The organism is Flavobacterium proteolyticum, assembly GCF_015223105.1.
Classification (GTDB): domain Bacteria; phylum Bacteroidota; class Bacteroidia; order Flavobacteriales; family Flavobacteriaceae; genus Flavobacterium; species Flavobacterium proteolyticum.
Genome location: NZ_JADFTZ010000001.1, coordinates 57,672 through 519,044 on the forward strand (window position 1 = coordinate 57,672; position 461,373 = coordinate 519,044).

Here is a 461,373-nt window from a genome sequence, read left to right on the forward strand (position 1 = left end):
CTAGTGCTTCGCCGCGAAAACCTTTGGTATGCAAATCAAATAAATCTTCTGCTTTTCGGATTTTAGAAGTAGCATGACGTTCGAAACACAAACGGGCATCGGTTGTATTCATACCTAAACCGTTATCAATTACTTGAACTAAGGTTTTTCCTGCTTCTTTAACGATTAATTTGATATCGGTTGATTTGGCATCAACGGCATTTTCCAACAACTCTTTCACTACAGAAGCTGGGCGTTGCACCACTTCTCCCGCAGCAATTTGATTGGCAACATGATCGGGTAAAAGTTGAATAATACTCGCTGCCATTATTTTCTTCTAAATATGGAAAAATCGAAATCGATGATAAAGAAAAAAATCAATACCAAAATTAAGGCAATGATAATAACGCGCATATTGAACGAACGATTTTTTCTATTTCTACTAGCATCTCTTGCATCGCTCCACATTGCTCGCATATCATTATAACTTGCGGTTTCTCTATCGCGTCGTATTGCAGAATCAAAATCAAATGGATTATCTACCGTTTTACCTTCGTAATGACGAGGCGTGTAATTAAATCTTTTGTTCTTTGGCATTCTACCTTTTCCAAACTTAATCATGTCGCATTATTTTTTTCAAATTTAAGGATTTTTACGCGTTTAATCTCCAAATTTTTGTTAACAAAAAATCCCGATGAAAATCGGGATTTAGTATATTGATTTTAAAGGAAATCCTTTTATTTTCTATTCAAATCTACCATTTTAATAGCTGCAATAGCGGCTTCTACACCTTTGTTTCCGTGTTTCCCACCACTTCTATCTAACGATTGTTGCATGTTATTATCGGTCAAAACACAAAAGATGGTTGGTACATCGTATAAAAGATTTAAGTCTTTCATACCTTGAGTTACCCCTTCACAAACAAACTCAAAATGCATGGTTTCTCCTTTAATCACACAACCAATCACAATTACAGCATCTAGCTCTAATTTTTCATGCATTTGGCGAGCTCCGAAAATCAATTCGAAACTTCCTGGTACGTTCCAGCGAATAATGTTTTCTGGTAAAGCTCCACAATCGGTTAAAGCAGCGAAAGCTCCATTATACAAACCTTCGGTTACTTGTTCGTTCCATTCTGAAACAACAATCCCAAACCGAAAATCTTTCGCATTTGGGATTGTGTTTTTATCGTAATTGGATAAATTTTTATTTTCTGTTGCCATTCTTATTCTGTCATTGCAATGAAAGCGTCAATATTCATTCCTTCTTTAGAAGTTTCATATTTCTCTTTAATCTCAACAAATAAAGCATGAGCTTCTGCTTTTTTACCAGCAGTTAAATACAATTGAGCTGCTTTTAATAGATATCTTGGCGTCGTGAAATCATTTTCTGAAGCTTCAGCCGCTTTTTTGTAATGAGCAATAGCATCATCTACTTTGTTAGTTTCTGACAAAGCATCTCCGATAGCACCTAAAGCAATTGGTTTTAAAATAGCATCTTCCGATTTAAATTTCTCTAAATACGTAATCGCATTTTTAAAATCACCTAAGTTTAAGTAAGCCATACCAGCGTGGTAATTAGCTAAGTTTCCAGCAGCAGTACCTGAATATTGTTCAGCAACTTGTAAGAATCCTAATTTACCTTCACCACCTTTAAGTGCTAAATTATATAAAGAATCGTTTTTCTCTGTAGCATCAACCGCTTGTTGAAAAAATTGTTGTGCTTGGAAAATTTCGTTAGCTGCTTTTTCTTCTTTAGGCTCAACAACAAATCTGTTAAATAATAAATATCCTAAAGTTCCAATCGCAATTGCACCTACAATACCTAAAATCACTTTTTGATTTTTAGCTACCCAATCCTCAGTTTTTGAAGCTGTTTCATCTAAAGTATTGAAAACCTCTGCTGTAGTACTATCTTGTACATCTACTGCTTCTACTTCTTCAAACTCGTTTTCAACTTTTGCTTCTTCAGGTTTTGGAGCTTTGTAACCTCTTTTGTTATATGTTGCCATTTATTTTTAATTTAATGAGGTGCAAAAATATAATTTTTATTAAAATTTAAAACCATTTTTGTAGATATTTTTAAGATTTTCAATTTACTTTTGCAGGAAGTCTTACTTTTAGTCATCTAACAACCCTTATTTATTGTGTTTTTAAAACAGTTATCTTTACTTAATTATAAGAATTTAGCCCAAATCGAATTTGATTTTGACGCTAAAATCAATTGTTTTGTTGGGAAAAACGGCGTTGGAAAAACCAATGTTTTAGATGCTATTTACCATTTGGCCTACGGAAAAAGCTATTTCAATCCGTTAGCGGTACAAAATATCAAACATGGCGAAGAGTTTTTTGTAATTGATGCTTTACTTGAAAAAAACGGCAAAGAAGAAAAAATCGTTTGCAGTTTAAAAAAAGGGCAAAAGAAAACCATCAAACGTAACGGAAAAGTTTACGAAAAACTTTCTGAACATTTAGGATTAATTCCTTTGGTAATTATTTCTCCTTCTGATGCCGATTTGATTGTGGAAGGAAGTGAAACTCGAAGAAAATTTATTGATAGTGTAATTGGAACATTGGATAATCAATATTTGCAATTGTTGATTCAATATCAAAAAACGTTAGCACAGCGAAATGCTTTATTGAAATATTTTGCTTTAAACCAAACTTTTGATGCAGATAATTTATCGATTTACAACGAACAATTAAGCGAAACTGGGCAGCTAATCTTCGAAAAAAGAAACCAGTTTTTAAACGATTTCATCCCGATTTTCCAAAAGCATCACACCAATATTTCGGGTGGAAATGAATCAGTTGCTTTACGTTACGAAAGTCAATTGTTCGAAAAAGATTTATTATCGCTATTAGAAGAATCGCTACAAAAGGACAGAATCATACAATATACAAGTAACGGAATTCATAAAGACGATTTGATTTTTGAAATCGATGGTTTCCCAATTAAGAAATTTGGCTCACAAGGCCAACAGAAATCATTTTTGATTGCGTTGAAATTAGCGCAATTCGAGTTTATGAAAAAGCAAAGTGGCGAATTACCGATTCTTCTTTTCGATGATATTTTCGATAAATTAGATGAAACGCGTGTTCAAAAAATCGTAACCATGGTAAATGATGCCGTTTTTGGACAAATTTTTATTTCTGACACGCATGCCGAACGAACAGAGATGATTATTAAAGAAACACATCAATCGTATAAAATATTTCCGATTTAAATTTCAATAATTTTTAGGAACACAGATGGAACAGATTTTAAAAATTATTAAAATTTCTTTAATCTGTGTTCCAAAAAAAATACTCCATAATGTTGAATTTGAAAATTACCACATAAACATTACATTTGAAAAAAATTATTCTAATGCATATTCAAACCAATTTCTCCTTAAAAAATTATAATACTTTTGGAATTGAAGCTAAAGCTAAACAATTTGTTTCTGTTTCTTCTATCGATGAATTGAAAGAAGTATTGACCGTTAACCACGATATTTTTATTTTGGGTGGCGGAAGCAACATGTTGTTAACGCAAGATATCGAAAAATTAGTCGTTCATGTGAATTTAAAAGGAAGAGAAATTGTAGAAGAAAATGATGATTTTGCTATCGTAAAAGCACAAGCTGGTGAAAATTGGCACGAATTTGTACTTTGGTGCATCGACCAAAATTTTGGTGGAATTGAAAATTTATCATTGATTCCAGGAAATGTAGGTACAACTCCTATTCAAAATATTGGAGCATATGGAGTAGAAATTAAAGATACTATGTTTTCTTGTGACGCATTGAATTTGAAAACATTAGAAATCGAAACTTTCACCAATGCACAATGTAAATTCGAATATCGCGAAAGTGTTTTCAAAAACGAATTGAAAAATCAATACATCATTACTTCGGTTAGTTTTAAATTAACGAAAAGAAATCATAAAGTTTCCACGACTTATGGTGCAATTGAAACGGAATTAAAACAAAACGGAATCGAAAACCCAACCTTAAAAGACGTTAGCAATGCTGTAATTGCCATTCGTCAAAGCAAATTACCTGACCCTAAAGAATTAGGCAACAGTGGAAGTTTCTTTAAAAACCCGATTATTCCCAAAGAAGCTTACGAAAAAGCAAAAGCACTTCACCCCGATATGCCACATTATGTAGTTTCTGAAACGGAAGTAAAAGTTCCTGCAGGTTGGTTAATTGAACAAGCTGGTTTTAAAGGCAAACGTTTTGGTGATGCTGGAGTTCATAAAAATCAAGCCTTAGTTTTAGTGAATTACGGAACAGCAACGGGAGCCGAAATTGTAGCGCTTTCGAGAAATATCCAACAAACGATTTTAGAAAAATTTGGAATTGCGATAGAAGCGGAAGTTAACATTATTTAGTTGGGAGAAGAAAGTTGGGAGTTTAAAATCTTGGCGTGCTTTTTTAAACACATAGACACATTAGATTTGTTTTGTGTTGATTTTAGGCATTTCACTTTTCATAGGCAACATAAGAAATCCGTTTAAATCTGCGTTTTGCATTAGCAAATCTGTTCTATCCGCGTGCTAAATTTTCTAACTTTAAAGATTTCTTCCATTTCTTAAATCTGTGTTCCAAAAATTTTGAATTTGTTTTTGAGATTTGTTTGGAATTTGGGATTTGTTATTTGGATTTTAATTAATTTTGCAGTTCAAAATAGAAAAAAAATGAAACTTGTATTAGTAACCATTGGACTTTTAGGACTTGCGTTTGCAGGTATCGCGATAAAAATTTGGGCAAAAAAAGACGGAAAATTCGCTGGAACTTGTGCTAGCCAAAGTCCGTTTTTGAATAAAGATGGAGAAAACTGTAGCTTTTGCGGAAAAACTCCAGAACAAATGAAAGACTGCAGCGAACCTTCGCACTCTTAATTTTCAAAATTTATGATACTAACAATACTCTTAATCGCTTTTGCGGTTATCGTGTTTATTCAATTTATTTATTACCTTTTTATTTTCGGAAAATTTTCATTTGGTAAAAAAACCGAAGGAACTCCGAAACGTTTACCTATTTCAATCATTGTTTGTGCTAAAAACGAAGAAGAAAATATCAAAAAGTATTTTCAAACTTTGGTTACCCAAAACTATCCTGATTACGAAATTGTCTTAATTGACGATGCTTCGAGCGATGAAACTTTGGAATTATTTGAAAGTTACGAAAAGCAATATTCGAATGTAAAATTGGTAAAGGTTCAAAATAACGAAGCCTTTTGGGGTAATAAAAAATTCGCGTTAACATTAGGAATTAAAGCTGCAAAAAACGAGTATTTAGTATTTACCGATGCAGATTGTTATCCGGCTTCAAACGATTGGTTGTTGCAAATTTCGACTCAGTTTACCAAAGAAAAAACGATTGTTTTAGGTTATGGCGCTTACGAAAAAGTGAAGAATTCATTCCTTAACAAAATCATTCGTTTTGAAACAATGTTAACTGCTACACAATATTTTTCTTGGGCGAAAATTGGCAAACCTTATATGGGTGTTGGACGCAATTTAGCTTATAAAAAAGAAGAATTTTTCAATGTTCGTGGTTTTATGGATCACATGAAAATTCGTTCGGGTGATGATGATTTATTTATCAATCAAGCAGCGACAAAGAAGAATACTGCAATTTTATACACGCCAGAAAGTTTTACTTTTTCGGAACCAAAAACTACTTTTTCGTCTTGGGTGTATCAAAAAAGAAGACATGCTACGACTTCAAAATACTACAAAGGATTTGATAAATTTCAATTGGGATTATTTTTCTTTAGTCAGTTTTGGTTTTTAGTTTTGGCAATTGTTTTATTAGCATTTCAATTCCAATGGATGATTGTAACTGGAATAATCGTTTTTAGATATTTATTCACTTGGATTTCTTTAGGCTATGCCGCTGGAAAACTAAAAGAAAAAGATGTGATGTATTGGTATCCGATTATTGAAATTGTGCTTATCTTTACACAACTGAGCGTATTTTTTAGAAACCTCATCTCAAAACCTGTACATTGGAAGTAAATTCGGTAATTATTCAAGAAAACATTGAAAAAGCAAAAAAGGGAGACCAAGTTGCTTTCACGTTTTTATTGGACTTTTTCTGGAATGAAGTTTACGGATTCATGCTAAAACGCACCGAAAACGAAACCGATACCGAAGATATTGTAATTGAAACTTTTGCAAAAGCTTTTGATAAAATCGCAACCTATAATCCCGAATATGGTTTTAATACTTGGTTGATTGCGATTGCAAAAAACGTTCATATCGACATGCTTCGCAAAAAGAAATCGTCTTTATTTATTGAAATGAACGACGAAGAAGACCATCAAGCCTACAGCGTTGCTGATGATTCCAATTCTGCCGAAGATGAATTGATTATCGAGCAAAATCTAGCTCAATTACTACAATACATCAAACAATTAAAACCTGCTTATCAGGAAGTCATTCAAATGCGTTATTTTCAGGAAATGACGTATCAAGAAATGGCAGAACAAATTGATGAACCGCTGAATAACATCAAAATTAAATTGCTTAGAGCTAAGAAATTATTGGCGGAGATTATTTCTGGAAAATAAACTTCTAAACAAATCTTAAAACTTTACATTCTTTTATAGAAATCCACCATTTCTAATTATCTTTGCCTATCAAAATTTTGATTATGGACACGGCTATTGACAATGTTTTTCCACCCAGAGAACCCAAACCAAAATGGTTGCGCGTAAAATTACCAACCGGTAAAAACTACACCGAACTTAGAGGTTTAGTAGACAAATACAAACTGAATACGATTTGTACTTCGGGAAGTTGTCCTAATATGGGCGAATGTTGGGGCGAAGGAACGGCAACTTTCATGATTTTAGGAAATATTTGTACGCGTTCATGCGGCTTTTGTGGCGTAAAAACGGGTCGCCCTGAAGATGTGGATTGGGATGAACCTGAAAAAGTAGCGCGTTCTATCAAAATTATGAACATCAAGCACGCGGTTATTACTAGCGTGGACCGTGATGATTTAAAAGATATGGGTTCGATTATTTGGGCAGAAACCGTGAAAGCGATTCGCCGAATGAATCCTAATACTACTTTAGAAACGTTAATTCCAGACTTTCAAGGGAATACTAGAAATTTAGATAGAATTATTGAAGTTGCTCCAGAAGTAGTTTCTCACAATATGGAAACTGTAAAACGATTAACTCGTGAAGTGCGTATTCAAGCGAAATACGAGAAAAGTTTAGAAGTGTTACGCTATTTAAAAGAACAAGGCATCAAAAGAACAAAATCGGGCATTATGTTAGGTTTAGGTGAAACAGAAGAAGAAGTGATTCAAGTTTTACACGATTTAGCCGATGCAAAAGTCGATATTGTAACGATTGGCCAATACTTACAACCGAGTAAAAAACATTTACCGGTTAAAGAATACATCACGCCAGAACAATTTGCGAAATACGAACAAATAGGAAAAGAATTAGGTTTTAGACATGTAGAAAGTGGCGCTTTAGTGCGTTCGTCTTATCACGCGGAGAAACACATTCACTAAAAGTTCAAACTCAAGAACAAATTCAAAATAAATAAAATTGAAAACAAGAATTGCTATTAATGGTTTTGGAAGAATTGGACGTAATTTGTTCCGATTGCTTTTGAATCATCCTACTATTGAAGTAGTTGCCATCAATGACATTGCGGATAACAAAACAATGGCACATTTGGTAAAATACGATAGCATTCACGGTGTTTTAAATCATAAGGTTTCGTTTTCTGAGGATTCGGTTATCATTGACGATAAATCCTACTTGTTTTTTCACGAAAGAGAAATTAAAAATTTAGATTGGAAATCCGCAAACGTAGATATTGTTATAGAATCGACTGGAAAATTCAAAACGTTTGAAGAAATTAACCAACACATTTTAGCTGGAGCGAAAAAGGTTATTCTTTCGGCACCGTCTGAAGTGGATGAAATAAAAACCGTTGTTTTAGGTGTAAATGAACACATTTTAGATGGAAGTGAAACCATAATTTCCAACGCAAGTTGTACGACAAATAACGCAGCTCCAATGATTAAAATCATTCAAGAATTGTGCGAAATTGAGCAAGCGTACATCACCACGGTTCACTCCTACACTACTGACCAGAGTTTACACGATCAACCGCATAAAGATTTACGCAGAGCTCGTGGAGCTGCACAATCGATTGTTCCTACAACAACTGGAGCAGCAAAAGCATTAACAAAAATTTTCCCAGAATTAGAAGGAAAAATGGGTGGTTGTGGTATTCGCGTTCCGGTTCCAGATGGTTCGTTGACCGATATTACTTTTAATGTAAAACGACAAGTTTCAATCGAGGAAATCAATCAAGCATTCAAAAAAGCTTCTGAAACTAATTTCAAAGGTATTTTAGATTACACCGAAGACCCAATCGTTTCTGTTGATATTATTGGGAATCAAAACTCTTGTTTATTTGACGCTCAACTAACTTCTGTTATTGACAAAATGGTAAAAATTGTAGGTTGGTACGACAACGAAATTGGCTATTCTTCTCGATTAATTGATTTAATTACATTCGTTTCTAAAAAATAAAGTTTTTATTATCGCTAAAAAACTTTAAATTGCAGGGTTAAATTTAACTCAGGCATTTCTTGATTAAACGACTTTTCATATTATTTCTATTCGTAACTATAAATGGTTACACACAGTCTGTCTACAAAGATGCTGGAAAAATAAGTGATAGCACCGATTATTACTTAGAAATTGGCTTGTTCAATAAAGAAGCCAAAAAATCCTATACTAAAGCTATTTTGTATACCGAAAAAGCTATTGAATATGCCAAAGCAAATAATCTAGACAACAAACTTGCTGACTGTTATTTGCAACTAGCCACCATTTTTTACGAACTTGAAAAAAATGATTTAGCAATCGATTATTACATCAGAGCTATTAGTATTTACAGTAAAGGAGAGCCTAATTCAAATATTGCGCTTTCCTACTATGGTTTAGGAAAATGCTATCTTAAGAAAAACAATATTGCTTTTGCTGAAATTTATTTTGAAAAGGCTACTGTTATTTACAAAAAATTAAATTTCCTTGAAGCTATTGAGTTAATTAACCTTCAAAAAGCTATTATTAAAAAAGAAAAAGGAAATATTAACGAAGCTAGTAACATTTTAAAAGGTGTTGTAGAAAATATAAGTGATGATGCGTTGCTAAGTACAAAAACCGAAGCATATATTCAGTTAGGAGAAATTGAAATTTTAAAGAAAAATTATCCGCAAGCCATTAACTATTTAAATCTTGCCAATCAAACAAACGAAGCTAATAATAACGATTATCAACTTACGAAGCGTATTTACAAACTCTTAAGTACGACTTATGAAAAAAACAAAAACATTTCAAGCTCTAATTTATATTTAAAAAAATATGCCGATTTAACGGATTCAATTGGTAAATATTACAACAATTACGTTGCTGAAAACACGGTTGATAAAATTCAATTTGACAAACAACTAAAGACGATTGAACAATTAGACAAAGAGAAAAAAAGTCAGCAAAAAACATTACGTTTTTCTAAGTTAATTAGTATTTTGAGTATTGCTTTGATCTCGATTTTATCGCTACTGAGTTTATCGTTATACAAAAACAATAAAATTAGAATTAGCACGAATAAACTTCTAAAGGAGAAAAACAGAGAATTAACTATAGAAAAAGATAAAGCAGAACGAGCATCAAAAGCAAGGGCTGATTTCTTATCAACCGTAAGTCACGAACTTCGTACTCCTTTAAATGCAATTAATGGGATTACTTATCTTTTATTGCAAGAAAAACCAAAAGCTAGTCAGTTAAATTACCTGAAATCACTTGAGTTTTCTGGAAATTATCTATTAAATTTCATTAATGACATTTTAGAAATCAATCGTTTGGAATCAGACAAAGTGGTGATTGAGAAAATCAATTTTAATTTATCTGAGCTTACTGAAAATATTGTAACTTCTTTCAAAGAATTCATTCACGAAAACAATATTAAATGTCATCTTCATATTGATAAATCTATTGACTTCAATTTAAAAGGCGACCCTACAAAACTTTCTCAAATTTTAATTAATTTATTAAATAATGCCATCAAATTCAGTAAAAATGGTGATGTTTGGTGCACCATCAAAAAGAGAGAAGAAACAGATGAAAATGTGACGCTTTATTTTGAAATTAAAGACAACGGAATCGGGATTCCAAAAGACAAACAAGACGCTATTTTTGATAGTTTTAGTCAAGGTTCGGTTGAAATTAACCGCACTTATGGCGGAACGGGTCTTGGACTTTCCATTGTGAAGAAAATCTTAGAATTAATGGGTAGTCAAATTCATCTTTACAGTGAATCTGGAAAAGGAAGTACTTTTAGTTTTGAATTACAATTTGAAAAAGGAATAGCAAACAAAGTAAAAGAAGAAGTTATAAAACCTTCTCAATCGCTATTGACTGAGAAAAAAGTATTATTAGTTGAGGACAACAAAATCAACCAAATGATTACACAGAAAATGCTTGAAAAAAGAGGTATTTCTTGCAATATTATAGATAATGGTGAAGATGCTATCGAAGATGTAAAGATCAACAACTATGATTTAATCCTTATGGACGTTCATTTACCAGGAATCAACGGAACAGAAGCTACCAGTGAAATTAGAAAATTCAACAACCATATTCCTATCGTGGCATTAACAGCAATCTCCTTAAATGAAAATAGAGAAATGCTCTTGTCCTATGGTATGAATGAAGTAATTACCAAACCTTTTGAACCAGAGCATTTCTTTACCATTGTTACCAAATACTTAACTAGTACTGAGCAATCAAATTCTTAATTAGATTTCTTACATGAGGCTCAGCTTTTTTAGCAGCTTCTAAAACCTCATCATGGTTAACTTCTTCAATATTATCTTCGTCACCCATATCCGTAATTACAGAAACTCCAAAGCATTCCATATTCATGTGACGCGCCACAATCACTTCTGGAACAGTTGACATTCCAACGCAATCAGCACCCAATACTTTTACCATTTTATATTCGGCAAGCGTTTCGAATGTTGGTCCTTGTAACCCTAAATAAATTCCTGTTTTCAGGTATAGATTTAAATCTTCAGCCAATTCAAATGCTTTTTCAATCATAGCTTTAGAATACGGTTCGCTCATATTTACGAATCTTGGTCCAAAACGTTCATCGTTATGTCCTCTTAAAGGATGTTCAGGCATCATATTAATATGATCTGTAATAACAACAACATCTCCAACAACATATTCCGGATTAACACCTCCCGAAGCATTTGACACAACTAACTTCTCAACTCCTAAATATTTCATCACACGAACTGGAAACGTTACTTGTTTCATATCGTATCCTTCATAAAAATGAAAACGTCCTTGCATCGCCACTACTTTTTTTCCTTGAATCGTTCCAAAAACCAAAGCACCTTGATGACCTTGCACCGTTGAAACTGGAAAATTTGGAATTTCCGAATAAGGCAAAGTATGTTCGATTGCAATATCTGCTGTAAATCCACCTAATCCTGAACCTAAAATCACGCCGTATTCTGGAGTGAAATTGGTTTTATCTTTAATGTAACTAACTGTTTCTTGAACTTTGTCCCACATAATCTTCTATCGTTTTATCAATGTTTGTATTTAAAAAAGTTGATTTTATTGGTAAATAAAACAATTGCGCTTTTGGCAATAATCCGTTTAAACGAACAAAATCTTTTTCTGTTGTAATTATTTTTCTTCCGTTGGCCTTTGCCAAAATTTGTTCACAATCTTGCTTCGAAAAATGATGATGATCTGGAAATACCAAAGTTTCATCTGTTTCATTTTTTAGAAAATCGAAGAATAATTTAGGTTTTGCAATTCCGGCCACCAACACTTTGCTTTCCGATTGAATTTCCGAAACCAACAATTGACTATCATTTCCAAAAACAAAATCGTCGTACTGAATTGTAGTAAAGAAAACTTCCTGCTTTACCTTTAACTTTTCTCTGATTTTCTGCTGCGCAATTTCGGACAAATCATTCGGACATTTTGTGACAATTATCATATCGGCACGTTTTTTTCCTGAAGAAGGTTCGCGTAAATTCCCGAAAGGCAAAATATAATCATCACAGAACAAATCATCGTAAGCCGTGAGCAAAATATAAAATCCTGCTTTTACTTTTCTGTGCTGAAAAGCGTCGTCTAGTAAAATAACATCAGGTTTGTTTGAAAGCTGTAGTAAATTTTCAATTCCGTTTTTTCTATTCGCATCAACTGCTACTTGAATATTTGGAAATTTCGAATAAAACTGAAATGGTTCATCACCAATAGAACTCGCACTAGCATTTTCATCAGCTAAAACAAAACCTTCGGTTGAACGTTTATAACCGCGACTCAAAACCGAAACTTTATATTTATCAGAAAGCAATCGGATTAAATATTCGATTTGAGGTGTTTTTCCTGTTCCGCCAACACTTAGATTTCCTACTGCAATTATAGGTATATCAAAAGAAGAACTCTTGAAAATGCCTTTGTCATACAGCCAATTTCGGATATAAGTAATGAGCCAATACAAAAAGGCCAAAGGGAAAAGTATTTTTCGTAACAAAATCATATTACGAAAGTATAATAAATTATCTTTATATTAAAGTTTATGCTATTTATCATTTCATTTCTAACGACTATTTCGTTAATTTGTATAAACATTTTTTAAATTTCGTATCATGAAACTTTCCAATATACTTTCGGTTCTTGAAGAAATGGCGCCACTAGGTTATGCCGAAGATTTTGATAATGTTGGGCTTTTAGTTGGAAATCCGAATCAGGAAATTGATGGCGTTTTAGTTTGTCATGATGCATTGGAATCGGTGATTGATGAGGCGATTTCTAAAAAATGTAATTTGGTCGTTTGCTTCCATCCTATTTTGTTTTCGGGAATTAAGAAAATTACGGGTAAAAATTATGTGGAACGTGCGATTTTAAAAGCAATTAAAAATGACATTGCGATTTATGCGGTTCATACTTCGTTAGACAATCATCAAAAAGGTGTAAATAAAATCTTCTGTGATGCATTAGGATTGAAACATTCGAAAGTGTTGATTCCGAAAGAAAATTACATTCAAAAATTGGTTACCTATACGATTCCTGAAAACTTTGAAAAATTAAGAAACGCTTTGTTTGATGCCGGCGCTGGAACTATTGGGAATTATGAAGATTGTAGTTTTAATTCGAAAGGAATTGGAACCTATTTAGGAAATGAAAATTCGAATCCGCAAATTGGTGAACGATTTGAATTTGTAGAAAACGAAGAAATTAAAATTGAAATGACGTTTGAAAAGCATTTACAAGGTAAAATTTTAAAGGCTTTATTCAAAAATCATGCATACGAAGAAGTCGCTTACGAAATTTACCAATTGGAAAACAAACATCAAAATATTGGTTTGGGACGCGTTGGTGAGTTCGAAAATCCACTTTCTGAAACCGAATTTTTGCAATTGGTTAAAGAAAAATTGCAATGTGAAGGCATTAGACATTCCGCTTTTACAGGAAAATCAATAAAAAAAGTAGCAGTTTTAGGAGGAAGCGGAAGTTTTGCTATTAAAAATGCAATTGCTTCAGGAGCAGATGCTTACCTTACGGCCGACTTAAAATACCACCAATTCTATGAAGCTGAAAATCAATTACTTTTGGCAGATATTGGACATTTTGAAAGCGAAAGATTTACAAAAAATTATATTGTTGATTTTCTTAAAGAAAAAATCACTAATTTTGCAATCATTTTATCAGAAGAAAATACAAATCCAGTTAAGTACTTTTAAATATGGCGACAATCAAAGAGCTAAATGTAGAAGATAAGTTAAGAGCCCTTTATGCTTTACAACTAGTTGATTCTAAAATAGACGAAATAAGAAATGTAAGAGGAGAATTGCCTCTTGAAGTAGAAGATTTAGAAGATGAAGTAGCGGGACTTTCTACTCGTTTAGAAAAACTAAAAAGCGATTTAGAAACTATTGATGAGCAAATCAAAGTAAAGAAAAACGCTATCGACGAACACAAAGCTGCGATTAAAAAATATTTAGAGCAACAAAAAAACGTTCGTAATAATAGAGAATTCAACTCTTTAACTAAAGAAGTGGAGTTTCAGGAATTGGAAATTCAATTAGCTGAAAAACACATTAAAGAAATGAAAGCTTCTATTGAGCACAAAAAAGAAGTAGTAGCTCAAACTAAAGAAAAATTAGACGGAAAACAAACCCACTTAAAACATAAAAAAGCGGAATTAAGCGATATTATGGCTGAAACTGAAAAAGAAGAAAACTTCTTATTAGGTAAATCAGAAGAATTAAGAGGTCAAATCGAAGAGCGTTTATTAGCTGCTTACGACAGAATTAGAAATAGTGTTAGAAATGGTTTAGCGGTTGTTTCTATTGAGCGTGGCGCTTCTGCTGGTTCATTCTTTACAATTCCACCACAAACGCAAATGGAAATTGCAGCTCGCAAAAAAATCATTACAGATGAGCACAGTGGAAGAATCTTAGTAGACGGTGTTTTAGCTGACGAAGAAAAAGAAAAAATGGAAAAATTATTTGCTAGCATCTAATTGAAACCTTTTCCAAATAAATGAAAGTCCTTTTTTTAAAAGGGCTTTTTTTTGTTTTTTAACGCAAAGACGCAAAGTTTTTTCGCAAAGTTCGCAAAGCTTATTTTTCTGTAGAAAACTTGCTATTCACTATTCACTACTCACTATTTACTAAAAAAACCTATCTTTGCACCATGGAAGAAAATACAACACGAATCAACAAATTTTTATCGGAAATCGGTTTTTGTTCTCGTAGAGAGGCTGATCGATTGATTGAGCAAGGAAGAGTTACTATTAACGGAAAGATTCCGGAAATGGGCACTAAAGTTACGCCTGGTGATGAAGTTCGTGTGAATGGTGAATTGGTTCAACAAAAGAATGAGAAACCTATTTATTTAGCGTTTTACAAACCTGCTGGCATTGAATGTACGACTAATTTAAGCGTACGAGACAATATTGTAGATTTCATCAATTATCCAGAGCGTATTTTTCCTATTGGCCGATTAGATAAAGCCAGTGAAGGTTTGATTTTCATGACGAATGATGGCGATATTGTAAACAAAATTCTTCGTGCGAGAAACAACCACGAAAAAGAATATATTGTAACCGTAAACAAACCGATTACGGATCGATTTATTGATCGAATGGCAAACGGAATTCCGATTTTAGAAACGATTACCAAGAAATGTAAAGTAGAACAAATTAGCAAATACGTTTTCCGAATTATTTTAACACAAGGTTTGAATAGACAAATTCGTAGAATGTGTGAATATTTAGATTACGAAGTAACCGCTTTAAAACGTACCCGCATTATCAACATTTCATTAGACGTACAAGAAGGCAAATACCGAAACTTAACGGATGCCGAAGTTGCCGAATTGAACCAATTAATTGCTCCTTCAAGCAAAACGGAAGAAGCGAGTTTACCGAGCAATAAAGGTAAGTTTACTGGGAAAAGGAATTATGGGGAGAGGAATAGATAAGAACTTTTGATTTAAAAATTTAGCCAGAGTATTAGATAATCTTACTTAACATTTTTACTTGACGGAGTTCTTACAAGTGAATGGATTATCTCTCTACTTTTTAAATCTAATAAATCAAAATATTCAAAATCATTAATTGTTTGATTTTTATAATAGAACACTTCTGATTGTTTAAAAAAGGTTTGGGTTCCTTGTTTAATAAAGTTAAATTTTATCTTATTATTAGGAAATACTTCATAGACAAATTCTATTTTTTCTGTAGAAGAAATTATAAGATTTCCTGTTCCATTAATTCCGAATTCTATCTTATGGCACTTGTAACAGTTAAATCCATTTTCAATTAAGAAATCCCAATTACCTGTAATGAAATTTTTATTATCAATTGCGATATTATTTATTTCATCCTTACAACTAATGAAGAATTGAACAAAAATTAAAATTAATAGAATTTTTTTCATAAGTGCTATTTATAATTGTCAATAACTTTTTCTATTCACAATTTACAAAACCCATTTCAAAACAAAATGTGGAAATCCGTAATGTTATAAACATTTTAAATTGCTACCTCCATCACATAATCATCCATAACATAACCATTTCCAATATCAATAACTTCGTCTTTTACTTTTGTAAAGCCTAGTTTATTGTAAAAATGTATGGCGTTGTTGTATTTGTTAACGTTTAAGAAAATGGCACTTTGTTCGTTTTCAATGGCTTTTTCTTTTACGAGTTCAAAAAACTGTCTGCCTAAACCGGTTCCTTGAGTTTCGGGTAACACGTATATTTTGTGGATTTTGGTTTTATTGGGTTCGCAATTGATTTCATAGGAAACAAAACCTACGTAATTATCGTTATCATCTTGTACTAAATAAAAAACGTGTCCTTTTTGTATTAATTCGCGCAAAGCGGTTTCATTGTAAAATTTGTTAATCATGTAATCTAATTGCGCTTTTGACAAGATTTCTCCATAGGCTACAGGCCAAATTTTCTTGGTTAAGTCGATAACCACATTTAATTGTTCTATTTTACAAAGTACTATTTTCATACTGCTAAAATAAAAACAAAAAGGGCCAACCTCGAAAGATTGACCCTTTTTTATTTAAAAAACTTAACTTTATTTTTTAATTACTTTGATTTCAGTTTGGTTTCCACCTGCGTTTACTTTTACAATATACATTGCAGCAGCTAATTCAGACATGTTCACCTCAACTTCAGTTTGATTTGGCGTAATTTGTTTCACCAATCTTCCACTTAAGTCATAAACGTTAATAGCAGTAATTTCTTCATTATATCTAATTGATAAAATGTCTACAACTGGATTAGGATAAACTGTTAAAGCATTCACATCAAAAGAAGAAGTTCCTAAAGTAGTAACATCAAAACATGTACTTCTTGTAGTACAACCGTTTTTAGTTACATCCACAGCATAACTACCAATTGCAGTTGCTGTATATGATTGTGAAGTTTCACCTGGAATTATAGTGTAAACTGGACCAGCACTACAAGTGTACCATTGGTAAGTTGCACCAGCTTCAGCAGCTGTTAATGTATCATCTACACGAGAAACTGTAGCATTTGGTAATGCATTTACGGTAACGTTTACGGTATTACTATTAAAACATCCTGTAGCAGCATTTGTAGAAGTAGCAGTATAAGTTTGACTACCTACTGTTGATGATTTCACATATACAGTTGCAGCACTACTTCCAGCAATATAAGGAGTTGTAGCCGCAGCATCAGTATATAAATCGGTAACAGGAGTCCAAGTAATATTGTTTGCTGATTTAATAATTCTTACGTTATCAATTAACCAACCATAATAGTTAGTAGATGTATCAGTAGTATATCTAAATCTAATTCTGAATTGATTACTTGTCAAGGCAGCAGCTGGCACGTTAATAGTTTCTGTTTTCCATAGAGACGTTGCAGGACCAGTTCCTGGAGTTGAACCAGATCCTGTGAAAGTACTAATCCAATCTGCATAACTTCTAGTTGAAAAACGAATATTCGTATTAAATACAGCAGCATTAGCTGAACCTGAATAATTTGCAACCGGTATTAAATTCCATGTAGAACCACCGTCTGTAGAATACTCTATTATACCAAAATCATATGATGTTGTTGGACTTTCCATAGCTGCAATATGAGAGAATACAATTGAAGCTGAAGCAGATCCAGTTAAATCAATATTAGAATTTAATTGATAACTTACATTTGCACTAGTAGAGGCAGTAGAAAATAAAACTGAACCTGTACCTTCACTATAGTAAGTAGTATTAAGAGTTGCAGAACCAGTACCAGCAGTATTGACTACAGAAAAATTAGCTGGTAGAGCATTCATTGTTTCTGTAAATAAGTTTGAATTAAAATTACCTCCAGTAGCTGTAATTGCAATCGCAGTGTTTTCACAAGCCGAAACAGGACTTACAGGAGTAAAGCTAATAGCACTCGGAATTGGATTAACGTTAACTGTGTAAGTAGCAGTTGCAGCACAAAGAGCTCCTGAAGTTTGACTAGCCGTTAAAGTATAAACAGTTGAAACAGTTGGATTAAATGTCCATCCCGTTACAGCATCACCACTAACTCCTGTTGCTGGACTCCAAGCAAAAGTATCATAATCACCAGAACCCGCAGTTAAAGTAACTGTACCTGATGTAACACCAGAACAAATTGTAGTGGAAACACCACTTAAAGTTAAAGCAGGAGGAGAAGAAACAGTAGCTACTACTGGAACTCTTCCAGAAGTACAAGCAGCAGGTCCTCCAAATATTACATTAAGTCTATTTACAGATAAAGTACCTGTTGTTGTAGTACCTGTATAACTATTTACCCATAAAACTTTATTATCTGCAGTAGCAGTATAATAAGTTTGTGAATTATTTATTGCATCAGCACCGTCATGTGTTACGTTTACAACAATATTAGACACTCCATCCCAAACATAAGGAGTCGCAAATGTAATTGTTTGCCATCCACTTGCAGTATGAGTATAAGTTGAAGGACCATAAACAGTTGTAAATCCAGTAGTTGCTAAGAAAGTTGTATTTGCAAAATTACTACCAGCAGTTGTTCCAATACTTACAGTAAAATTAGCATTTGTTGCAGCATCTCCTAGAGAAGAAATGTTATATGCCATTGAAGTAATATTACCAGCACTTAATCCGGCTGCGGTTAATTCTGCTGCCGTATAAATTGTTTGACTCCAATAGTTTGGCCATCTGTTGCAAAATGCCGTTGGCTGAGCAGTAGCTCCAGTTAAAGTACCACCTGTTCCAACAGTAATAAAACCTGGAGCAGCAGTTGTTGCAGCAGCATAATAAGTAGTGGTAGCACTAATTGAAGGAGTCGTAAATAAATTACCTGAAGCTAATGAAGTACCACCTGTTGCAGCTGCGAACCAATTAATAGTTGCACCAGCACTCGGTGTTGCACTTAAATCAACAGTTCCGGTTCCACATCTTGCACCAGGTACCGTTGCAGTTACTTCATTTGCAAAAGTTATTTGTACTGGAGTTGATACAGCTGTTGAAGGACCCGTAGCACAAGTTACTTCACATCTGAAGTAAGTTGCAGCAGTTGGTACCGTAGAATAAGTAGGATTCGTAGCAGAAGCTATAGGAGAATAAGTTATTCCATCAGGTGATGAGAACCATTGATATGTAACCCCTGAACCCGTTGTTAAATTTTGCAAACTTAAAGTTACAGAAGTTCCTGAACAAATAGCATTAGTTGAAGCAATTGTATTACCAGGAGTTGGTGTTCCAACACAAGCATTAGAATCTGCATAACTTAAAAAACCTGTATAACTTGCGCTCAATACTGGTGTAGTTGATTGAGTTGAAACTCCTGCAACTGCAGTAGCAACAGAACCAAAAGTACTTGTATATAAACCACTAGCTGAAGGTGCTTGAACTGGAATGCTTGTTGTTAAAATTCCAGCATCACCTACTCTTACATTAATATCATTAATTGTTCCAGATATTAATGGTAATTCCCATCTTCTATTAGTTGCCATGTTTGTAATTGCAGCACTTTGTGTACCTGTATTCGTATCAAAAGTTTCAGCTTTCATTACAGTTACAGCAGTAGTAGCTGGAGCTGCCCAAACTGGAGCGTAAGCTACTTTACCAACAGGAAATAATAAATAATTTGTATTTGCATTAGCATTAGCAATAGTTCTAGCGAAAGGACCTCTAACCATGTTAGTTGCACTTGGCGCACCTGCTAAAGTTCCTGCTGCCGCTGCAGTTCCTAATGATAATAAATTTGTGTTTGTAGTATTAATAATACCAGAAGTCATTGTTAATGTACCACTAACAGATAAAGGCACACTTAACGTTACACCTGTAGCATTAGTATTATTAACCGTTAATGAAGTTAAGTTTGCCGTTGGAGCAGCAGCTAAGTTTCTATAAACTCCTGCACCTCCAATAGTTTGTGCGTTTGTAGTTGCAGCAACAGTTCCATTAGCATAACTTGCTAAACCTAATTCTGTTGTAGAAGTAAAAATTCCATTATTAGTAATATTACCAGCAACATAAGAAGTACCAAATAAAATTTCAGAACTTGGTTGAATAAGTACATTTCCACTAAAACCTAAGGAATAAGTTGTAGTTACAATTCTATTAGTTCCACCTAAAGTATTCACTTCTAAATTACCGAATAAGATTCTATTAGAACCTGCCCATGTATTTAATCTAAATCCATTAGTAGCATTACCACCTGCATCAGTTGAAACACCATCACCTAATTTAAGTGTATGTGTATTTGGAACATTCACATGTGCTGTACTATTATTGTAAGCAATTGTATTAGATGCTGAAGTATTAGCATGTGGATCTAAAATAGTAAGAACACCGCCTGTCCAGTTAATAAATTGAGAATTCAATTGAACAATAGCTGTAGATGCAGGTACAGAATTTGCTGCATTACCACCATCATTCCCGTCAACTAGAATATCACCTCCACTCTGATTGAAAATCGAAGCTGCATTATGAACCATATTACCATTAACTGCTAAAAGTCCACCTGAAACAGTCAAAGTACCATTATTAGTTAAAGTATTATTATTTAATGTACAACCCACTGTTAAATCACCAGCAGAAACAACTAAAGTTCCTCCTGTTGCAATAGTAACACCTTTTGCTAAATTACCAGAAGTTGAAGAAGTAACCGTATGTCCATTAGCAATTACAGCTACATCAGCACATGTAGGAACCACTCCTCCATTCCAAGTACTTGTTGAATTCCAATCGCCTGATGCAATTGAAACAACAGGTACATCAGCAGCATTAACTCCAAGATACAATCCAGTAGCAGATGTTAAATCAGCAGTTGTAATTCCACTTCTTTGACCATATGGAGCACTAGAAGTATTAACATGAGTTCCTGATAAAGCTACATTTTGCCCTAAAACTCTTGCCCCAGTTGCCGTAGTAAAAAAGGCACCTGGCGTAAACATTGTTACCCAGTTAGAAGTTGCAGCTGGAGTTGTTCCATCCAATGTAACCACAAAATTTCCATCCCATCTATTAGTTATAGTTGCAGCACCATCTGTAATATTTAAACCTGTAGTACTAGTTGTAGCATTATTATATGTTACTGCATATTTTCCTCCAACGGTTGGAGTTGTTCTTCCAAGATAAAAAATTCTTTGCTCACCAGTAGGTGAGTAAAAAGGATATCTACCAGCAGCTCCAGCTGGAATTGTTGTTGGACCAGAAGTAGTATAACCCGTTCCTCCTGAAGTCCACCATCTAGAAAAAGTTCCGTTTAAAAAACCTCCATTTGTAAATGCAAATGTATTACCAGTTGAAGTTGCACTAACACCATAATTAATTTTATTACCCCCTAAATCAATCTTAGCATTTGATATTGTTAAATTATATTCAACACTAATATCATCAAATCCCCAGTTAATATTTGGAATTGCAGTTGATGTATTACTAAAAATTAAATTTCTAATTTTATTGTTAGCAAACGTTCCAGAACCAGTAATTGATTGAACTGTAGTTCCATTTAATGTCAAACTTCCTGCAGTTGTTGCACCAATTGACAAATCGATATTTCCATCATTCACTATATTTCCGGAAACAACTATAGCTTTACCAGTTGTACCGTTAAATACAAGAAACTCTCCTCCCGCTTCAACAGTTAAATTACCATTCACATTAAAAGTAGTTGGTGTTACACCAAACTCTAAAGACCCTTGAACCGTTAAGTTATTAATTGATAAACTTGCCGCATCAATTGTCACAGTATGTGCCGCCACAATTGCACTATCTGCTCCTGTAGGAACAGCATTTGCATCCCATGTTGCAGGATTTGTCCAGTTACCATTAGCAACCGAAATAAAAATTCCAGGAGCGTTTGTTACCTGAGAGCCGGATATTTCAGATGAAAAAACAGCCTCTGTTATTGCTTGAACCTTGTAATAATATAATGTACTAGATAACAAACCAGTTTGAATAGAATTATATGCACCTCCTGTCGCTGCAGTTGAAGTTGATGCCACAATTGTTGTAACAACATTTGTAGTAAAAGTTGCATCCGAAGCTCTTGTTACTAAAAACCCGACTTCATTTGTAGAATTATCAACCCAATTTACAGTAGTTCCCGCTGAAGTAATTCCCGAAAATGTTAGTGTAGTAGGAGCTGAAACTGGCAATGTAGATGGTGTAAATACGTAAGTTCTTCTTGAACCATTTGCACTTGAATCTAAATTTGCAATTGCAGCTACTGTGTAAGTATTGTTTACAAAAGCAGTACCATTAGTTGTGAGCGCATTTGTTGAAGAAGTTATAGATGCAATTTTACCTGCTACTGCTCCGCCTGAAAAACCAATTATTGGACCAGTAGTAAAAGTATCAGCAACAGCCATTGCTCCATAAACAAATTCAACAACCCCCGAAGTTTCATAAATTCTAGCTTGGTAAGTTCCATTCGCAGTGGAAGAACCCCAATCCATCTCCATATTTAACCATTCTACAACAAGAGTTCTGTTTGGAGCAGAACCAACTACCTTATAATGCACTTTACCAGTTGCACTAGTAGCTTGATCACCACCAAAAGGCGCAATAAACATTGTTGTAGCCGAACCAGCATTAGTAGTACCAGATGTACCGATTGCAACATTCCCTAAAGTCATAGCTCCATTCGAGTTCGCTGAGAAATTAGTTTGCAATACACCCATACCATAAAAGTTAAAACCTATCGGATTAACTGCAGATGCTGCATCATCAACACCTGAACCATGCAATAAAGTTGTACCTGTTGACATATCAACAGTATTTCCATTAGCATCAAGAACTAATGAACCCGTTGTTGATGTACTAAAGACATAATTTGTTACTGTTTGTCCTTGTACAAAAACAAAAGAAAACAACATCAAGAATACAGGAACAAATGAAAGCCATTTGCTTTCTTTAACCGTGTACGATGCTTCTTTTTGCTTTGAAGAATTTGTTGAACATGTTTCATTTAGCATGTCAACGGAATCGTAATTGTGTTTCATAAAATAATTTTGTTGATTAGTTTCTTAATGTAAAACATGAATTTTACAAAAAGCTACACAATTTCCAAAAAAAAACAATTACTTGAAGAAATGAACGATGAAATACGTAATTAGTCGATGAAATGCATAAAAAACATATCCCCAACATATGTTGAGGATATCATATTAAGCTTGTCCAGTTGGACCAAAATTTAAAGGAATTGGAGGTTGTTCCGTTTCTTCAATTTTTCCATGAGCGCTTTCAAATCGATGAATGTTTTCACCTAACGCTTTTAATAAACGTTTTGCGTGTTGAGGGGTTAAAATTATTCTTGATTTTACTTTCGCTTTAGGCACTCCAGGCATTATCGTTACAAAATCTACTACAAATTCTGAATTAGAATGATTGATAATCGCTAAATTAGAATAGATTCCATCTGCAGTCTGTTCGTCTAACTCGATGTTGATTTGCCCTTGTTGGTTATTATTTTCCATGATATTTAATATTGCTATTTTGTTATACAAGAATAAGTATAATTTAGGTAAAAAAAAAGCCTAACAGTAAATCTGTTAGGCTTTATATTGGAATAATGGAACTAATTAATAGTTAAACTCTTCTTTAGCAGCCATTAACTCATTGTATTCTTCTTTAGAACCTACTATTGTATTGTCGTAGTCTCTCATACCTGTACCAGCTGGGATTCTGTGACCTACAATAACATTTTCTTTTAATCCTTCTAAAGTATCTACTTTACCTGCAACTGCAGCTTCGTTTAATACTTTAGTTGTTTCCTGGAACGATGCAGCAGAAATGAATGATTTCGTTTGTAACGATGCTCTCGTAATACCTTGAAGTACTGGAGTTGCAGTTGCTGTAATAACATCACGAGCTACTACTAAGTTTTTATCATTACGTTTTAATAACGAATTTTCATCTCTTAACTGACGTGGAGAAATAATTTGACCTGGTTTTAAATTCTCAGAGTCTCCTGCTTCTTCCACTACTTTCATTCCGTATAATTTGTCGTTTTCAACAAGGAAATCGCTAGTATGAGCTAATTGATCTTCTAAGAATAAAGTATCTCCTGGATCAACAATTCTTACTTTACGCATCATCTGACGGATAACCACCTCAAAGTGTTTGTCGTTGATTTTTACCCCTTGTAAACGGTATACCTCTTGAATTTCATTTACTAAATACTGTTGAACAGCAGATGGTCCTTGAATTCTTAAAATATCTTCTGGTGTAATTGCTCCGTCAGAAAGTGGAGTTCCCGCTTTAACGTAGTCGTTCTCTTGAACTAAGATTTGGTTCGAAAGTTTTACTAAGTATTTCTTCACTTCACCAAATTTAGATTCGATAGCGATTTCGCGGTTACCTCTCTTAATTTTTCCGAATGTTACAACTCCATCAATTTCAGAAACTACTGCAGGGTTTGAAGGATTACGAGCTTCTAATAACTCGGTAATTCTTGGTAAACCTCCTGTAATATCTCCCGCTTTTGAAGAACGACGAGGAATTTTAACTAAAATCTTACCAGCTTTAATTTTTTCACCGTCATCTACCATAAGGTGAGCCCCTACTGGTAAGTTGTAAGAACGAATCAATTCACCATCTTTACCATAAATCAATAAAGTAGGAACTAATTTTTTATTTCTACCCTCAGAAATTACTTTTTCTTGGAAACCTGTTTGCTCATCGATTTCAACTAAGAACGATTGTCCTTGTTCTAAATCTTCATAAGCAATTTTTCCTGTAAATTCAGAAACAATAACTCCATTATATGGATCCCATTTACAGATTGTAGTACCTTTTTCAACAACGTCTCCGTCTTTAACAAAAATACTTGAACCGTAAGGAATATAGTGTGTATTTAATAAAATTCCTGTTTTAGCATCTACTAATTTTAACTCAGTAGAACGAGAAATTACGATATCAACAGTATTTCCTTCAGCATCTTCTCCTTTAACTGTTTTTAAATCTTCAATTTCTAATCTACCAGCAAAACGAGTTACAATACTAGATTCTTCAGAGATACCTCCAGCAACCCCTCCAACGTGGAACGTACGAAGTGTTAACTGTGTACCAGGCTCACCAATTGATTGCGCTGCAATAACACCAACTGCTTCACCTTTCTGAGTCATTTTTCCTGTAGCTAAGTTTCTTCCGTAACATTTCGCACAAATACCTTTTGTAGCTTCACATGTTAATGGAGAACGAACTTCTACTCTTTCTACTGGAGATGCTTCAATTTTCTTAACGATAGCTTCAGTAATTTGCTCACCTGCATGAACTAAGATTTCAGAATCAAGAGGATTAATTACATCTTGTAACGCAACACGTCCTAAGATTCTTTCACCTAATGTTTCAACAATCTCTTCATTTTTCTTTAAAGCAGAAACTTCAATACCTCTTAAAGTACCACAGTCTACAGAGTTTACAATAACATCTTGAGATACATCATGTAATCTACGAGTTAAGTAACCAGCATCGGCAGTTTTAAGAGCCGTATCCGCAAGACCTTTACGCGCACCGTGAGTAGAAATAAAGTACTCAAGAATCGAAAGACCTTCCTTAAAGTTAGAAAGAATTGGGTTTTCAATAATTTCACCACCACCAGCAGTTGATTTTTTAGGCTTAGCCATCAAACCACGCATACCAGTTAACTGACGAATCTGTTCTTTAGAACCCCTCGCCCCAGAGTCAAGCATCATATATACCGAGTTGAAACCTTGTTGGTCTTCACGGATATTTTTCATTGCTAATTCTGTTAATTGTGCATTAGCAGAAGTCCAGATATCAATAACTTGGTTGTAACGTTCGTTATTGGTAATAAGACCCATACTATAATTCATCGAAATTCCATCAACTTGCTCACGAGCATCAGCGATTAACTGCGTTTTTTGTTCTGGAATTCTAATATCACCTAATGAGAAAGATAATCCTCCACGGAATGCGAACTTATACCCCATATCTTTCATGTTATCCAAGAAAGCTGCAGTTGTAGGAACGTCAGTCACGGCTAAGATTTTACCAATAATATCACGAAGTGATTTCTTAGTCAATACCTCATTGATATATCCTGCAGCTTCAGGTACTACTTCATTAAATAATACTCTTCCAGCTGTAGTTTGAATAATTTTTGTTACTAATTCACCTTCTTCATTAAAGTCTTTTGCTCTAATTTTCACTCTAGCATTTAACTCTAATCTTCCTTCATTTAAAGCGATATTTACCTCTTCAGCAGAATAGAAAGTTAAACCTTCTCCTAAAATTTTCATTTCTGGAGTAGACAAACGCTCTTTGGTCATATAATAAAGACCAAGTACCATGTCCTGAGAAGGTACTGTAATTGGAGCACCGTTAGCAGGATTCAAGATATTATGAGAAGCCAACATTAATAATTGTGCTTCTAAAATAGCTTCTGGTCCTAATGGTAAGTGAACCGCCATCTGGTCACCATCGAAATCGGCGTTAAATGCCGTACATACTAATGGGTGTAACTGGATTGCTTTTCCTTCAATTAACTTAGGTTGGAATGCTTGAATACCTAAACGGTGAAGCGTAGGAGCACGGTTTAATAATACAGGATGTCCTTTAATTACATTCTCTAAAATATCCCATACTACTGGCTCTTTTTTGTCAATAATTTTCTTAGCCGACTTAACTGTTTTAACAATTCCTCTTTCGATTAACTTACGAATAACGAATGGTTTGTATAGTTCAGCAGCCATATCTTTTGGCAAACCACACTCGAATAATTTCATTTCAGGTCCAACAACAATTACCGAACGAGCAGAATAATCTACACGTTTACCTAATAAGTTTTGACGGAAACGTCCTTGTTTACCTTTTAATGAGTCTGATAACGATTTTAATGGTCTGTTTGATTCTGTTTTAACAGCAGAAGCTTTACGTGTATTATCAAATAATGAATCTACAGATTCTTGTAACATACGTTTTTCGTTTCTTAAGATTACTTCTGGAGCTTTAATTTCCATTAATCTTTTTAAACGGTTGTTACGGATGATAACTCTTCTGTATAAATCATTTAAATCTGAAGTTGCGAAACGACCTCCATCAAGTGGCACTAACGGACGTAATTCTGGTGGAATAACTGGAATTACTTTCAAAATCATCCATTCTGGACGGTTTTCTCTATTCAAGTTAGACTCACGGAATGATTCTACAACATTTAAACGTTTTAGTGCTTCTGTTTTACGTTGTTTAGATGTTTCGTTGTTAGCAGCGTGACGTAAACTATAAGAAAGTTCATCTAAGTCAGTACGAGCTAATAAATCCATAATACATTCAGCACCCATTTTAGCAATGAATTTATTAGGATCGTTATCATCTAAATATTGATTTTCCATTGGAAGTGTATCTAAGATATTTAAATACTCTTCTTCCGTAAGGAAATCTAATCTTTGTAATGATTCGCCATCAGCATTTTTAGCAATACCTGCTTGAATTACTACGTATCTTTCGTAGTAAATAATCATATCTAATTTCTTAGATGGTAAACCTAAAATATAACCAATTTTGTTTGGTAACGAACGGAAATACCAGATATGAGCGATAGGCACAACAAGATTGATGTGTCCAACTCTATCTCTACGTACTTTTTTCTCTGTTACTTCAACACCACATCGGTCACAAACGATTCCTTTGTAGCGAATTCTTTTATATTTTCCACAAGCACATTCGTAGTCTTTAACAGGTCCGAAAATACGCTCACAGAAAAGACCATCTCTTTCTGGTTTGTGTGTACGATAGTTGATAGTTTCTGGTTTTAAAACCTCACCTCTAGATTCTCCTAAAATAGATTCTGGAGAAGCTAACCCTATCGTGATTTTGTTAAACCTTTTGATTTGGTTTTTATCTTTATTATTTCTATTATTCATCATAGTTTTTACTATTGATTTATTATTAAAATTTAGATTTATGATTTTCGGCTTGAAAAAAGACTAAATCATTCAGCTACTACCTCGAATTACTTCTCAAAACCTCAAGTCTCTTTCACCTTGAAGTGCTAGTTATACAATTTAGCATCGCATAAAAAATCGGAACGGTTTACGGGTATAAATCTTTAAAAACTTTATTTTGAAAAAGTATTCAGTTTTCAGTCGCAGTTTTCAGATTGAACTGCATACTGCGACTGTAACTGTTTACTATAATTATTCTTCTAATCTGATGTCTAATCCAAGACCTTTTAATTCATGCATTAATACATTGAACGATTCAGGTAATCCTGGTTCTGGCATAGTTTCTCCTTTTACGATTGCTTCGTAAGTTTTAGCTCTACCAATAACGTCATCTGATTTAACAGTTAAGATTTCTCTTAGCGTACTTGATGCACCATATGCTTCAAGAGCCCAAACCTCCATCTCTCCAAAACGCTGACCTCCGAATTGAGCTTTACCTCCTAATGGTTGTTGCGTAATTAAAGAGTAAGGACCAATAGAACGAGCGTGCATTTTATCGTCTACCATGTGACCTAATTTCAACATGTAGATAACTCCTACTGTTGCTGGTTGGTGGAAACGCTCTCCAGTTCCTCCGTCATATAAATACGTATGACCGAATCTTGGAATACCTGCTTCGTCTGTTAAGGCATTAATTTGATCTAAAGTAGCACCATCAAAAATTGGAGTAGCAAACTTCTTACCTAATTTTTGACCAGCCCATCCTAATACCGTTTCATAAATCTGACCGATGTTCATACGAGATGGTACCCCAAGTGGATTCAATACGATATCTACAGGAGTTCCGTCTTCTAAGAATGGCATATCTTCATGACGAACGATTTTAGCAACAATACCTTTGTTACCGTGACGTCCTGCCATTTTATCCCCTACTTTTAATTTACGTTTCTTAGCGATGTAAACTTTAGCAAGTTTTAAAATTCCAGAAGGTAATTCATCTCCAACAGTAATAGTAAATTTCTCTCTTCTTAACCAACCTTGTAAATCGTTTAATTTGATTTTGTAGTTGTGAATTAAGTCGTTCACCATTGCATTAGTATGCTCATCTGTTGTCCACTGACCTTTAGTTAAGTGAGCAAAATCTTCTACACCTTGTAACATCTTTTTAGTGAATTTTTTACCTTTTGGTAATACTTCTTCACCTAAATCGTTCATTACACCTTGAGAAGTTTTACCATCGATGATAACAAATAATTTTTCAATTAATTTGTCTTTCAAATCGTTGTACTTAACTTCGAATTCCGTTTCTAATTTATCAACGTCTTCTTTATCTTTAGAACGTTTTCTCTTATCTTTTACTGCTTTCGCAAATAATTTTTTATCTAAAACTACACCGTGTAAAGATGGAGACGCTTTTAATGAAGCATCTTTTACATCACCTGCTTTATCCCCGAAGATAGCTCTTAAAAGTTTTTCTTCTGGAGTAGGATCTGATTCTCCTTTTGGTGTAATTTTTCCGATTAGAATATCGCCAGGTTTCACCTCTGCACCAATTCTAATCATACCGTTTTCATCTAAATCTTTAGTAGCTTCTTCAGAAACGTTTGGAATATCATTCGTTAATTCTTCGTTACCTAACTTAGTATCACGAACTTCTAATGTATAATCATCAATATGTAATGATGTAAAAATATCATCACGTACTACTTTTTCAGAAATTACGATTGCATCCTCGAAGTTGTATCCTTTCCATGGCATGAACGCCACTTTTAAGTTTCTTCCGATTGCTAATTCTCCGTTTTGAGTAGCATAACCTTCACATAATACTTGACCTTTAACAACTCTATCTCCTTTTCTTACGATTGGTTTTAAGTTGATACAAGTACTTTGGTTGGTTTTTCTATATTTGATTAACTGATATGTTTTCTCATCTGTATCAAAGCTTACCATACGCTCTTCTTCAGTTCTGTCATATTTGATGGTAATCATGTTAGCATCAACATACTCTACAGTTCCGCTACCTTCAGCGTTGATTAATACTCTTGAATCAGAAGCAACTTGTCTTTCTAAACCAGTACCAACGATTGGAGCTTCAGGACGTAATAATGGAACGGCCTGACGCATCATGTTAGATCCCATCAAAGCACGGTTCGCATCATCATGCTCTAAGAAAGGAATCAATGAAGCTGAAATCGAAGCAATTTGATTTGGAGCAACGTCTGTATAATGAACAACTGTTGGTTCTACTACTGGGAAGTCACCTTCCTCACGAGCAATAACTTTATCAGCTGTAATTTTTCCGTTAGCATCCATTTCAATGTTTGCTTGCGCAATCATTTTACCTTCTTCTTCCTCAGCGCTTAAGTAGATAGGTTCAGAAACTAAATCAACTTGTCCGTTAGTTACTTTACGGTAAGGAGTTTCGATGAATCCCATTCCGTTAACTTTTGCATAAACCCCTAAAGATGAAATCAAACCAATGTTTGGTCCCTCTGGAGTTTCAATTGGACAAAGTCTTCCGTAGTGTGTATAGTGAACGTCACGAACCTCGAAACCAGCTCTTTCTCTAGATAAACCTCCAGGTCCAAGGGCAGATAAACGACGTTTGTGTGTAATCTCTGCTAATGGATTTGTTTGGTCCATGAACTGAGATAACTGGTTTGTTCCAAAGAATGAGTTAATTACCGATGATAATGTTTTAGCATTAATCAAATCGATAGGTGTAAACACCTCGTTATCACGAACATTCATTCTCTCACGGATAGTTCTAGCCATACGAGCTAAACCTACTCCGAACTGAGCTGATAATTGCTCACCAACAGTTCTTACACGACGGTTTGATAAGTGGTCGATATCATCAATCTCTGCTTTAGAGTTAATTAATTCGATCAAATATTTAACGATTGTAATAATATCTTCTTTAGTTAAAACTTGTTTTTCCATAGGAATATCAAGATTTAACTTTTTGTTCATTCTGTAACGACCTACTTCACCTAAGTTATAACGTTGGTCAGAGAAGAATAATTTATCTATAATACCACGAGCCGTTTCCTCATCAGGCGGTTCCGCGTTACGTAATTGTCTGTAAATATGCTCAACAGCCTCTTTTTCAGAGTTTGTTGGGTCTTTTTGTAACGTATTGTGGATAATTGTGTAATCAGCCGCATTGTTGTCCTCTTTATGTAAAAGGATAGTTTTTACGTCTGCTTCAATTATTTCTTCGATATTATCTTTATCAAGAATTGTATCACGATCTAAGATAATTTCGTTACGCTCAATAGAAACCACTTCACCAGTATCTTCATCCACGAAGTCTTCATGCCATGTATTTAATACACGTGCAGCAAGTCTTCTTCCTGCATATTTCTTGATACCTGTTTTAGATACTTTAATTTCTTCAGCTAAGTCGAAAATTTCTAAGATATCTTTATCTCTTTCAAATCCGATTGCTCTGAATAAAGTAGTTACAGGTAATTTTTTCTTTCTATCGATATACGCATACATTACGTTATTGATATCGGTAGCGAATTCAATCCAAGAACCTTTAAAAGGAATAATTCTGGCAGAATATAATTTAGTTCCATTTGCATGGAAAGACTGTCCAAAGAATACACCTGGAGATCTGTGTAACTGCGATACAACTACACGCTCAGCACCATTGATAACGAATGTACCGCTAGGTGTCATATATGGTATTGTTCCTAAATACACATCTTGAACGATTGTTTCAAAATCTTCGTGTTCAGGGTCAGTACAATATAATTTTAATCTAGCTTTAAGAGGCACACTATAAGTTAAACCTCTATCAATACACTCTTCAATAGTATATCTTGGTGGATCAATAAAATAATCTAGAAACTCTAATACGAATTGGTTTCTCGTATCAGTAATTGGAAAGTTTTCCATGAAGGTATTATACAGTCCTTCGTTGCCTCTTTCGTCAGATTTTGTTTCCAATTGGAAGAAATCTTTAAACGATTTCACTTGAATATCTAGAAAATCTGGATATTGTGGAATGTTTTTTGTCGAAGCAAAATTTAATCTTTCAGTCTGATTTGTTATCATCAATGGACAAAATTTTGATTTAAAAAAAGTAATTTTTTGTGTAAAACACTGCTTTTTAATACTTCCTTTTTTATTTAGCAACCGATACATCTTTAAAAATAAACCAGGAAAGTTTGTCTATTTTTTTTCTTCGTTATTGGTTACATTAAAACGCATAAAAAATACAATAATTTAATATACGCAAAATGGTTTAGGTCTTTGAGAGCACTCTCAAGACCTAAACCTAGCTTATTTATGAGTATAAATTATTTTAACTCAACTACAGCTCCTGCTTCTTCTAAAGCTTTCTTAAGACCTTCAGCCTCATCTTTAGAAACTCCTTCTTTAACGTTTGTTGGAGCAGCATCAACTAAATCTTTAGCTTCTTTAAGACCTAAACCAGTTAATTCTTTAACCGCTTTAACAACTCCTAATTTAGAAGCACCAGCGTCTTTTAATACTACTGTAAATTCAGTTTGCTCAGCAGCAGCACCAGCATCTCCTCCACCTGCAGCAACTACTACAGCTGCAGCAGCAGGCTCGATACCATACTCATCTTTTAATATTGTTGCTAATTCGTTAACTTCTTTAACAGTTAAGTTAACTAATTGTTCTGCGAATTGTTTCAAATCTGCCATTTTTTCTATCTTTTAAAATGTTTTGTAAAAATATAATTTATTAAGTGCGTACGTATTATTCTGCTCCTTCTTCCTTGTTAGGTTGATTTTGAAGAGCTGCAATAACTCTTTGAGCAGGTGATTGTAATAATCCAATAATTTCTGCGATAACTTCTTCTTTAGATTTAATAGCTACTAAGCTATCTAATAAATTGTCACCGATGAAAATTTCTTGGTTAATGTAAGCTCCTTTAAAGATTGGTTTTTCACCTTTCTTACGGAATTCTTTAATAATTTTTGCTGGTCCATTAGCGGTATCAGCAATAAACATAGAAGTGTTTCCTTTAAGAACTGATGCTAAATCACCATAGTCGTTATCAGAAGCTTCCATTGCTTTTTCTAACAATGTGTTCTTAACAACTTCTAATTTAATACCAGCTTTAAAACAAGCTCTTCTTAAGTTTGAAGTAGTATCTGCATCTAGTCCTGAAATGTCTGCTAAATAAACAACATTTACATCCGCTAACTGTGCAGTTAAATCTTCAATAGCGATTGATTTTTCTTCTCTAGTCATACTAAAAATTTTTAACTACCAATTATACTGCTTTAGGATCTAAAGCAATAGCAGGACTTTGTGTACTTGATATATGAATAGATTTGATATAAGTACCTTTAGCTGCAGTTGGTTTTAATTTGATTAATGTTTGAACGATTTCGTGTGCATTGTCATAGATTTTATCAGCATCAAAAGACACTCTTCCTATTCCAGCGTGAACGATACCAGTTTTATCAACTTTAAAGTCAATTTTACCAGCTTTCACTTCTTGCACAGCTTTAGCAACATCCATAGTTACAGTTCCAGTTTTAGGGTTTGGCATTAAACCTCTTGGACCTAAAACACGTCCTAATGGACCTAATTTACCCATAACAGCTGGCATAGTGATGATAACATCAACGTCAGTCCAACCATCTTTGATTTTTTGTAAATAGTCGTCTAAACCTACGTGGTCTGCACCAGCAGCTTTAGCTTCAGCTTCTTTATCTGGAGTAACTAATGCTAATACTCTTACATCTTTACCTGTTCCGTGAGGTAATGTTACAACCCCTCTTACCATTTGATTCGCTTTTCTAGGGTCTACACCTAACTTAACTGCGATATCAACAGACTCATCAAATTTTGCAGAAGCAACCTCTTTAATTAATGCAGAAGCATCTCTTAAAGTATAAAGTTTATTCTTCTCAATTTTTGCTGCAGCCTCTTTTTGCTTTTTTGTCAATTTTGCCATTGTCTAATTTCTTTTTAGAGATTAAAAAGGAGCATTTCCTGTTACTGTTATACCCATAGATCTAGCTGTTCCAGCAATCATACTCATCGCTTTTTCGATTTCGAAAGCGTTTAAATCTGCCATTTTGTCTTCAGCAATAGTTCTAATTTGATCCCAAGTAACATTTGCTACTTTTTTACGGTTAGGTTGCCCTGAACCAGACTTTAATTTTGCTGCTTCTAATAATTGAATTGCAGCAGGTGGCGTTTTAACAACAAAGTCAAAAGACTTGTCTTTATACACAGTAATTTGTACTGGTAAAACTTTGCCAGGTTTATCTTGTGTTCTAGCATTAAATTGCTTACAGAACTCCATGATGTTAACCCCAGCAGCCCCCAAAGCAGGTCCAACCGGTGGCGATGGATTCGCAGCACCTCCCTTAACTTGTAGTTTAACTACTTTACTAACTTCTTTTGCCATTTTTAAAAAAATTTAGCACATCTATCAATTGGAAGCGATTGATGTGATTTATATATGTAACGAAAATTATACTTTTTCAACTTGCATAAAACTCAATTCTAATGGAGTTTTTCTTCCGAAAATTTTAACCATTACTTCAAGTTTACGCTTTTCTTCATTTACTTTCTCAATAGTTCCATTGAAACCATTGAACGGACCATCTACTACTTTTACTGTCTCACCAACAGCGTATGGAATAGCAACACTATCCACTTTAATAGACAACTCATCAACTTTACCTAACATTCTGTTTACTTCAGATTGTCTTAATGGCACAGCATCCCCTCCTTTAGTTTCTCCTAAAAAACCGATAACTCCAGGAATTGATTTAATGATATGAGGAATCTCACCAGTTAAGTTAGCTTCAATCATAATATAACCAGGAAAATATACTTTATCCTTAGCTATTTTTTTCCCATCCCTAACTTGAACTACTTTTTCAGTAGGAACAAGGACTTGAGAAATATAATCAGACATACCTAATCTAGCCGTCTCAGTTTCAATGTAAGCCTTAACTTTGTTTTCTTGACCACTTACAGCTCTTACCACATACCATTTATTAACATTATTATCAGCCATACCGTAAGTACTATTTTAAAATGTTAAAAAAACCTTCAAGAGCTTTTACGAATAATTCATCAACACCCCATGTTAGCAAGGCGAAAACAACAGAAAACACAGCCACAATAATTGTCAAACGTTGAACGTCAGCCCAAACTGGCCAAGTAACATTTGTTTTCAATTCATGAAATGCTTCAGATATGTAATTAACTACTTTTGTCATTTTAATCTTTATTTGCACGGGCGGAGGGATTCGAACCCCCATCAATGGTTTTGGAGACCACTATACTAGCCCTTGTACTACGCCCGTTTGTTAAAAAACCAGCAGCGAACTGCTGGTTTAATTATTATTCGACTTATAATTAGTCTAAAATTTCAGTAACCTGACCAGCACCTACTGTTCTACCACCCTCACGGATAGCGAAACGTAAACCTACTGATAATGCGATAGGGCTTAATAATTGAACATCAATTGTTAAGTTATCACCAGGCATAACCATCTCTACACCAGCCGGTAAAGAAATAGTACCAGTTACATCAGTTGTACGTACGTAGAACTGTGGACGGTAGTTATTGTGGAATGGAGTGTGACGTCCACCTTCTTCTTTTTTCAAGATATACACCTCAGCTTTGAAGTGAGCGTGTGGTTTAACAGATCCTGGCTTAATGATAACCATTCCTCTTTTGATATCTTCTTTAGCGATACCTCTTAATAATAAACCTACGTTATCTCCAGCCTCACCTCTATCAAGGATTTTACGGAACATCTCAACTCCTGTAATAGTAGAAGTTAATTTATCAGCTCCCATACCGATGATTTCAACTGCATCTCCTGTATTAGCAACTCCTGTTTCGATACGACCTGTAGCAACAGTTCCACGACCAGTAATTGTAAATACGTCCTCAACTGGCATCAAGAATGGCTTATCAACATCACGAGCCGGTAATTCAATCCAGTTATCAACAGCTTCCATTAAAGCTAAAACTGTATCAACCCATTTTGGCTCACCATTTAAAGCTCCTAAAGCAGAACCTTGAACAACAGGACCATTATCACCATCATACTGATAGAAAGATAATAAATCTCTGATTTCCATTTCTACTAATTCTAATAATTCAGCATCATCAACCATATCCACTTTGTTCATGAATACAACCATTCTAGGCACACCTACTTGACGACCTAAAAGGATGTGCTCTCTTGTTTGTGGCATAGGACCATCTGTAGCAGCAACTACTAAGATAGCACCGTCCATTTGAGCAGCACCTGTAACCATGTTCTTAACGTAATCCGCGTGACCTGGACAGTCAACGTGAGCGTAGTGACGGTTAGCTGTAGAATATTCTACGTGAGATGTATTAATAGTAATACCTCTTTCTTTTTCTTCTGGAGCATTATCAATTTGATCAAATGATTTTGCTTCTGATAAACCAGCATCAGCTAATACTTTAGTAATTGCAGCTGTTAATGTAGTTTTACCGTGGTCAACGTGTCCGATAGTTCCAATATTTAAATGGGGCTTCGAACGATCAAAGGTTTCTTTTGCCATGATTTAATAATTTAATCTTAGTTATATATTAGTGTTCAAAAAATAAACTTTCTTAAGAGCCAATGACGGGAATTGAACCCGTGACCTCTTCCTTACCAAGGAAGCACTCTACCCCTGAGCTACACCGGCTTTTGTGTATTCAGAAGTTAGCCATCAGAATTCAGAAAAACCAAATCCTTCTCTCTAAATTCAAAATCTCGTGGGGAGAGCAGGATTCGAACCTGCGAAGACGTAGTCAGCGGATTTACAGTCCGCCCTCGTTGGCCGCTTGAGTATCTCCCCAAACCTTTTATATTAAGTCGCTTATAACTTTGAGCCGATGGAGGGACTCGAACCCACGACCTGCTGATTACAAATCAGCTGCTCTAGCCAGCTGAGCTACACCGGCAACTTAAATATAAAAAGTCCGCTATTTCTAACGGACTGCAAATGTATATAATTTATTTTTGAATCAAAACATTTTTTATGTTTTTTTTCTTTTTATGAATGCGCTCTTAATTTTTCTTTTCTTTTAACAATAACTCTCTCCAATGAATCTACAGACAAATCAACACCTTCTTCAAAACTTTTTGCTGTTTTTTTTACCAGAAAATCATCACCTGGAACTATAATTTTAATTTCAACCGTTTTATTTTCTTTATCACTGGTATTTTCAAGTCTTAAAAAAACTTCTGCCGATACTATTTTATCATAATACTTTTCCAACTTATCCATTCTTTCTTGAATGAAATCTACCAATTTTCTGTCTACATTAAAATTTACTGCTTGCACATTAACTTTCATAATTCTGTTAATTAAAATGGTTATACAATCGAATTATTTTTTACTCCTTGGATGTGCCTCTTGATATACTTTTTTTAATTCAGCCAAACTACTGTGTGTGTATATCTGAGTGGACGACAAACTAGCGTGACCTAATAACTCTTTTACGGAATTTAAATCGGCTCCATTATTCAACAAATGCGTTGCAAATGAATGCCTAAGAACGTGTGGACTCTTTTTTTCTTTTTTCGAGACAGTACTAAAGTAATCATTTATTAATCGATACACAAACGATTCACTCACTTTATTTCCGGTTTTAGATAAAATTAACATCTCCTTATCCTTAATTACCTCTAAATGATTTCGTTGTTCTTTATAGTGTTTAATCAAATTTAACGTACAATCCAACATTGGAATAATCCGCTCTTTGTTTCTTTTCCCAACAACACGAATTGTTTTTTGAATTTCGTTTACGCTATTCAACTTTAAATTTATCAACTCAGCCCTACGAATTCCCGTTGTATAAAAAAGCTCAATCACCAATCGATTTCGAATTCCCTCAAAATCACTCGAATAATCATTATCCGAAAAAACATCTTGTAATTCTTTTTCCGAAAATGGAATTTGAACTTTTTTTGCTGTTTTTAACGATTTGTGCTTTAGTAAAGGATTTACCGTAATCTGCTTTACTTTTAATAGAAATTTATAATACGATTTTAATGCTGAAATTTTTCGATTAACAGAAGTTGTTGAAAGATTTTGTTCTACTAAAATTACTATCCAATTTCGAACATTTGGATAAACAACTTCTTCAAGATTTATAGATTGTTTTTTAAGATACTCTTGAAACGAATTGATATCATCTAAATACGCTCGAACCGTTAAAGGAGAATAATTTTTCTCTTTAACCAAATAATCCTGATATGCTTGTAGATTTGTAGCCATAAAAAAACCGCTAATAACAAAGTTACACTTTATTAGTTAGCGGTTGATATAGTTTATTCAAAAAATTAACTCTCTAATGCGTCTCTTAATCCTTGAATGTAAGATGCTTTTTGGATCTTAGCTCTGTTTACAACAGATGGCTTAATGAAAGCTTGACGTGCACGTAACTGACGAACAGTTCCTGTTTTATCAAATTTTCTTTTATAGCGCTTTAATGCTCTATCGATATTTTCTCCGTCTTTAATTGGTATAATTAACATAATATAGACACCTCCTCTCGTTAAGGGTGCAAATGTAGAAATTATTTTTCAATTACAAAACAACTATTTGTCAATCTTTTAAAGAAAAAACTTTATAAAACAAGAACTCCTATCTATTTAGACAGGAGTTCAACGTTATTTGCTTAATTTATTTAACCGCAGGTTTGTAATTCTGATTATCAATTATCATTTTTGATAAAATTTCTTTTAAAATTTCAGAAGTTCCTCCACCAATTGGACCTAAACGACTATCTCTCAACAAACGCGCTAACGGATACTCTTCCATATAGCCATAACCTCCTAACATTTGTAAGCAATCATAAATTGCTAAATCTGCAACTTTAGTCGATTTTAATTTTGCCATTGTAGCTTCTTTAACCACATATTCTCCTTTATTTAATCTTGCTACAGCTGCGTAATTAAATATTTTACAATGTTCCACTTCTGTAGCATGCTCAACCATTGTATGTCTCAGTGCTTGAAATTTATTAATTGTACTTCCAAAAGCTTCACGTTGCGACATATATTCAATAGTGTACTCAATTGCATATTCCGCTCTTGCGTGAGCATTGATTGCCATAATTAAACGTTCTAAAGCAAAATGTTGCATGATATACGGAAAACCTTTCCCTTCTTCACCCATTAAGTTTTCTAATGGAATCTCCACGTTATCAAATGCAAGCTCTGCCGTATCTGATGCCCTCCAACCCAATTTATCTAATTTAGTTGCTGAGATACCTGGTGTTTTTGCATCTACCAAAAAGATACTGATTCCTTTATTACCTAATTCTGGATTGGTTTTAGCTGCTACGACGTAGTAATCAGCATAAACCCCATTTGTAATAAATGTTTTAGAACCATTAATTACAAATTTATCACCATTTCTTACTGCATTAGTTCGCATTCCTGCAACATCACTTCCACCGAATGGTTCTGTAATACATAAAGCTCCGATTTTTTTACCTGCAATACTTGGTGCTAAATATTCTTGTTTGATTCTTTCATCACCTTCTGCATTTAAATGCGTCATTGCTAAATAAGCATGCGCCCACATAGCTGCAGCAAAACCAGAAGATTTCACTTTTTGAAGTTCTTCTAAAAATATAACAGTGTAGAATAAATCTAAATTCATTCCGCCATACGCTTCAGGATAATTCAATCCAAAGAAGCCCATTTCTCCAAATTTTTCCCAAATAAAACGCTCAATAGTTCCTGTTTTTTCCCATTTTTCAATGTGAGGCACCACTTCTTTATGTAAAAAATCTCTAAAACTTTGTCTGAATAATTCGTGTTCTTCTGTGAAATACATTGAATTCATAAATCTGTAATTGTATAGGTTGTTTTATTGGTAATATTTTTAAAAATCCAAATATAAGGCGATTATTTTTATTTTTTCGTTAGGCATTCCCTTAATTTTTGTTAAATCATCAATATTCTTAATACCATTATTCATAGTTCTATAGATGACAATTTCTTTAGCTAACGCATAATTGAAAAAGGGAAATTTTGCCAATTCTTTCTGAGACAAATCATTGATTGCAATTTTCTTTATTCCATTTTGAGTTTTTACAACAAATTGTTTTTCTAAATCCGCTAAAGCTTCTGGACTAATTCCCCATATAAATTGAAATTGCTCCATACTAACAAAGCATCCTAACTTCTCTTTCTCTTGTAAAATCTTATCTGCTAATTTTTCTCCGATACCATAAACCGCAATTAAATCTTCTCTTGTTGCACTATTGATATCTTTTTGAACAATCTTTTCTTTTTCCTTTGGCAAAAACTTGTGAAACTTTTCTGAAGTGACATTGGTTTTGTTTTTTACCCAATCTGGAAATTTGAAGTAAGGACTAACTTTTGCCAAAAAAACATTAGAAACCTTTGTTACTTGTTGAAACTCTTCGGCAGAATTTACAAATTTTCCCTTTTTACGATAAGCGTGTAGACGATCAATTTCCTGAATTGACATTCCTAATTTATACCCTTTATAATCGGTAATGTAATTTGGATTAAAAGGATAAATTGTATCTTTTTTTGTTGATTGAAGGTATTTTAAGCTATCAATTTCATTTTGAACTAACAACCAAGCTTTATCTTCTGAAGCATTGTTAGTAGAAACAAAATTATCTTTTAGAAAAAAATAACCTAATTGAACCAAAATAATAATTGCAAACAACAAAAAAATCCCACTTCTGTGTTCTCTTGAAAACAGGAAGTAGGATTTTAATTTATTCATTTTGAAAAAAAATTAATCGTTTTTTCTAACAGATTCTTCATCATTATCCGAGAAAGAATCAGGTTCTTGACTTGGAGGTGTAGTTAAAACTTTATAGAAAAAGAATCCTGTTAAACAAATAACAGTTCCTTGCGCCAAAACCATTGTAATTAATGCTGCTGAATTCATAATGTAGCCCTCCCTTCTTTAACACGTTTCTTATAAGCAACGTAAACAATTATAGAAATAAACACAAAAAGCGTTAATAATAACATTCTTCCAATAAACTTGTACAATGTATTGTTTGTAAAATCACCTTTTGCAATTGCGTCACCAGGTTTGATAACATCACCAACTTTTACAATAGCTTCTTGATTTAAACTTCCATCAAATTTATACTCTTTTGTATCATTGAATTTTTCAACAAGAACTTGATTTGTTACTTTATCAAATTTCTTTCTTTCGTTTTCAAATTCAAATTTTACATAATCTGATTTTACTTCAACAACTTTTCCAGAAACAGTACCTGATCCTTCGAAGTTTTCAGCGAAATAATTATCAGCAAACCATTCTTTATTATTGGTGTCTTTATTTTGAATTTGATTCGCCCAATCTGGTATACTTGTTACTAAAACAGCACCTAATAATAATGGCGTAATAATCAAAATTACATATTTAAAGAATTTAGGCAATTTGATATCAGCACCTTTGTTAATTTCCTCCCAACCTCTATTGATTCCGAAAATATATGAAAACAACACTGTTTCTAAGAAAGCAAAAACAACTAAACTCACCGTTCCTGCCCAATAATCGTATTGATCAAAAACTCCTTGATTATAGAAAATAACCGTTGGCAATCCCATAATTAAAGCTAAAGCTCCAAAAGACCATGCTCCTTTATTTTTAGACCAACCAAATTCATCTGACATGAATCCCATCCATGGAGTTCCCATTGCTAATGAAGAAGTAATTCCGGCAAAGAATAAAAGTCCGAACCAAAAAACCCCTGCTAAGATAGCTAAAACACCACCCCATTGTTGGAACAAATAAGGCATTGTTTGGAAAGCCATACCAAAACCTGCATTTTGAATAACCCAATCTAATCCTAAGTATCCAGCAGCAATTGGAATAACAATTAAAGAACCTAAAACCACTTCAACGAACTCATTCATGAATCCGGCAGAAACTGCATTTAATGCCACATCATCTTTTTCTTTTAAATAAGCTGCGTAACAGTGAATTGTTCCCATACCCACAGAAAGCGTAAAGAAAATTTGACCTGCAGCAGCTAGCCAAACTTTAGGATTTGCCAATGAATCAAATTGTGGCGTCCATAAGAAATTTAAACCATCCCATGCATTTGCATTTGGAAAAATATCTGAAGCACCGCTAGTTCCTAAAGTAACACCTCTTACGGCTAAAATAACACCGAATAAAATCAATAATGGCATACCAATTTTAGCAACTTTTTCGATTCCTCCTAAACCTTTAGATAAAATCCAAGTATTTAATAATAAACAAAGAATGTAAAAGATAACAGCTTCGTATGGAATTCCAGTTGTAGATTGAGAAATATCTACATAAGAATTAAAAAATCCTGCAACATCTGCTTGACTCATTCCGTCAAATGTTCCAACAATAGAGTGGTAAACATAAGACATTGTCCAAGATTCAATGTAACAATAATAAGCCGCTACAGCAATGTTAGTAAAAATTCCAAATACTCCGATATACTTCCAAATACGACCTTTAGCCATTGTATCCAAAATATAAGGGGTACTGTGATTACCAAATTTCCCACCAAAACGACCAGTTGACCATTCAATCAACAATAATGGAATACCCATTAATAAAAAACAAACTAAATAAGGAATAATAAAAGCTCCTCCACCATTTTGAACTGCTTGAACTGGAAATCTTAAAAAGTTTCCCAACCCAACAGCATTTCCAGCCATAGCCAAGATAAGCCCTACGCGTGAACCCCACGCTTCTACTTTTGCTGCCATATAATTTTATTGGTTGTTAAAGCCTCAAAGATAAGAAAAGTATCTAAAATTCAAATAAAACTTACACTTAATGAAATTTTATAAGTCAAAAACTGAACTTCTTTTAGTTTTTATCATGTCTTTTAACTTTAAAAGAAAAGCCAAAGTAAGATACAATCCAAATCCCAAACCTACTGTTACAAAAGATATATAAATGAAAAACAAGCGAACATTTGTAGCACGCATACCTAATCTATCAGCCAAACGAGAGGCTACAAAAAATCCATGTTTTTCAAAAAAATGTAATAGGTTTTGGACCATTTTTAAATATTTTTTTTCAAAAATACGATTATTTTTTAAGAATAAAATGTCCGATTGCGCAATCCAAACACTTTTTATAATCGCAGTAATTCTTTTTTAATTCCAATAAAGCTTGAGATTCATATACATTTTTAGAACGTATTTCTAAAACTTCAAACTTCTCAATAATCACATTTTGTTCCGAAGGAATTCTAATCGCTAAATCAATTAATTTCTGTGTGATTTCTTTTTGCTGGCTTCTAGCATAAGCAAATCGAAGCGGAATAATTGTATTTATAACCAATAAATCTATAAATGACTTGGAAAGTTTTTTCATCTTTTTAGAACTTTCTTTATCCAAATTATAATGTGTTTCCCAATATTGACTGACACCAACGCTAAAAACCTGATATAATTCATTTATAGAACTACAATTCATAACCAAAGAAAAAAGATTCTTTCGATGAAAATACAAATTTGCCAATTGCACCAACCGAATCGTAGGAAAATTATCGGGTCGATGCTTGAAAAATTCCACCGAACCAACTACTTTTTCATGCAATTGATATTTTTGAATCAAGTATGCATATGATTTTTGCAGTTGTTTCGCGTAACTATCTTCAAAATCATGAGAAAGCAAATTTGCTTGACCTAATAATAAAGATTCTACTGATTCCAAAGAATAAGATTCTTTTCGAACAACAGAAAACGGAATGGATTTAGCAACTTTATAAAATATTTCACCATTGGTATTTAATCCGAAGTTTTTAGCCAAAAGACAAAACAAAACCGCTTCCCAATCTTGATTAGAAGTTTCCGCTAATTCAAAAATCAGCTGCGATTTTCGTTCTAAACGCTCAAAAAATAAGCGCTCTTGCCAATTTTTAAAGATAAATTCATCTACATTTTGAATTTCATTTTCACAATAAATCCAAGACTTTTGACTGATTAAAGATTGATATTTATGCAAATCCGAAAGGGCAACATATTCCTTAAGTTCTACTGTTGGAATTTCTGAATTATCTTTTCTAAAAATAGGCACATCATACTCCCAAACGACATGTAAAATAACGGAATCATAATTGGAATCTTTCTCGTGATTGTGCACATACCAATCTGATGACTTGAGATGTATTTCTACATTTCCAGCCCATTTTTGATTTCCGATAATCAATTGCGCATTAAAAAAATCAGGTCCAGCAAGTTGTAAATATTGACCTGAATTGACAATCAGAATCGACTCTCCTTTTGTAGTTTTTAAATTGGCAATATCAAATTTCTTGAATTGCCACACATGGTGCAAAAAATCTTCTTTCATTCTGTATGGCGTATATAATTGAAAAACAAAGATAAAAAAATTATATTTGCTGAACAACCCAACTTTTATGAAAAAATTTATAACCATCACATTATTAAGCCTTTTTACATTTGCTCAATCTCAAACTAATGCAAAACCACCAAAAGGATTCAAAATAACCTATAATAGAAGTTCAAACGGAAAGCTAATAGAAAATCAAGATGCGATTTTTGTTTTTACGAATCCAACGGAAACTTTAGTTACTTCTGAAAAAATGAATTCTGGAAAAGCGGAATTTCCCTTCGAACAAACGTTAATCAATCGTTCTGAAAATAAAATTGTTCAGGTTACTCAACTCAAAAAAGAGAAATCGGTTACTACAGTTGATAGTCTTTCGTTGGCAAAACAAAACTTCGAGTTTTTACCGGATACTAAAACAATTTTAGGTTACAAATGCCAAAAAGCAAAAACGATAATTAATTCCAACACCATTGAACTTTGGTACACGAATGAATTACAAGTGAAAGGCGCACCAACGACATTAGGTCAAAATATTGGATTGGTTTTGGAAATGGTTCGCAATGGAAACTTTGTGATATCGGCTACTAAAATAGAGAAAATAAAATCGGTTAGTCCAAGTTTGATTTTGCAAAACAGCACTACAAATAGTCCTATTTTAGATGGATTGACTTATAAAGATTTGGTTTGGAAAAGCCGTTTTACAGCTATAAAAGTTTTTGAAAATGAAATCATCAATTTTTCAGATGCTTCTAAATCGAATGATAGCATTTTACGATTTGCCAATGGAACTATTATCTTGAAAAAAATCACTTTTCCAGAAATTAGAAAAGGAGATTTAGTCTTTTTAGATTTAACAGAACAATCCAATGGTGATGCATATGACAGAACGGGGTCGGTTTTTGTGATTCCGCAAGATAAGAAGCAATCATTTTTAGATGGTTTGCAAAACGGGAGTAAAACATTGCCAATTTATGAAAACGGAAATGGAAAACAATATCAAGGTGTTGTGGCTACAAAAGAATTTTCTCCAATAATTGAATTGATGCGATTTTTTACACCTTTTGGAATTAAACAATACAATTACATTCAGTTGAAAAACAAAACGTGGCACGAAATTGTTCCGTACCGAATGGATATTACTGATTTAAAACCTAATTTATCAGGAAAAACGGTTTATGTAGGAACTTTTATTGGTAATTACGATAAAGGCGGACATAAAATCTCAATGAATATTACGATTAATCCGAGCGAAAGTTCATTAGACAAAACCAACGTTTCTATTCCGTTATTTAATACGACAAACGTAATGGAAATGGCTGGACAAGAATATGCAACGATGTTCAATCATGAAAAAGGATTGGAAATTACTTTCGCGCTAGATAAAGAAATCAAAAATGCGAAACTGCGCTACATCACCACCGGTCATGGAGGTTGGGAAAACGGCGACGAATTTGTACCAAAGAAAAACACCATTATTTTAAACGGAAAAGAAGTTTTTTCGTTCATTCCATGGCGTCAAGATTGTGGTGGTTATCGATTATTCAATCCAGCCTCAGGAAATTTTAATGATGGATTGTCTTCTTCCGATTTGAGTCGTTCGAATTGGTGTCCAGGAACAGCGACGAATCCAATTTATATTGAATTAGGAGATTTGAAAGCAGGAACGCATACCATACAAGTAAAAATTCCTCAAGGCCCAAACGAAGGCGGAAGTTTTAGTGCTTGGAATGTTTCGGGAGTTTTACTAGGAGAATAAAAAAAGGACGTTCAGCTGAACGTCCTTTTAAAATTATTTTATTGAATTGATAATATCATGTTTTGTAATGATATGATGTTTTCCGTTTCCTAAATCAATTAATACCGCTTGATTTTCTTTCGTAATTAATTTAGAAACTTCTTCAACTGGCGTTCCGATTTTTACGATTGGAAATGGTTTACCCATTACTTCACGAATTGGTCGTTCCGCTGTATTTTTATCGGTTATATAACTTTGGAATAAATCTGATTCATCAACAGAACCTACAAATCCATTTACATCAACCACTGGAATTTGTGAGATTTTATATTTTCTCATTCTTTCGATAGCGTGCGAAACTAATTCTTCAGTACGCACAATTACTAATGGTTTTTCGATATGTTCTTTGATTAAATCTTCTGCTTTTGTGATTTCTTCTTCAAGGAAACCTCTTTCGCGCATCCAATCATCATTAAACATCTTTCCAACATAACGGCTTCCAGAATCGTGAAATAAGACCACAACTACATCTTCTGGACCAAAGTGTTCTTTTAACTGCAATAAACCCTTTACAGCAGCTCCAGCGGAGTTTCCAACAAAAATTCCTTCTTCTAAAGCGATTTTTCTTGTATAGACAGCTGCATCTTTATCAGTAACTTTTGTAAATCCGTCAATTAATGAAAAGTCAACGTTCTTAGGTAAAATATCTTCTCCGATTCCTTCAGTTATGTATGAATAGATTTCGTTCTCATCAAAAATTCCAGTTTCGTGGTATTTTTTAAAAACCGAACCATAGGTATCAATTCCCCAAATTTTGATGTTAGGATTTTTCTCTTTTAAATATTTAGCTGTTCCAGAAATCGTTCCACCCGTTCCAACACCAACTACAAAGTGTGTAATTTTCCCTTCAGTTTGTTCCCAAATTTCTGGACCCGTTTGTTCGTAATGTGCAATAGCGTTACTTGGATTATCGTATTGATTTACGTACCAAGAATTTGAAATTTCTTCTCCTAATTTTTTTGAAACTGAATAGTATGAACGTGGATCAGTTGGTTCTACATCTGTCGGACAAACGATTACTTTTGCACCAACTGCACGAAGAATATCTGATTTTTCTTTTGATTGCTTATCTGAAATCACAAAAATACATTTGTACCCTTTTACAATTGCTGCCAAGGCTAAACCCATTCCGGTGTTTCCTGAAGTTCCTTCAATAATAGTTCCTCCCGGTTTTAAACGACCGTCTGCTTCAGCATCTTCAATCATTTTTACAGCCATTCTATCCTTAACAGAATTTCCTGGATTAAAAGTTTCTACTTTAGCCAATACTAAAGCATCCACTTCAGCAGTTACTTTATTTAATTTCACTAATGGTGTGTTTCCAATAGTTTCTAATATGTTTTTTGCGTATTTCATTTGTGATATTTGTAATATTTTGCAAAGATAGTGTGAATTTTACAAATAAAGCAAACACACTAAAAATGGGAAATTTAAATAAAATTCTATTTAAAGAAATTCCATTCTAAACCAAATCGAACCATAAAGTCACGATAAGGATAATTTGGAGCCGAATAAAAGTTATATCCTGTCATTGCCGAATTAAAATGTTCTGCTTTTAAGTAGATTCGTGCTTGTTTAATTCTTGCATTTACAAAGAAATCAAACATTGGAAAGTTTCCTATTTTCTTCTCGTTTTGCACGTAAAACTCACCAATTAAAGGATTATAATCGTTGGCAAAATATTCAGAAAAATATTGAAAGGTTACTCCAGTTTGCAAAAGCATCGCCTTTTTGAAAACATGATCTGAGAAGTATAATGTACTTCTTGTAGTTAATTCAGGCACATTTACAATTTCTGAAGATTGATCAACTTTTTGATATAAAAGGGTTACATCTAAACCAAACTTCCAAAACTTAATCTCTTTGTTTGCGTTTATTGATAAATAATTAATTGTTTTATCGTATTGAACAGGTTTAACAGTAAGTTTTGTTATATCATTTGTAGTATTATCAAAATACAAATGATCGTTCAATACTTTGTATTGAACACTAGCATTTACCCATTTCGTTAAAGCTGAGAAAGAAAACTGATTAAGCTTTTCATTCTTGAAATTGTTAGCCCAATTATAATCAATATATTTACTTTGATACAATGTATAATTCAAATTTGGTAGACTATTTAATTTTTGATAATTAAATTCAAATTGATAGTCATTATTAACTGTGTATTTTGCAGAAGCCTCAATATTTGAAATGGATTGATTAGTAATTGCTTGAGATACTTCTAATTTAGCAATTAAGTTATTTGCAAAATAAGTATAATTTCCTCCAGCCATATTAATCCTATCCGAAACAGAATTAGGCACAATAATATTTCCTGAATTTCCATAAACGACACTGTTATAATAGTAATTATAATTAGTGTCATCTATAAAGAAATCTAAACTACCAAAATTTTTAGTTTTATAACCTACACAAAATTTGTTATATAAGGTATTAAAACGTGTTTTATTATTTATTGTAGAGGAAAATGAATCACCATAACGCTCACTTGGGGTCTTTTGAACAAACTCAAAAAATTTATATTCTGAACTAAATTGATGAGAAAAAACCAAACTATTTGGATTGCTTTTATTTAATTTAAAAGAATGATCAATAAAAACACGATTACCCTTTAATAGAGAAGTTGCATCTCTAAAATAAACATCTAAGCGATCACGTTCATTATAAGGATCTTCACTAGACTCAAAAAGTGAAACATCAATAATACCTCCATTCTCTTGATTAGAAATATCTTGAGCTGTAAAATGACTGTTTAAGAAATAACGTTTATCTTTTGTAAAATAACTACTCGTAAACCTGAAATTTCCGGCACTTGAAATATTGTTTATATATTTACCATTAGAACGCAATCCTTTATAAGCTATTGAAAAATTAAGATTAGTCTTAGTATTAAGAGTCAAAAAAGCATCTAATGACTGTCCCTGTTCCATAACTGTTTTATAATAGAGTTCCGTAAAAGGTGTAGGAACAGAATAATATTTAATATCACTTGCTTCTAAAAAATTAAAATGTTTTGCAGTAAAACCAAAAGATGGTAAAATACTTTTACGGACTAAACCAAAATTTAAAGTATTATAAGTATGACCTTCATTAGCAAAAGGCAATAACCCAAAAATATCTTTTCGTAAGTAATTGTATTTATACTCATTCTTTAAAGACATTGAAGTATCTGCATAGGTAGTATCTTTCTCTAAAGTATATATTTTATAGAGATTTATAGAAGGCTTAACGTCTTTTCCCTTAACAAGATCTTTTGATAAATCGGTATCATCTTGAACTTGGGAGAAAATAAAGCAAGAAACAAAAAATAAGAAAATTGATAGATAATTCTTCATTACATAAAAATATGAGCAAATGTAATGAGAAATTAGGGAATAAAAAAAGGCCGCACTAAGTGCGACCTCTTTTATATAAAATTTAACTAATTATTGTAACCAGAATGGAGACAATGAATTAACTACGAATGCATCATTAGCTGTCATAGCAGGTACATTAGCAGAGTTTGCAACGTATTCAGAAACTGGGTAAACCAATCTATATGGTTTACGAGATTGAATAGCTACAGAAGCTAATGGAGTTAATGGATAACCAGTTCTAGTATAATCAATATAAGACTGAATAGCATTAATACCCATTAAAGCAACCCATTTTTGGTACATGATAGCATGAATTTTTTGATCAAATGTAGTTGAAGCAGCTAAACCAAACCATGGTCTAGTATTAATAGTAGTAACATAAGTTCCAACTGTAGCAACTCTCATAGCAAAATCTTCATAAATACCTTCGTCAAACCAGAATTGTTCATTAGAGAACAAAGCAGGATAACGAACTGCTGCTTCAGCTTGTAAGAAACAAGATTCTGAATAAGTCATAACATAACTATCAATAGCTGAATACTCATCAATAGTTTGGTTAGGAGCCATAGCATAAGGATTAAAGTGTCCAATTAAACCTAAACGACAAGGTAAACCAGGGAAAGTAGTTGTAGGAGCACCTACATCAACTAAAGAACTACCTTGGTTAACTGCTCTTCTAGCATTACTTGGAGCTGCTGTAAACAAACGAGCTGAACGAGGGTCAGTAACGTTTGGATAGTTTACACCTGAACCAGCAACAATTTCTTGAGAACCTGCAGCAGGGTAATTAGTTGTAGCATAACTTTGTAATGCTTTGTAAGCATGACCAGTCATAGTGATGAAAGTTCTGTTAGATCTAGCAGTACCTGTTACATCAATAGCAAAGTTATTGAATGCTGGGTTAGCAGAAGCATCAGTAGAGCTGTTATAACCAGGATTGATAGCTACGTTATCAGATAAGAATGGACCAGCAGCAATTTCTGCTAATTTAGTATCTCTATATGTAGCAGGAGCTCCTGTTACATTAGACATTCTTAATAACATTCTTAATTCGATTGTATTAGCGAATTCAACCCATCTGTCCATATCACCCCCTAACATAACGTCAGTAGCAACTTCTTCAGTAACATTAGGATCAGGATTTGCATTAGCAATTAAATCTCTAGCTTGCTCTAAATTAGCAATCAAATCTTGATAAATTGCATAATCATCATCATAAGCTGGAGTAATGTTATCATTACCTTGCCAAGCTTCAGTATAAGGACAATCACCATATAAGTCAACGATCTGTTGCATATAGTGAGCTTTACAAATTTTTGCAATAGCTACATAATAGTCATACTTTCCAGATGCATTTGGGTATTTAATAACACCATCAAAGTTCTTTAACGCTCTGAAGTAACCATCCCAAATACCACTGTAAAAAGTGTTGTCAATGTTCAACTGTAATTCTCTGTCGAAACCATTACCGAATGATTGAACGTTACGAGTCCAAGAATTCATAAAAACATTACCCAACTGATTTGCTGTGATAATTTGAACCCTAGCAGAACTTACCTGAGCACCAGGCAATAACAACTTTGGAGTTACATCTTCATACTGAGGATTATTAGGACTTTCATTAATGTCTAAATAATCATCACAAGAAAACATCATTACGGCCAATAAAGGCACTAAAAATTTTATTCTTTTCATAAACATTATTTTTTAAAATGTTAAATTAAGACTAGCACCAAAGGTTCTAGTTGTTGGATACTGACCAATGTTAGAATAACCTTGAGCATTACCACCTGTGATAGAAGCTTCAGGATCAACGTAACCACGGTTTTCAATACCATTTTTAGCTTTTAACAAGCTTCCATCAGCTAAGAAAACGAATGGATTTCTTGCATTAATACCAAAACGCATAGAAGTTAAACCAGTATTTTCAATTAATTTTTTAGGTAAAGAATAACTTAACGATAATTCTCTAATTTTTAAAGCAGCAGCATCAATAACACTTGATTCACCAACAGCTCTATAGTTTGTAGTAAAATAATTTAAAACACCAGCTGTATCAGGAGTAAATGCAGGAGTAGTATTTGGTACATAAGTACTAGTTACTGGGTCAAACACTACAGAATTAGGAACTACATAACCATTAGTTCTATCAAATCCAGCAGTATCTACTGCACCTCCAGTGAATAATAATAAGTTTCTTGCTTCTGAATAAGTTGAAGCACCATTACGGTAATCAGCAACTGCAGTTAATTTGAAACCTTTAAATTCAAATGAGTTAGTTAAACCTACGATATAATCTGGAACACCTTTTCCAAGTTTTTCAAAAGTTGAAGTTCTTTGAGGTGTACCGTTTGCATTAACGATAATGTTACCAAAATCATCTCTAACAAATTTAGTACCTTTAATTAAAGGGAACTCTTCACCTACTTCAGCAAAAATACCTACAGATGCACCACTTAATAAGTTGATACTTGTAGCACCACCTCTTAAAGCAGTAATTTTAGTTTTGTAAGCTGCGAAGTTAGAGTTAACTGTCCATTTGAAGTTTTGAGTTTTAACTGGGATTAAACCTAAATCAATTTCAAAACCTTTGTTTTCTAAATCACCAATATTATCTCTTAAAGAAGCATTTCCTGAAGCAGAAGAAGCTGTAGCATTAGAAATCAAATCTTTAGTATCTGCTTTGTAAACAGAAGCTTCTAAAGTAACTCTATCATTAAAGAAACCAAATTGAGCACCAACCTCTAACGTATTAACGTACTCAGGTTTGATACCAGGAGCAGTTGGTGAAGCATTATAACCATAAGCTGATAAATTTCCATAAGGGAAACCAGCAGGAGTAACACCAATTACATCAGTTGCATAAGCAGCTACAGCTGAAGCATTACCAACAGAAGTGTAAGAAGCGTTTAATTTCATATAATTTAATACTTTTCCTTTAATATCAAATGCTTTTGTTGGGATAAAAGATAAACCAACTGAAGGATAGAAATATGGATCTGCAACAGTAGAATATTGTTCAGCTCTACCAGTAACATTTAAGAATAAATATCCTTTGTAATCAAAATCAAAATTCGCAAAACCAGCAACAATTCTAGAACGAGTATATCTGTTATCTAAAGTTGAAGGGTTTGAAGGATTTAACACGTTAGAAATATGGTAGAATCCAGGAATTTCTAAGTTAAGACCACCTTGAGATGTAGTTCTTGACATTCTATCTTGGATGTTATTACCAATATTGAATTTCAAGTTTAAATCTTTAGTTAAGTCGTAGTTAAAGTTAAATAATAAATCTCCATAGAAATTTCTTGATGTAGATTGACTTGCAAAATAAGAAGATGGAGTTGCTGCACTTGCACCAGCTAAAGCTTCAATTGTTTCAACATCACTACCATAATACGTATAAGGAGCTATACTAAACTCTTGGAAGATATTATTAAAAGCATCTTCATGAGATTGACCTTCAGTATTTCTCATTTGAATGTTTGCTGTATAACTTACATTGAAGTTTTTGTTAAACTCATAGTTTAAAGCAGCAATACCATTCATAAAGTCAGAACGACTATCGTTTCTCTTAGCTTTAGTAATCCAATAAGGGTTTTGAGCATAAACTGTCCAGTGACCTTCATTACCTGAATTTCTAAATCTGCTAACTGGAACGTTAGAAGCTGTTTGAATCAAATCATCAAACAAATTTGAATCTGTTTGAGAAGCTCTTTGAGTGATATAATTTACGTTACCGTCAATTTTGAATTTACCAACTTTTTTACCAGCTCTAAATAAGAATGAGTTTCTAACTAACATATCTCCATCAACAACGAAATCAGTATTTTGTCTGTTTGCAGATAAGAAAGCATAAGAATCTTCACCACCTACACTAAAGTTGAAACCATTTTGCATAATTGTTCCTGTTTGGAAAAATTGCTTAATGTTATCTTTAATAGGCTTCCATTCTGTGAACAAGAAGTTACCATCAGCTTGTGGTAATCCAACAGGAACAATTGCTGGCATGTTTGGATCATTAAAAGCAGGACCCCACGAACCATTTTCCCATGGAACGAAAGTAGCAATAAGACCAGAACCATCATCAAAACCAGGATCTGTAGCCCAACCTTGACCATATTGAGTTTGTCTTTCTGGTACAAAGTTTACACTTTCGAAATCAATTGAAGAAGTAACACCAAAGGTAAATTTCTCTTCTTTTGAACCTCTTTTAGTAGTAACAATAATTACCCCGTTAACCCCTTGAGAACCGTACAAAGCAGCTCCTTGAGCCCCTTTAATAACGTTCACACTCTCAATAACATCTGGAGGCAATTGACCTAATACAGTAGCACTAGAAATTGCATTGTCAATAACAACTAAAGCTTGGTTATCACCAGAAACAGAACGATTACCTCTTAATACAATTCTTGTTGTTGGCGTTACACCATTACTAACTGTACTAATTTGAAGTCCTGAAACCTTACCTGTTAAAGACTGAACCGCATTTGGGTTAGATGCTTGAGTTAACTCAGCAGCACCAATTTGTTTTTGAGCAGAGACAACTTGATCTTTTGTTCTCTTGATACCCATAGCACCAACAATCTCCACAACTTTACCCTCAACAACGTCATCTTTTAAAGACACATCGTAAGAGCTTGCTGCTCCAATTGCCACCGTCATGGTTTTTTTACCAGTGTAAGAAATTACTAACACCTCTCCTTGTTTTGCTTTGATAGTATATTTACCATCAAAATCAGTTGTAGTACCGCGAGTTGTTCCTTGAACAAGCACGTTAGCACCAACAATAGGTCCTAGTTCATCTGAAACTACACCTGTAACAGTTTTGTCTTGCGCGAACGAAAACTGCATCGTAAACGCTACTAAAAGCGTAAAAATCCATTTAAACTTCGATCTCATATTAAATTTATTTGAGTTAGTTATTCCGCAAACTTCTTAATTATTTCTTAAATAAACAAATAATACTTCGGAATATTACTAATTTATTTATGTTAAAGTTTTAGTTTTAAAAAAACATTTTACGGAACATTCTCATACTAAAGATGAAAATATCGCAAAAAGGTTGCGTATAAAATTATATTTTTGTCAAAAAAAAGAATGTTAAGTAAAAGTTACAGTAATTTAATATTAGAATGCGGAACAGATGAAGCAGGAAGAGGATGTTTAGCCGGACCCGTAACCGCAGCCGCAATATTACTTCCAAATAATTTTGAACTAAACCTTCTTAACGACTCCAAACAACTCTCAGAGAAAATCAGAGAAAAACTAAAACCAGTAATTGAAGAAAAAGCAACTTCCTTTGCCGTTACTCATATTTTTCCAAATGAAATTGATGAAATAAACATATTAAATGCTTCAATGAAAGCAATGCAAGAATCTGTTTTAAAATTAAATCAAAAACCAGAGTACATAATAGTAGATGGAAATCGCCCTTTGAATGGAAAATTAGGCATGAAACAGAAAACTGGGAAAATTTTTACTACAGACGAAATCGAACTTTTAAAATCAATACCAAACACTAGTATTATTAAAGGTGATAGTAAATATTTAAGTATTGCCGCTGCATCTGTTTTAGCTAAAACCTATCGAGATAAATACATGGATAAGATTCATGAAGAGTTTCCAATGTACAATTGGAAAAAAAACAAAGGCTATCCAACAAAAGACCACAGAGAAGCGATTAAGAAATACGGACCGTGTAAATATCACCGAATGAGTTTTCGATTACTACCTGAACAATTAACTTTAGAATTTTAAACAATCTCCGCTTCAAATAAATTTTGAAAATGTTTAAGAATTTTTTCTTTCACTTCTTGCTCATCTAAATTTCTATTTAATTCAACATGCATTGAAGTAACCGCTTTTCCTTTTATTCCACACGGAATAATATTGTCGAAGTATCCTAAATCAGCATTTACGTTTAGAGCGAAACCGTGCATGGTTACCCAACGTGATGCTCGCACTCCCATAGCACAAATTTTTCTTGCAAATGGTGTTCCTACATCAAACCAAACTCCGGTTTCGCCTTCGCTTCTGGTTCCGTGTAAACCATATTCTGCTAATGTTAGAATAATCGCTTCCTCTAAGAATCGTAAGTATTTATGAATATCTGTAAAAAAATTTTCTAAATCTAGAATTGGATAACCAACGATTTGTCCTGGTCCGTGATAGGTAATATCTCCTCCTCTATTGATTTTATGGAAAGTTGCACCTTTTGCTTCTAATTGTTTTTCGGAAAGTAATAAGTTTGAAATATCACCGCTTTTTCCTAAGGTATAAACATGTGGATGTTCTACATATAAAAAATAGTTTGGCGTAGCAATTGCAGTTTCCTCTCTCCTATTTTGAACTTTGATGTCCACAATTTCCTTGAATAATTCTTCTTGAAAATCCCAAGTGTCTTTGTAATCTTTATTTCCTAAATCTTGAAGTTGGACTTTTTTATTCATGATAACCGAAATTGTGTTTTGAAAAAGTTTCGCAAAGATACAAATAGTTTATTAATTAGCCCTGACAGGAGTGACATCCTTTTTATTTGTTGCCTTTGAAAACTTCAGGCAACAAATAAAAAGATATAACGGATGGCAGGAACATGGAAACCAAAAAAGCCCGAACCACTTGCTTCAAAAAACATTAAACTTTGAACTTGAAACTTGAAACAAAATAAATTATCTTTGCACGCTTAAATACAATACTATGCAACTTTCGGAACAAGAAATCATTAGAAGAGACAAATTAAACGCTTTACGCGAACTTGGAATTAACCCCTATCCAGCGGATTTATTTCCGGTGAATCACACTTCAAAGCAAGTGAAGGAAAATTTTGAAGAAGGTAAGAAGGTTATTTTGGCTGGACGTTTAATGAGTGTTCGTGATCAAGGAAAAGCTGCTTTTGCTGAATTACAAGATAGTGAAGGCAGAATGCAGTTGTATTTTAATAGAGATGTTATTTGTACTGGCGAGGACAAAACTCTTTACAATCAAGTTTTTAGAAAACTAACAGATTTAGGTGACTTTATAGGCGTTGAAGGAGAACTTTTTACTACAAAAGTAGGCGCTCAATGCGTTAATGTAACCGATTTTAAAATATTAAGTAAAACTTTAAAACCGCTTCCATTACCAAAAACAGATGAAACTGGAAAAGTGTATGATGCTTTTACAGATCCTGAATTGAGATACCGTATGCGTTACGTGGATTTAGTAGTAAATCCACAAGTAAAAGAAGTTTTTATGAAGAGAACAAAATTGTTCACTGCAATGAGAACATTTTTCAACGAAGCTGGCTATATGGAAGTAGAAACTCCAGTTTTACAATCGATTCCTGGTGGAGCGGCTGCGCGTCCGTTTATTACACATCATAACAGTTTGGATATTCCATTATACATGAGAATTGCTAACGAATTATATCTAAAAAGATTAATCGTTGGTGGATTTGACGGTGTTTACGAATTTTCGAAAAACTTCCGCAACGAAGGAATGGACAGAACCCACAATCCAGAATTTACCGCAATGGAAATTTATGTAGCTTACAAAGACTACAACTGGATGATGGAAATGACCGAAAATTTATTAGAATATTGTGCTTTACAAGTAAATGGAACTACAGAAGCTACTTTTGGCGAACACAAAGTAAACTTCAAAGCGCCTTATGCAAGAGTAACCATGACCGATGCTATCAAACAATTCACAGGTTTTGACATTACTGGAAAATCGGAAGATGAATTGCGCGAAGCTGCAAAATCTATGGGAATCGAAGTGAACGACACTATGGGTAAAGGAAAATTAATTGATGAAATTTTTGGAGAGAAATGCGAAGGTAACTTCATTCAACCAACTTTTATTACCGATTATCCAAAAGAAATGTCGCCTTTATGTAAATCGCACAGAGATAATCCTGAATTAACGGAGCGTTTTGAGTTGATGGTTTGTGGAAAAGAAATCGCCAATGCGTATTCCGAATTAAATGACCCAATTGACCAAAGAGAGCGTTTTGAAAACCAAATGGCTTTAGCTGAAAAAGGCGATGACGAAGCTAACGGAATTATCGATGAAGATTTCTTGAGAGCTTTAGAATACGGAATGCCGCCAACTTCTGGTTTAGGAATTGGAATGGACCGTTTAATCATGTTCTTAACGAATAATCAATCGATTCAAGAAGTGTTGTTCTTCCCTCAAATGCGTCCAGAGAAAAAAGGTCCAGAATTAACAGAAGACGAAAAACATATCATCGAAATTTTAAAAGCTAACGAAGGAATTTCAATAGGTGATTTAAAAATAAAATCTGAATTAAGCGGTAAAAAATGGGATGCTGCTAGTAAAGGCATCAGCAAACATGGCTTAATGAAGATTACAGTAGATGGCGAAAATAAAATTGCCGAATACTTAGGAAAATAACTTCAAACAACTAAATTTCAAAGCGAAACTCTTTAAAAGTTTCGCTTTTTTTTATTCCCTAATTAAACCTTTTGATGTTCTGAACGTCTTATCATCAAACAATTAAAAAAACGAAAAGATGAAAAAATTAATTTTAGCAATTGCTTTAGTGATGACAACATTAACATTTGCACAAGACAGAAAACAGGGAAGAGAAAAGTTAACTCCTGAACAGCAAACCGAACTTCATGTTAAGAAAATGACTCTAGATTTAGATTTAGATGCACAACAACAAAAAGAGGTAAAAACCATTTTGTTAGAGCAAGCGAAAAAAAGAGAAGCCAAAATGGCCGAAATGAAAGCTAAAAGAGAAAAAGGTGAAAAACCATCTGCTGACGAAAGATTTGAAATGAAAAATGAGATGTTAGACAATCAAATTGAAATGAAAGCCAAAATGAAAAAAATCTTAAAGCCAGAGCAATATAAAAAATGGGAAGAAAACCACGATGAAAAAACAGCAAAAGCAAAAGAAAAAATGCAAAAAAGAGTAAATGAACGCAGAGGTAATTAATTATTTTTGATGAAATATTTTGTTTTAATCTCAAATTTAATTTAGATTTGACAAACCAAAAAAAATCAACTGTAATTAATTATGAAAAAAATATTCTTTTCTCTAGTATTATTCTTTACGTTTAGCACTTTATCTTTTGCTCAAGATCAAAAATCAAATGATCCTAAAATGGCAGCAAAGTTAGAATTAAATGAATTAGTGAAAGAGATTCCTTTAGAAAGTAACTTAGAAAACGGAATGTATAGTTTGTTAATTTACAAACATGAAACTTTAGCAAAAGCCACTTCAGATAAAGAAAGAAATAAAGTTTACGAAACTATGAAAAGTAAAATTGAAGGATCACTTTCTCCTGCACAGTTAAAAAAGTTAAAGAATAACAAGAAACTTTACGAAAATTTAATCAAATAAAAAAATGTCCCGATTTTATCGGGACATTTTTTTACAACTCTCTTGCTGTTTCTGCTATTGCATTAATTGTAAAATCTATATCTTCATACGCTAATGCATCCGTAATAAACCAGGTTTCATAAGCTGATGGTGCAATATAAACTCCTCGTTTTAATAACCCATGAAAGAATTTTTTAAACGTCTCATTATCTCCATTTTTAGCAGTAGCAAAATCAAAAACAGGATTAGCATCAAAATGAACCGATATCATAGAACCTACTCTGTTGATGGTAAATACAACATTAGCATCCGTTAACACTTTTCGGATTCCCTTTTCTAAGTAAGCTGTTTTCTCCTCTAAACGTTTAAAAATGTCAGCATCAGCATTCAATGCTTTCAACATTTCTAATCCGGCAGCCATAGCTAATGGATTTCCTGACAAGGTTCCAGCTTGATAAACTGGTCCTAACGGTGCTAAATAATTCATAATTTCTTCTCTAGCTGCAAAGGCTCCAACAGGCAATCCTCCACCAATAACTTTTCCGAAGCAAACAATATCCGCTTGAATTCCGAATAATTCTTGAGCTCCTCCTTTTGCTAAACGAAATCCGGTCATTACTTCATCAAAAATAAGCAAGGCTCCATTTTCAGTACAAACAGCTCTTAGTGCTTCTAAAAACCCTTTTGCTGGCGGAATGCATCCCATATTTCCTGCTACAGGTTCGATTATAACTGATGCTATTTCATTTTTATTCGCTTCGAAAAGCGCTTTTACATTATCAATATCGTTGTAAGAAGCCAACAATGTATCTTTTGCTGTTCCTTCTGTTACACCCGGAGAATTTGGCACACCAAACGTGCTCAAACCACTTCCTGCTGCAATTAAAAACGAATCCGAATGTCCGTGATAACAACCAGAAAATTTGATAATTTTATCTCTTTTCGTATAACCTCTTGCCAAGCGAATAGCGCTCATACAAGCTTCTGTACCTGAATTCACAAAACGAATCTTATCGATATTTGGCACCATAGAAACTGCCAACTGAGCAATTTGAGTTTCTAACTCTGTTGGCATTCCAAAGGAAGTTCCTTTTTTAGCTTTTTCGATAACGGCATTCACTACTGGTTCATAAGCATGCCCTAAAATCATAGGCCCCCATGAATTAATATAATCGATTAAACGATTACCGTCTTCATCATATAAATAAGCTCCTTTTGCTTCTTTCACAAAAATAGGAGTACCTCCCACTCCTTTAAATGCTCTAACTGGAGAATTTACTCCACCCGGAATTACTTTGTTAGCTTCAACAAATAATTCACTACTTCTTTTATATAACATTATTTTATTTTGATTTGTTGCCCTATGGAAATGGCATTGTCAGACATGTTGTTTAATTTTTTTAAGTCATCCACCGTAAGATTAAATCTTTTTGACAGTGAGTATAACGTGTCGCCTTGTTGAATGGTATAGTAATCACCACCTTGCGCTACAATAACTTCTTTTTTAACTGGTTTAAAATCGCGACTCAGGACTTCGTTATCGTATTTGTACAATTCAAAACGTTCTATTAAGCCAATTAATTTCTCTGGGTATTTTACGTCAGTTGCATAACCTGCCGCTTTTAATCCTTTTGCCCAAGATTCATAATCGCCTTTGTCTAATTTGAATAAACTGGAATATCTTGGTCGTGAAGTTAAAAACAATGAATGATCGCGATACGATTCTGATGGATGTTCGTATTTTCTAAAACATTCTTGAGCTGAATCGTCGTCGTGTTTTACACTTTCCCCTGTCCACTCTTTATGGCATTTTATTCCGAAGTGATTATTGGCGCTTAAAGCTAATTTTCCTTTACCAGCGCCTGATTCCAGAATACCTTGAGCCAATGTAATACTCGCAGGAATTCCGTGAGCTCGCATGTTATTTTGAGCAATTTCCTTGAAATTATCAACATAAATTTGAATCTCCTCAGCGTAGGTTTTTATATTAGAAGTTGCTACCAAAGTAACTTCTGAGTCAATTTTTTGCTTCGATTCTGTTGATTCCGACTTAGTTGATGAAGTTGTCACAACTGGTTTTTTAGCTGTAGTTGTTTTTGTTTTTGTTTGAGATACTGGCTGTTTTTTAGTGGTAACTTTAGGCTTTGATGTTGTTCTAACCACAGGGCGCGAACTAGTACAACTTACTACTAAAAGCGCTAGTAAAAAAAGAGCTAATTTAGTCTTTATCATATTGCAATATTTCTTTATTCTTATTTTTTAGAGCAAAATTCATGCCTTTAATTCCCTGTAATCCACCGGTGTGAATTATTAGAATTTTAGCATTGGGCGGAAAATATCCTTTCTCAATCCAATCCAAAATTCCGAAAACCATCTTACCCGTATATACAGGATCTAATGGAATTGAAGTTTGAGTGTAAAACGAATTTAAAAACTGAATTAATTCGTCATTTACTTTACCATATCCTCCAAAATGATAGGCATCACTAATACTCCAATTCGTTTTCACTACAAAATTACGAATTACCTCAGATAAAAATGCACCTTTTAACGAAGAAAATCCAATTAATTGCTGTTCTTCGGTTGAAGAATTAATCAAACCTGAAATCGTCCCTCCTGTTCCAACAGCGCAAGCAATATGCGTAAAATACGATTTTTCTTCGGAAGTTAATATTTCCTCACAGCCTTTTATAGCTAAATCATTAGTTCCTCCTTCAGGCACCAAATAAAAATTACCAAATTTTTCACACAAGAAGGAAATAAAAGAACTGGATTCTTTATCTCGATAAGCGGTTCGGCTTACGAAATGGAACTGCATGCCTAATTCTTGTGCTTTGGCTAGCGTAGGATTTTCATGAATTTTATTTTCGAGTTCTTCTCCACGAATAATCCCGATTGTTTTAAATCCAAATTCTGCACCTGCTCCTGCAACAGCTAAAATGTGATTGGAAAAAGCACCGCCAAAAGTCAACAAGGTTGTATGCCCTAATCGTTTTGCTTCTTGGATATTGTATTTTAACTTTCTGAATTTGTTTCCCGAAATAATTGGATGCAACAAATCCTCTCTTTTAATAAAGAGCTGAATGTTATTAGGAAATTGTTGCTTTATTTCTTGAATCACTCTACAAAGTACGGAAAAAATAGTTTATATGAATTCATTTTATTTCCTCATACAACTCTTTCGAATTTAAAAAGGTAAAATTAACATCAAAAACACTTTGAATTTGATGTTCAAAATTATTCTTTTCACAGAAAATAAATGATTTTATAACAATTCATTAACACTTTTTTATTTAAAACCGAATTTTACGTTATTTTTATCAAAAAACTAGCTTTTTTACAAATTAAAATTAATAAAATATAAAAAAATGCAACTTAAATTAAAAATAAAGAAAGAAAAACTGCTAAAAGACGAAATATCTCACAAAATCAACAAAAAAATCAAGTATCTGATTTTCAATACATTATTAAATATACTTTCTTTCAATTATATAGCTATAAGAAAAACCTATTATGCAAGCATAGCATTTAATAATCAGCGCTTTATCTTTGCATCAAATTCGGAATAACTGTATAGATTTTCGGAATAACTGTATATAAAAAAGAACTCTCTATTAAATTATGAAAAAAATTACTTTACTACTCTCAATCATTTTCCCCTTATTTTTATTTTCACAAAACCCTTATACTTTCAACGGAAGCTATTCACTAACTGGTAATACTTCATTTCCAACTGCATTTAGCGGACTAGGATCTGGAAATTGCGGAAATGGTGCTTCTCAAACTATTATTATTAATGGTGACTTAAACTTGAATGGCAGAACACTTGAATTAAGAAACGTAAATTTAATTGTTTATGGTAATTTGAATGGTAGTGGTTCTATAATAACTTGTTCTACTAATTCTACTTATTGCGTTAGAGGTGCTATTCAAAACAACCCAACCATTTCTGTAACTAGAAACTACGATTGTGTTCCTCTTACTTGTATCAAAACTTGGAATGGTTCAGCAAGCACCAATTGGAATGTAGCCAACAACTGGACTCCTTCAGGTGTACCCACTATTAATTGTGACGTTTTAATAAATAATACGGTTGCTTGTATCATTACTACAAACAATGCTGTGGCTAAATCGATTACTATTTCTAATACCGGCTCATTAAATATCAATAGTTCTGGTATCGCAAGAGTAAAAGGAAAAATTGAGGTTGCATCTACTGCTAACTTTACTTTAGAAAATGCTTCCAGTTTAATACAAATTGACGACGTAGCGAATATTGGTAACATAACCATGAAAAGAACTACTTCTATTACCAAAATGGATTATGTATATTGGTCATCGCCAGTTGAAAGTTTTAATGTTTCAAATGTTTCTCCAAATTCTAGTTTGATATATAAATGGATTCCAACTATTACAACAAATTTTAATGGATTTGGAAATTGGTCAGGCGCTTCTAATGAAATAATGGCAAAAGGAAAAGGATATATTGTAAGAGGTCCAAATAACTTTGACATTACAGTTCCACAAAATTTTACCGCTATCTTTACAGGAAAGGCAAATAATGGTACTATTTTAACTCCAATTGCAAGAGGTACTTACAGCGGGGCTAACTATTTTAACGGAGGTAATAAAGTAACAAACGATGATGATAATTGGAATTTGATAGGTAATCCCTATCCATCTGCAATTGATGCTGTTAAATTTTTAACTGCTAATACTGACCTTGATGGATTTGTTAGAGTATGGATGCACAGTACTCCAATAAGCAATTCTAATCAGAATCCATTTTATGGGAGTTTTGTTTATAATTATTCATCATCTGATTATTTAGCTATCAATGGTACAGGAACTTCACGTCCGGGTGCTCTTAGTGTAGTTGGTGCAGGTCAAGGCTTCTTTGTTAAGATGAGAGATAATTCTCCTTCAACTTCAGGAAATGCTACTTTTACAAATAATATGCGTGGAACTACGGTTGCAAACAATCAATTCTTTAGAAATAGTGAAGCATCAAATACTGATGAAACAACTGAAAAGCATAGAATTTGGTTGAACTTAGTACATCCAACTCAAGTGGCAAGTAGCATGTTAATTGGTTATGTAAGTGATGCTACTAATGGTGTTGATCGTATATTTGACGCTGAAACTAAATTAAAATCTGATTTTGAATTGTATAGTGTTGTTGAAGGTCAGTTTTTTACTATTCAAGGTAGAGCATTACCTTTTACTTCACAAGATGAAATTCCATTAGGATTTAGCGCAGACCAAACGGGTATTTATACCTTTGGATTAACTGCTGTTGATGGTTTATTTGAAACAGACCAAGCTATTTATATTCAAGACTTACAATTAGGAATTACTCACAATTTAAAAGAATCACCTTATTCTTTTACAACTGAAGCTGGAAATTACAACAATCGTTTTATTTTGAAATTTTCAAATGAAACTTTAGGCAACAATGATTTCACAATAGACAATACGGTAGTTTATGCTAATGATGCGATTAACATCGAATCTAATGAGGTTATTAAAGAGGTATTAGTTTATGATACATTGGGACGATTAATTTTTCACAACTCAAAAGTAAATTCAAATAAGTATCGTGAGAGTCAAATCTTAAAATCTAATTCTCCTTTAGTAATTCAGGTGATTTTAGATAACAACATTAAAATCTCTAAAAAAATAATTTATTAGCACCTGTAATAATAAATGAAAACCGCCAAAATAGGCGGTTTTTTTTTTGTTTTAAATGGTGTGCTTTTTTAAAAGTATTTGTTTATTCGTATTTCACTTGAATATTGTTACACCCCTAAAATCTCCTCGAAGGGACAATACCTTCTAAGATGTTTTTGATTATAATCGTTTAAAAGACAATTGTTACACCCCAAATCCTGATAGCTATCGGGATCTCAAGAGTACAATACTTTTTAAGATATTTTTACTAGATATCTTTTACATAGAAATTGCTAAGCTAAACCCCTAAAGCCCCTTCGAGGCTACAAGATGTTCCAAGATGTTTTTAGTTATAATCGTTTAAAAGATAATTGTTACACCCCAAATCCTGATAGCTATCGGGATCTCAAGAGTACAATACTTTTTAAGATATTTTTACTAGTTATCTTTTACATAGAAATTGCTAAACCCCTAAAGCCCCCTCGAGGGCACAAGATGTTCCAAGATATTTTTAATTATAATCGTTTAAAAGATAATTGCTACGCCATAAATCCCGATAGCTATCTGGAACTCGAGGAGACAATACTTTTGAGATATTGGTGAAACAAAAAAAGCAGCTTTGATTAGCTGCTTTTTTATATGGTATATTTAAAAGTATTATCTTCTTGAAACAATAACTTTTTTACTCATATCTAAATTGTCTTTCGTTTTGGCTTTAACAACATAGACACCATCACTTAAACCTGCTGTTGAAAATTCATACGAATCTCCAGTACCAAGATTTTTCTTTTCAATTACAACTTTACCTGTTACGTCATACATCATTAATGAAGTAATATCTTTATTTAATGTATTGTAAATTGTTAACATTGCATTTTGATTGTTTTGATACACTGTGAAAGATTCTATAGTCTCATTTGGATTATTTAAAACCACATCTGTATTTTTAAACGTAACTTCAAAACGTGTTGTATTATTTCCTGCAGGCAATGTCATATCAAAAATATTATTTTTAATATCGTAATAAACACCTGTTACTTTATCATGTAAATATACATTTTGATTGGCGTCAAAATCAACAACATCTTTTACTTGTAATTTAAAATTGGTTTGAGCCGTACATCTAAATCCTACTGGAATTCTTTTATCTATATCAAATTTTACCGCAGTTGCCACATATTCATGAGGCATATCTGGTAAGATATAATAAAATTCTGCTGCTTCACCTGAAGGAGAACGACCGTCTGCACCATAATCAAAACCATCAGTTGCCGTATCTAAAAAGGCAATAGTAGTAGGACGAACGCCACCATTATTATACATAGCATGAATTCTGATGTATGGAGCTGTTCCTTTTTTAATTTGTGTGTAATCAATACCCGCCACGTTAGGAATTTCAGGGAAGTATTCCGAATTATCAACCGTTTCTGTTCTTGCAAATTGAGATTGATTTACCACACCTTCTTTAACAAAAACACGGAAATTATTTTTCATTGTTACATTTCCTGAAGCGGTTCCCATTACCATGAAACCTTGACCTATAGGAGAAAATCTTCTTTGAAATACCGATCCAGAACCTACTGGAACACCTTGAGAACCATACCCGTCATACGTCCAAAAAGCAGCAGGAGTATAAATTCCAGTAACCGGATTATAAATTCCATAACCTCCTTGATATTGATTTAAAGTATGAGTATTAACCGTTACTTGCTCCCAGTAATAAGCCTGACCGTTAATCAAAGCTGCATTAGCAGGATCTAATAAATAAGCATTTAAATCTATAGCACTAGGATAAGGATTACCTACCAAAGTAAAATTACCAGCTGAGACAGCTACAGCCATATTTCCATCATTTGGTTTACCTCTAAAATCATAACGTTGTTTGCTTCCAGTATTATTTTGAACATTTTCAACTGCATGAGCAATTGTAGCATCAGTTCCAGAAGTTCCCTTCATAGTAAACCCTTCACCTGCGTTAATTCCAGTTGCACTTCCCACATATGCCCATTGTGCATAAGCATTTGAAGTTACAAAACGCCATATCCAATATGGAGCAATAGCTAATGGACTAGCTGTACCATTGTAGTTGTTAGTAGCTAAAATTGTAGCAGGAGTACTACCCATTACTGAATTAGGTTGATGTAACATTGTAATTCCAAAAGGTTCATTACCAACAATAGCTGATGCATTTCCAACTGGAGAACACCAATAATTGTATTGAAAATTATTAACAGTACCTTCTTGAAATACAGAAAGCTTTCCAGCTCCAGTATTGGCACCCACACCAGTAGTTCCTTGCAACAATTGTGAATTATTTCTCAAAAAGAAATTACCATTGTTTTGCAAATTAACATTTTGCTTTACGAAAACAAATTGATCGTTCACGAATACATAACTATTAGGACTCACATACATTTGTGAAAACGCTGTGAATGAACCCAATAAACCTAAAGCGGAAAGTATAATTTTCTTCATAATACTGGAGTTTAGAATATTACATGTGCAAATATATGCATTTATTATTTATTTTTATTTTTTTAATTCTGCTTTACAACGATTTAAAGTGCATTTCATCCAATTTTTTATTACTAAATCCAAATCCAATAGTGTAATTTTATTTTTTTTTAAGAAAATGAAATCTCGTATGTAAAAAATTAAATTTTTAAAAAAAGCAGTAAAACACCAAAAAATAACTAATTTAAAAATTGCATTTTATCGATTATTTTAAACATTTTATCGATAATTCTTCAAAAACACTTTTTTCTATTTACGTAAAATAATTGAAGTAGGTTTTTGAATTGTAAAAGAATTTAAAAAAGAACTTAAAAAAGAAACTTTTCTTACTTATTAAATTAACATACAGATTTTAAAACACTTATAAAAAAAATGATAACAAATATTTTTTATCATTACTTAATAATCACTTCCAATCCCATCAAAATCATTATTAAAAAGAAACTGAAGAAGAAAAAAAAGTATTTTTTTTAAAAATAAGCAACAAAACAACTAATTGTCTAAAATTCAACTAAATAAAACACCAATTTGTCGACAAAAATTTTGTTGCTTAAAAATAAAATGTACATTTGTATATCAAAACAGTTATTCCAAAAAAAGATACAGTTATTCTTTTTTTTTAACATATTTTTAATTAAGTTTACAAAATCTAATTCGATAATTTGAGTAAAAAACATGTAAAATAGATAAGATGATTTTACAGACATACTTACAAAACACAAGCTTCCCCGAGCCTATTGTTTTATTTTAATTTATAATTTTATGAAAAAAAATTACTTTACGACATTTGCAACACAGGCTAACCCCTTACCTACAACTGTTGCTAAAAAAATTTGCAAAAGCAAAACATTTACATGGCTATTAGCTATGTTTGTCTTATTGGGGATTTCTGATGCGTTTGGACAAGTTACTGTTACTCCTGCCAATGGCACAGCCAACAGTTGCAAACTTCCAACTGATTATGTTACTTTAGGTAATATAACAATTACTGAAAGCGCAGCGAATGGTAATATTTCTATGCCAACAAGTGGAGCGAACTATACCCTTATTCTTACCGCACCACTTAATTTTCAATTTAATCCTGGAGTAGGAACAGTAACACCGAATGGCACTACAGGTGATATTGACAACATTTCAATAGCCGTTACAGCCACAACTATAACAGTAACTTACAATAGTTCTGAAGGTAATAGAACAAATGGATTAGACATAATTACTATAAGTGGAATTCAATTTAGAGGAACAACTCTTCCATCTTCTGGAAATATTACACGAACAGTTCTTTCGCCGGGTACTGGTACAATTACAGGTATAACAAATGGCGTTACAAATTTTGGTACCTTAACATCTTCAAACACAGCGCCAACAGCCATTGGTGGTGGAGCCCCAACAGTTTGTACTGGAGCTTCAACTCCTGCATTTACAAATGCTATACCAGGCGGTACTTGGTCTATAACTGCTGGAACAGGAACTGCCAGTATAACTGCTGGTGGAGTTGTAACAGGATTAACAGCAGGAACAGTAACCGTTGTTTATACAATTGGCACTTGTACACCAGCTACACAAGCTTTAACAATTCAACAAACACCAGGTGCAATTGGAGGAGGTTCTGCTACAGTTTGTACTGGAGTATCAACACCTGCATTTACAAATCCTAACGCAGGCGGAACATGGTCTGTTGTTGCCGGAACAGGAACTGCTTCTATTACTGCTGGAGGTGTTTTAACAGGACTAACTGCCGGTTCAGTAACCGTTCGATATACTATTGGTTCATGTACACCCGCAACTTTTGCAGTAACCGTACAACAAACTCCTGGCGCTATAGCTGGAGGTGCAGCTAATGTCTGCGTTGGTGCTTCAACACCTGCTTTTACCAATCCAAACGCTGGAGGCACATGGTCAGTAGTAGCTGGAACTGGAACTGCATCTATTACCGCTGGAGGGATATTAACTGGATTAACCCCAGGTACCGTAACCGTTAGATACACTATTGGTTCATGTGTACCCGCAACATACAATGTTAATGTAAATACTACTCCCACCGCTATTGGCGGTGGAGCAACTACAGTTTGTACAGGCGCAACAACTCCTGCATTTACAAATGCAATAGGTGGAGGAACTTGGTCTATTACTAACGGTACAGGTTCTGCAACTGTTTCAGCTGGAGGAGTTGTAACTGGAGTAACTGCAGGTTCAGCTACAGTAGTTTATTCAATTGGCACTTGTAGTGTTTCAACTCCAATAACAATAATTACAACTCCAACAATAACAACTAACCCATCAAGTGTTAGTGTTGCAGTTGGAGCCAATACATCTTTTACAGTAGCAGGTTCGAATTCTCCAACTAGTTACACTTGGCAAGTGAGTACCAATGGTGGTGCTACTTGGACTACAGTAACTAACGGTGGTGTTTATAGCAATGCAACAACCGCTACCTTAAACATTACAGGAGTTACTATGGGAATGGACGGGTATCAATACCAAGCAAGTGCAACTAATTCATGTGGCACCTCTACTTATTCAACTACTGCCATATTGAATATATCACTTACATATTGCCCATCGGTACCGAATACAAATTTTCCTGACGGAATTACACGCGTTCAGTTTAACACAATTAATAATGTAACCGCAACAACTGCTACAATTCCTTATACCGATTACACAGCAACTCAAAACACTACTGTTACACAAGGGCAAACCCACAACATTAACGTTTATGTTAATACTGATGGAAACTTTACTATGGTTCAAATGGTTTGGTTCGACTGGAACAGAGATGGTGATTTTGACGACGCTGGAGAGGCATACAATTTAGGAAGTGTAACAAATAACGCAAACGGATTAAGTTCTGCTTGCCCATTTCCTATTCTTATCCCTGTAAATTCAGCCGTAGGAGTAACTCGTATGAGAGTTTCAACTCGTTATAGTGCAGCCGCTACACCATGTTTAAATGGACAAGATGGTGAAGTTGAAGATTACAGTGTAACCATTTTGGCAGCACCTCCATGTACAGAACCAACCGCTCAACCAACCGCTTTAGTTTTAACTGCAGGAACTCCTTCAGGAACAGCTTTAAACGGTAGTTTCACAGCAGCATCTCCAGCACCTCAAAACTATCTTGTAGTAATGAATACAACAGGAACTGCACCAACTGGATTAATCATGGACGGCACTACTTATCCAATAGGATCAAGTATTGGTGTTGGAAATACTGTAGTTGACACTGATAGCAATACTACATTTACAGCTACAGGATTAAACCCTTCCACAACATATTATTTCTATATCTATTCATTGAATGCATTATGTTCGGGCGGACCTTTATACAATACGAACCCTACAGTACTTACTGGGAATGCTACAACTAGTACAGGAGCACCAACATATTGTACACCTGTTACTACATTGGGGCAAAATGATGACAAATACATCAGTAGAGTTGCTTTCATTGGAACTTTAGTAGAAACAAACAATACAAGTACATTTTCAAATGCAACACCAGGTTATCAAGATTTCACAGGATTAGCAACAAAAGCACAACAAGCTCAAGGAGAAGGTGTGAATTTAATTGTTGAATCAATTGGAGGTAGAGCAAGATTACATGCATGGGTTGATTGGAATAAAAATGGTACATATGAAGCAACAGAGATGGTTTACGGACCTCCTACTGCAGGTATTTCTAGCACATTTGGTTTTGTAATTCCAACAGGTGCAACACCTGGTGACTATAGAATTAGAGTAAGAACTTTCAATAGTTTTTACAATGATGGTAACCCAATGAATGGAAATCCAGATGAATATTTCGGATTAAATTTTGATGCGTGTCAATTATTCAGCACAGGTACTGTTGGTGGATTTGCATCTACTCAATATGGAGAAGCAGAAGATTATTTATTTACTGTTATTCAAAAATGTGATGCAAATATAACATCTGTCGTAGATGGCGATGTTTGTAATTCTGGTGTAGTAGATTTAATTGCCACTGGAACTGCTGGCACAACAGAAATCAGATGGTATGACGCTCTTACAGGAGGTACTTATTTAGGTAATTCAACAAGCGGTGGAACATTTGAAACTCCATCAATTGCAACCACAACAACTTACTATTGCACAGCTTGGAATGGCACTTGTGAGTCATTTGTAAGAACACCAGTTGTAGCAAGAGTAAACCCAACTCCTACTTTAACATTTACACAATCTGCTCCAGATGTATGTGGAGAAGATGCCATTGTTGCTTTAACTGCAGGTGGAGATAAAGAGTTAACCAATTTACTATATGAAAGATTTGAAGGTGGAGGTCTAGGTGCATTTACAAATGTAAATTCAGATCCTTCTTCAGCGGCCGTTAAAGCTGATACTAGATGGACTAATAGAGCAAGTACCTTTGTGCCTACAGCTGGTATTTCATGGAAACCTGCTATCTCAAGTGGTTTAGCACCGAATAATTTTGCTTTAGCAACATCTGATTCAGGAACAGCTCCAACAACTTTAGTAGAAAACTCATTAGAATCTGGAGTCTTAAATTCAACAAATTATTTGAACTTAACGATGACAATGAAATTCTACTATTCTAGATATTTCCCTGATGGTAATACTCCAGCAGATGAATATGTAAGAATTCAAATTTCAACTAATGGTGGAACGACTTGGACAACCCTTCAAGAATTTACATCTGATACAGGTATTGGTACTAAATTTTCGGATTTAAGCTACAACTTGAATGCTTACATTAATCAAGCAAACTTAAAAGTTAGAATTTTACACCATTCCTTAGGAAGCGCAACTGGATGGTTACCTGACGGTGTTGCTGTAGACGATATTAAAATCTTTGGAGAAGTACCTTTAAACACTGCTTTTGTATGGAGTGGCGCTTCATTACCAGATGTTTACACAGACGCTGGAGCAACAGTACCATACGTTGCTGGAACACCTGTAGTTAATGTTTATGTTAAACCAACATTAGCGCAATTAGAAATGGGTAGTTATACGTTTACTGCTACAGCTGTTTTATCTAACGGTTGTACAGCAAGTCAAGATATCACCATTTTAAATAAATCAAAAATTTGGAAAGGAACCATAAACAACGATTGGTCTAACGCAAATAACTGGGAACCAGTAGGTGTACCAGATGCTAACAGTTGTGTAATTGTACCAAGTATTTTATCTTCAAGTGGAAACAAATCAGAAATCATAGGACCTGGATTCAATGGTTTTGGTAAAACATTAGAGGTAAAAGATGATGGTGTATTAGAAGTAAATTCTATTAATACATTAACAATTACCGATTATGTTAAGGTGGCACCTTCTGGAACATTCTTAATTGAAGACGGATCAAGTTTAATTCAAATAAACAACGTTGCCAATACTGGAAACATTAGAATGCAACGTAACACAAATATTAGAAAATTAGATTATGTATATTGGTCATCACCAGTAGCAGGATTTAGTTCAAGTGCTATTTCGCCTTTAACACCAGTAAGTTTCATTTACAAATGGGCTCCAACAACTGCTACTGCTTATGCAAGTCAGTTTGGAAATTGGGTTGCAGGAAGTGAAAGCATGACAACTGGTAAAGGTTACATTGTTAGAGGACCTGATAACTTTACGACAACAAAACAAATTTATCAAGCAAACTTTATCGGAGTACCTAACAACGGTATTATTACAACACCAATTAGTAGAAGTACCTATACCGGAGCTAACTATACAGGACCAACAAGCACTCAAGTAACAGCAAATGATGACAACTGGAATTTAATTGGTAATCCATTCCCATCAGCAGTAAGTGCGGATGCCTTCTTAGCAGCTAATTCTACTAAGATTTCAGGGTTTGTTAAGATTTGGACACATGGAGCTTTACCATCATCAGCAACTGCAGATCCATTTTATCAAGATTATGTATTGAATTATACTGTAGCTGATTACATAACTCATAATGCATTAGGAGGAACACAACCAGGATTTGACGGATTCATTCCTGCAGGACAAGGTTTCTTCGTATTAATGCAAGATGCAGCTGCTACTCCTAACACAGTAGAATTTAATAATACTATGAGAAGTAGAACTTACAGAAATGATCAATTCTTTAGGGCAGGAGGTAACGAGAAACATAGAATTTGGTTGCAACTAGTTTCTCCACAAGGTGCTGAAAGTAAATCTCTAGTAGGATATACAACAGAAGCTACAAATGGGATTGACCATTTATATGATGCAATAAATGTAGGTGTTAAAACTAATTTTGAAATATATTCTGTTGCAGAAAATAATGGTTTATCAATTCAAGGAAGATCATTACCATTTGACAACAACGATAGAGTAAATTTAGGAGTTACAATACCACAAAATGGTAATTACACATTAGCAATTGCTGCATTAGACGGATTATTTGATTCAACCACACAAAATATTTATTTAGAAGATACGGTTTTAGGTATTACTCATGATTTAAGAGCTGCACCTTACACTTTTACAGGAACAGCTGGAACTAATGAAACTCGTTTCGTATTGAAATTTAATAATAGTACTTTAAGTAATGAAGATTTTACAGCTAATGCTGTAACCGTTTACACAAATGAAAGTATTAACGTTAGCACTGCAAACCTAACCATTAAATCAGTACGTATTCATGATTTATTAGGAAGAGTATTAGGATCATTTGACAATGTAAATGCGGCTAATTTCTCAACAAGAAATATTGCAAAAACACAAAGTCCAGTATTAGTTGAAGTTACATTAGAAAATGGTGCTACTAAAACTTACAAAGTGATTTTTTAACAAAAATCTAAGATAATTAAAAAAAGGCTAACTTAACTGTTAGCCTTTTTTTTATGTCATTAACAACAAAATAAGAATAAAAAAACAGTATGTTCAATTTAAATCTAAAGACGCCTTAAAAGTTATTAACAAATTAAACATTTCTTAACAAAATATTTATTTTAAGTTGCATACTAAACAAAAAAAACTATTTTTGTGTAATATCAACACAATCAACTATAAACAACTATTACTAACTTAAAATGAAAACTTATTCCTATTTATGGAAAAACTTTATAGTTTTTCTTTTTTTTATTTTTACAACTACAACGTTTGCGCAAGGAACTACTTGTGCAACTTCTGAAAATCTTGTTATTAATGGCGCTTGTGACGCCGCATCTATAACAGACGCAACTCAAAACACGCCCAATGCCACAGGTTGTAGCATTGCTACTTTTCGTAGAGAAGGATGGTACACTTTTACTGTTCCTGCAGGACCAAATCTAAGCATAACAATAACTGCAAGTGCCTCAAACAGAGATTTATTTTTACAGTTAATATCATCAACATCCGCTTGTACAGGCTTGACACAGATAAATTGCGCAAATGCAAATACTACAGCAGGAGCTCAAACAGAAACTATTACAGCAACATTAGCACCAGGGATTTATTATGTCAAAGTAATAAACAATGGCAATAATAATGACATGAACTTGACAAGTATCTGTATTACTTCCCCTTGTACAGGAACACCTTCAGCAGGCACAACTTCTGTTTCTCCTGCATCAGGCTTAGCAGGATCTAGTTACACCGTTTCAAATACAGGACATTCAACAGGTACAGGTTACACTTATCAGTGGCAATATAGCACCAATGGTGGTGGATCTTGGACAAATCAAGGTGCTGCTACTAGTACTTATTCTAATTATACCGCTACAGCGCCTGCTTCTGGAACAGTAATTTGGCAATTGGTTGTAACGTGTACAAATAGCTCCCAAAATGCAACATCTGCATCTGCTACATTCACGACTACCGCAGCCTACTGTATCCCTACAAACACTTACTCTACATCCTACTATATTAGCGGAGTAACTACAACAGGTGGTATTGCCAATATTTCTAATACCCCAACAGGCTTTTCAGCCTACACTAATTATTCTGCTCAATTTGTAAGTCAAATTGCAGGGGCAAGTTTTTCAATAACCGCTACTCACCCATCAAGTACTTATGGTTATAATGTATGGGTTGACTGGAATAATGATGCTGACTTTAATGACCCTGGTGAAAATGTAATTTCAACAAGTTACCTTTCTTCTCCTGCTAGTTTAGGAGCGGTAAACATCTCTCCTTCTCAACCTGCAGGAAGTTACAGAATGCGCATAAGAAATGCTTACTTAAGCAACCCTGCCCCAGCTTGTGGAGCATTTGATTATGGTGAAGCAGAAGATTACACCATTCAAGTCGTTTTACCACCAGCTTGCTCTGGAACTCCAACAGCAGGAACAACAAGCGTTTCTCCAACAAATGGAAATCCAGGATCATCTTATACCGTATCAGCAACAGGGTACACACTGGCAACAGGATTAACCTTTCAATGGCAATACAGTACAGACGGAGGAAGTACTTGGACAAATCAAGGTGCTGCAACTGGAACTTATTCTAATTATACTGCCACAGCTCCAGCACTTGGAACAACTGTATTATGGCACCTTATCGTAACCTGTACAAGTAGTAGTCAAAGTAATACTTCAAATTCAGCAACATTCACATCAGTTTCGACTCAAAACGTACCTACAAATGGCAATAATTCTGTTACTTGTGGAACCAATATTGTTTTGTACGATAATGGTGGATCAACAGGGAATTATGCAAATAGTTCGTCTGGATACACTGTATTAGAAGCTGGTCTTGGAGCTACAATTAATATATCAGGAAATTATGCAACAGAAAGTGGTATTGATTATATTAGAATCTATAATGGAACTGGAACTGGAGGAACTTTATTAGCTTCTTACTCTGGGACAGGATCAATAAACTATACAGGTACAGCTGGTCAAACTTTAACTGTTCAATTTTATTCTGATAGCTCAGTAACAAATACAGGATTTAGTCTTTCTGTTACTTATAGTGGTATCTGTTTCCCAGCATGCGCAGGTACACCAGTTGGCGGAACTGTTATAACCAATCCAAATACAGCATGGCCAGGTTCTCCATACGTAGTTTCTGCTACCGGATATACCCAAGCTTTAAACTTAACATACCAATGGCAATATAGCACTAATGCAGGGGCAACTTGGACAAATGCAGGAGCCGCAACTAGTTCTTATTCAAATTACAATGCAACTGCACCAGCAAGCGGGCTAGTTCATTGGCAATTAGTTGTAACATGTACAAATAGTAGTCAAACCGCTACATCTACTACAGGAATTTTCACAACTATGGCAGTAAGTAATGTAGCAACTGGATGTCCAAATGTTGTTTCTGGTGGTTTAGGCTTAAATGGAGCTGACCCTCTAGCTATAAACTGTACAGCTTCTTCAACTTGTGTAGACCTTGAAGCTACATATTTAGACTTAGGAGAAACAACAAATTATATTGTTGAACCAATTGCTTACAACCCTCCTTTCGCGTTTAATGGATTAGCAAATCCAGTGAGTGTGAACACAGATGACGTTTGGTCTCCTATAGTTCCTCTACCTTTTGACTTTTGCTTTTTTGGCAATACATATAACCAGTGTGTAATTGGTTCTAACGGAATTCTATCTTTTAACACTTCTCTTGCAGGTAGCTCAAGTGGATATAGTTTTAGTAACAATATCCCAATTAGCGGAGATGGTCGTTTAGTAGAAAATTCAATCTTTGGAGTTTTTCATGATATTAACCCAGGTGTAGGAGGACAAGTTGGATGGGAACTTATAACATTACCTACAGGTTGTAGAGCATTAGTTGCTTCTTGGTCTGACGTACCTATGTTTGATGAAAACTCAATTTTATATACTGGTATGATGGTACTTTATGAAAACTCTAACATCATCGAAGTTTACATCAAAGAAAAAAATATCGACAACTTTGGAGCAGGAACATGGAATGATGGTAATGCAATTGTGGGTATTCAAAATGCTACAGGTACATTAGCATCAGTAGCACCTGGAAGAAATGGATTAGACCCAAACTGGTCTGCAACAAATGAAGCTTGGCGTTTTGTTCCAAGCGGAAACTCTATTGCCTCAATAAAATGGTATGAGGGTGCTGGAACTACAGGTCCAGTTGTAGGAACAACACCAAACATAACTGTATGTCCTTCTTCAACAACTGTATATACAGCAGAAATTACCTATACATTATGTGATGGTAGAACCATTAAGGAAGTAGATCAAACTACAGTAACAATAAATGGTTCAAAAGTGTGGAATGGATCTGTTAGCACTAACTGGAATGTAGCTAATAACTGGACTCCATCTGGTGTACCTACAGCTTTAGATTGTGTTGTAATTCCTGATACTGCTAACGACCCTATTATTTCGGGAACAAATTATAATGCCTTAGGTTTAAACTTAACAGTAAACAACAACGCAACTTTAACTGTAACTACAAATAATGATTTAACAATTACAGATTGGATAAATATTAATTCAACTGGTGATTTAATTTTACAAAATAGTTCAAGTTTAATTCAAGTAAATAACATTACAAACCAAGGAACTATGCACATGACAAGAACTGCAAATATCCGCAAGTTAGATTATGTATATTGGTCTTCACCAGTTTCTTCATTTGCTAGTAGTGCTATTTCTCCAGGAACTCCAACTTGGGCTATTTACAAATGGAATCCAACAATCGCTTCTAATACGAATGGTTTTGGAAATTGGGTTAATGGAAATGAAATTATGGCTTTAGGAAAAGGATATATCGTAAGAGGTCCTGATAGTTTTACATCAACTGTTGCTTCTTTCAATACTATTTTTACAGGAACCCCTAATAATGGCATAATAACAACTCCTATTACAAGAGGAACTTGGAATGGAGGCACTTATTCAACTGGAGTTTCAACAACGCTTGGAACAAATGATGATGACAATTGGAATTTAATTGGAAACCCATATCCATCGGCAGTTAGAGCAATTGATTTCCTAACGTTAAATACAAATATTGATGGCTTTATTAAAATTTGGACTCACGGAACATTACCAAGTACTGCAATTGCTGATCCATTTTATAATAATTACGTTTACAACTATACTCCTGGCGATTACATCACTTATAACAGCTCAGGAACATCATCAGGCCCAGGAGTATTCAATGGAAATATTGCAGCAGGACAAGGTTTCTTTGTATTAATGAAACACACCTCAGTTGCAACTTCTGAAAATGTTACATTTAACAACTCTATGAGAAGCAGTACTTATGATAATGCTCAATTCTTCAGAAATTCTAATGAAAACGGAAGGATATGGTTAGATTTAGTAGCTTCAAATGGAACTAATATTAGAAATTTAGTAGCCTATACAGATGGCGCATCTAACGATAGAGATCGATTATATGATGCTATTACAGACGAAAAATTAAATTTAAATCTTTATAGCTTAATTGGAGAAACACCAATGACTATTCAAGGAAGAACATTACCATTTGATCAAAACGACAGAGTTCCAATGGGTGTTAAAATACCTCAAGATGGAAATTATTCAATTGCAATTGGAGTTGTTGACGGATTTTTTACTGATGCAAATCAAGAAATTTATTTAGAAGATAAAGTTACTAACGTAATACATAACTTGAGAGACGCACCTTATAGTTTTACTTCGGTAGCAGGTAACCACACTAATCGTTTTATCTTAAGATATACTAATGAAACTCTAGGAAATGATGATGTTATCTCTGACGAAGCCAATTTATGGGTTATTAGTTCCGATGTTTTATCCGTAAAATCAACTAAAAACGAAATTCAATCGGTACGAGTTTTTGATGTTTTAGGAAGACATTTAGCCTACTATCCAAATGTTGGCGGTTATGAAGTTCCTCTAAAAACTATTCAAAAAAACAATGCCGGGTTAATAATTCAAGTAACCCTATCAAACGGAACTGTTGTTAGTAAAAAAGCGATTTACTAAATAAACTTTACCTCAAAAAAGAAAAGCCTTTACATTTTGTAGAGGCTTTTTCACTTCTATTCAATCAATATAAAATTCAAAATAACTTACTATATCACCAATTTATTTTTCCTCTATAATATTTTGATTTTGAAAGTTAAAACAGTACTTTTGCACGCTGAAAAAATACCCCATAGCAATACAAAATAATTAATTATGAAAAAAGTATTATTTTTTACATTGACTCTACTAATCAACCTTAATATAGTAGCACAAGTTGGAGTCGGCACTACCACTCCTGAAGGCGCATTGGATGTTAGCTCATCAACTAACGGTTTTATTCCTCCAAGGGTAGCTTTAACCGCAACAAATGTTGCTGCACCAGTTGTTAATCCTCAGGGCGGATCTCTTGTTGCTGGAACTACTGTTTGGAATACAGCAACATCAGGAACTATTCCAAATAACGTTGCACCAGGATTATATTTTTGGGATGGCAGTAGATGGGTAGCCTTCGCTGGATCTCCAGGTGGACTAGATTGGTCATTAACAGGAAATAGCGGCACAGTTGCTGGAACTAATTTTTTAGGAACAACTGACGCTAAAGATTTAGCTTTCAAAACTAATAATAGCGAAAGAGCAAGAGTTCTTTCTAATGGTCATATTTTAGTTAATACTACAACTAATGATGGTACATCGGGAACTGATAATATTTTTGAAGTATTAGCTACTGTTGATGGTGATGATGCTGTAAACGGATATGCAACCGGAACAGGAATTGGAGTTTACGGAACAACTACTGGAACAGGTATTGGAGTTAGAGGATCAGTAAATAATTCTACAGCTTTTGCAATTTATGGTTCTAATACAAACACTACAGGTCCTGGGATAGTTGGCTCAGGAGCAGGAACAGGTGGAACATATTATAGTGGAGCTGGTATCAACGGAAACGGAACAGACACTGGAGTAGCTGGTATGGCAACCACCGTTGCAACGGGAGTAGGTGTACGTGGTAATGGTAATGGAGTATCAACTAATACTACTTCAGGTGTTGGTGCTGGTGTAGCTGGTTCTGGAACACAAATTGGTATTTTTGGACACGCTAGTAATACTACAGGTACTAAAAACGGCGGTGTTTTCACAAGTGAACATGGAGTCGCTGGTACTCCTGATAATCCCTATGCTTATTTGGCAGGTTCGGACGGAACATTAGTTTATGGCGGATATTTTGATGGAAATCAAGACAACACAGGAGGCTCACAAGATTACGCTTATGTAGGAGCCGTTAGTGGAGGTACAACTTACAAAATATTAGGCTCTGGATCTGTTTCAACAATAGTAAAAGACGAAAATAACGAGAGAAGAGTTTTATTTGCTCCTGAGGCTCCAGAAATTTTATTCCAAGATTATGGAGTTGGACAATTAAAAAATGGAGTTGCCACTGTTACTTTAGACCCAATATTAACAAAAAATATCTTTGTAGACGAAAAACACCCTTTGAAAGTATTTATTCAATTAGAAGGTGATTGCAAAGGAGTTTATGTTACAAACAAAACCGCAACTGGATTTACAGTAAAAGAATTACAAAACGGAAGAAGTAATACTTCTTTCTCTTGGCAAATCGTTGCAAATAGAGCTGACATGTTGGACGCTAATGGGAATGTTCACTCAAAACACGTAGACGTTAGATTCCCATTAGGACCCGGACCAATCAAACATAATGATGCTCATTATGAAAAAGTTCAGGAAAATAAAAATATAAAGGGAAGTAACTAATACTTCAAAAAATTCCAAAAAGACCTCTTCTTTAAATAGTCGAGGTCTTTTTCATTTGCATAAGCCTCACGTTCAAAAGAAATATTGTAATAAGCTTCTCTCCTATTTTTAAATTGTATCCATCGAACTAAAAATTCAATTCCGTACCAAATAAAAAAAAAGACAATCAATAGCTCTATTTGTTGCCTGATATGAATTCTTTCATGATTCACTAATACCACATGCGATTTATCTTTTTTATCCGATAAAAACACAAACGGAAAAAAAGTAAACCCACGGAATCCTTTTGGAATTAAATATTTAAAAACTAGTACAATCATTTCATGCAAAGTTGCTAAATTTGTCGATATGAATAACGATTTAAATCCGAATAATTTAAAAGAAGGGGAAGATTTCTATTACACACCCGAAGGATACAAGTGTTTCACAGAAAAATACCATCTAAAAAGAGGCTATTGTTGTAAAAGTGGTTGCCGTCATTGCCCTTATGGTTTTGATAAAAAAACTGGAACTACCAAGAAAAAATAAAATGGATATACAATTATTCAAATACCGAATCAAAATTCACAAGTCCTATCACAGGTCTGACATTCGTTACCCTTAGTTTTCCAATTAAAGTAAAGGAAGAAAATAAATTAAACGAATTAACCCAACAAAAATGACATTTCAAGAACAAATATTAGAAGGAATTCCATCGGTTTTACCCAATCCAAAACCTTATGAAAATGAAATAAATCACGCTCCAAAAAGGAAAGAAATCCTTTCAGAGGAAGAAAAAAAATTGGCTTTAAAAAATGCTTTACGCTATTTTGAACCAGAGCATCATGCTACTTTAATTCCAGAATTTAAAGCCGAATTAGAAACGTATGGTAGAATTTACATGTATCGTTTGCGTCCAGATTACAGAATGTATGCGCGTCCTATTTCAGAATATCCTGGAAAAAGCGAACAAGCGAAAGCGATTATGCTAATGATTCAAAACAACTTGGATTATGCTGTAGCCCAACATCCTCATGAATTAATTACTTATGGAGGAAATGGAGCGGTTTTTCAAAACTGGGCACAATATCGCTTAACTATGAAATATTTGGCCGAAATGACCGAAGAACAAACTTTAGCCATGTATTCGGGTCATCCAATGGGATTATTTCCATCGCATAAAGAAGCACCAAGAGTTGTGGTTACAAATGGAATGGTTATTCCAAATTATTCCAAACCAGATGACTGGGAAAAAATGAACGCTTTAGGTGTTTCGCAATACGGACAAATGACTGCTGGAAGTTATATGTACATTGGTCCGCAAGGAATTGTGCATGGAACAACAATCACTGTTTTAAACGGTTTCCGAAAAATTAAAAAAGCTCCAAAAGGCGGATTATTTGTAACATCTGGATTAGGCGGAATGAGTGGCGCTCAACCAAAAGCAGGAAATATTGCAGGCTGTGTAACGGTTTGTGCCGAAGTAAATCCGAAAATCACACACATTCGTCATTCACAAGGTTGGATTAATGAAATTGTTGAAGATATTACATTATTAGTTGCTAGAGTTCGAAAAGCACTAGAAAATCAAGAAGTAGTTTCGATTGCTTACTTAGGAAACGTAGTAGATGTTTGGGAACGCTTTGATCAAGAAAATTTACACATTGATTTAGGTTCTGACCAAACTTCTTTACATAATCCTTGGGCGGGTGGCTACTACCCTACTGGTTTTTCTTTTGAAGAATCAAATGAAATGATGGCTAATAATCCTGATAAATTCAAAGAAGAAGTTCAAAAAACCTTACGTCGACATGCTGCTGCAATCAACAAACATACTGCAAAAGGAACCTATTTCTTCGATTACGGAAATGCCTTTTTGTTAGAAGCTTCTCGTGCTGGAGCTGATATTATGGCAGAAAATCATATCGATTTCAAATATCCAAGTTACGTGCAAGACATTATGGGACCAATGTGCTTCGACTACGGATTTGGCCCATTCCGTTGGGTTTGTGCATCAGGAAATCCAGAAGATTTAGCTAAAACTGACAAAATTGCTTGTGATGTTTTAGAAGAAATGATGAAAAATTCTCCAGAGGAAATCCAACAACAAATGGCGGATAACATCCAATGGATCAAAGGCGCACAAGAAAATAAATTGGTAGTTGGTTCACAAGCTCGTATTCTTTATGCTGATGCTGAAGGTAGAATTAAAATTGCCGAAGCTTTTAATCAAGCAATTGCTCGAGGTGAAATTGGTTATGTAATTTTAGGAAGAGATCATCACGATGTTTCAGGAACAGATTCTCCTTATCGCGAAACTTCAAATATTTACGATGGCTCAAGATTTACAGCTGATATGGCCATTCAAAATGTAATTGGAGACAGTTTCCGAGGCGCTACTTGGGTTTCTATTCATAACGGAGGTGGCGTTGGTTGGGGCGAAGTAATTAATGGTGGTTTTGGTATGGTTCTTGATGGTAGTAAAGAAGCATCAAGACGCTTAGAGTCAATGCTTTTCTGGGATGTCAACAACGGAATTTCAAGAAGAAGTTGGGCAAGAAACGAAGGAGCTATTTTCGCAATAAAAAGAGCTATGGAGACGCAACCTTTATTGAAAATTACCATCCCTAATATAGTAGACGATTCATTATTATAGTTTAAAGTTAATGGGAATCAACTTTAAACTTGAAACTCAAAACTTTTAAACCTATTTATATGAAAACATTAAAATTACTTTCAATTCTATTTATAGTTACTTTGGCTTCCTGCAGTTCTGTAAATGTCAATGCTGACTATGATAAAAATGCTTCATTTAGCAATTACAAAACGTATGCTTACATGAAGAATAACTTAGATAATATTGCCATTTCGGATTTTGATAAAAAAAGAATCTTAAATGCGATTGATGAAGTTATGGCTACTAAAGGTTTTACGAAGTCGGAAAATCCAGATATTATTGTAAATATCTTCACTAAAGAACGTGAACGTGTAGAAGTTTATCAAAATTATGGATTTGGCTGGGGTTGGGGACCTTATTGGGGCATGGGAATGAATCGTCCTGCAGTTACAACCACACCCGAAGGAACCCTTTTTCTTGACTTTGTAGATACAAAAACAAAAGAATTAGTTTGGCAAGGACAAGGAACAGGTTATCTTACCCAAAATAGAGATAAGAAAGAGGCCGTAATAAAAGAATTTGTAAGTAGAATATTAGCACAATATCCACCACAGATAAAAAAGGAGAATTAAGTTTCTCCTTTTTTTATTTATTAATGTTAAATTAATAATGGGATGATTAGTTTTAGTAAATTTGCATCCGCTTTTCAAATAAAGTAAATTACGAAATGAATTTTTTTAAAATTTTGACGCTATTAATTGGCTTATTTTTAATTTCAAATAAAAGTTTTTCACAGTGTTTTGAAATTGAAAGTATTTTAGTGGATGCATGTGATAACGGTGCCGACGAAGCATATAATGAAATGTTCCGAATGCGAATTGGCGGAACAGCATTAAATACAAGTACTCTAAGCATTAACTGGCCAGCACAAACTTGGCTTGGATTAGTTCAAAATGCAACAACAGCCTCAAAAGTTACCCAATTAAATGCTGCTATTACTGCTGCTGGTGGATGTGGTCAAATTTTAGAACCAACTGGTGGGGTTCTCCCTGCTAATTCGACTGTAATTGTGGTTACGAGTCCAAATTTAGACACCACTCTAAACTCATTTGGTGCCTTAACTTCAAATATTTACATGATTTTCCAAAACACTCCAGCATCAGCAAATGCAGGACATTTTGGAAACTATAATGCAACACCAGCTACACGAACCCTAACTGTTACATTTGGAGCAGGATGTTCAGATAGTGTAACTTATCAAAGAGCGAATTTAGTTAATATTTTTGGAGCTGTTGGTGGTTCTGTAGCCGATTTAAATGGTTCTACTGTCAACTTCACTCCATCTGGAACAGCGTCTTATGTGAATAATGGTTGTATTGCTCCTGTTCAACCTTTTACTGTTGATGCTGGTAATACTCCTGTTACTGCATGTGCAGGACAAACGATTAACCTAACAGGTACTGCACAAGGACAAACTAGTGTTTTATGGACAGCAGGATCAGGTATTTTTTCTACTCCTAATAACTTATCAACTTCCTATACTGTTCCTTTAACAGCTACAAGCGGTAGTTCAATAACTTTAACATTAACAGCTACAAATTCTTGTGCTGCTTCAATTTCAGACACTGTAATTATTAATGTTGGGGGACCAAGTTTAACATTAACTTCAGGAACGGCTTCTCAAAATATTTGTTTGAATACTCCTATGTCGCCAATTACTTATACTTTTGGTGGTAGTGCAACTGGAGCAACGGTTACAGGTTTACCTAGCGGTGTCAGTTTTGTAGTTTCGGGAAATACTGTTACAATTAGCGGAACTCCTTCTACAACAACAGGTTCACCATTTAGCTATACGGTAACAACATCGGGTGGTTCGTGTGGAAATGCTACTTTAAATGGAACTCTTTCTGTGAATACTGCTGGTTCTTTGAATTTATTTTGTGATGGTCCAAATTCAACACCTACTTCATTAGCTTTTGATTTTAGTAATGTAGGGCAAAGTAGTTTTACCTACAGCTATACAATAGATGGTGGAACACCAATCACAGGAACTCATATTTCGCCATCCAATTTTACAGTATCTGGCTTAACACCGGGACAAGTCGTAGTTTTTACTATTACAGCTAATGGTGTAGGATGTGTACCACCCGAAACCGTAAGTTGCACCACCTCATGTCCTAGTCCTACGTTAACTTTAACATCAGCAACAGGAACAAACACTCAATCAACATGTATTAATTCAGCTATTACTCCTATTTCCTATACTTTTGGAAATGGAGCTACCGGAGTTACTGTTACTGGATTACCTACTGGAGTAAACTTTACTACTTCAGGAAATAATGTTACTATTTCTGGGACACCATCTACAACGACAGGTTCGCCATTCTCTTATACTATTACAACGACAGGTGGTACTTGTGGAAATGTAACTCTTAACGGAACTATTACGGTAAATTCCAATCCAACTTTAGTTTTAAGTTCTGCTGTAGCCACTACAAGTCAATCGGTTTGTATTAATACTCCAATAAATACCATCACTTATACTTTTGGAGGAAGTGCTACAGGAGCTTCTGTTACAGGACTTCCAACCGGCGTTACTGCGACAACTTCTGGAAATACTGTAAATATCTCTGGGACACCAAGTACCACAACTGGATTGCCATTTAGTTATACGATTGTTACAACTGGAGGATCATGCGGCACTATATCTCTAAACGGAACAATTACTGTAAATCCTAATACTACTCTAGTTTTAAATTCTGCTTCAAGTACAACAAGTCAATCGGTTTGCATGAATACCAGCATTACTCCTATCTCCTACACTTTTGGTAATGGAGCTACTGGAGTTACCGTTACAGGATTACCTACTGGAGTAAACTTTACTACTTCAGGAAATACTATTACTATTTCTGGGACACCAACTACAACGACGGGTTCGCCCTTTTCTTACACTATTACAACGACAGGCGGTACTTGTGGAAATGTGACTCTAAACGGAACTATTACGGTAAATTCAAATCCAACTTTAGTTTTAAATTCTGCTGTAGCTACTACCAATCAATCGGTTTGTATTAATGCTCCTATAAATACCATCACTTATACTTTTGGAGGAAGTGCTACAGGGGTATCAGTTACTGGACTTCCAACAGGAGTTACTGCTACAACTTCTGGAAATACTGTAAATATCTCTGGAACACCAAGCACCACAACTGGATCGCCTTTTAGCTATGCGATTGTTACAACTGGAGGGTCATGTGGAACAACAACTCTTAATGGAATTATTACGGTTAATCCTAATACTACTCTGATTTTAAATTCTGCTCCAAGCACAACCAATCAAACGGTTTGTATGAATACCAGCATTACTCCTATCTCCTACACTTTTGGAAATAGCGCTACTGGAGTTACTGTTACTGGATTACCTACTGGAGTAAACTTTACCACTTCAGGAAATAATGTGACTATTTCCGGTACACCATCTACAACAACGGGTTCGCCCTTTTCTTATACTATTACAACGACTGGCGGTACTTGTGGAAATGTGACTCTTAACGGAACTATTACGGTAAATTCTAATCCAACTTTAGTTTTAAGTTCTGCTGTAGCTACTACAAGTCAATCGGTTTGTATTAATACCCCAATAAACACCATCTCTTATACTTTTGGAGGAAGCGCTACAGGAACTTCGGTTACAGGACTTCCAACAGGAGTTACTGCGACAACTTCTGGAAATACTGTAACTATTACCGGGACACCAACTACTACAACCGGATCGCCATTTAGCTATTCCATTGTTACGACTGGAGGATCATGTGGAACAACCACTCTTAACGGAACTATTACGGTTAATCCTAACGTTTCTTTAATTTTGAATTCTGCTGCGAATACTACAAACCAAACCATTTGTGGTAGTACCAACATAACTCCTATCTCCTACACTTTTGGAAATGGAGCTACCGGAACAACAGTCACAGGTTTACCAGCAGGTGTTACCGCTTCGACCTCTGGGACAACGGTAACTATCAGTGGGAATCCAACTGGAGTTATTGGAACACCCTACAATTACACCATAACTACTATTGGCGGATGTGGCTCACAAAGTTTAACAGGAACTATTACCTTAACTAATGGTACAATTCCAACTTTTACCCAAGTACTGCCTATGTGTGCTGGAGCAACTTCGTCACCGCTTCCAACAACATCAAATAATGGTATCACTGGAACTTGGTCACCAGCATTTAACAATAATGCAACAACAACTTATACCTTTACTCCTACTTCAGGGCAATGTGCTTTGAATACTCAAATGACAATTCAAATATATCCAGCACCAACTGTAACTGCAACGAATTTAAATCCAACGTTTTGTTCAGGAGGCACAACTAATATTCAGTTAAGCAGTACTGTTCCAGGAGCCATTTTCTCATGGACCGTTACCGGAGTGAATGTGTTAGGAGCAGCAGGTGGAAACGGTAATTCTATTAATCAACTGTTAACCGTTAGTCCTGGAACTACAACAACAGTGGAAGTTATCTACACAATTGTAGCAGAAGCAAATGGTTGCGTAGGCACACCAACACAAATTCGAGTTCAAGTTAATCCAATACCCGATGTAATAGTTTCAAATAACCCAGGTCCAATTTGTTCAGGAGAGACTACTAATATTTCGTTTACAGGAAGTGTTCCTGGAACAGTGTTTAGTTGGGTAATTACTAACATTACAAACCTAGCAGGAGCTTCTAATGGAACAGGAACTAGTATTCAACAGACTTTAACAACAACTGGATTATCTCAAGGAAGTGTAACCTATCAAATTACTCCAACGTTCAATGGATGTGTAGGAACACCACAATCAGTAACGGTTTTAGTAAATCCGCGTCCAGAACTATTTACCAACCCTACTCATCCTCCAATTTGTAGTGGTGAAAACACTAGTATTAGTGTTAGTACATTTAACAACAATACTACATTTACTTGGACTGTAAATGCGGTTGGAGTTAATGGTGCTTTATCTGGAACTTTTACTGGATTGTCAACCCTAATTATCCAATCTTTAACAACTAGCGACAACACTCAAGGTTATGTAGATTATACCATTGTACCAAGTTCATCTGGCTGTACTGGAACACCAATTACAGTTAGAGTATATGTTAATCCATTACCTGCACCAATTTTAACTGATGGCGCAATTTGTGTGGATGAATTTGGAGTTCCATTCCAATCCTACACATTAGATTCAGGTTTAGATAATGCTACTTATGATTTTGTATGGTATTTTAATGGAGTCGCGATTCCAAATTCAAACAATGCTACTTATACTGCAAATGCAGTAGGAACTTATGGTGTAATTGCTACAAATAGTGTTACGAATTGTGTTTCTTCAGATGTTACAACTATGGTAACTGCAAATGTCACTTCAGTAACACCAGCTGCAAGTATGGCTGTAACCCAAAGTGCTTATTTTAGTGGAAATGCCACTTTAACAGTGAATGTAACAGGAGGAAGCGGAACACTAATGTATTCTTTAGACGAAGGAACATTACAATCGTCAAATGTGTTTACAAATGTAAGTTCTGGACCCCATACCATAACCGTAATTGACACACAAGGATGTACTTATTTAACTTATACATTATTGGTAATTGACTATCCACAATACTTCACTCCAAATGGAGATGGCATCAACGATACTTGGTACATTGCTGGTTTACAAAACACTGATATAATCAATATTTTTGACCGATATGGCAAATTAATCAAACAGTTAAAAGGAGAAGAATTTTGGGATGGTACTTATAACCAAGAACTACTTCCATCAACAGATTATTGGTTTACAGTAGACTATTTGGAAAATGGTGCTAAAAAACAATTTAAAGCGCATTTCGCCATGAAACGATAATTAAAAAAGAGTTAGTTTTTACTAGCTCTTTTTTTTACAAACATTTCAATTCTTACAAAAAAAATTGTAGTAATTTTGCCCTATCTCTCTACAACTATAAAAATGGAAAACTCAAAAAAAACATTACTCGTTAAAATTCTCAAAGTAACGGGAATCACTTTTATTATTTCATTACTAATCATTGTATTATTACCGATCGTTTTTGCTGATACCATTACAGAAAAAGTAAAAATATTAGCCAATAAAAACTTAGAAGGAGAATTAAACTTCAACGAATCAGAATTATCCTTTTTCAAACATTTCCCTTCTTTAACATTGACGTTGCACGAATTAAATCTAAATGGTTCAAAACCTTATAAAAACAAATCATTAGTTTCTGCAAAAGAAATAAGCTTTGGTATTGATGTTTGGTCAGTAGTATTTGGAAATCAGACTGAAATTGAAGAAATCTATTTAGAAGAAGCAAAAATTAATGTATTAGTCAACCAAAAAGGAGAAGCTAATTACAACATCTATAAATCGAATTCTAAAGACACGACAACTTCATCTGAAAGTGCCTCTTTAAAGTTAGAAAATATTCAAATCAATAATAGTCAGTTGGTTTATAACGATAAGTCAACTAAAATTCTTATCGAAGCAAAAGGTTTCAACTACAAAGGAAAAGGTGATTTACTAGCATCGAATTTTAGTTTAAAGACATCTGCTAGAATTGATAGTTTGAGTTTTACTTATGACAAAAGTGAATACTTAAAAAACAAGAAAGTAAAAGCGAATTTAATCACTAAAATCAATACCAACTCGCTTTCATTTATATTTGAGAAAAACGATTTAGTCATCAATAAATTACCGGTTGAATTTACTGGTTTCTTTGATTTCTTGAAAAATGGTTATCAAATGGATTTCAAATTAAAAACCGAAAACAGCGATTTAGATGACTTGTTCACTGCTTTACCTGCCGAATATGTTTCCTGGATGAACGAAACCAAAATGAAAGGAAAAACCTCAGCATTCTTAACTTTAAAAGGCAAATACATTGCTTCCCAAAATCTGAGTCCAGAAGTAAATTTCAATATTAAAGTGAGAGATGGTTATGTAAAACATGAAAAAGCGCCTTATCCCGTTGAAGATATTTTCTTGAATTTAGACACCAAACTTCCGAATTTAGACATCAATCAACTAAAAGTACGATTAGATTCGTTGTATTTTGATGTGAATAAAAACAAATTAAGCGCGATTTTAATTTCGGATGGTTTTGGAGAACAACTTAAAATTGATTCAAAAGTAAAATCAAAATTAGATTTGGCTTTTTTGAGTAATGCACTTCAAATTCCGAATTTCAAATTAGCTGGAAGTTTGGATGCCGACATTGTTTCAAAAGGAGACTACATCAAAAAAGAAAAGAAATTCCCTATTACAAAAGGAAATTTTGAAATCAAAAATGGATTAATTCAAACCGCTTATTATCCAAAACCGATTCAAAATATCAATTTAAAAGCTAACTTGAATAGTCCAACAGGTAATTTCAAAGATGCTTCTTTTATACTTTCACCAGCAAATTTCACATTTGAAGGCGAACCTTTCAACTTGAATGCTTCATTTAAAAATTTCGATGATGTCAATTATGATGTTAAAGCAAAAGGAACATTAAACGTTGCCCGAATTTACAAAGTATTCTCACAAAAAGGATTAGATGTTCATGGTTTTATCAAAGCTGATTTGAGTTTGGCAGGAAAACAAAGCGACGCTTCAAATGGAAGAATTGGTAATTTAAAAAACAGTGGAAGTCTTGAAGTAAAAAACATCAAAACCACCAGTGATTATTTAGCAAAACCATTCTTAATCGAAAACGGATTGTTCACGTTCAATCAAGACAAAATGAACTTTTCTAATTTCAATGGAAAATACGGAACGTCTGATATTTCAATGAATGGAAATTTAGAAAATGTCATCAACTTTGTCCTTTCAGAAAATCAAATTTTAAAAGGAAATTTCAATCTAACATCGAATTTTTTGAATGTTAATGAATTTATTCCAACTCTAACTTATGAAACCGATGAAGAAGTTGAAAAAACAGAAGTTTCAGGAGTAGTTGAAATTCCTACCAATTTGAATGTTTCTATCCAAACAAATGTATTAAAAACACAATACGAAGACGTTACGATTGAAAATTTAAGAGGAAATGTAATTATTCAAAACGGTAGTTTACAACTTTCAAATAGCAGCTTAGGTATCATTGGTGCTAACGCTAAAATGGATGCTTTTTATAAAAACGAAGGCTCACAAAAAGCTTATTTTGATTATAAAATCAATGCTTCTGAATTTGATATTAAACGCGCTTACAACGAAATCAAAATGTTCCGAGAAATCGTAACAGCTGCCGAAAGTGCGGAAGGAATTGTAGGCTTAAATTATTCCATCAAAGGTGTTTTAAATAATCAAATGGAACCTGTAATGCCGTCTTTAGAAGGAAGCGGAACGCTTTCAGTGAAGAAAGTTAAAATGAAAGGTTTTAAATTATTGAATGTCGTTTCGGCTAAAACCGAAAATCCAGACATCAAAGATCCTGATATTTCGAAAGTTGATATCAAAACAAACATTAAAAACAATATTGTAACTATCGAACGTTTCAAATTCAAAGTAGCTGGTTTTAGATTACGATTTGAAGGACAAACGAGTTTAGATGGTAAATTAAACTTAAAAATGCGCGTTGGGTTACCTCCATTAGGAATCATTGGAATCCCAATTAAAGTATTGGGAACACAAGAAAATCCAGATATCAAATTAGGAAGAAAATCTGAAGATTTAGAAGAAACGGAATATGTTGATGGTGTTACACCTATAAACACAACAGTTCCTACTACTACAACTCCTAATTCAACAATTCAAAAAGATAGTTTGCCCAAAATTGAACCAACGGTTCCGGTTGAAAAAGTAGACAAATAAATTTAGTAATAAGTTTTTATCAAATTCTCAAAATGTTTTCCTGCTTTGTGAAAAAGTCGTAATTTTACGTCAAACATCACAAGTAAAATTATGGAAACGCATTTTGAAAGCAATCCGCTGATTGACAGATTACCAAAACATTTAAAACAATTCATCAAACCACAAGTTTATGATGATTATACGCCTATTAACCAAGCCGTTTGGCGCTATGTTATGCGTAAAAATGTAGATTATCTTTCAAAAGTAGCCCATAGTTCGTACTTAGAAGGTTTACAAAAAACGGGAATTGAAGTAGATAACATTCCTAGCATGTATGGCATGAACCGCATTTTAAAAGAAATCGGTTGGGCAGCTGTAGCTGTTGATGGATTTATTCCACCTAATGCCTTTATGGAATTTCAAGCGTATAATGTGTTAGTTATTGCTTGCGATATTCGCCAATTAGAACATATTGAATACACTCCAGCTCCAGATATTATTCACGAAGGTGCTGGTCACGCTCCTATTATAGCGAATCCAGAATATGCTGAATATTTAAGACGTTTTGGTGAAATTGGTTGTAAAGCGATTTCATCAGCGCGTGATTATGAATTATATGAAGCGATTCGTTTACTTTCGATTTTAAAAGAAGCAGAAGACACACCTGAAGAAGAAATCAAAAAAGCGGAAGAGCAAGTGGATTTCTTGCAAAATAATATGGGTGAACTATCGGAAATGTCTCGTATCCGAAATTTACATTGGTGGACAGTCGAATACGGTTTGATTGGAACAGTTGACAATCCAAAAATCTATGGTGCAGGATTACTTTCTTCAATAGGAGAAAGTGCTTGGTGTATGACGGATAATGTGAAGAAAATCCCATATGATATTTCGGCTGCCGATCAAAGTTTTGATATTACAAAACCGCAACCTCAACTTTATGTAACTCCAGATTTCGCACATTTGAGTTCTGTTTTAGAAGAATTTGCAAATAAAATGGCATTACGAACTGGAGGATTATCAGGAATTAAAAAATTGATTAATTCTAAAGCTTTAGGAACTATCGAATTAAGCACAGGACTTCAAATTTCTGGTGTTTTTACCAATGTTATAGAAGACGAAGGAAAACCTGTTTATGTTCGAACTACTGGAAAAACAGCTCTATCCTACAGAGAAAAAGAATTAGTCGGTCACGGAACAGAATATCATGCTGAAGGTTTTGGTTCGCCTATCGGTAAACTAAAAGGCATCAACTTGGCGATTGAAGAAATGAGTCCAAGAGATTTGCGTGCGTATGATATTTACGAAGGCGAACAAGTAACTTTAGAATTTGAAGGCAATATCAAAGTAACAGGTGAAATTGTAACAGGAACACGCAATTTACAAGGCGAAATCTTATTGATTAAATTCAAAAATTGCACCGTAACTCATAATGACACCGTTCTTTTCCAACCCGAATGGGGTATTTATGATATGGCGGTAGGTAAAAAAGTTATTTCTGCTTTTTCGGGTCCTGCAGATGTGAATAGTTTTGATATGATTAATCACGTTCCGTCTTCGCAAACGATTAAACAGAAAAAATCGGCAGAAAGAGAAGAATTAGAAAAACTATACTTAAGTGTTCGCAATATTAGAGAAGGAAAACCTGCTACAACTACTTTAAAAGAAGCATTTGCTTCGGTTTCTGCTGGACATCCAAACGATTGGTTGTTATCTGTTGAAATTGCGGAATTGGCGAAAAAAGAAGGAAATTCAGATTTAGCAGATAAAGTTCTAAATCACTTGGAGAAAGTAAAAAGCAATCGTCCAGAAATTGTGCATTTAGTGGATAATGGATTGGAGTTGATTTTTGAGAAAGAAGGGATTGTTTAAACACATAGCCACAATAGATTTAACTTGATGTTGATTTAAGTCGTTTCACTTATCATAGAAAACAATAGAAAATCATATTATTAAATCTTCCAAATTTCAAACGTAACTTTTGTTACTGAAAAGATTTTCAATCAAGTATATCTTTGTCAAAAAAAAGAAACAATTATGGGAATTTTAGATTTTTTAGGATTAGGAAGTAAAACAAATGATGTACAAGAATATGTTCAAAAAGGCGCTATTATTTTAGACGTAAGAACGCCAGAAGAATTTAGAGAAGGGCACATCAAAGGTTCAAAGAATATTGCTTTACAAGTATTAAGCGGAAATATTGAAACCATCAAAAAATGGAACAAACCGATTATCGCTTGTTGTCGTTCAGGAATGCGAAGTGGTCAAGCTACTTCGATTTTACAACAACACGGAATTGATTGCATCAACGGTGGTGGTTGGCAAAGTTTAGAGAGTAAATTATAATAGAAAGTCCCGATTGAATCGGGATTTTTCTTTATCGCTATTGAATCACTACATCTGTAAAACTACCATAAATTCTAGTAAGTCCTGTACCTGATCTAAACGCTTCAAAAGTACCGGATAGTTTTCCATTGGCATTAGAAGTTATTACAACTTGTCCTCCAGTTGCCACATACATCGGATTAACACCTGTGTAAGTAAAAAAAACACTAGAATTGTCAATAGTATAAGTTCCCGGACTTGCTGCTGTTAAGTTAATTTCGAATAGCGTAACATTGTTAGCATCTTTTGCAATTAGCGTATTAAAAGCAGCTGTAAAATAAGCACTATTAGCATAATTTATTGGCGCATCTACAAGATTTTCTCGCCAAACAAAACCTGATGGGCCTGGTGAAGTATCGTTATCATTTTCCTCGTTATCATTAGAACAAGAAGTTATTACCATTGTAAAAAGTATTAGTAAAATTTGAATTCCTTTTTTCATAAGTATAAATTTTTATTTTTTTAGAATTTTTAAAGTTTTGGTTTGTTGATTTACAGTTTGAATATGTATTAAATAAACTCCAGATTGCAAGGCTGACAGATCCATTTCATATTGAAGCACATTACACTTTTGTTTCAAAATTTGTTTTCCATCTAATGAAAATAATACAATCTCATTTATTGCGTCATTTGCAGTAATAAAAATCTTGTCAGTTACTGGGTTGGGATACACTTTTAAGGGTTTATCATTAAAGTCATCTAACCCGAGTGCAGTATTTGTTAACCTCCACAACTCACCTGTACTTCCTAATGTTGTTCCGCCTTTAAAAAACATACTACCATTATAAACTTCCAGTTCTTTGGGAATAACGGTTAATGCTGTCGTTGACTGTATAGATGACGAATTTAAACTTGAATTTCTGGCTACATTTACAGTCCCTGCTGGAGTTCCATCTGTTACGGATAAACCCACATAACTTGGATGAGAATTTGTTTTCATAAAATACAATTGATTATTATAAACAATGGAAACAAAACCTAATCCAAAAGAATTATCAAAATAACTAATATCAGTTGAGGGCTTATTTAAAACCACAGAAAGTGTCTCAGTAATAGGATTAAGTTTGTACAAAACTAATTTATCATTGTGATTTCCATTAACATCACCAATACTTCCTTGAAAATACAATTCATTATTATAATTTCTCATCTCATTGAACGGTGTATCATCTGAAGTACCTGTATCGCCATAAAAACCTGGACATCGATGTAAATACGTAACATTTCCATTAGTATCTACTTTCCATATTCCTTGATTGTAAGCATTTGCTCTACTTCTGGCATAAACAAATAACTTATCATTTGCAACAGTAAATCCTGTAGCTAAACCTAAATCTCCCACTAATGAAGTTCCTGCACTTGTTCCATCTGTTGAAAACAGCGTATAATTTGCATAATATCCGTAAGGATAAGTAGTTACATAAGGCATACAAGCAAAATATAGTTTATTATTAAAAACTTTCATAGGAGTATAAAGATAATTGCTACCAGAATAAAAGGCTCCGTTTCGATCAGATGTAGTACTTGCATAACCATCTAAATCTACTACTTTAGAAGTACCAGCTGTTGTACCATCTGTGGAGTACAGCTCAAAACCAGTTGTACCATCATTGGCGACAAAATAAAGTTTATTATTAAACACTGTAAAGTTTGGATTGTACTGAAAATAAGTACTACCCGCCGTTCCTGGATTGATGTCCTTTAATAAAGTTGTTCCTGCTTGTGTACCATCTGTAGACCAAATTTCTTGTCCATAAGTTGGATTTGTTGCAATAAAATATAACCTGCCATTAAACTCTTTAAAAAATCTAATATTATTTAAAAAAGTGTTTTGGAATACTTTTACAGTTCCTGCGTTAGTTCCATCTGTAGACCAAAGTGAATTTGGGGTTTGATTGTAGACATCATCTGAAGCTGTAAAAAACAGCTTACCATTAAATACACCAGTTCTATTTTTAAATTCCTTAGGATCTTCTATTGCTGCTTCAAACGCATTTGAAGATAAATAAGTTCCCACTGATGCAATTTCTTTGACTAAAGTTGTAGTTGTACCATCAAAAGCAAATAATTCTCTACCATGAGTGGTAGATGTAGCAATAAATAAAAGTTTTCCATTTAATGGAACAAAACCAACTGGTTTTTGAAGACCAGCTGCCCCTGGAGTAACTTCAATGGTTTGACTAAAAATAGAACTTGAACAAACCAATAAAAAAAGTAAAAATGATTTCATAATGATTATTTTTTACAAATATCATCCAATTTAAAAAGTCAATCAATTAGCCGAAAAGCGTATTTTTAAGTTATAAAACTAAATTGTGCTCTCAGCAAAACGAATGACAACCTTGTTGTTTGAATACAACAATACAGTAACTAAAACCTTAAAAGTGGTATTTTGCAATTCTATTTTTCTTGTCACACCATTTTTTTTATCTTCCTCAGTTATAAGGGTGGATTTGTTCTTACTATCGATTCTATATTTTATTATTTTTGACGACATAAAAGCAGCATTTATTTCATCCATAAACGCTTCAGAACCTTTTTTCTGATATTCTGATATTGCATAATAAGTGGCAAAGTCGTTATACAATAAAGTTTTGAAATCTTTAATCTTCAATTTCGATTCATTAATTTCATATCGTGTACCTTTTTCTACACCCAAATTTTTACCCTGTTTCTTGTAGAAATTTGTTGTAATAAATGTTTCAACTTCGGTGTTAAATTTGACATCCAATTGTTGTGCCTGAATTGCTACAGAATTTAGACCAATCAGGAAAATAACAAAAGACAATAGTTTTGATTTCATATTTAGTTTTTTTTTAAAATTTATATTGATATTCTATAATCGTATATAATAAATTATCATTTGTATTAATATTGGTTTGAGTGAGATATCCGTTTGCATCATATTTATTGAAATATAAAGTGACAGGCTCTCTCACTTCTGTTAAATTCCCTTTATCGTCGTATTTTTTAAACAATTCAAAAGGTTGTTTGCCTGTTACATCAGATTTAGAGCCAATTTGCAAGTTGTTTTCATAATAATATTCGTCTATAATATGATCTTGTGTTGTATATTTAAATTCAACTCGTTTGGTATACTTGTTTTTTGAAGTATAAATAAAGTCCTCTTGACATGAAACAAAACCATCATTTTCTTTAAAGATTTTGGTTTTTAGAGTACCATCAGTATTATATTTGAAGAGCATTAAATTGGTAACCACATTTTGATCTAAGGCCTTTATTTCTTGCAACTGCTGCTTTTTATTGTACGAATACATTTCTGTATAAACTAAATCCGCGTCAATTGCCTCGTATTTCATTAGTTTTTCATTTTCATACGTATAGGTAAACTGCCTTGCAGTTCCAATATCATACGATTCTGTTTTACTTTGTAAAAGATTATTTGAAAAAAAATAACTTGTTTTTTTAAACCATTTTTTATCTCCTGTTACACGATTAATTTCGTATTCGTTTACTTCTACTTCTTTAACATTGTTAGGAAATTTAAATTCTGAAGTTTTATAGCTTTCTTGAGCATGAATCTTCATCAAGAAAAAAAGAAAAAAAATTATTTTAGTTTTCATATTTGTTTGTTTTTTTATCTGTCGTTACCTTGAGCGTCAATATCATATTCAACAACGTTTAATTTAGAACCATTAAAAGGATACATTACACTTTGTTGTGTGGCTCTTTCTCTAAATTCAACCTGCACAATTAATTCTGGATTTTGCCATCTTTTGATCAACTTATTTTTAAGCGCTTCATAATCTGGATCTGCGACATCGGTAATATGATAAATTCGAGCATTCGCCACATCCTTTCCACCAATATTTTTTTGATATAAAATAATGGCTCCTTTATAAGTAAAGTCTCTAATAGGATTAATTTTTGAAAATATTTTTAAACTTATACTTTTAGACCTACTGTTTTCATGATATTCCAAAACTTTCTCTTTATTAGCATTATAATAAATTACGCCATTTACCTGATCTTTAACCAATTTATCTTGCGCATACTTTTTAGATTTCCAATTGTATTCTTTGGCTATTTGTGTGATATGAGGAAGCAAAATACTATTAAATTGTTTTTCTTTTTCACTACCAATTGGAATATAATCTACATAATAATATTCATCTGAAAAAAGCTCTTTAAGAATGAAACTATAATTGGCTTCATATCGAACTATATGCCCTTTTTCATCGTCAAAAATCCCTTGATTTACATCATAAATAGTGGTATCATAGGCTCGAGGACTTTTAACAGAGGTTCTTATTTTCTCAAAAGAATGAGCTGCATCACTTAAAATCAAGTTTACATTTGAAACTAACGAACTTTTCGATGAAACTGCTGTTGCTACTTCAGCTGTAGGTTTTCGGTATAAAACATCTGTTATTAAGAGCAGCATTTTATCTTCTTGTATCACGATAGTAAAAACAGGTAAGCTCTCTTTATTTTCTATTGCCGTAAAACTGAAATTTTCCTCTTTTCCGTAAGACACTACTTGAAGTTGATTTTTAGCAGCAATTTCTTCAAACTGTTTGACACATTTTTGCACTTCCTCATGAATATAAACTTTAGTATTGTCGTTGTAACTCCATGCTACAAAAAAGGAAGTTACATTTTGTGCTTTATTTTTTACAATTTGAACCTCACCATATTTTACATCAATTCGCCCTGTATATTTTTCAAAATCTTCAGAATCTTCTAGTAAATTACCTTTGAAATTAGCAAACTGATTGGGTGCCTCTTTCCAAATTTTTGAAATCATAGATGATACTTCTTTTTGACCAAATAAGGAGGTATTGCAAAACAGCAATAAAAAAAGAACTGTTCGAATATATTTCATAACTTGTGATTTAAATAAATTTTTTTTTTAGTAGTACTATTTTATAAATTTTCTAATAGTTTCTAAATTAAAATCTGAACTTCCTTGTTTTGTACCGTCCTCATACTTTATTTCTGTAAAATAATAATAGGTCTCTACTTGATTTTGAGAAGTAGATTGATGCAACATTTTAAAAATAGTATTTCCTTTCTTATCAAAAACAAATTCATTTTTATAGGCCATTCCATTAAAAATCAGTTGGATTTGATTTCCCTTTTTATCTAATTTATACGATTCTACTCTTGTGTTCCCATCAGTAGTAATGGTCGATTCAGTCAACATGTTTTTTTTGTAAGTATTTTTTATTTCACTTATTATTTTATCTGGATTGTCATATACAGAATAATTAGTTATTTTTTCGACAAAATCATCTTTTGATTGATATTCAATATCTACTTGTTGAGACTTAACTGCTTTTCCATTTCTGTATTTACTTCTATCAATAGAAATCAATCGTCCTGATTCGTCATATTTGCCATTTGCAACTCTTGTCCACCCTTTTAACAAACCATCTATTTTATCATTTTTATAAACAACTTCATAGTTACTTTGGGAATCTTTTATATTTGTTAAGACATTATCCTTGTAACTGTAGCTTGCAACAAAATAATTAATAACTTCATCTTGCAGCATTCCCTTGTAAAAAGTCATTGTAGTACATCCTCTTTCTTCACTTTTGTTTTTGGTTTCATCATAAACAAAGATTTTAGTTGTAATTGAAACCACATCCTTACTCAAATTAAAATCTTTTGCTTCATATTTTACAATTTTTTCTTGAGCATTTGTTATCCATTGAAGCAATAACATAATTAAAACAAACTTACTTTTCATTTTTTTTATTTTTTTTATACAATTAAATTACGTGGTCTAATGAAAGATATTTTTTCATCAGTTTGCTATTTTTATTAATTCATCTACCAAATCTCTTTGAATTTGATTGGCATCTACTGTGTATGATTTACTTGTTGGATTGAAAGTACTATTCTGTTTAAAAATCTCATCTGTAACTGATTTAAACTCTTCAGGACTAGCAGTTTCTTTAAAATGTTTCATAGACTTTAATGCATTTTCGGCACCCACATAATAAGATGGTAAATGATCTATAAAATATAAAGTAAATGCCGTGTTACACCCTTTTTCTAACATACTATTAGCATAATCTAATATTTTGTTTTTACTAGAATCTGTATAACCCAATTCATCCAAGTAAAACATATAAGCTCTGATACTATTTTTATCGCAGAGTGCTGCTAAGGGCTTAAAAAATTTAAACTTAGGATTATTTTTATCAAATGAGGTATAATAAGTACTATAAATTGTTCCTTTTCCTCCTGAATTTAATACTTTAAAGTCGTCTAAAAGCACCACTTCCATAGGCTCTAAACCATACCGATCACATAATTCAAGAATACCTTCAAGTGTTTTGCTTTTTTCAGAATATCCAATGAGACCAAATTTAATATCCTTTATTTTTTCATCGTTTTTTTTATGTCTTTTTTCCCATTCTTTAGAACTGGCTTTTTCATTATCCCTTTTAAATATAATATTGCCGTGCTCAATTGGATTGTAATTTCCTTCGATTAAACCTTTCATAAGCATTAAAACCGTTTCAGGATATTTTTGGTCTAAATACTGATACAAATCATAATATTTATCATAATTACCAAACAAAATTTTGGAATCGTTTCGACTATTATAAAAATTCACAAAAAGAGTAATAAATGCATTATCTATTTTTATTTCTTCCTGTGGGAATCGCTTTTGAAGCTGAAACACATATTCTAAATTTTGATTGGCATTCAAACCTTCTAACGAACTTAACTTCAATATTTTGCTTAAAAGTTCATCTAATCCGGCTGTATTTATAGTCTTTTCGACCTCAATTAAGGCTAATAATTCGGTCATTTTTTGTTCATAATTAGGTTTTAAAACCCCATTACTCATTAATTCAAACTTAATATAAGTATCTCTTTCTGCTGTACTCATTGGAATTCCATTTTCTGCTACATACGAAATAGCTTTATGGGCTGTTGCTCGATAAACAGATTCTTCAACTTCTCGATATTTTTCCCATTTCTCACGTTGTTCTTTTTCTAATTTCTCTTGTTGCTTTAAAAATGCTTGAACTTCAATGTTTTTTTGTTCGCGCTCGCGTTTTGCGCGTTCTTTTTCTGCATCCTTTTCAGATTTATAATCATACAAAACACTTGATGAAAATCTGGGTGAATTATTCGTATTATTCCTCCTACTAATGTACTCTTGAATATCACGAGATTCTCTTCTAATCATATCCGTATAATCAGCATACTGCGCTTGTGTAGTACCAAAACAAAATAAAAGCAAAATAAAAAACTTAAAATGCATAATAACAGAATTAAAATTTGTTAAAAATAAATGGAAAGTAAACAAAAAAAAATACGCCGTTTGGCGTATTTAAATAAGTCTATTTTCTCGTGCTTTTTGAATGAGTTCTATTCTGTTGTGTGCTTGAAGTTTTCGATAAATATTTTCAATATGTTTTTTCACGGTAAAAAAAGAAACATTCAAGTTACTTGCAATATCTTTATTTTTTAGTCCTTTAGATAATTGTTCTAATACTTCTATTTCTCTTTCTGAAAGCTGAATAACTTCTTCTGATTTAGAAAAGTCTACTGGATTTTTTAACAACTTTAATGTTTTCATTGCTATTGAAGGTGTCATTACAGCTCCTCCTTTTAAAATATCGCGTATTGCTTCAATCAATTTTTCTGAATCAACATCTTTAAGCAAATAACCATCAGCACCTGCTTTAATTGCATTAAAAATATTTTCATCGTTGTCAAAAACAGTATTAATAATGATTTTAATTTGAGGATACTTCGTTTTTATTTCTCTTGTTGCTTCTATACCATTAAGAATAGGCATTTCTATATCCATGAGAATAACGTCTAAAGTATTATTAACCTGAAGTAAATCTATAATTTCTTTACCATTAAAAGCTTTGTATTTAATTAATATTTCAGGATTGTCTAATTTTTCAATTATAGTTCGCATTAAAAAAGTATTATCCTCAACAATGGCTATTTTAATCATAATGGTATGGAAATTAAAATGTTTGTTCCTTTACTTTTTTCAGATAGTATATCAACTGTTCCATCTAACTGAGAAACTCTATTTTTTATGTTATGAATACCATTCCCATCAACATCATCTAAATTGAATCCAACGCCATCATCAATAATTGAAATAGATAACGATTGGTTTTTAGTTAAGACATCTATAGTAACCTTATTGGCATTAGAATGTTTTACTGCATTGTTGATTATTTCCTGAAAAACTCTCATTATAGTGATACCAAATTTTGAATTAAAATTTAAATCCGAATTTATATCAATGTTTGATTTAAATTTAATTTGTTCAGATGAATCTTGAGCGTTTTTAATAAAATTTATCATTCTGGCTCTTAATTCTTCTCCGTTTAGATTGTTTGGGTTAAGCACCCAAATAGTATCTCTAAGTTCTGAAATAGTTTGCTTAGTAAAATCTGAAACAGCGGCAAGCTTCATTTTATTTTTTTCATCTTTAATACCATCTGATTTTCGAAGACTTTCGATTATTGAATTAATAAATGTAAGCTGTGCACCTATGTTGTCATGCAATTCACGAGAAATTTCGATTTTTTGTTCATGAAGCTTGGTGGTTAATTTTACTTCGTTTAATTTACTTTGAAACATTAAATCAGCCTTTTGTTTTTTTGATTTATAGTAAAATAAAGCCGCAATTACAACTAATGCAAATAGGATTATACCTATCCAAATTTTCGCTTCTTCATATTGGAGTTGCTTTTCTAAAATAAGCTTTTCTTTTTCTTCTTTTTGATGAATTACTTGATAAACTGCTTGAGTAGTTTCCTTTTTTTCATTCATTAATTCTTTATAAACTTTTAAATAGTCTTTCGAATATTTAGAAGCTTCTTTAAAATTATTGTTCTTTTCGTAAAATTCCTGCAGTAACGCATAGTTTTTTAGTAAGCCTGGTTTGTAATTTATTTGATTAATTATTTTCGCACTTTTATTAATGTAATCAAACATTAATTTCTCATTTCCTTTGAAAGCATGCAGGTTTGCTAAATTTGTATACGTATCGGCAATTTGCTTTTTATGCTTAACTTTCAAATCAATTGCTAAACATTCTTTAAAAGCAAGTTCAGCTTTTTCTAATTGATTAGAATACAAATAGCAATTAGCTTTATTGTCAAGAAACATGACTTTTAAAACATCAGCATCCAAATCATCACAAATTTTGATACAAGTTTCGTCTATCCTTAGAGCTTCATCAAATTTACCACTCATACCAGCAATGTTTGCTAAAGTGTGAGATGCAATTAAATATGGTGGTTGAGAGGTATTATTTTTAAGTATAGCTATTGCTTGGTTAGAATAACTTATCGCTGTTTTTAAATCATTTTTTTGATAATAAAGCTGTCCAATATTGGCAAGAACTCCTGAAATTTTTAGTGTATCACCTATAGAAACTGCACTTTTTTTTGCTTTTAAATAATTCTTTAGTGATTCATCGTAATTACCAGAGTTCTTAAAATAATTTGCTTTTGCTAAGATTACGTGATAAAAAAGGCTATCATTTGGATAAATTGCCAAATTTTGTTCTGCAGAAATTATTTCTTTCATCAAAAGAAGCTCTTTTCCTTCTTTCTGGTAATCAAAAATTTTTGCCACTTTAACAACTGTTTTAAAAGGCAAATCTTCCACTTTTGAATATGATTCTAAACTATCAATTATTCTTTTTTGATTGGAATTAATCTTATATTTACTGCTATAAATCTCATTATATAGTCTAATGATCTTTTTTTGATTTTCAGTAAATTGATTTTCTTTAGAGCAAGAAAAAAGAATTAAACATATAGCAATACATTTTAGAAAAAAAAGGCATTTATTCATTCTCAATATCATTAAATATTAAAAGTAAATCTTTTTGAATTTTTTTTAACTTTAAAAGGGAATCATCTATAATTTTTGATAAAACATCGCTTTTAAGTTTAAGCAAATTAGCTTTTTTTTCTTGCATTTCAATTATTGAGTCTTTGTTTTTTTTTGTTGCCATGAAAAAAATATTTTGACAACAAAATTGAAACTAATTAATTATAAAATCAATACGCTAAACGGCTTATTAATTTGACCTAAAATCAGAATACGTACTTTTTACAATAATTTCTGAATTCACATAAGGATTTCCCGCGTTTGAAATTATGATTTTCGTTGGATTTCCTTCAGTATCATATTCGTATTGATATAGCGTTGGTGTTTCGTTGTCTTTTTGTTCGGAGATTACATTTCGTTTTTCATCGTACTGATACACTATTTTACTTTTTAAATCGAAAATCTGATAGTTTCCTTCTATTAACAAGCCGTTTTTATAAATTTCGATTGATAAATTTGCTTCTTTCTTAGCATCTTTATAATAAGAAGTTTTGGTATAACTATCTTCAGAAGTGTAATTAGAATATTCGGTAATTTCAGAAAAATCGGTTTCTTTTTCTCTACAAACTGATTTTATTAATCGATTCTGCTTGTCGTACGAATACTTAGTTTCCGAAAACAATCTGCCTTGCACAAATTCTTGAGATTTGGTTAATCGCAATTCTTTATCATAGAAAAATAAGGTTTTGTCTTGTGTTTCACTTAACTTGTAGTCGGTAATTTTTGAAACCAAAGAATTATCAATATTGAAATTGTATTTTGTAATTTCTTTCGCATCGCCCAAATCCACAACTACTGAATCTAAATATTGATTGTAAAACGTATAAATTTCCGTTTTTGACCATTCTTTTGCATTGGTTTCTGGATTGAAATAATAGATTTCTTTTTGGATAGTTTGCGTTTTTGGCGACCAATTAAAATGTGATGTTAGAAATTGCTCTTGCGCTTGTAAACTCAATCCGAATAAAGCAATAATTGAAATTACTAAACTTTTCATATTTTCTATTTTTTAAATAATGGATACAATCTTCCCGCTTCTGAAGTATCAACATTTTGAATTTGGTAAGTTGCACCATCAACAGATTTTACAACCAAATGTTTCGGATTTTCATCATCTTCAATAGAAAAATTACCGCTTTGTAAATACTTCCCCTCTTGGTAAAATGAAATTTTAAACTTGTTGTCTTTAACCCAAAATATTTTTGTTGGTGATTCCAATTTTATAGCATCATGCCATTCATGTTTTGCAAAATCATCTAAATAAAATCCTTTCACAAAATGCACGGATTGATCCACTTCATTAAAAATTACCAAACTAGAATGCTCTGGTGTATCAGTTAATTCTACTACTTTTTCAAAATCGTTATCATATGAATCTTGAATTTCAATTGCACCTTCTTCACCTTTTAAAACCGATAAATAATCTTTTCTAGTGTAGGCAACTTTTTGATATTGTTGTACTAAAGAATCTTTCTCTCTAAAAGCTTTATAGTGTTTTTTAATGAAATCTAAATCTAATTCCGTACTTCCAGAAGCTGTTCCATCTGCATAGGTGATTTTCGCAAATGCAAAGGAATTATCATCAGGCAATGCTGGAATCACTTTTGCAATTTTTATTCGATTGTTCTTTGCATCAAATTCGTAATTAAAATCTATTCGGGAGCTGTCGTCATAAACTTGAGATATCACATTTCTAAAATTGTCATAAGAATATTTCGTAGTCGAATTAAAATCCTCTGAAACCATGTTTTTTTCAATCAGCAACCCATCTTTATAAATTTCTTTTGTAAAATCACTTCCTGAACCATCGTTACTTTTATTAATTTTGGTATAACTTTTTTTATCAATATAGTCTTGGTAAAAAATGGTTTCCGAAGGTTCATCATCTGCATTTAATTCCACTTCTTTAATTAAATTTCCTTTTTTATCGTATTCGTAAGTAGTAGATGACATGTGTTCAACAATTACTTTTTTCAACTTTCCTTTTTCGTACTGAAATAGAAATCTGATTGGATGACCAAAGTCTCCTATAATTGGTTTATAATTGATTTCTTTCAGTGTTGAGTCGGAATTATAAACATATAAATACTCACCTGAAATCTTTTCTTCTTGATAAATATTTTCTAAAATTTGCCTTTGAACATAGGTATTTTTAATCTCGGTTATGTAGTAGTTCTCTTTAACAAATTTGTTTTGATTTTTATCAAACATATAGAGGGATTCTTCCACTTTTACCACATCATCAGAATAACCAAAATCGGAAGTTCTAAATTGTTGTTGGGCAAAACTGAATACCGAAAAAAAGATTAAGACTAGGTTTTTCATTATTTTGAGATTAATTCTAATGGATAAATTACTAAAGCTTGCATTTGATCTAAATGAGGAACAAAGAATTTTTCTTTACCATTTTCTGCTATCACTAATGTATTGCCATCAATTCCTTTATGAAGTTTGTATTGAGACGATTCTACGACATTTCCTTTTTCAAGAATAAAGAAATTCCAATCGGTATTTACTACAATGTATTTTCCTGTTGGTGAATTATAGGTAACCGTTTCATACCATTCATTTGATTTGTAAGCGTTAGTAAATAATCCAAACAGCACTACTGTTTCATTGGTTTTGGCATCGTAGAAAAACATATCTTTTTGTTCAAAAATCAAACTTTCTTTTGGATTGATGGGAACAATTTGTCCTTTACTATTTTTTACTTCGTAATGTGTTGGGCCAGTTTTCATAACCTTGTACTTTTCTTTTGGATTTTTATTCATCGGCATTAAAAGAATTGGCTGCTGAATCCCTTTTGTAAAATAAGGCGCAAAAGTTGTGCTTCCTGAAGTAGTTCCATCTTTAAAAGTTATTTTTGAAAATTTAGAGTATAAATCGGCTGCATCATTACTTCGCTCTTTGATAACATTCCCTTTTTCATCATAAGCATAAACAGTTTCATACAGATAATTAGCATTACTTGATGATTTTATAAGATTTCCATAAACATCATATTCTAAATTATAAAATGTTTCTTTACTATCTTTTGCACTAATATGCTTATAGGCTATTTTATTCCCGCTTTTGTATTCACCTTCTTCTGAAAATAACAATTCATTTTTTTGAGATTGATAATACTTTAAATTGTACTTATAACTCTTAGGATTAATATAGTTAAAAAATGTTCTTTCCTCATCTATTGCATTACCTGTCTTCTTAACCCATTTTATTAAATTTCCTTTTTTATCATAAGTAAAATCCTCTGATATGGAAGCTTCAGTATTTCTATCCATAAAAATTTTGACTAGCTTTCCACTTTTATCATAGAAAAATTGTTTTGGATATCTTCCTTCGGCTTCAATTTTTAATAATTGCCCTTTTTGATCGTAAGTGAATTTTTCAACTTTATTCATAACTCCACCAAAAATCCCTGATTCTTGATGGGTTCTCTGAACTAATTTCCCTTCTTGAAATTCTAAAATTTCAGTTTCTGAAACTTCAAAATTTTTAATTGCCGCATTGTATTTATATTCAACAGATTCATATTTCGTTACATCTTTCGAGAGGTGAAAATCGGAAGTTAGATGCTTTTCTTGAGCAAATCCAAAGGCAAAAAATAGACTAAAAACAACTCCTAAACGCATAACTAATTATTTAAAAATTCTAATGGATAAAATGTTTCGAAGCCTTTTGAATTCAAATCGCGAATGATGTATTTATCAATTCCTGCTTCTTGAACGATGAAATCATCTTCTTTTTGAGTTTTCACTAATTTATACAATGACATATCAAGCAAAACTCCGTTTTGTATCACAAAGAACTCAGGTGCTTCAGAAAAAATCCAATATAAACCTGTTGGAGATGGTAATTCTTCCATACTGTACCACTCACCTATTTTAACCTCATCATTGTAGAAGTTTTTCAACAATACCGATTTTTTAAATAAAATATCATAGACTAAAATGTCATTTTTACTTTTTACAGCTTCCACATCATTTGTGATTTCCTCACCATTTGCATCTTTAATAGTAAAAGTATTTCCTTCATTTTTTTTGATTTTGTAGGTTGAAGTGGTTAAAGCTTTTAAGTCGTTAAGTGCTTTGTTCAGTTCTTCTCCTGTAACTTCATTAAACGTATAGCTAACTTCATATGAAGCCGATTTAGGTTCGTATTTTTTAACGTAGTTAGCATCAAATTCTACATTTCCTTCTGTTTTTCCATTAGTGTAAGTCGCTTTTGCAAAAGTGAAATAATTGGTATCGGGCATTCCGTCAAAACCTTGCTGAATTACTCTTGATTTTAGTACATTTCCTTTTGCATCATAAACATAATTATTAGTCCATGTTTTACCTTCTGAAGTTTGAGATACTTGATTTCCTAATTTATCATACGTATAAGATGATTCTCCTTGATAATATTCGCTGATTAACTTTTCTCTGATCATAAAACCATTCTTAAACCATTCTTCATCAGTTCCTTGTTCGGTTTCATTATAGCACTTGTTATTTTTTTTATAATACGTTCCTGGAGCAGTGTAATTACTATAAGCAATTTTTCCTACTAAAGCTCCATCTTCATACAACATTTCTTTACTAAGGTTTCCTTTATTATCATATTCGTATGTACTTCTGGAATTAGAATCTCCATCTTTAATTCTCTCAACGATTTTTCCATTTTTATAAATAAATTTTTCAGTAGAGAAATTTCCGGAACTTAATGTTTCAATACTTTCTAATTGCCCGTTTTTGTAATTGAATGTATTTACACTTTCTACATAAATAAAATAATTCATTACATTTTCAATTTTTGTGACTAATCCTTTATTTAAGTAAATTGTTTTTTTACTGCACATTTGATATTTATTTTGAGCAGAGTCAAAGAAAAATTCTTGTGTTTCGTATTTCGTTACATCAGATGTTAACTGAAAATCAGCTGCTTTATATTTTGTAATTTGAGCATTCGTAAAATTGATTACAAATACTGCTATAAGTGTGATTATTTTTTTCATTTTTATTTAGATTAAAAGTTATACTGAGCACCAAATCCAACTTGACTTGTTTTGAAGGAAGAAGTGCCACCATTTGCATTTGTCCATGAATATTTACCAAAATCAAACATGGCATTAACAATCCATTTTTCACTATCAGAGCGATAAATTTGAGGTTGAAATCCCCATCCAAAATAGCGCATAGTTCTGTTAACAGTTTGATCATTAAAATCATATTCGTCTATGTAAGCCGTTTCTGTAATTTTACCAAAACCAAGACCGTAATCAAAGTGTAAGCTACTAATAGATGAAACCAAAGCAATTCCAATAGGAAGCTCTATTGCAAAAGGTAAATTTTTTGGCATAATTTTTTCAAGACCTTTAAAAACATCGCCTTGAAAACTTAGTGGGTAAATACGAGCCTTTAAATTAGGAACTGATACTTTTAATTCGGTTAAAGCATCATTAGATAAAAAATTAGCCCAATCTTGTCCTGCAACTCCTGCAAGTTTTACCCCAAATTTTGTAGATTTATTATAAGACAAATGATAGCCAACTTCAGTTTGTAAAAGCAATTGCATTGACTTTCCTTTACCAGCGACATTTCCTAAATCGCCCGCTGGCTTAGAAAAGGAAGTTCCTAAATTAAATTTTACAGATAAATTACTCTCTTTTTCTTGAGCAAAAGACAAGTTAAATAGAAAATAAGCCAGAAATAATAATCCTATTTTTTTCATAATTTCTTCAGAATTAGTTCAACATTTTTTGTTCTTAATTATGAAGTAAAATTATGAGGAAGAAGAACGTAAAGAAATACGTAGAAATTCGTATATTAATTCAATTATGACAAATTGAGTATTATTCGAATAAAAAACTCTTTCTACAGTTCTCGATACAATTTTTAAGAGTAAAAATTAGCATTTTAACTCTTAAAAATCACTCGAAGTGACGGTAGCGTGATTACTATTCAAATCCCCAATAGAAAAACTAAAAATTTACGGTAATAACTTTCGGTTATATCAATTTATTATTTTTTGCTTTTTGGATGGCTTCTAATTTATTGTGCACCTGAAGTTTGGTGTAAATATTTTCAACATGTTTACGAATCGTTCCGGGTGATAGAAACAAATTTTCGGCAATTGCATTGTATTTTAATCCTTTGCTTAATTGTTCCAACACTTCAATTTCTCTTGAAGTTAAACTGATTTCTTCTTTGGTGATTGAATCATCAAAAACTAAAGGTTCGCGTAATAACTTGAGTGTTTTTAATGCAATGGAAGGTGTCATTCCAGCACCACCGGATAAGGTTTCTTGAATTCCGTTATACAATTCTTGTGGATTCACTTCTTTTAAAAAATAACCATCAGCTCCTGCTTTTATGGCTTTGAAAATGTTCTCATCATTATCAAAAACCGTTAGCATGATGATTTTGATTTGTGGAAATTTTGATTTGATGATTGCTGTTGCTTCAATACCATTCATTTTTGGCATTTCGATATCCATCAGAATTAAATCGAGGTTGTGATTTTTTTCTAATTTTTCAATGATATCTTGACCGTGAATGGCTTTCATTCGCACCTCAACATCTGCGAAAAAACTCAATTTATCTTGTATCGTTTTTTGCAAAAATGTATTATCGTCAACTATAGCAATTCGAATCATAGATTATTTATTTAGTGAAATTGTAATTTGAGTTCCTTTTGTAAGTTCGGATTTGATTTTAAAAACGCCACCAATTTCTTCTATACGCTTTTGCATGTTTACAATACCATTTCCTAAATCGATTGTGTCTAAATCGAAACCTTTTCCGTTGTCTGAAATATCAATTACAATTCCATTTTCATTTGGTTGTACTTGAACTGAAACTCCCGTTGCATCAGCATATTTAATGGCATTATTAACCGCTTCTTGAATGGTTCGATACAAATTAACTCCTTCTAAAGAGGAAAACTTGCTATTTTTCAAACTTTCATCAACTGAAAATTTAAATGTTGTATTTTCCTTTACCGATTGCGCTTTTTCGATGAAATTATAAATTCTAGAACTTAAATCATCAAACGTAAATTCGTTAGCATTCATGGCCCAAATGGTATCGCGAAGTTCTACAATCGTAGTTTTTGTAAAATCGCTAATCTTGGTCAAATGATTTTTTATAGACGTTTCCATCGTTGGAAATCCGAATTTTAAATTCTCAACCGAAGAAATAATGAATGTCAATTGCGCTCCAATATTATCATGTAAATCTCTTGAAATCGCCAATCGTTGTTCGTGTAATTTATTTTGATTTTCGATTTGGGCAATAGCCGATTGCAATTCAAATTCTTGCTTTTGTTGCATATTTTTCAAACGTTGTTGACGGTAAATTAAAAATCCAACAATTGCAATGAAAAAAGCTAACAAGGAAAGAATAATAATCGTTGTAGTTTTCTTTTTCGCTTCGGCTTCTTTTTGTAACAGTTGCTTTTCTTTTTTGGCCGTTTGGTATTTAGTTTCTAATTCTGCTGTTTCTTCTAAGACAGATGATTTCAATTTATCATCTTTCAAATTGGTGTATTGATTGAAATAAAAAGCACTACTATCTTTCATTTCTTGATACATACAAACCAAAGTCAACTTCTTGTAGGTTTCTAATAAATATCGGTCAGACTCATATTCTTTGTGAATCTTTTTAACTTGCAATAATAGTTCGTATGCTTCGCTATACTTTTTTTGTTTGATAAAATCTTCCGATTTTGATAACATTACATTCGTTTGCTCAATTTCAGAATTTAATTCTTTTAAAAGTTTCTCTGAAATTTGGTAATACTTTTTCGCGTTTTCCGAATTTCCTTTTGCCGAGTGCACTGCGCCAATACGCTGATTTAAAGTTGAAATTCCGAGATTATCTTTGCACGATTTGCAATTTTCAAGACTTGTTTTGTATGAATTCAAGGCTTTTAAAGTATCTTTTTTATCCAAATACACATCGCCTAATGAAAGATAGGTATGACACAAACCTTGCTTCATGTCGTTTTTCTTTAAAAAATCGGTTGATTCTTCTAAATATTTAATGGCTTTTGGAAAGTTCTTCATTTCGAAGAAAATCAAACCTAGATTCCCTTTAGTCAAACTTACAATCGTATCGTTTTTACCATCAAAATATTGAATTGCTTCTATAAAATATTTTGTCGCAGGTACATAATCTTGCTTGCTTGCCAATACATTTCCGATATTGATTTTTGCTTTAGCAACGCCCTCAAAATCTTTATTAGCAGTTCTAATTTGAATGGCTTTTTGATAACTTTCTTCCGATTTTTTGAAGTTTTCTTTGCGTAAATAAACACCACCTAAGTTAGAATAACTTTGAGAAATGAGTTGGTGCTTTTTTGTTTTTTGAGCAAACAACAACGCTTTTTCCCCATAAACTAATGCAGAATCAAGCGAAACATCGATATAATCCCAAGTTAAATCCGAACATATTTGAGTAGTTCTTTCTAAATTAGGTTTTGATTTTAATTCTTTCTTTAACGTTGTAATATGTTGTTGCAAATCTTGTGCAAAACCAAAACAACTCATTAAAACCAATAAAAAAGCATATTTTTTCATTTAAATATTAGGTTCTATTGTTATCTAAAAGTACTAAATTATTTCTTAGAAAGTAACTCAAATATTCTTTTTTGAAGCACAAAAATTTCTTCGCTTAATTTATTTATATCTGATTTATAATTGGATTGAAAATCAGTTGAAATCGATGCTTTATGATTCAATATTTCTTGCTTACTTGACAAACTATTAAATACCTCTTTTAATTGCTTCATCTTATGATAATGCATTTGCTTAATTCGTTTGTTAGCAATTATTAAAATTATCGCTAAGAGCAATAATAAGCACAAAACCACTACTATTATTTTATCCATAAAAAAAGTCATTAAATCAATTACAAATTTGACTTAATGACTTGGTTTTTTCAATACGAATAAATGCGTATTTAATTGATTATTTTGAGTTCTAAATCTTTATCGTTTTTTACGACATTTCCTTTGTATGATAATGTCCAGCCTAAAGAATTTGTTACAATCAACATTTTAGAAAGCTCGCTCAATAATCTATTTTGAGCATTTGTTTTTAAGGTAGATTTCTCGATTTTTTTCAACAAATTGGCTCTAGCAATTTTATTTATCTTATTATAATCGTCACCTGTAAACTCATTAAAAGTTGAGGATTCGGTGTCATAATATTTAAAATCAGGACTGATCTTTATTTCTTCCTTTGGGATATTAGTAATGGTTAAAACTTTGTTTTTTGCATCAATATCATACGTTACTTTGCTCAAGTCAAAACCAACAGTAACATCGGCATTAATTACCACCAATGCTTTTTTATCAAACGACAAACCTGGAATGTAGGTTTCTTTTTTGTCTTTGTACGTTAAAACTTCTGCAAAATGTCCTTCGGTTACTACTAATTTTCCAACATTTTTAATTTGAACTTGAATTAAATTGGTATCATATTCAATAGTTGTGGTATTTGCCTTTTTAGTAAAAAACTGATACGCCAAAAACCCAACAATCAAAAAAATCAACAAATAAATTAACTTTCCCGAACGCCCAATCGCTTGCACTAATGGAATAAGCATATTTTTTATTGCGGTTTCGGTAGAACTTGTTCGTGCCATGATTTAAATTTTACACGAAGATAGAAAAGTTACTTGAATTATTTTTCTAAAATAACAAACTCTACTCTACGGTTCAATTGTTTGCCTTCATCGGTATCATTTGTTGCAATGAATTTTGTTTCTCCGTATCCTTTTGCAGACAATCTGTCTTTTGCAATTCCTTTTCCTAACAAGTAATTCATAACAGCATTAGCTCGATTATTTGATAATGTTAAGTTATCTGCATCCGCTCCAACAGCGTCGGTATGACCCGAAATTTCAATCTTCATTTTGGAGTTTGATTTTAAAACCTGAAGTAATTTATCTAACTCACCATATGATTCTGCTAACAATTCGTATTTTCCTGAAGCAAAGAAGATATTGTTTAATCGAATGATTTCTCCTTTTTCAATTGGATTCAAATATAAATCTACTTCAATTTCTTTGTATTCCTTTAAATCTGACAAATCCACATTTTGGGTAACGGCGTAATATCCTTCTTTCTCCGCCATAAAACTGTACTTTTCGCCATAAGGTAATACGATAGAATAACTTCCGGTTGATGGATCTGAAATAGCGGTTCCTAATTCTTTATTGGTTTTAAGTGCGTTGTAAACAATTGGAGCACTCATTACTTTTTTCGTTTTGCTATCGTACACTTTTCCTTTAACTAAAGCAACAGGATCTTGTTTTACGGTATTATCAATTTCCCAAATATCTTGTTCTCTACCTACATAAGCCTTATCCCCTTTTGCTGAAAGAAAAATACTTAATTCATACCCTGGAGAATTGATGATATTTCCTAAATTTTCAGGTTTTGACCAATTTGTCCAAGAATCATCAAGTCGTTTACTTACAAACAAATCGTAATATCCGTATCCAGGATGTCCTTTACTTGCAAAATAAAGGGTTTTTCCATCAGCAGCTAAAAACGGATTGGTTTCATCTTCGAACGAATTTACAACATTCCCTAAATTTTTTGGTTTTGAAAATGTACCATCTTCTTTTACGTAACTCACAAAAATATCTTTTAAACCATGTCCTTCTGGACGTTCCACAGACATAAGTAAATGTTTGTTGTCGCTTGAAAGAAAATACCCCACATAATCATTTTTATTAACATAATCTTCTATAATCACATCTTTTGGAATTTCCCATCCTCGCAATCCTTTTTGAGCAATTGAAACCCCTGCTCCATTTGGAGAAACTCCATCAGATGCATATTTATTACCTAAAAGAAGCGTATTGTTGTCTGGAGATGAAGAAATTACAAAATTGTAATCTTTATTATTTAATGGTCTTCCAATGTTTTTTGCTTGTTCCCATTTTCCATTTCTATCTTTAACCGAATACCAAATATCGTCTTTATCGGTTTCAACGTTAGCTGGGTTGCTTTTTCTATCAAAATACAAGATGTTTCCATCTGCAGAAATTACCGGATTTGTTTCTTCAATCGTAGGACTTGAAACTGTTTCTGGTAATTTTAGCATTTTTAAATTCGAATTAAATTCTTTCACCACATTAATTGAAGATGGATATTCAATTACCTTAAAATCTTCAGCTAAAAGCGTAACCCCTGCATCTACAATAAATCCGAATCTACCTCCGTAATAAGAATTGTTTCCTGTTTGAAAAACTAGTTCATCATTTATAAATACTTTGTAAATATTCGCTCTTTTTTCAACTTTTACTTTGTTCTTCTTGTCTTTACCATTTACTTGTTTTGAAGGCTCCCATTTTTTATCATAATGGAAATCACTCGCATAATAATGATAAATTTGAAGTTGTTTATTGGCTGATAACTGCACAACTCGGTAATCTGAATTATCGCTATACATTCCCCAAACTAATCCATACGTAGCATACTCGTTTGGAGTTTTATCCAAAATTAAAGTGGCTTCAACATCAAAATCAGTAGCGGTACCATCATCAACAATTGCTTTCCAAACCCATTTTGAGTTTTTTTCATGATTGTTCTCCAATGTTAATTTACCTTTATTAACTGACGTTACAAAACCATCAGAATTTGATGACCAAGTGTTTTTATCATCATCAAAAGTATCATTGAATTTTACATTCTGTGCCAATCCAAAAGTGGAAACAAAGAAAAAAGTTAAAAGGGTAAAAGTAAATCGCATAATTGTAAAGATTTGATTGTATTAACTTTACAAATATAATTTTTTAGAATTAAGCTAGCATACGTAATATGCCGTATTTTATTTAAAAGGATGACGTTGTTGCCAATGCAATTCTGGCTCTAGTTTTTTAAAGATTTTACCAATAAATCGATTGATTAATTTATTGTTATGGTAGATGAAACCCGACATTTGAACAGGTGTTGCTCCGATAGAACTTTTAATTTCCAAAGCCGTTCTTCCGAAAATTATGCGTTTAAAGCCGTTTTCAATTCCATATTCGGTCATGTTGTACAACATATTTAAATATAACATGTTTTCTTTTTGAATGTGGTCGTTATACCCTAAGAAATAGGTTTCAAGTGTTTCATCATTTAGGAGTAACGTATGAAATCCGACTAATTCTTCATTTAAAAAATAACCAAAAATCTGGAATCGATTACCACATTGACCTTTTAATGTTGAAAAATGGTTTTTGGATAAGAAAAACGTATTAAAAGGTGCATTTTTAGCAACATAGTGATACAACTCATATATCTTCTCTTCATTTTGAAGCACTTCTTCGTAGGAAAGATTTTTTACTTGAATACCATCGATTTTTTTTCGAGCTCTTTTAAATTGATCGCGGTATTTTTTGGATAGTGCAGCTACATAATCGTCTAAGGATTTCCAATTTTCATCCAAATAGAAAATCATATTCGGTTGCGTATTGAATTCGTACATATTTGAAAAACGATACTTTTTCAACTCTACCGAACAATGATCATAAAAATCTTTAAACGAAACCAAGTGAATTGAAATTCCTTTTTTCTTGAAGTACAACGTTATTTCATCAGCACTTTGTAAAAGAATTTCACTTATATGATTGAAATCGATTTCCTTAGAAAAAACATAACCATTTTGCCCCGTAATCATGTTATTCCCAAGAAATAAAGTATGAGAAGCAAAATTTTTGAATATAAAATTACGAATAGCAGTTTTAAAGCATTTATCTCGTTCCCCGAAGGATTCTAACTTATTCAAGTCTAAATACTGCGCCAAAGAAACACCTATTAATTCTGAATTTTCAAAAATTCCAATATAAAAACACTCCATATTCACTGGAGCCGATTTTTCTAAAACCGTTAAATATGGAGTTTGGAGAAATACATTACTCTGAGCCACGATGTCCCAAAGATCAGGTAATTCTTTAACTGAATTAAATATTTTAAATGAAATTTTGTCCAATGTAAAAATAAAATCGCTCCACAAATGTAGAGCGATTCCTATATAATTAAATGTTAAAATTTAATTTATTTCCAACCACAGATAATAGCACCCATCAATGTCATTACCACAATCCAATAACCAGAAGTTATTGCTGCATATTTGAATGATTTTTGCTCAAATAAGCAATTAGTAGCAATTGTAGGAACTACAATGAATAAAGATGCAAAAAAACCATGCAATGCCCCATGACCAAAACTCCTAAACATGTGACCATGAACTTGCATGTAAGCTAAAAAAGCTTCATCTTTTTCATTTCCGCCAGCTAATTGTAAAGCACCTATTTGATGAATTACCAAAGTTGGCATCATAAACGCCAACATAAAAGCAAAAACAAATGTTAATCCGAAGATTTTTGCCATGTTTCCTTGTTTGGCTTTTTCTTCGGTCATCCCGATTTCATTCATCCAAATCGTTCCGAAAACTTTAGGATTGTACCAAACAAATCCAACAACAAAACTTGAGAGAGCCGCCACTAAAACAGCTAAAAAATTCATTTCCATAATTGATATAGTTTTTGGGTTAGTATATCAAAGATAGAAAAAATTTAACAATTGTTTATTCTGCTACAATTTTGCTTGCACTACGGTATAAAAACTCGTTATAAATGTGTCTTCTTGCAAAACGACTTGGAGACTCAGCATTAACCATTTTAATGTAGGTTACTTTTGGTACACTAAAATATTCGTAATTACTTCCATCTAAAAATGAAATATACAACACTCCATTATCCATATAAAAATCTTGAATATTTACAGTAGAAGTAATTCTTTGGTAAACCTCTTTATTTTTTTCTTGTGTTTCAGGAGCAATACTAACCAAAAAATGGTATGCCTCAATAATATTTTTACTTCTTTCTTCTGCAGCTAAACGCTCCACTGGATCAGCAATAGTATCAGGATGATCTTCTTTCATACTATTTCTGTAAATGGTTTTTAATTCTTTCAACGTAGCTGTTTTAGTAACATCAAGTAACTTTCTGTACTCGGCAATTTTCTTTGGATTCATAATTTTTTAAAATAAAGGTGCAAAAGTAGTGTTTTATTATTTAATCAAGCAACAAAAAAACAAACATAATCAATTGTTAATGAATTAATTAAATAAAAAAAGCCCCACATTTCTGTGAAGCTTAGTAGCGGGAACAGGACTCGAACCTGTGACCTTCGGGTTATGAGCCCGACGAGCTGCCTACTGCTCTATCCCGCGATGTACGGTTGTAATTCAATAAATTCTTAGTAGCGGGAACAGGACTCGAACCTGTGACCTTCGGGTTATGAGCCCGACGAGCTGCCTACTGCTCTATCCCGCGATTTGTGAGTGCAAAGGTACACTCTTTATTTAAAATTACAAGTCTTTTTTAAAAATAATGTTTTCTTTCTACTATTTCAGGCGTTATCACTACCTTTGTACCCATAAATTTATTGAAATGGAGCACAGAGCAGGTTATGTAAATATCATTGGAAATCCGAATGTAGGGAAATCAACTCTTATGAATGCGTTTGTAGGCGAGCGTCTTTCTATTATTACATCGAAAGCACAAACTACAAGACACCGTATTCTAGGAATTGTAAATGGAGATGATTTTCAAGTTTTATTTTCAGATACGCCAGGAATTATAAAACCAGCGTATGAGTTACAAAATTCGATGATGGATTTTGTAAAATCGGCTTTTGAAGATGCTGACATTTTAGTTTATATGGTGGAAATTGGAGAAAAAGAATTAAAAGACGAAGCGTTTTTTAATAAAATTATACACTCTAAGATTCCGGTTTTGTTATTATTGAACAAAATTGACAAATCGAATCAAGAGCAATTAGATGAGCAAGTTCAATTGTGGAAAGAAAAAGTTCCTAATGCCGAAATTTATCCCATTTCTGCTTTAGAAAACTTTAATGTTCAAACGGTTTTTGATCGAATTATCGAATTACTTCCAGTTTCTCCAGCGTTTTATCCAAAAGATGCTTTGACTGATAAACCAGAACGTTTCTTTGTAAACGAAACCATTCGTGAGAAAATCTTGTTGAATTATGATAAAGAAATTCCGTATGCTGTAGAAATTGAAACGGAAGAATTCATTGAAGACGACAACATTATTAGAATTCGCGCCGTAATCATGGTAGAACGCGATACACAAAAAGGAATCATCATCGGTCACAAAGGTGCCGCTTTAAAGAAAGTTGGAATTCAAGCCCGTGAAGATTTAGAGAAATTCTTTGGTAAACAAATTCACTTAGCTACTTACGTTAAAGTGAATAAAGATTGGAGAAGCAACGAACGTCAGCTGAGACGTTTTGGGTATAATCAAAAATAAGAAAAAAGAGCAAAGAATAAAGATAAAAGACGCCTGATGAATGTTCATCAGGTTTTTTTATTCCAAAACTTTATACATCAAATCTTCTAATTCGTGCATTTGTGATACACCGCGTTCTCGGTTTAATCGTGCCATAAAATAGAGCGAAAACCAAAACACAACCATAATTCCCATAATGCTAAAATCTAAAACCGTGGATTGTTTTAGCGACCAATGCGTGTAAGCCATCATAGCAAAAACTAAAAACAATCCTGCGATGATAAAGTGTAAAAACATAAAAAGCGTCCACAATAATTGCTCGGGTCCGAACAAACCTTTTACGGTGGTTTTACCTTCGTTTGCTTCTAGTTCCAAATGTAAAAAAGGCGAATAGTATTTTCGTTTTTCTTTACTGAAATAAAAATATAGATGCTCGTCTATGATTTTGATTTGGTAATCCGATTTTAATTCAGACTTTAACGTTTTGGCTCTTTCTAAAATTTCCGCAACACTTTTTTTTGATTCGACTTCAAATTTTGGGCGAAGTGCAATGCTTTTTTCAGGTTCCATTTCTTCTGATTTTAAAGCTAATATATACATTTTTAACAAATGTTGAACAAATTTCGCACCCTAGCCCAAATAAAAACGGAAACCCCGCAAATTTTTGATCTATTTTTTCTTTTTATTTGGCCTGCGACCTTAGAAGCTGACCGAATAAAATTAGAAAAAAAGAGCTAAAATTGTGGAGTTGTAGTGAATAGCTGGAAAAAGCTCCAAAAAAAATCGTACTTTTGCCGATTCAAAATAAGATTATGAACAATATTGTTGCCATTGTAGGAAGACCAAATGTTGGAAAATCCACATTTTTTAACCGTTTAATTCAGCGAAGAGAAGCTATTGTTGACTCGGTAAGCGGTGTTACGCGTGATAGAAATTATGGAAAAAGTGAGTGGAACGGAAAAGAATTTTCGGTAATTGACACCGGAGGTTATGTAAAAGGTTCGGATGATATTTTTGAAGGTGAAATTCGTCGTCAAGTAGAGTTAGCTATTGACGAGGCGGATGCTATTGTTTTTGTAGTTGATGTTGAGGAAGGCATTACACCAATGGATGATGAAGTGGCAAAATTACTTCGTAAAGTTAAAAAACCAGTTATTTTAGTTGTAAATAAAGTGGATAACGCCATGCGTGAAAAAGACGCAGTAGAATTCTACAATTTAGGATTAGGCGATTATTTTACGATTTCGGGAATGAGTGGAAGCGGAACAGGTGAATTACTTGATAAAATTGTAGAAGTTTTACCAGAATTACCAGATGCAGTTGAAGAGGAAAATCCGTTACCAAGATTTTGTGTAGTGGGAAGACCAAATGCTGGAAAATCATCATTCATTAATGCTTTAATTGGTGAAGACCGATTTGTGGTGACTGACATTGCAGGAACAACTCGTGATGCAATTGATACGAAATATAATCGTTTTGGATTCGAATTCAACTTAGTAGATACAGCCGGAATTAGACGTAAAGCGAAAGTAAAAGAAGATTTAGAATTTTATTCGGTAATGCGTTCAGTAAGAGCCATTGAGCATAGTGATGTATGTTTATTAGTTATTGATGCGACTCGCGGATTTGAAGGACAAGATCAAAGTATTTTTTGGTTGGCAGAGAAAAACCGTAAAGGAATCGTAATCTTAGTGAACAAATGGGATTTGGTTGAAAAAGACACCATGTCGACTCGCGATTACGAAAGAAAAATTAGAGAAGAAATTGCTCCTTTTACTGATGTGCCGATTTTATTCGTTTCGGCTTTAACCAAACAACGTTTATTAAAAGCATTAGAAACAGCCGTAGAAGTTTTTGAAAACAGAAAACAACGCATTTCTACTTCTAAATTCAATGAATTGATGTTGCCAATTATTGAAGCAACTCCACCACCGGCATTAAAAGGAAAATACATTAAGATTAAATATTGTATGCAGTTGCCAACACCAACACCTCAGTTTGTGTTTTTTGCCAACTTGCCGCAATATGTAAAAGATCCGTACAAACGTTTTATTGAAAATAAATTAAGAGAAAACTACAATTTTAGTGGTGTTCCAATTGATATTTATTTCAGACAGAAATAATTGAAAAAACCGAAGCATTAACTTCGGTTTTTTTGTGGTTTTTGTTAAATTATTCGTAAGAAAATTTTTAATTACACAATAAATATTTTATTTCGCTGTTAATTATAACTTAAACTAATTAACAACTTTCATGTTTCAGAAAATCGCCTGTTTTGCTTTGTTTTTATTCTCAATCTTGAGTTTTGGCCAAAGTAATATTTCTTTAAAAGGAAAAATTATTGACAAAAACACTTCCGTTCCTTTAGAATCTGCTACAATATATTTAAAATCCGTTAAAGATTCAACTGTTGTTGATTACACAATTTCAGATAAAAATGGAAATTTTGAAATCAAAACGAAGAAAAATGAAAATCCAATATATTTTAAAATATCCTACATTGGTTATACAGATTACACTGAAAAATTAGAAAATTTAAATAAAGACAAAGATTTTGGTTTTATTAAATTAACTGAAAATGTAAGCACTTTAAATGAGGTTGTAGTTCAATCAGAAGCTCCTCCTATTACGATTAAAAATGACACATTAGAATTTAATGCATCATCTTTTAAAGTTCGCCCAGATGCCAATGTAGAAGCTTTATTAAAACAACTTCCTGGAGTAGAAATAGATGAAGAAGGTAAAATCACAGTGAATGGAAAGGAAGTAAACAATATTTTAGTCAATGGAAAGCCTTTCTTTGGAAAAGACGGAAAAATTGCCACTCAAAATTTACCTGCTGAAATAATTAGTAAAGTTCAAGTCACTGACACCAAAACGAAAGAGCAAGAGTTATCAGGACAAAACGCAACTTCAGACGAAAAGACCATTAATTTAACCATTCAAGAAGATAAAAATAAAGGTGTTTTTGGTAAAGCTAATGTTGGTTATGGAACAGATGAACGATATGAATCGAGTTTACTTTTTAATTATTTCAAGGATACGCAAAAAATAAGTGTCTTAGGCTCGTCAAATAACATCAACTCTATAGGCTTTTCAATGGATGAGATTTTTGACAACATGGGTGGCGGAAGAAATCGTTCCATTTGGGTAAACGACAATGGTAGTTTTGGGATTAATGGAATGCAATTTGGAGGTAATAACGGAATTACTCAATCTAATATGCTAGGTGTAAATTTTGCAGATGAATGGGCAAAAAAGAAAATCAATCCAAACGGAAGTTACTATTATTCAAACGCAGAAACCAACAATAAAAATCGAACCAATAGAATCAATTTGCTCCCTACGGGCAACACAAACACATTTGCCGAATCTACATCAAAATCGATTACAGATGGACATAACATTGCTACAGATTTTGAAATAAAATTAGATTCTACTTCAACCCTATACATTAGCCCAAGTTTTTCTAAAAGCGATATTAAAAATCGTAATTCAGGTTTTGATACCACATTTGATGATACTGGAGCAGCACTTAATCAAAATACAAGTGATAATAATTCTTCGAGTCAAAACAATACTTTTAAAAACAACATTTATTTCTACAAAGGATTAAAGAAAAAAGGAAGAGGAATTAGTGCATCCATAAATAATGAAAACAACAAAAATGATTCTGAATTAATTACTAAAACTACAACAACCTTTTTTCAATCTGGCAACTCTGATGACGATAGAAATCAATTTAGGATTGATGCTTCTAAAAAAGATAATTTTAAAGCAAAAATTGGATATTCAGAGCCATTAAGAGATTCACTTATTTTTAATTTTGAAGTTTTTTACGATTATAAAAAGGCTAAAGATTTAAGAACTACTTATGATTTTGATAATGGATTCAACACATACTCCATTTACAATGATTTGCTTTCAAATACTATAACTTCAACAACATCTTCGGTAACTCCAATGGTTGGAATTAGTTTGCAAAAAAAGAAAATTAGAGGTAGCCTTTCTATGGGAACTGAAATAATTAATTTTAACAACCAATCTACTTATTTAAACAACACCACTAAAGTCAATAAAAGCTATATGTATCCTAATATGAATGGATATATAAGTATAACATTGGGTAAATCAAAATCGCTTTATAGTTACTATTCTTATGAAGTAAATTTACCTAGTGCTAATCAAATTTTACCCTTTCAAAATTTAGGCAATCCGTTAAACACATTCATAGGAAATGCAGATTTAAAACCAAATGAAAATTATTCATTTTATGCCAACTTTAATAATTATGATTATGCATCGAAAAGTGGTTTTTATGCGTACTCAGGAGGCGATTATAATGTTAATCAAATTGTAGCTTCTACTACTTATGATAGCGACTTTAAAGCAACCACAACTTATCAAAATATAGACAAAGCTTACAACACCTATATTGGTTTTAGTTTAAACAAATCGCTAAAGAAAGAAAAAAGAACGTTTAAATATGGTTTTGGAATGCAATTGGGTTATAATTATGATCAAGGATTGACCAATTCAGAATTATTTGAATCTAAGGGATTGACATTAAACCCAAGAGTTAATTTATCATGGTCAATTGATGAAATGATTACGATTAGCCCATCGTATAGATACACCTATATTACCAATGATTATACCAACTATATTATAGATAACACTAAAAACTTTAAGCACAGTGCGAAGTTAGAAATAACAAGTTATTGGCCTAAAAAAGTGGTACTAGGAAGTGATTTTGGCTATAATTACAACTCCAATATTGCTGCTGGATTTCAAAAAGATTTCTACTTATGGAACTTGAGTTTAGGATACAACTTTTTTGAAAACAAACTATTAGCAAAAGTAAAAGTTTATGATGTTCTAAACCAAAATATTAGTGCAACACGAACCATTACACCTACTGCCATTAGAGATATGGAAAACACTGTTTTACAACAATATGCTATGTTTTCTTTAACCTACAAATTAGATAAATTTGGAGGCAAGAAAAAAGATGGAGGTTTAATAATTATGAATTAAACAAAAAAACTCGTTAGCAATACTAACGAGTTTTTTGTTTTTCAAGTACAAGCTCAAAAATCAAGTACAAGTTTATTTTCGCTTTGCTAAAAGAAAGCCTACTTTGTAGGAGATTCCTCTTTCATCGGAATGACAAAGTTTGAAGTCAAATTTTTGATTACCAACTTCCGCCAGCGCCACCACCTGAGAAACCGCCACCGCCGAAGCCGCCGCCAAATCCTCCAGATGAACCACCACCAAAGCTTCCACCACCAAAACCTCCGTTTCCTCTTCCGAGGCTACTTAGAATGATGATGTCGCCCAAATCTAAACCGCTGCCACCTCTATAATTTCCGCCTCCTTTATTTCCTCTGGAAGCTAAAACAATAAGAATGATAATGAAAACAACAATTAAGATAAAAGGCAAAGGATTACTCGATTCTTTTCTAGAACCTTTGTATTTTCCTTTTAAAACTTCGAAAATAGCATCGGCACCTTTGTCTAAACCTTTGTAATAACTTCCAGCTTTGAACTCGGGAATGATGATATTTCGGATAAGTTCTCCGTTGATTCCTGCGGTTAATCTGTCTTCTACTCCATATCCTGGTGCAATCCAAATTTCTCTATCGTTTTTGGAAAGTAAAATCAGAATTCCATTATCCTCTTTTGCTTGGCCAATTCCCCATTCGTGTGCCCATCTTGGAGTTAAAATTCCTATAGATTCTCCTTTTAAATCATCAATCGTTATCACTACAATTTGAGTCGTAGTGGAATCGGAATAGCGAACTAATTTGTTCTCTAATTCTTTTTCTTCTGTCGGATTTAAAACATCGGCATAATCATACACACTCGTTTGAAATGACGGAACTTTAGGAATTGTAAATTGGGCATTAACGTAAATTCCAGAAAGGAAAAATACTAGTATAATTAGTTTTTTCATATTAACCTCTCGAAATTTCGTTAGACAATTCATTGGTATCATCCGATTGATAAGGGAAATATTTTTTCAATCGTTCGCCAGCTCTTAGAATACCTTCGACCAAGCCTTTTTTGTAATTTCCTTCTTTGAAATTAGCAATTACGACATCTTTTGTACAATCCCAAAAATCAGCTTCTACCACTTTATCGATGCCTTCATCTCCAATGATAGCAAACTTTTTATCGGCTACACCAACATAAAACAGCACTCCGTTTCGTTCTTGTGTTTCGTGCATGTGGAGTTCAAAAAAAACCTCCTGAGCTCGGTCAAGAGGTGATTTTTCTGTGTGTTCTTCTAAATGCACTCTGATTTCTCCCGAAGTGTTTTTTTCCGCTTCAATAATCGCTTGAACAATTTCTTGTTCGTCTGCTTTTGATAAGAAATCTTCTGTTTTAGACATTATTTTTTCTCGTTATTAAAGTCAAATTCTACGTCAACTGGTTTTTCAGCACCTGCAACCGCTTTAAACAACGCTTTTTCTTTGTAATCAGACAAAATAAAACTTCTAGGTATTTTTAACACATAGTTATTATATTTTTCTACAGCTTCATTAAAACGAGTTCTAGCTGTTAAAATTTGATTTTCTGTACTTGTTAATTCATTTTGAAGCATTCTGAAATTTTCATTTGCTCTTAACTCTGGATATTTTTCAACGGTTACTAATAATCTTGATAAAGCTGAAGAAACTCCACTTTGTGCTTGATTAAATTGCTCAAACTGTTCGGGAGTTATATTTGTTGGATCAACTGTAACTGATGTTGCTTTAGCTCTAGCTGAAATCACAGCTTCTAAAGTAGATTTTTCAAAATCAGCCGCACCTTTCACAGTTTTAACTAAATTTCCAATAAGGTCATTTCTTCTTTGGTACGACGTTTCTACATTTCCCCATTCTTTTTTTACAGCCTGGTCAACAGTAACTGCACCATTTTTAACACTTACATACCAAAATACAAGGACTAATAATAATCCACCACCGATAATAAAAGGCAAAAATTTTCTCATCATTTTTTAAGTTTTAAAAGTTTATTAATTGTTTATAGTTGATTTTTAATGGTATTCAATTGTGCTTTGATTGTTTCTAATTTGCTGATAATTTCAAATTTATCTAGCGTTTTTTTCTGACCTTCTTTCAAATGCGTTTTGGCACCTTCTAAGGTAAATCCGCGCTCTTTTACCAAATGATAAATCAATTGCAAATTCTTTACATCTTCTGGTGTGAACATCCGATTTCCTTTGGCGTTTTTCTTTGGTTTTAGAATATCAAATTCTTTATCCCAAAAACGAATCAAAGACGCATTCACGTTAAACGCTTTGGCTATTTCGCCAATGCTGTAATATCTTTTATTTGGTGCTAATTCTAAATGCATTTTTTAAATTCATTTTTTAATTTTTGGAACACTGATTTAAGAAATTTATGAAATTTAAATAATATAATCACTCCCAACTTCCATCTCCTAACTCTAATCCAGTGATTGATTTTCTTGGTTAGCCAATTTTGAAATTTCTATATATTCTTTAGCTGAAATACTTCCATAATAGAAATTCAGGGGATTTACACGTTCACTGCCTTTGAAAACTTCATAGTGCAAATGGGGTGCCTGACTTCTTCCTGTACTTCCCACATAACCAATAATATCCCCACGTTTTACTCTTTGTCCAGGACGACAATTATATTTACTCAAATGCGCATACAATGTTTTGTATCCATAACCGTGATTAATTTCAATATGATTCCCATAACCTGATAACGATGCATCTGCTTTGTACACAACTCCATCACCTGTGGCGTAAATTGGTGTTCCGGTTCTTGCTGTGAAATCCATTCCGTAATGGAATTTTCTAATTTTCGTAAATGGATCACTTCGATAACCATAACCCGAAGCCATTTGTTTCAGATCTTCATTCTTAACAGGTTGAATTGCTGGAATAGCTGCTAATAATTTCTCTTTCTGTTTCGCCAAAGCCACAATTTCGTCTAACGATTTCGATTGAATTACCAATTCTTTCGTTAAAATATCCACTCGCTTTGTAGTGTTTTCCATTAACTCCGAATTATTAAAACCTTGCAAATCTTTGTATCGGTTAACACCACCAAATCCTGCTTTTCGTTCTTCTTCTGAAATAGGCGTTGAGTTAAAATAAATTCGGTAAATATTGTTATCTCTACTTTCAATTGCTTCTAAAACATCGTCCATCAAATCCAATTTTTTATTCAAAACGGTGTAATTTAATTTCAACGCTTCAATTTCTCTAGCTTGAATTTTATCTTTTGGCGTTTCAAAATAACTGGTATTAATCAATAGCAAAAAAATCAAAAATCCAAACAAAGCCGAAGACACCAAAAACAATATAACATAGCCAAACTTCTTCCTTTTTCTTGTCTGAATGCGCTTGTATGCTAAATTTTCTGAATCGTAATAATATTTTACCTTCGACATATATGAAAATATACTATTTTTGTGCCAAATTTATTGATTGACATAGGTTATACGAACAAATTTAAGAAATGTTTCATTCTTGAGCTATTTTATTTTTAGTTGGGCTATTTTTTTGAACGTTTCCTTTCGTTTCCGCATCACAATAAACAAATAAAAACAGATCTAAATTATTGATAATGAAATCGCAAGACATTCGTAAAGCATACCTTAATTTTTTTGAATCAAAAGGACATTTAATTGTTCCTTCTGCGCCAATCGTTTTAAAAGACGACCCAACTTTGATGTTCAACAACTCGGGAATGGCCCAATTCAAAGAATATTTCTTAGGCAATGGTACTCCAAAAAGTCCAAGAATAGCCGATACGCAAAAATGTCTTCGTGTTTCGGGAAAACACAATGATTTAGAAGATGTAGGTTTTGACACCTATCACCACACTATGTTTGAAATGCTAGGAAACTGGTCGTTTGGCGATTATTTCAAGAAAGAAGCATTGGCTTGGGCTTGGGAATTCTTAACTGAAGTATTAAAGTTAGACAAAGACCGTTTGTATGTTTCTGTTTTTGAAGGAAATCCAGCAGAGAACGTTCCATTTGACCAAGAAGCATTTGATATTTGGAAACAATACGTTTCGGAAGATCGAATCATTTTAGGAAATAAAAAAGACAACTTCTGGGAAATGGGTGACCAAGGTCCGTGTGGTCCATGTTCGGAAATTCATATCGATTTAAGAACTGACGCTGAAAGAAATGCTGTTTCAGGAAGAGAATTAGTAAATGCTGATCATCCGCAAGTTGTAGAAATTTGGAACAACGTATTTATGGAATTCAACCGCAAAGCCGATGGTTCGTTAGAAAAATTACCAGCGCAACACGTAGATACTGGAATGGGATTTGAGCGTTTGTGTATGGCAATGCAAAACGTAACTTCAAATTACGATACGGATGTTTTCACGCCGCTTATCGCGAAAGTTGAAGAAATTACAGGATTAAAGTACACTTCAAACGAAGTTAAAAACATATCAGAAGAGCAAAACAAAACGAACATTGCGATTCGTGTAATTGTGGATCACGTTCGTGCGGTAGCTTTTGCTATTGCTGATGGACAATTACCATCAAATACTGGCGCCGGTTATGTAATTCGTAGAATTTTACGTCGTGCGATTCGTTACGGATTTACGTTTTTAGGAACTAAAGAACCTTTCATTAATAAATTGGTTGAAGTTTTAGCGAATCAAATGGGTGAATTTTTCCCTGAGATTAAATCGCAACAACAATTGGTTACCAATGTAATTCGCGAAGAAGAAGCATCTTTCTTAAGAACATTAGAACAAGGATTACAATTATTAGATAAAGTAGTTGCGGAAACGTCAGGAAAAGAAGTTTCTGGAGAGAAAGTATTCGAATTGTACGATACTTTTGGTTTCCCGAAAGACTTAACGGCTTTGATTTTAAAAGAAAAAGGCTATTCGTTTAACGAAACAGAATTCGAAACCGAATTACAAAAACAAAAAGCGCGTTCTCGTGCAGCTTCTGAAGTAACTACTGACGACTGGAAAGTTTTAATTGACGGAAATGTAGAAACATTCGTAGGTTATGACCAAACGGAAAATAATGTTAAAATCACCAGAATTCGTAAAGTAGATTCTAAAAAAGATGGTGTTTTGTACCAAATTGTTTTAGATAATACGCCGTTCTATCCAGAAGGTGGTGGACAAGTTGGAGATAAAGGAACTTTAGTTTCAGCAAACGAAACGATTGAAATTATTGATACTAAGAAAGAAAATAACTTAATATTACATTTCGCAAAACAACTTCCTGAAAATGTTGAAGCAGGATTTATGGCAAAAGTAAATACCGATTTAAGAACTTCGACTTCTAAAAATCACTCGGCTACGCATTTGATGCATTTAGCTTTGAGAACGATTTTAGGAACGCATGTGGAGCAAAAAGGTTCGTTGGTAAATCCAAATTACTTGCGTTTCGACTTTTCGCATTTTTCTAAAGTTTCAGACGAAGAATTACGTCAAGTTGAAGCAAGTGTAAATCAACAAATCGAAGCGCAATTACAATTGGTAGAACACAGAAATATTCCAATCAAAGAAGCATTAGACAAAGGTGCAATGGCTTTATTTGGAGAAAAATATGGCGACAATGTTCGTATGATTGAATTTGGCGATAGTAAAGAATTATGTGGTGGAATTCACGTGAAAAACACCGCTGATATTTGGCATTTCAAAATTGTTTCAGAAGGAGCTGTAGCGGCTGGAATTCGTCGTATTGAGGCGATTACTGGTGATGCTGTGAAGGATTTCTACAAAAACCAAGAAAATACGTTAGCAGAAATCAAAGAAGTATTGAAAAATCCGCAAGATGTTTTAAAATCGGTAGCTTCTTTACAAGATGACAATGCGAAATTGAAAAAACAATTAGAGCAATTAGTTAAAGAAAAAATCGAAGGATTAAAAAATACATTGGTTGCTGATTTCCAAGAAATCAATGGAATTCAATTTTTAGCCAAACAAGTAGATTTATCCATGAGTTCGACTAAAGATTTAGCACAAGCTATCGGAACTTGTAAACCAAATGCGTTTGTGTTTTTAGCTTCTATTGAAGATAATGCTCCAAATATTCACTGCTACATTTCAAAAGAATTAGTTGCTGAAAAAGGATTAAATGCTGGAAACGTAATCAGAGAATTAGGAAAACTAATCGACGGAAATGGTGGTGGACAACCTTTCTTTGCATCTGGAAAAGGGAAAAATGTAGGTGGAATTAAAGAAGCGTTGGAGAAAGCAATAACATTTGTGAAATAAAATAGAAACATTCTATATTATAAAAAAACCTACATTGATACAAAATCTTTGTAGGTTTTTTTTTCTATATTGCTAACCAATTAACAAACAAAAAAAATGAAAAAACTACTTTACCTTTTTAGTGCTGTTGCGCTAACTTTAACTTCTTGTTCTAATGAAGATGATTCTAATAATTCATCAAGTACTGTATTATTAACTAAAATAATTGAAACCTTTGAAGACAATAGTACATTAACAACTGAATTCCGATATTCTGGAACCAAATTGACTCGAATAACTGATGATGATGGCCGCTTTGACTTTACTTATACAAACGACTTAATAACAGAAGTTAAGTACTATGAATCAAACACATTATTACAAACTGAAACTTATCAATATGACTCAAGCGGAAGAGTAACTACATATGTAATAATTGATAATATTGATACTGACTGGGGAAATAAAGAAACATATACTTATAATACTAATGGAACAGTATCTGTAAATTATTATTCTGGTGATGCGTCATCTCAGACAAATTTAGACAGAACTGGAACAATTACTTTTTTAAATGGAGAAATAAATCAAATTTCTTTTTCTGATGGAAAAATAATAACATATTCCTATGACAATAAAAACAACCCATTTAAAAATGTAACTGGATATGATAAAATAAATTTTTGCAATCAAGAAGGGAATGGTGTTTTACACAATATTATTCAAGAAGACGATTCTACTGACTTAGATGATATTTCTACAACATACACCTATAATAGTAATGATTATCCAATTACATCAACTGAAACAGGTTTTGAAGTAACTACTGCTCAGTATTTCTATAATTAAATCTTCAAACAAAAGATACAAATCCCGATAAGCTTCAAACCTTATCGGGATTTTTTTATTCTACTACTGCAATTGCTTCAATCTCAATCAACCAATCTTTTCTGCCTAAATTTTCTACGCCTACTAAAGTGCTTGCTGGATAATTTTCATTTCCTAGAAATTCCTTTCTAACTTTTCTGAAAATAGGCAAATCAATTTCAGGGTTAAAATTTACGATGTACGTATTCATTTTTACTACATCTTTAAAAGTAGCATTGCAATTGATAAGTTGTTTTTCTAAATTTTGAAATGTCGTAATGGTTTGCGCTTCTAAATCTACACCATCACCTATTTGTCCTGAAATGTATAGCGTTTTGAAATTTCCAGTTTTTACTAAAACGGTTTGAGAGAAACCTTCGCTAGGTTCGATGTATACTTTTTCAATCATTTTGTATTGCATTAAATCTTGAGTAAAAATACTCGTTTTTTGTAAAAAGTAGTTTAAATTTGGACTTTAAACCCAACTGATTTGCAATTCACTACCAAAATACCCGTTCAAAAAAGCGCTTTCCCAATCGATTACGATTCGAAAGTTATGTTATTGGGTTCGTGTTTTGCGGAAAATATGGGTAAAAAGTTTGATTATTTTAAATTTCAAGCTATTACCAATCCGTTTGGAATTATTTTTAATGCGGTTTCTTTAGAAAAGTTAATCCGTCGCGCTGTTGAAAATAGAACTTTTACCGAAAACGATATTTTCTTTCATAACGATTTATGGCATTGCTATGAAGTGCATTCTGAATTATCAAATCCAAATAAAGAAGTATTTTTGAGTAATTTGAATTCTATTTTAGAATCAACATATCGACACATTGCTTCATTGACACATTGTATCATCACACTAGGAACTTCATGGGTTTATAGAAATATTGAAACCTATGAAATCGTTGCCAATTGTCACAAAGTGCCGCAAAAGCAATTTATAAAAGAATTACTTTCGATTAATCAAATTGAAGAAAGTTTACAAAGTATTATTTCATTAATACATTCGGTAAATCCAAATTGCAATTTTATTTTTACGGTTTCTCCTGTACGCCATATAAAAGATGGATTTGCAGAAAACACGCTAAGTAAAGCGCATTTGATTGCGGCAATTCACAAAACAATCACCCATCATCCATCACCCATCACCTATTTTCCTTCTTACGAAATTATGATGGACGAATTGCGCGATTATCGTTTTTATGCTGAAGATATGTTGCATCCGAATCAAACTGCAATCGATTATATCTGGATTCAATTCTTTGAAAATTATATTTCTGAATCGGTGTTTGGATTGATGAATGAGATTTGCTCTATTCAAAAAGGATTGCAACATCGTCCGTTTAATCCGAATACAGAAAATCATCAGAAATTCTTAAATCAACTCGATTTAAAAATCAAAGCCATTAAAAATCAATATCCTTTTATAAAATTTTGTTAAAATACGTCAATTGTCGTATTTCCTACTTTATCCTTTTTTGTGAATTTTGACTTATCAATAAATATAAAAATTCACACTTATGAAAACTTTAAAAAATTCAACTCTATTTTGTTTATTACTTTTATTCGTTTCGATTCAATTCGCAACAGCTCAAAAACTAGTTAATGCATCGGAAGTTACACCTTCTTTATTAAAAGAAACTTGCGACAATGCCTACATAGAAGTATTAGAAGTTAAAGACACTTATATAAAAATTAAAAACACTTATAGTGTCTATCTTGATATTGACGACAATAAAAGGTTCGTAACATTTAGTAGCGTTTATAATCTTGTTGATGGTGCTTCAAAAAAAGATGCTTTAGAATTAGTAAACAAATTAAATGCTGAAGTAGCTTTAATTAAGGTTTACTATTCCGAAAGCACAAACACTATTACTTATTTCTATTATTTTTGGACAGAAGGCGGATTTACTCAAAAATCATTAATTAGTTCGTTACGTCTTTATAAAACAGCATTGGATTTATCTTTAGATAAAGATACAGGTAAACTTATTAAATAAAAATATTTATGAAAATAAGAATCGCCTTTGTATTCCTTGTGATTAATTTTTTTTACAGCGAATCCATCTGGTCTCAAAGACCTGTTCTTACAGACGAAGAAACGGTTTCTGAAATGGTTATATCCGAAATGCATGAAGTATTTCAATCTCCTGATTTTATTAAAAAGAAAAACAAGAAATTTTCTGAAGTAACAGGCGACATGACTATTGACATTACTGTAATTCAGAGCGGAAAAGTTGCCACTTTTTTTAAAGTAGATAGCACAATAAAAGACATCGATTTTATCAACTTTATGTCAGAATACATTCTTACACACAAATTCAAATTCAAATTAGAGAAGAAGAAAAGATACAAAATTAGATACAACATATCATTTTAACATTAAAAACGAAACTCATGAAAAAATCAATTATTATGTACTCTCTTCTTGTAGCAATAGTGGGAACTACTCCTGCAACTGCTCAATTTGGGAAGTTGTTAGACAAAGTCAAAGGAAGTGGTGGTTCTAAAAAATCAGGAAGTTTTGCTACTGTATGGGAATCAGAATTTGGAAATAAAGCTACAAGATTGGCAGTAAACAATCATGATGGCTCTTATATTTTAGGAACAGATGACAACTCTGCTTCAGTATTAAACGGAGAAGGAAAATTAATTTGGAATGGCGATTACAAAAACATCACAACCAACAAAACTAACAAATGTGAATATCAATATGTTATTTGGAAAGATAATGGAGGTTATTTGTTCTTGTTTGACGAAAGAAAAATGGGAACTGACCGCGTTGCTGTAATTGATATTGCTTCGGGAAAAGAATTATGGAATTCTGAATTGTACCAAAATTTACTTCCAAAAGGAACAAAATCAGAAGATGGTGCTGATCAAGGGGAATTAGAAACTGTAAAATACATTTACGAATTAGATGCCTTTTTAATTTCTCAAAAAGCTTCTGTTATTTTAGTAAAAGCTAACACTGGAGAAAAAGTTTGGGAAACCAATCGTTTCAAAGGTGGTGTTGGAAAATACATTTACGATGCTAAAAAGAATGAAATTATTATGGTGAATTTTAAACCAACGGCATTAGGGGCTTTGTTTGCAGGTTTCAAAAATCAGATGGTGAAATTAAACGCTAGCAATGGAGAAATCATTTGGGAAAACACTTTTATGGGAACTGTAGAAAAAGAATTAGTTACCAGAAGAGCCATCTTAGATTTATGGATTAAAGGCGACAAAGTATTCATGTATTTGAATGGATTACAAGTTTTCAATATCAATTCTGGACAAAAACTTTGGGAATCGGTATATGAAAATGACATGGATGGTGGTGGCGGAGGCATGTTCTCTAATACAACGCAAAAAAAATATTACAGAACAATTGCTGATCCATTATTTACAGACAATGCGGTTTACATTGTAATGTTAGGTGGAAGAGACCGAGCTAAATACGTTCAAAAACATGATTTAGAAAGTGGTAAAATCATGTGGACGTCTGAGAAAATTACAGGTGCTTTTTCTATGCCAAATATTTACAGATCGGGTGATAAAGTAATTGTTCAAGTTGGTGGAAAAGTACAAGTTCAAGAGTACAGAAAAGAACAACAACAAAGTTTGTATGGAGGAACTTACACTTCACTTGTTCCTTACATTTATTGGGATTATAAAGCGCAAAAAAATAGCTTATTAGCTTTAGATGACAAAACAGGAACTACTTCATGGCGTTCTGAAAAATTTGACAAACGTATTACAGATTTCATTATTCATGAAAATAAAAATGTTTTTGTTGGAGATGGCGATCAATTCTATTGTTATGACATTGCTTCGGGAAAACAAATTTTTGATGTAAAACACAACGATGCTGGCGTTGGTAAAGCTACTGACGTAATTGATTTTGGAGAAACTGTAGTTGTATTATCTGAAAAAGGATTAGCGTCTTACAATAAAAAAGATGGTTCAAGAGCATATGCAACAGAGAAAATCAGAGGTGTAGATTATTTCTACGATGTAAATGGAAATTACTTTTTACGTGATCAAAGAAACAGTAAAAATATTCTTCACGCAATTGATATGACGAATGGAGAAACAAAAGGTTCAGTTCAATCAAAAGGAAAAGGCGGAAGTCCAAAATACGGTGACGGTTTAGACATTACTGACGATGGAGAATTCATTTTTGCTTTTAAAGGCAAAAAAGTAGAGAAAATTAAAGTGAACAATTAATTGCTTTTATAGTTTGATTAGTTTGAGTGGATTGATGTTCTGTCAATCCACTTTTTTTATAAATACGTCAAATGTCGTATTGAAAAACGCCTTATTTTAAACGAATTTTACGCTATTAATAATTCTGAATTATGTCTAAATTATTTCTTTCCATCGAATCATTGAGTCAAAAGAAAGAATTGTTTGTTATTCTTTTTAGACTATTCGTTTTACTTTGCTTGCTATTGAATGTTTATAATCTTATTTATGTATTGCATTAATTTAAACGCACTTTAAATTTGATTTTATACTTTTATAGTAAACATTGATCAATTTCAAAATGAAAAACTATATATCTATCCTATTCGCTTTACTTCTTACACAACTCTTTAGTCTTAGTTGGGGCCAAACCTATTCTGTAAAACAAATCGATTCGGTTTTGAATATGCCATACGATGATATTGTTGCTAATACTTCTAAGTCATTACAACTGTTCAACAAAGTTTTATCGGATGCTAAAAAGCAAAACTACAAATTAGGTATTGCCAACAGTTATGATAAAATGGCGCTTTGCTATTTTTATCAAAGTAAGTATGATTTACAATCTAAATATATTTTCATGGCAATTGATTATTTTAATCAATTAAAGCAATACGATAAAGTTGCCTCGCTTTATGGAAGTTATGGTTATCATTTAAAAAGACGCAACTTAGATTCTGGGATTTTGTACATGCAAAAAGGCTTGAAAATTGGTGAAAAACACAATGCAGAATACGAACTTAGAGCTATTTATGACAATTATGGTGTTTTAAAAGAAATGAAAAAAGAGTACGATAGTGCTTTTTTGTTCTACAATAAATCGCTGACTTTAAAAGAAAAAGCGAATGATAAAATTGGAATCCCTTACAGTTTGAATAAAATTGGAATGCTCCAATTAACCTTAAAGCAATTTGCTAAAGCGAAACAAAATTTAGACAAAGCCTATCAAATACGACTTGAGATTGATGATAAAATTGGAATTGCAGAAAACCTCAATTTCTATGGTTACTACTTTTTTGAAACCAAAGACCATCAAAAATCAATTGAATATTTCAACAAAGCTCTCAATTATAGTAAAACTTACAATTACAATTATTTAACCCAAGACAATTATCAAAAATTATCTGAGTTGTACGAATTAAATTCCGATTATAAAACGGCATTGGACAACTTTAAGAACTATACGATTTATAAAGATAGTATTTCCAATATCAACCTTAGAATTAAACAAGCCGAACTTGATACAGCATTTGACACCGAACGAAAAGAAAAGGAAATTTTAACTCAAAAAGCAGATTTAGCAGTTAAAAACACCTACATCGTAATCATTATTTCTCTTTTAATTTTATCCATAATCGTTGGCTATTTTATGCTAAAAAATCAGAAAATGAAAACCCTTCAATTGCAAAAAGAAAACGAATTAAAAGATGCGTTATTAAAAATCGAAACTCAAAATCGACTTCAAGAACAACGCCTTCAAATTTCGAGAGATTTGCATGATAACATTGGAGCGCAACTTACTTTTATCATTTCTTCTGTAGATTCATTAAAATATGCTTTTGCCGATGGAAATCCGAAGTTAGAAGATAAATTAAATAATATTAGTTCGTTTACTAAAGAAACTATTTATGAATTGAGAGATACGATTTGGGCCATGAATAAAGAAGCAATTACAATTGAAGATTTGAAAACCAGAATTTCAAACTTTATTGATAATGCCCAACTTTCATTAAACGGAATTCAATTTAATTTTAATTTCAACACAAAATCGTTTCAATCTTTTAGTTCTAGAGACGGAATGAATATTTATCGTTTAATTCAAGAAGCGGTAAATAATGCTATCAAACATGCAAAAGCAAGTCAAATTGACGTATCTTTAACAGAATCAAACAACAAAATCAATATTGTTATTTCAGATAACGGTAAAGGATTTGATTTGGCTACAGCCGAAATTGGAAATGGGTTGAATACCATGAAAAAAAGAGCTACCGAATTAAAAGGAAATTTCAAAATTGAATCCGCAGAAAATGGAACTTCAATATACCTAAGTTTACCTAATCAAACTGAATTTTAATTTAATTAATCATCAAAGAAATGGAGAAAGTAATTAAAACTGTTATCGTAGACGACAATACGTTCCTGATAAAAGCTATCCAGGAAAAGCTTTCCTTTTTTGATGATATTCAGATAAAATTTACAGCTTTAGATGGTTCTGATTTACTAACTAAAATTAGTAACAATCATAATATCGATGTGATTTTAATGGATATCGATATGCCTATTTTAAACGGAATAGAAGCCACCGAAATCATAAAAAACAAATATCCGCATATCAAAGTCATCATGTTAACCGTTTTTGATAATGATGAGAATATTTTCAACGCAATTAAAGCTGGCGCAGATGGTTATTTATTAAAAGAAGTAGAGCCTAAAACTCTTTATGAAGGCATTATCGACACTTTAAACGGAGGAGCAGCTATGAATCCTTCCATTGCCTTGAAAACTTTAAAACTACTTCGCAATCCAATAGATTTAGATAATAAAAAGGAAGAAGAAATCATCAAATTAACTACAAGAGAAGTTGATGTTTTAGAACAACTAAGCAAAGGATTAAATTACATTAATATTGCTGAGAATTTATTTTTGTCTCCAGCAACGGTAAGAAAACATATTGAAAATATTTACACGAAACTTCAAGTTCACAACAAATTAGAAGCAGTTCAAAAAGCAAAGAAAAACAATCTTATTTAAAAAAATACGCTATTCGATGTATTGATTTAAGATTAAAAATCTAGCAATTTTATAACATTATAATTTTGATAAAATGAGGCGGAATAATGTTATTGCATATATAAAGAAAAACAAAATGACCATGATTATCATAATCATAGTCATTTTATTCTTGTTGCTTAATTGCTATAATATTATATATTGTAACTAACTATTCAATTCTTCAATTTCTAATTGAACGTTTTCCCAATCTTCTAATAATTGTTCTAATTCTTTTTTCTTCTTTTCATAAGCTGCAAAAAAAGTAGCATCTTCAATATGTTTATCGTAATTCGCAGCTAAAGCTTTATCATCTGCTTGAATGGCTTTTTCTAATTGTTGAATTTGGCTTTCAATTTTACTTAATTTATTTTGTAACGCTTTGGCTTTCTTTTGATCTTCGTACGAAATACTTTTAACCGCTTTCACATTTTGAGCTTGATTATTCACTACAACATCTTTTTTCTCAATTTCACGCATGTTTATGGCGTTTTTCTGTTCTAAGAAGAAGTTGATATCGCCCAAATACTCTCTGATTTTCTGATCTTTGAATTCGTACACTATATTCGACATTCCTTGCAAGAAATCACGGTCGTGAGACACTAACAACAATGTTCCTTCAAATTGCTGTAAAGCGGCTTTTAAAACGTTTTTAGACTTAATATCCAAGTGATTCGTTGGTTCATCCATTACCAAGACATTAATCGGTTGTAATAGCAATTTACAAAGCGCTAAACGATTTCGCTCGCCTCCTGAAAGTACTTTAACTTTTTTCTCCACTTCATCTCCACGGAATAAAAACGCTCCCAACATATCACGAACTTTTGAACGATTCGTATCGGTTGCAGCTTCTAACATCGTATCTAGTAATGTTTTTTCACCATCTAAATATTCCGCTTGATTTTGAGCGAAGTAACCTAATTGTACATTATGTCCAAGTTTTATGGTTCCATTATATTCAAATTCATTCACAATAGCTTTCATAAAAGTCGATTTTCCTTGACCATTTTGCCCAACGAAAGCTACTTTACTTCCACGTTCTACTAAAAGCGAAATATCTTTCAAGATAACTTTATCACCATAGGCTTTGGTAACGTGTTCGGCTTCTACCACTACTCTACCTGGCGTTTGCGATACTGGAAACGAAATATTCATCACCGAATTGTCGTCTTCATCCACTTCAATTCGTTCTACTTTATCTAATTTTTTAATCAACGACTGCGCCATCGATGCTTTAGAAGCTTTGGCACGGAATTTCTCGATTAACTTTTCAGTTTCTTCAATTTTTTTGGCTTGATTCTTTTGGGTTGCCAATTGCTTTTCACGAATTTCCTGACGTAACACTAAATACTCGGAATATGGTTTACTAAAATCGTATGCTTTTCCTAAAGAAATTTCGATAGTACGATTTGTAACATTATCCAAAAACATTTTATCGTGAGAAACAATTACGACTACTCCAGGGAAATTTCGTAAAAAACCTTCTAACCAAATGATACTTTCAATATCCAAGTGATTCGTTGGCTCATCTAAAAGTAAAATATCGTTTGATTGTAATAACAATTTTGCTAATTCAATACGCATTCTCCATCCACCTGAAAAAGTATCGGTTTGATTGTCGAAATCCTCTCTTTTGAATCCAAGACCTAAAAGAATTTTCTCAGTATCTCCAACATAATTATATCCTCCAAGAACTTCGTAATGATGCGTAACATCGCTCAATTCTTCAATTAAATCAGAATATTCTTGACTTTCATAATCGGTTCGTGTTACCAATTGGTGATTGATTTCATCAATTCGGAATTCGGCACGTTTAATTTCTTCGAAAGCCATATAGGCTTCTTCTAAAACAGTTCTTCCTTTTACGAAATCAATATCCTGACGAAGAAATCCAATTTTCACTTCTTTTTCAGTAGCTATAGTTCCGCTATCAGGTTTAAAATCACCCGCAAGCATTTTCAACATGGTTGATTTTCCTGCACCATTTTTTCCAACAAGTCCAACTCTGTCTCCAGAACCCAATCTAAAAGTTACTTCTTCAAAAAGATAGGTTCCACCAAATGAAACTGATAAATTATGTATGTTTAGCATTTAATAAGTTTAAATGTTTAATTGTTTATGTGTTAAAAGTTACTAACGATTAAACTCGAAATTAATTAAACAAATTGTTATATGTAATAATTGTTACACAAAGAATTGTTAGTTGTTGTACCTTTGTGTAAAATATTTTGCAAATGTTAAAAAAAGGATCCAAATTAAATAGTATTTTAACAGGAAGTTGTCCAACTTGCCACGAAGAAAGCATGTATTTAGACAAAAATCCGTATAATGTTCTTAATGTGTACAAAATGCACGAAAATTGCAGCCATTGTGGAACCAAATATAAAATGGAACCCTCGTTTTTTTATGGCGCCATGTATGTAAGTTATGCCTTAGGTATTGCTTTTGGAGTTGCTGCATTTATCATCACATATTTTTTTGTTGGTGAAAAAAGTTTAATCAATAACTTTATTGTAATAATTGCAACATTAATAGTTTTTATGCCTGTAATTATGAGACTTTCAAGAAACATCTGGGTAAATATGTTTATAAGTTACGATAAAGATTGGAAACAACACATCAATGAAAAAAAGAAACCTACATTGAGATAAAAAAAAACCGAAACAAATTAGTTTCGGTTTTTTTTATAACATCTTATAATGTCTATCTCTTTTTCCAATGGAATACCATTTTCAATATGTTGGAATAATTGATTTGCCAAAAATGGCCCTAGCATAACACCACGAGTACCTAAACCATTTAAAACGTGTAATTTCTTAAATTCTGGATGTGTTCCAACCAATGGCCTCCTATCGTTAACTGTAGGTCGAACACCTGCAAAATGTTTCACAATTTCAAAATCGCACGAAATTAATTCGGATAATTTATCGATTAATTCTTGTTTACCTTCTTCGGTTGGAACATTTGTTTTGTCTTTCCAATCGTAAGTGGCACCAACTTTATACAAATCATTTCCAATAGGAAGTATAAAAACATTCGACTTTATTACGACATCTAAATCTAAATTTGGAGCTTTAATGATAAGCAATTCGCCTTTTGTTCCATCCAAAGGCAAATCATTAAAATAAGGATTGGCATGTAATCCAAAACCTTCTGCAAAAATGATATGTTTGGCTTTTATATTTTTATATTGAATTCCGTCTTCTAAAAATTGGATTTCATCATAATTAAAACCTTCATTAGAAAAGCAATTTAGAGCTTGCAAATATTTAGTATAAGCTTCAATCAAAATTGAAATTTCTAAATATCCAGTATGATTTACTTTTCCATAATGAAAAGGAGAAGCAATACTTTCGTAAGAAGTTGTAACTAATTTGGAGTCTAAAAAAGGAGCTAAATTTGGTTTGTCAGCAGCATGAAACCAATTATTTTGTTCTTCAACAGAATATAATTTACGAAGTATAGGTAGTTCAAAATCAAAAACAACATTCAATTTAGATTGAATTTTATGGTATAAAGGAAAAGCAAAATCAATTTGCTCCTTTGCTTTCCAAACTTCACTGAAACGTTTTAAAACTACAGGATTGTACAAACCTCCCGCTACACGAGATGAAGGTTGCGAATTATTATCAAAAACAAAAATTGATTTATTGTTTTGCAAAGCAATTTCAGCAAATGAAATTCCAGCTAAACCATTTCCAACGATTATAAAATCTATCATGGTGTAAAATTAAAAAACTCTTACCAAATGGTAAGAGTTTTTTAAATGAAATTGGAGAAATACTATTAATAATTCCACATATCTTGTTCAAAGTCACGAATCTTTTCTTTAACACGATCCGATTCTAATAATTGCATTTGAGCATTTTCTTTCATGTAATCAGCAATCTTACGATCACCGTAAACATTTTCTTCTAAATAAATCATTCCACTAAAACGACGTGCGTTTAATAAATGGTCGAAAGAAAATGGCATTGCAGAGTTTCTATTATTGAACGCTTTAGCTTCATGTAAAATATCTCTAGTTGATGGGAAATAAACCCAAAACAAATCAATATATTCTAATTCAGCATCATTATTCTTTTTAGAGAAAACGTCTGGAACAACTGGACAAATACCTAATAATCTGTATTTTAACTCACCTTGTCTTTTATCGAAATACCAATATCCAACAATACGATAAGCACTTACATCATAAGCTTCAATCTCAGTTTTTCTGATAAACTCTTCATCAATTTTCTTAGTACCTTTTCTATAAGCTTCCATATCCTCATTCATTTGCTCACGACCTACGTCAGTAGTATCAACTGTGAATAATGAAGATTCAATATCCTTAAGTGTCTTTTTAGTAGTAAAATAACTTGAGTCATAAACTTCCGTAATTTTACCTTCTTTAATTCCACTAATTAGAACATTATAAAGAGGTCTTCTATCTGGTGAAGACATAACATCACCTTCAACTGGGAAATAAAGAGGAAAGTTTACTCTCTCATCAAGATCAACAAATTCCCAAATACGTTTTCCCATTAAGATATCTCTATCATGAACATATCCATAAGGTAAAGGTTTATCGTTATCAGCGCTTAACTCAGCTTCTGTTTTTTTCCCGATTTGATCAGGTGTCTTAGCATTTAATAAGTTTGACTGAGCAAAAGTAGTAGCACTTAAACCTAATACTAAAATTGCAATACTATTTCTCCAATTCATTTTATTCATTTTTTATTTGGTTTAAAATATAAACTCAAATTAATTTAAATTATTGTATTTCGTAAGTACAAATAGATACTTTCTTAGCCATCTGATCAATTCCAGAGAAACTAGCTTTGATTTCAGAAATAACTACTACATCACCTTTTTGTGCTTTTGCAATTGCAGATTTAGCTCTAGCATCCATTCTATTACCAGAAACTACAATTGTTGGCTGACCAGGAACTTTAACGTTAAATTGAGTTACGTTAACTGTAACTGGGAAATCGAAATCTTCCATAACAGCAGTAACAGAACAAACTTCTAAGTTAGATTTTGGTCCTTTATTTTTCTCAGATCCACCAACTTTTCCTGTTGGAGCAGGTAATCCTTTGATTCTAAATACTTGTGCACTTGACATTGCTTTTCCGTCAGGCATAGTAGCATTTACGTTAATTTTCACTTCACTTCCTGAACCTGGTTTTAACATAAATTTACCATCACCAACTTTAGTCATTCCTGGAGCACTAGCATTTACTTTGTTAGAAGCTATACCAGGTACAGAAATAGAAATTGGGTTAGGAACTCCACGGTAAACAACATTCATTTTATCAGCTGAGATAATAGCTTGGTTAGGACGAGGAACAACAACATAAGTTCCTTCGAATTTTAAAGGAATTTCTTTTCCATCTTCTAAGAAACCAAATTCTCCAGAAATGTTTTGTTCTCCAATTCCACCAGCAGTCATCGAAATAACAGCTTGACCGTTTTCAATTTTTCCAGGACCTTTAAATGATGTTGGTTGTGTGTTAGCATCGTAACGACCTAATACAACTTTACCTTTTACAGTTTCACCTTGGAAATAAGCATTTTTCTCTAAAACAACGATAGCTTGGAAGTTTTTCATAGAAGCCGCAGTTTTCAATGCATTTCCTAAGAATAAGTTATAAGCACCAGCTTCTGTATTTTTTACATCATTCTGCATAGCAGTTAAGAATGTTAAAGTAGATACCGCTGGGAAACCTTTAGTTTTATAATCTAAAAATTTAACTTTAACGTTTTCTCTGTTAGTAATATCTGCTGTAGAAAATTTCTTTTCAATCTCTTTAATAAAAGGAATGTATTTCACATCATTTCCTAATACTTTTTTGATATCAGCAACATATTTGTCTATTTTAGAAACAATTTCAGTTCCTCTTGGACTGTAACCGTCACCTGCGAACCATTTTTCATCAATAGTAGATTTGTCCATAGACTCGAAAGGCAATTTGCCATTCTCATCTGGCGCAATACCTTCTGTAACTTCTGCCTTAACTGTTTCTAAGAAAGCAACAAAATCTTTAGAGATTTTAGCTACTTCTTTAGCTTTATTAGCAGGCTCAGCATATTTAGCAGGCTCATCAGCGGCTTTAGTATTTAAAGCAGATAATAAGTTGTTATTAGCTTCTTCAGTTAATTTATTTGATTCAGTAAATTTGTCATTAAAATTACCAAAAGCAGTTAATACTTCTTTTGACATATTTAATGCCAACATTGCGATGAAAACCAAGTACATCAGGTTAATCATCTTCTGTCTAGGGGTTAATTTTCCTCCTGCCATTTTCTTTAAATTAGTTTTTAATTAATAAAATATTTAATGATAAAACTAATTATCCTCTGTTACTCATAGCAGATAACATACCTCCATAAACTGCATTTAAAGATGCAATATTAGAAGTCATAGATTGCATTTGCTCTTTTAATTTAGCAGCATTTTCAGCAATTTCTTTGTTTGCTTGTGCATTTCTATCAGCACTTTCTAATTGAACTTTATATAAACTATTTAAAGCTTCCATTTGAGCTGCAGCTGTAGTCATTTCTTCAGCATATTTCTTTTGACCTGCCATAGCATCTACAGTAGGAGAAATTGATTTAGCAGCACCTTCGAAGTTTTTAATACTGTTTCCTAAGCTTGCCATTAATTCACCATCAATTTTAGCTTCTTTTAACATATTATCTAATTTTTGAGATAATAATCCTTGAGCCTCAGCTGGGTTTTCTTTTTTATCTTTTGGTTTAGCTTCACCACCTGCTAATTCAGGGTAAACTAAAGACCAATCTAATTCGTGTTCAACTGGTTCAAAAGCAGATAACGCGAAAATCGCTGCTTCTGTTAACAAACCGATTACAAGCATTGGTCCTGCACCTGGCCAGTGCATTAATTTGAATAATGCTCCAACGATTACTACTGCCGCTCCCATTCCGTAAAGGAATCCCATCACTTTTTTGCTTAAAATTGCCATAATAAATAAAATTTAGTTAGTTAAGTTAATTATATAATAAAATTGGTTAAATACTATTTTGGTCTAGTCCCTGTTGCCGCTGTACCCATATAATCTTGTACAGTTCTGAACCCAATATAACTTCTTGCAGAATCAGCATACTCATAATCACGAGTAGACACTTGTAAGAAGTAAGCAACATCTTTCCAAGAACCACCACGAACCACTTTTCTTTGATTCTTCTTGTCTGCAACATGAGGATTCATTGTAGAAACGAATTCATAAGCCTCAGCATAGTAAGAAGACTCAGTCCACTCAGAAACATTACCTGCCATGTTGTATAAGTTGAAATCATTAGGCTCATATGATTTAGCTTCTACTGTATATAAAGCACCATCAGCTGCGTAATCTCCACGATTAGGTTTGAAGTTAGCCATAAAACATCCTCTATCATTTTTAGCATATGGACCACCCCAAGGATAAGTTCCACCTTCAATTCCACCTCTAGCAGCATATTCCCATTCAGCCTCTGTTGGCAAACGGAATGAGTTTACTTGATCTCTTCCTTTTTTCTTTTTAATGTAAGCATTTTTATACATTGTTCTCCAAGCACAAAATGCTTTAGCTTGATTCCAAGAAACACCTACCACAGGATATTCTCCGTAAGCTTGATGCCAGAAATAATCATTGTGCATTGGCTCATTATAAGAATAAGCAAAGTCTTTAATCCAAGCAGTTGTATCAGGATAGATTTCAATAGGTGGCGCATCTTCGTAGAAGTTTTTACGACCTTTTTTCTTAACAGCCTTATTTAAATCAACTTGATTGTATTTGAATTTTAATTTAGAAGCATCAATAGTTTTTAAACCATTATATGATTCTGACTCAGGCAAATACATTGAATCCATCACCTCAACATAAAATTCATCTGGATATTTCCCAGGCTCTTTAATAAGCTTGATTTTTTTATTTAACTTTCTTCCAGCATAAATATCATCATCAGTACCGACACTGTAATAATTTTCATACATATACTTGTCGTACGGAGTCATTTTTTCAGGATCAACGTCAGCAAAGGCAAAATCACCAATACTTCCACCTTTTCCACCACCAGAACCAGGCTTTTGACCTTGTTCATCGGCAAGAATAGCTAGGCGCGTTCTGATAGTTGAATCTTTTACCCATTCAACAAACTGACGATACTCACTATTAGTTATCTCTGTTTCATCCATATAGAATGAACGTACCGTAACTGTCTTAGTAGGCGCGTCTTGAATGTTAGCTAAATCATCATCGGCTTTACCCATAATAAAAGCTCCTCCAGGGATTAACGTCATACCGTAAGGTTTCTCGGGATGCCATTTTCTCCCTTTAACTCCTACTAATTCTCCTTTATCGCCTTTACCACAACTGATAAATAATGACAAAATTGCTGAAAATGCAACAAACTTCTTCATATAAACTTGGGTTAAATGTAATTTCTATTTAAGGGCGTAAACCTATTCAATAATTTTGAAAAAAACAACATTTTTTTTAAAAACGTGAAAAAAATATTAAAATTTAGCTTTACACCTGCTTTAACAATGCTTTAACACTTTGAAAAATAACAACTTTACAAAACATTCCTTCTTTGGGCTTTCCACCATCTTTCTGGAATTTCCTGCTCGCAAGCTGCTAAATAATCTTCATGTGTGCAAGGTAATAACGTATTTCTTTTTAATTTATTGTTAACATTTGTTAAAAACGGGATTTCTATCCACCATCTTGCAGTTTTATTGCTCTTATAAAAGATTAATTCTTCATCTTCTATAGGAACAATGTACTTTATATAGTTCTCCTTTGTACCAAATGGATACTCATTTGAACGGAAACAAAATCCTTCAATAAAATACCAAAGCATTTGAGCTGTCAAAACAACTTCATTCCTATTAGGATTAAAATTAAAAATCCCAAAAGAAGTTACCTTATCACTTATTCCTGCATAACGAGTTAAAGCGCAAATTTCTTTACCTGTAAATCCGTTAGGATTAAAAACATCGAAATTTCCCGAATAAGAAGACTGTACCGAATGCATATCAACACTAACTAAGTCTGCATCTCTAAAAACGGGTTCTGCCACTGCAATATTATTTGAAACCTCTCCTAAACGATAGGCTTCAAAGTATAATTTCTCGATTAAATCAATTTCTTCTTGCGAATTAAAATATGTTTGAAATCCTAAATTACTGAAATTAAATAGATTATTAGGCTCCTCTACGATAATTTTCGACAAATAAGACTCCGAATCCAATTTATTCTCTTTAGAAAAATCAAATTGATTGTCTACGGAAACCAAATTTACCATTTGATCTAAATTATCATAACCACGATACATTGGATAAGTTAAATCTTGACTTCCTCCTATAATAACTGGGATAATTCTTTTCTTTACTAACTCAGCCACTAAACTTTTTACAACAAAATAAGTGTCTTCAACACTGGCTCCTGCCTCTATAGTTCCTAAATCTACAATTGAAGTATTCCAATTTCCAGGAAAAAGACTATAAAATTGCTTTCTAAAGTAGTCAAAAGAATAATCATCATTGTCTTTTTCACTTCCTCTAAATTCATTAACAGTAATTATAGCTATAGCAACATTGTCTAAAACCGGAAAATCGGTTTGGGTATGAAACACCACTTTTTTTCCCAATGTTTGATTGGATAATGTTGCAATGTATTCTTCTACAGAAGTTGAGATTGGTTGTAAAAAATCAAAAACCATTGCTTATTTCTTTTTAGCGGTTGTTTTCTTAGCTGGCGCTTTTTTTGTCGCTGTCTTTTTAGCTGGCGTTTTCTTTTCTATCATTTCTTGAACTTGAGCCAAAGTCAGTTTACTTGCATCAACATCTTTACTCAATTCAATTTTGATTTTACCTTTGGTGATTACAGAACGACCCCAACGTGCTTTTTCAACTTTGATTCCTTCCTCTTTCCAATCGTGAATTACTTTATCTATGTCTTTTTGTTGTTTTTCTTCGATTAGTTCATTTAAATCGGCTTGCGATAAGTTATCGAAGTTGTATTTCTTATTGACATTAATAAACATTCCATTCCATTTAATAAAAGGTCCAAAACGCCCCACACCTTTTTGAATTGGTAATCCATCATAAGTTCCAATTGGTGCATCGGCCTGAACTTTCTCATCAATTAAACCTTGAGCCGTTTCCATAGTAACATCCATTGGATCTACTCCTTTTGGTAATGAGATAAATTGAGAACCAAAACGAACATAAGGTCCAAAACGACCATTATTCACTTCTATTTCTTCTCCTTTATAAGTACCTAATTGTTTTGGAAGTAAAAATAAGTTCAATACTTCTTCCAAAGTGATATTTCCAATATTTTGATCTTGACGTAAACTAGCAAACTGTTTGTTTTCATCATCGGCATCACCAATTTGAGCCATTGCTCCATATTTTCCTAAACGAACCGAAACTTGTTTTCCTGAAACCGGATGTACTCCTAAGATTCTTTCCCCACTTTCTCTATCTGCATTTTTCTCTACATCGACTACATTTGGATGGAAGTGTTTGTAGAAATCGTTCATCATTTTTGCCCAATCTACTTTCCCTTCTGCAATTTCATCGAAATCTTGCTCCACTTTTGCCGTGAAATTATAATCTAAAATAGTGTTGAAGTTCTTCACTAAGAAATCATTCACAATAATTCCAATATCCGTTGGAACTAATTTTCCTTTATCTGAACCAACATTTTCCGTTAGAACTTGAGATTTTACTTCTCCTCCTTTTAACATCAATTGGTTGTATTTTCTTTCTTGACCTTCAAAACTTCCTTTCTCTACGTAAGTTCTAGCGATAATCGTAGAAATAGTTGGTGCATACGTTGATGGACGACCAATCCCTAATTCTTCCAATTTCTTCACCAAAGAAGCTTCTGTGTAACGACTTGGTGGACGCGAGAAACGTTCTGTAGCCGTGATATAATTATTCGTAAGCTTTTCGTTTACTTTTAACGCTGGTAACATTCCTTCTTGTTCCTCTTCGTCATCATCATGCCCTTCTAAATACACTTTTAAGAAACCTTCAAATTTGATTACTTCTCCTGTTGCTGTAAAAGTTTCTGAATGATTGCTTGCTTCAATTTTTACATTAGTTCTCTCTAATTCCGCATCGCTCATTTGAGACGCTAACGTTCTTTTCCAAATCAATTCGTACAAACGCGCTTGATCTCTATCAATATCAACAGTATGTCTTGACATATCCGTTGGACGAATAGCTTCGTGCGCCTCTTGCGCTCCTTTTGATTTGGTATTGAAGTTTCTTGGTTTTGAAAATTCTTTTCCGTAATAACTTGTAATTTCGGCTTGAGCTGCTGCCATGGCTTCTTGCGATAAATTTACACTATCCGTTCTCATGTAAGTAATAAGTCCGGCTTCGTACAAACGTTGTGCAATTTGCATGGTAATTCCAACTGGCAAATACAATTTTCTCGCCGCTTCTTGTTGCAACGTAGAAGTTGTAAAAGGTGCTGCTGGTGATTTTTTTGTGGGTTTGGTTTCTAAATCTCCTACTTTGTAAGATGAACCAATATTTTTAGCTAAGAAATCTTCTGCTTCTTTTTTAGTTGCGAAGTTCTTAGGCAATTTTGCTTTGAATGTTTTTCCAGCTTCGTTTGTAAATTCTCCTGTAATACTGTAAGAAGCTTCTGGTTTGAAATCTTGAATTTCTCTTTCACGTTCTACAATCAAACGAACAGAAACCGATTGCACACGACCAGCCGATAATCCACCTTTAACTTTTTTCCAAAGTACTGGCGATAATTCGTAACCCACTAATCGGTCTAAAACTCTACGCGCTTGTTGTGCGTTTACCAAGTTATAATCAATTCCACGAGGATTTTCGATTGCTTTTTGAATAGCGGTTTTCGTAATTTCGTGAAAAACAATACGTTTTGTTTTTTCTGGTTTTAATTTTAATTCTTCAGATAAGTGCCAAGAAATTGCTTCCCCCTCACGGTCCTCATCGGAAGCCAACCAAACCATTTCGGCATTTTTAGCTAATCCTTTTAATTTGGTCACCAAAGCTTTTTTGTCTGCAGAAACTTCATATTTCGGTTTAAAACCATTTTCTACATCTACCCCAATTTCTCTCGAAGGTAAGTCGGCAATATGTCCATAACTCGACTCAACTTGATACTCACTTCCTAGAAATTTCTCGATGGTTTTTGCTTTTGCAGGTGACTCAACGATTACTAAATTCTTTGCCATTTCACATTTTTTTGAACCGCAAAAGTATAGGTTTTTTTTAAATTTTAACATCTCAAATATTTTTTTACCCACAATTGACTAAAATATTCGTCAAATTACTCCTATATATATAGGTATAAAATCCAAGAAAAAGGGCTACTTAGAAATAGAGAAAAAAAATAATTAAAAAAATCCTGTTAAACCTTTTCTGCCATCTTGTCAGATTTTATAATTTAGTATTATCTTTGCGTTCCGAATCTTCGGAATGATTAATGGAAATCTTTGATATGGAAAAGGTAATTGATGAAAACAAACAAGGTCAAAGTTTAGTGCTTGACCAAAAAGAAGGAAATACTAAAAAACTTTTTATAGAGAGTTATGGTTGCCAAATGAATTTTTCGGACAGCGAAATTGTGGCGTCTATTCTTTATGAAAACGGATATAATACCACTCAAAATCTTGAAGACGCTGATTTAGTTTTGGTAAACACTTGTTCTATTCGCGATAAAGCGGAGCAAACCATTCGTAAGCGTTTAGAAAAATACAACGCGGTAAAGAAAATCAACCCTTCAATGAAAGTTGGAGTTTTAGGTTGTATGGCGGAACGTTTGAAAAGTCAGTTTTTAGAGGAAGAGAAAATTGTAGACATGGTGGTTGGACCCGATGCTTACAAAGATTTACCCAATTTATTAGCGGAAGTAGAAGAAGGAAGAGATGCTATCAACGTAATTCTTTCAAAAGAAGAAACGTATGGTGATATTGCTCCTGTTCGTTTGAATAGTAATGGTGTTAATGCTTTTGTATCCATTACAAGAGGTTGCGATAATATGTGTACGTTTTGCGTTGTGCCTTTTACACGTGGTCGTGAACGTAGTCGTGAACCACAAAGTATTTATGATGAAATCCAAGATTTGTACGATAGAGACTACAAAGAAGTTACTTTGTTAGGACAAAACGTAGACAGTTACCTTTGGTATGGTGGTGGTTTGAAGAAAGATTTCGATAAAGCAACCGAGATGCAAAAAGCGACTGCAGTTGATTTTGCCCAATTGTTAGACAAATGCGCTACGTTGTTTCCAAAAATGCGTTTTAGATTCTCAACTTCTAATCCGCAAGATATGCATGTGGAAGTGATTGAAACTATGGTGAAACACCATAACATTTGCAAATACATTCACTTACCTGTTCAAAGTGGTAGCACCCGAATTTTAAAAGAAATGAATCGTCAACATACGCGTGAAGAGTACATGGAGTTGATTGATAAAATATACTCAATTATTCCAGATATTTCTTTGTCGCAAGATATGATTGCTGGTTTCCCAACAGAAACTGAAGAAGATCATCAAGACACCTTGAGTCTAATGGAATATGTAAAATATGATTTCGGATTTATGTTTGCGTATTCAGAACGTCCTGGAACTTTAGCTGCTAGAAAAATGGAAGATGACGTTCCAGAAGAAGTGAAGAAAAGACGTTTAAATGAAATCATCGACTTACAACAAAGAATTGGTTTAGAAAGAACGCAACGTTTCATTGGTCAAGAAGTAGAAGTATTGATTGAAAAAGAATCTAAACGTTCGGATGCTCATTGGAGTGGAAGAAATTCTCAAAATACTGTAGTGGTTTTCCCAAAAGAAAATTACAAAGTAGGTGAATTCGTAATGGTAAAAATCACAGATTGTACCGCTGCAACATTAATTGGAGAAGCGGTTGGATATTCTGAAATAATGAATTAAAACAATTAAAAATTAACAATGGATAATGAACAATTAGAAAACATTTAAATTATCAATTGTCAATTATTAATTATAAATTATATAATGGAATCAGTACAAGCTATAAAACAACGATTTGAAATTATTGGGAACGATCCTAAACTCAATCGTGCTGTGGAGAAAGCCATTCAGGTAGCTCCAACGGATATTTCGGTATTGGTAACAGGTGAAAGTGGTGTTGGAAAAGAAAGTATTCCAAAAATCATTCACGCACTTTCACACAGAAAACATGGAAAATATATTGCGGTAAACTGTGGTGCTATTCCAGAAGGAACGATTGATAGTGAACTTTTTGGGCATGAAAAAGGTTCGTTTACTGGAGCAACAAATACACGTGAAGGCTATTTTGAAGTTGCTGATGGCGGAACTATATTTTTGGACGAAGTTGGCGAATTACCTTTAACCACTCAAGTGCGTTTATTACGTGTTTTAGAAAATGGTGAATTCATAAAAGTAGGTTCATCGCAAGTACAAAAAACGAATGTTAGAATCGTAGCCGCTACGAATGTGAATATGTTTGATGCGATTGAAAAAGGTAAATTCCGTGAGGATTTATTTTATCGATTGAGTACGGTTGACATTATGTTGCCTCCACTTCGCGAACGTAAAGATGATATTCATTTGTTGTTCAGAAAATTTGCTTCGGATTTTGCGCATAAATACAAAATGCCACCAATTAAATTGGACGACAGCGCAGTTGAATTGCTTTTAAAATATCGATGGAGCGGTAACATTCGTCAATTGCGAAATGTAGCCGAACAAATTTCTGTTTTGGAAACGAAACGCGATATTTCATCGCAAACGCTTCTCTCCTATTTACCAATGGAAAATCCGAATTTACCCTCGGTTATTGGAACTAAAAAATCGGAAAGTGATTTTAGTAACGAAAGAGAAATTTTGTACAAAGTTCTTTTTGATATGAAGAGTGATTTGAACGATTTAAAAAAGCTTACGTTAGAATTGATGCAAAACGGAAGTTCAAAAGTTCAAGAAGCCAATAAAGGATTAATTCAGAAAATTTACGGCAAACCCGAAGAAAATGCTATTTTTGAAGAAGAACCAAGAGTAGAAATGCTTCCAAATCAAAATAATCTAATTCAAGAAGAGTTTGAAGACGATGACGATGAAAATTATTTATTTGCCGAAACCGTTGATGAAGAAGAAACTTTAAGCTTAGAAGCGAAAGAAATTGAATTAATCAAGAAATCTTTAGAACGAAATAAAGGAAAACGGAAAGCGGCTGCTGACGAATTAGGAATTTCAGAACGAACACTTTACAGAAAAATCAAACAATACGATTTATAATGAGATATTTAATAATTGTTTTAAGCGTCACCATATCACTTCTTTTAAATGGATGCGGCGTTTATAATTTCACTGGTGCAAAACCAGTTGATGCTAAAACATTTCAAGTGAATTACTTTCAAAATAATGCACCTCTAGTGGAGCCCGGAATTGAAAGAACTTTTACATTGGAATTGCAAGACATTATTCAAAGTCAAACCAATCTAAATCTAGTATCTCAAGGTGGCGAATTACTTTATGAAGGAGAAATCACAGATTACCGAATCACACCTATGACGGCAACTGCTGACCAAAGAGCGGCACAAAACAGATTGACTATTTCTGTAAACGTTAGATTTACTAATAAAAACAAAGAAGATGACAATTTTGAAAAACGTTTTTCCTTTTTCTATGATTTCGATGCCAATCAGCAATTAGTAGGTTCGCAATTAACAACTGCATTAGATGTTATTTTTGAACGAATTACACAAGATATTTTCAACGAATCATTAGCTAAATGGTAATTAATTTGTAAATTTTGAATATTTCCGATTTAACATATCTTTTAAATAAGCCCGAAACTATAAACGAAAAGCAAACCATTGCTTTGGAGAATGTAGTTTTGCAGTTTCCGTATTTTCAAGCGGCACGTGCTTTACATTTAAAAGGATTGTACAATCAGGAAAGTTTTAGATACAATTACGAATTAAAAAAAACAGCCGCTTACACAACCGATAGAACCATTTTATTTGAATTTATAACTTCTGATAATTTCACAGCGATTCAACAGGAAAAGATAGATGAAATTCAAAGATCATTGTTAGATATTGAAGTACATCACATAGAAGAAGTAATAGTTTTACCTGAAATTAAAACCATTACTCCTAAAGAAGAAACTAATGAGATAGAACCAACTTCAGAAGAAAAATTGGAAATTGGCAAACCTTTACCATTTACTCCTTCAGAAAGACATTCGTTTCAAGAATGGTTACAATTGACAAAATTTAGTCCAATTGAACGTGAAATTGAAGAAAAAACCATTCAAAACGACCCCGAAAAACAAAAAAAATTAGACATAATCGATAAATTTATTGAAGCTAATCCAAAAATTGCTCCAGTAAAAGAAACGACGAAACCACCTGCAAATATTAGCAAAAGCCTTGAAGAACCAACACACTTAATGACCGAAACATTAGCAAAAGTGTATTTGGAACAAAAAAAATATACAAAAGCGATACAAGCTTATGAAATATTAATTTTGAAATATCCAGAAAAAAGTAGTTTCTTTGCAGACCGAATAAATGAAATCAAAAATTTACAACAAAATAATAATTAATTATGGGATTCACAGGTTTTTTAATTGCGATAACAATTGTTTGTTTTTTATTAATCTTAGCTATTATGGTTCAAAACCCTAAAGGTGGAGGTTTATCTTCTTCATTTGGTGGTTCTCAACAATTAGGTGGAGTTCAAAAAACAACCGATTTCTTAGATAAAAGTACTTGGACATTAGGAGGAGTTTTAATTGCATTAATTTTACTTTCTAGTCTAAGTTTTAATGGCGCTGCATCTGGTTCTAAAGTTTTGGGTAATGATGACACAGCAGTTCCTACAACTACAGTTCCAACTACTCCAGAAGCTACTAAACAAGCTACTCCTGCTACTACACCAGCACCAGTTGCAACAGATTCTACAAAATAAGAATTGATAAAATATATAAAATGCCAGCATGTCAGTGCTGGCATTTTTTTTACCGAAAAATTGTCAGAAAATTGCTTTGGCATAATTTCTGAAATAATGCAAGCAACAAATCAATAACAACATTAAAATATAAAAACTATGTCATTAAACATTAAACCTATTTCAGATCGTGTAGTAATTGCTCCATTAGCAGCAGAAACTACAACAGCTTCGGGAATTATAATTCCAGACACTGCAAAAGAGAAACCACAAAAAGGTACTGTAGTAGCCGTGGGAAATGGCAAAAAAGATTACACTATGTCTGTAAAAGTTGGAGATACCGTTTTATACGGTAAATATTCAGGAACAGAGTTCAAATATGAAGGTAAAGATTACCTAATTATGAGAGAAGACGAAATTTACGCAATTCTTTAATCACAGATTAATCAATAACATTTAAACAAAAAATAAAAATGGCAAAAGATATAAAATTCGACATAGAAGCTCGCGATGGTTTAAAACGTGGAGTTGACGCATTAGCAAATGCAGTAAAAGTAACTTTAGGTCCTAAAGGAAGAAATGTAATTATTTCGAAATCATTTGGTGGACCAACGGTAACTAAAGATGGTGTTTCTGTTGCAAAAGAAATCGAATTACAAGATCCATTAGAAAATATGGGAGCTCAAATGGTAAAAGAAGTAGCGTCTAAAACCAATGATTTAGCTGGTGACGGAACAACAACTGCAACGGTTTTAGCTCAAGCTATCGTTAAAGAAGGTTTGAAAAACGTGGCAGCTGGAGCAAACCCAATGGATTTAAAAAGAGGAATTGACAAAGCAGTAGAAACTATCGTTGCTGAATTAGGCAAACAAGCGGTTTCAGTTGATGATTCTTCAGATAAAATCAAACAAGTAGCTTCTATTTCGGCTAACAATGACGAAACTATTGGTGATTTAATTGCTACTGCTTTCTCAAAAGTAGGTAAAGAAGGTGTTATCACTGTAGAAGAAGCAAAAGGAACAGATACTTATGTAGATGTGGTTGAAGGAATGCAATTCGACAGAGGTTATTTATCACCTTACTTTGTAACTGATGCTGATAAAATGGTAGCCGAATTAAGCAATCCATACGTTTTATTATACGATAAAAAAATCTCTAACTTACAAGAGTTATTACCAGTTTTAGAGCCGGTAGCACAATCTGGAAGACCATTATTAATTATTGCTGAAGATGTTGATGGACAAGCATTAGCAACTTTAGTTGTAAACAAATTACGTGGTGGATTAAAAATCGCTGCGGTTAAAGCTCCAGGTTTTGGTGACAGAAGAAAAGCAATGTTAGAAGACATCGCTATCTTAACTGGAGGAACTGTAATTGCTGAAGAAAGTGGTTATTCATTAGAGAACGCTACTTTAGACATGTTAGGAACTGCAGAAACTATCACAATTGACAAAGACAATACTACAATTGTTAATGGTTCTGGTGATGCTGAAAACATCAAAGCAAGAGTAAACCAAATTAAATCGCAAATCGAAACTACAACTTCTGATTACGATAGAGAAAAACTACAAGAGCGTTTGGCTAAATTAGCTGGAGGTGTTGCTGTTTTATATGTTGGAGCTGCTTCTGAAGTAGAAATGAAAGAGAAAAAAGACCGTGTGGACGATGCTTTACACGCTACTCGAGCAGCTGTTGAAGAAGGAATTGTTGCTGGTGGAGGTGTAGCTTTAGTAAGAGCAAAAGCGGCATTAAACACTATTAAAGCTGAAAATGCTGATGAAGCTACTGGAATCCAAATCGTGAACAAAGCGGTTGAAGCTCCTTTAAGAACTATTGTTGAAAATGCAGGCGGAGAAGGTTCTGTAGTAATTGCAAAAGTTACAGAAGGAACAGCTGATTTTGGTTTCAATGCTAAAACTGGAGAATACGTTCAAATGTTATCTGCTGGAATTATCGACCCTAAAAAAGTAACTCGTGTAGCTTTAGAAAACGCTGCTTCTGTAGCTGGAATGATTTTAACTACTGAATGTGCTTTAATTGACATTAAAGAAGACAGTCCTGCAATGCCAATGGGCGGAGGAATGCCAGGAATGATGTAAAATTCACAGTACTCAAATATAAAACCCGATTAGAACTTTCTAATCGGGTTTTATTTTTAAAACTAACTTAAAACAAAAAATAAAATTATCTAATTGAAAAAAACTTGATATTGTGCTACCACAGAACCATTTCTAGAAACTTGGTCTCCAGCAGTATTATAAATTGGTCTATCTTGATAAGAAACGGTAAACTTAGAAGTGTGATTTGCTAATAACCAGTTTACACCAATATCATAAAAATTCATTTGATCGTTTAATCGGTTAAAATTAGAACTCTGAATCGATGCGTAAGGCATAAGAGTGGTTTTGCCAATTAAATTCTCTTTGAATTTATATCCAATCTGACCATATAAAGTTGTCCCTGTTCCATACATTGGAAATGCATTTCCAGCACCATTTAAAATTATAGCATTGTTGTTTCCATTTGCTGGATTCATCACACCCAAATTACGCGTATAATTATCTCCGAAATCATATTTTGTAACACTTGCATAAGCACTAATAGCCTGTCCTTTTGATCCAACTGGAGCATCATAATAAATATCAGCAGATAAATGCAACATATCATGATTAATAGTATCTCCAACTGTATTTAACTTCCACATGGCATCTTTTTGATAAATAAATCCTGCACCAATATTAAATACTTTTTTCTTACCTAAATAAGTTCCCGTCATGTAAGGCATCAAATTACTTTCTTGGTCTTTAAATTGGTATTGAAAGTAACCGTTCCATTGCATTTTTGGTGGAGCTGCTGAAAAATTCCAATTGGTATTTATGGTTGGATTATAGTTTGCTGATTTCTGAATTGCCATAGGTTGCGCCATTGCTATTCTGTAATCTAACTTCCCTAATTTACCTTTTGCAAAAACAGATAATTTTCTTAAAAACTGATCCGTAACATCATTTGTAGTTTGCTGAAACAATGGTGCATCAACTCCTAAAATAGAACCTGTTGATGGAGAGGAAAAACGAGCTAAACCACTCCAACCTGATAATCCCATTCCTAAAGACAATTTTGTTTTATCAATTGCATATTCACCCATGGCATCATGCAAAAAGAACCCTTGCTTTCTATCAGAAATGTTATTTAAGTTGTTTTGTCCAAATTGCGAATAAATAAAAACTCTATCCGTTAATTGCCCATACATTTGAATTCTAAAACGACGAATGCCGATATCGGTTCCGCTGCTTTTTTCATTTCCAAAAATTGTTGTTCCTGGATTATATTCTTGGCTACGAAGCCAAAGCTGAGCCAACATTGTAAACTTTACATAGTTACTTCCATCTTCATTTAAATTGAATTTGCGATCTTTAAAAAAGCTATTGGATTCAGGCTTTTTTTCTTCTTGAGCGTTTGCTTTTATAGCAACTAACACTAATGCAAAAACTCCCAAATATTTAAAAATATTCTTCATTTATTGATATAAAGATTTTGAAAACCCAGTTTTAAAGGGTTTTCAATTATTATTTTACTACTAAGAAATTAAGCCAATTTTGATTTTCTTGAAGATAATGGGTGGCTAGAAAGTGGCTGATGATTTTCAAGACCTTTAATCTTAACTGTTCCTCCATTAGCTTCATAATCATGTTTAAAGTGCTCCAAGTTTTCCATTACAGAATGGTCAACTAATTTGGTTTTCTTTAAATCGATTGTCACATCAAAACCATAAGGAATAGCTTCTAATTTACTTTTTACTCCTAAGTAATTTGTAAAAACAGCTGCTTTACTAATTTCAACTAAATAATTATTTCCTTCAAAAGACACTAATGTTGGCGCTTTAAATAATGAAGAAATTGGTGTTCCATTAATTAAATGAATGATGATTTTTAAAACCATACCTGCAGCAATACCAACAAGTAAATCTTCAAATAATGTAAAGAAAATCGTTACTAAAAAGATTGCTAACTGTTCTTTACCAATTTTAAATGTATGAATAAATTCTTTTGGATGCGCCAATTTAATCCCTACCGTAATCAACATTGCTGCTAAAGCGGCATTTGGAATCAACTCTAATATTGGAGTTGCAAGTAATACAAATATTAAAATAAAGAATCCGTGGAAGAAATTTGCCCATCTTGTTTTAGCACCATTATTAACATTTGAAGAAGAACGTGCTACTTCGGAAATCATTGGTAAACCACCTAAAAATGCAGCAATTGTATTTCCTATACCAACAGCAATTAAATCTTTGTTCATGTTAGATTTTCTCTTAAAAGGATCTAATAAATCGATTGCTTTTACTGTTAATAACGACTCTAATGTTCCTACTAAAGCAAACATAATTACATATTTAATAAACAATCCTGTTTGAGAAAAACCTTCAAAACTTGCATTAAAATTCAAATTATCAACAAAATTTCCAATTTTAACTAAAGCATAAGCAGGTTCTGTTTCTTTAAAATGCATAAATAACTCGCATGGAATAGCAAATAACAATACCACAAGCGGTGCTGGAATCATTTTAATCGTTTTGTTTTTGATATAAGGCCATCCCAACATAATTGACAAACTCACAATACCAATAATAGAAGCTTTAGGATCTAAATTAGCAATGAAGTTTGGAATATTAGCTAATAATTCTAATGGTCCTTTTCCTTTTGCTAATGCTGGATTATCATTTAATAAAACTGGAATTTGTTTTGCAATGATGATAATTCCAATCGCTGCTAACATTCCGTGAATAGCAGAAAGCGGGAAGAAATCGGCTAGTTTTCCTAATTTCAAAACTCCGAAAAGAATTTGAATTACTCCAGCAACAACCATTGCTCCAAGGGCTAATTTCCAACCTAATTCATTATCTCCTTTACCAAATTCTGCAACGGCACCTGCAACAATAACAATTAAACCAGCAGCTGGTCCTTTAATTGTTAAACGAGACCCCATGAAAAATGAAACTACTATTCCACCAATAATAGCCGTAATTAATCCCATAATAGGCGGAAAGTCGGAAGCTTTTGCGATTCCTAAACTTAATGGCAATGCCAATAAAAACACGATGAAACCAGAAATGGCATCCGTTTTAAAATTTTCTTTTAAACCTGCTAATCCATCAGCAGGAATGTATTTTTTTATATTTGCGTTCATATATTTTCGAATAAATTAAGATGATTTGTAAGGTAACTCATGATATGTTTTAACATGAGGACCTAAGAAAAGACGAGCATAAATTCGGATTCCAGCAATACCCGAAACCACAAAACTTGATGCTACAAAAAAGGCTAAGAAAAGTTGATTACTATCTATATGACTAAAAACTAAATCTTCGCCGATGAAAGTTGTTGTAATTGGAAAACCTGTGATTCCTAAAGTGGCTAATAAGAAAAAGAAAGCAAATTTAGGATGCTCGTAAACATGACCTAAATACTGATTAATAAGAATCTTTCTTTCTAATTTTCGAAGTTGTAATAAAGCCACGTACCCTATAATTCCGGCAACAATAATTCCAGCCAAATAGTAAGCAATCTCACTAATACTTACTTTATCATTAAACACAATGGCTAAAGCAATCCAAAAATGATTCATCACAATTAAAATCCATGCTAAAAACGGACTTCTTCGCTCTGAAAACGATTTGAATACAAATACCAATCCGATAAAGGCAAACAATTCCGGAAGAATATTAGTTAACTGATAAGGCAAATGCAACTTAAATTTATAAGTTATAAATCCTAGCAAGTAAATTGGGACAAACAAGAAATAAATTCTCTTAATATTCAAGAAATCTAGCGATTTACCAATTATTTTCAAGGGTTTCCACAACACCATATTTAAGAATCCTTCCAAATTGAATTCTTTAAGGGCTAAAATGTAAAGCGTGTATTCTATTTTCTTTGGATACGAATCTTCGATTGCTTTTTCTCTTGGTTTGAAATTGTAAAACTGGTCGCGAATTAAATAGCTTACCACTGAAGGAGAAACTAATAATTGATAGGTTCTCAAGAATGCATTTCCAGCAAAGTGAATTAAGGCTAATGTTTCAAAACCTAAAGCAATTTCAATGAAAATAATTCCAATTTGAGAAATTGAACTATACGCAACTTGACTCTTCACAGAAGATTGAACTCTTGCCATAACCGATGCCGCCAAACTTGTGGTTAATCCCATTAATCCTATGGCAATTCGCATGGTGGTTTGATGTTCCCAAAATGGAAACGTTCTCAACATTAAGAAAACTCCTAAATGCACTGATAACGAACCATAGAAAATTGCGCTCGAAGGCGTTGGTCCTTCCATAGCTCTTGGCAACCAAGACGAAAACGGAATCTGAGCTGATTTTGCCGCTGCAGCACAAGCCAAACAAAGTGCAATGAATATTCCGATAATAGAATGATTTTGCAAATGCTCATTCACCAATTCGTAATTATTCAACTTCATGAAGGTAATATTCTCATGAAATAAATGGTGACTTGCCCACATCGCTAATAACAATCCGACATCGCCAATTCTATAAATTGAAAATACTTTGAAAGCATTTTTAACGGGTAAATAACGTTCTCTATAAAAAGCGATTAAAAGGAAAGAGGAAATTCCAATGATTTCCCAACCAATGAATAAGGTTTCAAAGTTACCTGATAAAATAGCTAAATTATATCCGAAAAAGAAAAACAAAACCGTATTAAAAAAACGTTTGTATCCTTTTTCTCTATGTAAGTAATAGCGACTATAAGTAGTTATCATCGAAGTTAATAAAGCTCCAATGAATAAATAAACAGCTGAGATTTGGTCAAAATAGAAATCGATAAAAAACTCATAATGAGCTGTTTTTAATATCGATAATTCTAATAAATTCAAATCTTTAGCTCCATCAATTATCCAAAAAATGATAAAAGCTACTAATCCTACTAATTGTAAAAAAACCGTTCCAAAAGCCGTCCATGAGATGGCTTTTTCTTTAGATTCAGGCAAAAACAAACTAATGATAAAGCCTAAAAACGGTAACAGTATAAAATATTGCAATAACTCGTTCATGACTTAAATGGTATTAGTAATTATTCCTACCGGAAGATTCTCTTTTGTAGTTTCAACCAGTTGCATTTCATCTTTGATAAAATTCACAGTTTGAATTGGTTGATAGGGAACCAACTTTTCATCTTCAAAAACAAAAAGCTCTTTAGTTTCAGGTTGAACTGCCACTAATTTCACCCAATCATTTTTAAACCATTCGTATGTAGCTGGATTTTTAGAAATTGCATATAGTACTTTCTCTGGGAAATGTTCGGCAATGACTAACAAACGAACTGGATCATGAACCTCAATCATTTGACTTGGTAAACCTGGACGTAAATCGCCATCAATTCCGTTAGCAACTCCAATTAATCCCATTACGTTATGAGGTAATTTAGAGCCAGCTCCTAGTTTTTGATTGTCAACTCTTGAGAAATAATATTCTAAATTAATTCCACCACCAACTGGAGCAACTGCACCTAAGATAATGGCTAAATAATCTCCAGAAGGATCTACTTCGTAGTCATATGAATTCAAGAATGAACGTCGATCTAAAAACAATTGTTTTGACAAACTTCTTCTTCCTACAATACACATCGCATTTGTAGCATGATTTAATTCAGGACGAGGTTCAAATAAAGATAAAGAGCGACGTTTTACTTTTTCATGAACTTTTTCTAAAGTATCTGAAGTATCAATCGTATCAAAACGTCTTGAACGCTCTTTTGCATTGTTATCTAAGGCTTTTGTAAATGTGATTACATTTTGTTGGTGTAAAGCTTTATTCGTTTCTGATAACGTATCTTCATCATAAAAAGCAATTTCATCACGAGTAGTATCATGCAAAGCTGGTAAAAATTGAGTTGAAGTTGGAATGTCGATTCCTCTTTGTCTCAAAATAGCTCTAACATCTGGATGATTTGCTGCAAACGAAGCTACTTTTGCGTTAACAGAACTTGGTCTTCCGCAACAAGCACCACAATCATAACCTGCATAATGCGTATTATTGATACTGGTTGCTCCGTGACCAACCACGTAAACTATTGGCGAAAAATTCGAAACTAATCCGATACTTTTTAGTAAACCTTCTACTCTATTGGCCATTTCTTCTACCGAAAAACCAATTTGCAAATCATTCTCTTTTTGATTGGCATCAGTATTTTCAATAACTAATTTCGATTTTTTATGTAAATGCTTGAAAGAAGCCGTTGTAGCAGGCGACATCGAAGGTTTAAAAATATTCAAAAACAATTTTAAAGCTGATGAAAAACCTAACGTTTGACTAATAATCCAACCAAAAAACAATGAGTGCGATTGTTTGTGATAATGCAAATCTTTAGCCTGTTTTTTCTTTCTATGTTCTTCTTTGATTAAGAATTTTGGAGTAACAGGCGCTGGACATAATTTGGTGTAAAATTTCCCATTTACCGGTTGATAGAAAAACTCGAAATTAAAGAAAGCCGCAGTTCCAAAAGTGGACACATTTTTATCGATATGTTCAATATGTCTTCTGAACGAACATTCTCTGTCGTCCATACAAAACACACCTTGAAAACTTGGAATTTCTTCTAACTTTTCTTCTTTTACATTTTGAACATTCGATAAAACAGCATCGTAAAAATTCCATTCGAATGCTTGTTGCCAAATAGATAAAACATCAAAAAGCTCGTTGTATTCTACTTTTTCAAATAATAAGAATTCTTCATCTTCGATTTTAAAACCAAGTGGCGCCCAAATATCATTGAACTTTGAATCTAAAGTGTCAATCTCAAGAAGTAATTCAAACTTGATTAATTCTTCTAATGTAATTTGTTTTGAATCTAATAAAGAACTTGGATTGTTTTCAATAGTCGCAATCATTCCGCTCCAACCTGGATGACCGAATTGTTGGTCAAATAAATATTGTTCGAATAATTCTTCTTTTCCTACAATTAATTCTAATAATTGGGTAATAGAAGCGTTTTCTTGTAATAATTTTTTTGCTCTATTAGAAGTAAAAATCCCTTTAAAGGTATTCTTTTCTAACTCTTTAATTGAAGCTAAAAAACCTTTATCATGTATAGGGAAATTCCAAATGGCAATTCCTTGATCTAAATAACTACACAAAACGCGAAACAACAAGCTATGTGTTGATTTTTCAAGATTTATAGCATAGTATTTTTTCCAATTAGAACGTAAACTTCCTATTCTTGGAGAAACCGATTCATCATAATTGGTTTTTAATAATTTTTCTTTCCAAGTTTGAAGATTTTCAGCTCCTTTTGCTTTTATAATGATAGCATCTAAAACCGCTTCATTGATTTCTTTATTAGCAAATCGTTGTCTAAAATCGGTTATTGATAAATAGGTTTTATAACCAAAAATAGTAGAAGCTTCTAATAGTGCGTCGTGAAATTTTTTACTTTGAAAAGCATGCAAAGTATTGTGGTGCACAAAGTCTTTCAACGGATTTTGCGCTGGTAAATAATGGGTTAAGTGATGAAGAACTTCGTGTTCGTCAAAACCAACGGTATGTGTTTTCATTGATTAATGAAATAGATTAATACACAGTGAACATTCACAATCAAACTAATGATGTGAAAAACAATAAACGTGTATTAAGAAAGATGAAACTTCCAATTACAATATAAATCGTAAAGTGGAATGGTTTCTTTTGAAGAAAATATAAAGGTTGTATGCGAATTTGATTGCTCTTCTAGAGAAGTTTTAACAACGTTAAAAGATTTAGATGGAATTGAAAACCAATCTAATTCAACTTCAAACTCAGGTTCTGATTCAATGATAACGAATTCCCCCTCTTCAACCTCAACGGTTTGAAAATGAGAATAATCAGATACAGAATACTTTTGTTGAAATTCAGTTTGAGGTACACTTACAATTATTTCAGAAGGATTGATTGAAACACCAACAGCCCACGTAAAAAAAGTGAGCATAAAAATTGGTAATAATTGTAGAAATCTTTTCAAATTGAATTTACTCTTTACCTAAAGTGACTACAAATGTATAGTATATTTTGATTCGAAGAATTAAATTACAGATTATTTTAACAAAAAATCCGATTAGAGTTTCTAATCGGATTTTTACTATTTCATTCGTTCATAGTTACAACAGCCGTGAAGCTTGTCATAAACCTCATCATTGGCTTTTACAAATTCTGTATCATGCCCTACTGCCGCAATAGCTTTTGCTACATCTTCAGCTGAACATTTCGTTTCATCTATAATTAAATGAATATCGCCATGATCTGCGTGCCACTCAGCACTTTTTACACCTTTCACAGAAAAAGCTGCTTTTTCAATACGTTTTTCGCACATTTCACAATTTCCTGCTACTTTAAATTCTACTTTTTTGTTTTTGCTTTTCTTCTCTTGAGCTACCATAGTTAGTGAAAAAAGGCAGGCTAATACTAAAAAAACTATTCTTTTCATTTTTCTGTTTTTTAATGGTTATGAACTTCTTCCTCTATTGGAGTTAGCTCTTCAATTTTATGATTTTCTTTTTTGTCTTTAATTTTAAATCGCAATCCAGCATAATACATAGCACCAAAAGTGGGTCCGTATATCATACTACTATCAAAATAAGTACCAAAAGGGTTTTCATTTTGAACAATTCCATTCATTTGTTTGTAATTCCCCATGTTTTCTCCTCCCACATACACTTCAAAAGCACTTGAAAACGTTCTCGTAATTTGAGCATTCAATGTACCAAAAGCTTTTGCATATTCATCTAAACGATACTGTACTGGATTTGATTGTGTATATGGCAAACGTTGTTCACCTAACCAATTATAAGTCACATCAAACTTCCATTGTTGTCCTTTGTCTTTGATGTGTGTTTCGTAGGCTAAATTCCCGAAAACACGGTGTTTAGCTTGTAAAGGTCTTTCTAATTGTCCTCTTGTGAATTGCGTTTGAACATCGTAATATTTGTATGCCGTTTTAAAAGTCAAATGTGTCATCAAATCAATGGAAAATTCAGCTTGGAATGAATTCGCAAAACTATTCCCTTTTAAATTGTAAAATAAAACATCTTGTGGAGAAGCATCAATATCTACAACCGCTTGATTTTGAAAATCAGTACGATAATAATCTAAAATTACCTCAGCATCTTTTCCTGCTAATTTGAATTTTTGAATGAAACTTAATCCGTAATTCCAAGCAATTTCTGGATTTAATCCATACAATTTTCCATCCGTATTCAAAATTGAGAAATTTCTGTTAGATGCGAATAATTGCTGATTTTCAGAAAGAATATTAGCAGCGCGTTTTCCTCTTCCTGCTGAAGCTCTAATTACCGCTTCTTTCCAAGGATTGTAACGAATATGTAATCTTGGCGTGATAAAAGTTCCTAAACGATTATGATTATCTACTCTTGCACCAGCCACTAAACTGAAATTATCAGAATTGTCATAAGTGTATTCAAAAAACGCACCAACTGAGTTATCAATTCTTGAAAAATCACGACTGAAATTCACCGCTACGAATTCGTTATAATCATCATAAGAGAAATTTAAACCTGTTGTAAATTTATTCTTGGTGTTGTTGATAATCGAATTGAATAATAAATTCGAATAAAAACTTTTTTGATGAATATCATACTGACTCAAACCAAAATACGAATCTTGTTTGTGCGATTGAAACGAGTTCTGAAATCCGAAACTTTGATATGGCATATCTGGAAAAACGTAACCTGTTTTGTTTGAAATTTCAATTTTTTCGGTATTGATTTCACTTCCCCAAGCGTTTGTTGTTAACCTATCCGTATCGGGATTAAAATCCATTTCACCAGCTTGTTTTTCATCGTTCATGTAACGAACATTTAAAAAACTTACGATTCCATTTTCGGCATCGTTATATTGCCAACGGTTTAAAATATTGACTTGTTTTCCAATTGGACCATCTAAAAATCCGTCGTTGTTCATATCGTTTCTGTTTTGTCTGGTATTGCCATGTAGAAACAAAGTTGAACTCAATTTATCAGAAAACTTGTTATTGAAATGCGTATTGATTTCATAGCGACTATCTTGAGAACCATATGCATTCAAGAAAAATGGAATATCATTAACTGGTTTTAAAACTTCATAATTGATTTGCCCTGAAATACTTTCGTAACCATTAATCACACTTCCAGCTCCTTTTGTAATTTGGATACTTTCTACCCAAGTTCCAGGCACAAAAGACAATCCATACGCTTGCGAAGCACCACGAACTGAAGGAATATTCTCTTCCGCTATTAAAATATACGGACTCGTTAAACCCAACATTTTAATTTGACGATTTCCAGTTACCGCATCGGAAAAATTTACATCGATGGATGGATTCGTACTAAAACTTTCAGATAAGTTACAACAAGCTGCTTTAAGCAACTCTTTTTGTCCCATTACTTGAATGTTTTGGACTTTATACAAAGAATGTTCCGTTCCTTTTTTAGTCTTGGTAATCGTTACTTCTTTTAAAGTTTTTACTTCTTTCAAAATAACAGAGATGGTATTATTTACTACATCGATTTTTTGAGTTTCAAAACCAATATAACTGATTACTAAAGAAGACGTTTCTGGAGATTTTTTTATAGTGAAATTCCCATTTTCATCTGTGGTGGTACCTACTGCGGTATTGAACCAAAACACATTGGCACCTAATAAAGGTTGATTATTTTCGTCTGTTACTATTCCTTTTATGGTTTCTTGTGAATAAATAAATTGAGAAACAAAGAATAGCAAAAACGCTATATTTTTAAACATAATAAAGTTATTTATTGTTATTAATTCTTTGATTTACAGAATAAAAAACAATAAACTTATGCGTAAAAAACCAATTGACAATAGAGTTTGTAGAGTGGTGGTGCGTGAGAATCGCAATAATACGCCGCTTCATTTGAAATGGTGTTTTCTGATTCAAATGCAACTAAATTAGGCTTCCAATCAGCAACAAAAACTACTTGTTCTAAATCTAATTGAAGGGTTTTAACCAATATATCATCGGTCTTTTTTTCAACTTTGATTAGCTTGTTAGAACAACAAGAATCGTGAGAATCTTCTTTTGCACAACATGATTTTACATCTTCAACACAAGGTTCGTCTTCTTGATATTGAAAAGAAACCGATGCAATTTCATCTTTACAATAATGTACAGCAAAACTCAACCCTAAATTGGCAAGCAATACTAAGGAAGCTAAAACTATACTTATGTGTTTTCTGAAATTCATCGGAACAAAAGTAGCAAATTGAATTTTAATTTGCGTTAATTTTAATCTAAATTTCAATGACTTGACCTAAAAATGGCACTTGAGCATCAAAACCATATTGTTCTTGCACTTTTAAACGCAATTCATCGGCTGCTTCATTTTCACCGTGGACTAAGAATACTTTTTTAGGTTTCGTCTCCAATTCAGATAACCAATTCAGTAAATCTTTTTGGTCGCCATGTGCGGATAAACTTTCAATTAACAAAATATTCGCTTGCACAGGATAATAATTACCGTAAATTTTGATTTCTTGAGCGCCTTCTAATAATTTTCTGCCGCGTGTTCCTTCTGCTTGATAACCAACTAAAGTTACAGTGGTTTCAGGTTTATCGATTAATCGCTCTAAATAGGACAACACTCTTCCACCTGTAATCATCCCGCTTGCAGCGATGACAACTTTTGGTTTTTTATCAAAAACTGCATTCATGCTGTCTTTGTAATCGGAAATTAAGGTGAAAACTTTGCACATTTCATCGCAATCTTCAAAGGAAAGTTTGTGCCAAGTGCTATTGTCTTTAAAAACATCTAAAACACTAATTCCCATTGGTGTATCAATGACAAAAGGAATATCTGGAATGCGTTCTTCTTTTTTCAATTGCCAAATCAAATACATCATGGTTTGCACACGTTCCACTGCAAAACTTGGAATTACAACGGTTCCGCCTTTATTGAACGTATTGTTGATAATGGTTTCCAATTCAAGTAAAGCATCGGTTTGTGGATGAAGACGATTTCCATAGGTACTTTCTAAAAAAACATAATCTGCTTTTTTAGGTTTTTGAGGCGGAAACATTAATACATCATCATCTTGACCAATGTCACCTGAGAAAACCAAAACTTTTCCATCGATGGTTAATTCAATCGAACAAGCGCCTAAAATATGACTTGCATAAAAGAATTTAAACGAAATATCATCATCGAGTTTTATATCCAAATCTTTATCTACTACTCGAAACTTCGGAATTACAGCATCAACTTCGGCTTCAGTATACAAAGGTTCGGCTGGATCGTGTTTTGAAAAATGTTCTTCATTCGCTTTTTTAGCTTCTTCTTCCTGAATTTTTGCACTGTCATATAAAATCAATCGCGAAATTTCTTTCGTTGGTCGGGTGCAGAAAATTTTTCCGTTGAAACCTTCGTTAACTAGTTTTGGCAACCAACCGCAATGATCTAAATGTCCGTGAGTAAGCAATACAAAATCAATCGTTTCAGGTAAAATGGGAAGCGGTTCTCGATTTAATTCGCGCAACGATTTGATACCTTGGAACATTCCGCAATCAATCAAAATTCGAATATTATTGTGTTCGATTAACGTTTTTGAACCTGTTACAGTTCCAGCTCCGCCTAAAAAATGAATTTTCATGATTTTGTTTTTAATTGGTTAATTGATTGGCTTCTTTAAGTACATTTTTAATTCGATTGTGACTTAACTCAATGGTTTTCAAATAATCAGGATGCAGAATTAAATCTTTTATAGTAATACAATCTAAAATAAGTAATTGGTCTTTTTCTGCTTTAGTCAAAGTCGTTAAACAAGTTACAGGATATACTCGATAACGATCAACCAATTCTTTGATGCCATTTTTTTGTGGATAATCCCAACTCAACATATTCAAACCCGAACATTCTCCAAATTGAATTGCATCAGTCGTAAATTTATTATTAGTAACAATGATACATTTTGAAATATTTCGCTTGGCCGAAAACAAGTCGTATTTTCTATCTTTCACATCATTAAATCGAGATAAAATATACATGGGTACTTTTACATCACTTTTTGCATCTTGACCTGAGTGAAATTTACATTCAATCATAGAAACTATATCATTTTTGAGAAGCAAAATGTCGATTTCATGTGAAATGCATTTTCCGTTTAATTTAACACTAACTTTCGTTTTAAAACCTTGTTCCTGCATAACTTTTGCAATGAACTTTTCAAAGAAAAATCCGGCTGGACCAAGCCCTAACAAAGCGGTTCTTAAATTGTATCGTGCCGCATGAACGTTTGAAATATTCTTTAATAATTGATAAGCACGTTTGTAGATTTTTTTTGAAGAAATTCCTTCATACATTTCGCTTTCAATCTCTTTAACGATAGTTTCCGCCATAGCTTGGTCGGCTCCTGATTTTTTTAGAGAATTGATTAGTTTTTGTTCGTCGTAATGAACTAACTCGCCGGAATATTTAGTAACTTTCATAATCAAACGATTATTTCATAAAGGTACGAAAATTTAGCGAGAAATTTGTTGATAATAAAATGCTGGAATAAATAAAACTAAAAAAAGAGGTTGAATTAAAAATCTTCGGATATAGAATAAAATCAAATAATCTGGATGTTTAGAAAAATGAAGCAATCCAAAAAACAAAACTATCAATACCACAAAAAATACACCATATAAAAGCATCGCAAATCGAACCAACGGTAATTGCTTGAATAATAGATAGATAATTCCCAAAGAAAGTAACATATTCAAAACATACCGAATTAATAGTCCGAAAAACAAAGAAATACCATCAAAATCAGGCAATGATTTGTTTTGGTAATCTAATTTAAAAAAAGCTAAAAAAGGATCGTAAAAGAGTTGACTTTCGAATGCTCGTATGAAGATTAACCCTAAAAGAGATAAAAGAAGTAAACTAATTCTGAACTTATGCTTATTTATATTTTTTAACATAGCCCGAATATTTAGTTACCCAAAGAATCCATAAAACAAACACTACTCCATATATGAAAAGTGGAAATAAAGTTCCGTGAAGAACTTCTTCGTATTCTGAAAAATAAAATAAAGACAGAGACAGAACAGCAATTCTAATAATATTTAAAATATGAATTACAGAAATGCCTATCAGAATATACAAAGTGGTTTTTTTCCATTGCGATGAAAAAGCAAAAACAAAAGAAGCAAATAAAATCATTACACTTATAGCATTACAACCTTCTATAATTCGCGCTACATATTTGGTTTTGTAGATCATTTTTATTGAAGGCTCATTTTCATTTTTCACTATATTAACGTCATTCTCAAACCACAACATGAATTGTTGAGTCTGATAAGCTACTGACTTTGTAATGCCATCTACTTCGTTTTTTTGCAAATCAAATTGACTTAAATACAACTTGTAAACAAAAATAAAAACGACATAAAACAAAACAAACTTTAGTAAAAAAGTAAAAAAATGCTTGTACTGATTAAAAATATTTTTCAAACTATCTATTTTTAACAAAAATATAGATTTTTTAATACTAAGGAATAAATACTTTTGCAAAAAAAATACAACTATGACATTTGAAGAATTAAAACCAATTGTTTCAAACATTATTGAAAAAGAAAACGCTACTCGCGATGAAAAACTAAAAGAAGTTTGCCAATTATTAAGTGAGAACGTAAGTTATTATGATTGGGTAGGATTTTATTTCGCGAATCACGAAGCTAGAACTTTGCATTTAGGTCCGTATGTTGGAGCTGAAACTGACCATACTGTAATTCCATTTGGAAAAGGAATTTGCGGACAAGTTGCAGAATCAAATGCTAATTTTGTGGTTCCAGATGTAAAAGCGCAAGACAATTACATTGCGTGTAGTTTTACTGTAAAATCTGAAATTGTAGTTCCACTATTCGTTAACGGAGTTAATATTGGCCAAATCGATATCGATTCTCACGTTTTAGACCCGTTTACCGAAGCAGACGAACGTTTTTTAGAGTTTGTAAATGAACAAGTTGCAAAATTATTTTAAGTAACAAATAATCTTTAACTCTTTTTTATACATTTGTCGTGATTATAACTAACACGACTCTGGCTATTTATGGAATTTAATGTCCCAAGTTTAGAACTTCCTTTTTTTGCTAATTTATTGCTATTATTAGTTTTAGCACGTTTTTTTGGCGAAATCATGGAACGTTTTAAACAGCCTGCCATGATAGGTGAAATTTTAGCTGGTGTTCTTTTAGGTCCAACAATTTTAAATTTCATTCATCGTACCGAAGAGTTAAAAGTAATTTCTGAATTAGGAGTTTTCTTATTGGTTATTATTGCAGGCTTAGAAATTAATTTGGATGAAATTGTGAAATCCATGAAAGGTCGAAATATTGTGATTTCACTTTTAGCCTTTTTTGTTCCAATTGTTTCAGGTTTTTTTGTGGGAAGATATTTTGAATTAGATGTAATGTCAACAATATTCATAGGATTATGCGTTGCCATTACTGCTTTACCTGTTAGTATTCGAATTTTGATGGATTTAGGTAAATTAAATTCTCCAGTAGGACAAAAAATTATTTCTGTCGCCATTTTTGATGATGTAATTGCACTAACCATTTTAGGTATTTTATTAGATATTAAAGATGTTGAGCAAACATTTGCTAACATAACTCATGCAACTTTATTAACGCTTTTAAAACTGAGTTGTTTTTTAATTTTAGTAATTGCCACCTATCGTGTTATCCGAAATGTATCAAGAGAAGAAAATTTAATAGAAAACAAACTAAATAAGATACTTTCGCTATTAAAAGGAAAAGAATCGCTTTTTGCAGTATTTTTTGTGTTCATTCTAATCTTTGCCACTATTACCGAAAGTATTGGATTGCATTTTATAATTGGAGCCTTTTTTGCTTCGATGTTAATTTCAAAAGAATTAGTTGGTGAAAAACATTTAAACACGTTTCACAACACAACTAATAGTATGGCAATGGGATTTTTAGCTCCCATTTTCTTTGCAGGAATAGGTTTAGAATTTCAGTTTTCATCAATTCAAAATTACCCTTTATTATTTGCCATAATTGCCGTTTCTTTCTTATCGAAAATTATTGGTGGATATGCCGGAGGCCGTTTTGCACGATTAGATCATAAAATTTCGCTTGCCTTAGGTTTTGGTTTAAATGCCCGAGGAATCATGGAATTAGTAATCGCTAACATTGCTTATAAAGCTGGAATTATCAATACGGAAATATTTTCGATGTTAGTAATCATGGGACTTATCACTACATTAGCAACTCCGTTTTTATTAAAAAGAGCCTTTAAATCAATTGATAATGTTGCTTAAGATTTTAATTCTCAAAAATAATTCATAATTTATACTTCGTAATTCACAATTATTTTTATCTTTGCACCCGAATTGCAACCATACAATTCATACATAAAAATCATTTAAAATAATATTGGCATGTACTTGACAAAAGAAACTAAAGCTGAAATCTTCGCTAAACACGGAGGAAAAGCTGAAAACACTGGATCTGCTGAAGGGCAAATCGCATTATTTACATTTAGAATTTCTCACTTAACTGAGCACTTGAAAAAAAATCGTCATGATTATAACACTGAGCGTTCGTTAGTACTTTTAGTAGGTAAAAGAAGAAGTCTTCTTGACTACTTAAAAAAGAAAGATATCAACAGATATCGTGAAATTATTAAAGAATTGAATATTAGAAAATAATCAACTAAAGGGGCTTCGTGCCCCTTTTTGTTTTATTTATATTGACAGAAAAAGTTTGGTTTTTCATTGGGTTACAAACAACTACACACACAACAACAACACAACTGACCCTTTGTTTAATTTAGAATTAAAAATTTATGATTCCAAAAGTATTCCAAGAAGTTATCGATTTAGGTGACGGAAGAAGCATCACAATCGAAACTGGAAAATTAGCCAAACAAGCAGATGGATCTGTTGTTGTTCGTATGGGCGATGCCATGTTATTAGCAACAGCAGTATCTGCAAGAACATCAAATCCTGGTGTTGATTTTTTACCTTTAACAGTTGATTATCGTGAAAAATTTGCAGCAGCAGGTCGTTTTCCTGGTGGTTTCTTCAAAAGAGAAGCACGTCCAAGTGACAGCGAAGTATTAACTATGAGATTAGTTGACCGTGTATTGCGTCCGCTTTTCCCAGATGATTATCATGCTGAAACACAAGTAATGATTCAATTAATGTCGCATGACGAAAACGTTATGCCAGATGCATTAGCTGGATTAGCAGCTTCTGCAGCATTAGCTGTTTCAGACATTCCTTTTTACAACTTAATTTCTGAAGTTCGTGTAGCACGTATCGACGGAAAATTTGTTATCAATCCAAGCAGAGAAGAATTAGAGCAATCAGACATCGACATGATGATTGGAGCTTCTATGGATTCTGTTGCGATGGTTGAAGGAGAAATGAAAGAAATTTCAGAAGCAGAAATGGTAGAGGCTATCAAATTTGCTCACGAAGCTATCAAAATTCAAATTCAAGCACAAGAGCGTTTAAGAGCTGCTATTGGTTCTCCAGCTTATAGAGAATATGAAGGTGAAAAAGAAGATGAAGCTATTTATGCTAAAGTAAAAGCTGCAGCTTACGACAAATGTTATGCTATTGCTCAAGAAGCTTCAGGAAAAAGTGAGAGAGGCGAAAAATTCGCAGCTGTAAAAGAAGAAGTTAAAGCTTTATTTACAGAAGAAGAATTAGCTGAAAACGGAGATTTAGTAGGGAAATATTTCTACAAAACTAACAAAGAAGCGGTTCGTAATGTAATCCTAGAAAAAGGCTTACGTTTAGACGGAAGAAAAACAACTGAAATCAGACCAATTTGGTGTGAAACGGATTATTTACCTTCTGTTCACGGTTCTTCCTTATTTACACGTGGTGAAACTCAAGCTTTAGCTACGGTAACTTTAGGAACTTCAAGAGAAGCTAACCAAATAGACTCTCCATCTGAACAAGGTGAAGAAAAATTCTATTTACATTATAACTTCCCTCCTTTTTCAACTGGTGAAGCTAAACCTTTAAGAGGAACTTCAAGAAGAGAAGTTGGTCACGGAAATTTAGCTCAAAGAGCTTTAAAAAACATGATTCCTGCAGATTGTCCTTATACAATTCGTGTTGTTTCTGAAGTATTAGAATCGAATGGTTCTTCTTCTATGGCAACAGTTTGTGCGGGTACAATGGCATTAATGGATGCTGGAGTTCAAATGGTAAAACCAGTTTCTGGTATTGCTATGGGATTAATTACTGACGGAGAAAAATTTGCCGTATTGTCTGATATTTTAGGAGATGAAGATCACTTAGGAGATATGGACTTTAAAGTTACTGGAACTGCTGACGGTATCACAGCTTGTCAAATGGACATCAAAATTGATGGTTTACGTTATGACATCATGGAACAAGCTTTAGGTCAAGCAAGAGATGGACGTTTACATATTTTAGGAAAAATCACAGAAACAATTGCAACTCCAAGACCTGAAGTAAAACCAAAAGCACCAAAAATTATTACAAGAACAATTCCTGGAGCTTTCATTGGAGCCTTAATTGGTCCTGGTGGAAAAGTAATTCAAGAATTACAAAAAGCAACTGGAACTACCATAGTAATTAATGAAGTAGATGAGCAAGGTGTAGTTGAAATCTTAGGAACAAGTCCAGAAGGAATTGCAACTGTTTTAGCTAAAATTGACTCAATCATTTTCAAACCTGTTGTAGGAGAAGCTTACGAAGTAAAAGTAATTAAAATGTTAGACTTTGGAGCTGTTGTAGAATATACAAAAGCCCCTGGGAATGAAGTTTTATTACACGTATCAGAATTAGCTTGGGAAAGAACTGAAAATGTTACCGATGTAGTAAATATGGGTGATGTGTTTATGGTAAAATACTTAGGTGTTGACCCTAAAACACGTAAAGAAAAAGTGTCAAGAAAAGCACTTTTACCAAGACCTCCAAGAGAAGAAAAACCTATCGAGAAAAAAGATAAACCTCAAGGTTAATATAGTTACGTTAATTCATAAAAGCCCTGATTCATTTAATTGTATCGGGGCTTTTTGATTTTATTTCAATACATATTTATGTGTAAGAATAATTTTAACATTTTTGCGTTAAAAATTTAACTAAATTGCCATAAATTAAAAAAACATGAATATGCAGAAGTATTATTCCCTAATTTTCATTTTTTTCCTGTTCTTAAACACCTCTCTTTATTCTCAGGATAAAATAGAAGAATTTTTCGATAATGCAGTTGGGAAAGACAACTTATCATTAAGCAATGGCAAATTATTTACAAATGATTACAAAACAACAGAAATTAATCAATTTTTTTTTCCAACATATTCAATTGAAAATATTACTTATAAAAATCAAGATTATTCAAATATTACCTTGAAATATGATTTATATAGGGATATAGTAATTTATAGACCTTATGGGAATTCAGAAAATTTTGGAATTGAATTGATTCAAGAAAACGTAAATTCATTTACAATAAACAATAGTAAATTCGTTAAACTAAGCGGAATTTACAAAGGCTATTATGAAGAAAAAATAAGTGGTAATAAAATAAGTCTATACATAAAACATAAAAAAGAAATAAGAGATTTAGTAAAAAATAAATTAGTTTACTACAATTTCATTTTAAAAAACGAATATGTAATTCAATATAAAAACGAATTTTACACAATTAAAAATAAAAAAGATTTAGTTGATATTTTTAAAGAAAACAAAAACGAAATAGCAGATTTTTTTAAGCGAAATTCAAATCTATTCAATGAAAATAGAACTTTGTTTTTTGAAAACTTAGTAAAGCAATTAGAAAATAATATTAAATAATTCAATAGTAAATATGAAAAAGAGACTATCCCTTATATTATTTTTCGTTTGCTTATTTGTTTTTTCACAAGATAAAAAGATTACTATTGAGTTCAAAGATGCAACTATAGAAGAATGTATTAATCAAATTGAAAAAAATTCTGAATATCAATTTTATTTCAAAAAAGAATGGTTAAATAAATCTCAATTAATAAATTTAAATTTCAACAATGCTTCTATAAATGAAATTTTAACTGCAATTTTTAATGAATCTAAGATAAATTTCTATCTGACAGATTCTAAAATAATATTAACTCTAAATAATTTAATTTACGATAAAGTCTCAAATTCATTTTTAGAAAGTGAATCAAATAAAATTGAAAAAGAGTCGGCCCCAGTTTTAATATCTGATGAAGAAAATTATAGAAATTCTGACAATGAGAATATTTCATTACATACAATAGGAAAAGAATCAAAAGAAAATCAAAGAGGAATATTTGAAATTAAAGGTAAAATTTTAAATAATAAAACGGGGGAACCAATATCAAATGCCGTCATAAAAATAAAAGGTAAATCCAACTTGTTTGTTTCCGATGAAAAAGGAGCTTACAGAATTCAACTTCAATATGGAAAACACATTATTGAAGTTGAATCATTTGGATATAAAAAACTAACAAGTCAAATTTTAGTTTATGATAGCGGAACTTTTGATTTCAATGTTTCTGAATCAATCACTGAATTGAACGAAGTTGTTGTAGAAGCAAAAAGTGATAAGATCATAAAAAACACAACGTCTGGTGTTACCTCTTTTAATATGGAAGAGATGAAAAATGTACCAATGGTTTTAGGTGAAAGGGACATACTAAAAATTGCTACAACTTTACCTGGAATTAAAAACACAGGTGAAGGCTCATCAGGAGTAAATGTTAGAGGTGGAAAAGAAGATCAAAATTTATTTTTACTTGATTATGCCACAATATACAACCCAAATCACTTTTTTGGTTTTTTCTCTTCCATTAATCCTTACATTATAAATGAAGCAGACATATACAAAGGAAGCATTCCGGCAGAGTTTGGAGGAAGAATCGCTTCTGTTTTTAATATCACATCAAAAAACGGTAATTCTGAAAAGATATCAGGAGAAGGCGGCTTAGGACCTGTTACTAGCAATTTAACATTAAACCTTCCAATTATTAAAGAAAAATCTAGTTTACAAGTTGCAGCAAGGGGGACATATTCTGATTGGATATTAAAATCGGTCGACAACGAAGAAATTAAAAAAAGTAACGCTTCATTCTATGATTTGTTTCTTAAATACAGTCATAAAATATCTGAAAAAACAAGCTTGGATGTTTTCGGTTACTATAGTAAAGACAAATTTAAATTAACCTTAGATTCCACTTACTCATATAGCAACAGAATATTAGGTATTAAAGCAAGGCATTACTTTAAAGATGAACATAGTGCTCAAATTGGCATTACTAATTCTGAATACAAATTTGATATTGGGTACAATGGTAACAATCAAAATTCTTTTGATTTCAACTTCAAAGTAAATGAAACAAAATTATTTTACAAGGGTTCGCTAAATTTTAGAAAAAAACACAAAATTTCATATGGCTTAAATTCTGTTTTGTACAATATCAATCCAGGAACATTCTCTCCTACAGATACAAATACAATTTTAGAATATAAATCGGTTGATAAAGAAAAAGGATTAGAAAGTGCGCTTTTTGCCTCTGACATTTTTAATATCACTCCCAAGCTTACTTTAAACCTTGGGCTTAGATATTCAAATTTCCTAGCTTTAGGAAGCGGAAAACAAAGAGTTTATCAAAATAATTCACCAACAACTAACGAGTATCTTATAGAAGAAGTATCCTATGGCAACAACCAAGTAATGAAAGCTTACAATGGTTTGGAGTATAGAATAGCATTAAGACAAATGATTACTGAAACATTTTCTACGAAATTAAGTTATGACACAAACTATCAATATATACATAAACTATCTACAAACACGACACAATCTCCAACAGATACTTGGAAAATTTCCGACCTAAATATTAAACCAACCTATGGACAGCAGATCTCATTAGGTTTATTTAAAAATTTTAAAAATATTCCTTATGAAATAAGTTTAGAAAGTTATTACAAAAAATCTTCAAATTTTATGGATTTTAAAACAGGAGCGCAATTAATCCTTAACGATCACATAGAAACTGAAGTTTTACAAGGAGAAGGTAAAGCCTACGGAATTGAACTATTAGTAAAGAAAACAAGTGGTAGATTAAATGGATGGGCAGGATATACTTATTCGAGAACACTAGTTAAATTAGATAGTCCTTTTGATGGAGAAACTGTAAACAATGGAAAATATTTTCCAGCGAATTTCGACAAACCACATGATTTTAATTTAATTTTAAATTATAAATTTACTAAACGATATAGCGCATCTACAAATTTTGTTTATCAAACTGGAAGACCGATTACATATCCAGTTGGCAGCTATGATTATGGCGGATCACAATATACACTTTATAGTAATAGAAATGAATTCAGGATACCGGATTATTATAGATTAGACATTGGATTTAATATTGAAGGGAACCATAAAATTAAAAAACTAGCACACAGTTTTTGGAATATTTCTATATACAATGTATTAGGAAGAAACAACCCTTATTCTATTTATTTTGTTACAGAAGACGGAAAAATAAAAGGATATAAAACATCTATTTTTTCGATACCAGTACCAACAATTTCATATAATTTTAAATTTTAAGTATGAAAAAAAACATCTTAATTAAATCGCTATTACTATTATTTATAGTTTGCAATTTAAGTTGTACTGAGCCTTATGTATTACAATCAGACGTTTATCAAAACTTATTAGTTGTTGAGGCTACTTTAACTAATGAATTAAAGCATCATGAAGTAAAATTAACAAGAACATCAAGGTTGAATGAAAGTCAGCCAGAAATTGAGACAGGTGCGTTTGTTAGAATAATTGGCGATGATGGTTCTAGTTACGCCTTTGAAGAAATTGACAATCTTTATAAATCTGAAAATGAATTTCAGGCACAACCTGGCATTTTATACAAACTTGTAATTGAAACTTCAACTGGTAAAACATATTCCTCTAATCTTGAAAAATTACCTACCAGCTCACCTATAGAAAGTGTAATTCCATTTGTAGAGAACAACAATGATGGAATAAGAGGAGTTGCAATAAAAGTGAATAGTTATGACCCAACAGCCACTTCAAATTTTTATCGTTACACATACGAAGAAACGTATAAAGTTATTGCTCCTAAATGGTCATCTGAAAAACTAACATTTACAAGTAACAATGAAGTAGTTATTTCTTTGAGAGACGATCCGAATACTCAAGTATGTTATAAAACAGAAAAGTCAAATGAAATTATTTTGACTTCAACCAACAATCTAGCGGAAGATAGAGTAACAAATTTCCCTATCTTGTTCATTCCACAACAAACAACAAAAATAACACATCGATACAGTATTAATGTTACTCAACATATTGAAAATTACGATTCATATGTCTTTTACAATACCCTTAAAAACTTTTCAAGTTCTGGAAATGTGCTTTCACAAGTTCAACCAGGTGAAGTTGTTGGAAATATTAAATGTGAAACTAATCCGAGTGAAACAGTAGTTGGCATTTTTAATATTGCATCAGTATCAAGTAAAAGACTCTTTTTTAATTATGAGGATATTTTTCCAGGAGAACCTCTTCCAGAATATTATGGAAGTTGCGACGTTCAAGTATATGACAGCAGATGTCTTTCTTTGAATGATCCATGCACACCATATGGCTATTTTAATTTGAAATATGGATACGAAAATGGACAACTAGTATATTATAGGAGTGATGGACGTTTTTTTGAAATGGTTGATCCTTTTTGTGGTGATTGTACAGTTTTAGGTTCTAACGTAATACCTCCATTTTGGCAATGAGAAAATATATAATTTTAAATTTTAATTATGAAAAAAAACATCTTAATTAAATCGCTATTACTATTATTTATAGTTTGCAATTTAAGTTGTACTGAGCCTTATGTATTACAATCTGACGTTTATCAAAACTCATTGGTTGTTGAGGCTACTTTAACTAATGAATTAAAGCATCATGAAGTAAAATTAACAAGAACGTCAAGGTTGAATGAAAGTCAGCCAGAAATTGAGACAGGTGCATTTGTTAGAATAATTGGCGATGATGGTTCCAGTTATAACTTTGAAGAAATTGACAATCTTTATAAATCTGAAAATGAATTTCAGGCACAACCTGGCATTTTATACAAACTTGTAATTGAAACTTCAACTGGTAAAACATATTCCTCTAATCTTGAAAAACTACCTAGCAGTTCAACTTTAGAAAGCGTTGTTCCATTCGTAGAAACCAACAACGATGGAATAAGAGGAGTTGCAATAAAAGTAAACAGTTATGACCCATCAGCTACTTCAAATTTTTATCGTTACACATATGAGGAAACGTTTAAAATCGTTGTACCTAAATGGTCGAATGAAAAACTAACATTTACAAGTAACAATGACATAATTATTTCTTTGAGAGATGACCCCAATACTCAAGTATGCTATAGAACAGAAAAATCAAATGAAATTCTTTTGACTTCAACCAATAATCAAACGGAAGATAGAGTAACTAATTTCCCTATTCTGTTCATCCCACAACAAACAACAAAAATAGCACATCGATATAGTATTAATGTAACTCAATATGTTGAAAATTACAATACTTATGTTTTTTACAACACACTAAAAAATTTCTCAAGCTCAGGAAATGTTCTCTCTCAAATACAGCCTGGTGAAGTCGTTGGAAATATTAAATGTGAAACTAATCCCGGTGAAACCGTAGTTGGTATTTTTAATGTTGCATCGGTATCAACTAAAAGACTCTTTTTTAATTATGTTGATCTTTTTCCAGGAGAACCTCTTCCTGAATATTATGGACGTTGTGAAGTTCAAGTTTATGATAAAAGTTGTCTTTCTCGGATTGATCCATGTGCAGCATTTGGCTATTTTAATTTGAAATATGCCTACGAAGCTGGTCAAATTGTATATTTTAATAGTGAAGGGGATCTTTTTGAAATGGTAGATACTTTTTGTGGTGATTGTAGAGTTTTAGGTTCTAATGTAATACCTCCATTTTGGCAATGAGAAAATATATAATTTTATTAGCTTTTACATTTGGATGGTTATCCAAATGTATCGCTCAGAATAACAATTTTGAAAGCGAAACTATTTTTATACATACAAATGAATCTACATTTGTAACAGGCGAAACCTTATTGTATAAAATATATTGCTTGAATGCTAATTCTAAAGAATTAAGTAACATAAGTAAAATTGCTTATGTAGAAATTATCGACAATAACGGCACTTGTATAAACCGAAATAAAATAACATTAAACAATGGCGTTGGAGCCAATGAAATTTTTATTAATACCACATACAATTCAGGCAACTACAAACTAATTGCTTACACCAATTGGATGCAAAATAACTCAAAATCAAAATATTTTGAAAGGGAAATTTCAATTATAAATCCATTTTTATCCTACAAAAACAAAGAAAAAAGCATAAACGAAACAATTACTGAGACCTCGAAAAAGGATACCCATTTTAAAAATCAAGAGGTACTAATTAAATTTCCAAAGAATACTTATTCAAAAAGAGAGAAAGTTGAATTAGATATTACCTCTTTATCTGAAAAATATAAGGATGGAAATTTTTCAATCTCAGTAAGAAAAACAGACAATTTAGCATTTAATAAAGCAATAAACAGTATAGATTTTATTAAAAATAATTCAGAAAGCTTAATTAATTCGTCAACTATAAAATATTTACCTGAGTTAAGAGGTGAATTGCTATCTGGAAAAATCTCCACTAACGATTCAAATAAAACAACCGATGAAAAACATATTGCTTTATCTATCATTGGAGAACCTTTCGAATTTAAAATTGCTAAAACAAACAGTAAAGGAGAATTTAATTTCATTTTAGATCAAGATTTAAAAAAATCAGATATTATTCTTCAAGTTTTCGAAAATGAAATAAATGATTTTCAGATTACCTTAAATGCTTCGACAAAAACTCAAATAAATAACCCGATTTTTAAAAATAATTTAACAATTACAAAAGACCAAATTAAAGATATAGAAGCTCGATTGGTTGCTTGTCAAATTGTAAATACATATGCTACAAAAACAAATTTAGAGCAAAAAAATCAAAGCTCCAACCCTTTTTACGGCTCAAATGCAGAGGAATTTATATTAGATAATTACAAACGTTTTCCTACATTTAAAGAAATTATAACAGAAATTATCCCATCCGTTTATTTTAAAGAAAACAAAGGCAATTATGAATTATACATTAGTGATTATACCGTTTCTGCTGGTTCTTTTGGAAGTGCATTAGTATTAGTTGACGGACTATTATTACAAGATGTAAATGAACTTTTCACTTACAATACTAATAATATTTATAAAATAGATGTTGTAAAAAAAGCCTATTCTTATGGTTCAAAAATTTTCAGTGGCATAATTTCAATAACAACATTTAATAGAGAGTACAATCCAAAATCAAAAAATATTTTACCGCTACAAATTGAAAGATGTATTGCTGAAAAACCTTATCAAAACATTAACTATGATTTAGAAAAAGATTATTCTCGATTCCCTGATTACAGATATCAATTGGCTTGGGAAACAAATTTTCTACTATCAAAAGAGAAAAATCCATTTCATTTTTTCACATCTGATATTGAAGGAACATTCGAATTAAGTTTAGAGGGATTTTCACCAAATGGCGAGCCTATTTCTATAAAAGAATATTTCGAAGTAAAGTAAAACTCTTGATTTTAAGAAATTAAAAATTATTTATTATTCTTTGTAACTTTTTTGTAACCTGTTACGTATAACTACCAGAACTTTTAAAAAAGTAAGGAGAAATTTAGATGAGACAACTTAAAATTACCAAGCAGGTTACCAATCGTGAAACTGCTTCCTTAGACAAGTACCTACAAGAAATTGGAAAAGTTGACCTTATTACTGCTGACGAAGAAGTAGAATTAGCACAAAGAATTAAAGCCGGAGATCAACGCGCTTTAGAGAAATTAACAAAAGCTAATTTACGTTTCGTAGTTTCAGTAGCAAAACAATATCAAAATCAAGGACTTACACTTCCTGATTTAATTAACGAAGGAAATTTAGGATTAATTAAAGCCGCACAGCGTTTCGACGAAACACGTGGTTTCAAATTCATTTCATATGCCGTTTGGTGGATACGTCAATCGATTTTACAAGCTTTGGCAGAACAATCTCGTATTGTACGTTTACCGTTGAATAAAATTGGTTCTATCAATAAAATCAACAAAATGTATGCCTTGTTAGAGCAATCTAATGAGCGTGCTCCTTCGGCAGAAGAAATTGCAAAAGAATTAGACATGACGGTAAATGACGTAAAAGAGTCAATGAAAAACTCGGGTCGTCACTTATCAATGGATGCTCCTTTAGTAGAAGGAGAAGATTCTAACTTATACGACGTTTTACGTTCAGGTGAATCTCCAAATCCAGATAGAGAATTAATTCACGAATCGTTACAAACTGAAATCGAAAGAGCATTAGAAACCTTAACTCCTAGAGAAGCTGATGTGGTTCGTTTATACTTCGGTTTAGGTGACCAACACCCGATGACATTAGAAGAAATTGGAGAAACTTTCGATTTAACTCGTGAGCGCGTTCGTCAAATTAAAGAAAAAGCGATTAGAAGATTAAAACACACTTCTAGAAGTAAAATATTAAAAACCTATTTAGGTTAATTCCTAAATCACAGTAACAACAGTCTAAGACTGTTCGTTTTTTGATTGATGATTGAAACTCCGGCTGATTACCGGAGTTTTATTTTTAAAAGCAACTTCAAAATTCAACATTCGTTATTCGTTGTTCATTGTTCATTGTTGAAAACTAAAAATTTTGAATATTCAACTTGGAATTTTGAATGTTGAAATATTTTAAATATTGTACATTTGCACTTAACAACACACACTTTATAAGTTTATGAAAAACACACTTATTGCTCCATCAGTTTTGGCAGCTGATTTTGCTAATTTACAACGCGACATCGAAATGATTAATGCAAGTGAGGCCGATTGGTTTCACATTGATATTATGGATGGCGTTTTTGTTCCTAATATTTCTTTTGGAATGCCTGTTTTAGATGCCATCAACAAACATGCTAAAAAAACAATTGATGTTCATTTGATGATTGTTGATCCTGACCGATACATTTCAACTTTTAAAAAATTAGGTACTGACGTTTTAACGGTTCATTACGAAGCTTGCACTCATTTACACCGAACGCTTCAAGCTATTAAAGCCGAAGAAATGAAAGCAGGAGTTGCATTAAATCCACACACAAATGTAGATTTATTAGAAGATGTGATTCAAGATATTGATTTGGTTTGTATCATGAGTGTAAATCCCGGTTTTGGAGGACAATCTTTTATTGAAAATACTTATGCTAAAGTTGAAAAACTAAAAGCATTAATTAATAAAAAAAACGCATCTACCCTAATTGAAATAGATGGTGGTGTAACTAATAAAAATGCTAAACAATTAGCTGACGCTGGTGCCGATGTGCTAGTTGCAGGTAGCTACGTTTTTGGAGCGCAGGATCCAATTGCAACTATAGCAGATTTAAAAAAGATTACGAAGTAATTCAAAAAAGCCTAACACTTTAAAATGTTAGGCTTTTTCATTTAATATTGATCGATTAAGTATTTTATTAAATCGGTTGTAGTTACAATTCCTACTAATAATTCTCCTTCACAAACGGGTAATGCATGGAACTCTTTTGTAGCTAAAATTTCAGCTGCTTCTTTAATTGTTGTTTCAGGAGAGATAGAAACTATTTTTTTAGCCATTACTTGCTCCACAGTAAACATATTATAAACCGTTGTATCCACAACATCTTCGTCGTCATAAACAGCATCTGCAAAAGAAATACGCAACAAATCGGTATAACTTAACATTCCTACAATTTTATTACTATAAACTACTGGAATGTGCCTTATGTGGTACTTTTTAAACAAGCTTTCCGCTTTTGTTAAATCATCTGATAAGTTCAACTTCACTACATTTTTCGTCATGATAGTTGACACGGGCACTTTTTGTTTCATAATACCGAAATTTTAATGACATAAAGTTACTCAATATCCCAGTATAAAAACATGATAGATATCAGTATTTTAAGCTACAGAAGAAATAAAATAACTTTCATTAAAGTTAATCATATGCTTAACTTTCAAGAATATAGACGGAAATCTTGACTTAAATTCATCTGGTGACTCAAAAAAGTACTCCAACAAAACCGCCACAAATTCAAATTGATTTTCATAAGCATAATCTCTTAAAAATCCAGATTCAACTAAGCGTTGTTTGACTTCCGGTTTTGAAACTACTCGGAATAAATTTTGAAGTGATTCATTAAATAACACAAAAGTTGCTTTATCACTTTTTAACGCATAAATATGAAAAGCGTGTGTAAACTCATGCAATCCTAAATTCAGATTATCATTTGTTATATCGATACCTTCTTTGAAATGTTTCCATGAAAAAACAATAGATTCCATTCTCGGATTGAATTCGCCTTTGTGGTAATTATCATTTTGGGAAGAATAGTAAATATCTGGATAAATAACTATTCTCTTGAAAAGAGGATTCAAATACTCGCGCATCCCAAAGGTTAACATCACATAAGTAGCTGAAATGGTTACTTTCATTTCTTCTGTAATTTCAATATCTCTTCCGTCAAAATCGTAATGAAGAATTAGTTTTGAAACACGATGTTCAAAATAGCGCTTATATTTAGGCTTTAATCGATTATAGAATTGAAAATTAGAAACTAAAATATGCTTTCTAGTATCACTTAACTTTAAAAAATTAATATTAGCAAATACTATTAGAGGTTTTTTATAATTTCGGAGATAAACGATTTCGGCTACATAAAATGCAAAGGAGAAAAATATTACAGCAAAGGGCGCTACCACTATAAACATACCGATATAATCGGCTAAAAATAATTCGTGTTCTACAGGTGGTGGATTCATTTATTTGAGACTATCTTACAAATAACGTAAAAATAATGTGTTTAAAAAAAATAAACGTCAAGAAATCTTGACGTTTATTTGTGACCTCGGCAGGGTTCGAACCTGCAACCCTCAGAGCCGAAATCTGATATTCTATCCAGTTGAACTACGAAGCCTTTTTTGAGTGATAAGTGATGAGTAAAAAGTGACAAGCAAAATTTAGACTTTTTACTTATCATTATTTACTTTTCACTATTCTATTAAACCAATAATTTCTTTACAATTCCAGAAATTACTTTTCCTTCCGCTTGTCCTCCAATTTGTGCAGTTGCTAAGCCCATTACTTTACCCATTGAAGCAATCCCTGAAGCACCAGTTTCAGCAATGATTTTAGCAATGATTGCTTCTACTTCTGCTTCTGATAACTGAGCTGGTAAAAACTTCTCAATTACTGCAATTTGTGCTAATTCTGGTTCTGCTAAATCAGGACGGTTTTGTTTTGTGAAGATTTCAGCACTATCCTTACGCATTTTTACCAAACGCTGTAACATTTTAATTTCTTGATCTTCTGTTAATGTATCTGTAGCTCCAGCTTCTGTTTTTGCTAAAATAATTGCCGATTTAATTGCTCTTAACGCTTCTAAAGCTACGCTATCTTTTGCTTTCATGGCTTCTTTCATTTGATCCATGATTTTTACTTCTAAACTCATATTGTATTTTTTTATTTATTGTAGTTGATTTATGTCCAAACCCTAAAACAGGTTTTGCAAACATAGTGCAAAAGTAATAAAAAAACCCGAAAATTGCTCTTCGGGTTTTAAGGGTAGGTTAGTTTGTAATAGATTAATCTACATTATCGTGAAGGAACGAATTGTTAGAACGAAGTTGGATATCATCGTTACTATCGATTCCTAATGACATTCGAGACTGATTGTTGGCGGTGTTAGGTTGTGATGCAACGTCTAACCCCATTCTTTTATATGCTGGAACTCTTTCAAATTCATCAATTTGTGCATTGTTGTTGAATTTATGATTGAATTCTTTCATTTTTCTTTTACGTTCTTCTGCTCTGAATTTCAATGTTTCTTCGATTGACATTTCTAATGGAGAAACGTTGTCTAATTTAATTTCGTCTTCCAACTTTTGAACATTGGTTTTCATAGTAAAGTTTAACTCCTCATCCACTGGCTCGTTAACTACTGCAACTGGTTTTGAAGCTACTAATTCTTCTTCTTTTTCCAAGTAATCTTCTAACGAATATTTGATAATTCCGTTCTGATTTACTTCAGTAACTGGAACCACGTTAATAGGATCTTTCACTTCCATTTGACGTGTTTCCGGAGTTAATTCGAAAACGATAGTACTCTCTTGTATTACTTCTTTTACTTCTTCTTTTGTAGCAAATAAATCGAATGAAAAACTAATTTCTTCTTCTTTTGCTACTACAAATTCAGGATCTTTTACTTCGATTTCTCTGATTTGCGGTGTGATGATTTCGAATGTTGGTGCTACATTTGGAGTAATTACCTCAAATGTCACATCGATATTTTTGATCAATTCAGAAGTTGGAACTAAATCCATTGCTGGAGCAACTGGTGTATGAATTTCAAACTTTGGCTCTTCAACTTCTTCCTCTAAAGTGAAAACAATTTTTTGCTCTACCACTTCGTCACAAATAGGATTGATGATATCCGCTTTAACTTCTTCTACTTTTGGAGTTTCGAAAATTGGATTATTTACTGTAATGTTTGAAGCCGCTTTATTCATTAATTCGTGAACAATTTTTTGCTCATCTTCTAACGAATGAATAATTTTCTTAGGCTCTGTATTTACGATTTCAGCTTGTTGCTCAATGTTAAAACCTGTAGCAATTACCGTAACAGAAATAGCTTCACCTAAAGCCTCTTCTTCACCAACTCCCATGATGATATTCGCATTGTAACCAGCTTCTGACTGAATAAAGTCGTTTATTTCACCAATTTCATCAATTGTGATTTCGTTAGCTTCGTCAGTTCCTGAAACGATTAATAACAATACGTTTTTAGCACCTGTGATTTTATTATCATTTAATAAAGGAGAATCTAAAGCACTCATAATCGCCTGCTTTGCTCTTTCAGGTCCAGACGCAGTTGCAGAACCCATAATAGCAGTACCACTGTTTGATAATACTGTTTTAGCATCTTTAAGGTCGATATTTTGAGTATAGTGATGTGTAATAACTTCAGCAATTCCTCTTGAAGCCGTAGATAACACTTCGTCTGCTTTAGAGAAACCTGCTTTGAAACCTAAGTTTCCGTACACTTCACGTAATTTATTATTATTGATAACAACTAAAGAATCTACTTGTTTACGTAAACGTTCTACTCCGGCTAACGCTTGCTCAGAGCGAACTTTCCCTTCAAATTGAAAAGGAATCGTAACAATACCTACTGTTAAAATGTCGCGCTCTTTTGCCAATTGCGCAATTACAGGAGCCGCACCAGTACCAGTTCCACCACCCATTCCTGCGGTAATGAAAACCATTTTGGTATTGCTGTCCAACATTTTTTCAATTTCGGCAATACTTTCAATAGCAGATTGTTGACCTACTTCAGGATTAGCACCAGCTCCTAAACCTTCGGTTAAGCTTACTCCTAACTGAATTTTATTTGGTACAGGACTGTTTTGTAATGCCTGAGAATCAGTATTACAAACTACAAAATCAACACCTTTAATACCTTGTTTAAACATGTGGTTAATGGCATTGCTACCTCCACCACCAACGCCAATCACTTTGATTACGTTAGATTGGTTTTTTGGTAAATCGAATGAAATGTTTCCAAATTCTGACATAGTATCTCCTTTTATTCTGCGTTATCTAAAAATTCTTTAATCTTATCAATGTATTTATCAAAAAACGAACGTTTGATTTTGTCATCAGTTGTTTCGTGCTTGATAGGCTGAGTTGCTTTTGGCTCCTCTTTTTCTTCCTCAACAACTGGCTCTTCCACCACTACTTGAGGGCGAACCACCACAGGTTCTTCTTTTTTCATTTCTACAAATGGAGTAGCACTTTTCGTATTATTTCTAATACTGTTCATTACTAATCCAACCGCTGTAGCATATAATGGACTTGACAATTCTTCGTCTGAATCTCCTGCTAAATGCTCGTTTGGATAACCAATTCTGGTATCCATTCCTGTAATGTATTCTACCAATTGTTTGATGTGTTGCAATTGTGCTCCACCACCTGTTAATACAATTCCAGCAATTAATTTTTTCTTAGGATCTTCGTGTCCGTATAATTTAATTTCGGCATATACTTGTTCAATAATTTCTACCACTCTAGCGTGAATAATTTTTGACAAGTTTTTCAACGAAATTTCTTTTGGCTCTCTACCTCTTAAACCTGGAATAGAAACAATTTCGTTGTCTTTATTTTCTCCTGGCCAAGCAGAACCAAAACGCGTTTTTAATAACTCCGCTTGTTTTTCGATAATTGAACATCCTTCTTTTATATCTTCCGTAATTACGTTTCCTCCGAAAGGAATAACTGCTGTGTGACGAATGATTCCATCTTTAAAAATGGCTAAATCGGTTGTTCCGCCACCTATATCAATTAAAGCAACTCCTGCTTCTTTTTCTTCCTGACTCAATACTGCATCAGCCGAAGCTAATGGCTCTAATGTTAATCCAGATAATTCTAATCCGGCACTTTTGATGCATCTTCCTAAATTACGAATAGAAGCCGCTTGCCCTACTACTACGTGAAAACTAGATTCTAATCTTCCTCCGTACATTCCGATAGGTTCTTTAATTTCAGCTTGACCGTCGATTTTAAACTCTTGTGGCAACACGTGAATAATTTCTTCACCTGGCAACATCGCTAATTTATGAACTTGTCCAATTAACGTATCAATATCAGCATCACCTATTACTTCTTCTGCATTTGGGCGACTGATATAATCGCTATGTTGAATACTGCGAATGTGTTGTCCAGCAATACCAACCACTACATCATTAATTTTGTAACCTGAATCGTTTTCAGCATCGGTAACCGCTTGTTGAATCGATTGAATGGTTTGTGTAATATTATTTACAACACCTCTGTGAACACCTAAACTTTTTGATTTTCCTATTCCTAGAATTTCAAGCTTTCCGTATTCATTCTTCTTCCCTATCATCGCTACAATCTTAGTTGTACCAATGTCTAATCCTACTGCAATGTTGTCTTTGTTCATAACTTCTCCTATTTCTTACAAACCACTTGTTGTGTAAACATCAAGTTTACTTCTTTATAATTTTTAATCAATGTATCTCTAATAGCATGATGGTAAAAAGCTTTATAATTCTTAAACTTTCTTTCCACGTTCTTTGGTTGCCCAAATACTATTTTATAATCATAACTTCTGTTGGTTAACACCACATTTCCAGAAGGCATAATTTCAGCAGCCGTAATGTTTTTGCTTAAGAAATCATCTTTTTTGATTTCGTTAAACAACTTCAAATATGGCTTACAATTTTCTTCACTTATTGCGCCGACAACCAGCGGAACACGTGCCGAAAAATTTTCCGACAATGACATCCTATCTCCTTTTGAATCAAGATAGTAACTATCAACATCAGTAATAACTCTTACGATTGGGGTCTTTTGAGTAATACGCGTATTTAGAAATCCGTCTACTGTTGAAAAAACTTGTGCTTTTTCAATCATCTCGTGATCATCGAGAACAGTTTCTAAAGTATTCAAATCTAATTTATCTTTTTGAATTGTTGAAGCACCTCCAAAATTTTGTATTAACAAGTTATTAACCATTTCATGTGTTAAAAACATATTCTCATTCGACTCAAATTTGATATCTATCTTACTGATTTTACGCTGACTATTTCTCTTTGACGAAAAAGAGTACAAGAAAATCATAACAAAAATGATTAACACCAAACGAATAGTATGCCAATTAATTCTTCTCATGAAGCGCTTTTTTTAGATCTTTTACTAACTCACCAATGTCGCCCGCACCAATAGTTACAAACACATCGGCATCTGAATTTTCAAAAGCTGTGAACAACTCGTCTTTGCTGACTAATCTCTTATTTGGATTATTAATTTTATTCAACAACCAAGTCGAATTTACTCCTTCCATTGGCAACTCGCGAGCGGGATAAATTTCCAGCAATAAAATCTCGTCGAATTGACTTAAACTTTCTGCAAAACCATCCACAAAATCTTTGGTTCTGCTGAACAAATGCGGTTGAAAAGCAGCAATGATTTTTTTACCTGGATACAATTCACGAACCGCTTGATGCACCGCGTTAATTTCGGTTGGATGATGTGCATAATCATCAATATAAACCAATTTTTCTTCTCTAATTTGGAATGAAAAACGTCTTCTTACTCCTTTAAAACTTGCTAATGCTGAGATGATTTTTTCGTTGGAAACGCCATACGATTTCGCCATAGCAAAAGCTAATAATGCGTTAGTCAAATTATGATGACCTGGCAAACCAAATTTTACATTTTGAACCACTTCAGTTGGTGTTTTTACATCGAATACATAAAACCCGTTTTTAATTCGGATATTTTGAGCAGAAAAATCTGCATCGTTATTAACTCCGATAGTATTTCCTTCTAGTGGCAATCCTTTGATTACATATAAATTTTCGCTTAGCGTTTTAGCTGCAAATTCTCTGAATGATTCCTCAATACTTGCTGCATCTCCATAAATATCTAAATGATCAGCATCCATTGAAGTTACACAAGAAACGTTTGGATGCAAATGCAAGAACGAACGATCAAATTCATCTGCTTCTACAACGGTAACCGTTTTTCCTGAACCGATTAAATTGGAATTATAATTCTCCACAATTCCACCTAAAAAAGCCGTTACATCTACACCACTTTCATATAAAACGTGACCTAAAATACTTGAAGTTGTAGTTTTTCCGTGCGTTCCAGCAACAGCGAAACAGTAGGTGTCTTTTGTAATAATTCCTAAAACTTCAGCACGTTTTTTAATGGTATATCCTCTTTCTATGAAATAATTCCACTCAGAATGTGAAACTGGAACGGCTGGTGTTACGATTACTAATGTATTTTCAACATAGAAATCGGTTGGAATTAAGCTGATATTATCTTCAAAATGAATTTCTAAACCAATTTCTTGCAATTCATCTGTTAACTGCGTTGGTGTTTTGTCATAACCCACTACTTTTTTTCCAATGTATTGAAAATAGCGAGCAAGAGCACTCATTCCGATGCCTCCGATACCGATGAAATAAACGTTATGTATTTGATTTAGATTCATATTTTTTTGTTTCAGGTTTCAAGTTCCAAGTTTTAGAAATTGAAAACATTTAAACTAATTTCATTATTTCGTCTGCGATTTGCTTTGTTGCATTTGGCAGTGCTAATTTTTTTATGTTTTGACTTAATTCAGCTTGTTTACTTTCGTTTGAAATTAAATCGGAAAAAACCGTTTCAAATTGCGTTTCTAATTCTGACTCTCTGATTAAGATAGCTCCTTTTTTATCCGAAATGGCTTTTGCGTTTTTGGTTTGATGATCTTCGGCAACGTTTGGTGATGGGATGAAAATCGTTGGTTTACCCACAATGCATAATTCCGAAACCGATGATGCTCCTGAACGAGAAATTACAACATCCGCAGCAGCGTAAACCAAATCCATTCTGTCAATAAAAGCTACTACTTGAACGTTATCTTTTTCATTATATTTTGAGTAATCGTTCAAATATAATTTTCCGCATTGCCAGATGATTTGAATGTTTTGACTCAATAGAAAATCCAATTCTTTTTCAATCAATTGATTGATTCTTCTAGCACCTAAACTTCCGCCTAAAACTAAAAGTGTTTTTTTATTAGCATCTAATTTAAAATAAGCGATAGCTTCACTTTTGCTTGCTTCGTTTATCAAATCTTGACGCACTGGATTTCCAGTTAAAATCATTTTATCTTTTGGGAAAAATCGTTCCAAATTTTCGTAAGCCACACAAATTTTATTCGCTTTTTTAGCTAATAATTTATTGGTGATTCCAGGATATGAATTTTGCTCTTGAATTACCGTTGGAATATTTAACATAGATGCCACTTTCAAAACAGCTCCGCTTGCAAAACCTCCAGTTCCAATAACCACATCTGGTTTAAAACTTTTGATAATCCGGAATGAATTCCACATACTTGAAAGTAGTTTGAATGGAAACATTGCATTATCTAAAGTTAATTTTCGTTGAATTCCTGAAATCCATAATCCTTTGATGGCGTAACCTGCTTGAGGTACTTTTTGCATTTCCATTTTATCTTTGGCACCTACAAAAAGAAACTCAGCCTCTGGGAAACGAGATTTTAATTCGTTTGCAATCGCAACAGCTGGATAAATATGTCCGCCTGTTCCGCCTCCGCTTATTATGAATCTTGGTTTTTTCATCTTACACCCCTAAAGTCCCCTCGAGGGGACAATTATATGATTTTGTTTTTTATTTTTTATTTAAAACTGCGTTCATTGGATTTTGTCCGTTTACTAGCACATCTCCGTTTTCATCTTCAATTAAAGATTCTCTAATCGAACTTTTAATATCGTTTATTTTTTGCTGATTTTCATCGGCTTCTTTCTCTTCATTCAAAGCCACTTGCGCATCGATAATTTGCTGTAAAGCCTCATCACGTTTGCGTTTTTCCTCTAAATCTAGTGCTACTTCTTCTTCTTTCTTAGTCACACTTAGAATAATTCCGACAGCAATACATGTCATCCAAATAGAAGTTCCTCCACTACTAATCAACGGTAATGGCTGACCTGTTACTGGCAACAACTCGACAGCAACTCCCATATTTACAAAAGCTTGAAATATGATAGGAAAACCAAGTCCGATAATTAATAATTTTCCGAATAAACTTGAAGCCTTTTGAGCATTGATTACAAATCGAATTAACAATAACAAATACAATCCGATGATAGTTACTGCACCCACTAATCCCCATTCTTCTACAATAATTGCAAAAATAAAATCGGAAGAAGATTGTGGTAAGAAATTTTTCTGAACACTCTTTCCGGCTCCCAATCCAATTACTCCTCCAGAAGCGATCGCGATTTTTGCTTTTTCAATTTGGTAATCATCTTCATTTGGTGTGTCTTTGGTAAAACGTTCGATACGTTTTTCCCAAGTATTTACACGGCTAAAAAACTTATTATCTGGAAAAGCTTTTGCCAATAATATAAACAACAACATGGCTGAAACGCCCATCGCTAAAACATATCCTAGATATTTTAAAGGATATTGTCCGATAAAAATTAGCATACAAATCATAGCAAAAATTAAGGCTGTTGTGGAAAAATTGGCAGGTAAAATCAGCACTAAAACAGCTCCAACAGGCACCCATAATTCTAAAAAAGATTCCTTAAATGAATACACTTTATCGCTAACTTTTGCCAAATAACGCGCCACGTAAACCATGATAACAATGAATGCTAACGTAGACGTTTGAAAGCTCACTCCTACAAAGGGAATTTGAATCCAACGACTAGCGTTTGCTCCACCAATTTCCGTTCCTTTGAATAATGTGTAAACCAACAATAAAGCTACCAAAGGAATTCCGAAAATGGATAACGCTTTGAAGTAATGATATGGCATTTTGTGAATCCAATAAATGATTCCAAAGCCTAATAAAACATGAATCGCATGCTTAATTAAATGTCCGATGGTAGTTCCGTTTCCAATAACATAAACTAAATTGGTACTAGCACTATACACTGGCAAAAAAGAAACCAAAGCCAATAGAAAAACTATGGCCCAAATGGTTTTATCTCCTCTTATTTTACCAATGATATCGAACATTTTTTAATCTTTTAAAACACATAGGAACATAGTTCTTATTTCCTTTGATTGTGTTTAGTTATTTCATTTTATGTAGCTAACAATAGATTTTACAAATTGTGAACCGCTTGTTTGAATTGCTTACCTCTGTCTTCGTAGTTTTCGAACAAATCGAAACTTGCACAAGCTGGCGATAATAATACGCTATCTCCTTTTTCTGCTAAACGTTGCGCTAATTGGACTGCTTCTGACATTGAAGTGGTTTCTACCATCACATCTACAACATTATTAAATGCGTTTATGATTTTTGTATTATCAACACCTAAACAAACGATTGCTTTTACCTTTTCACGTACTAAAGGCATTAACTCATCGTAATCATTTCCTTTATCAACACCACCTACAATCCAAACCGTTGGAGCATTCATACTATCCAAAGCATAAAAAACTGAATTTACATTCGTAGCTTTAGAATCGTTGATATATTGTACTCCTTGAATTTTCAATACTTTCTCTAATCGGTGCTCAACTCCTTGGAAATTAGTCAAACTTTCTCTAATGGTTTGTTTTCTAATGTTCAACAATTGCGCTACAGCTGTTGCTGCCATTGCATTTTTAATGTTGTGTTTTCCTTCTAGTGCTAGTTCGTTGATTGGCATAGTAAATAATTCGTTTTTAATAGTACTGTTGATGTTGTTGTCTTCTATGTATCCTCCGTCGTTTTCAGGTTTTCCTGTTAATGAAAAAGGAACTTTATTTGCTTTAATCTTGTTGTTTTTTAACCAATTTTGAATCGCTTCGTCTTCATTGTCGTATATCAAATAATCGGCTTCTGTTTGATTTTTTGTAATTCTAAATTTTGAATTGATGTACAAATTGTAATCGTAATTGTATCTATCTAAATGGTCTGGACTGATATTAGTCAAAATCGCAATATGTGGCTTGTAATTGATGATTCCATCTAACTGAAAACTACTCAATTCTAACACATAAATATCGTGCTTGTTTTCGGCCACTTGCCATGCGAAGCTTTTTCCAATATTTCCAGCTAAACCCACATTCAATCCACCTTGTTTTAACAAATGATACGTCAAAAGCGTTGTCGTTGTTTTTCCATTACTTCCTGTAATTCCAACTGTCGTAGCATCAGTAAACTGAATGGCAAACTCAATTTCTGAAATAACCGGAATTCCTTTTTCGACAAGCTTTTTTACAATGGGCGCTTTTTCGGGAATTCCTGGACTTTTCATTACTACATCGGCATTCAGAATTAAATCTTCTGTATGCTTTTCATCTTCCCAAGCGATTCCATTAATAGTAAGAACTTCTTTATAATTCTCTTTTATTTTTCCAAAATCCGACACAAAAACATCATATCCTTTTTTCTTTCCTAAGATGGCGGTTCCTACTCCACTTTCGCCTCCGCCTAAAACTACCAGTCGCATCTTATCTTAATTTTAAAGAAACGAGTGAGAAAATCGCCAACAGAATTCCGACAATCCAAAAGCGCGTTACGATTCTACTTTCGTGATAGCCTTTTTTCTGATAGTGATGATGCAACGGCGACATTAGGAAAATTCGTCTTCCTTCGCCATATTTCTTTTTGGTGTATTTGAAATAACTTACCTGAATAATTACCGATAAATTCTCGGCTAAGAAGATTCCACAAACAACAGGAATCATTAATTCTTTACGAATAGCAATTGCAATTACAGCAATAATTCCTCCGATAGTTAAACTTCCTGTGTCACCCATGAATACTGAGGCTGGATAGGCATTGTACCAAAGAAATCCAACTAAAGCTCCAACGAAAGCAGCGATGTAAACCGTCATTTCACCCGAATTTGGAATATACATGATGTTCAAATAATCCGAGAAAATGATATTACCTGAAACGAAAGTGAACAATCCGAGCGTGAGTACGGAAATTGCGGAAGTTCCTGCGGCCAAACCATCGATTCCATCAGTCAAGTTAGCTCCGTTTGAAACGGCTGTGATGATTAAAATTACCATCGGAATGAAAATCAACCAAGCATAATCTTTGTAACCATCTCCCATGAACGATAATACTTCTGCGTAATCAAACTCATTGTTTTTCATAAACGGAATGGTTGTTGCCGTTGATTTTTCTTCTAAATCCGCTGGTTTTATGTTGTTTTCGATTTTAACTCTTGATGTTAAAGTGTCTTTACGAACGGTTACATCTGGACTCAAATACAAAACGGTTCCTACTATTAAACCTAAACCAACTTGCCCAATTACTTTAAAAATCCCTTTTAAACCTTGTTTGTCTTTTTTGAAAATTTTAATGTAATCATCTATAAAACCGATAGTTCCCATCCAAAGTGTGGTAACAATCAATAAAATGATGTAAATGTTATTCAACTTCGCTAATAACAAAACCGGAATTAATGTAGCCAAAATGATGATGATTCCACCCATTGTTGGAGTTCCTGCTTTTGCAGTTTGTCCTTCTAAACCAAGTTCACGAACGGTTTCACCTACTTGTTGGTTTCTCAAATAATTGATGATTTTTTTACCATAAATCGTAGCAATTAACAACGACAAAATAAAAGCTAATGCCGAGCGAAAAGTAATGTATTGAAAAACTCCTGCTCCAGGAACATCAAAGGCTTTGTCTAAGTATTGAAAGATGTAATATAACATATTTTAAAGTTTCAGGTTTCAGGTTTCAAGTTTCGGGTTTATCTTTATATACGAAACTCGTAACTCGAAACAATTATTTATTCAATTGTTTTAATAACTCCGTTACTATTTGTAAATCATCGAAATCATGACGAACTCCGTTAATTTCTTGATACGTTTCATGACCTTTTCCAGCGATTAAAATAATATCGTTTGGATTTGCTAATTGACAAGCGGTTTTAATGGCTTGTTTTCTATCTAAAATCGAAACGGTTTTCTTGAAATTTTGAGGCTCTACTCCTTTTTCCATTTCTTCGATAATCGTTTCTGGATTTTCAGTTCTTGGATTATCTGACGTAAAAATGGCTTTATCACTCATTGATGAAGCAATGTTTGCCATAATTGGTCTTTTTGTTTTATCTCTATCGCCACCACAACCTACAACTGTGATTAATTGTTCGTTTTTAGTGCGAATATCTTCTATAGTTTTTAATACATTTTCCAATGCATCAGGTGTGTGAGCATAATCTACAATTGCAGTAATTTTTGAATCGGAAACAATAAATTGAAAACGCCCAGAAACACTTTCTAATTCGGAAAGCAAGCGTAACGCTTCAGTCTTTTCGATTCCTAATTCGACTGCTACTCCATAAATTGCTAATAAATTATAGGCGTTGAACGAACCAATTAATTTTACCCAAACTTCGTTATCATTGATTTTCAATAACAATCCCGATAATTGATTTTCTAAAATTTGCGCTTTGTAATCGGCATAGGATTTTAAAGCGTAGGTTAATTTTCTTGCTTTCGTATTTTGAAGCATTACCAATCCGTTTTTGTCATCGATATTGGTAATTGCAAAGGCATCTTTTGATAAATTATCAAAGAATGATTTTTTTACATCGCGATATTCAGCAAACGTATTGTGGTAATCTAAATGATCGTGTGATAAATTGGTGAAAACTCCACCTTCAAAACGCAAGGCTTCCGTTCTTTTTTGATGAACACCGTGCGAAGAAACTTCCATAAAGCAAAATTCGCAACCCTCTTGTACCATTAAATCTAAATACTTGTTGATAGTTAAAGAATCTGGCGTTGTATGGGTTGCTTTGAATTCTTGTTCGTCAACCATAATTTTTACGGTTGATAACAATCCTACTTTATAACCTGCTTTTTTGAATAATTGGTATAATAATGAAGCGATTGTAGTTTTACCATTTGTTCCTGTTACACCAACTAATCTGATATTTTCTGAAGGATTTTCGTAGTAATTAGCTGCTAAAAAAGCTAACGCTTCGTTAGAATCTTTTACTTTAATATAAGTAACGCCGTTTACAATTACACTTGGGAATTCTTCACAAATTACCGCAATAGCACCTAGACTTAGTGCTTTTTCAATATAATCATGACCATCAGAAAGTGTTCCTCTGATAGCTACGAAAACATCGTTCAATTCAATTTTTCTCGAATCGAATTCAATTTTTGAAACGACAACATCGGTAGCGCCATGAACTGCTTCAATGTGTACTTTATATAATATGTCTTTTAATTGCTTCACGATAATTCGATTATGATTGTTTGATTTTTATTAAAAGCTTGTCCAGATGTTAGTGATTGATTCTTCACTCTTCCAACACCTTTCACAATTACTTTTAATCCTAAATTCTCTAATAATGCTACTGCATCCATTCCTTCCATTCCTTTTACATTTGGAACAATTCGCTCTTCTTTTTCTACTTTTTTGTAGTACTCAGCGTAATTTTTTTCTTGAGAAACTACTTTAGCATTGATATTTTTTACATGATTTGTTGATGGAGAATCGGTAAAGATTTTCTGTGCGATTCTTTTAAAAACAGGTCCAGCAACATCGGCTCCGTAATATCCAGCCGCAACATTTGGTTTGTGAACTACTACAATGCAAGAATATTTTGGTTCGTCTGCTGGAAAATATCCAACAAAAGAAGAAGCATAATATAATTTTGATTTGTCTTTATAATTTACTTGAGCAGTTCCCGTTTTCCCCGCCATTGAAAAATCTTTCGAATACAACTTAGAACCCGTTCCTTTTTTAACCACGTTTTCCAAAACCGCATGAACTTTATCTAAAGTTTCCTGTGAACAGATTTTCGGATTGATTACTTGTGTATCAAATTTCTTAATGGTTTTGTTCCACTCTTTGATTTCGCTAACAAAAATTGGTTTTACCATCACTCCGTCATTAGCAACTGCGTTGTATAAAGTCAAAGTTTGCAATGGTGTAACGGATAATCCGTAACCAAAAGCCATCCAAGGCAATGCTACTCCCGACCAACGATTTGTTCCTGGCTGAGGAATAACTGGAATTCCTTCTCCTTTTATTGGTAAACCAAGAGGTTTGTTCAATCCATAACTATTGATTCTATCTACGAATTGTTTTGGATTATTTTTATAACTCTCATAAACCGATTGCACTAAAACCGTGTTCGATGAAACTTCAAAACCTCTTGCTAGAGAAATTTTTCCGTAACCACCTTTGTGAGAATCTCTTACTCTTCTTCCGTAATATTGAATTTCGCCACCAAAAGAATTATAAACCGTTCCCGTATCTGCTTTTTTATCATCTAAAACCGCAATCAAATCCATCAACTTGAAAGTCGAACCTGGCTCATGCGACTCGGTAATCGCGTAATTTTGTGTTTCATAATACGAACCATCATCTGCTCTTCCTAAATTTGAAATCGCTTTGATTTGGCCTGTTTTGGTTTCCATTACTACCACACAACCGTGATCGGCGCTGTAATATTCCAATTGTTTTAGTAACGCATGATGTGCAATATCTTGAATATAAACATCAATTGTTGAAATAATATCGTAACCATCTTGTGGCTCTTTTTCATTTATATCGTTAATAGGTTTCCACTGATTTTTTGCAATTTTTTGCATCATTCTGTGGCCATTTTTTCCGTTCAAATAATCGCGAAAAGCGTACTCTAAACCTTTACCATCCTCGTTTGAACGCTCGTAACCAATGGTTCTTTTTGCTACTAATCCGATTGGGTGTTCTCTAACAATTTTTTGCTCAATGATTAAACCTCCTTTATTCGCTCCTTTATTAAATAATGGAAACGATTTTAAACGCATTTGCTCGGTATAACTCAACTTTTTTGCGATGAATAAGTAGCGACTTTTATTAGCGCGTGCCTTTTGCAATTTTGCTTGATAATGTCCGGATGATTTTCCAAACATCACAGAAAGTGAATCCGAAAGCGCTTGAATATTTTCTTTGAAAAGTTCCGATGAAGGTGCTACAGCATCAAAATAAATTGAATATTCTGGAATTGATGTAGCTAATAAACTTCCATCTGCTGAATATACATTTCCTTTGTTAGCTGGAATAGTGAAATTTTTAACCGTTCTTTCTTGTGCTAACTTTCTGTAATATGGTCCTTCAACCCATTGAATATTGTTGAGTTTTATCAATATCAAAACAGCCATCACGAGAAACATGAAAGCTACAAAATACATGCGGTACGATATTTTTTTATCTTCTACTGCCATATTTTCAATTTATCCCAAAAACTCTTTTTATTTTCTTGACTTTCAACAACTATTTTAACCGGTGGCACTTCAGATGGAAAGATTTCACGAGTTTCCATTTTTTTTGCCACTGTAGATTCCATTTTTAACTTCATCAATTCCGAACGACGATCTACAAATTCAGAACGCAATTCTTTTACTTGATTGGTTAATTCGGTAATTCGGTAATTTTTTGCATCGTATTGATGATTGTTTGCAATAGCCATCATTCCTAAGATTACCAAAAAAACGATGAATTTCCAGTTCTTAAGAGCGTCATCACTTATAAGAAATTTTGCTTTTAGTAAACTGTAGATTCCGTTTTTCATGTATTGCTATATTTTTTCTGCTACTCTTAGTTTTGCACTTCGTGCTCTGTTGTTTGATGCTATTTCCTCTTCTGTAGGAACAATTAATTTTTCAATAATTTTGAAAGGAACTTTAAAATTTCCGAAGAAATCTCTTTCGGGTTCTCCTTCAAACATGCCGTTTCGCATGTATCGTTTTACCAATCTATCTTCTAGTGAGTGATACGAGATAACACTCAGTCGGCCTCCAGGTTTCAGAATCTCTAAGGACTGTTCTAAAAACTCTTTCAAAACATCCATTTCCTGATTCACTTCAATACGAATGGCTTGATATATTTGAGCTAAAATTTTATTGCTTTTATGTCCTGGCAAAAATTTCGCTAACACTTTTTTCAATTCGTCCGAATTTCGGATTTCTTTATCTTTTCGAGCGGTTACGATTACGTTTGCCATCGCTCTAGCATTTTTTAATTCGCCGTAATCAAACAAAACTCTCGCAATATCTTGTTCGTCGTATTCGTTTACTACATGATACGCACTGATGTCGCCTTTTTGATTCATTCTCATATCCAATTCGGCATCAAAACGAGTTGAAAAACCTCTTTCTGCAACATCAAACTGATGCGAGGATACTCCTAAATCAGCCAAAATCCCATCTACTTGTTTGATTCCGTGGAAACGTAAAAATCTTTTTATGTAACGAAAGTTTTCATTAATTAAAGTGAATCGTTCGTCATCAATCGCATTTTTCAAAGCATCTAAATCTTGGTCAAAAGCGAATAATTTTCCGTTTTTACCTAAACGACTCATAATTTCTCTCGAGTGACCGCCACCACCAAAAGTAACATCCACATACACACCATCAGGATGAATATTCAACCCATCAACTGTTTCTTTTAACAATACTGGATTATGATATTCCATCCTCGTCTTCATTAAAATTACCCATTACTTCTTCTGCCAAGTCTGCGAAATCACCTACAGCGTTTTCAATCGCATTTTCGTATTTATCTTTATCCCAAATCTCGATGATATTGATAGCTGAATTCAACACAATATCTTTATCAATTTGAGCAAAAACCACTAAATCTTTCGGAATTAAAAGTCGTCCTGTTGCATCAATCTCAATCATTTTAACTCCTGCTGTAAATCTTCTAATAAAATCATCATTTTTTTTATTGAAACGATTTAGTTTATTGATTTTCAAAATCATTTTATTCCATTCCGCCATTGGGAATAATTCCAAACAAGGCTGAAAAACCGAACGTTTTAACACGAAACCTTCCTCTAAAGAACCCAATTGTTTCTTTAGCGACGTAGGCAGCATCAGCCTTCCTTTGGCATCCACTTTACACTCGTATGTTCCGATTAATGTTTTCAACTTTTCTTTTCGATTAGAATATGGACAAATTTAGAAAAATTTTACCACTTTTTACCACAAACTACCACTTTGTTAATAAGTTTTTGGATTTCAAAACTCGATTTTCCACTTTTAACAAAACATTATTTGCAAAATCAATATTTCAGAAGAATTTAATCATTAAAATCAACCGATGTCATTTTTTGTGTTTTTATAAAAATTTTAATAAAATTGTTGATAACTAACATTTTACAAGTTGTGAAAGCATAAAAATTAGCTTGTCATTTTTTTCTTTACTTTCTTCAATAAAATAGTATATTTGTCAATCATTAGAACTAATACCTTAAGTGGAATTTATGTTAAAAAAAGAAAAAAAATACACCTATTTTGAAGCTGGCGAAGGAACCCCAATAATCATTCTTCATGGTTTGATGGGTGGCTTGAGTAATTTTGATGGTGTAGCTAATTTTTTTCCTCCTAAAGGATACAAAGTGGTGATTCCAGAATTACCTATTTACACACAAAATATTTTAAAAACCAACGTTAAAGCTTTTTCAAAATTTGTAAAAGACTTTGTCATTCATAAAGGATTTGATCAAGTAATTCTTGTTGGAAATTCACTAGGCGGACATATTGGATTGTATTTTACCAAGATGTATCCTGAACTTGTAAAAGCTTTAGTAATTACAGGAAGCTCAGGTTTATATGAAAGTGGAATGGGTGAAAGTTACCCAAAACGCGGTGATTACGAATACATCAAAAAGAAAGCTGAAGATGTGTTTTACGACCCAGCGATTGCAACTAAAGAAATTGTTGACGAAGTTTTTGCAACGGTTAATGATAGAATCAAATTGATTAAAACCTTAACGATTGCTAAGAGCGCTATTCGTCATAACATGGCAAAAGATTTGCCTAAAATGACAACTCCAACCTGTATTATTTGGGGAAAAAATGATAAGGTAACACCACCAAATGTAGCTGAAGAGTTTGATAAATTATTACCAAATTCAGAGTTATTTTGGATTGACAAATGTGGACACGCTGCCATGATGGAGCACCCAGAAGAATTCAATCAAATTTTGTTTGATTGGTTACAAAAGAAGAATTTATAATAGTTCCCCTTTTTGGGGAATTTTATTTTATAGCTTATGAAATCACCACTAACAAACTGTTTACGTAAGTAAACTCCAATTATTAAAAAGGTGATAACATATGTTACCGCTAAAAAATAAAATTTAAACATATGAAAATTAATACCGCCGAATTCGTAATTAGTAACTCAGAAGTAGATAAATGTCCAAAAGACCGCTTACCTGAATACGCTTTTATTGGTCGTTCCAATGTAGGAAAATCATCTTTGATTAACATGTTGACGAACCATAAAAATTTGGCAAAAACCTCATCAAAACCAGGAAAAACGCAGTTAATCAATCACTTTAAAATCAACAATAATTGGTTTTTAGTGGATTTACCAGGTTATGGTTATGCCCGAGTTTCTAAGAAAACCAAAGCCGTTTTCCAACAATTTATTATGGATTATTTTGAGCAAAGAGAGCAATTAGTTTGTGCTTTTGTTTTAATTGACATTCGATTAGAAGCTCAAAAAATCGATTTAGAATTCATGGAATATTTAGGCGAAAGCGAAATTCCGTTTGCCATTATTTTTACCAAATCAGATAAATTGGGAAAAAACAAAGTCAACAATCATGTGGAAGCTTATAAGAAACAATTATTAGCAGGAGATTGGGCTGAAATGCCTCCATATTTTGTTACCTCATCATTGGAAGCCATTGGTAGAGAAGGAATTTTAGAATATATCAATCAAATTAACGAAGACATTTTTAAAGATAATGGATTTGTTTAAAAAATAAACAAAATAAAAAAGTCGCTAGAAATAGCGACTTTTTTTTATGCTTTTAAATCCATTTTTTCAGCGAAGTAATCACAGAAATCACGCATGGTATCTGACATTTTCTCATCAGCAGTAGCGCGTTGAAACGTATCTGCCATTGCTACTAGAGTTTGATGGAAAAATTGTTTCATTTCGTCTACTGGCATATCTTTTGTCCATAAATCTATACGAAGTGTTTCTTTTGCTTTGCTATCCCAAACTGACAATAACATTGCTTTTGCTTCTTCTTGCTCTACGCCACCATCTTGTGCTGTCCACAATAATTTGTCTGGAACGTTATTTTCGTCTAATCCTACGGTGATTTTTATATCGGATGTTTTCATATGTTTTATTGTTTCTTTGGTTTGTATTTTGAATTATCGAAGATGGTTTTAGCATCCATTGCTAATAATTCTTGTAATGTTACTTCTTCGTGGTTTTCCATATAGCTTCTTACGATTTGCCAACCTAACCATTGCCCTACTCTTCCTGGGGTTTGGTTATCAATTTCTAAATAGAATTTCGAAAAAGGAGCTGGTTTTATAAAACGTAATTCGTTCTTTGGATTAGAATCGAACAATAATTTGTTTTCGACTAAATTACTCCACATAAAATATTCGTTTTCTTGACAGAACTTGATTTGCATATCGGTATAACCAATTTTATCCGCATCTGAGTAAAACGGAATCAATTTATCTTTTACATACAATTCTTTTCCGTAATAAATCATTGCAGATAATAAAGTTCTATCAGTTGGAGGTGCAATTTTTCCATAACAGAACGTTGAAACTAAATCGGGTAAAATTTGATTTGGTTCTAAACTTTGCTTTTTATATTCAGGAAAATCCACATAAAAACGGTGTTCCTTTCCTAAATAACAATCTAAAGACACCAAAGCTAATGTATCTACATAAAAAGATTTTGCTTCCGTATCTACTTCATTAATTAAGGTAATTACTCTTGGTGTTTTGAATTTTGGAAAATAATACTGCACGTAAGCAAACATTTTTTCCATATCGGATTCAATTGGTCCTAATGTTGGATATTTCACTTGTACCTCTTTGTACAATTCCTTTAGTAAAGGATTTTTTAACTTGTTTATCCAAACAGAATCTGGATTTCCAGCAGGAAAAAAGAACGGATATTGCGCTTTTATTCTACTTAAATCCTCTGGTTTTGATTGATAAAAGATTTGATCGAAACGTTCTACTTTAAATTCAATTGGAATTTTAGCTACGGCTTCCTCTACCTTACTATCTTCTTTACATGAAAATAAAGTAATAGCAACAAGTACAAATAATAATTGCTTCATATAGCGTATTTTTTATATTTTTATCAAATCTAATTTTGGTTTGCAAATATACAGTTATCGACTAATAAATTTTCATAAAAAAATGACAAATTCATCCACATTCCAAGCCGAAAAAATCAATCAACATATTGTAAAATGGTTACTCGATTATGCTAATAACGCAAAAGTTAAAGGTTTTGTTGTGGGAATCTCTGGCGGAATTGACAGCGCTTTAACTTCTACTCTATGTGCTCAAACAGGATTACCAACATTATGTATAGAAATGCCAATTCATCAAGCGGAAAGTCATGTTAATAGAGCTTACGAACATATTGACCAATTAAAAAAACGTTTCTCAAATGTTTTTAACGAAAGAGCTGATTTGACTCCTGTTTTTGAAACGTTTAAAAATCAAGTTCCGGCATCAGAGAATGAAGCTGTTTTGAATTTGTCTTTAGCAAACACTCGTGCTCGTTTACGCATGACAACATTATATTTTTTTGCAGGATTACACGGATTTTTAGTAGCCGGAACCGGAAATAAAGTAGAAGACTTTGGCGTAGGATTTTTTACAAAATACGGTGATGGTGGCGTAGATGTTAGCCCAATTGCGGATTTAGTAAAAAGCGAAGTTCGCTTACTTGCTGAATTTTTGAAAGTTCCTGAAAGCATCTTAAAAGCTAAGCCGACAGATGGTTTATTTGGCGATGACCGAAGTGACGAAGATCAAATTGGTGCCAACTATGACGAACTAGAATGGGCGATGAGTCAAATGGAAAAAGGAAAAACTATTGAAGATTTTAACGGCAGAGAAGCCGAAGTATTCAAAATCTACAAAAGACTGAATACTATTAACCAACACAAAATGATTCCTATTCCAATATGCAAAATCCCTGAAAATCTTAAATAATTATCTCCATAATTAACAAGTAATTACATTTTTTTTTAGTAACTTTGATCTTATATTACGAATAATATAATTTTTTAGTTATGATCAAAATAGGTATAGCAGACAGTTTACCTGTTGTAAGCCATGGATTACAGTCGTATTTTCATGGAAACAGCAGAATGGAGGTTATTGCATCGGCTAAAAATTTAGAATCTTTACTTTCACTTTTAGAAGCAAAACATTGCGACATTCTTATTCTCGATGTAGAATTAGATGGTTTATCAAGCATTAGAGACATCAAAAGCTTGTTGAAAGATTTTCCTGAAACTAAAATTGTTTTGTTTACAAATGTTTCTGAACAGATGTATGCCCCAACAGCAATTAAAGCAGGAGTTTCGGCTTATGTTTCTAAGAAAAGTGATTTAAAAGATCTAGAAGCCACAATAACAAAAGTAACAGAAGGCAAAGTTGTTTTTAGCGAGACTGTTAAAAGAAGCATCGAAATGCTTAGCAAAGGCAAAAAATCGGAGCGATTGTTTAAAAAATTATCTACGAGAGAAATTGAAGTACTTCGTTACCTAAATGATGGTAAGAAAAACAAAGAAGTTGCTCAAATTCTTGGTTTAGATGAAAAAACAATCAGTACGTATAAACTGCGTTTGTTGGCCAAATTAAATGTAACCAACTTAGTAGATTTATTAAAAAAAGCAAAAGATTTAGATGTAATTTAATTGTATCTTGAAAGAACTCTACCCAAGTTTTTAGAAAAGATATGTGTTAACCCCAAATAAGCCATTACCATTTCCAGAGTTTCTGAGTTATCAGAGTCTTCGTCGGTTGAAATTGAATTTTTCAAATCGTCGATAATGTTATTGACTAAATACCATCGCAATGTGATAATCGTCTCGGTTACGTATTGGCTTATGGTTTCTTCCTTTTGTTTAACATAGATTTGTTGCACTTCCCAATTGTGTAATACCTCACGTTCTTCACTCATAAGAATCGTGGTGACTTCTTGCGCTAATTCTTCAGGCAACTGCATCAAGTATTTATCCAATTCAAAAACCTCATTTTCATTGAAATACGCAATTAAATGATTAAAAATTGCTTTAAAAATTGGGTTAGCTAATTCTACCTCATCTTCTTGTAAACTCAAATAAACACGTTGATATACTTTGTAATTATTTTGCTCTTTTACTTCAACCATTTCGCCATCTTCATTTTGAGCTAAAATAGTATCTTCAAACTCTACTTCTTTATCTCCGTATAGCAATAAAATTTGGATTATTTTGTGTTCCAATTCGTATTGAATATCAACTTTTGTTGTGGGTTGAGCAATATCGTTTCTAACAACTTCAAAAGCTTTCTGTTCCTCTTTAAATTGCTTATTAGCTTCCGATATATCTTTCTTTACTAATTGCGCTAAGGTATTAAAAAGCACATCTTCGGAAATATCCATGATTCGGGAACATTCCTTAATATATACTTCTCTTTTAATTCGGTCTGGAATTTTAGAAATACTGATGACCATATCACGAATCAAATCCGCTTTTTTGATTGGATCATTCTTGGCCTCTTGCATCAATAAAGACGCTTTGAACTGAATGAAATCTTTTGCATTTTCTTCGAAATACAGCAATAAATCATCATGCGATGTTTTTCTCGCAAAACTATCCGGGTCATCACCATCTGGAAACGTACACACTTTTACGTTCATTCCAGCTTCCAAAATCAAATCAATTCCACGAATAGAAGCACGAAGTCCGGCTGCATCACCATCAAAAAGCACGGTAATATTTGGAGTTAATCGATTAATCAAACGAATTTGATCAGGAGTTAAAGCAGTTCCAGATGAAGCCACAACATTTTCAATTCCGGCTTGATGCATTTGGATAACATCGGTATAACCTTCCACCAAATAACAATTATTTAGCTTAGCGATAGCTTGCTTAGCATGGAAAATTCCGTATAAAACTTTACTCTTGTGGTAAATATCACTTTCGGGCGAATTCAGGTATTTTGCTGCTTTTTTATCATTGGTCAAAATACGACCTCCAAAACCCAAAACACGACCGCTCATACTCTGAATAGGAAACATCACACGACCTTTGAAACGGTCGAATTGTTTGTCTTCCTTAACAATTGAAAGTCCAGTTTTATCTAAATATTCTAATTTATATCCTTTTCCGAGAGCTTCTTTTGTCAAAGCATCCCAAGTTTCTGGCGAATATCCTAATCCGAATTTCTTAATCGTATCGGAAGTAAAACCTCGTTCTTTAAAATACGATAATCCGATGGCTTTTCCTTCTTCGGTTTCTAATAAAGTATGATGAAAATATTTCTGAGCGAATTCGGAAACCAAATACATACTTTCCTTTTCATTGGCTTGCGCTACATCTTCATCGGTTTGAACCGTTTCTTCAATCTCAATATTGTATTTTACTGCTAAATATTTGATAGCTTCTGGATAAGTAAAATGTTCGTGTTCCATTAAGAAAGTCACGGCATTTCCGCCTTTTCCAGATGAAAAATCTTTCCAAATTTGCTTTACCGGAGAAACCATAAATGAAGGCGATTTCTCGTTTACAAACGGACTTAATCCTTTCAAATTACTTCCGGCACGTTTGAGTTGTACAAAATCACCAATTACCTCCTCAACTCGGGCGGTTTCAAATACTTTTTCTATGGTGTCTTTTGATATCAAACTTAACGTTAAGTTGTTTAAATGTTGAATTGTTTAGAAACTAAGTCAAATTATGCTTGACAAAATTACATCTCTAAATTTGAAGTGGCAAGTTACAAAGTTTTTGAAAAATATAGCTATTAGCGCCAAAATCATTTGAAAACAAAAAAGCACTTCATTTGGCTGAAGTGCTTTTTTAAACAGAGAACTTAACTTAACCCTAAATTTAATTAAAATCAAAGCGTAATCCTAATGAAACGTTGTTTTGATCTATATTATTGTTTTTGAATAACGGATTTAAGTCATATTTAACATATAGACTGGTTTGACCATATCCTAAATAAGCACTTAAACCATAAGTAAAGTCGGAAACATTAAAATCACCTTTTTGTTTTTCTTTTATTTTAACATCATCAATTTCATATTTCAAAATTTGTTTTGATTTAATACGAACACCTCCGTAACCACCAATTCCTAAACGAACTGACTCATGTGTTCTGAAGTATGTTTTAGTTCCGTCTTTTGAAAGTTTTTTTGGCGTAAAATCAAATTCTAAATGTAATGGTGCTGTTAAATACACATTTCTAAAACGCGATTCATCTAACTTTATAGCTGATGTTACTAAATCTGTTTGGTCACCATTTTTTACAAAATAACGATTATCTGTAGGACGAAGATTGTTATACATTAACGAAAGTCCGTATTTAGCGTGAAGCAAATTGTTGTTTTTGAAAATTCTTGAATTATACGTAACTCCCCATTCGTAAAAATGCGAACCCCAAACTCTGTAATCTGAATCTTCTAAATTTTCACCTTCAGTAATTACATTATTTAAACCAAATGCAAAAACGAATTGTGAAGTTGTTCTTTTAGATTTTCTCTCAGCTTTGTCTTTTTCTCCATTATAAATTTTCATCGAACCTAAATTAATTTCGGTTCTATCATCCCCAATAGCATCATCTTTACTGCTTCCTAAAATAATTCTAGTTCCACCTCTTTTTGGCTTATCATTTGAATCCGCTATTTTTCCATCCACTTTATCCTGAACCAACTGTGCTAATTTCGCTTCTTCAATTGCTACTTTTGTTTCGATATTATTAGCGCGTTCTTGAGCAATATTAGTTTTTAATTCTTGTGCTTTTTCAGCAGTAATTTTACCTTCACTTACTTGTACATCAATGGCTTCAACTTCTTTCTTTAAAGCGTTTTTTTCTTCAGTGGTAATCATTTCAATGTTATTTGCAATTACCTTCGCTTTATCTTCAAATGAAATACTTTTTGAATTTCTACCTTTTATAGTTCCAGTCTCTGAAACAGAATCATCTACAATTTCAAGTTGTATATCTTTAAACCAAATTTGACCTGTTCCATCCAATAAAACTCCGTAAGAGAAATCAGTTGCATCTTGAGGCACAAATAAAACAACTTCATATTTAGCCCAATCATTAGTTCCTTCAATAGCTCTATTTTGCATATTATCAAAAGAAAGAACTTTATCATTATAATAATCGATACGCATCCAAAGTCCAGCCCAAGATTTTACCTTTTCACTTTTAACATATCCTGTCATTTTGATAGTTTTACCTAAATATAAATCAGGCTTACCCGATTTCATTAAAGTTCCAAAACCATCTATCTTTTTATCGATAGATCGTATAGTAAAAACTTCTTGCTCATTAGAAGTTGATTTTTTTGACAAACCCATTTCATAACTCTCTGACTTACTTCCGCGTGCCATCCACTCGGTTGACTTTTCAATAGTTTCTAACTCCTGAGCAACGGCTTTTGTTAGGAAACTAAACACAATAAGAATTGTGTACAAAATAATTTTTTGCATAACTGTTTGATTTTTAATTAATGATGATTTTTATTTATTCGTAATTTCTATTGGCTAATGCTGATTTAGCATCTTGAAATTTTCTATTTAATTTATCTAAAGTAGTTTCTCTATAATTTTCATCTAATTCTTTTTCAACGTTTGTTAGCAACGAATTAGGATCTACTTTCATCTTAGTTTTTGGACTTATTTTTTTATCTGAAGTAATTACTTTCTCGCCTGTTTGAACTTCAGCTAATAAATTTTCTGGAGAAACGTATTTGTATGAGTTGGGAGTTTGAAGTTGGGAGTTAGGAGTTATTTTTTCTTCCAAATCATTTTCAGGTTTTGTCAATTCATTTGTTTTCTTTGAATTTTTATTTCTTGTTGTTTTTGAATAATTTACTTCATTCTGAACCAAAACAGATTTTACATTTTCAACTGAAATTTCATTTGTTTTATTAGTTTCAACCGTGTCAATTTCTTCGTCGATAGTAGTTACAATTGGTGTTGAATTATTAATTTCTGTTGTTTCGTTTGAATTGAAAAGGGAAAACCCCAATCCGAAAAAAAGTATTGTAGAAGCGGCTACAAAAAACCATCCGTAACCTTTCTTTGGCTTTTTTTCTTCTGAAACCGTAAGCATCGCATCTAATCGGTCCCAAGCTTGAGCAGAAGGCTGAATTTCTCTAGTATTCAGCTTTTCTTTTATTTGATTATCTATTTTATTTGGTTCCATTTAATTTGTTTTTTAAGTCGGTGATTTGTTGTTGCAATAACTTTCGGGCGTGTGATAATTGCGATTTTGATGTTCCTTCACTTATTTTGAGCATTTCGGCTATTTCCTGATGTTTGTAACCTTCAATCGCATATAAGTTAAACACCATTTTATAACCGTCGGGCAAATTGTCAATCATGTTTTGGATGTCATCTACCGAAAAATCTTCCATTTCATAAACCGATTCGTTTTCGCTTATCGTAACATCTTCTATATCTTGATGATTGAAATTATTCTTTTTCACCCGAAGAAAATCGATACATTCATATACCATAATTCTTCGAATCCAACCTTCAAAACTACCTTTGTGTTCAAAATTTTTCAGATTGGTAAACACTTTCATAAATCCGGTAATCATTACATCTTCTGCGTGGTGAATGTCTTTTATGTATTGGCGACACACACTTAACATTTTAGAAGAAAACTTGGCATAAATCTGCTGTTGTGCTTGTCGATTGTTTTCGACAGCCAACATAATAAGTTGTTTTTCTTCTTGATGTAATTGAATTACTTTCATTTTTAAAATTTAGAATTCAGAAATTAGAATTCAGAATCTTGCTTCTAATTATATAGACGAGAATGATTTTAAAATGGTTGTATGAATCTTTAAAAAAATAAAAAACTTATGATTCTGGAACACAGATTGAAATAATTAAAGAAATTTTTAAAATTGAAACGGACTTTTGTCCTTGAAATTGAAATTGTTTTTATTTTTTTCTTTCAATCACGTAATTTACCATTAAAATAAGGGAATCTTTGTATGGAGATGTTGGGAAATCTTGTAATAACGAAAGTGCTTCTTGCTGAAATTGCACCATTTTTTCTTCGGCGTAGGTTAATCCGTTTTTGTCTTTTACAAATTGGATAACTTCTTTTACGCGCTTTTTATCTTTGTTGTGATTTTTAACCGAATTGATAACCCAACTTTTTTCTTTTTGAGAACAATTGTTCAAAGCGTAAATCAACGGTAAAGTCATTTTTTGCTCTTTGATGTCGATTCCAGTTGGTTTTCCAATGGCATCATCGGTGTAATCGAATAAATCATCTTTGATTTGGAATGCCATTCCGATAAGCTCTCCGAATTTACGCATTTTTTCTACTAAAACAGCGTCATCAGGAGCAACAGAACAAGCACCAAGCGAACAACAAGCTGCAATTAAAGTAGCGGTTTTTTGTCGGATGATTTCGTAGTAAATATCTTCAGTAATATCTAATCTGCGCGCTTTTTCAATTTGAAGTAATTCACCTTCACTCATTTCGCGCACAGCTACAGAAATGATTTTTAGCAAATCGAAATCGTTATTATCGATAGAAAGTAATAAACCTTTTGATAATAAATAATCGCCAACTAAAACGGCAATTTTGTTTTTCCAAAGGGCATTTAAGGAGAAAAATCCACGTCGTTTGTTGCTGTCATCAACCACATCATCATGAACTAAAGTTGCGGTATGAATTAATTCAATAACCGAAGCACCACGATAGGTACGCTCATTAATAGAACCACCCGAAACCATCTTAGCGGTTAAGAAAACAAACATAGGACGCATTTGTTTTCCTTTACGATTTACAATATAATGTGTGATTCTGTTTAATAAAGCTACTTTTGAAGACATGGAATCGCGAAACTTCTCTTCAAAGAGTTCCATTTCGGAGGCGATGGGTAGCTTTATTTGTTCGGTTATTTTCATTGAGGTATCAAAAATACAAAAACAAACTCGTTAGTCAAAAGTTTAGCAAAAGATTATAAAAAAAGAGACTCCGAACTTTATCGAAATCTCTTTTATTTTTTTAAATGAGGATTAATTAATTTTTAATAGAATCAACAAATCGTTGCTCGGTTTCTTTTAAAGGAAAAATGTTGTTCATTTTCCAAAATTTCTGAGTATAATTTGTTCCAGCTTCAAAAATTGTGTTCTCTGAATAACCTTTTTCCGGCAATTCAACATCGTTTTTACTATCAAGTACTAGCAAATCAAATGTTGTACTCACATAATCATGAACTTTCTTACCCATTTGAATATATAGATTGAAACTATTTTTATAATACACTAATTCGTATTGATTGTTAGTAAACTTAAACTTACACCAAACCGCATGATCATTAAGTTTGTATTTTGCAATTAAAATGTTTTTTAGTTTTGAATTTTTCTTGTGAGAATCTGCTAATTCAACTTTAAATTCAACAATTTTATTTGATTTATTATCAACTATAACATAACCTTCATACAATAATTCATCACTATCTGGGTTGGGAATAATTTTCACATACTCATATTCTAAACCTGACGCATCTCTTCTTAAGTATCTATCAAATGTATATTCTTTACTCTTAATAAGATTTTCAATTCCGTCGAAATTATAGGCATACTTAACATAATCTCTAACATTGTATCCCGAATTCATTCCATTTAAAACAGAACTTGTAGAATCTTGTAAATTAGTTTTTATTGCTCTACTTTGATTAATTAACAAGACCGATTTCCCATTTCCTTTCTTTATATAATAATCCATTAAAGCATCTGAATACTTTGTATATTGATTATTGATTTTCACAATTTCTCTACCATAAGTACTTAACTTAGTATTTTTAACCGCACGAACTTTTGCATCTTTTATTAATGATTTTAAAAAATCTCTTCCAGAAACGTTTGAGATTATCAACTCATCTAAAATATACACTTTTGGAGTTAAATAAATTTCAACTTCCTTGTTTTCAAATACAACTTTCTTTGTTTCGTAATTGATATGACTAATTTCAACTTCTTTTATGTGATGCAACGAAAATTCTCCATCCTCATTTGTTATCGTACCTGTTAAATTACCTGAATTATCTTTATAAATAACATTTACAAATGGAATAATCTCTTTTGTTTCTGCATCTTTAACAATTCCTTTTGTGCTATTTTCCTGAGAAAAACTAAATGTAAAAAAAAGTAAAAAAAATAAGGTGTGCTTAATCATAATGTTAGGTGTGTGTTAGTTAAACTGAATTTATTTTTACTCATCATTCAGTTACACGAAGATACTATTTCTTACAAAAAAAACAAGTGTTTCTTACATCTTTTTAAAGCACAAAAATTATGATAATTGAATTTTTAAGATTTATTCGCTAATTGCCCACAAGCCGCATCAATATCTTTACCGCGACTTCTTCGCACTTTGGCTACGATATTATTTTTCTCTAAAGCCGTTATGTAAGCATTTGTAGCTTCTTCTGATGCTTGTTGAAAAATTCCATCATCAATAGGATTGTATTCGATAAGATTTACTTTACAAGGGACATATTTACAGAATTTCACCAAAGCATCAATCGATCTTTTATCATCGTTGATTCCTTTCCAAACCACATATTCGTAAGTAACTTTACTTTTTGTTTTTCTGTACCAATATTCCAAGCTTTCACGCAAATCTGTAAGAGGAAAATTTTTAGTAAATGGCATGATTTCGTTGCGAATTTCCTCAACAGCTGAATGTAAGGAAACTGCTAGTTTAAATTTCACCTCATCATCCGCCATTTTTTTAATCATTTTCGGAATTCCAGAAGTAGAAACCGTAATTCGTTTTGGTGACATTCCTAAACCTTCATTAGACGTAATCATATCAATCGCTTTCATTACGTTTGGGTAATTCATCAAAGGTTCGCCCATTCCCATAAAAACGATATTAGACAAAGGTCGGTCGTAATACAAACGGCTTTCATTATCAATCGCAGCCACTTGGTCATAGATTTCTCCGGGTTCCAAATTACGCATACGCTTTAATCGAGCGGTTGCACAAAAATTACAATCTAAACTACAACCTACTTGCGAAGAAACACATGCTGTAGTTCGAGTTTCTGTAGGAATCAAAACCGATTCTACAATTAAGTCATCGTGCAAACGAACGGCATTTTTAACGGTTCCGTCTTCGCTACGTTGTAAGGTATCTACTTTAATGTGATTGATTACAAAATTAGCTTCTAACATGGCGCGCGTTTCTTTAGACACATTAGTCATATCCTCAAAAGTATGGGCGCGCTTTTGCCATAACCATTCGTAAACTTGGTTACCACGAAACGCTTTGTCTCCATTAGAAACAAAAAAGTTACGCAATTGTTCTTTAGTAAGTGCTCGTATGTCTTTTTTCTCGATTTGCATGGTGCAAAGTTAGGTTAAAATGTCAAAACGTTTAATTGTTAATTTGTATTTTTGTCAAAATTTGATTTCACTATGCATTTCATATCAGAAGATTTAGAAGATTACGTTGCCAATCATTCACAAGCCGAACCTGAGTTATTAGCAAAATTAAACAAAGAAACTCATCAAAAAATAATGCAACCTCGTATGTTGAGTGGTCATTTTCAAGGTAGAGTTTTGAGTATGCTTTCAAAAATCATTCGTCCGAAACATATTTTGGAAATTGGAACGTATACGGGTTATGCTGCTTTATGTTTAGCTGAAGGATTGGCTGAAAACGGAACTTTAGATACGATTGATATTGAAGAAGAATTAGTAGATTTTCAAAGAAAATATTTCGATGCTTCTCCATGGAAAGACCAAATTTTTCAACACCTAGGTGATGCGATAGCTATTATCCCAACTTTAAATAAAAAATTCGATTTGGTTTTTATTGATGCTGATAAAGAAAACTACGTGAATTACTTCCACTTAATAGTTCCAATGATGAACAAAGGTGGAATTATTTTATCCGATAATGTGTTGTGGAGCGGAAAAGTGTTGGAAGAAGTAAAACCTAACGATAAAAGCACACCTGTTTTATTAGACTACAATCAACTACTGAATACTGACCCAAGAGTAGAAACCGTTTTGTTGCCTATTCGTGATGGTTTAACCGTTAGCCGAGTTTTATAATGACTTTCAAAGAAAAAATAAACTTATTCAGAAAAAACATTACAAAAAACCTATTTGTAAAAACGATTAACGAGACAAAATCAACACATAATAGTATAAAAAACGCATCTGAAATTAAACGAATATTAATTGTTCGACCAAATCACAGACTGGGAAATCAACTGCTAATTACACCTTTATTACAAGAAGTAATTACTACTTTCCCTGACGCAAAAATTGATGTTTTTCTGAAAGGTAATCTCGGCCCAATACTATTTAAAAACTATCCCGAAGTAAATAAGATAATTGCATTACCCAGGAAACATTTTAAAGAATTCATAAAATACTTAGGCTGTTGGTTTTACTTACGCAGACATAAATATGATTTAATTATCAACACGGTTAGTTATTCTTCTTCTGGTTCCATTGCAACTAAAATAACAAAATCAAAATACAAAGTATTTGGAAGAATTAAAGATTTGGATTCTTCCATTCACAATGATTACTTACATAACGCTAAACGTCCTGTTTACGATTTTAGAGAAGAAATTAAAGCATTAGGATTAGATTTACCTGATACTACAATTCCGAAAATCAACATACGCTTAGATTCAAAGGAACTAAAAAAAGGAACGGACGACTTATTTAAACTTACTGGAAATACTCAAAAAACCATATGTATTTTCACATATGCAACTAGTGAGAAAAAATACCCAAAAGAATGGTGGAATACTTTTTATGTAGCATTAAAAAATGAATTTAAAAACTATACTATCATTGAGATTTTACCTGCCGAAAATGTTTCACAAATTGATTTTAAAGCGCCATCCTATTTCAGTAAAGAAGTACGTGAAATTGCGGCTTTAATTGCAAATACGAAACTTTTTATAGGAGCTGATAGTGGTATTATGCATTTGTCTAGTTCCACTAATACAACTACCATTGGACTTTTTTCAGTAACTGACAAAAATTTATACCAACCTTATTCTAATAATAGTTTCGGGATAGATACTAATGGAAAAGAAATTGATGCCATTTTAAAAGAAATCAAAACCGTTATTCAGTAATAATTTCTGTATTGAATTTGTATCGCTTGCCAGTATAATTGTATAGTTTATAAAACGAAAATCCGAAAAGTCCACCAAAAAAATAACCTGTTAAAATATCACCCGGATAGTGCAATCCTAAATAAATTCTACTGAAAGCAAATATTAGTGGAAACAAGAACAACAAATAGGTATGTTTATAATACTTTCGAATAACCAACACTATAAAAGTAGTTGAAGCCATTGAATTTGCGGCGTGACCAGAGAAAAAACTGAATGATTTTCTAGTGATAACTTCACGCATTAAACCATCAAATTCGGGATTATTACATGGGCGTAAACGCTCGAATGAATATTTAAATAAATTCGTAATTTGATCAGTAAAGGTTAACAATACTGCTAAAAAAAGAATAATAATACCTAAACCTTTCCAACCTAATTTCTTTTGAATTAAATAAAAAACTCCAATAAAAAGTGGTGACCAGTAGATTTGTTTTGTGATAATTTTCCAAAAACCATCAAAAGGTTCTGAACCCAGTCCGTTTAAAAAAAGGAATAATTCTTTATCTAAGTTTATTAAGTGTTCCAAAATTACATTTGTCTTTTTATAGGTCCTGTAATATTTTCAATATCTTCTTTAACTTGCTCTATAGGATTTTGAACATCTAAATTAATGTTTTCCATAGGATTTACCATTTTAGTTATCCCTTCTTTTGCTTTAGCTATTTCTTCAGAAACTCCACCAGTTAAAGTATTCATATCTAATCCTGCTTCTTGAGTTCCTTTTTGGATTTCACTTTTTATTTCGTTAGTAGCATTTTTTAATTGTGCCATCCCTTTACCTAATGCACGAGCAATATCTGGAATCTTATCTGATCCAAATAACATTAAAACAACTAGAATAATGAAAAATAATTCGCCTCCTCCTATTCCAAACATAACGTATTGTTTTGAAAATTAACTTCGCAAAGTTACAAAGTTTTACACCTACTTTATCTTAAAGTAATCAAAAAAAAAGACTATCCGAAGATAGTCTTGATTCTTATTTTTTCTCTAATGTATCAAACTTAGAAACTGTTTCTGCTTTAGGCCAGTAATTGTTTTCAACATCTACATCGGCGGTTTCTAATTTTGGATCTAATTGAATTTTTACTACTTTTTTCTCTGTTGCAAAAACTCTTTTAGCAGTATCATTGTTTCTTCTCCAAATTTGAGCAGGAAATTTTTGAATTTCACTAGTTCCATCTTCGTATTGAAGCTCTACGATGATTGGCATGATTAATCCTCCTGGCTTTTCAAACTCTACTTCGTAGAAATATTTAGGTGATTTTAAAGCATTTTTTTCTTCAGCTGTATAATTTTTATTTACATAGTCAGAAAGTGCTTGAACACTATTAACATCCATTGCTTTTTTCAATTCAGGTTTAAAATCTGGAGCATCTTCAGCAACTAAATACAACATAGGTTCTCCATCGCTAATTTTTCTTCCTCTTCTATTAAACATTGCCTGAGTTTCTTTTGAAGCTTCTGTTGAAACATAATATTGTTTTACAGTTTTCACACCAATATCGGTATAATCTGTTGAATAGAACCAACCTCTCCAAAACCAATCTAAATCAACTGCAGAAGCATCTTCCATAGTTCTAAAGAAATCTTCCGGAGTTGGGTGTTTGAATTTCCAACGATTCGCATATGTTTTGAATGCATGGTCGAATAATTCATGACCCATAATCGTTTCTCTCAAGATATTTAAACCTGTTGCTGGTTTTCCATAAGCATTAGCTCCAAAGTTGTAAATATTTTCAGAATTTGACATAATAGGCTCTAAATATTTTTGATTTCCTTTCATATAAGGTACAATATTTTTAGCTGGACCTCTAGATGCAGGGAAATTTGGATCGAAAGAAGTTTCAGTTAAGTATTCTAAGAAAGTGTTTAACCCTTCATCCATCCAAGACCATTGTCTTTCGTCTGAATTTACAATCATTGGAAAGAAGTTGTGTCCTACCTCGTGGATAATAACTCCTAACATTCCGTATTTAATTCTATCACTTACAAATCCTTTTTCATCAGGACGACCGTAATTCCAACAAATCATTGGATATTCCATACCTTGATCTTCTGCTGAAACAGAAACTGCTTTTGGATAAGGATAATCAAATGTAAAATGAGAATACGTTTTTAAAGTATGTGCTACCGCTTTTGTAGATAAATCTCCCCAAAGTGGATTTGCTTCTTTTGGATAAATTGAAATTGCTAATGGTTTGTTAGTTGGTAAATCAACCGCCATGGCATCAATGATGAATTTTCTTGAAGTAGAGAAACCAAAATCACGAACATTTTGTGCTTTAAATTTCCAAGTTTTCTTTTTGTCTGAAAAACTACTTTCTTTAGCAACTGCTTCTTCTTGAGTTACAATTACAACTGGCTTATCAAAAGTTTTTTCAGCTAATTCCCATCTTTTAACTTGTTCTGCTGTAAAAACTTCGCTTCTGTTTTGTAACACTCCTGTCCCTTCCATAACGTGATCAGCAGGAACTGTAATATTTACTTCATAATCACCAAAAGCTAAAGCGAACTCACCTCTACCCCAAAATTGCATGTTTTGCCATCCTTCAACGTCATTATAGACAGCCATTCTTGGAAAAAACTGTGCCATTACATACAAACGGTTTCCATCAGGAAATTGCTCGTAACCAGAACGACCGTTGTTTGCTCCTTCCATATAATTCACAATATTGTACCACCATTTGATTGAAAATGAAACTTTTTCGCCATTTTTTAATGGTTTAGGTAAATCAATACGCATCATGGTTTGATTGATGGTATACTTCATTGGATTTCCTTTAGCGTCTTTTACATACTCAATGTTAAAACCTCCTTGAAAAGGACTTCCCATATATTTTTTTGCAAAACCACTTGTAGTGATGGCTTTGTCCATATTTTGATTTTCTACTAAAGGCGTTTTAGAATCAGGTCTTTCGATATTTTGGTCTAATTGTACCCATAAATATTCTAACGATTCTTTAGCGTTGTTGTGATAAGTAATGGTTTCAGAACCATAAAGTTTTTTATTCTTATCATCTAACTCCAAATTCATTACATAATCTGCCTTTTGTTGATAATAAGCAGGTCCTGGAGCACCAGAAGCTGTTCTAAACATGTTAGGAGTTGCCATTTCGTCATACATTTGACGGAACTTATTCTCATTATAATGTCCAGGTTCGCGCTTTTTTTCTTCTGGTTTTACATCCTGAGCGATTGCTCCGAAAGTTACTGCTAAAGTCAAGAAAGCACTAAGTACAATTGATTTTCTCATAATATTTCAATTCTTTTAATAGTCAATTTTTTGTTGCGTATCACTATTAGTAAACAAAAAGCTATTTTTGTTACTATTAATATTTACATGAACAATATTTTGTTGCTCTTTGTAAATATCCGTTAATAATGAATTAAAGATTTCGAAGGTATTTATTTTTTTCGATATAGCAATTTTAGTATAAAAAATTAACACATCGCCTTCTACTTCTCTAGTTAAATAAACAATCTCCTGAGGTTTTTTATTGATAGAAATTTTAATATTTTCTTTGAGATATGTTTTAATTAATGCTTCAGCTTCGGGCAACTCTTTTGTTGAAGTCAAATACACTTTTTTCTTGTATTTCTTTTCAAGTGCTTTTTCTAAATCATCAATAAAAATTCGATGGGTAATTTCTATCCTTTTTTTATTTGGTACATAGTCGATTTGAGTTACCGAAACATAAAATTTGTGCCAAACAAATGAGCTTAATAAAACTACAAAAAAAATTGGAGTAAAATATCGTAAAAAGTTCTTCTTCATTTGGTAAAAATAGTAATTATTCTTTTTTATTTTCTAATTTGTATGCTTTTGCTTTATCGGTTAAATATTGAATGAGTTGCAACTCGTATTCAGGTTTTAAAAACAATGATAAATCTTTAACTGGCATTTCGGCATATTGCAAAAAAATTGAAATATCTTCATGCTTAATTTTCAAGGTTTCTGTAAAGAAATTATGTGTAAAACGTTCAAACATGTGATCTGAGAATGATTTTGTTTGAATATCACGTTGTCTTCGTTCCTCAAAAACTAGCTCTGAGTTCTTTTTAGGATTACTTTTTATTCCGAGTAATTTCCCAATACCTTTACCTATTAACTTTAAATCAAAATTAGAACCATTAGGAGCTAATGGATTGTAAATTGCAGTATTTACAGGTGTTCCTAAACGAACATCATCTTCATAATATTTCACTGCCTTAGCATCAATACCACTGAAAGCTTCTCCATAAACCTGAATTCGTTTGGTATCTTCTTTTAAAGCTCCAGTTAAAGTGTAAGGAGTAATTTCTACTTCATTAAGCTCAGTAATTTTTAAATGCAATCTAATCTCAAGTTCTTCTAACCAAAAATCTTTTTCAGTTAACACATATTTTTTAGAATCATAGGAAAGTCCTTGAATATATAAAGTATCTGTTGCTTTTGCTTTTATTGAAAATTTTCCATCAACATTAGTAACAGCACCAATGTTAGAAGTAATATTGAAAACCGTTAAGTTTTCCACTTCAATAGAATCTGCTACTATCTTTCCTTTCAAAATTTTTCTCTCAACTTCTTGGGAAAAGACTAGTTGACTAAAAAGAAATATAAAGAATAATATATATTTATTTTTCATTCTTATCCGATATTGAAGGTTGCAACTCACTTACTTTCAAATATTCCACAGCAAGTTCAGACAGTATAAAAGTGGCCATTGTTTTATTTTTATCTTTCATTGCCATAACAAATCGACTGTTTTCAACCACATAAAATAAAAAACCATCTACATAATCTTCAGGAATTTTTAAAACATCTGTAAAATATTCCTTTTGATAATAATCTGCTGTCCTATCTATCAAAAACTCTTTTCTTTCTACTTCAACTTCTTTTTTAAGCATTCTAGTCCTACCTGAAATCCAATTTAATAAAGGATCTATTGAAATAATTGTACCTATTGACATTTCTGATGCCGCTTTAAGTTTTCGTTCGGCTGGAGTATACGTTTTTTGATTTTTCGGAATAATTCCTAAAGAAACTGCATTAATGTTTTTATACTGAACAATAGTAACTTCTTCTAATTCATTGAGCTTTGATTTCATTTCTACAAACAACAAATTTTCACCAAAATCATCTTTCTCAATAATATGCTTTGTTGCAATTAAATGAATGGCGCTAAATTGTAACGTATCACCAATTGTAACTCGAATTGAAAAATAACCTCTATCATTTGTTGCTACACCAATTCCTTTATTTAAATTTAAAATATGGATTCCTTCTAAACTACTAGAAGTAGAAACGACTTTTCCTTTTATAATTGTATCAGACTGAGCCCAACCTAAGAAAGAGAAAAACAATAAAAAAAGAAGTAATTGTTTTGTCATAAAGGAATCATATTAATTGATATGTAAATGTAATTGGTTCTCTTCAAAATGAAATCCTAATGAGATGATAAACTTATGTTAATACAATTTGATAAATTTGTAAAAAAATAATTTAATGAAAAATATAATTATTGCCAGCACTTCTACTTTACATGGAGGTGAATATTTAGACTATTTATTACCTGAATTGCAATCGTTCTTTTCTGATGTAAAAGAATTACTTTTTATTCCATACGCAAGACCTAGCGGAATTTCTCATGATGATTACACCAAAAAAGTTAGCAAAGCTTTTGCTAAAATTAACATCGCTGTGAAAGGAATTCATGAATTTGAAAACCCAATCGAAGCCCTTGAAAAAGCTCAAGGAATTTTTACTGGTGGAGGAAATACTTTTTTACTGGTAAGCCAATTGTATAAAAATAATGTTATTGACACGTTAGAAAAAGTAGTTAAAAACGGAACGCCGTATCTTGGAACAAGTGCCGGAAGCAATATTTGCGGTTTAACGATGAGCACTACTAACGATATGCCAATTGTGTATCCGCCTAGTTTTAGAACTTTAGGATTTGTGTCTTTTAATATTAATCCCCATTATTTAGATCCAATTGAAGGCTCAACACATATGGGAGAAACGCGTGAAACTAGAATCAATGAATTTCATCATTTTAATCCGCAACCTGTTGTAGGATTAAGAGAAGGAAGTTGGTTAGAAGTTAAAGGCGATTCTGTAAAATTAAAAGGAACTTTAACCGCAAGAATTTTCAAGAGAAACGAAACACCTTTTGAAGTAGCTCCAGAAACCGAACTAAACGAATTGAAATAAAAAAAAGCCTTGCAAATGCAAGGCTTTTTTGTAGAGCGGAAGACGAGGCTCGAACTCGCGACAACCAGCTTGGAAGGCTGGAGCTCTACCAACTGAGCTACTTCCGCAGGTGATAATTTTTAAAACTTTATCTTGTTTTAGAGCGGAAGACGAGGCTCGAACTCGCGACAACCAGCTTGGAAGGCTGGAGCTCTACCAACTGAGCTACTTCCGCATAACAAAAGCGTTAACTTTTGTGGGTGCAAATATACTTTAAAAGTTTTGGTAATTGCAAATTTTTTTTGATATTTTTTTCAAAGCTATTGTACTAACTTTACCCTAGAATTAACCCTTTTCTCTAAAAGATTAACTTTTAATGAGTTATATAATTATGAAAATAAAAAAAATCAGTTCGATTGAAACATATCCTGTACGACATGAAGTTTTAAGAAAAGGAAAACCAATCGAAACTTGTCAGTTTAAAGGTGATGATGATGAAAACACGACTCATTTTGGATTGTTTTTAGAAAACAAACTTGTTGGAATCATCTCTATTTTTAAAGAAAACAATACTTTATTTTCAGAATTAAATCAATTTCAAATTAGAGGAATGGCGGTTTTAGAAGCGTTTCAAGGCAAAGGATTTGGAGCCGAATTAGTAAAAGAAGCTGAAAATCATTGCATTAATTTGAATGCCGATTTAATTTGGTTCAACGCACGGGAAAATGCCGTTCCGTTTTACAAAAAATTAGATTATAAAATCATTGGCGATTCTTTTTTAATTCCCGATGTTGGCATTCATTTTGCAATGTACAAGAAAATACACTGAGAAGATTTTCAATAATTCTTCTTATATTTATATCAGAATTGCTACTCTCTATGAAAAAAATTACTTTTCTATTTCTAATCCTCTCGGTTATTTCTTGTAAAAAGGAGCCATCACCAATTGCATTTGACAACAGTATTATAAAAGATACCGTTTTAAATATTATCATTAGACCCGTTCATCCTGATTTACTAAGTGACAAATCAGACAGTATAAAATTGTACTATCAAAAAATGAACTTTCACGAAATTTGGTATTTAGATGAAAACCGAAAAGATTTGATTAATGAAATTAAGTTTTGTTATGAAGATGGATTAAATCCAGAAGACTATGAAATTAAAATCATTGAAGATTTAGAAAGCAAAAGAGCAAAATTAAACGATGAAGATATTGTAAAATACGACATTCTACTTACCGAAACCTTTGAAAAATTAGCTAACCATCTCCACAAAGGAAAATTAAATCCGAAAGAATTATATACCGATTGGGATTTAAAACCAAAAGAAATCGCACTTTCCTCATTATTAGAAAAAGGAATTAAAGAGAAAATTATTGCTTCAACTTTTAAAGATTTAAAACCAAATCACATTGTCTATCAACTACTTAAAAAGAGCTTAGTTGAAATTGATAAATTCCCAAACGTTACTTTTGAAAAAATAAGCACAAAAAATAAAATTGTTGTAAACGACACTTTACCCGAAATGGTAAAAATCAAAAAACGTTTGGCCTATTGGAAGGATTATAAAAACAAAGATAGTATCATTACCTGGGCTTACGATACTTTGACTCTTAAAGCGGTAAAACGTTTTCAAGCACGTCATGGTTTAGCACCTGATGGCGTTATCGGAATTGGAACACTAAAAGCTTTGAACACCACTAAAAACGAGCGAATTGAACAAATATTTGCCAATTTAGAGCGTTGGCGTTGGTATCCATCTGATTTAGGTGAGAAATATTTGATTGCCAATATTCCAGATTATATGTTGCATTATATAAAAAATAATGACACGATTGCTTCACATCGAATTGTGGTGGGAACTCCAAAAAGAAAAACTCCCATTTTGAGTTCAAAACTCTCCAATTTTGTTTTCAATCCTACTTGGACTATTCCGCCTACTATCATTAAAGAAGATTTAACTCCTGAGGCATCAAAAAACCGAAATTATTTTCCATCAAGAAGACTAACAATATACAATAGTCAAGGTAAAGAAGTAAGTCCGTATGAATGGAATCCAGGAAAAGCAAATAATTACAAATACGTTCAAAAACCCGGTTATAATAACTCGTTAGGATTGGTGAAATTCAATTTTGTTAACCGCCATTCCGTTTATTTACACGATACCAATCATCGCGATTATTTTGTGAAAACGTATCGTTCATTAAGTTCTGGATGTGTACGAGTTGAAAATCCATTGGTTTTAACCAAACAAATATTAACTGAAATCAATCCAGAAAAATGGAGCGGAGGCGAAATTGATTCCATTCTGAAACAAGAAAAAACAAAAACAGTGTCTATTAAAGACACTGTGAATGTATATTTGTTTTATTGGACGAGTTGGATTGAAAATGACAAACTGCAATTTAGAGATGACATTTATGAACTCGATAAAGTCCTTTTTCAAAAACTACGAAACTAACTTAGATTTCACTACATAGTTTCTTGATGGGTGATAAATAAAAATACAAGATTTACCTTTAATCGTTTCTATTAATTCTTTGTGTATTTCATAAGGAACAGCCGGACAACCTTGACTTCTTCCTAATCTTCCCGTATTTTTAATAAACGATTTGCTTACATAATCAGCTCCGTGAACTACTACTGCTCTATTTCTAGCATTATCGTTGATTCCATATTCCATTCCGTCTAAACGTAAAGATAAACCGTGTTTACCAGTGTAAGTTTCTCCTGTTACATAAAAACCCAAACTACTTTTAAATGATTCACTAGCATTTGAAAAATCAGTTGCATATTCAGAACCAGAATTTCTACCGTGAGAAACTAACGACTTTAAAATTACTTTTTGTGTTTTAATATCAATAACCCACATTCTTTCTTGAGATGATGACAAACTAAAATCGACAATCGTTAAAATTTCATTTTGGATTTTTCCAAGTTGTTTTAATTGCTCATATCCTTCAAAAGCAGCTATAAAACTTTCAAAAGAAGGTAAAGAAAAACCATTGGCATCAATAATTGAATAAAATGATTTAGTCTTAGCTTCAAAAGTTGCTTTCGCATTTGCAGCAATTAATTTTGGATCAGTAGATTTAACTTCATTCTTAGTATTTTCTGTTGTATTTAAAGGCTTGAACGAAAAAATGCAAAATAAAATTAGGGGCAAAAATCTGTAAATCATTGTTAATCTTGTAGTTATATTGTTGTTGTGATGTGCCAAATATATTTATTATTTTTAAACCTGCAAACTTTTTTATGTATTTTGTCGAAAATTTTAACCTTTCATCGATTATTCGTACAAAAGTTAAACATTATATAAAAAAAGTAGACATATAATGTAATCCAATATTTTTGCAATCAAAATTCATTACATGACAAACCGATTCGGCATCACTTTAATTATTTTATTAACAGGCACTCTTTTTTCATTTTCACAAACAAAAAAGAGTGTTTCAACTAAAAAAACAACTGAAACCATTTCAATTGATGCTGAATTAAACGAAGCTTCATGGAAAGACGCAGAAATTGCCACCGACTTTGTTTCTTTAGAACCAAAAAACGGAACTCCAATTCCTGAAGAATTTAAAACTGAAGTGAAAATTTTATATTCTAATGATGCCATATATGTAGGTGCAAAATTATACGACCCAAATCCAGAGAAAATTTTAAAAGAATTAGTTGAACGCGACGAAATTGGCACTTCAGATTTTTTTGGAATTTTTATAAATGGTTACAACGATGGTCAGCAAGAATTTAGATTTTTTGTAACCGCTGCTAATGGACAGGTGGACACTAATTTTACTTCATCAGAAGGTGAAGACAGTTCGTGGAACGCTATTTGGGAAAGCAATGCAAAAATCACCGATTTTGGTTATATTGTAGAAATGAAAATTCCATACGCTGCATTGCGTTTTCCTGAAAAAGACAAACAAACTTGGGGACTTAACTTTTTTAGAGAAGTTAGAAGAGAACGTCAAAAATACACTTGGAGTCCTATTGATAATAAAATTGGAGCCATTTCGCAGCAAGCCGGAATTTTAACTGGAATCGAAAACATCAAAACCCCAACCCGATTGTTCTTAATACCTTATTCTTCCTTTTATCTTTCAGGTAGTGATGCTCAAAAAACAAAAGGAGAATTAAAAGGAGGATTGGATGTTAAATATGGAATAAACGATGCTTTCACGTTAGATGCGATTTTAGTTCCCGATTTTGGGCAAACTAAATTTGATAATGTGGTTTTAAATTTAGGTCCTTTCGAACAACAATTTAACGAAAATCGTCCCTTTTTCACCGAAGGAACCGACTTATTTAGCAAAGGTAATTTATTGTACTCAAGAAGAATTGGACAAACTCCAGACTTGAATTTAAACATTGCTGCAAATGAATCGGTAGCGTATCCAGGAGCTGTAAATTTATTAAATGCAATGAAAATTTCAGGTCGCGATAAAGATGGCTTGGGAATTGGTTTTCTTAATGCCATCACTGAAAAAACAATGGCAACGGTTTCAAATGACGATAATGATAATACAAGACAAATTGTAGTTTCTCCTTTGACAAATTATAACGTGATGGTTTTTGACCAACGATTTAATCAAAATTCATCAGTAACTTTCATTAACACAAATGTTACAAGAAACGGAAGTTTTAGAGATGCCAACGTGACTGGATTACTATTCGACTTGAACAACAAAACCAACAAATACAATCTTTCTGGAGGATTAAAATCGAGTAGTATTAATGATGTTGAAAATAAAAATGGTTATAATGCATCGTTATATTTTGCTGAAACAAACGGAAAATTTAGATATAGCTTTGGAAGCGAATACATGTCAAAAGATTTTGAAATCAACGATTTAGGAATCAATTTCAGAACCAATTATTATTCATTTTCTGGAAACACCAACTATCGCATCTTAAATCCAAACAAAACCTTTAATACTTTCAGAATTAACTTAAATTCTTACTTTGAATTTTACACACCAACAAACCAAATTCAAGCAAGTAATTTTAATATTAATTTAAATTCTTCAAACAAAAAAAACCACTATTTTGGAGCAGGAATAAACTATAATCCTTTTAAAAATTACGATTATTATGAACCTCGTGTTGCCAATAGATTTTTTGTTAATCCAGAAAACTTAGGTGGATTTATCTATTTTTCATCTAATTACAATTACAAATTTGCAATAGACATCAATCCTTACATTACTCATGTTTTAAATCAAAACAGGTATGAAGCAGGAATAAATGTAAGTCCAAGATATCGTTTTAGTGACAAATTTTCATTAGTGTATAGCTTTGATTATTTCAGACAACAAAACGATATTGGTTTTATCGATTTTGAAAACTCAAATATCATTTTTGCAAGAAGAGATAGAAACACTTATACCAATTCATTATCTAGTAAATTTTCGATTAGTAGTGTAATGAACTTTAATTTATCCGTTAGACATTATTGGTCTTTGGCAGAAAACAACAGAATAAACAACTTAAACGAAGATGGAAGTTTAGCACTGAACACCACTTATACCGGTAATAAAAACTCAAACTTTAGTACTTGGAATTTAGATTTAAGCTATTCATGGTGGTTTGCTCCAGGAAGTCAAATGTCGATTTTATACCGAAATAATGCTGCAACTTTTGACAGAACTATTAATAAAAATTTCAATTCGAATTTCTCTAATTTATTACAAGACAATTTGAATCATATTTTATCTATAAGCGTACGTTATTTTATAGATTACAACCAAGCTAAAAACTGGATAAGAAAAGGATAAATCACTTAATCGTTTTCGTAATTTTAAGTTACTTTTTCAATTAGAAATTTACCAATTGTTTATCTTTGTACAAACACACAAAAATGAACAAAAAAGTAATTTTAATGATATTGGACGGTTGGGGAAAATCGCCCGACCCAAAAGTTTCTGCAATAGACAACGCCAACACTCCTTTTATTGATAGTTTATATACGAAATACCCAAATGCACAATTAAGAACCGATGGTTTAAACGTAGGTTTACCCGAAGGTCAAATGGGAAATTCAGAGGTAGGTCATATGAATTTAGGCGCTGGAAGAATCGTTTACCAAGATTTAGCCAAACTGAATTTAGCGGTTGAACACAAAACCATGAGTCAAGAAAAACCACTTGTAAATGCTTTTGATTATGCCAAAAAGAACAATAAAGCCATCCATTTCTTAGGATTGGTTTCCGATGGAGGTGTGCATTCGCATACATCACATTTAAGAGGTTTAATTGATGCTGCTCAAGAAAGTGGTGTTCAAAACATGTTTGTTCATGCCTTTACTGATGGTCGTGATGTGGATCCGAAATCGGGAGCAAAATACATTTTTGATTTAGAAAATTATCTTCAAAATACCAATACAAAATTAGCTTCTGTAATTGGAAGATATTACGCAATGGACCGAGATAAACGTTGGGAAAGAGTAAAATTAGCTTACGATTTAGTAGTAAATGCAGAAGGAATTCACTCTAAAAATGCGGTTACGACTATTAACGAAAGTTATGCAAATAATGTAACCGACGAATTTATCCAACCTATTGTGATGGTGGATGAAAACAACAATCCTGTTGCGAAAATTCAAGAAGATGATGTGGTGATTTTCTTCAATTTCAGAACCGATAGAGGAAGAGAATTAACCGAAGTATTATCGCAAAAAGACTTCCACGAATTCAACATGCACAAACTGAATTTGTATTATGTTACGATGACCAATTACGATGAAACCTATGAAAATGTTCACGTAATTTACGACAAAGACAACATTACAGAAACACTTGGCGAAGTTTTAGAAAAAGCCAATAAAAAACAAATTCGTATTGCCGAAACTGAAAAATATCCGCACGTAACCTTCTTCTTTTCTGGTGGAAGAGAAGAGCCTTTTGTAGGCGAAACGCGTATTTTGAAAAATTCACCAAAAGTAGCCACTTACGATTTACAACCTGAAATGAGTGCTTTTGAACTGAAAGATGCTTTAGTTGAAGAACTTAAAAAAGCAGAAGTTGATTTTGTTTGTTTAAACTTTGCCAATGGCGACATGGTGGGTCACACAGGCGTAATGGAAGCCGCAATTAAAGCTTGCGAAGCTGTTGATGTTTGCGTTAAAGAAGTGGTTGAAACCGCTTTAGAAAACAATTACACCACAATAATCATCGCCGATCATGGAAATTGCGAAACGATGATAAATCCAGATGGTTCTCCAAATACAGCACACACAACAAATCCAGTTCCAATTATTTTAGTTGACAAAGAATTAAAAAATATTCAAAATGGTGTTTTAGGCGACATTGCTCCTACTATTTTAGATTTAATGGGAATTGAAAAACCAGCAGTAATGACCTGTAAATCATTATTATAAATAACAACTCAAATAAATTTAAAAAAGAGATTCATTAACTTGAATCTCTTTTTTTTTACATCCAACAATTGTAAATTAAAAGTTAAACTTTTATAAATTGATAGTATTACTATTATATTTGCATTGTTAAATATTACATCATGCAAAAATTACTATCTAATTTAAAAATAACCATTAACGAAAAGTTATATGTAAAAGATCCTGAAACTTCTGAGTTAGGACGTAATATTTTAAAAAATAGTATTATTCTAATTGATGAAATTGGATTTGAAGCATTTACGTTTAAAAAATTAGGTGAAAAAATTCAATCTAACGAAAGTTCTATTTATCGCTACTTTGAAAACAAGCATAAACTTTTAGTTTATCTAACTTCTTGGTATTGGTCTTGGATAGAATATCGCATGGCATTTGCGACTACAAATATTTCAAATCCAGTTGAAAAATTAGAAAAAGCAATAATACTTGTTACCGAAAATGTTGTAGACGACAATGCAACTCCGCATATTAACGAAGGAATTCTAAGCCGAATTATCGTAGAGGAATTTACAAAAACCTTAATGACCAAAGAAGTTGACAACGAAAATAAAGAAGGTTTTTTCTTAGTTTATAAAAGAGTTATCAACCGCATAATTGATATCATAAAAGAAGTAAATCCAGAATATCCATACGCCAAAAGTTTAGCATCAAACATTGTGGAAGGCTCTCTTCATCAACATTTTTTAAAAAATCATTTAAAAACTATTACCAACTTATCTGAGAAAGAATGCGCAACCGAATTCTACACAGATATGGCTAAAAAAATACTACTATGACACCATTAAAAAGATTCAAAAACCTCATCTTAATCGACAAACAAGACATTTATCAAATCTTCTTGTATTCTATTATCGCTGGATTAATCAGTTTGTCGTTGCCTTTGGGAATTCAATCAATTATCAACTTTATTCAGGCTGGAAAAGTTAGCACTTCTTGGATAATCTTAGTTGTTATTGTTGTTGTTGGTGTAGCCTTTGTAGGTTTGTTAAGAATAATGCAATTTCGAATCACAGAGAACTTACAGCAAAAAATATTTGTGCGCTCGTCATTTGAATTTGCATATCGTTTTCCGAAAATAAAATTCAATGAATTACACAATCAATATCCACCAGAATTAGCGAATCGATTTTTTGATACGTTAACAGTTCAAAAAGGATTTACTAAACTTTTATTAGATATTTCTGGTGCTGCGTTACAAATCTTTTTCGGTATTATTCTACTTTCTTTATACCATTCCTTTTTTATATTTTTTGGATTAATACTTTTAATTCTATTGTATTTAATTTTCAAAATCAACTTTAATTTAGGATTAGAAACCAGCTTAAAAGAATCAAAATACAAGTATAAAATTGCTCATTGGTTACAAGAAATTGCCAGAAATCATTTAAGTTTTAAAAGCAATTCTATTTTTAATTATTCGCTACACAAAAACGACAAATTGGTTAATGAGTATCTAAAACAAAGAGAAAGTCATTTTCAGGTTTTAATGAAGCAGTTTGTTCAGTTAACTGGATTTAAAATCTTAATTACAGCGGGTCTATTAATAATTGGAGGATTACTAGTAATTAATCAGCAAATGAATATTGGGCAATTCGTTGCTGCTGAAATTATCATTTTGAGTATTATTGCAGCGGTTGAAAAATTGTTTTCAGGTTTAGAATTGTTTTACGATGTATTGACTTCTTTAGAAAAATTAGGCTCTGTTGTGGATATGGAATTAGAAGAAGATATCCAAAATTCAAACTATTTAGTAGATAAAAACAAACTTACAATCGAAACTGAAAACTTATCATTTACTTATCCAAAATCAGACAAAGAAATATTGAAAAATATTAATTTATTGATTGAACCAAAACAACACACTTTAATTTTAGGAGAAAATGGTTCCGGAAAAACAACTTTAGTTCGTTTGTTAGCACGCTTAATTGAACCAACATCTGGAAGTATTTTTATCAATAATACCAATTATAAAAAGTATTCATCAGATGAATATCGCTCAAAAATTGGGATTATTACAGCACATGAAATGCCTTTTGAAGGTACAATTTTAGAAAACATCACCTGTAATAATCCTGAGATTAAAATGGAAATGGTTTTTGAACTAATCGAAAAATTAAAACTAACCGAAGCTATCAAATCACTTCCACAAGGATTAGATACTAGGATTTCATCTGAAGGAAAACAAATTAATTCATCAACAATACAAAAAATTGTTCTGGCTCGTTGTATTATCAATAAACCCAAATTATTATTTTTAGAAAATCCTTTAGACAAATCCGACGAACAAACCTGTAAAGAAATCATTGATTTTTTAGGCGAAGAAAAACATTCATGGACATTAGTTGTTGTAAGTAAAAACAGTTATTGGAAACAAATTTGTAAGCAAACTATTCTTTTAGAAAAAGGGGAAATTAAATCCATTTAAGTCATGCTAAACATCACAAAAAATAGAATTGATCAATTCGTAAAGTTAGAGCAATTCAAATCAGGACAAATTTTTAAAGAACAAAAGCACTATAAAGTAATTCGAAAACTTATTTGGGCTTTTGTGATTATGGTAGTTTTATTTCTTTTTCTTCCTTGGACACAGAACATTCAAGGAACAGGAAATGTTACCACTTTAAAACCTAATCAACGTCCTCAAACCATACAAACAGTAATTGCAGGAAGAATTGAGAAATGGTATGTAAATGAAGGCGATTTTGTGAAAAAAGGAGATACCATTCTATTTATCTCAGAAATTAAAGAAGATTATTTAGACCCTAATTTAATTGAAAACACAGGCAATCAAGTAAAGGCTAAAGAAAATGCAGCTATATCATACGCTGATAAAGTAAAAGCATTGGAGAGCCAGATGGGCGCTATTCAAAATGAAAAAAACTTAAAATTAAAACAAGCGCAAAACAAACTTAAACAAGCGTATTTAAAAGTACAAAGTGATAGTATCGATTTTGAAGCCACTAAAACACAACTTAAAATTGCAAAAACACAGTATACGCGTTCTGTAAACTTAAACAAAGAAGGGTTAAAACCAATGACCGATGTTGAGGAAAAACGCATGAAATTACAAGAAACAGAGGCAAAAATTATTACACAAGAGAACAAATATATTACTAGTAAAAACGAGGTTTTAAACGCTACAATGGAGCTTAACAGAATTAGCGCCGAATATGCAGAAAAAAACGCAAAAGCAAGTAGCGACAAACAAACTGCTTTGAGTTCACAATTTGATACCGAAGCACAAGTAAACAAACTTAAAAACCAATATAAAAACTATCAAATTAGAAATGGATTGTATTACATTACAGCCCCACAAGATGGCTATGTTAACCGTGCATTACAATCTGGTATAGGCGAAACCATAAAAGAAGGGACTTCTGTGGTTAGCATTATGCCTTCAAAATATGATATTGCTGTGGAAACTTATATTAATCCTGTCGATTTTCCTTTAATAAATAATGGTGAAAAAGTAAGAGTTTGGTTTGATGGATGGCCTACAATTGTTTTCAGTGGTTGGCCTGATGTTTCTTACGGAACTTTTGGAGGAATCATTGTTGCCAAAGAAAATTTCATTAGTCCAAACGGAAAATACCGAGTGCTAATTGCTCCCGACCCGAATGATAAAAAATGGCCAAAGCAACTAAGCATCGGAGCTGGAACTCAAACTTTAGCATTGCTAGACGATGTGCCAATTTGGTTTGAAATTTGGCGAACTCTAAATGGATTCCCTCCTAATTTTTACCAACCTGCAACCGAAAACACTAAAAAATAATGAAATCGAAACTATTTTATATCTTCATTTTCATTTGTAGTTCAATGAATTTATTTGGGCAAAATAACCCAACAGAATTCACGTACAATGAATTTTTAGGTTATGTAAAAAAATATCATCCGTTAGTAAAACAAGCCGATTTAAAACTGAACGAAGCGCAAGCTAATTTAATGCAAGCGCGAGGTGCTTTTGATCCAAAAATTGAAGTCGATTTCAATGAAAAACAATTCAAAGGCAATCAATATTATTCTATTTTAAATAGCAGTTTTAAAATTCCAACTTGGTATGGAATTGAGCTAAAAGCAGGATTTGACAACTCTGAAGGAATTTACGTAAATCCAGAAAACACGTTACCAAACAGCGGATTAACTTCGTTTGGAATTTCAGTTCCTGTTGGTCAAGGGTTATTCATTAATCAGCGAATGGCTGATATTAGAAAAGCAAAAATTGCACAAAATTTAAATGCGGCCGAACGCAATTTACAAGCAATTGAAGTTTTGTATGAAGCTTCTGTAAGCTATGCAAACTGGAAAAGAGCTTTTGAAGAAGTAAAATTATATGAAAATTACCTGGTTAATGCTTCAAATCGATATAAAGGAATTGAAAAATTAATCTCAGAAGGCGACAAACCAGCAATTGACAGCATAGAAGCCGGAATTGTTGTAAAAACCAGATTGTTAAACTTAGAAGATGCTAAATTAAAACTTATTAAGGCGAAGCTAGAACTATCAAACTATTTATGGTTAGAAAATAATGTTCCTTTAGAATTAAAGGATGATTTAATACCAGAAATTACATTGTCAAAAACGATAAAAGAAGTTTTACAAATAAACGAATTAAACCCAATTGACTTAAACAATCATCCAAAAATAAAAGCTTTAGACGCCAAAATCGCGATGCTTAAAGTAGACAAAAAACTAAAAGCCAATGCGCTATTACCCAAACTTGATGTAAGTTATAATTATTTATCCGAACCAAGTTATATTGATAATTATCGCTTTGAGGATTATAAAATTGGAGTAAATTTCTCTTTTCCGCTTTTTTTAAGAAAAGAAAGAGCTGGAGTAAAATTAGCTACTATTAAAATTCAAGACACCGAATTTGGATTGCAATTCGAACGAAAAAGTTTAGAAAACAAGATAAAATCGCAACAACAAGAAATTGCCTCTTTAGAAAAACAAAGAGAATATATCCGAAAACTAATTCAAGATTACAACACGCTATTGAATGCGGAAGATCGCTTATTTGAAATGGGAGAAAGTTCGTTGTTTGTAATTAATTCGAGAGAAAACACCTTGGTAAGTTCACAAATAAATGAAATAGCTTTAGAGAATAGATACTTAAATACCATTATAGGTTTGTATAAAACGATAGCTAACGCAAATTAAATTTAACAATAATTGGATGAAAATGTTAGTTTTGTAACTTATGCGTCAAAAAATTAATAAATTAGCGCTCCCAAACTATTGAAATGAAAAACAAAATTTCTAATTTATTAATTTTTATTCTACTATTTAGTGTAAAAAATTTCGCTCAAGGAGGTGCATCCTCTTGTGCTCAATTAGCAGCAAATCCTGGCGCATATCAATCTTGCGCAACTAGCATCCCATTTAGTAGTTCTGTGGGAGGAAATGGAGAAAGTTTTAACTCAACTTGTATTCCTTCTCAGTATGTTGGTCCAACTTGGTTTTTTATTGAAATCGATTCTCCAGGAAATGTAGTGCTACAAATTAGTCAACAAAATTTAGCCGGTAACGGAACTGATGTTGATTTTGTTTTATGGGGGCCTTTTTCAAACTTAAATAACATATGTAATCAACTAAATACTGCCAATGAAGTTGATTGTAGTTACTTGCCCGATACGGTTGAAATAGTTAACATTCCAAATAGTAATGCTGGTGATTTATATGTAATTGTAATTGACAATTATTCTGGACAAGCAGGAAATATTACGGTATCTCAAACAGGAGGGACTGGAAGTACAAATTGTGATTTCTTATCTTCTGTAAGTTTAAACAATACTGATGGTTCACTATTAACTAATTTAGATTATTGCAAACCAGACACTAAAGAAATTGTAGCAACGATAGATATTTCAGATTTTCCAGGAATCCCTAGTAATTTGAGATTCAATTATACTTGGTTCAAAGATGGCATACAAGTTAATGCAATTTCTAATTCAATATCTTCTACCAACAGTTTAATTGTTTCTGAAAGTGGACTTTATAAAGTAGTTACAACGGCATATGACATTACCGTAAATCCAGCAGGAAGTTTAACTGGTTTAAGGATTAGTGAAGCTGAAGCTAATTTAAAATTTCACATAAAACCTGATGTTAGTATATCGAATTCTAATACTGTTTGTTTAAATACGAACCCAATATTATCGTCAAACATTCTTAATAACGTAGATTTAAATTCTACTATTGATGTATTAAGTTATCAATGGTATCATAATAACAATATAGTTGTTGGTGCTACGTCAACCACGTTTACTCCAACTTTACCTGGAGATTATTTTATAAAAGTTACCAATTTACCTTGTTCGGAAACAGATTCAAATGTTATCAGAATTATTGCTAATCCTAACGTTCAAATTTCATCTAATGCTACCATTTGTGAAAATGATTCTTATACAATTACTTCTACAAACACAAATGGAAGCATAAATAGTTCTTTAACCTATCAATGGTTTAAAGATGGTAGTGCTATAGCTGGAGCAAACACTTCGACTTATACGGTAACTAAATTTAATCAGGCGCTAAATACAACTTCACAATACTATTTAGAAACCACAGAACAAGGAACTTGTACAAATACCTCAAATTCAGTTGCAATTACCATAAATGCTTTACCTGTAATCAATACCGTTTCAACAACTTTGGAACAATGTGATTATATCAATAATACTCTTGATGGAATTGCAGAAACCAACTTACTTCAGCTTTACAATTATTTTACCAATAACACAGCTGGATTAACTTTATATTTTTATTCAGATTCCGGATTAACTCAATTAATTAATAATCCTACAAATTATATCAATGTTGGTTCTCCTTTTTTACAAATCATTTATGTAAAAGCAGTTAATGAAAATGTAGTACCAAATTGTACCTCTATAAACTCTGGAAGTTTTGTGCTACAAATTAATCCAACCAGTGTTGCTAACTATCCAAATATTCCGGCAGTATGCCCTGAAATTAATCAAAATTATGGGTTTATAAATTTTGATGCTCAACGTATTTTAATTAAAAACACCTATTTTCCAAGCTCTGATGTATCTATTTCATTTCATTTGAACACATCAGATGCATCAACTGGTTTAAATGGTCAAAATAACACAAGTCAAATACCTGTTGGAACATCAACTATTTACACCCGAGTAATTTCGAATGCTACACAAAGCTGTGAAGGTATTGGCACTTTTCAAGTAGTTGTTACTCAAGCTCCTTTACAAAATATAATAAACAACGAGTCCGTTTGTCTATTAGACTCGTTTTTATTGAATACTAAAGACATAGAAGCATTAGTTGGACAAAATTCTAGTGTAATTGTTTCTTATTTTAACACCTTTGATAATGCAAAAGACAATGTTTTAGTAATTAATAAAAATATTCCGCTTCCATTAACTTTAGGAACACGAACTATTTTTGCTCGTTTATTTGATACATTAACTGGATGTTTTTCAATCGTAAATTTTAACATCACTGTTTTCCCAAATCCAATTATAACGCAACCATCTCCAATGCGTCATTGTGGTGATGTTACTGCAATTTTTGATTTAAATAGTAGGATATCTCAAATTAGAAATGGAAACACTAATTATCAAGTCACTTTCTACGCAAATAATGCAGATTTATTAGCAAATAATCCTATATCTACGCCTGACAATTATACAAGCGCGTCTACAACAATAATTTGTAAAGTAGTTGATCCTACAAACAATTCATGTGAATCATTAACTACTTTGAATCTTGTAGTCATGGCGAATCCAGGAAGCAATACTAATCCAACTCAACTAGAGTTATGTAATGACTCAGGTTTTGAGTATTTCGATTTAACTTCTAGGGAAATTCAAATGGCTGGCTCAACTCCAATTAATACAATAGAATTTAGATATTATAAAGAGTTAGCTGATGCATTAGCGAATTCGAATGCTAACAATCGTATTTTTTCACCTAACAATTTCTTAAATACAACTATAAATTTTCAAAAAATATATGTTCGTTTAAACAGTAGAACCAATATTGATAGCGAAACAGGATTAGCTTGTTATAAAATATTAGAATTAGATCTTTATGTGAGACCATTTCCTGAAAATAAACTTTCAAAGAAACCTTATATTATTTGTATAGATCAATTAAACTCCATTACTTATCCAGTAGAAATCAAAACATTATTAAACTCAACGGATTATACTTTTCAATGGTTTACAAACCATGACGCTTTAATTGGCAATGAAATTGTAGGAGAAACAAATACTTCATTTACAACATCAACTGTTGGACAATATTCAGTAGTGGTAACCAATATTTCTAATGCTGCCAATTGTTCCTCTATATTTAATTTTAGTACTGAAAATTCTATTATTCCAAATAGCTTAACTATTACACCAAATGAATTGATTGCCTTTGGAACTGACAATACTGTTACCGCAATAGTTACTCCAATTTCTAATGACTACTTATATTCTATAAATGGCTCGTCTTTTCAAGCTAGTAATGTATTTACAAACATACCAGGTGGAGATTATACGTTAACAGTAATTAATAAATTTGGATGTGGAGAAGTTAGTGCTCAATTTACAGTTGTAGATTTCCTAAACTACTTCACTCCAAATGGAGATGGATACAACGACACTTGGAATATTAAGGGAAGTAATGCTTTAGATGCTGCTATAATTAGAATTTTTGATCGATACGGTAAATTAATTGCAGAAATTGATCCAAATGGTGAAGGCTGGAATGGAACTTTAAACGGCAAGCCACTTCCTTCAACTGATTATTGGTTTACAATAGAATACACAAACAATAATATTACGAAAGAATTTAAAGGACATTTTAGTTTAATTCGATAATATAAAATAAAGGAAATAAAAAAAGCCTTCGCGATGCGAAGGCTTTTTGCGTTTTATATCCAAAAAGTATATTAATAACGACCTCTTGAGTTGTTATCTCTATTATTAGAATAACCACCTCTACTTCCACCAGCATTACGATCGAAGCTTCTTCTTTCGCCTTCTGGTTTTGGTTCAGATTTGTTAACAACGATTTTTCTACCTTCGATAGTTCCACCGTTTAATTCGTCGATTGCTTTTTGAGCTTCAGCATCATTAGCCATTTCAACAAATCCAAATCCTTTACTTCTTCCGGTAAATTTATCAGAGATAATTTTAACTGATTCTACAGCTCCATACTCTTCAAAATAACCTCTTAAATCTGCTTCCTCTACACTGAAAGGAAGACTTCCTACAAAAATATTCATCTATGAAAAATTTAATTCCTTACAAAGGTAGGCTATTTAATGTTGTCAAAAGGTTAAAGTTTGATTTATTTTCAAAAACAACCCATTTTAGCTAAAAAATTCAAAATCAAAAGGTTAGTTTTTTGAAAAAAATTTAATAAAAAAAGACAACCTTACGATTGTCTTTCTATTACTAACTCAACTTTTTATTATTTATGGCCACCTGTCATATCGTAATAAGCACGTTCTATTGCTTCTTGATGATTAGGATGTGCAATTTTTACTAACTCTGCAACTCTTTGTTTTAATGTTTTTCCGTATAAATCAGCAATACCATTTTCAGTAATGATATAATGTGCGTGAGCTCTTGTTGTTACTACTCCAGCACCTTGTTTTAAATAGGGCACAATTCTACTTTCTCCTCTTTTGGTAATTGAAGGTAGAGCAATAATCGCTTTTCCTCCTTCACTTAATGATGCTCCACGAATAAAATCCATCTGACCTCCAACTCCAGAATACATAGTGCTTCCGATAGAATCCGCACAAACTTGACCAGTTAAATCTACTTCGATAGCTGAATTAATCGCTACCATTTTAGGGTTTCTACGAATTCTAGCGGTATCATTCACCATTGAAGATTCTTTCATTTCGATAAACGGATTATCATCCACAAAATCATACAAACGTTTTGATCCCATTAAAAAAGTAGCTAGAGCTCTTCCACGTAAAGTTCCTTTGTAGTTACAATTGATAACGTCGTTTTCTATTAAATCTATAACACCATCTGAAAACATTTCGGTGTGTAATCCTAAATCTTTGTGATTGGTTAATTTACTTAAAGCCGCGTTTGGAATAGAACCAATTCCCATTTGAAGCGTACTTTTGTCCTCAATTAATGAAGCAACATACGTTCCGATTTTTTCTTCTTCGGCTGTAAATGGCGTTACATCATGTGCAAAAATTGGTAAATTAACATCTACTAAATAATCAATTTCTGAAACGTGTAAAATTCCATCACCAAAAGTTCTTGGCATTTGCGGATTAACCTGAGCTATTACAATTTTAGCATTTTCAATTGCCGCTACCGAAGCTTCAACCGAAACCCCTAACGAACAATATCCATGACTATCTGGAGGTGAAACGTGAATGAATGCTACATCTAATTTCACCACATTTTTTCTAAACAATAATGGTAATTCACTCAAAAAAACAGGTGTATATGAACCATTTCCTGCTTTTAAAGTATGACGCACATTGGCTCCAATAAAAAAGGAATTCACATGAAAACTTTCAGCTAATTCTGGATTTGCATAAGGTGCATCTCCTTCTGTGTGCAAATGACATAGTTCTACATTTCTAAGCTCTGATGCTCTATCTGTTAATGCTTTTGTTAAGATTGTCGGTGTAGCAGCAGCAGCCTGAACGTAGACCCTATCACCACTTTTTACTACTTGTACAGCTTCCGCCGCAGTTACATATTTTCCCATACCTAATGAAATTTATACTGCAAAATTATGCTCTAATTTAGGGATAAAATATGACAATTCTCATATTTAGTTAGCCGTTTTGGGTTAAAGCAATCGGAGCATCAAATTAAAATTGAATTATGAATTTGTACTTATAATTGAACTTGAATTCGTACTTTTGCCTCGAAATTTCACATTATGATTGTAATTAAAACTTTAGAAGAAATTGAATTAATGCGTGAAAGCGCTTTGATTGTTTCTAAAACATTAGGAATGATTGCGAAGGAAATTAAACCTGGCGTAACTACTTTATATTTAGACAAATTGGCAGAAGATTTTCTTCGTTCGCACGGAGCGGAGCCTGCATTTTTAGGTATGTATGGTTTTCCAAATTCACTTTGCATGAGTCCAAACACACAAGTAGTACATGGTATTCCAAATAATGTTCCGTTACAAGATGGCGATATTATTTCGGTAGATTGTGGTGCTTTTAAAAATGGTTTTTATGGTGATCATGCTTACACTTTTGAAGTAGGTGAAGTAGCTCCAGAAACAAAAAAGCTTTTACAAGTTACTAAGGAATCGCTTTACGTTGGAATTCGTGAAACTAAAGTTGGGAATCGTGTGGAAGATATCGGATATGCAATTCAGCAATATTGCGAAAGTCATGGTTATGGAGTAGTTCGTGAATTATGCGGACACGGTTTAGGTAGAAAAATGCACGAAGATCCAGAAGTTCCAAATTACGGGAAACGTGGTCGCGGAAAAAAATTAGTCAACGGAATGGTCATTGCTATCGAACCGATGATTAACATGGGTACCAAAAACATCAAACAACATAAAGACGGTTGGACAATTACTACTGCCGACGGAAAACCAAGCGCTCATTTTGAACACGATGTAGCTATTGTTGACGGAAAACCTGAGTTATTATCTACTTTTGCCTATATCTATGAAGCTTTAGGAATTGTGAGTAATGAAGAGGATGGCTTAAGACAAAAACCCTTAGTGCTGTAATGAAAAAATTATTCAAGCTTATATTAAACACCATTCCTCGTCCGATATTGATTCGTTTGAGCATTGTCGTACGTCCTATTTTGGCTTTTTTATTGAAAGGAAGTCGTTTTACCGATCCTATTGATGGAAAAAGCTTTCGTATGTTTTTACCTTATGGATATGGAACACAACGAAACAACGTGTTGTCACCAAGCACACTTTCTTTAGAAAGACATCGTTTGTTATGGCTATATTTGCAAAACGAAACGGATTTTTTTAAAGCTCCAAAAAAAGTATTACACTTTGCACCTGAGCAAGAGTTTTACAAGCGTTTTAAAAAACAATCGAATTTAGATTACACTACTACCGATTTATTTTCGCCTTTGGCTGATGTAAAAGCGGATATTTGTAATTTGCCTTTTGAAGATAATTCTTATGATATGATTTTATGTAATCATGTTTTGGAACACATTCCGGATGATACTAAAGCTATGCAAGAATTATATCGCGTTTTAAAACCAGGTGGAATGGGAATCTTTCAAATTCCACAAGATTTATCTCGTGAAGTTACTTTTTCTGATGATTCAATTACCGATGAAAAAGAACGCGCAAAAATCTTTGGGCAATATGACCACGTAAGAGTTTATGGAAGAGATTACTTTGACAAACTAAGAAGCATTGGTTTTAAGGTTGACGAAGTTGATTATACCAAAACCATCGCTCCTGAATTAGTAGAAAAATATTGTTTAGCAAAAGGAGAAATTATTCCAGTTTGTTATAAATAAAAAAATCCCGCAATCATTACAATTGCGGGATTTTGAATTTAATAAAAACCTATTTATTCTTCTGGCATTAACATACCAATTACTTTATCTTTAGCTAAATATTTCTTAGCGACATCTTGAAGTTCTTTAACGGTTAAAGCATTCAATTTAGCTTCAAAATCAAATACTTCTTCTGGATTTACTCCATCTGTATATTGACGTTTTAAAACTGCCATCCAATAGCGATTATCTTTTAAACTTTCTTTGTATTCTAATCTTGATGCTTCTTTAAACTTATCCAAATCTTTTTGTTCTGGACCATTAGTAACCATTTTGTTTAATTCTCTTAAAGCAGATTCAGTAAGTTTTTCAGCATTTTCTGGACCACATGGGAAAGAAATTGAGAAATTATAACTTCCGTAAGGCACTTTATTCATACTTCCTCTTGCTCCTACTCCATACACACCACTTTCGTTTTCTCTTAATTCTTCAACTAATTTAATGGTTAATACTTCTCCTAATGCTTTGAAAGCAAATGCTTCTTTAGCATCGTATTTTGTATCACCATAAATCATGATGTTAACCGTACTTTTTGGATCTTTTCCTTTGTTTACAACTTTTTTGTGCGAACCTTTAAGCATTCTATAACCTAAATCTTTAGCACTTTCTTTCATATTTTTATCAGAAGGTAATGATGCGATATATTTTGCAGCAAAAGCTTCCAATTGCGCTTCATCAAAATTTCCAACAATATAGAAATTAAAATCAGCTGCATTTGCAAAACGCTCTTTGTATTTTTTATACGCTAATTCATAATCCGCTTTATCAAAATCTTCTTCTTTTGGAAACCCTTTATATCTTGGATTTTCTTTGTTCAAATAGGTATAAAATTCATTTGAAAAATAAGACGCTGGTTGCGACATCATGTTGGCCATGAACCCTTTTTGTTTGGTGATAAAACCACTGAATGCTTCTTTATCAAAATTCAAATCTGTAAAATAAGCATACGTCATTTGGAATAAATATTCTAAATCTTTTGGAGTAGAAGAACCGTTTAACCCTTCATAAATTCCACCAACATAAGGATTTACTCTTGCGATTTTTCCTGTCATGAATTTATTGATGTCATTTTTAGACATTCCGGAAAAACCTGCTTCAGACAAACCACCCATTGCCAATGAAACTTTTGCCATTTCATCATTTGAAAATAAATTTGAACCACCAAAACTGATTGCTTCAAACATTACTTGGTCGTTTTTAAAATCTGTCTTTTTGTAAACAACTGTTGCTCCGTTTGAAAGTTTTAAAGTAGTAGTTCCTAATTTAGCATTACTTTCTTTTGAAACTACGCTTCCTTCTTTAACCGGATTTCTCAATAAACTTTCCGAAACTTTTGTTTCCGTGTATGCGGTTAATTCATTTTTGTTTACTGTTAATGAATTTAAAACTTCTTGTTCTGTTGGTTTTACCAACCCCTCTTTTTCTGGACCAGTTAAAATCACTACTCTATTATCTTCTTTTAAATATTTAGCAATTAAACTATTTGTATCTTCAACAGAAATGGTTGGCAGCATCTTTTTAAAGATATCAAACGTCCATTCAATACTTGGGATTGGTTCTTTTTCTAAGAAATTTGCTTGATATTCTGATACAAAATTTTCAGATTCACTTTTCTCTCTTTCGTTATACTGTATTTCAATTTGAGATAAGAATTCAGCTTTTGCTCTATCTAATTCTCCTTGAGTAAACCCAAATTGTTTTACTCTTTCATTCTCTTTTACTAACACTTTTAAAGCCTCTAATTGTTTGTCCTGAGCTACCATTGCAAAAGATTGAAATGCTTCTTTAGTTCTTGCCCATGTACCACCATGATAGGTGTAGCCAAAGTTAAAAGGTGGATTTGGACTATTTTGTAACTCTTCTAATCTGTTATTTAACATTGTAGAAAAAAGTCCTTTGGCAAGATATTCTTTAAAATCACCAAGAGTTGTAACTTTCTTAGGCTCTGTATAATCTTTATACAATAATTGTACTTGAGCAAATGCTGCTTCTTTATCAGATTCTACAGCTACGAAAGTTTCTTTATGATTTGGAACATCATAAAATTTTCTTTCTTTTTGTTTCTTAGGATTTTTATATTTTCCAAAATGAGCGATAATTTTCTGCTCCATCTCAGCAACATCAATATCTCCAACAACAATTACTGCCATTAAATTTGGGCGATACCAATCTTTATAAAAACTCGTTAATTTATCATACGTGAAGTTTTCTAAAATTTCTTTTTGACCAATAGGAAGACGTTTTGCGTATAACGAATTGTACATCATTTTTGGCATAAATCGTCCCATCATTCTTTTATCGGCACCTAAACCTAAACGATATTCTTCTAAAACAACACCTCTTTCTTTATCGATTTCTTCTGGTGTTAAAGTAGTATTGAACGCCCAATCTTCAATTATTTGAAACCCTTTTTCTACTTTTTCTTTATCATCTGAAGGAATTGGTAAAAAGTAAACCGTTTCATCAAAACTCGTGTAAGCATTTAAGTGTTGGCCGAATTTAACTCCGATACTTTGAAGGTAATTTACCAATTCATTTTTAGGAAATCGTTTTGTTCCATTGAAACACATGTGCTCCATAAAGTGAGCTAAACCTTGCTGTTCATCCGTTTCTTGAATGGAACCTGCATTAACAACTAGGCGCAAATCAACCTTATCTTCTGGTTTTGCATTTTTACGGATATAATACGTTAATCCGTTTGAAAGCTTTCCGATTTTTACATTAGGGTCCGTCGGAATAGGATCTTCAAGCTTGAAATCCTGCGCAAAAAGAAACGCTGGAGATAAAAGCAATAAAGAAATGGAAAAGTGAAATTTCTTCATAAAATTTGATTTTGTTTGGATAAAATTATCTTTATAACTACAAAATCAAAAGTTTATTATGCAAGTTTTAACAATTATTTTCTTATTTAGAATTAGTCTATAATCAAAGAATTAAAGTTTTCGGTAGTAAATTGCTGCATTTTATTGTCAGAATCCGAGTAAAGAAGCATTACATACAATTCTGGATGCTTTTGTAAAAATACCTTACTTTCTTCTAAACTCATTAACATAAAAGCTGTAGCATAACCATCAGATAAACCAGATGACTTTGATAAAACAGTTGCACTTAATACATTATTTTTTTGAGCCAATCCCGTTTTTGGGTTAATGATGTGAACAAACTTCTTACCTGTTTTTTCATCAATCATTACTTTTCTATAATTCCCTGAAGTTGCCATTCCCAAGTTTTCTAAATTAACTTTGGCAATTAACGTGCGTTCTTCTGGTTTTTGTAATGGATCGTCGATTCCTACTACCCAATTTTTATTGTCGATTGTATTTTTCCCTAGAGCGAATAATTCACCGCCAATTTCTACAATCGCATTTTCAATTCCTTTCGATTTTAAATAATTCACTACAACATCAACGGAATAACCTTGTGCAATTGCATTAAAATCGATGAAAGTTTGGTTGTACTTTTTTGATATGGTTTTATTTGCGTTTAATGCAATCTTATTAAAACCTACAAATTGCAACAAACTATCGATTTGTTTTAGAGCTAAATCTTGGTGCTTTTTATTTGGTCCGAAACCGTATGCATTCACTAAAACACCAATTGTTGGATCGAACAAACCATTCGTTTCTTTATAAATTTGGTTGGAAAGTTGGAATGTTTCTGTAAAAAAATCATCTACAACAACTGTTGAATCGCCGGCATTAATTTTAGAAATTTTAGAATCTGGTCGGTAGGTTGAAAGTGATAAATCAAAAGCAGTTAACAACGAATCGATTTGATTTTTTGTCACTTTTTCTTCTGATGCAATATATTTTATAGAATAGGTACTTCCTTGTGCTTCGCCTTGAATGGTATAAAAATCTGTAGTTTTATCACATGAAATAAACAGAATAGCTAAAACTAAAAAACTACAAAATCTCTTTAATTCCTTCATAATTTAAAATATAATCTTGATTTTTTAAAATCGGTTTTTCAAAATCTTCTGCGTTGGCAAAACCAACTCCAGCATACAATACTTTAGCTTTTTTCTCTTTGGCATGACTGATGAAGGTTTCCATGAAAACAACATCATATTCAGAAGGATTATCAGGATACGTAACGGCTTGAACCATTACAAAATGCAAGGTATTCGTAGGTTTATCTACACAAACAAATTGCGGATGTTTTTTCAACTGGCTGTTAATGGCAATGAACTCAAATCCTTGTTTTTCGAGTTCTTTTCCCACGTGATTCATGGCCAAATGATGTAAGTCTTGTAGTGATAATGCTTCCATGATGCAAAGGTAGTTATTCTATTTGAAAGCATAAAAAAACCGACTCATTTCTGAATCGGTTTTGATATATAAAATTTGGATTAACCTCCGAAGTCGTCGAAACGAACATTTTCTTTTGGCACACCCCAATCTTCACACATTTTTACAACTGCGTTATTCATCATTGGTGGTCCACAGAAATAAAATTCGATATCTTCTGGTGAATCGTGTAATTTCAAGTGGTTATCGATAACTACGTTATGGATAAATCCTACGAAACCATCACCTTCTCCATTGGGTCCATCTTTTACTTTCCAGTTATCTTCTGGTAAAGGTTCAGATAACGCAATATGGAATTTGAAGTTAGGGAAATCTTTCTCTAAAGCTCTAAAGTGATCTACATAGAACAACTCACGCTTAGAACGACCTCCGTACCAATATGTAACTTTTCTTCCTGTTTTAACGGTACGGAATAAGTGGTACAAGTGCGAACGCATTGGCGCCATACCAGCTCCACCACCTACATACAACATTTCTGCATCAGATTCGTTGATGAAGAATTCACCGTAAGGTCCTGAAACGGTTACAGTATCTCCTGCTTTTCTTGAGAAAACGTATGAAGAAGCAATACCTGGATTTACTTTCATCCAATCATTTGTAGCTCTATCAAATGGAGGTGTTGCAATACGAACGTTCAACATAATTTTTCTTCCTTCTGCAGGGTAAGAAGCCATAGAGTAAGCTCTTTCAACCAATTCGTTATTTTTCATAACTAATGGCCATAATTTGAACTTATCCCACTCGATTTTGAATTTTTCAGGTTCACCAGGGTGTTCCACTGGGTGAGCTGTGATATCAATATCTGTAAATTTCACTTCACAAGCTGGGATTTCAATTTGGATATAACCTCCAGCTTCGTAGTGCATATCTTCTGGTAACTCAACGATAAATTCTTTAATGAAAGAAGCTACGTTATAGTTAGAATATACTTTTGCTTCGAATTTTTTGATACCAAAAATTTCTTCTGGAACTTCGATTACCATGTCTTGTTTTACTTTAACTTGACATCCTAGTCTCCATCCTTCTGCTAATTCTTTACGAGTAAAGTTTGGTATTTCTGTTGGTAAAGGTTCTCCTCCACCATCTAATACTTTACATTTACATTGCAAACAAGAACCTCCACCACCACAAGCTGATGGTAAGAAGATTTTATTATTACCTAAAGTAGTTAAAAGTGTACTACCTCCACCTACTTCGATTTCGTTTTCACCGTTAATTTTAATCTTTACAGCACCTGAGTTTACTAATTTAGATTTTGCATATAATAGCATAAACACCATTAGTAAAATAAGCCCTAAGAAAGCTAAAATTGAATATGTAATTAATTCTGTTATACTAAACATGAGTTCAATTTTTAATGTTATACTATTATTTAACTACTTGAGTTGAATCTACTTTTACAGAATCTACAGCTACTTGAACTGAATCAACTACAGGAGTTTCAACAACAGCTGGAGCTGGAGTTTCTACTTTTGCTTCAGGTTTTTTGTTTAACGCATTAAGGTCAATTCCACCAAAACTCATAAATCCAATTGCCATTAAACCTGTTAAGATAAAAGTAATACCTAAACCTCTTAAAGGAGCTAATACGTTAGAATATTCCATTTTTTCACGGATAGCAGCCATTGCTACAATAGCAATTGTCCAACCAAATCCAGATGCAAATCCAAAAGTTACTACGTGACCTAATGAAGAATATACACCACCATCAACTCTTTGTTGCATGAATAATGAACCTCCTAAGATAGCACAGTTTACTGCAATAAGTGGTAAGAAAATACCCAATGAGTTATATAATGAAGGTGAAAATTTTTCCACAATCATTTCTACTAACTGTACCATTGTTGCTACAGAGGCAATGAATAAAATGAAAGTTAAAAAGCTTAAATCTAATTCAGCTAACGATGGATCTAACCAAGCTAATGCACCAGCACCTAAAACATAGTGATAAATTAAATAGTTTAATGGAACCGTAATTACTTGTACAAAGGTTACAGCAATTCCAAGACCTATAGCTGTTGATACTTTCTTAGAAACAGCCAAAAATGAACACATTCCTAAGAAGTATGCAAAAATCATGTTATCAATGAAAACTGATTTTAAAAATATATTGATATATTCAAACATAGCTATTATTTTTTCTCGATTAATTTCTTGTTAATACTTCTCTGTACCCAAATTACAATACCTACCATAACTAAGGCCATAGGAGCTAATAACATGAATCCGTTGTTAACATATCCTGTAGCATATAATCCTGTTTTTTCAACAGAATTTCCAAAAATTTCGATTCCGAATAATTTTCCTGAACCAAATAATTCTCTAAAAAATGCTACTATCATTAAAATGATTCCATATCCTAAACCATTTCCTAAACCATCTAAGAATGACGGCCATGGTTTGTTACCTAAAGCAAAAGCTTCAAAACGTCCCATTAAGATACAGTTGGTAATAATTAATCCTACGAATACTGATAATTGTTTGCTGATATCATACGCATACGCTTTCAAAATTTGGTCAACCAAAATTACTAAAGCAGCTGCTACAACTAACTGAACAATGATACGAATTCTACTTGGAATTAAGTTTCTTAATAATGATATAATTACGTTACCAAAAGCTACTACCGCAGTTACTGAAAGTGCCATTACAAAGGCATTTTTCATTTGAACTGTTACCGCTAAAGCTGAACAAATACCTAATACCTGAACCGTTACTGGGTTATCGTCATTAAATGGATTCGTAATTAATTTAATATTACTTTTTGAAAATAATCCTTCTTTGTTGTTTTCTGCCATGACGATTATTTTTTATTAGATTTTAAATATTTTTCATATGGTTTTAAACCTCTAACTAACATTTCGGTTACACCATTACCCGTTAAAGTAGCACCAGAAATTGCATCAACTTCACCATCAGCTTTGTTGTCTTTTCCTGAATAACCTTTAACTACTTTTAAACCTTGTAAATTTCCGTTTGCGTCAAAAACACTCTCTCCAATAAAACTTTTTTGGAAATAATCTTGTGTAATTTCACCACCTAAACCAGGTGTTTCACCTTTGTGGTCAAATACGATACCGTCAACTTTCAAGTTCTCATCTATAGAAACATAACCCCAGATAGCATCCCATAATCCCATTCCTCTTACTGGAATAACATAGAATTTTTTACCATCTTTTTCAGCATTGAAAATTGGAAATTTTCCTTTTTCTTTTGCGATATCAACTGTAAAAGCTTCTTTACTGATTTCTGTTCCGTTCTCGTCAAAAACTACTTCACTAATGATGTGTTTTTTGTATGCTTCTTCAGAAGCATCTCTATCTACAGCTACTCCAAACGATTTTAGAATGTACTGCATTTTTTCTTTCTTAATGTTTGCCTCTTGATCTGGCTTAAGTGCAGTTGCAGCAAATGCTAAAGCAGAAGCTACTAACACCACCATTACAGTCGCAAACAAAAATGTATATCCGTTACTTTCTCTATTCATGACTATGCAGATTTTAATTGTTTAGACTTAGCCAATCTTTTCTTTCTCTTAGCAATGTTTCCATTAACTACGAAATAATCGATAGTTGGCGCTAAAGTGTTCATTAATAAGATAGCCAACATTACTCCTTCTGGATACGCTGGGTTGAAAACTCTAATTAAAATACTAAAGAATCCTATTAATAAACCGTAGATGATTTTTCCTTTATCGGTTTGAGCCGCAGAAACAGGATCAGTTGCCATGAATACAATACCAAAAGCAAAACCTCCAACTACTAGATGATTCATCCAATCAAAATTCATTAAAGCCGTTAAACCAACAGCATTGAACATCAAAGCAGTTAAAGCCGCTCCAATAACTCCAGAAACCATAATTTTCCAACTACCAACTCCTGTTGCAATTAAAATAAATGCACCAATTAAAATAGCTAAAGTTGAAGTTTCACCAATAGAACCTGGAATAAATCCTAAGAACATATCCATAGTTGAATAGGCTACTTCTTTTCCTTGTGCTAATGAACCTAAAATAGTTTCACCTGATACACCATCGATAGTAGTAGCATCGCTAACCCAAATTTTATCTCCCGACATGAATGTAGGATAAGCAAAGAATGCAAAAGCTCTCGCTAATAAAGCAGGATTGAAAATATTCATACCTGTTCCTCCAAAAGCTTCTTTACCAATTACAACTGCAAAAGCAACTGAAATAGCTAACATCCATAAAGGTAAATCAACTGGCATAACCATTGGAATTAACAAACCAGATACTAAATATCCTTCGTTAACTTCGTGACCTCTAAAAATTGCGAAAGCAAATTCGATACCTAATCCTACTGCATACGACACAATAATCATTGGTAATACTTTCCATAATCCGTGGAAAAATAAATTTCCAAATGACATGTCAGAACCTTCAATCTGAATGAAGTGTTGGTAACCTGCATTGTAAATTCCGAATATTAAAGCTGGAATTAAAGCTAAAACCACAGTAATCATGGTTCTCTTTAAATCTACAGCATCTCTAATATGAGCTCCGTGCTTTGTAGTATGATTAGGCACATATAAAAATGTGTCTAATGCATTGATAGCAGGTGCGAATTTTTCAAATTTTTGCCCTTTCTCAAAAGGCTTTTTAATTTGGTCTATTTTATCTCTTAAAAACTTCATAGCTATTATCCTACTTCTTTAATCATTAAATCAAGAGCCTCACGAATGATTTGTTGCGCTTCTAATTTAGATGTGTTAGTATAATCAATTAAAGCAAAATCTTCTGGAGCTACTTCGTAAATTCCTAAGCTTTCCATTTTATCGATATCGCTAGCCAAACAAGCTTTTAACAATTGCATTGGAAAAATATCCATCGGCATTACTGCTTCCATTTCTCCTGTTACAACTAAAGCTCTTTCTTCACCATTTAAATTGGTGTTAGGCGCATATTTTTTACCTGGCATTAACCATGATAATCCTGTTCTTGACGCACTGTGAACACTTGGCGATGCAAATGGCATCCATCCAAACATTCTGTAAACATTTCCTTCAGGAATAACAGTTACCGTATTGCTACAGAAACCTAAATTTCCATCCATTTTCACTTTTGTTCCAGTTAAAACATCTCCAGAAATAACTCTCACGTTATCTCCTTCAATTTTACCAGCAACTAAGTCTGCAACTGCAGCACCAGAAATTACATTATAATATTGAGCCTCTTTAACTTCAGAACCCGCCAAAGCCACAGTTCTTGTAGCATTGAATTTTCCAGTTAAAAACAATTCACCAATAATAGCAACATCTTGTGGCGTTACTGTCCAAACTCTCTCACCAGCATTAATTGGCGAAATTTTTGCAATTTGAACCCCAACATTTCCAGCAGGGTGCGGACCGTAAACTTGGTGCATTGAAACTCCTTTAACATCTTTAAAAATAGAATTTCCTTTACCTTTTACAGATAAATGAACTTTTCCTGATGTTAATTTTGCTAAAGCATCGATACCAACTTGAAATGCTTCTAATTTGTTTTCTAAAACAAACTCAACATCTGCAGCTAATGGAGCAGTTGCATAAGCTGAAATAAAAATAGCTTTAGGTGTATCAGCTGAATTAGCAATCACATCATATGGACGTTGATTAATAAATGGCCAACATCCTGAAGCTAACAAATGTGCTTTTACTTCTTCTGTTGATAAATCATTAGGATTTTTCTTGCTATGCTCAACGAAAACATCTTGAGAATCTGCAGCAATAAGAATCTCTAAAATGACTCTTTTTTCACCACGTTTGATTTCTTGAATTTTTCCGCTTACAGGGGCAACGAATTTAACTTTCTCATCTGATTTAGAAAAGAAAATTACTTCTCCCGCTTTAACGTTATCTCCTTCTTTTACTACCATCTTTGGAGTTACTCCATGGAAGTCAGAAGGTTTAACAGCATAGACTTTCGAGCGAGTTACTTGAGCTACTTTGTGAGCCGCTTCACCCTTCAACTTAAGGTCTAAACCTTTTTTAATTCGAATGTCTTTTGACATATTTTTGAAGATATGATTGTTAAAAAATTTACTATAAAACGTGCAAATTTAATCAAATACATAACACCTTACCAAAAATAAAGAAGGAGATTGGCTTTATTTATAACTATTCTAAATTAGAAATTGCTAATAAATTTAAAGGAATTACGTTTGTTCTTAAAGATTTACTATTTTTACGTTTTTATAGCTGTAAAATGAATAAAATTGCAACTCTATTCTTCATATTTATACCGTGTTTTATTTTCTCACAAGCAGGAATTGAACAAGATCCATCATTCAATATTAAAACCATTTCATTTCGGGTTAATGGCAATAATGTGATTCCTTTTTTTAAACTTGGCGAAACTTTTGAATTAAGTTTTGACGATTTATACGGAGACGAAGCCGATTATTACTACACCATCACTCAGTACAATTACGATTGGTCTGCACCATCTGATTTAGGAAAAGTAGAATATCTAAATGGCATGGACAATCAGCGCATTATTACTTATGAAAATTCATTTAACACTTTACAACTCTACTCACATTACAGACAAGTTTTTCCAAATAGATTTAATCAAATTACTAAAAGTGGTAATTATTTAATTTCTGTTTTAAACGACGAAAATGAAATCGTTTTTTCTCGTAGAATAATAATTTATGAAGAACAAGTATCTGTTGGCCTTTCAATAAGAAGAGCACGAGATTTTGAAAGTATAAATCAAAAGCAAAATATTGAAATGTCAATAAATTATGGCGACAGAATTCTACAAAACCCCATTCAAAACGTAAAAGTTACACTTTTTCAAAACGGAAATTGGAAAACGAGTATTTCTAATATAAAACCTCAATACACACTTGGTTCTGAATTAATTTACAGATACAATAAAGAAACACAATTTTGGGGTGGAAACGAATGCTATAGCATTGATAACAAAATCATAAGAGCAACTAATAATACCGTTGCAAAAGTTACTTCTGGCGAAAACATCTACAACACTCATTTATATACAAATACTCCAAGAAAAAACCAACCTTACACTTATTTTCCTGATATCAATGGCAACTTTTTTATCCAGAATGTTAACTCAACAAATTCTCAAATAGAATCTGATTATTCTTGGGTATATTTTACCTTAGATGCGCCAGAATTTTTAGAGGAAAACATTTATGTTTCCGGAATGTTTAATAATTACTCATTAACTGATGATTATAAAATGGATCTGAATAAAAAAACCGGGCTTTACGAAAAAGCTCTTTTAATAAAACAAGGTTTTACCAACTATCAATATATTCTTACCGATAAAAAAGGAGTAATTGATTTTAAAAATGCAATTGATGGCAATTTCTTTCAAACGGAAAATAACTATACTGCAATTGTATATTATAGAGGAAATAACGACAGATACGATAGAGTAATTGGAATAGCAAACACGAATAGCGAAGTTATCCGCAATTAATAATGAACAGAAAAGATAAAAAATATAGAGGCACTCAATGCATCAATTGTGAAACTAAATTAGATGTTAGCGAAAAATATTGTCACGCTTGCGGTCAATTGAATTCAACAAAAAAACTTACCATAAGAGATTTTATAGAGGAGTTTTTCGCAAATTTTTATGCGTATGATTCTAGATTGCGAAACACTTTCTTTTCTTTATTTTTAAAACCTGGTATTGCAGCAAGAGAATTTTGCGAAGGAAAAAGACACCATCATGCCAATCCATTCCGTTTGTTTTTAAGTATTTCTATAATACTTTTTATAGTAATGGATATTGGAACAAGATTCAACAATAAAAGTGCAGAAGAAAAACCGGAGACAGAATTAATCACAAGCGATAGCACAAAAATAGATTACAATAAAATCTACGATACTGGCGTAATTGAAGTAGATAAAAAAACAGGCAAGGAATTTCATAGAGATTCTATTTATAAAGCAAAAGAACTTAATAACCCTGAAAACTTAGATCACTTAACACTTCGTATCACCTCATTTAGAAACTACAACTTAAAAAATCCTCAAGAAACTCCAGCGGTTGCATTAAAAAAACTAGGATACGAAAACAACAAAATCAACCGATATATCTATGAAAAAGCGCAAAATTTAAAGTCAAATGATGTGCTTAGAGAAATTAGCGATTACATTTTAGGTAAATTACCATTCTTAATTTTTTTATCGATTCCTTTTATAGCAATTATTTTTTGGATTACCTTTTATGATAAAAATTTCAACTATACAGATCATTTAGTATTCTCCTACAACTTTTATTCATTTATGTTTATTTGTTTAATACTTTTTGAATTTATAGGATTTATTTCTGAAGATTTATCTCTATTTTTAGTTGGTACTAGTTTTTTCATTTTATTCCCCCTTTACCTTTATAAATCTTTAAGAAATTTTTATCAAAACAGTCGTTGGAAAACAATTTTTAAATTCATACTTTTGAACATATTATTCATACCTATTTCATTATTAGCTGTTTTCGTATTAATGGCAGTGTCAATAATCTTATTTTAATTTATGGTAAGTCAAATTACAAGAGGCATAAAAATTTCAGTTTTAACTAGTTTTGAAGGAACCTACTTCAAGAACTATAAGATACATTTTGCCTTTACTTATCATGTTACTATTGAAAACCAAAGTAAAGATTCGGTACAATTAACTACACGTCATTGGGAAATTTACGACGCATTAAACAATGTTGAAGTGGTAGATGGCGAAGGCGTAATTGGAAAAAAACCAGTTATTAAACCTGGCGAAAGCTACACCTATTCATCTGGATGCTTACTTTCTTCACCAATTGGAGCAATGAAAGGTTATTTCAACATGGTAAACTTTACCTCAACAAGAAGTTTTAGAGTTTCAATCCCAACTTTTAAACTTAGCGCTCCTTTTGCCATTAACTAATAAGCGAACAAATTAGCTTCGTAACATTTGTTATCGATAATTCAAAATATACTTTGTATTTTTGTAATCGTTTACGATTATTTCGTAAATCTGAGTACAAATTTGTCTAATCTCAAAATACAACACCATGTTAAAAGGATTTTTTAATGTCCCAAAAGCGGTAAACGAACCCGTAAAATCGTACGCTCCAGGTTCTCCTGAAAGAGCAAAAGTTGCAGAAACATACAAAGCCATGTGGAATGCTCAAGTAGAAGTTCCATTATATATAGGTAGCGAAGAAATCAAAACAGGCGACACAAAAAAAATGTCGGCTCCACACGACCACCAACATGTTGTAGGTGTTTATCACCAAGCAGACAGAACCTTAGTAGAAAAAGCTATTACCGAAGCATTAGAAGCTCGTAAAAAATGGGCAGCAATGGCTTGGGAAAACAGAGCTGGAATTTTCTTAAAAGCCGCTGAATTATTAGCAGGTCCATACCGTGCTAAAATCAATGCAGCGACTATGATTGCGCAATCAAAAACAATTCACCAAGCAGAAATCGATTCCGCTTGTGAGTTGATTGACTTCTTACGTTATAACGTAGAATTCATGACAAAAATTTATGCAGATCAACCGGCTTCAACTTCTGATATGTGGAATCGTGTTGAATACAGACCATTAGAAGGTTTCGTATATGCAATTACACCTTTTAACTTTACCGCTATTGCTGGGAACTTACCTTCAAGTGCTGCTTTAATGGGGAATGTTGTAGTTTGGAAACCAGCGGCAACACAAGTATATTCTGCTAATGTGATTATGCAAGTTTTCAAAGAAGCAGGTTTACCAGACGGTGTTATCAATATGGTAATGGGTGATTCTGGAATGGTTTCTGACGTAGTTTTATCAAGCCCACATTTAGCTGGAGTTCACTTTACAGGTTCGACTGGTGTTTTCAATGACATTTGGAAAACTATCGGAAACAACATTGCAACTTACAAAACCTATCCAAGAATCGTTGGAGAAACTGGTGGAAAAGATTTTATCATTGCACATCCATCAGCTAATGCAAAACAAGTAGCAACCGGAATTACTCGTGGTGCTTTTGAATTCCAAGGACAAAAATGTAGTGCGGCTTCTCGTGTTTACATTCCACAAAGTTTATGGCCGGCGGTTAAATCTAATTTAGAAGCAGATTTAGCTTCAATGAAAATGGGTTCTCCAGAAGATATGAGTAATTTCATTACAGCAGTTATTTCAGAAGCTTCATTTGATAAATTAGCACGTTATATTGACCAAGCTAAAAACGATAGCGATGCAGAAGTTATCATGGGAGGAAATTACGATAAATCAAAAGGGTATTTCATTGAACCAACAGTTATCTTAACTACAAATCCAAAATATACTACTATGGAAACCGAATTATTCGGACCGGTAGTTACGATTTATATTTATGAAGATGCAAAATGGTCTGAAACATTGAAATTAGTTGACGAAACTTCAGAATACGCATTAACTGGTGCGGTATTTAGCCAATGTCGTTATGCAGTGGAAGAAGCAACCGTTGCTTTACAAAATGCAGCAGGAAACTTCTACATCAACGATAAACCAACAGGTGCTGTTGTAGGAATGCAACCATTTGGAGGAGCTAGAGGTTCAGGAACTAACGATAAAGCAGGTTCAGCACAAAACTTATTGCGTTGGGCTTCTGTTAGAACAATTAAAGAAACTTTCGTAACACCAGAAGATTATAAATATCCGTTTTTAGGATAATCTTAGTCCGAAATAGAAATAAAAAACCCGATTTTCAGTTGAGAATCGGGTTTTGTTTTTATAACTAATTACTTTTCACTAATCACTTATTTCTTATACTTCAACGGCAAATGCACCATTTTCTTTGTCTCAAAAAACTCATCAGTAAAGAAATCGGATAAATTGTATTGTGTTGCTTTTGGGAAATCCTTTAATTCTTCGGTTAAATCACCACCTTTTAGATATAAAATTCCGTTGGCTAATTCGTGGTTTTGTTTTTTAGCTACTTTGTCATCTACCCATTTAACAAAATCAGGCATATTGGTTACCGCACGACTTACAATGAAATCAAATTCTTGTTTCACTAATTCGGCACGTTTTTGTTCGGCTTTTACGTTTTTTAATCCTAAACCTACGGCAACTTCATTCACTACTTTGATTTTTTTTGCAATAACATCAATCAAATAAAAATCAACTTCTGGAAATAAAATTGCTAATGGAATTCCAGGAAAACCACCACCAGTTCCCACATCCATAATTTTAGAACCTGGACGGAACTCGATAATTTTTGCAATTCCTAACGAATGTAAAACATGACGCGTATATAATTCGTCAATATCTTTTCTTGAAATTACATTAATTTTAGAGTTCCAATCTTCATATAGCGATTGTAATTTTTGAAACTGAAGTATTTGATTTTCAGATAAATCAGGAAATTGCTTTAAAATGGCTTCCATTCGTTAAATTTTGCACAAAAATACGCTTTTTGGTGAATAAAAAATGACGAATATCATAAATGAAAAAATTATAATATTTATCTTTGACGAAATTTGAATACAAAATATATGAATACCACAACTCCGATTTTCTCAAAAGAGGACAACCTGAAGTTTTTCAGAACATTAAATAAAAGAGTAAACGATTATTTCAAAGAAAATAAAATTGACAAAACAGGAAACTGGAAATTACACTTAAAAACAATTGTAATGTTCGGTCTTTTCCTAACTCCATATTTCTTTCTATTAGCTATGGATATGCCGTTTTGGGTATATTTATTATTAAACGTAGTAATCGGAATTGGAATGGCAGGAGTTGGAATGAACGTAATGCATGATGGAAATCACGGTGCTTACTCCACAAAATCTTGGGTAAACAAATTAATGGGAGGAAGTATCTACATCCTAGCTGGAAATGTTTACAACTGGCAAGTACAACACAATGTTTTACATCACACCTACACCAACATTATTGGACACGATGAAGATTTAGAAGCGGGAAGAATTTTACGTTTTTCTAAAACAGCCAAATGGTACAGTCACCACAGATTTCAACATTATTATTCTGTTTTCTTATATGGATTATTAACCTTCAACTGGGCTATCACAACTGATTTCCTACAGATGAAACGTTACTTAAAAAGAAAATTATCCTATGGTGAAGCTAAAAGCCCAGCTTTTCAATGGACTACATTAATCATTACTAAAACTATTTACTTTTCAATTTGGTTAGTTTTACCAATGGTTTTAGGAGTAACTTGGTGGAAAGTACTTTTAGGATTTGTTGTAATGCATTACACTGCTGGATTAATTTTGAGTGTTGTATTCCAATTAGCACACGTAGTGGAAGACACTGTAAATCCAATGCCAGATGAAAATGGAGAAATCGAAAATACTTGGGCAATTCACCAATTGTTCACAACGGCTAACTTCGCACCAAAGAATTGGATTGTAAATTATTATACTGGTGGATTAAATCATCAAATTGAACACCATATTTTCCCAAATATCAGTCACATTCACTACAACAAAATTGCTGAAATTGTAAAACAAACAGCAGCAGAATGTAACTTACCATATCACGAGTTCAAAACGACTCGAGCGGCAATAGTATCTCACTTCAAGCATTTGAGAGAACTAGGAAGAAAACCACAATTAGCATAATAAAATAAAGAGACGCGAGGAATCGCGTCTTTTGTATTAACTATAATAACTAACACACAATGAACCCGTTATCGGACAGAATCAACAACTTAGCCGTTTCTCAAACTTTAGCTATGGCAGCTTTGGCAAGAGAATTAAAAGCACAAGGAAAAGACATTATTAGCCTTAGTTTAGGAGAACCAGATTTCAACACTCCTGAATTCATTAAAGAAGCTGCAAAAAAAGCAATCGACGAAAACTACAGTACGTACACACCTGTGGAAGGTTACTTAGAATTGAAAGAAGCGATTTGCAAAAAATTCAAAAGAGATAACAATTTAGACTACAAACCATCACAAATTGTAGTTTCTACGGGAGCAAAACAATCGTTATACAACATTGCACAAGTAATGTTAAACGAAGGTGACGAAGTAATTCTTCCTGCTCCATATTGGGTTTCGTATTTCGAAATTATCAAACTTTCTGGCGGAGTTCCGGTTGAAGTTCCAACTTCTGTAGAAAGCGATTTCAAAATTACACCAGAACAATTAGAAGCAGCTATCACACCAAAAACAAAAATGATGTGGTTCAGTTCACCTTGTAATCCAAGTGGTTCGGTTTACAATCGTGAAGAGTTAACAGCTTTAGCTAAAGTTTTAGAAAAACATCCACACGTATATGTAGTTTCTGACGAAATCTACGAACATATTAACTTTTCAGGAACATTCTGCAGTATTGCATCTATTCCAGGAATGTTAGAAAGAACGATTACTGTTAATGGAGTTGCGAAAGCATTCGCTATGACAGGTTGGAGAATTGGTTACATCGGAGCACCAGAATTCATTGCAAAAGCGTGTACTAAAATTCAAGGACAAGTTACTTCGGGAGCGAATTCTATTGCACAAAGAGCAACGATTACTGCTGTTGAAGCTGATCCAGGTGTATTAAACGAAATGGTTGCTGCCTTCAAAAACAGAAGAGATTTAGTAGTGGGATTAGTAAACCAAATTCCAGGCTTCAAATTGAATGTTCCAGAAGGTGCGTTTTATGTGTTCCCTGATGTTTCATCTTTCTTCGGGAAAACATTAAAAGGTCAATTAATTAAAGACGCAACCGATTTCTCGATGTTCTTATTAGCAGAAGCAAATGTAGCAACGGTAACTGGTGATGCTTTTGGAAATCCAAATTGTATTCGTTTCTCTTACGCAACTAGCGAAGCTTTATTAACAGAAGCAATGAGAAGAATTAAAGAAGCGGTTTCTTAAATCACAAACAAATATATTAGCACGAATTGATTTATTAAATTAAACCAATTCGTGTTTTTTTATGCTCTAAATTCAAAAAAAGCGAACTTGAATTAGAAATCTTGGATTTTTTATAAGAACTTTGCACACTTTTTTTCGGCAAATCCCGAAAGATTAAAGATTTACAAATGAAATCGCTACTAAAAAATATTGCGTAAGCAATCACAAATTAAAAAAAGCGATTCCATATGTTACATCTGAAAAATTATAATCAGAACATATGAAAAAGAAGATTGAAATTTTAGCTCCTGCAAAAAACTTAGTACAAGGAATTGCTGCCATAAACAGTGGTGCAGATGCGGTTTATATTGGTGCTCCTTTATATGGTGCTCGTTCAAATGCTACCAATTCTGTGGAAGATATTGCCGAATTGGTAAAATATGCGCACTTGTTTAACGCTCAGGTTTTTGTAGTTATCAATACCATTTTATACGATAACGAATTAGAACCTTGTCGTCAATTGATTTGGAAATTGTATGACATTGGCGTAGACGCTTTAATCATTCAAGACATGGCGATTATGGAAATGGAGCTACCTCCTATCGTATTGCATGCCAGTACGCAAACCAATAATCGTGATGCCGATAAAATCAAATTCTTAGCGGATGCCGGAATCAAACGTGTGGTTTTAGCGCGTGAATTGAATTTAAGTCAAATCAAAGAAATCCGTGACGCTTCTGATGTAGAATTAGAATTTTTCGTAACGGGCGCTTTGTGTGTTTCATTTAGCGGAAATTGCTATATGAGTGTTGCTAATGGCGAACGTTCGGCAAACCGTGGTTCTTGTGCACAAAATTGTCGTTTACCTTATAATTTAATTGATGGAAATGGTGATACTTTAATCAAAAACAGTCACTTACTTTCTATTAAAGATTTTGATGTTTCGAACCAAATTCCAAATTTAGTAGAAGCCGGAATTGTTTCATTCAAAATTGAAGGTCGTTTGAAAGACATCGTTTATGTAAAAAACAACGTTTCTTATTTACGTCAGAAATTAGATGCTTTCTTGAACGAAAACAACGATAAATACACCAAAGCTTCTTCTGGAAAATGTACATACTTATTCGATTCATCATTAGACAGAACCTTCAATCGTGGTTATACCGATTATTTTGTAAACGAAAGGCATCAAGCGATTGGTTCTTGGGAAAGTCCAAAATCAAAAGGACAATATATTGGTAAATTGGTAAAAACGGTTGGGAATTCATACGAAATTGAAAATGGTGAATTACTAAATAATGGTGACGGATTGTGTTTCATTAACGAAAACAACGAAGCCGAAGGAATTTACGTTAACCGTGCCGAAAACGGATTTGTTTATCCAAATGTATTGAAAGAAATCAAAGAAGGTACTTTCATTTACAGAAATAATGATGCTGCTTTCATCAAATTAGTAGAAAGAGAAGATAGTGCGGTTCGTAAAATCAGCACAACTTTACTATTAAAAGAAAACGAAACAGGTTTTGAATTAATCGCAACTGATGAAGATGGAAATGTAAGTTTAGTAAATTTGGTTCACCCAAAAGAACAAACAAAAAACAACGAATCTTTAGCTGAAAATTTTAAAACCAACTTAGCAAAAACAGGTTTCACACCTTATACAGCTGATGAAATTACGATTGAATTTTCTGGAAATTGGTTCCTTCCTATTTCAAAAATCAATGAAATGCGAAGAACGGTTTACGAACAATTATCGGAAATTCGTTTGAAAAATTATGTTCGCAAAGAACACCAATTGGTAAAAACATCGCATCCGTATCCAGAAACGAAATTGGATTTCATGTACAATGTTGCCAATAAAACAGCACGTAAATTCTACGAGCGTCATGGTGTAACCGAAATTGAAAAAGCGTTCGAATTACAATGGGACCCGGGAAAATCTCGTGTAATGACTACTAAATATTGTATTAAATACGAATTAGAGCGTTGTCCAAAATACCATCGTGAAAACATGGACAAAAAGCTAAAAGAACCTTTAGTTTTAAAACAAGGCGAATTGGAATACAAATTAAAATTCAATTGTAAACCTTGTGAAATGGAAATTTGGGAAAAAGATGCCGAATTCGAAATTGAAGAAGATCACTTTCATTAATATAGAAACCGATGTGTAATGCATCGGTTTTTTTGTTTCTTTAATCCCAAAATTAAATTGTATTTTTGGAGTAATGCAATCTATTTTAGAAAATATCGCCAAACATGTTACGCTAACTCCTGAAGAGCAAGAGTTGTTTTTGTCTAAAACTGAAACCAGACAATTCAAAACCAAAACCATTTTATTGAGTGCAGGCGAAGTGGCGACTTGCACGTATTTTGTGAATTCCGGAATTTTGAGAAGTTTCAATATTAATGATAATATTATCGAACACGTATTACATTTTGCTTGCGAAGGTTGGTGGATTGGTGACATGTACAGTTACATTTCTGAAAAACCAGGAAATTTGTTCATAGAAATTTTAGAAGATGCCGAAGTGGTGATGATTACCAAAGAAAACCAACAACAACTTTATCAAGAAATTCCAAAATTAGAACGCTTTTTCAGAATTTTAGCCGAAAACTCCTTAGTTGCACATCAAGAACGACTAATGGACAATTTAAGTTTAACTGCCGAAGAACGTTTTGAAAAATTCTGTTCTAAATATCCCACCTTAATTCAGAAAGTTCCTCAAAAACATATTGCATCCTTCATAGGCGTAACACCTGAGTTTTTTAGTAAGATGAAAGCAAGATTATTGAAAAAATAAAACGAGCCATTGCTGACTCGTTTTAAACTTTATTTTTTACAACAACTTCACCACCGTAAAATTAGTACTCCCATCTGTCCTCGGAGTGCTATTTGCGGCTGTATTCGTGTTATTGAATCGAATCGAAAATACTTGGCCTGCTGTTAAATAAACTTGAGCTGTTAATTGTCCACGATTATTAATTGCTGCTTGAATAGACGCGGTATTTACCGATTGTACACCTAAAAAATCTGGTCCTATTACCGCATTCGTGTTTTGCGTATTATCTGTGTAATCATTGTTCACATCGATGTAAGGTAAAATTGCGGTTCCATTAACTGATGCAATGACTTGAATGGTAACCAGGTATAACCCATCAGAAGGAGCAGTGAAAATCCCTGTTGTAGCGTTATATGCACCTCCAATATTTGTCGTTACAGATCCAAAGCAGGTAGCTAGCGTCGGTGCTGCTGTATTACTTCCAAATGGTATTGATTGAGCAGTATTTGCAGAGGCTCTCACCAACATTACAGGTCCACTACCACCTGCACTTGGTGTTACCCACTGCGTTGCTCCTGCACCATTCGTTTGTAACACTTGACCTGCAGTACCACGTGTTGCTGGCAACGTGAAATCGTTGGTTCCAATGGCTTGACCGTTTACGCGAACTTGTCCTGCAATCTCAGTACTGGTTACATTGTTGTCACCCAAACGTATTTTGTTGCTTGCATTTACTTGTGCACCAGCACCAATTGCTGTAGCATTACTCAGGGTACCCGAGGTTACGTTTGCATTGTGCCCAATCGCGGTATTAAAATTTCCGCTTGAGGTCACAGACAAAGCGCTTCTTCCCACAGCTGTGTTTCCACCTCCAGTTGTATTATTGAGCAATGCTTGAACACCTACAGCGGTATTTTCAGCACCTGAACTATTTACATTAAAGGCAGATACTCCGAATACAGTATTTTGAGAACCAAAGGTGGTTTCGTTTCCACCGCCAATAAACATACTTTCACTACCTAATCCAGTGGTAACAGTAATTCGTCCATTTGGGGTGATTCTCCAACGCTCTAAATTGTTGGTACGGAAAACAATGGGTTGGTTGTCGGTAGTTCCAATAAAGTTAGTAGTTGGGTTTGTACCTGCATTACCAGTAAGACCCCAACCACTGCTTCCACTTGGTGTTACCCATTGTGTATTATAATCGGTACCATTTACTTTGGCTAACACTTGTCCTGCTGTTCCACCTGTTGGCACACCTTGTCCGTTGGTACCGTTAGTTCCCGCTGGACCTTGAGGGCCTGTTGCTCCGGTTAATCCTGTTGGACCCTGTGGACCCATTGCTCCCGTTAAACCGATTGGTCCTTGCGGTCCTGTTTCACCTTGAATACCTTGTGGTCCTGCAGGTCCTTGTGGTCCAGTAGCACCTGTTAATCCAATTGGTCCTTGTGGTCCTGTTTCTCCTTGAATACCTTGTGGTCCAGTAGCACCTGTTAATCCAATTGGTCCTTGTGGGCCTGTTGCACCAGTCAAACCGATTGGTCCTTGCGGTCCTGTTTCACCTTGAATACCTTGTGGTCCTGCAGGTCCTTGTTGGCCTGTTTCACCTTGAATACCTTGTGGGCCTGTTGCCCCAGTTAATCCGATAGGACCTGCAGGACCTGCAGGTCCTTGTGGGCCAGGAGTTGAACTCCCTGATGTTTTGGCATATAAAGCATAAGGTGCACTCAATAATTGAGAAGTACCTGTAATAGTATAGGAAGAACCGCCTGTTGGATCGGTTTCTGTTTTGATGAAATACGGACCGTTTGCCCAGTTGATAGTAGCCATGTTTCCTGAAACTATTGTACCACCACCAATTTCTAGCGTCACTAATCCGTTCGCATTAGAGATTGGAGTTTGTGTTTCTACATAAACGGCTGTTCCTGTAGCCGAACCTTGTAAAATACTAATTTGCATGCCTACCGGTTGGTTGAATACTAAGTTATTGGTAGTGTTACGCACTACGGCTTGGTAGCTCATTTTTTCTGGAGCTTGCGCGAAAGCTAAACTTCCGATAAATAAAGAAGTAGCTACAATAAGTTTTTTTATATTTTTCATTTTTTAACTTTCAGATTACATTTTAAATATCATGAACTTACAAGTACCATTCGTACTTAAGCCTTGACTGAAGGTACCTGAATTTGCTGTTAAACCTTTGATATTTATAGTTTGTCCTGCAGTTAAATACATCATTACAGATGTAAATCCTTTTCCTTTCACCCCAGATGGGAAATTTCCGGGATTGGCTACAGGATATTCTGTAAACATTGTATTTATACCTGTTATACCTGCATTATCAAAATCCACAAACAAAAACTGATTGGGTGTTTGGCTTGGAGTTGGTGCATCTGGGGTACGAACAGTTGCTTGTATACAATATACTCCAGCTTGATTTACTGTGAAAGTATTGGTAGCTGTATTATAGCTTCCAAAAGTAGTGTTCGAGGTAACCACATTGTCAAACGTTACCAAATCACCTGTATTTAGTCCATTAGCTAATGCTAAAACTTGAGGATTAGTAGTTTTTGTAGCAATCAAGGCTACTTGTGCACCACTTCCTCCTGCACTTGGTGTAACCCATTGTGTATTATAATCCGTTCCATTTACTTTAGCTAAAACTTGACCTGTTGTTCCACCTGTTGGCACACCTTGTCCATTAGCACCAGGAACTCCTGCTGGGCCTTGTGGACCAGTTAAACCTTGTGGACCTTGTGGACCCGCTGCTCCTGTTAAACCAATCGGTCCTTGAGGACCCATCGGACCTGTTGCTCCGTCTAAACCATTAGCTCCTGCTGGACCTGCTGGACCTTGTGGTCCCATTGGACCTGTTGCTCCGTCTAAACCGTTAGCACCTGCTGGACCTTGAGGACCTTGAGGACCTTGTGGTCCCATTGGACCTGTTGCACCATCTAAACCGTTAGCACCTGCTGGACCTTGAGGACCTTGTGGTCCCATTGGACCTGTTGCACCATCTAAACCGTTAACACCTGCTGGACCTTGTGGTCCTGTTAAACCTTGAGGACCTTGTGGACCCATTGGACCAGTTGCTCCATCTAAGCCGTTAGTTCCTGCTGGACCTTGAATACCTTGAGGACCTGCTGGACCAGGAGTTGAACTCCCTGATGTTTTGGCATACAAAGCATAAGGTGCACTCAATAATTGAGAAGTACCTGTAATGGTATAAGAAGATCCGCCTGTTGGATCAGTTTCTGTTTTGATGAAATAGGGACCATTTGCCCAGTTGATAGTAGCCATGTTTCCTGAAACTATTGTACCACCACCAATTTCTAGCGTCACTAATCCGTTCGCATTAGAGATTGGAGTTTGTGTTTCTACATAAACGGCTGTTCCTGTAGCCGAACCTTGTAAAATACTAATTTGCATGCCTACCGGTTGGTTGGTTACTAAATTATTAGTAGTGTTACGCACTACGGCTTGGTAGCTCATTTTTTCAGGTACTTGAGTTGTGGTTGTAACAGTTAATACAATTGTACTGTTATTAGTTACAATACCAACATCAGCAAGTGTTTGACCGTCTTGAATTGTTGTACCATTCCAAGATATGACTTGGTTTATAACTGGAACTGAAATTTGATCAAATATTTTGTTCTTAACATTTTCTCCACTATCTGACGGCTCTACATCTAATGAAATAGTGCCATTATTAGGTGTTTGTACGAATAAATTCATTCCGTACGTTTGTAATGTTAAGAAAGAAAATATAATTAATGTGTAAATTTTTCTCATAATTAATTCTCTTTTTTAATGATTTTAAACGTTTTCACTTCTTTGTTGTTGCTTACCACTTTTAACAGAAAAATAGCTGCTGGTAAGCGTTCCATTTGAATAGAAGATGTTTCAGCAGTAATTTTTTCATTTAAAATCATTTTTCCGTTTAAGTCAAAAAATTGATAGGAAAGATTGGCGAAATCTGTATTTCGTACTTCAAGTTGTAACCAATTGGTTGTTGGATTTGGATACACTGCTAATTGCAAGTTAATGTTGAAATTCTCTGCACCTAAAACGGTTTGGATTTCAAAAGGTTGTTGCACACCTTGTGCTACTGAACCGGTTGTTCCGGTATTAGTTGTGTATACCACTTGCCCTACTGTGTAACTCACATTTCCATTTGTTCCAGAAGCATTACCTCCAGAAGTAGCTACTGATTCTTGTGCTTGTGCTTGAAAAGCGCCCAGTAAAAGTGTGGCAATGAGTAGTTTTTTAATTTTCATTGGGTTCATAATTAGTTAATAAAAAAAGATAATATGATATAAATTATACCAGTGTATAAAATAAATAATAGAATTTCTAAACGGTATTTTTCTATGTTTTTCAAGGTTATTGTTTAATCAATTTTACCGTTTGTGTTTGGTTGTTTTCGGTGGTGATTTTAGCAAAATAAATGCCTGCTGTAAAACCATTTAAGTCTACCATTGTAGCACCAATATTTGCTTTTTGTGTTGTAATTTGATTTCCTAAAATATCGAATATCTCAATAGTAGTAGAACCTTCATTTTCAATCGTAAAAATTCCGTTTGAGGGGTTTGGATAAACGCTTATTTTTGATTGATTAAAATCTTCCGAAGACAATATTGAATTGATAGAATTAAAATTTGTCCAAACCGCAGCTCCTTCATATAAAGCTTCAGTACCTGCTGGAACATATAAAGGTATTGTTGGAATGTGTGAACTTGAGAAAAGGTCTGAACCAACAGTTGGTGGTGTAGTCCAATTAACTGTTACAGAAGTTAAGCTAGTACTATCCAATGCCACAAATCCAAAGGATGTTACAGAACTTGGAATATTAATAGACGTTAAACTTGAATAACGAAATGCTGCAACTCCAATGTGGGTTATAGAATTTGGTATATTCACTGAAGTTGCATCTGAAAAATAAAATCCATAATCCTTAATAGAAGTTACATTGTATGTTATTCCTGAATTTACAACACTTGTAGGTATATTTTCCACACCTGATGAAGAACCTATTTGTGCAACATTTACATTTAGACCATTTGTAACAGTATATCTCAAATTACCAATATCAAAGATTTGTGCATTTGATAAAAAGATAAAAAATAAGAAAAGAACTGAAAATTGTAATTTTTGTTTCATGATAAGATTCAAATTTAAAGGTTACTATTGATTTTAAGTTTAGTTGAAGTCTCAACTAACTTCGTTTTTTAGTTATGTTTAGTTTTCTTTTTTAAAATTTTCCAACAACTCTTTATTTTCCTTATGTTTCAAAATTCCCATTACTTCTTTAATATTTTGATCAGTTAAAGGAATATCATTTTGAATGCAGGTGTAAATCGCCTCATTTCTTTTAATGGAGAAAAGACGGAGGTAATTTTTGATACGTTCTAAGATTTTCATTTGTATAATTGTTTACTGCAAATTTGAAGTAGTAATACTGGATATTCTAATTTACAGCGGGTAGTTATCGGGTAGTTTCATGCACTACCCGCTGGGTAGTTTTCATTAAAACATTAAAAATCAATATTTTAAAAACAAAACTTATTTTTAGTTTTAATAAGGTGTTTCTTATCTTTGAGAAAATTTTTAGGTATGATTAAAAAGCATTTCCCCTTTTTGCTTTTAGTTTTATTTGTATTTACTCAATCCTTTGGGCAATCTGAAAAACTCAAAAAATTAGAAAATCAAATCAAAATATTAAATGATAATTTGCAATATGAAAAATCGATTGCAGTATTAAATGAAATAATAATAAATGAGCAATCTACTCATTATGAAAAATATTATGCCTACTTATTAGAGTCTTTTACATACAAACGTTTATTTAACTATACAAAAACACTACATAAGTTAGATTTAGCTCTTGCTGAAGGCTTGCAAAGTGACCAAAAAGAAGAGGTTAAAAATACAATTGATGCTGAAAAATGCTTTGTCTATTTTGATACGCAAGATTTTCCAAAAGCCGAAGCTTTGATAATTCAACTAAGAAAATTAAATTTCAAACATTTATCTATTCCCACACAATCTTGGATTATTATGCAAGATGGTTATATTAAAATGTTAAAGAAAGACTATGCAAAATCAGAAAAATTACTAAATGAAGCAGCAGCATTAGTTAAAGCAAATTCTCCTGAGAATTTACCCAATATTTATGGTAAAAAAATGGAGCTTTATAATAAAATGAACCTTTATGAAAAACGTGATATCACATTTAAAGAAGGTCTATTATTAGCAAAAAAATACAATAAGGTAAAATATGAAATGTATTTGTATCAAGTAATGCGAAACATATTTCAAGAAAATGAGGATTATAAAAATGCTTTTTTTACACAAAAAAAATATGATTCCATTGTAAAATATTATAATGCAACCGATGCCAATGGAAAGTTAGAATTAGCTGAAAAAAAATTAGAAGACGAGAATAGACAGCTAAAAGCTCAAAACGAAAAATATATAGATTATATATTATACGGTGTTATTGTATCATTACTTCTTTTATTGTTTTTTGCAGTTAGATTATACCAATCAAATATGGCAAAAAGAATTTTAGTTGAAAAAGAGAACACAAGAATTCATAATGAAATTGAACGCCTAACCCAAGCATTAGACGAAAAAGGAAATGCAAGTTTAAATTTATCAAACTATAATTTAACTGATCGTCAAAAAGAAATTATTGAACTTATTCGTTCTGGTTTAACCAATAAAGAAATAGCTTCTAAACTTTTTATTTCTGAAAACACAGTAAAATATCACTTAAAAATTATTTACGAAATTTTAGATGTAGAACATCGTTCGGCTATACGATAATTTCTTAATCTACATTAAGTGCTTACAGAATCTTCTGGTTGTAAATTTGTATCATAATAATTACTAAATTTATACATTATGAAAAATACAGTTTTACACAAAGCAGATTCAAGAGGACATGCCGATCATGGTTGGTTAAATGCTTATCATAGTTTTAGTTTTGCTAACTGGTACAATCCTGATAGAATTCAGTTTGGAATGCTACGCGTTTTAAATGACGATACAGTTGCAGCAGGAATGGGTTTTGGAACACATCCACACGATAATATGGAAATTATCACTATTCCATTAGAAGGAGACTTGGCCCACAAAGACAGTATGGGAAATGGCACAACTATTAAAAGTGGTGATATACAAGTAATGAGTGCTGGAACGGGAATTCAACACAGTGAGTTTAACCCAAATCATGACCAACACACAAAATTGTTTCAAATTTGGTTGTTTCCAAAATACAGAAATGTGGAACCTCGTTACCAACAAATTACCTTAGACCAATCGTTACAAAAAAATGATTTTGCTCAAATCTTATCACCAAATCCTGATGATGCTGGGGTTTGGATTCATCAAGATGCATGGTTTTATTTGAGTGATTTTGACAAGGATTTTTCGAAAAAACTTTCACTTAAAAAAGAAGGCAACGGTTTTTACATCATGAATATTGAAGGCGAAATCGAAGTTAACGGAGAAAAATTAGAAAGAAGAGATGCAATCGGAATTTGGGAAACCAATGAAATTGAAATCAAAGCGAATTCAAATACGAAGTTTTTGGTGATGGAAATTCCAATGGAACAATAAATTAATCTTTTCAACATTCAAAATTCCTTTTGAATAATGAATGTTGAAATTTAAAAACCATAATTATGACCGAAGAAGTCCAACTTAGAATAAACGACAACAAAGGTTCTTTTTACATTGAAGTTAATGGAAATCAAGAAGCAATGATGACTTTTGTTTTTGCTGGTGAAGATAAAATTATCATTGATCACACTGAAGTAAATCCTGGAAACGAAGGAAAAGGCTTTGGAAAAAAAATGGTAACAAAAGCAGTAGAATTTGCAAGAGAAAAAGGAATCAAAATCTTGCCTTTGTGTCCGTTTGCGAAAAGTGTTTTTGATAAAACTCCTGAATTTAGAGACGTTTTATAATTATCCCCTGCAAGATTTCAAAACCTTGCAGGTTTTTATATTAATGCAACAACCAAAAACTAAGAATCATGGATCCAAAAAATCTAAAAAAAGAATACACAAATGGTGAAGTAACCATTGTATGGCAATCTGGAAAATGTACTCATTCTGCTAATTGTGTTAAGAATAATCCAGATGTTTTTAAACCAAAAGAACAACCTTGGATTACACCTGATAATTCAACCACAGAAAAAATTATTGAAACCGTAAAAAAATGCCCTTCGGGAGCCTTAACTTATTATTTGAACAAGAATGACTAAAAAAATTATCGCTTTCGGAGCTTCTTCAAGCAAGCAATCCATAAATAAACAATTGGCAACTTTTGCTGCTAACCAATTTCAAAATGTTTCTGTTGAAATTTTAGATTTAAACGATTACGAAATGCCTATTTTCTCTGTTGATAAAGAAAAAGAAAACGGAATTCATCCTTTAGCACAAGAATTTTACAGCAAATTAGGAAGTGCTGATTTAATCATTATTTCGTTTGCCGAACATAACGGAAATTACTCTAGTGCATTCAAAAATATTCTAGATTGGACTTCACGTATTAACGCCAAAACCTTTCAAGAAAAACCAATGTTGTTATTAGCAACTTCCCCTGGTGCTCGAGGTGGAAGTTCGGTTTTAGAAATTGCTTCAAAACGTTTTCCGTTTCAAGGTGGAATTGTAAAAGGTAGTTTTTCATTACCAAGTTTCTACGAAAATTTTGATGTGATAAATGGGATTATCCATCCAGAATATAAAAATCAATTATTGGAAATTGTAAATTCAACTGAATTCTAATAAAAATGTTATTTTTGCCACTCAAGAAAAACTTGAAACTTTAAACTTGAAACAAAATTTATGAAAGCATACGTATTTCCAGGTCAAGGAGCACAATTCACAGGAATGGGTAAAGATTTATATGAAAACTCCCCTTTAGCAAAAGAATTATTCGAAAAAGCCAATGATATTTTAGGTTTCAGAATCACCGATATCATGTTCGAAGGAACGGCTGAAGAATTGAAAGAAACTAAAGTAACCCAACCAGCCGTTTTTTTACACTCAGTAATTTTAGCTAAAGTTTTAGACGTAAGACCTGATATGGTCGCTGGCCATTCTTTAGGAGAATTTTCTGCTTTAGTAGTAAACGGTGCTTTATCATTTGAAGACGGATTAAAATTAGTTTCTCAAAGAGCAATGGCAATGCAAAAAGCATGTGAAATTACTCCTTCTACTATGGCAGCCGTTTTAAACTTAGACGACAAAATCGTAGAAGATATTTGTGCTTCAATTGATGGAGTTGTAGTAGCCGCAAATTACAACTGTCCAGGGCAATTAGTAATTTCTGGAGAATACAAAGCAGTAGAATTAGCTTGCGAGAAAATGAAAGAAGCCGGAGCAAAACGTGCTTTAATTTTACCAGTTGGTGGTGCTTTTCACTCACCAATGATGGAACCAGCGAGAGAAGAATTAGCAGCAGCAATTGAAGCTACTACTTTTGCCACCCCAACTTGCCCAGTATATCAAAACGTTACAGCAAACGCCGTTTCAGATGCATCAGAGATTAAGAAAAACTTAATTTCACAATTAACTGGAGCTGTAAGATGGACACAATCGGTACAACAAATGATTGCTGATGGAGCAACAAGTTTTACAGAAGTGGGTCCTGGAAAAGTATTAGTTGGATTAGTAAATAAAATTAACAAAGACGTAGAAACAATTTCTGCTTCTTTATAAATAAAAATACTTTTAAAATTGAATTCCTCATGAAGTTTATTCGTGAGGAATTTTTTATTTTTGATAAAAAGAAAAACAATGGAAAATCTTATTGCTTTGTTCCAATCAATTGAAGCAGCTAAAGTCATTTCACCCGAGATTGATTACTCTGAATATGTTCCCTTGAATTTATCAATAACAAATTCTGAATTACAAAAATACAAATTAGAGACCGCTCAAGATTATGAAATTTTCATACAAAACCATTTAGATAAAAATCAAGGTAAAATTGCTTTTGGTGGCTACATTGAAACCCGAAATTTATATCAAAGAAGCACAGTTTTTAAAAACACGAATTCAGACGAACGTAATATTCACATCGGTTTGGATTTATGGATTAATGAAGCAGCTTCAATTCACGCTGTTTTAGATGGAACCATTCACAGTTTTCAAAACAATACCGCTTTAGGTGATTATGGTCCAACTATTATTTTGGAGCACGAAGTTGAAAGTATCAAATTTCACACGCTTTATGGGCACTTGAGCGAAGCAAGTTTAATCGGGAAAAAAGTTGGTGATATCGTAAAAAAAGGAGAACAAATTGCGACTTTAGGATTACCACCTATCAATGGTGATTATGCACCGCATTTGCATTTTCAAATCATCATCAACATGGAAGGAAAAGCAGGAGATTATCCGGGAGTTTGTAATGAAAAAACACTCTCGTTTTACAAATCAAATTGTCCAGATCCTAATTTACTGTTAAAAATTATTTGATAGAATTGGCATTAATTTTGTAACTTTATTTTCATTAAATCAATTCAACCATGAGAAAAATATTTTTAGGAATTGCAGTTGTAGCAGTCTTATTATCTTGTAAAGAAGAAACAAAAGAAAAAGTAAAAGAAGCTTCTGAAGCAGTAGGTGCTGATTTAAAACAGGCTACTGATTCAGCTAAAGTAAAAGCTAAAAAAGCAATAGATTCTTCAAAAATAGGTGAAAAAGCAAAACACATTATTGCTAAAGGAGCCGAAAAAGTGGAAGAAGGCGCTAAAAAAGTAAAAGAATCTGTAGAAGAATAAAAAAATCCCAAGTAGTTAGTACTACTTGGGATTTTATTTTTACTTCACTTCTATTTCGTATTTCTTCTCAACTGATTTTTCCTGATTCATTTTTTTTGGTCCAATAGGAAATCTAACGTCAACGTGTTTAGATGCAATAGTTCCATCTTTTTCTAACGTATCGGCTCTATTAGCTACCATATTCCATGAAAAAGAAACATTCGATCTACCGTTTTGTAATTCTTTTACTTTAAAACCATTTTTTGTTTTTTCGGTTACATAAACTCCGTTACAATCACCTTCTAATTGAATAAAAACCTTCATTGGATGTCTTTCATCAACAAAAATATGATCGCTCATTAATTCATCTATTTTAATATATGCTTCACCGTTTACTAATTTTCCAGTTCCAAAATCTTCAAATAAAATTTCTGGTGTTTCTGTTGCGTGAAGAATTCTATTGTTTCCATTTCTATCTTCTACCATTGTAGATAAAGAACCGCCACCTAAAACTTTATATGACGTATTATTATTTCTTGCTCCTACAAAAACATAATCTGTTGTTGATGTGTTCGCATCAAAATATCCACCATAAGTAACATCTCGCCTAGCAGCACTGCCTCCAGTAAAATAATCAACATCTTTACCTGCTATTCTAGCAAAAGGTCCATTACTTGTACTTAAATTATCGTCTTGATCGTATTCAAAATAAGCCGAAAAATAATCAACTCCATTTCCTTTACCAACACCTCTAACATGTAAACCAGTGGTTCCTTGTCCTGAAACCCCTATCGATTCTCCCGGCAATTCAGTAAAAGTTGTTCTTCCTCCAACTCCTAAAACCCCTATTACAGTTGAAGTTGCATTCGCAGCTAAAGCGGCACTAATTCCAATTACACCTCTACCACCGTTAGGATCTAAATTTCCACCATCAATTACAAATTGAGTATTGGTTGCGTTTAAAGCCCTAATAGTTCTTTGCGAATTATTACTATTAACAAAAAGACCTATTTGTCCAGCACCAGCATTAATTGTTGTTAACGTATTAGTAATCGGAGTTGTATTTGTTCCCAAAATAACTTGGCCGTCGTTTTCAACAGTAACTCTGTTCGTATTATTTGTTCTAATTTGAAAATTTTGATTGTCGGTAGTTCCTAAGAAATTCGTACTTGGATTGGTGCCTGTATTTCCTGTTAAAGACCAATCTTGGCTTGCCGCTAATGGAGCAGATTTCAAAGCGACCCATTCTGTTCCTGACCAATAATAAAATCCAGGAGAAACAGCAGTTATTCCTGCTCCAGCCGTCGCGGTATTAAAAATTAGAACTCCAGTTGCAATAGGTGCTGGTCCAACAGGTGCCACAACATTAGTAGCTGTAAGAGCAACCCTTGGAATTAATAATCCTCTCGAATTGCTTTCAATTTGAAATTCAACTCCGTTCTGAATATTAGTTGTTCCAATTCCAACTTGTGAGAATACATTTAAAGTAAATAAGAAGCTTGTAACTAAAAATAATGTCTTTTTCATAATCTGTGTAAGTTTTAATTACCAGCAGTTACGAAAAGAATAAAAGATTGGTTTTCTTAATTAAGAAAAAAGTAAGTTTTTAACTTTTGTTTATCTATTTCTGATTTTCTGTTCCCATTGCCAAGCGCTTGACAAAGCTTCTTCTAAAGAATATTGAGCTTTCCAACCTAAAATAGCATTAGCTTTATCGGTATTGGCATAGGCTTCAATTACATCGCCTTCTCTTCTACCCACAATTTGATAATTTAATTTTTGATTGGACACTTTTTCAAAAGCATTAATTACTTCCAAAACCGAACTTCCCGTTCCAGTTCCTAAATTAAACGTTTCTACTTTTTCTGAGTTTTGTTTGTTTAACAAGCGTTGTAAGGCAATTACATGTGCTTTTGCTAAATCAACTACATGAATGTAGTCGCGAATTGCTGTACCATCAGGAGTTGGATAATCATCTCCAAAAACCGATAATTTTTCACGAAGTCCAAAAGCAGTTTGTGTAATAAATGGCACTAAATTTTGTGGAACTCCTAAAGGTAATTCGCCAATTTCAGCTGAAGGATGTGCTCCAATAGGGTTAAAGTAACGTAATAAAATAGAATTGATGCTAGTTACTTTTGCAACATCAGTTATAATTTCCTCACCTATTTGCTTCGTGTTTCCGTAAGGCGACATCGCAACTTGAATAGGTGCATTTTCGGTAATTGGCATTTTATCGGCTTGACCGTAAACCGTACAAGACGAACTGAAAATAAAATGAGCTTCTGATTTTTTTTGCAATTCTTGAAGTAAATACACTAAAGAATTGATATTATTTTCATAATACAACAATGGATTTTCAACACTTTCACCCACTGCTTTTGAAGCAGCAAAATGAATCACTCCTGAAATATCTTGGTATTTTGCAAAGAAACTTTGAACAACCGATTTATCTCGCAAATCGATATTTTCAAATAAAGTTTTTTTTCCTGTAATTCGCTCAATTCCGTCCAAAACATCAATAGATGAATTCGATAAATTATCAATAGCAATTACTTCAAAACCTTCATTTTGCAATTCCACAACTGTGTGAGAACCTATAAATCCTAAACCTCCTGTAACTAATATCTTCATTTTTTAGTTTTCAGTTACAGTCGCAGTATACAGTAACCGTGACTGTATACTGCGACTGAACACTATTACACGTATTCTAAAACAGCGTCTGTAATAAATTTAATTTGTTCGTCATCTAATTCCGTATGCATTGGTAACGCAATTACTTCTTTTACCAATTGATTCGTCACAGGAAAATCTTCTTCTTTGTAACGTGCATCTGCATATGCTTTTTGACTGTGTAATGGAATTGGATAATAAATCGCACATGGGATTCCTTTTGCTTGTAAATGTTCTAATAATCCATCGCGTTTTCCGTTTAAAATTCGGATTACATATTGATGAAATACATGACAATCACAAGATTCACAAATAGTTGGCGCCCAAATATTAGGATTTTTACCAAGGATTTCTGAATACTTTCTTGCAGCATCCTGACGGGCTTTGTTGTAGGCATCCAAATGTGGTAATTTCGCTTTCAAAACTCCAGCTTGAATACTATCTAAACGTGAATTCACACCTACTACATCATGATGATATCTTTCATACATTCCGTGGTTTACGATTCCTCTGATTTTGTGTGCTAAAGCGTCATCATTCGTAAAAATAGCTCCTCCATCTCCATAACAACCTAAATTTTTAGATGGAAAAAATGAAGTTGCAGCCACATGACCAATAGTTCCTACTTTCTTTTTAGAACCATCTTTTGAAGTGTAATCTGCTCCAATAGCTTGAGCATTATCTTCGATAACATATAAATTATGTTCGCGAGCAATTTCCATAATCGCATCCATGTTTGCAGCACGACCGAATAAATGTACCGGAACAATCGCTTTTGTTTTTGGCGTAATGGCTTTACGAATTCCGTCAAGCGAAATGTTCATATTGTTCATATCCACATCTACTAAAACTGGAGTCAATTGCAACAATGCAATTACTTCCACTGTAGCTGCGAAAGTAAAATCGGCAGTAATAACTTCGTCACCTGGTTTCAAATCTAATCCCATCATGGCAATTTGCAACGCATCGGTTCCGTTAGCACATGGAATTACGTGTTTTACACCCAAATATTTTTCTAAATCCGCTTGAAATTGGTGAACTAAAGGTCCGTTAATGTATGTATTCGTATCTAAAACCTCTTGAATAGAAGCATTTACTTCTTCTTTTATTTTTTCGTATTGACTTTTTAAGTCAACCATTTGTAATTTTCTCATTGAAAAATAAGTTTAAAAGTTTAAAGTTTAAAAGTTTAAAGTGAAATCACCTTCGTTTTTACTTTTAACAAGAACAAAAATAGTCAATAATTGATTAGTTGGCAATGAATTTTCATAAAGAAACTGTATTTTCGCAATAGATATTTACCAACATGTTATTTCTATATAATTTAGTAGTCATTTTAGCCTCACAACTTTTGAAGCTTGTTGCTCATTTCAGTCCAAAAATGAAACTTTTTGTTGATGGACGAAAATCGGTTTTTCAAACTTTGTCTGATAAAATTCAATCTTCGGATAAAACCATTTGGTTTCATGCGGCTTCATTAGGTGAATACGAACAAGGTTTACCTGTAATTGAAGCAATCAAACAACAATTCCCAAATCATAAAATTGTGGTTACTTTTTTTTCGCCTTCGGGTTATGAAGTCCGAAAAAACAATACAGTTGCTGATGTTACGGTTTATTTGCCTTTGGATACGATTTCGAATGCGAAACAATTTATTCAGTTGGTTCATCCCGAAATGGCATTTTTCATTAAATACGAATATTGGCCTAATTATCTGAACGAGCTAAAAAAACAACAAATTAAAACCTATTTAATTTCTGGAATTTTAAGAGAAAACCAAGCGTTTTTTAAATGGTATGGCGGATTTTATAGAAACGCACTTAAAGCATTTGATTACTTTTTTGTTCAGAATGAAAGCTCAAAAACACTTTTACAAAGTATTGGATTCAATAACGTAAAAGTTTCTGGCGATACGCGTTTTGATCGTGTGGTTTCGATATTAGAACGTGATAATTCATTGGATTTCATCGAACAGTTCAAAGACAACAAAACCACAATCGTCATCGGAAGTTCTTGGCCAAAAGATGAAAGTTTATTAGTGAATTACATCAATCAAAGTTCGGATGATGTGAAATTTATTATTGCACCGCATAATATTAAACAAGAGCAAATTTTAAATCTCAAAAATCAAATTCAAAAGAAAACGATTTTGTTTTCTGAAAACGTAGAGACGCGATTAATCGCGTCTTTACAGGAATATTCGGTTTTCATTATCGACACCATCGGAATTTTAACCAAAATCTATTCGTATGCAGATATTGCTTACGTAGGTGGTGGTTTTGGAAATCCTGGCGTTCATAATATTTTAGAACCGGCAACTTTTGGAGTTCCAGTTGTGATTGGCCCAAATTACTCGCATTTTGCTGAAGCTACGGCTTTGGTAAATATGGAAGGTTGTATTTCGATTCAAAATCAAATTCAACTAAATGAAGCCTTTGATTTATTACTTCACAACGAAGACGAACGATTAGAAAAAGGGCACATTTGCAGCACTTTTGTACAAATGAATAAAGGAGCGACTCAAACGATTATGAATCATATTTTGGACTAATGACAACCTTCAAACTATTAGAAATTGCAGATATTGAAATCATCACTCAAATGATGCAAGATTTCTATGCGATTGACAATTATCCTATGGATGTTGAAGTAGCTAAAACTTTGTTTCAAGAATTTATTTCTAATGAACATCTAGGTAAATCTTGGTTGATTTATTCTGAAAAAGAAATTGTAGGCTACATCATTCTCACTTTTATTTTCAGCTTTGAATATGGCGGAAAAATTGCTTTTGTAGACGAATTATTCATCAAACAAACCGCTCGAGGAAAAGGTTTTGGAAAAGAAGCAATTCAGTTTATTCAAAGTGAAGTTCCTAAATTATCGTTAAAATTACTGTATTTAGAAGTCGAACCGCACAACGAAAACGCACAAAAATTGTATCTTGCACACGATTTTGAACTTCACAATCGAAAATTAATGAAGTACAAAGTCACTAAATAAAATTATTCTTATGAAATTTTTAAAATTACTACTTGTTTTATTTGTTATCCAAGTTCAAGCGCAACAAGGAGGCATGTGGATTCCCTCGTTATTGAAAGGAACCAACGAAAAAGAAATGAAAGCTTTGGGAATGAAAATTAGTGCCGATGATATTTATTCGGTAAATAATTCCAGCTTAAAAGATGCTGTTCCTCATTTTGATGGCGGTTGTACAGCAGAAATGATTTCGCCAAAAGGACTTTTATTAACTAATCACCACTGTGGATATGACAATATTCAAAGTCATTCTACTATTGAAAACGATTATTTAACGAATGGTTTTTGGGCTTATAAAATGGAAGACGAATTGCCAAACAAAGATTTAACAGTAACATTCATCATTAAAATTGAAGATGTAACTACTAAAATTTTTGAAGGTGTTTTAAATCTTCCAACAGAAAGCGACAAACAAAAAAGAATCCAACAAAATATTGCAACGGTTAGCAAAAGTTTCCAAAAAGAAGCTTGGCAAGATGTCATGATTCGTGCTTTTTATGATGGAAATCAATACTTATTATTCGTAACTGAAAATTTCAAAGACGTTCGTTTAGTTGGTGCGCCGCCGAGTTCAATTGGAAAATTTGGTTCAGATACTGATAACTGGGTTTGGCCTCGTCATACTGGAGATTTCTCTTTATTTAGAGTTTATGCAGACAAAAACAATCGTCCTGCAGAATATTCAAAAGACAACATTCCTTACACACCAAAACACTTTTTCCCAGTTTCAGCAAAAGGAATTCAGGAAAACGATTTCACCATGGTAATGGGTTATCCAGGAAGAACTCAGGAGTATTTACCATCATTCGCAGTAGAACAAATTGTAAATGATTTGAATCCAGCTAAAATTGAAATTCGTGATGCGGCTTTGAAAGTGCAAGATGGTTTCATGAGAAAAGACAACGCAATTAAAATTCAGTACGCGTCAAAATACGCAGGTGTTGCGAATTATTGGAAAAAATGGATTGGAGAAACTAAAGGTTTGAAAAAATCGAATGCGGTTGCTATTAAAAAAGATTTCGAAAAGAAATTCCAAGAAAGAGTCAATAAAGCTGGCAAACAAGTCGAATACGGAACTATTTTAGCTGATTTTGAAAAGAACTACAAAGACATAAGAGAATATGCTATCGCAAGAGATTACTTTACTGAAGTTGTTTTACGTAATTCAGAAATTTTATCTTTTGGATACCGTTTATACCAATTAGAGCAAGTTTATAATACAAGAGGTGAGCAAGCTTTCAATGATAGAAAAAACAATTTAATTTCTGCATTTGAAGGTTTATACAAAGATTACAGCGCTCAAGTGGATGAAAAAGTTTTCGAACAATTGATCAATTTATATGCTACAAAATCACCAAAACAGTTTTTACCAGAAAGTTTAAACAATGTTAATGCTTCAGCTTTAACAGCTAGTGTTTTTGGTTCTTCAAAATTAACGAGCTTTAATGGTTTGAAAGAATTATTAAATGGTGATGTGAAATCAGTTCTAGAAAAATTAAATCAGGATAAAGGTTACCAATTAGTAAAATCAATTGCGGATAGTTACCAAAAAAATGTAGCACCTAAGTTTGATGAGATCAATTTAAAAAATATCGCATTACAAAGAACCTACATGAAAGGAATTATGGAATTCTTCCCTAACGATAGAATTTTCCCTGATGCTAACAGTACATTACGTGTAACTTATGGAAAAGTAAAAGGCTACAAACCAAGCGATGCAGTTATTTACGAACCAGTAAGTTATTTAGATGGAGTTATCGAAAAATACATTCCAGGCGATTACGAATTTGATGTTCCTAAAAAACTAATCGATTTGTATAACGCAAAAGATTATGGAAGATATGCTGATAAAAACGGAAAAATGCCATTAGCATTTATTGCAACGAATCATACTACTGGAGGAAACTCCGGAAGTCCAGCTTTAGACGCAAAAGGAAACCTAATCGGATTGAACTTTGATAGAGTTTGGGAAGGTACAATGAGCGACATTTATTATAGTCCAGAAATCTGTAGAAACATCATGGTTGATGCACGCTACATTTTATTTGTGATTGATAAATTTGCAGGAGCTAAAAACCTTATCGAAGAGATGACAATTGTTTATCCTAAGTCACAAAAAGCCAAATAATTACAAATATTTTTAAAAATAAAAAGTTTGGCACACCATTTGAAATAAAGCATTTCGGAATCCAGAGAAAAAAAATGAAAAAAAATGTCTAAAAATATTTTGACATGTTAAAAAATTTATATCTTTGCTCCGAATTAATAATTAACCTTTATAATTTAGTAAGATGAAAAAAGTTGTTTTAAGTTTAGCAATTGTTGCTGCTATGTTCGTTTCATGTAAAGAAAATGCTGCTGAAGAAACTCCAGCTGTTGACTCAACTGTAGTTGAAACTCCTGCTGTTGAAGAAGCTCCTGTAGCTGATTCTACTGCTGTAGTTGCTGATTCTGCTGCTGCTGCTGCACCTGCTACTGAAGCTGCACCTGCTAAGTAATTTATTGCTGACAGAAAAAATCAAGCTCCACAATGTGGGGCTTTTTTTTAAACATATAGAAAAGAGAATAGTGCAATCCTATTCAAAATAAAATTTTAACCTTTTATAATTAAAACAAAATGAAAAAAGTTGTATTAAGTTTAGCAGTTGTTGCTGCTATGTTCGTTTCTTGTAAAGAAGCTGCTGCTGAGGCAGAAACTGCAGTTGATTCTACTGCTACTGAAGTAACTGAAACTGTTGAAGCTGTTGCTGACTCTACTGCTGTAGTTGCTGATTCTGCTGCTGCTAAAGTTGAAGGAGCTGCTACTGAAGCTGTTGAAGCAGTTAAAGAAGAAGTAAAAAAATAATTTAAAATTATTTTATAATGAAAAGCCTTGCATTGCAAGGCTTTTTTTTATTCTGATGGTCCAAATATATCTTCGGCTGATGAAAAATCTAAAAATTCTGCTTTATCTGCATACTTTACTATTTCATCAATCCCTTTTTGAAGAAGCAATTGGGTCGTATATCTTCTACTGACAGCTATTTCGTGCTCATCCAATATCAATCGAAAGAAAAACTTTCCGCTAGACGATTTAAAACGCATAAAAACGCATCGTTCTAAAGAAGTTTTAAGTTTTTCTATCTCCTCTTCACACTCAAAACGCAATTCGAAATCGTTGCTCGTAAAAATCGTTTTTCCTTTTCTGGAAACAAACTCATATTTATAAACTCCACTTAATCGTTGTGCGATTACAAATGTACCCATAGTAGTTGATTAATGATTTCATAAAGAATTCTTTAAAGATAACAGAAAATTCTAAATAGAGAATTTTATAAACAAAAAAAGCTCCAAACATAGTTTGAAGCTTTTTGTACTCAAGGCGGGACTTGAACCCGCACGGGCATTACTACCCACTGGATTTTAAGTCCAGCGTGTCTACCAATTCCACCACTCGAGCAAATATTTTTAGGTAGTTTAGAGCGAAAAACGGGGTTCGAACCCGCGACCTCGACCTTGGCAAGGTCGCGCTCTACCAACTGAGCTATTTTCGCGTTTCGTTTCGTTATCTTTTAAAGAACGTCGCCATACTTGTTCCGTATTGCGAGTGCAAATATAGAACATATTTTTATTCTTGCAAGCACTTTTTAAATAAAAATTAAAACTTTTTTCGAACTTTTCTTTAACCTTTTGATAACGAATAATTTATTTTAAAATTATTTTTTTACCAACATTCGTTTTATTTCGTTCAACTTCATCAAAGCCTCTACCGGAGTCAACGTATTGATGTCGATATTCATGATTTCTTCTTTAATTTCTTCTAAAAGTGGATCATCTAAATTAAAAAAACTCAATTGTAGTTCATCATTTGCTGATTTAATTCCGGATAATTCTTCGCTGGAATGTCTTTTTTCTAATTGCTTCAATAATTTTTGTGCTTTTTGAATCACAATTTGAGGCATTCCAGCCATTTTTGCTACGTGAATACCAAAACTATGCGCACTTCCACCTTTAACTAATTTACGAATGAATAAAACCGTATCTTTTAATTCCTTTACCGAAACATTGAAATTCTGAATTCTGTCAAATGTAACTTCCATTTCGTTTAATTCATGATAATGAGTAGCGAAAAGCGTTTTAGGCTTATTCGGATGTTCGTGCAAATATTCTGAAATCGCCCAAGCAATCGAAATTCCGTCATAAGTTGAAGTTCCTCTTCCAATTTCATCTAACAACACCAAACTTCTTTCCGAAATATTATTCAAAATCGAAGCGGTTTCATTCATTTCCACCATAAAAGTAGATTCACCCATCGAAATATTATCGCTCGCTCCTACTCTAGTGAAAATTTTATCTACTACACCCATTCTCACACTTTCTGCTGGAACAAAACTTCCCATTTGCGCCATTAATACAATTAAAGCCGTTTGTCGCAAAATGGCCGATTTACCCGACATATTCGGACCGGTAATCATGATAATTTGTTGGGTTTCTCTGTCTAAATAAACATCATTAGAAATATACGGAACACCAACCGGTAATTGCTTTTCAATAACAGGATGACGCCCCTCTTTAATTTCCAAATCGAAACTTTCATCTAAATCCGGACAAACATATTTGTTGTCAATCGCTAATTGCGTGAAAGACGTCAAACAATCCAATTGTGCAATTAAATTCGCATTCAACTGAACGTGTTTGATATACGTAGCAATCCAATTCACTAATTGTTCAAACAACTGCGTTTCTAATTGATGGATTTTTTCTTCAGCTCCTAAAATCTTCGATTCGTATTCTTTTAGTTCTTCTGTAATGTAACGTTCCGCATTCACAAGGGTTTGCTTACGAATCCATTCCGCAGGAACTTTATCTTTATGTGTATTTCGAACTTCTATGTAATAACCAAAAACATTATTAAAAGAAACTTTCAAAGAAGGAATTCCAGAAGCAGCACTTTCACGTTGTTCTAATTCTTCCAAATAACCTTTCCCCGTTGATGAAATAGCTCTCAATTCATCTAATTCGGGATGAACTCCAACAGCAATTGCATTTCCTTTATTCACACTTACAGGAGCGTCTTCTTGAATGGTTGTTTTGATTTTTTCGCGTAACAATTCACAAGCGTGCAAACTATCCCCAATTACTCGTAAAGCTTCATTCGAACTTTCTAATGCCAATGTTTTAATGGGAATAATCGCATCTAACGAATCTTTCAAGAAATTGACTTCTCTTGGCGAAATTTTTCCTGTTGCTACTTTTGAAATCAAACGTTCTAAATCGGAAATTTGCTTGATTTGATATTGAATTTGTTGTAAAACTTCGGGATTGGTTTTCAAATATGAAATCACTTCATGACGACTTCTTATTTTTGAAATATCTTTCAACGGAAGCGCCAACCAACGTTTCAAAAGCCTTGCTCCCATTGGCGAAAGCGTTTTATCAATCACATCTAAAAGCGTTACTGCATTGGGATTATAACTGTGATATAATTCTAAATTTCGAATCGTAAATTTATCCATCCAAACGTAAGCATCTTCAGCAATACGTTGAATATTAGTGATATGTTGAATTTTATTATGTTGCGTTTCCGACAAATAATACAAAATTGCACCCGAAGCAATCAATCCTTCAGTTAATTCTTCTACTCCAAAACCTTTTAGCGAATTGGTTTGAAAATGTTTGGTTAAACTTTCTAAGGCATAATCTTCTTTGTACACCCAATCTTCTAAAAAGAACGTATGAAAATCGTCTCCAAAAACAGAATGAAATTGATTTTTAAACTGTTTCGGAATTAAAATTTCACTCGGACGAAAGTTTTGCAATAATTTATCGATGTATTCTTCATTGCCTTGAGCTACTAAAAATTCACCTGTTGACACATCTAAAAATGAAACACCAACCATTTTCTTTCCAAAATGAACCGATGCTAAAAAGTTGTTTGATTTCGATTGCAACACCTCATCATTCATCGAAACTCCTGGCGTAACTAATTCTGTAACTCCACGTTTTACGATGGTTTTCGTCATTTTTGGATCTTCTAATTGATCGCAAATCGCCACTCGAAGTCCGGCTTTAACTAATTTAGGTAAATACGTATTTAAAGAATGATGTGGAAATCCTGCCAACGCGGTTTCGCTATCACTTCCTGCTCCACGTTTGGTTAGCGTAATCCCTAAAATTCCTGCGGCACGAACAGCATCTTCTCCAAAAGTTTCATAAAAATCGCCCACACGAAACAACAAACAAGCATCGGGATATTTGTTTTTTATCTCGTTGTATTGTTTCATTAATGGTGTTTCCTTGGGAGCTTTATCGGGAGTTGCTGCAGATTTTTTCGCCACAATTTCAAATTTTTAAGTATGATTGCGAAGGTAATAATTTCAAAGACAATGACAATATCAATTTCAAAAATCAAGTTTTAAAGTTTTATAATTAATCTTTACTTTTGCCACATGAGAAAATTAGCCAACGCAGAACTAGAACGCAAAAACATTGACGAGTTTAAAGAAGCTCAAAAAACACCCATTATTATCATCTTAGACGATATTAGAAGTTTGCATAATATTGGTTCGGTTTTTAGAACTTCGGATGCTTTTTTAATTGAAAAGATTTATTTGTGCGGTATTACGGCTACACCGCCCAATAAAGAGATTCACAAAACAGCTCTTGGCGCTACAGAAACCGTGACTTGGGAATACGCAAAAGACGTTTTAGCTGTAGTGAATCAATTGAAACAAGAAAATGTAAAAGTATATTCTGTGGAGCAAACCGAGAATGCGATTATGTTGGATGATTTTCAGCCAGAAACCAATACAAAATATGCTTTAATTTTTGGAAACGAAGTAAAAGGCGTTTCTCAAGAAGCGATTAATTTAAGTGATGGTGTGATTGAAATTCCGCAATTGGGAAGTAAACATTCGTTGAATATTTCGGTGAGTGCTGGAATTGTGATTTGGGATTTGTTTCAGAAACTTCAATAGAAATCTTTTTATTTAAACGCAAAGACGCAAAGATTTTTCGCAAAGAGCGCTAAGAAACTTGAAAAAAATCCGTTAAAATCTGCGTTTTGCCTTGGCGAATCTGTTTCATCCGCGTGCTAAGACTATTTTGTTGTTAATCTCATTCAACAAAAAAACATAATCTTCCTGTTTTTTCACAAAATCTAAATCAGAAACATCTATAATCAACACATTCAAATCGGTTTGTGTTTTGATATAATCTAGATAACCTTGATTGATTTTTTCTAAGTAATCTGCCGGAATTTCTTGCTCGTAACTTCTTCCACGTTTTTTGATATTTTCCAAAAGTCGTTCGGTATTTTGATACAAATACACGTACAAATCAGGTTTTGGCATTTCTTTGTGGATGATATCAAACATGGTTTTGTACAAACGATATTCGTCTTCTTGAAGGGTTACTTTGGCAAAAATCAACGATTTAAAAATGTGATAATCCGCTACCACAAAATCTTTGAACAAATCAAATTGCGCTAAATCATCGGATAATTGTTGGTATCTATCAGCTAAAAATGACATTTCTAATGGAAACGCATAACGACTTTGATCTTTGTAAAACTTTGGTAAAAATGGATTATCTGCAAAACGTTCTAAAACTAATTTCGCATTGCAATCTTCTGATAATTTAGTTGATAATGTTGTTTTTCCAGCTCCAATATTTCCTTCAATGGCAATGTAATTGAATTGCTGTAATTGTAATTTTTCAATTGGTGAAACTATGGAATGAACTGCTTTTATTTCACTTGCATCTTCGGTTTGAAGTAACAATTGAGAAACAGATTTCTTCAAAACAGGATGTTCCCAATTCAATCCTAAATCCAACATCGGTTGCAATACAAACTTGCGATTTTGCATTAATGGATGTGGAATTCGCAGATTTTCGGTAGAAATAATTTCTTCATCAAAAGCGATGATATCCACATCTATAATTCGAGCTTGATAGCCTATATCTTTGGAACGAACTCTACCTAACTTCTTCTCCACTTTCAAAACCTGTTTCAATATTTTTTGAGCTGATTTTGACGTATGAATTAAGATTGCAGCATTATAAAAGTATTCACTTTCAAACCCCCAAGCCGGAGTTTCATAAATTTTAGAAACCTTTACAACTGTTGCTACTTCATTATGAATCAAATCAATACAAGATCGAATCGTTTCTAATCGATTACCTTGATTGCTTCCTAATGATAAAATGACTTGGTGTTGACTCATATTGGCAAAATAACAAACAATTTTAGACTTCTAATTTACCTTTCTCATTTTTTTATGAACATGTAACATTTTTCTACTTTCTTCTACTAATAGCATAAATTAAAATGAAATTGAAATGAGATTTTTAGGAAATGTATTATCAACCATTGTTGGGCTTTTTGTTTTTTGCATGATAGCTTTTTTTGGTATCATTATAATTGGATTAATTGCTGGTGGAGGAGAAGAAACCGTTACGGTGAAAAATAATTCTGTAATTGAATTGGATTTATCAAAGGTAACCCTAGACTACGCAGGAAAAACAAATTATAAAGACTTCAATTATTTTGAAGCACATCATAATGGAGTTACCGATATTTTAAATGCTATTGAAGCAGCTAAAAAGGATGACAAAATTGAAGGAATTTCGATTTTAAACAATCAATCACAACTTGGTTTGGCTCAAAGTAAAGCGGTTCGTGATAAATTAGAAGAGTTTAAAAAATCGGGAAAATTCGTTTATGCTTATGCAAATAGCTATTCTCAAAAAGAATACTACATTAATTCTGTTGCTGATCAAATTTATTTGAACCCAATGGGCGAAGTAGATTTAAAAGGATTGTCTGCTGAAATTATCTACATGAAAGAATTGCAAGAGAAAACTGGAGTAAAAATGGAAGTGATTCGTCATGGAAAATACAAAAGTGCCGTAGAACCTTTCTTAGCACAAGAAATGAGTCCAGAAAACCGCGAACAAATGACAGTTTTATTAAACTCGGTTTGGAATTCAATTGTAGTAGATATCGCTAAAAGTAGAAAATTGTCTATTGCCCAGTTAAATGCCATTGCCAATACTTTAGGCGCAAGAACTCCAGAGTTAGCTTTAGCTAATAAATTAGTGGATAAAGTAGCTTATGAAGACGAATATCATGATATGATTAGAGCGAAATTAAAAGTAGACAAAAAAGAAAAATATGATATTGTTAGCATTACCGATTATGCTAAAAAAGCAGCTTCTACTGTTGAAGATTATTCTAAAAATGATATCATTGCAGTAATTTACGCTCAAGGTGAAATTGCAGGTGGTGAAGGTGATGTTAATGTAATTGGTGAAGGTTCAATCAAACGTTCTTTACAAGAAGCCCGTGAAGACGATGATGTAAAAGCAATTGTATTAAGAGTAAATAGTCCAGGAGGAAGTGCTCTAACTTCGGAATTAATTTGGAGAGAAATAGAAATTACTAAAAAAACTAAACCAGTTGTAGTTTCTATGGGGAATTATGCTGCTTCTGGAGGTTACTACATCTCAGCTAATGCGGATAGAATTTTTGCAGAACCAAACACCATTACTGGTTCTATTGGAGTCTTTGGAATGTTACCTAACATGAACCAATTAGGCAAAAACATCGGAATTAATGCCGAACAAGTAAAAACACATGAAAATGCAAGTGGTTATAGTGTTTTTGAACCAATGGATGAAAACTTTAAAGGTTTTGTTTTAGAAAGCATCGAAAAAACATACGCTACTTTCTTAAAACGCGTGGCTGATGGTAGAAAAATGACAACTGAACAAGTTGACGCCATTGCACAAGGAAGAGTTTGGACAGGTGTTGACGCTCATAAACTTGGTTTAGTAGATGAAATTGGTGGTTTAGATGCAGCAATCAAATACGCAGCTAAACTTGGAAAAACTTCTTCTTATAGAACAGAAAACTTCCCAGAATACGAAAAAAGTTTTGAAGATTTATTAGCTAACTTCACTGGAATGGCGATGTTTAAAACTAAAGAGCAATTATTAAAAGAACAACTTGGTGAAGAAGGCTTCCAAATGTTAGAGCAAATCAAACGTGTAAAAAGCAGAAAAGGTATTCAAGCGATGATGCCTTTCGAACTTGAGATTCATTAATTGTTACGATAAATAACAAAATCCCAAAAGCAATACGTTTTTGGGATTTTTTTATATATTTTACTCAAATTTAATGCGTAAATTTACAATTGGTATTACTTTTGTGTAGCTAAAATCATTCACTTCAAAAAATACAATCATGTTAAAGAAAGTTTTAAAAGGACTTGGGATATTTCTTTTGGTAACCATCATCGCATTAGCGGCAGCACCTTTTTTGTTTAAAGACAAAATCAAGGAAATGATTGCTAAAACATTAAACGAAAATGTAAATGCCAACATTGCATTTGAAGATGTGGATTTGAGTTTGTTCAAGAGTTTTCCACAGGCGCATGTTACTATCGACAAACTTAGCATTATCAACAAAGCACCATTCGCAGGTGATACGCTTTTATATGCTGGTGAAACCAATGTTACTATGAGCGTTAAAGAACTTTTCAAAGGTGAAGGTGAAACGATGAGCTTAGAAAGTTTTAGCGCCGTTGACGGAATAGTAAACATTATTTTCAACAAAGAAGGTCTTGGTAATTTTGACATCGCGCTAAAAGAAGCTGAAGAGAAAAAAACTACAGACAGCAAACCTTTTGCTTTGGATATTCAGAATTATGAGGTTGAAAATTTAAAATTCAGTTATGTAGATGAAGGTTCTGATATGAAAATGGTATTGGACAGCATTTATCATGAAGGAAAAGGAAATTTTGCCGCTCAAAAATTAGATTTGGAAACAAAAACTACTGCCAAACTATCTTTTGAAATGGAAAAAATGAACTACATGAACAATGTAGGCATCACTTTAGACGCTGTTTTAGGAATTGATTTAGAAAAAAGCAAATACGAATTCAAAGACAATAAAGCTCTAATCAATCAATTGCCATTGGAATTTAATGGATTTATTCAAATGGTGGAAGCAGGTCAAACCTATGACTTAACATTCAAAACTCCAACTTCTGATTTTAAAAATTTCTTAGGATTAGTTCCAGCCGCTTATTCAGGCGATATTAATAAAGTAAAAACAACAGGGCAATTTTCAGTAGATGGAAAAGTAAAAGGGAATTTAACCGAAACTACTATTCCAGCTTTTGATGTGAAAATTGCTTCGAATAATGCCTCTTTCCAATATCCAGATTTACCAAAATCGGTAAAAAATATTGTGATTGACACACATATTATCAACGAAACTGGTTTAATGAATGATACTTTTGTGAATTTACACCAATTGTCATTCGCAATTGATCAAGACGTTTTTAATGCGAAGGCAATTATTAAAAATATTGCAACTAATGCTCTTGTTGATGCCGAATTAAAAGGAACCATCAATTTAGCAAATGTTACCAAAGCGTATCCTGTAAAATTAGACAAACCGCTAACTGGAATTCTAAAAGCCGATGTGAAAACAAAATTCGATATGCAATCGGTTGAGAAAAGTCAGTATCAAAATATTCAAAATTCGGGAACAGTGAGCTTAACTGGCTTTAATTACGAAGGTCCAGAAATGGCGAAACCTTTCAAAATTAATCAAGCTAATGTAGCTTTCAATCCAAACCATATCAATTTGAGCAAGTTTGACGCTAAAACCGGTTCATCTGACATTCAAGTAAACGGAACATTAGATAATTTCTATGGATTTATGTTCAAAAACCAAATCTTGAAAGGAAAATTTAACATGAATTCGACTAAATTAGTGGTTTCTGATTTTATGGCACCAACTACAACGGTTAATGACGAAGGCAAGAAAACTACTGAAGCGGTTAAAATTCCTTCTTTCTTGGATTGTAGTATTACAGCTAAAGCAGGAACAGTTGTTTATGATAATTTGAATTTGAAAGATGTTTCTGGAAATATGATTATCCGTGACGAAGCCGTTACCTTGAATAATTTAAAAATGGGAATTTTTGGAGGAAATATTGGGTTAACCGGAACCGTTTCAACCAAAGGAAATACGCCAAAATTTGATATGAATTTAGGCTTAAACGCGGTAAATATTGCCGAGTCGTTTACCCAATTAGACATGTTAAAATCGATTGCTCCAATTGCTGGTGTAATTAATGGAAAACTGAATTCAACCATCAAACTTACTGGAAATTTACAAAATGATATGACGCCTAACTTAAAAACCATTTCTGGTGATTTATTTGGGCAATTATTATCTACTACTATCAATGAAAAGAACTCTTCAATGCTAACTTCTTTAAGTTCTAACTTAAAATTCATCGACATGAGTAAAGTAAACTTAAACGACGTGAAAGCAGCTTTATCTTTTAAAGATGGAAAAGTAAACGTAAAACCATTTGATATTAAATACCAAGATATTACAGTAAACGTTGGCGGAAGTCATGGTTTCGATCAAACAATGAATTACAACTTGAAATTTGATGTTCCGGTGAAATATTTAGGTAAAGACGTAACGAATTTAATTGCGAAATTAACGCCAGCCGACCAAAAACAAATAACGAGTATTCCAGTAAATGGATTGATGACAGGCAACTTTTCGCAACCAAAATTTAATTCTGATTTAAAACAATCGACTACAAATTTGACTACGCAATTGGTTAAAATGCAGAAAGAGAAATATGTGAATAAAGGTACAAATGCATTAAACAATATGTTGAATGGAACCAAAGGCAATACCTCTGGAACTACTACAACTGCAACTGATACTTCAAAAACCAAAACCACACCTAAAGAAGAAATTAAAAACACGGTAAAAGACAAAGCAACCGGAGCTTTAAAAGATTTATTTGGCAAGAAGAAAAAAGAATAATTTTAAAAAGAAACCCTTTCAACTTTGAAAGGGTTTCTTTTTAAAAAATATGCAGAAAAACTACAGCAACGCATTCAAAAAAGTTTCATTTGTTTGTTGAAAATTTTAAAACAAATAAATATGAAACACAAACTAAAGAAAATTCTCCTCTTGTATTTATTAAGTGGAATACTTTTTGTATCTTGTAGTCTAGAAGAAGATTACGTAAAAAATGAACATCAAAATAAACTAGTTTTAAAAAAGATGTACAAAGACGAAATTAAAAAAAATAATATTTTGTTAACAAACTAAATTTAATGCAATCTAGCTTAAATAGCAGAACATCAAAATTGGTTACAGATACTATTTTTAATTTTTCAATTGATACCGATTTTTGTTATTCCATTTATAATCCAACAACAAAAGTTACCTCTTATACATTTGCTACTATTTCAGAAAATCCAAAGTTGCAAAATTTAGTTGTCGCCTGCGATTCGTTACAAGTTTTTAAAACTTATTTAATGGATTACGATATTAATAAAAATGATTTTACTACTATTAATCCAAGTCAAATTCCAAACATTGAAGCCAATTGTAAATTAATTAACTTTGATGCTACTAGCTTATTTAATAAATGCCAAGCAAGTATGGAATTAATTTGTGTAGAAACTTGGGGATATGCCGAAGGTGGTACAGAATCTCCAATGGAAGGAGAACTTGTAGGATATTATAATGGGGATAACGTAAGTGGTAGTGTATGGGTGTTACAATCTACAAGCTGTAGTTTTGTATATAACGATGGTTGCACTGGAGGAGGCGATCTTGGCACAGGCTTTATAACAACCCCTACAGATGGTTCAGGAGGTGGTGGTTCTTCATTAGTAGACAATGACAGCCCTTGTAATAAACTAAAAAATTTATTTAAATACCCACAGCCCAATATTAAATCAACTATTATCAATGATTTAAGGCCTAATATAGATGTAAATCCAAAAGGAGAAAAAGGCGCAGCATTAATAAAAACTAATACTGGAGTAATGAACACAAGAGTACTTCCAGCAACAACAGATACTGAAATATTTATGCCTACAGGTGGCTCTTATTATTCTGCAATACATACTCATCCTAAATTCGCTGCATATCCCATGTTTTCATATAGTGATGTTGTTTTTTTACAAAAAATGCACAATAATATTGAGTCATATAATGAAGATTTGGCAAGTTTTTTGTTAGTTTGTCAAGATGATAGTGGAACTTTTCAAACTTATGCTATAGTATTTGACCCTTTTAGTTTAAACGATGGAATTGACCAATTTTTGAATACTCCTGAAAATAATGGATGTTCGCAAAATGAAATAAAAGGACAGGTAGATGAACTTTTGAAAGAAGAATTCAATATTGATAATAATTACGAACGGGTATTTTTAAAATTTATGGCACATACCAATGTATCTATATATAAAGCAAACAGCACTTTAACTAATTGGAATAAATTAAGCATGGATACTGGAATCACAAATACTGTAAAATCAACACCTTGTAACTAAAAAACATAAATTATGAAAAAAGCACATATTTTTATTATACTGTTTATTACATTTTTAAGTAATGCTCAAAACCCAATAATTGATCTTTCAGAATCCAGACTCGGAAAACCTGACGGATATTATAAAAAAGATATACACAATTTACTTAATCCATTTGAAGGAACTTATCTATATACAAATGGGAATACTTTATTTAAAGTGATATTAGTAAAAAAAGTACAGCAATATAATGGGCGCTATTATGAAGATTTAATTATAGGAGAATATCAATATATAGTAAACGGAATTGAAAGAGTTAATACTATAAATGAAATTAATACAGTTTACAATAATCAACGTGTACACAATATAGATGGCAACATAATTGTTGATAATAATTTTAGAATGTGGAAATGTCCCACATGCCCTGTTAATGAAAAGAGGCTTAGTGGTAGCATAAGAGATGCTTCAACAGACAGATATGCAAATTTTACTATGCGAAGAACAAATGAAAATGGTCAAGAAGTATTAAAAATTTATATTTACGGTGTTTCTAGAGCTGAAAATGAAAATGACCCAAATTTTTCTTTACCATTGTTAAATGAGTTGACTCTTATTAAACAATAAACTTATTTGCAAACAAAGAAACCCTTTCAACTTTGAAAGGGTTTCTTTTTAAAAAATATACAGAAAAACTACAGCAACGCATTCAAAAAAGTTTCATTTGTTTGTTGAAATTTTAAAAGAACTTACAAATAATTATTTATTTGCAACAAAAATGACTGGAAGACAAAATCAAATAAAAAAAGCAGATGAAGAATTTGGCAGATATCTAAAAAACTCCACTAATTTAGAAAAAGCATTTTCAGATTTTTTTCCCCTCAAATACTTTATCAATGTATAGAGTAACAGGAGATTTTACAGTTTATACCAAGCTTTCGCTACCAGAAAACACATCAAGTTCAATAATAGATACAACATCAGGTAATTAATTAAACTATGAAAACAAAATATTTTTTAACAATTATCATACTTCAAATTGCTTGCTTTTCTTGTAAAGCACAAGATCTTATTATTAGTGGACGAACTCATTATACTGACACCCCAGTAGGAGGTTATTATAAAGACCAAAACAACCTTCTTAATCCATACATAGGAACTTGGGTTTACACTAATGGAAACACAAGTGTAACGATACAATTAAGAAAGTTAACTCATAAATTAAATTTAAACATATATGAGGATGTCTTAGTTGGCGAATACAGATTCGTGGAAAATGGAGTGGAAATTTTTAACACCTTAGATAGGTTTAATTTAGATTTAAACAACTATTCCGATTATAATATAAATGGTAATACTGGCTTATTAGCAACTGATATTCCAAAATGTACGGATTGTAATTTAGGAATTCTAAGAATTGAACTAACATTTAATGATTTTTTGAAAGGAGTGTTAGGTAGCATGTATTTTGGAATATCACAATCAGACAATAATAAAGCTGTAGTCTTTATTAATAGTAGTGGTCTAAAAATCACAGTAGTTAACCCTTCAGACCCTTCTTTTGACACCACAACAACTGTAGGAACGACAATTCCTAATGGTTGGTATTTGTTCATTAAACAATAAATAATTAAACAATAAATAAAAAAAACCTTACTTCTTTAACAAAGTAAGGGTTTCTTTTTATAAACTCATCTTCACCACATATCCTTCATAGGTTCTTACGTTAAAAACGGTTCCGTCTTCAAAAAGTAAGTATTGTCCTTTAATTCCGGTTAAGGTTCCTGAAAAATTAGGAGTTTTATCTAAATTTAAACTCGTTACTTTTTTTGGATATTGCAAAACAGGAAAATCGAGCTGAATGATTTTTTCATCTTTTGGGAAATAATCTTTTACTTCGGTTGGTAACCAATCGAAAACTTTATTTCGCTCAGAAATTAAATCCATATTGGGTACTTCGTTTTTTAGCATTTTTTGCCAATTGGTTTTATCAGCAAAATGGTTCTTCAAAGCTACTTCTGTGATTCCTGCTAAATATCTATTAGGAACTTCCACAATTGGAATGGCTTGCACAGCGCCTTGGTCAATCCAACGAGTTGGAACTTGGGTTTTTCTGGTTACTCCTACTTTTACTTCACTTGATAAGGCTAAATAGACTACATGAGGTTGTAATTGTACGCGTTTTTCGTATTCTAAATCGCGGTCTTCAATATCTAAATGCGCGGTGCTTAATTCGGGTTTCATAATCCAATCACCTACTGCTGGACTGCTCATAAAACAATCGTAACAAAATCCTTGACGAAAAATTTTCTTGGCTTTCCCGCAATTCAAACATTGGTAGCCTTGAAATTCAATTTCCATTGGTTTACCTAAAAGTTGGTTCAGGTTTAAAAAACTATTTTCAAAAACCAAATAGTATTGAATTGGATTCCCAAATTCGGTTTGCATTTTACTTAGCGTGCCTTGATAATTCATTTGTGTTAAGATTTACTTTTTCGTTCAATTATTTAAAAAAAATGCTATTTTTGGTAAAGTTATTATTCCGTTTTAATAATTCAAAATTAGAAATAGGTAAATGCCATTACAAATTATAAATTCTGTAGCCACTTGGATTTTGAAGAAACGAATTCATCAAATGGAATTGTTCTTAAAATATCCGCATGAAGTACAAGAAGAATTGCTTTTCAACCTTATAAAATCTGCCGAAAACACGCAAATTGGAAGAAAATACGACTTTTCTTCTATGAAGAATTACACCACTTTTAGTGAGCGAATTCCCGTTTCTACTTACGAAGATTTAGAACCTTTAATTGAAAAAACAAGACAAGGCGAACAAAACGTTTTTTGGAATTCCAACATAAAATGGTTTGCTAAATCGAGCGGAACTACTAATGCTAAGAGTAAATTTATTCCGGTGAGTTCGGAAGCTTTGGAGAATTGTCATTACAAAGCGAGTAAAGATTTATTGTGTTTGTATTTGAACAACAATGAAGATTCGCAAATGTTTACAGGAAAGAGTTTACGTTTAGGAGGAAGCAAGCAATTATACGAAGACAACAACACGTTCTTTGGTGATTTATCAGCCATTTTAATTGACAACATGCCGATTTGGGCCGAATTTAGTTCAACACCAAGCAGCAAAATTTCGTTAATGGGCGATTGGGAAACCAAACTTCCAGCCATTATCAACGAAACCATTAACGAAAATGTAACGAGTTTAGCAGGTGTTCCAAGTTGGATGTTGGTTTTGTTACAAAAAACATTAGAAACTACTGGAAAATCAAATTTATTGGAACTTTGGCCAAATGCCGAAGTCTATTTTCATGGAGGCGTAAATTTTGATCCATATAGAGAACAATACAAGAAATTATTTCCAAAAGATAGTTTCAAATACTACGAAATTTACAATGCTTCGGAAGGCTTTTTTGCGATTCAAGACCAAAATGATTCGAGCGAATTATTGTTAATGCTAGATTACGGTATTTTCTATGAATTCATTCCGATGGATACGTTTGGAACGCTTAACCAACATGTCATCCGATTAAACGAAGTAGAATTGAACAAAAATTATGCATTGGTAATTACGACAAACTCAGGTTTATGGCGCTATTTAATTGGCGATACCATTCGATTTACGTCATTAAGCCCGTACCGAATTAAAGTAACAGGAAGAACCAAACATCACATAAACGTTTTTGGAGAAGAATTAATGGTAGAAAATACCGATACGGCTTTAACCAAAACGTGTAAAGAATTCAATTGTGAAATTACCGATTATACGGTGGCTCCCATTTTTATGAGCGACATACAAAAAGGCGCTCACGAATGGATAATAGAATTTAAAACCAAACCAAATAATATTGAGAATTTCCAAAAGGCTTTAGACGAAAATCTTCAAAGTGTCAATTCTGATTATGAAGCCAAACGCTACAACAACATGACCTTAAATCCGTTAGTATTAAATGTGGCTCGTGAAAATCTTTTTTATGATTGGTTAAAACAACAAGATAAACTAGGTGGTCAACACAAAGTACCAAGACTTTCTAATGAACGAAATTATCTAGAAAGCCTATTAACACTTCAATAAAACAATTATGAAAAAGAAGATAATATATTCCCTTATGACATTAGTCCTAATTACAGTATCTTGCGGACCAAGACGTTATAAATGTGGGCCTTACAGAAAATGCGAAAACTCAATAGAAAAAAACGAAAAAAATTCTTTTAATAAAGAATATCACAAAAGTAATCTCTGCTAAGAGCGTTTTATTGCAATATTCTCAAAAAAATCGATTTACTTCAAATGCAGTAAATCGATTTTTTTTGCATTATATCGGATTTTTAAATAATAATTAATAAATAAATACACTATTAATTTTTTTTCCAAAAAATACCTCTAATTTTGCACCCGTTTTAACCTCTATATTAACTAACTATTATTTAAGCATTTAAATTTATGAAACTAAACAAAATCCTTACGTTACTTTTACTTTTAGGAAGCTTTGTATCTTTTGGACAAGAGCCAAAACGTTCAGAAGGAGCAGAAGCTATTGTAAATGCCATTAATAAAAACACAAAAGGAATTAGCTTCATTACAAGTGATACTGGAATCAATTCTGAATTAAACGAAATTGGTACCACTTTCTTTAAGAACAAATACATCATCTTATCTAATAAAAAAAGAAGACATGCTGATGTAACTGTTAATCCTATTACAAATACTCCAAACAATAATTTATACTGTGTAGATGTAAAAGAAGACGGAAACTTATCTTTCCCTTTACTTTTCTCTCAGGCGTTAGATTCTGAAAACGATGAAGGCTCAATCGGATTTTCTTCTGACCAAAGAACTATTTTCTTTACTCAAGAAAACCCTAATAATAAACAATTGTTTACTCTACACAAAGCAACTCTTAATGAGAAAGATGCTAAAAAATGGACAAACATCACTAATTTAAATGTGGTTCCAGAGCAATATTCAGCTGAAACTCCAAGTGTTTCTCCTGACGGAAAGAAAATTTATATTGCTTCAAACATTCCTGGTGGATTTGGTGGATTTGATATTTATGAAGCTACCATTGCAGAAGATGGAACTATCGGAAAATTAGTTAACTTAGGTCCAAACGTAAATACAGCAGACGATGAGAAATATCCTTATATGTCTTCTGATAACAAATATTTATATTTTTCTTCGAAAGGTCATTTAAATTTAGGTGGTTATGATGTATTTAGATCGGCTTATGTTGACAATTCATTCTTAACGGCTATGAATTTAGGTACTGATTTAAATTCAAGAAGAGACGATGTTGCTTTTGTAATGACTTCTCCATCTAAAGGATATATTTCAACAGATAAAAAACAATCGGGTAATTTTGATATTTTAAAATTCGAAATTAAAAAGCAAGAAAATTTACACTTTAGCTATACTGTCGTTGAAGAAGTTACTAAAACAGCTTTACCAAACGCAACAGTTGTTGTAACTGACGAATTTGGGACTAAATTAGCAGAGACTCAATCTGATAATAATGGTAAAATCAAATTAGTTTTAGAACCATTAACAACTTACAATGTTGTAGTTAATAAAGATGGTTACGAAACTAAAAAATTAAATATTGCTACTGGTGATACTGACAAAAACATTGCTTTAACTCAGAAAAAAGCAGTAGTTACTGAAGATGCAATTGTAATTGAAAATATTTATTTTGATTTCAATAAATCAACAATTAAAAAAGAATCTGAATTATCATTGAACAAAATTGTTGAAGTTCTTAAGAACAATACAAACATGAGTATTACAATTAATGCACACACTGATAGCAAAGGGTCTGAAACTTACAACCAAACACTTTCAGAAAGTAGAGCAAAATCTGCATATCAATATTTACTTAAAAAAGGTATTCCAGCAACGCAATTAACTTACAAAGGTTTTGGTGAAAGCGAATTGTTAGAAAAATGCGAGAAATGTTCAGCAAAACAAGACCAAACAAATAGAAGGGTTGAATTCAAAATCGTAAAATAAAAAAGCACACTCTCAATTAATCACAACTATAAAAAAATGAAAAAAATCTCTCTAGTATTAGCCTTATCAACAATTGTATTATTAACATCATGCTCTAGTGGCTGGAGTTGTAGATCAAGTTATGTAAATGCTAAGCAAACCAAAACAATCGAGCAAAAGAAAAATGCTTAATCATAAAAAAAGGTCGCCAATTGGCGACCTTTTTATTTATACTTATTTCCTTAAGAAACAGCTTTCAATCTTTGTAATAAATTTTTACTCAAACTGTTTTCAGCATATTCTTTTGTAACTTGTAAGTGTTTGTCATCAGAACTTGGTAATTCGTACATAGCATCGGTTAAAATAGCTTCACATAACGAACGTAAACCTCTGGCTCCAAGTTTATACTCTAAAGCTTTTGACACAATGTAATCTAATGCTTCTTCTTCAATATCTAAAGTCACCTCATCCATTTCAAACAATTTCTTATATTGTTTTACTAAGGCATTTTTAGGCTCCGTTAAAATAGCTCTTAAAGTTTCCGCATCTAAAGGATCCATGTGAGTTAGAACTGGTAAACGACCAATAATTTCTGGAATTAATCCAAAATCTTTTACGTCTTTCGGTATCAAATATTGCAACAAATTATCTTTATCGATTTGGTCTGTTCCAATAGAAGAACTATAACCAACGGCTTGTCTGTTCAAACGTTTTGAAATAATTCTTTCAATTCCGTCAAAAGCACCACCAGCGATGAATAAGATATTTTGTGTATTTACTTCAACAAATTTTTGGTCGGGATGTTTTCTTCCTCCTTTTGGTGGGACATTTACAACCGTTCCTTCAAGTAATTTCAGCAAAGCTTGTTGCACACCTTCACCCGAAACGTCACGAGTTATCGATGGATTATCGCTTTTACGAGCAATTTTATCAATTTCGTCAATAAAAACAATTCCTCTTTCGGCTTTAGCCACATCGTAATCAGCGGCTTGTAACAAACGAGTTAAGATACTTTCTACATCTTCTCCTACATAACCCGCTTCGGTTAAAACAGTTGCATCAACGATAGCCAATGGAACATTCAACATTTTAGCAATGGTTTTTGCCACCAATGTTTTACCTGTTCCGGTTTGTCCTACCATTAAGATATTACTCTTTTCAATCTCAACTTCGTCTTCCAATTGAACTTGCATCAAACGTTTGTAGTGATTGTAAACCGCTACACTCATTACTTTTTTAGTTTGCTCTTGTCCAATTACGTAATCATCTAAAAACGCACGAATTTCTTTCGGTTTTAAAAGAATCAAATCGGCAATCAAATTCGAATTACCTGATTGTTTTAATTCTTCTAATACAATTCCGTGAGCTTGTTCGATACATTTGTCGCAAATATGCGCATTAATCCCTGCAATTAATAAATTGGTTTCAGGCTTTTTCCTTCCGCAGAATGAACACTCTAATACTTCTTTAGCCATTTTTTAATGATTAGTCAAAAGTGATTAGTAAATAGCTTATCACTTTTTACTAATCACTAATTACTTTTTAAATTATCTTGTTAAAACCTCATCAATCATTCCGTATTCTTTTGCTTCAGCAGCAATCATCCAATAATCTCTTTCGCTGTCTTTGTAGACTTTATCATAAGGTTGTTTTGAATGTTGCGAAATGATTTGGTATAATTCTTCTTTTAATTTCAACATTTCTTTCAAGTTGATTTCCATATCAGTTGCAACTCCTTGCGCTCCTCCTGACGGTTGGTGAATCATAACTCGTGAATGTGGTAAAGCCGAACGTTTTCCATCTGCTCCAGCACATAATAAAACCGCTCCCATTGAAGCTGCCATTCCTGTACAGATAGTAGCCACATCAGGTTTTACGAATTGCATTGTATCGTAAATTCCTAATCCTGCATATACACTTCCTCCTGGAGAATTGATATAAATACTAATATCTTTAGAAGCATCAACACTTTCTAAAAACAACAATTGTGCTTGAATAATATTTGCCACATAATCATCAACTCCTGTTCCTAAGAATATAATTCTATCCATCATTAAACGAGAGAAAACGTCCATTGAAGCTACGTTTAATTGACGCTCTTCAATGATATATGGAGTCATACTTCCTACAATTTTATCGTAATATAAACTGTTTACTCCGTGATGCTTAGTAGCATATTTTTTAAATTCTTTTCCGTAGTTCATAATTTTTTGTTTAAATGTTTAAGCGTTTAAAAGTTTAAATGGGTTGAACTAAAAACATTATATTTTAAATAGTTATCTTTTATTTTATGAAACAAAATGGTTTCAATAAAAAAGCGCCAAAACTAGTCTGACGCTCAAAGATAATTATTTTTTGCGAGATATTATTCTCCGTACATTTCTTTGATGAATTGCTCGTAATTTACTTCTTTCGTTTTAGCTTTTACTTTTTCTTTGTAAAGACCTAACATTTTTTCGCTCATTACTTGCTCTGATAAACGTTTTACCTCGTCTTGGTTTGACATTACGCGAGCTACAATTCCGTTAATTTCATCTTCTGATGGATTTAATTGACCAAATTGCGCCATTTGTTTCTTGATTAAATCAGCAGTGTGTGCTTTTAAATCTTCGAAAGTGATTTGTAAATTATTTTCAGCCATTACTTTTCCTTCGATTAATTGGAAACGTAATCCTTTTTCAGATCTTGCGAATTCTTCTTCTGCTTGTTCAGCGGTTAAAGGTGTTTCACCTACATTTTGAATCCATCTTTTTAAGAATTCAGCTGGTAAATCAAATTTTGTAGTTTCGATTAAAAATTCAGTAACATCGTTTAAGAATTTTTGATCTGCTTGTTGGGCAAATTGTGCTTCAGCATCTTCTTTGATTTTCGCTTTTAAATCTTCAACTGAAGAAATAACACCAGGTCCGAATAATTTATCGAATAATTCTTGGTTTAATTCTGCTTTTTCAACTGAATTGATTTCCTCAATTGTAAAATCAACATTGATATCTAAACCGTGAACATCATCATGACTTACTTTTAAGTAATCCATTAATTTGTGATCGTCATCGAATAAACCTTTAGTTCCGATAGTTACAACATCACCTACTTTTTTACCAATGAATGCTTTTGCAACTTTTTTATCAGCAAAAATATCTAAACCAAAGTTAGCTGGAGCGTTGATTCCTTTTTCTTCATTTGTAAAAGTTCCTCTTACTTCGAAGTCTGCTTTTACTTCAGATTGAGAAATTAATTTTCCGTATTGTTTTTGGATTCTTTCTACTTGCTCATTCAACATTTTATCATCAGCAATAACGTTGAATTTTATAACATTATTTTTAGCTGTTAAGTCTACTGAAAACTGAGGCGCTAATCCTAACTCGAAATCAAATGATAAGTTATCATTATCCCAATTGAAATCTTCTGTTACTTTTGGAAGTGGATTACCCAAAATATCTAATTTCTCGGCTACTAAATAATCATTTAAAGACGATTGTAAAATTTTGTTTACTTCATCTAACAACACAGCTTTACCATATTGTTTTTGAATTAAACTCATTGGAACTCCACCTTTTCTAAAACCTGGAACCGATGCGTTTTTTCTATAGTCAGCTAATACTTTTTCTACTTTATCTGAATAATCTTCTTTCGTAATTGCTACCGTTACAATAGCATTTAAATCATCAACTTGCGTTTTTGTAATGTTCATTATTTCTTTTGTTTAAGTACCATAAAATTTGGGTTGCAAAATTATAGAATTTTTGCAACCCAAACAAGTTTTTAATTTACTGAAATTCAATTCGCTAAAAATTAATCCTCACTAACAAAGATTTTATTTAAAATTGACTGAATAATAGACAACAAGACACTAAACAAAAGTGCATCTACAAATCCATCAACTCGAAACTCTACAATAAAATAATCGCAGATTAAAATTATTATAGCATTGATTACCAATAAGAATAAACCAAGTGTAAAAAAAGTTACTGGAATAGTAAGTAATACTAAAATAGGTTTTAAAAATGTATTTAAAAGACCTAAAACTACTGCAACTAACAAAGCTCCAGTTAAATCAGTAACATGAACACCTGGTAAAAAATATGACAGCACAAAAACTACTATTGTACTAATAAGGAGTTTAATTAATAAATTCATTTTATTTGATTAAGAAATTTAAAATTACAAAAAAAGGCATCAATAATGATGCCTTTTCAACTATTTTTTTTCAAATTTAATTTGAACCTACAATGTTAATTCCAGGAAAATAAGATGGGTGGTGTAATGGTAAATTTGCATGGTAATAACTATTAATCACTTTAATGATTTCATTAGCAATTACTGCATATCCACGTGCATTAGGATGAACTCCATCTAGAGAAAATAAAACTTGACCTTCTGTTGTAGAGCCACTAAAGTAATTAGCAGTATAAACCTGCCCAGTTTCAATTCTTAATCCTCCTACTAATTGGTTCATAACAGCATTCATATCAGCCACAGCAATATCATTTGCCGCAGCAATTGAAGTGATAGCTGAGTTAAAAGAAGCAGTAGCAGCAGCAACTTTTGCTTTTTCATTATCAGTTAAAACCCATTTATTAGCCATAGGATATGTAACCCCATTAATATTTATACCTGCAGGAGCTAAAGTGTTTACAGTTCCAATTACTGAAGAGGCAGGTAAAACCACTAAATCAGCAGCAGTTGCTTGACGTGCTTTTCCAAAAACAGCTCCAAAAGCAGCAGCTGTTGGCGCTCCCAAAGTTGGCGTTAAAGCACCTGTAATTTGAGCTGATCGGTCCGCTGCATCAGCATCGTAAATTAAAATTGGATTAGCAGAAGTTGCTGAAAGAGGATTTACTCTATTTGGCTCACCATAAGCAGTAAAAATATTATCTAAAGGTCCGTATAATTGCGCATTTAATGTTGCAATATTAGTAGCTCCCCCTAAAGCAGTTGGAGATAACGGTGCATATGGTACAGTTGTAAAATATGGAATTGAAGTAACACTAGGAATTGTACAAACCACACCTTTAGCTCCTCCAGATGTTAAAGTCGTGATAATTGTTGAATAAACATTTGCAAAAACTCCTGCATTAGTTATATCGTTTGAACCATAAGTCGCTGGATTTGTATTTCCTGTAGAGTTATGGTCAGCAGCTGGTGTAGGTGATAAACTTTCATCAACTGTAGTTGATGGGTTATCAGGCAAAGCACCACCACTTGTAGCATATGACAATACATCATTAGCACCAATCCAATTCGTGAAGAATGTTGGATTCTTTGACATTGCATCTCCTAAAACTGTCGCAGAAGCTGAAGTAGCGTGTCTAACAAAATAAGGATTTGCTTGACCAAGAGCAACGCCAGCAATATTCCCATAGCCTGATGCTAATAAATGAAATGATTTTGCCCCTGGAACACCCATATTATTATAAGCCGTAAATTGTTGTGCAGACACTTCAATTGTTGAAGTCCCAGCTATAGTTTCTGGTCTTCCTTCAGATGCATCAATAACTAAACGAGTTCTAAACAAATTTCTACCATTTACATCTGAAATAGGTAAGCCCCCTAACATTAACCCTCCTAAATTGTTAACATCGTCTGCATAAGAAGGTTGCGTAAATTCTCCACCACCTACTAAAGCAAATTGTCTTGCTAATAAATTTGGATAAGAATACGTTTGACCTACTCTAGAAACTGTTCCGTCCATGTAACCAGCAGTTAAAGAGTTACCGATAGCAACATAAGTTGTGAAATCTGCATCTCCTGCTGTATAATTTGCATCAACAGCATTTTCAAATTCTGGTTCACACGAAGCAAATCCAGCAGCTAAAACAGCTAAATATATAAATTTATTTTTCATATTATTATTTTTTAAAATTAGAACCCGTAAGTAATTCCTATTCCTGGTGAGAAAACAGATGATTTATATGTTCCACCAAATGGAAGCGTATTTCCATTTTCTTGATAGTAATCATAAGAATTATCGATTTCATCAAAATGTAAATAAAGGAATGAGAAATCAATACCTAATTTACTGTTTAATTGATATGTTAAACCTCCTGTGTATCCCATAGAATCATTTCTTGGTGTTTCTGGAGCAAAATAACCATCTTGAACTGGGCTTTCGTCGAAATACCAACCTGCTCTAAAAGTAAATTTACTATTAGCCACATATTGCATACCCACTCTATAAGTACTTGCGTCTTTGTAATTTCTTAAGTTAGTAGATGTTGGAACACTGTTTGCGAAATCAACAACTAAAGCATCATAAGCACTCCACTTTGTTCTGTTATAATCGAATGCTACTAAAAATTTATCTGTAAATTTATAAGACAAACCAACCGTTAATTCTGCTGGTAATGGTAAATCTGCATTAAATGTTGTGTTATTAAAAGTTCCTTGTGCAAATACAGGAACATCATTAAACGTAGCATCACCATCTCTTGCTTCCATTATCATTTCAGAACGATAATTCATTCCTAATCTTAACTTATCTGTAGGATTAAACATAAATCCAACATTATAACCATAAGCAGAAATTCCTTTAGCATCTAAAGTTACATCAGCAGGCTGACCATTGTCTGACAATAAAGGATTTGTTGATAAATTTCTGTTGAAATTCACCGAACCTGAAGCGTAAATAAATCCTCCACCAACACTAAAATGTTCTCCAACTCTAACAGAAATTGAAGGTTGAACAAAAATAGCAGCTAACTCAATACTATTAACTAAATGCGCTCCTTGCCAATCTTTATCCCATTCAACTGAACTACCATAAGGAGTGTAAACAGCCAAACCAGCTGTAAACCAGTCGTTTAATTTATAAGTAGCATAAATACTAAATGGAGTTCCAACATTGTTTGTACTAGCCTCCCAATTGTATTGCGAATTTTGAAATTTTGTGTTCGCAAATAATCCGTTACCACCAACTGATAAATTGAATTTTTTATCCAAATAAGCCATACCCGCAGGATTGAAAAAGGCAACCTCAGCACTATTTACCACAGCAACACCTGTATGTCCCATAGCTAATTGTTTTTGACCTTGGATACTAACTCTATATCCACCTGCAAAAGCAGTAGAGCCAGCCAAAGCCAATAATGTTAAAGAAAGTAATTTTCTCATAATGTAAAAATGTGTTAGTTTTTCTTTGTTTGTAAAATCTATACCTCAAAATTATAACAAAATATGAATTTTACAATTTTTTTAACTAAAAAATTATGCATGCATAATTTTTTGGTCGTTTTATTTAATAAAATCTATTACGAAGGAATAAAAATCTTTTGGATTTTCTGCGTGTAACCAATGTCCTGCATTCTTTATGGTTTCAATTTTTGCTTCTGGAAAATGGTGATAAATGGTTTCAAAATCACTATCCAAAATATAATCCGATTTATCCCCTCTTAAAAACAAAGTCTCTTTATCAAAAATATTCTCAAATGGTAAAGCAGTCCCTATGGTTTCAATTTTTTCATTGAAAACTTTTAGATTGAAGCGAAAAGCCAATTGTTCTGGAGTAGCCCAATACAAATTCTTAAGTAAAAACTGTCTTGTTCCAAAGTCTTTAATGTAACCCGAAACTATTTCTTCAACTTCTCCTCTACTCGGTTGTTTTGAAAAATCAACCGCATTCAAAGCTGCTAAAATGGTTTGATGATGTGGCGCATAATATTTTGGACAAATATCCGCTACTATTAATTTAGAAACTAATTCAGGATATGTTGTTGCTAAAAGCATAGCAACTTTTCCACCCATAGAATGTCCTATAATACTGATATCTGATAGTTGATAATAATCACAATATTGTTTTACATCTTCTACCATAATATCATATGAAAAATCTTCAGAATGAAAACTTTTACCGTGATTTCTTAAATCTAAAGCATGTACTTGAAAACCTTCATTTGCAAATTGAGTTCCTAGTGTTTTCCAATTGTCTGACATTCCAAGAAAACCATGAATAATTACTAATGGCTTTCCTTCGCCTTCTATTCTTGAATGTAACAACATTTTATTTCAATTTTTGAAGATACATATTCACTACATTTTCTAAACCTAAATATAAAGATTCGGAAATTAAAGCATGACCAATTGAAACTTCAAGCAATCCAGGAATGTTATCTTTAAAAAATTTGATATTTTCCAAACTTAAATCATGACCTGCATTTATGCCTAATCCTAATTCATTCGCTTTTATAGCTGCTTTTAAATAAGGCTCGATTCCGTTTTTATTTCCCAAACCATATTCGTGAGCAAAAGATTCCGTATACAATTCAATTCTTTCTGTTCCTGTTGCTTTTGCGCCTTCAATCATTTTTTCATCGGCATCTACAAAAATAGAAGTTCGGATTCCGTTTCTTTGAAACTCTTGAATTACTTCTATTAAATACGATTGATGTTTTATTGTATCCCAACCCGCATTAGAGGTTAAAGCTCCAATAGCATCAGGCACCAACGTAACTTGAGTAGGTTTGCATTCTAAAACCAAATCGATAAAATTATGTTGTGGATTTCCCTCAATATTATATTCGGTGTAGACTACCGATTTTAAATCGCGAGCGTCTTGATAACGAATGTGTCTTTCATCTGGTCTTGGATGAATAGTGATTCCATCAGCACCAAATTGCTGAATATCTTTTGCAACTTTCAATAAATCAGGCACATTTCCTCCTCTTGAATTACGAAGCGTGGCTATTTTGTTGATATTTACGGATAACTTTGTCATAATAATTTTAATTTATACAAAAATACAAAGTATAAGTTAGCTAGCATGTGGTATTTTTTGATTATTTTGCGATATATTTTCATCATATCCACAATGAATAATTTAACAAGCTACATCAATAACGAAATAAAACCGCTAAAACACACCGATTCTATAGCGGAAGCACAGGATTTGTTTTTGGATTTTCCTTACACACATTTTCCAGTTACCGAAGATGGAATATATATAGGATGCGTTAGTAAAGAAAATGTCGAACTTTTGAATAGTGATGCGCTTGTAAACGAAACTCGTTTTCATTTTGAACGTTTTTTTGTTAGAACAACAATGATTTGGTTAGATGTTTTAGAAATTTTTGCTAAAAACGAAAGCAATTTAATTCCGGTTTTAGATGAAAAAAATACTTATTTAGGATATTACGAACTTGAAGATGTAATTCGTTTTTTTCACGAAACGCCATTCTTAAAAGAAGAAGGTGGAATTATAGTCGTAGAAAAAGAATCAGATAAATTTTCTATGAGTCAAGTTGCCCAAATAGTAGAAAGTAATAATGCTAAGATTTTAGGATTATTTATTTCAAATGTTGTAGGAAATAAAGTAGAAATTACTGTAAAAATTAGTCAAAGCGGCTTGAACGATATAATTCAAACTTTCAGACGTTATGAATATGAGATTATTTCAGAACATCAGGAAGATTCGTATTTAAATAGCTTAAAAGAACGTTCAGATTACTTAGACAAATACTTAAATATTTAAAATAGATCGTAATGAAAATAGCATTATTTGGTCAATACTATCAAAATAGCACGGCAGAAACAGTACAAAAAGTAGTAGCTTTTTTAGAATCAAAAAAAATTAAAATTGCTTTTGAAGCACATTTTTTAGCTACTTTAAAAGAAAAAAATATTGTTTCAAAAGACTACGAAACGTATTCCAACTACACTACTTTGAATACCGATTACAAAGCTTTAATAAGTATAGGTGGAGACGGAACTATTCTAAAAGCAGCCACTTTTGTTAGAGATAAAAACATTCCCATTATAGGAATTAATGCCGGAAGATTAGGTTTCTTAGCAACGATTCAATTTGATAATATTGAACCTCTTTTACAAAAACTATTAGACAACGATTATGCCATTTCAAAAAGAAGTTTACTAAGTATAGAAACCACTCCAGAATACGACAATTTTAAGGAATTAGATTTTGCTCTAAACGAAGTTACGGTTGCAAGAAAAGATACCACTTCGATGATTACCATTATTACGTATTTAAATGGAGAATATCTTACTTCATATTGGGCAGATGGTTTGATTGTTTCAACTCCAACTGGTTCAACTGGATATTCACTAAGTTGCGGAGGACCTGTTCTTACCCCAAATGTAGAAAGCTTAGTTATAACTCCAATGGCACCTCACAATTTAAATGCCAGACCATTAGTAATTACTGATGATATGGAAATTGAGCTTCGAATTTCGGGTCGAGAAGAACAATTCTTAATTTCATTAGATTCAAGAATTTCAGCGGTTTCAAAAGACACGATTGTTCGAATAAAAAAATCGCCTTTTACCATTTCAATTATTGAATTTAAAGAAGAATCATTCCTAAATACGATTCGAAAAAAATTACTTTGGGGAGAAGACAAAAGAAATTAACACTCAATTTATATCATTTTTCATTTTTTAACGTTTTTAGCGTATTAATTAGCAACAAAAAAATCCCATAAAATAGGGATAAGAAGTCAATATTGTTATATTTGCAAACTATTTTAAAAAATGAAGTACTTTTTAATCTATATATCGCTGATTTTCTGCGGGTTTAGCACACATGCTCAAATAAACGAATTAGGTGTATTTGTTGGTGGTGTTAATTATATTGGTGATGTTGGTCCAACGACTTATATCGCGCCAAATGAACCTGCAATTGGAATTCTATATAAATGGAATAGAAGTCCTCGTCATGCTTATCGTTTTTCATATACCCAAGGGAGTTTGAAATCGAAAGATATAGACAGCGATGTTCCAAGTAGAAACCTAAGAGGATATTCATTTGAAAATAGCGTAAAAGAATTTTCAGCTGGATTAGAATTTAATTTTATGGATTTTGATTTACATAATTCTAAAACAAAGGTTTCCCCTTATGTTTACAGTGGTGTAAGTTATTTTATTTATGATGAAATTTACATTTTAGGAAATACTAGTCATATAGATTATCAAAGTAGTGCTTTCGCTATACCAATGGTAATAGGATTAAAAGGTCGATTTTTTCAAAATTTTATAATTGGAGCAGAAGTTGGATTTCGATATACATTTACCGACAATTTAGACGGAAGCAATCCTAAAAACGACAATTTTGAAACGTTGCGTTTTGGGAATTTAAATAGTAATGATTGGTATGTATTTACCGGTTTAACATTAACTTATACATTTGGCAAAAACCCTTGTTTTTGCACAGAATAAAGATGGAGCTAGTTCAACAAATAAATACAGCAACTCTACCACAACATTTAGCCATAATTATGGATGGAAATGGAAGATGGGCTAAACAAAAGGGATTAATCCGAGCATTGGGTCATGAAAGCGGAACCAAGTCGGTTAAAACCACTGTTGAAACTTGTGCCAAACTTGGGATAAAAAACCTTACTCTTTATGCGTTTTCAACTGAAAATTGGAATCGTCCAAAATTAGAAGTAGAGACCTTAATGAAACTATTAATCTCTTCTTTAAAAAAGGAAATTAAAACATTACAAGCCAATAATATTAAATTAAATGCTATAGGAAATTTAACAAATTTACCTTCTAGCGTACAAAAAGAATTACAAGAAGTAATAGACAAAACTTCTGAAAACACTAGGATGACATTAACTTTAGCCCTTAGTTATGGAGCCAGAGAAGAACTTATTCAAGCTGTTAAAAAAATTTCAAACAAAGTTAAAAATAATATAATTTCTGAAGAGGCTATTGACGAATCAATTATTAATCAGCATCTTTACACACACAATTTACCTGATGTAGATTTGGTAATCAGAACAAGTGGCGAACATCGTATAAGTAATTTCCTGCTGTGGCAAATAGCCTATGCAGAATTTTATTTCACAGAAGTCCTTTGGCCTGATTTTTCAGAAAATCATTTATATGAAGCAATTATTAGTTATCAAAAAAGAGAACGCCGCTTTGGAAAAACTAGCGAACAAATTATACCCGAAAAAAATGTTTAAAAAAGGATTACAACTACTTTCAATTTTTATATTACTAAACAGCTCATCCATTTTTTCTCAAGACACTAAACTTGAAAACGGAAAAGAATACATATTAGCTAAGGTATCTGTTACAGGAAAAATTTCCTATAACGAACAAACTGTCACAACCTTTACTGGATTAGAAAAAGGACAATCAATAATTGTTCCTGGAGAAGACATAAGTATCGCTATTAAAAAACTTTGGAAATTAGGTTTATTTTCTGATGTAAATTTCTATGTTAATGAAATTAAAGGCGATAGTATTTACCTTGAATTAAATATCAATGAATTACCAAAAATATCTGATGTTAAAATCAAGGGAGTAAAAAAAGGAAAGTCTGAAGAGATAATCAAAGAAACGGATTTAAAGAAAGGGAAAATAGTAAACGAAAATTTACTAACTACTACCAAAAACTATATTGAAAACAAATACAAAAAAGACGGTTTTTATAACGCAAAAGTTGCTATTAACACAATTCCAGACAGTACTGGAAATGAAGTTAAAATGGTGGTTAACATTGACAAAGGAAGCAAGGTTAAAGTAAGTAGAATTGATTTTGAAGGAAATACTAAAATTACAGACTCAAAACTAAAAAAAGCTTTAAAAAATACAAAGGTTAAAAATCCAATTCGAATATTTAAAGCTTCTAAATTTATTAAAGAAAAATACAAAGAGGATTTAAATACAGTTGTAAACAAATACAAAGAAAACGGTTATCGTGATGCAAGAATTGTTTCAGATTCCGTTGGTTACGACAAAAAGAAGAACACCATTGCTATAAAAGTCAAAATTGAAGAAGGTAGAAAATACTACTTTGGAGATATTCGTTATTTAGGTAATACCGTTTATACTGATAATTTTTTAAATTCATATCTTGGGATTAAAAAGGGGGATGTTTATAATGGTACACTCCTAGAAGAACGAATTGCAGACAAAAGCAAACCCGATGGTGAAGATTTAACTAATTTATACCAAAACAATGGATATTTGTTTTCAAATATAAATCCTGTAGAAATCAGAACTGTTAATGACACTATTGATTTCGAGATTAGAATTACAGAAGGTCCAATAGCGTATTTTAATAAAATTACAGTTGTAGGAAATGACAGAACAAATGACCATGTAATCTACAGAGAATTAAGAACAAAACCTGGACAAAAATATAGTAAAGATGATTTAATTCGTTCTATAAGAGAAATTGGACAATTAGGCTTCTTTGACCCAGAAGCAATTAAACCCGATTTTAAAAATGTAGATCCTCAAGCGGGAACAGTTGATATTGAATACAATGTAGTTGAAAAAGGATCTAGTCAGGTTGAACTTCAAGGTGGTTATGGCGGTGGTGGATTCATTGGTACATTAGGTCTATCATTTAACAATTTTTCAGCAAGAAATATCTTCAATAAAGAAGCCTACAAACCATTACCAATGGGAGACGGACAAAAAATGTCTTTACGCTTACAAGGGAGTTCTTATTTTAGAACTTATAGTTTATCTTTCTCAGAGCCATGGTTTGGAGGAAAAAAACCGGTGAGTTTTTCAACCTCTTTTTCATATAGTAAACAATTTTTATACAACTATCAAACAAGAGCAGTTACAAAAGATCAAAGTTTCAATATTATTTCGCTATCAACAGGTATTGCGAAAAGATTAACTGTGCCTGATGATTACTTTGTTTTGTCACAATCTATTTCTTTTCAGTATTATGATTTAAATAATTACAAAACAGGCTTGTTTACATTTGGAAATGGTTCATCAAGAAACTTAACCTACACTATAGGATTAACTAGAAATAGTAAAGGAGTAAATCCAATATTTCCAACATCAGGTTCTGAATTTAGTGTGATGGCTAAATTTACACCTCCATATTCCTTAATTAACGGAGTTGACTACGGAGATTTAAAAAACAAAGCTGAATATAAATTAAAATACTCAAACACTCTTGGTTACACTTACGTCCCGACAGACCAAGGAATCATACCAAGAGAAGGTGATTACATAGGAGCTAATTATGATGCTAATGGCAATATTGTATCTGTTTATTATGTTGAAGACCCGAGTGATGCCGCAGTAGACCAAGGAAAAGTAGACCAAAAAAGGTTTAATTGGTTAGAATATTATAAAATTAAATTCAAAGGAGATTGGTACACTAGAATTTGGGATAAGCTTGTTTTAAGAACTTTAGGAGAGTTTGGATATATGGGAGCATATAATAGTGAAAGAGGAGTTGTTCCATTTGAGAGATTCTATTTAGGAGGAGATGGATTAGCCAATTTCTCACTTGACGGAAGAGAAGTTATTCAGTTAAGAGGTTATCCGAACAATTCATTATCACCTATTCTTGAAGAAGGCCCTCAAAAAGGGCAACAAGTTGGTGCTACAGTTTATAACAAATTTTCATTAGAATTAAGATATCCAATTACACTAAATCAATCCGCTTCTATTTATGCATTGTCATTTCTTGAGGCTGGTTCGTCATATAACGATTTTAAAAGCTACAACCCTTTTAATTTACAGCGTTCTGCTGGAGTTGGTTTACGTGTATTTATGCCAGCATTTGGATTGTTAGGAATTGATTTTGCACATGGTTTTGATCCAATTCCAGGGCAAACAGTTAAAAGTGGTTGGCAAACACACTTTATTATTGGACAACAATTTTAAGGTTTGTTAGTACTTTTTTGTTAAATTCGTAAAAATATTTTATTATTTATTGCGTTTAGCAATTATTAAATTAGGTCAGCTACCAACCAAAATTAAGTTGAAATGAAAAAAATATTATTTATACTTGTTGCACTAAGCACTTTTTCTTCTAAAGCACAAACAGCTCGTGGGGTGAAAATCGGCTACATAGACATGGAATATATTCTAGAGAAAGTACCTGATTATGCTGATGCTATTAATCAATTAGAGCAAAAAGCTCAAAAATGGAAACAAGAAATTGAAGTTAAAAAAACCGAAATCAATAAGTTAAAAGAAAATTTAAAAACAGAAAGAGTACTTTTAACTAAAGAATTAATTGAGGAAAGAGAAGAAGAAATTGCTTATTTAGAAAAAGAACTTTTAGAATATCAAGAAAAACGTTTTGGACCAAAAGGAGATTTGATAATTCAAAAATCTGTTTTAGTTAAACCTATCCAAGACCAAATTTTCACCATAGTTCAAGATGTTGCTGAACAACGAAAATATGATTTTGTTTTTGACAAATCGTCTGATTTAACAATGTTATTTGCCGCTCAGAAATATGACATAAGTGATTATGTTGTAAAAAAGTTAACTGCTTCTCAAAAAAGAGAAGAAATGTCTAAAAAACAACTAAAAGCATTAGAAGCAAAAGAGGCATTAGACGAAGCTGTTGAAGAAAATCCTGCATTTACAGAAAGAAAAAGGATTTTAGATGAAAAAAAGGCTGCTAGAGAAAAATTAATAGAAGAGCGCAAATTAGCTAACGAACAAAAGAAAGCTGATGCAGCTGAAAAAAGAAAAAAATTACTTGAAGAGCGAAATGCTAAAAAAAATGGCACAGTAATTGAAAATAAATCTTCTGAAGGTGATAAAGACGAAAAAGTTGAGGATAAAAAAGAAGAAAGTCCTAGTGAAGAAAAAGACATTGTAAAAGAAGAAACCAAAAAACTTACTCCTGAAGAGGCTCGTCAAAAACTTATCGACGATAAAAATAAAAAAATAGAAGAAAGAAAAAAGGCCTTAGAAGAAAAAAAGAAAAAAATTGCAGAGGATAAAGAAGCTGCTAAAAAAGCGAAAGAACAGAAAACAGAAACAGAGAACAAAAATTAAATAACTTAAATTTTAAAATTAAAAATGAAACAATTAAAAACTTTAGCAATTGCAATCGTACTTTTTATTGGAACACAAGTTTCAGCTCAAACAAAAGTTGCTCATATAGACGTACAAGCATTAATGACTTCTATGCCTGAAATGAAAACAGCACAAGATCAAATGAAGAAAATTCAGGATACTTATGACAAAGATTACAAAAACATGGTAGCTGAATACCAAACAAAATTACAAAAATATGAGCAAGAAGCTCCAACTGCAGGTGATGCTTTAAACGAAACTCGTTCTAAAGAAATGCAAGACATGGGTGCTCGTATTCAACAATTCCAACAAACAGCTCAAAAAGAATTAGGTCAAAAAGAAATGGACTTAATTAAACCAATCATGGAAAAAGCTCAAGCTGCCATCAAAAAAGTAGCAAAAGAAAAAGGGTTTAACTATGTATTAGACTCAACTACAGGAAGTGGCGTTTTAGTTGCTGACGGTACAGATTTATTAGCTGATGTTAAAAAATCATTAGGTTTCTAATTAATTCAAACCAAAATTTTAAAAACTGCTTAATCTTAGTTTAGATTAAGCAGTTTTTTTTATTTTTGTTGTTATGATAAACGAAAATCCAATAGGCTTGTTTGATTCAGGTATTGGCGGTACTTCAATATGGAAGGAAGTTCACGCCTTAATGCCGAATGAAAATACAATTTACCTTGCCGATAGCAAGAATGCTCCCTATGGATTAAAATCGAAAGACGAAATTATTGCACTTAGCTTTAAGAATACAGAATTCTTGTTAGAAAACAATTGTAAAATCATCGTAGTAGCCTGTAATACTGCCACTACAAATGCAATTAAAGAACTTAGAGCTAAATATGATGTTCCTTTCATCGGGATTGAGCCTGCTATTAAACCAGCAGCACTTCAATCAAAAACACAAACAATTGGCATATTAGCTACAAAAGGAACGCTTAATAGCGAATTATTTCACAAGAATGTAGCAAACCATCCCGATGTTAAAATAATCGAACAAATAGGACACGGATTGGTACAATTGATAGAAAATGGGGATATGGATTCAGCAGAAATGGAAGAATTGTTAAAGAGCTATTTAAATCCCATGGTAGAAAAAAATATTGACTATTTGGTACTAGGTTGTAGTCATTATCCTTATTTAATTCCACAGATTAAAAAAATCATTCCACCACAAATTAAAATAATTGATTCTGGTGAAGCAGTTGCCAAACAGACACAGAAAATATTAGAACAGAATAATTTATTAAATCTTTCGAATAGAAAAAGCTCGCAAATATTCTATACGAATAGCGAGCCTGAAGTTTTAAAAAACATATTAGGAAATAATGAAAATGTAATTTTTAAGAATTTTTAATCTATTCTTTAAACCAACCCGAATACATCACATAATTATTTGAAATACGTTCAATTTCACCTGCAAAATCACTTTGATCAATATCTTTTACTTTTTTTGCAGGAACTCCCGCATAAATACAACCCGATTCAACGACAGTATTTTGCGTAATAACAGAACCAGCTGCCACAATTGAATTACTCTCAATTACGCAGTTATCCATCACAATAGCTCCCATACCAATTAAAACATTATCTTTTATTGTACAACCATGTACGATAGCATTGTGCCCAATAGATACATTATTCCCAATGACAGTTGGATGCTTTTGGTACGTGCAATGAACTACTGCTCCATCTTGAATATTTACCTTATTCCCAATAGTTATCGAATTAACATCACCTCTTATTACCGCATTAAACCAAACACTACAATTGGAACCAAAAGAAACTTCACCAACAATAGTTGCATTTTCAGCTACATAGCAATCATCTGGGATTTGTGGAAATTTCCCATTAACTTCTTTGATCAACATAATTAATTATTTTAAAAAAAATGTCCCGATAAATCGGGACAAATATACTTGAAATTTATTTTATTAATTAACAGCAGGACAATTACAATCCCATTGCTTGTCTTTACAGAAAACATTCATACCTAAAGTAATTTGATGAAATCCTCCATTATCAAACTTGATATCACCCATAACATGACTGTAAGTATATGAAAACATAAAGTTTTTATAATTAACACCTAAAATTGGTGAAACCCATTGTAAATTTTGCTTACCGCCTTCATACTGAGCGCTATCAAAACTTCTTCTGTAAGAAACTGCAGCCCATAATTTACCAAAATCAACAGCTTTATAAACTTTAAGATTTAAGTCAATTGAAGACTCTTTAGTTTCAGAAATACGTTGATACATAAAAGAGGGTTCGAAAAGTAATCTATCCTCGTTACCAAAAACAGCACCTACACTCCATAATAATTTACTCAAATTGTCAGATTCAAACCCTTCAGAATACAACTCTCTTCTTTGGCTTGCTAAAAAGTTTTTCATTGTAACATGAGTAAAAAAGTCCATGTAGTGATATGAAACACCTAAATCAATATTAAAATAAGCATCTTTTTGGATAACACCATTTACAATAACAGGGTCATTACCCGTAAATGTAGAACCATCTAAAGTACTTTGAACGAAAGCAGTACTTAAACCAAAAGACAACTGATTTAAATCTACTGTACCTCTAGAAAATCTTAAATGGTGAGCATATGTTAATTTAGCACCTTTTTGAGAATGATAACCATTTCGATCATTAAACAGAATCATACCAACTCCAGATTTACCATCTTCATCTACAGCTGTATTAAAACTAACTGTTTGTAATGATGGCGCTTCGCTTTGTCCAAACCATTGTTGACGACCAGTTAATCTAATTTTACCACAATTGGCAGCACCTGCCATTGATGGGTGAATTAAATAATAATTATCCGATAAATAATCAGAATAAACAGCTATTCCCTCTTGTGCGAAAGAAAATTGTGCCAATAAAAATGCTAAAATAAAATAACTCTTTTTAAAATTCATTGTAGTTATTGTTTAATGAAAACATACCTCTTACTACCCTAATCAAACCATATGGCTTAAAATTAGAATATTATTAATAAAAAACAATAAGTAACTATGGTTTTTTACTACGAACTTGCCAAAGATATAAATTTTTGTGTTTCTTTTACAATACACTTAAAATATTATTAGATTTAATATGTGATTTTTTACATTATATAACACTTTTACATTGTATTTATCAAAATCTAATAAAAAGTTAAATAAAAAAAGTGCTCTACTAAAACAAACTACATATCTTATGAACTTTGTATCTTTGCAAAAAAATAAGTATCATGCAAGTAATCGCAACTAAAATAACACAAAATCCGGCCATTGTAAAATTTGAATTGGATGAAATTATTGTAAGAACTGAGAATTTTGAATTCAAAAATATTGACGAAACGCAAAATTCTCCTTTAGCAAAACAATTATTTTTTCTTCCTTTTGTTAAGACAGTCTATGTTTCTGGAAATTTTATCGCTATTGAAAAATTTTCAATTGTAGAATGGGAAGATGTTCAAGAAGATGTAGCCAATCAAATAAATGAATTCATTTCTAATGGTGGAGAGATCATCAAAATAGATGAAACCAAAACAAAAAAACAACCAATAACCGTTTATGCCGAAACCACTCCTAACCCCTCGGTTTTAAAATTTGTTTGTAATAAACTACTAACGAAAACTGCTCTGGAATGTAAAAACATTGATGAAACATCTGCTTCTCCTTTAGCAAAAGAATTATTTAAATTTCCTTTCGTAAAAGAAGTATTCATCGACGAAAATTATATTTCGGTTACCAAATTTGCTATAACAGAATGGGATGAAATTACTCTTGAATTAAGAACTTTTATTAAAGAGTACATTGAAAACGGAAACATTGTAATTGATGAAACAGCAATTGTGAAAACAGAAATTCATCAAAAACAACAAGAAGCTTATTTTGACACACTTGATGTTACTTCTCAGCAAATCATCAACATTATCGAAGAATACGTTAAACCTGCCGTTCAAAGCGATGGTGGAAACATTATGTTTGAATCTTTTGATCCAGAAGAGAAAAGAGTAAAGGTAGTTTTACAAGGTGCTTGTAGCGGATGTCCTTCATCAACTTTTACATTAAAAAATGGAATTGAAAACATGTTGAAAGACATGCTGAAAGACGAAGCAATTAAAGTAGAAGCCATTAACGGATAATTCTAAACCGTATAAAACAAAAAAGAGCCTTTCGGCTCTTTTTTTATTTCTTATTCTGTTGATTAAATTCTTTAAACAACTCTAATAAATTCATAATTGATTTTATCAAATCGTTTGTTTCAAGAAGTAAAGAGAAATACAATTTACTGTTTTTAGGACTTGTTTCTGTAGTTCTAATTCTATTAATCTGTTTTGTGATTAATTCAGAAACGGTGTCTAAAAATGCTTTTTTATCTCTTAAAATCTCATCTAATTTAGAAAAATCTTCAGTTTTAAAACTTTCCTCTAAACGGCTGAACAATTCTTGTAGTTGTGTATCAACAGTTTTAAGATCACGAATTTGATTGAATTTTAATTTTTTATGATTGTTATTTACATGCGAATGGCTGCTTGATGTAATATAATCAATTGATTGAACCATGTCTTGTAAATAGCCTAAAATTAAAATATAAAATTTACTTGCTTCAACTGAATTTTCATCTAAGTTTTTGATGAAATAGAAAACATTACTTTTTAACTCGTCGATTTCTTTTTCAAGTTTTTTTAATGCTTTTTTATTTTCTTTCAATTTAGCCAAATCTTGTAAACCTAAATTATCTACAACATTTGAGTATAAGGCACTAGTTTTTCTTAACACTTTAGAAATCTGAGAAGAACTTTCTGTAATCATTTCTTTTAATGTTACGATGTCTTCTTTTCTTAATTTCTTAATTTCCTCTTCTTCTTTAACTTTCTTTTTGTGAATTTGGTTACTTCTGTAGAAGAAAATTGCGACAATAATCATGAAAGCAAAGAACGCAAATACTTCTCCAATGAATAAGATGTAAGCAATAATGGCAGAAGATAAAAATGCAGCTAAAGCAGTTACAAACCAACCTCCAATTACATTAAAAACACCCGCAACACGATAAACAGCGCTTTCTCTATCCCAAGCTCTATCTGCAAAAGACGAACCCATTGCTACCATAAAAGTTACATAAGTTGTAGATAATGGTAATTTCATTGATGTTCCGATAGAAATCAAAATAGAAGCTACAATTAAGTTTACTGATGCACGAACCATGTCAAACATAGGTTGTTCATCTCTCTTTCCTGTATATTCAGGCTGAACAAACTGAGCGTCTAATTTCTTCTGAAGTGATTTTGGTAAAATAAAACTAATGATATTTCCAAGATACATAAATCCTCTAACAATGTTTCTTGAAAGTGTATTAGCGTTATATTTTTCATTTCCTTCTCCTTGACGAGACAAATTCTGCTCAGTTTCAATAACCGATTTAGCTTTTTTAGATGTCCATAATGTGTAAACCATTACTAATCCAGCCAATGCTAAAAAGATAAAAGGAGCTGGTAAATTTTCTTTTTCCAAACCAGACATCATGAATTCCGTTGCTCCAACAGTTTGTCCAGGTGCAGCCCAAATTTCAAAAGCTTGGTAAGCCGCAATTGGCACCCCAATGAAGTTAACTAAGTCATTTCCTGCAAAAGCAAGTGCTAATCCAAAAGTCCCAACAATAATAATGAATTTAAAAACACTGAATTTAAAAACACTAATTAATAATTGACAAACAATTGTCCATAGAATTAATGAATATGCAATAATAGTAAATGGACTTTCTTTAATAAAATCTTTTACTTCAGAAGGCACAAATGTGATTGATTTTAATCCTTTTACCAAGATGAAAAAAGTAATCGCTGTCATAGCAACTCCACCAAAAAGTGCCGCTACATACTTATATCTTTTTTCGATATGAAATGTAAAAATTAACCTTGATACATATTGTACTAACGAACCTAGAGCAAAAGATAATGCTACAGAAAGTAAAATACTATAAACAATTTCAGAAGCTTTTTCAGTATTGATATAGTTTCCAAGAGTATCAAAACCATCTCCACTAACATATACTTTGTAAACAGCTAAAACTACTGAAGCCCCTAACAAAGAGAAAATTACAGAAACTGTTGTTGATGTTGGAAGTCCTAAGGTGTTAAACACATCAAGTAACAATACATCGGTAATCATTACTGCTAAAAAGATGATAATTACATCGTTGAAACTAAACATACTTGGCGTAAAAATTCCGTTTCGTGCAATTTCCATCATACCGTTAGAATAAAGGGCTCCAACAGCAACACCTAAACTCGCTACAATCATAATAGTTTTAAACGAAACCGCTTTTGAACCAATAGCTGAGTTTAAGAAATTAACCGCATCATTACTTACTCCTACCATCAAATCGGTAATTGCAAGGATGGCTAATGCAATTAACATTATAATATAAATTTGCTCCATTTTTTTATGAATTAATTTTGGTGCAAAATTCCTCTAAGAAATTTAGATTTACGTTAATTTAATGTTATCAATTTTAATTTTAAATTACATTTTTGATACAATACTTAACTTTAATTTAATATTAAAACTTTAGAAACTATCTTTGCAAAAAAAAGAATATGACTCCAATTGAAATTCAAAATTACTTCGAAACCATTAAAAAACTAATCTTAGAATATTCTCCAAAATTTGTAGTAGCAATATTAATTTTATTAATTGGGCTTTGGGGAACAAGTTTTATCACCAAAACAGCAAAAAAAATAATGGTAAAACGTAATGTAGAAGTTACGCTTTCAACTTTTATTGGAAATCTCATTTTTTGGACACTTCGCATTTTACTTTTTGTAACTGTAATTTCTAAACTTGGAATAGAAACATCTTCTTTTGTTGCTGTTCTTGGAGCCGCTGGTTTAGCAATTGGCCTATCCTTACAAGGTTCGCTTTCTAATTTTGCTGGCGGAATTTTAATTATTTTATTCAAACCATTTAGAATTGGCGACTTTATTGAAGCACAAGGGGTTTTAGGAACTGTCAAAGATATCAAAATATTCTCAACCGTAATTACTTCTCCTGATAACAAACAAATTGTAATCCCAAATGCTGCTTTATCAAATGGAGTTATAACCAACTACACTGTTAATGGAATCAGAAGAGTTGATTTAGTAATTTCTGTAGATTACGCAACTGATTTACAATTAGCTAAAACAACCTTAGAAAACATATTAAAATCAATTCCCGAAGTTTTACCAGAACCTGAAGCAGCCGTTTTTATTAATAATTTAGCAACGAGTTCAATTGATTTTGCTGTTAGACCTTTTACAAAAAACGAACATTTCTGGAAAGTTAAATCTGATGTTTTAGAGAAAACAAAGAGAACATTTGACGAATTAGGAATTGAAATCCCTTACCCACACCAAGTGGAAATTCACAAAGAATAACTTTATTTACTCAAAACAAAATCTTTCAAATAATAAGGTTCAAAATAAGCGACATCAACAAAGTCGCTTATTTTGTATTTCTCAAACGACAATTCACTCATTTCTTTAGCTGATGGAAATATAACATTTGAATGAAATACAAATTTATCATCCGTTAAAGTGTTTTTGAACTTTTCTGTTCCATCGCCAACTAAATGAATTTTCTTTGAAATTTCTTGATACGAAGTTTTATCAATAATCTCAGCTTGTGTATTTCTGATTTGTGTGTAATTTTTATCGTAAATAGCCGTAAAAACTTCCATTCTGCGAGCATCAATCATTGGAATGATAATTCCGTCTTCAATTTGAATTTGTTTCGCTAAAAGCTGCAATGTATCAACAGCAATCATTGGGATATTCATTGCATAACAAAATCCTTTTGCAGAAGAAACACCAATTCGCAAACCTGTATAAGAACCCGGACCTTGACTTACCGCAATAGCATTCAAGTCAGAAAACTGTAAATTATTTTCAGCAAGTAATTCTTCGATAAAAACGTGTAATTTTTCGGCATGAGAAAAGTTTTGCTCTGCAATTTCTTTACAAGCTATCGTTTTTCCTTCTTTTGCTAAAGCTACTGAACAATTTTTAGTTGCGGTTTCTATGTTTAGAATAATTGACATAATCAGATTTTTGAAAGGCAAAGTTAAGAAGATAAACCCGTAAAAAAAATAAGGCATAGTTTCCTACGCCTTATCTACCCAAATTAACTAATAAGAAATCTATTTCTTACTTTCTTTTTTATCTTTTTCTGTTTCTACACGAACTTTATCATTTGAAACTAAATCTTTTGAAACCGTTGTGTAAGGTCCAATAATAATTTCTTCACCCGGTTTTAAACCTGAAATAATTTCAATATTGGTATCGTCTTGAATTCCTGTTTTAACAACTCTCAACTTAGCTTTATCGCCAACTTTCACAAAAACACATTCGTATTTTTTATCACTTTTTGGTGCCGTTCCTTTTTGTTCTTGCTCTTTCTTTTTCAATTCTGCAACAATATCTTTTTTAACCGAAGTGGTATCGTCTTTTATTACAACTGCACTAATTGGAACTGCCGTAATATTTTCTTTACGCTTAGTGATAATATCAACCGTAGCAGTCATTCCCGGTCTAAAAGGCGAGAAATTTTCAGGTTTTCCTTCTAATAAATCTTGATAAGATTCTTTTAAAATTCTAACTTTTACTTTGAAATTCGTAACCTGATCAGCCGTTAATGCAGTACTTGCCGAATTTGAAATACTAGTTACAATTCCTTTAAATTCTCTTTTTAAATAAGCATCAACTTCAATATTTGCAGAATCACCGATGTTTACCTTTACAATATCATTCTCATTAACATCCACTTCTACTTCCATATTGTTTAGGTTAGCAATTCTAAGAATTTCTGTTCCTGCCATTTGTTGCGTTCCTAAAACTCTTTCTCCTAATTCTACATTCAACAATGAAACTGTTCCATCTGCTGGAGCATAAATTGTAGTTCTACCTAAGTTATCTTTTGCTTCAGTAACCGTTGCAGACGCACTTTGTACTTGGTAATACGCCGATTGTTTATTGGCAACCGCAACTTCATAAGCCGAAACGATTCTATCCCATTCTGACTTTGAGATAATTCCTTTTTCGAATAATTTTTTATTTCGATCGTAATTAGCTTTAGCTTCTTTTACCTGAGCATCTGCCTGACTTAAACCTGCTTTTGTAGTTGACATAGAAGCTACAGAACGATTCACTCCAGATTCGTATAAATCGGGATTAATTCGCACCAATAAATCTCCTTTTTTTACTTGTTGCCCTTCTTTAATAGGTAAAGCAATAATTTCTCCAGAAACTTCTGATGATATTTTAACTTCAATTTCTGGTTGGATTTTTCCTGTTGCCGAAACCGTTTCAACGATTGTTGTTTGCGCTACTTTTGATAATTCAACAACTTTAGATTCATCGTTATTTCCGATTACACCACCTTTTTTAAGTCCGACTACTAATAAAATTATTCCTACTAGACTTCCTAATAAAATGAATATGGTTTTCTTTGACATGATAAAGTATTTATATTTTAACTATTGCTTTTTGATTAATGGAATTCCGAAATAGAATTCTAATATTTTAGTTCTAAAAATGTAATCGTATTTGGTTCTTAACACTTCTGATTGAGCGTTTTCATAAGCTATTGTAGATTGAGAAAAATCAAATGAATTCATTAAACCTACTTCATAACGCTCTTTTGAAAAATTGAACGATTGTTTTCTAGCTTCTAAAGTTTTTTGAGCTGCTTCAAATGATTTTTTAGCATTAATAACATCATTATAAGCTTGATATACATTTCGCTCTAAATCTAACTCGGCTTGTTTCAGCTGAAATTCTGAACGCTCTTGATTAATTTTAGCACGTTGTACTCTTCCTCTTGTAGCAAATCCATTTAAAATTGGAACGCTTAACTGTAAACCAACTGCAGTTCCATCAAATAATGACAATTGATCTGCAAAATTAAATGGTGTACTTTCAGACCAACGAGTATTATATCCAACAAAACCTGTTAATGTTGGCAAATATGAAGAACGAGAAATCGCAACATCTTTTTTTGCCACATCAACATTTGACAAAGCTATTTTCACATCTTTAACCGATTCTTTAGCTTTAGCCAAAATAGCCTCCTGTGTTTCATTTGTTATATTAGACATTGGCAAATCAATCACTTCATCTGAAATATCAAACGTAGCATAATCTTCTAACAATAAAGTTTGACACAAGGCAACCTTAGAAATTAAAAGTGCATTTTCAGTACTAATAATTTGTTGCTCTTGAGTAGCATCTGTAGCTTGTAGTTCGTATATATCTCCAGCAGGAAGTGAACCAGCCTCTATTAACTCTTGAGTTCTTTTGATATTTTCTTTAGTAACTAAATTTTGATTTTTTTGAACTTTCAATTGTTCTTTATTAAACAATATTTGTAAGTACGAGTTTGCAATTGAAAGAGCAATATCATCTTTCATTTTGTCCAGACGATAAGTATTTGCTATCTGATTCAGTTTAGATCGCTGCAATGTTTTCCAATTAGCCAAACCATTAAACAACATTATATTTGAGTTTGCAGAAGCTGAAAACGATTTAAATGTTTGATTTTGAAACTGGTTTGTAACTGGGTTAATACTTGCTCCTGTATTTATACTATAATTTGCATTTCCATTCAGTGTAGGCAAAAAACCACCAATAGCTTCTAGCTTTTCAACATCAGAAGTTTTTAAATCTAATTCGGACTGTTTCACCGAAATATTATTTTTTATAGCATAATCTACACATTCTTCCAAAGTCCATTTTTTACTTTGTGCCGAAAGTTGAAAACCTATCAACAATAGAAAAAAAACTATTTTTTTTGTTATCATTTTATGTGATTTAATTCTCATTTCTTATAAGACCGCTTTTTCAATATTTTGTTACAGTATATCAATTAAAATTTTACTTTTACATCGAAAATTAGATTTCCTATGAAAACATTTCTTGTAATTTTTGCCTTACTTTTTACCTTGCTTCTAACCATTTCATGTGGTACAGCAAAAAAAATTGAAGCCATAAAACCCGCACCTTCAAACGCTAACCCTGTTGTTTTTAAAAATAAAGTTTCTTTTATTTCAATGCCTGTTGAAATAACATTGAAGGAACTCGAACAACAATTAAATAAAAATGTAACCGGATTAATATTTAACGATTCTATCTTAAATGATGATAAAACCGAAATGAAAATCTGGAAAACAGCTCCTATTAAACTAAGTGAAAAAAACGGAAACATTATTTCTGAAATCCCACTTAAGATTTGGGCAAAATTTAAATATGGAACTGATTTTATGGGATTAAATGACACTCGTGAAATCAATCTAAATGGAATCATAACTTTAGACAGCAAAACCCATTTAACGAATTGGAAGCTCACCACTACTTCTAAAATAGAAGATTTTGAATGGAGCGAAAGTCCTACGATTTTGGTAGCTGGAAAAAACGTTCCAATTACTTATATCATTAATCCCACATTGACCCTATTTAAATCGAAAATTTCGAAAAAAATTGATGAAGCTATTGATAAAACCTGTGACTTTAAACCTCATGTTTTAGATGCTTTAGACAAATTAAGCAATCCTATTTTAACAAGCGAACAATACGAAACCTGGTTTAAAATGGTTCCTTTAGAACTATATGTAACCGAAGCCAAACTTAGCAAAACTAAAATCATGTTAAACATGGGATTAAAATGCAACATGCAAACTATGGTGGGACAAAAACCAAAAAGCGGGTTTGATGCTTCGAAAATTGTATTGAAACCTGTAGAAAAAATTCCAGACAACACGACTGTTTCGGTTGTAGCGGTTTCTACATTTGAAAGTGCAAGTAAAATTGTAACTAAGAATTTTCAAGGACAAGAATTTGCATCGGGAAGTAGAAAAATCAGTGTTCAAAAAGTAGATTTATGGCAAAAAGATGGCAAAATGATTATTGCTTTAGATGTTTTAGGAAGTATTAACGGTACAATTTATTTATCGGGAATTCCAAATTACAATCCTATCACAAAAGAAATTTATTTTGACCAAATGGAATATGTTTTGAATACAAAAAGCGTCTTAATGAAATCAGCCAATTGGTTATTACATGGTACCATTTTAAAAAGTATTCAAGAAAATTGCCGCTATTCGATAAAAGGAAACTTAGAAGAAGGCAAACAAAATATGAAGCCTTATTTAAACAACTATTCACCTATGAAAGGTGTTTTTGTAAATGGAACTATCAATGATTTCGAATTCGAAAAAGTTGAATTAACGGATAAAGCCATTATTGCTTTCATTACCACTAGTGGAAAAATGGATATTAAAGTGGATGGATTAGAATAAAACAAAAAAGTCGTTTCAAATGAAACGACTTTTTTTATACATCTTTTTTCTTACCATATTTCAGTCGATAAATGGCGTAACCTAAAACACCAACTAATATGTATGGAATTGCCATTAAATACACAATTCCATCATTAACAGCTTCAGCCTTTACACCACCTTCTTCACTTTCAAGAGCAGCACGACACATAGCGCATTGGGCTTGAGTCGAAAGAGAAAAGAAAAAAGAGAAAAGAATAAAGAAAAACATCTTCATCTTACAAACTCTTTGTTCTATTTTCTTTGTTCTATTTTCTTTAGTTTGCATAATATGGAGAAATCATTAAATATACAATCACTCCAGTAACAGCCACATACAACCAAATTGGGAACGTAATTTTTGCTATTTTTTTATGTTTATCAAATTGTTGTGACCACGCTTTTACATAAGTAGTTAAAACTAAAGGAATGATAATAATTGATAATAAAATATGCGTTATTAGGATAAAATAATACACGTATTTAATTGCACCTTCACCACCAAATTTTGTAGAATCCGAAGTCATATGATAGGCTACATACATTCCAAGGAAAGCAACCGAACATGCGATGGCAACTTTCATCAAGTTTTCGTGTAGTTTTCTATTTCCGTTTTTAATTGCTATTACGGCAGCAACTAAAACCACAGCGGTTAATCCGTTGATTGTTGCATAAATTGGAGGCAAAAATGATAAAGGCTGAACATCATACCCTAATTTTCTCAAATTCACTCCAAAAAGCAAAGCCACAACAGCAGGAATTGCTACTGATAAAACAACAATAAGTTTATTGTATTTTGTTTCTATATTATTTTCCATAATTATTCTTCAAGTAATTTTTTAATATCTTCTTTTATTGCTTCAACACCCGAAGCCTCTAATCCATCGTAATATAAAATTGGATTTCCTTGAGCGTCTTTTCTGCATCTTATTTTCCCATCTTTATCTACTAATGCAAATAAACCTGAGTGCTCAAATCCACCAGCAACTTTATTGTTTTCTCCAGCGTATAAGTTAAAACCTTTGTTTGCTAAACTATAGATGTATTCTTTATCACCTGTCAAAAAATGCCAATTGTAATGTTTTACTCCTAATAAATTAGCATGTTCTTTCAATATTTGGGGTGTGTCTTTTGCTGGATCGATGGTTATAGAAGCAATTCCGAAATTCGGATTTCCATAAAATTCGTTTTGCAATTGCAACATACTTTCATTCATTTTAGGACAAATCGTAGGACATGTAGAAAAGAAAAACTCCACTACATACACTTTTCCTAAATAGTCCTTATCCGAAATAGTTTTATTGTCTTGATTCGTTAATTTAAATGCTGGTACTGGACCAATTGCTACTAAATCTGATTTTTGAAATTTAGCAATGATTTTTGGTACTGCCCAAATTCCGAAAATCAAAACGATGAATGAAATTCCGATGTATGATTTATTCTTCATGAAAATTACTTTTGTTTTTCAATATTCTCTTTGATGTTATCACGGAAAGCATCTTTTCTTTCGTTTTTATTCTTTTTTAAAGCCAAACGATATTCGCGAAGAATGATTTTTACATCATCTGTCATTTCGTTATGTAAATCAGCTGCTGAGATGGTATTGTAACTTTCCTTGTATTCTTCTTCGCCTTTTTTGTTTTTACCTTTTCTTCCGCGATGATTCAATTCTTTATCCACGATAAATACTGCTGGAGTTCCTTTATTTTCATCTAATTGTCCTATCAATTTATAACTATCATAGAACTCTTGAATTTTATCTGGAGTTGAAAAAACAAATCTCCATCCTTTCATATCACCGGTTATTGGTGCTAATTCATCTATAATTTGTTGGCATTTCTTTTCATTCCCTAAAGGAACTACCATAATCATTTGAAAATCTTTGAAGCCTTTATACTTATTATAAATTTTTTGATTCAAATTAAAAAAGTTACCGCGATTTTCAATTACTTTAGATCCAACAAAACCAAGAACTGTAATTTTTCCTTTCATTGATTCTTTTGCACCCTCTAAACCAATCCAATCAGCAGGAATATCTTTATTATTCTTTGAGATTGTAGGCAAAAAAAGAGAATTATGAGATGCTGTTGAAAATACCAAATAAATGGCAATTGGCAACATAAAAAGGGAAATTAGGACTAATTTATTTTTCATTATATGAAACTTATTTTGTTCACACAAAAGTAAAAAAAATCCCGATGTAAATCGGGATTATATAATAGAAACAAGTGTTAAAATATCCACTTTAAATGACCTGTTTTATAAACATCAAAAACATAGTTTCCTTCAACTAATAAAATAAAAGATAGATAAAGGATTAAGAAAACTACTGTCCAAACGATAGATCTTCTAAACCATTTTTTCTCACCTTCCATGTGCATGAAAGCCCAAGTAATATAATAAGCTTTTACAATAGTTAAGATAATGAACAACCAGTTTAACAAGTTCATTCCAGCGAAATTGTTAAAAAACAATGCCTTTGGTTTATAGATACCGAATAAAACTTCTACGATAGTAATTACAGATAGAATTCCAAAAACTACCCAAATTCTTTTTGTATTTGATTCGTGTGCGTGTGCCATGATATACTTTTATTAAATAATTATACTAAATAGAAGAAAGTAAATACGAATACCCACACTAAATCGACAAAGTGCCAGTACAATCCAACTTTCTCAACCATTTCGTAGCTTTTTCTCTTTTCGTAAGTACCTAATAACACATTAAAGAAAATGATGATATTAATTAATACTCCTGTAAATACGTGGAATCCGTGGAAACCTGTAATAAAGAAGAAGAAGTTAGCAAATAATTTATGACCGTACTCGTTTCTAACTAAGTTAGCACCTTCTACAACATATTTAGCCTCTTCTAATCTTTTTAACGATTCTGCTCTTGATAAAACTGTTTTATGTTTTTCAGCATTCAAATATTCAGAACGAACTAAAATAGACTCATTTGCTTTGAAACCTTCAACAACTTCATTTACTGAATATGTTGGTAAAGTAGCTTCATTCATAAACCAAACTCCGTCATTTCTATCTAATTGCTCTCTTGCTTCAGGTAAAGTTGTAGCAAAATCAGCTAATGCTACTCTTTTAAAAGTACCATCTTCTTGTTTTTGAACAAATTGCAAGATTGAACCTCCTTTAGTTTCAACAGCACCATATTCTCCTTTGATGAAGTTTTTCCATTCCCAAGCTTGAGAACCCAAGAAGATAAAACCACCAATAATAGTTAAAAACATGTAGAACGCTACTTTTGTTTTTTTCATGTGATGACCTGCATCTACAGCTAATACCATAGTTACAGAAGAGAAAATTAAGATAAAAGTCATTAACGCTACATAATACATTGGCGCATTTACACCATGTAAAAATGGAAAGTGGTTAAAAACTTCATCGGCGATAGGCCAAGTTTCAATGAATTTAAATCTTGAAAAACCATACGCGGCTAAGAAACCAGAAAAAGTTAATGCATCTGATAAGATGAAAAACCACATCATCATTTTACCATAGGTTGCTCCTAATGGTCCTGGACCTCCGTCTAAAGCGTGTTCGTCTGTAATAACTGTCGCTCCCATAAATTTTTTAATTGTTAAAAAGTTCCCAAATTTATTATTTTTTTTCTATTTGAAAAAATAGAAAAATAAAAACAAATAAACCCAAATAAAATCCATAAAGTGCCAATACATCGCACTTAGCTCTATACCAAGGGTTTGAGCCGAATTGTATTTTTGTTTATAATGATTATAAATTACTAATAAAAGCGATATAATACCTCCTAAAAGGTGAGCAATGTGAACCAAAACAGCAATATACAAAAATGAAGTCGTTACATTACTTTCACTTCCTGTAAAGAAATAGCCATTATCGATTACTTGTCCAAATCCTTTAAATTGCAATACTATAAACGCGATTCCAAGTGCTAAAGTAATCAATAAAAACATTGAAGCACCATTTCTGTTGTCTTTTTTTGTTGCTTGTAAAGCTAAGTAAAAAGTAAAACTACTTACTAACATAGCTACTGTACTAATTACAAATGCAGAAGGCAATACAAAATCTTTCAACCAATCTGGTCTTGATTTACTTACTACATAGGCACTTGTTAGTCCAGCGAAAATCATACAGATGCTAATCATTCCAAACCACAACAACATTTTGTACGTTCTGCCTTTGCGAGCTTGTTCTTCTTCCAAAGTCATTCTATTTTCCATAACTATCGTAAAAATTTATCTATAACATATATTATTTGCAACAACGAAATATACGAAACACTAACAATCATTAATTTTCTTGCCGCTTTTGCATCCATTTGTTTGTGCAATTGTACCGCATAAAACAACATCCATAATCCTAATAAGAAAACGATTACCGCTGCAGTTTTCGATAAAATCAAATTTCCGGTAAACCCAAAAACTGGAATTATCGAGGCTAAAATCATCCAAATCGTATACAAAATGGTTTGAAGCGCTGTTTTTTTATCGCGTTCTCCTGTTGGTAACATAAAGAACCCAGCCTTTTTGTAATCGTCATACAAGAACCAACCGATGGCCCAAAAATGTGGAAATTGCCAGAAGAATTGAATAATAAATAAGGTTCCCGCTTCAATTCCGAATTGACCTGTTGCAGCAACCCAACCTAACATAAACGGAATAGCTCCAGGAAAAGCACCAACAAAAACAGAAAGCGGAGTTAAAGTTTTTAATGGCGTATACAAGCTCACATACATGAAAATCGAAATCGCGCCAAACATAGCGGTTTTAGGATTTACATTGTATAAAATAGCTAATCCTAAAATGGTTAAAACGCAACCTAAAATAAAAGCATTTTGTTTTGTAATTCGACCAGAAGGCAACGGACGATTTTTAGTTCGGTCCATTTTGGCGTCTAATTCAATTTCGATGATTTGGTTAAAAACATTAGAAGCGCCTACCATGCAATAACCGCCAACAATTAACAATACTAAAACCAACCATTGAAAAGGTTGTTCCTCATTAAATCCTAACAAATAACCTGCAATAGTGGAAACCACTACACTAATAGATAAACGCGCCTTTGTGATTTCTACAAAGTCTTTGTAAAGAGATTTTTTAATTTGAGGTTGTGTATTCGTGTCCACTTTAGTGTTTTTCGCTGTGAAATTGCGCGCAAAGATACGATATGAAAATTAGAATTTAGAATTTAGAATTTAGAAAATTCGTTAAATCTATTAATAATCAAAATACCAGTTAAATAAATCGCTTCTTAGTCCAATTGAAAACCAAGTGGTGTTTGATTTTATTGTTGCTGCAGTTTCAGCTGTTGGGTCGAAATTTCTCAACATTACATTTCCAAAAACTTTTAAATTTGAAGCTGGATTAACTAAATACCCTACTTGTAAATCAGCAATCATAACCGTTGTTTTATTTCCTTGCGCAATCGAAACTCCGGTGTCGTATGGACGATTTTCGTCGTAATCTAAATAGATATTTCCTCCGTAGTTGAAATTATCAGTTCCGTTATTGAAATCAAATCCGCGTTGACCGTAAATAAATTTGGCATCTGCAAAATATCTTCCTTTGTAATAACGTGCAATAGCAATAAATTCTCTAAAATTTGCTCCCCATAAATGCCCCATACTTTGGTTATTGTGACCATAATTTGTAATAGGATCACTATGCGAATACACGTAAGGACGCACTTGGTTATATTCCACTTGAAGCAATAAATTTTTCACTTTGAATGCATCGTAATACTTTACTCCAATTTGATACGCAAATTTATTTCTCCAACTTTGATTGCTCTCTTTTACATCACCAATTGCAAACTCGTCAATTAAAAACTGTCCATAGAAGTTAATTTGATTGTTCCATTTGTATTTTGAAGTTAACCCAAGCAATGCATTTCCTGTTTTAGACGATGAGCCAAACTCAACCGTTCTATAGAAAATTAATGGATTCACAAAATTAAAATCAAAACCTCTATCGTTGGTATTCGTCCAAACCACATTTTCAAAGAAACCTAAATTCCATCTTTTCGTTACATTCCAACTCAAATAATGACTTGCCATGTATTTTGTAGTATAGGTTCCGTCAACTGTAGCAGCATCACGAACATCTTTCAGCCACATGTAGGTATTGGTGTATTTAATTTTCCAAAAAGTAGTGTTGATCTTGAAATACGGATATGGGCTTGCACCATCACTTTGTAATAAAGAACGATATCCATCACCTAAGAAATTTCTTCCGTAACCTAGTTGTAGATTTACAAATTTACTTGGTTGGTATTTGATATTTGCTTCTGCTAATGGAAAATCATAAGCATCCTCTTTAAAACGTTTGGCAATTCCAATTCCGGGGATAATCGCTGGATTTCCTCCCGAAGGACGAATACTTTCTGCATATGCATTGTAATAATCAGCAAATCTACCTTGACTTTCATAAATAGAAGTTGTAAAAGTTAATTGCTTTCCTAGACCACCATTTACAATTAAACCTCTTGTGTTAACAAATGTGTTCGAAGCTTCACTTTCAGTATCTTTTCCAATTCTAAAATCGAAAATTGGATTTAGTGTGAACCAATATTCTTCGCCTTGAATCGCTACTAAATTTTCGTTCCATAATTTTCTTCCCCACCAAGATGCTTTTTGTTTCGCAAATGATTGGTTTGCCGTTTCGAAATCATAATATTTTGCTACTTCATCATACGAATAAGGCTTTGAAGCCGTATGATTATTACTTCCTACTTGATTTAACAAAGCATCGAAAACACCATAATTTTGATGTGAAAACTGCACAATTCCCGAACTTTTAAACTGCGGATTTTCGAATGGTTTTATCACCAAATCATCGTATTCTGATAATTCTTTTTTGTTATCAATTAACAGCGTATTTGTTTTGGCATACTTAGTAGCTACATCCTCTTGCGTGCTTGGGGCAACTAAAGGAATATTGATTTTTATAGAAAATTTGGAATACGTCGGCTTTCCTGAATAAGTAGCAGGTAAAACTTTTGGCAACGATTCAAAAACGCGAGCAGCTTCTTTTTTTAGTGACTCGTGTGCAGCATCGGTATACAAAACCTTGAAATTTCCGACAGTATCGACTTCAAAAACAGCAATTACGGTTCCTTTGTAATTTTGTTCTTGAAGTTCTTGAGGTACTTTAAAATTATTGTAGAAATAATTTTGAATCGAATTGTAAAAACAAGATTCTTGTTGTTTGCCAATAGCATTTACGCAATCAGGAAATTTCGGAAATTGTTCGCTTGACGAATTTTGAGCAAAAGTCGTAAATCCGAAAACCAACAACAGTAAACAGTATATTTTTCTCATAAGATATTTTTAATAATCGCTATTTGAAATTTCGCCATTTGCAATTGCTTTAGCAGCTGAAGTTCCAATTCGTTTTACGCCTAACTGAACCATTTCTACAGCTTCTTCATAAGTTCTTACTCCACCTGCAGCTTTAACGGGTAGCGGACAAGAATTTTCAAGCATTAATTTAATGGTTGGAACTGTAGCTCCATTTGGAACACCCTCTGGCGTTTTATAAAAACCTGTTGATGATTTTACAAATACTTTATCGTATTCTTTTTCGCTAAAATTAGCAATCACCACATTCTTAATTAATGCAGATAATTGTACAATTTGATGATTATCTAAAGCTGCTACTTCAATAATCCATTTTACAATTTTATTATGAGCTAACCCTAATTTAGTTCCTTGTAAAACTTGTTCTTTTACAATATCAATTTCACCTCTTTTAAAAGCTTCATAATCGACAACATAATCTAAATCATCAACACCATTTTCTATAGCTTGTTTAGCTTCCTCTAATTTATCTTCTAAAGTTCCATTTCCTAATGGAAAATCGATAACCGTTCCAATTGTAACTTTTGAATTAGCCTCATGAATCATTTTTCTTGCCATAGCAACTTTATCTGGTCGAATCATGATTAATTTAAAATCATTATCGATGGCTTCTTGAATACAATTTTTCACAACTTCTGTATTTTCTTTTTCAGAAAGATTAGCTTGAGCTGCGGTTTTAAGATAGGTTGAGTCTAAATATTGTTTGATGTTCATTTCACAAAGAATTATAATGTGTAAAAATAAAAAAATCCCATCGAAATGGGACTTTTTATCACAAATAATATTTAATTATTGCATTTTAAACACAACTGGTATTGTGTATTTGATTCTTACTTCTTTATTCCCTTGCTTAGCAGGAATTAATTTAGGGATTCTTTTTACTGCTTTCTCTGCCGCTTTTTGCATTTCAAATGTAGCTCTTTTATTATTTACCGCTAAAACATTTGTAATCGAACCATTTTCATCGATGACAAATTCTACTTGAGCAACTCCTTGTTTTCCTACAGCTAAGTCTTCTTCAGGATATACTAAATTTTTTACAATCGCTTTAGCCAATTGCTCATCAAAACATGCTTTTTGTTCTGCTCTACTTAACCCCTTACATGCTGGAAACATAGGTAACTGCTCAACAGTAAATGCTGTTGGCGTTTCTACAACACCTCCATTACCATTTTCTTTTGGAGTTTCTGATGGAGTTGTATCGGTATTATTTTGATTATCTGATGAATTATCTTGATTAGCCAAGGTTGTTGTGTTATCCTCTTTTTTTGGCTCGGCTTTTGTTGGTTTAAAAACATGAGTTACTTTAGGAACATTACTTACAACAGGCTTTGTTGTTTCTTGTGGTTTTGTAATTGGAGCTGGATTATAAACGTAAGTTGGCTCAGAATAAATACCAGTAGAAATAACATGACTAAAGGGTTTTGATACATCCTTAAAATTAAATTCTAAAATAAAAAGCACAACTAACATGGTTGCAATTAAACCAACTTGAAAATAGATAAAGCTATTTTTTACTCTTTTCGGGAAATCAACATTTGCTTTCATGATTATATAGATTAATAGTTAACGGTTTGTTAATTAATCTATACAATTTATATGCCAAAAAAAAATCCCAACTCGAAAGTTGGGATTTAGTATTATTGTAATTTGAATGTAATAGGTTGACTGTATTTAACTCTTACAGGCTTACCTCTTTGCATACCTGGTTTGAATTTAGGTAATTTGTCAATTACACGTTTTGCTTCTTTTTCTAAAAGTTCACCACCTTTAGGACCACGAACTTGAACATTAGTAATACTTCCATCTTTATCAATTACGAATAAAACAGAAACTCTACCTTGAATTCCATCTTCCATAGCCTTTTCTGGATATTGTTGGTTTTTCTTAATGTGCTTAGCCATTTGCTCCATAAAACAATCTAAACGTTTGTTTTTTGCAACACCTTCACATCCAGGAAATACTGGAACATCTTCAATAACTGTAAAAGGAACTTCTTCATCAATTTCTTCAGCCGTTCCACCTTCTTCACCATAAGAAGAAGCTGTATTAACTACAACCGCTTTATTTTCATCAACTTCTGTAGTTTCAATCTTTTTCTCTTCAAGTACTTGTTTGTTATCAACAATTTGAATTACCTCTGGCGCTGGAGGAGGTGGTGGTGGTAGTCTTTGTGTAGGAGGCATTGTAAGAATAACTTCTTCATCTTCCATTGCCATATTATCTGAAACTACAAGTTCAACTTTTTCTTCTCTAGGATCTTCCGTCTTCATTTCAATGCTCACATACGTTAACATTAAAACAGCTGTTAAACCAATAAGGAAATACAACGAACTATTTCTCTTAGGGTCTACATTAGGATTTTTCTTTATTTCCATAATTTTAATTTTGAGGTGCTAATATAGTTAATATTAGAAATGTTTTAAAAAAATTTATTAAAAAATTTATACTTCACACAATAGAATCCGAAATATCCCATAATTGCACCCAATGAGTTTGCAAATACATCATATAAATCAGGCTCTCTTGTGGTTGTTAATAGTCCTTGTAAAACCTCAATAATTATGCCATAAACTATTGCAAATACAATAATAATAAAACTATATTTTTTTAAATAAAAGTTTTTATGCAATGCAAAACTCCAAAACACAACAAAAAAGAAGTAAAACAAAAAATGTACTAACTTATCATTTCCTGGTATTGCTACCTTAGGAACATTATTAAAATTTACTAAACTTGCTACTGTAATTAAAACAGTCCAAATAATAGCGAAAAATAAAAAATTACGCTCCGATAAGTGCTTTATAATCTTCACTCGATAAAAGTGCATTTATTTCAGAAGCATCAGAAATTTTCACTTTCACCATCCATCCATCTCCATAAGGATCTGAATTTACTTTTTCTGGATCTGATTCTAAAGAATCATTGAATTCAATAATTTCACCAGATAGTGGTAAAAACAAATCAGAAACCGTTTTAACAGCTTCTACTGTTCCAAACACCTCGTCTTTATCTAACGTTTGATCTAAAGTTTCCACTTCTACATATACGATATCACCCAATTCTTTTTGAGCAAAATCAGTGATCCCTACAGTTGCAACATCGCCGTCAACTGAAACCCATTCGTGGTCTTTAGTGTATTTTAAATTAGTTGGTATATTCATTTGGTTATAATTTTTTGACGTACAAATGTAATTGTATTTATTGAATTGAAAAAAAGGTTTTTGTTATTTTTTTACATAAAAAAACACCCGTTTAAAAAAATATTTTCTAACGGGTGTTTTACTTTATAATAGAATTATTTAATTCCCAAAATTATATCGTAAGGTAAATCCACTTCTAATATTAGTTGTTGGAAAAGATGTTGAAATAACTGCTTGAGAAAATTGATGATCATAGAAGAATATCGCCGTTAAATACTTACTAAACGAATAATCTGCTGTTAATTTTATAGACCATAAATCTTGTCCTCCTCCTAATTGATTATTATCGTAATCTAAATATCGAACAATGGTATTACTTTTTCGTAATGAAAAATCGGCCTTTATATTGATATCACTTTTTATAACTCCTGCTGTATTATCCGCTAAAGCAGAATTAATGGTAACATCTTTAATTCTATATCCAAGACCAATTATGTATTCGTTATCACTAACCTCAGTAAGTAGATTATTATCAAAACTCATATTAAGTGTTCTTCCTTTTTTAATTTCCGCTAAGAATTTAAATGAATTTTTTAGCGTCATATCAACTTTTACTAAAGGATTAAATTGTTCAGTAAGGTTAACGTTAGATACAATCTTATTCGCATAAAAATTACCATTGGCATCTACTGGAGCGTCATTCAAATTAGAACGAAAAGCATTAACATTATAACTTGCTCTGTAACCATGTTGGATTGAGAAGGTTTTGAAATTATCTTTAAACCAAGAATAACGCATTAAACCTGTATATTTAATATTCCAATTTGGTAATGGCGTATTTCTAAAAACTCCCGTTGCTACTTTACTTGCATCTTGACCGGAATAAGCTGCAATGAAGGAAGGCAATAATACTTGTTGGCTATTTTTACCGTAACCAACCGGATAACCTTCAGCATCTCTCGGGAAAGTTGCAGAACCGTAGTAACTTTCTGCTAATCGATTTGCTACAACAAGTCGGTTATCTCTCAAATCCTGAAAGGCTTGAGAAAAATTCACATCGCTTTGAGAGAATGAAGTTTTTATTAATATTGTTGAAATATTAAAATTACCAAAATCGTATGGAGAACGAGAATTATAATTCCCATTAGTCACATCGTACTGTTCTGAAAAATTATAAGTATAAGAACGATCTGCACTTAAATCGATTTTCAAATCAGGAAACACTTCTAACTGAGCTGTCAAATTCAATTTTTTATTTTCTACTTGAGTGAAATTTTGGTTAAACTCTGGAAATGATGTCAACCATCCATTTCTTGCAGCTTCATAACGCACATCCGCTTGGCTTCCAAAAATAAAACCTAAGGAAGGCTTAGAAGAACCAAAGAAACCTAACCCAGGTAAATATCCCGGTAAAACAGTCCCTTTATTTTCAGTGTAATTTACTTGAATATTTTTTACGCTTGTTATAACACCTATTAATCCCGACATAAAAAGATTGCGCTCATTAGAAATATTATTATTTCCTGCCGAAGTAACTTTTTGACCAGGTTTTGGCGCTACTTGCTTATTTTTAGGAACATTTTTACCTTTATTTGACTTCGTTTTAGTTAAGCCCACATACTTATAAAACATATCCATGTTCAAAATAGTATTCAACTTATGAGAACTAGCATTTTGAACTGTATTACCTAATTGATAAAGCGTTCCATCTTCTGCTTCTATACTTGAAAACGCATCTGAAGAACGTTGCCAATTATAATCTCCGGTGTAAGTATAAGTAGATTTTACAAAACTAAATATTGGCAATTTATTTATTGGAAGATCATAATTTACCACAAACTGTTGATTGTGCTGATTTGCTGTTCCTGTATTCCAATAATCATCCCAAATGTCCAATCCATCAATTGGTAAATTGTTTTCATCTAAATAATTTCTAACGATATTATTAGAAGCAGCTGTATAATTTACACGTAATGATTTTGTGATATTATAATTGAAACCATATTGATAATTAAAGAAATAATTTCTTCTATATAAATCTCCTAATCCAATTCCTTCAACGTCTACCAAACGGAATCTTTGTTTGTTAAACTGTCTTAGAATGGTAGAACTGAATGAAATATTTGTTGGCAAGAAATTAAAATTAAAATCACTCAACAATTTATAATAATTACTCTTTTTAAATACTTTAGTTTCTTTAAAAGGCTCAACAGTTAACGGTTTAAATGAAAAAGCATAATCAACTGTAGATCTATTTTGTTGATCAATTAAATTTTCAATTTCATAATCATGATGTTGTGTTTCGTTTAATGAGTACGAAAGTGTTAAATTTTCAACATCATAAAAATGAGGTTTTTTCTCTGGATTTTTCTCTTTTTTAACTCCAATTAAGTTGATACTTGTTCTCTTTGTATAATCAATTGCTCGATTTTCGATATTAGAACGATCCGTTGGATTTGTAGTAAGATCTAACAATTGTTGTAGTTCGATGTCCTGATAAAAAGGATCGTATTTTGGCGTAATAGTTTGTTCACCTACACCATAATTTAAAGGAAGGTTAATTCTCCAATTTTTTGGCAACAACTTTCCTAAATTTAAATTAGTCACAATATCATATTGAAAAACATCTTCTCTACTTCTTTCGTTTGGACCTTGTTCTAAAGATCCAAATCCGATAGTACTCATTCGAGTAGTTGCAGATACGGTAGCAAAATCAGCTAAATTAGAATCTAAATTAGCTACAGCAGCATAACCGCCTTTATTATCCATATCAGACATACGCAACTCATTGAACCAAACTTCACCTCTTTGAATTTGCCCTGATTTATTTTTTATACCAATCATTAAAGTTCTAACTAGACCAAAATTTGGATTTCCTTTTATCCCTAATGTTAGCCTATCATTTGAAGAACCTAAATTTTCCTCTTCCACAAAACCTATTCCATTTGCATCATAAGCAATTGAAGGATCACTAGCCAAAGCCAATATTTTTAATTCCGTTAAGAGAGAAAACGGTAATTCTATTTCATTTTCTGAAGGCCAAATTACATCAGGTGATGATGCTCCATAAGGGGTTACTTTTAAAGGAATTTCAACTTGATAAAAGTTATCTGTAAAATCATTTCCAAATCGAATAAATGCTGTTAGACCTTCATCTTGCAAACCTCCATTTTCTGTAGCTTCAGCATGTAAAAACATACGCAGTTTTTTGTACTGGCGCATATCAACACTTACATTTTTGAAAACAGCTCTTGAATCGTTCGGTTGTAATCCATTCACAACACCTCCCGTTTTATCATAAACTCTCAATGACAATGATTGCTCGTTTTGATTTATTACCGTATTGTTATTGTATAATTGTTCTCTAACTACTCCTGGTGGAGTCACATATTTAATTGGAGTTCTATCTCCATTTTCTTGAATATTTAAAGCTACAACATCAAACGCTGTATTATCATCATCAGTTTGTGGATCATTAAAATCTAATGAATTTACATATCTTCTCCATTCGCCTCTTACTAAATCTAAAGCTCCAAAACGCAATGTGACTTCATCTTTAAATCCAGTCATATACATACGCATGAAACGAATCGATCTAAAATCATTGATAGGACCTACTTTATTAGCATCTGTAAATTCTTGAATTGGAATTTTATATAAAATCCATCTAGCATTTGCGGTTTCTCCATTCGGTAATACTTCTGTAGATTTTCTTGAATCAACAATATAATTTTGACCAACAGGAACCCCATTATCGGCATCCGGATATTTCAAGATTGGCACCTCAAATTTAAAGTAGGCATTAATCGTATTCATTGTGTTGTCACGATTGATATCTTCAACATCAGGAAAGGTTGTGTTACCTCTATTATTATCTGTTACCGTTACAGGGGAATTACCTTCAAAACCATTATAATTTTTATATCGCGTAACAATATCACCCGTTGTATTTAAATAAAATTGATAATTATCTGCTGATGGATCTGATTGAGAAGCAAATGCTGGGAATTTTAAAACTTCATCGGTATCGGTTAAACCATCAAAACCTGCATCTTGAACCGCTCTATTTCCCCCATTTGTATCAAAGGCATAAATTAATGATTGTGCTGCTGGAACTTCTCCCCAAGACGTTGAAACTACAGGTTGAAGTGAATTTTGTTCGGGTAAACCATTTTCATATAGCTTTTTACCATCTCTCAAAATATCTTCTGATATTTCACCTAAATTGAATACTAATTTACCTGTATTGGTAGGATCTGCTACATCACCAGGATTACCATAGTATGGATCTAACACCCAAAACTGAATATATTCAACATTTGACTGTTCAAAATTGGTTGAATTTATAGAACGCATAATTCCTCCCCAATTTTCTGGAGCCTCAATATTTGTAAATTGATTAGTAGCAGCCAAAGTAGGATTAAAATTGTATGGCCCTCTATCTTTTGGATAATAAGTTAAATCTAAAGTATTAATCACTGTTGATTGTCCTTGAGCAATATCCGTAACTGGATACAATTCTCTACTAAAAATTCTTCTTGTTCTATTAAAAGATAAATCAGCATCAGAAATACCTGCTGGAGGCTGTATATAGAATATAGGGTCAATACTATACCATGATAGTTTAGCTCTTTTATAACCTACACTTAGATTGTCAACTGATGTTTCATTTGATGTAGCATCACCATCAAAAGCCCCTTCTAAAGGAATACTAGCTAAAGACCATGCTTGGGGACTTCTCATATCTATTGTTGACTGCGACCCTTCAAAATCGTCAATATAAGATGTTGGTTCTCCATTAAATTGATCCGCTTTTGATGCTCCTGGTTTTAAATAAGCAATTTCTCCTCTTAAAGAAATATTTGAAGGAACATCGGTATCAATATTTGGAAGTTTGTTTACTAATCTTGTTAAAAATGGAACTTCTGTTGAGAAATTCCCATTAAATCCAAAAATAGTATTGTTAACCGATTCTTGTCCATAATTAGATTTGGTTGTAAATGGTCGCTCCGACATGTTTAGCATTGTTGCACCTAACAAAAACTTATCATTGAATTTATGCTCAACATTAAAACCCCAAAATCTTCTTGTTTGCTGACCAAAAACAGAATTATTCTCTACCGAAACTTCAATAGGTGTGCTAGCTAGAGAAGGATCTAGAATATTTACCTTACCCATTTGATAATTAACCGTATAGTCAACACCTTCAACTAAAACTCTTCCTCCAGCAGTTACAACAACAGAACCTTGTGGCACATTAAAAGCACCAATAGAAATTCCATCACCACCCATAGACTTAAATCGCCCTTTTAATTGAAATTTATTTTTAGCACTTTCCTGTAATGCGGCAGCTTGTGTTGTTTTATATAAATTTCTAAAAACGTACTTAGCCTGATTGCTATTATAAGTTAATGGGTCATCGTAATTTTCAGCAAGCGAAGAAACATCTAATTTATTAAATAAGTGTTTTCCAAAAGGTTCCACTTTTAAGAATATAATTCTCCCTTTTTGAGCATCAACTGTTAAACCTGGATAAAAATCAAAAAAACCATCACCACCCTCTTGAGGATCATTAGTAAAATTCAACTTATCTAAATCGAAAACTTTTAATAATGGAGTTTCAACAACATCTGCTGGTAATGGATCTGTTCCTGCTTGAGTAATATAATTTAAAGGAGAGGGATCTGTATATAATATATTTAACTTAAAATCATCTTGTTGTAATTGAGCACCTCCAGGAATTTGATAAATATTTTTCATCATGATATTCCAAGTTGGCATTGTGAAATATGGACCAGAACCACCCACTTGATATTTATCAATTGTTAAATTACTCTTTAACAACTTCAAAATTAAGGCTTGAGAACTTGGAACTCCTGAAGCATCAACGTTTGTAGCGTCTACTCCATCTGTACCAAACTCTCCTACTTGATAAACTTGATCACCGATAGTATATTGGTAAGCAACAGCTAACACTTCATCATTTGCCAAACGTTGATTAAGTGAAATATAACCAAGTTGAGGATGGAATGTATATTCTGAAGCTGTTAACTTTCTTGCATTTTCTAGTTTTGCAAAGTCAACTCCTTCAGCCATTCCTGGAATATTAAATCCATTTGAAGCCGTAGAAACATCTCTAATAGAACTATTTAAGAAATTGCTTCCAATATTTTTTGGGTCAAATTTATTGTTTCCGTTATTTGATGGATTATCAGCAGCTACATTATAAAAAGTTGGATTGACCGTAGTATTAACATGCACTGTTTCTTCTGGCAAAACATTTGTTAAAGGTCCTTCTCCAATATCTTGTAAAGCTACTATATTTCTTAAGTTATTCTCTGTGGTATTTACCCTGTTTTGCTTGTTAGTAATCCAAACCTCAATTCTGTTAATTTGAACACGAGAATTTACATAAGGAAATGTTTCCAAAGCCTTATCATATTTATCTCTAAAGTATTGCGATAAGAAATAGTGACGATCCACATCATAATCCAATGCAAACAACTCAAAATCTTGAAGTGTTCCACCTCCTTGAGCTGTTACTGATTTAGTTTGTGACTTTTGCTCTGAAAAAACTCCTGTAAATGTTGTCTTACCAAACTGCAACTGTGCTTTAACTCCGAACAAACTTTGTGCTCCTCTTATTAAAGAATTGGATAATGGAAAGCTAACGTTACCTACTTCAATTTTTTGGATTATATCATCTTCAGTAGGCGTATATTCTAATTTTATTAAATTTTGAAAAGCAAAAGTTGATTGTGTATCATAATTTACGTTAACATTCAGACGTGTTCCTACTTTTCCTTGAAGACCAACACTAATTCTTTGATCAAAATCAAAACTTATTGTTTTTCTATTTCTAGGAGAAAAAGCGGGATTATCTTGTTTTGTAAATCGTACACCTAAATCTAACTCTACAGAACCAGTAGGTTTTACATCAATTGTATTACCACCAAAAATAGTTTCAAAAAACTTAGAATTTACATAATATCTTGGTAATAAATTCTTCTTTGCTTCTTCAGAACCCACTTTCTTTCCATCGATTGCAGCAGATTTTTCCTGATAGTATTTACGCATTTGCTCACGCAAAACTAATTCTTCGTATTGTTTTGGTGTTAATATCATAGGATAATTGATATTAAAACCATCAACAGAACTAGTGTAAATATAACGATCGGATGCAGGATCATAAGTATATTTATCCAATATACTAACTGGATTTGGCAAACTTAACTTACCTAAATCAACACCTGTTTTCACAGAATCTTTTTCTTCTTCATCTACCTGAGCTTGTAGTGAAAAAGAAAAAAGAACACATAATAATGCAAGACTATATTGTAATTTATTTATCGCTTTTATATTAATGTTTTTCAAGTTTTATAAATTTTTTAAAGCTTGTTTTATTAAGTTTTCCACAGAGGCATTTGGGGTATCTCTTATAATTTTATCAATAACTTTTTCGGCTGCTTTTCTTGCAAATCCTAAAACTTCTAAAGCAGATAACGCTTCATCTTTGTTTGTATTGCTTTCAACAACAGAAACTTCATCTAAATTGTACACTTTTAACACTTTTTCTTTTAAATCTAAGATAATTCGTTGTGCTGTTTTAGCTCCAATACCTTTCATCGATTGAATCGTTGCCACATCATTCGCCGCAATAGCCTGAATAATTTGTGCTGGCGCTAAAGACGACAACATTGTTCTTGCTGTACTGGCACCAACACCCGAAACCGAAAGCAATAACTTAAAAAGTTCTCTTTCCTGTTTTTCTACAAATCCGAACAAACTATGCGAATCTTCTTTAACTTGAAGAAACGTATATAATTTCAAACTCTCAGAATCTGGAATTAATGAAAAAGTGTGTAGTGAAATATTAATATGATAGCCCACGCCATTGCAGTCAATTACAACTTCGGTAGGTGTTTTTTCAACTAATCTTCCTTGAATGTGCGCTATCATATAATGATATTCTTATTTGTTTTGTTTTCTACTTTTCTCTTGAGCATCTACAACAGCAACTGCTGCCATATTTACCATTTCTTCAACACTTGCACCTAATTGAAAAACGTGAACTGGCTTGTCTAATCCTAAAATAATTGGACCAATAGATTCGGCTTTATTTAACTCTTTCAATAATTTGTAAGTAATATTAGCAGCGTCTAAGTTAGGAAAAATAAGTGTATTCACTTTTTTATTTACCAATTTTGAAAAAGGAAACTTACTTTTTAGCATATCCGAATTCAAAGCAAAGTCAGTTTGAATCTCTCCATCTACAATTAAATCAGGAAAATTTTCATGTAAATAAGCTACAGCTTGACTAATTTTACTTGGACCTTCATTGTGTGATGAACCAAAATTAGAATACGAAACCATTGCAATCACTGGCTCCATACCAAACATTTTCACTGTTTTAGCAGTCATTAAAGCAATTCTAGCTAAATCATCAGCTGAAGGATTTGGATTAATTGCGGTATCCGACAAGAAAATCGGACCTCTTGCCGTCATCATCATATTGGTTGTAGCAATTTTTGAAACACCAGGCGCTTTATCAATCAATTGCATTACCGGTTTAATGGTTGTTGGATAACTTCTTGAATATCCTGTCACCATAGCATCTGCTTCACCTGTATTGACCATCATTAAACCAAAATAGTTGCGCTCACGCATCCATTTTTCTGCATCTAACAATGTGATTCCTTTGCGTTTTCTAGTTTCCCAAAAATGCTTCGCATATTCTAGTCTCTTAGCTTCTGATTCTTTCGTTTTTGGATCAAAAATCGGCACTTCAGTATCAAAACCTATTTCCTCTTTTAATTCTTTGATTGTTTCTAAATTTCCTAATAAAATTGGGAAACCAATGCCTTCTTCGTGAACAATTTGAGCCGCTTTTAACACATCAATTTGATCGGCTTCAGCGAAAATGATACGTTTTGGATTCGTTCTTGCTCTATTGGTTAACAAACGAATCATTTTGTTATCAGAACCCATTCGTTCTAACAATTCGTCTTTGTATTTTTCCCAATCGGTAATTGGCGCTGTAGCAACACCTGATTCCATGGCAGCTTTTGCTACGGCTGGAGGAACTGCTGCAATTAATCTTGGATCAAAAGGTTTTGGGATGATATAATCGCGACCAAAAGTTAATTTTGTTTCGCCATACGCAATATTCACTTGCTCTGGAACCGATTCTTTAGCTAATTCCGCTAAAGCTACAACGGCCGCTTTCTTCATTTCCTCATTGATTTTTGTGGCTCTAACATCTAGCGCCCCTCTAAAAATAAATGGGAAACCTAATACATTATTTACTTGGTTAGGATGATCAGAACGACCTGTTGCCATAATGATATCTTTACGCGTATCAATCGCTAAATTGTAATTGATTTCTGGAGTAGGATTTGCCATTGCAAAAACTATAGGATTATCTGCCATTGACAATAACATTTCAGGTGTAACTATATCTCCAGATGACAATCCGATAAACACGTCAGCACCTTTCATAGCGTGAGCTAAATCATCGTAATGTTTATCCGTTGCATATCGGCGTTGCATATCGGTAACTCTTGGATCGTCTTTTCTTAAAGCTCCTTTACTGTTGAACATTACAACATTTTCTGGTTTCACTCCAAAAGAAACATATAAATTAGCACAAGCAATGGCAGCCGAACCAGCTCCAGAAATGACCATTTTCACTTCTTCCATTTTCTTGCCAGCTAACTCTACTGCATTCAATAAAGCAGCTGATGAAATAATAGCAGTTCCGTGTTGGTCGTCGTGCATTACTGGAATATTTAACTCTTCTACCAAACGTCTTTCTATTTCGAAAGATTCTGGTGCTTTGATATCTTCTAAGTTAATTCCTCCAAAGGTTGGCGCAATATTTTTTACCGTTTCAATGAATTTATCTACGTCTTTAGTATCCACTTCAATATCAAATACATCAATATCAGCGAAGATTTTGAACAACAAACCTTTTCCTTCCATTACAGGTTTTGAAGCTTCTGGACCAATATCTCCTAAACCTAAAACAGCGGTTCCGTTTGAGATTACAGCGACTAAATTTCCTTTTGCGGTATATTTATAAACGTTGTTAACGTCTTTTTCAATTTCTAAACAAGGTTCTGCAACTCCTGGAGAATACGCTAATGCTAAATCTCTTTGTGTTGCATATTTTTTTGTGGGAACTACCTGAATTTTACCAGGTGTAGGCTTTGCGTGATATAATAAGGCTTCTCTACGTTTACTATCTTTATGCATGGTTTTTTATTTTACTAACTTACAAATATAAGGGTATACGTATAAAATGAGAAATTATTTTGTTATTCTTTTGAAAAAAATTTTGAGAAATATTACAACAAAAAACAGTTATTTCTTTACCAAACCCTTCACCTTATTAAAAACAGTCATCAATAAAACAGCTACTAATCCGAACGCGATTCCCACGCCAAATTCAGCTAAAGTTGATGGAATACTATGTGGAATTAAATAATGAATGTATTCGATATTATGAATGAAAATTCCTCCTGAAACTAGGATAAGCGCAATCGTTCCTAATACAGCAAGTCCTTTAATTACTAATGGTAAAGCTTTAATTAAAATTCCTCCAAAATAAGACATAAACCCTTTGTTATCCGATTTTCTCATCAAATAAAAGCCCGCATCGTCCATTCTTACAATTAAAGCAACGATTCCGTAAACTCCAATAGTTGCTAAAACAGCCACTATACTAACACTTATAATTTGGGTAATCAGATCATGTTGTTTCTCCATTGCCGTTCCAAGAGCGATAATGACAATTTCGAGTGATAAAATGAAATCGGTTTTAATAGCCGAACTTACTTTTGTTTTTTCAGAATGTTCGTCATTTTCCTCCAATTTGCTTTCAGCGATAACTTCTTCTCCTTTTTTAGCACGATGAAAAAAGTATTCGATAATTTTCTCCACACCTTCATAGGCTAAATAAACTCCTCCAATAATTAAAGCCGCTTTGATTGCTGGCGGATACAACCAATTCAAAACAAAAACAACCGGAAGAATAATCAACTTATTTATAAAAGAACCCTTTGTAATTGCCCACAACACTGGAATTTCTCTTGAAGCTAAAAAACCCGTTGCTTTTTCAGCATTTACGGCTAAGTCGTCTCCTAAGATTCCTGCTGTTTTTTTGGTTGCTAATTTACTAGTCATTGCTACATCGTCCATCAATGCAGCGATATCGTCTAAGATTGCGAAAAATCCTGATGCCATAATTTTTAATTTTCTTTTTAATAACCCTCAAAGCTACGTCAAAGTTTTCTTTTGGAAAATATTTTTTGTCTGAAAAGCGCTATACCATTTTACTTCTTTAAGAAATTGATGTTACGAAGTAAGCCTTCATATTTGGTTCGTTTCACTGGAGAATTTTTAAATACTTTTTGAAACGTATCCACCGTAATTTCTTCCCAATCCGATTTTGAGAAATTTAAAATATCCGAATTCGCTTGAAAAAGCGGTTCATTATGTGGCTTTGAAAATCGATTCCACGGACAAACGTCTTGGCAAACATCGCAACCAAACATCCAATCATCAAATTTACCTTTCATTTCTTGTGGTAAATTATCTTTTAATTCGATTGTAAAATAAGAAATACATTTGCTGCCATCCACCACATACGGAGCCACAATAGCTTCTGTAGGACATGCATCTAAACAAGCTGTGCAAGAACCACAATGATCAGTTGTTGGTAAATCGTATTCTAATTCCAAATCAATAATTAATTCGGCAATAAAATAAAACGAACCTACTTTTTGCGTAATGAGATTGCTGTTTTTTCCAACCCAACCCAAGCCACTTTTTGCAGCCCAAGCTTTATCTAAAACCGGTGCCGAATCCACAAAAGCTCTTCCAGAAACTTCGCCAATTTCGGTTTGAATAAAATATAATAATTCTTTTAACTTCTCTTTTATGACATGATGATAATCTTGCCCGTAAGCATACTTGGAAATCTTATACGAATCTTCATTTTGAAGTTCTGAAGGATAATAATTGAGCAACAACGAAATCACACTTTTTGCTCCATCCACCAAAAGTGTTGGATTCAAGCGTTTGTCAAAATGGTTTTCCATATAACTCATTTGACCGTGCATGTTGTTGTTGAGCCAATTTTCAAGTCTTGGAGCTTCATGCTCTAGAAAACCAGCCTTGGAAATACCGCAAGACAAAAAGCCGAGTCTTTTGGATTCGGCTTTGATTATTTGTGAGTATTTTTCTTTGTTGTTTATCAAATTAGAACAATCCTCCTTGGATATTGTGTTTAATTTTTCCTAGATGCTTATAAGCTTTTTCAGTCACTTCTCTTCCGCGAGGTGTTCTAATTATAAAACCCTCCTGAATTAAAAAAGGTTCGTATACTTCTTCAATGGTTTCTCCACTTTCGGAAACTGCAGTAGCTAATGTTGTTAATCCAACTGGCCCACCTTTGAATTTATCAATTATCGTAGACAGAATTTTATTATCCATTTCGTCTAATCCGTGAGCATCCACATTAAGTGCTTTTAATGCGAATTTTGCAATTTCAATATCGATTTTACCATTTCCTTTGATTTGAGCAAAATCTCGCACACGACGTAACAAAGCATTGGCTATACGAGGTGTTCCTCTACTTCTCCCAGCGATTTCAATTGCCGCTTCCATAGTTATAGGCATTTTTAAAATAGAAGAACTACGTTGCACAATTGTGGTTAACAATTCGGTATTGTAATATTGTAAACGACTTTGAATTCCGAAACGAGCTCGCATAGGCGCGGTTAATAATCCCGAACGAGTAGTTGCACCGACTAATGTAAACGGATTCAAATTGATTTGAACGGTTCTTGCATTTGGACCCGATTCAATCATAATATCAATCTTGAAATCTTCCATTGCAGAATATAAATATTCTTCAACAATTGGGCTTAAACGATGAATTTCATCAATGAATAAAACATCCCTTTCTTCAAGATTCGTCAATAAACCAGCTAAATCACCAGGTTTATCTAAAACGGGTCCTGAAGTGATTTTAATTCCAACTCCTAATTCGTTGGCCAAAATATTTGCCAAAGTAGTTTTCCCTAAACCTGGAGGTCCATGAAATAAGGTATGATCTAAAGCTTCTTTACGCAAATTAGCTGCTTGAACAAAGACAGTCAAATTCTCTAAAACTTGATCCTGACCCGTAAAGTCATCAAAACTTAATGGGCGTAACGCTTTTTCGATATCAATATCTTGCGAAGAAAACGATTCTTTATTGGGATTTAAATTTTCATTCATGTAACAAAGATAATAAAGTTATAAAATAAAAAACCTCTCAAATTGAGAGGTTTTCTATACTATTTTAAAATCTTAATGATGTAATTGCTCTTCACCTTCCTTCATGGGAACAACTTGAGGAACGAAATCTTCATCATGACCTGGTTTACTGTAGTCGTAAGGCCATCTGTGTACTTCAGGAATTTCTCCTGGCCAGTTTCCGTGAATATGTTCCACTGGTGTAGTCCATTCTAAAGTATTCGATTTCCAAGGGTTTTGAGTTGCTTTCTTACCATAGAAAATGCTATAGAAGAAGTTCCAGAAGAATATGATTTGGAACGCAGCTCCTACGATTGCAAACATAGTAATCAATACGTTTACGTCAGCTAATTCATCAAATAATGGGAAAGCAGAGTTGGTGTAGTAACGTCTTGGTAAACCAGCCATTCCAATAAAGTGCATTGGAAAGAAAACTCCGTAAGCACAAACAGCTGTTACCCAAAAGTGAACATAACCTAAGTTTTTATTCATCATTCTACCAAACATTTTAGGGAACCAGTGGTAAACACCAGCAAAAAATCCATATAATGCAGAGATACCCATTACTAAGTGGAAGTGAGCCACTACGAAATATGTATCATGAACGTTGATATCTAAAGTTGAATCTCCAAGAATAATACCTGTTAAACCTCCAGTAATGAAAGTAGATACTAATCCAATAGAGAACAACATAGCAGGATTTAACTGTAAGTTACCTTTCCATAATGTAGTAATATAGTTAAATGCTTTTACTGCTGATGGAATTGCAATCAACAATGTTGTAAAAGTAAATACTGAACCTAAGAAAGGATTCATACCTGATACGAACATGTGGTGACCCCAAACAATAGTTGATAAAAATGCAATTGCTAAAATAGAAGCAATCATTGCACGGTAACCAAAGATTGGTTTTCTAGAGTTGGTAGCAATAATTTCGGATGTAATACCTAAAGCAGGTAATAATACGATGTAAACCTCAGGGTGACCTAAGAACCAAAATAAGTGCTCGAATAATACAGGAGATCCACCTTGGTAATGTAAAACTTCACCTTGAATGAAAATATCTGATAAGAAGAATGATGTTCCAAAACTTCTATCGAAGATTAATAATAATGCCGCAGAAAATAATACTGGGAAAGACACGATACCAATAATAGCTGTTACGAAGAAAGCCCAAACAGTTAATGGTAATCTTGTCATTGTCATTCCTTTAGTTCTTAAGTTGATTACAGTTACAACATAGTTCAAAGATCCCATTAAAGAAGATGCGATGAAAATAGCCATAGATGATAACCATAAAGTCATACCTAAACCTGAACCAGGAATAGCTTGTGGTAAAGCACTTAAAGGAGGATAAATTGTCCAACCCGCAGATGCTGGTCCTGATTCAACAAATAAAGAACAAATCATGATAACACAAGAAACGAAGAACAACCAAAAAGAAAGCATGTTCATGAATCCTGAAGCCATATCACGAGCTCCAATTTGTAATGGAATTAATAAGTTACTAAATGTACCACTTAAACCAGCAGTAAGTACAAAGAATACCATGATTGTTCCGTGAATAGTTACCAACGCAAGGTAAATATCATTACGCATTACTCCATCAGGTGCAAAATTATCACCTAAGAATACTTTGAAAATTTCGAAAGATTCTTCTGGCCATGCAATTTGCATACGGAAGAATAAAGATAAAACAACTCCAACAATACCCATCAATAAACCTGAAATAAGGTATTGCTTTGCTATCATTTTGTGATCAAGACTAAAGATGTATTTAGTAATGAATGTTTCTTTATGATGACCGTGTTCGTGTGACATACTAATTCTATTATATGTGATATAAAAATAACTTATTTAATAACTTGAGCTACAACTTTAGTTGAATCAACGGCTACTGCAGTAGTAGCTTCAGCAGGAGCTGCTGCAGGTGCAGGAGCATTAGCTTCTTTCCATTGTTGTGCTAATGTAGGTTTTTCAGCTAACCATTTTTTGAAATCTGCTGGTGTATCTACAACAATTTTCATTTGCATATTGTAGTGAGACGCACCACAAATTTTATTACATAATAATAAATAATCAAATGTATAAGGATCTAAAGCAGTTCCGCCTTCAGCAACAATTTTTTTACTGTTCTCAGTACGGATTTTATTAATTTTATTCACTTTAGCCATAATAGCTTCATCATTTCTCATATCAGCTGTTGTAACTGTTGGAGTAAATGCAAACTGAGTAATCATACCTGGAACACAGTTCATTTGTGCTCTAAAGTGAGGCATATAAGCTGAGTGTAAAACGTCTTGAGAACGCATTTTGAAAATTACTTTTTTACCAACTGGCAAATGTAATTCCGTTACTACTTTATCATCTTGAGCAGCTGGATCAGCTAAATCAACACCTAAAGTATTAATTCCTTCAATTAATCTAACGTTTGCTTTTCCTAATGTTTTATCATCACCTGCATAACGTGCTTCCCAACCGAATTGTTTTGCATATAATTCGATAACGATAGCATCTTGCTTGTCTTCTTCATCAACAAACATAATGTTATTCCAAGTATATAAACCGTACATAATTAAACCTGCTAAAACAATAACTGGAATAATTGTCCAAATAGCCTCTAACTTGTTGTTATCTGCAAAATATAATGCTTTTTGACCTTCTTTACCTCTGTATTTAAAAGCAAAGTAGTGTAATAAGAATTGAGTAATAGTTTGAACAAAGAAAATCAGTGCCATAGAAATAGCCATCAAATTATCTACGTCTTTACCATGCTCAGAAGCTGGAGTCCCTAATACTAAATCACTCCAAGAATATAATGAATAAATAGTGAATAGATAAATGAAACCAACAAAGGCAAACATTAAGTAACCATTAACACTATTATCTTTGTCATTTGCAATTTCGTCATTGTCTGAAGAACCGCCAATTTGGGTTAAATCAAAAATTTTAGTTAATTGCCAAATTGCAATACCGACTAGAACTAAAATTATAAATACCAAGAAACTTGTCATTTTTATTTCTTTTTAACTATTAATAATGAAAATGTTTACTTTCCTCAATTAAAGGATTTCCTTTCGGAACTAATGGAGCCTTAGTTAAAGCTGTAAATACAACGAAGATAAATAAACCTAAGAAGAACATTAAAGCTCCAATTTCAGGAATACCAATAAACCATTGATCACCAACTGTTGCAGGCATAATCATATTGAAGAAATCAATATAATGTCCACATAATATTACGATACCTGCCATAACAACAATCCAAGTTAAACGTTTGAAATCTGTATTGATTAAGATTAACAATGGAAAAATGAAATTCATAGCTAACATTCCAAAGAAAGGTAATTTGTAATGTTCGATACGAGTTACGAAATAAGTAACCTCTTCTGGGATATTAGAATACCAAATCAACATGAATTGAGAGAACCATAAGTATGTCCAGAAAATACTGATACCAAACATAAATTTAGCTAAATCGTGAATATGACTTGTATTTACATTTTCTAAATATCCTTTAGATTTTAAATATAATGTTATCATTGCAATTACAGTAATTCCACTTACGAAAAAACTTGCAAAAACATACCATCCAAATAATGTGCTGTACCAGTGAGGATCAACAGACATTACCCAATCCCAGGACATAATTGACTCAGAAACGATAAAGAAAACTAGGAAGAAAGCAGCTAATTTGAAATTTCTCTTATAAGGTGCATTATCTTCAGCTGTATCTTGAGCGATAGAATTTTTTACAAATTTAAAACGTACATAATTCCAAACAACTAAAATGATAGCAGCAGTTGCTAAGAATCTACCAACATTTAACCATCCTTTTTTAAGGAAAATTAACTTGTCAAACTTAACAGATTCTGGATTTACTACTTCTGGATCCATCCATACAAATAAATGATTGTAATGCATTCCAGCAGCAACTAACAATACAAAGAAAATAATTGAACCTGGTAATAAGTAAGCCGTAATACCTTCCATTACTCTAAATAAAATTGGAGACCAACCAGCTTGAGCCGCATATTGAATAGCATAAAAAGCTAAAACTCCAACTGAAATTAACATAAAGAAGATACAAGCAACATACAAAGCAGCCCATGGCTTATTCTGTAATTGGTGTAATACGTGTTCTAAATGTGCTTTGTGGTCATCATGTGAATGAGCATCTGCCTTAGCATGAGTATCGTGATTATCTGCATGTGCAGGAGCTTCAGCAACCGCTACAACAGCAGTAGTATCTTCAACATGAGCAGTAGAATCAACAGTAGTTGAGTGAGCAACAGTATGTGTTGAATCTGCAACATGTGCTTCAACAGCTTTAACAGTATCAGCTACCACATGAGCTTCTGTAGCATGAGGAGCAACTTTATCTACATGAGCAGCTTCATGACCATGATGACTATCTGCTAATAATTTCTCAACATCCTCAATAGTTTTAGGAGCGGCCATGAAACCAATTCCAATACCAATTGCACCTAAAATCATTAGGACGAATGAAAAAGTTTTTAATTTACTTGAAAACGTGTACATATCTATTATTTTCAAAAAGTATTAATATTATAATCCAGATTTTAGTTGTAAAACGTAGTTAGCTACTTGCCATCTTTCTTGTTGAGATAACTGGTTAGCATGAGAACCCATAGAATTTAATCCATAAGTTACTACGTGAAAAATACTACCTTCTGTAATTTCTCTATCTTTATAATTAGGCACCCCTAAGAATTTTTCTTTAACTACTAAATTACCTTTTCCATCTCCTTTTTCACCATGACAAATTGCACAATAAATATTATATAATTCTTTACCTTTTTCAGGATTTAATGATAAAGAATCTAAAGGAGATTTTAAAGTTGCCTTAGCTAAAGCATATCCTTCAGGAGTGTTTGGAATTTCATAAGGTACAAAACCTCTTTTTATTGAACCTTTTGCAGGAAGTTGAGCTTCTACTCCTCCTTTAAAAACATCATGTTCTGAATATGTTTCATAAGAAACGGCTTCATACATGTTAGGAAAAAACTGATAGTTAGGCTTTGCTTTATCGAAACATGAAGTTGCCATAAAAGACAAACCTACTACTGCTACTATTTTATATAAACTTTTCATAACTATCTATTAATGCTTTTCTACAACTTTAACTTCTACCGCTCCAGTATTTGTAAAGAAAGAAACTAATTCTTCTTCGTTACCGTGAATTCCAACCTCCATCAAGAAATGGTCATCCGTAGTTCTTACATCAGGATTTTCAGCTTGTTTGAATGGCCACAATTTACTTCTCATGTAAAAAGTGATAACCATTAAGTGAGCTGCAAAAAAAACAGTTCCTTCAAACATAATAGGCACAAATGCAGGCATGTTATCAATATAACTAAAACTTGGTTTTCCACCAATATCTTGAGGCCAATCATTTATCATTACAAAATTCATCAATGTAGTGTAAATTGAAAGTCCAACTAAACCATAAATAAATGCACAGATAGCTAGTCTTGTAGGTGCTAAACCCATAGCTTTGTCCAATCCGTGAACAGGAAATGGTGTATAAATTTCTTCAATATGATGATGAGCTGCTCTTGTTTGTTTAACAGCATCCATTAAAACATCATCATCATTATATATAGCGTGTATTACTTTATTACTCATGATATTAATGATTATCTGAATGATTATGACCGTGTTGTTCTCTTTCTGCCTTGTAGTTATCTCCTGAAGATTTTAAGATAGTCTTAACCTCTGCCTGAGCAATTACAGGGAAACTTCTAGAATATAATAAGAATAATACGAAGAAGAATCCAATAGTTCCGATGTAAATACCAGCATCAACAAAAGTTGGTTGGAACATAGTCCATGATGATGGTAAATAATCTCTGTGTAATGAAGTTACAATAATTACGAAACGCTCAAACCACATTCCTACGTTCACCACAATTGAGATGATAAAAGACGCCATAATGTTAGTTCTAATTTTCTTAGACCACATTACTTGTGGAGAAATTACATTACAAGTCATCATTAACCAATATGACCACCAGTAAGGACCAGTTGCTCTGTTTAAGAATGCATACTGTTCGTACTCAACTCCAGAATACCAAGCTACGAATAACTCCGTAATATATGCACAACCTACGATAGAACCAGTAATCATAATTACGATGTTCATTAATTCGATATGTTGGATTGTGATATAATCTTCTAGGTTAGATACTTTTCTCATGATGATAAGAAGCGTATTTACCATTGCGAATCCTGAGAAAATCGCTCCAGCAACGAAGTATGGAGGTAAGATTGTTGTATGCCATCCTGGGATTACAGAAGTAGCAAAGTCAAAGGATACAATAGTGTGTACAGAAAGTACAAGAGGAGTTGCTAAACCAGCTAATACAAGAGAAACCTCTTCAAAACGTTGCCAGTCTTTAGCTCTACCAGACCATCCAAAAGATAGGGTAGAATAAACTCTTTTGGTAAAAGGAGTTACTGCTCTATCACGTAGCATAGCAAAGTCAGGTAATAAACCAGTCCACCAGAAAACTAATGATACAGATAAATAGGTAGAAATTGCAAATACGTCCCATAATAATGGTGAGTTAAAGTTAACCCATAATGATCCGAATTGATTTGGAATTGGTAATACCCAGTATCCTAACCATGGGCGACCCATGTGAATGATTGGGAATAAACCTGCTTGCATTACCGAGAAAATCGTCATTGCTTCTGCAGAACGGTTAATCGCCATTCTCCATTTTTGACGGAATAATAATAATACGGCAGAGATAAGAGTTCCGGCGTGACCGATACCTACCCACCAAACGAAATTGGTGATATCCCAAGCCCAACCAACTGTTTTATTTAATCCCCATGTTCCAATACCAGTGGTAACGGTATAAATCATACAACCTAATCCCCATAGGAAAGCGGCTAATGCAATTGAAAATACTGTCCACCATTGTTTGTTTGCTCTACCTTCTACAGGTCTAGCCACATCTACCGTTACATCGTGGTAAGATTTACTTCCTACTACTAAAGGTTTTCTAATGGGTGCTTCGTAATGAGACGACATAATCCTTTATATTGTTTCTTTAATTAATACTTATTTATCGTTTCTAACTTTCACGTGGTACATCACGTTTGGTTTTGTTCCGATGTGCTCTAATAAATGATACATTCTATCAGATTCTACTAATTTAGCTACATCTGATTCTGAATCATTGATATCTCCAAATTTCATAGCACCACTTGAACAAGCTGCAGAACAAGCTGTTTGGAATTCATCCTTACCTACTGCTCTACCTTCACGTTTTGCTTTTAATTTAACTGCTTGAGTCATTTGGATACACATAGAACATTTCTCCATAACTCCACGAGAACGTACATTTACATCTGGATTGATAACCATACGACCTAAATCATCATTCATGTGATAATCAAACTCGCTATTTTTGTTATATAAGAACCAGTTGAAACGTCTTACTTTGTATGGACAGTTGTTAGCACAGTAACGAGTACCAACACATCTGTTGTATGCCATGTGGTTTTGACCTTCTCTACCATGAGATGTTGCAGCTACTGGACATACTGTCTCACAAGGAGCGTGATTACAGTGCTGACACATTACAGGTTGGAAAGCTATTTGAGGATTTTCTGAAGGATCTTCCATACTTGAGAAAGTATCGATAGAATTCATTAATCCAGCAGCAGATTCTTTTAATTCAATATCACCTGCAAAAGTCTCTTTAGAAGAATAATATCTGTCGATACGTAACCAGTGCATATCTCTACTTCTTCTAACCTCAGATTTACCAACAACAGGTACATTATTTTCAGCGTGACATGCGATAACACAAGCTCCACATCCTGTACAAGCATTTAAATCAATAGATAAGTTAAAGTGGTGACCTGTAGAACGATCGAAAGAATCCCATAAATCAACTTCTGTAGCAGCTGTTGGTTTGTGATCTAAAGATACCATTGGAACTGGGTTCCAAACTTCCGCTTTTTGAGTATTGAAAACTTCTAATGTAGTTTCTTTGATAATATCACCTCTACCCATTAATGTTTTTTGTAACTGAACACAAGCAAATTCATGCTCTCCATCAGCAACAGTAATAGTAGCAGATTGATTTGAGTTTAAGTTAGCGTATAAAGCATAAGCATTAACACCTACTTGCATCTCTTCTTTTAATCCTAATTTTTTACCATATCCAAAAGCTAAACCTAAAGTTCCTTTTGCTTGACCTGGTTGAATAATAACTGGTACATTTTCTAAAGTAGCATTTCCTACTTTAATAGTTGCATAACTTCCGTTTAAACCTCCGTTAGCTACATTCCAGTTCTTGAATCCATTTGCCTCAGCATCTGCTTTAGACATAGTTACGTAGTTATCCCAAGAAACTCTTGTAATAGGATCTGGGAATTCTTGTAACCAAGGATTGTTTGCTTGTTGACCATCTCCCATTCCAACTTTAGAATATAATACTAAATCGAAATTTGAAGATTTTGCTTGTGCTAAAGCTGAAGCTGCCGAAGCATAATCAGCAGAAGCTGCAGATAATGGACTTGCTACAGAAGCAACAAAACCATCATGAACTGCTTGATTCCAAGATTTTCCAGCTAGAGAAGTAGCAGAGAAAGATTTTAAGAAATCATAATAAGTAACTGTATTGTCTGTCCAAGTTAATAAAGCCTCTTGGAACTGTTTTGTATTGAATAAAGGACGAATCGTTGGTTGCATGATGCTGTAATTACCTCTAGTAATTGTAACATCACCCCAAGACTCTAAATAATGAGGAGCTGCAGCAGCAATTGTAGTTAAACTTGAAGTTTCATCTTCTTTCATAGAGAAAGCAACTGAAAGTTTAACAGATTTTAAAGCCGCAACGAAATCTTTAGAATTTGCTAAAGTATAAGCCGGATTAACTCCATTCATAATTAATGTATGAACTTTTCCAGCTTTCATATCTGCTACTAATTGAGCAACCGCTTTTGCATCTCCTTTTCTAGTAAGGATAGCATCAGAAGGATTGAAAGCTGCAGATTGTAATGCATTGTTAATAGCTAAAACTACTAATTGTGCATTTACATCATCTAAACCAGTTACAACTACACCTTTACTTTTAGCACTTGTAAGTTGTTTAGCTGCTTTAGCGATTTGAGCATTTTTAGGTTGAGCACCATTAACAACGGCATAATATAAATCAGCTAGAGCTTGTTTTTGTTGCGCAACTGTCATTGGAATTCTAACATCTGCATTAGCACCTGCTAAAGACATGTTAGATTCAATTTGAATATGTTTAGACATCATTCCGTTTTTAGGAATACGACCTTGAGCATATCCTGCATCAAAACCTCCTCCTTGCCAATCTCCTAAGAAATCTGCACCAACAGAAACGATAACATCTGCTTTTGAAAAATCATAATTAGCTAAAGCTCTTACACCGTAAACTGCTTGAAAAGCATCTAAAGCGTTTGATTCAGAAACTGCATCATAAACAACATGCTTTGTTGTTGGATATTTAGCAACTAAAGAAGCGATTAAAGCATCAGTTGAAGGACTAGCCATAGTGTTTGTTAACACCACTACATTTCCACCTTTTGCTTTAGCATCTTCTAAACTAGCTTTAACTTTAGTGTTTACATCAGCCCAAGTTGCATCTTTACCTGCAATTTTAGGTTGTTTCAAACGCAAACTATCATATAATGAAAGAACAGAAGCATGAACTCTTGCATTAGCTCCAGTTTTTGCTCCTTCTAAATTATTGTTCTCTACTTTAATAGGACGACCCTCACGAGTTTTGATTAAAATATTAGCGAAATCAAAACCATCAGCCATCGTTGTTGCATAATAATCAGCAACACCAGGAATAATTTCTTCTGGTTGAACTACGTAAGGAATTGACTTTACAACAGGACCTTCACAAGCCGCCAATGAAGCTGCAGCCGTGCTAAATCCAACATATTTTAAAAAGTCACGACGAGTAGTTGACGAAGAAGATAAAGATTCTTTATCTCCTAAAAATTGGTCAACTGGAATTGGTTCCACAAACTCGTTGTTTCTTAGCGTCTCAACAATAGAGCTATTTTCGTTTAGCTCTTCAACACTTTTCCAGTATTTTTTGTTTGATGCCATTGTATAGTATATTAGCTTCTTAAATTATTTTATTAATAGTGACATTTACCACATTCTAAACCTCCCATTTGAGCAGCAGTTAACTGAGATACTCCGTATTTTTTAGAAAGTTCTTCATGGATTTTTTTGTAGTAAGCATTATCTTCTACTTTCACATTTGTTTCTCTGTGACAGTTAATACACCATCCCATTGTTAACGGAGCATGTTGTTTCATGATCTCCATTTCTTCAACTGGACCGTGACAAGTTTGACACTCAACTCCAGCAACAGTTACGTGTTGTGAGTGGTTGAAATAAACGTGATCTGGTAAATTATGAATTCTAACCCATTTAACTGGTTTAGTTTTTCCTGTATATTTTTGTAATGACTTATCCCATCCAACTGCTTCATATAATTTAGCAATTTCACCATCGTAAAAAGCTTTAGAATGCTCTTCAGTTGCAGTAGTTTCAGCCACTTCGCTAATGTTTTTGTGACAGTTCATACAAACATTCAACGAAGGAATATTAGAATGCTTACTAACTCTTGCAGCAGAGTGACAGTATTTACAATCAATTCCGTTTTCACCAGCGTGAATTCTGTGTGAATAATGAATTGGTTGTACTGGCTCATATCCTTGATCCACTCCAATTTGCATCATCCAACCGTATGCAAAGTAAGCAGAAACCAACAACAAGACAATAACAGAAACTAATACTAAAAACTGATTTTTAGCATATGCTCTGAACACATTCATCAATGAACGATCTTTTTGTTCAACTTCTAATCCTTTAGCACTAGCGATTTTAGTCAACATATTGTTAACCAAGAACAACATTACAACTAACATCATCATCACTAATGAAAGCACTCCTAATATTACATTATTAGAAACACCTGAATCAGCAGCCGCATCAGTAGCAACCGGAGCAGCACCAGGAACCGCAGCAGGTGCAGCAGGAGCAGGCTCAGAAGTGTACGCAATAATATTGTCAATATCCTCATTTGACAATTGTGGAAATGCAGTCATTGGAACTTTATTGTTCTCTTCAAAAACTTTTACAGCTTGCGCATCTCCTGACTTGATTAATTCCCCACTATTCTTTACCCACTTATACAACCATTCTTTGTCATACTTAGCCTCAACTCCACGAAGAGCTGGCCCCGTAGCTTTTGCATCTAATTTATGACATGCTGCACAATTGGTATTAAATAATTCCTTACCCTTTGCCGCATCCTGAGAGAATACAGATAAAGAAGTTACTAGCACGAATGCTACACTGAAGAAAATCTTTGAAAACGATTTATGGTTACCCACCTTTTTCATATTTAAAATGATTATCGACTTAATTTGGTATACTTTTAGATATACCTTATCTAAAAACAACACGTTATTTTTTCAAAACTCCGACAAAAATACAATATTCGAACTATTATTAAAACCTTAATTTTATCTTAAAATGTAATTTATATTTGTTCTAAATAATATTCAAGTGTCTTATTCTCGTCTTAAATTGTATTTTTGTATTAAAATCATTTGTATATGAAAAACTTATCAAAACATAACTTATTGTACTTCTTTATTCTATCATCTTTATTCTGTTTTAGAACTAATGGACAAGATGGCAAAACAAATATTTCTGTTGACCCAAAAATAGACCAATTACTGAAAGAAAAAAGAAAATTAAACACTGGTTTATTTCTAAATGAAGGATACAAAATCCAGATTTTTTATGGTAATAGTGAAGAATCAAAAAAGAAATTGCAAGAATTTAAAAAAGAATTTAAAGACCTTGATGGTACCATCATTTTTAATAGCCCAAATTATAAAGTATGGATTGGAAATTTCAAAACAAGAATTGAAGTTGAACGCGCAATCTTAGATATTAAGAAAAAATATCCAACAGCATTAATTATAAAACCAACTAATTAAAAATAGATAAAAACAAAAAAGCCATTCTTTTGAATGGCTTTTTTTATTGATTACAATTGAATTATTTCAATTTTTTCTTAACCTCTACTTCATGGAATCCTTCGATTAAATCATACTCACGAATATCGTTGTAATTTTTAATCTGCATACCACAATCATATCCTTTTGAAACTTCTTTCACGTCGTCTTTGAAACGTTTTAAGGTAGCTAATTCACCTGTGTAAATTACAACTCCTTCTCTAATTAATCGAATCTTAGAATTTCTGAATATTTTACCATCTGTAACCATACATCCTGCAATAGTTCCTACTTTAGACACTTTAAACAATTCTCTAATCTCCGCAGTACCGGTAATTTCCTCTTTCATTTCCGGAGACAACATTCCTTCCATAGCATCTTTCAAGTCATCAATTGCATCGTAAATAATTGAATAGTTACGGATATCGATTTCTTCTTTTTCAGCTAATTGTTTTGCATTTCCTTGCGGACGAACGTTAAATCCGATAATAATCGCATCTGAAGCAGAAGCTAACAATACATCAGATTCTGTAATAGCTCCAACACCTTTATGAATAATATTAATTTGGATTTCCTCAGTAGATAATTTAGAGAATGAATCCGATAATGCTTCTACAGAACCGTCCACATCTCCTTTAAGAATAATATTCAATTCTTTAAACTGACCTAAAGCAATACGACGACCAATTTCGGCAAGCGTAATATGCTTTTGAGTACGAACCGATTGTTCACGTTGTAGTTGTGTACGTTTAGCTGCAATTTGTTTTGCTTCTCTTTCGTCTTCGTAAACATTGAATTTATCACCCGCTGTTGGTGCGCCATCCAATCCTAAAACAGATACCGGAGTTGATGGTCCAGCCGTTTTAATTTGGTGACCTCTTTCATCAAACATGGCTCTAATCTTACCATGATTTTTTCCAGCTAATACATAATCACCCACTTTTAAAGTTCCTGCTTGAACTAAAATAGTTGAAACATAACCTCTACCTTTATCTAACTGAGCTTCTACTACAGTTCCTAAAGCTGGTTTATTTGGATTGGCTTTTAATTCTAAAATTTCAGCCTCTAACAATACTTTCTCTAATAATTCAGGTACTCCTTGACCAAATTTAGCCGAAATGTCTTGAGATTGATATTTTCCACCCCAATCTTCAACCAATAAGTTCATACCTGCTAATTGCTCTTTAATTTTTTCTGGATTTGCTGTAGGCTTATCCACTTTATTAATAGCAAAAATCATTGGCACACCCGCCGCTTGCGCGTGACTAATTGCCTCTTTTGTTTGTGGCATGATTTCATCATCGGCAGCAACTACGATAATGGCAATATCGGTAACTTGAGCCCCACGAGCACGCATCGCTGTAAACGCTTCGTGACCTGGTGTATCTAAGAATGTGATTTTTTCGCCATTTTCTAAGATTACCCCGTAAGCTCCAATGTGTTGTGTAATTCCTCCTGACTCACCAGCAATAACATTTGCTTTACGAATGTAATCCAATAATGAGGTTTTACCGTGGTCAACGTGACCCATTACGGTAACAATTGGCGCTCTATGAACTAAATCTTCAGGATTATCTTGAATTACTTCAGCAGCTTCTTCAATATCAGTAGTGATAAATTCCACTTCATATCCAAACTCATCAGCCACAATTGACAAAGTCTCAGCATCTAAACGCTGGTTCATTGTTACCATAATTCCAAGCGACATACATGTTCCAATAACCTTAGTAATTGGCACATCCATTAAAGCAGCAATTTCACCTACGGTAACAAACTCAGTTACTTTTAAAGTTTTGCTTCCTTCTTCTTGTGCTTGTAATTCGTCATCTACACGTTGTCGGTGCGAATCTCTTTTATCTCTACGATATTTTGCCGATTTTGATTTATTCCCTTTACCTTGTAATCTTTCGAGAGTTTCTTTAATTTGGTTTTTAACGTCTTCTTCAGAAGGCTCTACCTTTTGAATAATTGGTTTTTTTCCTTTGTTAAAACCTCCAGCTCCATTACCTTTTACAAACTCTTTTTTTGGACCACCCGCATTATTATTGGCTCCAGGAGTTCCTGGCGTACCTGGTTTAACAATACGCTTACGTTTGTTTTTATTGTTGTTAGCAGCATTCGCCCCACCTGCATTCGGCGCTTGAGGAGTTCCAGGCTTTTTAAAATCTTTTTTAGGATCTTCTTTTTTCTTTTTTGGTTTATCAAATTGAGATAAATCAATTTTCTGACCAGTGAAAGTAGCCCCTGATAACTTTTGATATTGTGTTTCGATTTTTTCCTCAACTGCTTCTTCAGATGAAGTTTCAGATTTAACTTCAACCTCTTTAACTGGTTTAACAATTTCAGGCTTTTTAACCTCTTGAATTTCGGTTTTAATTTCGGCTTTGACAAGTTCAGAAACTTTTTCCTCTACTACCTTTTCAACTGCCACTACAGGTTTTTCTTCAGAAATTGGCTTTTCAGATTTAACTTCTGGTTTTTTAGGATCTAAATCGATTTTACCAATAGCTTTTGGACCTGATAAAACGGCCTTAGCTTTGATAACCTCTTGTCTTTGACGCTCTTCTTCCTGCAAACGCTTTGCCTCTTGTTCTTTTTCAAGTTCACGTTTAAGTGCTTCCTTCTCTTTTCTTTTTTCTTCACTTACTTCAAGAGAGGCTACCTTATTCCCTTTGTCAGCAGAAAATTGACCACATAAGACTTGATACTCCTCTTGAGATATTTTAGCATTTGGACTTGACTCAATTTCATGACCCTTTTCTTTTAGAAAATCCACAGCTCTATCAAGAGAAATATTTAACTCCCTTAAAATTTTGTTTATTCTTATTACTCTTTCTTCAGACATATAACCTTTTTAAAATTCTATTATGTTGTGTGTTGTTTGGTTTAAGAATTATCCTTCTAATTCTTCTTTTAATATATTAATTACATCTAAAATAGTTTCCTCTTCAAGATCTGTTCTTCTTACCAAGTCAGCAACATCTTGATTTAATACGCTTCTAGCTGTATCTAAACCGATTTTTTCAAATTCTTCAATTACCCAAGCTTCAATTTCATCTGAGAACTCTCTTAATTCTACGTCATCTTCTTCTTGTGCAACACCTTCTCTTATAACATCAATTTCATAACCTGTTAACAAACTTGCTAATTTAATGTTATTTCCTCCTCTACCAATAGCTTTAGAAACTTCTTCAATTTTTAAGAACACTTCTGCTGTTTTAGCTTCTTCGTTAATTTTAACTGTAGAAACTTTTGCAGGACTTAATGCTCTTGTTATATATAATTGAGTATTAGTTGTATAATTAATTACATCGATATTTTCATTTCCTAACTCACGAACAATACCATGAATACGAGAACCTTTCATTCCTACACAAGCTCCTACAGGGTCAATTCTATCATCATAAGAATCTACTGCTACTTTCGCTTTTTCACCAGGAATACGAACTACTTTTTTGATTGTAATTAAACCATCAAATACTTCAGGAATTTCTTGTTCAAATAATTTCTCAAGGAATTCAGGAGCCGTTCTCGACATGATAATTTGAGGTTTATTCCCTTTCAATTCAACATTCTCGATTACACCTCTAACATTATCGCCTTTTTTGAAATAATCATTTGGAATTTGTTTTTCTTTTGGTAAAACAATTTCATTTCCTTCATCGTCCATCAAAATTACAGCTTTTGGACGAACATGATGCACTTCTGCTGTATAAATATCACCTATCAAATCTTTAAATTGTTTATAAAGATTTGTATTATCGTGTTCATGAATCTTAGAAATTAAGTTTTGACGTAATGCCAAAATAGCCCTTCTTCCCAATTGAATTAATTTCACCTCCTCTGAAACGTCTTCACCTACTTCAAAATCAGGCTCAATTCTTCTTGCTTCAGACAAAGAAATTTCAGAATTTGGATCTTCTACTTCACCATCTTCTACAACAACACGATTTCTCCAAATCTCCATATCCCCTTTGTCAGGATTAATGATGATATCAAAGTTATCGTCTGATCCATATTTCTTTTTCAATGCATTTCTAAATACATCTTCTAAAATTGCCATTAGTGTAACTCTATCAATGAGTTTATCGTCTTTAAATTCTGAAAACGATTCGATTAATGCAATATTCTCCATGTCAACTCTTTATTTAAAATGATATTATAACAATTGCTTCTTTTATACTCTCGTAAGGAATTTCCAGCTTCTTATCAACCGTTTCTTTTCCTTTACCTATTTTTTTTGGCTCACGTGCCTGCCATTCTAAAATTATCTTTACATCATCAGCGAATGATAATTTAGCCTCAACCTCTTCTGACGAAATAGTTTTAACCTTCAAAGTTCTTCCAATATTTTTCTTGTATTGTCTTACTAATTTTAACGGACTTGAAACGCCTGCTGAAGCAACTTCTAATGAGAAATCTTGCTCTTCTCTATCCAAATTATTCTCAACTGCTCTACTTACGTCAATACAATCTTGTAAATTAACACCTGAATCACCATCTAAAATTACACTAATTTTATTAGCTTCATTGATAGACAAATCAATTAAAAAAAGATGCTCACGTTCCGCCAATGCTGCATCCAATACTTCCTGAACTTTACTTTTAAATGTCATATTTTTATAAAAAGAGGCACGCTGTGCGTGCCTCATAATCCTTTGTTCTTTAATAACGTTGCAAATATACAATTTTTTTTGAATTAAAAAACATTGTCAGTTTGGATATTTTTTGTACTTTTATAGTGTAATTCATTTTACATCATTAAAATAACCTAAAACAAACTTATGAAACGAATTTTAGTACCAACCGATTTTTCAAAACACGCAGAATACGCATTAAAAGTTGCAGCACAAATCGCCAAAAAAAATGACGGAGAGATTTTTTTACTACACATGTTAGAACTACCAACTACAGGTAACGATGCTGTTTCAAGAGCTCACGATATTCCAGAATTAATGTTCTTTAAAAATGCAGCCGTAGCAAAACTTGATGAATTAATGGATGCCGATTATTTAGATGGCGTAAAAATTTCAAGAATTATTCAATTCGAAATGGCTTTTGAAGGAATTATTAAAAATGGAGAAGCTCATAATGCAGATTTAATTGTTATGGGATCTCATGGAGCAAATGGTTTCCAAGAAATGTTTATTGGATCAAACACTGAAAAAGTAGTAAGAAATTCTGAGGTTCCAGTACTAGTTATAAAAAGAGAAGAAGATACTTTTAACGCATCCAAATTCGTATTCGCTTCTGATTTTTCTGACGAAATTAAAAAACCGTTTGAAAAAGTTGTAGAATTTGTTAACAAATTTGGATCTCATCTTTATTTAGCCAATATCAACACTCCAAACAATTTCAAATCTACTAAAGTAGCTCAAAAACAAATGGATGAGTTTATTGCTAACTTTAAAATCGACAATTACTCAACACATATTTATAACGATGTTAATGTTGAAAAAGGTATCTTACATTTTGCAAAAAGCATTGATGCAGACATTATTGGAATGAGCACACACGGAAGAAAAGGTCTATCACACTTCTTCAATGGAAGCATTAGCGAAGATTTGGTAAATCACGCCAAAAGACCAGTTATCACCTTTAAAATCTAATTTCAAGATTTTTACTATAAAAAAGACCGCTTTGAAGCGGTCTTTTTTATATTTTATAACACTCCAAATCAGACACATATGAACATAAAAAAACTCCGCCTAAGATAAGCGGAGTTTTGTTGGCCCACAAGGACTCGAACCTTGAATGACGGTACCAAAAACCGGAGTGTTACCATTACACCATAGGCCAATACCTAACAACCTTTTCGATTGCGAGTGCAAATGTAGAACATATTTTTTATTCTGCAAATTTTTCTAAAAAAAATATTAAAAAAAATAATTAACTAATATTATAAACAAAAAAATAGTTTCTTTGTAGGAGAATATAGAAAAACCAAAAAACAATATGAATTCATTCAACTTTAAAAAGTGGAACACCATTTTAGGCTGGTCTACTTTTATGGTAGCTTTAATTACTTATTCATTAACAGTAGAACCAACCTTGAGTTTTTGGGATTGTGGTGAATACATTGCAACATCGGCTAACTTAGAAGTGGGACATCCACCAGGAGCTCCGTTATTCCAAATGTTAGGTGCTTTCTTCGCTATGTTTGCGTTTAGTCCAGATAAAATAGCCTTAATGGTGAACTATCTTTCTGTATTTTCAAGTGCTTTTACAGTGCTTTTCATGTTTTGGTCATTAACTATCTTGTTGAAAAAAGTAATCGTAGGTGAAAAAGAAATTTCAACAAATAATGCTGTCATGATTTTAGGCAGTGCCGCTGTTGCAACTTTATCATTTACTTTTACTGATAGTTTTTGGTACAATGCAGTGGAGGCCGAAGTTTATGCCATGGCAACATTTTTAATTGCATTACTATTTTGGTTAGGATTACGTTGGGAACAAGAAATTAATACACCTCGTGGAAATAAATGGTTATTGATTATTTCATTGGTAATCGGACTTTCATTTGGAGTTCACTTTATGGCCTTATTAGCTTTTCCTGCAATTGGATTCTTATATTTCTTTAAAAAATATAACAATGTAACTTTAAAAAGCTTCTTAATAGCTAATGTAGTTATTATCGCTATTCTACTTTTTATTTTTAAATTATTACTCCCATATACGTTAGCTTTCTTTGGTAAAACTGAAATTTTTATGGTGAATAGCCTTGGGATGCCTTTTAACTCAGGTACTATTTTTGCTTTTATTCTAATTATTGCAGTTTTTTACTTCGGATTAAATTATACCAAGAAAAAAGGGCACGTTTTTTATAATACTTTAATATTAGCAACACTTTTCATTTTGATTGGTTTTTCGACTTGGATGATGTTACCTATCCGTGCCAACGCCAATACACCTATTAACGAAAATAAACCTTCTGATGCTGCAGAGGTTTTAGCGTACTACAATCGTGAGCAATATGGGGAACAAAAATTATTCTACGGACCTCAATTTTCAGATACTTATTCAGGCTTAGACCCTGTTACTCCGTATTTAGACGACAAACCTAATTACGAACGTGATTACAAAACAAAAAAATACATCATCACAAACGATTACATCAATGCTAAGCAAAATACAGATGATGCACACAAAGCCATATTGCCTAGAATGTGGAGTAGCGAGCATAATGAAAATTATATGATTTTTACTGAACCTTTAGAATTCAGAATAAATCCAGAATACGCTCACGAAGACGAATTAGTCAATATCGTAACCCAATTTAGAAAAGCTTATGATGCGGGAGAAGTTGACGAAAAAGACTATGATAAATTTTTAAAAGGATATGGCGAATATTTAATTGTAGACAAACCTACTTTCTTCAACAACATGAAGTTTATGGTGCAATACCAATTTGGATATATGTATGTGCGCTATCTACTTTGGAATTTTGTGGGTAGACAAAGCGATGAACAAGGGAAATACGATAACACCAATGGTAATTGGTTAAGTGGCATTAATTTTATTGATGAAATGTTCATTGGAACTCAAAAAAATCTCCCATCTGATATGGCAAATAACAAAGGAAGAAACACCTATTTCTTCTTACCTTTTATTTTAGCTATTATAGGAATGGTATTCCATGCAAAAAGAGATATTAAAAGTTTTTATGTCTTACTTACATTATTTTTATTTACAGGCTTAGCTTTAAAAATATACTTAAACGAAAGACCTTTTGAACCAAGAGAAAGAGATTACGCTTTAGTAGGTTCGTTTTATGTATTTGCTATGTGGATTGCTTATGGTATTTATGCTATTTTTGATTCTTTGAAAAAATACATTCAACCTAAAATTGCTATTCCAGTTGTATTAGTTCTTTCTTTATTAGCCTCACCAGTAGTGTTAGCGTCACAAAACTGGGACGATCATGATCGTTCTAATAAAGACACTGCTTTAACAATGGCTAAGGCTTATTTAGATTCTTGTGAGCCTAATGCTATTTTATTTACAATTGGCGATAACGACACATTCCCTCTTTGGTACATGCAAGAAATTGAAGGATATAGAACTGACATCCGAATCGTAAACACAAGTTTGTTCATGACCGACTGGTATATTGATCAAATGAAAATGAAAACGCATAATTCTGAACCAATTCCAAGTTCATTTAACAGAGAACAATACAAAGGAAGTAATAGAGATTATAGTTTATTCGTAGAAAGAACTAAAGAACCTTTATTATTAGACGAAATGCTTAAATTCATTGCTTTAGACGATGAAAGAGCTAAAATCGAATTGAATAATGGTCGTAAAATCAATTATTTTCCATCTAAAAAAGTAATTTACCCTATCGATAAAGCAGCGGTAATAAAAAATAAAGCAGTTTCAGAAAAATTCTATGATTCAATTGTTCCGGCAATAGAATTTGAAATTAAAGATGACGCGCTTTACAAAAATCGTTTGATGATGCTTGACATCGTAAATCAAAATAATTGGAAACGTCCTATTTATTTTACAGGTGGAAGTTTTGGTGAAGACGATTATCTTTGGATGAAAGATTACCTTCAATTAGATGGTATGTGCTTTAAACTAGTTCCTATTAAAACTCCTGCAGAATCACCAAGCCCAATGAAAATGGGACAAATTGATTCTGAAAAAATGTACAATATTGTAATGAAATGGGATTGGGGCAATAGCGGAAAACCAATTATCTATCACGATCCTGAAACACGTAAAAACAGTATTAGTTATAGAACTAATTTGGCTCGTTTGATGGAAACCTTAATTATAGAAGGCAAAAAGGATAAAGCTGAAAAAGTAATTGATTTAGCAATGGAAAAAATGCCTGTTAAATATTTCGAATATTATTCTATGTTAGAACCTTTTGCAATGGGATATTACGAAGTTGGTAAAAAAGAAAAAGCTAGAGAAATTATTTCTGAAGTAATTAAAAAATATCAGGAAAACCTAACTTTTTACAACAGTTGGAAACCTAGCGAGCAAAACTTTGGCGCTATGGATATTGTTACTACAATTGAACAATATAGAAGTTTACTTCAAGCATCAAAAGATGCTAATGATTTAGAATTTTATAACAAAGAGAAAGTAAAGTTCAATAATTTCAATAAAATGTTCCAACGTTTTGGCAGAGAAATGGAATAACTAATTTCTAAAACACAAAATGTTCCAAGTGAAAGAAATTTCGCTTGGAACATTTTTTTTATGCTAATTTTACAACATGAACTTCAACTGGATAAAAACAAATAAATGGATCAAAAAGATTTTCAATAATCTGGTTTGGGATATTCCAAATTTAGAGAAAAAAATCTATTTAACCTTTGATGATGGCCCAATCCCTGAAGTTACTGAATGGGTTTTAGATATTTTAAAATCGGAAGACATAAAAGCCACTTTCTTTTGTATAGGTGATAACATCCAGAAACATCCAGCAATTTATAAAAGAATACTTGCTGAAGGTCACCAAACCGGAAATCACACTTTCAATCATTTAAACGGTTGGAAAACTGAAACTAATCAGTATATCGAAAATTTCAAATTGTGTAAAACTGAACACTTAAAATTGAACACTGAACACTCTTTTCTATTTCGTCCTCCTTACGGAAAAATTAAACCAAGTCAATCAAAAGCAATTCGAAATTTAGGGTACAAAATAATTATGTGGGATGTGTTAAGTTATGATTTCGACTCAAACATTTCTGCAGAAAAATGTTTAGAGAATGTAATTTCAAATACACAACAAGGAAGCATTATCGTATTTCACGATAGCTTAAAAGCAGAAAAAAATCTGAAATATGCATTGCCTAAAGCAATACAAATTTTAAAAGATAAGGGGTTTGTTTTTGATGTAATTTCTTAGGCTTGTTCTTGCACTAACGAAATTAAAGTGTTGGCATCAAGTTCGCCACTTTGTCTCCATACCATTTGACCTTCTTTGTAAATCATTAAAGTAGGCAAACCTTTAATACGAAGCGCATCGGCTAATTCCTGATTTTTATCCACATCAATTTTAATTACACGAGCCTTGTCTCCTAAAGCAGCCGCAACATGACGAATTACTTCATTCATAGCTACTGAAGGTTCATTCCACTCTGTAAAAAAATCGATTAGTACAGGTACTTGAGCATCGATAAGTTCTCCAAATTTTGACATAAATTGCAATTTATTAGTATCAAAAATATTAATTTTCACACGAAAATAATATACAAATGTAGCATTTTTACTGAATTATGCTACTTTTTCTCCTTTTTTTAGTTCAATAACCGTTATTTCGGGCATAATTCCTACCCTACCAGGATAAGCATGAAAGCCAAAACCACGATTTACATAAATATATCTTCCAGCATTTTCATACAATCCTGCCCATTGTTTGTAAACATATTGTACTGGACTCCATTTTACCCAACCTGGTATTTCTATCCCAAATTGGAATCCGTGTGTATGTCCTGATAATGTTAAATGATAATGATTGTCATCGTGCTGAATTTTCTCATCCCAATGACTCGGATCATGACTCATTACAATTTTGAAATCTTCTTTAGACAAACCTTTAGAAGCTAAATTTAAATCGCCACGTTCACCAAATTTTCTTCCCCAGTTTTCAACTCCAACGATTGCCAATTCTTGATTGTCTTTTTTGATTTTCACATGTTCGTTTAACAACAATTTAAAATCAATTTTATTATGAATCGATTTGATATTTTCAAAGTTTTGAACCTTATCTTTTTTTGATGGCCAATCTACATATTCCCCATAGTCATGATTTCCTAAAACAGAAAATTTTCCATATTTAGGATTATGAATTCCTTTGAACGTATCAATCCATGGATCCATTTCGGTAGCATGAGTATTCACAATATCACCCGTAAACAAAACCATATCCGAATTTTGTTCATTAATCAAATCAATTGCATATTGAATTTTTTCTGCATCATCAAAACTTCCACTGTGAACATCCGAAATATGTGTAATCGTTGTTCCATCAAAAGCATCTGGCAAATCAGGAAAAAAAAGCGTTTGTCTGATTACTTTGTAATTATATTTTCCAATGGTAATTCCGTATAAAAAAGAAGCAAACGGAATAGCCGCTATTCCTAAAGCAATCTGACTCACAAAACGCCTTCTTTCTGGCAAAAAACCTTCTGAATCACTGTTAACCAAAGAAAATAAACCCACAAAAAAACGAACAATATCTTCTCCGAATAAAATAATTGTCAATAATAACTTTGGCACATAAAGTAACAATAACAAACCAAAAGTCGTCATGGTTTGTGGCGTTTGGCCAACACTTCTGTCAAAATGATATAGTTGATAAATAATATATGCTAAGGCAATAGCAGAGGTTACATAATAAAATACAAAAAACCACTTTGATTTTATCAAAGTCTTAAATGCCTGAAAAGCATAGATTTCAAGAATGATTACAAATACTAAAAAAACAATCCAACGAATCATTAGCTCTTTTTTTTGCAAAGTAACTACAACTTTGTCAATTCGATACGTATTTATTAAAATTTTAACGATTAAAAAAGGCTGTAAAACTAATAAGATTTACAGCCTTTGAAATTAATAACTAAAACTCTTTAAAATCCTAAGCCAACAGCCATTGCCGAAACAGTTGGAGAGAAATTCACAACACGTGTTGCAGCTCCAGTTGTTAGATTAATTCTATAAACAGCTTGTGTACCATTTACTGTTAAAATTGAGAAGGCTTCATTACTATTTCCACCAATATCAAATCCGTTAATTGAAGAAGCTGTTACACCTAAACTTCCCACTAAAACTAAAGTTCCATTATTTGGTGGATTTTGCAAATATAAATTGTTATTACTAGTGTCAATTACAAAAAGTTGCGTAGCTGTTGATAGAGCAAAATTATTAGTATAGGCAGCAGCAGTTACTGATGGTGTTCCTGGATTTAAGTTTCCATCAGTTGCTACAACTGTTCCTAAATCTGGGTGTAAACGTAAGTTTTGTCCTGTATTGCTAACTAAGCGAATTCTATCCACTGTTGGGTTAAAATCAAAACCAAAATCTGTACCAGAAAGCGCCGGAGTCAACCCAGAACCTACAGCCGTTACTTGACCATTAGCCGTATTAATTGTTAACAATCTACTTTGATTTGTAACTGCATACAAAGCACCATTTGCTGGTCTGAAATCTAATCCTACGATTTGTTCGTTAGCATTCATACCAGTTAAGACAATTGAATTAGATGAACCTAGAATTGGATGAATTCTATATAACATATTTGATGTTGATGTTGCATAAGCAATTGGTTTCGATTTAAAAGCAACCTCTACAATTTGTTGAGAAAAAGTTCCAATCCAAGTAGCTTTTCCAGACATTAAACTGATTGTATATAATCTTGATTCATTATTTTTATTATTCACTGCCATTGCATAGTTGGAATCTGGTAAAATATCCAATCCTCCTACACCTTCAAAATCTACTTCTAAAGCCCCTACAAGTTCTAAAGCCCCATTATTTGGTGGGTTTTGAAGATATAACTTGTCAGTAGTATAATCAATATCATACAACATAGTTGCTGTACTTCCCGCAAAACTGTTTGTATAACCAACTGCTTCAATTTTAGTATTCATAACACCATTGATACTACCATCTGTAGCCACAACTGTTCCCAACTCTGGATGTAATCTTAAATTTTGACCATTATTAGAAACTAAGCGAATTCTATCTACTGTTGGATTAAAATCAATTGAACTTGAAGTTCCTTCAATCTGTGGTGAAAATGAAGCTGCACCTATTGGAGTTGCCAAACCAGAAGTTTCATTAATAATGTACAAACGGCTAGTAGAACCTAAACCATACAATTGACCTGTAGCAGGTCTGTAATCAATACTCAAAATGTTTTCTCCTGATTGTAATCCGGTAATTGTTAGATTACGAATAGGAGCTTCCAAATTTCTAGCATTAAAATAGTAAATTTTGTTATCATTAGTTAGTGCAGTAAAATTTACCAAAGGAGCCACTTCAGGCATTGGAGTTGGTTCTGGTTGTGGCATTGGAGCAGTATCATCATCAGAACATGCTACAAAAATTGTCAAAAGACTCATCAGTAAAACTGATTTCAGAGGGAATAAAATTTGTCTCATAATTAATTTGTTTTTCTTCACTTACGAAAAACATGAAATCATGGTTTTATTTTATGAGATTTTTTCTGTAATAAACAAAAAAGACCAAAAACACATATATTTTTATAACTTTGAAAAATTAAAGAACACCAATATTATGTCACAAAAACGCCTTTTTTTACTCGATGCTTACGCCTTAATTTTCAGAGGTTACTATGCTTTTATAAAAAATCCTCGTATCAATTCGAAAGGAATGGATACTTCTGCCATTATGGGATTCATGAATTCTTTAATGGATGTAATTAAACGCGAAAAACCTGACCATTTAGCCGTAGCATTTGATAAAGGCGGAAGTGATTACCGTTTCGAAATGTATCAAGAATACAAAGCGCATCGTGACGAAACACCTGAAGCGATTAAAATTGCTGTTCCCTATATTCAAGAATTGTTGAAAGCAATGCACATTCCAATTATCGAAAAAGCAGGTTTTGAAGCAGATGATTTGATTGGGACATTAGCCAAACAAGCCGAAAAAGAAGGTTTTCAAGTGTTCATGGTAACGCCAGATAAGGATTTTGCCCAATTGGTTTCGGAAAATATTTTCATGTACAAACCTGCCCGAATGGGGAATGATATCGAAATCTGGGGAATTCCTGAAGTCTTAGAAAAATTTGAAATCGAGCGTCCTGACCAAGTAATAGATTTCTTAGGAATGATGGGTGATTCTGCCGATAATATTCCAGGATTGCCTGGTGTGGGAGAAAAAACAGCTAAGAAATTCTTAGCAGAATATGGCACTTTAGAGAATTTATTAGCTAACACGCACCAATTGAAAGGCGCGATGAAAGATAAAATCGAAGCCAACAAAGAATTAGGGCTTTTATCTAAAAAGTTAGCTACTATCCTACTCGATTGTCCGGTGACTTTTGATGCGGATGATTTTGAATTATCAAAACCAGATGTGGAGAAAACCGATGCTTTGTTTCAGGAATTAGAATTCCGCCAAATGAAAGCGCAGTTTGATAAATTATTTGGTTCAGGTAAAGAATATGATGAAATTGACACTAACGGAACAACTTCAGATTCGCCACAACCCACTAAAAAATCTCCTGCAAAAAAATCAAACGAAGATCAATTCGACTTATTTGGTTTTAGCGATGAATCGGATGAACCAACTGCGAATCATTCGTATTATGCTACATTAGAAAATACAACGCATTTCTACCAAATAGTTCAAGGTGATTTGCCAGTAAAATTGTTAATGCAGAATTTATTAAATCAAACTTCGGTTTGTTTTGATACGGAAACTACTGGAATTGACGCTTTGAATGCTGAATTAGTAGGAATGTCATTCTCTTTTGAAAAAAGAAAAGGATTTTATGTTCCGTTTCCAGAAAATCAGGAGGAAGCCCAAACGTTAATTGAAAAATTCAGACCATTCTTCGAAAATGAAAGCATCGAAAAAATCGGTCAGAATATGAAATACGACTTGAAAATTCTTTCGAATTACAACATTCAAGTCAAAGGGAAATTATTCGATACCATGATTGCGCATTATCTGATTAATCCAGATATGCGTCATAATATGGATGTGTTATCGGAAACCTATTTGAAATATGCTCCAAAATCGATTGAAACTTTAATTGGTAAAAAAGGGAAAAATCAATTGTCGATGCGTGATGTTCCTTTGGAAGACATCAAAGAATATGCGACTGAAGATGCTGATATTACTTTTCAATTGAAGGAACATTTCCAACCAATTTTAGAAAAAGTAGGTACGAAAAAATTGTTTGACGAAATCGAAATTCCGTTAGTTCCTGTTTTAGCGGATATGGAAAAAGAAGGAATTCGCTTAGATGTAGATTTTCTAAAAAGTATGTCGGTTGACATGCAAAAAGAAATCGATGCGTTAGAACAACAAATTTATGAAACCGCTGGTGAGAAATTCAATTTAGCTTCTCCAAAACAGTTGGGCGATATTTTATTCGACAAACTAAAAATTGGTGGCGCGAAACAAAAGAAAACTAAAACCGGTCAATATGCCACTGGCGAAGAAGTGTTGAGTTATTTGGCAAATGAAAATCAAATTGTGCGAGATATTTTAGAATGGCGTCAAATGGTGAAATTACAAAGTACGTATATTGATGCTTTACCAAACCAAGTCGACAAAAAAACAGGTCGCGTTCACACCGATTATATGCAAACGGTTGCCGCTACAGGTCGTTTGAGTTCGAACAATCCGAATTTACAAAACATTCCAATTCGTACCGAAAGAGGAAGACAAATTAGAAAAGCCTTCATTGCTCGCGATGAAAACTATACCTTACTTTCTGCCGATTATTCTCAAATTGAATTGCGTATTATTGCCGCTTTATGTGGTGAAGAAAACATGATTAAAGCATTTCAAAATCACGAAGACATTCACAAAAGTACGGCTGCAAAAGTGTTCAATGTTCCTTTAGATGAAGTGACAAAAGAGCAAAGAAGTCACGCCAAAACCGTAAACTTCGGAATTATTTATGGTGTTTCAGCTTTTGGATTGAGCAACCAAACTAACTTATCTCGAAAAGAAAGTGCGGAATTAATTGAAGCGTATTACAAAACGTATCCAAGATTAAAATCGTTCATTCAAGAACAAGTTGATTTTGCTAGAGAAAACGGTTATGTAGAAACTATTTCAGGAAGAAGACGTTATTTAAAAGACATCAACTCAGCCAACGCAATTGTTCGTGGCGGTGCGGAACGAAATGCGGTGAATGCTCCAATTCAAGGTTCGGCTGCGGATATTATCAAAATTGCGATGATTAACATTCATAAAAAACTGACTTCTGAAAATTGGAAATCAAAAATGTTATTGCAAGTACATGACGAATTAGTATTTGATGTGCACAACTCCGAATTAGAAAAAATTCAACCAATGATTAAACATGAAATGGAAAATGCCTTCAAAATGGCAGTTCCGTTAGATGTGGAAATTGGATTGGGCAAGAATTGGTTGGAAGCGCATTAGGAAAGTGTTCAGTGGACAGTAGCAGTTGGTAGTTTATAAAAACAATTAAAAACAAATATTTAGATATGAAGAAAATTTTATTAGTAGCCGTTTTAGCAATTTTGGCTTCATGTGAAAACATTACAACAAAAAACAATGCTCCTGAAGATATTGAATTTGCTAAAGAATTAGCAACTAAATTTTATGAAGAATTATCTAATAAAGACACAACCAAAATTAGTAGTTACTTAGACAAATCTATTCCTAAAGAAGAACTTGGCAAATTAGTCAATAAAAACCTACAAGACTATGGGGAAATAATTAAAGTTGACATCAATAAAACTCAAACTTCTAGCGTAACAAAAAATGATGTTAATGAGACAAAATATAGTATGGAAATATTAACCATTTACCAAAAAGGCAAAACTCTTGATGAGATTTCATTTACAAAAGACAACAATAAAGGAATCACACTAAATTCATATTTAGTCCATGAGGTAATTGAATAAGAAGTCTCAAATATTTATTACAAACCCGATACGTTTCAAAACCTATCGGGTTAATTTTTTTAAAATCATTTTGCCATTTCAAATAATATTTAGATATTTGTCTAAATATATAAATTAATATGAACGCAATTTTTAAAGCCTTAAACGACGAAACCAGAAGAGATATTCTGGAATTGCTGCGCAAACAGGAAATGACGGCTGGCGATATTGCGGACCAATTTCATATTTCAAAACCCAGTATTTCGCATCATTTGGATATTTTAAAACGTGCCGATTTAGTCACGAGCGAGAAAAAAGGGCAATTTGTAGTCTATTCGTTAAACACTACAATTGTTGATGATATTTTACAATGGATTATTACTCTAAAAAAATAATTATGGAAAAGTTGAAAAAAGAAATTCCGTTTTTAGCAATTGCTATAATTCCTTTTGCTTATCTAATTTACATTTGGAATCGTTTACCAGAAAAAATTCCAATGCATTGGAATGGTTCTGGAGAAATTGATCGTTATGGTGATAAAAAAGAACTTCTTGTAATGTTATTTATGCTAGTTGGAATCACTTATTTTGTTTTTCTTATTATTCCGTCTATTGACCCAAAACAAAAATTACAAAACATGGGCAACAAACTGAATAATTTACGAATGATTCTAACTTTATTCATGTCGGGTTTAGCGGTTTTTATTTTGTACAGTGTGCAACAAAAAAGTAGTAATCCAGGATTTGTGTTTGCTATTATTGGCTTGCTTTTTGCTTTCTTAGGTAATTATTTCAAAACCATAAAACCGAATTATTTCATTGGGATAAAAACACCTTGGACGTTAGAAAACGAAGAAGTTTGGAAAAAAACACATGAATTGGGCGGAAAACTATGGTTTGTAGGCGGACTTTTAATGGCATTGACATTTGTATTGCCAAATGAAATGCAACTATATACTTTTTTAGGAATTACTGCCGTTATTAGTATTGTTCCTATTGTTTATTCGTATTTGGAATTCAAAAAAATCAAAAATCAGTAACAAAATACTATCTTAACTACTAATTAAAAAAAAACAGAAACACCATGAAAAAATTACTTCTTTTTGTATTTGCTTTTTCGAGTTTCACTTTTGCTCAAGATAAATTTACTCGAATGGATAGTTTGTTGAACTATTTATACGAAAACAACAAATTCATGGGTTCGTTAACCATTCGTGAAGGTGAAAATGTGGTTTTTAATAAAGCGTATGGTTTTGCCGATGTAGAAAAGAACATCAAAGCCGATCGATTAACACGTTACAAAATAGGTTCGATTTCCAAAACTTTCACAGCCGTAATGGTAATGCAATTGATTGAAGAGAAAAAACTAACCTTGCAAACCAAATTAAATCGTTTTTATCCAAAAATTAAAAATGCAGAAAAGATTTCGATTTACGATTTATTGCACCACAGAACTGGAATTGTAGATTATATAAATCAAGACACTACATTTCATACTTCACTAGATAAAAAACATTCTAAAGAAGATATTTTAAAAGTAATTACTTCATTTAAATCTAATTTTGAACCAGGAAGCAAATACGAATATAGTAATTCAAACTTCTTCATTTTAGGCTGTATTATCGAAAAGTTGACTAAAAAATCATACGCTGAAAATTTACAAAATCGAATCGTTAAAAAAGCAGAATTAGGCACTTACGAAAATAAAACTGAAATGACGGCTAAAGGCGCGGTTACCAACAAAGTTTTCGTTCCTACAACCTATTACAAAGAAGAAGCAACAAATACGACAAATAGAGAAAGTTATTCCTATTATTTTGATGGGACCAATTGGGTGAAATCGTTAGAAAATCACAATTCAATTCCGTTTGCATCGGGTGGAATTACTTCAACTACTGCCGATTTAACTAAATTTATTTATGCACTTTTCAATGGAAAACTAGTTAGCCCAACTTCTTTAGACCAAATGAAAGAAATTAAAGAAGGCTATGGAAAAGCTTTAATTCAGTTTCCATTTGGCGAAAGACGTTTTTATGGTCATGGTGGAAGAATTGAGAATTTCAGTTCGATGTTAGGATATTATCCAACCGAAAAATTGAGTTTCTCATTAATTTCAAATGGAGATAATTTTGTACAAAATGATATTATCATAGGAATTTTGAGTATTTATTACAAAATGCCATTCCCATTTCCAAAGTTCATGAATATGGATAAAGCAGAATTAGCAAAATTCATAGGAACTTATGCGTCAAAAGATTTACCAATAAAAATCACAGTTTCTGAAAAAAATGGCGAATTGTTTGCTCAAGCTACTGGACAAGGTGCTTTTCCATTGACATTTAAAGAAGAAACCACTTTTGTTTTTGCAGCAGCCGGAATTGAAATGGTTTTTGGAGATAAGTCATTTGTGCTAATTCAAGGCGGAATGAAATTCAACTTTACAAAAGAATAAAGATGCAAAACACCATCGCTACCATCAAAAGCATTACCAATAGTAAATATCTCGATATTATCGGAGTGGTTTTGGTGGTGGGCGTTTCAGCGTATTTAGAATATTACAAAACCACTTACGATTTTAGTTTTGACGGAAAGAATTACTCGTTTTATTTAGGCTACTTTTCCATTTTAAACACTTGCTTATCCATGATGGCGACTCGATTGGTTACCAAGAAAAACAACATTGGGAATTTAATCAGCACTAGCAACACCTTATTAAGTGGAAGTATCGATTATCTTTTAGGAAATATCGGTGCGATTTTAACCTATCCCGTTTCGTTTTTTGGAAATTATTTTGCTTTCCGAATTTGGAAAAAGAAACAATATTTAAATGCAATTGATACAATCTTTTTTCGAAATATGGCAATAGGTTTACTGCTTTCGTTAGTATTGAATTACATTGCTTTCACAACATTTTCGGATAAAGCGATTGATTGGAAATTGTTTTTTGCCATCGCTGTTCCAGCCGGAATTAGTTTTGGTGGCACCTTTAATATAGGAAGAATGTATCCCGACAATTGGATTAATTGGCAAGTGTATAATTTATTCAAAATCATACAAAATGTAATATTGATGAACATTGCCAACACCGCAAAATATGTGTTTTATATGTTCAATGCAATTTTAGGTTATATTACTTGGAAGGATGATAAAGCGAAACAATTATAACTTCCTCGTAGATTCTCTCTGACGCAATTCTGTTTTAATTACAACCGTTTGTGGTTGGTAAAACTCATCTTTAGAATTTAACTTATGGATTAACAGTTCAGCTGCTTTTGCTCCAATTTCTGGCGCGTGTTGGCTCACAGTTGACAAACTCGGTGTTAATCTTCTTGACCAAACACCATCGGCAAAACCAATAATATTTAACTCTTCTGGTATTTTGATTCCTTGTTTCAACGCCATTTTCATAGATGCAGTTGCACTATGCTCGTCTAAGGCAAAAATCGCATCCATCTTTTTTGAAGCAATTAAAGCTTGTAATTTCACATCAAAATCTTCTATTGAAGTTTCTAGAATAATCAAATTATCATCAATAGGCATATTGGCATCAGAAAGGGCTTTTTGGTAACCTTCAAATCGCAACTTACCAACACTTAAATTATGAATCGTAGAAAGCAATGCAATTTTTTTACTTCCTAATTTTATCAAATGCGTTGTAGCATCATAAGCCGAATCAAAATCGTCTACCACAACTTTATCGCAATTAATTCCATCAGCTACTCTATCAAACATAACGATAGGAGTTCCGCTGTTCATTATATCTTTAAAATGTTTGTATTCTTTTAAGGATTGCGTTTCTTCGGCAATTGCCACAATGAAACCATCAATAGTTCCATTATTGAGCATGTCCATCACTTGTTGCTCTTTGTTTAAAGATTCATTTGAAATTCCGGTAATCACGTTATAACCTTTCTCCAACGCTACCTTTTCAATTCCACTAAAAACTTTCGCAAAAAAAGGATTGAGAATATTAGGTATGATTACACCTATAGTATTGGTACGCTGATTTTTTAGATTCTTCGCAATACTATTAGGTTTGTAATTCTGCAAAGCGGCATACTCTTGAATTTTTATTTTGGTAGCTTCGCTGATTTCGGGGCTATCGCTTAATGCTTTAGATACTGTTGAAATTGATACACCAAATTCGAGGGCTATTTGTTTTAGAGTTGCTTTTGCTTTCATAGATAAAAGTTAAGAGGTAAAAATAGTGTATTTCTGTAATTTAAAAAAACAACTTTAAATGAATTTTAGCTAAGCAAATGATGTTTAACAAATTAGAAAAAACAATATTTTCAAAAAGGGGTTTGCAATTCTAATAAATAGTTGTACTTTTGCACTCCCTTTATTGGGAATGGAATGTTTAATTTAAATTAATTATTGTGAACACATTAAGCTACAAAACAGTATCAGCCAACAAAGCAACTGCAGACAAGCAGTGGATTGTTGTGGACGCTGAAGGGCATAACTTAGGTCGTTTATCTACAAAAGTAGCGATGCTTTTAAGAGGTAAATACAAACCAAGTTATACACCGCACGTTGATTGTGGTGATAACGTAATTGTTATCAACGCAGAAAAAATCAACCTTACTGGTAACAAGTTAGATGACAAAACTTACGTTCGTCACACAGGTTACCCAGGAGGACAAAGAACTTTAACTGCTAAAGTAATGCAACAAAAAAATCCTGCATTATTAGTAGAAAAAGCTATCAAAGGAATGTTACCTAAAAACAAATTAGGTGCTGAATTATTCCGTAATTTAAATGTATATGTAGGTCCTGAGCACAAACATGCGGCTCAATCACCTAAAACCGTTAACCTAAACGATCTTAAGTAATGGGAGTTATTCACAAAATCGGTAGAAGAAAATGCGCTGTTGCACGTGTTTATGTTTCAGAAGGAACAGGAAAAATCACTGTAAACAAAAGAGAATTCACTAACTACTTCCCAACTGCAACTTTACAGTACAAAGTTATGCAACCAATGTCTATGACAGAAAACGCATCAAACTTTGACGTTAAAGTAAACGTATATGGTGGTGGTACTACAGGACAAGCAGAAGCTGTAAGAATGGCTATCGCTCGCGCAATGTGTGAGGTAGAAGCTGAAAACAGAGCTATCCTTAAACCAGAAGGATTATTAACAAGAGATCCAAGAATGGTTGAACGTAAAAAATTCGGTCAGAAAAAAGCACGTAAGAGATTCCAATTCTCAAAACGTTAATATTCGATATTTATCAGAATATATTTTCAGATTTATTTTTACAATTAAAATTGAATTAAAAACAAAGTTGTCGATATTCCTTGTAAAAAGGGAATTAGTTTAGCATCTAAATTTTCAAGACCAACGCAAGTGACTACTTGAAAATTGCTAATCACGGAACGTAAACTATTACACAATGGCAAACAAAATTGACGTTAAAGAGTTATTAGAAGCAGGTGTACACTTCGGACACATGACTCGTAAATGGGATCCAAACATGGCTCCTTACATTTATATGGAGCGTAATGGTATTCATATCATTAACTTATATAAAACTGCAGCTAAAATTGAAGAAGCTAACGAAGCTTTGAAAAAAATTGCTGCTTCTGGTAGAAAAGTATTATTCGTTGCTACCAAAAAACAAGCGAAAGATATCGTTGCTGAAAAAGCAGCAGCTTGTAACATGCCTTACATCACTGAAAGATGGCCAGGTGGTATGTTAACTAACTTCGTAACTATCCGTAAAGCAGTTAAAAAAATGGCTTCTATTGATAGAATGAAGAAAGACGGTACTTTCATGACTTTATCTAAAAAAGAAAGATTACAAGTTGATCGTTTAAGAGCTAAGTTAGAGAAAAACTTAGGTTCAATTGCAGATATGTCTAGATTACCAGCTGCATTATTCGTAGTTGACGTAAAAGCGGAGCATATCGCTGTTAAAGAAGCTCAAAAATTAAACATTCCAGTGTTCGCAATGGTAGATACGAATTCGGATCCACGTCCAATTGACTTCGTAATTCCTGCAAATGACGATGCTTCTAAATCAATTGAAAAAGTTTTATCATTAGTTTCTTCTGCTATCGTTGAAGGTCTTTCTGATAGAAAAGTTGAAAAAGATGAATTACCAGCTAAAGAAGTAGAAGCTACTGAAGCTCCTGCTACTGAAACTGAAGCATAAATCAATTAATTCCAAGAATTAAATTCCAAATTCCAAACTTGTTCTAACTATTCGTTAGCAATTTAGTAAAATTGGAATTTGGGATTTAGTAATTGGAATTTTTACTTTTATAAACAACAAATAAAAAAAATACAAAATGGCAAATATTACTGCTGCAGACGTAAATAAATTAAGAACTATCACTGGTGCTGGAATGATGGATTGTAAAAAAGCATTAGTGGAGGCTGAAGGAGATTTCGATTTAGCAATCGAAAACTTAAGAAAAAAAGGTCAAAAAGTAGCTGCTAACCGTTCAGATAGAGAATCTACTGAAGGAGCTGCTGTTGCTGTTATCAATGCTGACAACACTGCTGGAGTTGCAATCACTTTAAACTGTGAAACTGACTTCGTAGGTAAAAACGAATCTTTCGTTAAATTAGCAAACGATTTAGCTAACCAAGCTTTAAACTATGCTACTAAAGAAGAATTATTAGCTTCTGATTTCAACGGAATCACTGTTGCTGAGAAATTAATCGAGCAAACTGGAGTTATCGGAGAAAAAATCGAAATCGGTGCTTTTGAAAGATTAGAAGGTGCTTTCGTAGGTTCTTACATCCACGCTGGTAAAATCGCTACTTTAGTGGCGTTATCTGCTAACGTTGCTGGTGCTGACGAAGCTGCTAAAAACGTTGCAATGCAAGCTGCTGCTATGAACCCAATTGCTTTAAACGAAGCTGGTGTTGATGCTGCAATCATTGAAAAAGAAATTGAAATCGCTAAAGAGCAATTAAGAGCTGAAGGTAAACCAGAAGCAATGTTAGATAACATTTCTAAAGGTAAAATCCAACGTTTCTACAAAGATAATACTTTAGTAAATCAAGATTTCATCAAAGACAGTTCTATGAGTGTTGCTGCTTATATTAAATCAGTAGATGCAAACTTAACTGTAACTGGATTTAGTAGAGTTGCTTTAGGATAATCTTATTCTAAACTAAAAATACAAAACCTTAATTCTTTAACAAGAGTTAAGGTTTTTTTCATTTTAAAATACTGTATATTTGGAGTAAACGAAAAAATAAAATTACCTTGAAAAAAATCGCATTATTATTTGCCCTTATATCGGTTTCATTAGTTGCTCAAGAGAAAAAATACCAAAGTTTATTGTGGGAAATTAGTGGAAATGGTTTACAAAAGAAATCATACGTTTACGGTTCTATGCATGTAAGCGATAAAGTATCCTATCATTTATCGGATAATTTTTTTAAACATCTTCAAGAGGCAGATATCATTGCTAATGAAAGTGAACCAAGAACTTGGACAACGTTATTCGATTTGTTTAGTTTTTACAGTCAATATGCCAATCAAGGAAAGTTTTACACCAATTTTTATATTCAACCTATTGAAAAAGATAATTTATATCCACTTTTCAGAAGCAGCAATTACAACTTAATAAGCCTTCTTACACGAACAAATGAAGCACAAAAAGACTATCAAGAAGAAACTTACCTAGATATGTTTATCTACAGAACAGGTAGAAAATTCAATAAAAAAACTGTCGGATTAGAAGATGTAAAAAAATCTACATTAAACATCATGAAGGCGCAAGCTAAAATGGACGAAACAGAAGTAGATAAAAACCGTCAAGCCATTTTAAAAATCTTAAAAAATAAATCGTACGACCAAGCGCTTAACGATTTTTACAGAGAAAAAGATTTAGACATGATCGATTCGTTAACCATGTTAAGCTCCCCTAAATCATTTTTAAAAGCCATGCTTTTTGACCGAAACATAGAAATGGTTAAGAACATGGATTCAATTATGAAAACTGGAAGTTTATTCAGTGCCATTGGAGCGGCTCACCTTCCAGGACCAAAAGGCGTTATCGAATTACTTAGAGCTAAAGGATATAAAGTAACACCCGTTTTTGGAAACTACACCGAAAAAGGAAAAGCAGCTAAAAAACAAATAGAAGAATACTTTACCAAACCCGAATTAAAAAATAGAGCAACTGCAGATGGCATGATTTCATTACCTTTGTTTGAAATTGTTTTAGAAAATGGAGAAGATTTAGAATCTCCAGATTTAGTAAATGGTGGCTATGTAAACGTAAAAAGAAAACTATTAAACGACTTCTTGAATAAGAAAAACAAAACTTTTAATGTCAAAACATTAGACAGTTTGTTTTATGAAAATATTCCAGGGGAAATTCTAGAAAAAAAATCGTTTCAGGAAAAAAACTATTGGGTTTACGACATTAAAAGTAAAACCAAAACAGGCAACGCACAACGTTATCGCTATTATATAACACCACTAGAAATTATTAGTGTAATTATGGGTGGCGAAGGCGATTATGTTAGACGTTTTGAAGAAGATATTTTTTCTAAAATCGAGATAAAAAACAGCAAAAACACTTGGGAAAAAATTAGTCCAATAAAAGGAAATTTCGAAGTTCAAGTTCCGGCTTACAATACTTACACTGGAAACAAAAACAACGGCAAAGACAACTCCGACATTGCTATTACGGCTTTAGATGAAAAGAAAAAAAGCTTTTACTTTTTAATCGAAAAAACACTTTCTGAAATTGATAATTTAGAAAATTCAGAATACGAATTAAAACGAATTCACCAAGAATTTTACGCCCAACACGAATTAGATTCTACCCAAACTAAATTCAATAAAGAACGAATTGCTTTCTTTTCAAAATCGAGTATTGAAAACAGAGAGATTCAACTAAAATCGCAATTAAACGGCAATAAATATTACCTTTTAGGAACAGTTAATGCAGAAGATACAGATACCAAACGTTTTTTCGATTCATTTGAAATTAAACCTTCATTAGAATCTGAAAGTTATAGAATATTCCGTGATACAACGAATCATTTTAGTATTGAAATTCCAGAAAAACAAAACGAGCACTTAGACTTCTTGGTAGAAAAAGAACTTCAAAACGGAAACAAAAAGAAAAATCATTTTACGACTCAATCTAAAAACTATCAATTTTTAGGAAGTAGTGGTTCAATAATACAGCTTAACTATTACAAATATCATCGTTATGAGTCAGAAAAATCATTAGATTCTATTTGGAAAAATTACCGAAAACAAATTATTGGAGACGTAAACGTAACTACAAATGAAACTCCAACTGATATAGAAAATGATAATGAAGTAATTGAGGTAACCACTCCTGGGGAAAATTTTAATTTGGCTTCAGAATATATGTTCTCAGATTGGGATAAAAAGTTATTTCCAAGAGAAGAAAAACTAAAAATTATCGATGAAAAAATTAGTTTCGATAAAGATAATAACATTCACGTGTTTGAAGCCATGGTTTCGAAACCAAGTTCAAAACAAGCCATTAAATATAAATTATTACTAAACGGAAACACTATTTATGAACTATCAACATTGGTTGCAAAAGACTATGACAACAAAGATCCTTTTGTAGAAAAAACATTTAATTCTATAGCTTTAGAAAATAAAAAAACAGAGAACATTTTAGAGAATAAAATGGACTTATTCTTAAATGATGTAAGAAGCAAACACGATAGCATCCGTTATTCAGCTTTAAAATCTATCGATTATTTAACGATAGAAAAAGCGGATTTACCAAAGTTTAAAACCTTGTTGAATACTTTTAAATTTAGAGATGATGAAACCGAAATTTTAGGGGAATTATATGAAAAATTAGGACGAATTAAATCACCAGAAGTTATTTCCTATCTAGAAAATGCTTACAAGAAAGAAAAAACAAATACGGTTATTCAATTTGCTGTTTTAAGAGCATTAGCCTTTCAAAAAAGTAAAGAAGCTTACAAGAAAATTCAAGAACTATTAGAATATGATTTACCTGTTTCAGATAATGAATATGAAATTATTGGACTATTTAATCATTTTGAAGAAGATTTAGAAAACAGTCAGGTTTTATTTCCAAACATCTTTCAATACTACAGTATAAAAGAGTTTCATGAACCTATTGTTTCTTTTACACATCAGCTTTTACTTAAAAATCATGGCAATGCAAAGAAGTTAAAGTCGTACAAAAAAATGATTTTAACCAATGCAAAACTCGAGTACAAACGTTTAGCTAGTTGGAAAAGCAAACAAAACTTCAAAAACGAAGATGAAGATGAATATTATGAAGAAGACGAAGCTCCAATAGAAGATTTTATAAGTTATTATACCATTTTATATCCGTTTAAAGCAGAAAAAGATGTGGCACAGTTAATTAAAAAAGCAACCGATTTAAAAATTGAAAAATTAGATTTGGCTTTTGCTGAAGTACAATTGGAAAAAACTAATCAAGTTGATTCTCAAACGATGGATAAAATTGTTGAAAATGAAAAAATTCAATTTATTGGATTCTTAATGATGCATCACATGAAGCAAAATTCGTTTTTAACAAAATATGACCCAAAAACTATTGCTTTGGCTGCCGAAATTTACTCTGAAGACATCGATAAGAAAAAAGATTCATTGTCCTTCTATGATTCTAAAGAGATTCGATTCAATGGTAAAAAAATCACGTATTTCTTTTTCAAAAAAATCAATATCGAAGAGAACTCATACAACACCAATCAACAAAAAATTAGCGGTATAGCATTTATAACAGAAAACGGAAAAATTAACATCAAGGAATATTGCAAATTAATTGCTACAACTTATTTAGAAGAAAAAGAAATAGATGCAATAATTAAAAGCATGATTGACGAATCGTTAAACGATAATCACAGAAGAGCTTCCTATGGTAAATTAAAAATAAACAATAATCTTTTTGAAAACTTAGAAGAATATTAATATGTTTCAAAGAAAAAAAGACATTATATACGTTGTTTTAGCTGGAATTTTTATTACCAATGCTTTAGTAGCGGAATTAATTGGAGGAAAACTTATCCATGTTGGCAACACCGTAATGAGTTTAGGTATTTTACCTTGGCCAATTGTGTTCATCACAACCGATTTAATCAATGAATATTTTGGTGAAAAAGGAGTAAAAAAACTATCCTTCATAACAGCTGGATTAATTGCCTACACCTTTTTCTTATTGCTAATTGGGCTTCAAATTCCAGCAGTAAAAGGCGATGGCTTAATAACCGACGAACAATTCACTGCTGTTTTCGGGCAAAGTATGTGGATTATTGTGGGAAGTATTACGGCTTTTTTAGTTTCCCAATTAATTGACGTTACCATTTTCCATTTTGTCAAAAACCGAACAGGAAAAAAGATGATTTGGTTAAGAAGTACGGGGTCAACAGTGATTTCGCAACTTTTTGATAGTTTCATTGTACTCGGAATTGCCTTTTGGCTACCGGGAAAAATCGATACCAAAATGTTTATTGCATCTGCATTAACAGGCTACACTGTGAAGTTGTTAATTGCTGTTGGATTAACGCCTCTAATTTACTTAGGTCATTATTTAATAGAAAAATATTTAGCAAAAGATGGAAAATAAAACCCGTTGCGCTTGGTGCGAAAAAGACGATTTATATAGAAATTATCACGATAACGAATGGGGAAAGCCGGTTTATGAAGATGAAACTATTTTTGAATTCCTAATTCTAGAAACGTTTCAAGCAGGATTGAGTTGGTATACTGTTTTAGCCAAAAGAGAAAATTTCAGAAAAGCATTTGACAATTTCGATTTAATGAAAATAGCGAATTATTCGGAAGACAAAATGGATGCATTAGCAGAAGATGCTGGAATTATTCGAAACAAATTAAAAATCAAAGCTACCGTTACTAATGCACAAGCTTTTATAAAAGTTCAGGAAGAGTTTGGGACATTCTCTAAATATATTTGGGGCTTTGTAGATGGAAAACCTATTGATAACAAACCCAAAACCCTAAGCGATATTAAAGCTACTACTCCAATTTCAGATGCTTTAAGCAAAGATTTAAAAAAACGCGGATTCAAATTTGTGGGTTCAACAGTTATGTATGCGCACATGCAAGCTACCGGAATGGTAAATGATCATGTTTTAGATTGCCACACAAGAAAATAAAAAAATGAACAACGACCCACTTCACGGAAAATCTTTAAAAACGATTGTAGAACAATTGGTTGACTTTTATGGTTTTGATACTTTGGCAGAACTTATTAACATCAATTGCTTCAAAGAAAATCCATCGGTAAATTCTATTCTGAAATTCTTAAGAAAAACCGATTGGGCAAGAAAAAAAGTGGAAGAATTGTATGTGAGAACTTTGCCGAAGCTTTAAAAACAAAAAGGCTGTCATCTGACAGCCTTTTATTTACAAACTATAAATATAAATACCTAGTAAAGTTAATATTACATAAAGTAGTATTAATAAAATTTCAAACTTATATTTATAGAGAAACTTCATTAATTTTTAATCAATTTATGTGACTCAGAATTACCATTGGCATCTGTAGCTTTTAATAAATAAACTCCAGTATTAATGTTTGAAATATCAATACTATTTGTTCCACTTACTAATTGTTGGTTGTATACCAATTTCCCTAACAAATCATAAATTTCAACAGCAATAACTTGTTGCGAAACAATATTAAAAATTCCAGTTGAAGGATTTGGATAAATAGCAATTCTAGTTACATTGTCAAAATCTGAATTTCCTAAAGTTGCACAAGTATTACCTGTTGTAATTGTTGATCCTGATCTCCAGTTTGAAGTAGCTCCTGTTAAAGCAAAACTAGTTAAAATTCCATTATTTGCATTACTAGAACTATCAAGAAGTGAAGTAACCGATGAATTATTCACAATATCATTTCCTTGGTTAAACTTATAATAAGCAACTAATTCAGGTTGTGTTTGTGCTTCACAATTCATTGTATTCATAATATCTGTAGCTGTTAAAGCCATATCCCACAATTTAACTTCGTCTATATCACCATCAAATCTTTCAGACGTGTTAGATCCAATACTAAAACTAGTTGTTCTCGAAGGAATTACTCCTGTTTTTGCAGATGAATTAGCTAATATTCCGTCAATATAGATTCTCATTGTAGTTCCATCCCAAGTTCCTGTAACATGTTGCCAAGTATTTAGAACAACAGAACCTACAGCTGATACACTTGTATAACCACTTCCGCTATCTAACCAAAAAGCATAATTTGCTCCATCACGTCTTAGCATCATTTGCATAGAATTATTATTCGTTGGATAATTATAATTACCTACAATAGTTCCTAAACCAGAATTAGTTTCAGATCTTACCCAAGCTTGGATAGTAACTTTTGTTTTACCTGTAAAATAAGTAGTTAATCCAGAACCCAAATCTACCACATCATCAATTCCATCAAAATTCAAATGAGTTGCAGGTGCAGGTGCGTTAACTGTTACCACAATTTCAACTCTAGCACTCTCACAACCATTTGCATTTGTTGAAGAAACCCAGTAAGAAGTATTTCCAACTGTTGCTGTTGAAGGAGTTGGTGCAGAAGCTGAACCAACTCCTCCAGATGCAGTTGTGTACCAAAGTAATCCCGTACCATTTGTTCCAGTAGTTGCTGTTAAAGCCGAAGCTGTAGAGCCTTGAGTATAAACAACTGGAGTAGTTACTGTTGCAACTGATGGAATTATCGAACCTGTTATTACAGGAGAACCTGCCAACCAGTTTGATGTTGCAGCTGTCAAAGTAAAATTAGTTAACGTTCCATTTGGACCCGTAGATGCTGTTAAAGTAGTTATTGCTACATTATTAGATGCATCGAAACCTTGATTAAATTTATAGTATGCAATTAAACCAGTTTCTGTCCCTTGTAATTCACAATTCTTTGAACCATTAATTTGTTCTGCTGTTCTAACATTTGTCCAAATTCTAACTTCATCTATATTACCTGTGAATCTTTCTGGACTAGCAGCTTGATTATTTCCTATCATTAAGTTATTAGTAGTTGTTGCAAAACTACTTTCAGTTACACCTGTTGTTGTACCAGCTAAAACACCATTAATATAGATTTTCAAATCAGAACCATTCCATACTCCTGCAATATGTTGCCAAGTATTAACTAAGACAGCATTACTAGCGGTAACATTTTTGAAAACCCCTGGAGTACCGCTAATCCAAAAAGTATAATTTGCATTATCTCTTCGCATTAAAAACTGCATATTACCACCCGTTGGATTTGCATAATTCCCAACAATTACTCCTAATCCTGTGTTTGTAGAAGGTTTTACCCAAGCTTCCACTGTAATAGTGTTTAATGGGTCTAATACAGAATTTAATGTATTACCACAATTCACTATATCGTTAACACCATCAAAGTTTAAATGAGTTGCTGGAGTTGTAGAATTAACAATAACAACTATTTGAGAACGTGTACTCTCACAACTAAATTCCGTACTTGAAACATAATATGATACGGTACCTACTGTAGCGGTGCTTGGTGTTGGTGCTGTTGTACTTCCTATACCACCCGTTGCTGTTGTGTACCATAACAAACCTGTACCACTACCTGTTGCAGTTAATGCAGCTGCTGTATCTCCTTGATTATATATTACAGGTGATGTTACTATTGGTGCCGAATTATTACTTTGTCTAACAATAATTTTTGTTCTTGTGCTTTTACAACCATTAGAATCTGTAAAATCTACATAATAAAAACCAGTTGCTAATGCCGTTGATGAAGCTAACGCTGTTCCTCCTATAGCTTGACTGTACCAATTTATGGTAGCACTTGGAGCTGGAATTAAGTTAGCGACTGTTGCACTAGTACAAAAAGTATGATCTGACGCTACAGGTGGGGCTGGCAAAGTCACACTTGGTGTGTCTGCTATCCAATTTGAAGTAGCTCCATTTAGTGCAAAATTTAATAGTTCTCCACTATACCTTTCTCCATTATCAATCAAATAATTTATGGTTGAATTGTTTGCTCCTGCAACTCCTTGATCAAAAAAATAAGAAGCAATTACATTTGAATCATTTGGAGCAGGTTCACAAGTTGCATTTGGAATAACAGAGTTATTTAATATATATATTCTATCAATAGAACCTTGATAAGGGCCATAAGTATTATGAGTACCAAAATCCGAGTTTCCTATATCTCGTAAAGGAGGATGCACAAAACTTCTCGGTGATGTTAAACCAGTTTTAACCAATACTCCGTTTATATATAAGCTAGGTTGCTTATTTGTATATACTACTGTAACCCTAGTCCAGCCAGAGATTGCAACTGGATGTACTAACAAGGCAGGTAAATATCCTCCTGCGTGTTCAAATACGCAAATACCATTTGTACCCACAGAGACTCCAGCACCTGAATGGGTTGCATCATCTACACCATAAGCCCCAACAAGCGTCGGAAATAAAGGATAAGATTGTCCTGTACTACCTGTAATTCCCGCAGTTGCTTCAGTAGGTAATGTAATTGCTTTTTCAGGTTTTACCCAAAGATCCATTGTAAAATTGTTAGACACTGCAAAGTCAAAAGTAGAAACTTTTACATAGTCATCTACACCATCAAAATGTAATGATTTCCCAGTTGAACTTAAAGGTTTAACTAAAACTTTAATTTCTGCTCTTGGTCCTTCGCATCCTGTATTTTGAGAAACATAATAAGATGTTGTTCCTACTGTATTGGTAAGAGGAGTTGGAGCGGTTGTACTTCCAGTTCCCCCTGTAGGTGTTGTGTACCAAAACAAATTAGTTCCTACAGCAGTTAAAGGCAAAGCCTGTTGATTCAAATTATAAACAACATTTGAATTAACTGTTGGTTTTGGCGTAGAACATATTGGATTTAAAGTAGGATATCTATCATAGGATGTCAATGAAGCGATTTGAAATTGATATGTACTATAGATATCATAGTTAGAAGATCTTGAAATACAAAACTCAATTTCAGTTCTTGTAGTTGTAGATAAAGAGATATTATTATTGGAATTATCCGATTTGAAAAAACCTCCTGTAAAACTCCCTGTAGAAATCTGTTGAGTGGTTCCTGTATTATTAGTTACAAATACAGAATTAATAAAATAAAAATCATTCGCAGTAGAAGATGTTATTGATGTCCAAGCACCACCATTTTTTCTATACTGCAAAGGACTTAAATTAAAACTCCCACTACCTGAAGTTGAACTATTGTAAATTTCCATTCTTAACCTAAGTGGCTGATTAACAGCTCCTACTAACGTCGCTGCGTTTGTTGCGGCTTTCCAAGTTGAAGCGGTTTGATTTCCATCGTCATTTCGCCATCGGTAGTTTCCTTGACGAGCGCTTGCATTCATTAAAAAAGAATGCAACAAGATGAAAATAAATAATAATTTTTTTGTCATAGTTTTAATGATTTAATTGATAAAATAGTATTTATTGATAATATTAGAATTAATAAAATGTAGAATATATTTGGGTACTTTGAGTAAAATGTTTTTTCATTATTATTTTTTGTTAATTGTGTATTTGTATAAGCTTCATTGGATTGATTTACTTCAACAATTTCTCCATTGTTTTTTATAAATCCCGAATAACCACAATTACTACTAATGACAAAATCTCTATTGTAGGCAACTGCCATAATTCTTGCAATATAGAAATGATATAAACTGATGTAGGAATCTTTAAACCAACCATCATTACTTAATACAAAAAAATAATTAGCCCCAAGATTAATTTCTTTTTGTACCTGTGAATTTTCAATTGATTCATTACAAATCAATACTCCTACTTTACCATTTGCAGTTTTAATTGGTCTTGAATCATTATTTGTAGTGTATTTTAATTTCAAATTATAGTAAAATGGTATCTGAAAATAAGACAACAATGGTTCTTCAAAGCCTTTTAATAAAATATTCTTTGAATAAAATTGCGGTGACTTTGAATTAGAAATAAAAGCGGCTGAATTCAATGTTTTATCACTGCTAACAGGCTTATTTACACCTATTACATGTATTGCATTACTTTGATTGATTTTTAAAAATTCTGCTACTAAATCGTCGTTCTCTTCAAACACCCAAGGTATAGTAGATTCTGGCCATAGTATAAAATCAGGATTACTTTGTGAAGCTTGCTTACATAGCGAAAAATACTCTTGAGCTAATTGACTTCCATTTTTGGCATCCCAACTAATTTTGGGGCTAATGTTAGCTGTAGCAACACTTACTTTAATTTTTTTCGATTCCAAAGAATCATTTTTTACGTACAAAACATACCCCAACAAATAAAGTGATGGGAGAAATACTATCAGATATTTTAGTAGTAATTTAGATTTACGATTAAAATAATCTGCTATACAGGCATTGATAAAAAAAACAATAAAAGTTAGTATTGCAACACCTCCATATTTACTAAATTGAACCAAATACAAACTATTACTAAGCGTAAATCCAACACGTAAGTTAAGAAATGGTATTCCAATAAATAAATAGGAAAGTAATTCATCAAATAATGTTAAAACACTTGCTATTGAAAGTAAACTTAAAGCAAAGTATTTAATTGAATAAAATTTCTTGATTATAAAAAAAAGATAAGACAAAAGAGCATATACCAAACTATAAATAATAGATAACAATACTATGACCGCTACACCAATAATAACCTCAGATGTATATTCTTTTAATGAAGAAAATATCCATTTAAAAAGAAACAAACCATAAATAAAACCAAAAACAGCGCCTTTTTTTAATGCGTTTTTAGCAGTTTTACTTTGAAACAAAAAATAAAAAAAAGGAACCCAAGAAATAAGTATCAAAATGACACACATTTCTGTATATGCTAAAGCCGATAAAAATGCAGCAATTATTGTTGAACTATATTCTTTATAAAGGTTTTTAAACATATTTTGAGATAATTCTATCTCAAAAGTATTATTTTAAAGAATTTTAATGCAGAACTTGGGATAAACAGCAAAAGTTTGTGGACGAAATTAAAAATCAAATGAAAAATTTCTAGAAATAGGCATTTCGAACTCGTTAATTTTTAAAGAAGAAGATTTCTTTTGCGTAACTTTTGATTTATTAACCACATAAGAACGATGCACTCGACAAAATATATCGGAATCTAATTCTTTATAAAAGTTATCAAGAGTATTTCGGATGGTTATGGTTCTATTTGTTAATTGAATATCAACATAATTCTTATCGCTTTTTAGAAAAAGAATGTCTTCAAAATTTACTTTTACCTCATCAAATCCATTTTTAACAATTACGTAATTTACCTTGTTCTTTATTTTGGCTAATTCAATTGCAGCAATTAAATCGGATTCTTTAACTGGCTTTGTCAAATACGTAACAGGATTTACCTCAAAGGCTTTTAGCATGGTTTCCTTTTCGGTTTGGCCTGTAATAAAAATAATTTGACTATTTTCTACAAATTCTTTTGCCCATAAAATACCTGTATCTTTACCATTAAGATTGATATCCAATAAAACAATATCTGGTTTGTTTAGATTCATTTTTTCCGTTGCTTCCTCAACTGTAAAAGCTAACTCAACACCATTTAAACCATTATCATTTAGTAAATTTTTGATATAATTAGCAATTAAAACTTGATCTTCAACTATTAATATTTTAGTCATTTTCAAATGATTTTATAAAATTTAAATGAAATCCGTTATTGATAATAATTTCTGGTTGTACTCCCAATTGTTGACATAATTGTTTTACCAAAATTGGATTAATCTCCTTAGAATTGTTTTTTTGACCATTATCAGAATAGCTAAATTCAAACTGATTTTGAATCTTTATTATTTCAATTGCAATATTTTTTATTTGATCCTCTTTAAAAGCATATTTTACAGAATTCATGATTAATTCTGTCACCAATAAACCCATATACATTGCAGAATCTGAATCTGAACTTATACTATCCGCTTTTAATTTTAAATCTATATTTTCATAAGTACATATTTCTGAAAAACTCTCTCCAATTTTTGCAAAATACAATTGTAAATCTATCGTTTTTTTATCCTTTGAAGCATACAATTCCCTATGTAATAATGCAATTGACTGAATTTTGGATTGTAATCGAATTAAATCTTTATTTTCCTTATTCTCAGTTTTATTTTTTCTAATTGTTTCATTAATTAATAAACTGATTAATTGAAGATTATTATTAACCCGATGATTTGTTTCGCTTACTAAAAACTCATTTTCTTTATTTAATTTTTCAAGCGTTTTTTTTGATTTTCTTATTTTGTTGCTATAAAACCATAAAGTTGCCAAACCAGTAAATAAAAAAAGTAGAATAACAAACAATAATAATAAATTCTTTCTTGATGCAACAAGTTCTTTTTCTTTCTTTTGAATAATATAATTATTTTCTAATAATTCATATTTTTTCTTGTTTTCATATTCATTTAATAGACTATTAATACCATTTAATGAATCTGAATAATGCATGGCGTTTTCATAATCTTTACTTAAAAAAGTAGTGTTTTTTAATTCATTATAAATCTGTTGCATTTGCCAAAGATTATTTATTTCTTTTGCTTTCTTTAATCCTTTTTGATAATAATAAATTGCTTTTGAGAAATAGCCCTCTTTTTGTTGGTAATATCTACCTAAATTGATAGAAACGTCAACATAAGCTATTTTTGCATCATATTTTTCCGCTACTTTGAAAGCTTTTAGAAAATAATAAAGAGCGGTTTTAGGCTCCTCAACAAAACTTAAAAAACCTATTTCATTTAAAGTATAAACAATAATTGATTTATCTTTTATTTTAACTTGATCGGCAAGAATCAAATTACTCAGTTTGTGTATTTTTACAACAGAATCTTGAATATTATTATAATATTGTGCCAGAATTGCTATTCGTCTATTTAAATAGTGATATTTATATTCCGAATTATTACTTTTTAAAAATAATTTTTCTGCTTTATATATAAAATCATTTGCTAAATTTCTATTTCCTACATATCTTGAAATTTCAGCCTTTACAACTAAAATATGGAAAAGTTCATCTGTATCATTTAATTTACTAAAAGTCTTTTCTGCACTTTCAAGATAATAAAAACAACTATCAGATTTTGCTAAGGATTTTAAAACTTCTGCATATCTAATTTTTATTAAAGCTTTTTTCTTAGGACTGATTTTTTCATTTCGAAGCTCACTAAGTATAATTACTCTCGCAGAATCATATTGAGAATTTTCAATAAAATACTGCAATCGTTGATCAAAATTATTTTGTGAAAAAACACTTTGAAGAATTAAGCAAAAAAATATTGTAGTTATTATTCTCAAATGTTGTAAATTATATGTTTTAAATTTTATAAACTTAATAAAATTAATTCAAATGTGTTTAAAATTTACTTTTCAACACCATCAAAAAATCTTCTCTGTCAATTTCCACACAACCTAAACTTGCTAAATGGTCGTTGTAAACTTGACAATCTAATAAATGATAATTAGCTAATTCTAATTGTTTTGCTAAGGCTATAAAAGCAAATTTACTAGCATTTGGTACTTTTGAAAACATACTTTCGCCACAAAAAACATGACCTAAATCAACACCATACAAACCACCAACTAGTTTGTCATCTTGCCAAACTTCTACACTTTTTGCGATGCCTAATTCGTGTAATTTGCAATAGGCTTCTACCATGTTATCAGTAATCCATGTGCCTTGTTGGTCTTTTCGAGAAATCTTTTTACAGTTTAGAATTACGTCTCTAAAAGCAGTGTTGAAAGTAACTTTAAATTTCCTTTGATTGATGATATTGCGCATGCTTTTTGAAACCTTCAAATCTTCAAAAAACAACACCATTCGTTCTGGCGGACTCCACCATAAAATAGGCTCATCATCTTCAAACCATGGAAATATACCCGAATTATAAGCTAATACGAGTCGTTCTGGTGATAAATCGCCTCCAACCGCTACAATCCCTTCAGGAGAGGCCATTTCTATTGGTGGAAAATATAATTCTTTGGTTAAAAAATACATCGGTTTAAATTTAGAATTCAGAAATTAGAATTTAGAAAAAGAAAAAGTCAGAAATTATAAAACTTCTGACTTCTAAATTCTGACTTCTAACTTTTAAAAAGGTAAATCGTCGTGCTCTTCTTCGTTAAAGTTAGTTGCAGGTTCAAAAGCTGCTGCTGGTGGCATTGGTGGCATTTGAGGTGCTGCTGCTGGAGCTTCTGCTTGAACTTTTTCGATTCTCCAACCTTGGATAGAGTTAAAATATTTTGTTTCTCCTTGTGGATTTACCCATTCTCTTCCTCTTAAATTGATAGACACTTTTACTTGCTCTCCAACATTATAATTGTTTAACAAATCGGTTTTATCTTGTGCAAACTCAATCAAAATGTGTTGAGGATATTGCTCTTCTGTAGTCACTACAAGCTCTCTTTTTTTGAAAGAAGCACTTACTTGTTGTACAGGATTAATTAATTTTACTCTTCCTAAAACTTCCATAATACTAAAATTTATTTTTTTGCTAATAACAATTTCCAAGCATCAATCGCTCTTCCATTATCTACATACTCTTTTGCTTTTTGAAATTTTGTATCCATATCATCAGCACTTAAAACCGCTTTGACTTCAAAATTTTCTTTTACAAATATAGCAATTTCTTCTTCTGTTGGGATATTTTCTATATTTCCTAATCTTGCTAAATCATTTCCTGTAAAATAACCACTTTCTTTAATGAAATCCGGAATCACATCTACTCCAATTCCTAAAGTAGTTAATGGTTTTTCCACTTCAAACATACCAACATTAGAACGACTGTACCAATTAGCTCCCATTCTGGCAACCAAGTCGATTTTGTGTTGGTCAATCATTCCGTTTGCATCTAAAATAGCTTCGTTGATGTGAATTTTTACCACTTCACAAATTACTAAATTTCCAGCACCACCTTGGTCTCCTAATGCAATTACATCATTAATTTTACACTCAAATTGCACCGGACTTTCCGCAACACGAAATGGTTTTACTTTATCAGATTTTAACATTGTAAATCCAGCTTTTTCAAACTCATTCACGCCATCTGGATATTCAGTACTTGATAATGACATTTGTTCAACAATGTCATAATTCACGACATTAATCACAACTTCTTTCGTGTTTTGTGCATTGATTAAAGTGTGTTTTGTTGTATTATCGCGCACACGTCTGGCTGGCGAAAAAATTAGAATTGGCGGATTGGAACTAAATACATTAAAAAAACTAAATGGTGATAAATTTGGATTCCCATTACTATCCATAGTACTTGCAAAAGCAATAGGTCTTGGTGCAACTGCACTTTGTAAATAACCTTGTAATTTTGCTGGTGCTATTTCTTTTGGATCGATGCTTAACATGTTGTAACTTTTTTACAAAGATAACAAGAACAAGTGCAATTTCAAGAGCAAAAATCAAATGCAAATACAATTACAAGAATAAACATCAAATTAAAAAGGATTTTAGTATTTTTACTTCAAATACGAATACATGCAGTTTTCAGAAAGTCGAAATCTAACGCGTTGGTTTATCATATTAGCATCTTTTTTCATTGTAATCTTAATACTTTGGAATACCTACAACTTTTTCCAAATTTTCAAAAACGAAGAACGCGCAAAAATGGAATTTTGGGCAAGCGCTCAAAAAACATTAGCCAATGCCAATGAATATACAGATGTTGATCTTCCACTTCAAATTATCCAAAACAATACTACAATTCCAATGATTGTTACTGATAGTAAAGATTCCATTATTAGTCACAATAACATTGATGAAGCAATTGCAAATGACACTGCTGCGCTTAAAGTCTATTTCAATTCGATAAAAAACGATAACCAACCCATAAAAATGCAACTTTCGGAAAAAAGTTATCAGTTGGTCTATTATGGAAATTCGCCTTTATTAAATAAATTAAAATATTATCCTGTTGCTTTATTATTGATTATCATTTTGTTTGGTGCCGTTGTTTATAATTTTTATCGTGCAACTAAGATGGCAACTCAAAATAAACTTTGGGCCGGAATGGCAAAGGAAACCGCACATCAAATTGGAACACCATTATCTTCTTTAATTGGTTGGTTGGAAATTTTAAAATTAGATAATGTAGAAGAAAGTACGATTATTGAAATAGAAAAAGATATTACTCGATTACAAACCATTACAGATAGATTTTCAAAAATAGGAAGCGAACCCGTATTAGAAAAACGCGATATTGTTGAAGACACGAAAAACACAGTTGATTATTTACAAACTCGAGTTTCTCAGCAGGTAAACTTTAATTTTGAAGCTCCTGAACATCCTATTTTGGTTGATATTAATCCAGCATTACATAGTTGGACCATTGAAAATTTAGTCAAAAATGCGATTGATGCCATGAAAGGGAAAGGCAGTTTGAATATCGTAATTTCTGAACTTGAAGATATTGTAAAAATCAGCATAACCGATACGGGAAAAGGAATTCCAAAAAACCAATTCACCAAAGTTTTTGAACCTGGGTTTACAACAAAAAAACGCGGTTGGGGATTAGGATTATCTTTAACTAAGCGAATTGTTGAAGAATACCACAAAGGAAAAATTAAAGTGGCTCATTCTGAAATTGGAAAAGGAACTACCATGCAGATTAGTTATAAAACAACATAAAAAATCCCGAATCATCGGGATTTATATTTATAAGTTTGAAGCAATTTGTTCTGCTAATTCTTGAAACTCTTCAGGTGTTAAACTGGTTTTTCTTTGAAAACGCATATCGACCATATCCTGAAGTGGAATTAAATGTACGTGAACATGTGGCACTTCTAATCCTACAACAGCGACTCCAATACGTTTGCATTCAACCGATTTTTCAATAGCCTTTGCTACTCTTCTAGAAAACTTCATTAATCCTAAATAATGTTCTTCTTCCATATCAAAGATTTTATTAATCTCTTGTTTTGGAATACAAAGTGTGTGTCCTTTCGCATTAGGATTCACATCTAAAAAAGCCAAATAATTTTCATCTTCAGTAATTTTATAACAAGGAATTTCTCCGTTTACTATTTTAGTAAAAATACTAGCCATTATAAATAAATTATTAGTCTCTTGTAATTTCTAAAACATCAAATTTTAACACACCGTTTGGCACGATAATTTCAGCTACTTCACCAACCGATTTTCCTAAAAGACCTTTTCCAATAGGAGAAGTTACCGAAATTTTTCCTGATTTTAAATCCGCTTCACTTTCTGCTACTAATGTGTATTTCATTTCCATACCATTAGCTTGATTTTTAATTTTAACGGTAGACAACACCAATGCTTTTGACAAATCTAATTGCGATTCATCAATTAAACGAGCATTTGCCACTAACTCTTCCATTTTAGAAATTCTCATTTCTAATAACCCTTGCGCTTCTTTTGCAGCATCATATTCTGCATTTTCAGATAAATCTCCTTTATCTCTAGCTTCTGCAATAGCTTGTGATGCTTTTGGGCGCTCTATACTTTTAAGTTGGTCTAATTCTTCTCTTAATTTTTTTAATCCTTCTGCGGTGTAATAAGATACTGTACTCATAACTTCATCGTTTATATAAATAGAAAGAATCCCACCTGCATGGGATTCCTTTTCACAAAGATAGTGATTTATTTTTAATATTAATTTAAGTAATATTGTAATGTTTAGTCAAAAGTAATTAATTAAATTTGTTTTACAAATGAAAACAAAAAACCTAATGAAAAAATTTCTTATTCTACTTTTAATCCCTTTATTTTTTGGATGTGACAAAGAAGATTTTCAAAACAATAACCCATATTTACCAAACTATCCTGTAAACTTAAACATCAATATGAGTTTACCTCAATACAGTAATTTATTGAGTCCAGCTAATGCAGTTTACATCAATTCGGCTGGACAAGGAATTAGAGGAATAATCGTTTTTAATACAGGAAGTGGTTATGTTGCATACGACGCAGCTTGTCCTAATCAGTCTTTATCTTCTTGTTCCACTATGACTTTAAGTGGCATTGATGCTATTTGTCCGTGTGACGATAAACGTTATAGTTTATTCTCTGGTTTATCTCAAGGCATGCAATATCCTATGAAACGTTATCGCATAGAACAAACAAGTGAAGTTTCACTTCGTGTATACAATTAATAAAAAAGCCTGAAAGTTTATATTTTCAGGCTTTTTTCAACTTAACTTAATTTAACTAAAATTTTAAACTCATTCCGAAAAGGAAATTAATACCTGCTTGCGGATAATAACCTGTTCCCTCTATTGTTACTGGAGTTGGTCCAGACCATGTATCATCATATGTGTAGAAATACCCATTTGATTCATATTCTACGTTAAAGATATTATTTACCAACGCTGAAAAAACAATCGATTGAATTCCTTTATTGATTTGCCAATCGTAAGAAGCATTAAAATCATTAATGAAATAACTATCCAATATAGAATTTTCTGAATCGATATTTCCCATATACTGTTCTCCAACAAATTTTGACAATAATGACAATTGTAATCCTTTAACTGGCAAGTAAGTAAACCTATTTCCGAAAATAAAATTAGGTGAATACGCAATATTTGTATTCCCTAAATTTTGAACTACACCATCTCTTTGAAAATAGAAATCTTTATTTTGATTCTGACTCAAAGTTATATTTGGATTCAAAATCAATTTATTAGTAATTGCAATAGTAGATTCTACCTCTAAACCTAATCGATAACTTTTTCCGCTATTTGTAAAAATTGGCGAACCTACATCGTTTAATGCCCCTGTCATAACCAATTGGTCATTATATCGCATGTAAAAAGCATTTGCTGATAATTTTACTTTTTTAGAATTGTATTTCCATCCCAATTCATAATCAAATAAACGCTCTGGTTTTACAGCGCCATTTTCGTAATCATCACGTCTTGATTCTTTATTGGCAATTCCAAAATACCCATAAAATGCATTTTTAGTATTCAATTGGTAATTCAACCCTGCTTTTGGATTAAAAAATCGAAATGTATCGTTTACATCATCGAATTTCACGCTTGTTGCATCGTAAAATACCATTCTGTATTGTAAATCGGCGAATAAATTCAACTTGTTAGTAACATTGTATGATGCTTTTGTATAGAAATTTACATCGTCTTTATTTCCATAATTATCATAATAACGATTTGGATTTGGAATATAATTCTGTGTCCAAACCACTTCACCATAATGCAATCCTAAGTAACGATTAGCAGCACCTCCAAATAACAAATCTGTTTTCGCTGTTTTATAATTTAAAGAGAAGGTAGCTCCGAAGAAATCATTATCTAACCAACGTTTTCTTACCAAATCAGAAATTGGATTACCATTAAAATCTGGTAAATTATAGTCGGTTAAATCTGCATCTTCTTTGTATTGTTCAAAATAGCCTTTCCCAATGGTGTAATGCAATGCCGCATTCGAAATCCATTTCTCTGTCCATTTTTCTGTCCAATGCAATTGAAAATGGTTTTGCCAATAATTATCGGTTTCATTATTATAGAATTTCATGTTGCCGAATTCATCGAAATACATTCCGGCAGGATTGAAGGTTCTATCATTTCTAAGTTTTTCGGGATCTTCAATTCCGTACCAAGCTTGATAGGTTTTCTCTTTTCCGCCAAACGCCATGAATTTCACAAGAGTTGACTCTTTAACATAATTAGCATTGAAAAAATATCCAAACATATTTGATGTTGCTCTATCGATAAATCCATCCGAAGCAATATTGGAAATTCGTCCATTCATTTCAAAATTATTATGCAAACCTGTTCCAAAAGACAAAGTATGCTTTCTGGTATTAAAACTTCCGTAAGAATTTGAAATTTCAGCATAGGATTTTTCTTGATAGGATTTGGTTGCCATGTTCAAACTCGCACCAAAAGCACCAGCTCCATTAGTTGAAGTTCCTACCCCACGTTGCAACTGAACGCTTTCCAAAGACGAAGCAAAATCAGGCAAATTCACAAAGAACGTTCCTTGACTTTCGCTATCATTAAAAGGAATTCCGTTTAAAGTAACGTTAATTCGAGAACCATCGGAACCACGAACTCTCATGTACGTATAACCTACACCATTTCCCGCATCAGTTGTACTGACTACAGAAGGCAAATATTGCAACAAAACGGGAACATCTTGACCCAGATTTCGTGGTGCAATTTCTTCTTTGGAAACGTTAGTGTACGTAATTGGGTTTTTGTCTTTTGCTCTAACAGATGAAACGGTTACTTCTTTAAGTTCTGTGGTTTTTAAACTGTCTTTCTGAGTTTCTTGTGAGAAAGAAACAAAAGGTAAAAGGTAAAAGGCAAAAGGCAAAAGGCAGCTAAAATAGCGACTTTTTGTTTTTGGCATTAAGCCATTTTTTTTGAATAAAGTTTTCATTCGTAAAATAAATACGAATAAAAGGGGCAATTATTCCTTGGTTAAAAATTAAATATTGATACTCTTTGACGCCAATAAACGTGCACATTTATTTTTGTCAATTCCCTAAACAGCATTATCTGTTCTAGGTTCTATGGGTATGATCTCAGCTCGTTATTTAGAGCACCCCTTTGAGACGGGGCAAAGATAAGCCAATTTCAATGACAATTCCAATTCCAATTTCAAACTTTCTTTTATTGATTTTTGAACTTGCGCTTGTTCTTGTGTTTTTTAAAAGTTTGGTTTTTTTCTGTTTTGCTTCAAAACGCTCATTACTTTTTTGGCATTCAGGCGTTTTTCTTTTACCGCTCTTGGAATTTTAGTTTCTTTTCTTTCTTTTGGAACAACCAAAGCATTTTCAAGTAACTTAAAACATTTCTTTATGACTTTTTCTTTGTTTTTTAGTTGACTTCTGTCTTCTTCACTGGTCAAAATTAGGATTCCTTCTTGCGTTAATTTAGTTGCGAGTTTATTTTGAAGTAACGTTTTTTCTTCTTCTGTTAATCCTTTTGAATTGACTAAATCAAATGTCAGCACGACTTTAGAAGACACTTTGTTTACATTTTGTCCTCCAGCTCCGCTGCTTCGTACCGCTTTAAAAGAAAACTCAGATGCGATTATTGATTTATCCATTATCAGGTTGGTGTGACGGTTTTAATAAATCATTTACTGTTTTCACTGGATTAAAAGTTTCCAACGGAACCTCAACAAAAATAGTAGTCCATTTAGCCATAGCACCATTCCACAATCCAGGAAGTTCAAAAGCTTTAATTGGTTTACCGTTTTTTGTTTTTTCGGTAATAAAAGCAGATTTCGGATCTACGAATTGCGTTAAATCAAATTTTTCACCTTTGAAGTTTTTTACACCACAAACAATGTCCACGGGATTAAAATGCGTAGCTTCTTTTGCTGTGTTTTTTTGCGATTTATTGTTCAAATCTATTTGAGAAGATTCAACAATTTGTAACGTTTGACGTCCTTTTTCATCTTGTACCCAAAATGGTCCCCCGCCTGGTTCTCCTTCATTTTTTACCATTCCACAAACACGAATAGGTCGATTTAAAACTTTAATTAAATACTCAATTTTGTATTCGGTTTGGAAAAAATTGAACTCTTCTGGTAATGGAAAAGCAGTTTTATTTTCAGCAAAATCTTTGATTTCCAAAATTTGTTCTTCCGTTACATTTCCACTTGAAAGTAATTTTAGGTAATTGAAAATCTTGTATTGCATCCAAAGCAAAACACCTCCTAATAACTTTTTATTAGTTTCAATAACTTTTCTATGATTCTGAGATACGTTATCGATATTTTTGATAAAAATAATATCCGATTGTAAAGCATTCAAATTGTCGATTAAAGCTCCGTGTCCGCCAGGTCTGAAAAACAATTTATCATCTTCAACACGAAAAGGCGTATTATCTTCGTTAACCGCTAATGTATCAGTGGATTGATTTTGGTATGAAAAACTGATTTCACATTCTGAAAATTGATTGGTTATCTTCTCAAAATCGGGTTGAAATTCTTCGGTAATGGTGAAATGAATTTTTGTTTTTTGATTTTCTTTCTTGAAAAAATCGGACTCAAAAATATTTTCTTCAATTGGAGTAATGATTCTCTCATCTCTCACATGAAAAGGCAAAATACCTTTTGGCTTGTTAGCAAAATCTAATCCTTCTTTACTTAACAATGTTTTTATTAATGCATGATATTTTGCATCGTTTGATAGTGAATAATAATTCGGATACAATTGAATAGTTTTTTCCTTCAATTCTCTGTAAAAAGGAAAGTTTTTCAATCCAAAAATAAAAATGGAAATATCTTTAGCATTTCGCTTATTGATGTAACTATTGATGGTGTCGTTTTCAACATCAAAATCGTTCAAAAACTCATTCAAAAATTTGAACATACGAGTAGCTGCACCCGAAGCAGGCACAAACTTCTCAATAGAATAATTAGTTTTGTGTTTATCGAAATAGATTACAAAATCATTCGTTTCCTCTTCTGAGAATTGCCAAATACCATCGCCTACTTTAGCAGAGCGAACTAGGTTAATTTTGGGAATTCCTTGGATAAAAAAATCCAACTGCTGCTGAATTTTCTCGATTGAGTTTCCTCTATTTTGTATGTATATTAAATCGTCGTCTGTAAAAATCTTTTCCATTCTTTATAGCCTAAAATAGCGATAATCGTAAATAGTATAAATTGAAAACTCGAAAAGGTCAAACCTTTATAAAAGTATAAAGGAATTGAAATTGCATCGGCAATTATCCATAAAATCCAGTTTTCGATTTTTCTTTTGGCCATGAGCCACATCCCAACAAAGAATAATCCTGTGGTAAGCGCGTCAACATAAGCTGTCCAATGGGTAAATTTACCAAAAAAATGGTAAACTAATACAACAAACGTTAAGGTAATTATAAAAATTAGCATTGAAATTAGAATTTCTTTTCGATTTATAGTTGAAATAGGAAATTCATCCGCACCGTTTTTTGTTTTAGACCATAAATACCAACCCAAAAAACTCATAATTGTATAATAGAAATTGATAATTAAATCGCCATACAATTGAAATTCAAACAAAATATAAACGTAAAGAATCGTGCTAACCAAACCCGTTGGGTACACCAAAATATTATTTTTTCGAGCAAATAAAACACTGACAACTCCAAATACAACGGCAATTAATTCTAATGCAATTAAGAAGTTGGAATAGTCTTTATATTGTGTAAATAAAAACTCTATCATAGCGAAAAGAAGTTACTATCGTTTTCAAAAGCTGTTCCAATTACCACCAAATCTGCACCTGCTTCATACACTTCTTGAATCGTTTTCATAGAACGAATACCGCCACCAACAATCAACGGAATTTGAATATTTTGCGATACAAAACGAATCATTTCTAATGAAACGTGTTGGTCAGCACCACTTCCCGCTTCTAGATAAATTAATTTTTTACCTAAAAATTCGCCTGCTTTTGCTGTTTTATAAGCTAATTCTATGTTGTTATTTTCAATCGGCTGTGTTTGACTTACACGTTGCACGGCGGTTTCTTTTCCTCCATCGATTAGCAAATAACCTGTTGGGATGATTTCCAAATTTGATTTTTCTAACGCTTCTACCGAATTAATATGATGTTCAATCAAATATTCTGGATTTCGACCTGAAAGTAGACTTAAAAATAGAATTCCATCAGCTTCATTGGAAATTTGGGATGGATGACCTGGAAAAATTAAAATGGGTAATTGCGTTTCTCTTTTTAATGTCGCTATCAATTCATCCAAATGCGTTCCGCTAAAAGTACTTCCGCCGACAAAAATATGTGTTGCGGGTGAAGCTTTAATTTTTTCTGACAAAACCACAACTTGTTCTATCGAAACTTTTTCTGGATCGATTAGAATAGCCAATAGTTTTCGATTGTCTTTTTTAGCTTGAAGTATATTTGAATAGAGATTTTGCATCTTAGTTATTTGGGAAAGCACATACAAAGATATAATCTTCTACTTTATAAAATTGAATATTAAACTTTTCTATTTGATTATTAAAATGCAATTCTGCCGAACATTTTCCATCGGAAAAAGAAAATTCATCTTCAAAAATATGTTCTGGGAAGCTGATTCCTTTTTCGTTTTTGATTTTAAAAATCGATTCTTTTACACCCCAAATGACAGTTGCTTTTTCTATTTGTTCCGAAGTTGGAAGATTTTCTAAATGCTTTACTTCCATGAATCTCGGAGCAATTTTTAGTGTTTTTTCTTTGAGTTTTTCCAAATCAATTCCCATCAATTCATCACTAATGCAAATACATGAAAATTCGTGCGAATGTGATATAGAAATATGTTTGCCATCACTTAAATGAGGCTTTCCAGCTTCATCATATGTTAAATCATAATCGGTGTAACCCAAATGTTGTAATAACATTCGAACCGCTAAAAATCCTCTTTGGTGCTCTTCCGATTTCATTCCTTCTAAACGAAAAAGCGAAGTATCTTTTAACGAAACGGCTCTAAATAATGAAGTTACGTCTTCAGTGATATACCAAAAGTACGCAGTAGTGGTTTCGTTTATATGTATAATTTTATGTAGCGGCATTTATATTTTGTTGTTTTTCAAATCATTAGAAAACTAAACAATTCACAAATTAATAGAAATCTTTGAAAAAATAAAAAGATATTTTGTAATTTTGCACCCTAATTTTAGAATATACAAATATACATAATAGATGAGTACACAAACATTACCTTATGTAGCTTATAAAGTGAAAGATATTTCGCTTGCAGCTTGGGGAAGAAAAGAAATTGAATTAGCTGAAGCTGAAATGCCAGGTTTAATGGCTTTAAGAGCTGAATACGGAGCATCTCAACCTTTAAAAGGAGCTAGAATTGCGGGATGTCTTCATATGACAATTCAAACTGCAGTTTTAATTGAAACTTTAATTTCTTTAGGTGCAGAAGTTACTTGGTCATCTTGTAACATTTTCTCAACTCAAGATCAAGCTGCTGCTGCTATTGCTGCTGCTGGAATTCAAGTATATGCTTGGAAAGGTTTAAATGAAGAAGATTTCGACTGGTGTATTGAGCAAACTTTATTCTTTGGTGAAGATAGAAAACCATTGAACATGATTTTAGATGATGGTGGTGATTTAACTAATATGGTTTTTGACCGTTACCCTGAATTAATTCCTGGAATTAAAGGTTTATCAGAAGAAACTACTACTGGAGTTCACCGTTTGTATGAAAGAATGAAAAACGGAACTTTATTCATGCCGGCAATCAACGTAAATGATTCAGTTACTAAATCGAAATTTGATAACAAATACGGATGTAAAGAATCAGCTGTTGATGCTATTCGTCGTGCAACTGATGTTATGTTAGCTGGAAAAAGAGTTGTTGTTTGTGGATACGGTGACGTTGGAAAAGGAACTGCGGCTTCTTTCCGTGGTGCTGGTTCTATTGTAACGGTTACTGAAATTGATCCAATTTGTGCTTTACAAGCAGCTATGGACGGTTTTGAAGTGAAAAAATTAGATACTGTTATTGGTAATGCTGATATCGTAATTACTACAACTGGAAATAAAGATATCGTAGTAGGTCGTCACTTTGAGGCTATGAAAGATAAAACTATCGTTTGTAACATTGGACACTTTGATAACGAAATCGATATGGCTTGGTTAAACAAAAACCACGGTGCGTCTAAAATTGAAATCAAACCACAAGTTGATAAATACACTATCAACGGAAATGACATCATCATTTTAGCTGAAGGACGTTTAGTAAACTTAGGTTGTGCAACAGGTCACCCAAGTTTTGTAATGAGTAATTCATTCACTAACCAAACGTTAGCTCAAATTGAATTATGGACAAATAGTGCAGCTTATAAAAATGAAGTATATATGTTACCTAAACATTTAGATGAAAAAGTAGCAGCGCTTCACTTAGCTAAATTAGGTGTTGAATTAGAAACTTTAAACTCAGAGCAAGCAGCTTACATTGGAGTTGAAGTACAAGGTCCATTCAAACCTGAGTATTACAGATACTAATTTTTAGTAAAAAGTAAAAAATGATTAGTAAATAGTCACTTAATTATATAAAACCCTTGCAGTAATGTGAGGGTTTTTTCTTTTAACAACTATTTTTCAACAAATTAGCAACAACTTGAAACTTTTGGCGTTAAATTTGTACTAATCATCATCAATCAAAATCAATCATCATGTTAAAACGTTTTTTTATGTTATGTTCGGGCGTAGATTCCGACATAATTAATGGCTGTTCTAATGGCGAGCAAAACAAATATGCCGGAATTGGAGCTACCGTTTTCTTCACAGCCGTAATGGCTTTTATTGCGAGTGCTTATGCTCTTTTTACTGTTTTCGATAATGCATTTATAGCTATTGCTTTCGGTTTAGTTTGGGGTTTGCTTATTTTTAATTTAGACCGATTTATTGTTTCAACTATTAAAAAAAGAGATAGCTTTCTAGACGAATTTATTCAGGCAACACCACGAATTGCATTGGCGATTATTATTGCTATCGTAATTTCAAAACCTTTGGAAATTAAAATCTTCGAAAAAGAAATCAATACGGTTTTATTGAAAGAAAAGAACGAAATGATGTTGGCCAACAAAAAACAAGTAGCCAATTATTTTCAATCGGATTTAGACAAAAACAAAGCCCAAATTGATAGTTTAAAATCGGATATTCTTAAAAAAGAAAAAGAAGTAAATGATTTATATTCGGTTTACATTACCGAAGCCGAAGGAACTGCCGGAACTAAAAAATTAGGCAAAGGTCCGGTTTATAAAGAAAAACGTGAAAAACACGATGCTGCTTTGCAAGATTTAGCAACTTTAAAAACTACTAATCAAGCAAAAATCACCGATTTAGAAGCGAAAGCTAAAACTTTACAAACCGATTTAGACAAAAAAGTAACGGAAACCCAACCTATTATCGAAGGTTTCGACGGTTTAATGGCTCGAATTAACGCTTTGAATAAGTTACCATTCTTGCCTTCGTTTTTCATTATGTTGTTGTTTTTAGCGATTGAAACTTCGCCTATTATTGCCAAATTATTATCACCAAAAAGCGAATACGATTTCAAACAAGAAGATAACGAAATGGGCATCAAAAATATGCTAGCACAAAATCGTTATCAAAGCGAATTACAAAAGAAAACCGATGCCGAAATTTACGATAAAGTCTATGCCGACATCAAAGAAGATAAAGAACTTTACAACTACAAAAAGAAAAGTGCTACGGAATTACTAAAACTTCAAGCGGATGGATTTGTAGAGAAGCAGAAGAAATCAATGTAAGGCTTAACCGTAAAGTTAGCAAAGATTTACGCAAGGTTCGCAAAGGTTATTAAAAGAAAAACCCGATAAGTTTAAAAATTTATCGGGTTTCTTTTTATATTTTTTTGAGCTCTTTGCTATTAAATTTTATGGCAAATAAGAATAACCATTTCTACTTTTCCAAAGGAAATATTTTTCTAAAATTACTTTATTGATATCATAAATTACATTTGGAATCATAATAGCAAAAGTTCTTGGTTTAAAAAGACTTGTCGATAATAACAATACTTCTTTTTTACCAGCATCCATAACACATAATCCAGGAATTCTGCCCCAAGCTTTTTCTTTAAGTTTGGTTTTACCTTCGGTAACTCTGATGATGTTTTCGGCTACGATTTTACCCGTTTCATCACTTGGGTAACCTGTTTTTGGAGAAGCGAAAGGCACTTTTCCAGGTGTAAATGGAAGTGGAACATTCACAGCAATTCCAGCCGCCCAAACATTTGGATAATCTACGTGTTGGTAACTGTCTTTAACTGGAATATAACCTGTTGGTGTAGCATGTAATTCCGGAGAATTCGTCACAAACTCAACACCAATAAATGGCGGCATCAACATTGAGAATTTATATGGCAACTCTTCACCGTTTGTTAATTTGATTTTATCTTCGGTAACTTCTTCAACTCCAACTTGTGTTTTGTAATGAATATTAAACATACTCATGAAGGATTTTAGCATGGTTTCTCCCATTGGCATTCCATCGATTCCAAAGTGTCCCAAATAATCTTCAGGTGTAATCCAATATAAATCAACTTTTTTACGAATATTTTGTTCGCGAAGCCATTTCTCTACATTGAATAAAAACTCGTAAGCCGCACCCATACAACCCGCATTTTGAGTCGCACCAATTACAATTGGACCCGGATTTTTCTTGAATTCTTCCAAAGCTTTTCTAGCTTTCATGGCTCCGTTTGGAGTTCCAATATAATGCGTATGTTCAGCAACACCTGGTGCTATATCGTATTTCACTTTTGGACCCGTTGCTACTACTAAATGATCGTATTTATAATCACCTTTGTCGGTCGTAACTACTTGGTTTTTCACATCTACTTTTAAGGCTTCTGCATTTACAAAATCGACTCCTTTTTTAGCTAAAATAGCATCCTTTCTAAAAGAAATATCTTTAATGTCTCGTCTTCCAAAAGGCACCCAAATCAATGATGGAATAAACAAAAACAAAGGTGATTTATCAATTAATATTACTTTATGTTGGTCTTTACCTTTTCTTTTTATCTCTAAGGCTGCAGTCATTCCTGCGAAACTTCCTCCTATAACTACTGTTGTTGTCATTTTGTTTTAATTTTATAGTGTAAAGTTACCTCATTATCAAAACATTATCTGTTACAAAAGTTACACAAACAAAAAAGCCTGAAACGTGAATTTCAGGCTTTAAATGACATTTATATTTTTATTATAGATATTTTAAAATATCGGATTTTAATCGATCATATTCTCCTTGAAGGATTAATCCGTTGTCTAATAATTTTTTATAATTCTGAAGTTTAGCAAATAATTCGTCTTGAGTTAAATGCGCTAACCCTTTTTCTTCTGAAATTGGAGCCTCAACTTCCGTATCACGAATAACGTCATTTGGTGTCGGCATTAACTCTGCAAAATGCGTAACTTCTTCAGCTTGAATTTCCTCAACTACTTCTTGGGTTGGCGTTTCAATTGAAGCTTCTGCTTTAACTTCTTCTACAATTGGAGTTGCTACTTTTGGGTTTTTCAATAAATCCAATTGCTCTTTAGCGTAAGTATATAATTTTCTCGCTTGATTTTTTGGTAAATAATCAACCGTATGTGTTAAATCAGAATTAGTAGTAAAGGTAAAATCAGCTCCTAAAATACCTTCTTTTACAAACGAACCTGCGACATCATCCCAATCATAATCGATGAATTCCATTGACAAACCTAAGTTTTTAGGCTTACATAAAATGATACGTTTGTTGGTTACCACAATGCTATCTGGAAAAATTGTTACCGCTGGTTTTTTCTGAACCGCAATATAGCCTACTTCTTCATTCGACATTAAAAGATTCTCCAATTTAGCTGTGATTTTCTCAATAGCTTTTGGATCTTGATCTTCGTTTAATATTTTTTTTAAGTTGTCTATCATGATAGTTACTTTGAATTTTCTTATTTAGTAGCACAAAAGTAATGCCTAATTATCAAATTTTAAGATTTCTTCTTTTACTTTTTTTGTTAAACTTGAAAAAATCAATTCATACGAATGATTGATCAGATGAACTACTTTTTTATCTGGGACATCTTCGTTTACCTTCACTGTGTTCCAATGAATTTTACTCATGTGATAGCCAGGAAGAATTCCTTCATATTTCTCACGTAATTCTACTGCAACATTTGGATCACATTTCAAATTTAAAGACGGTGTTCCTTTTTCCCATTCGGATAATGAAGTTAGACAAAACATTTTTCCACCTACTTTAAAAACCAAAGTATCTTCATCAAATGGAAAATGTTCAGTTACGCCTTTTTTGCTCAAACAGAACTCATATAATTGCTGAATATCCATTTTGATAATTACTTTTCAATTTTATACAAAACAGGTTTTGATGGTGAAGCATCATTTTCAAACGAAGCGAACTGTAAATTCAATAGATAGCTTCCATCTTGAATTTCTTGATTAACGTATATTATTTCCGTAATCGTACAATTAAAGCGAGCTTCTTTATTGACTTGGTTTACGTCTTTTACATTCCAAAACGCTTTGTGTGCTAGTAATTTTCCTTCATCGTGTTCTTTGTCAACGCTAGGTAAATCAATTAACAAATGTTGGATGTCTTTTTCTCTAATAAAAATCGCAGCTGCTTCTTCTAAGTAAGGCGGATTCGTATTAGAGTAATTCAAATGCTTTTTGCTTTCTGGATTTGGTAAAGTTCTGATGATGATTGCTTCTGGCGAATTATCTTTCAATGCTGATTCAACTTGCTCTTTTGTAATAACTAAATCTTCCCCAACCGATTTTGGCTCTACCGAAATCAATTCTGCTGTAAAGAAAAACTGTTTCAAACATTGATTTATCGAATAAAAATCACGGGTAATATGTCCTAAACATTCCGTGTGCGTGCCATGCGCGTGAGGATTGAAGAAAATATTATTAAAATTGGTTGATGATTTTCCCTCCGAAACTTTTCCTATCCAATCGCCCATTTTTACAGGTTCAATTTCAGGAGCATTTTGATACCAAGCAATTGGATTTTGTTCATTATTGGTTAATGGAATGGAAATATCAAAAGGTTTTGATAAATCAATTTGTATGTTGTTAATTTTAGCTAGCATAATAATTTAACCACAAAGGTCACAAAGTTTTTCACTAAGTTCACAAAGCTTTGCTTTTCGTTGTGCTTTCTTTGTGTTCTTAGAGGTTCATAATCATTCCAAATTTAGTAAAAATAAGTCGGAAGCTATTCCGTCACTCAAAAACTTTCCTTTTTTAGTGGTTTTTAAGACAGTCTCGACTTCGCTCGACTTGACAAATTCTAATAATGATTGTTCCATGTGTTTTTTTGATTGATTTAATAAATAATCTAAATAGGTTTTTCCAAATTCTTGTTCGATTCTTTCTAATGAAACACCCCAAATTGTTCGTAAACCTGTCATAATATATTCGTTATAACGGTCGGTTTTGGTTAACGTTTCGAATTCAATTGGCAATTTATTTTCTTGAATCGATTTGATATAAAGCGAATTATTAGAAATATTCCAACCTCTATTTTTCCCATCATAACTGTGAGCTGACGGACCAATTCCGATATATTTTTTACCCAACCAATAACTCGAATTGTTTTTTGAGAAATGATTTTCTTTGCCAAAATTCGATAATTCGTAGTGAATGAATCCGTTTTCCGAAAGTTTATCGACTAAAATTTGGAAATGTTCTTGAGCCACTTCGTCATCAGGTTGCGGAATAATTCCTTTTTGAATATACGAATGCAAAGCGGTTTTGGGTTCCACCGTTAACGCATAACTCGAAATATGAGGCACGCCAAAAGACAAAGCAGTTTCGATATTTTGCAACCATTTTTCATTACTCATCTCGGGAACACCGTAAATTAAATCGATGGAAATATTATCGAAATATTGAGTTGCTGTTTCCAAACACTTCTTAGCTTCTTCTGCATTGTGCGCACGATTCATGAGTTTCAAATCGTCTTCAAAAAAAGACTGAATTCCGATTGATAATCGGTTAACTTTATTTTTTGAGAGTTCAATTATTCGATTTTCATTTAAATCATCTGGATTAGCCTCAACTGTGATTTCAGGATTTTCGACAACTTTATAGTTTCGATACACTTCGTCAATCAAAAATTTTAAATCTTCAATCGACAATATCGAAGGCGTTCCACCACCAAAATAAATCGTTTCTACTATCTCATCTTGAAATTCACTTTTACGCATTTCAATTTCTTTAGCCAACGCTAAAACCATTTCGTCTTTCTTCTTCAAATTAGTAGAAAAATGAAAATCGCAATAGTGACATGCTTGCTTACAAAAAGGGATATGGATGTAGATTCCTGACATTTTATTAGTATTCAGTCACAGTCGCAGTTTGCAGTACTGAGACCGAAAACTGAGACTGAAAACTATTTTTTAATTCTATCTTCATTCTGTTTTACAAAAGCATCCCAACCTGAGTAACTTTTCCCCACTTCCACTCGTCCTGAATTGAAAAAATGACAAACTGCTGCTGCCAAACCATCTGTTGAGTCGAGGTTTTTTGGTAATTCTTTTAAACCTAATAATTGTTGGAGCATTTTGGCTACCTGTTCTTTGCTGGCGTTTCCGTTTCCAGTGATGGCCATTTTTATTTTTTTAGGTTCGTATTCTGTGATAGGAATATCTCTTGAAAGTCCGGCTGCCATGGCAACTCCTTGCGCTCTTCCTAATTTCAGCATCGATTGCACGTTTTTCCCAAAGAAAGGCGCTTCAATAGCAATTTCATCTGGATTGTGTGTATCAATTAACTCAATAGTGCGTTCGAAAATGACTTTTAATTTCTGATAATGATTGTCGTATTTGGATAAAATGAGTTCATTCAACTGCAGAAATTCCATTTTCTTGTTGACTACTTTGATTAATCCAAAACCCATAATCGTCGTTCCTGGGTCAATTCCTAATATGATGCGTTCGTTTGCCAAAATTTTGTTTCAAGTTTCAAGTTTCAAGTTCAAAGTTTTCGTTTCTTTGTACCAATGATTTCAATTCCTCACAAAGCTAAGCAATTCCTTGTTTTTACCATCAAACTTTTGATTGTAATTGGTGCGTTTTATTTTATTTACGACCAAATTGCTGGAAATTCAAAGTTAGAATGGAGTAAATTCCAAACTTTAGTTTTAGAAAAAACTTCCGTCTTAACCATTATTTTCATTTTACTGTTTAGTGTTGCGAATCGTTATTTTGAGATTTTAAAGTGGCAGAATTTAGTGAGTTTTATCAAACCAATTTCCGTTAGCGAGGCAAGTAAACAAGTTTTGGGCGCTCTAACTGCTGGAATTTTCACGCCAAATGGTTTGGGAGAATATGCTGGAAAAGCTATGTTTTTCAAAAAAGAGCAAACTAAAAAAGTGGTGTTTTTAAACTTGATTTGCAACGGAATCCAAATGATTTTGACCATTATTTTTGGAACTATTGGATTGATTTTAATTGGGTATTGGAAATGGGCTTTAGCGATTATTGGAATTGCAGTTATATTGTTTTTTGCTTCTATTCTTTCTAAAAACATCACTATTAAAGGGTATTCCATTCAGAAATTGCTACACAAAATAAACGAAATTCCTAAGAAGATTCACCGAAAAAATATTTTGCTTGGTGTTTGTCGTTACTTAGTTTTTTCACATCAGTATTACGTTTTATTTTTAGTTTTTGATGTAGATTTACCTTATTTTACTTTGATTAGTTCCATCGCAGCGGTTTATTTTTTAGCTTCATCGCTACCGAGTTTTCAATTTTTAGATTTTGCTGTAAAAGGGAGTGTGGCGATGTTTTTCTTCGGAAAATATGGTATTAACGAATGGATTGTAATTTTCATTAGTACGTTAATGTGGTTTTTAAACGTAGTTTTACCTGTAGTGATTGGCAGTTATTATGTGATGCGATTTAAGTTGAATGACAAAAAAGCATAACCGATTTTCTTTGTGCAAAAACGAAGTTTTCTTTGTCTTCTCATTATTTTTTCACACTTTTACTATGTTTCTATGTGTTTTAAAATTTAACACATAGTCACAATAGATTTTGACTGTGTTGATTTTAGGCGTTTCACTAAACATAACTCACATAGAACTAATTTTTAATTATGCTGGAATTGATTCTTGGAACCGTTTTTCTCATTTACCTCCTGTTCATTAGGCAACTGATTTATGGATTTAATCGAATGAAACGCTTTTCGAGAAAGGAATTCACTTCAAAAACATCTTTTACCATTGTAGTTCCATTTCGAAATGAAAAAGAGAATCTTCCAAATATATTGCATTCGATTTCTTTGTTGCATTATCCGAAAGAATTAGTGGAAGTTATTTTAGTGGATGATGATTCTGAGGATGAATTTAGAATTCAGAATTTAGAATTTAGAATTCAAATAGTAAAGAATGTTCGTAAATCAAATTCTCCAAAAAAAGATGCGATTGAAACCGCTATTCAAGTTGCCAAAAACGATTGGATTATAACTACCGACGCCGATTGTTTGGTTCAGAAAGATTGGTTGAAAATTTATGATCAATATATTCAGGAAAATGAAGTGGAAATGGTAGCTTCTAGCGTTTGTTATATTCCGAAAAATAGTTTCTTATCCGCTTTTCAGAATTTAGATTTCTTGAGTTTACAAGGCGCTACGATTGGAAGCTTTGGAATCAACCAACCTTTTATGTGTAATGGCGCTAATTTTGCCTATTCAAAATCATTCTTCAAGGAATTAAACGGATTTCAAGGTAATGAAACCATTGCTAGCGGTGACGATGTTTTTCTACTTCAAAAAGCGGTTTCAGTTGCGCCGAAGAAAGTTGGTTTTTTATTGGCTAAAGAAAGTATTGTCGCAACAAAACCAACAGAAACTTGGTCTGAATTATTTCAGCAAAGGGTTCGTTGGGCTTCAAAAAGTACAGGATATTCTTCTATTTACGGTAAGTTGTTAGCGCTTGTGGTTTTTGGTGGTAATTTGACTTGGATTTTAAGCTTCTTACTTTGGTTGACAAGTGTATTGGACCAAAACATTTTCATGCTTTTTGTCGCTTTGAAATTCCTAATCGATTTTATCTTGATTTACAAAACCGCTAATTTCTTCGAATCGAAATTACAAAATGTGTTAGCGAGTAGTTTGCTGTATCCGTTTTTTAGTGTTTCGGTGGCGGTGTATTCTTTGTTTGGGAAATATAATTGGAAAGGGAGAAAATTCAAGAAATAATTTTAAACACGAATTTCACGAATTAGCACGAATTGTTTTTAACATATAAGTCATGTAAGTTTTTTGAAGTTGACAACTTTTTTCGAATTAAGTTCATATAAGATTTTGAAAATTATTGAAATTTCTTAAATCTGTGTTCCTAATTTGAAATTGAACTTGCCCTTGTACTTGAATTTGCCCTTGCTTATTTCTCCATTTTGATAATCACCGGAAGCACAAATTGCGTTTTTACTTTCACGCCTCTTTTAATCGCAGGTTCTACTTTTGGGAAATCAGACAATCTTGAAGTTAAAATACTATCGATTTTTGTTTTATCTGCTAAAGCGATGCTATCGTTTGGATATTGCGTTTCAAAGTGCAAGCTTGAATCGGGATTTACGGTAATTTTTACGTTGATGGTGTCGATTTCTGGATATTCAACACGTAACGTATCAATTCCTATTCGCTCTTGAATGGTTTGCGTCATATAATCGAAGAAACATTGTCTTTTTATTTCCGCATCTTTTATCGTATCGCATTGCAAAACTGATGGAAATTCATCGACTTCATCCCAATTGATTTTTTTCAATTCTTGTTCTAATAATTCTTTCTCATCAGGGACTTGTTTTTCGAAGAACTGACAAGAAACTAATGAAACAAACAATATAAAAATAGCTGCTTTTTTAATCATAAAATTATTGTAATGAATACATCAAAGGAAATGCATGTTTTACCTTAACCACTTTCCCTCTATGTTTTGCTGGTTCAAATTTTGGTAATTTTAATATTGTTTTTCTTAATTCTTCTTTTATTGACTCCGCTTGCGGTGGTCCAATAATTTCTTGAACAACTGCTATCCCATTCTCATCAATTATAAACTTTGCAAGTAATTTCACAGTAATTCTTTGCTCAATTACATCCTCTGGAAATACAAAATTCTTTTTAATATGATTCATTAATTCAGTTTGAAAACACTCTTGAGAATTTTCAACAGCAATTTCTTTACAATTTGGAAATGCAGGTGCTTGTTCAACTATTGTCAAAGGTATAATTTCAGAATTTGAGTCAATAATCTGAACATCATTAATAATAACTGCCTTCTCTTTTTCTTGAGAAAATAAAATTATTGAAAAAACTAAAAAAAGCAGCTGAATTATTTTTCTCATATTACTCTTGCATCTGAAAGTTTATAGGAATTGCATACATAATATTTATCGGCTTCCCATCGCAAGTAGCTGGAATAGCTGTTGGCAACGATTTAATTATGCGTATAGCTTCTTCTTCCAAAATCAATCCGTTTTTTGGACCATTAGCTTCTTTTATTTGCGGATTTCCTTCTTTATCAATAATAAAATGCACCATAACTCTTCCTTGCAATTCATGATCCATTGCAAATTCAGGATATCTAAACTTGTTATAGATATGCTTTCTTATATAATCTGTAAAAGTAATTTTTTCTTCAAAACCTGTTGTTGGATTTTTTCTAATGTAATATGGCGATTCTTGATTATCACATTTAGGAAAATCAGCTACATCTTTTTTGACATTATCAGCTAATTTCGTCTTTTCAATTGAATCAGCTTGTCTCTTTTGTTGTTTTGCCACTTTACTTTCTTCAACACGAACCAAATAAGCCTCCCATTCTTTCTTTTTTTGTTCATCAATTTCCTTTTTAACTCTTGCCAATTCTTTCAAACGATCTTGAGTTGACATTTTTTTGTCTTGAGCTACAGCTATATTAACCATTAAAAAAGAAATAAAAAGTAAAAAAACAAAACGCATAAAATCAATAAATTAAAATTGTAAGAAACAAAGTTATAAATTTGTTAGACAATAACTAAAATCTTATGGAATACTTTTTATTGATTCTGGGTTTGCTTTTAATGCTAGTCGGAATTATTGGAAGCTTACTTCCTGCTTTACCAGGTCCGCCTATTAGTTGGGTTGGAATTTTATTGCTTTATTTTTGTCCCGGAATGGAAACCAATTATTGGTTACTAGGCATTACTTTAGCAATTGCCATTGTAATTGGAATTTTAGATTATGTAATTCCGGCACAAGGCACGAAGTATTTCGGCGGAAGTAAATACGGAATTTGGGGGACAAACATAGGTTTAGTTGTTGGTTTATTCTTCCCACCTTTCGGATTTTTAATTGGACCTTTCTTAGGTGCATTAATAGGCGAACTTATTTACAACTCAAACGAAGGAAAGCGCGCATTTAAAGCAGCTACGGGATCGTTCTTAGGATTCTTAGCGGGAACGTTTATTAAGTTCTTAGTGAGTTTACTTTTCTTAGGAGTATTCTTTGTTGTGGTTTGGCAGAATAGAGGAATTTGGTTTTGATAGCCTGAACGGAATACTAATTGCCTCTCTTTGTGTGCGCAGATTACAAATCTGTGCTATCGCCCGTTGAACTTATTCAAGCAGTCATGTTATTTCATCATTATTTTGGCATATTTGCAATATCTTCTTTTGAAAACCCTGCTTTTAATATCAATGTAGTGTCTGTAATTTTTTCATCGAGATAAATTCTACATACTTCTGGCTTCTTATTAGAATAAATTACTTTGAAAAATTGTCCTATTTTTTCTCCTTTTTCATCCCTTGGTGCATCAGAACCAAATAAATTATTATTTACGTAATATTGATATCTTAAATACGCTCTTCTTCCTGCTCCTTTAAATTTCGTGACTTTCCCTACTGTTGTTATTCCATTTTTTTCAATTTCATTGTCGTAATTGTTTCCTTCATAAAGATTATACATAATCCAAATAACAACTAAAGCAAAAGCGATATAATTAAAATATTTAGTTTTCATTTATTATTTAATTTGTAATTCCAATCCCAACTTCTTATACTACGCACTTCAGCGTGAATCCTTTCGCTTGCATAGTTTCCAATCACATACGAAAATAAGATTAATCTTATTGTTTTCCTATATTTTGAGCATAAAAAAGCTCTCGATTTGAGAACTTTAAATTATTTATAAAACTACGAAAAGTATAAAAATCAAAAAAGCTCTGCATAAATGCAAAGCTTTCCATTGGTCTAACTACTAAACCTTTTTGGTACTTTCGTACCTAAACAACACAACTATTTTAAATATTTTAAGAGGGCAAAAAAGCCTTTCTTTTACGAAAGGCTTCCTCTTTACTGGCGGTCTGGACGGGACTCGAACCCGCGACCCCATGCGTGACAGGCATGTATTCTAACCAACTGAACTACCAAACCAGTGCTTGATTGCGAGTGCAAATATACTACGCTTTTTCATTCCTGCAAATATTTTTATAAAAAAAATCAAACTTTTTTTAGCAGTATCAGCCAAACTTTTGTTTTTCAACCAAATACGTTAGTAAAATTTTTTCAAAATTTTCACCTACAGAAACGGGTACATAGCGAATTTGATACTGCATACACGTTGCTTCTATCGTTTTGAAATATTCTTGTACCACTTTTTGATATGATTCTTGCGTATTTTCGGCAAATAAATTAATTTCTTCTCCCGATTCTACATCAATAAATTTTCGTGGCGTATTATCAAAATTGAAATTTAACTCGGTTTTTTCATCATACACATGAAAGACCACTACTTTATGTTTGTTGTGTTTTAAATGCTGAAGCGCTTTGAAAATTTTGTCGTTGTCTTCATTTTGGAACATATCAGTAAACAAAATTACCATAGAACGACGATGAATATTTTCAGCTATTTGATGTAAAAAAGTTACTGTATCCGTTTTTCGAGTGGTTTTGTTTTGAGATAAAACTTCTTCCAATTTGTTTAAAATCATGCGATGATGACGCTCGCTTCCTTTTTCTGGCGAATAATATTCATACGTATCCGAATAAACACTCAACCCAACCGCATCGCGCTGTTTTTTAAGCAAATTCATCAAAACCGCAGAAGCCAATACCGAAAACCCGATTTTACTTTCATAAAACGGCTGATTTTCTTTTAATTTAGGATAATGCATCGAAGACGAATTGTCTAAAATTAAATGACAACGTAAATTGGTTTCTTCTTCGTAACGTTTGGTGTATAATCTATCGGTTTTGGCGTATAATTTCCAATCGATATGCTTAGTGCTTTCTCCAGGATTGTAGATTTTATGCTCAGCAAACTCTGCCGAAAATCCATGAAAAGGCGATTTGTGCATACCGGAAATAAAACCTTCGACAATTTGGTTCGCCAAAAGTTCTAAATGCTCAAAACTGGAAATTTTTTCTATTTGCTGCTCTAAATTCATATCGTAAAGATAATGAATTAGAGTAACTTTTTTATTGCTTATTTAATAGCGCTTCTAATTTTGCTAATCTCTCTTCTAAAGAACTAATCTTTTCTTCTTGTTTTTGTATGTTTTTTTGCTGTTCTTTTATAGCTTCAATTAATAAAGGTGTAATAGCAGCATAGTCTACAAAATAATCACCATCTTTACTTTTCTGAATCGCTTCTGGTAGTACTTTTTCTAATTCTTGCGCCAATACCCCACTGCTTTTTATTGGTTCTTTTCCTTTTTCAATTTCTTTATGATCTTGTTTAAATTGATAAGTATAACCGCTAATTGCTAGAATCTTTTCAAGGGCATTATTTATTTTTTCGATGTTTTCCTTTTTATTTTTATCTGAAATTTGCACATAAGCACCAGCTGGAGAGATATAACTTTTTAAAGCAGTATTGTCATATGGATTAGTATTGGTAGCATCAAATTGATCTTCATCCAAAAAATATACCAATGCCGGTGGCTGACCTAAATTTCCATCACCAGGTGACCAAATAGAAACAGCATTTCCATCTCCATAAATTCCACCTGTTTCACCAACTCCTTCTCTTGAACTCAACAGAAATTCGTTTTGTCCCGTTCCAAAATCTTGATTACCAGAAGAATGCGCAAAAACACTTGTATTATTGAGCTGTAATTCTTCTGCATCAGCTGGATTTTTATGAACTTTTACAACGCCATTAATTTTAATAATATCATTATCGAATTCGCCATAAATAAGAGGAGTTGATGAATTACTATTCTCTATGTATAATTTATTAGATCCTATTTCATTATAACCTGCTTGATATCCAATTGCTATATTATCACTTCCACTTATATTATTATATAATGCCTCAGACCCAATAGTAATATTATATGCACCGTTATCATTATTAAATAAAGCTTGACTACCTATCGCAATATTTCTATTCCCAATAGTATTATTTACTAAAGTTGAAAAACCAATTCCAATATTTCCAACACCAGAGGTATTTCGAAATAAGGCATTAAAACCTAGTGCTGTATTTGAATTACCGGTAGTATTATAAAACATACTTCTTGTACCAACTGAAGTATTACTACTTCCAGATACATTAAGTTGTAATGTAGCATTTCCAATAGCTACGTTATCTACCCCATTAATATTATCTTTTAACGTTGAATTTCCAACTCCCGTATTATAAACCCCCGTTGTATTATCTTCTAAAGAATTTAATCCTAAAGCTACATTATTACTACCTGAAGTATTATATCGTAACGCATTATTACCTAAAGCTAAGTTAAATGAAGCCGAAATACTTGAATTAAGAGCCATAGATCCTATGGCTAAGTTTGAATTACCAGAAACATTATTAGCCAATGCACTTGAGCCAATAGCTGTATTAAAATTACCAACCGTATTACCAAATAATGCTTGATATCCAATTGCACAATTATAACTAGCCGTTGTATTATTATGCAAAGCTTCAAAACCTACCCCTAAATTATAACTACCTATTGTATTAAGTGTTAATGCTTTATGTAGTGCCAAATTAAAGCTTCCTGATGTATTCGAATTCAAAGCACCATACCCTAAAGCAACATTTGATGATCCATTAATATTTGCTCTTAATGCATTAACACCTATTGCTGTATTAGAAAAACCGGTGGTATTACTATTTAAAGCTTCTGCTCCAAATGCTGTATTGGTAATTTCAATTTTACCAGCAACAAGTCCATTTCTTTTGAATATTAAATCAACATTATCTGTAGTCCCAATAAAATTTGTTCCAGCAACTGTAGCTGAATTTCCATTCGTAGACCAATAATTACTTCCAATAACCGCACTTACATTTTGCCAAGTAACATTACCAACACCATCAGTTTGCATAATTTGACCTAAAGTTCCCCTGTTTGACGGTAATATATATTTATCAGCATCAGAAGTTCCTATCGCAACTCTTCCTAAAAAATAGCCCGCAAAACTATTCGCTTTTAAAGCACTTGAATACACACCATAATGCACGCCTCCAGCAGAAGGATTAATAGTGTTAAAAATTCCATATTTATTTCCTGTTCCAGAACCATTAATTTCACTTTTTACGCCAACTAAACTACCATTACCTGAATTGGAAACAAAATTATTTAATCCATAAAAATCCCCATTGCCATTACCTAAAATTTCATTGTAAAAACCAAATTTTGCTTGACCTCCAATTCCATCAAAACTATTTCTATAACCGTAGTTAATTCCATTTGCTGTAGGATCATTAATAAATTGATTATAAGAACCTGTTTTAGGCTGCATACTGGTGTCTTCAAATTTGTTAAATGTTCCTAAGAGAGCAAAAGTTGGAGTTCCTGAAAAATAATTATAAAGCCCAACTTGTTGATTAGCGGTACCTGAAAACACATTATGAACTCCGTAGCGAACACCAGTTCCTGAATTAAAATTATTACTCAATCCAAATCGAGTTCCAGACCCCGAAACAAAAAAAGCATTTCTATATCCACAAACTTCATTTGAAGAAGTTCCGTTATATAGATTATTTGTACCAATACCCATCACAGAATTAGACAAACTCATTGAATTATTTAATCCATAATAAATCCCGTTAGTATTAATCCCAGAATTTATACTTGTTTTTAACACTTCTATGTTTAAATTATTACCTGGATTTATATGTTCGAAATTAGCAACTCTTGTCTTAGCAACATTAGATTCTTTTATATCTAATTTATAAAGAGGATTTACCTCTCCAATACCAACATTACCATTATGGAACATATTATCATTAATGCTTGTTGGAGCACTTGTAGTAGCAACTTTATACCAATCAGCATCCTCATTCCCTTTTAAAGAAATCCATGAAGTTGTCGTATTATCCCAATAATAAAATCCAGGTAAATTAACTCCTACTATTGTAGTCAAATACACCATCATTCCCTGCTGATCAGCTGTAGGATTAACTACTGGAAAAGCATCAATTTTAGGAATTAAAATTCCATCTGTATTACTTGGAAAAGCTTGATTCGAGGATTTTATATCTAGCTGTGCATTGGGTGTCGTAGTGTTTATTCCAACCTGACTCGAACAAACCTGAATAAAAAATAACGATACAAAAACTGAAATATATTTAAACATAAGTAGATTTTTTATTCAAAAATATTTTTAAAAAACATTATTTATTAAATTAATAGACAAATAACATTTTAAATAGACAAATGAAAAAAAATTGTATTTTTGGTTGGTATTTTTAAGTATATGAGTCGTTTAAATTGCATAATAATTGATGATGAAGAAATTGACAGATTAACGATTTTATCGTATGTCAAGAAATTTTCATTTATCGAAATTAAAGGTGTTTTTTGTTCTGCAACAGAAGCACTAAACAGCAATTTGATCGATGACATAGACATCCTTTTTTCAGATATTGACATGCCAACTCTTTCGGGTTTGGAATTTAGAAAACAAGTAAAAAACATACCCGTTTGCGTGTTTATAACTTCACATCCTGAACATGCAGCAGAAAGCTTTGAATTAGAAACATTTGATTTTCTAATCAAACCATTACAATTTGATCGTTTTCAAAATACAATTTCGAGAATTGAACTGTATTTTTCTATGCGAAATAAAGCCAATTTATTTGATAAAATTGAAAATCAAGATGAAATTTATATCAAAGAAGGGCATTCACAAATTAAATTGAAACGCGAAGATATTCTTTATCTTGAAGCGTTAAAAGATTACACTTTAGTGGTTACTCAAAATAAAAAACATTGTGTATTGAGTAGTCTTGGAAACTTACTTAAAGAAAACCATTTTAATTCATTTGTGAGAATTCATAGAAGTTTTGCCATTCAAAAGAACTTCATAAAAAAAATTGGACCAAATGACGTTTGTTTAAATAATAATATTTCAATTCCTATTGGTAGAAGTTATAAAGAAAACTTAAAACTTATAGTATGAGGTTTGCAAAGTTCTTTTTGATACTATTTTCTCTTTTATCTTTTGGACAAACCAATACATTCTTAGAAAAATTATCTAATCAATGTGAAATCATAAAGAACAATGGAGAATATAAGAAATTAATTCAGATTGCTTCGTTAGGCATATCCAAATCTGACAACAATTACGATAAATCAAAATTCAACTTTTACAAAGGTTATGGATTTGAATATGACAATAATCAATACGATAAGGCTATTCCATATTTTGAAAATTCTTTAAAATTTGCTCAAAAAGGAAAGTATTTAGAACAAGAAACTCTTGCTTTAATGCGATTAAATTATTTGTACTATTCTACTAAAAAATTTAAAGAAAGAGATCAATTAATTGAGTATATAAAAACGATTGTTGACACTACTAAAAGTGTTTATTCTAAAGGAATATTATTTGGAAGTTTGGGCGAATATTATTTAGACAAATCGGAAATTTCTAAGTTTATTGATTACAAATTAAAAGCAATTGAATTCCGAAAAAAATTTCCTAAAACAGATAATAATAATTTTGTAAATATTGGTATTTCGTATTCTCAAATTGGACAAGCTTACATAAAGATGAAACAATTTAGGAAAGGATTGGAATATTGCAACCTTGCAAAACCCTATTTGAAAGAATCTGCAAATGCAATGGCTTTTTTACACAATGATTTTATTAAATGTTATTGGGGTTTACAAAATTTAGATAGCCTAGTTTCGCACAGAAATAAAATTTACGGCTTAGTTACTAAAGACGATTCTTTGTTTTTGAGTTTAAGTTCTGCAAACAGATATTTAGCGGAATATTATGTAGACAAAAAACAATTAAGCAAAGCAAATTCTTATTTAAAAGAAGCAGATTATTTTGGGTTAAAATCAAAGGACACTGAGATTTTAATGGAGATTAATCTTACTCGAGGCAAAATATTTTTTGAACAAAAAAACTATAAAGAAGCAATCTCAATTTTAAAAGAAGCTTCTGTTCATGCATATGAATTTGATAAAACAGTTTTTATTACTATAAACAAACTTATTGCAAAAAGTTACAAAGCACAAGCAAATTGGAAGGAAGCATTGCATTATTTTGAAATTTATAACAAAGTAAATGAAGAGGTTTTAAAAGAATCTACAAAACAAAGCATTGCCAACGCCGAAGCAAAATTTCAAAATCAATACAAACAAGAAAAAATTGATTTACTTTCTGCAGAAAATAAATTGAAAAATGCTGAAATCGAAAACTCAAAGAAGCAAAAAATATACTTTTTTATTGGTTTTTCTTTACTCTTAATAATTGCTTTTCTTTTATTTAAACAAAGTGAAAATAGAAAAAAATCGAATCTAAAACTACAAGTTTTAAATTACGAGCTTGAAGAAGCAAACAAAGCTAAACTTCGTTTTTTAAATATTTTAAATCACGACTTAAGAAGTCCAGTTGCGAGTTTAATTCAATTTTTACATCTAAAAAAAGAAAGCCCAGATTTATTAGATGAGGTAAGTAAAACTCGTTTGGAACAAAAAACAATAGCTGGTGCAGAAAATCTTCTAAACTCAATGGAAGACATTTTGTTGTGGAGCAAAGGACAGATGGAAAACTTTAAACCTCAGCCAGAAAAAATCAATATTTCTGAATTATTTCATGATATTAAAAATCATTTTTCTAGCACTGAAAACATTACAATTCAATTTGAAAATAATTCAAATATCAAATTATTTACCGACCAAAATTTCCTAAAAACCATAATGCGAAATTTAACTGGAAACGCCATAAAGGCTCTTGAAAATATTGATAACCCAATGATCATTTGGAAAGCTTGGAATGAAAACAACACAACTTTTATTTCAATTACAGACAATGGTAAAGGAGCAACTATTGAGCAATTTAAAGCATTATACGATGAAAAAGAAATTGTTGGAATTAAAACTGGTCTTGGACTTCATTTAATTAGAGATTTAGCCAAAATGATTGATTGTGAAATTAACGTAGAAACATCGGAAAACAAAGGAACCAAAGTTGTTTTAAAACAAAAAAGGCCCAACTTTCGTTGAGCCTTGAATTTCTTTTTCAAATATTATAGTAATGCATCAATTGCATCTGTATACGTTTTCTTTGGAGCAACACCAACTTGTCTTCCAACTACTTCTCCGTTTTGAAATACTAAAACTGTTGGAATGTTTCTAACTCCGTATTTTGCAGCAAATTCTTGGTTTGCGTCAACATCTACTTTTCCTACTACTGCTTTTCCTTCGTATTCAGCAGAAATTTCGTCGATAACTGGACCAACCATTCTACATGGACCACACCAAGCTGCCCAAAAATCTACTACTACTGGTTTGTCTGATTTTAATACTACTTCATCAAAAGTAGCATCTGTTATTGCTAATGCCATATTATTTCTTTTTAGTTTTATACTTATTTGAATTGCAAATTTAGAAATTAATTATAAACCAAAGTGTATTTTAAAATTACTTTTGATTATACTCTCATTTGCAGAATTTATACTTAATTCAATTTAAAATTTACTTGCATGCGTTCCAATTCTTGAAGTAATTCCGATGAAATTTTTACTTTCAATTTTCGGCTTGGCATGGAAAGTTTTGTTTTTACAATGATTTCTTCTTTTTCAACCGGAACTTCCATATTCATTTCTACTTCTTCATCAGAATCTTCCGAAATTTCTTCTTCCACATCTACTGGATTTGAAACCGGAATATCTTCCACAATTCGCTTTATTCGCTCTAATTCCATCACTTCGAATGTTACTGAATTATCGCCTTTATTTTCAGAAAATATTCGGTTTAACTCCGTTATCACATGCTCTTTTACATCGTTGATTGGGAACATTAAAATCAATTTCTTGGCGAATGTTGGCAATACATCGGCTAACATTTTAGCATCTAAAAACTGAATTCTTGGATCAGATTTTTTCCCAGTTTCACGATTTACCCAACCTTCTTTCACATTAATTTTAAAATACACAAATTGGTTTTGCAACAAGAAATGACGGTATTTTAAATATTCTTCATCAAAAATTCGGAACTCGTAACTCTCGTCATAACCTTCTAAAACAAAGGTTGCCCAACCTTTTCCGTTTTTGGCGGTTCGATGTTGGACATTGGTTACAATTCCTCCAAAAGAAAGATTTTTACCCAAATGTTGCTCCAAATTTTTAAGCGATTCCAATTTAGCTGTACAGAAATATTTCATTTCAAATTTATAATCATCCAAAGGATGTCCCGAAATATAAATTCCAACAACTTCTTTTTCTTTGGCTAATTTTTCCATTGTGCTCCATTCTTCGCATGGTGGCACTTGTGGTTCTGCGATTTGTACTTCCGAAGCATCACCAAACAAACTCACTTGCGATGAATTTTCGTTTTCTTGGAATTTCGAACCATAACGAATCGCTTTTTCTAAAAATGTAATTCCGTCGCCGTCATGATGGAAATATTGTGCTCGATGTGTTTCGGAAAAACCATCAAAACCACCTGCTAATGCTAAGTTTTCGAATGCTTTTTTGTTGGCAGCTCGCAAATCAATACGTTTCGCTAAATCGAAGATGGATTTATAATTTCCATCTTTTCTATTCTCAACAATGGTTTGAACTGCTCCTGCTCCAACACCTTTAATCGCTCCCATTCCGAAACGAACAGCGTAGTTTTCATTTACCGTAAATTTATAGTACGATTCATTCACATCTGGACCCAAAACAGCTAATCCCATGCGTTTACATTCCTCCATAAAGAACGAAACTTGCTTGATGTCGTTCATGTTGTTAGAAAGCACCGCCGCCATATATTCCGCAGGATAATGCGCTTTTAAATACGCAGTTTGATACGCAATCCAAGCATAACAAGTAGAGTGCGATTTATTGAAAGCATAACTCGCAAATGCTTCCCAGTCGGTCCAAATTTTGTCTAATTTTTGTTCGTCGTGACCATTGGCTTTTGCTTGATCGATGAACTTAGATTTCATTTTATCCAAGACATCTTTCTGCTTTTTACCCATCGCTTTACGAAGTACGTCGGCATCACCTTTAGAGAAATTCGCTAATTTTTGTGACAAAAGCATCACCTGCTCTTGATAAACGGTAATTCCGTAAGTTTCTCCTAAATATTCTTCGCAAGCATCTAAATCGTAAGTGATAGGTTCTTCCCCATTTTTTCTACGAACGAAAGAAGGAATGTATTCCAATGGTCCTGGGCGATATAATGCATTCATGGCAATTAAATCGGCAAAAACTGTTGGTTTTAAGTCCTTCATGTATTTTTGCATTCCAGGTGATTCGTATTGGAAAACTCCAACCGTTTCACCTCTTTGGAACAACTCGTATGTTTTGGTATCATCAATTGGAAATTCGTCAGGATTCAAATCGATTCCTAAACGGTATTTTACCAATTTCACTGTGTCTTTAATTAAGGTTAGGGTTTTTAACCCTAAGAAGTCCATCTTCAACAAACCAGCGCTTTCCGCTACCGAGTTGTCAAATTGGGTTACATATAAATCCGAATCTTTTGCTGTAGTTACAGGAACGAAATTCGTAATATCATCAGGCGTAATAATCACTCCACAAGCGTGAATTCCGGTATTTCGCATCGAACCTTCTAAAACTTTTGCTTGTTGGATAGTTTCACCCGCTAAGTCTTCGGAATTGGCGATTTCGATTAATTCTTTAACTCGGTCAAATTCTTCTGAACGTAAGGCTTTTTTGACTTCACTTTCGTCTTCGGCTAAAAATCTTGCTAAATTCCATTTTGATGGCATCATACCTGGAATTAGTTTCGCAATTCTATCCGCTTCAAACAATGGCAAATCCAATACACGAGCGGTATCACGAATGGCTGATTTCGTAGCCATTTTACCATAGGTAATAATTTGCGCTACTTGGTTTGCTCCGTATTTATTGATTACATAATCCATTACACGACCACGACCTTCATCATCGAAGTCGATATCAATATCGGGCATGGAAACACGGTCGGGATTAAGGAAACGCTCAAAAAGCAAATCGTATTTAATCGGATCGATATTCGTAATTCCTAAACAATACGCAACAGCCGAACCCGCAGCCGAACCACGACCTGGCCCAACAGAAACATCCATTTTTCGTGCTTCGGCGATGAAATCTTGCACAATTAAGAAATATCCTGGATAACCTGAATTGGAAATCGTAAGCAATTCAAAATCAAGACGTTCTTGAATATCTGGTGTAATTTCGCCATAGCGTTTTTTAGCACCTTCCATGGTTAGATGACGTAAATACGCATTTTCGCCACGAACTCCACCATCTAATTTGTCTTCCTCTACTTCAAATTCGTCAGGAATTTTGAATTTTGGAAGTAATACATCGCGATATAGAGAATACGGTTCAGTTTTATCGATGATTTCCTGAATATTGATAATTGCTTCGGGTAAATCAGCAAAAAGTTGCTTCATTTCATCACCCGATTTGAAATAATATTCTTGATTTGGCAATCCGTAACGATAGCCACGTCCGCGACCAATTGGTGTTGCTTGTTTCTCACCATCTTTTACACACAATAAAATATCGTGGGCGTTAGCATCTTCTTTATTAACGTAATAGGTATTGTTGGTCGCAACTAACTTCACATTATGCTTTTTCGCGAAAGCTATCAATGTTTGGTTCACACGATTTTCGTCTTCTTGTTTGTGGCGCATTAATTCCAAATAGAAATCGGAACCAAATTGGTCTTTCCACCAAATTAAAGCTTCTTCGGCTTGACTCTCTCCAACATTCAGAATTTTACTTGGAATTTCTCCATATAAATTTCCAGACAGCACAATGATATCTTCTTTATACTGTTCTACGATTTTTCTATCGATACGCGGAACGTAATAGAAACCATCGGTATAAGCAATCGAAGACATTTTGGCTAAATTGTGATAGCCTTTTTTGTTTTTTGCTAACAGAACAACTTGATAACCGTTGTCTTTTTTGGTCTTATCTTTATGATCGTCACAGATATTGAACTCGCACCCTACAATCGGTTTAATTACGGTTTCTGTTGGCTCTTCTCCGCTTTCGACTAATTCTTTGTTTTTAGCTTCAGCTGCTTTGTTGTGATTTAAAACAGCACTTACAAAATGAAAAGCGCCCATCATGTTTCCAGTATCGGTCATAGCAACCGCTGGCATTTTGAATTTTGCCGAAGCTTTCACCAAATCATTAATTGCGATAGTCGATTGTAACACCGAAAACTGCGTATGATTGTGCAAATGAGCAAAAGCAGCGTCTTTTAAATCGGATTTTACTTCTTCTGAAATTGTGGTTTGAACTTCCTCTTGCTCGATTTTTTTCAAACGCGCTCTAATTTCATCAGAGGCTTGTTTCAGATTGATATGTTTTAATCCGATTAATTGGATTTCACCTAGATTTTTTTCTCGGAAACTTCTGAAATAGTCTGGTGTTACATCTAACTCTTCTTTGGTAAAAACTTCTCTTTTAATTAACTCAAGAAAACAACGCGTTGTTGCTTCCACATCGGCAGTGGCATTATGTGCTTCTGCGAATGGTTGATTGAAAAGATATTGATGTAATTCTGTTAATGTTGGCAACTTGAATCTTCCGCCACGACCGCCTGGTAATTTTAATAAGTTAGCAGTGATTTCAGTACAAGTATCTAAAACCGGCATTTTAGTCATATCGGAACCAATATTCATACGATGGAATTCGCATCCCATGATATTGACATCAAATCCTACATTTTGCCCAACGATAAATTTTGCTTTTGAAAGTGCGATATTGAATTTCTCTAAAACTTCTGATAAGAGAATTCCTTGTTCCATTGCTAATTCGGTAGAAATACCATGAATTCTTTCGGCATCATAAGGAATATTGAAACCTTCGGGCTTAACCAAATAATCTTGGTGCTCGATTAAATTTCCCATTTCGTCGTGTAATTGCCATGCAATTTGTATACAACGAGGCCAGTTATCGGTATCGGTAATAGGTGCCGACCAACTGCGCGGTAATCCTGTGGTTTCTGTATCGAAAATTAAGTACATCTATCTGGTAATTAAGCTAAAGACAAAACGCAAAAGCTGATTTTGAATAAAAACAAAAATACATTTTAAGTTAGTGAATGCCAATTTAAGTTATCAACAAAACAAAAAACCATCTGAATTACTCCAGATGGTTTTTTTATTTTAATTAGCTGTTATTATTAAAATGTAGCTAAAGGCACTTTATAAAACCAACCTTCTGAGAAAGTAACAACATCTCCAAGTTCATCCACTACATTGAATTTAAATTTACCAGTATATTTTCCGTCTAAAACTTCAGTAATCGTAATTTCTCCATTACTTTGTTGCACATTAACTACTTTGAATTTAGCATTATTATTACCTCCTACAATAGTAATTAAATCACCAGCTCTATATCCGTTACCTCTTGAAACTAAAGTAATAGAAGTAACCGCCCCATTAGTAGTTGTTGTTGCAACTCTAATACCAGAACCAGAACCACCAGTAGTTTGAGCTCCAGCAGCATTATTTGTATAGCCACTACCCGCATTTTGAATAGCTGACAACTTGTATGCAGGACCAGAATACACTCTAGAATCATACGATTTTGATAATTCAGGGCTGTCCAAATCATAAGATGCGAAATCATTTGTATTAGCAGTTCCTAAAATGTATGTCCCTACAGTAGCAGTACTTGTTTTCAACATTACAGTTTCATATTCTGTAAAAGCCGTAATCGTCAACGCCCCACCTGCGTCAATTGAAGCAGCAGAATAATTTGCTCTCCACGCATTATTGTTAAAATTAGCCTGAAAAGCAGGAGTATTAGTCTGAATATCTTCTTGACAAGAAGTAAATAAAACCGTAGCAGCTATTAAAGAAAGTAATTTTTTCATTTTATTTATCCTATATATTATAAGTAGGTAACAAAAATAACTTTTTTATTGAAACAAACACATTTTATCAGAAAAAAATATTTTCAAACAACTTATACATTTGTATTGCAAAGTTTTATATATTTGCACCCTTAAATAACCGAGGTCGAGAACCTCAAATTAATCACAAGATTATGTCAGTAAAAATTAGATTACAAAGACACGGAAAAAAAGGGAAACCTTTTTATTGGGTTGTTGCAGCAGATGCAAGATCAAAAAGAGATGGTAAATTCTTAGAGAAAATCGGAACTTACAATCCAAACACTAACCCTGCAACTATCGATTTAAACATCGAAAAAGCTGCACAATGGTTACACAATGGTGCTCAGCCAACTGACACTGCAAGAGCAATTTTATCTTACACAGGTGCTTTATTAAAACACCACTTAGATGGAGGAGTTCGTAAAGGTGCTTTAACTCAAGAACAAGCTGATGCTAAATTAGCTGCTTGGTTAGAAGAAAAAGCTGGTAAAGTTGAAGCTAAGAAATCAGGTTTATCAAAAGCTGAAGCTGATGCTAAAGCTAAAGCATTAAAAGCTGAACAAGAAGCAAACGCAAAACGTATTGCTGCTCAAGCTGAGGCTGCAAAAGCTGCTGAAGCTACAGAAGAAGTTGCTGAAGAAGTAGTTGAGGCTGCTGCTGAAGAAGCTCCTGCTGTTGAAGAAAACAACGAAGAAACTCAAGCATAATTTTATAGCGATTCCATGCGTAAAGAAGATTGTTTCTATTTAGGTAAAATCGCGAAAAAATTTAGTTTCAAAGGGGAAGTATTGGCGTATTTAGACACCGACGAACCCGAATTGTATCAAAATTTGGAATCAGTTTTTGTTGAAATCAACAAAAGTCTGGTTCCATTTTTTATTGAAAGTAGTTCGCTTCACAAAGAAAAATTCTTACGTATCCGATTTGAAGACATTCAAACCGAAGAAGAAGCTGACGAAATCATGGGAAGTGAATTATATCTTCCACTTTCTATGTTACCTAAATTAGAGGGCACTCAATTTTATTACCACGAAGTAATTGGATTTGATGTGATTGATACCCGTTTAGGAAATATTGGAAAAATTGCCGCTATTAATGACAGTGGCGCTCAACCCCTTTTTGAAATCGATAAAAATGGAACTGAAATTTTGATTCCACTTATTGATGATTTCATTATTGCACTTGACAGAGCAAACAAAACCATTACTTTAGAAACTCCTGAAGGTTTGGTTGATTTATATCTTGGATAATTCCAATGACTTTTACATTCAAACAATTTTCCGTTAATCAAGATCGTTGTGCTATGAAAATTGGCACCGATGGTGTTTTGCTTGGCGCTTGGACTCCGTTAATCAATAATCCGTACAATGTTTTAGATATTGGAGCTGGAACTGGAATATTGTCTTTAATGTTAGCCCAAAGAAGCAACGCCGAACAAATCGATGCGATTGAAATTGACGAAGACGCTTACGAACAATGTGTTGAAAATTTTGAAGCTTCGTCTTGGGGTGATAAATTATTTTGTTTTCATGCAGGTTTGGATGAATTTGCGGACGAACCTGAAGACGAATACGATTTAATTATTTCCAATCCGCCTTTTTACACCGATGATTATAAATCAGATAACACTTCGAGAGACTTAGCGCGTTTTGAAGACGCTTTGCCTTTTGAAGAATTAATTGAAGCAGCCGCTTTATTACTTTCTGATAACGGGATTTTCTCTGTGATTATTCCTTATAAAGAAGAAGAGCGATTTGTTGATATGTGTAAAGAATTGGATTTGTTTCCATTAAAAATTACTCGTGTAAAAGGTACTCCAACATCGGAAATTAAAAGAAGTTTATTGGCTTTTTGCAGAATGGAACAAACTCCGTTAATTGATGAATTAGTTATTGAAATTTCTAGACATAATTATACTCCTGAATATATTGAATTAACGAAGGATTTCTATTTAAAGATGTAACCCTAGCCCAGATAGAAGCGGCATCCTTTTTGTTTTTCAAGCATTTCTTTTACAATGAAATAACGAATTGTTTTTTGAATTCGATAAAAACAAAAAGATATAGCGGATAGCTGGAAAAAGCTTCTTATAAAATTATAACACTTGTTCGTTGATTTGTTAAAAATCTTTACTTACTTTTGTGACTTTCAAATCAAAAACTATGAGACCAGACTTATTTCAATCTCCAGATTATTATTTATTAGACGAATTATTATCTGACGAACATAAAATGGTGCGTGATGCTGCACGTGCTTGGGTAAAAAAAGAAGTTTCTCCAATTATTGAAGACTTCGCACAAAGAGCAGAATTTCCAAAACAAATCGTAAAAGGTTTAGGAGAAATTGGTGGATTTGGTCCTTATATTCCGGTAGAATATGGTGGTGCTGGATTAGACCAAATTTCTTATGGATTAATCATGCAAGAAATTGAAAGAGGAGATTCGGGTGTACGTTCGACTTCATCTGTTCAATCCTCATTAGTAATGTATCCTATTTGGAAATACGGAAACGAAGAACAAAGAATGAAATATTTACCAAAATTAGCCACAGGAGAAATGATTGGTTGTTTTGGTTTAACAGAGCCAGATTACGGTTCAAATCCAGGTGGAATGGTAACTAATTTTAAAGATATGGGCGATCATTATCTTTTAAATGGTGCTAAAATGTGGATTTCGAACGCACCTTTTGCTGACATTGCAGTAGTTTGGGCTAAAAACGAAGAGGGAAGAATTCACGGATTAATCGTGGAAAGAGGAATGGAAGGTTTCTCAACACCTGAAACACACAATAAATGGTCTTTGAGAGCTTCTGCAACTGGAGAGCTTATTTTTGACAACGTAAAAGTTCCAAAAGAAAACTTATTACCAAACAAATCTGGATTAGGAGCACCACTTGGATGTTTAGATTCAGCTCGTTATGGAATTGCTTGGGGAGCGATTGGAGCAGCAATGGATTGTTACGATACGGCTTTACGTTATTCAAAAGAACGTATTCAGTTTGACAAACCTATTGGAGCAACACAATTACAACAAAAGAAATTAGCTGAAATGATTACTGAAATCACGAAAGCACAATTATTAACTTGGAGATTGGGTGTTTTAAGAAACGAAGGAAAAGCTACTTCGGCTCAAATTTCGATGGCAAAAAGAAACAACGTTGATATGGCGTTAACGATTGCTCGTGATGCACGTCAAATGCTAGGAGGAATGGGAATTACAGGTGAATATTCCATCATGAGACACATGATGAATTTAGAATCTGTAGTGACTTACGAAGGAACTCACGATATTCACTTGTTAATTACAGGTATGGATGTAACTGGTTTCCCTGCATTCAAATAATTAAACAATAGATAAAATTGATACAAAATGCTTCACTTTTTAGGGAAGCATTTTTACATTTGTAGTGTACAGATTCAAAACCAAAAGAAGTTAGAATTTCGTATATAGAAATAAAAATTGCCCTATGAATATTCAAACCATAAACCAATCGATTCAAAGTCAGAAAGAACAACTGTTAAACCATTCGTTATACAACAAAGTTAAAACGATTGACGATTTACATTGTTTTTTAGAAAACCACATTTATGCGGTTTGGGATTTTATGTCATTACTAAAAGCCTTACAGAATAAATTAACTTGTACTACAACTCCGTGGTTACCCATTGGAAATCCAGAAATTCGTTATTTAATTAACGAGATAGTTGTAGCAGAAGAAACCGATTTAACTATTGATGGAACACGTCAAAGTCATTTTGAAATGTATTTGGATGCGATGACACAATGTGGTGCTTCGACAACTCAAATCAATTCTTTTTTGAAGAATGTAGAAGAAACGAAAAATATTTTTGTATCCATAAAGCAAAGTGATTTACATCCGAATGTGAAAGCGTTTTTGGATTTCACTTTCCGTGTGATTGAACAAGGAAAACCACATGAAATTGCGGCTGCCTTTACTTTTGGAAGAGAAGATTTAATTCCCAATATGTTTACCGAAATTTTGAAAAACTTTCAGCGAAACTTTCCAGAAACGGATTTATCAAAACTAATTTATTATTTTGAAAGACATATTGAATTAGATGCCGACGAACATGGTCCAATGGCGATGCAAATGATTACTGAACTTTGTGGTGATTCAGAACAAAAATGGAATGAAGTTCAAGAAGTTTCGATTACAGCTTTAGAAAAAAGAATTGGACTTTGGAATGCCATTGAAGAGCAAGTGGAACATAAACATGAATTAGTATAAAATTAAAAGCGAGAATTACTTCTCGCTTTTTTTATTGTTCTGGTGCTATTTCAATTTCTAAACCTTCTAAATCTTCGGTGATAGGAATTTGACAACCTAATCGTGAATTATCCTTTACGTGATAGGCTTCCCAAAGCATTGCTTCTTCATCTGGGTTGCGTTCTAAAGAAACTACATCATTTAAAATATAACACTGACAAGAGGCGCACATCGCCATTCCTCCACAAACACCAACGGTTCCCTCTTCGGCTAATTCATAAGAACGAATTAACTCCATAATGTTCATGTTCATGTCGGTTGGAGCTAACACTTCATGTTTAACTCCGTTTCTGTCGGTTATAAAAATGGTTACGTCTTGGCTCATATTAATCAATTGATTTTACAACGGCTTTTTCTGCTTCTTTTCTTGTCCCATCAAAACCATCTACTCCTGAAACGGTGGTATATTTCAATACGTAACGTTTTCCAGGATTGATTCTGTTATATACACTTTGGCACATTAATGTCGCTTCGTGGAATCCGCATAAAATCAACTTTAATTTTCCTGGATATATGTTTACGTCACCGATTGCATAAATTCCGTCAATATTGGTTTGATAATCTAAAGCGTTATTTACTTTGATAGCGTTCTTTTCGATTTCTAATCCCCAATTAGCAATTGGTCCTAATTTTGGCGTTAACCCGAAAAGTGGAATAAAATAATCACATTCTGCTTTCATTCTGGCACCGTTAACTTCTATATCAACAGCGGTAATTCTTTCACTACCATTAAACCCTACAACTTCAGCAGGAGTAACTAATTTAATTTTTCCAGTATTCTTCAATTCTTGTACTTTTTCAACCGAATCTAAAGCACCACGAAATTCGTTTCTTCTGTGTACCAATGTTACTGAATTTGCAACATTCGATAAGAAAATACTCCAATCTAAAGCAGAGTCACCTCCACCTGCAATTACAATATTTTTTCCACGGTATTTTTCTGGATCTTTTACGAAGTAATCTACGCCACGATCTTCTTTTTCGTAGAATTCGATATCTTTTAAAATAGGTTTTCTTGGTTCGAAAGTTCCTAAACCACCTGCAATTGCAATCGCTTTTGCTTGGTGTTTTGTACCTTCATTAGTGGTTACGATGAAAGTTCCGTCTTCTAATTTTTGGATGGTTTCAGCAGTTTCTCCTAAAGTAAATCCAGGTTGAAACTGTTTGATTTGTTCCATTAAATTGGTTACCAAATCACCTGCTAAAACCGAAGGATAACCTGGAATATCGAAAATAGGTTTTTTTGGATACAACTCCGCTAACTGTCCGCCTGGCTGAGGCAAGGCATCAATAATATGACATTTTAATTGTAATAATCCGGCTTCGAAAACGGCAAAAAGCCCCGTAGGACCTGCGCCAATAATTAATATATCCGTTTGAATCATGTTTTAAAATCTTTTAGTGTTGTAAAGTTACAAATACTAAAATTTGCTATACGTTACAATAGTTACAAAGAGGCAAAATTGAAGAATTGAAATATAACATAATATGATAATAATCAGTTATGCAATATTTTCTACAGTTTCAATTTGAGGCACATATTTTTTAATCGTAGTTTCAACACCAGCTTTCATAGTGCTAATACTTAAACTACAATTGGTACATGCACCTTCTAAACGAACTTTAACATGTTTGTCTTCAATAATTTCTACTAATGAGATGTTGCCACCATCTGAATTCAAAAATGGACGAATTTCCTCTAATGCTTTTTCAACATTCTCCTTTATTTCTAGTGTAGTCATAATATTTAGTTTTCAGTCACAGTTTTCAGTCACAATAAACAGCATAAACTGTATACTGAGACTGTAAACTGATTACTATTTTTTTACAGCAGAACAACCTGCCATTGTTGTTATTTTTATAGCTTCTGTTGGTGGTAATGTTTCGTTACGATTTACAGTTTCTTGCACTACGTTTCTTGTAATATTTTCGAAAACACCTTCTAAAACTGAAGCCGTTTGCAATGCTGCTGGGCGACCGTAATCTCCTGCTTCGCGAATGCTTTGTACTAATGGCACTTCTCCTAAAAGAGGCACTTGTAAATCTTCTGCTAAGTTTTTAGCTCCTTCTTTACCAAAGATATAATATTTATTTTCAGGAAGTTCTTCTGGTGTGAAATACGCCATATTTTCGATAATTCCTAAAACAGGAACATTAATCGATTCTGACATAAACATTGAAACTCCTTTTTTTGCATCGGCTAAAGCCACAGCTTGAGGTGTACTTACTACAACAGCTCCTGTAATTGGCAACGATTGCATAATTGATAAGTGAATATCGCCTGTTCCCGGTGGTAAATCGATTAACATGAAATCTAATTCGCCCCAGTTAGCATCAAAAATCATTTGATTTAGAGCTTTGGCAGCCATTGGTCCTCTCCAAATAACCGCTTGGTCAGGTTTTGTGAAAAATCCGATAGACAAAATTTCAACTCCGTAACTTGCAACAGGTTGCATTTTCGATTTGCCATCCACCTCAACTGAAATTGGTTTTGAATTTTCAACATCAAACATAATTGGCATTGAAGGTCCGTAAATATCGGCATCTAAAACCCCAACTTTGAATCCCATTTTTGCTAATGAAACGGCTAAGTTAGCTGTAATTGTAGATTTACCTACACCACCTTTTCCTGAAGCAACTGCGATAATATTAGAAATTCCAGGAATTTGTTTTCCGCGAATTAAATTTGGATTTTCTGGTTTCTCTGGCGCTTCTACTTTGATGTTTACTTTTACTTTGGCTTTTTCGTAAACTTTTTCGTGAATTACCTTGATAATATCTACTTCTGCACGTTTTTTAATATGCAAAGCTGGTGTTGATAAAAGTAAATCCACTACAACCTCATCACCAAAAGTAATTACATTTTGAACTGCGCCACTTTCCACCATGTTTTTACCTTCACCTGCAACCGAAATAGTTTCTAATGCAGCTAAAATTTCTTTTCTATCTAATTTCATTTTTTCGAGTTTTTAATAAATCAGTTTAAAACAGAATAACCTACATTTTTATTCAGACTGATTTTAGATTGCAAAGATAATAAGAAGTTTAGGAGTTTAAAACTTAAAAAGTTTAAAGTTTTTATAATTTGATAGTTAGAATCTATGATCAAATAAAAAAGCAACCCTTCATAAAAAGATTGCTTTCTTAAACTAATTGAAAAAATAGTATTAATACTGCAAGAACAAATTAAAATTGATATCAACATTGTCATTAACTACCACCATGCCTAATAATTTCTTAGGAGATTTTAATTTAAAATCTTTGATGTTCAACTTCAATTGTCCTTTTACATTATTTGTGTTTGAATTGAAAATTACTGGAACCAAATATTCTTTTTCAACACCAGCGATTTTCACGTTTAATTTTGCGGTTATGTTTTCTTTTGTTGTATTAATCTCTTTAACATTAATCACAATATGAGGATATTCCTCTGCTTTAAGTATTGTTTTGAAATCTTTAGTTATCATTTTGTGAGCGCAATCAAAACCAGTACTCTTTATAGAAAGTTTTGCGCCTTCTAACACGATTTTGTTATTGTTTCTAGCTATTGAAACCTGCAAATCATTCTCAATAAAATTCGGATTATATTTACATTCAAAGCTATTGACATTAGATTTTCCTTTTATCGAAACCTCACTTTTATTCGTGATTTTAACTTTGGTTTGATTTTTCGAAAATCCAAAACTCAAAAGAATAATAACTGCTATAATACTAATTGTTTTCATAACCTTAAAGTAAAAGCGAAAAGCAATTTTGCCTTTCGCTTTTAAATTTACTTATTTTATGTTAGAATGTAATTACCGCTTCAAACATCAATCCACTGAATTTACCTCCGTAAAGATCATTTAAACTATTTCCACTAAATTGAGAATATCCTTTATAGTTTTGACTTGTGTAAGCAAGTTTTGCTAGAATGTTTTTAGTCATAAACCAACCTGCACTTGTTTCAAATCTGTTTACATTTACTTTGCGAGCATCTGCATTTGCTAATTTACCTGAAACTGTATTTAATCTTGTTCCAATATAGAATTTTTCATTAGTTCCAAATCTGTAAACTACGTCTCCTGCAAATTGATTTACTTTACGTGTAGCATCAACACCTTTTTTATCACCACCTTGAGCGAACTCTATTGTTCCAAAAAGCTCTAGTCCTTTAAATTTCACAAAAGGATTAAACATTACCGTTGTGAACCAATTACCAAAACCCGGATTAAATCTACCTGTTGTGGCATTTGCAGCTAAATCTGTAGTAGCATTGTTAGTAACATTTGTAGTGTTGTAAGTGTAAGCCGCATGAGACATTACATAGTAGTAACGGCTACCTGCTCTATCAGAACTCCATGGATTACCACTCATATTTGCATTATGAGATAATGAACCTGTAAATCTAACTCTTAAATCTTTATTGAATTGTTTATCGTAACCTAATTTAGCTAAAATTGTAGGACTAATAGTTGTGTTAGGATTTGGTGCAGCAACCGTTGGTGCAGCTGGAACAAACTCAGTAACATTTTGATTTAATTTACCATTTGTCATACCAAACATTGACACAAAACCACTACGATTATAGTAAATTTCAGCACCCATTTCAGTTGTAAATGAGTCCATAATATTACTTTCAATAAAAGGATTAACTAAAGCACTACCATTATCTGATCTTCTAAAGTGAGCATCACCATAGTTATTTTCCATTTGACCAATTTTAATTGTAGCATATTTCATGAAATTTGCTAAGAAATCTTTTTTAATGAAATCTAATTTGTCAATTTGTAAATATCCTCCTTTTACCCAAGTTTCATTGTGGTGTCTTGCTGCTAAATACATATCTAAATTTACTCGAACTCCATCATACAATTGCGCTCCAATTGTCATATTTGCTGTTGGTAAGTTGAATTGATTTTCCAAATTATTCAATTTATAATTTGTAATGGTTGCTCCATTAGAAGCAGTGTAAGAACCTTCTTGTTGATCATTAAACGAGTTTACTGCTTGAAATTGTAAAGCAAATGCTCCACCTAAATCAATACTTAATCCTTTATATGCAACTGTGTCTTTTTTAACATCAAATTGATTAATTGCTCTTTGATCTCTTGGAATCAAATTTTGCATTTGTCCAAAAGTAGGCGTTTGAGCCTTAATAGCGCTTGTAAAACTTAAAGCGGCTATAATTACTGATAATTTTATAAATGTTCTCATGACTTGAAATTTTTATTATTTGTTTTAGTTATAAGTTCTTGTTTGTATTAATTGTAAGTAACTTTGAAATCAACTGTTACGTCTTTACCTGTTTTAATTGTTCCCATCAAAGCTGTTGGAGGTTTTACTCCGAAGACTGTCATATCAATTTTGGTTTTTCCAGAAAAAATGGCTTTTTTTCCTATGATTTTAACTGTAAAAGTTTGATTGATTCTTTTTGTAACTCCAGAAATTGTTAAATCACCTTGTGTTTCAACTGTATAATTACCATCTGAAGTTTCTGTAATTTTTGTAACACTTACCAATTTGTAGTTTATTGATTTGTAAGTTTTACTATTTAAAGCTTTGAATGTATTATTATCCATTCCACTTTTACCACTTTTTAGTTGTTCAACTTCAACTGCAAAATCCAAACTTTTTATAGCTTTTAAGTTTCCAGCATCTATGGTCATAACAGATTTTCCACTCATCGCTTTAGCATCAATTTCCCAATCATGAAGATTAGATGTTCCTAAAACTTTTAATTTACTTTCTGCCAAAACCACTTTGGATTCTTGCGCAATTAAAGTGTTAAAATTACTGAACACTAAGAGCAGTGTAAGTAAAGTTCTAAATTGTGTTTTTAATTTGCTCATAATACCTAAATTTATTGGATTACTAATTTGTTCTAATATTATAGTACAAATTTCAGCCGAAAAAAAAAGGTATCACATGACATTTGTCACATTTGTTACAGAAAGAATAAGGTAAATTAAGGAATTCGAAACTCAAACGTTTTCGAAAAAGATAATTAAAATTTAGGTTCCCAAAAATGTTTTTCGAAATCAATAATTTGATTGTCGACAACTTGAATTCCTTCGTTTTCTAGAAGTTGTTGCATTAAATTTGTGCCTTCAAAATGATGTTTACCAGAAAGCATTCCAATTCTATTTACAACTCGGTGCGCGGGAACATCTTCTAAGTTATGAGATGCATTCATTGCCCAACCTACCATTCGAGCTGAGCGAGCTGCGCCAAGTGCTTTTGCTATAGCGCCATAAGAAGTTACTTTCCCTTCGGGAATTTGTCGAACGATTTCGTAAACACGTTCAAAAAAGTTGTCGTTATTTGAAGTTGACTTTTTCAAATATTAAAAAAACATCTTATATAAGGAAGAAACCGCTACAATTCCGGTTAATGCGGCAATTAAGAAATTGATATTTTGAACTATAAAAGTAAGTTTGTGTTCAATTAGCTTGAAAAATTTAGCATATAAGTAAAACACAAAATAAGTTCCAATAGCTGCCGATATTGAAAACAATACAATAGAAATCATATCGTACTGAAACAATTCTTTTGAAGCCATCATTAAACTAGTTAACGCATACCAAGGAATGGCAAACATATTAAACGAAGACATTGCCATTCCGTAAAAAAAACGGTTTCTTTTTGCTTCAATATCAACTTTGATTTCTTTTTGCTTTTTAGCTTTCAAACCCATAATAGTAAAAGCAATCGTCAATATAATAAAAATAATAGTGCCAATTTTTTTCAATCCTTCACTAAAAGCTGGATTAGCATCTAAGAATTTCGCAAAATAAGTTCCTAAAAAACTTTGGATAAAAACCACTACAACCGCTCCTAAAGCAAAATTCAAGGCTTGTTTTTGACTTTCCTTTACACTTATTTTAGCAATTGTCATATTCAACATACCCGGAATAATGATGCCGCCTATGGAAATTATCAAACCTAGAAAAATGGCTAAAACAAACGTCATAAATTGATTTTTATCAAAAGTAAGGAAGAATATTGAAATGAATGTAACAAAGATTACTTAATTCGGAACTTAATATAGGTAATAGGTTTGTTTACTTCTAAATATTGGCTTTCGTAAAACGTTTGAATTCCAGTTACTTCTGCTGGCGCTCCTTCGTTTTTGTAAATATTGTGATTGGCATAAATTACTTCATGACCTAAACCATGCAACAAGCCTAATGTGTAACCGTGCATAAATTCTGAATCGGTTTTTAAATGCATTAATCCGCTTGGTTTTAGGATTTTTTTGTAGCGTTCTAAAAACTCAGCATTTGTCATTCTGTGCTTGGTTCTTTTATATTTGATTTGTGGATCTGGGAAAGTAATCCAAATTTCAGATACTTCGTTTTCAGCAAAAATATGATTGATTAACTCGATTTGCGTTCTCACAAAAGCAACGTTATTCATGCCAGATTCTACCGCAGTTTTTGCACCACGCCAAAATCTTGCCCCTTTAATATCAATTCCAATGAAGTTTTTTTCTGGAAATCTTTCGGCTAAACCAACAGAGTATTCACCTTTTCCACAACCTAATTCTAACACAATTGGATTATCATTTTTAAAGAAATCGCTATTCCATTTCCCTTTTAACAGAAATTGGTCTCCCACCACTTCTTCTCTTGTTGGTTGAAAAACATTAGTAAACGTTTCGTTCTCGCTGAATCTTTTTAATTTATTTTTACTTCCCACTTCTAATTTATTTTGGGCAAAATTAAGGAAATAATTAGCAACACAAATAAACTTTTAATAATGTTTCAATAACCTTAACATTAGATAGGTTTTCGTTTTTTGCATAAAACTTTTATTTTGAAGAAACGTAAAGTTGAAGTGGCTGTTATTTCCGATGTTCATCTTGGAACGTATGGTTGCCATGCGAAAGAATTATTGGATTATTTATCTTCGATAAAACCTAAAATTTTAGTGCTGAATGGTGACATTATTGATATTTGGCAATTTAGAAAATCCTATTTCCCATCCAAACACTTAGAAGTAATTAAAAAAATTATTTCGATGAGTACAAAAGGCACAAAAGTGTACTACATAACCGGAAATCACGATGAATTTCTTAGAAAATTTACCGATTTGCACATGGGAAACATCAGTTTAATTGATAAACTTGTTTTAGAATTAGATCATAAAAGAGCTTGGATTTTTCATGGTGATGTTTTTGATGCTTCGATTACTCAAGCTAAATGGTTAGCCAAATTAGGCGGTTGGGGTTATGATATCTTAATCCTAATCAATAGATTCATCAATTGGGTTTTAGCCCGATTTAACAAAGAACCGTATTCGCTTTCTAAGAAAATTAAAAACAATGTAAAATCTGCTGTTAAATTTATCACTAACTTTGAAAATGTTTGTGTAGAATTGGCAATAGAAAACGACTACGATTATGTAATTTGCGGACATATTCACGAACCCAAAATTGAGTTCATGGAAAATGAAAAAGGAGAAGTTTTCTATTTGAATTCGGGTGATTGGATAGAAAATTTAACGGCTTTGGAATACAACAACAAAAAGTGGAAATTATACCAACACGATAGAAATTTTAGTTCGGAGGAAAATGAGTATAATTTTGAAGATGAAAATAAATTAGCCGAACAATTTATTGCGGTTTTGAAAAAGTAATGAAGAAAAAAATACTCATAGCACCATTAAACTGGGGTTTAGGACATGCCACACGATGTATTCCTATTATAAAAGCATTGGAAGAAAATGGTTTTGAACCCATTATTGCTTCTGACGGAGTAGCTTTAGCTTTATTAAAAAAAGAGTTTCCGAAACTTTTAAGTATTGAATTACCCGCTTATAATATTCAATATGCGGAAAAAGGTAAAAACTTCAAGTGGAAACTAGCACTTCAAATGCCAAAAATGATGTTGGCCATCAAAAAAGAGAAATCAAAAATCAATAGGATTATCGAAAACTATGAAATCGATGGTGTTATTAGCGATAATAGATTAGGCGTTTATTCTTCAAAAGTACCTTCTGTTTTTATTACACATCAATTGAATGTACTTTCTGGAAAAACTTCTTGGTTGACTACCAAATTGCATTTGCGTTATATTTCCAAGTTTGATACTTGTTGGGTTCCTGATGTTTCAAGTGTGGAGAATTTATCTGGAAAATTAGGGCATCCTGAAAAGAAGTTAAATAAAATTTCTTACATCGGTCCGCTAAGTCGCATTGAAAAAAAATCACTTCCCGTTAAATACGATATTATGGTTTTATTATCAGGACCAGAACCGCAACGTACTTTATTGGAAAAAAAACTTACCAAAGAATTAGAAAATAGTTCGAAGGAAATTCTTTTTGTAAAAGGGATAGTTGAATCGCAACAGCAAATTGAGAAAGTAAATTCGATTACGTATTACAATTTCATGAACTCGGAACAATTAAGCACCGCTTTTAACGAAAGTGAATTTGTGGTTTGTCGTTCGGGTTATACTACGGTTATGGATTTAGCAAAATTGGAGAAAAAAGCGTTTTTTATTCCTACGCCTGGTCAATACGAACAAGAATATTTGGCTAAAAAGTTTAAATCGGAAATTGTGGCTCCAAGTTGCAAGCAAGAAAAATTCAAAGCTTCCAAATTAGAAAAAATTCACTTTTACAAAGGATTTAAGGATTTTTCGGTTGACCCGAATTGGAACGAATTATTTCGTCTTTTCCAAGGTAAATGAAAATTCTGAACCAACTCCGATTTGACTTTCTACATAGATTTTTTCATCGTGACCTTCAATGATATGTTTCACGATAGCTAATCCTAAACCTGAACCACCTTCGCTTCTTGCACCACTTTTATCTACTCGGTAAAAACGTTCAAATAAACGTGGAATGTTTTGTTTTTCGATACCTTCACCGTTATCGGTAATTCTTACGATGACTTTATTTTTGGTTAAATCTTCGATTCCAACTTCAGTAGTTCCGCCTTTTTTGCCGTATTTGATAGAGTTTACTACTAAATTCGTAACAACTTGTTGGATTTTTTCTTGATCGGCCATTACCCAAATAGGCTTAGCATATTTCATATCAAAAGTTAAGGTAATGTTTTTGTTTGCTGCTTTCATTTCGAACAAATCAAACACATTTTGAATCACTTCAACAATATTAAAACGAGTTACATCTAGATTGATTTCACCAACTTCTAATTTGGTAATCATATCTAAATCTTTCACGATGTAAATTAGGCGTTCTACACCTTTTTCGGCACGTTCTAAATATTTTGTTCGGATATTTTTGTCTTCCATCGCACCATCAAGAAGTGTAAGCAAATAACCTTGAATCGTAAAAAGTGGTGTTTTTAATTCGTGCGAAACGTTTCCTAAAAATTCTTTTCGGTATTCTTCTCTAATTTTTAAGGTTTCGATTTCTAATTTTTTATCTCGGGCGAACTTTTTTACTTCTTTCGTAAGAGTTGCCATATCAGTTGTTACGGGCTGATTTACATAAGAAGTTGTTTCCAAAAGCGAGACATCATCATAAATTTTCTTAACACGTTTATAGATAAAATGCTCCACTCTAAATTGAATTAAAAAGAATGTCGCCGCATAAAAAATAAGCGAAAAAGCGAAAACAACCAGTAAATTTAATGACTGAACAAAATAATGATACAAAAAAATAGTCGCTAAAAAGAACAAGGTTACGTATAACGATGACTTTAAAGCGAACTTATAAGATTTTTTAAATTTTAATTGCATTAAAATTCGATTTTATATCCCACTCCTTTAATGGTTTTAAAGAAGCTATCTCCAATTTTTTCTCTTAATTTTCTTATGTGAACATCGATGGTTCTTCCACCCACTACTACTTCGTTACCCCAAACTTTATCTAAAATCTCTTCGCGAGTAAACACTTTTCCAGGTTTTGTGGCTAATAAATAGAACAATTCAAACTCTTTACGAGGCAAGATGATTTCTTCGCCCTCTTTAATAATTTTGTATTCTTCTCTGTTGATTTCGATATTTCCTACCGTTAAAGTTGTGGTTGACGAAACGCCTTCTACACCTTTTAATCTTCTTAATAATGCTTGTACTTTACTTACCAAAACCTTTGGCTTGATGGGTTTTGCAATGTAATCATCAGCTCCAGCATCAAAACCAGCAACTTGTGAATAATCTTCGGAACGAGCGGTTAAAAAAGTAATAATTGTATCTTGAAGTTCTGGAATTTTTCTAATGTTTTCACAAGCTTCCATTCCGTCCATTTCAGGCATCATGACATCCATAATGATTAAATGAGGATGTTCTTTTTTTGCTTTTGCGATAGCTTCTTTTCCGTTTGAAGCTGTAACGATTTGATAGCCTTCTTGAGAAAGATTGTATCCTACAATTTCTAAGATATCTTGCTCATCATCAACCAATAAGATCTTAATGTCTTTTTTCTTCATTACAAAATTTGTTATGTTTTGGTTTGTAAAGGTAAAGATAAAATAAAATGTTCAAAGGAGTTTACAATTATTTAATCTATTAACAATTCGGTAACGCATTCACAACTAATTCATAACAGGCAAGTAACTTTACAATAACACTCTGGCAGTTCCTTTGCACCAAAATTTAACAACACAAAATGAAACTACGTTATCTATTATTATCATTATTCTTTTCAGTAGCAATGTTTGCTCAAAATGGAACTGTAACTGGAACTATTTTAGATAAAGAATTTAACAACGAACCTTTACCTTTTGCTAACATAGTAATTAAAGGAACAAAACAAGGAACTTCTACTGATGAGAACGGAAAATATTCAATTTCTCTGAAACCAGGAAACTATACTTTAGTAATTGGATATTTAGGATACGAAACTAAAGAAATTCCATTTACCTTAAAAGCTAATGAGAAAAAAGTAATCAATCATACTCTAGAAGCTAGTGGCGTTCAATTAGCAGATGTTGAAATTATCCAAGTAGTTTCTAAAGAAAAAGAAAGTGCTTTATTGCAAGAACAACAAAAAGCAGTTGAGATTAAACAAAGTATTGGAGCGGAAGAAATTTCTAAAAAGGGAATTGGAGATGTAGCTGCAGCTGTTGCTAAAACATCAGGGATTTCTAAACAAGAAGGTTCAAGCGATATTTTTGTTAGAGGTTTAGGTGATCGTTATAACTCTACTACAATGAATGGATTACCATTACCATCAAATAATCCTTCTACTAAAAACATGTCTTTAGATGTTTTCTCAACTGACATTGTGGAATACATTGGAATTGATAAAACATTCAACTATAAAAACTACGGAGATTTTGCAGGAGCTAATGTGGATATCGTTTCTAAAACTTATAAAGGGAGCGGAATGATTGAAGTAGGAAGTGGTATGAATGCTAATTCAAATGCAATTTCACAAAACAAATTCTATTTGCAAGACGGACCAAATTTTCATGGTTTTAGTAATCAACCTATACCAAGTAATCCTTTAGCCGGTTATAACTTTACTACAAGCTGGGATAAGCAAGCAGCAACTCCAATAGGAAGTTCATTTTATTTAAGAGGTGGAGACTCTTATTCAATAGGCACTAATGGGAAATTAAGTTTCTTTTTAAACACTTCATTCGATAATAATTATAATTATAAAGAAGGAGCAAGAAGAGGTGGTGTTGAAGCAAGTCAGGGTGTGGCCTATAAAGACTTATTTAGAAAAGCATATGAATACCAAACAAGTTCAAATGCTATGGCTAACATTAACTATAAAATAAACAGTAATCATAACATCAAATTAAATACGATGTATATTAATTCTACCTCACAAAAACACGAAGAGTTTACAGGTGTAATTGATATTTTTGATGCAGCACCTGATGGAGGTGGTTATTTATCACGTTCTACTTTTGAAAGAACTTCATTACTTATTAATCAATTATTAGGTAATCATACTTTAAGCAATCGTATTAACTTTGATTGGGGACTTTCATATAATATGATGACAAATGTAATTCCTGATCGTATGCAAAACACATTTGTACCATCAGATAATGATAACCCAACAACATCTCCGCTAATTGTTTCAAACTTAAACAAATCGGACAATCATAGATATTTTCAAGAAATGACTGATGATGAATTAGCTGGAAATTTTACTTTGTCATATAAATTTGGAAAAACAACTGAAGACAAATATAAAGGAAAGTTTATAGCAGGATATAGTGCTAGATATAAAGAAATTAATTTTGATGCAACTCAATTCAACTTCAAAATTAATTCACAACAAGTTATTGATTTGAATAATATTGATGGCTATTTTAACCAAAACAGTTTTAACTTAGGTTATTTCGATATTCAAACATTTAGAGGTGGTTTAAGCGCTCCAAATGCATTAGATCCTCAAAATTTTAATGGTCAACAAATTATTTCTGCAGGTTTCGGAGCTATTGAATACCAGTTTACACCAAAGTTATTTGTAATTGCTGGTTTCCGTTCCGAATATATTATTCAAGATATTTTTTACAGCACCTCATTGAAATCAGGTAAAAAATTATCTGACACTATGGAATATTTACCTTCGTTAACAGCAAAATATGAAATTAATGAAAAACAAAATGTAAAATTTGCTGCAAGTAAAACTTATACATTACCTCAATTTAAAGAAAGAGCTCCTTTCTTATTTGAAGAAGTTGGGCAAAGTTTCTTTGGAAATGAAAACTTATACAACTCTACTGATTATAACTTTGATCTAAAATGGGAAATGTATCCTAAAAATGGTGAAGTTATATCATTTACAGGATTTGGAAAATATATTCAAAATCCAATTAATCAAGTTACAGTTGCTTCTGCCACAAATGATATTTCTTGGGTAAACTCAGGCGAAAAAGCAATTGGTTTAGGAGTTGAAGGTGAATGGAGAAAAAATATTATTTCAAGAGAAAATAACACAACTGGTGAAAAAACTAACTTAGGATTTGGATTAAATGTATCTTATCTATTTACAAATCAAGATTTGGATACTCAAAAAGTAATTGAAGAAAATCCTGGAATTAGCGTAGCATTTACAAATAAAGATTCAAGACTTACAGGTGCTTCTGATTTATTAGTAAACTCAGATATCAGTTTCAACAAAGATTTCAAAAATGATAGATCATTAACCGCAACTTTAGCTGGAGGTTATTTTTCAGATAGAATTTATGCGCTTGGTGTTACTGGAAAAGGAGATTTAGTAGACAGTGAAGTAATTACTTTAGACTTTGTTTTAAAATATAAAGTAAACAAAAATATTGGGTTTGGATTTAGCGCAAAAAATTTAACCGACCCTACCATTGAAAGAACGCAAGACATTCAAAATGTTGTAGTTGACTCTTACAAAAAAGGTAGAAACTTTAGTATTTCAATGAAATATTCTTTCTAAACATTTAATTTACAATAAATAAATATTAGGCAGATTTTATTCCGAAATCTGCCTATATTTTTAATAAACTAATAACATTAGGATAAACACTAAAAAACAATTCAAGTCTACATTTGTTTCAACAAATTAAATAACACAAAAATGAAAAATTTACTTTTATCAGCTTTAGCTATAGCTGTTTTAACTTTCACTTCTTGTTCAAGAGAAGAAGAATCTGATAACAACAATAATGCTGTAACTATTAATCCAGCAGATTTTAAAGGAGAATTATTAGCAGGACAATCTGCTACATTAGACCCTACACAAGTATACAACTTAACAGGTTCATTTATCGTTAGAGGTGGTGCAACTTTAACCATTCCAGCTGGAACTAGAATTGAAGCTACTGGTGGAACAGCATCATACATTGCAATTGCACAAGATGGATTACTTTATGTTAACGGAACATCTACTAATCCGGTAGTAATGACAAGTGGAAATGCTGTTAAGGCAACTGGTGATTGGGGTGGATTAGTAATTTGCGGTAGAGCAAACACAAACAAAGGTGGTTCTACAGGTCAAACAGCTACTTCTGAAGTAGGAGATTTAACATATGGTGGTACAGAAAATACTGATAGCTCTGGAGTTATTCGCTACTTAAGAGTAGAATATACAGGTGCTGCTTTTAATGCAACTAAAGAATTTAATGGAGTATCATTATTTGGTGTTGGTAGTGGAACAGTTTTTGAATATGTCCAAGCTTACAAAAGTGGTGATGATGGAATTGAATTTTTTGGAGGTTCTGTTAATCCAAGATATTTAATTGCTTTACATAGTGAGGATGATGCGGTTGACTTTGCAGATGGTTTCTCTGGAACAATTGATTATGTGTTCATCAAAGATGTAGCAAAAGCAGGAGTTGAAGGTTCAAACAATGGAGACAATGGAGCTGCAACTCCAACAACAAACGCAACATTAAAAAACTTTACAATCTTAAAAGGAAGTTTAGCTGGTTCTGAGCACGGAATGTTCTTAAAAGAAGGTACTGGAAAATGGAATTGTCAAAACATCTACATTGATGGATTTACAAAAGGTTTAAAAATCAAATCAGCTGCTGAAGACCCAAGTTCTAACACAAACGTTGATAATGGTTTTGTTACTTTCAACCCTATC

386 protein-coding genes and 13 tRNA genes (2 of these 399 running past the window's edge) are annotated in these 461,373 nt (G+C 32.6%); 152 read left to right on the plus strand and 247 right to left on the minus strand.

Annotated elements, in window-relative coordinates:
* The 4 genes from mutL to IM755_RS00270 form a co-directional block, all read right to left on the minus strand.
* A protein-coding gene (gene mutL, locus IM755_RS00255) for a DNA mismatch repair endonuclease MutL (RefSeq protein ID WP_194093095.1) crosses the window boundary here: on the minus strand, positions 1–307 show its beginning. The gene continues 1,550 nt to the left of window position 1, outside the view; 307 of the gene's 1,857 nt are visible here — the first part of the coding sequence; its start codon is at positions 305–307; the stop codon falls past the left edge of the window.
* Entirely contained in the window at positions 307–600 is a 294-nt protein-coding gene (locus IM755_RS00260) for a hypothetical protein (protein WP_026724847.1), read from the minus strand. The genes mutL and IM755_RS00260 overlap by 1 nt, the downstream gene beginning before the upstream one ends.
* A gap of 116 nt (positions 601–716) precedes the next feature.
* Positions 717–1,202, minus strand: coding sequence for a 6,7-dimethyl-8-ribityllumazine synthase (ribH, locus tag IM755_RS00265; protein ID WP_026724848.1), 486 nt, complete (start codon positions 1,200–1,202; stop codon positions 717–719).
* 2 nt (positions 1,203–1,204) lie between these two features.
* The gene (locus IM755_RS00270) at positions 1,205–1,990 is read right to left on the minus strand and encodes a tetratricopeptide repeat protein (RefSeq protein ID WP_194093096.1); all 786 of its coding nucleotides are present in this window, start codon (positions 1,988–1,990) and stop codon (positions 1,205–1,207) included.
* A 135-nt stretch (positions 1,991–2,125) separates the two neighbouring features.
* Here IM755_RS00270 and recF point away from each other — a divergent pair, with 135 nt between their 5' ends.
* The 8 genes from recF (at position 2,126) to IM755_RS00310 (ending at position 10,807) form a co-directional block, all read left to right on the plus strand.
* The gene (gene recF / locus IM755_RS00275; RefSeq protein WP_194093097.1) at positions 2,126–3,205 is read left to right on the plus strand and encodes a DNA replication/repair protein RecF; all 1,080 of its coding nucleotides are present in this window, start codon (positions 2,126–2,128) and stop codon (positions 3,203–3,205) included.
* A gap of 143 nt (positions 3,206–3,348) precedes the next feature.
* Positions 3,349–4,356 (plus strand): UDP-N-acetylmuramate dehydrogenase, encoded by a 1,008-nt coding sequence (gene murB / locus IM755_RS00280; protein WP_194094416.1) that lies wholly within the window; start codon positions 3,349–3,351, stop codon positions 4,354–4,356.
* Positions 4,357–4,662: 306 nt separating this feature from the next.
* Positions 4,663–4,866: a membrane or secreted protein gene (locus IM755_RS00285; RefSeq protein WP_194093098.1), complete on the plus strand. Its 204-nt coding sequence runs from the start codon at positions 4,663–4,665 to the stop codon at positions 4,864–4,866.
* Between the two features lie 12 nt (positions 4,867–4,878).
* Positions 4,879–5,988 carry a glycosyltransferase gene (locus IM755_RS00290; RefSeq protein WP_194093099.1) on the plus strand — a complete coding sequence of 370 codons (1,110 nt, stop codon included), beginning with the start codon at positions 4,879–4,881 and terminating at the stop codon, positions 5,986–5,988.
* Positions 5,979–6,542: an RNA polymerase sigma factor gene (locus IM755_RS00295; RefSeq protein WP_073580296.1), complete on the plus strand. Its 564-nt coding sequence runs from the start codon at positions 5,979–5,981 to the stop codon at positions 6,540–6,542. Before IM755_RS00290 ends, IM755_RS00295 begins: the two co-directional genes overlap by 10 nt.
* Before the next feature lie 83 nt (positions 6,543–6,625).
* Entirely contained in the window at positions 6,626–7,501 is an 876-nt protein-coding gene (gene lipA, locus IM755_RS00300) for a lipoyl synthase (protein ID WP_026724855.1), read from the plus strand.
* 37 nt (positions 7,502–7,538) lie between these two features.
* On the plus strand, positions 7,539–8,537 hold the full coding sequence (gene gap, locus IM755_RS00305) for a type I glyceraldehyde-3-phosphate dehydrogenase (protein WP_194093100.1): 999 nt from the start codon (positions 7,539–7,541) through the stop codon (positions 8,535–8,537).
* A gap of 59 nt (positions 8,538–8,596) precedes the next feature.
* Positions 8,597–10,807, plus strand: a complete 2,211-nt coding sequence (locus IM755_RS00310; RefSeq protein WP_228063865.1) for a tetratricopeptide repeat-containing hybrid sensor histidine kinase/response regulator — start codon at positions 8,597–8,599, stop codon at positions 10,805–10,807.
* Here the strand turns inward: IM755_RS00310 and IM755_RS00315 are convergent.
* Positions 10,782–11,594, minus strand: a complete 813-nt coding sequence (locus IM755_RS00315) for a purine-nucleoside phosphorylase (protein WP_194093101.1) — start codon at positions 11,592–11,594, stop codon at positions 10,782–10,784. The genes IM755_RS00310 and IM755_RS00315 overlap by 26 nt on opposite strands.
* Complete coding sequence (gene lpxK, locus IM755_RS00320) at positions 11,566–12,579, minus strand: tetraacyldisaccharide 4'-kinase (protein ID WP_194093102.1); 1,014 nt, start codon at positions 12,577–12,579, stop codon at positions 11,566–11,568. The genes IM755_RS00315 and lpxK overlap by 29 nt, the downstream gene beginning before the upstream one ends.
* Positions 12,580–12,688: 109 nt before the next feature.
* Here lpxK and IM755_RS00325 point away from each other — a divergent pair, with 109 nt between their 5' ends.
* From IM755_RS00325 to rluF, 3 genes are all read left to right on the plus strand, one after another.
* Positions 12,689–13,783: a Nif3-like dinuclear metal center hexameric protein gene (locus IM755_RS00325; RefSeq protein ID WP_194093103.1), complete on the plus strand. Its 1,095-nt coding sequence runs from the start codon at positions 12,689–12,691 to the stop codon at positions 13,781–13,783.
* 2 nt (positions 13,784–13,785) lie between these two features.
* Positions 13,786–14,565: a zinc ribbon domain-containing protein gene (locus IM755_RS00330; protein WP_194093104.1), complete on the plus strand. Its 780-nt coding sequence runs from the start codon at positions 13,786–13,788 to the stop codon at positions 14,563–14,565.
* Between the two features lie 173 nt (positions 14,566–14,738).
* The gene (gene rluF / locus IM755_RS00335) at positions 14,739–15,527 is read left to right on the plus strand and encodes a 23S rRNA pseudouridine(2604) synthase RluF (RefSeq protein ID WP_194093105.1); all 789 of its coding nucleotides are present in this window, start codon (positions 14,739–14,741) and stop codon (positions 15,525–15,527) included.
* A 41-nt stretch (positions 15,528–15,568) separates the two neighbouring features.
* On the opposite strand, the gene IM755_RS00340 is transcribed toward rluF, so the two are convergent.
* The 26 genes from IM755_RS00340 to IM755_RS00465 form a co-directional block, all read right to left on the minus strand.
* On the minus strand, positions 15,569–15,985 hold the full coding sequence (locus tag IM755_RS00340) for a hypothetical protein (protein WP_194093106.1): 417 nt from the start codon (positions 15,983–15,985) through the stop codon (positions 15,569–15,571).
* Positions 15,986–16,080: 95 nt separating this feature from the next.
* Entirely contained in the window at positions 16,081–16,572 is a 492-nt protein-coding gene (locus IM755_RS00345) for a GNAT family N-acetyltransferase (protein WP_194093107.1), read from the minus strand.
* 69 nt (positions 16,573–16,641) lie between these two features.
* Entirely contained in the window at positions 16,642–23,040 is a 6,399-nt protein-coding gene (locus IM755_RS00350; RefSeq protein WP_194093108.1) for an Ig-like domain-containing protein, read from the minus strand.
* A gap of 165 nt (positions 23,041–23,205) precedes the next feature.
* On the minus strand, positions 23,206–23,514 hold the full coding sequence (locus IM755_RS00355; protein ID WP_194093109.1) for a DUF3467 domain-containing protein: 309 nt from the start codon (positions 23,512–23,514) through the stop codon (positions 23,206–23,208).
* A 105-nt stretch (positions 23,515–23,619) separates the two neighbouring features.
* The gene (gene rpoC, locus IM755_RS00360) at positions 23,620–27,927 is read right to left on the minus strand and encodes a DNA-directed RNA polymerase subunit beta' (RefSeq protein ID WP_194093110.1); all 4,308 of its coding nucleotides are present in this window, start codon (positions 27,925–27,927) and stop codon (positions 23,620–23,622) included.
* A gap of 270 nt (positions 27,928–28,197) precedes the next feature.
* Positions 28,198–32,010 carry a DNA-directed RNA polymerase subunit beta gene (gene rpoB / locus IM755_RS00365; RefSeq protein ID WP_194093111.1) on the minus strand — a complete coding sequence of 1,271 codons (3,813 nt, stop codon included), beginning with the start codon at positions 32,008–32,010 and terminating at the stop codon, positions 28,198–28,200.
* Positions 32,011–32,255: 245 nt separating this feature from the next.
* Complete coding sequence (gene rplL, locus IM755_RS00370; RefSeq protein ID WP_026724869.1) at positions 32,256–32,627, minus strand: 50S ribosomal protein L7/L12; 372 nt, start codon at positions 32,625–32,627, stop codon at positions 32,256–32,258.
* Positions 32,628–32,682: 55 nt separating this feature from the next.
* Positions 32,683–33,180 carry a 50S ribosomal protein L10 gene (gene rplJ, locus IM755_RS00375; RefSeq protein WP_194093112.1) on the minus strand — a complete coding sequence of 166 codons (498 nt, stop codon included), beginning with the start codon at positions 33,178–33,180 and terminating at the stop codon, positions 32,683–32,685.
* Between the two features lie 22 nt (positions 33,181–33,202).
* Positions 33,203–33,892 (minus strand): 50S ribosomal protein L1, encoded by a 690-nt coding sequence (rplA, locus tag IM755_RS00380; RefSeq protein ID WP_194093113.1) that lies wholly within the window; start codon positions 33,890–33,892, stop codon positions 33,203–33,205.
* A gap of 21 nt (positions 33,893–33,913) precedes the next feature.
* Positions 33,914–34,351, minus strand: a complete 438-nt coding sequence (gene rplK, locus IM755_RS00385) for a 50S ribosomal protein L11 (protein ID WP_026724872.1) — start codon at positions 34,349–34,351, stop codon at positions 33,914–33,916.
* A gap of 66 nt (positions 34,352–34,417) precedes the next feature.
* The gene (nusG, locus tag IM755_RS00390; RefSeq protein WP_194093114.1) at positions 34,418–34,969 is read right to left on the minus strand and encodes a transcription termination/antitermination protein NusG; all 552 of its coding nucleotides are present in this window, start codon (positions 34,967–34,969) and stop codon (positions 34,418–34,420) included.
* A 10-nt stretch (positions 34,970–34,979) separates the two neighbouring features.
* Positions 34,980–35,174 (minus strand): preprotein translocase subunit SecE, encoded by a 195-nt coding sequence (gene secE, locus IM755_RS00395; protein ID WP_194093115.1) that lies wholly within the window; start codon positions 35,172–35,174, stop codon positions 34,980–34,982.
* 15 nt (positions 35,175–35,189) lie between these two features.
* Positions 35,190–35,261, minus strand: a tRNA-Trp gene (locus IM755_RS00400).
* Positions 35,262–35,313: 52 nt separating this feature from the next.
* A complete protein-coding gene (tuf, locus tag IM755_RS00405; RefSeq protein ID WP_194093116.1) occupies positions 35,314–36,501 on the minus strand; it encodes an elongation factor Tu in 1,188 nt (395 codons plus the stop codon).
* Positions 36,502–36,558: 57 nt separating this feature from the next.
* A tRNA-Thr gene (locus tag IM755_RS00410) sits at positions 36,559–36,630 on the minus strand.
* Positions 36,631–36,701: 71 nt separating this feature from the next.
* A tRNA-Tyr gene (locus IM755_RS00415) sits at positions 36,702–36,783 on the minus strand.
* 32 nt (positions 36,784–36,815) lie between these two features.
* Positions 36,816–36,889: transfer RNA gene (locus IM755_RS00420), tRNA-Thr, on the minus strand.
* A 92-nt stretch (positions 36,890–36,981) separates the two neighbouring features.
* The gene (gene hpf, locus IM755_RS00425; RefSeq protein WP_026724876.1) at positions 36,982–37,284 is read right to left on the minus strand and encodes a ribosome hibernation-promoting factor, HPF/YfiA family; all 303 of its coding nucleotides are present in this window, start codon (positions 37,282–37,284) and stop codon (positions 36,982–36,984) included.
* A 33-nt stretch (positions 37,285–37,317) separates the two neighbouring features.
* Positions 37,318–38,208: a tyrosine-type recombinase/integrase gene (locus IM755_RS00430; protein WP_194093117.1), complete on the minus strand. Its 891-nt coding sequence runs from the start codon at positions 38,206–38,208 to the stop codon at positions 37,318–37,320.
* Between the two features lie 65 nt (positions 38,209–38,273).
* On the minus strand, positions 38,274–38,468 hold the full coding sequence (gene rpsU, locus IM755_RS00435) for a 30S ribosomal protein S21 (RefSeq protein ID WP_026724878.1): 195 nt from the start codon (positions 38,466–38,468) through the stop codon (positions 38,274–38,276).
* Positions 38,469–38,616: 148 nt separating this feature from the next.
* Positions 38,617–39,786 carry an acyl-CoA dehydrogenase family protein gene (locus IM755_RS00440; protein WP_194093118.1) on the minus strand — a complete coding sequence of 390 codons (1,170 nt, stop codon included), beginning with the start codon at positions 39,784–39,786 and terminating at the stop codon, positions 38,617–38,619.
* A gap of 39 nt (positions 39,787–39,825) precedes the next feature.
* Positions 39,826–40,704: a ComEA family DNA-binding protein gene (locus IM755_RS00445; RefSeq protein WP_026724880.1), complete on the minus strand. Its 879-nt coding sequence runs from the start codon at positions 40,702–40,704 to the stop codon at positions 39,826–39,828.
* A 12-nt stretch (positions 40,705–40,716) separates the two neighbouring features.
* A complete protein-coding gene (locus IM755_RS00450; protein ID WP_194093119.1) occupies positions 40,717–40,872 on the minus strand; it encodes a hypothetical protein in 156 nt (51 codons plus the stop codon).
* Positions 40,869–42,689 (minus strand): sodium-dependent transporter, encoded by a 1,821-nt coding sequence (locus IM755_RS00455; protein ID WP_194093120.1) that lies wholly within the window; start codon positions 42,687–42,689, stop codon positions 40,869–40,871. Before IM755_RS00455 ends, IM755_RS00450 begins: the two co-directional genes overlap by 4 nt.
* A 78-nt stretch (positions 42,690–42,767) precedes the next feature.
* Positions 42,768–42,989 (minus strand): PspC domain-containing protein, encoded by a 222-nt coding sequence (locus IM755_RS00460; RefSeq protein WP_194093121.1) that lies wholly within the window; start codon positions 42,987–42,989, stop codon positions 42,768–42,770.
* Between the two features lie 28 nt (positions 42,990–43,017).
* Complete coding sequence (locus IM755_RS00465; protein WP_194093122.1) at positions 43,018–44,286, minus strand: DUF2851 family protein; 1,269 nt, start codon at positions 44,284–44,286, stop codon at positions 43,018–43,020.
* A 67-nt stretch (positions 44,287–44,353) separates the two neighbouring features.
* On the opposite strand from IM755_RS00465, the gene IM755_RS00470 reads away from it, so the two are divergent.
* Positions 44,354–46,042, plus strand: coding sequence for a GLPGLI family protein (locus tag IM755_RS00470; RefSeq protein ID WP_194093123.1), 1,689 nt, complete (start codon positions 44,354–44,356; stop codon positions 46,040–46,042).
* Between the two features lie 33 nt (positions 46,043–46,075).
* Here the strand turns inward: IM755_RS00470 and IM755_RS00475 are convergent, their stop codons facing one another.
* The 4 genes from IM755_RS00475 to IM755_RS00490 form a co-directional block, all read right to left on the minus strand.
* Positions 46,076–47,437 (minus strand): pyridoxal-phosphate dependent enzyme, encoded by a 1,362-nt coding sequence (locus IM755_RS00475; protein WP_194093124.1) that lies wholly within the window; start codon positions 47,435–47,437, stop codon positions 46,076–46,078.
* A gap of 86 nt (positions 47,438–47,523) precedes the next feature.
* Positions 47,524–49,419: a putative porin gene (locus IM755_RS00480; protein ID WP_194093125.1), complete on the minus strand. Its 1,896-nt coding sequence runs from the start codon at positions 49,417–49,419 to the stop codon at positions 47,524–47,526.
* Positions 49,420–49,509: 90 nt separating this feature from the next.
* Positions 49,510–51,135, minus strand: a complete 1,626-nt coding sequence (locus IM755_RS00485; RefSeq protein WP_194093126.1) for a SusD/RagB family nutrient-binding outer membrane lipoprotein — start codon at positions 51,133–51,135, stop codon at positions 49,510–49,512.
* A 12-nt stretch (positions 51,136–51,147) separates the two neighbouring features.
* Positions 51,148–54,342, minus strand: a complete 3,195-nt coding sequence (locus IM755_RS00490) for a SusC/RagA family TonB-linked outer membrane protein (protein WP_194093127.1) — start codon at positions 54,340–54,342, stop codon at positions 51,148–51,150.
* Positions 54,343–54,540: 198 nt separating this feature from the next.
* On the opposite strand from IM755_RS00490, the gene IM755_RS00495 reads away from it, so the two are divergent.
* Complete coding sequence (locus IM755_RS00495) at positions 54,541–55,200, plus strand: ribonuclease HII (RefSeq protein ID WP_194093128.1); 660 nt, start codon at positions 54,541–54,543, stop codon at positions 55,198–55,200.
* On the opposite strand, the gene lipB is transcribed toward IM755_RS00495, so the two are convergent.
* Positions 55,197–55,892 (minus strand): lipoyl(octanoyl) transferase LipB, encoded by a 696-nt coding sequence (gene lipB / locus IM755_RS00500; RefSeq protein ID WP_194093129.1) that lies wholly within the window; start codon positions 55,890–55,892, stop codon positions 55,197–55,199. The two genes, IM755_RS00495 and lipB, sit on opposite strands and share 4 nt — an antisense overlap.
* Positions 55,893–56,139: 247 nt before the next feature.
* Between lipB and lysS the strand changes: the two genes are divergently transcribed.
* The 3 genes from lysS to IM755_RS00515 all read left to right on the plus strand — a co-directional run bounded on the left by lysS (position 56,140) and on the right by IM755_RS00515 (position 58,795).
* A complete protein-coding gene (lysS, locus tag IM755_RS00505; protein WP_194093130.1) occupies positions 56,140–57,837 on the plus strand; it encodes a lysine--tRNA ligase in 1,698 nt (565 codons plus the stop codon).
* Between the two features lie 118 nt (positions 57,838–57,955).
* Positions 57,956–58,387 carry a hypothetical protein gene (locus IM755_RS00510; protein WP_194093131.1) on the plus strand — a complete coding sequence of 144 codons (432 nt, stop codon included), beginning with the start codon at positions 57,956–57,958 and terminating at the stop codon, positions 58,385–58,387.
* Between the two features lie 81 nt (positions 58,388–58,468).
* Complete coding sequence (locus IM755_RS00515) at positions 58,469–58,795, plus strand: hypothetical protein (protein ID WP_194093132.1); 327 nt, start codon at positions 58,469–58,471, stop codon at positions 58,793–58,795.
* A gap of 31 nt (positions 58,796–58,826) precedes the next feature.
* On the opposite strand, the gene hemL is transcribed toward IM755_RS00515, so the two are convergent.
* The 3 genes from hemL to IM755_RS00530 are packed head-to-tail and all read right to left on the minus strand — an operon-like array spanning position 58,827 to position 61,895.
* A complete protein-coding gene (hemL, locus tag IM755_RS00520) occupies positions 58,827–60,113 on the minus strand; it encodes a glutamate-1-semialdehyde 2,1-aminomutase (protein ID WP_194093133.1) in 1,287 nt (428 codons plus the stop codon).
* A complete protein-coding gene (locus IM755_RS00525) occupies positions 60,113–61,006 on the minus strand; it encodes a glucosaminidase domain-containing protein (RefSeq protein WP_194093134.1) in 894 nt (297 codons plus the stop codon). The genes hemL and IM755_RS00525 overlap by 1 nt, the downstream gene beginning before the upstream one ends.
* Positions 60,993–61,895 (minus strand): 1-aminocyclopropane-1-carboxylate deaminase/D-cysteine desulfhydrase, encoded by a 903-nt coding sequence (locus IM755_RS00530; RefSeq protein ID WP_194093135.1) that lies wholly within the window; start codon positions 61,893–61,895, stop codon positions 60,993–60,995. The genes IM755_RS00525 and IM755_RS00530 overlap by 14 nt, the downstream gene beginning before the upstream one ends.
* 500 nt (positions 61,896–62,395) lie before the next feature.
* Between IM755_RS00530 and IM755_RS00535 the strand changes: the two genes are divergently transcribed.
* Positions 62,396–64,465, plus strand: a complete 2,070-nt coding sequence (locus IM755_RS00535; protein WP_194093136.1) for a T9SS sorting signal type C domain-containing protein — start codon at positions 62,396–62,398, stop codon at positions 64,463–64,465.
* Between the two features lie 636 nt (positions 64,466–65,101).
* Here IM755_RS00535 and IM755_RS00540 read toward each other — a convergent pair.
* On the minus strand, positions 65,102–66,919 hold the full coding sequence (locus tag IM755_RS00540) for a T9SS type A sorting domain-containing protein (RefSeq protein ID WP_194093137.1): 1,818 nt from the start codon (positions 66,917–66,919) through the stop codon (positions 65,102–65,104).
* Between the two features lie 801 nt (positions 66,920–67,720).
* On the opposite strand from IM755_RS00540, the gene IM755_RS00545 reads away from it, so the two are divergent.
* From IM755_RS00545 to IM755_RS00590, 10 genes are all read left to right on the plus strand, one after another.
* The gene (locus IM755_RS00545) at positions 67,721–73,735 is read left to right on the plus strand and encodes a beta strand repeat-containing protein (protein ID WP_194093138.1); all 6,015 of its coding nucleotides are present in this window, start codon (positions 67,721–67,723) and stop codon (positions 73,733–73,735) included.
* A gap of 242 nt (positions 73,736–73,977) precedes the next feature.
* The gene (locus IM755_RS00550; protein WP_194093139.1) at positions 73,978–78,825 is read left to right on the plus strand and encodes a GEVED domain-containing protein; all 4,848 of its coding nucleotides are present in this window, start codon (positions 73,978–73,980) and stop codon (positions 78,823–78,825) included.
* Between the two features lie 195 nt (positions 78,826–79,020).
* Complete coding sequence (locus tag IM755_RS00555) at positions 79,021–80,577, plus strand: autotransporter outer membrane beta-barrel domain-containing protein (RefSeq protein WP_194093140.1); 1,557 nt, start codon at positions 79,021–79,023, stop codon at positions 80,575–80,577.
* Positions 80,578–80,925: 348 nt separating this feature from the next.
* Entirely contained in the window at positions 80,926–81,105 is a 180-nt protein-coding gene (locus IM755_RS00560) for a DUF5522 domain-containing protein (protein ID WP_111567629.1), read from the plus strand.
* A 130-nt stretch (positions 81,106–81,235) separates the two neighbouring features.
* Positions 81,236–83,212 carry a urocanate hydratase gene (locus tag IM755_RS00565; protein WP_194093141.1) on the plus strand — a complete coding sequence of 659 codons (1,977 nt, stop codon included), beginning with the start codon at positions 81,236–81,238 and terminating at the stop codon, positions 83,210–83,212.
* Between the two features lie 59 nt (positions 83,213–83,271).
* Entirely contained in the window at positions 83,272–83,805 is a 534-nt protein-coding gene (locus IM755_RS00570) for a DUF4136 domain-containing protein (protein WP_194093142.1), read from the plus strand.
* Between the two features lie 95 nt (positions 83,806–83,900).
* Positions 83,901–89,072, plus strand: coding sequence for a T9SS type B sorting domain-containing protein (locus IM755_RS00575; protein ID WP_194093143.1), 5,172 nt, complete (start codon positions 83,901–83,903; stop codon positions 89,070–89,072).
* A gap of 102 nt (positions 89,073–89,174) precedes the next feature.
* Positions 89,175–92,015, plus strand: coding sequence for an AsmA family protein (locus IM755_RS00580; RefSeq protein WP_194093144.1), 2,841 nt, complete (start codon positions 89,175–89,177; stop codon positions 92,013–92,015).
* Between the two features lie 90 nt (positions 92,016–92,105).
* Positions 92,106–93,866, plus strand: coding sequence for an aromatic amino acid hydroxylase (locus tag IM755_RS00585; protein WP_194093145.1), 1,761 nt, complete (start codon positions 92,106–92,108; stop codon positions 93,864–93,866).
* 165 nt (positions 93,867–94,031) lie between these two features.
* Positions 94,032–94,340 (plus strand): rhodanese-like domain-containing protein, encoded by a 309-nt coding sequence (locus tag IM755_RS00590; RefSeq protein ID WP_194093146.1) that lies wholly within the window; start codon positions 94,032–94,034, stop codon positions 94,338–94,340.
* A gap of 37 nt (positions 94,341–94,377) precedes the next feature.
* On the opposite strand, the gene IM755_RS00595 is transcribed toward IM755_RS00590, so the two are convergent.
* From IM755_RS00595 to IM755_RS00715, 25 genes are all read right to left on the minus strand, one after another.
* Complete coding sequence (locus IM755_RS00595) at positions 94,378–94,821, minus strand: hypothetical protein (RefSeq protein WP_194093147.1); 444 nt, start codon at positions 94,819–94,821, stop codon at positions 94,378–94,380.
* A 12-nt stretch (positions 94,822–94,833) separates the two neighbouring features.
* Complete coding sequence (locus IM755_RS00600) at positions 94,834–96,609, minus strand: T9SS type A sorting domain-containing protein (RefSeq protein WP_194093148.1); 1,776 nt, start codon at positions 96,607–96,609, stop codon at positions 94,834–94,836.
* Between the two features lie 78 nt (positions 96,610–96,687).
* Positions 96,688–97,182, minus strand: coding sequence for a hypothetical protein (locus tag IM755_RS00605; protein ID WP_194093149.1), 495 nt, complete (start codon positions 97,180–97,182; stop codon positions 96,688–96,690).
* A 13-nt stretch (positions 97,183–97,195) separates the two neighbouring features.
* Positions 97,196–97,963, minus strand: coding sequence for a hypothetical protein (locus IM755_RS00610; protein WP_194093150.1), 768 nt, complete (start codon positions 97,961–97,963; stop codon positions 97,196–97,198).
* A 14-nt stretch (positions 97,964–97,977) separates the two neighbouring features.
* Positions 97,978–99,147, minus strand: coding sequence for a hypothetical protein (locus IM755_RS00615; protein WP_194093151.1), 1,170 nt, complete (start codon positions 99,145–99,147; stop codon positions 97,978–97,980).
* A gap of 114 nt (positions 99,148–99,261) precedes the next feature.
* Complete coding sequence (locus IM755_RS00620; RefSeq protein ID WP_194093152.1) at positions 99,262–100,095, minus strand: hypothetical protein; 834 nt, start codon at positions 100,093–100,095, stop codon at positions 99,262–99,264.
* A gap of 57 nt (positions 100,096–100,152) precedes the next feature.
* On the minus strand, positions 100,153–101,628 hold the full coding sequence (locus IM755_RS00625; protein ID WP_194093153.1) for a hypothetical protein: 1,476 nt from the start codon (positions 101,626–101,628) through the stop codon (positions 100,153–100,155).
* Positions 101,629–101,697: 69 nt separating this feature from the next.
* A complete protein-coding gene (locus tag IM755_RS00630) occupies positions 101,698–102,336 on the minus strand; it encodes a response regulator transcription factor (protein ID WP_228063867.1) in 639 nt (212 codons plus the stop codon).
* Positions 102,333–104,201 carry an ATP-binding protein gene (locus tag IM755_RS00635; protein WP_194093154.1) on the minus strand — a complete coding sequence of 623 codons (1,869 nt, stop codon included), beginning with the start codon at positions 104,199–104,201 and terminating at the stop codon, positions 102,333–102,335. The genes IM755_RS00630 and IM755_RS00635 overlap by 4 nt, the downstream gene beginning before the upstream one ends.
* The gene (locus tag IM755_RS00640) at positions 104,194–104,364 is read right to left on the minus strand and encodes a hypothetical protein (protein WP_194093155.1); all 171 of its coding nucleotides are present in this window, start codon (positions 104,362–104,364) and stop codon (positions 104,194–104,196) included. Before IM755_RS00640 ends, IM755_RS00635 begins: the two co-directional genes overlap by 8 nt.
* 66 nt (positions 104,365–104,430) lie before the next feature.
* A complete protein-coding gene (locus tag IM755_RS00645; protein ID WP_194093156.1) occupies positions 104,431–105,237 on the minus strand; it encodes a hypothetical protein in 807 nt (268 codons plus the stop codon).
* A 5-nt stretch (positions 105,238–105,242) separates the two neighbouring features.
* Entirely contained in the window at positions 105,243–106,565 is a 1,323-nt protein-coding gene (locus IM755_RS00650; protein ID WP_194093157.1) for a hypothetical protein, read from the minus strand.
* Positions 106,565–107,872, minus strand: coding sequence for a hypothetical protein (locus IM755_RS00655; RefSeq protein WP_194093158.1), 1,308 nt, complete (start codon positions 107,870–107,872; stop codon positions 106,565–106,567). Before IM755_RS00655 ends, IM755_RS00650 begins: the two co-directional genes overlap by 1 nt.
* 2 nt (positions 107,873–107,874) lie before the next feature.
* Positions 107,875–109,236: a hypothetical protein gene (locus tag IM755_RS00660; RefSeq protein ID WP_194093159.1), complete on the minus strand. Its 1,362-nt coding sequence runs from the start codon at positions 109,234–109,236 to the stop codon at positions 107,875–107,877.
* Positions 109,237–109,247: 11 nt separating this feature from the next.
* The gene (locus tag IM755_RS00665) at positions 109,248–109,952 is read right to left on the minus strand and encodes a hypothetical protein (RefSeq protein ID WP_194093160.1); all 705 of its coding nucleotides are present in this window, start codon (positions 109,950–109,952) and stop codon (positions 109,248–109,250) included.
* 277 nt (positions 109,953–110,229) lie between these two features.
* Positions 110,230–110,877: a response regulator gene (locus IM755_RS00670; RefSeq protein WP_194093161.1), complete on the minus strand. Its 648-nt coding sequence runs from the start codon at positions 110,875–110,877 to the stop codon at positions 110,230–110,232.
* Positions 110,878–110,880: 3 nt separating this feature from the next.
* A complete protein-coding gene (locus IM755_RS00675) occupies positions 110,881–112,800 on the minus strand; it encodes an ATP-binding protein (RefSeq protein WP_194093162.1) in 1,920 nt (639 codons plus the stop codon).
* 38 nt (positions 112,801–112,838) lie between these two features.
* A complete protein-coding gene (locus IM755_RS00680) occupies positions 112,839–113,111 on the minus strand; it encodes a hypothetical protein (RefSeq protein WP_194093163.1) in 273 nt (90 codons plus the stop codon).
* 71 nt (positions 113,112–113,182) lie between these two features.
* On the minus strand, positions 113,183–113,869 hold the full coding sequence (locus IM755_RS00685) for a DUF4230 domain-containing protein (RefSeq protein ID WP_317172417.1): 687 nt from the start codon (positions 113,867–113,869) through the stop codon (positions 113,183–113,185).
* A 38-nt stretch (positions 113,870–113,907) separates the two neighbouring features.
* A complete protein-coding gene (locus tag IM755_RS00690; protein WP_194093164.1) occupies positions 113,908–115,986 on the minus strand; it encodes an OmpA family protein in 2,079 nt (692 codons plus the stop codon).
* A 78-nt stretch (positions 115,987–116,064) separates the two neighbouring features.
* Entirely contained in the window at positions 116,065–117,210 is a 1,146-nt protein-coding gene (locus tag IM755_RS00695; RefSeq protein WP_194093165.1) for a GNAT family N-acetyltransferase, read from the minus strand.
* 65 nt (positions 117,211–117,275) lie between these two features.
* On the minus strand, positions 117,276–117,752 hold the full coding sequence (locus IM755_RS00700; RefSeq protein ID WP_194093166.1) for a DUF1761 domain-containing protein: 477 nt from the start codon (positions 117,750–117,752) through the stop codon (positions 117,276–117,278).
* 55 nt (positions 117,753–117,807) lie between these two features.
* Positions 117,808–118,257 (minus strand): KTSC domain-containing protein, encoded by a 450-nt coding sequence (locus tag IM755_RS00705; protein WP_194093167.1) that lies wholly within the window; start codon positions 118,255–118,257, stop codon positions 117,808–117,810.
* Positions 118,258–118,382: 125 nt separating this feature from the next.
* Positions 118,383–118,455 (minus strand) — tRNA-Met (locus IM755_RS00710).
* A 30-nt stretch (positions 118,456–118,485) separates the two neighbouring features.
* Positions 118,486–118,558, minus strand: a tRNA-Met gene (locus IM755_RS00715).
* A 117-nt stretch (positions 118,559–118,675) separates the two neighbouring features.
* Here IM755_RS00715 and era point away from each other — a divergent pair.
* A complete protein-coding gene (era, locus tag IM755_RS00720; protein WP_194093168.1) occupies positions 118,676–119,560 on the plus strand; it encodes a GTPase Era in 885 nt (294 codons plus the stop codon).
* A gap of 57 nt (positions 119,561–119,617) precedes the next feature.
* Here era and IM755_RS00725 read toward each other — a convergent pair whose 3' ends face one another.
* The gene (locus IM755_RS00725; RefSeq protein ID WP_228063868.1) at positions 119,618–120,139 is read right to left on the minus strand and encodes a hypothetical protein; all 522 of its coding nucleotides are present in this window, start codon (positions 120,137–120,139) and stop codon (positions 119,618–119,620) included.
* A gap of 212 nt (positions 120,140–120,351) precedes the next feature.
* On the opposite strand from IM755_RS00725, the gene der reads away from it, so the two are divergent.
* Both der and IM755_RS00735 read left to right on the plus strand, forming a co-directional pair.
* On the plus strand, positions 120,352–121,662 hold the full coding sequence (der, locus tag IM755_RS00730; protein WP_194093169.1) for a ribosome biogenesis GTPase Der: 1,311 nt from the start codon (positions 120,352–120,354) through the stop codon (positions 121,660–121,662).
* 130 nt (positions 121,663–121,792) lie between these two features.
* The gene (locus IM755_RS00735; RefSeq protein WP_194093170.1) at positions 121,793–124,576 is read left to right on the plus strand and encodes an outer membrane beta-barrel protein; all 2,784 of its coding nucleotides are present in this window, start codon (positions 121,793–121,795) and stop codon (positions 124,574–124,576) included.
* A 157-nt stretch (positions 124,577–124,733) separates the two neighbouring features.
* On the opposite strand, the gene IM755_RS00740 is transcribed toward IM755_RS00735, so the two are convergent.
* The 5 genes from IM755_RS00740 to IM755_RS00760 all read right to left on the minus strand — a co-directional run bounded on the left by IM755_RS00740 (position 124,734) and on the right by IM755_RS00760 (position 127,972).
* Complete coding sequence (locus IM755_RS00740) at positions 124,734–125,495, minus strand: TPM domain-containing protein (protein WP_194093171.1); 762 nt, start codon at positions 125,493–125,495, stop codon at positions 124,734–124,736.
* 1 nt (position 125,496) lies between these two features.
* Positions 125,497–125,934 carry a TPM domain-containing protein gene (locus IM755_RS00745; RefSeq protein WP_194093172.1) on the minus strand — a complete coding sequence of 146 codons (438 nt, stop codon included), beginning with the start codon at positions 125,932–125,934 and terminating at the stop codon, positions 125,497–125,499.
* The gene (locus IM755_RS00750; RefSeq protein ID WP_194094426.1) at positions 125,934–126,536 is read right to left on the minus strand and encodes a LemA family protein; all 603 of its coding nucleotides are present in this window, start codon (positions 126,534–126,536) and stop codon (positions 125,934–125,936) included. The genes IM755_RS00745 and IM755_RS00750 overlap by 1 nt, the downstream gene beginning before the upstream one ends.
* Positions 126,537–126,568: 32 nt before the next feature.
* A complete protein-coding gene (locus IM755_RS00755) occupies positions 126,569–126,901 on the minus strand; it encodes a MerR family transcriptional regulator (RefSeq protein ID WP_026724163.1) in 333 nt (110 codons plus the stop codon).
* Between the two features lie 93 nt (positions 126,902–126,994).
* Positions 126,995–127,972 (minus strand): M23 family metallopeptidase, encoded by a 978-nt coding sequence (locus IM755_RS00760; RefSeq protein ID WP_194093173.1) that lies wholly within the window; start codon positions 127,970–127,972, stop codon positions 126,995–126,997.
* A 176-nt stretch (positions 127,973–128,148) separates the two neighbouring features.
* Here IM755_RS00760 and alaS point away from each other — a divergent pair, with 176 nt between their 5' ends.
* The gene (gene alaS, locus IM755_RS00765; RefSeq protein ID WP_194093174.1) at positions 128,149–130,785 is read left to right on the plus strand and encodes an alanine--tRNA ligase; all 2,637 of its coding nucleotides are present in this window, start codon (positions 128,149–128,151) and stop codon (positions 130,783–130,785) included.
* 96 nt (positions 130,786–130,881) lie between these two features.
* Positions 130,882–131,613: a hypothetical protein gene (locus IM755_RS00770; protein WP_194093175.1), complete on the plus strand. Its 732-nt coding sequence runs from the start codon at positions 130,882–130,884 to the stop codon at positions 131,611–131,613.
* 55 nt (positions 131,614–131,668) lie between these two features.
* On the opposite strand, the gene IM755_RS00775 is transcribed toward IM755_RS00770, so the two are convergent.
* The gene (locus IM755_RS00775) at positions 131,669–132,040 is read right to left on the minus strand and encodes a RidA family protein (RefSeq protein ID WP_194093176.1); all 372 of its coding nucleotides are present in this window, start codon (positions 132,038–132,040) and stop codon (positions 131,669–131,671) included.
* A gap of 81 nt (positions 132,041–132,121) precedes the next feature.
* Between IM755_RS00775 and IM755_RS00780 the strand changes: the two genes are divergently transcribed.
* From IM755_RS00780 to IM755_RS00805, 6 genes are all read left to right on the plus strand, one after another.
* On the plus strand, positions 132,122–133,075 hold the full coding sequence (locus IM755_RS00780; protein WP_194093177.1) for a GSCFA domain-containing protein: 954 nt from the start codon (positions 132,122–132,124) through the stop codon (positions 133,073–133,075).
* Between the two features lie 79 nt (positions 133,076–133,154).
* Entirely contained in the window at positions 133,155–133,634 is a 480-nt protein-coding gene (locus tag IM755_RS00785; protein ID WP_026724171.1) for a YbjN domain-containing protein, read from the plus strand.
* A gap of 8 nt (positions 133,635–133,642) precedes the next feature.
* On the plus strand, positions 133,643–134,014 hold the full coding sequence (locus IM755_RS00790; RefSeq protein ID WP_194093178.1) for a hypothetical protein: 372 nt from the start codon (positions 133,643–133,645) through the stop codon (positions 134,012–134,014).
* Between the two features lie 17 nt (positions 134,015–134,031).
* Positions 134,032–135,846, plus strand: coding sequence for an outer membrane protein assembly factor BamB family protein (locus tag IM755_RS00795; RefSeq protein WP_194093179.1), 1,815 nt, complete (start codon positions 134,032–134,034; stop codon positions 135,844–135,846).
* Between the two features lie 319 nt (positions 135,847–136,165).
* On the plus strand, positions 136,166–137,938 hold the full coding sequence (locus IM755_RS00800; protein ID WP_194093180.1) for a tetratricopeptide repeat-containing sensor histidine kinase: 1,773 nt from the start codon (positions 136,166–136,168) through the stop codon (positions 137,936–137,938).
* A gap of 20 nt (positions 137,939–137,958) precedes the next feature.
* Positions 137,959–138,615: a response regulator transcription factor gene (locus IM755_RS00805; protein ID WP_026724175.1), complete on the plus strand. Its 657-nt coding sequence runs from the start codon at positions 137,959–137,961 to the stop codon at positions 138,613–138,615.
* Positions 138,616–138,801: 186 nt separating this feature from the next.
* Here the strand turns inward: IM755_RS00805 and IM755_RS00810 are convergent, their stop codons facing one another.
* The gene (locus IM755_RS00810; RefSeq protein ID WP_194093181.1) at positions 138,802–140,724 is read right to left on the minus strand and encodes an ABC-F family ATP-binding cassette domain-containing protein; all 1,923 of its coding nucleotides are present in this window, start codon (positions 140,722–140,724) and stop codon (positions 138,802–138,804) included.
* Between the two features lie 143 nt (positions 140,725–140,867).
* Between IM755_RS00810 and IM755_RS00815 the strand changes: the two genes are divergently transcribed.
* Complete coding sequence (locus IM755_RS00815; protein WP_194093182.1) at positions 140,868–141,284, plus strand: DUF983 domain-containing protein; 417 nt, start codon at positions 140,868–140,870, stop codon at positions 141,282–141,284.
* Positions 141,285–141,301: 17 nt separating this feature from the next.
* Here IM755_RS00815 and IM755_RS00820 read toward each other — a convergent pair whose 3' ends face one another.
* The 7 genes from IM755_RS00820 to topA form a co-directional block, all read right to left on the minus strand.
* Positions 141,302–142,354, minus strand: a complete 1,053-nt coding sequence (locus IM755_RS00820) for an NAD(P)/FAD-dependent oxidoreductase (protein ID WP_194093183.1) — start codon at positions 142,352–142,354, stop codon at positions 141,302–141,304.
* 65 nt (positions 142,355–142,419) lie between these two features.
* Positions 142,420–143,340, minus strand: coding sequence for a type IX secretion system ring subunit PorN/GldN (gene porN / locus IM755_RS00825; RefSeq protein ID WP_026724179.1), 921 nt, complete (start codon positions 143,338–143,340; stop codon positions 142,420–142,422).
* 49 nt (positions 143,341–143,389) lie between these two features.
* The gene (porM, locus tag IM755_RS00830; protein ID WP_026724180.1) at positions 143,390–144,919 is read right to left on the minus strand and encodes a type IX secretion system motor protein PorM/GldM; all 1,530 of its coding nucleotides are present in this window, start codon (positions 144,917–144,919) and stop codon (positions 143,390–143,392) included.
* Positions 144,920–144,968: 49 nt separating this feature from the next.
* Positions 144,969–145,601 (minus strand): type IX secretion system motor protein PorL/GldL, encoded by a 633-nt coding sequence (porL, locus tag IM755_RS00835; protein WP_194093184.1) that lies wholly within the window; start codon positions 145,599–145,601, stop codon positions 144,969–144,971.
* A gap of 53 nt (positions 145,602–145,654) precedes the next feature.
* Positions 145,655–147,037: a T9SS ring complex lipoprotein PorK/GldK gene (gene porK / locus IM755_RS00840; protein WP_194093185.1), complete on the minus strand. Its 1,383-nt coding sequence runs from the start codon at positions 147,035–147,037 to the stop codon at positions 145,655–145,657.
* Positions 147,038–147,192: 155 nt separating this feature from the next.
* Complete coding sequence (locus IM755_RS00845; protein WP_194093186.1) at positions 147,193–148,341, minus strand: formimidoylglutamase; 1,149 nt, start codon at positions 148,339–148,341, stop codon at positions 147,193–147,195.
* Positions 148,342–148,344: 3 nt separating this feature from the next.
* A complete protein-coding gene (topA, locus tag IM755_RS00850; RefSeq protein ID WP_194093187.1) occupies positions 148,345–150,846 on the minus strand; it encodes a type I DNA topoisomerase in 2,502 nt (833 codons plus the stop codon).
* 266 nt (positions 150,847–151,112) lie between these two features.
* Between topA and miaB the strand changes: the two genes are divergently transcribed.
* The 7 genes from miaB to groL all read left to right on the plus strand — a co-directional run bounded on the left by miaB (position 151,113) and on the right by groL (position 157,663).
* Complete coding sequence (miaB, locus tag IM755_RS00855) at positions 151,113–152,561, plus strand: tRNA (N6-isopentenyl adenosine(37)-C2)-methylthiotransferase MiaB (RefSeq protein WP_194093188.1); 1,449 nt, start codon at positions 151,113–151,115, stop codon at positions 152,559–152,561.
* 84 nt (positions 152,562–152,645) lie between these two features.
* A complete protein-coding gene (locus IM755_RS00860; RefSeq protein ID WP_194093189.1) occupies positions 152,646–153,905 on the plus strand; it encodes a sigma-54 interaction domain-containing protein in 1,260 nt (419 codons plus the stop codon).
* On the plus strand, positions 153,905–154,408 hold the full coding sequence (locus IM755_RS00865) for an LptE family protein (RefSeq protein ID WP_194093190.1): 504 nt from the start codon (positions 153,905–153,907) through the stop codon (positions 154,406–154,408). Before IM755_RS00860 ends, IM755_RS00865 begins: the two co-directional genes overlap by 1 nt.
* Positions 154,409–154,422: 14 nt before the next feature.
* Positions 154,423–155,220, plus strand: a complete 798-nt coding sequence (locus IM755_RS00870) for a tetratricopeptide repeat protein (protein ID WP_194093191.1) — start codon at positions 154,423–154,425, stop codon at positions 155,218–155,220.
* Complete coding sequence (gene secG, locus IM755_RS00875) at positions 155,220–155,585, plus strand: preprotein translocase subunit SecG (protein WP_194094428.1); 366 nt, start codon at positions 155,220–155,222, stop codon at positions 155,583–155,585. Before IM755_RS00870 ends, secG begins: the two co-directional genes overlap by 1 nt.
* Positions 155,586–155,723: 138 nt before the next feature.
* Positions 155,724–155,999, plus strand: coding sequence for a co-chaperone GroES (locus IM755_RS00880; RefSeq protein ID WP_111566014.1), 276 nt, complete (start codon positions 155,724–155,726; stop codon positions 155,997–155,999).
* A 38-nt stretch (positions 156,000–156,037) separates the two neighbouring features.
* Positions 156,038–157,663 (plus strand): chaperonin GroEL, encoded by a 1,626-nt coding sequence (gene groL / locus IM755_RS00885; protein WP_194093192.1) that lies wholly within the window; start codon positions 156,038–156,040, stop codon positions 157,661–157,663.
* An 89-nt stretch (positions 157,664–157,752) separates the two neighbouring features.
* On the opposite strand, the gene IM755_RS00890 is transcribed toward groL, so the two are convergent.
* The 12 genes from IM755_RS00890 to xrtF all read right to left on the minus strand — a co-directional run bounded on the left by IM755_RS00890 (position 157,753) and on the right by xrtF (position 172,172).
* Positions 157,753–159,081 carry a hypothetical protein gene (locus IM755_RS00890; protein WP_194093193.1) on the minus strand — a complete coding sequence of 443 codons (1,329 nt, stop codon included), beginning with the start codon at positions 159,079–159,081 and terminating at the stop codon, positions 157,753–157,755.
* Positions 159,082–159,149: 68 nt separating this feature from the next.
* On the minus strand, positions 159,150–160,751 hold the full coding sequence (locus IM755_RS00895; RefSeq protein WP_194093194.1) for a SulP family inorganic anion transporter: 1,602 nt from the start codon (positions 160,749–160,751) through the stop codon (positions 159,150–159,152).
* A 15-nt stretch (positions 160,752–160,766) separates the two neighbouring features.
* Entirely contained in the window at positions 160,767–162,635 is a 1,869-nt protein-coding gene (locus IM755_RS00900; protein ID WP_194093195.1) for a proton-conducting transporter transmembrane domain-containing protein, read from the minus strand.
* Positions 162,636–162,638: 3 nt separating this feature from the next.
* Positions 162,639–165,134, minus strand: a complete 2,496-nt coding sequence (locus tag IM755_RS00905) for a YbcC family protein (RefSeq protein ID WP_194093196.1) — start codon at positions 165,132–165,134, stop codon at positions 162,639–162,641.
* Between the two features lie 74 nt (positions 165,135–165,208).
* Entirely contained in the window at positions 165,209–165,544 is a 336-nt protein-coding gene (locus IM755_RS00910) for a hypothetical protein (protein WP_194093197.1), read from the minus strand.
* Between the two features lie 150 nt (positions 165,545–165,694).
* Positions 165,695–166,039: a heavy-metal-associated domain-containing protein gene (locus IM755_RS00915; RefSeq protein ID WP_194093198.1), complete on the minus strand. Its 345-nt coding sequence runs from the start codon at positions 166,037–166,039 to the stop codon at positions 165,695–165,697.
* Positions 166,040–166,050: 11 nt separating this feature from the next.
* Complete coding sequence (locus IM755_RS00920; RefSeq protein ID WP_194093199.1) at positions 166,051–168,351, minus strand: TonB-dependent receptor; 2,301 nt, start codon at positions 168,349–168,351, stop codon at positions 166,051–166,053.
* 56 nt (positions 168,352–168,407) lie between these two features.
* Entirely contained in the window at positions 168,408–168,872 is a 465-nt protein-coding gene (locus IM755_RS00925) for an HYC_CC_PP family protein (protein ID WP_194093200.1), read from the minus strand.
* Positions 168,862–170,217 carry an MBL fold metallo-hydrolase gene (locus IM755_RS00930; RefSeq protein ID WP_194093201.1) on the minus strand — a complete coding sequence of 452 codons (1,356 nt, stop codon included), beginning with the start codon at positions 170,215–170,217 and terminating at the stop codon, positions 168,862–168,864. The genes IM755_RS00925 and IM755_RS00930 overlap by 11 nt, the downstream gene beginning before the upstream one ends.
* A gap of 10 nt (positions 170,218–170,227) precedes the next feature.
* The gene (locus IM755_RS00935) at positions 170,228–171,052 is read right to left on the minus strand and encodes a restriction endonuclease (RefSeq protein WP_194093202.1); all 825 of its coding nucleotides are present in this window, start codon (positions 171,050–171,052) and stop codon (positions 170,228–170,230) included.
* A 33-nt stretch (positions 171,053–171,085) separates the two neighbouring features.
* The gene (locus IM755_RS00940) at positions 171,086–171,529 is read right to left on the minus strand and encodes an exosortase F system-associated membrane protein (protein ID WP_194093203.1); all 444 of its coding nucleotides are present in this window, start codon (positions 171,527–171,529) and stop codon (positions 171,086–171,088) included.
* The gene (xrtF, locus tag IM755_RS00945) at positions 171,510–172,172 is read right to left on the minus strand and encodes an exosortase family protein XrtF (RefSeq protein WP_228063870.1); all 663 of its coding nucleotides are present in this window, start codon (positions 172,170–172,172) and stop codon (positions 171,510–171,512) included. The genes IM755_RS00940 and xrtF overlap by 20 nt, the downstream gene beginning before the upstream one ends.
* Between xrtF and IM755_RS00950 the strand changes: the two genes are divergently transcribed.
* From IM755_RS00950 to rpe, 11 genes are all read left to right on the plus strand, one after another.
* A complete protein-coding gene (locus IM755_RS00950) occupies positions 172,135–172,590 on the plus strand; it encodes a GAF domain-containing protein (RefSeq protein ID WP_194093205.1) in 456 nt (151 codons plus the stop codon). The genes xrtF and IM755_RS00950 overlap by 38 nt on opposite strands.
* Before the next feature lie 69 nt (positions 172,591–172,659).
* Positions 172,660–173,892, plus strand: coding sequence for a cation:proton antiporter (locus IM755_RS00955; protein ID WP_194093206.1), 1,233 nt, complete (start codon positions 172,660–172,662; stop codon positions 173,890–173,892).
* A gap of 120 nt (positions 173,893–174,012) precedes the next feature.
* Positions 174,013–174,282 (plus strand): 30S ribosomal protein S15, encoded by a 270-nt coding sequence (gene rpsO / locus IM755_RS00960; protein ID WP_026711936.1) that lies wholly within the window; start codon positions 174,013–174,015, stop codon positions 174,280–174,282.
* Between the two features lie 137 nt (positions 174,283–174,419).
* Positions 174,420–176,579, plus strand: coding sequence for a polyribonucleotide nucleotidyltransferase (locus IM755_RS00965; RefSeq protein WP_194093207.1), 2,160 nt, complete (start codon positions 174,420–174,422; stop codon positions 176,577–176,579).
* 151 nt (positions 176,580–176,730) lie between these two features.
* Positions 176,731–177,414, plus strand: coding sequence for a hypothetical protein (locus tag IM755_RS00970; RefSeq protein ID WP_194093208.1), 684 nt, complete (start codon positions 176,731–176,733; stop codon positions 177,412–177,414).
* A gap of 13 nt (positions 177,415–177,427) precedes the next feature.
* Entirely contained in the window at positions 177,428–180,178 is a 2,751-nt protein-coding gene (locus tag IM755_RS00975) for a TonB-dependent receptor (protein ID WP_194093209.1), read from the plus strand.
* A gap of 2 nt (positions 180,179–180,180) precedes the next feature.
* Positions 180,181–181,374, plus strand: coding sequence for a DUF4249 domain-containing protein (locus IM755_RS00980; RefSeq protein ID WP_026724208.1), 1,194 nt, complete (start codon positions 180,181–180,183; stop codon positions 181,372–181,374).
* Between the two features lie 27 nt (positions 181,375–181,401).
* On the plus strand, positions 181,402–182,595 hold the full coding sequence (locus IM755_RS00985; protein ID WP_194093210.1) for a DUF4249 domain-containing protein: 1,194 nt from the start codon (positions 181,402–181,404) through the stop codon (positions 182,593–182,595).
* Positions 182,592–184,286 (plus strand): hypothetical protein, encoded by a 1,695-nt coding sequence (locus IM755_RS00990; protein WP_194093211.1) that lies wholly within the window; start codon positions 182,592–182,594, stop codon positions 184,284–184,286. The genes IM755_RS00985 and IM755_RS00990 overlap by 4 nt, the downstream gene beginning before the upstream one ends.
* Before the next feature lie 107 nt (positions 184,287–184,393).
* On the plus strand, positions 184,394–185,257 hold the full coding sequence (locus tag IM755_RS00995; protein WP_014389330.1) for a sigma-70 family RNA polymerase sigma factor: 864 nt from the start codon (positions 184,394–184,396) through the stop codon (positions 185,255–185,257).
* A gap of 238 nt (positions 185,258–185,495) precedes the next feature.
* Positions 185,496–186,155: a ribulose-phosphate 3-epimerase gene (gene rpe, locus IM755_RS01000; RefSeq protein WP_194093212.1), complete on the plus strand. Its 660-nt coding sequence runs from the start codon at positions 185,496–185,498 to the stop codon at positions 186,153–186,155.
* A gap of 41 nt (positions 186,156–186,196) precedes the next feature.
* Here rpe and IM755_RS01005 read toward each other — a convergent pair whose 3' ends face one another.
* From IM755_RS01005 to mraZ, 17 genes are all read right to left on the minus strand, one after another.
* On the minus strand, positions 186,197–186,616 hold the full coding sequence (locus IM755_RS01005; RefSeq protein WP_194093213.1) for a CBS domain-containing protein: 420 nt from the start codon (positions 186,614–186,616) through the stop codon (positions 186,197–186,199).
* 69 nt (positions 186,617–186,685) lie between these two features.
* The gene (locus tag IM755_RS01010; protein WP_194093214.1) at positions 186,686–187,546 is read right to left on the minus strand and encodes a zinc-dependent peptidase; all 861 of its coding nucleotides are present in this window, start codon (positions 187,544–187,546) and stop codon (positions 186,686–186,688) included.
* Positions 187,547–187,627: 81 nt separating this feature from the next.
* A tRNA-Arg gene (locus IM755_RS01015) sits at positions 187,628–187,701 on the minus strand.
* A gap of 84 nt (positions 187,702–187,785) precedes the next feature.
* Positions 187,786–188,235: a GatB/YqeY domain-containing protein gene (locus tag IM755_RS01020; protein WP_194093215.1), complete on the minus strand. Its 450-nt coding sequence runs from the start codon at positions 188,233–188,235 to the stop codon at positions 187,786–187,788.
* 133 nt (positions 188,236–188,368) lie between these two features.
* The gene (ftsZ, locus tag IM755_RS01025) at positions 188,369–190,357 is read right to left on the minus strand and encodes a cell division protein FtsZ (RefSeq protein WP_194093216.1); all 1,989 of its coding nucleotides are present in this window, start codon (positions 190,355–190,357) and stop codon (positions 188,369–188,371) included.
* An 11-nt stretch (positions 190,358–190,368) separates the two neighbouring features.
* Positions 190,369–191,745 carry a cell division protein FtsA gene (ftsA, locus tag IM755_RS01030; protein WP_194093217.1) on the minus strand — a complete coding sequence of 459 codons (1,377 nt, stop codon included), beginning with the start codon at positions 191,743–191,745 and terminating at the stop codon, positions 190,369–190,371.
* A gap of 8 nt (positions 191,746–191,753) precedes the next feature.
* On the minus strand, positions 191,754–192,476 hold the full coding sequence (locus IM755_RS01035; protein WP_194093218.1) for a cell division protein FtsQ/DivIB: 723 nt from the start codon (positions 192,474–192,476) through the stop codon (positions 191,754–191,756).
* Positions 192,463–193,809, minus strand: a complete 1,347-nt coding sequence (murC, locus tag IM755_RS01040; RefSeq protein ID WP_194093219.1) for a UDP-N-acetylmuramate--L-alanine ligase — start codon at positions 193,807–193,809, stop codon at positions 192,463–192,465. The genes IM755_RS01035 and murC overlap by 14 nt, the downstream gene beginning before the upstream one ends.
* A gap of 49 nt (positions 193,810–193,858) precedes the next feature.
* Positions 193,859–194,944 carry an undecaprenyldiphospho-muramoylpentapeptide beta-N-acetylglucosaminyltransferase gene (murG, locus tag IM755_RS01045; RefSeq protein ID WP_194093220.1) on the minus strand — a complete coding sequence of 362 codons (1,086 nt, stop codon included), beginning with the start codon at positions 194,942–194,944 and terminating at the stop codon, positions 193,859–193,861.
* 49 nt (positions 194,945–194,993) lie between these two features.
* Positions 194,994–196,349, minus strand: a complete 1,356-nt coding sequence (locus tag IM755_RS01050; protein ID WP_194093221.1) for an FtsW/RodA/SpoVE family cell cycle protein — start codon at positions 196,347–196,349, stop codon at positions 194,994–194,996.
* Positions 196,350–196,438: 89 nt separating this feature from the next.
* A complete protein-coding gene (gene murD, locus IM755_RS01055) occupies positions 196,439–197,773 on the minus strand; it encodes a UDP-N-acetylmuramoyl-L-alanine--D-glutamate ligase (protein ID WP_194093222.1) in 1,335 nt (444 codons plus the stop codon).
* Between the two features lies 1 nt (position 197,774).
* Positions 197,775–198,995 (minus strand): phospho-N-acetylmuramoyl-pentapeptide-transferase, encoded by a 1,221-nt coding sequence (gene mraY, locus IM755_RS01060; protein WP_194093223.1) that lies wholly within the window; start codon positions 198,993–198,995, stop codon positions 197,775–197,777.
* Between the two features lie 73 nt (positions 198,996–199,068).
* Entirely contained in the window at positions 199,069–200,532 is a 1,464-nt protein-coding gene (locus IM755_RS01065) for a UDP-N-acetylmuramoyl-L-alanyl-D-glutamate--2,6-diaminopimelate ligase (protein WP_194093224.1), read from the minus strand.
* Complete coding sequence (locus IM755_RS01070) at positions 200,529–202,511, minus strand: penicillin-binding protein (RefSeq protein ID WP_194093225.1); 1,983 nt, start codon at positions 202,509–202,511, stop codon at positions 200,529–200,531. The genes IM755_RS01065 and IM755_RS01070 overlap by 4 nt, the downstream gene beginning before the upstream one ends.
* A complete protein-coding gene (locus IM755_RS01075) occupies positions 202,502–202,858 on the minus strand; it encodes an FtsL-like putative cell division protein (protein ID WP_194093226.1) in 357 nt (118 codons plus the stop codon). Before IM755_RS01075 ends, IM755_RS01070 begins: the two co-directional genes overlap by 10 nt.
* A gap of 6 nt (positions 202,859–202,864) precedes the next feature.
* Positions 202,865–203,773, minus strand: a complete 909-nt coding sequence (gene rsmH / locus IM755_RS01080; protein ID WP_194093227.1) for a 16S rRNA (cytosine(1402)-N(4))-methyltransferase RsmH — start codon at positions 203,771–203,773, stop codon at positions 202,865–202,867.
* Positions 203,748–204,218 carry a division/cell wall cluster transcriptional repressor MraZ gene (gene mraZ / locus IM755_RS01085; protein ID WP_194093228.1) on the minus strand — a complete coding sequence of 157 codons (471 nt, stop codon included), beginning with the start codon at positions 204,216–204,218 and terminating at the stop codon, positions 203,748–203,750. Before mraZ ends, rsmH begins: the two co-directional genes overlap by 26 nt.
* A gap of 335 nt (positions 204,219–204,553) precedes the next feature.
* Between mraZ and IM755_RS01090 the strand changes: the two genes are divergently transcribed.
* Both IM755_RS01090 and yihA read left to right on the plus strand, forming a co-directional pair.
* Positions 204,554–205,309, plus strand: coding sequence for an alpha/beta fold hydrolase (locus IM755_RS01090; protein ID WP_228063871.1), 756 nt, complete (start codon positions 204,554–204,556; stop codon positions 205,307–205,309).
* Positions 205,310–205,440: 131 nt separating this feature from the next.
* Complete coding sequence (gene yihA, locus IM755_RS01095; RefSeq protein ID WP_194093230.1) at positions 205,441–206,061, plus strand: ribosome biogenesis GTP-binding protein YihA/YsxC; 621 nt, start codon at positions 205,441–205,443, stop codon at positions 206,059–206,061.
* 44 nt (positions 206,062–206,105) lie between these two features.
* Here yihA and gldC read toward each other — a convergent pair whose 3' ends face one another.
* Both gldC and gldB read right to left on the minus strand, forming a co-directional pair.
* Complete coding sequence (gene gldC, locus IM755_RS01100) at positions 206,106–206,432, minus strand: gliding motility protein GldC (protein WP_111566049.1); 327 nt, start codon at positions 206,430–206,432, stop codon at positions 206,106–206,108.
* Between the two features lie 5 nt (positions 206,433–206,437).
* Positions 206,438–207,400: a gliding motility lipoprotein GldB gene (gene gldB / locus IM755_RS01105; RefSeq protein WP_194093231.1), complete on the minus strand. Its 963-nt coding sequence runs from the start codon at positions 207,398–207,400 to the stop codon at positions 206,438–206,440.
* 82 nt (positions 207,401–207,482) lie between these two features.
* Here gldB and nadE point away from each other — a divergent pair, with 82 nt between their 5' ends.
* Positions 207,483–208,289, plus strand: coding sequence for an NAD(+) synthase (gene nadE / locus IM755_RS01110; protein WP_194093232.1), 807 nt, complete (start codon positions 207,483–207,485; stop codon positions 208,287–208,289).
* 80 nt (positions 208,290–208,369) lie between these two features.
* Complete coding sequence (locus tag IM755_RS01115; protein WP_194093233.1) at positions 208,370–208,999, plus strand: response regulator transcription factor; 630 nt, start codon at positions 208,370–208,372, stop codon at positions 208,997–208,999.
* Here the strand turns inward: IM755_RS01115 and dnaG are convergent.
* From dnaG to rlmN, 7 genes are all read right to left on the minus strand, one after another.
* A complete protein-coding gene (gene dnaG, locus IM755_RS01120; protein WP_194093234.1) occupies positions 208,996–210,972 on the minus strand; it encodes a DNA primase in 1,977 nt (658 codons plus the stop codon). The genes IM755_RS01115 and dnaG overlap by 4 nt on opposite strands.
* 205 nt (positions 210,973–211,177) lie before the next feature.
* Positions 211,178–212,788 (minus strand): hypothetical protein, encoded by a 1,611-nt coding sequence (locus tag IM755_RS01125; protein ID WP_194093235.1) that lies wholly within the window; start codon positions 212,786–212,788, stop codon positions 211,178–211,180.
* Between the two features lie 34 nt (positions 212,789–212,822).
* A complete protein-coding gene (locus IM755_RS01130; RefSeq protein WP_194093236.1) occupies positions 212,823–213,506 on the minus strand; it encodes a hypothetical protein in 684 nt (227 codons plus the stop codon).
* Positions 213,493–214,062, minus strand: a complete 570-nt coding sequence (locus IM755_RS01135; RefSeq protein ID WP_194093237.1) for an RNA polymerase sigma factor — start codon at positions 214,060–214,062, stop codon at positions 213,493–213,495. Before IM755_RS01135 ends, IM755_RS01130 begins: the two co-directional genes overlap by 14 nt.
* Positions 214,063–214,252: 190 nt before the next feature.
* A complete protein-coding gene (locus tag IM755_RS01140; protein WP_194093238.1) occupies positions 214,253–215,233 on the minus strand; it encodes a polyprenyl synthetase family protein in 981 nt (326 codons plus the stop codon).
* A 115-nt stretch (positions 215,234–215,348) separates the two neighbouring features.
* Positions 215,349–216,506 (minus strand): carboxypeptidase-like regulatory domain-containing protein, encoded by a 1,158-nt coding sequence (locus IM755_RS01145; RefSeq protein WP_194093239.1) that lies wholly within the window; start codon positions 216,504–216,506, stop codon positions 215,349–215,351.
* A 134-nt stretch (positions 216,507–216,640) separates the two neighbouring features.
* Positions 216,641–217,681, minus strand: a complete 1,041-nt coding sequence (gene rlmN / locus IM755_RS01150) for a 23S rRNA (adenine(2503)-C(2))-methyltransferase RlmN (RefSeq protein ID WP_194093240.1) — start codon at positions 217,679–217,681, stop codon at positions 216,641–216,643.
* Between the two features lie 72 nt (positions 217,682–217,753).
* On the opposite strand from rlmN, the gene IM755_RS01155 reads away from it, so the two are divergent.
* Together IM755_RS01155 and IM755_RS01160 are read left to right on the plus strand one after the other, a co-directional pair.
* Positions 217,754–218,395, plus strand: a complete 642-nt coding sequence (locus IM755_RS01155; protein ID WP_194093241.1) for an O-methyltransferase — start codon at positions 217,754–217,756, stop codon at positions 218,393–218,395.
* Positions 218,395–219,441: a glycosyltransferase family 9 protein gene (locus IM755_RS01160; protein WP_194093242.1), complete on the plus strand. Its 1,047-nt coding sequence runs from the start codon at positions 218,395–218,397 to the stop codon at positions 219,439–219,441. The genes IM755_RS01155 and IM755_RS01160 overlap by 1 nt, the downstream gene beginning before the upstream one ends.
* On the opposite strand, the gene IM755_RS01165 is transcribed toward IM755_RS01160, so the two are convergent.
* The 6 genes from IM755_RS01165 to IM755_RS01190 form a co-directional block, all read right to left on the minus strand.
* Positions 219,431–220,012 carry a phosphatase PAP2 family protein gene (locus IM755_RS01165; protein ID WP_194094430.1) on the minus strand — a complete coding sequence of 194 codons (582 nt, stop codon included), beginning with the start codon at positions 220,010–220,012 and terminating at the stop codon, positions 219,431–219,433. The two genes, IM755_RS01160 and IM755_RS01165, sit on opposite strands and share 11 nt — an antisense overlap.
* A complete protein-coding gene (locus IM755_RS01170; protein WP_194093243.1) occupies positions 220,012–220,359 on the minus strand; it encodes a Sec-independent protein translocase subunit TatA/TatB in 348 nt (115 codons plus the stop codon). The genes IM755_RS01165 and IM755_RS01170 overlap by 1 nt, the downstream gene beginning before the upstream one ends.
* A gap of 103 nt (positions 220,360–220,462) precedes the next feature.
* A complete protein-coding gene (locus IM755_RS01175) occupies positions 220,463–222,739 on the minus strand; it encodes a M1 family metallopeptidase (protein ID WP_194093244.1) in 2,277 nt (758 codons plus the stop codon).
* 15 nt (positions 222,740–222,754) lie between these two features.
* Complete coding sequence (locus tag IM755_RS01180; protein ID WP_194093245.1) at positions 222,755–223,261, minus strand: DUF6702 family protein; 507 nt, start codon at positions 223,259–223,261, stop codon at positions 222,755–222,757.
* A 16-nt stretch (positions 223,262–223,277) separates the two neighbouring features.
* Entirely contained in the window at positions 223,278–224,033 is a 756-nt protein-coding gene (locus tag IM755_RS01185) for a hypothetical protein (RefSeq protein WP_194093246.1), read from the minus strand.
* A gap of 67 nt (positions 224,034–224,100) precedes the next feature.
* Positions 224,101–224,856: a carboxypeptidase-like regulatory domain-containing protein gene (locus IM755_RS01190; RefSeq protein ID WP_194093247.1), complete on the minus strand. Its 756-nt coding sequence runs from the start codon at positions 224,854–224,856 to the stop codon at positions 224,101–224,103.
* A 115-nt stretch (positions 224,857–224,971) separates the two neighbouring features.
* Here IM755_RS01190 and pepE point away from each other — a divergent pair, with 115 nt between their 5' ends.
* Positions 224,972–225,679, plus strand: coding sequence for a dipeptidase PepE (pepE, locus tag IM755_RS01195; protein ID WP_194093248.1), 708 nt, complete (start codon positions 224,972–224,974; stop codon positions 225,677–225,679).
* A 34-nt stretch (positions 225,680–225,713) separates the two neighbouring features.
* On the opposite strand, the gene IM755_RS01200 is transcribed toward pepE, so the two are convergent.
* Both IM755_RS01200 and IM755_RS01205 read right to left on the minus strand, forming a co-directional pair.
* Positions 225,714–225,786 (minus strand) — tRNA-Gly (locus IM755_RS01200).
* 34 nt (positions 225,787–225,820) lie between these two features.
* A tRNA-Gly gene (locus IM755_RS01205) sits at positions 225,821–225,893 on the minus strand.
* A gap of 156 nt (positions 225,894–226,049) precedes the next feature.
* On the opposite strand from IM755_RS01205, the gene IM755_RS01210 reads away from it, so the two are divergent.
* Together IM755_RS01210 and IM755_RS01215 are read left to right on the plus strand one after the other, a co-directional pair.
* Positions 226,050–226,487: a GNAT family N-acetyltransferase gene (locus IM755_RS01210; RefSeq protein ID WP_194093249.1), complete on the plus strand. Its 438-nt coding sequence runs from the start codon at positions 226,050–226,052 to the stop codon at positions 226,485–226,487.
* 50 nt (positions 226,488–226,537) lie between these two features.
* Positions 226,538–228,121 carry a L,D-transpeptidase family protein gene (locus IM755_RS01215; protein ID WP_194093250.1) on the plus strand — a complete coding sequence of 528 codons (1,584 nt, stop codon included), beginning with the start codon at positions 226,538–226,540 and terminating at the stop codon, positions 228,119–228,121.
* On the opposite strand, the gene IM755_RS01220 is transcribed toward IM755_RS01215, so the two are convergent.
* Positions 228,110–228,841 carry a murein L,D-transpeptidase catalytic domain family protein gene (locus IM755_RS01220; RefSeq protein ID WP_194093251.1) on the minus strand — a complete coding sequence of 244 codons (732 nt, stop codon included), beginning with the start codon at positions 228,839–228,841 and terminating at the stop codon, positions 228,110–228,112. The genes IM755_RS01215 and IM755_RS01220 overlap by 12 nt on opposite strands.
* 190 nt (positions 228,842–229,031) lie before the next feature.
* Between IM755_RS01220 and IM755_RS01225 the strand changes: the two genes are divergently transcribed.
* The 7 genes from IM755_RS01225 (at position 229,032) to IM755_RS01255 (ending at position 241,926) form a co-directional block, all read left to right on the plus strand.
* On the plus strand, positions 229,032–231,440 hold the full coding sequence (locus tag IM755_RS01225) for a DUF5916 domain-containing protein (RefSeq protein ID WP_194093252.1): 2,409 nt from the start codon (positions 229,032–229,034) through the stop codon (positions 231,438–231,440).
* Between the two features lie 83 nt (positions 231,441–231,523).
* Positions 231,524–233,041, plus strand: coding sequence for a 2,3-bisphosphoglycerate-independent phosphoglycerate mutase (gene gpmI, locus IM755_RS01230; protein WP_194093253.1), 1,518 nt, complete (start codon positions 231,524–231,526; stop codon positions 233,039–233,041).
* A 140-nt stretch (positions 233,042–233,181) separates the two neighbouring features.
* Positions 233,182–233,853: a TetR/AcrR family transcriptional regulator gene (locus IM755_RS01235; protein WP_194093254.1), complete on the plus strand. Its 672-nt coding sequence runs from the start codon at positions 233,182–233,184 to the stop codon at positions 233,851–233,853.
* Positions 233,850–235,502: a peptidase domain-containing ABC transporter gene (locus IM755_RS01240; RefSeq protein WP_194093255.1), complete on the plus strand. Its 1,653-nt coding sequence runs from the start codon at positions 233,850–233,852 to the stop codon at positions 235,500–235,502. Before IM755_RS01235 ends, IM755_RS01240 begins: the two co-directional genes overlap by 4 nt.
* Positions 235,503–235,505: 3 nt before the next feature.
* A complete protein-coding gene (locus tag IM755_RS01245; protein ID WP_194093256.1) occupies positions 235,506–236,849 on the plus strand; it encodes an HlyD family secretion protein in 1,344 nt (447 codons plus the stop codon).
* Positions 236,849–238,237 (plus strand): TolC family protein, encoded by a 1,389-nt coding sequence (locus IM755_RS01250; protein WP_194093257.1) that lies wholly within the window; start codon positions 236,849–236,851, stop codon positions 238,235–238,237. The genes IM755_RS01245 and IM755_RS01250 overlap by 1 nt, the downstream gene beginning before the upstream one ends.
* Positions 238,238–238,320: 83 nt before the next feature.
* Positions 238,321–241,926 (plus strand): T9SS type B sorting domain-containing protein, encoded by a 3,606-nt coding sequence (locus tag IM755_RS01255; protein WP_194093258.1) that lies wholly within the window; start codon positions 238,321–238,323, stop codon positions 241,924–241,926.
* A 71-nt stretch (positions 241,927–241,997) separates the two neighbouring features.
* Here IM755_RS01255 and IM755_RS01260 read toward each other — a convergent pair whose 3' ends face one another.
* Both IM755_RS01260 and IM755_RS01265 read right to left on the minus strand, forming a co-directional pair.
* Positions 241,998–242,333 (minus strand): RNA recognition motif domain-containing protein, encoded by a 336-nt coding sequence (locus IM755_RS01260; RefSeq protein WP_026724257.1) that lies wholly within the window; start codon positions 242,331–242,333, stop codon positions 241,998–242,000.
* 188 nt (positions 242,334–242,521) lie between these two features.
* The gene (locus IM755_RS01265; RefSeq protein ID WP_194093259.1) at positions 242,522–243,799 is read right to left on the minus strand and encodes an acetyl-CoA hydrolase/transferase family protein; all 1,278 of its coding nucleotides are present in this window, start codon (positions 243,797–243,799) and stop codon (positions 242,522–242,524) included.
* A 177-nt stretch (positions 243,800–243,976) separates the two neighbouring features.
* Here IM755_RS01265 and map point away from each other — a divergent pair, with 177 nt between their 5' ends.
* Positions 243,977–244,795 (plus strand): type I methionyl aminopeptidase, encoded by an 819-nt coding sequence (gene map / locus IM755_RS01270; protein WP_194093260.1) that lies wholly within the window; start codon positions 243,977–243,979, stop codon positions 244,793–244,795.
* Positions 244,795–245,559 (plus strand): class I SAM-dependent methyltransferase, encoded by a 765-nt coding sequence (locus tag IM755_RS01275; protein ID WP_194093261.1) that lies wholly within the window; start codon positions 244,795–244,797, stop codon positions 245,557–245,559. The genes map and IM755_RS01275 overlap by 1 nt, the downstream gene beginning before the upstream one ends.
* A 53-nt stretch (positions 245,560–245,612) precedes the next feature.
* Here IM755_RS01275 and IM755_RS01280 read toward each other — a convergent pair whose 3' ends face one another.
* The 9 genes from IM755_RS01280 to IM755_RS01320 all read right to left on the minus strand — a co-directional run bounded on the left by IM755_RS01280 (position 245,613) and on the right by IM755_RS01320 (position 255,916).
* A complete protein-coding gene (locus IM755_RS01280) occupies positions 245,613–248,420 on the minus strand; it encodes a M16 family metallopeptidase (RefSeq protein ID WP_194093262.1) in 2,808 nt (935 codons plus the stop codon).
* Positions 248,421–248,512: 92 nt separating this feature from the next.
* Positions 248,513–249,529: an FAD:protein FMN transferase gene (locus IM755_RS01285; RefSeq protein ID WP_194093263.1), complete on the minus strand. Its 1,017-nt coding sequence runs from the start codon at positions 249,527–249,529 to the stop codon at positions 248,513–248,515.
* Positions 249,504–249,869, minus strand: a complete 366-nt coding sequence (locus tag IM755_RS01290; RefSeq protein ID WP_228063873.1) for a Na(+)-translocating NADH-quinone reductase subunit F — start codon at positions 249,867–249,869, stop codon at positions 249,504–249,506. The genes IM755_RS01285 and IM755_RS01290 overlap by 26 nt, the downstream gene beginning before the upstream one ends.
* 80 nt (positions 249,870–249,949) lie before the next feature.
* A complete protein-coding gene (nqrF, locus tag IM755_RS01295; protein ID WP_194093264.1) occupies positions 249,950–251,251 on the minus strand; it encodes an NADH:ubiquinone reductase (Na(+)-transporting) subunit F in 1,302 nt (433 codons plus the stop codon).
* Positions 251,252–251,276: 25 nt separating this feature from the next.
* Entirely contained in the window at positions 251,277–252,035 is a 759-nt protein-coding gene (nqrE, locus tag IM755_RS01300) for an NADH:ubiquinone reductase (Na(+)-transporting) subunit E (protein ID WP_194093265.1), read from the minus strand.
* A gap of 5 nt (positions 252,036–252,040) precedes the next feature.
* On the minus strand, positions 252,041–252,706 hold the full coding sequence (locus tag IM755_RS01305; protein WP_026724267.1) for an NADH:ubiquinone reductase (Na(+)-transporting) subunit D: 666 nt from the start codon (positions 252,704–252,706) through the stop codon (positions 252,041–252,043).
* Positions 252,707–252,711: 5 nt separating this feature from the next.
* Positions 252,712–253,395: an NADH:ubiquinone reductase (Na(+)-transporting) subunit C gene (gene nqrC, locus IM755_RS01310; protein ID WP_026724268.1), complete on the minus strand. Its 684-nt coding sequence runs from the start codon at positions 253,393–253,395 to the stop codon at positions 252,712–252,714.
* Between the two features lie 2 nt (positions 253,396–253,397).
* Positions 253,398–254,561: an NADH:ubiquinone reductase (Na(+)-transporting) subunit B gene (locus IM755_RS01315; protein WP_194093266.1), complete on the minus strand. Its 1,164-nt coding sequence runs from the start codon at positions 254,559–254,561 to the stop codon at positions 253,398–253,400.
* 5 nt (positions 254,562–254,566) lie between these two features.
* The gene (locus IM755_RS01320) at positions 254,567–255,916 is read right to left on the minus strand and encodes a Na(+)-translocating NADH-quinone reductase subunit A (protein ID WP_194093267.1); all 1,350 of its coding nucleotides are present in this window, start codon (positions 255,914–255,916) and stop codon (positions 254,567–254,569) included.
* A 194-nt stretch (positions 255,917–256,110) separates the two neighbouring features.
* Here IM755_RS01320 and IM755_RS01325 point away from each other — a divergent pair, with 194 nt between their 5' ends.
* From IM755_RS01325 to pruA, 4 genes are all read left to right on the plus strand, one after another.
* On the plus strand, positions 256,111–257,358 hold the full coding sequence (locus tag IM755_RS01325) for a type IX secretion system plug protein (RefSeq protein ID WP_194093268.1): 1,248 nt from the start codon (positions 256,111–256,113) through the stop codon (positions 257,356–257,358).
* A 2-nt stretch (positions 257,359–257,360) separates the two neighbouring features.
* Complete coding sequence (locus IM755_RS01330; RefSeq protein WP_194093269.1) at positions 257,361–258,416, plus strand: DUF3667 domain-containing protein; 1,056 nt, start codon at positions 257,361–257,363, stop codon at positions 258,414–258,416.
* A 3-nt stretch (positions 258,417–258,419) separates the two neighbouring features.
* The gene (gene apaG / locus IM755_RS01335) at positions 258,420–258,806 is read left to right on the plus strand and encodes a Co2+/Mg2+ efflux protein ApaG (RefSeq protein WP_026724273.1); all 387 of its coding nucleotides are present in this window, start codon (positions 258,420–258,422) and stop codon (positions 258,804–258,806) included.
* 127 nt (positions 258,807–258,933) lie between these two features.
* Positions 258,934–260,559, plus strand: a complete 1,626-nt coding sequence (pruA, locus tag IM755_RS01340) for an L-glutamate gamma-semialdehyde dehydrogenase (RefSeq protein WP_194093270.1) — start codon at positions 258,934–258,936, stop codon at positions 260,557–260,559.
* 86 nt (positions 260,560–260,645) lie between these two features.
* Here pruA and rsmG read toward each other — a convergent pair whose 3' ends face one another.
* Positions 260,646–261,275 (minus strand): 16S rRNA (guanine(527)-N(7))-methyltransferase RsmG, encoded by a 630-nt coding sequence (gene rsmG / locus IM755_RS01345; RefSeq protein WP_194093271.1) that lies wholly within the window; start codon positions 261,273–261,275, stop codon positions 260,646–260,648.
* Between the two features lie 108 nt (positions 261,276–261,383).
* Between rsmG and IM755_RS01350 the strand changes: the two genes are divergently transcribed.
* The 4 genes from IM755_RS01350 (at position 261,384) to IM755_RS01365 (ending at position 266,502) form a co-directional block, all read left to right on the plus strand.
* Positions 261,384–262,478: a fatty acid desaturase family protein gene (locus tag IM755_RS01350; protein ID WP_194093272.1), complete on the plus strand. Its 1,095-nt coding sequence runs from the start codon at positions 261,384–261,386 to the stop codon at positions 262,476–262,478.
* Positions 262,479–262,537: 59 nt separating this feature from the next.
* A complete protein-coding gene (locus IM755_RS01355; protein WP_194093273.1) occupies positions 262,538–263,722 on the plus strand; it encodes a pyridoxal phosphate-dependent aminotransferase in 1,185 nt (394 codons plus the stop codon).
* Between the two features lie 259 nt (positions 263,723–263,981).
* Positions 263,982–265,853, plus strand: a complete 1,872-nt coding sequence (locus tag IM755_RS01360; protein ID WP_194093274.1) for a peptidase U32 family protein — start codon at positions 263,982–263,984, stop codon at positions 265,851–265,853.
* A 73-nt stretch (positions 265,854–265,926) separates the two neighbouring features.
* Entirely contained in the window at positions 265,927–266,502 is a 576-nt protein-coding gene (locus IM755_RS01365; RefSeq protein WP_194093275.1) for a Crp/Fnr family transcriptional regulator, read from the plus strand.
* A gap of 36 nt (positions 266,503–266,538) precedes the next feature.
* Here the strand turns inward: IM755_RS01365 and IM755_RS12855 are convergent, their stop codons facing one another.
* The 5 genes from IM755_RS12855 to IM755_RS01390 all read right to left on the minus strand — a co-directional run bounded on the left by IM755_RS12855 (position 266,539) and on the right by IM755_RS01390 (position 271,899).
* The gene (locus IM755_RS12855) at positions 266,539–268,581 is read right to left on the minus strand and encodes a C1q-like domain-containing protein (RefSeq protein WP_194093276.1); all 2,043 of its coding nucleotides are present in this window, start codon (positions 268,579–268,581) and stop codon (positions 266,539–266,541) included.
* A gap of 15 nt (positions 268,582–268,596) precedes the next feature.
* Positions 268,597–270,270: a ubiquitin-like protein gene (locus tag IM755_RS01375; protein ID WP_194093277.1), complete on the minus strand. Its 1,674-nt coding sequence runs from the start codon at positions 270,268–270,270 to the stop codon at positions 268,597–268,599.
* A gap of 2 nt (positions 270,271–270,272) precedes the next feature.
* Positions 270,273–270,755, minus strand: a complete 483-nt coding sequence (locus IM755_RS01380; protein WP_194093278.1) for a T9SS type A sorting domain-containing protein — start codon at positions 270,753–270,755, stop codon at positions 270,273–270,275.
* Between the two features lie 106 nt (positions 270,756–270,861).
* Complete coding sequence (locus IM755_RS01385; protein ID WP_194093279.1) at positions 270,862–271,638, minus strand: T9SS type A sorting domain-containing protein; 777 nt, start codon at positions 271,636–271,638, stop codon at positions 270,862–270,864.
* A gap of 78 nt (positions 271,639–271,716) precedes the next feature.
* Entirely contained in the window at positions 271,717–271,899 is a 183-nt protein-coding gene (locus IM755_RS01390) for a hypothetical protein (protein WP_194093280.1), read from the minus strand.
* Positions 271,900–272,073: 174 nt separating this feature from the next.
* Between IM755_RS01390 and IM755_RS01395 the strand changes: the two genes are divergently transcribed.
* From IM755_RS01395 to IM755_RS01430, 8 genes are all read left to right on the plus strand, one after another.
* The gene (locus tag IM755_RS01395) at positions 272,074–273,306 is read left to right on the plus strand and encodes a helix-turn-helix transcriptional regulator (RefSeq protein ID WP_194093281.1); all 1,233 of its coding nucleotides are present in this window, start codon (positions 272,074–272,076) and stop codon (positions 273,304–273,306) included.
* A 78-nt stretch (positions 273,307–273,384) separates the two neighbouring features.
* Positions 273,385–274,101, plus strand: coding sequence for a pirin family protein (locus IM755_RS01400; RefSeq protein ID WP_194093282.1), 717 nt, complete (start codon positions 273,385–273,387; stop codon positions 274,099–274,101).
* A gap of 65 nt (positions 274,102–274,166) precedes the next feature.
* Positions 274,167–274,451, plus strand: a complete 285-nt coding sequence (locus tag IM755_RS01405) for a GNAT family N-acetyltransferase (RefSeq protein ID WP_194093283.1) — start codon at positions 274,167–274,169, stop codon at positions 274,449–274,451.
* 68 nt (positions 274,452–274,519) lie between these two features.
* The gene (locus tag IM755_RS01410) at positions 274,520–274,750 is read left to right on the plus strand and encodes a (4Fe-4S)-binding protein (protein WP_194093284.1); all 231 of its coding nucleotides are present in this window, start codon (positions 274,520–274,522) and stop codon (positions 274,748–274,750) included.
* The gene (locus tag IM755_RS01415; protein WP_026724284.1) at positions 274,743–275,273 is read left to right on the plus strand and encodes an NADPH-dependent FMN reductase; all 531 of its coding nucleotides are present in this window, start codon (positions 274,743–274,745) and stop codon (positions 275,271–275,273) included. Before IM755_RS01410 ends, IM755_RS01415 begins: the two co-directional genes overlap by 8 nt.
* Before the next feature lie 60 nt (positions 275,274–275,333).
* A complete protein-coding gene (gene fabD, locus IM755_RS01420; protein WP_194093285.1) occupies positions 275,334–276,209 on the plus strand; it encodes an ACP S-malonyltransferase in 876 nt (291 codons plus the stop codon).
* Between the two features lie 78 nt (positions 276,210–276,287).
* A complete protein-coding gene (locus IM755_RS01425) occupies positions 276,288–276,965 on the plus strand; it encodes a peptidoglycan DD-metalloendopeptidase family protein (RefSeq protein WP_194093286.1) in 678 nt (225 codons plus the stop codon).
* 50 nt (positions 276,966–277,015) lie between these two features.
* Positions 277,016–277,270, plus strand: a complete 255-nt coding sequence (locus IM755_RS01430; protein ID WP_026724287.1) for a hypothetical protein — start codon at positions 277,016–277,018, stop codon at positions 277,268–277,270.
* 39 nt (positions 277,271–277,309) lie between these two features.
* Here the strand turns inward: IM755_RS01430 and IM755_RS01435 are convergent, their stop codons facing one another.
* The 3 genes from IM755_RS01435 to IM755_RS01445 all read right to left on the minus strand — a co-directional run bounded on the left by IM755_RS01435 (position 277,310) and on the right by IM755_RS01445 (position 281,076).
* Positions 277,310–278,776 (minus strand): hypothetical protein, encoded by a 1,467-nt coding sequence (locus tag IM755_RS01435; protein ID WP_194093287.1) that lies wholly within the window; start codon positions 278,774–278,776, stop codon positions 277,310–277,312.
* Between the two features lie 90 nt (positions 278,777–278,866).
* The gene (galE, locus tag IM755_RS01440; protein WP_194093288.1) at positions 278,867–279,883 is read right to left on the minus strand and encodes a UDP-glucose 4-epimerase GalE; all 1,017 of its coding nucleotides are present in this window, start codon (positions 279,881–279,883) and stop codon (positions 278,867–278,869) included.
* Between the two features lie 65 nt (positions 279,884–279,948).
* Entirely contained in the window at positions 279,949–281,076 is a 1,128-nt protein-coding gene (locus IM755_RS01445; RefSeq protein ID WP_194093289.1) for a DegT/DnrJ/EryC1/StrS family aminotransferase, read from the minus strand.
* 152 nt (positions 281,077–281,228) lie between these two features.
* On the opposite strand from IM755_RS01445, the gene IM755_RS01450 reads away from it, so the two are divergent.
* The 5 genes from IM755_RS01450 to IM755_RS01470 all read left to right on the plus strand — a co-directional run bounded on the left by IM755_RS01450 (position 281,229) and on the right by IM755_RS01470 (position 285,803).
* Complete coding sequence (locus tag IM755_RS01450) at positions 281,229–282,473, plus strand: 3-deoxy-D-manno-octulosonic acid transferase (protein ID WP_194093290.1); 1,245 nt, start codon at positions 281,229–281,231, stop codon at positions 282,471–282,473.
* On the plus strand, positions 282,473–282,922 hold the full coding sequence (locus IM755_RS01455; protein WP_194093291.1) for a GNAT family N-acetyltransferase: 450 nt from the start codon (positions 282,473–282,475) through the stop codon (positions 282,920–282,922). The genes IM755_RS01450 and IM755_RS01455 overlap by 1 nt, the downstream gene beginning before the upstream one ends.
* Positions 282,923–282,932: 10 nt before the next feature.
* Positions 282,933–285,086, plus strand: coding sequence for a S46 family peptidase (locus tag IM755_RS01460; RefSeq protein ID WP_194093292.1), 2,154 nt, complete (start codon positions 282,933–282,935; stop codon positions 285,084–285,086).
* 163 nt (positions 285,087–285,249) lie between these two features.
* On the plus strand, positions 285,250–285,456 hold the full coding sequence (locus IM755_RS01465) for a hypothetical protein (RefSeq protein WP_194093293.1): 207 nt from the start codon (positions 285,250–285,252) through the stop codon (positions 285,454–285,456).
* A 119-nt stretch (positions 285,457–285,575) separates the two neighbouring features.
* On the plus strand, positions 285,576–285,803 hold the full coding sequence (locus IM755_RS01470; protein WP_026724295.1) for a hypothetical protein: 228 nt from the start codon (positions 285,576–285,578) through the stop codon (positions 285,801–285,803).
* A 47-nt stretch (positions 285,804–285,850) separates the two neighbouring features.
* Here IM755_RS01470 and IM755_RS01475 read toward each other — a convergent pair whose 3' ends face one another.
* From IM755_RS01475 to mutS, 4 genes are all read right to left on the minus strand, one after another.
* Complete coding sequence (locus tag IM755_RS01475) at positions 285,851–286,204, minus strand: YegP family protein (RefSeq protein WP_026724296.1); 354 nt, start codon at positions 286,202–286,204, stop codon at positions 285,851–285,853.
* A gap of 107 nt (positions 286,205–286,311) precedes the next feature.
* Positions 286,312–286,397: transfer RNA gene (locus IM755_RS01480), tRNA-Leu, on the minus strand.
* Between the two features lie 21 nt (positions 286,398–286,418).
* Positions 286,419–286,491, minus strand: a tRNA-Gly gene (locus IM755_RS01485).
* Between the two features lie 162 nt (positions 286,492–286,653).
* Complete coding sequence (gene mutS, locus IM755_RS01490) at positions 286,654–289,221, minus strand: DNA mismatch repair protein MutS (protein ID WP_194094434.1); 2,568 nt, start codon at positions 289,219–289,221, stop codon at positions 286,654–286,656.
* A gap of 165 nt (positions 289,222–289,386) precedes the next feature.
* On the opposite strand from mutS, the gene IM755_RS01495 reads away from it, so the two are divergent.
* Entirely contained in the window at positions 289,387–289,914 is a 528-nt protein-coding gene (locus IM755_RS01495) for an RNA methyltransferase (protein WP_194093294.1), read from the plus strand.
* Positions 289,915–290,019: 105 nt separating this feature from the next.
* On the opposite strand, the gene folK is transcribed toward IM755_RS01495, so the two are convergent.
* Entirely contained in the window at positions 290,020–291,162 is a 1,143-nt protein-coding gene (gene folK, locus IM755_RS01500) for a 2-amino-4-hydroxy-6-hydroxymethyldihydropteridine diphosphokinase (protein WP_194093295.1), read from the minus strand.
* Between the two features lie 115 nt (positions 291,163–291,277).
* Between folK and sppA the strand changes: the two genes are divergently transcribed.
* The 6 genes from sppA to IM755_RS01530 all read left to right on the plus strand — a co-directional run bounded on the left by sppA (position 291,278) and on the right by IM755_RS01530 (position 298,933).
* Positions 291,278–293,044, plus strand: coding sequence for a signal peptide peptidase SppA (gene sppA / locus IM755_RS01505; protein WP_194093296.1), 1,767 nt, complete (start codon positions 291,278–291,280; stop codon positions 293,042–293,044).
* A gap of 139 nt (positions 293,045–293,183) precedes the next feature.
* Positions 293,184–295,802, plus strand: a complete 2,619-nt coding sequence (locus IM755_RS01510; RefSeq protein ID WP_194093297.1) for an AsmA-like C-terminal region-containing protein — start codon at positions 293,184–293,186, stop codon at positions 295,800–295,802.
* A 296-nt stretch (positions 295,803–296,098) separates the two neighbouring features.
* A complete protein-coding gene (locus IM755_RS01515; RefSeq protein ID WP_194093298.1) occupies positions 296,099–297,328 on the plus strand; it encodes a hypothetical protein in 1,230 nt (409 codons plus the stop codon).
* Positions 297,329–297,340: 12 nt separating this feature from the next.
* Positions 297,341–297,934, plus strand: coding sequence for a DUF6705 family protein (locus tag IM755_RS01520; RefSeq protein WP_194093299.1), 594 nt, complete (start codon positions 297,341–297,343; stop codon positions 297,932–297,934).
* A 97-nt stretch (positions 297,935–298,031) separates the two neighbouring features.
* Entirely contained in the window at positions 298,032–298,211 is a 180-nt protein-coding gene (locus tag IM755_RS01525) for a hypothetical protein (RefSeq protein ID WP_194093300.1), read from the plus strand.
* A gap of 95 nt (positions 298,212–298,306) precedes the next feature.
* A complete protein-coding gene (locus tag IM755_RS01530; RefSeq protein WP_194093301.1) occupies positions 298,307–298,933 on the plus strand; it encodes a DUF6705 family protein in 627 nt (208 codons plus the stop codon).
* Between the two features lie 57 nt (positions 298,934–298,990).
* On the opposite strand, the gene IM755_RS01535 is transcribed toward IM755_RS01530, so the two are convergent.
* Entirely contained in the window at positions 298,991–299,782 is a 792-nt protein-coding gene (locus tag IM755_RS01535) for a DUF2797 domain-containing protein (RefSeq protein WP_194093302.1), read from the minus strand.
* A 100-nt stretch (positions 299,783–299,882) separates the two neighbouring features.
* Between IM755_RS01535 and IM755_RS01540 the strand changes: the two genes are divergently transcribed.
* Together IM755_RS01540 and IM755_RS01545 are read left to right on the plus strand one after the other, a co-directional pair.
* Entirely contained in the window at positions 299,883–301,394 is a 1,512-nt protein-coding gene (locus IM755_RS01540; RefSeq protein WP_194093303.1) for a GH3 auxin-responsive promoter family protein, read from the plus strand.
* Positions 301,395–301,763: 369 nt separating this feature from the next.
* On the plus strand, positions 301,764–303,326 hold the full coding sequence (locus IM755_RS01545; RefSeq protein WP_194093304.1) for an OmpA family protein: 1,563 nt from the start codon (positions 301,764–301,766) through the stop codon (positions 303,324–303,326).
* 221 nt (positions 303,327–303,547) lie between these two features.
* Here the strand turns inward: IM755_RS01545 and clpX are convergent, their stop codons facing one another.
* The 8 genes from clpX to IM755_RS01585 form a co-directional block, all read right to left on the minus strand.
* Positions 303,548–304,780 (minus strand): ATP-dependent Clp protease ATP-binding subunit ClpX, encoded by a 1,233-nt coding sequence (clpX, locus tag IM755_RS01550; RefSeq protein WP_194093305.1) that lies wholly within the window; start codon positions 304,778–304,780, stop codon positions 303,548–303,550.
* Positions 304,781–304,852: 72 nt separating this feature from the next.
* Positions 304,853–305,509: an ATP-dependent Clp endopeptidase proteolytic subunit ClpP gene (gene clpP, locus IM755_RS01555; RefSeq protein WP_194093306.1), complete on the minus strand. Its 657-nt coding sequence runs from the start codon at positions 305,507–305,509 to the stop codon at positions 304,853–304,855.
* 161 nt (positions 305,510–305,670) lie between these two features.
* Positions 305,671–306,996 (minus strand): trigger factor, encoded by a 1,326-nt coding sequence (gene tig, locus IM755_RS01560; RefSeq protein ID WP_194093307.1) that lies wholly within the window; start codon positions 306,994–306,996, stop codon positions 305,671–305,673.
* Between the two features lie 101 nt (positions 306,997–307,097).
* Positions 307,098–307,442, minus strand: a complete 345-nt coding sequence (locus tag IM755_RS01565; protein ID WP_026724317.1) for a phage holin family protein — start codon at positions 307,440–307,442, stop codon at positions 307,098–307,100.
* A 76-nt stretch (positions 307,443–307,518) separates the two neighbouring features.
* Complete coding sequence (locus IM755_RS01570; protein ID WP_194093308.1) at positions 307,519–309,150, minus strand: SGNH/GDSL hydrolase family protein; 1,632 nt, start codon at positions 309,148–309,150, stop codon at positions 307,519–307,521.
* A 17-nt stretch (positions 309,151–309,167) separates the two neighbouring features.
* Entirely contained in the window at positions 309,168–310,415 is a 1,248-nt protein-coding gene (locus IM755_RS01575; RefSeq protein WP_194093309.1) for an OmpP1/FadL family transporter, read from the minus strand.
* A gap of 120 nt (positions 310,416–310,535) precedes the next feature.
* Complete coding sequence (locus tag IM755_RS01580) at positions 310,536–311,297, minus strand: alpha/beta fold hydrolase (RefSeq protein ID WP_194094436.1); 762 nt, start codon at positions 311,295–311,297, stop codon at positions 310,536–310,538.
* Positions 311,298–311,301: 4 nt separating this feature from the next.
* Positions 311,302–312,015 (minus strand): pyridoxine 5'-phosphate synthase, encoded by a 714-nt coding sequence (locus tag IM755_RS01585; protein ID WP_194093310.1) that lies wholly within the window; start codon positions 312,013–312,015, stop codon positions 311,302–311,304.
* A gap of 93 nt (positions 312,016–312,108) precedes the next feature.
* On the opposite strand from IM755_RS01585, the gene IM755_RS01590 reads away from it, so the two are divergent.
* From IM755_RS01590 to murI, 8 genes are all read left to right on the plus strand, one after another.
* Positions 312,109–312,768, plus strand: a complete 660-nt coding sequence (locus tag IM755_RS01590) for a CBS domain-containing protein (RefSeq protein ID WP_194093311.1) — start codon at positions 312,109–312,111, stop codon at positions 312,766–312,768.
* Between the two features lie 11 nt (positions 312,769–312,779).
* Complete coding sequence (locus tag IM755_RS01595; protein ID WP_194093312.1) at positions 312,780–313,664, plus strand: NAD kinase; 885 nt, start codon at positions 312,780–312,782, stop codon at positions 313,662–313,664.
* A gap of 120 nt (positions 313,665–313,784) precedes the next feature.
* Entirely contained in the window at positions 313,785–314,468 is a 684-nt protein-coding gene (porG, locus tag IM755_RS01600) for a type IX secretion system protein PorG (protein ID WP_194093313.1), read from the plus strand.
* A 2-nt stretch (positions 314,469–314,470) separates the two neighbouring features.
* Entirely contained in the window at positions 314,471–315,226 is a 756-nt protein-coding gene (locus tag IM755_RS01605; RefSeq protein WP_194093314.1) for an isoprenyl transferase, read from the plus strand.
* A complete protein-coding gene (gene bamA, locus IM755_RS01610) occupies positions 315,144–317,909 on the plus strand; it encodes an outer membrane protein assembly factor BamA (RefSeq protein ID WP_194093315.1) in 2,766 nt (921 codons plus the stop codon). Before IM755_RS01605 ends, bamA begins: the two co-directional genes overlap by 83 nt.
* A 102-nt stretch (positions 317,910–318,011) precedes the next feature.
* A complete protein-coding gene (locus IM755_RS01615) occupies positions 318,012–319,040 on the plus strand; it encodes an OmpH family outer membrane protein (RefSeq protein WP_194093316.1) in 1,029 nt (342 codons plus the stop codon).
* A gap of 24 nt (positions 319,041–319,064) precedes the next feature.
* A complete protein-coding gene (locus IM755_RS01620; protein ID WP_194093317.1) occupies positions 319,065–319,568 on the plus strand; it encodes an OmpH family outer membrane protein in 504 nt (167 codons plus the stop codon).
* Between the two features lie 73 nt (positions 319,569–319,641).
* Positions 319,642–320,421, plus strand: coding sequence for a glutamate racemase (gene murI, locus IM755_RS01625; protein WP_194093318.1), 780 nt, complete (start codon positions 319,642–319,644; stop codon positions 320,419–320,421).
* Between the two features lies 1 nt (position 320,422).
* Here murI and IM755_RS01630 read toward each other — a convergent pair whose 3' ends face one another.
* Together IM755_RS01630 and IM755_RS01635 are read right to left on the minus strand one after the other, a co-directional pair.
* Positions 320,423–320,935, minus strand: coding sequence for a gamma carbonic anhydrase family protein (locus IM755_RS01630; protein ID WP_194093319.1), 513 nt, complete (start codon positions 320,933–320,935; stop codon positions 320,423–320,425).
* Positions 320,936–320,998: 63 nt separating this feature from the next.
* On the minus strand, positions 320,999–321,988 hold the full coding sequence (locus IM755_RS01635; protein ID WP_194093320.1) for a PorP/SprF family type IX secretion system membrane protein: 990 nt from the start codon (positions 321,986–321,988) through the stop codon (positions 320,999–321,001).
* Between the two features lie 314 nt (positions 321,989–322,302).
* Between IM755_RS01635 and IM755_RS01640 the strand changes: the two genes are divergently transcribed.
* Complete coding sequence (locus IM755_RS01640; protein WP_194093321.1) at positions 322,303–323,202, plus strand: NifU family protein; 900 nt, start codon at positions 322,303–322,305, stop codon at positions 323,200–323,202.
* A gap of 43 nt (positions 323,203–323,245) precedes the next feature.
* Here IM755_RS01640 and IM755_RS01645 read toward each other — a convergent pair whose 3' ends face one another.
* Positions 323,246–325,495 (minus strand): inorganic phosphate transporter, encoded by a 2,250-nt coding sequence (locus IM755_RS01645; RefSeq protein ID WP_194093322.1) that lies wholly within the window; start codon positions 325,493–325,495, stop codon positions 323,246–323,248.
* A gap of 158 nt (positions 325,496–325,653) precedes the next feature.
* On the opposite strand from IM755_RS01645, the gene IM755_RS01650 reads away from it, so the two are divergent.
* Positions 325,654–326,472: a mechanosensitive ion channel family protein gene (locus IM755_RS01650; RefSeq protein ID WP_194093323.1), complete on the plus strand. Its 819-nt coding sequence runs from the start codon at positions 325,654–325,656 to the stop codon at positions 326,470–326,472.
* 2 nt (positions 326,473–326,474) lie between these two features.
* Here the strand turns inward: IM755_RS01650 and tsaB are convergent, their stop codons facing one another.
* The 3 genes from tsaB to IM755_RS01665 form a co-directional block, all read right to left on the minus strand.
* Entirely contained in the window at positions 326,475–327,134 is a 660-nt protein-coding gene (gene tsaB, locus IM755_RS01655; protein ID WP_194093324.1) for a tRNA (adenosine(37)-N6)-threonylcarbamoyltransferase complex dimerization subunit type 1 TsaB, read from the minus strand.
* A 99-nt stretch (positions 327,135–327,233) separates the two neighbouring features.
* Positions 327,234–328,547 carry an efflux RND transporter periplasmic adaptor subunit gene (locus IM755_RS01660; RefSeq protein ID WP_194093325.1) on the minus strand — a complete coding sequence of 438 codons (1,314 nt, stop codon included), beginning with the start codon at positions 328,545–328,547 and terminating at the stop codon, positions 327,234–327,236.
* Between the two features lie 21 nt (positions 328,548–328,568).
* Entirely contained in the window at positions 328,569–329,888 is a 1,320-nt protein-coding gene (locus IM755_RS01665) for a TolC family protein (RefSeq protein ID WP_394368299.1), read from the minus strand.
* A 105-nt stretch (positions 329,889–329,993) separates the two neighbouring features.
* Here IM755_RS01665 and IM755_RS01670 point away from each other — a divergent pair, with 105 nt between their 5' ends.
* Positions 329,994–331,385 carry a DUF4403 family protein gene (locus IM755_RS01670; RefSeq protein ID WP_194093327.1) on the plus strand — a complete coding sequence of 464 codons (1,392 nt, stop codon included), beginning with the start codon at positions 329,994–329,996 and terminating at the stop codon, positions 331,383–331,385.
* A 34-nt stretch (positions 331,386–331,419) separates the two neighbouring features.
* Here IM755_RS01670 and IM755_RS01675 read toward each other — a convergent pair whose 3' ends face one another.
* The 28 genes from IM755_RS01675 to IM755_RS01810 form a co-directional block, all read right to left on the minus strand.
* Positions 331,420–331,641 (minus strand): hypothetical protein, encoded by a 222-nt coding sequence (locus IM755_RS01675; RefSeq protein WP_228063874.1) that lies wholly within the window; start codon positions 331,639–331,641, stop codon positions 331,420–331,422.
* 40 nt (positions 331,642–331,681) lie between these two features.
* On the minus strand, positions 331,682–332,221 hold the full coding sequence (locus IM755_RS01680; RefSeq protein ID WP_194093329.1) for a DUF420 domain-containing protein: 540 nt from the start codon (positions 332,219–332,221) through the stop codon (positions 331,682–331,684).
* A gap of 2 nt (positions 332,222–332,223) precedes the next feature.
* The gene (locus tag IM755_RS01685; protein WP_194093330.1) at positions 332,224–332,850 is read right to left on the minus strand and encodes an SCO family protein; all 627 of its coding nucleotides are present in this window, start codon (positions 332,848–332,850) and stop codon (positions 332,224–332,226) included.
* A gap of 5 nt (positions 332,851–332,855) precedes the next feature.
* Positions 332,856–333,557, minus strand: a complete 702-nt coding sequence (locus IM755_RS01690) for a hypothetical protein (protein WP_194093331.1) — start codon at positions 333,555–333,557, stop codon at positions 332,856–332,858.
* Between the two features lie 77 nt (positions 333,558–333,634).
* Positions 333,635–333,985 carry a cytochrome C oxidase subunit IV family protein gene (locus IM755_RS01695; protein ID WP_026724344.1) on the minus strand — a complete coding sequence of 117 codons (351 nt, stop codon included), beginning with the start codon at positions 333,983–333,985 and terminating at the stop codon, positions 333,635–333,637.
* A gap of 20 nt (positions 333,986–334,005) precedes the next feature.
* Positions 334,006–334,986, minus strand: coding sequence for a cytochrome c oxidase subunit 3 (locus IM755_RS01700; protein ID WP_194093332.1), 981 nt, complete (start codon positions 334,984–334,986; stop codon positions 334,006–334,008).
* Positions 334,987–335,031: 45 nt separating this feature from the next.
* Positions 335,032–335,619, minus strand: coding sequence for a cytochrome c oxidase subunit 3 (locus tag IM755_RS01705; protein WP_194093333.1), 588 nt, complete (start codon positions 335,617–335,619; stop codon positions 335,032–335,034).
* A gap of 2 nt (positions 335,620–335,621) precedes the next feature.
* A complete protein-coding gene (cyoE, locus tag IM755_RS01710) occupies positions 335,622–336,524 on the minus strand; it encodes a heme o synthase (RefSeq protein ID WP_194093334.1) in 903 nt (300 codons plus the stop codon).
* Positions 336,525–336,614: 90 nt separating this feature from the next.
* Positions 336,615–338,717, minus strand: a complete 2,103-nt coding sequence (locus IM755_RS01715) for a gliding motility protein RemB (RefSeq protein WP_194093335.1) — start codon at positions 338,715–338,717, stop codon at positions 336,615–336,617.
* 9 nt (positions 338,718–338,726) lie between these two features.
* Positions 338,727–339,470, minus strand: a complete 744-nt coding sequence (gene deoC, locus IM755_RS01720) for a deoxyribose-phosphate aldolase (protein ID WP_194093336.1) — start codon at positions 339,468–339,470, stop codon at positions 338,727–338,729.
* Positions 339,471–339,545: 75 nt separating this feature from the next.
* Complete coding sequence (locus IM755_RS01725) at positions 339,546–340,304, minus strand: energy transducer TonB (RefSeq protein WP_194093337.1); 759 nt, start codon at positions 340,302–340,304, stop codon at positions 339,546–339,548.
* Positions 340,305–340,396: 92 nt separating this feature from the next.
* The gene (locus tag IM755_RS01730) at positions 340,397–341,134 is read right to left on the minus strand and encodes an energy transducer TonB (protein WP_026724350.1); all 738 of its coding nucleotides are present in this window, start codon (positions 341,132–341,134) and stop codon (positions 340,397–340,399) included.
* 44 nt (positions 341,135–341,178) lie between these two features.
* A complete protein-coding gene (locus IM755_RS01735) occupies positions 341,179–341,571 on the minus strand; it encodes a VanZ family protein (protein ID WP_194093338.1) in 393 nt (130 codons plus the stop codon).
* Positions 341,540–341,920 carry a glycine cleavage system protein GcvH gene (gene gcvH, locus IM755_RS01740; protein ID WP_026724352.1) on the minus strand — a complete coding sequence of 127 codons (381 nt, stop codon included), beginning with the start codon at positions 341,918–341,920 and terminating at the stop codon, positions 341,540–341,542. The genes IM755_RS01735 and gcvH overlap by 32 nt, the downstream gene beginning before the upstream one ends.
* Positions 341,921–342,058: 138 nt before the next feature.
* On the minus strand, positions 342,059–349,273 hold the full coding sequence (sov, locus tag IM755_RS01745) for a T9SS outer membrane translocon Sov/SprA (RefSeq protein ID WP_228063876.1): 7,215 nt from the start codon (positions 349,271–349,273) through the stop codon (positions 342,059–342,061).
* A 3-nt stretch (positions 349,274–349,276) separates the two neighbouring features.
* Entirely contained in the window at positions 349,277–349,858 is a 582-nt protein-coding gene (ruvA, locus tag IM755_RS01750; protein ID WP_194093339.1) for a Holliday junction branch migration protein RuvA, read from the minus strand.
* Positions 349,859–349,870: 12 nt separating this feature from the next.
* Positions 349,871–352,153: an NADP-dependent malic enzyme gene (locus IM755_RS01755; RefSeq protein ID WP_194093340.1), complete on the minus strand. Its 2,283-nt coding sequence runs from the start codon at positions 352,151–352,153 to the stop codon at positions 349,871–349,873.
* A gap of 108 nt (positions 352,154–352,261) precedes the next feature.
* Entirely contained in the window at positions 352,262–353,143 is an 882-nt protein-coding gene (locus IM755_RS01760) for a DUF808 domain-containing protein (protein ID WP_194093341.1), read from the minus strand.
* A gap of 89 nt (positions 353,144–353,232) precedes the next feature.
* On the minus strand, positions 353,233–354,159 hold the full coding sequence (gene queG, locus IM755_RS01765) for a tRNA epoxyqueuosine(34) reductase QueG (protein WP_194093342.1): 927 nt from the start codon (positions 354,157–354,159) through the stop codon (positions 353,233–353,235).
* Between the two features lies 1 nt (position 354,160).
* On the minus strand, positions 354,161–355,183 hold the full coding sequence (gene ruvB, locus IM755_RS01770) for a Holliday junction branch migration DNA helicase RuvB (protein WP_194093343.1): 1,023 nt from the start codon (positions 355,181–355,183) through the stop codon (positions 354,161–354,163).
* Positions 355,184–355,255: 72 nt separating this feature from the next.
* A complete protein-coding gene (locus IM755_RS01775) occupies positions 355,256–357,022 on the minus strand; it encodes a cytochrome c oxidase subunit I (RefSeq protein ID WP_194093344.1) in 1,767 nt (588 codons plus the stop codon).
* A 32-nt stretch (positions 357,023–357,054) separates the two neighbouring features.
* Entirely contained in the window at positions 357,055–358,215 is a 1,161-nt protein-coding gene (locus IM755_RS01780) for a cytochrome c oxidase subunit II (RefSeq protein ID WP_194093345.1), read from the minus strand.
* 19 nt (positions 358,216–358,234) lie between these two features.
* Complete coding sequence (locus tag IM755_RS01785) at positions 358,235–359,743, minus strand: quinol:cytochrome C oxidoreductase (protein ID WP_194093346.1); 1,509 nt, start codon at positions 359,741–359,743, stop codon at positions 358,235–358,237.
* A gap of 27 nt (positions 359,744–359,770) precedes the next feature.
* The gene (locus IM755_RS01790; protein ID WP_194093347.1) at positions 359,771–360,316 is read right to left on the minus strand and encodes a c-type cytochrome; all 546 of its coding nucleotides are present in this window, start codon (positions 360,314–360,316) and stop codon (positions 359,771–359,773) included.
* 9 nt (positions 360,317–360,325) lie between these two features.
* Complete coding sequence (locus tag IM755_RS01795; RefSeq protein WP_194093348.1) at positions 360,326–360,850, minus strand: DUF3341 domain-containing protein; 525 nt, start codon at positions 360,848–360,850, stop codon at positions 360,326–360,328.
* 4 nt (positions 360,851–360,854) lie between these two features.
* On the minus strand, positions 360,855–362,264 hold the full coding sequence (gene nrfD, locus IM755_RS01800) for an NrfD/PsrC family molybdoenzyme membrane anchor subunit (RefSeq protein ID WP_194093349.1): 1,410 nt from the start codon (positions 362,262–362,264) through the stop codon (positions 360,855–360,857).
* Positions 362,265–362,294: 30 nt separating this feature from the next.
* A complete protein-coding gene (locus tag IM755_RS01805) occupies positions 362,295–365,330 on the minus strand; it encodes a TAT-variant-translocated molybdopterin oxidoreductase (protein ID WP_194093350.1) in 3,036 nt (1,011 codons plus the stop codon).
* 32 nt (positions 365,331–365,362) lie between these two features.
* Entirely contained in the window at positions 365,363–366,637 is a 1,275-nt protein-coding gene (locus IM755_RS01810; RefSeq protein ID WP_194093351.1) for a c-type cytochrome, read from the minus strand.
* A gap of 216 nt (positions 366,638–366,853) precedes the next feature.
* Here IM755_RS01810 and IM755_RS01815 point away from each other — a divergent pair, with 216 nt between their 5' ends.
* A complete protein-coding gene (locus IM755_RS01815; RefSeq protein ID WP_194093352.1) occupies positions 366,854–367,243 on the plus strand; it encodes an SPOR domain-containing protein in 390 nt (129 codons plus the stop codon).
* Positions 367,244–367,304: 61 nt separating this feature from the next.
* Here IM755_RS01815 and infB read toward each other — a convergent pair whose 3' ends face one another.
* From infB to rimP, 3 genes are read right to left on the minus strand one after another with little or no spacing between them, the layout of a single operon-like run.
* The gene (gene infB, locus IM755_RS01820) at positions 367,305–370,106 is read right to left on the minus strand and encodes a translation initiation factor IF-2 (protein ID WP_194093353.1); all 2,802 of its coding nucleotides are present in this window, start codon (positions 370,104–370,106) and stop codon (positions 367,305–367,307) included.
* 48 nt (positions 370,107–370,154) lie between these two features.
* Positions 370,155–371,396 carry a transcription termination factor NusA gene (nusA, locus tag IM755_RS01825; RefSeq protein WP_194093354.1) on the minus strand — a complete coding sequence of 414 codons (1,242 nt, stop codon included), beginning with the start codon at positions 371,394–371,396 and terminating at the stop codon, positions 370,155–370,157.
* Between the two features lie 13 nt (positions 371,397–371,409).
* Positions 371,410–371,877, minus strand: coding sequence for a ribosome assembly cofactor RimP (rimP, locus tag IM755_RS01830; protein ID WP_194094441.1), 468 nt, complete (start codon positions 371,875–371,877; stop codon positions 371,410–371,412).
* A gap of 168 nt (positions 371,878–372,045) precedes the next feature.
* On the opposite strand from rimP, the gene IM755_RS01835 reads away from it, so the two are divergent.
* The gene (locus tag IM755_RS01835; protein ID WP_194093355.1) at positions 372,046–372,870 is read left to right on the plus strand and encodes a universal stress protein; all 825 of its coding nucleotides are present in this window, start codon (positions 372,046–372,048) and stop codon (positions 372,868–372,870) included.
* A gap of 119 nt (positions 372,871–372,989) precedes the next feature.
* Here the strand turns inward: IM755_RS01835 and IM755_RS01840 are convergent.
* Positions 372,990–373,060 (minus strand) — tRNA-Gln (locus IM755_RS01840).
* 156 nt (positions 373,061–373,216) lie between these two features.
* Between IM755_RS01840 and IM755_RS01845 the strand changes: the two genes are divergently transcribed.
* On the plus strand, positions 373,217–376,417 hold the full coding sequence (locus tag IM755_RS01845; protein ID WP_194093356.1) for a glycosyltransferase family 117 protein: 3,201 nt from the start codon (positions 373,217–373,219) through the stop codon (positions 376,415–376,417).
* A gap of 76 nt (positions 376,418–376,493) precedes the next feature.
* Positions 376,494–377,132, plus strand: a complete 639-nt coding sequence (locus tag IM755_RS01850) for a polysaccharide deacetylase family protein (protein ID WP_194093357.1) — start codon at positions 376,494–376,496, stop codon at positions 377,130–377,132.
* Here the strand turns inward: IM755_RS01850 and IM755_RS01855 are convergent.
* From IM755_RS01855 to IM755_RS01865, 3 genes are all read right to left on the minus strand, one after another.
* Positions 377,129–377,425 (minus strand): thioredoxin family protein, encoded by a 297-nt coding sequence (locus tag IM755_RS01855; RefSeq protein WP_008256043.1) that lies wholly within the window; start codon positions 377,423–377,425, stop codon positions 377,129–377,131. The genes IM755_RS01850 and IM755_RS01855 overlap by 4 nt on opposite strands.
* A 75-nt stretch (positions 377,426–377,500) precedes the next feature.
* Positions 377,501–378,727 carry a metallophosphoesterase gene (locus IM755_RS01860; protein WP_194093358.1) on the minus strand — a complete coding sequence of 409 codons (1,227 nt, stop codon included), beginning with the start codon at positions 378,725–378,727 and terminating at the stop codon, positions 377,501–377,503.
* 128 nt (positions 378,728–378,855) lie between these two features.
* Positions 378,856–380,388 (minus strand): DUF4394 domain-containing protein, encoded by a 1,533-nt coding sequence (locus tag IM755_RS01865; protein ID WP_194093359.1) that lies wholly within the window; start codon positions 380,386–380,388, stop codon positions 378,856–378,858.
* 133 nt (positions 380,389–380,521) lie between these two features.
* Here IM755_RS01865 and polA point away from each other — a divergent pair, with 133 nt between their 5' ends.
* From polA to IM755_RS01895, 6 genes are all read left to right on the plus strand, one after another.
* The gene (gene polA / locus IM755_RS01870; RefSeq protein WP_194094443.1) at positions 380,522–383,377 is read left to right on the plus strand and encodes a DNA polymerase I; all 2,856 of its coding nucleotides are present in this window, start codon (positions 380,522–380,524) and stop codon (positions 383,375–383,377) included.
* A gap of 65 nt (positions 383,378–383,442) precedes the next feature.
* Positions 383,443–383,865, plus strand: a complete 423-nt coding sequence (locus IM755_RS01875; RefSeq protein ID WP_194093360.1) for a hypothetical protein — start codon at positions 383,443–383,445, stop codon at positions 383,863–383,865.
* A 119-nt stretch (positions 383,866–383,984) separates the two neighbouring features.
* The gene (locus IM755_RS01880; RefSeq protein ID WP_008256034.1) at positions 383,985–384,239 is read left to right on the plus strand and encodes an autorepressor SdpR family transcription factor; all 255 of its coding nucleotides are present in this window, start codon (positions 383,985–383,987) and stop codon (positions 384,237–384,239) included.
* Between the two features lie 2 nt (positions 384,240–384,241).
* Positions 384,242–384,883, plus strand: a complete 642-nt coding sequence (locus IM755_RS01885; RefSeq protein ID WP_194093361.1) for an SdpI family protein — start codon at positions 384,242–384,244, stop codon at positions 384,881–384,883.
* 44 nt (positions 384,884–384,927) lie between these two features.
* Positions 384,928–386,295 (plus strand): serine hydrolase domain-containing protein, encoded by a 1,368-nt coding sequence (locus tag IM755_RS01890; RefSeq protein WP_194093362.1) that lies wholly within the window; start codon positions 384,928–384,930, stop codon positions 386,293–386,295.
* A 2-nt stretch (positions 386,296–386,297) separates the two neighbouring features.
* Complete coding sequence (locus tag IM755_RS01895; protein WP_194093363.1) at positions 386,298–387,008, plus strand: nicotinamide mononucleotide transporter family protein; 711 nt, start codon at positions 386,298–386,300, stop codon at positions 387,006–387,008.
* Here the strand turns inward: IM755_RS01895 and IM755_RS01900 are convergent.
* Positions 387,003–388,025, minus strand: a complete 1,023-nt coding sequence (locus IM755_RS01900) for a LacI family DNA-binding transcriptional regulator (RefSeq protein WP_194093364.1) — start codon at positions 388,023–388,025, stop codon at positions 387,003–387,005. The two genes, IM755_RS01895 and IM755_RS01900, sit on opposite strands and share 6 nt — an antisense overlap.
* Before the next feature lie 197 nt (positions 388,026–388,222).
* Here IM755_RS01900 and rplM point away from each other — a divergent pair, with 197 nt between their 5' ends.
* From rplM to IM755_RS01940, 8 genes are all read left to right on the plus strand, one after another.
* Positions 388,223–388,678, plus strand: coding sequence for a 50S ribosomal protein L13 (rplM, locus tag IM755_RS01905; protein ID WP_194093365.1), 456 nt, complete (start codon positions 388,223–388,225; stop codon positions 388,676–388,678).
* Positions 388,678–389,064 (plus strand): 30S ribosomal protein S9, encoded by a 387-nt coding sequence (gene rpsI / locus IM755_RS01910; RefSeq protein ID WP_194093366.1) that lies wholly within the window; start codon positions 388,678–388,680, stop codon positions 389,062–389,064. Before rplM ends, rpsI begins: the two co-directional genes overlap by 1 nt.
* A 175-nt stretch (positions 389,065–389,239) precedes the next feature.
* Positions 389,240–390,001, plus strand: coding sequence for a 30S ribosomal protein S2 (rpsB, locus tag IM755_RS01915; RefSeq protein WP_111566196.1), 762 nt, complete (start codon positions 389,240–389,242; stop codon positions 389,999–390,001).
* 136 nt (positions 390,002–390,137) lie between these two features.
* The gene (gene tsf / locus IM755_RS01920) at positions 390,138–390,959 is read left to right on the plus strand and encodes a translation elongation factor Ts (RefSeq protein ID WP_194093367.1); all 822 of its coding nucleotides are present in this window, start codon (positions 390,138–390,140) and stop codon (positions 390,957–390,959) included.
* 107 nt (positions 390,960–391,066) lie between these two features.
* A complete protein-coding gene (locus tag IM755_RS01925; protein WP_194093368.1) occupies positions 391,067–394,774 on the plus strand; it encodes a TraB/GumN family protein in 3,708 nt (1,235 codons plus the stop codon).
* Between the two features lies 1 nt (position 394,775).
* Positions 394,776–395,429: a queuosine precursor transporter gene (locus IM755_RS01930; protein WP_194093369.1), complete on the plus strand. Its 654-nt coding sequence runs from the start codon at positions 394,776–394,778 to the stop codon at positions 395,427–395,429.
* Positions 395,419–395,979: a DNA-3-methyladenine glycosylase I gene (locus IM755_RS01935; RefSeq protein ID WP_194093370.1), complete on the plus strand. Its 561-nt coding sequence runs from the start codon at positions 395,419–395,421 to the stop codon at positions 395,977–395,979. Before IM755_RS01930 ends, IM755_RS01935 begins: the two co-directional genes overlap by 11 nt.
* 4 nt (positions 395,980–395,983) lie before the next feature.
* Entirely contained in the window at positions 395,984–396,196 is a 213-nt protein-coding gene (locus IM755_RS01940) for a VF530 family protein (RefSeq protein ID WP_194093371.1), read from the plus strand.
* A 125-nt stretch (positions 396,197–396,321) separates the two neighbouring features.
* Here IM755_RS01940 and IM755_RS01945 read toward each other — a convergent pair whose 3' ends face one another.
* From IM755_RS01945 to IM755_RS01975, 7 genes are all read right to left on the minus strand, one after another.
* Positions 396,322–400,230, minus strand: a complete 3,909-nt coding sequence (locus IM755_RS01945; protein ID WP_194093372.1) for a LamG-like jellyroll fold domain-containing protein — start codon at positions 400,228–400,230, stop codon at positions 396,322–396,324.
* Positions 400,227–401,729 carry an apolipoprotein N-acyltransferase gene (lnt, locus tag IM755_RS01950; protein ID WP_194093373.1) on the minus strand — a complete coding sequence of 501 codons (1,503 nt, stop codon included), beginning with the start codon at positions 401,727–401,729 and terminating at the stop codon, positions 400,227–400,229. The genes IM755_RS01945 and lnt overlap by 4 nt, the downstream gene beginning before the upstream one ends.
* Before the next feature lie 87 nt (positions 401,730–401,816).
* Positions 401,817–402,467, minus strand: coding sequence for a LytR/AlgR family response regulator transcription factor (locus tag IM755_RS01955; RefSeq protein WP_194093374.1), 651 nt, complete (start codon positions 402,465–402,467; stop codon positions 401,817–401,819).
* Positions 402,460–404,133 (minus strand): sensor histidine kinase, encoded by a 1,674-nt coding sequence (locus IM755_RS01960; protein ID WP_194093375.1) that lies wholly within the window; start codon positions 404,131–404,133, stop codon positions 402,460–402,462. Before IM755_RS01960 ends, IM755_RS01955 begins: the two co-directional genes overlap by 8 nt.
* Before the next feature lie 58 nt (positions 404,134–404,191).
* Entirely contained in the window at positions 404,192–404,833 is a 642-nt protein-coding gene (gene aat / locus IM755_RS01965; RefSeq protein ID WP_194093376.1) for a leucyl/phenylalanyl-tRNA--protein transferase, read from the minus strand.
* Between the two features lie 93 nt (positions 404,834–404,926).
* Positions 404,927–405,307: a DUF3127 domain-containing protein gene (locus IM755_RS01970; RefSeq protein ID WP_026724391.1), complete on the minus strand. Its 381-nt coding sequence runs from the start codon at positions 405,305–405,307 to the stop codon at positions 404,927–404,929.
* Between the two features lie 11 nt (positions 405,308–405,318).
* Positions 405,319–406,194: a flavin reductase family protein gene (locus IM755_RS01975; RefSeq protein ID WP_194093377.1), complete on the minus strand. Its 876-nt coding sequence runs from the start codon at positions 406,192–406,194 to the stop codon at positions 405,319–405,321.
* Positions 406,195–406,324: 130 nt separating this feature from the next.
* On the opposite strand from IM755_RS01975, the gene IM755_RS01980 reads away from it, so the two are divergent.
* On the plus strand, positions 406,325–407,473 hold the full coding sequence (locus tag IM755_RS01980; RefSeq protein WP_194093378.1) for a sensor histidine kinase: 1,149 nt from the start codon (positions 406,325–406,327) through the stop codon (positions 407,471–407,473).
* Between the two features lie 27 nt (positions 407,474–407,500).
* Here IM755_RS01980 and IM755_RS01985 read toward each other — a convergent pair whose 3' ends face one another.
* Together IM755_RS01985 and greA are read right to left on the minus strand one after the other, a co-directional pair.
* Positions 407,501–407,890, minus strand: a complete 390-nt coding sequence (locus IM755_RS01985; RefSeq protein ID WP_194093379.1) for an HIT family protein — start codon at positions 407,888–407,890, stop codon at positions 407,501–407,503.
* A 13-nt stretch (positions 407,891–407,903) separates the two neighbouring features.
* A complete protein-coding gene (gene greA, locus IM755_RS01990; protein WP_194093380.1) occupies positions 407,904–408,380 on the minus strand; it encodes a transcription elongation factor GreA in 477 nt (158 codons plus the stop codon).
* 157 nt (positions 408,381–408,537) lie between these two features.
* Here greA and IM755_RS01995 point away from each other — a divergent pair, with 157 nt between their 5' ends.
* Positions 408,538–408,960, plus strand: coding sequence for a Rieske (2Fe-2S) protein (locus IM755_RS01995; RefSeq protein WP_194093381.1), 423 nt, complete (start codon positions 408,538–408,540; stop codon positions 408,958–408,960).
* Between the two features lie 55 nt (positions 408,961–409,015).
* On the opposite strand, the gene IM755_RS02000 is transcribed toward IM755_RS01995, so the two are convergent.
* From IM755_RS02000 to IM755_RS02025, 6 genes are all read right to left on the minus strand, one after another.
* The gene (locus IM755_RS02000) at positions 409,016–411,181 is read right to left on the minus strand and encodes a TonB-dependent receptor (RefSeq protein WP_228063878.1); all 2,166 of its coding nucleotides are present in this window, start codon (positions 411,179–411,181) and stop codon (positions 409,016–409,018) included.
* Positions 411,182–411,481: 300 nt separating this feature from the next.
* Positions 411,482–411,883, minus strand: coding sequence for an alternative ribosome rescue aminoacyl-tRNA hydrolase ArfB (arfB, locus tag IM755_RS02005; protein ID WP_194093383.1), 402 nt, complete (start codon positions 411,881–411,883; stop codon positions 411,482–411,484).
* Positions 411,876–413,411 (minus strand): DUF4301 family protein, encoded by a 1,536-nt coding sequence (locus IM755_RS02010; RefSeq protein ID WP_194093384.1) that lies wholly within the window; start codon positions 413,409–413,411, stop codon positions 411,876–411,878. The genes arfB and IM755_RS02010 overlap by 8 nt, the downstream gene beginning before the upstream one ends.
* Positions 413,381–413,995 (minus strand): nicotinamide riboside transporter PnuC, encoded by a 615-nt coding sequence (gene pnuC / locus IM755_RS02015; protein ID WP_194093385.1) that lies wholly within the window; start codon positions 413,993–413,995, stop codon positions 413,381–413,383. The genes IM755_RS02010 and pnuC overlap by 31 nt, the downstream gene beginning before the upstream one ends.
* Positions 413,992–414,708 (minus strand): geranylgeranylglyceryl/heptaprenylglyceryl phosphate synthase, encoded by a 717-nt coding sequence (locus IM755_RS02020; RefSeq protein WP_194093386.1) that lies wholly within the window; start codon positions 414,706–414,708, stop codon positions 413,992–413,994. The genes pnuC and IM755_RS02020 overlap by 4 nt, the downstream gene beginning before the upstream one ends.
* Before the next feature lies 1 nt (position 414,709).
* A complete protein-coding gene (locus IM755_RS02025) occupies positions 414,710–415,339 on the minus strand; it encodes a 4'-phosphopantetheinyl transferase family protein (protein WP_194093387.1) in 630 nt (209 codons plus the stop codon).
* A 130-nt stretch (positions 415,340–415,469) separates the two neighbouring features.
* Here IM755_RS02025 and ahcY point away from each other — a divergent pair, with 130 nt between their 5' ends.
* Positions 415,470–416,786, plus strand: a complete 1,317-nt coding sequence (gene ahcY / locus IM755_RS02030) for an adenosylhomocysteinase (protein ID WP_194093388.1) — start codon at positions 415,470–415,472, stop codon at positions 416,784–416,786.
* A 170-nt stretch (positions 416,787–416,956) separates the two neighbouring features.
* Positions 416,957–418,057 carry a DUF4407 domain-containing protein gene (locus tag IM755_RS02035; protein WP_194093389.1) on the plus strand — a complete coding sequence of 367 codons (1,101 nt, stop codon included), beginning with the start codon at positions 416,957–416,959 and terminating at the stop codon, positions 418,055–418,057.
* 126 nt (positions 418,058–418,183) lie between these two features.
* Here the strand turns inward: IM755_RS02035 and IM755_RS02040 are convergent, their stop codons facing one another.
* The 6 genes from IM755_RS02040 to ruvC all read right to left on the minus strand — a co-directional run bounded on the left by IM755_RS02040 (position 418,184) and on the right by ruvC (position 423,255).
* Positions 418,184–419,386 (minus strand): NAD(P)/FAD-dependent oxidoreductase, encoded by a 1,203-nt coding sequence (locus tag IM755_RS02040; protein WP_194093390.1) that lies wholly within the window; start codon positions 419,384–419,386, stop codon positions 418,184–418,186.
* 121 nt (positions 419,387–419,507) lie between these two features.
* The gene (locus IM755_RS02045; protein WP_194093391.1) at positions 419,508–420,212 is read right to left on the minus strand and encodes a PH domain-containing protein; all 705 of its coding nucleotides are present in this window, start codon (positions 420,210–420,212) and stop codon (positions 419,508–419,510) included.
* 45 nt (positions 420,213–420,257) lie between these two features.
* Positions 420,258–420,629, minus strand: coding sequence for an MmcQ/YjbR family DNA-binding protein (locus IM755_RS02050; RefSeq protein ID WP_194093392.1), 372 nt, complete (start codon positions 420,627–420,629; stop codon positions 420,258–420,260).
* Positions 420,630–420,637: 8 nt separating this feature from the next.
* Entirely contained in the window at positions 420,638–421,396 is a 759-nt protein-coding gene (locus tag IM755_RS02055) for a cyclase family protein (RefSeq protein WP_194093393.1), read from the minus strand.
* Between the two features lie 93 nt (positions 421,397–421,489).
* Positions 421,490–422,638: a radical SAM family heme chaperone HemW gene (gene hemW, locus IM755_RS02060; protein WP_194093394.1), complete on the minus strand. Its 1,149-nt coding sequence runs from the start codon at positions 422,636–422,638 to the stop codon at positions 421,490–421,492.
* 62 nt (positions 422,639–422,700) lie between these two features.
* Positions 422,701–423,255 carry a crossover junction endodeoxyribonuclease RuvC gene (gene ruvC / locus IM755_RS02065; protein WP_194093395.1) on the minus strand — a complete coding sequence of 185 codons (555 nt, stop codon included), beginning with the start codon at positions 423,253–423,255 and terminating at the stop codon, positions 422,701–422,703.
* Positions 423,256–423,309: 54 nt separating this feature from the next.
* Between ruvC and IM755_RS02070 the strand changes: the two genes are divergently transcribed.
* A complete protein-coding gene (locus tag IM755_RS02070) occupies positions 423,310–424,239 on the plus strand; it encodes a hypothetical protein (RefSeq protein ID WP_194093396.1) in 930 nt (309 codons plus the stop codon).
* Between the two features lie 248 nt (positions 424,240–424,487).
* Complete coding sequence (locus IM755_RS02075) at positions 424,488–425,513, plus strand: glycosyltransferase family 2 protein (protein WP_317172422.1); 1,026 nt, start codon at positions 424,488–424,490, stop codon at positions 425,511–425,513.
* A 184-nt stretch (positions 425,514–425,697) separates the two neighbouring features.
* On the opposite strand, the gene IM755_RS02080 is transcribed toward IM755_RS02075, so the two are convergent.
* Genes IM755_RS02080 through IM755_RS02090 form a run of 3 tightly spaced genes read right to left on the minus strand, consistent with a single transcriptional unit; the run spans position 425,698 to position 427,205 of the window.
* Positions 425,698–426,183 carry a hypothetical protein gene (locus IM755_RS02080; RefSeq protein ID WP_194093398.1) on the minus strand — a complete coding sequence of 162 codons (486 nt, stop codon included), beginning with the start codon at positions 426,181–426,183 and terminating at the stop codon, positions 425,698–425,700.
* A 4-nt stretch (positions 426,184–426,187) separates the two neighbouring features.
* Positions 426,188–426,658: an energy transducer TonB gene (locus IM755_RS02085; RefSeq protein ID WP_194093399.1), complete on the minus strand. Its 471-nt coding sequence runs from the start codon at positions 426,656–426,658 to the stop codon at positions 426,188–426,190.
* A 1-nt stretch (position 426,659) separates the two neighbouring features.
* Complete coding sequence (locus IM755_RS02090) at positions 426,660–427,205, minus strand: energy transducer TonB (protein WP_194093400.1); 546 nt, start codon at positions 427,203–427,205, stop codon at positions 426,660–426,662.
* A gap of 134 nt (positions 427,206–427,339) precedes the next feature.
* Here IM755_RS02090 and IM755_RS02095 point away from each other — a divergent pair, with 134 nt between their 5' ends.
* Complete coding sequence (locus IM755_RS02095; protein WP_194093401.1) at positions 427,340–427,837, plus strand: DUF456 domain-containing protein; 498 nt, start codon at positions 427,340–427,342, stop codon at positions 427,835–427,837.
* Positions 427,838–427,937: 100 nt separating this feature from the next.
* Here IM755_RS02095 and IM755_RS02100 read toward each other — a convergent pair whose 3' ends face one another.
* The 4 genes from IM755_RS02100 to IM755_RS02115 form a co-directional block, all read right to left on the minus strand.
* On the minus strand, positions 427,938–428,312 hold the full coding sequence (locus IM755_RS02100) for a hypothetical protein (protein WP_194093402.1): 375 nt from the start codon (positions 428,310–428,312) through the stop codon (positions 427,938–427,940).
* A 336-nt stretch (positions 428,313–428,648) separates the two neighbouring features.
* Positions 428,649–428,725, minus strand: a tRNA-Asp gene (locus IM755_RS02105).
* Positions 428,726–428,811: 86 nt separating this feature from the next.
* The gene (locus IM755_RS02110) at positions 428,812–429,738 is read right to left on the minus strand and encodes a DUF58 domain-containing protein (RefSeq protein WP_194093403.1); all 927 of its coding nucleotides are present in this window, start codon (positions 429,736–429,738) and stop codon (positions 428,812–428,814) included.
* Between the two features lie 31 nt (positions 429,739–429,769).
* On the minus strand, positions 429,770–432,877 hold the full coding sequence (locus IM755_RS02115; protein WP_194093404.1) for a tail fiber domain-containing protein: 3,108 nt from the start codon (positions 432,875–432,877) through the stop codon (positions 429,770–429,772).
* Positions 432,878–432,997: 120 nt separating this feature from the next.
* On the opposite strand from IM755_RS02115, the gene IM755_RS02120 reads away from it, so the two are divergent.
* Both IM755_RS02120 and IM755_RS02125 read left to right on the plus strand, forming a co-directional pair.
* Positions 432,998–433,702 carry a LytR/AlgR family response regulator transcription factor gene (locus IM755_RS02120; RefSeq protein WP_194093405.1) on the plus strand — a complete coding sequence of 235 codons (705 nt, stop codon included), beginning with the start codon at positions 432,998–433,000 and terminating at the stop codon, positions 433,700–433,702.
* Positions 433,699–435,759, plus strand: coding sequence for a tetratricopeptide repeat-containing sensor histidine kinase (locus IM755_RS02125; protein ID WP_194093406.1), 2,061 nt, complete (start codon positions 433,699–433,701; stop codon positions 435,757–435,759). Before IM755_RS02120 ends, IM755_RS02125 begins: the two co-directional genes overlap by 4 nt.
* 23 nt (positions 435,760–435,782) lie before the next feature.
* Here the strand turns inward: IM755_RS02125 and trxA are convergent, their stop codons facing one another.
* From trxA to IM755_RS02140, 3 genes are all read right to left on the minus strand, one after another.
* Positions 435,783–436,100: a thioredoxin gene (trxA, locus tag IM755_RS02130; RefSeq protein ID WP_026724422.1), complete on the minus strand. Its 318-nt coding sequence runs from the start codon at positions 436,098–436,100 to the stop codon at positions 435,783–435,785.
* Positions 436,101–436,213: 113 nt separating this feature from the next.
* The gene (gene dnaE / locus IM755_RS02135; protein WP_194093407.1) at positions 436,214–440,737 is read right to left on the minus strand and encodes a DNA polymerase III subunit alpha; all 4,524 of its coding nucleotides are present in this window, start codon (positions 440,735–440,737) and stop codon (positions 436,214–436,216) included.
* Positions 440,738–440,895: 158 nt separating this feature from the next.
* Positions 440,896–441,591, minus strand: coding sequence for a DUF6252 family protein (locus IM755_RS02140; protein WP_194093408.1), 696 nt, complete (start codon positions 441,589–441,591; stop codon positions 440,896–440,898).
* Between the two features lie 173 nt (positions 441,592–441,764).
* On the opposite strand from IM755_RS02140, the gene IM755_RS02145 reads away from it, so the two are divergent.
* The 5 genes from IM755_RS02145 to IM755_RS02165 all read left to right on the plus strand — a co-directional run bounded on the left by IM755_RS02145 (position 441,765) and on the right by IM755_RS02165 (position 445,860).
* Positions 441,765–442,319, plus strand: coding sequence for a 30S ribosomal protein S16 (locus IM755_RS02145; RefSeq protein WP_194093409.1), 555 nt, complete (start codon positions 441,765–441,767; stop codon positions 442,317–442,319).
* Between the two features lie 15 nt (positions 442,320–442,334).
* The gene (gene rimM / locus IM755_RS02150; RefSeq protein WP_194093410.1) at positions 442,335–442,862 is read left to right on the plus strand and encodes a ribosome maturation factor RimM; all 528 of its coding nucleotides are present in this window, start codon (positions 442,335–442,337) and stop codon (positions 442,860–442,862) included.
* A 53-nt stretch (positions 442,863–442,915) separates the two neighbouring features.
* The gene (locus tag IM755_RS02155; protein WP_194093411.1) at positions 442,916–443,575 is read left to right on the plus strand and encodes a tRNA1(Val) (adenine(37)-N6)-methyltransferase; all 660 of its coding nucleotides are present in this window, start codon (positions 442,916–442,918) and stop codon (positions 443,573–443,575) included.
* A gap of 199 nt (positions 443,576–443,774) precedes the next feature.
* Positions 443,775–444,953, plus strand: coding sequence for an acyl-CoA dehydrogenase family protein (locus tag IM755_RS02160; protein WP_194093412.1), 1,179 nt, complete (start codon positions 443,775–443,777; stop codon positions 444,951–444,953).
* Positions 444,954–445,077: 124 nt separating this feature from the next.
* Entirely contained in the window at positions 445,078–445,860 is a 783-nt protein-coding gene (locus IM755_RS02165) for a DUF3050 domain-containing protein (protein WP_194093413.1), read from the plus strand.
* Positions 445,861–445,891: 31 nt separating this feature from the next.
* Here IM755_RS02165 and IM755_RS02170 read toward each other — a convergent pair whose 3' ends face one another.
* The 10 genes from IM755_RS02170 to trmB all read right to left on the minus strand — a co-directional run bounded on the left by IM755_RS02170 (position 445,892) and on the right by trmB (position 453,579).
* Positions 445,892–446,224 (minus strand): 2Fe-2S iron-sulfur cluster-binding family protein, encoded by a 333-nt coding sequence (locus IM755_RS02170; protein ID WP_194093414.1) that lies wholly within the window; start codon positions 446,222–446,224, stop codon positions 445,892–445,894.
* A 1-nt stretch (position 446,225) separates the two neighbouring features.
* On the minus strand, positions 446,226–447,284 hold the full coding sequence (locus tag IM755_RS02175; RefSeq protein WP_194093415.1) for an NAD(P)/FAD-dependent oxidoreductase: 1,059 nt from the start codon (positions 447,282–447,284) through the stop codon (positions 446,226–446,228).
* A 117-nt stretch (positions 447,285–447,401) separates the two neighbouring features.
* Positions 447,402–447,641, minus strand: a complete 240-nt coding sequence (locus IM755_RS02180; RefSeq protein ID WP_194093416.1) for a NifU family protein — start codon at positions 447,639–447,641, stop codon at positions 447,402–447,404.
* 75 nt (positions 447,642–447,716) lie between these two features.
* Positions 447,717–448,856, minus strand: coding sequence for an Mrp/NBP35 family ATP-binding protein (locus tag IM755_RS02185; protein ID WP_026724439.1), 1,140 nt, complete (start codon positions 448,854–448,856; stop codon positions 447,717–447,719).
* A 210-nt stretch (positions 448,857–449,066) separates the two neighbouring features.
* Positions 449,067–449,624: a YceI family protein gene (locus IM755_RS02190; protein ID WP_194093417.1), complete on the minus strand. Its 558-nt coding sequence runs from the start codon at positions 449,622–449,624 to the stop codon at positions 449,067–449,069.
* Between the two features lie 61 nt (positions 449,625–449,685).
* On the minus strand, positions 449,686–451,095 hold the full coding sequence (locus tag IM755_RS02195) for a hypothetical protein (protein ID WP_194093418.1): 1,410 nt from the start codon (positions 451,093–451,095) through the stop codon (positions 449,686–449,688).
* Positions 451,096–451,142: 47 nt separating this feature from the next.
* Positions 451,143–451,730 (minus strand): YceI family protein, encoded by a 588-nt coding sequence (locus tag IM755_RS02200; RefSeq protein ID WP_194093419.1) that lies wholly within the window; start codon positions 451,728–451,730, stop codon positions 451,143–451,145.
* A 155-nt stretch (positions 451,731–451,885) separates the two neighbouring features.
* Positions 451,886–452,221, minus strand: a complete 336-nt coding sequence (locus tag IM755_RS02205) for an MGMT family protein (protein WP_194093420.1) — start codon at positions 452,219–452,221, stop codon at positions 451,886–451,888.
* A 3-nt stretch (positions 452,222–452,224) separates the two neighbouring features.
* Complete coding sequence (locus IM755_RS02210; RefSeq protein WP_317172430.1) at positions 452,225–452,905, minus strand: LysE family transporter; 681 nt, start codon at positions 452,903–452,905, stop codon at positions 452,225–452,227.
* Complete coding sequence (gene trmB, locus IM755_RS02215; protein WP_194093422.1) at positions 452,905–453,579, minus strand: tRNA (guanosine(46)-N7)-methyltransferase TrmB; 675 nt, start codon at positions 453,577–453,579, stop codon at positions 452,905–452,907. The genes IM755_RS02210 and trmB overlap by 1 nt, the downstream gene beginning before the upstream one ends.
* Positions 453,580–453,696: 117 nt before the next feature.
* Here trmB and IM755_RS02220 point away from each other — a divergent pair, with 117 nt between their 5' ends.
* Together IM755_RS02220 and IM755_RS02225 are read left to right on the plus strand one after the other, a co-directional pair.
* A complete protein-coding gene (locus tag IM755_RS02220) occupies positions 453,697–454,518 on the plus strand; it encodes a UDP-2,3-diacylglucosamine diphosphatase (protein ID WP_194093423.1) in 822 nt (273 codons plus the stop codon).
* Positions 454,518–455,573 (plus strand): glycosyltransferase, encoded by a 1,056-nt coding sequence (locus IM755_RS02225; RefSeq protein ID WP_194093424.1) that lies wholly within the window; start codon positions 454,518–454,520, stop codon positions 455,571–455,573. Before IM755_RS02220 ends, IM755_RS02225 begins: the two co-directional genes overlap by 1 nt.
* Here IM755_RS02225 and IM755_RS02230 read toward each other — a convergent pair.
* Both IM755_RS02230 and IM755_RS02235 read right to left on the minus strand, forming a co-directional pair.
* Positions 455,547–456,590, minus strand: a complete 1,044-nt coding sequence (locus IM755_RS02230; protein WP_194093425.1) for a sensor histidine kinase — start codon at positions 456,588–456,590, stop codon at positions 455,547–455,549. The genes IM755_RS02225 and IM755_RS02230 overlap by 27 nt on opposite strands.
* On the minus strand, positions 456,590–457,279 hold the full coding sequence (locus IM755_RS02235) for a response regulator transcription factor (protein WP_194093426.1): 690 nt from the start codon (positions 457,277–457,279) through the stop codon (positions 456,590–456,592). The genes IM755_RS02230 and IM755_RS02235 overlap by 1 nt, the downstream gene beginning before the upstream one ends.
* Before the next feature lie 179 nt (positions 457,280–457,458).
* Here IM755_RS02235 and IM755_RS02240 point away from each other — a divergent pair, with 179 nt between their 5' ends.
* Complete coding sequence (locus tag IM755_RS02240; protein ID WP_194093427.1) at positions 457,459–460,221, plus strand: TonB-dependent receptor; 2,763 nt, start codon at positions 457,459–457,461, stop codon at positions 460,219–460,221.
* A 141-nt stretch (positions 460,222–460,362) separates the two neighbouring features.
* A protein-coding gene (locus IM755_RS02245) for a hypothetical protein (protein WP_194093428.1) crosses the window boundary here: on the plus strand, positions 460,363–461,373 show its 5' portion. It continues 138 nt past the right edge of the window; only the first 1,011 of its 1,149 coding nucleotides appear in the window; it begins with the start codon at positions 460,363–460,365; the stop codon falls past the right edge of the window.

Excerpts from the sequence above, each read along its gene's own strand:
- IM755_RS00260 (WP_026724847.1), bottom strand. The coding sequence starts at position 600 with ATGATTAAGTTTGGAAAAGGTAGAATGCCAAAGAACAAAAGATTTAAT.
- ribH (WP_026724848.1), bottom strand. The coding sequence starts at position 1,202 with ATGGCAACAGAAAATAAAAATTTATCCAATTACGATAAAAACACAATC.
- IM755_RS00270 (WP_194093096.1), bottom strand. The coding sequence starts at position 1,990 with ATGGCAACATATAACAAAAGAGGTTACAAAGCTCCAAAACCTGAAGAA.
- murB (WP_194094416.1), top strand. The coding sequence starts at position 3,349 with ATGCATATTCAAACCAATTTCTCCTTAAAAAATTATAATACTTTTGGA.
- IM755_RS00285 (WP_194093098.1), top strand. The coding sequence starts at position 4,663 with ATGAAACTTGTATTAGTAACCATTGGACTTTTAGGACTTGCGTTTGCA.
- IM755_RS00290 (WP_194093099.1), top strand. The coding sequence starts at position 4,879 with ATGATACTAACAATACTCTTAATCGCTTTTGCGGTTATCGTGTTTATT.
- lipA (WP_026724855.1), top strand. The coding sequence starts at position 6,626 with ATGGACACGGCTATTGACAATGTTTTTCCACCCAGAGAACCCAAACCA.
- IM755_RS00315 (WP_194093101.1), bottom strand. The coding sequence starts at position 11,594 with ATGTGGGACAAAGTTCAAGAAACAGTTAGTTACATTAAAGATAAAACC.
- lpxK (WP_194093102.1), bottom strand. The coding sequence starts at position 12,579 with ATGATTTTGTTACGAAAAATACTTTTCCCTTTGGCCTTTTTGTATTGG.
- IM755_RS00325 (WP_194093103.1), top strand. The coding sequence starts at position 12,689 with ATGAAACTTTCCAATATACTTTCGGTTCTTGAAGAAATGGCGCCACTA.
- IM755_RS00330 (WP_194093104.1), top strand. The coding sequence starts at position 13,786 with ATGGCGACAATCAAAGAGCTAAATGTAGAAGATAAGTTAAGAGCCCTT.
- rluF (WP_194093105.1), top strand. The coding sequence starts at position 14,739 with ATGGAAGAAAATACAACACGAATCAACAAATTTTTATCGGAAATCGGT.
- IM755_RS00340 (WP_194093106.1), bottom strand. The coding sequence starts at position 15,985 with ATGAAAAAAATTCTATTAATTTTAATTTTTGTTCAATTCTTCATTAGT.
- IM755_RS00345 (WP_194093107.1), bottom strand. The coding sequence starts at position 16,572 with ATGAAAATAGTACTTTGTAAAATAGAACAATTAAATGTGGTTATCGAC.
- IM755_RS00350 (WP_194093108.1), bottom strand. The coding sequence starts at position 23,040 with ATGAAACACAATTACGATTCCGTTGACATGCTAAATGAAACATGTTCA.
- IM755_RS00355 (WP_194093109.1), bottom strand. The coding sequence starts at position 23,514 with ATGGAAAATAATAACCAACAAGGGCAAATCAACATCGAGTTAGACGAA.
- rpoC (WP_194093110.1), bottom strand. The coding sequence starts at position 27,927 with ATGATGAATAATAGAAATAATAAAGATAAAAACCAAATCAAAAGGTTT.
- rpoB (WP_194093111.1), bottom strand. The coding sequence starts at position 32,010 with ATGATAACAAATCAGACTGAAAGATTAAATTTTGCTTCGACAAAAAAC.
- rplL (WP_026724869.1), bottom strand. The coding sequence starts at position 32,627 with ATGGCAGATTTGAAACAATTCGCAGAACAATTAGTTAACTTAACTGTT.
- rplJ (WP_194093112.1), bottom strand. The coding sequence starts at position 33,180 with ATGACTAGAGAAGAAAAATCAATCGCTATTGAAGATTTAACTGCACAG.
- rplA (WP_194093113.1), bottom strand. The coding sequence starts at position 33,892 with ATGGCAAAATTGACAAAAAAGCAAAAAGAGGCTGCAGCAAAAATTGAG.
- rplK (WP_026724872.1), bottom strand. The coding sequence starts at position 34,351 with ATGGCAAAAGAAGTTAGTAAAGTAGTTAAACTACAAGTTAAGGGAGGT.
- nusG (WP_194093114.1), bottom strand. The coding sequence starts at position 34,969 with ATGGCTGATAATAATGTTAATAAATGGTATGTGGTAAGAGCTGTAAGT.
- secE (WP_194093115.1), bottom strand. The coding sequence starts at position 35,174 with ATGACAAAAGTAGTTAATTACATATCTGAAGCATTTCATGAATTGAAA.
- tuf (WP_194093116.1), bottom strand. The coding sequence starts at position 36,501 with ATGGCAAAAGAAACCTTTGATCGTTCGAAGCCCCATTTAAATATTGGA.
- hpf (WP_026724876.1), bottom strand. The coding sequence starts at position 37,284 with ATGAAAGTTAATGTGCAAGCAGTAAATTTTAATGTAGACAGAAAATTG.
- IM755_RS00430 (WP_194093117.1), bottom strand. The coding sequence starts at position 38,208 with ATGGCTACAAATCTACAAGCATATCAGGATTATTTGGTTAAAGAGAAA.
- rpsU (WP_026724878.1), bottom strand. The coding sequence starts at position 38,468 with ATGTTAATTATACCAATTAAAGACGGAGAAAATATCGATAGAGCATTA.
- IM755_RS00440 (WP_194093118.1), bottom strand. The coding sequence starts at position 39,786 with ATGAATTCAATGTATTTCACAGAAGAACACGAATTATTCAGACAAAGT.
- IM755_RS00445 (WP_026724880.1), bottom strand. The coding sequence starts at position 40,704 with ATGAATAAATTAAAATCCTACTTCCTGTTTTCAAGAGAACACAGAAGT.
- IM755_RS00450 (WP_194093119.1), bottom strand. The coding sequence starts at position 40,872 with ATGAATTCAGCAGCATTAATTACAATGGTTTTGGCGCAAGGAACTGTT.
- IM755_RS00455 (WP_194093120.1), bottom strand. The coding sequence starts at position 42,689 with ATGGCAGCAAAAGTAGAAGCGTGGGGTTCACGCGTAGGGCTTATCTTG.
- IM755_RS00460 (WP_194093121.1), bottom strand. The coding sequence starts at position 42,989 with ATGGTCCAAAACCTATTACATTTTTTTGAAAAACATGGATTTTTTGTA.
- IM755_RS00465 (WP_194093122.1), bottom strand. The coding sequence starts at position 44,286 with ATGAAAGAAGATTTTTTGCACCATGTGTGGCAATTCAAGAAATTTGAT.
- IM755_RS00470 (WP_194093123.1), top strand. The coding sequence starts at position 44,354 with ATGAAAAAATTTATAACCATCACATTATTAAGCCTTTTTACATTTGCT.
- IM755_RS00475 (WP_194093124.1), bottom strand. The coding sequence starts at position 47,437 with ATGAAATACGCAAAAAACATATTAGAAACTATTGGAAACACACCATTA.
- IM755_RS00480 (WP_194093125.1), bottom strand. The coding sequence starts at position 49,419 with ATGAAGAATTATCTATCAATTTTCTTATTTTTTGTTTCTTGCTTTATT.
- IM755_RS00485 (WP_194093126.1), bottom strand. The coding sequence starts at position 51,135 with ATGAAAAGAATAAAATTTTTAGTGCCTTTATTGGCCGTAATGATGTTT.
- IM755_RS00490 (WP_194093127.1), bottom strand. The coding sequence starts at position 54,342 with ATGAGATCGAAGTTTAAATGGATTTTTACGCTTTTAGTAGCGTTTACG.
- IM755_RS00495 (WP_194093128.1), top strand. The coding sequence starts at position 54,541 with ATGTTAAGTAAAAGTTACAGTAATTTAATATTAGAATGCGGAACAGAT.
- lipB (WP_194093129.1), bottom strand. The coding sequence starts at position 55,892 with ATGAATAAAAAAGTCCAACTTCAAGATTTAGGAAATAAAGATTACAAA.
- lysS (WP_194093130.1), top strand. The coding sequence starts at position 56,140 with ATGCAACTTTCGGAACAAGAAATCATTAGAAGAGACAAATTAAACGCT.
- IM755_RS00510 (WP_194093131.1), top strand. The coding sequence starts at position 57,956 with ATGAAAAAATTAATTTTAGCAATTGCTTTAGTGATGACAACATTAACA.
- IM755_RS00515 (WP_194093132.1), top strand. The coding sequence starts at position 58,469 with ATGAAAAAAATATTCTTTTCTCTAGTATTATTCTTTACGTTTAGCACT.
- hemL (WP_194093133.1), bottom strand. The coding sequence starts at position 60,113 with ATGTTATATAAAAGAAGTAGTGAATTATTTGTTGAAGCTAACAAAGTA.
- IM755_RS00525 (WP_194093134.1), bottom strand. The coding sequence starts at position 61,006 with ATGATAAAGACTAAATTAGCTCTTTTTTTACTAGCGCTTTTAGTAGTA.
- IM755_RS00535 (WP_194093136.1), top strand. The coding sequence starts at position 62,396 with ATGAAAAAAATTACTTTACTACTCTCAATCATTTTCCCCTTATTTTTA.
- IM755_RS00540 (WP_194093137.1), bottom strand. The coding sequence starts at position 66,919 with ATGAAGAAAATTATACTTTCCGCTTTAGGTTTATTGGGTTCATTCACA.
- IM755_RS00545 (WP_194093138.1), top strand. The coding sequence starts at position 67,721 with ATGAAAAAAAATTACTTTACGACATTTGCAACACAGGCTAACCCCTTA.
- IM755_RS00550 (WP_194093139.1), top strand. The coding sequence starts at position 73,978 with ATGAAAACTTATTCCTATTTATGGAAAAACTTTATAGTTTTTCTTTTT.
- IM755_RS00555 (WP_194093140.1), top strand. The coding sequence starts at position 79,021 with ATGAAAAAAGTATTATTTTTTACATTGACTCTACTAATCAACCTTAAT.
- IM755_RS00560 (WP_111567629.1), top strand. The coding sequence starts at position 80,926 with ATGAATAACGATTTAAATCCGAATAATTTAAAAGAAGGGGAAGATTTC.
- IM755_RS00565 (WP_194093141.1), top strand. The coding sequence starts at position 81,236 with ATGACATTTCAAGAACAAATATTAGAAGGAATTCCATCGGTTTTACCC.
- IM755_RS00570 (WP_194093142.1), top strand. The coding sequence starts at position 83,272 with ATGAAAACATTAAAATTACTTTCAATTCTATTTATAGTTACTTTGGCT.
- IM755_RS00575 (WP_194093143.1), top strand. The coding sequence starts at position 83,901 with ATGAATTTTTTTAAAATTTTGACGCTATTAATTGGCTTATTTTTAATT.
- IM755_RS00580 (WP_194093144.1), top strand. The coding sequence starts at position 89,175 with ATGGAAAACTCAAAAAAAACATTACTCGTTAAAATTCTCAAAGTAACG.
- IM755_RS00585 (WP_194093145.1), top strand. The coding sequence starts at position 92,106 with ATGGAAACGCATTTTGAAAGCAATCCGCTGATTGACAGATTACCAAAA.
- IM755_RS00590 (WP_194093146.1), top strand. The coding sequence starts at position 94,032 with ATGGGAATTTTAGATTTTTTAGGATTAGGAAGTAAAACAAATGATGTA.
- IM755_RS00595 (WP_194093147.1), bottom strand. The coding sequence starts at position 94,821 with ATGAAAAAAGGAATTCAAATTTTACTAATACTTTTTACAATGGTAATA.
- IM755_RS00600 (WP_194093148.1), bottom strand. The coding sequence starts at position 96,609 with ATGAAATCATTTTTACTTTTTTTATTGGTTTGTTCAAGTTCTATTTTT.
- IM755_RS00605 (WP_194093149.1), bottom strand. The coding sequence starts at position 97,182 with ATGAAATCAAAACTATTGTCTTTTGTTATTTTCCTGATTGGTCTAAAT.
- IM755_RS00610 (WP_194093150.1), bottom strand. The coding sequence starts at position 97,963 with ATGAAAACTAAAATAATTTTTTTTCTTTTTTTCTTGATGAAGATTCAT.
- IM755_RS00615 (WP_194093151.1), bottom strand. The coding sequence starts at position 99,147 with ATGATTTCAAAAATTTGGAAAGAGGCACCCAATCAGTTTGCTAATTTC.
- IM755_RS00620 (WP_194093152.1), bottom strand. The coding sequence starts at position 100,095 with ATGAAAAGTAAGTTTGTTTTAATTATGTTATTGCTTCAATGGATAACA.
- IM755_RS00625 (WP_194093153.1), bottom strand. The coding sequence starts at position 101,628 with ATGCATTTTAAGTTTTTTATTTTGCTTTTATTTTGTTTTGGTACTACA.
- IM755_RS00630 (WP_228063867.1), bottom strand. The coding sequence starts at position 102,336 with ATGATTAAAATAGCCATTGTTGAGGATAATACTTTTTTAATGCGAACT.
- IM755_RS00635 (WP_194093154.1), bottom strand. The coding sequence starts at position 104,201 with ATGAATAAATGCCTTTTTTTTCTAAAATGTATTGCTATATGTTTAATT.
- IM755_RS00640 (WP_194093155.1), bottom strand. The coding sequence starts at position 104,364 with ATGGCAACAAAAAAAAACAAAGACTCAATAATTGAAATGCAAGAAAAA.
- IM755_RS00645 (WP_194093156.1), bottom strand. The coding sequence starts at position 105,237 with ATGAAAAGTTTAGTAATTTCAATTATTGCTTTATTCGGATTGAGTTTA.
- IM755_RS00650 (WP_194093157.1), bottom strand. The coding sequence starts at position 106,565 with ATGAAAAACCTAGTCTTAATCTTTTTTTCGGTATTCAGTTTTGCCCAA.
- IM755_RS00655 (WP_194093158.1), bottom strand. The coding sequence starts at position 107,872 with ATGCGTTTAGGAGTTGTTTTTAGTCTATTTTTTGCCTTTGGATTTGCT.
- IM755_RS00660 (WP_194093159.1), bottom strand. The coding sequence starts at position 109,236 with ATGAAAAAAATAATCACACTTATAGCAGTATTTGTAATCAATTTTACG.
- IM755_RS00665 (WP_194093160.1), bottom strand. The coding sequence starts at position 109,952 with ATGAAAAAAATAGGATTATTATTTCTGGCTTATTTTCTATTTAACTTG.
- IM755_RS00670 (WP_194093161.1), bottom strand. The coding sequence starts at position 110,877 with ATGATTCGAATTGCTATAGTTGACGATAATACATTTTTGCAAAAAACG.
- IM755_RS00675 (WP_194093162.1), bottom strand. The coding sequence starts at position 112,800 with ATGAAAAAATATGCTTTTTTATTGGTTTTAATGAGTTGTTTTGGTTTT.
- IM755_RS00680 (WP_194093163.1), bottom strand. The coding sequence starts at position 113,111 with ATGGATAAAATAATAGTAGTGGTTTTGTGCTTATTATTGCTCTTAGCG.
- IM755_RS00685 (WP_317172417.1), bottom strand. The coding sequence starts at position 113,869 with ATGGCACGAACAAGTTCTACCGAAACCGCAATAAAAAATATGCTTATT.
- IM755_RS00690 (WP_194093164.1), bottom strand. The coding sequence starts at position 115,986 with ATGCGATTTACTTTTACCCTTTTAACTTTTTTCTTTGTTTCCACTTTT.
- IM755_RS00700 (WP_194093166.1), bottom strand. The coding sequence starts at position 117,752 with ATGGAAATGAATTTTTTAGCTGTTTTAGTGGCGGCTCTCTCAAGTTTT.
- IM755_RS00705 (WP_194093167.1), bottom strand. The coding sequence starts at position 118,257 with ATGAATCCAAAGAAAATTGCCGAGTACAGAAAGTTACTTGATGTTACT.
- era (WP_194093168.1), top strand. The coding sequence starts at position 118,676 with ATGGAGCACAGAGCAGGTTATGTAAATATCATTGGAAATCCGAATGTA.
- IM755_RS00725 (WP_228063868.1), bottom strand. The coding sequence starts at position 120,139 with ATGTATATATTAGCTTTAAAATCAGAAGAAATGGAACCTGAAAAAAGC.
- der (WP_194093169.1), top strand. The coding sequence starts at position 120,352 with ATGAACAATATTGTTGCCATTGTAGGAAGACCAAATGTTGGAAAATCC.
- IM755_RS00735 (WP_194093170.1), top strand. The coding sequence starts at position 121,793 with ATGTTTCAGAAAATCGCCTGTTTTGCTTTGTTTTTATTCTCAATCTTG.
- IM755_RS00740 (WP_194093171.1), bottom strand. The coding sequence starts at position 125,495 with ATGAAAAAACTAATTATACTAGTATTTTTCCTTTCTGGAATTTACGTT.
- IM755_RS00745 (WP_194093172.1), bottom strand. The coding sequence starts at position 125,934 with ATGTCTAAAACAGAAGATTTCTTATCAAAAGCAGACGAACAAGAAATT.
- IM755_RS00750 (WP_194094426.1), bottom strand. The coding sequence starts at position 126,536 with ATGAGAAAATTTTTGCCTTTTATTATCGGTGGTGGATTATTATTAGTC.
- IM755_RS00755 (WP_026724163.1), bottom strand. The coding sequence starts at position 126,901 with ATGCATTTAGAATTAGCACCAAATAAAAGATATTACAGCATTGGCGAA.
- IM755_RS00760 (WP_194093173.1), bottom strand. The coding sequence starts at position 127,972 with ATGTCGAAGGTAAAATATTATTACGATTCAGAAAATTTAGCATACAAG.
- alaS (WP_194093174.1), top strand. The coding sequence starts at position 128,149 with ATGAAATCGCAAGACATTCGTAAAGCATACCTTAATTTTTTTGAATCA.
- IM755_RS00770 (WP_194093175.1), top strand. The coding sequence starts at position 130,882 with ATGAAAAAACTACTTTACCTTTTTAGTGCTGTTGCGCTAACTTTAACT.
- IM755_RS00775 (WP_194093176.1), bottom strand. The coding sequence starts at position 132,040 with ATGATTGAAAAAGTATACATCGAACCTAGCGAAGGTTTCTCTCAAACC.
- IM755_RS00785 (WP_026724171.1), top strand. The coding sequence starts at position 133,155 with ATGAAAACTTTAAAAAATTCAACTCTATTTTGTTTATTACTTTTATTC.
- IM755_RS00790 (WP_194093178.1), top strand. The coding sequence starts at position 133,643 with ATGAAAATAAGAATCGCCTTTGTATTCCTTGTGATTAATTTTTTTTAC.
- IM755_RS00795 (WP_194093179.1), top strand. The coding sequence starts at position 134,032 with ATGAAAAAATCAATTATTATGTACTCTCTTCTTGTAGCAATAGTGGGA.
- IM755_RS00800 (WP_194093180.1), top strand. The coding sequence starts at position 136,166 with ATGAAAAACTATATATCTATCCTATTCGCTTTACTTCTTACACAACTC.
- IM755_RS00805 (WP_026724175.1), top strand. The coding sequence starts at position 137,959 with ATGGAGAAAGTAATTAAAACTGTTATCGTAGACGACAATACGTTCCTG.
- IM755_RS00810 (WP_194093181.1), bottom strand. The coding sequence starts at position 140,724 with ATGCTAAACATACATAATTTATCAGTTTCATTTGGTGGAACCTATCTT.
- IM755_RS00815 (WP_194093182.1), top strand. The coding sequence starts at position 140,868 with ATGTTAAAAAAAGGATCCAAATTAAATAGTATTTTAACAGGAAGTTGT.
- IM755_RS00820 (WP_194093183.1), bottom strand. The coding sequence starts at position 142,354 with ATGATAGATTTTATAATCGTTGGAAATGGTTTAGCTGGAATTTCATTT.
- porN (WP_026724179.1), bottom strand. The coding sequence starts at position 143,340 with ATGAATTGGAGAAATAGTATTGCAATTTTAGTATTAGGTTTAAGTGCT.
- porM (WP_026724180.1), bottom strand. The coding sequence starts at position 144,919 with ATGGCAGGAGGAAAATTAACCCCTAGACAGAAGATGATTAACCTGATG.
- porL (WP_194093184.1), bottom strand. The coding sequence starts at position 145,601 with ATGGCAATTTTAAGCAAAAAAGTGATGGGATTCCTTTACGGAATGGGA.
- porK (WP_194093185.1), bottom strand. The coding sequence starts at position 147,037 with ATGAAGAAGTTTGTTGCATTTTCAGCAATTTTGTCATTATTTATCAGT.
- IM755_RS00845 (WP_194093186.1), bottom strand. The coding sequence starts at position 148,341 with ATGGTTTTTGATTTTTTACAACCAATCTCAACTTCTGTAGAAGAATAC.
- topA (WP_194093187.1), bottom strand. The coding sequence starts at position 150,846 with ATGGCAAAGAATTTAGTAATCGTTGAGTCACCTGCAAAAGCAAAAACC.
- miaB (WP_194093188.1), top strand. The coding sequence starts at position 151,113 with ATGGAAAAGGTAATTGATGAAAACAAACAAGGTCAAAGTTTAGTGCTT.
- IM755_RS00860 (WP_194093189.1), top strand. The coding sequence starts at position 152,646 with ATGGAATCAGTACAAGCTATAAAACAACGATTTGAAATTATTGGGAAC.
- IM755_RS00865 (WP_194093190.1), top strand. The coding sequence starts at position 153,905 with ATGAGATATTTAATAATTGTTTTAAGCGTCACCATATCACTTCTTTTA.
- IM755_RS00880 (WP_111566014.1), top strand. The coding sequence starts at position 155,724 with ATGTCATTAAACATTAAACCTATTTCAGATCGTGTAGTAATTGCTCCA.
- groL (WP_194093192.1), top strand. The coding sequence starts at position 156,038 with ATGGCAAAAGATATAAAATTCGACATAGAAGCTCGCGATGGTTTAAAA.
- IM755_RS00890 (WP_194093193.1), bottom strand. The coding sequence starts at position 159,081 with ATGAAGAATATTTTTAAATATTTGGGAGTTTTTGCATTAGTGTTAGTT.
- IM755_RS00895 (WP_194093194.1), bottom strand. The coding sequence starts at position 160,751 with ATGAACGCAAATATAAAAAAATACATTCCTGCTGATGGATTAGCAGGT.
- IM755_RS00900 (WP_194093195.1), bottom strand. The coding sequence starts at position 162,635 with ATGAACGAGTTATTGCAATATTTTATACTGTTACCGTTTTTAGGCTTT.
- IM755_RS00905 (WP_194093196.1), bottom strand. The coding sequence starts at position 165,134 with ATGAAAACACATACCGTTGGTTTTGACGAACACGAAGTTCTTCATCAC.
- IM755_RS00910 (WP_194093197.1), bottom strand. The coding sequence starts at position 165,544 with ATGCTCACTTTTTTTACGTGGGCTGTTGGTGTTTCAATCAATCCTTCT.
- IM755_RS00915 (WP_194093198.1), bottom strand. The coding sequence starts at position 166,039 with ATGAAAAGAATAGTTTTTTTAGTATTAGCCTGCCTTTTTTCACTAACT.
- IM755_RS00920 (WP_194093199.1), bottom strand. The coding sequence starts at position 168,351 with ATGTTTAAAAATATAGCGTTTTTGCTATTCTTTGTTTCTCAATTTATT.
- IM755_RS00930 (WP_194093201.1), bottom strand. The coding sequence starts at position 170,217 with ATGAAAATTCATTTTTTAGGCGGAGCTGGAACTGTAACAGGTTCAAAA.
- IM755_RS00935 (WP_194093202.1), bottom strand. The coding sequence starts at position 171,052 with ATGAAAGTTACTAAATATTCCGGCGAGTTAGTTCATTACGACGAACAA.
- IM755_RS00940 (WP_194093203.1), bottom strand. The coding sequence starts at position 171,529 with ATGTTAAAAAATATAAATAAGCATAAGTTCAGAATTAGTTTACTTCTT.
- IM755_RS00950 (WP_194093205.1), top strand. The coding sequence starts at position 172,135 with ATGACATTTGAAGAATTAAAACCAATTGTTTCAAACATTATTGAAAAA.
- xrtF (WP_228063870.1), bottom strand. The coding sequence starts at position 172,172 with ATGTTTGAAACAATTGGTTTTAATTCTTCAAATGTCATAGTTGTATTT.
- IM755_RS00955 (WP_194093206.1), top strand. The coding sequence starts at position 172,660 with ATGGAATTTAATGTCCCAAGTTTAGAACTTCCTTTTTTTGCTAATTTA.
- rpsO (WP_026711936.1), top strand. The coding sequence starts at position 174,013 with ATGTACTTGACAAAAGAAACTAAAGCTGAAATCTTCGCTAAACACGGA.
- IM755_RS00965 (WP_194093207.1), top strand. The coding sequence starts at position 174,420 with ATGATTCCAAAAGTATTCCAAGAAGTTATCGATTTAGGTGACGGAAGA.
- IM755_RS00970 (WP_194093208.1), top strand. The coding sequence starts at position 176,731 with ATGCAGAAGTATTATTCCCTAATTTTCATTTTTTTCCTGTTCTTAAAC.
- IM755_RS00975 (WP_194093209.1), top strand. The coding sequence starts at position 177,428 with ATGAAAAAGAGACTATCCCTTATATTATTTTTCGTTTGCTTATTTGTT.
- IM755_RS00980 (WP_026724208.1), top strand. The coding sequence starts at position 180,181 with ATGAAAAAAAACATCTTAATTAAATCGCTATTACTATTATTTATAGTT.
- IM755_RS00985 (WP_194093210.1), top strand. The coding sequence starts at position 181,402 with ATGAAAAAAAACATCTTAATTAAATCGCTATTACTATTATTTATAGTT.
- IM755_RS00990 (WP_194093211.1), top strand. The coding sequence starts at position 182,592 with ATGAGAAAATATATAATTTTATTAGCTTTTACATTTGGATGGTTATCC.
- IM755_RS00995 (WP_014389330.1), top strand. The coding sequence starts at position 184,394 with ATGAGACAACTTAAAATTACCAAGCAGGTTACCAATCGTGAAACTGCT.
- rpe (WP_194093212.1), top strand. The coding sequence starts at position 185,496 with ATGAAAAACACACTTATTGCTCCATCAGTTTTGGCAGCTGATTTTGCT.
- IM755_RS01005 (WP_194093213.1), bottom strand. The coding sequence starts at position 186,616 with ATGAAACAAAAAGTGCCCGTGTCAACTATCATGACGAAAAATGTAGTG.
- IM755_RS01010 (WP_194093214.1), bottom strand. The coding sequence starts at position 187,546 with ATGAATCCACCACCTGTAGAACACGAATTATTTTTAGCCGATTATATC.
- IM755_RS01020 (WP_194093215.1), bottom strand. The coding sequence starts at position 188,235 with ATGAGTTTAGAAGTAAAAATCATGGATCAAATGAAAGAAGCCATGAAA.
- ftsZ (WP_194093216.1), bottom strand. The coding sequence starts at position 190,357 with ATGTCAGAATTTGGAAACATTTCATTCGATTTACCAAAAAACCAATCT.
- ftsA (WP_194093217.1), bottom strand. The coding sequence starts at position 191,745 with ATGAACAAAGACAACATTGCAGTAGGATTAGACATTGGTACAACTAAG.
- IM755_RS01035 (WP_194093218.1), bottom strand. The coding sequence starts at position 192,476 with ATGAGAAGAATTAATTGGCATACTATTCGTTTGGTGTTAATCATTTTT.
- murC (WP_194093219.1), bottom strand. The coding sequence starts at position 193,809 with ATGAATCTAAATCAAATACATAACGTTTATTTCATCGGTATCGGAGGC.
- murG (WP_194093220.1), bottom strand. The coding sequence starts at position 194,944 with ATGAAAAAACCAAGATTCATAATAAGCGGAGGCGGAACAGGCGGACAT.
- IM755_RS01050 (WP_194093221.1), bottom strand. The coding sequence starts at position 196,349 with ATGTTCGATATCATTGGTAAAATAAGAGGAGATAAAACCATTTGGGCC.
- murD (WP_194093222.1), bottom strand. The coding sequence starts at position 197,773 with ATGCGACTGGTAGTTTTAGGCGGAGGCGAAAGTGGAGTAGGAACCGCC.
- mraY (WP_194093223.1), bottom strand. The coding sequence starts at position 198,995 with ATGTTATATTACATCTTTCAATACTTAGACAAAGCCTTTGATGTTCCT.
- IM755_RS01070 (WP_194093225.1), bottom strand. The coding sequence starts at position 202,511 with ATGGCAGTAGAAGATAAAAAAATATCGTACCGCATGTATTTTGTAGCT.
- IM755_RS01075 (WP_194093226.1), bottom strand. The coding sequence starts at position 202,858 with ATGAAAAACGGAATCTACAGTTTACTAAAAGCAAAATTTCTTATAAGT.
- rsmH (WP_194093227.1), bottom strand. The coding sequence starts at position 203,773 with ATGAAGACGAGGATGGAATATCATAATCCAGTATTGTTAAAAGAAACA.
- IM755_RS01090 (WP_228063871.1), top strand. The coding sequence starts at position 204,554 with ATGTTAAAAAAAGAAAAAAAATACACCTATTTTGAAGCTGGCGAAGGA.
- yihA (WP_194093230.1), top strand. The coding sequence starts at position 205,441 with ATGAAAATTAATACCGCCGAATTCGTAATTAGTAACTCAGAAGTAGAT.
- gldC (WP_111566049.1), bottom strand. The coding sequence starts at position 206,432 with ATGAAAACATCCGATATAAAAATCACCGTAGGATTAGACGAAAATAAC.
- gldB (WP_194093231.1), bottom strand. The coding sequence starts at position 207,400 with ATGAAGCAATTATTATTTGTACTTGTTGCTATTACTTTATTTTCATGT.
- nadE (WP_194093232.1), top strand. The coding sequence starts at position 207,483 with ATGACAAATTCATCCACATTCCAAGCCGAAAAAATCAATCAACATATT.
- IM755_RS01115 (WP_194093233.1), top strand. The coding sequence starts at position 208,370 with ATGATCAAAATAGGTATAGCAGACAGTTTACCTGTTGTAAGCCATGGA.
- IM755_RS01125 (WP_194093235.1), bottom strand. The coding sequence starts at position 212,788 with ATGCAAAAAATTATTTTGTACACAATTCTTATTGTGTTTAGTTTCCTA.
- IM755_RS01130 (WP_194093236.1), bottom strand. The coding sequence starts at position 213,506 with ATGGAACCAAATAAAATAGATAATCAAATAAAAGAAAAGCTGAATACT.
- IM755_RS01135 (WP_194093237.1), bottom strand. The coding sequence starts at position 214,062 with ATGAAAGTAATTCAATTACATCAAGAAGAAAAACAACTTATTATGTTG.
- IM755_RS01140 (WP_194093238.1), bottom strand. The coding sequence starts at position 215,233 with ATGAAAATAACCGAACAAATAAAGCTACCCATCGCCTCCGAAATGGAA.
- IM755_RS01145 (WP_194093239.1), bottom strand. The coding sequence starts at position 216,506 with ATGATTAAGCACACCTTATTTTTTTTACTTTTTTTTACATTTAGTTTT.
- rlmN (WP_194093240.1), bottom strand. The coding sequence starts at position 217,681 with ATGCAAATCGAGAAAAAAGACATACGAGCACTTACTAAAGAACAATTG.
- IM755_RS01155 (WP_194093241.1), top strand. The coding sequence starts at position 217,754 with ATGCATTTCATATCAGAAGATTTAGAAGATTACGTTGCCAATCATTCA.
- IM755_RS01160 (WP_194093242.1), top strand. The coding sequence starts at position 218,395 with ATGACTTTCAAAGAAAAAATAAACTTATTCAGAAAAAACATTACAAAA.
- IM755_RS01170 (WP_194093243.1), bottom strand. The coding sequence starts at position 220,359 with ATGTTTGGAATAGGAGGAGGCGAATTATTTTTCATTATTCTAGTTGTT.
- IM755_RS01175 (WP_194093244.1), bottom strand. The coding sequence starts at position 222,739 with ATGAGAAAATCAATTGTACTTAGTGCTTTCTTGACTTTAGCAGTAACT.
- IM755_RS01180 (WP_194093245.1), bottom strand. The coding sequence starts at position 223,261 with ATGAAGAAGAACTTTTTACGATATTTTACTCCAATTTTTTTTGTAGTT.
- IM755_RS01190 (WP_194093247.1), bottom strand. The coding sequence starts at position 224,856 with ATGACAAAACAATTACTTCTTTTTTTATTGTTTTTCTCTTTCTTAGGT.
- pepE (WP_194093248.1), top strand. The coding sequence starts at position 224,972 with ATGAAAAATATAATTATTGCCAGCACTTCTACTTTACATGGAGGTGAA.
- IM755_RS01210 (WP_194093249.1), top strand. The coding sequence starts at position 226,050 with ATGAAAATAAAAAAAATCAGTTCGATTGAAACATATCCTGTACGACAT.
- IM755_RS01215 (WP_194093250.1), top strand. The coding sequence starts at position 226,538 with ATGAAAAAAATTACTTTTCTATTTCTAATCCTCTCGGTTATTTCTTGT.
- IM755_RS01220 (WP_194093251.1), bottom strand. The coding sequence starts at position 228,841 with ATGATTTACAGATTTTTGCCCCTAATTTTATTTTGCATTTTTTCGTTC.
- IM755_RS01225 (WP_194093252.1), top strand. The coding sequence starts at position 229,032 with ATGACAAACCGATTCGGCATCACTTTAATTATTTTATTAACAGGCACT.
- gpmI (WP_194093253.1), top strand. The coding sequence starts at position 231,524 with ATGAACAAAAAAGTAATTTTAATGATATTGGACGGTTGGGGAAAATCG.
- IM755_RS01235 (WP_194093254.1), top strand. The coding sequence starts at position 233,182 with ATGCAAAAATTACTATCTAATTTAAAAATAACCATTAACGAAAAGTTA.
- IM755_RS01240 (WP_194093255.1), top strand. The coding sequence starts at position 233,850 with ATGACACCATTAAAAAGATTCAAAAACCTCATCTTAATCGACAAACAA.
- IM755_RS01245 (WP_194093256.1), top strand. The coding sequence starts at position 235,506 with ATGCTAAACATCACAAAAAATAGAATTGATCAATTCGTAAAGTTAGAG.
- IM755_RS01250 (WP_194093257.1), top strand. The coding sequence starts at position 236,849 with ATGAAATCGAAACTATTTTATATCTTCATTTTCATTTGTAGTTCAATG.
- IM755_RS01255 (WP_194093258.1), top strand. The coding sequence starts at position 238,321 with ATGAAAAACAAAATTTCTAATTTATTAATTTTTATTCTACTATTTAGT.
- IM755_RS01260 (WP_026724257.1), bottom strand. The coding sequence starts at position 242,333 with ATGAATATTTTTGTAGGAAGTCTTCCTTTCAGTGTAGAGGAAGCAGAT.
- IM755_RS01265 (WP_194093259.1), bottom strand. The coding sequence starts at position 243,799 with ATGGGAAAATATGTAACTGCGGCGGAAGCTGTACAAGTAGTAAAAAGT.
- map (WP_194093260.1), top strand. The coding sequence starts at position 243,977 with ATGATTGTAATTAAAACTTTAGAAGAAATTGAATTAATGCGTGAAAGC.
- IM755_RS01275 (WP_194093261.1), top strand. The coding sequence starts at position 244,795 with ATGAAAAAATTATTCAAGCTTATATTAAACACCATTCCTCGTCCGATA.
- IM755_RS01280 (WP_194093262.1), bottom strand. The coding sequence starts at position 248,420 with ATGAAGAAATTTCACTTTTCCATTTCTTTATTGCTTTTATCTCCAGCG.
- IM755_RS01285 (WP_194093263.1), bottom strand. The coding sequence starts at position 249,529 with ATGAAGGAATTAAAGAGATTTTGTAGTTTTTTAGTTTTAGCTATTCTG.
- IM755_RS01290 (WP_228063873.1), bottom strand. The coding sequence starts at position 249,869 with ATGGAAGCATTATCACTACAAGACTTACATCATTTGGCCATGAATCAC.
- nqrF (WP_194093264.1), bottom strand. The coding sequence starts at position 251,251 with ATGTTTAGTATAACAGAATTAATTACATATTCAATTTTAGCTTTCTTA.
- nqrE (WP_194093265.1), bottom strand. The coding sequence starts at position 252,035 with ATGTTTGAATATATCAATATATTTTTAAAATCAGTTTTCATTGATAAC.
- IM755_RS01305 (WP_026724267.1), bottom strand. The coding sequence starts at position 252,706 with ATGGCAGAAAACAACAAAGAAGGATTATTTTCAAAAAGTAATATTAAA.
- nqrC (WP_026724268.1), bottom strand. The coding sequence starts at position 253,395 with ATGAATAGAGAAAGTAACGGATATACATTTTTGTTTGCGACTGTAATG.
- IM755_RS01315 (WP_194093266.1), bottom strand. The coding sequence starts at position 254,561 with ATGAAGTTTTTAAGAGATAAAATAGACCAAATTAAAAAGCCTTTTGAG.
- IM755_RS01320 (WP_194093267.1), bottom strand. The coding sequence starts at position 255,916 with ATGTCAAAAGACATTCGAATTAAAAAAGGTTTAGACCTTAAGTTGAAG.
- IM755_RS01325 (WP_194093268.1), top strand. The coding sequence starts at position 256,111 with ATGAATAAAATTGCAACTCTATTCTTCATATTTATACCGTGTTTTATT.
- IM755_RS01330 (WP_194093269.1), top strand. The coding sequence starts at position 257,361 with ATGAACAGAAAAGATAAAAAATATAGAGGCACTCAATGCATCAATTGT.
- apaG (WP_026724273.1), top strand. The coding sequence starts at position 258,420 with ATGGTAAGTCAAATTACAAGAGGCATAAAAATTTCAGTTTTAACTAGT.
- pruA (WP_194093270.1), top strand. The coding sequence starts at position 258,934 with ATGTTAAAAGGATTTTTTAATGTCCCAAAAGCGGTAAACGAACCCGTA.
- rsmG (WP_194093271.1), bottom strand. The coding sequence starts at position 261,275 with ATGGAAGCCATTTTAAAGCAATTTCCTGATTTATCTGAAAATCAAATA.
- IM755_RS01350 (WP_194093272.1), top strand. The coding sequence starts at position 261,384 with ATGAATACCACAACTCCGATTTTCTCAAAAGAGGACAACCTGAAGTTT.
- IM755_RS01355 (WP_194093273.1), top strand. The coding sequence starts at position 262,538 with ATGAACCCGTTATCGGACAGAATCAACAACTTAGCCGTTTCTCAAACT.
- IM755_RS01360 (WP_194093274.1), top strand. The coding sequence starts at position 263,982 with ATGAAAAAGAAGATTGAAATTTTAGCTCCTGCAAAAAACTTAGTACAA.
- IM755_RS01365 (WP_194093275.1), top strand. The coding sequence starts at position 265,927 with ATGCAATCTATTTTAGAAAATATCGCCAAACATGTTACGCTAACTCCT.
- IM755_RS12855 (WP_194093276.1), bottom strand. The coding sequence starts at position 268,581 with ATGAAAAATATAAAAAAACTTATTGTAGCTACTTCTTTATTTATCGGA.
- IM755_RS01375 (WP_194093277.1), bottom strand. The coding sequence starts at position 270,270 with ATGAGAAAAATTTACACATTAATTATATTTTCTTTCTTAACATTACAA.
- IM755_RS01380 (WP_194093278.1), bottom strand. The coding sequence starts at position 270,755 with ATGAAAATTAAAAAACTACTCATTGCCACACTTTTACTGGGCGCTTTT.
- IM755_RS01385 (WP_194093279.1), bottom strand. The coding sequence starts at position 271,638 with ATGAAACAAAAATTACAATTTTCAGTTCTTTTCTTATTTTTTATCTTT.
- IM755_RS01390 (WP_194093280.1), bottom strand. The coding sequence starts at position 271,899 with ATGAAAATCTTAGAACGTATCAAAAATTACCTCCGTCTTTTCTCCATT.
- IM755_RS01400 (WP_194093282.1), top strand. The coding sequence starts at position 273,385 with ATGAAAAATACAGTTTTACACAAAGCAGATTCAAGAGGACATGCCGAT.
- IM755_RS01405 (WP_194093283.1), top strand. The coding sequence starts at position 274,167 with ATGACCGAAGAAGTCCAACTTAGAATAAACGACAACAAAGGTTCTTTT.
- IM755_RS01410 (WP_194093284.1), top strand. The coding sequence starts at position 274,520 with ATGGATCCAAAAAATCTAAAAAAAGAATACACAAATGGTGAAGTAACC.
- IM755_RS01415 (WP_026724284.1), top strand. The coding sequence starts at position 274,743 with ATGACTAAAAAAATTATCGCTTTCGGAGCTTCTTCAAGCAAGCAATCC.
- fabD (WP_194093285.1), top strand. The coding sequence starts at position 275,334 with ATGAAAGCATACGTATTTCCAGGTCAAGGAGCACAATTCACAGGAATG.
- IM755_RS01425 (WP_194093286.1), top strand. The coding sequence starts at position 276,288 with ATGGAAAATCTTATTGCTTTGTTCCAATCAATTGAAGCAGCTAAAGTC.
- IM755_RS01430 (WP_026724287.1), top strand. The coding sequence starts at position 277,016 with ATGAGAAAAATATTTTTAGGAATTGCAGTTGTAGCAGTCTTATTATCT.
- IM755_RS01435 (WP_194093287.1), bottom strand. The coding sequence starts at position 278,776 with ATGAAAAAGACATTATTTTTAGTTACAAGCTTCTTATTTACTTTAAAT.
- galE (WP_194093288.1), bottom strand. The coding sequence starts at position 279,883 with ATGAAGATATTAGTTACAGGAGGTTTAGGATTTATAGGTTCTCACACA.
- IM755_RS01445 (WP_194093289.1), bottom strand. The coding sequence starts at position 281,076 with ATGAGAAAATTACAAATGGTTGACTTAAAAAGTCAATACGAAAAAATA.
- IM755_RS01450 (WP_194093290.1), top strand. The coding sequence starts at position 281,229 with ATGTTATTTCTATATAATTTAGTAGTCATTTTAGCCTCACAACTTTTG.
- IM755_RS01455 (WP_194093291.1), top strand. The coding sequence starts at position 282,473 with ATGACAACCTTCAAACTATTAGAAATTGCAGATATTGAAATCATCACT.
- IM755_RS01460 (WP_194093292.1), top strand. The coding sequence starts at position 282,933 with ATGAAATTTTTAAAATTACTACTTGTTTTATTTGTTATCCAAGTTCAA.
- IM755_RS01465 (WP_194093293.1), top strand. The coding sequence starts at position 285,250 with ATGAAAAAAGTTGTTTTAAGTTTAGCAATTGTTGCTGCTATGTTCGTT.
- IM755_RS01470 (WP_026724295.1), top strand. The coding sequence starts at position 285,576 with ATGAAAAAAGTTGTATTAAGTTTAGCAGTTGTTGCTGCTATGTTCGTT.
- IM755_RS01475 (WP_026724296.1), bottom strand. The coding sequence starts at position 286,204 with ATGGGTACATTTGTAATCGCACAACGATTAAGTGGAGTTTATAAATAT.
- mutS (WP_194094434.1), bottom strand. The coding sequence starts at position 289,221 with ATGAAACAATACAACGAGATAAAAAACAAATATCCCGATGCTTGTTTG.
- IM755_RS01495 (WP_194093294.1), top strand. The coding sequence starts at position 289,387 with ATGAGAAAATTAGCCAACGCAGAACTAGAACGCAAAAACATTGACGAG.
- folK (WP_194093295.1), bottom strand. The coding sequence starts at position 291,162 with ATGAGTCAACACCAAGTCATTTTATCATTAGGAAGCAATCAAGGTAAT.
- sppA (WP_194093296.1), top strand. The coding sequence starts at position 291,278 with ATGAGATTTTTAGGAAATGTATTATCAACCATTGTTGGGCTTTTTGTT.
- IM755_RS01510 (WP_194093297.1), top strand. The coding sequence starts at position 293,184 with ATGTTAAAGAAAGTTTTAAAAGGACTTGGGATATTTCTTTTGGTAACC.
- IM755_RS01515 (WP_194093298.1), top strand. The coding sequence starts at position 296,099 with ATGCAATCTAGCTTAAATAGCAGAACATCAAAATTGGTTACAGATACT.
- IM755_RS01520 (WP_194093299.1), top strand. The coding sequence starts at position 297,341 with ATGAAAAAAGCACATATTTTTATTATACTGTTTATTACATTTTTAAGT.
- IM755_RS01530 (WP_194093301.1), top strand. The coding sequence starts at position 298,307 with ATGAAAACAAAATATTTTTTAACAATTATCATACTTCAAATTGCTTGC.
- IM755_RS01535 (WP_194093302.1), bottom strand. The coding sequence starts at position 299,782 with ATGAATTATCAAGGCACGCTAAGTAAAATGCAAACCGAATTTGGGAAT.
- IM755_RS01540 (WP_194093303.1), top strand. The coding sequence starts at position 299,883 with ATGCCATTACAAATTATAAATTCTGTAGCCACTTGGATTTTGAAGAAA.
- IM755_RS01545 (WP_194093304.1), top strand. The coding sequence starts at position 301,764 with ATGAAACTAAACAAAATCCTTACGTTACTTTTACTTTTAGGAAGCTTT.
- clpX (WP_194093305.1), bottom strand. The coding sequence starts at position 304,780 with ATGGCTAAAGAAGTATTAGAGTGTTCATTCTGCGGAAGGAAAAAGCCT.
- clpP (WP_194093306.1), bottom strand. The coding sequence starts at position 305,509 with ATGAACTACGGAAAAGAATTTAAAAAATATGCTACTAAGCATCACGGA.
- tig (WP_194093307.1), bottom strand. The coding sequence starts at position 306,996 with ATGAACATTACAAAAACGCAAGTTGATGATTTAAATGCTATTGTAACG.
- IM755_RS01565 (WP_026724317.1), bottom strand. The coding sequence starts at position 307,442 with ATGAATTTATTAATTAAACTCCTTATTAGTACAATAGTAGTTTTTGTG.
- IM755_RS01570 (WP_194093308.1), bottom strand. The coding sequence starts at position 309,150 with ATGAAAAATAAATTTATATATTTAGCTGTTTTAGCTGCTGGATTTGCT.
- IM755_RS01575 (WP_194093309.1), bottom strand. The coding sequence starts at position 310,415 with ATGAGAAAATTACTTTCTTTAACATTATTGGCTTTGGCTGGCTCTACT.
- IM755_RS01585 (WP_194093310.1), bottom strand. The coding sequence starts at position 312,015 with ATGACAAAGTTATCCGTAAATATCAACAAAATAGCCACGCTTCGTAAT.
- IM755_RS01590 (WP_194093311.1), top strand. The coding sequence starts at position 312,109 with ATGAATAATTTAACAAGCTACATCAATAACGAAATAAAACCGCTAAAA.
- IM755_RS01595 (WP_194093312.1), top strand. The coding sequence starts at position 312,780 with ATGAAAATAGCATTATTTGGTCAATACTATCAAAATAGCACGGCAGAA.
- porG (WP_194093313.1), top strand. The coding sequence starts at position 313,785 with ATGAAGTACTTTTTAATCTATATATCGCTGATTTTCTGCGGGTTTAGC.
- IM755_RS01605 (WP_194093314.1), top strand. The coding sequence starts at position 314,471 with ATGGAGCTAGTTCAACAAATAAATACAGCAACTCTACCACAACATTTA.
- bamA (WP_194093315.1), top strand. The coding sequence starts at position 315,144 with ATGAAGCAATTATTAGTTATCAAAAAAGAGAACGCCGCTTTGGAAAAA.
- IM755_RS01615 (WP_194093316.1), top strand. The coding sequence starts at position 318,012 with ATGAAAAAAATATTATTTATACTTGTTGCACTAAGCACTTTTTCTTCT.
- IM755_RS01620 (WP_194093317.1), top strand. The coding sequence starts at position 319,065 with ATGAAACAATTAAAAACTTTAGCAATTGCAATCGTACTTTTTATTGGA.
- murI (WP_194093318.1), top strand. The coding sequence starts at position 319,642 with ATGATAAACGAAAATCCAATAGGCTTGTTTGATTCAGGTATTGGCGGT.
- IM755_RS01630 (WP_194093319.1), bottom strand. The coding sequence starts at position 320,935 with ATGTTGATCAAAGAAGTTAATGGGAAATTTCCACAAATCCCAGATGAT.
- IM755_RS01635 (WP_194093320.1), bottom strand. The coding sequence starts at position 321,988 with ATGAATTTTAAAAAGAGTTATTTTATTTTAGCATTTTTATTGGCACAA.
- IM755_RS01640 (WP_194093321.1), top strand. The coding sequence starts at position 322,303 with ATGCAAGTAATCGCAACTAAAATAACACAAAATCCGGCCATTGTAAAA.
- IM755_RS01645 (WP_194093322.1), bottom strand. The coding sequence starts at position 325,495 with ATGGAGCAAATTTATATTATAATGTTAATTGCATTAGCCATCCTTGCA.
- IM755_RS01650 (WP_194093323.1), top strand. The coding sequence starts at position 325,654 with ATGACTCCAATTGAAATTCAAAATTACTTCGAAACCATTAAAAAACTA.
- tsaB (WP_194093324.1), bottom strand. The coding sequence starts at position 327,134 with ATGTCAATTATTCTAAACATAGAAACCGCAACTAAAAATTGTTCAGTA.
- IM755_RS01660 (WP_194093325.1), bottom strand. The coding sequence starts at position 328,547 with ATGTCAAAGAAAACCATATTCATTTTATTAGGAAGTCTAGTAGGAATA.
- IM755_RS01670 (WP_194093327.1), top strand. The coding sequence starts at position 329,994 with ATGAAAACATTTCTTGTAATTTTTGCCTTACTTTTTACCTTGCTTCTA.
- IM755_RS01675 (WP_228063874.1), bottom strand. The coding sequence starts at position 331,641 with ATGAAGATGTTTTTCTTTATTCTTTTCTCTTTTTTCTTTTCTCTTTCG.
- IM755_RS01680 (WP_194093329.1), bottom strand. The coding sequence starts at position 332,221 with ATGGAAAATAATATAGAAACAAAATACAATAAACTTATTGTTGTTTTA.
- IM755_RS01685 (WP_194093330.1), bottom strand. The coding sequence starts at position 332,850 with ATGAAGAATAAATCATACATCGGAATTTCATTCATCGTTTTGATTTTC.
- IM755_RS01690 (WP_194093331.1), bottom strand. The coding sequence starts at position 333,557 with ATGAAAAATAAATTAGTCCTAATTTCCCTTTTTATGTTGCCAATTGCC.
- IM755_RS01695 (WP_026724344.1), bottom strand. The coding sequence starts at position 333,985 with ATGGCACACGCACACGAATCAAATACAAAAAGAATTTGGGTAGTTTTT.
- IM755_RS01700 (WP_194093332.1), bottom strand. The coding sequence starts at position 334,986 with ATGGGAGCGACAGTTATTACAGACGAACACGCTTTAGACGGAGGTCCA.
- IM755_RS01705 (WP_194093333.1), bottom strand. The coding sequence starts at position 335,619 with ATGGAAAATAGAATGACTTTGGAAGAAGAACAAGCTCGCAAAGGCAGA.
- IM755_RS01715 (WP_194093335.1), bottom strand. The coding sequence starts at position 338,717 with ATGAGAAAAATATACTGTTTACTGTTGTTGGTTTTCGGATTTACGACT.
- deoC (WP_194093336.1), bottom strand. The coding sequence starts at position 339,470 with ATGAACATCAAACAATATTTAGACTCAACCTATCTTAAAACCGCAGCT.
- IM755_RS01725 (WP_194093337.1), bottom strand. The coding sequence starts at position 340,304 with ATGAAAGCAAATGTTGATTTCCCGAAAAGAGTAAAAAATAGCTTTATC.
- IM755_RS01730 (WP_026724350.1), bottom strand. The coding sequence starts at position 341,134 with ATGGAAATAAAGAAAAATCCTAATGTAGACCCTAAGAGAAATAGTTCG.
- gcvH (WP_026724352.1), bottom strand. The coding sequence starts at position 341,920 with ATGAATATACCAACTAATTTAAAATACACTAAAGACCACGAATGGGTT.
- ruvA (WP_194093339.1), bottom strand. The coding sequence starts at position 349,858 with ATGATAGCGCACATTCAAGGAAGATTAGTTGAAAAAACACCTACCGAA.
- IM755_RS01755 (WP_194093340.1), bottom strand. The coding sequence starts at position 352,153 with ATGCATAAAGATAGTAAACGTAGAGAAGCCTTATTATATCACGCAAAG.
- IM755_RS01760 (WP_194093341.1), bottom strand. The coding sequence starts at position 353,143 with ATGGCATCAGGATTTTTCGCAATCTTAGACGATATCGCTGCATTGATG.
- ruvB (WP_194093343.1), bottom strand. The coding sequence starts at position 355,183 with ATGAATGAAAATTTAAATCCCAATAAAGAATCGTTTTCTTCGCAAGAT.
- IM755_RS01775 (WP_194093344.1), bottom strand. The coding sequence starts at position 357,022 with ATGTCACACGAACACGGTCATCATAAAGAAACATTCATTACTAAATAC.
- IM755_RS01780 (WP_194093345.1), bottom strand. The coding sequence starts at position 358,215 with ATGACAAGTTTCTTGGTATTTATAATTTTAGTTCTAGTCGGTATTGCA.
- IM755_RS01785 (WP_194093346.1), bottom strand. The coding sequence starts at position 359,743 with ATGTACACGTTTTCAAGTAAATTAAAAACTTTTTCATTCGTCCTAATG.
- IM755_RS01790 (WP_194093347.1), bottom strand. The coding sequence starts at position 360,316 with ATGAAAAGTTTATATAAAATAGTAGCAGTAGTAGGTTTGTCTTTTATG.
- IM755_RS01795 (WP_194093348.1), bottom strand. The coding sequence starts at position 360,850 with ATGAGTAATAAAGTAATACACGCTATATATAATGATGATGATGTTTTA.
- nrfD (WP_194093349.1), bottom strand. The coding sequence starts at position 362,264 with ATGTCGTCTCATTACGAAGCACCCATTAGAAAACCTTTAGTAGTAGGA.
- IM755_RS01805 (WP_194093350.1), bottom strand. The coding sequence starts at position 365,330 with ATGGCATCAAACAAAAAATACTGGAAAAGTGTTGAAGAGCTAAACGAA.
- IM755_RS01810 (WP_194093351.1), bottom strand. The coding sequence starts at position 366,637 with ATGAAAAAGGTGGGTAACCATAAATCGTTTTCAAAGATTTTCTTCAGT.
- IM755_RS01815 (WP_194093352.1), top strand. The coding sequence starts at position 366,854 with ATGAAAAACTTATCAAAACATAACTTATTGTACTTCTTTATTCTATCA.
- infB (WP_194093353.1), bottom strand. The coding sequence starts at position 370,106 with ATGTCTGAAGAAAGAGTAATAAGAATAAACAAAATTTTAAGGGAGTTA.
- nusA (WP_194093354.1), bottom strand. The coding sequence starts at position 371,396 with ATGGAGAATATTGCATTAATCGAATCGTTTTCAGAATTTAAAGACGAT.
- rimP (WP_194094441.1), bottom strand. The coding sequence starts at position 371,877 with ATGACATTTAAAAGTAAAGTTCAGGAAGTATTGGATGCAGCATTGGCG.
- IM755_RS01835 (WP_194093355.1), top strand. The coding sequence starts at position 372,046 with ATGAAACGAATTTTAGTACCAACCGATTTTTCAAAACACGCAGAATAC.
- IM755_RS01845 (WP_194093356.1), top strand. The coding sequence starts at position 373,217 with ATGAATTCATTCAACTTTAAAAAGTGGAACACCATTTTAGGCTGGTCT.
- IM755_RS01850 (WP_194093357.1), top strand. The coding sequence starts at position 376,494 with ATGAACTTCAACTGGATAAAAACAAATAAATGGATCAAAAAGATTTTC.
- IM755_RS01855 (WP_008256043.1), bottom strand. The coding sequence starts at position 377,425 with ATGTCAAAATTTGGAGAACTTATCGATGCTCAAGTACCTGTACTAATC.
- IM755_RS01860 (WP_194093358.1), bottom strand. The coding sequence starts at position 378,727 with ATGATTCGTTGGATTGTTTTTTTAGTATTTGTAATCATTCTTGAAATC.
- IM755_RS01865 (WP_194093359.1), bottom strand. The coding sequence starts at position 380,388 with ATGAGACAAATTTTATTCCCTCTGAAATCAGTTTTACTGATGAGTCTT.
- IM755_RS01875 (WP_194093360.1), top strand. The coding sequence starts at position 383,443 with ATGAAGAAAATTTTATTAGTAGCCGTTTTAGCAATTTTGGCTTCATGT.
- IM755_RS01880 (WP_008256034.1), top strand. The coding sequence starts at position 383,985 with ATGAACGCAATTTTTAAAGCCTTAAACGACGAAACCAGAAGAGATATT.
- IM755_RS01885 (WP_194093361.1), top strand. The coding sequence starts at position 384,242 with ATGGAAAAGTTGAAAAAAGAAATTCCGTTTTTAGCAATTGCTATAATT.
- IM755_RS01890 (WP_194093362.1), top strand. The coding sequence starts at position 384,928 with ATGAAAAAATTACTTCTTTTTGTATTTGCTTTTTCGAGTTTCACTTTT.
- IM755_RS01895 (WP_194093363.1), top strand. The coding sequence starts at position 386,298 with ATGCAAAACACCATCGCTACCATCAAAAGCATTACCAATAGTAAATAT.
- IM755_RS01900 (WP_194093364.1), bottom strand. The coding sequence starts at position 388,025 with ATGAAAGCAAAAGCAACTCTAAAACAAATAGCCCTCGAATTTGGTGTA.
- rpsI (WP_194093366.1), top strand. The coding sequence starts at position 388,678 with ATGGGAGTTATTCACAAAATCGGTAGAAGAAAATGCGCTGTTGCACGT.
- rpsB (WP_111566196.1), top strand. The coding sequence starts at position 389,240 with ATGGCAAACAAAATTGACGTTAAAGAGTTATTAGAAGCAGGTGTACAC.
- tsf (WP_194093367.1), top strand. The coding sequence starts at position 390,138 with ATGGCAAATATTACTGCTGCAGACGTAAATAAATTAAGAACTATCACT.
- IM755_RS01930 (WP_194093369.1), top strand. The coding sequence starts at position 394,776 with ATGTTTCAAAGAAAAAAAGACATTATATACGTTGTTTTAGCTGGAATT.
- IM755_RS01935 (WP_194093370.1), top strand. The coding sequence starts at position 395,419 with ATGGAAAATAAAACCCGTTGCGCTTGGTGCGAAAAAGACGATTTATAT.
- IM755_RS01940 (WP_194093371.1), top strand. The coding sequence starts at position 395,984 with ATGAACAACGACCCACTTCACGGAAAATCTTTAAAAACGATTGTAGAA.
- IM755_RS01945 (WP_194093372.1), bottom strand. The coding sequence starts at position 400,230 with ATGACAAAAAAATTATTATTTATTTTCATCTTGTTGCATTCTTTTTTA.
- lnt (WP_194093373.1), bottom strand. The coding sequence starts at position 401,729 with ATGTTTAAAAACCTTTATAAAGAATATAGTTCAACAATAATTGCTGCA.
- IM755_RS01955 (WP_194093374.1), bottom strand. The coding sequence starts at position 402,467 with ATGACTAAAATATTAATAGTTGAAGATCAAGTTTTAATTGCTAATTAT.
- aat (WP_194093376.1), bottom strand. The coding sequence starts at position 404,833 with ATGTATTTTTTAACCAAAGAATTATATTTTCCACCAATAGAAATGGCC.
- IM755_RS01970 (WP_026724391.1), bottom strand. The coding sequence starts at position 405,307 with ATGGAAGTTTTAGGAAGAGTAAAATTAATTAATCCTGTACAACAAGTA.
- IM755_RS01975 (WP_194093377.1), bottom strand. The coding sequence starts at position 406,194 with ATGTTAAGCATCGATCCAAAAGAAATAGCACCAGCAAAATTACAAGGT.
- IM755_RS01980 (WP_194093378.1), top strand. The coding sequence starts at position 406,325 with ATGCAGTTTTCAGAAAGTCGAAATCTAACGCGTTGGTTTATCATATTA.
- IM755_RS01985 (WP_194093379.1), bottom strand. The coding sequence starts at position 407,890 with ATGGCTAGTATTTTTACTAAAATAGTAAACGGAGAAATTCCTTGTTAT.
- greA (WP_194093380.1), bottom strand. The coding sequence starts at position 408,380 with ATGAGTACAGTATCTTATTACACCGCAGAAGGATTAAAAAAATTAAGA.
- IM755_RS01995 (WP_194093381.1), top strand. The coding sequence starts at position 408,538 with ATGAAAAAATTTCTTATTCTACTTTTAATCCCTTTATTTTTTGGATGT.
- IM755_RS02000 (WP_228063878.1), bottom strand. The coding sequence starts at position 411,181 with ATGCCAAAAACAAAAAGTCGCTATTTTAGCTGCCTTTTGCCTTTTGCC.
- arfB (WP_194093383.1), bottom strand. The coding sequence starts at position 411,883 with ATGGATAAATCAATAATCGCATCTGAGTTTTCTTTTAAAGCGGTACGA.
- IM755_RS02010 (WP_194093384.1), bottom strand. The coding sequence starts at position 413,411 with ATGGAAAAGATTTTTACAGACGACGATTTAATATACATACAAAATAGA.
- pnuC (WP_194093385.1), bottom strand. The coding sequence starts at position 413,995 with ATGATAGAGTTTTTATTTACACAATATAAAGACTATTCCAACTTCTTA.
- IM755_RS02020 (WP_194093386.1), bottom strand. The coding sequence starts at position 414,708 with ATGCAAAATCTCTATTCAAATATACTTCAAGCTAAAAAAGACAATCGA.
- IM755_RS02025 (WP_194093387.1), bottom strand. The coding sequence starts at position 415,339 with ATGCCGCTACATAAAATTATACATATAAACGAAACCACTACTGCGTAC.
- ahcY (WP_194093388.1), top strand. The coding sequence starts at position 415,470 with ATGAGTACACAAACATTACCTTATGTAGCTTATAAAGTGAAAGATATT.
- IM755_RS02035 (WP_194093389.1), top strand. The coding sequence starts at position 416,957 with ATGTTAAAACGTTTTTTTATGTTATGTTCGGGCGTAGATTCCGACATA.
- IM755_RS02040 (WP_194093390.1), bottom strand. The coding sequence starts at position 419,386 with ATGACAACAACAGTAGTTATAGGAGGAAGTTTCGCAGGAATGACTGCA.
- IM755_RS02045 (WP_194093391.1), bottom strand. The coding sequence starts at position 420,212 with ATGATAGACAACTTAAAAAAAATATTAAACGAAGATCAAGATCCAAAA.
- IM755_RS02050 (WP_194093392.1), bottom strand. The coding sequence starts at position 420,629 with ATGGATATTCAGCAATTATATGAGTTCTGTTTGAGCAAAAAAGGCGTA.
- IM755_RS02055 (WP_194093393.1), bottom strand. The coding sequence starts at position 421,396 with ATGCTAGCTAAAATTAACAACATACAAATTGATTTATCAAAACCTTTT.
- hemW (WP_194093394.1), bottom strand. The coding sequence starts at position 422,638 with ATGTCAGGAATCTACATCCATATCCCTTTTTGTAAGCAAGCATGTCAC.
- IM755_RS02070 (WP_194093396.1), top strand. The coding sequence starts at position 423,310 with ATGATTTCAATTCCTCACAAAGCTAAGCAATTCCTTGTTTTTACCATC.
- IM755_RS02075 (WP_317172422.1), top strand. The coding sequence starts at position 424,488 with ATGAAACGCTTTTCGAGAAAGGAATTCACTTCAAAAACATCTTTTACC.
- IM755_RS02080 (WP_194093398.1), bottom strand. The coding sequence starts at position 426,183 with ATGATTAAAAAAGCAGCTATTTTTATATTGTTTGTTTCATTAGTTTCT.
- IM755_RS02085 (WP_194093399.1), bottom strand. The coding sequence starts at position 426,658 with ATGAGAAAAATAATTCAGCTGCTTTTTTTAGTTTTTTCAATAATTTTA.
- IM755_RS02090 (WP_194093400.1), bottom strand. The coding sequence starts at position 427,205 with ATGTCAACTCAAGATCGTTTGAAAGAATTGGCAAGAGTTAAAAAGGAA.
- IM755_RS02095 (WP_194093401.1), top strand. The coding sequence starts at position 427,340 with ATGGAATACTTTTTATTGATTCTGGGTTTGCTTTTAATGCTAGTCGGA.
- IM755_RS02100 (WP_194093402.1), bottom strand. The coding sequence starts at position 428,312 with ATGAAAACTAAATATTTTAATTATATCGCTTTTGCTTTAGTTGTTATT.
- IM755_RS02110 (WP_194093403.1), bottom strand. The coding sequence starts at position 429,738 with ATGAATTTAGAGCAGCAAATAGAAAAAATTTCCAGTTTTGAGCATTTA.
- IM755_RS02115 (WP_194093404.1), bottom strand. The coding sequence starts at position 432,877 with ATGTTTAAATATATTTCAGTTTTTGTATCGTTATTTTTTATTCAGGTT.
- IM755_RS02120 (WP_194093405.1), top strand. The coding sequence starts at position 432,998 with ATGAGTCGTTTAAATTGCATAATAATTGATGATGAAGAAATTGACAGA.
- IM755_RS02125 (WP_194093406.1), top strand. The coding sequence starts at position 433,699 with ATGAGGTTTGCAAAGTTCTTTTTGATACTATTTTCTCTTTTATCTTTT.
- trxA (WP_026724422.1), bottom strand. The coding sequence starts at position 436,100 with ATGGCATTAGCAATAACAGATGCTACTTTTGATGAAGTAGTATTAAAA.
- dnaE (WP_194093407.1), bottom strand. The coding sequence starts at position 440,737 with ATGTACTTAATTTTCGATACAGAAACCACAGGATTACCGCGCAGTTGG.
- IM755_RS02140 (WP_194093408.1), bottom strand. The coding sequence starts at position 441,591 with ATGAAAAAATTACTTTCTTTAATAGCTGCTACGGTTTTATTTACTTCT.
- IM755_RS02145 (WP_194093409.1), top strand. The coding sequence starts at position 441,765 with ATGTCAGTAAAAATTAGATTACAAAGACACGGAAAAAAAGGGAAACCT.
- rimM (WP_194093410.1), top strand. The coding sequence starts at position 442,335 with ATGCGTAAAGAAGATTGTTTCTATTTAGGTAAAATCGCGAAAAAATTT.
- IM755_RS02155 (WP_194093411.1), top strand. The coding sequence starts at position 442,916 with ATGAAAATTGGCACCGATGGTGTTTTGCTTGGCGCTTGGACTCCGTTA.
- IM755_RS02160 (WP_194093412.1), top strand. The coding sequence starts at position 443,775 with ATGAGACCAGACTTATTTCAATCTCCAGATTATTATTTATTAGACGAA.
- IM755_RS02165 (WP_194093413.1), top strand. The coding sequence starts at position 445,078 with ATGAATATTCAAACCATAAACCAATCGATTCAAAGTCAGAAAGAACAA.
- IM755_RS02170 (WP_194093414.1), bottom strand. The coding sequence starts at position 446,224 with ATGAGCCAAGACGTAACCATTTTTATAACCGACAGAAACGGAGTTAAA.
- IM755_RS02175 (WP_194093415.1), bottom strand. The coding sequence starts at position 447,284 with ATGATTCAAACGGATATATTAATTATTGGCGCAGGTCCTACGGGGCTT.
- IM755_RS02180 (WP_194093416.1), bottom strand. The coding sequence starts at position 447,641 with ATGACTACACTAGAAATAAAGGAGAATGTTGAAAAAGCATTAGAGGAA.
- IM755_RS02185 (WP_026724439.1), bottom strand. The coding sequence starts at position 448,856 with ATGAAATTAGATAGAAAAGAAATTTTAGCTGCATTAGAAACTATTTCG.
- IM755_RS02190 (WP_194093417.1), bottom strand. The coding sequence starts at position 449,624 with ATGAAAACAATTAGTATTATAGCAGTTATTATTCTTTTGAGTTTTGGA.
- IM755_RS02195 (WP_194093418.1), bottom strand. The coding sequence starts at position 451,095 with ATGAGAACATTTATAAAATTATCAGTAATTATAGCCGCTTTAAGTTTT.
- IM755_RS02200 (WP_194093419.1), bottom strand. The coding sequence starts at position 451,730 with ATGAGCAAATTAAAAACACAATTTAGAACTTTACTTACACTGCTCTTA.
- IM755_RS02225 (WP_194093424.1), top strand. The coding sequence starts at position 454,518 with ATGAAGAAAAAAATACTCATAGCACCATTAAACTGGGGTTTAGGACAT.
- IM755_RS02230 (WP_194093425.1), bottom strand. The coding sequence starts at position 456,590 with ATGCAATTAAAATTTAAAAAATCTTATAAGTTCGCTTTAAAGTCATCG.
- IM755_RS02235 (WP_194093426.1), bottom strand. The coding sequence starts at position 457,279 with ATGAAGAAAAAAGACATTAAGATCTTATTGGTTGATGATGAGCAAGAT.
- IM755_RS02240 (WP_194093427.1), top strand. The coding sequence starts at position 457,459 with ATGAAACTACGTTATCTATTATTATCATTATTCTTTTCAGTAGCAATG.